Annotated in this window: 398 protein-coding genes, 8 tRNA genes, 11 pseudogenes and 1 riboswitch (1 of these 418 cut by a window edge); of the genes and pseudogenes, 353 read left to right on the top strand and 64 right to left on the bottom strand. The window is 42.7% G+C overall.

What is annotated here, in order from left to right:
• Positions 1-296: 296 nt before the first annotated feature.
• The 6 genes and pseudogenes from OGM16_02375 (at position 297) to asnB (ending at position 7,484) form a co-directional block, all read left to right on the top strand.
• Positions 297-1,214: a LysR family transcriptional regulator gene (locus OGM16_02375; GenBank protein UYJ47143.1), complete on the top strand. Its 918-nt coding sequence runs from the start codon at positions 297-299 to the stop codon at positions 1,212-1,214.
• A gap of 131 nt (positions 1,215-1,345) precedes the next feature.
• Positions 1,346-2,656, top strand: coding sequence for an O-acetylhomoserine aminocarboxypropyltransferase/cysteine synthase (locus tag OGM16_02370; GenBank protein UYJ47142.1), 1,311 nt, complete (start codon positions 1,346-1,348; stop codon positions 2,654-2,656).
• 155 nt (positions 2,657-2,811) lie between these two features.
• Positions 2,812-2,949, top strand: coding sequence for a LysR family transcriptional regulator (locus OGM16_02365; protein ID UYJ47141.1), 138 nt, complete (start codon positions 2,812-2,814; stop codon positions 2,947-2,949).
• Between the two features lie 41 nt (positions 2,950-2,990).
• Positions 2,991-3,410, top strand: a pseudogene (locus tag OGM16_02360) (isocitrate/isopropylmalate family dehydrogenase).
• Between the two features lie 667 nt (positions 3,411-4,077).
• On the top strand, positions 4,078-5,547 hold the full coding sequence (locus OGM16_02355) for a citrate transporter (GenBank protein ID UYJ47140.1): 1,470 nt from the start codon (positions 4,078-4,080) through the stop codon (positions 5,545-5,547).
• A gap of 83 nt (positions 5,548-5,630) precedes the next feature.
• Positions 5,631-7,484 (top strand): asparagine synthase (glutamine-hydrolyzing), encoded by a 1,854-nt coding sequence (gene asnB, locus OGM16_02350; GenBank protein ID UYJ47139.1) that lies wholly within the window; start codon positions 5,631-5,633, stop codon positions 7,482-7,484.
• 206 nt (positions 7,485-7,690) lie between these two features.
• Here asnB and OGM16_02345 read toward each other — a convergent pair whose 3' ends face one another.
• Complete coding sequence (locus tag OGM16_02345; protein ID UYJ47138.1) at positions 7,691-8,632, bottom strand: LysR family transcriptional regulator; 942 nt, start codon at positions 8,630-8,632, stop codon at positions 7,691-7,693.
• A 163-nt stretch (positions 8,633-8,795) separates the two neighbouring features.
• Here OGM16_02345 and OGM16_02340 point away from each other — a divergent pair, with 163 nt between their 5' ends.
• The 4 genes from OGM16_02340 (at position 8,796) to citF (ending at position 14,052) form a co-directional block, all read left to right on the top strand.
• Positions 8,796-11,102: a hydratase gene (locus tag OGM16_02340; GenBank protein ID UYJ47137.1), complete on the top strand. Its 2,307-nt coding sequence runs from the start codon at positions 8,796-8,798 to the stop codon at positions 11,100-11,102.
• Between the two features lie 181 nt (positions 11,103-11,283).
• On the top strand, positions 11,284-11,583 hold the full coding sequence (gene citD, locus OGM16_02335; GenBank protein UYJ47136.1) for a citrate lyase acyl carrier protein: 300 nt from the start codon (positions 11,284-11,286) through the stop codon (positions 11,581-11,583).
• On the top strand, positions 11,580-12,482 hold the full coding sequence (locus tag OGM16_02330) for an aldolase/citrate lyase family protein (protein ID UYJ47135.1): 903 nt from the start codon (positions 11,580-11,582) through the stop codon (positions 12,480-12,482). The genes citD and OGM16_02330 overlap by 4 nt, the downstream gene beginning before the upstream one ends.
• Position 12,483: 1 nt before the next feature.
• Positions 12,484-14,052 (top strand): citrate lyase subunit alpha, encoded by a 1,569-nt coding sequence (citF, locus tag OGM16_02325; protein ID UYJ47134.1) that lies wholly within the window; start codon positions 12,484-12,486, stop codon positions 14,050-14,052.
• 155 nt (positions 14,053-14,207) lie between these two features.
• Here citF and OGM16_02320 read toward each other — a convergent pair.
• A pseudogene (locus OGM16_02320) lies at positions 14,208-14,363 on the bottom strand (cation-transporting P-type ATPase).
• 123 nt (positions 14,364-14,486) lie between these two features.
• Here OGM16_02320 and hydE point away from each other — a divergent pair.
• Positions 14,487-15,536 (top strand): [FeFe] hydrogenase H-cluster radical SAM maturase HydE, encoded by a 1,050-nt coding sequence (gene hydE, locus OGM16_02315; protein UYJ47133.1) that lies wholly within the window; start codon positions 14,487-14,489, stop codon positions 15,534-15,536.
• Positions 15,537-15,763: 227 nt separating this feature from the next.
• On the top strand, positions 15,764-16,303 hold the full coding sequence (locus OGM16_02310; GenBank protein ID UYJ47132.1) for a histidine phosphatase family protein: 540 nt from the start codon (positions 15,764-15,766) through the stop codon (positions 16,301-16,303).
• Positions 16,304-16,418: 115 nt separating this feature from the next.
• Here OGM16_02310 and OGM16_02305 read toward each other — a convergent pair whose 3' ends face one another.
• Entirely contained in the window at positions 16,419-17,465 is a 1,047-nt protein-coding gene (locus OGM16_02305; GenBank protein UYJ47131.1) for an XdhC family protein, read from the bottom strand.
• A 644-nt stretch (positions 17,466-18,109) separates the two neighbouring features.
• Here OGM16_02305 and OGM16_02300 point away from each other — a divergent pair.
• Positions 18,110-19,609, top strand: coding sequence for a tagaturonate reductase (locus OGM16_02300; protein UYJ47130.1), 1,500 nt, complete (start codon positions 18,110-18,112; stop codon positions 19,607-19,609).
• Positions 19,610-19,856: 247 nt separating this feature from the next.
• Here the strand turns inward: OGM16_02300 and OGM16_02295 are convergent, their stop codons facing one another.
• Positions 19,857-20,795: an AraC family transcriptional regulator gene (locus OGM16_02295; GenBank protein ID UYJ47129.1), complete on the bottom strand. Its 939-nt coding sequence runs from the start codon at positions 20,793-20,795 to the stop codon at positions 19,857-19,859.
• Between the two features lie 456 nt (positions 20,796-21,251).
• Between OGM16_02295 and OGM16_02290 the strand changes: the two genes are divergently transcribed.
• The 6 genes from OGM16_02290 (at position 21,252) to OGM16_02265 (ending at position 29,320) form a co-directional block, all read left to right on the top strand.
• Positions 21,252-22,547, top strand: a complete 1,296-nt coding sequence (locus OGM16_02290) for an SLC13 family permease (protein UYJ47128.1) — start codon at positions 21,252-21,254, stop codon at positions 22,545-22,547.
• Positions 22,548-22,565: 18 nt separating this feature from the next.
• The gene (locus tag OGM16_02285; protein UYJ47127.1) at positions 22,566-23,462 is read left to right on the top strand and encodes an alpha/beta hydrolase; all 897 of its coding nucleotides are present in this window, start codon (positions 22,566-22,568) and stop codon (positions 23,460-23,462) included.
• Positions 23,463-23,504: 42 nt separating this feature from the next.
• Positions 23,505-24,650 (top strand): mandelate racemase/muconate lactonizing enzyme family protein, encoded by a 1,146-nt coding sequence (locus OGM16_02280; protein ID UYJ47126.1) that lies wholly within the window; start codon positions 23,505-23,507, stop codon positions 24,648-24,650.
• A gap of 86 nt (positions 24,651-24,736) precedes the next feature.
• Positions 24,737-26,497, top strand: a complete 1,761-nt coding sequence (locus OGM16_02275) for a hypothetical protein (protein UYJ47125.1) — start codon at positions 24,737-24,739, stop codon at positions 26,495-26,497.
• 78 nt (positions 26,498-26,575) lie between these two features.
• Complete coding sequence (locus tag OGM16_02270) at positions 26,576-28,192, top strand: hypothetical protein (protein UYJ47124.1); 1,617 nt, start codon at positions 26,576-26,578, stop codon at positions 28,190-28,192.
• A gap of 144 nt (positions 28,193-28,336) precedes the next feature.
• The gene (locus OGM16_02265) at positions 28,337-29,320 is read left to right on the top strand and encodes a U32 family peptidase (protein ID UYJ47123.1); all 984 of its coding nucleotides are present in this window, start codon (positions 28,337-28,339) and stop codon (positions 29,318-29,320) included.
• A gap of 180 nt (positions 29,321-29,500) precedes the next feature.
• Here the strand turns inward: OGM16_02265 and OGM16_02260 are convergent, their stop codons facing one another.
• A complete protein-coding gene (locus OGM16_02260) occupies positions 29,501-30,358 on the bottom strand; it encodes a YitT family protein (GenBank protein ID UYJ47122.1) in 858 nt (285 codons plus the stop codon).
• Between the two features lie 517 nt (positions 30,359-30,875).
• Between OGM16_02260 and OGM16_02255 the strand changes: the two genes are divergently transcribed.
• Positions 30,876-33,074 (top strand): glucose PTS transporter subunit IIA, encoded by a 2,199-nt coding sequence (locus tag OGM16_02255; GenBank protein UYJ47121.1) that lies wholly within the window; start codon positions 30,876-30,878, stop codon positions 33,072-33,074.
• 119 nt (positions 33,075-33,193) lie between these two features.
• Positions 33,194-34,024 (top strand): PRD domain-containing protein, encoded by an 831-nt coding sequence (locus tag OGM16_02250; GenBank protein ID UYJ47120.1) that lies wholly within the window; start codon positions 33,194-33,196, stop codon positions 34,022-34,024.
• Positions 34,025-34,207: 183 nt separating this feature from the next.
• Here OGM16_02250 and OGM16_02245 read toward each other — a convergent pair.
• A pseudogene (locus OGM16_02245) lies at positions 34,208-35,937 on the bottom strand (IS1634 family transposase).
• A 90-nt stretch (positions 35,938-36,027) separates the two neighbouring features.
• Here OGM16_02245 and OGM16_02240 point away from each other — a divergent pair.
• Positions 36,028-36,132: pseudogene (locus OGM16_02240) on the top strand (S26 family signal peptidase).
• 113 nt (positions 36,133-36,245) lie between these two features.
• Here the strand turns inward: OGM16_02240 and OGM16_02235 are convergent.
• A complete protein-coding gene (locus tag OGM16_02235; protein ID UYJ47119.1) occupies positions 36,246-37,052 on the bottom strand; it encodes a MurR/RpiR family transcriptional regulator in 807 nt (268 codons plus the stop codon).
• A 167-nt stretch (positions 37,053-37,219) separates the two neighbouring features.
• Between OGM16_02235 and OGM16_02230 the strand changes: the two are divergent.
• Positions 37,220-38,231 (top strand): annotated as a pseudogene (locus tag OGM16_02230) (transposase).
• Positions 38,232-38,447: 216 nt separating this feature from the next.
• On the opposite strand, the gene OGM16_02225 reads toward OGM16_02230, so the two are convergent.
• Positions 38,448-39,269, bottom strand: coding sequence for a MurR/RpiR family transcriptional regulator (locus OGM16_02225; GenBank protein ID UYJ47118.1), 822 nt, complete (start codon positions 39,267-39,269; stop codon positions 38,448-38,450).
• Between the two features lie 259 nt (positions 39,270-39,528).
• Between OGM16_02225 and OGM16_02220 the strand changes: the two genes are divergently transcribed.
• The 5 genes from OGM16_02220 (at position 39,529) to OGM16_02200 (ending at position 45,763) form a co-directional block, all read left to right on the top strand.
• The gene (locus tag OGM16_02220) at positions 39,529-40,854 is read left to right on the top strand and encodes a 6-phospho-alpha-glucosidase (protein UYJ47117.1); all 1,326 of its coding nucleotides are present in this window, start codon (positions 39,529-39,531) and stop codon (positions 40,852-40,854) included.
• A gap of 254 nt (positions 40,855-41,108) precedes the next feature.
• The gene (locus OGM16_02215) at positions 41,109-43,109 is read left to right on the top strand and encodes a glucose PTS transporter subunit IIA (GenBank protein UYJ47116.1); all 2,001 of its coding nucleotides are present in this window, start codon (positions 41,109-41,111) and stop codon (positions 43,107-43,109) included.
• Positions 43,110-43,487: 378 nt separating this feature from the next.
• Complete coding sequence (locus OGM16_02210; protein ID UYJ47115.1) at positions 43,488-44,225, top strand: hypothetical protein; 738 nt, start codon at positions 43,488-43,490, stop codon at positions 44,223-44,225.
• A complete protein-coding gene (locus OGM16_02205; protein UYJ47114.1) occupies positions 44,212-44,604 on the top strand; it encodes a hypothetical protein in 393 nt (130 codons plus the stop codon). The genes OGM16_02210 and OGM16_02205 overlap by 14 nt, the downstream gene beginning before the upstream one ends.
• A 421-nt stretch (positions 44,605-45,025) precedes the next feature.
• Positions 45,026-45,763: a PBECR4 domain-containing protein gene (locus OGM16_02200; protein UYJ47113.1), complete on the top strand. Its 738-nt coding sequence runs from the start codon at positions 45,026-45,028 to the stop codon at positions 45,761-45,763.
• A gap of 208 nt (positions 45,764-45,971) precedes the next feature.
• On the opposite strand, the gene OGM16_02195 is transcribed toward OGM16_02200, so the two are convergent.
• A complete protein-coding gene (locus OGM16_02195) occupies positions 45,972-46,127 on the bottom strand; it encodes a hypothetical protein (GenBank protein ID UYJ47112.1) in 156 nt (51 codons plus the stop codon).
• Between the two features lie 858 nt (positions 46,128-46,985).
• On the opposite strand from OGM16_02195, the gene OGM16_02190 reads away from it, so the two are divergent.
• Positions 46,986-48,044 (top strand): DUF4349 domain-containing protein, encoded by a 1,059-nt coding sequence (locus OGM16_02190; protein ID UYJ47111.1) that lies wholly within the window; start codon positions 46,986-46,988, stop codon positions 48,042-48,044.
• A 48-nt stretch (positions 48,045-48,092) separates the two neighbouring features.
• Positions 48,093-50,054: pseudogene (locus OGM16_02185) on the top strand (aconitate hydratase).
• Between the two features lie 335 nt (positions 50,055-50,389).
• On the opposite strand, the gene OGM16_02180 reads toward OGM16_02185, so the two are convergent.
• The 3 genes from OGM16_02180 to OGM16_02170 form a co-directional block, all read right to left on the bottom strand.
• On the bottom strand, positions 50,390-50,842 hold the full coding sequence (locus OGM16_02180) for a threonine/serine exporter family protein (GenBank protein ID UYJ47110.1): 453 nt from the start codon (positions 50,840-50,842) through the stop codon (positions 50,390-50,392).
• Entirely contained in the window at positions 50,839-51,642 is an 804-nt protein-coding gene (locus OGM16_02175; protein ID UYJ47109.1) for a threonine/serine exporter family protein, read from the bottom strand. Before OGM16_02175 ends, OGM16_02180 begins: the two co-directional genes overlap by 4 nt.
• Before the next feature lie 126 nt (positions 51,643-51,768).
• Positions 51,769-52,686: a LysR family transcriptional regulator gene (locus OGM16_02170; GenBank protein UYJ47108.1), complete on the bottom strand. Its 918-nt coding sequence runs from the start codon at positions 52,684-52,686 to the stop codon at positions 51,769-51,771.
• 197 nt (positions 52,687-52,883) lie between these two features.
• Between OGM16_02170 and OGM16_02165 the strand changes: the two genes are divergently transcribed.
• From OGM16_02165 to OGM16_02040, 26 genes are all read left to right on the top strand, one after another.
• Positions 52,884-54,044 carry a pyridoxal phosphate-dependent aminotransferase gene (locus tag OGM16_02165; protein UYJ47107.1) on the top strand — a complete coding sequence of 387 codons (1,161 nt, stop codon included), beginning with the start codon at positions 52,884-52,886 and terminating at the stop codon, positions 54,042-54,044.
• Positions 54,045-54,818: 774 nt separating this feature from the next.
• A complete protein-coding gene (locus OGM16_02160) occupies positions 54,819-56,186 on the top strand; it encodes an MATE family efflux transporter (protein UYJ47106.1) in 1,368 nt (455 codons plus the stop codon).
• A 13-nt stretch (positions 56,187-56,199) separates the two neighbouring features.
• Positions 56,200-56,787, top strand: a complete 588-nt coding sequence (locus OGM16_02155; protein UYJ47105.1) for a cytidylate kinase-like family protein — start codon at positions 56,200-56,202, stop codon at positions 56,785-56,787.
• 149 nt (positions 56,788-56,936) lie between these two features.
• On the top strand, positions 56,937-57,374 hold the full coding sequence (locus OGM16_02150) for a MarR family transcriptional regulator (protein UYJ47104.1): 438 nt from the start codon (positions 56,937-56,939) through the stop codon (positions 57,372-57,374).
• A 69-nt stretch (positions 57,375-57,443) separates the two neighbouring features.
• Positions 57,444-58,820: an MATE family efflux transporter gene (locus tag OGM16_02145; GenBank protein UYJ47103.1), complete on the top strand. Its 1,377-nt coding sequence runs from the start codon at positions 57,444-57,446 to the stop codon at positions 58,818-58,820.
• Positions 58,821-58,991: 171 nt separating this feature from the next.
• The gene (locus tag OGM16_02140) at positions 58,992-59,300 is read left to right on the top strand and encodes a type II toxin-antitoxin system RelB/DinJ family antitoxin (GenBank protein UYJ47102.1); all 309 of its coding nucleotides are present in this window, start codon (positions 58,992-58,994) and stop codon (positions 59,298-59,300) included.
• Positions 59,297-59,626, top strand: a complete 330-nt coding sequence (locus tag OGM16_02135; GenBank protein ID UYJ47101.1) for a type II toxin-antitoxin system RelE/ParE family toxin — start codon at positions 59,297-59,299, stop codon at positions 59,624-59,626. The genes OGM16_02140 and OGM16_02135 overlap by 4 nt, the downstream gene beginning before the upstream one ends.
• Positions 59,627-59,725: 99 nt before the next feature.
• Entirely contained in the window at positions 59,726-60,046 is a 321-nt protein-coding gene (locus OGM16_02130) for a hypothetical protein (protein UYJ47100.1), read from the top strand.
• 148 nt (positions 60,047-60,194) lie between these two features.
• Positions 60,195-60,518 carry a DDE-type integrase/transposase/recombinase gene (locus OGM16_02125; GenBank protein ID UYJ47099.1) on the top strand — a complete coding sequence of 108 codons (324 nt, stop codon included), beginning with the start codon at positions 60,195-60,197 and terminating at the stop codon, positions 60,516-60,518.
• Positions 60,519-60,700: 182 nt separating this feature from the next.
• Positions 60,701-61,165, top strand: a complete 465-nt coding sequence (locus OGM16_02120) for an Hsp20/alpha crystallin family protein (GenBank protein UYJ47098.1) — start codon at positions 60,701-60,703, stop codon at positions 61,163-61,165.
• A 314-nt stretch (positions 61,166-61,479) separates the two neighbouring features.
• Positions 61,480-61,911: a transcriptional repressor gene (locus OGM16_02115; protein UYJ47097.1), complete on the top strand. Its 432-nt coding sequence runs from the start codon at positions 61,480-61,482 to the stop codon at positions 61,909-61,911.
• A gap of 45 nt (positions 61,912-61,956) precedes the next feature.
• Positions 61,957-62,277 carry an AraC family transcriptional regulator gene (locus tag OGM16_02110; GenBank protein ID UYJ47096.1) on the top strand — a complete coding sequence of 107 codons (321 nt, stop codon included), beginning with the start codon at positions 61,957-61,959 and terminating at the stop codon, positions 62,275-62,277.
• Positions 62,278-62,342: 65 nt separating this feature from the next.
• Entirely contained in the window at positions 62,343-63,371 is a 1,029-nt protein-coding gene (locus OGM16_02105; protein ID UYJ47095.1) for a metal ABC transporter substrate-binding protein, read from the top strand.
• 70 nt (positions 63,372-63,441) lie between these two features.
• A complete protein-coding gene (locus tag OGM16_02100) occupies positions 63,442-64,173 on the top strand; it encodes a metal ABC transporter ATP-binding protein (GenBank protein UYJ47094.1) in 732 nt (243 codons plus the stop codon).
• Positions 64,160-64,963, top strand: a complete 804-nt coding sequence (locus OGM16_02095; protein ID UYJ47093.1) for a metal ABC transporter permease — start codon at positions 64,160-64,162, stop codon at positions 64,961-64,963. Before OGM16_02100 ends, OGM16_02095 begins: the two co-directional genes overlap by 14 nt.
• Before the next feature lie 44 nt (positions 64,964-65,007).
• Positions 65,008-66,003, top strand: coding sequence for a GTP-binding protein (locus OGM16_02090; protein ID UYJ47092.1), 996 nt, complete (start codon positions 65,008-65,010; stop codon positions 66,001-66,003).
• 1 nt (position 66,004) lies between these two features.
• Positions 66,005-67,570, top strand: coding sequence for a permease (locus tag OGM16_02085; GenBank protein UYJ47091.1), 1,566 nt, complete (start codon positions 66,005-66,007; stop codon positions 67,568-67,570).
• On the top strand, positions 67,567-68,505 hold the full coding sequence (locus OGM16_02080; GenBank protein UYJ47090.1) for a TIGR03943 family protein: 939 nt from the start codon (positions 67,567-67,569) through the stop codon (positions 68,503-68,505). The genes OGM16_02085 and OGM16_02080 overlap by 4 nt, the downstream gene beginning before the upstream one ends.
• Before the next feature lie 36 nt (positions 68,506-68,541).
• Positions 68,542-68,691: a 50S ribosomal protein L33 gene (gene rpmG / locus OGM16_02075; GenBank protein ID UYJ47089.1), complete on the top strand. Its 150-nt coding sequence runs from the start codon at positions 68,542-68,544 to the stop codon at positions 68,689-68,691.
• A gap of 228 nt (positions 68,692-68,919) precedes the next feature.
• Positions 68,920-69,384, top strand: a complete 465-nt coding sequence (locus tag OGM16_02070; protein ID UYJ47088.1) for an Hsp20/alpha crystallin family protein — start codon at positions 68,920-68,922, stop codon at positions 69,382-69,384.
• Between the two features lie 344 nt (positions 69,385-69,728).
• Positions 69,729-70,421 (top strand): DUF1847 domain-containing protein, encoded by a 693-nt coding sequence (locus tag OGM16_02065; protein UYJ48373.1) that lies wholly within the window; start codon positions 69,729-69,731, stop codon positions 70,419-70,421.
• A gap of 106 nt (positions 70,422-70,527) precedes the next feature.
• Positions 70,528-71,421, top strand: coding sequence for a transporter substrate-binding domain-containing protein (locus OGM16_02060; protein UYJ47087.1), 894 nt, complete (start codon positions 70,528-70,530; stop codon positions 71,419-71,421).
• An 11-nt stretch (positions 71,422-71,432) separates the two neighbouring features.
• Complete coding sequence (locus OGM16_02055) at positions 71,433-71,981, top strand: amino acid ABC transporter permease (GenBank protein ID UYJ47086.1); 549 nt, start codon at positions 71,433-71,435, stop codon at positions 71,979-71,981.
• Positions 71,978-72,190, top strand: a complete 213-nt coding sequence (locus OGM16_02050) for a hypothetical protein (GenBank protein UYJ47085.1) — start codon at positions 71,978-71,980, stop codon at positions 72,188-72,190. The genes OGM16_02055 and OGM16_02050 overlap by 4 nt, the downstream gene beginning before the upstream one ends.
• Entirely contained in the window at positions 72,187-72,939 is a 753-nt protein-coding gene (locus tag OGM16_02045) for an amino acid ABC transporter ATP-binding protein (GenBank protein ID UYJ47084.1), read from the top strand. Before OGM16_02050 ends, OGM16_02045 begins: the two co-directional genes overlap by 4 nt.
• A gap of 286 nt (positions 72,940-73,225) precedes the next feature.
• Positions 73,226-73,939, top strand: a complete 714-nt coding sequence (locus OGM16_02040; protein ID UYJ47083.1) for an aminotransferase class I/II-fold pyridoxal phosphate-dependent enzyme — start codon at positions 73,226-73,228, stop codon at positions 73,937-73,939.
• Positions 73,940-74,651: 712 nt separating this feature from the next.
• Here the strand turns inward: OGM16_02040 and OGM16_02035 are convergent.
• Together OGM16_02035 and OGM16_02030 are read right to left on the bottom strand one after the other, a co-directional pair.
• Positions 74,652-76,004: an MATE family efflux transporter gene (locus tag OGM16_02035; protein ID UYJ47082.1), complete on the bottom strand. Its 1,353-nt coding sequence runs from the start codon at positions 76,002-76,004 to the stop codon at positions 74,652-74,654.
• An 826-nt stretch (positions 76,005-76,830) separates the two neighbouring features.
• On the bottom strand, positions 76,831-77,985 hold the full coding sequence (locus OGM16_02030; GenBank protein ID UYJ47081.1) for an IS3 family transposase: 1,155 nt from the start codon (positions 77,983-77,985) through the stop codon (positions 76,831-76,833).
• 179 nt (positions 77,986-78,164) lie between these two features.
• On the opposite strand from OGM16_02030, the gene OGM16_02025 reads away from it, so the two are divergent.
• The 3 genes from OGM16_02025 to OGM16_02015 all read left to right on the top strand — a co-directional run bounded on the left by OGM16_02025 (position 78,165) and on the right by OGM16_02015 (position 80,877).
• Positions 78,165-79,286, top strand: a complete 1,122-nt coding sequence (locus OGM16_02025) for an ISAs1 family transposase (GenBank protein ID UYJ47080.1) — start codon at positions 78,165-78,167, stop codon at positions 79,284-79,286.
• A gap of 157 nt (positions 79,287-79,443) precedes the next feature.
• Positions 79,444-79,962 (top strand): peptidylprolyl isomerase, encoded by a 519-nt coding sequence (locus OGM16_02020; GenBank protein UYJ47079.1) that lies wholly within the window; start codon positions 79,444-79,446, stop codon positions 79,960-79,962.
• Positions 79,963-80,037: 75 nt separating this feature from the next.
• Complete coding sequence (locus OGM16_02015; GenBank protein UYJ47078.1) at positions 80,038-80,877, top strand: GNAT family N-acetyltransferase; 840 nt, start codon at positions 80,038-80,040, stop codon at positions 80,875-80,877.
• On the opposite strand, the gene OGM16_02010 is transcribed toward OGM16_02015, so the two are convergent.
• On the bottom strand, positions 80,774-81,457 hold the full coding sequence (locus OGM16_02010; protein UYJ47077.1) for a hypothetical protein: 684 nt from the start codon (positions 81,455-81,457) through the stop codon (positions 80,774-80,776). The two genes, OGM16_02015 and OGM16_02010, sit on opposite strands and share 104 nt — an antisense overlap.
• A 348-nt stretch (positions 81,458-81,805) precedes the next feature.
• Here OGM16_02010 and OGM16_02005 point away from each other — a divergent pair, with 348 nt between their 5' ends.
• From OGM16_02005 to OGM16_01990, 4 genes are all read left to right on the top strand, one after another.
• Positions 81,806-82,543, top strand: a complete 738-nt coding sequence (locus tag OGM16_02005) for a YesL family protein (GenBank protein UYJ48372.1) — start codon at positions 81,806-81,808, stop codon at positions 82,541-82,543.
• A gap of 260 nt (positions 82,544-82,803) precedes the next feature.
• Positions 82,804-83,709, top strand: a complete 906-nt coding sequence (gene ispE / locus OGM16_02000) for a 4-(cytidine 5'-diphospho)-2-C-methyl-D-erythritol kinase (protein UYJ47076.1) — start codon at positions 82,804-82,806, stop codon at positions 83,707-83,709.
• A 17-nt stretch (positions 83,710-83,726) separates the two neighbouring features.
• Positions 83,727-84,434 (top strand): GntR family transcriptional regulator, encoded by a 708-nt coding sequence (locus OGM16_01995; GenBank protein UYJ47075.1) that lies wholly within the window; start codon positions 83,727-83,729, stop codon positions 84,432-84,434.
• Positions 84,435-84,538: 104 nt separating this feature from the next.
• Positions 84,539-84,787 carry a hypothetical protein gene (locus OGM16_01990; GenBank protein UYJ47074.1) on the top strand — a complete coding sequence of 83 codons (249 nt, stop codon included), beginning with the start codon at positions 84,539-84,541 and terminating at the stop codon, positions 84,785-84,787.
• On the opposite strand, the gene OGM16_01985 is transcribed toward OGM16_01990, so the two are convergent.
• Positions 84,784-85,404 carry a stage II sporulation protein R gene (locus OGM16_01985; GenBank protein UYJ47073.1) on the bottom strand — a complete coding sequence of 207 codons (621 nt, stop codon included), beginning with the start codon at positions 85,402-85,404 and terminating at the stop codon, positions 84,784-84,786. The genes OGM16_01990 and OGM16_01985 overlap by 4 nt on opposite strands.
• A gap of 238 nt (positions 85,405-85,642) precedes the next feature.
• Between OGM16_01985 and OGM16_01980 the strand changes: the two genes are divergently transcribed.
• Positions 85,643-86,701 carry a D-alanine--D-alanine ligase gene (locus OGM16_01980; protein UYJ47072.1) on the top strand — a complete coding sequence of 353 codons (1,059 nt, stop codon included), beginning with the start codon at positions 85,643-85,645 and terminating at the stop codon, positions 86,699-86,701.
• Between the two features lie 40 nt (positions 86,702-86,741).
• On the top strand, positions 86,742-87,164 hold the full coding sequence (locus OGM16_01975; GenBank protein ID UYJ47071.1) for a DUF1934 domain-containing protein: 423 nt from the start codon (positions 86,742-86,744) through the stop codon (positions 87,162-87,164).
• Positions 87,165-87,266: 102 nt separating this feature from the next.
• Here OGM16_01975 and OGM16_01970 read toward each other — a convergent pair whose 3' ends face one another.
• Positions 87,267-87,716, bottom strand: a complete 450-nt coding sequence (locus OGM16_01970; protein UYJ47070.1) for a hypothetical protein — start codon at positions 87,714-87,716, stop codon at positions 87,267-87,269.
• 406 nt (positions 87,717-88,122) lie between these two features.
• Here OGM16_01970 and OGM16_01965 point away from each other — a divergent pair, with 406 nt between their 5' ends.
• The 7 genes from OGM16_01965 (at position 88,123) to OGM16_01935 (ending at position 101,655) form a co-directional block, all read left to right on the top strand.
• Entirely contained in the window at positions 88,123-91,983 is a 3,861-nt protein-coding gene (locus OGM16_01965; protein ID UYJ47069.1) for a DNA-directed RNA polymerase subunit beta, read from the top strand.
• 190 nt (positions 91,984-92,173) lie between these two features.
• On the top strand, positions 92,174-95,842 hold the full coding sequence (gene rpoC, locus OGM16_01960; protein ID UYJ48371.1) for a DNA-directed RNA polymerase subunit beta': 3,669 nt from the start codon (positions 92,174-92,176) through the stop codon (positions 95,840-95,842).
• A gap of 273 nt (positions 95,843-96,115) precedes the next feature.
• Positions 96,116-96,535, top strand: a complete 420-nt coding sequence (rpsL, locus tag OGM16_01955; protein ID UYJ47068.1) for a 30S ribosomal protein S12 — start codon at positions 96,116-96,118, stop codon at positions 96,533-96,535.
• A gap of 220 nt (positions 96,536-96,755) precedes the next feature.
• Complete coding sequence (gene rpsG / locus OGM16_01950) at positions 96,756-97,226, top strand: 30S ribosomal protein S7 (GenBank protein ID UYJ47067.1); 471 nt, start codon at positions 96,756-96,758, stop codon at positions 97,224-97,226.
• A gap of 42 nt (positions 97,227-97,268) precedes the next feature.
• On the top strand, positions 97,269-99,386 hold the full coding sequence (gene fusA / locus OGM16_01945) for an elongation factor G (protein ID UYJ47066.1): 2,118 nt from the start codon (positions 97,269-97,271) through the stop codon (positions 99,384-99,386).
• A 247-nt stretch (positions 99,387-99,633) separates the two neighbouring features.
• A complete protein-coding gene (tuf, locus tag OGM16_01940; protein ID UYJ47065.1) occupies positions 99,634-100,827 on the top strand; it encodes an elongation factor Tu in 1,194 nt (397 codons plus the stop codon).
• Between the two features lie 207 nt (positions 100,828-101,034).
• Positions 101,035-101,655, top strand: coding sequence for a thiamine phosphate synthase (locus OGM16_01935; GenBank protein UYJ47064.1), 621 nt, complete (start codon positions 101,035-101,037; stop codon positions 101,653-101,655).
• 45 nt (positions 101,656-101,700) lie between these two features.
• Here OGM16_01935 and OGM16_01930 read toward each other — a convergent pair whose 3' ends face one another.
• The gene (locus tag OGM16_01930) at positions 101,701-102,603 is read right to left on the bottom strand and encodes a hydroxyethylthiazole kinase (protein UYJ47063.1); all 903 of its coding nucleotides are present in this window, start codon (positions 102,601-102,603) and stop codon (positions 101,701-101,703) included.
• 120 nt (positions 102,604-102,723) lie between these two features.
• On the bottom strand, positions 102,724-103,440 hold the full coding sequence (gene thiW, locus OGM16_01925) for an energy coupling factor transporter S component ThiW (protein UYJ47062.1): 717 nt from the start codon (positions 103,438-103,440) through the stop codon (positions 102,724-102,726).
• A 597-nt stretch (positions 103,441-104,037) separates the two neighbouring features.
• Here thiW and OGM16_01920 point away from each other — a divergent pair.
• The 8 genes from OGM16_01920 (at position 104,038) to ttdB (ending at position 112,680) form a co-directional block, all read left to right on the top strand.
• Entirely contained in the window at positions 104,038-105,723 is a 1,686-nt protein-coding gene (locus OGM16_01920) for a DUF5722 domain-containing protein (GenBank protein ID UYJ47061.1), read from the top strand.
• 187 nt (positions 105,724-105,910) lie between these two features.
• Complete coding sequence (locus OGM16_01915) at positions 105,911-107,122, top strand: aspartate kinase (protein ID UYJ47060.1); 1,212 nt, start codon at positions 105,911-105,913, stop codon at positions 107,120-107,122.
• Between the two features lie 148 nt (positions 107,123-107,270).
• Positions 107,271-107,900 carry a DUF1847 domain-containing protein gene (locus OGM16_01910; protein UYJ47059.1) on the top strand — a complete coding sequence of 210 codons (630 nt, stop codon included), beginning with the start codon at positions 107,271-107,273 and terminating at the stop codon, positions 107,898-107,900.
• Positions 107,901-107,962: 62 nt separating this feature from the next.
• Entirely contained in the window at positions 107,963-108,565 is a 603-nt protein-coding gene (locus OGM16_01905; protein ID UYJ47058.1) for a GntR family transcriptional regulator, read from the top strand.
• Between the two features lie 42 nt (positions 108,566-108,607).
• A complete protein-coding gene (locus OGM16_01900; GenBank protein UYJ47057.1) occupies positions 108,608-109,249 on the top strand; it encodes a GntR family transcriptional regulator in 642 nt (213 codons plus the stop codon).
• Between the two features lie 471 nt (positions 109,250-109,720).
• The gene (locus OGM16_01895) at positions 109,721-110,986 is read left to right on the top strand and encodes an SLC13 family permease (GenBank protein UYJ47056.1); all 1,266 of its coding nucleotides are present in this window, start codon (positions 109,721-109,723) and stop codon (positions 110,984-110,986) included.
• A 168-nt stretch (positions 110,987-111,154) separates the two neighbouring features.
• On the top strand, positions 111,155-112,054 hold the full coding sequence (gene ttdA, locus OGM16_01890; GenBank protein ID UYJ47055.1) for a L(+)-tartrate dehydratase subunit alpha: 900 nt from the start codon (positions 111,155-111,157) through the stop codon (positions 112,052-112,054).
• Positions 112,054-112,680: a L(+)-tartrate dehydratase subunit beta gene (gene ttdB, locus OGM16_01885; protein UYJ47054.1), complete on the top strand. Its 627-nt coding sequence runs from the start codon at positions 112,054-112,056 to the stop codon at positions 112,678-112,680. The genes ttdA and ttdB overlap by 1 nt, the downstream gene beginning before the upstream one ends.
• Before the next feature lie 491 nt (positions 112,681-113,171).
• Here the strand turns inward: ttdB and OGM16_01880 are convergent, their stop codons facing one another.
• From OGM16_01880 to OGM16_01865, 4 genes are all read right to left on the bottom strand, one after another.
• On the bottom strand, positions 113,172-114,317 hold the full coding sequence (locus OGM16_01880) for a tyrosine-type recombinase/integrase (GenBank protein UYJ47053.1): 1,146 nt from the start codon (positions 114,315-114,317) through the stop codon (positions 113,172-113,174).
• A 210-nt stretch (positions 114,318-114,527) separates the two neighbouring features.
• Positions 114,528-114,806 (bottom strand): DUF4160 domain-containing protein, encoded by a 279-nt coding sequence (locus OGM16_01875; GenBank protein ID UYJ47052.1) that lies wholly within the window; start codon positions 114,804-114,806, stop codon positions 114,528-114,530.
• On the bottom strand, positions 114,790-115,080 hold the full coding sequence (locus tag OGM16_01870) for a hypothetical protein (protein ID UYJ47051.1): 291 nt from the start codon (positions 115,078-115,080) through the stop codon (positions 114,790-114,792). The genes OGM16_01875 and OGM16_01870 overlap by 17 nt, the downstream gene beginning before the upstream one ends.
• A 17-nt stretch (positions 115,081-115,097) precedes the next feature.
• Positions 115,098-115,643: a Uma2 family endonuclease gene (locus tag OGM16_01865; protein UYJ47050.1), complete on the bottom strand. Its 546-nt coding sequence runs from the start codon at positions 115,641-115,643 to the stop codon at positions 115,098-115,100.
• Between the two features lie 123 nt (positions 115,644-115,766).
• Between OGM16_01865 and OGM16_01860 the strand changes: the two genes are divergently transcribed.
• Positions 115,767-115,994: a hypothetical protein gene (locus tag OGM16_01860; protein UYJ47049.1), complete on the top strand. Its 228-nt coding sequence runs from the start codon at positions 115,767-115,769 to the stop codon at positions 115,992-115,994.
• 43 nt (positions 115,995-116,037) lie between these two features.
• On the opposite strand, the gene OGM16_01855 is transcribed toward OGM16_01860, so the two are convergent.
• A complete protein-coding gene (locus OGM16_01855; protein ID UYJ47048.1) occupies positions 116,038-117,120 on the bottom strand; it encodes an ImmA/IrrE family metallo-endopeptidase in 1,083 nt (360 codons plus the stop codon).
• A complete protein-coding gene (locus OGM16_01850; GenBank protein ID UYJ47047.1) occupies positions 117,098-117,484 on the bottom strand; it encodes a helix-turn-helix domain-containing protein in 387 nt (128 codons plus the stop codon). The genes OGM16_01855 and OGM16_01850 overlap by 23 nt, the downstream gene beginning before the upstream one ends.
• 132 nt (positions 117,485-117,616) lie before the next feature.
• Between OGM16_01850 and OGM16_01845 the strand changes: the two genes are divergently transcribed.
• The 28 genes from OGM16_01845 (at position 117,617) to OGM16_01710 (ending at position 145,167) form a co-directional block, all read left to right on the top strand.
• A complete protein-coding gene (locus OGM16_01845; protein ID UYJ47046.1) occupies positions 117,617-117,817 on the top strand; it encodes a DUF739 domain-containing protein in 201 nt (66 codons plus the stop codon).
• A 31-nt stretch (positions 117,818-117,848) separates the two neighbouring features.
• On the top strand, positions 117,849-118,049 hold the full coding sequence (locus OGM16_01840) for a hypothetical protein (GenBank protein ID UYJ47045.1): 201 nt from the start codon (positions 117,849-117,851) through the stop codon (positions 118,047-118,049).
• Position 118,050: 1 nt separating this feature from the next.
• A complete protein-coding gene (locus tag OGM16_01835; protein UYJ47044.1) occupies positions 118,051-118,557 on the top strand; it encodes an antA/AntB antirepressor family protein in 507 nt (168 codons plus the stop codon).
• Between the two features lie 13 nt (positions 118,558-118,570).
• On the top strand, positions 118,571-120,256 hold the full coding sequence (locus tag OGM16_01830) for a tape measure protein (GenBank protein UYJ47043.1): 1,686 nt from the start codon (positions 118,571-118,573) through the stop codon (positions 120,254-120,256).
• A gap of 18 nt (positions 120,257-120,274) precedes the next feature.
• Positions 120,275-121,003, top strand: a complete 729-nt coding sequence (locus tag OGM16_01825; GenBank protein UYJ47042.1) for a hypothetical protein — start codon at positions 120,275-120,277, stop codon at positions 121,001-121,003.
• 6 nt (positions 121,004-121,009) lie between these two features.
• Complete coding sequence (locus tag OGM16_01820; protein ID UYJ47041.1) at positions 121,010-122,020, top strand: hypothetical protein; 1,011 nt, start codon at positions 121,010-121,012, stop codon at positions 122,018-122,020.
• Positions 122,017-122,202 carry a hypothetical protein gene (locus OGM16_01815; GenBank protein UYJ47040.1) on the top strand — a complete coding sequence of 62 codons (186 nt, stop codon included), beginning with the start codon at positions 122,017-122,019 and terminating at the stop codon, positions 122,200-122,202. Before OGM16_01820 ends, OGM16_01815 begins: the two co-directional genes overlap by 4 nt.
• A complete protein-coding gene (locus OGM16_01810) occupies positions 122,199-123,347 on the top strand; it encodes a baseplate J/gp47 family protein (protein UYJ47039.1) in 1,149 nt (382 codons plus the stop codon). The genes OGM16_01815 and OGM16_01810 overlap by 4 nt, the downstream gene beginning before the upstream one ends.
• Positions 123,340-123,960: a YmfQ family protein gene (locus tag OGM16_01805; GenBank protein UYJ47038.1), complete on the top strand. Its 621-nt coding sequence runs from the start codon at positions 123,340-123,342 to the stop codon at positions 123,958-123,960. Before OGM16_01810 ends, OGM16_01805 begins: the two co-directional genes overlap by 8 nt.
• A gap of 11 nt (positions 123,961-123,971) precedes the next feature.
• Positions 123,972-124,997, top strand: a complete 1,026-nt coding sequence (locus OGM16_01800; protein UYJ47037.1) for a hypothetical protein — start codon at positions 123,972-123,974, stop codon at positions 124,995-124,997.
• Positions 124,998-125,282: 285 nt separating this feature from the next.
• Positions 125,283-126,023, top strand: coding sequence for an acyl carrier protein (locus tag OGM16_01795; GenBank protein UYJ47036.1), 741 nt, complete (start codon positions 125,283-125,285; stop codon positions 126,021-126,023).
• Positions 126,007-126,465 (top strand): putative ABC transporter permease, encoded by a 459-nt coding sequence (locus OGM16_01790; GenBank protein UYJ47035.1) that lies wholly within the window; start codon positions 126,007-126,009, stop codon positions 126,463-126,465. Before OGM16_01795 ends, OGM16_01790 begins: the two co-directional genes overlap by 17 nt.
• Positions 126,466-126,482: 17 nt before the next feature.
• A complete protein-coding gene (locus OGM16_01785) occupies positions 126,483-126,866 on the top strand; it encodes a hypothetical protein (protein ID UYJ47034.1) in 384 nt (127 codons plus the stop codon).
• 2 nt (positions 126,867-126,868) lie between these two features.
• Positions 126,869-127,132, top strand: coding sequence for a phage holin family protein (locus tag OGM16_01780; GenBank protein UYJ47033.1), 264 nt, complete (start codon positions 126,869-126,871; stop codon positions 127,130-127,132).
• A 773-nt stretch (positions 127,133-127,905) separates the two neighbouring features.
• Complete coding sequence (locus tag OGM16_01775) at positions 127,906-128,700, top strand: M15 family metallopeptidase (GenBank protein UYJ47032.1); 795 nt, start codon at positions 127,906-127,908, stop codon at positions 128,698-128,700.
• 273 nt (positions 128,701-128,973) lie between these two features.
• Positions 128,974-130,425 (top strand): carboxyl transferase, encoded by a 1,452-nt coding sequence (locus OGM16_01770; GenBank protein UYJ47031.1) that lies wholly within the window; start codon positions 128,974-128,976, stop codon positions 130,423-130,425.
• A gap of 17 nt (positions 130,426-130,442) precedes the next feature.
• Positions 130,443-131,252 carry an OadG family transporter subunit gene (locus OGM16_01765; GenBank protein ID UYJ47030.1) on the top strand — a complete coding sequence of 270 codons (810 nt, stop codon included), beginning with the start codon at positions 130,443-130,445 and terminating at the stop codon, positions 131,250-131,252.
• 62 nt (positions 131,253-131,314) lie between these two features.
• Entirely contained in the window at positions 131,315-131,677 is a 363-nt protein-coding gene (locus OGM16_01760; GenBank protein UYJ47029.1) for a biotin/lipoyl-binding protein, read from the top strand.
• Positions 131,678-131,727: 50 nt separating this feature from the next.
• On the top strand, positions 131,728-132,873 hold the full coding sequence (locus tag OGM16_01755) for a sodium ion-translocating decarboxylase subunit beta (GenBank protein UYJ47028.1): 1,146 nt from the start codon (positions 131,728-131,730) through the stop codon (positions 132,871-132,873).
• 64 nt (positions 132,874-132,937) lie between these two features.
• Positions 132,938-134,350 (top strand): oxaloacetate decarboxylase subunit alpha, encoded by a 1,413-nt coding sequence (locus tag OGM16_01750; GenBank protein ID UYJ47027.1) that lies wholly within the window; start codon positions 132,938-132,940, stop codon positions 134,348-134,350.
• Between the two features lie 312 nt (positions 134,351-134,662).
• Positions 134,663-136,282 (top strand): response regulator, encoded by a 1,620-nt coding sequence (locus OGM16_01745; protein UYJ47026.1) that lies wholly within the window; start codon positions 134,663-134,665, stop codon positions 136,280-136,282.
• Positions 136,279-137,289, top strand: a complete 1,011-nt coding sequence (locus OGM16_01740) for a histidine kinase (GenBank protein ID UYJ47025.1) — start codon at positions 136,279-136,281, stop codon at positions 137,287-137,289. Before OGM16_01745 ends, OGM16_01740 begins: the two co-directional genes overlap by 4 nt.
• 33 nt (positions 137,290-137,322) lie before the next feature.
• Entirely contained in the window at positions 137,323-138,771 is a 1,449-nt protein-coding gene (locus OGM16_01735) for an ATP-binding cassette domain-containing protein (GenBank protein UYJ47024.1), read from the top strand.
• 109 nt (positions 138,772-138,880) lie between these two features.
• A complete protein-coding gene (locus OGM16_01730; protein ID UYJ47023.1) occupies positions 138,881-140,182 on the top strand; it encodes an AGE family epimerase/isomerase in 1,302 nt (433 codons plus the stop codon).
• 40 nt (positions 140,183-140,222) lie between these two features.
• Positions 140,223-141,758 (top strand): sugar ABC transporter ATP-binding protein, encoded by a 1,536-nt coding sequence (locus OGM16_01725; protein ID UYJ47022.1) that lies wholly within the window; start codon positions 140,223-140,225, stop codon positions 141,756-141,758.
• Between the two features lie 36 nt (positions 141,759-141,794).
• Entirely contained in the window at positions 141,795-142,811 is a 1,017-nt protein-coding gene (locus OGM16_01720; protein UYJ47021.1) for an ABC transporter permease, read from the top strand.
• A gap of 79 nt (positions 142,812-142,890) precedes the next feature.
• Positions 142,891-143,964, top strand: coding sequence for a substrate-binding domain-containing protein (locus tag OGM16_01715; protein UYJ47020.1), 1,074 nt, complete (start codon positions 142,891-142,893; stop codon positions 143,962-143,964).
• Positions 143,965-144,234: 270 nt separating this feature from the next.
• Positions 144,235-145,167, top strand: coding sequence for an ROK family protein (locus tag OGM16_01710; protein ID UYJ47019.1), 933 nt, complete (start codon positions 144,235-144,237; stop codon positions 145,165-145,167).
• Here the strand turns inward: OGM16_01710 and OGM16_01705 are convergent.
• Complete coding sequence (locus OGM16_01705) at positions 145,145-146,413, bottom strand: S8 family serine peptidase (GenBank protein ID UYJ47018.1); 1,269 nt, start codon at positions 146,411-146,413, stop codon at positions 145,145-145,147. The two genes, OGM16_01710 and OGM16_01705, sit on opposite strands and share 23 nt — an antisense overlap.
• 396 nt (positions 146,414-146,809) lie before the next feature.
• Here OGM16_01705 and OGM16_01700 point away from each other — a divergent pair, with 396 nt between their 5' ends.
• The 12 genes from OGM16_01700 to thiI all read left to right on the top strand — a co-directional run bounded on the left by OGM16_01700 (position 146,810) and on the right by thiI (position 161,231).
• Positions 146,810-147,625: a MerR family transcriptional regulator gene (locus OGM16_01700; protein UYJ47017.1), complete on the top strand. Its 816-nt coding sequence runs from the start codon at positions 146,810-146,812 to the stop codon at positions 147,623-147,625.
• Between the two features lie 242 nt (positions 147,626-147,867).
• On the top strand, positions 147,868-148,650 hold the full coding sequence (locus tag OGM16_01695) for an SDR family NAD(P)-dependent oxidoreductase (protein UYJ47016.1): 783 nt from the start codon (positions 147,868-147,870) through the stop codon (positions 148,648-148,650).
• A 108-nt stretch (positions 148,651-148,758) separates the two neighbouring features.
• Positions 148,759-150,165, top strand: a complete 1,407-nt coding sequence (locus OGM16_01690; protein ID UYJ47015.1) for an MFS transporter — start codon at positions 148,759-148,761, stop codon at positions 150,163-150,165.
• Positions 150,166-150,202: 37 nt separating this feature from the next.
• On the top strand, positions 150,203-151,423 hold the full coding sequence (locus tag OGM16_01685) for an OFA family MFS transporter (protein UYJ47014.1): 1,221 nt from the start codon (positions 150,203-150,205) through the stop codon (positions 151,421-151,423).
• 333 nt (positions 151,424-151,756) lie between these two features.
• Positions 151,757-153,178, top strand: coding sequence for an SEC-C metal-binding domain-containing protein (locus OGM16_01680; GenBank protein ID UYJ47013.1), 1,422 nt, complete (start codon positions 151,757-151,759; stop codon positions 153,176-153,178).
• Positions 153,179-153,180: 2 nt separating this feature from the next.
• Positions 153,181-155,034 carry a DNA helicase RecQ gene (gene recQ, locus OGM16_01675; protein UYJ47012.1) on the top strand — a complete coding sequence of 618 codons (1,854 nt, stop codon included), beginning with the start codon at positions 153,181-153,183 and terminating at the stop codon, positions 155,032-155,034.
• Positions 155,035-155,130: 96 nt separating this feature from the next.
• The gene (rsmH, locus tag OGM16_01670) at positions 155,131-156,240 is read left to right on the top strand and encodes a 16S rRNA (cytosine(1402)-N(4))-methyltransferase RsmH (GenBank protein ID UYJ48370.1); all 1,110 of its coding nucleotides are present in this window, start codon (positions 155,131-155,133) and stop codon (positions 156,238-156,240) included.
• A 101-nt stretch (positions 156,241-156,341) separates the two neighbouring features.
• A complete protein-coding gene (locus tag OGM16_01665; GenBank protein ID UYJ47011.1) occupies positions 156,342-157,097 on the top strand; it encodes a TSUP family transporter in 756 nt (251 codons plus the stop codon).
• A 15-nt stretch (positions 157,098-157,112) separates the two neighbouring features.
• Positions 157,113-158,069 (top strand): 50S ribosomal protein L11 methyltransferase, encoded by a 957-nt coding sequence (gene prmA, locus OGM16_01660; protein ID UYJ47010.1) that lies wholly within the window; start codon positions 157,113-157,115, stop codon positions 158,067-158,069.
• Positions 158,070-158,078: 9 nt separating this feature from the next.
• The gene (locus OGM16_01655; GenBank protein ID UYJ47009.1) at positions 158,079-158,828 is read left to right on the top strand and encodes a 16S rRNA (uracil(1498)-N(3))-methyltransferase; all 750 of its coding nucleotides are present in this window, start codon (positions 158,079-158,081) and stop codon (positions 158,826-158,828) included.
• Entirely contained in the window at positions 158,828-159,982 is a 1,155-nt protein-coding gene (locus OGM16_01650; GenBank protein UYJ47008.1) for a cysteine desulfurase, read from the top strand. Before OGM16_01655 ends, OGM16_01650 begins: the two co-directional genes overlap by 1 nt.
• Positions 159,983-160,046: 64 nt before the next feature.
• Complete coding sequence (thiI, locus tag OGM16_01645; GenBank protein UYJ47007.1) at positions 160,047-161,231, top strand: tRNA 4-thiouridine(8) synthase ThiI; 1,185 nt, start codon at positions 160,047-160,049, stop codon at positions 161,229-161,231.
• Positions 161,232-161,819: 588 nt separating this feature from the next.
• Here thiI and OGM16_01640 read toward each other — a convergent pair.
• Positions 161,820-162,053: an HPr family phosphocarrier protein gene (locus OGM16_01640; protein ID UYJ47006.1), complete on the bottom strand. Its 234-nt coding sequence runs from the start codon at positions 162,051-162,053 to the stop codon at positions 161,820-161,822.
• A 214-nt stretch (positions 162,054-162,267) separates the two neighbouring features.
• Between OGM16_01640 and mtaB the strand changes: the two genes are divergently transcribed.
• The 8 genes from mtaB (at position 162,268) to OGM16_01600 (ending at position 169,667) form a co-directional block, all read left to right on the top strand.
• Entirely contained in the window at positions 162,268-163,644 is a 1,377-nt protein-coding gene (gene mtaB, locus OGM16_01635) for a tRNA (N(6)-L-threonylcarbamoyladenosine(37)-C(2))-methylthiotransferase MtaB (GenBank protein UYJ47005.1), read from the top strand.
• Between the two features lie 47 nt (positions 163,645-163,691).
• Complete coding sequence (locus OGM16_01630) at positions 163,692-163,952, top strand: IreB family regulatory phosphoprotein (protein UYJ48369.1); 261 nt, start codon at positions 163,692-163,694, stop codon at positions 163,950-163,952.
• A gap of 205 nt (positions 163,953-164,157) precedes the next feature.
• Entirely contained in the window at positions 164,158-164,610 is a 453-nt protein-coding gene (gene ruvX / locus OGM16_01625) for a Holliday junction resolvase RuvX (GenBank protein UYJ47004.1), read from the top strand.
• A gap of 4 nt (positions 164,611-164,614) precedes the next feature.
• On the top strand, positions 164,615-164,893 hold the full coding sequence (locus OGM16_01620) for a DUF1292 domain-containing protein (GenBank protein ID UYJ48368.1): 279 nt from the start codon (positions 164,615-164,617) through the stop codon (positions 164,891-164,893).
• 372 nt (positions 164,894-165,265) lie between these two features.
• A complete protein-coding gene (locus OGM16_01615) occupies positions 165,266-166,906 on the top strand; it encodes a ribonuclease J (GenBank protein UYJ48367.1) in 1,641 nt (546 codons plus the stop codon).
• 235 nt (positions 166,907-167,141) lie between these two features.
• Complete coding sequence (locus OGM16_01610; GenBank protein ID UYJ47003.1) at positions 167,142-167,789, top strand: endolytic transglycosylase MltG; 648 nt, start codon at positions 167,142-167,144, stop codon at positions 167,787-167,789.
• Positions 167,776-168,423 carry an O-methyltransferase gene (locus tag OGM16_01605; GenBank protein ID UYJ47002.1) on the top strand — a complete coding sequence of 216 codons (648 nt, stop codon included), beginning with the start codon at positions 167,776-167,778 and terminating at the stop codon, positions 168,421-168,423. The genes OGM16_01610 and OGM16_01605 overlap by 14 nt, the downstream gene beginning before the upstream one ends.
• Positions 168,424-168,437: 14 nt before the next feature.
• A complete protein-coding gene (locus OGM16_01600; protein UYJ47001.1) occupies positions 168,438-169,667 on the top strand; it encodes a U32 family peptidase in 1,230 nt (409 codons plus the stop codon).
• A gap of 139 nt (positions 169,668-169,806) precedes the next feature.
• On the opposite strand, the gene OGM16_01595 is transcribed toward OGM16_01600, so the two are convergent.
• Positions 169,807-171,123, bottom strand: coding sequence for an IS110 family transposase (locus tag OGM16_01595; protein UYJ47000.1), 1,317 nt, complete (start codon positions 171,121-171,123; stop codon positions 169,807-169,809).
• A gap of 370 nt (positions 171,124-171,493) precedes the next feature.
• Between OGM16_01595 and OGM16_01590 the strand changes: the two genes are divergently transcribed.
• From OGM16_01590 to OGM16_01535, 12 genes are all read left to right on the top strand, one after another.
• Positions 171,494-172,333 carry a YdcF family protein gene (locus OGM16_01590; protein ID UYJ46999.1) on the top strand — a complete coding sequence of 280 codons (840 nt, stop codon included), beginning with the start codon at positions 171,494-171,496 and terminating at the stop codon, positions 172,331-172,333.
• 236 nt (positions 172,334-172,569) lie between these two features.
• Positions 172,570-175,518, top strand: a complete 2,949-nt coding sequence (locus OGM16_01585) for an insulinase family protein (protein UYJ46998.1) — start codon at positions 172,570-172,572, stop codon at positions 175,516-175,518.
• A gap of 12 nt (positions 175,519-175,530) precedes the next feature.
• Entirely contained in the window at positions 175,531-176,442 is a 912-nt protein-coding gene (era, locus tag OGM16_01580; protein ID UYJ46997.1) for a GTPase Era, read from the top strand.
• Positions 176,443-176,500: 58 nt separating this feature from the next.
• Positions 176,501-177,175 (top strand): DNA repair protein RecO, encoded by a 675-nt coding sequence (gene recO, locus OGM16_01575; GenBank protein ID UYJ46996.1) that lies wholly within the window; start codon positions 176,501-176,503, stop codon positions 177,173-177,175.
• 76 nt (positions 177,176-177,251) lie between these two features.
• Positions 177,252-177,842 carry a hypothetical protein gene (locus tag OGM16_01570; protein ID UYJ46995.1) on the top strand — a complete coding sequence of 197 codons (591 nt, stop codon included), beginning with the start codon at positions 177,252-177,254 and terminating at the stop codon, positions 177,840-177,842.
• A gap of 48 nt (positions 177,843-177,890) precedes the next feature.
• Positions 177,891-179,279, top strand: coding sequence for a glycine--tRNA ligase (locus OGM16_01565; protein UYJ46994.1), 1,389 nt, complete (start codon positions 177,891-177,893; stop codon positions 179,277-179,279).
• A gap of 371 nt (positions 179,280-179,650) precedes the next feature.
• The gene (locus OGM16_01560; GenBank protein ID UYJ46993.1) at positions 179,651-181,147 is read left to right on the top strand and encodes a HAMP domain-containing histidine kinase; all 1,497 of its coding nucleotides are present in this window, start codon (positions 179,651-179,653) and stop codon (positions 181,145-181,147) included.
• Entirely contained in the window at positions 181,144-181,833 is a 690-nt protein-coding gene (locus OGM16_01555) for a response regulator transcription factor (GenBank protein UYJ46992.1), read from the top strand. Before OGM16_01560 ends, OGM16_01555 begins: the two co-directional genes overlap by 4 nt.
• A gap of 314 nt (positions 181,834-182,147) precedes the next feature.
• Complete coding sequence (locus OGM16_01550) at positions 182,148-182,840, top strand: aspartate/glutamate racemase family protein (GenBank protein ID UYJ46991.1); 693 nt, start codon at positions 182,148-182,150, stop codon at positions 182,838-182,840.
• Positions 182,841-183,498: 658 nt separating this feature from the next.
• The gene (ppdK, locus tag OGM16_01545) at positions 183,499-186,123 is read left to right on the top strand and encodes a pyruvate, phosphate dikinase (GenBank protein ID UYJ46990.1); all 2,625 of its coding nucleotides are present in this window, start codon (positions 183,499-183,501) and stop codon (positions 186,121-186,123) included.
• Positions 186,124-186,425: 302 nt separating this feature from the next.
• Positions 186,426-187,145 carry a peptidylprolyl isomerase gene (locus OGM16_01540; protein ID UYJ46989.1) on the top strand — a complete coding sequence of 240 codons (720 nt, stop codon included), beginning with the start codon at positions 186,426-186,428 and terminating at the stop codon, positions 187,143-187,145.
• A 56-nt stretch (positions 187,146-187,201) separates the two neighbouring features.
• Entirely contained in the window at positions 187,202-188,635 is a 1,434-nt protein-coding gene (locus OGM16_01535; protein ID UYJ46988.1) for a L,D-transpeptidase/peptidoglycan binding protein, read from the top strand.
• A gap of 210 nt (positions 188,636-188,845) precedes the next feature.
• Here OGM16_01535 and OGM16_01530 read toward each other — a convergent pair whose 3' ends face one another.
• Positions 188,846-190,117 carry an SARP family transcriptional regulator gene (locus OGM16_01530; GenBank protein ID UYJ46987.1) on the bottom strand — a complete coding sequence of 424 codons (1,272 nt, stop codon included), beginning with the start codon at positions 190,115-190,117 and terminating at the stop codon, positions 188,846-188,848.
• 275 nt (positions 190,118-190,392) lie between these two features.
• Here OGM16_01530 and OGM16_01525 point away from each other — a divergent pair, with 275 nt between their 5' ends.
• The 5 genes from OGM16_01525 to OGM16_01505 all read left to right on the top strand — a co-directional run bounded on the left by OGM16_01525 (position 190,393) and on the right by OGM16_01505 (position 194,935).
• Complete coding sequence (locus OGM16_01525) at positions 190,393-191,265, top strand: hypothetical protein (protein UYJ46986.1); 873 nt, start codon at positions 190,393-190,395, stop codon at positions 191,263-191,265.
• 12 nt (positions 191,266-191,277) lie between these two features.
• Complete coding sequence (gene srtB / locus OGM16_01520) at positions 191,278-192,180, top strand: class B sortase (GenBank protein UYJ46985.1); 903 nt, start codon at positions 191,278-191,280, stop codon at positions 192,178-192,180.
• Between the two features lie 283 nt (positions 192,181-192,463).
• Positions 192,464-193,375, top strand: a complete 912-nt coding sequence (locus OGM16_01515) for a transporter substrate-binding domain-containing protein (protein ID UYJ46984.1) — start codon at positions 192,464-192,466, stop codon at positions 193,373-193,375.
• A 25-nt stretch (positions 193,376-193,400) separates the two neighbouring features.
• Positions 193,401-194,192, top strand: coding sequence for an amino acid ABC transporter permease (locus OGM16_01510; GenBank protein UYJ46983.1), 792 nt, complete (start codon positions 193,401-193,403; stop codon positions 194,190-194,192).
• On the top strand, positions 194,192-194,935 hold the full coding sequence (locus OGM16_01505; GenBank protein ID UYJ46982.1) for an amino acid ABC transporter ATP-binding protein: 744 nt from the start codon (positions 194,192-194,194) through the stop codon (positions 194,933-194,935). The genes OGM16_01510 and OGM16_01505 overlap by 1 nt, the downstream gene beginning before the upstream one ends.
• 132 nt (positions 194,936-195,067) lie before the next feature.
• Here the strand turns inward: OGM16_01505 and OGM16_01500 are convergent, their stop codons facing one another.
• Positions 195,068-195,307 (bottom strand): hypothetical protein, encoded by a 240-nt coding sequence (locus tag OGM16_01500; GenBank protein UYJ46981.1) that lies wholly within the window; start codon positions 195,305-195,307, stop codon positions 195,068-195,070.
• 112 nt (positions 195,308-195,419) lie between these two features.
• Positions 195,420-197,027: a CTP synthase gene (locus OGM16_01495; protein ID UYJ46980.1), complete on the bottom strand. Its 1,608-nt coding sequence runs from the start codon at positions 197,025-197,027 to the stop codon at positions 195,420-195,422.
• A 300-nt stretch (positions 197,028-197,327) separates the two neighbouring features.
• Here OGM16_01495 and ftsH point away from each other — a divergent pair, with 300 nt between their 5' ends.
• Positions 197,328-199,349 carry an ATP-dependent zinc metalloprotease FtsH gene (gene ftsH / locus OGM16_01490; protein ID UYJ46979.1) on the top strand — a complete coding sequence of 674 codons (2,022 nt, stop codon included), beginning with the start codon at positions 197,328-197,330 and terminating at the stop codon, positions 199,347-199,349.
• 184 nt (positions 199,350-199,533) lie between these two features.
• Complete coding sequence (locus OGM16_01485) at positions 199,534-200,172, top strand: orotate phosphoribosyltransferase (GenBank protein ID UYJ46978.1); 639 nt, start codon at positions 199,534-199,536, stop codon at positions 200,170-200,172.
• Positions 200,173-200,219: 47 nt separating this feature from the next.
• Here OGM16_01485 and OGM16_01480 read toward each other — a convergent pair whose 3' ends face one another.
• A complete protein-coding gene (locus tag OGM16_01480) occupies positions 200,220-201,074 on the bottom strand; it encodes an AraC family transcriptional regulator (GenBank protein ID UYJ46977.1) in 855 nt (284 codons plus the stop codon).
• A 459-nt stretch (positions 201,075-201,533) separates the two neighbouring features.
• On the opposite strand from OGM16_01480, the gene dapF (OGM16_01475) reads away from it, so the two are divergent.
• The 7 genes from dapF (OGM16_01475) to OGM16_01445 all read left to right on the top strand — a co-directional run bounded on the left by dapF (OGM16_01475) (position 201,534) and on the right by OGM16_01445 (position 208,201).
• Complete coding sequence (dapF, locus tag OGM16_01475; GenBank protein UYJ46976.1) at positions 201,534-202,391, top strand: diaminopimelate epimerase; 858 nt, start codon at positions 201,534-201,536, stop codon at positions 202,389-202,391.
• A 246-nt stretch (positions 202,392-202,637) separates the two neighbouring features.
• Positions 202,638-203,975, top strand: a complete 1,338-nt coding sequence (gene glnA / locus OGM16_01470; GenBank protein ID UYJ46975.1) for a type I glutamate--ammonia ligase — start codon at positions 202,638-202,640, stop codon at positions 203,973-203,975.
• A 56-nt stretch (positions 203,976-204,031) separates the two neighbouring features.
• Entirely contained in the window at positions 204,032-204,580 is a 549-nt protein-coding gene (locus OGM16_01465; GenBank protein ID UYJ46974.1) for an ANTAR domain-containing protein, read from the top strand.
• Positions 204,581-204,612: 32 nt separating this feature from the next.
• Complete coding sequence (gene dapF, locus OGM16_01460; GenBank protein ID UYJ46973.1) at positions 204,613-205,455, top strand: diaminopimelate epimerase; 843 nt, start codon at positions 204,613-204,615, stop codon at positions 205,453-205,455.
• A gap of 148 nt (positions 205,456-205,603) precedes the next feature.
• Complete coding sequence (locus OGM16_01455) at positions 205,604-206,824, top strand: LL-diaminopimelate aminotransferase (protein UYJ46972.1); 1,221 nt, start codon at positions 205,604-205,606, stop codon at positions 206,822-206,824.
• A gap of 78 nt (positions 206,825-206,902) precedes the next feature.
• Positions 206,903-207,343, top strand: a complete 441-nt coding sequence (locus OGM16_01450; GenBank protein UYJ48366.1) for an Lrp/AsnC family transcriptional regulator — start codon at positions 206,903-206,905, stop codon at positions 207,341-207,343.
• 75 nt (positions 207,344-207,418) lie between these two features.
• The gene (locus OGM16_01445) at positions 207,419-208,201 is read left to right on the top strand and encodes an N-acetylmuramoyl-L-alanine amidase (GenBank protein UYJ46971.1); all 783 of its coding nucleotides are present in this window, start codon (positions 207,419-207,421) and stop codon (positions 208,199-208,201) included.
• Between the two features lie 58 nt (positions 208,202-208,259).
• Here the strand turns inward: OGM16_01445 and OGM16_01440 are convergent, their stop codons facing one another.
• Positions 208,260-208,619, bottom strand: a complete 360-nt coding sequence (locus OGM16_01440) for an AraC family transcriptional regulator (protein ID UYJ46970.1) — start codon at positions 208,617-208,619, stop codon at positions 208,260-208,262.
• A gap of 159 nt (positions 208,620-208,778) precedes the next feature.
• On the opposite strand from OGM16_01440, the gene OGM16_01435 reads away from it, so the two are divergent.
• Positions 208,779-209,669: an AraC family transcriptional regulator gene (locus tag OGM16_01435; protein UYJ46969.1), complete on the top strand. Its 891-nt coding sequence runs from the start codon at positions 208,779-208,781 to the stop codon at positions 209,667-209,669.
• 356 nt (positions 209,670-210,025) lie between these two features.
• On the opposite strand, the gene OGM16_01430 is transcribed toward OGM16_01435, so the two are convergent.
• The 3 genes from OGM16_01430 to OGM16_01420 all read right to left on the bottom strand — a co-directional run bounded on the left by OGM16_01430 (position 210,026) and on the right by OGM16_01420 (position 212,718).
• Positions 210,026-211,276 (bottom strand): peptidoglycan-binding protein, encoded by a 1,251-nt coding sequence (locus tag OGM16_01430; protein ID UYJ46968.1) that lies wholly within the window; start codon positions 211,274-211,276, stop codon positions 210,026-210,028.
• Between the two features lie 104 nt (positions 211,277-211,380).
• Positions 211,381-212,016, bottom strand: coding sequence for a cytidylate kinase-like family protein (locus OGM16_01425; GenBank protein UYJ46967.1), 636 nt, complete (start codon positions 212,014-212,016; stop codon positions 211,381-211,383).
• A gap of 111 nt (positions 212,017-212,127) precedes the next feature.
• Entirely contained in the window at positions 212,128-212,718 is a 591-nt protein-coding gene (locus tag OGM16_01420; protein ID UYJ46966.1) for a 5-formyltetrahydrofolate cyclo-ligase, read from the bottom strand.
• 433 nt (positions 212,719-213,151) lie between these two features.
• Here OGM16_01420 and OGM16_01415 point away from each other — a divergent pair, with 433 nt between their 5' ends.
• The 3 genes from OGM16_01415 (at position 213,152) to OGM16_01405 (ending at position 218,581) form a co-directional block, all read left to right on the top strand.
• On the top strand, positions 213,152-214,225 hold the full coding sequence (locus tag OGM16_01415) for a carbamoyl phosphate synthase small subunit (protein ID UYJ46965.1): 1,074 nt from the start codon (positions 213,152-213,154) through the stop codon (positions 214,223-214,225).
• Positions 214,225-217,443 (top strand): carbamoyl-phosphate synthase large subunit, encoded by a 3,219-nt coding sequence (gene carB, locus OGM16_01410; GenBank protein UYJ46964.1) that lies wholly within the window; start codon positions 214,225-214,227, stop codon positions 217,441-217,443. The genes OGM16_01415 and carB overlap by 1 nt, the downstream gene beginning before the upstream one ends.
• Positions 217,444-218,053: 610 nt before the next feature.
• Positions 218,054-218,581: a CarD family transcriptional regulator gene (locus OGM16_01405; protein ID UYJ46963.1), complete on the top strand. Its 528-nt coding sequence runs from the start codon at positions 218,054-218,056 to the stop codon at positions 218,579-218,581.
• Between the two features lie 242 nt (positions 218,582-218,823).
• Here OGM16_01405 and OGM16_01400 read toward each other — a convergent pair whose 3' ends face one another.
• Positions 218,824-219,753 carry a carbamate kinase gene (locus OGM16_01400; protein UYJ46962.1) on the bottom strand — a complete coding sequence of 310 codons (930 nt, stop codon included), beginning with the start codon at positions 219,751-219,753 and terminating at the stop codon, positions 218,824-218,826.
• A 356-nt stretch (positions 219,754-220,109) separates the two neighbouring features.
• Here OGM16_01400 and OGM16_01395 point away from each other — a divergent pair, with 356 nt between their 5' ends.
• Positions 220,110-220,580 carry a CPBP family intramembrane metalloprotease gene (locus OGM16_01395; GenBank protein ID UYJ46961.1) on the top strand — a complete coding sequence of 157 codons (471 nt, stop codon included), beginning with the start codon at positions 220,110-220,112 and terminating at the stop codon, positions 220,578-220,580.
• Between the two features lie 69 nt (positions 220,581-220,649).
• The gene (locus tag OGM16_01390; GenBank protein ID UYJ46960.1) at positions 220,650-221,669 is read left to right on the top strand and encodes a glycosyltransferase family 2 protein; all 1,020 of its coding nucleotides are present in this window, start codon (positions 220,650-220,652) and stop codon (positions 221,667-221,669) included.
• 38 nt (positions 221,670-221,707) lie between these two features.
• Here OGM16_01390 and OGM16_01385 read toward each other — a convergent pair whose 3' ends face one another.
• Complete coding sequence (locus OGM16_01385) at positions 221,708-222,373, bottom strand: phosphatase PAP2 family protein (protein UYJ46959.1); 666 nt, start codon at positions 222,371-222,373, stop codon at positions 221,708-221,710.
• 180 nt (positions 222,374-222,553) lie between these two features.
• Between OGM16_01385 and OGM16_01380 the strand changes: the two genes are divergently transcribed.
• From OGM16_01380 to OGM16_01370, 3 genes are all read left to right on the top strand, one after another.
• A complete protein-coding gene (locus tag OGM16_01380) occupies positions 222,554-223,414 on the top strand; it encodes a MurR/RpiR family transcriptional regulator (protein UYJ46958.1) in 861 nt (286 codons plus the stop codon).
• A gap of 278 nt (positions 223,415-223,692) precedes the next feature.
• Positions 223,693-224,598, top strand: a complete 906-nt coding sequence (gene pfkB, locus OGM16_01375) for a 1-phosphofructokinase (protein UYJ46957.1) — start codon at positions 223,693-223,695, stop codon at positions 224,596-224,598.
• 207 nt (positions 224,599-224,805) lie between these two features.
• Positions 224,806-226,788 (top strand): fructose-specific PTS transporter subunit EIIC, encoded by a 1,983-nt coding sequence (locus tag OGM16_01370; protein ID UYJ46956.1) that lies wholly within the window; start codon positions 224,806-224,808, stop codon positions 226,786-226,788.
• Positions 226,789-226,884: 96 nt separating this feature from the next.
• Here OGM16_01370 and OGM16_01365 read toward each other — a convergent pair whose 3' ends face one another.
• Together OGM16_01365 and OGM16_01360 are read right to left on the bottom strand one after the other, a co-directional pair.
• Positions 226,885-228,246, bottom strand: coding sequence for an MATE family efflux transporter (locus tag OGM16_01365; GenBank protein ID UYJ46955.1), 1,362 nt, complete (start codon positions 228,244-228,246; stop codon positions 226,885-226,887).
• A complete protein-coding gene (locus OGM16_01360; GenBank protein ID UYJ46954.1) occupies positions 228,230-228,619 on the bottom strand; it encodes a WHG domain-containing protein in 390 nt (129 codons plus the stop codon). Before OGM16_01360 ends, OGM16_01365 begins: the two co-directional genes overlap by 17 nt.
• A 391-nt stretch (positions 228,620-229,010) precedes the next feature.
• Here OGM16_01360 and OGM16_01355 point away from each other — a divergent pair.
• The 20 genes from OGM16_01355 (at position 229,011) to OGM16_01260 (ending at position 242,702) form a co-directional block, all read left to right on the top strand.
• Positions 229,011-229,083 (top strand) — tRNA-Val (locus OGM16_01355).
• 16 nt (positions 229,084-229,099) lie between these two features.
• Positions 229,100-229,173, top strand: a tRNA-Met gene (locus tag OGM16_01350).
• An 8-nt stretch (positions 229,174-229,181) separates the two neighbouring features.
• Positions 229,182-229,254, top strand: a tRNA-Val gene (locus OGM16_01345).
• A gap of 16 nt (positions 229,255-229,270) precedes the next feature.
• A tRNA-Met gene (locus OGM16_01340) sits at positions 229,271-229,344 on the top strand.
• A 109-nt stretch (positions 229,345-229,453) separates the two neighbouring features.
• Complete coding sequence (locus tag OGM16_01335; protein UYJ46953.1) at positions 229,454-229,726, top strand: acylphosphatase; 273 nt, start codon at positions 229,454-229,456, stop codon at positions 229,724-229,726.
• Between the two features lie 286 nt (positions 229,727-230,012).
• A complete protein-coding gene (locus tag OGM16_01330; GenBank protein ID UYJ46952.1) occupies positions 230,013-230,939 on the top strand; it encodes a diacylglycerol kinase family protein in 927 nt (308 codons plus the stop codon).
• 231 nt (positions 230,940-231,170) lie between these two features.
• On the top strand, positions 231,171-231,719 hold the full coding sequence (gene ispF, locus OGM16_01325) for a 2-C-methyl-D-erythritol 2,4-cyclodiphosphate synthase (protein UYJ46951.1): 549 nt from the start codon (positions 231,171-231,173) through the stop codon (positions 231,717-231,719).
• Positions 231,720-231,788: 69 nt separating this feature from the next.
• Entirely contained in the window at positions 231,789-233,198 is a 1,410-nt protein-coding gene (gene cysS / locus OGM16_01320; GenBank protein UYJ46950.1) for a cysteine--tRNA ligase, read from the top strand.
• Positions 233,183-233,668 carry a ribonuclease III gene (locus tag OGM16_01315; GenBank protein ID UYJ46949.1) on the top strand — a complete coding sequence of 162 codons (486 nt, stop codon included), beginning with the start codon at positions 233,183-233,185 and terminating at the stop codon, positions 233,666-233,668. Before cysS ends, OGM16_01315 begins: the two co-directional genes overlap by 16 nt.
• The gene (gene rlmB / locus OGM16_01310; protein UYJ46948.1) at positions 233,669-234,412 is read left to right on the top strand and encodes a 23S rRNA (guanosine(2251)-2'-O)-methyltransferase RlmB; all 744 of its coding nucleotides are present in this window, start codon (positions 233,669-233,671) and stop codon (positions 234,410-234,412) included.
• A 123-nt stretch (positions 234,413-234,535) separates the two neighbouring features.
• Positions 234,536-235,423 (top strand): transglutaminase-like domain-containing protein, encoded by an 888-nt coding sequence (locus OGM16_01305; protein UYJ48365.1) that lies wholly within the window; start codon positions 234,536-234,538, stop codon positions 235,421-235,423.
• A 30-nt stretch (positions 235,424-235,453) separates the two neighbouring features.
• Positions 235,454-236,527 (top strand): type II secretion system F family protein, encoded by a 1,074-nt coding sequence (locus tag OGM16_01300; protein ID UYJ46947.1) that lies wholly within the window; start codon positions 235,454-235,456, stop codon positions 236,525-236,527.
• A 32-nt stretch (positions 236,528-236,559) separates the two neighbouring features.
• Positions 236,560-236,904, top strand: coding sequence for a hypothetical protein (locus tag OGM16_01295; GenBank protein ID UYJ48364.1), 345 nt, complete (start codon positions 236,560-236,562; stop codon positions 236,902-236,904).
• 47 nt (positions 236,905-236,951) lie between these two features.
• Complete coding sequence (locus OGM16_01290; protein ID UYJ48363.1) at positions 236,952-237,401, top strand: DUF4860 domain-containing protein; 450 nt, start codon at positions 236,952-236,954, stop codon at positions 237,399-237,401.
• Positions 237,388-237,921 (top strand): hypothetical protein, encoded by a 534-nt coding sequence (locus OGM16_01285; GenBank protein ID UYJ46946.1) that lies wholly within the window; start codon positions 237,388-237,390, stop codon positions 237,919-237,921. Before OGM16_01290 ends, OGM16_01285 begins: the two co-directional genes overlap by 14 nt.
• Positions 237,922-238,200: 279 nt before the next feature.
• Positions 238,201-238,674, top strand: coding sequence for a hypothetical protein (locus OGM16_01280; GenBank protein UYJ46945.1), 474 nt, complete (start codon positions 238,201-238,203; stop codon positions 238,672-238,674).
• A 63-nt stretch (positions 238,675-238,737) separates the two neighbouring features.
• Positions 238,738-239,802 carry a PilT/PilU family type 4a pilus ATPase gene (locus OGM16_01275; protein UYJ46944.1) on the top strand — a complete coding sequence of 355 codons (1,065 nt, stop codon included), beginning with the start codon at positions 238,738-238,740 and terminating at the stop codon, positions 239,800-239,802.
• 103 nt (positions 239,803-239,905) lie between these two features.
• Positions 239,906-240,850: an L-lactate dehydrogenase gene (locus OGM16_01270; protein UYJ46943.1), complete on the top strand. Its 945-nt coding sequence runs from the start codon at positions 239,906-239,908 to the stop codon at positions 240,848-240,850.
• 84 nt (positions 240,851-240,934) lie between these two features.
• A complete protein-coding gene (locus OGM16_01265; protein UYJ46942.1) occupies positions 240,935-241,501 on the top strand; it encodes a flavodoxin family protein in 567 nt (188 codons plus the stop codon).
• A 271-nt stretch (positions 241,502-241,772) separates the two neighbouring features.
• On the top strand, positions 241,773-242,702 hold the full coding sequence (locus OGM16_01260) for a hypothetical protein (GenBank protein ID UYJ46941.1): 930 nt from the start codon (positions 241,773-241,775) through the stop codon (positions 242,700-242,702).
• Positions 242,703-242,841: 139 nt separating this feature from the next.
• Here the strand turns inward: OGM16_01260 and OGM16_01255 are convergent.
• Both OGM16_01255 and OGM16_01250 read right to left on the bottom strand, forming a co-directional pair.
• Positions 242,842-242,914 (bottom strand) — tRNA-Thr (locus OGM16_01255).
• Positions 242,915-242,951: 37 nt separating this feature from the next.
• A tRNA-Thr gene (locus tag OGM16_01250) sits at positions 242,952-243,024 on the bottom strand.
• A gap of 246 nt (positions 243,025-243,270) precedes the next feature.
• On the opposite strand from OGM16_01250, the gene OGM16_01245 reads away from it, so the two are divergent.
• The 5 genes from OGM16_01245 (at position 243,271) to OGM16_01225 (ending at position 250,948) form a co-directional block, all read left to right on the top strand.
• Positions 243,271-244,965: a glutamine--tRNA ligase/YqeY domain fusion protein gene (locus tag OGM16_01245; protein ID UYJ46940.1), complete on the top strand. Its 1,695-nt coding sequence runs from the start codon at positions 243,271-243,273 to the stop codon at positions 244,963-244,965.
• 70 nt (positions 244,966-245,035) lie between these two features.
• Positions 245,036-246,439, top strand: coding sequence for a PLP-dependent aminotransferase family protein (locus OGM16_01240; protein ID UYJ46939.1), 1,404 nt, complete (start codon positions 245,036-245,038; stop codon positions 246,437-246,439).
• 19 nt (positions 246,440-246,458) lie between these two features.
• Positions 246,459-247,400 carry a hypothetical protein gene (locus tag OGM16_01235; protein ID UYJ46938.1) on the top strand — a complete coding sequence of 314 codons (942 nt, stop codon included), beginning with the start codon at positions 246,459-246,461 and terminating at the stop codon, positions 247,398-247,400.
• A gap of 144 nt (positions 247,401-247,544) precedes the next feature.
• The gene (locus OGM16_01230; GenBank protein UYJ46937.1) at positions 247,545-249,470 is read left to right on the top strand and encodes a diguanylate cyclase; all 1,926 of its coding nucleotides are present in this window, start codon (positions 247,545-247,547) and stop codon (positions 249,468-249,470) included.
• Entirely contained in the window at positions 249,467-250,948 is a 1,482-nt protein-coding gene (locus OGM16_01225; protein UYJ46936.1) for a response regulator, read from the top strand. Before OGM16_01230 ends, OGM16_01225 begins: the two co-directional genes overlap by 4 nt.
• Before the next feature lie 112 nt (positions 250,949-251,060).
• Here the strand turns inward: OGM16_01225 and OGM16_01220 are convergent, their stop codons facing one another.
• The gene (locus OGM16_01220) at positions 251,061-251,726 is read right to left on the bottom strand and encodes a hypothetical protein (protein UYJ46935.1); all 666 of its coding nucleotides are present in this window, start codon (positions 251,724-251,726) and stop codon (positions 251,061-251,063) included.
• Positions 251,727-252,233: 507 nt separating this feature from the next.
• Here OGM16_01220 and OGM16_01215 point away from each other — a divergent pair.
• The 24 genes from OGM16_01215 to OGM16_01100 all read left to right on the top strand — a co-directional run bounded on the left by OGM16_01215 (position 252,234) and on the right by OGM16_01100 (position 279,636).
• Positions 252,234-252,581 (top strand): TnpV protein, encoded by a 348-nt coding sequence (locus tag OGM16_01215; GenBank protein ID UYJ46934.1) that lies wholly within the window; start codon positions 252,234-252,236, stop codon positions 252,579-252,581.
• Between the two features lie 123 nt (positions 252,582-252,704).
• On the top strand, positions 252,705-253,019 hold the full coding sequence (locus OGM16_01210) for a helix-turn-helix domain-containing protein (protein UYJ46933.1): 315 nt from the start codon (positions 252,705-252,707) through the stop codon (positions 253,017-253,019).
• A 251-nt stretch (positions 253,020-253,270) separates the two neighbouring features.
• Positions 253,271-254,215: a ParM/StbA family protein gene (locus tag OGM16_01205; protein ID UYJ46932.1), complete on the top strand. Its 945-nt coding sequence runs from the start codon at positions 253,271-253,273 to the stop codon at positions 254,213-254,215.
• Complete coding sequence (locus OGM16_01200) at positions 254,212-254,664, top strand: hypothetical protein (protein UYJ46931.1); 453 nt, start codon at positions 254,212-254,214, stop codon at positions 254,662-254,664. The genes OGM16_01205 and OGM16_01200 overlap by 4 nt, the downstream gene beginning before the upstream one ends.
• 771 nt (positions 254,665-255,435) lie before the next feature.
• Positions 255,436-255,816 (top strand): plasmid mobilization relaxosome protein MobC, encoded by a 381-nt coding sequence (gene mobC / locus OGM16_01195; GenBank protein UYJ46930.1) that lies wholly within the window; start codon positions 255,436-255,438, stop codon positions 255,814-255,816.
• The gene (locus tag OGM16_01190; protein UYJ46929.1) at positions 255,765-256,985 is read left to right on the top strand and encodes a relaxase/mobilization nuclease domain-containing protein; all 1,221 of its coding nucleotides are present in this window, start codon (positions 255,765-255,767) and stop codon (positions 256,983-256,985) included. Before mobC ends, OGM16_01190 begins: the two co-directional genes overlap by 52 nt.
• A 1-nt stretch (position 256,986) precedes the next feature.
• A complete protein-coding gene (locus tag OGM16_01185) occupies positions 256,987-257,247 on the top strand; it encodes a hypothetical protein (protein ID UYJ46928.1) in 261 nt (86 codons plus the stop codon).
• A 130-nt stretch (positions 257,248-257,377) separates the two neighbouring features.
• The gene (locus tag OGM16_01180) at positions 257,378-257,596 is read left to right on the top strand and encodes a helix-turn-helix transcriptional regulator (protein UYJ46927.1); all 219 of its coding nucleotides are present in this window, start codon (positions 257,378-257,380) and stop codon (positions 257,594-257,596) included.
• Between the two features lie 14 nt (positions 257,597-257,610).
• Positions 257,611-258,216: a DUF1819 family protein gene (locus tag OGM16_01175; GenBank protein ID UYJ46926.1), complete on the top strand. Its 606-nt coding sequence runs from the start codon at positions 257,611-257,613 to the stop codon at positions 258,214-258,216.
• Between the two features lie 11 nt (positions 258,217-258,227).
• Positions 258,228-258,788, top strand: a complete 561-nt coding sequence (locus OGM16_01170; protein ID UYJ46925.1) for a DUF1788 domain-containing protein — start codon at positions 258,228-258,230, stop codon at positions 258,786-258,788.
• A 13-nt stretch (positions 258,789-258,801) separates the two neighbouring features.
• Positions 258,802-262,350 carry a BREX system P-loop protein BrxC gene (brxC, locus tag OGM16_01165; protein UYJ46924.1) on the top strand — a complete coding sequence of 1,183 codons (3,549 nt, stop codon included), beginning with the start codon at positions 258,802-258,804 and terminating at the stop codon, positions 262,348-262,350.
• Positions 262,351-262,369: 19 nt separating this feature from the next.
• On the top strand, positions 262,370-262,849 hold the full coding sequence (locus tag OGM16_01160; GenBank protein UYJ46923.1) for a hypothetical protein: 480 nt from the start codon (positions 262,370-262,372) through the stop codon (positions 262,847-262,849).
• Positions 262,850-262,867: 18 nt separating this feature from the next.
• Positions 262,868-263,977, top strand: coding sequence for a TIR domain-containing protein (locus OGM16_01155; GenBank protein UYJ46922.1), 1,110 nt, complete (start codon positions 262,868-262,870; stop codon positions 263,975-263,977).
• Between the two features lie 3 nt (positions 263,978-263,980).
• On the top strand, positions 263,981-267,553 hold the full coding sequence (pglX, locus tag OGM16_01150; protein UYJ46921.1) for a BREX-1 system adenine-specific DNA-methyltransferase PglX: 3,573 nt from the start codon (positions 263,981-263,983) through the stop codon (positions 267,551-267,553).
• 13 nt (positions 267,554-267,566) lie between these two features.
• Entirely contained in the window at positions 267,567-267,806 is a 240-nt protein-coding gene (locus OGM16_01145) for a DUF3791 domain-containing protein (protein UYJ46920.1), read from the top strand.
• Positions 267,803-268,273: a DUF3990 domain-containing protein gene (locus OGM16_01140; protein UYJ46919.1), complete on the top strand. Its 471-nt coding sequence runs from the start codon at positions 267,803-267,805 to the stop codon at positions 268,271-268,273. Before OGM16_01145 ends, OGM16_01140 begins: the two co-directional genes overlap by 4 nt.
• Positions 268,270-268,482 carry a DUF3791 domain-containing protein gene (locus OGM16_01135; GenBank protein ID UYJ46918.1) on the top strand — a complete coding sequence of 71 codons (213 nt, stop codon included), beginning with the start codon at positions 268,270-268,272 and terminating at the stop codon, positions 268,480-268,482. The genes OGM16_01140 and OGM16_01135 overlap by 4 nt, the downstream gene beginning before the upstream one ends.
• 98 nt (positions 268,483-268,580) lie before the next feature.
• Positions 268,581-270,014 (top strand): DUF262 domain-containing protein, encoded by a 1,434-nt coding sequence (locus tag OGM16_01130; GenBank protein ID UYJ46917.1) that lies wholly within the window; start codon positions 268,581-268,583, stop codon positions 270,012-270,014.
• A complete protein-coding gene (locus tag OGM16_01125; protein UYJ46916.1) occupies positions 269,992-270,480 on the top strand; it encodes an MAE_28990/MAE_18760 family HEPN-like nuclease in 489 nt (162 codons plus the stop codon). Before OGM16_01130 ends, OGM16_01125 begins: the two co-directional genes overlap by 23 nt.
• 149 nt (positions 270,481-270,629) lie before the next feature.
• The gene (locus OGM16_01120; protein ID UYJ46915.1) at positions 270,630-272,102 is read left to right on the top strand and encodes a putative DNA binding domain-containing protein; all 1,473 of its coding nucleotides are present in this window, start codon (positions 270,630-270,632) and stop codon (positions 272,100-272,102) included.
• A gap of 9 nt (positions 272,103-272,111) precedes the next feature.
• Positions 272,112-274,754 (top strand): BREX-1 system phosphatase PglZ type A, encoded by a 2,643-nt coding sequence (gene pglZ, locus OGM16_01115; GenBank protein ID UYJ46914.1) that lies wholly within the window; start codon positions 272,112-272,114, stop codon positions 274,752-274,754.
• A gap of 20 nt (positions 274,755-274,774) precedes the next feature.
• Positions 274,775-276,892: a protease Lon-related BREX system protein BrxL gene (gene brxL, locus OGM16_01110; GenBank protein ID UYJ46913.1), complete on the top strand. Its 2,118-nt coding sequence runs from the start codon at positions 274,775-274,777 to the stop codon at positions 276,890-276,892.
• 22 nt (positions 276,893-276,914) lie between these two features.
• Positions 276,915-278,555 carry an AAA family ATPase gene (locus tag OGM16_01105; protein UYJ46912.1) on the top strand — a complete coding sequence of 547 codons (1,641 nt, stop codon included), beginning with the start codon at positions 276,915-276,917 and terminating at the stop codon, positions 278,553-278,555.
• Entirely contained in the window at positions 278,548-279,636 is a 1,089-nt protein-coding gene (locus OGM16_01100; GenBank protein ID UYJ46911.1) for a UvrD-helicase domain-containing protein, read from the top strand. Before OGM16_01105 ends, OGM16_01100 begins: the two co-directional genes overlap by 8 nt.
• A gap of 216 nt (positions 279,637-279,852) precedes the next feature.
• On the opposite strand, the gene OGM16_01095 is transcribed toward OGM16_01100, so the two are convergent.
• Positions 279,853-280,422 (bottom strand): helix-turn-helix domain-containing protein, encoded by a 570-nt coding sequence (locus tag OGM16_01095; GenBank protein UYJ46910.1) that lies wholly within the window; start codon positions 280,420-280,422, stop codon positions 279,853-279,855.
• Between the two features lie 563 nt (positions 280,423-280,985).
• On the opposite strand from OGM16_01095, the gene OGM16_01090 reads away from it, so the two are divergent.
• From OGM16_01090 to OGM16_01030, 13 genes and pseudogenes are all read left to right on the top strand, one after another.
• Complete coding sequence (locus OGM16_01090) at positions 280,986-281,180, top strand: hypothetical protein (protein ID UYJ46909.1); 195 nt, start codon at positions 280,986-280,988, stop codon at positions 281,178-281,180.
• 231 nt (positions 281,181-281,411) lie between these two features.
• Positions 281,412-282,635, top strand: coding sequence for a tyrosine-type recombinase/integrase (locus tag OGM16_01085; protein ID UYJ46908.1), 1,224 nt, complete (start codon positions 281,412-281,414; stop codon positions 282,633-282,635).
• A 458-nt stretch (positions 282,636-283,093) separates the two neighbouring features.
• Complete coding sequence (locus tag OGM16_01080) at positions 283,094-283,378, top strand: co-chaperone GroES (protein ID UYJ46907.1); 285 nt, start codon at positions 283,094-283,096, stop codon at positions 283,376-283,378.
• Between the two features lie 106 nt (positions 283,379-283,484).
• The gene (gene groL / locus OGM16_01075) at positions 283,485-285,107 is read left to right on the top strand and encodes a chaperonin GroEL (protein UYJ46906.1); all 1,623 of its coding nucleotides are present in this window, start codon (positions 283,485-283,487) and stop codon (positions 285,105-285,107) included.
• A gap of 199 nt (positions 285,108-285,306) precedes the next feature.
• A complete protein-coding gene (locus OGM16_01070) occupies positions 285,307-287,094 on the top strand; it encodes a dihydroxy-acid dehydratase (GenBank protein ID UYJ46905.1) in 1,788 nt (595 codons plus the stop codon).
• Between the two features lie 41 nt (positions 287,095-287,135).
• Positions 287,136-287,507 carry a 5-deoxy-glucuronate isomerase gene (locus tag OGM16_01065; GenBank protein ID UYJ46904.1) on the top strand — a complete coding sequence of 124 codons (372 nt, stop codon included), beginning with the start codon at positions 287,136-287,138 and terminating at the stop codon, positions 287,505-287,507.
• A gap of 46 nt (positions 287,508-287,553) precedes the next feature.
• Positions 287,554-288,636, top strand: a complete 1,083-nt coding sequence (locus OGM16_01060; GenBank protein UYJ46903.1) for an iron-containing alcohol dehydrogenase family protein — start codon at positions 287,554-287,556, stop codon at positions 288,634-288,636.
• Positions 288,637-288,669: 33 nt separating this feature from the next.
• Positions 288,670-289,917: pseudogene (locus OGM16_01055) on the top strand (starvation-sensing protein RspA).
• A 147-nt stretch (positions 289,918-290,064) separates the two neighbouring features.
• Complete coding sequence (locus OGM16_01050; GenBank protein UYJ46902.1) at positions 290,065-290,607, top strand: SDR family oxidoreductase; 543 nt, start codon at positions 290,065-290,067, stop codon at positions 290,605-290,607.
• Positions 290,608-290,865: 258 nt separating this feature from the next.
• On the top strand, positions 290,866-291,600 hold the full coding sequence (locus OGM16_01045) for a FadR family transcriptional regulator (GenBank protein ID UYJ46901.1): 735 nt from the start codon (positions 290,866-290,868) through the stop codon (positions 291,598-291,600).
• Between the two features lie 89 nt (positions 291,601-291,689).
• Positions 291,690-293,168, top strand: coding sequence for an extracellular solute-binding protein (locus OGM16_01040; protein UYJ46900.1), 1,479 nt, complete (start codon positions 291,690-291,692; stop codon positions 293,166-293,168).
• Between the two features lie 41 nt (positions 293,169-293,209).
• On the top strand, positions 293,210-294,502 hold the full coding sequence (locus OGM16_01035) for a hypothetical protein (GenBank protein UYJ46899.1): 1,293 nt from the start codon (positions 293,210-293,212) through the stop codon (positions 294,500-294,502).
• Positions 294,471-297,107 (top strand): ATP-binding protein, encoded by a 2,637-nt coding sequence (locus OGM16_01030; GenBank protein UYJ46898.1) that lies wholly within the window; start codon positions 294,471-294,473, stop codon positions 297,105-297,107. The genes OGM16_01035 and OGM16_01030 overlap by 32 nt, the downstream gene beginning before the upstream one ends.
• Before the next feature lie 9 nt (positions 297,108-297,116).
• Here OGM16_01030 and feoB read toward each other — a convergent pair whose 3' ends face one another.
• Both feoB and OGM16_01020 read right to left on the bottom strand, forming a co-directional pair.
• Entirely contained in the window at positions 297,117-299,255 is a 2,139-nt protein-coding gene (feoB, locus tag OGM16_01025; protein ID UYJ46897.1) for a ferrous iron transport protein B, read from the bottom strand.
• Positions 299,252-299,497: a ferrous iron transport protein A gene (locus OGM16_01020; protein ID UYJ46896.1), complete on the bottom strand. Its 246-nt coding sequence runs from the start codon at positions 299,495-299,497 to the stop codon at positions 299,252-299,254. The genes feoB and OGM16_01020 overlap by 4 nt, the downstream gene beginning before the upstream one ends.
• Positions 299,498-299,659: 162 nt before the next feature.
• Between OGM16_01020 and OGM16_01015 the strand changes: the two genes are divergently transcribed.
• The 4 genes from OGM16_01015 (at position 299,660) to OGM16_01000 (ending at position 304,280) form a co-directional block, all read left to right on the top strand.
• Positions 299,660-300,157 carry a DUF6106 family protein gene (locus OGM16_01015; GenBank protein ID UYJ46895.1) on the top strand — a complete coding sequence of 166 codons (498 nt, stop codon included), beginning with the start codon at positions 299,660-299,662 and terminating at the stop codon, positions 300,155-300,157.
• 250 nt (positions 300,158-300,407) lie between these two features.
• Positions 300,408-301,862: an IMP dehydrogenase gene (gene guaB / locus OGM16_01010; GenBank protein ID UYJ46894.1), complete on the top strand. Its 1,455-nt coding sequence runs from the start codon at positions 300,408-300,410 to the stop codon at positions 301,860-301,862.
• A 106-nt stretch (positions 301,863-301,968) separates the two neighbouring features.
• The gene (locus OGM16_01005) at positions 301,969-302,454 is read left to right on the top strand and encodes an 8-oxo-dGTP diphosphatase (protein UYJ46893.1); all 486 of its coding nucleotides are present in this window, start codon (positions 301,969-301,971) and stop codon (positions 302,452-302,454) included.
• Positions 302,455-302,780: 326 nt separating this feature from the next.
• The gene (locus OGM16_01000; GenBank protein UYJ46892.1) at positions 302,781-304,280 is read left to right on the top strand and encodes a serine hydrolase; all 1,500 of its coding nucleotides are present in this window, start codon (positions 302,781-302,783) and stop codon (positions 304,278-304,280) included.
• 6 nt (positions 304,281-304,286) lie between these two features.
• Here OGM16_01000 and OGM16_00995 read toward each other — a convergent pair whose 3' ends face one another.
• Complete coding sequence (locus OGM16_00995; protein ID UYJ46891.1) at positions 304,287-305,192, bottom strand: selenium metabolism-associated LysR family transcriptional regulator; 906 nt, start codon at positions 305,190-305,192, stop codon at positions 304,287-304,289.
• Positions 305,193-305,603: 411 nt separating this feature from the next.
• Between OGM16_00995 and OGM16_00990 the strand changes: the two genes are divergently transcribed.
• From OGM16_00990 to OGM16_00920, 15 genes and pseudogenes are all read left to right on the top strand, one after another.
• Entirely contained in the window at positions 305,604-306,353 is a 750-nt protein-coding gene (locus OGM16_00990; protein ID UYJ46890.1) for an acyl-CoA dehydratase activase, read from the top strand.
• 41 nt (positions 306,354-306,394) lie between these two features.
• A complete protein-coding gene (locus tag OGM16_00985; GenBank protein ID UYJ48362.1) occupies positions 306,395-307,543 on the top strand; it encodes a double-cubane-cluster-containing anaerobic reductase in 1,149 nt (382 codons plus the stop codon).
• Positions 307,544-307,769: 226 nt separating this feature from the next.
• Positions 307,770-308,123 (top strand): annotated as a pseudogene (locus tag OGM16_00980) (collagen-like protein).
• A 351-nt stretch (positions 308,124-308,474) separates the two neighbouring features.
• Positions 308,475-309,605 (top strand): rhodanese-like domain-containing protein, encoded by a 1,131-nt coding sequence (locus tag OGM16_00975; GenBank protein UYJ46889.1) that lies wholly within the window; start codon positions 308,475-308,477, stop codon positions 309,603-309,605.
• A 360-nt stretch (positions 309,606-309,965) separates the two neighbouring features.
• Entirely contained in the window at positions 309,966-310,994 is a 1,029-nt protein-coding gene (locus tag OGM16_00970; protein ID UYJ46888.1) for an ABC transporter substrate-binding protein, read from the top strand.
• 343 nt (positions 310,995-311,337) lie between these two features.
• Positions 311,338-312,351, top strand: coding sequence for a LacI family transcriptional regulator (locus OGM16_00965; protein ID UYJ46887.1), 1,014 nt, complete (start codon positions 311,338-311,340; stop codon positions 312,349-312,351).
• A gap of 165 nt (positions 312,352-312,516) precedes the next feature.
• Positions 312,517-313,521 carry a 3-dehydro-L-gulonate 2-dehydrogenase gene (gene yiaK, locus OGM16_00960; GenBank protein UYJ46886.1) on the top strand — a complete coding sequence of 335 codons (1,005 nt, stop codon included), beginning with the start codon at positions 312,517-312,519 and terminating at the stop codon, positions 313,519-313,521.
• 411 nt (positions 313,522-313,932) lie between these two features.
• On the top strand, positions 313,933-314,601 hold the full coding sequence (locus OGM16_00955) for an ABC transporter ATP-binding protein (protein UYJ46885.1): 669 nt from the start codon (positions 313,933-313,935) through the stop codon (positions 314,599-314,601).
• Between the two features lie 153 nt (positions 314,602-314,754).
• On the top strand, positions 314,755-316,383 hold the full coding sequence (locus OGM16_00950; protein UYJ46884.1) for a zinc ribbon domain-containing protein: 1,629 nt from the start codon (positions 314,755-314,757) through the stop codon (positions 316,381-316,383).
• Positions 316,384-316,447: 64 nt separating this feature from the next.
• The gene (locus OGM16_00945; GenBank protein UYJ46883.1) at positions 316,448-317,656 is read left to right on the top strand and encodes an ABC transporter permease; all 1,209 of its coding nucleotides are present in this window, start codon (positions 316,448-316,450) and stop codon (positions 317,654-317,656) included.
• Positions 317,653-318,801 (top strand): ABC transporter permease, encoded by a 1,149-nt coding sequence (locus OGM16_00940; GenBank protein UYJ46882.1) that lies wholly within the window; start codon positions 317,653-317,655, stop codon positions 318,799-318,801. Before OGM16_00945 ends, OGM16_00940 begins: the two co-directional genes overlap by 4 nt.
• Before the next feature lie 275 nt (positions 318,802-319,076).
• Positions 319,077-319,871: an ABC transporter permease gene (locus OGM16_00935; GenBank protein UYJ46881.1), complete on the top strand. Its 795-nt coding sequence runs from the start codon at positions 319,077-319,079 to the stop codon at positions 319,869-319,871.
• Between the two features lie 55 nt (positions 319,872-319,926).
• Positions 319,927-320,601: an ABC transporter ATP-binding protein gene (locus OGM16_00930; GenBank protein UYJ46880.1), complete on the top strand. Its 675-nt coding sequence runs from the start codon at positions 319,927-319,929 to the stop codon at positions 320,599-320,601.
• Between the two features lie 100 nt (positions 320,602-320,701).
• Entirely contained in the window at positions 320,702-321,766 is a 1,065-nt protein-coding gene (locus OGM16_00925) for an NrtA/SsuA/CpmA family ABC transporter substrate-binding protein (GenBank protein ID UYJ46879.1), read from the top strand.
• A 132-nt stretch (positions 321,767-321,898) separates the two neighbouring features.
• Positions 321,899-322,708 (top strand): Cof-type HAD-IIB family hydrolase, encoded by an 810-nt coding sequence (locus OGM16_00920; protein ID UYJ46878.1) that lies wholly within the window; start codon positions 321,899-321,901, stop codon positions 322,706-322,708.
• Between the two features lie 537 nt (positions 322,709-323,245).
• Here OGM16_00920 and bsh read toward each other — a convergent pair.
• The 3 genes from bsh to fumC form a co-directional block, all read right to left on the bottom strand.
• Positions 323,246-324,226, bottom strand: coding sequence for a choloylglycine hydrolase (gene bsh / locus OGM16_00915; protein ID UYJ46877.1), 981 nt, complete (start codon positions 324,224-324,226; stop codon positions 323,246-323,248).
• A 164-nt stretch (positions 324,227-324,390) separates the two neighbouring features.
• On the bottom strand, positions 324,391-325,560 hold the full coding sequence (locus OGM16_00910; GenBank protein ID UYJ46876.1) for an NADP-dependent malic enzyme: 1,170 nt from the start codon (positions 325,558-325,560) through the stop codon (positions 324,391-324,393).
• A 174-nt stretch (positions 325,561-325,734) separates the two neighbouring features.
• Entirely contained in the window at positions 325,735-327,099 is a 1,365-nt protein-coding gene (fumC, locus tag OGM16_00905) for a class II fumarate hydratase (GenBank protein ID UYJ46875.1), read from the bottom strand.
• 246 nt (positions 327,100-327,345) lie between these two features.
• Between fumC and OGM16_00900 the strand changes: the two genes are divergently transcribed.
• The 14 genes from OGM16_00900 (at position 327,346) to OGM16_00835 (ending at position 340,320) form a co-directional block, all read left to right on the top strand.
• Positions 327,346-327,645 (top strand): YerC/YecD family TrpR-related protein, encoded by a 300-nt coding sequence (locus tag OGM16_00900; protein UYJ46874.1) that lies wholly within the window; start codon positions 327,346-327,348, stop codon positions 327,643-327,645.
• 238 nt (positions 327,646-327,883) lie between these two features.
• The gene (locus OGM16_00895) at positions 327,884-328,942 is read left to right on the top strand and encodes a molybdopterin-binding protein (protein ID UYJ46873.1); all 1,059 of its coding nucleotides are present in this window, start codon (positions 327,884-327,886) and stop codon (positions 328,940-328,942) included.
• A gap of 5 nt (positions 328,943-328,947) precedes the next feature.
• The gene (gene moaC, locus OGM16_00890; protein UYJ46872.1) at positions 328,948-329,436 is read left to right on the top strand and encodes a cyclic pyranopterin monophosphate synthase MoaC; all 489 of its coding nucleotides are present in this window, start codon (positions 328,948-328,950) and stop codon (positions 329,434-329,436) included.
• Complete coding sequence (gene moaA, locus OGM16_00885) at positions 329,436-330,503, top strand: GTP 3',8-cyclase MoaA (GenBank protein UYJ46871.1); 1,068 nt, start codon at positions 329,436-329,438, stop codon at positions 330,501-330,503. The genes moaC and moaA overlap by 1 nt, the downstream gene beginning before the upstream one ends.
• A 6-nt stretch (positions 330,504-330,509) precedes the next feature.
• Positions 330,510-331,475: a molybdopterin-binding protein gene (locus OGM16_00880; GenBank protein UYJ46870.1), complete on the top strand. Its 966-nt coding sequence runs from the start codon at positions 330,510-330,512 to the stop codon at positions 331,473-331,475.
• A gap of 173 nt (positions 331,476-331,648) precedes the next feature.
• On the top strand, positions 331,649-332,527 hold the full coding sequence (gene modA / locus OGM16_00875; GenBank protein ID UYJ46869.1) for a molybdate ABC transporter substrate-binding protein: 879 nt from the start codon (positions 331,649-331,651) through the stop codon (positions 332,525-332,527).
• A 212-nt stretch (positions 332,528-332,739) separates the two neighbouring features.
• Complete coding sequence (gene modB / locus OGM16_00870) at positions 332,740-333,408, top strand: molybdate ABC transporter permease subunit (protein ID UYJ46868.1); 669 nt, start codon at positions 332,740-332,742, stop codon at positions 333,406-333,408.
• A gap of 27 nt (positions 333,409-333,435) precedes the next feature.
• Positions 333,436-334,596 (top strand): ATP-binding cassette domain-containing protein, encoded by a 1,161-nt coding sequence (locus OGM16_00865; GenBank protein UYJ46867.1) that lies wholly within the window; start codon positions 333,436-333,438, stop codon positions 334,594-334,596.
• Positions 334,597-334,656: 60 nt separating this feature from the next.
• A complete protein-coding gene (locus OGM16_00860) occupies positions 334,657-335,604 on the top strand; it encodes an NTP transferase domain-containing protein (protein ID UYJ46866.1) in 948 nt (315 codons plus the stop codon).
• A 552-nt stretch (positions 335,605-336,156) separates the two neighbouring features.
• Positions 336,157-336,531 carry a LysR family transcriptional regulator gene (locus OGM16_00855; protein ID UYJ46865.1) on the top strand — a complete coding sequence of 125 codons (375 nt, stop codon included), beginning with the start codon at positions 336,157-336,159 and terminating at the stop codon, positions 336,529-336,531.
• A gap of 4 nt (positions 336,532-336,535) precedes the next feature.
• Positions 336,536-337,561, top strand: coding sequence for a selenide, water dikinase SelD (gene selD / locus OGM16_00850; protein UYJ46864.1), 1,026 nt, complete (start codon positions 336,536-336,538; stop codon positions 337,559-337,561).
• Positions 337,562-337,617: 56 nt separating this feature from the next.
• Positions 337,618-338,238: a sulfurtransferase-like selenium metabolism protein YedF gene (yedF, locus tag OGM16_00845; protein ID UYJ46863.1), complete on the top strand. Its 621-nt coding sequence runs from the start codon at positions 337,618-337,620 to the stop codon at positions 338,236-338,238.
• A gap of 64 nt (positions 338,239-338,302) precedes the next feature.
• Complete coding sequence (gene yqeB, locus OGM16_00840) at positions 338,303-339,136, top strand: selenium-dependent molybdenum cofactor biosynthesis protein YqeB (protein ID UYJ46862.1); 834 nt, start codon at positions 338,303-338,305, stop codon at positions 339,134-339,136.
• An 11-nt stretch (positions 339,137-339,147) separates the two neighbouring features.
• Positions 339,148-340,320, top strand: coding sequence for an aminotransferase class V-fold PLP-dependent enzyme (locus OGM16_00835; protein ID UYJ46861.1), 1,173 nt, complete (start codon positions 339,148-339,150; stop codon positions 340,318-340,320).
• Positions 340,321-340,493: 173 nt separating this feature from the next.
• On the opposite strand, the gene OGM16_00830 is transcribed toward OGM16_00835, so the two are convergent.
• Positions 340,494-340,778, bottom strand: coding sequence for a DUF2325 domain-containing protein (locus OGM16_00830; protein ID UYJ46860.1), 285 nt, complete (start codon positions 340,776-340,778; stop codon positions 340,494-340,496).
• An 865-nt stretch (positions 340,779-341,643) separates the two neighbouring features.
• Between OGM16_00830 and yqeC the strand changes: the two genes are divergently transcribed.
• The 18 genes and pseudogenes from yqeC to OGM16_00740 all read left to right on the top strand — a co-directional run bounded on the left by yqeC (position 341,644) and on the right by OGM16_00740 (position 362,698).
• Positions 341,644-342,438 carry a selenium cofactor biosynthesis protein YqeC gene (gene yqeC / locus OGM16_00825; GenBank protein UYJ46859.1) on the top strand — a complete coding sequence of 265 codons (795 nt, stop codon included), beginning with the start codon at positions 341,644-341,646 and terminating at the stop codon, positions 342,436-342,438.
• A 38-nt stretch (positions 342,439-342,476) separates the two neighbouring features.
• A complete protein-coding gene (locus OGM16_00820) occupies positions 342,477-343,094 on the top strand; it encodes a nucleotidyltransferase family protein (GenBank protein UYJ46858.1) in 618 nt (205 codons plus the stop codon).
• A 54-nt stretch (positions 343,095-343,148) separates the two neighbouring features.
• Positions 343,149-344,555, top strand: coding sequence for an MATE family efflux transporter (locus tag OGM16_00815; protein UYJ46857.1), 1,407 nt, complete (start codon positions 343,149-343,151; stop codon positions 344,553-344,555).
• A 3-nt stretch (positions 344,556-344,558) separates the two neighbouring features.
• Entirely contained in the window at positions 344,559-346,196 is a 1,638-nt protein-coding gene (locus OGM16_00810; GenBank protein ID UYJ46856.1) for a hypothetical protein, read from the top strand.
• 169 nt (positions 346,197-346,365) lie between these two features.
• Positions 346,366-346,689 (top strand): DUF1540 domain-containing protein, encoded by a 324-nt coding sequence (locus tag OGM16_00805; GenBank protein UYJ46855.1) that lies wholly within the window; start codon positions 346,366-346,368, stop codon positions 346,687-346,689.
• Between the two features lie 451 nt (positions 346,690-347,140).
• Complete coding sequence (gene infC, locus OGM16_00800) at positions 347,141-347,635, top strand: translation initiation factor IF-3 (protein UYJ46854.1); 495 nt, start codon at positions 347,141-347,143, stop codon at positions 347,633-347,635.
• 29 nt (positions 347,636-347,664) lie between these two features.
• On the top strand, positions 347,665-347,862 hold the full coding sequence (gene rpmI, locus OGM16_00795; protein ID UYJ46853.1) for a 50S ribosomal protein L35: 198 nt from the start codon (positions 347,665-347,667) through the stop codon (positions 347,860-347,862).
• Between the two features lie 29 nt (positions 347,863-347,891).
• The gene (gene rplT / locus OGM16_00790) at positions 347,892-348,248 is read left to right on the top strand and encodes a 50S ribosomal protein L20 (GenBank protein ID UYJ46852.1); all 357 of its coding nucleotides are present in this window, start codon (positions 347,892-347,894) and stop codon (positions 348,246-348,248) included.
• Between the two features lie 225 nt (positions 348,249-348,473).
• Positions 348,474-348,734, top strand: a pseudogene (locus OGM16_00785) (IS256 family transposase).
• A 720-nt stretch (positions 348,735-349,454) separates the two neighbouring features.
• A complete protein-coding gene (locus OGM16_00780) occupies positions 349,455-350,669 on the top strand; it encodes a transaldolase family protein (protein ID UYJ46851.1) in 1,215 nt (404 codons plus the stop codon).
• A gap of 52 nt (positions 350,670-350,721) precedes the next feature.
• Complete coding sequence (gene larA / locus OGM16_00775; protein ID UYJ46850.1) at positions 350,722-351,969, top strand: nickel-dependent lactate racemase; 1,248 nt, start codon at positions 350,722-350,724, stop codon at positions 351,967-351,969.
• A gap of 179 nt (positions 351,970-352,148) precedes the next feature.
• On the top strand, positions 352,149-353,156 hold the full coding sequence (locus tag OGM16_00770) for a LacI family transcriptional regulator (GenBank protein ID UYJ46849.1): 1,008 nt from the start codon (positions 352,149-352,151) through the stop codon (positions 353,154-353,156).
• A gap of 89 nt (positions 353,157-353,245) precedes the next feature.
• On the top strand, positions 353,246-355,504 hold the full coding sequence (locus tag OGM16_00765) for an alpha-galactosidase (GenBank protein UYJ46848.1): 2,259 nt from the start codon (positions 353,246-353,248) through the stop codon (positions 355,502-355,504).
• Between the two features lie 74 nt (positions 355,505-355,578).
• On the top strand, positions 355,579-356,469 hold the full coding sequence (locus OGM16_00760; GenBank protein UYJ46847.1) for a sugar ABC transporter permease: 891 nt from the start codon (positions 355,579-355,581) through the stop codon (positions 356,467-356,469).
• 3 nt (positions 356,470-356,472) lie between these two features.
• A complete protein-coding gene (locus OGM16_00755) occupies positions 356,473-357,327 on the top strand; it encodes a carbohydrate ABC transporter permease (protein ID UYJ46846.1) in 855 nt (284 codons plus the stop codon).
• A 70-nt stretch (positions 357,328-357,397) separates the two neighbouring features.
• Positions 357,398-358,795: a sugar ABC transporter substrate-binding protein gene (locus OGM16_00750; GenBank protein UYJ46845.1), complete on the top strand. Its 1,398-nt coding sequence runs from the start codon at positions 357,398-357,400 to the stop codon at positions 358,793-358,795.
• A 50-nt stretch (positions 358,796-358,845) separates the two neighbouring features.
• A complete protein-coding gene (locus tag OGM16_00745; protein ID UYJ46844.1) occupies positions 358,846-360,156 on the top strand; it encodes an alpha-glucosidase/alpha-galactosidase in 1,311 nt (436 codons plus the stop codon).
• Between the two features lie 133 nt (positions 360,157-360,289).
• Entirely contained in the window at positions 360,290-362,698 is a 2,409-nt protein-coding gene (locus tag OGM16_00740) for a 4-hydroxythreonine-4-phosphate dehydrogenase PdxA (GenBank protein UYJ46843.1), read from the top strand.
• A gap of 146 nt (positions 362,699-362,844) precedes the next feature.
• Here the strand turns inward: OGM16_00740 and OGM16_00735 are convergent, their stop codons facing one another.
• On the bottom strand, positions 362,845-364,200 hold the full coding sequence (locus OGM16_00735; GenBank protein UYJ46842.1) for an MATE family efflux transporter: 1,356 nt from the start codon (positions 364,198-364,200) through the stop codon (positions 362,845-362,847).
• A gap of 284 nt (positions 364,201-364,484) precedes the next feature.
• Here OGM16_00735 and OGM16_00730 point away from each other — a divergent pair.
• The 3 genes from OGM16_00730 to OGM16_00720 all read left to right on the top strand — a co-directional run bounded on the left by OGM16_00730 (position 364,485) and on the right by OGM16_00720 (position 365,434).
• Positions 364,485-364,568, top strand: a tRNA-Leu gene (locus OGM16_00730).
• 40 nt (positions 364,569-364,608) lie between these two features.
• Positions 364,609-364,692: transfer RNA gene (locus OGM16_00725), tRNA-Leu, on the top strand.
• A gap of 388 nt (positions 364,693-365,080) precedes the next feature.
• The gene (locus OGM16_00720) at positions 365,081-365,434 is read left to right on the top strand and encodes an MGMT family protein (GenBank protein UYJ46841.1); all 354 of its coding nucleotides are present in this window, start codon (positions 365,081-365,083) and stop codon (positions 365,432-365,434) included.
• Here OGM16_00720 and OGM16_00715 read toward each other — a convergent pair.
• Both OGM16_00715 and OGM16_00710 read right to left on the bottom strand, forming a co-directional pair.
• A complete protein-coding gene (locus OGM16_00715) occupies positions 365,431-367,266 on the bottom strand; it encodes a histidine kinase (GenBank protein ID UYJ46840.1) in 1,836 nt (611 codons plus the stop codon). The two genes, OGM16_00720 and OGM16_00715, sit on opposite strands and share 4 nt — an antisense overlap.
• On the bottom strand, positions 367,266-368,813 hold the full coding sequence (locus OGM16_00710; GenBank protein UYJ46839.1) for a response regulator: 1,548 nt from the start codon (positions 368,811-368,813) through the stop codon (positions 367,266-367,268). The genes OGM16_00715 and OGM16_00710 overlap by 1 nt, the downstream gene beginning before the upstream one ends.
• Before the next feature lie 200 nt (positions 368,814-369,013).
• Here OGM16_00710 and OGM16_00705 point away from each other — a divergent pair, with 200 nt between their 5' ends.
• From OGM16_00705 to OGM16_00640, 14 genes are all read left to right on the top strand, one after another.
• On the top strand, positions 369,014-369,241 hold the full coding sequence (locus OGM16_00705) for an HPr family phosphocarrier protein (protein UYJ46838.1): 228 nt from the start codon (positions 369,014-369,016) through the stop codon (positions 369,239-369,241).
• 234 nt (positions 369,242-369,475) lie between these two features.
• On the top strand, positions 369,476-370,498 hold the full coding sequence (locus tag OGM16_00700) for an MBL fold metallo-hydrolase (protein UYJ46837.1): 1,023 nt from the start codon (positions 369,476-369,478) through the stop codon (positions 370,496-370,498).
• Between the two features lie 139 nt (positions 370,499-370,637).
• A riboswitch (THF riboswitch) is annotated at positions 370,638-370,749 on the top strand.
• Positions 370,750-370,813: 64 nt separating this feature from the next.
• On the top strand, positions 370,814-371,374 hold the full coding sequence (locus OGM16_00695; GenBank protein UYJ46836.1) for a folate family ECF transporter S component: 561 nt from the start codon (positions 370,814-370,816) through the stop codon (positions 371,372-371,374).
• 138 nt (positions 371,375-371,512) lie between these two features.
• On the top strand, positions 371,513-373,012 hold the full coding sequence (locus tag OGM16_00690; protein ID UYJ46835.1) for an oligosaccharide flippase family protein: 1,500 nt from the start codon (positions 371,513-371,515) through the stop codon (positions 373,010-373,012).
• Between the two features lie 160 nt (positions 373,013-373,172).
• Positions 373,173-374,360 carry a cysteine desulfurase NifS gene (gene nifS, locus OGM16_00685; GenBank protein ID UYJ46834.1) on the top strand — a complete coding sequence of 396 codons (1,188 nt, stop codon included), beginning with the start codon at positions 373,173-373,175 and terminating at the stop codon, positions 374,358-374,360.
• A gap of 141 nt (positions 374,361-374,501) precedes the next feature.
• Positions 374,502-374,939, top strand: a complete 438-nt coding sequence (nifU, locus tag OGM16_00680) for a Fe-S cluster assembly scaffold protein NifU (protein ID UYJ46833.1) — start codon at positions 374,502-374,504, stop codon at positions 374,937-374,939.
• Positions 374,936-376,012 carry a tRNA 2-thiouridine(34) synthase MnmA gene (mnmA, locus tag OGM16_00675; GenBank protein ID UYJ46832.1) on the top strand — a complete coding sequence of 359 codons (1,077 nt, stop codon included), beginning with the start codon at positions 374,936-374,938 and terminating at the stop codon, positions 376,010-376,012. Before nifU ends, mnmA begins: the two co-directional genes overlap by 4 nt.
• Positions 376,009-377,322, top strand: coding sequence for an N-acetylmuramoyl-L-alanine amidase (locus OGM16_00670; GenBank protein ID UYJ46831.1), 1,314 nt, complete (start codon positions 376,009-376,011; stop codon positions 377,320-377,322). Before mnmA ends, OGM16_00670 begins: the two co-directional genes overlap by 4 nt.
• A 102-nt stretch (positions 377,323-377,424) precedes the next feature.
• On the top strand, positions 377,425-378,246 hold the full coding sequence (locus tag OGM16_00665; protein ID UYJ46830.1) for a hypothetical protein: 822 nt from the start codon (positions 377,425-377,427) through the stop codon (positions 378,244-378,246).
• Between the two features lie 115 nt (positions 378,247-378,361).
• Complete coding sequence (locus tag OGM16_00660) at positions 378,362-379,201, top strand: SseB family protein (protein ID UYJ46829.1); 840 nt, start codon at positions 378,362-378,364, stop codon at positions 379,199-379,201.
• Positions 379,202-379,620: 419 nt separating this feature from the next.
• Complete coding sequence (locus tag OGM16_00655; protein UYJ46828.1) at positions 379,621-382,395, top strand: TetM/TetW/TetO/TetS family tetracycline resistance ribosomal protection protein; 2,775 nt, start codon at positions 379,621-379,623, stop codon at positions 382,393-382,395.
• Between the two features lies 1 nt (position 382,396).
• Entirely contained in the window at positions 382,397-383,533 is a 1,137-nt protein-coding gene (fliB, locus tag OGM16_00650) for a flagellin lysine-N-methylase (GenBank protein UYJ46827.1), read from the top strand.
• A gap of 289 nt (positions 383,534-383,822) precedes the next feature.
• Positions 383,823-384,659, top strand: coding sequence for an Mrp/NBP35 family ATP-binding protein (locus tag OGM16_00645; protein ID UYJ46826.1), 837 nt, complete (start codon positions 383,823-383,825; stop codon positions 384,657-384,659).
• A gap of 18 nt (positions 384,660-384,677) precedes the next feature.
• Entirely contained in the window at positions 384,678-385,391 is a 714-nt protein-coding gene (locus OGM16_00640) for a GTP pyrophosphokinase family protein (GenBank protein UYJ46825.1), read from the top strand.
• A gap of 31 nt (positions 385,392-385,422) precedes the next feature.
• Here OGM16_00640 and OGM16_00635 read toward each other — a convergent pair whose 3' ends face one another.
• Positions 385,423-386,256: a GNAT family N-acetyltransferase gene (locus OGM16_00635; GenBank protein UYJ46824.1), complete on the bottom strand. Its 834-nt coding sequence runs from the start codon at positions 386,254-386,256 to the stop codon at positions 385,423-385,425.
• A gap of 206 nt (positions 386,257-386,462) precedes the next feature.
• Here OGM16_00635 and OGM16_00630 point away from each other — a divergent pair, with 206 nt between their 5' ends.
• The 14 genes from OGM16_00630 to OGM16_00565 all read left to right on the top strand — a co-directional run bounded on the left by OGM16_00630 (position 386,463) and on the right by OGM16_00565 (position 401,663).
• A complete protein-coding gene (locus tag OGM16_00630; GenBank protein UYJ46823.1) occupies positions 386,463-386,825 on the top strand; it encodes a CidA/LrgA family protein in 363 nt (120 codons plus the stop codon).
• A 4-nt stretch (positions 386,826-386,829) separates the two neighbouring features.
• The gene (locus OGM16_00625) at positions 386,830-387,531 is read left to right on the top strand and encodes an LrgB family protein (protein ID UYJ46822.1); all 702 of its coding nucleotides are present in this window, start codon (positions 386,830-386,832) and stop codon (positions 387,529-387,531) included.
• Positions 387,532-387,995: 464 nt separating this feature from the next.
• Complete coding sequence (gene pepF / locus OGM16_00620; GenBank protein UYJ46821.1) at positions 387,996-389,789, top strand: oligoendopeptidase F; 1,794 nt, start codon at positions 387,996-387,998, stop codon at positions 389,787-389,789.
• 257 nt (positions 389,790-390,046) lie between these two features.
• Positions 390,047-390,964, top strand: a complete 918-nt coding sequence (gene pyrF, locus OGM16_00615) for an orotidine-5'-phosphate decarboxylase (protein UYJ46820.1) — start codon at positions 390,047-390,049, stop codon at positions 390,962-390,964.
• A 71-nt stretch (positions 390,965-391,035) separates the two neighbouring features.
• A complete protein-coding gene (locus OGM16_00610; protein ID UYJ46819.1) occupies positions 391,036-391,821 on the top strand; it encodes a dihydroorotate dehydrogenase electron transfer subunit in 786 nt (261 codons plus the stop codon).
• Positions 391,822-391,862: 41 nt separating this feature from the next.
• Positions 391,863-392,765, top strand: coding sequence for a dihydroorotate dehydrogenase (locus OGM16_00605; GenBank protein ID UYJ46818.1), 903 nt, complete (start codon positions 391,863-391,865; stop codon positions 392,763-392,765).
• A gap of 102 nt (positions 392,766-392,867) precedes the next feature.
• Positions 392,868-393,548, top strand: a complete 681-nt coding sequence (gene pyrE / locus OGM16_00600) for an orotate phosphoribosyltransferase (GenBank protein ID UYJ46817.1) — start codon at positions 392,868-392,870, stop codon at positions 393,546-393,548.
• A 20-nt stretch (positions 393,549-393,568) separates the two neighbouring features.
• A complete protein-coding gene (locus tag OGM16_00595) occupies positions 393,569-393,718 on the top strand; it encodes a hypothetical protein (protein ID UYJ46816.1) in 150 nt (49 codons plus the stop codon).
• 15 nt (positions 393,719-393,733) lie between these two features.
• Positions 393,734-394,195 (top strand): VanZ family protein, encoded by a 462-nt coding sequence (locus OGM16_00590; protein ID UYJ46815.1) that lies wholly within the window; start codon positions 393,734-393,736, stop codon positions 394,193-394,195.
• On the top strand, positions 394,192-394,515 hold the full coding sequence (locus tag OGM16_00585; protein UYJ46814.1) for a hypothetical protein: 324 nt from the start codon (positions 394,192-394,194) through the stop codon (positions 394,513-394,515). Before OGM16_00590 ends, OGM16_00585 begins: the two co-directional genes overlap by 4 nt.
• A gap of 78 nt (positions 394,516-394,593) precedes the next feature.
• Entirely contained in the window at positions 394,594-396,678 is a 2,085-nt protein-coding gene (locus OGM16_00580; GenBank protein UYJ46813.1) for an aminopeptidase, read from the top strand.
• A gap of 190 nt (positions 396,679-396,868) precedes the next feature.
• Positions 396,869-398,614 (top strand): ABC transporter ATP-binding protein/permease, encoded by a 1,746-nt coding sequence (locus tag OGM16_00575; GenBank protein UYJ46812.1) that lies wholly within the window; start codon positions 396,869-396,871, stop codon positions 398,612-398,614.
• The gene (locus OGM16_00570; GenBank protein ID UYJ46811.1) at positions 398,604-400,511 is read left to right on the top strand and encodes an ABC transporter ATP-binding protein/permease; all 1,908 of its coding nucleotides are present in this window, start codon (positions 398,604-398,606) and stop codon (positions 400,509-400,511) included. Before OGM16_00575 ends, OGM16_00570 begins: the two co-directional genes overlap by 11 nt.
• Positions 400,512-400,853: 342 nt before the next feature.
• The gene (locus tag OGM16_00565; protein ID UYJ46810.1) at positions 400,854-401,663 is read left to right on the top strand and encodes a GTP pyrophosphokinase; all 810 of its coding nucleotides are present in this window, start codon (positions 400,854-400,856) and stop codon (positions 401,661-401,663) included.
• Positions 401,664-401,764: 101 nt separating this feature from the next.
• Here OGM16_00565 and mgtE read toward each other — a convergent pair whose 3' ends face one another.
• Positions 401,765-403,165, bottom strand: coding sequence for a magnesium transporter (gene mgtE, locus OGM16_00560; GenBank protein UYJ46809.1), 1,401 nt, complete (start codon positions 403,163-403,165; stop codon positions 401,765-401,767).
• A 943-nt stretch (positions 403,166-404,108) separates the two neighbouring features.
• Positions 404,109-405,527 (bottom strand): FAD-binding oxidoreductase, encoded by a 1,419-nt coding sequence (locus tag OGM16_00555; protein UYJ46808.1) that lies wholly within the window; start codon positions 405,525-405,527, stop codon positions 404,109-404,111.
• Between the two features lie 466 nt (positions 405,528-405,993).
• Here OGM16_00555 and guaA point away from each other — a divergent pair, with 466 nt between their 5' ends.
• The 37 genes and pseudogenes from guaA (at position 405,994) to OGM16_00370 (ending at position 450,794) form a co-directional block, all read left to right on the top strand.
• Complete coding sequence (gene guaA, locus OGM16_00550; GenBank protein UYJ48521.1) at positions 405,994-407,589, top strand: glutamine-hydrolyzing GMP synthase; 1,596 nt, start codon at positions 405,994-405,996, stop codon at positions 407,587-407,589.
• A gap of 426 nt (positions 407,590-408,015) precedes the next feature.
• Positions 408,016-408,243 carry a DNA-binding protein gene (locus OGM16_00545; protein ID UYJ46807.1) on the top strand — a complete coding sequence of 76 codons (228 nt, stop codon included), beginning with the start codon at positions 408,016-408,018 and terminating at the stop codon, positions 408,241-408,243.
• Positions 408,236-408,454, top strand: coding sequence for a hypothetical protein (locus OGM16_00540; protein ID UYJ46806.1), 219 nt, complete (start codon positions 408,236-408,238; stop codon positions 408,452-408,454). The genes OGM16_00545 and OGM16_00540 overlap by 8 nt, the downstream gene beginning before the upstream one ends.
• Positions 408,451-408,648 (top strand): helix-turn-helix domain-containing protein, encoded by a 198-nt coding sequence (locus tag OGM16_00535; protein ID UYJ46805.1) that lies wholly within the window; start codon positions 408,451-408,453, stop codon positions 408,646-408,648. The genes OGM16_00540 and OGM16_00535 overlap by 4 nt, the downstream gene beginning before the upstream one ends.
• A gap of 2 nt (positions 408,649-408,650) precedes the next feature.
• Entirely contained in the window at positions 408,651-409,730 is a 1,080-nt protein-coding gene (locus OGM16_00530; protein UYJ46804.1) for a site-specific integrase, read from the top strand.
• Positions 409,731-409,733: 3 nt separating this feature from the next.
• Positions 409,734-410,126, top strand: a complete 393-nt coding sequence (locus OGM16_00525) for a hypothetical protein (protein ID UYJ46803.1) — start codon at positions 409,734-409,736, stop codon at positions 410,124-410,126.
• Positions 410,098-410,904, top strand: coding sequence for a ParA family protein (locus OGM16_00520; protein UYJ46802.1), 807 nt, complete (start codon positions 410,098-410,100; stop codon positions 410,902-410,904). Before OGM16_00525 ends, OGM16_00520 begins: the two co-directional genes overlap by 29 nt.
• Positions 410,894-411,760 (top strand): ParB/RepB/Spo0J family partition protein, encoded by an 867-nt coding sequence (locus OGM16_00515; protein UYJ46801.1) that lies wholly within the window; start codon positions 410,894-410,896, stop codon positions 411,758-411,760. The genes OGM16_00520 and OGM16_00515 overlap by 11 nt, the downstream gene beginning before the upstream one ends.
• Before the next feature lie 24 nt (positions 411,761-411,784).
• Positions 411,785-412,879 carry a replication initiator protein A gene (locus OGM16_00510; protein ID UYJ46800.1) on the top strand — a complete coding sequence of 365 codons (1,095 nt, stop codon included), beginning with the start codon at positions 411,785-411,787 and terminating at the stop codon, positions 412,877-412,879.
• Between the two features lie 105 nt (positions 412,880-412,984).
• Positions 412,985-413,290 carry a hypothetical protein gene (locus OGM16_00505; GenBank protein ID UYJ46799.1) on the top strand — a complete coding sequence of 102 codons (306 nt, stop codon included), beginning with the start codon at positions 412,985-412,987 and terminating at the stop codon, positions 413,288-413,290.
• Between the two features lie 45 nt (positions 413,291-413,335).
• Positions 413,336-413,893 carry a hypothetical protein gene (locus tag OGM16_00500; GenBank protein ID UYJ46798.1) on the top strand — a complete coding sequence of 186 codons (558 nt, stop codon included), beginning with the start codon at positions 413,336-413,338 and terminating at the stop codon, positions 413,891-413,893.
• Between the two features lie 24 nt (positions 413,894-413,917).
• The gene (locus tag OGM16_00495; GenBank protein UYJ46797.1) at positions 413,918-414,442 is read left to right on the top strand and encodes a flavodoxin family protein; all 525 of its coding nucleotides are present in this window, start codon (positions 413,918-413,920) and stop codon (positions 414,440-414,442) included.
• A 75-nt stretch (positions 414,443-414,517) separates the two neighbouring features.
• Positions 414,518-414,727, top strand: a complete 210-nt coding sequence (locus OGM16_00490; protein ID UYJ46796.1) for a DUF6219 family protein — start codon at positions 414,518-414,520, stop codon at positions 414,725-414,727.
• 619 nt (positions 414,728-415,346) lie between these two features.
• Positions 415,347-415,757 carry a single-stranded DNA-binding protein gene (locus OGM16_00485; GenBank protein ID UYJ46795.1) on the top strand — a complete coding sequence of 137 codons (411 nt, stop codon included), beginning with the start codon at positions 415,347-415,349 and terminating at the stop codon, positions 415,755-415,757.
• A 13-nt stretch (positions 415,758-415,770) separates the two neighbouring features.
• On the top strand, positions 415,771-416,220 hold the full coding sequence (locus tag OGM16_00480) for a hypothetical protein (GenBank protein ID UYJ46794.1): 450 nt from the start codon (positions 415,771-415,773) through the stop codon (positions 416,218-416,220).
• Positions 416,189-416,941: a phage antirepressor KilAC domain-containing protein gene (locus tag OGM16_00475; GenBank protein ID UYJ46793.1), complete on the top strand. Its 753-nt coding sequence runs from the start codon at positions 416,189-416,191 to the stop codon at positions 416,939-416,941. The genes OGM16_00480 and OGM16_00475 overlap by 32 nt, the downstream gene beginning before the upstream one ends.
• 70 nt (positions 416,942-417,011) lie before the next feature.
• Entirely contained in the window at positions 417,012-417,503 is a 492-nt protein-coding gene (locus OGM16_00470; GenBank protein ID UYJ46792.1) for a PcfB family protein, read from the top strand.
• Positions 417,500-419,386 carry a type IV secretory system conjugative DNA transfer family protein gene (locus OGM16_00465; GenBank protein UYJ46791.1) on the top strand — a complete coding sequence of 629 codons (1,887 nt, stop codon included), beginning with the start codon at positions 417,500-417,502 and terminating at the stop codon, positions 419,384-419,386. The genes OGM16_00470 and OGM16_00465 overlap by 4 nt, the downstream gene beginning before the upstream one ends.
• Before the next feature lie 121 nt (positions 419,387-419,507).
• Positions 419,508-419,723, top strand: a complete 216-nt coding sequence (locus tag OGM16_00460; protein UYJ46790.1) for a Maff2 family protein — start codon at positions 419,508-419,510, stop codon at positions 419,721-419,723.
• Positions 419,724-419,735: 12 nt separating this feature from the next.
• Complete coding sequence (locus tag OGM16_00455; GenBank protein UYJ46789.1) at positions 419,736-420,605, top strand: CD0415/CD1112 family protein; 870 nt, start codon at positions 419,736-419,738, stop codon at positions 420,603-420,605.
• A gap of 22 nt (positions 420,606-420,627) precedes the next feature.
• On the top strand, positions 420,628-421,092 hold the full coding sequence (locus OGM16_00450; protein ID UYJ46788.1) for a PrgI family protein: 465 nt from the start codon (positions 420,628-420,630) through the stop codon (positions 421,090-421,092).
• Positions 420,974-421,990, top strand: a pseudogene (locus OGM16_00445) (conjugal transfer protein TraE). The gene OGM16_00450 and the pseudogene OGM16_00445 overlap by 119 nt, the downstream one beginning before the upstream one ends.
• Positions 421,991-422,836: 846 nt before the next feature.
• A complete protein-coding gene (gene ltrA / locus OGM16_00440) occupies positions 422,837-424,636 on the top strand; it encodes a group II intron reverse transcriptase/maturase (GenBank protein ID UYJ48520.1) in 1,800 nt (599 codons plus the stop codon).
• A gap of 91 nt (positions 424,637-424,727) precedes the next feature.
• Positions 424,728-426,170: pseudogene (locus tag OGM16_00435) on the top strand (ATP-binding protein).
• A 145-nt stretch (positions 426,171-426,315) separates the two neighbouring features.
• Entirely contained in the window at positions 426,316-429,117 is a 2,802-nt protein-coding gene (locus OGM16_00430) for a peptidoglycan DD-metalloendopeptidase family protein (GenBank protein ID UYJ48519.1), read from the top strand.
• A complete protein-coding gene (locus OGM16_00425; protein ID UYJ46787.1) occupies positions 429,098-429,451 on the top strand; it encodes a DUF4315 family protein in 354 nt (117 codons plus the stop codon). The genes OGM16_00430 and OGM16_00425 overlap by 20 nt, the downstream gene beginning before the upstream one ends.
• Entirely contained in the window at positions 429,417-430,841 is a 1,425-nt protein-coding gene (locus OGM16_00420; protein ID UYJ48518.1) for a DUF4366 domain-containing protein, read from the top strand. Before OGM16_00425 ends, OGM16_00420 begins: the two co-directional genes overlap by 35 nt.
• The gene (locus tag OGM16_00415; protein ID UYJ46786.1) at positions 430,842-432,914 is read left to right on the top strand and encodes a DNA topoisomerase 3; all 2,073 of its coding nucleotides are present in this window, start codon (positions 430,842-430,844) and stop codon (positions 432,912-432,914) included. It abuts the gene before it with no gap.
• A 68-nt stretch (positions 432,915-432,982) separates the two neighbouring features.
• Positions 432,983-439,279 (top strand): SpaA isopeptide-forming pilin-related protein, encoded by a 6,297-nt coding sequence (locus OGM16_00410; GenBank protein ID UYJ46785.1) that lies wholly within the window; start codon positions 432,983-432,985, stop codon positions 439,277-439,279.
• Positions 439,280-439,351: 72 nt separating this feature from the next.
• Entirely contained in the window at positions 439,352-439,492 is a 141-nt protein-coding gene (locus OGM16_00405) for a hypothetical protein (GenBank protein UYJ46784.1), read from the top strand.
• 6 nt (positions 439,493-439,498) lie between these two features.
• Positions 439,499-440,599 (top strand): DUF5688 family protein, encoded by a 1,101-nt coding sequence (locus OGM16_00400; protein ID UYJ46783.1) that lies wholly within the window; start codon positions 439,499-439,501, stop codon positions 440,597-440,599.
• A gap of 73 nt (positions 440,600-440,672) precedes the next feature.
• Positions 440,673-440,981, top strand: a complete 309-nt coding sequence (locus tag OGM16_00395) for an HrcA family transcriptional regulator (GenBank protein UYJ46782.1) — start codon at positions 440,673-440,675, stop codon at positions 440,979-440,981.
• A 3-nt stretch (positions 440,982-440,984) separates the two neighbouring features.
• On the top strand, positions 440,985-447,470 hold the full coding sequence (locus OGM16_00390) for a DEAD/DEAH box helicase family protein (protein UYJ46781.1): 6,486 nt from the start codon (positions 440,985-440,987) through the stop codon (positions 447,468-447,470).
• A gap of 326 nt (positions 447,471-447,796) precedes the next feature.
• Positions 447,797-448,357, top strand: a complete 561-nt coding sequence (locus OGM16_00385) for a hypothetical protein (GenBank protein UYJ46780.1) — start codon at positions 447,797-447,799, stop codon at positions 448,355-448,357.
• Between the two features lie 105 nt (positions 448,358-448,462).
• Positions 448,463-448,768: a thioredoxin gene (gene trxA / locus OGM16_00380; protein ID UYJ46779.1), complete on the top strand. Its 306-nt coding sequence runs from the start codon at positions 448,463-448,465 to the stop codon at positions 448,766-448,768.
• Between the two features lie 12 nt (positions 448,769-448,780).
• Complete coding sequence (locus tag OGM16_00375) at positions 448,781-449,101, top strand: rhodanese-like domain-containing protein (protein UYJ46778.1); 321 nt, start codon at positions 448,781-448,783, stop codon at positions 449,099-449,101.
• Between the two features lies 1 nt (position 449,102).
• Positions 449,103-450,794 carry an FAD-dependent oxidoreductase gene (locus tag OGM16_00370; GenBank protein UYJ46777.1) on the top strand — a complete coding sequence of 564 codons (1,692 nt, stop codon included), beginning with the start codon at positions 449,103-449,105 and terminating at the stop codon, positions 450,792-450,794.
• Between the two features lie 118 nt (positions 450,795-450,912).
• Here the strand turns inward: OGM16_00370 and OGM16_00365 are convergent, their stop codons facing one another.
• The gene (locus tag OGM16_00365) at positions 450,913-451,596 is read right to left on the bottom strand and encodes a Crp/Fnr family transcriptional regulator (GenBank protein ID UYJ46776.1); all 684 of its coding nucleotides are present in this window, start codon (positions 451,594-451,596) and stop codon (positions 450,913-450,915) included.
• A gap of 110 nt (positions 451,597-451,706) precedes the next feature.
• On the opposite strand from OGM16_00365, the gene OGM16_00360 reads away from it, so the two are divergent.
• The 8 genes from OGM16_00360 (at position 451,707) to OGM16_00325 (ending at position 457,298) form a co-directional block, all read left to right on the top strand.
• On the top strand, positions 451,707-452,627 hold the full coding sequence (locus OGM16_00360) for a hypothetical protein (GenBank protein ID UYJ46775.1): 921 nt from the start codon (positions 451,707-451,709) through the stop codon (positions 452,625-452,627).
• Between the two features lie 91 nt (positions 452,628-452,718).
• Positions 452,719-453,045 (top strand): hypothetical protein, encoded by a 327-nt coding sequence (locus tag OGM16_00355; GenBank protein ID UYJ46774.1) that lies wholly within the window; start codon positions 452,719-452,721, stop codon positions 453,043-453,045.
• A gap of 119 nt (positions 453,046-453,164) precedes the next feature.
• Complete coding sequence (locus OGM16_00350; protein UYJ46773.1) at positions 453,165-453,365, top strand: 4Fe-4S binding protein; 201 nt, start codon at positions 453,165-453,167, stop codon at positions 453,363-453,365.
• Positions 453,362-453,946, top strand: a complete 585-nt coding sequence (locus tag OGM16_00345) for a 4Fe-4S binding protein (protein UYJ46772.1) — start codon at positions 453,362-453,364, stop codon at positions 453,944-453,946. Before OGM16_00350 ends, OGM16_00345 begins: the two co-directional genes overlap by 4 nt.
• Before the next feature lie 98 nt (positions 453,947-454,044).
• Positions 454,045-454,818, top strand: a complete 774-nt coding sequence (locus OGM16_00340; protein UYJ46771.1) for a DUF134 domain-containing protein — start codon at positions 454,045-454,047, stop codon at positions 454,816-454,818.
• Positions 454,819-455,002: 184 nt separating this feature from the next.
• Positions 455,003-455,389, top strand: coding sequence for a helix-turn-helix domain-containing protein (locus OGM16_00335; GenBank protein UYJ46770.1), 387 nt, complete (start codon positions 455,003-455,005; stop codon positions 455,387-455,389).
• 139 nt (positions 455,390-455,528) lie between these two features.
• Positions 455,529-456,983 (top strand): putative DNA binding domain-containing protein, encoded by a 1,455-nt coding sequence (locus tag OGM16_00330; protein ID UYJ46769.1) that lies wholly within the window; start codon positions 455,529-455,531, stop codon positions 456,981-456,983.
• 135 nt (positions 456,984-457,118) lie between these two features.
• A complete protein-coding gene (locus OGM16_00325; GenBank protein UYJ46768.1) occupies positions 457,119-457,298 on the top strand; it encodes a hypothetical protein in 180 nt (59 codons plus the stop codon).
• A 215-nt stretch (positions 457,299-457,513) separates the two neighbouring features.
• On the opposite strand, the gene OGM16_00320 is transcribed toward OGM16_00325, so the two are convergent.
• From OGM16_00320 to OGM16_00295, 6 genes are all read right to left on the bottom strand, one after another.
• Positions 457,514-458,698, bottom strand: a complete 1,185-nt coding sequence (locus OGM16_00320) for a site-specific integrase (protein UYJ46767.1) — start codon at positions 458,696-458,698, stop codon at positions 457,514-457,516.
• Positions 458,699-458,734: 36 nt separating this feature from the next.
• Complete coding sequence (locus tag OGM16_00315) at positions 458,735-458,929, bottom strand: DUF3173 domain-containing protein (GenBank protein ID UYJ46766.1); 195 nt, start codon at positions 458,927-458,929, stop codon at positions 458,735-458,737.
• Positions 458,930-459,499: 570 nt separating this feature from the next.
• Positions 459,500-459,739 (bottom strand): helix-turn-helix domain-containing protein, encoded by a 240-nt coding sequence (locus OGM16_00310; protein UYJ46765.1) that lies wholly within the window; start codon positions 459,737-459,739, stop codon positions 459,500-459,502.
• Positions 459,736-460,155: a sigma-70 family RNA polymerase sigma factor gene (locus OGM16_00305; GenBank protein UYJ48517.1), complete on the bottom strand. Its 420-nt coding sequence runs from the start codon at positions 460,153-460,155 to the stop codon at positions 459,736-459,738. The genes OGM16_00310 and OGM16_00305 overlap by 4 nt, the downstream gene beginning before the upstream one ends.
• A 258-nt stretch (positions 460,156-460,413) precedes the next feature.
• A complete protein-coding gene (locus tag OGM16_00300; GenBank protein UYJ46764.1) occupies positions 460,414-460,950 on the bottom strand; it encodes a VanZ family protein in 537 nt (178 codons plus the stop codon).
• A 228-nt stretch (positions 460,951-461,178) separates the two neighbouring features.
• Positions 461,179-461,373, bottom strand: the end of a protein-coding gene (locus OGM16_00295) for a M56 family metallopeptidase (protein ID UYJ46763.1). The gene runs 1,224 nt beyond the window's last position; 195 of the gene's 1,419 nt are visible here — the last part of the coding sequence; its start codon lies beyond the right edge, outside the window; its stop codon occupies positions 461,179-461,181.

The raw sequence follows: 461,373 nt of genomic DNA, 5'->3' as shown, positions 1-461,373 counted from the left end.
ACCAGCTCGAGTATTATGAAAAAAATCTTGTAAGCTTAGTTAGGTATTAAAAATTTTCAAGGGATGAGGTTTTTAGCTTGTTTTCTTGCTTCTCATCTATGACTAAAGTATAAAAAGGAAAGATGAAGAAATCATGTTCATTGTGTAACACTTTTTTGAATGATTTATGAACGAAATGTGAATGATACCCGTGTTAAAAGAGTACAAAGCATGCGTTGACAACATTATCTGGTTGTCATAAAATGAAAGCCATAAATACATAAGAGATACGTGCTGATTATAAAGGAGTAAAAAAAATGACCTTAATGCAGATGAAGTATGCCATTGCAGTGGCAGATACCAAGTCTATGAACGAAGCAGCCCGAAGTCTGTTTATCACACAGCCAAGTCTTTCTGCATCTGTTAAAGAGCTGGAAAATGAGATCGGCATAGAGCTTTTTAAACGTACAAACCGGGGGATTACCGTGACACCGGAAGGGGAGGAATTTTTAGGCTATGCCAGGCAGGTGGTGGAGCAGTACCGTCTGATCGAGTCAAAGTACATTGAAAAAGAAAATGTGCGCAAGAAATTCAGTGTGTCTATGCAGCATTATTCCTTTGCTGTCCAGGCCTTTGTGGAAATGGTGCGTCAGTTTGGAATGGACAAGTATGAGTTTGCAGTTCATGAGACCAAAACATATGAAGTGATCGAGGATGTAAAGAATTTTAAAAGTGAGATCGGTATTTTATATCTTAATAATTTTAACAGCAAGGTGCTGACAAAGCTGTTTACAGAGTTTGGGCTGGAATTTCACAGGCTCTTAGACTGTGGGATCTATGCTTATATGTGGAAGGGAAATCCACTGGCATCCAGAGCTTCGGTTACTATGGATGATCTGCAGCCGTATCCATGTCTGGCTTTTGAACAGGGGAATAATAATTCCTTTTATTTTGCGGAAGAAGTGCTTTCTACCTATGAATATAAGCAGCTGATCCGTGCAAATGACCGTGCTACCATGTTAAACCTGATGAAAGGTTTAAATGGCTATACTCTTTGTTCAGGCATTATATGTGAGGAGTTAAACGGCGGTGATTACTGTGCTGTGCCATTACAATCCGATGAGGTGATGACCATTGGGTATTTATGCCGCAAAGGTGTGGCCATCAGCCCATTGGGGCAGAAATATCTGGATGAGATACGTAAATATAAAAATGAAGACGCCAGCTATAGGTAAAAACTATAGCTGGCTCTTTTTTTTGTGTATTAGACAGATGAAAAAAGAGATGCTATTATTTGTCCATAAACAAAAACGAATCAAAACAGTAGGTAAATGACTGATTTATTTTTATTCAGGAGGACAATAATATGGGAAAGAAATCTTATGATGAAAGAAACTTTAAATTCGAAACATTACAGCTTCACGTAGGACAGGAACAGCCAGATCCGGTAACTGACGCAAGAGCTGTACCGATCTATCAGACTTCTTCCTATGTATTCCGCAACTGCGATCATGCAGCAGCAAGATTTGGACTGACCGATGCCGGAAATATTTACGGACGTCTGACCAACCCAACAGAAGATGTATTTGAAAAGAGAATTGCAGCTTTAGAGGGTGGCGTTGCAGCTTTAGCAGTAGCTTCCGGTGCAGCAGCTATTGCATATACCTTCCAGAACCTGGCACATGCAGGTGATCACATTGTAGCAGCTGAGAACATTTACGGTGGTACATATAACCTGTTTGCCCACACTCTTCCAGAGTATGGTATCAAGACCACTTTCGTTGTTCCATTTAATTATGAGCAGGTTGAGGCAGCGATTCAGGAAAACACAAAGGCTATCCATGTAGAAACTCTGGGAAATCCTAACTCTGATGTAGTTGATATTGAAAGACTGGCACAGATCGCACATGCACATAAGATCCCGTTAGTAGTTGACAATACCTTCGCAACTCCATATCTGGTACGCCCGATCGAATACGGCGCAGATATCGTTGTACATTCAGCTACCAAGTTCATTGGCGGACATGGAACCACCATTGGCGGTGTGATCGTAGACAGCGGTAAGTTTGACTGGGAAGCAAGCGGCAAGTTCCCATCCTTAGTTGAGCCAAACCCAAGCTACCATGGAGTAAGCTTTGTAAAGGCAGTAGGACCGGCAGCATTTGTTACAAAGATCCGCGCTATCTTACTTCGTGATACCGGTGCAACTTTATCTCCATTCCATGCATTCTTCTTCCTGCAGGGACTGGAAACACTGTCTCTTCGTGTAGAGCGTCATGTAGAGAATGCGCTGAAGGTAGTTCAGTACTTAAATAATCATCCACAGGTAGAAAAAGTTCATCATCCATCTGTATCCAATGATCCGGAGCAGCAGAAACTGTACAAGAAATATTTCCCAAATGGCGGCGGCTCTATCTTCACCTTTGAGATTAAGGGCGATGCACAGAAGGCAAAGGACTTCATTGACAATCTGGAGCTGTTCTCCTTACTTGCAAATGTAGCAGATGTTAAGTCTCTGGTCATCCATCCGGCTTCTACTACTCATGCACAGCTGACAGAGGAAGAACTGAAAGAACAGGGAATTTACCCGAACACCATCCGTCTTTCCATCGGTACTGAGAATATTGATGATATCATCGAAGATCTGGATGAGGCATTTAAGGCAGTAGCAAAATAAAATGGCGTAGTAAGGCAAGTGAATGAAAAGCAGGCGTATTCTTTCGCAACAGGAAGATGCGCCTGTTTTTTGCAGGTCTGGGAAGTTGGGATAATATATGGTAGAATAAGACGCAGGAATGATTTCGGAAGTGTATGAAACACAAGGAGGATCCTATGAACCAACAGCAGCTTATTTTTATCAGACAGATCGCCAGAACAGGTTCCATCCGGGTGGCAGCGGCCTGTGTGGACAGAAATCCGTCTACACTTACAAGAGGATTTAAAAATGTGGAAAATGAACTGGGCTGTTAGCTGTTTAGGCGGATACGGGGCGGCATGGTCAGGAACGTTTAGTAGATGCAATGTGTGCAAAGATGCTGGATCCTGAGTTTAACAAGGGCATTGAGGTAGTGGTACTTCCAAACCTGTATGGTGATATTGTAACTGATATTGCAGCAGAGCATCAGGGTGGACTGGGGACCGCTTCTTCTTCTAATATCGGCAATAAATATGCCATGTTTGAGGCAATCCATGGAACTGCTCCATATCTGATGAGCCATGGCAGAGGCGCATATGCAGATCCAAGTTCCCTGATCCGTGCAGCTGGAATGTTGTTGGCTCATATTGGTTACGCAGATAAGAAAATCCTTCTGGAGAAGGCACTGGATGTATGTACTACAGAAAAGCAGGTGGTGCTGACTACCTTTACGGAGGATGCAAGCGCGAAAGAGTATATCGATTATATCATTGAAACGATTGAAAAGTTGAAATAATCATAAACAAAATATGAAAATAGCAGGTACTCCCAATGTGCAGATATATGACATATTGAGGGTATTGTTGACTAAGGTTCGAAAGCCACCGGCGCACATGACAGATACGCATTTGAATGAAAATCCTTTGCTCGTGGGCTTGCGCCGCCTATTGTCAGAACTGCGAACCAAACTCGCACGCACTGCGTGCTCAAACAGTGGTTCTCCGCTCTGACGCTATGCTCGCCCACTCACGGATTTTCAACAAATGCTTATTCTGTCATGTGCACCGGCGGCTTTCTACGTTATTGGCAATAAAAAATGTAGGAGCAAACCAATAAGCAGTTTTCATGTAGGAGGGGGATTGTACTTAAGTACGGCATTTTTTATGTGACATATCCAATACAGTAGAAAGGGCTCCTCCATGTATGATAAGCATTCGGTAGGTAATTTTGTCCATTTTGTGAGCATAGCTGGCAGGTTGGAGGCACTGTTTGAGCGAACGCAGTGAGCGAGTTTGCCGGAGACCTGCCTGATCGGCGGCGGAGCAAAATGGACAAGATTACTGTGAATGCGTTTATACATGGAGGAACCCTTTCGGCCCCTATTGAACTAAATCCTAATATAGAAACCGAAAGCTCCTGATAAGCATACTATGGTAGTAAGTATGAACTGCAGGAGCTTTTTTATGCCTGAAGCCTATATTGCATTAACACCGGTCCACTGGTTTTACCTGGTGGGGGTGTTGGTGATCTTATTTACCATGATATTGCGAAAAGATACTCCACTGGTCTGCATTGCCTTCCTTTTTGGAATCGGCCTTGTTGGAAAATGCAGTCTGGCCGGGGGAATACAGACCATCTTCAGTTCCATTATTTATGCCATCAGTGAATTTAGGGAGGTGATCACTACCATTGCCCTGATAACGGCATTTTCAAAATGTATACAGGAGCTGGGAAGTGATGCCCTTCTTATGCGGCCGGTGTCAAAAGTCATGAGGACTCCGGCTGTTTCCTGGTGGATCTTAGGCGGCATTATGTTTGTATTTTCTCTGTTTTTGTGGCCGTCACCGGCAGTTGCACTGGTAGGAGCCATTGTCCTTCCCATTGCTGTGCAGTCGGGATTAACACCGCTTGCAGCAGCCATGGCAATGAACCTGTTTGGTCATGGTTTTGCCCTTAGCTATGATGCAGTGATCCAGGGAGCACCGGCCGTTTCCGCAGGGGCGGCAGATATTTCTACAGCTGACATTTTAAGCAAAGGACGGCTGTTATTCTGGATCATGGGCATTACCTGTGTGTGCAGCGCATTTTTACTCAACCGTGTAACCATAACCGGAAAGAGAAAAACTGAGAAAAATAATGAGAAAAATAATGAAGGAAATCTGAACCTGAAATGGAATCAGGATCAGCAGCTGGAAACGGCTGGAGAATCAGAAAAAGCAAAAGAGGTGGAAAAAGGCGCAAAGTCAGGAAAGAAGACGTATTCCAGGACAGCCATGATCCTGGCAATCCTTACGCCCGTTGCCTTTCTTATGGATATACTGTTTATGATTTTGTTTAAACTCAAGGGTGGGGATGCCACCAGCCTGGTGGCAGGAACTGCAGTCCTCTTAATGTGTGCAGGCACTGTGATGGAGTTTAAAGTGGGTTCCCTTGAAAAAGTGACAGAATATGTAACAGACGGATTTTTATTTGCCATTCGTATTTTTGCTCCTGTTATTGTGATCGGTGCCTTTTTCTTTTTGGGAGGTAATGGCATTATCCATATTTTAGGAGATTCTTATGAACGGGGGATTTTAAATGACTGGGCTTTATGGCTGGCTCATCATGCACCTTTAAACCGGTATATGACAGCGTTATTGCAGTTGGTCATCGGCGGTCTTACAGGACTGGATGGTTCCGGCTTTTCAGGGCTTCCACTTACCGGTGCGCTGGCGCGGACCTTTGGTACAGCTACAGGTGCTTCCATTCCCGTTCTTGCATGTCTGGGGCAGATCAGCGCTATTTTTATCGGCGGCGGAACGGTAGTGCCCTGGGGGCTGATCCCGGTGGCGGCCATTTGTAACGTGGATCCGGTGGAGCTGGCGAGGAAAAATATGCTTCCTGTGTTTATTGGCCTTACATGCACCTTCCTGGCAGCATGCCTGGTGTTGTGATAAATGCTGCGATAAATGTTGCGATAAAAAATCTTTTCAAAAAACTAGTCTGGGAGAACATTGGGCATAGAAGGAGGTATTATATGTGCGGGATTGCCGGATTTTATCAGAGTCATTTTGACTATCTTACAAAAGAAGAATATTACCGGCAGATACTGGAAGAGATGGAAAGAGTACAGAAACACCGGGGACCGGATGAACAGGGAAATTATCTGGAGTCTCATTTTGGTTTGGCCCATGTGAGACTGTCTATAAGAGATCTGGTTTCAGGCCGCCAGCCCATTCTTAAAAAAGTGGGAGATAAGACCTTCGGGATCGTGTATAATGGGGAGCTTTATAATACGAAAGAATTGCAGGAAGATCTCATGGAAAAAGGCTGGAAATTTTCCACAACCAGTGATACAGAGGTAGTTCTTACAGGTTACATGGAATATGGTCCGGATTTTGTAAAGCAGATGAATGGTATATTTGCTTTCGGGATCATGGATCCGGTAAAAGACCGGCTGGTGCTGTTTAGGGACCGCCTGGGGGTAAAGCCATTATTTTACACCTGTTTTCAGGATCAGGTCATCTTTTCCTCTGAGATCAAAGGTCTTTTTGCTTATCCGGGGATCACTCCTAAACTGGATAAAAGAGGGTTAAATGAGATATTCAGCATCGGGCCTGCAAAAACTTATGGCTGCGGTGTTTTCAAGGATATAGAAGAGCTGCTTCCGGCACATTATCTTGTATGCAATGCATCTGGTCTGTATGCAGAATGTTATTGGAAGCTGGAGAGCAGGCCTCATGAGGACAGCTATGGGCAGACCGTAGAAAAAACGGCATTTCTGGTCAAGGATGCCATCCGCCGCCAGATCATCTCCGATGTGCCGGTATGTACCTTTTTATCCGGAGGTGTGGACAGCAGTCTTGTTGCTGCTGTTTGCAATGCAGAATTGAAAAAGAAAAACAAACAGCTGGCTACTTTTTCCTTTGATTTTAAGGATAACCATAAATATTTTACTGCCAATGCTTTTCAGCCATCCATGGACCGGCCGTTTGTGGATATTATGGTGAAATATTTAGATTCTGACCATCATTATCTGGAATGTGACAATGTGACCCAGGCAGATCTGCTGTATACATCCGTAGAAGCCAGAGACCTTCCGGCCATGGCAGATGTAGACTCTTCCCTGTTATATTTCTGCTCCCAGGTAAGCAGCACCCATAAGGTAGCACTGACCGGTGAATGTGCTGATGAGATATTCGGGGGTTATCCATGGTTTCACAAAAAAGAGTGCTTTGAGGCGAAAACATTTCCCTGGACCATGGACCTGTCTGCCAGAAAGGAGCTGTTGGCGGATGATTTTATCCGGGAACTTCACATGGATGAATATGTGCAGGCAACCTATGAAAAATCGGTGGCAGAAACGCCGGGGCTGGCAGAGGACACACCGGAAGAAGCCCGCCGCCGTGAGATCGCATGGCTGAACCTGAAATGGTTTATGCAGACATTATTAGACCGTATGGACCGCACCAGCATGCATTCCGGGCTGGAAGCCAGAGTGCCTTTTGCGGATCACCGTATTGTGGAATATTTGTGGAATGTGCCATGGAACATGAAAACAAGAGATGGTGTGGCAAAGCATCTTCTAAGGATGTCCGGAGCAGGTCTGCTGCCTGATGAAGTGCTGTGGCGCAGAAAATCCCCTTATCCCAAGACCTACGACAAAGCATATGAAACGCTGTTAGCAGACCGGGTGCAGGAGATATTAGAAGACAGTACGGCACCTGTTTTACAGTTCTTAGACAGGAAAAAAACAGAAAAATTCCTGGAAAGCCCATCTGACTATGGAAAACCATGGTATGGACAGCTGATGGCGGGCCCCCAGATGCTGGCGTATATGATCCAGGTAAATTACTGGATGAAGAAATATAATATTGAGATCGAAGTATGATCCCTGCTCCTGCACACTTAAATCCGCATCTTACGGGATTAGTACATCCTGCATCTGTCTTTGTGGCCGATTTTTTGCCAGTCGCACCCGGATTTCATCACCGTACGCACCACGTACGCCTCAGAAATTTGGGTACAACTGACCAAAAATCTTCTCACAAAATCGGGCACAGAAAGTTTCCGGGAGAACATTTTGGAGGATGGGTGTCAAATGCTGCTTTTTAGTGGCTGTGAAAATTTCTGTCGCACCAGATCAAGGAAATACTGGTCCGCCCTGGATAAAAATCCGCCTTTTAAGGAGGCGATACTCAGATCCCAGCTGGGGCTGTAGGACTCGTCAATGGATAAAAGTACCGGCGGATGGTCAGCGGAGGTCAGGGCAGCATATTCCATAGGCAAAAAGGTAATGCCTATGCCCTGACCGGCCAGATGCTGTGCTGTTTCATAATTTTTCAATATCAGGACGATATTAGGTGTGATCCTGGCTTTTGCAAGAATAGCGTCAGATACGTGGCGGATGCGCTGCTGTGGATGAAGAAGGATCAATGGTTCATTTTTTAATAAACGCACATCTAAGACCGGGAATGGATAGCCCGGTTTTTCTTTTGCTTTCTGGATCAATGGATGCCCCTGGGCCAGTGCGATCACAAAGGGGTTTTCTGATAAAAATTCATAATCCAATAATGGATTTGGCGCCAGCTTTGGAGCATGGAGCAGGGCAAAATCCATAGCACCTGTAAGTACCTGTTCTTCCAGCTTTCCAGTATTATCTTCGCGGATATCCAGTTCAATAGAGGGACTGTTTGTCTTAAATTCCGGCAGGATCTTAGGAAGAATGACGGTTCCCAGATGGTTGGTCGTTCCCATAACGATCCGTCCGGATTTTAACTGCTTTATGTCACTTATTTCCGTCTCAAAATCGCTGTAGATCTTAAGAACCTGACAGGCCATCTGATAACAGCGTTTTCCAGCATAAGTAAGGGTCAGTCCGGAAGGCGTCCGGTTGAAAAGATGGGCGTCCAGGTTTTCTTCGATCCGCTGCAAAGACTGGCTTAAGGAAGGCTGGGCAATATAAAGTTTTCTGGCGGCTGCAGAGATGCTTTTTTCATCGGCTACTGTTTTAATGTATTCTAGTTCACGGCTTGTCATAGGGAAAAACTCCTTCATATCCATCACATAGGTAAAAATGTATATCTGTTATTATATATATAGTATTTGCCTATAAAAGTAAAGGGGTGTATAGTTAGAACATAGCAAATGGATATGTCACCTGATGGTGACATGGACATGGGATAAAAGGAGAAGAAACATTATGGTAAAGTTATATGATGAAGGAATTTATCTTGTAAACGGCACCGAGATCGTACCTGAGTCTGAAGGAGCAAAGGTACAGGCTCTTACAGGAAAAGCTGCAGATAAAGAAACAGCAAAGAAAGGCACTATGGCCTGTTCTATTTTAAGTGCCCACAACACTTCAGGAGATATGGAGCATTTAAAGCTTAAATTTGACGCAATGACATCCCACGATATCACATTCGTAGGGGTTATCCAGACAGCAAAAGCTTCTGGAATGGAGAAATTCCCTGTTCCCTATGTACTGACCAACTGCCATAACTCCCTTTGCGCAGTAGGCGGAACCATTAATGAAGATGACCATATGTTTGGTCTTTCCGCAGCAAAGAAGTATGGCGGTATCTATGTTCCACCTCACATTGCAGTTATGCATCAGTATATGCGTGAAATGCATGCAGGCTGCGGACGTATGATCTTAGGATCTGACTCCCATACCCGCTATGGTGCATTAGGAACCATGGCCATCGGTGAAGGTGGCGGTGAGCTGGTAAAACAGCTGTTATGTGATACATACGATGTAGCTTATCCGGGCGTTGTTGCAATTTACCTTACCGGAAAGCCGGGACCTGGTATCGGACCTCAGGACGTGGCACTTTCCATTATCGGTGCAGTATTCAAGAAGGGTTATGTAAAGAATAAAGTAATGGAATTTGTAGGACCTGGTGTTGCTTCCATGACAACAGACTACAGAAACGGTGTAGATGTTATGACAACAGAAACTACCTGCTTAACATCTATCTGGCGCACTGATGAAGATACAAAGGCATTTTTAACAGCCCATGGCAGAGGTGATGATTACAAAGAGTTAAATCCAGCAGATGTAGCTTACTATGATGGCTGTGTTTACGTGGATTTAAGTACCATTAAGCCAATGATCGCCCTTCCATTCCACCCAAGCAACACATATGAAATCGATGAGTTAAATGCAAACCTGGGTGATATTTTAAGAAGTGTAGAAAAAGAAGCAGAGAAAGTCAGCGGCGGAAGAGCACCATTTACACTGACTGATAAAATTGAAAACGGACGTTTAAGAGTCCAGCAGGGAATCATCGCAGGCTGTGCAGGCGGTAACTTTACCAATGTAGTAGAAGCAGCCCATGCATTAAAGGGAAAGAGCTGTGGAGACGGAGAATTCTCACTGGCTGTATATCCATCTTCCCAGCCTGTATTTATCGATCTGGTAAGAAAGGGATTTATAGCAGAGCTTATGGAAGCAGGCGCTGTTATCAGAACTGCATTCTGCGGACCATGCTTTGGCGCCGGCGATACACCTTGCAACAATGGATTAAGTATCCGTCATACAACCAGAAATTTCCCGAACAGGGAAGGCAGCAAGCCAGGAAATGGCCAGATGTCTGCAGTAGCCTTAATGGATGCACGTTCTATTGCAGCAACCGCAGCAAACGGCGGTATCCTTACACCAGCTACAGACTTAGACTGCTGGGGCGATGTTCCTGAACACGATTTTGATAAGACTGTTTATGACCGCCGTGTATACAATGGCTACAATGCAGCCCATGAGGAGGACAGTCTGGTATATGGCCCAAATATCAAGGACTGGCCGGAAATGAGTCCGTTAACTGATAATATTCTTTTAAAGGTATGCTCCAAGATCATGGATGAAGTAACTACCACGGATGAACTGATCCCATCTGGTGAAACCTCCTCCTATCGTTCCAATCCACTGGGACTGGCTGAGTTTACATTATCCAGAAGAGATCCTGAATACGTAGGAAAGAGCAAGGCAGTAGACAAATTAGAGAAGGCAAGAACAGCAGGACAGAATCCATCAGAGTTAGATGCAGACCTGAATGGGGTATTTGATGCCATCCATACCATTTCCGGTCAGGAAAATGTAAATGAAATGGAAACAGAGATCGGAAGCATGATCTATGCTGTAAAGCCTGGTGATGGTTCTGCAAGAGAACAGGCTGCAAGCTGCCAGAGAGTCATCGGCGGACTTGCAAACATCACAAAAGAATACGCAACCAAGCGTTATCGTTCTAATGTAATGAACTGGGGAATGATCCCATTCCAGATGGTAGAAGAGCCGGAGTTTGAAGTAGGAGACTATATCTACGTTCCAGGTGCAAAAGCAGCACTGGATGGTGATTTAAAAGACATTAAGGCTTATGTGATCAATGCAGATACCAAGGCGGTAAAAGAGATCAGTCTGTACGTGGCAGATATGACTGCAGATGAAAGAAAGATCGTAAAAGCAGGCTGTCTGATCAATTATAACCGTGCAAGAAAAGGCTTAAAGTGATATAATGTAATGAGCGCGTAAGCGCATGTTCGTGAGTAAAAACACACAGTGCCACATATTTTCCTGATTCAAAATGATCTGGAAAATGTGTGGCAGTGCCCGTTTGAAAATGCTTTTGCACAGATGCGGGGGTAACAAAAAGATGTTGAAAAGACATCGTTAAAAATAGGAGGAAATAAAGATGGAGATCAAGAAACCGGCCATGGCAGGAACTCTGGAATCCAGTGACTGTCAGGTAACCGTAGAACCGGGAAATGGTTCTGTGGAATTTAGCCTGGAAAGTGCTGTCATCAATCAGTATGGCAACCAGATCCGCAAGGTAGTCCTTCAGACACTGGAGAACCTGGATGTAAAGGATGTAAAAATCTCAGTGGTGGATAAGGGCGCTTTAGACTGCACCATTAAGGCAAGAGTTGAAGGTGCGGTATTCCGTTCTGTAGACCAGATCGAGGACATTCCGTGGGGAGGGGCAATAAGATGATCAATGCAAATAAGAAGCGCTTAAGAAGGACCATGATGTTCTTAAATGCACAGAAACCAGGTCTGATCAAGGATCCATATATTTATAAACCAGACTCCATTATGCTGGATCTGGAGGATGCTGTTGCTGAAAACCAGAAGGATGTAGCACGTTTCTCCTTATATCATGCATTAAAAGAGATCAATTACAGAGGCTGCGAGAGAGTAGTCCGCATCAATGGTCTTGATACCCCTTACTGGGAAGAGGATATCCACTGTGCAGTAGCAGGCGGCTGCGATGCCATCCGTATCCCCAAGACAGAAAGCGCACTGGATGTACAGAGAGTGGAGACCGTTGTAGAAGAATGCGAAAAGCAGTACGGCATTCCGGAAGGCCATACACTGATCATGGCAGCCATCGAGTCTGCAAGAGGTGTTATGAAGGCCCTGGATATCTGTGAAGCATCTGAGAGGATGTTTGGCATCGCTCTTTCCGGTGGTGACTATACAAAGGATTTACAGACCCACATTACAGGTACAGGCCTGGAACTGATGGGTGCCCGCCAGAACATGATCATCGCAGCCCGTGCGGCAGGTGTACAGTGCTTTGATACTGTATACACCAACCTGGATGACATGGACGGCTTCCGCAGGGACGTAGAGACCATCCATTTAATGGGATTTGACGGAAAATCCATTATCAACCCACGTCAGATCAATATCGTACATGAGATCTTCACACCAACCCAGAAGGATATCATTTTTGCTGAGAAAGTAGTTAAGGAGATCGATGAAAAGAAGAAACTGGGTATCGGCGTATTCACTGTAGACGGCAAGATGATCGATATCGCATTCTATGACGGCGCAAAGAGGACCATCGAGCTTGCCAAGGCATCAGGCGTATATAAGGGGGATCTGTAAAATGATAAACGCAGTAGGAAGAGATATACCGGAAGAGATCCTGGAGATGACCGGTAAAGAGGTATTCCAGGGAAATCATTACAGGGACGGATATGTGTACAAAAAGGACGGCCCGTATACAAAGTGTGTAGTCAACAATACACAGAGCAAGCTGGTTGCAAACATCCATGATGTGCTGGTAAAATGCGGCATCAAGGACGGCATGACTTTAGGCTTCCATCACCATTTCCGTGAAGGTGACTATATCGTAAATATGGTCATGGAAGAAGTACATAAGATGGGTATCAAGGATATCACCATCTGTGCCAGCTCCCTTGGCAAGGCACATGATCCCATCGTTCCTTACATCGAAGACGGCACCATCACCAACATCCAGTCTTCCGGTGTACGTGGCAAGATCGGTGAAGCCATTTCCGCAGGTAAATTAAAGGGACTTGCTATCATGCGTTCCCATGGCGGCCGTGTAAGAGCCATTGAAAGCGGCGAGACCAGGATCGATATCGCATTTATCGGAACACCTACCTGTGACGATTACGGCAACTGCCGTGGTATCGGCGGAAAGAGTGACTGTGGCGTGCTTTCCTACGCTATGGTGGATGGTGACTATGCAGATAAGGTAGTAGCGATTACTGACTGCTTGGTACCGTTCCCTAACTTCCCGGCCCATATCTCCATGACAAAGGTTGACTATGTAGTAGTAGTAGATGCTATCGGTGATCCGAAGAAGATCGCTACCGGCGCAGCAAAGCCAACTACGGATATGAGAAAGCTGATGATGGCTGATTACTGTACCCAGTTCGTAGTAAACAGCCCATATTTCAAGGATGGCTTCTCTTACCAGACCGGTGTAGGCGGTGCATCTATCGCATCCACCATCTCCCTGTCTAAGATCATGAAGGAGAGAAATATCCGCATGCGTTTCGGCGTAGGCGGCCTGACCAAGCCAATGTGTGACCTGCTGATCAACAATCAGGTAGACTGCCTGTTAGATACACAGGACTTTGACCTGGCAGCAGTAGAGTCTGTAAAGAACTTAAAGCATTTCCGTATTTCTGCCGGTGAGTATGCAGACCCATTTAACAAGGGCGCTGTAGTAAATAAGCTGGATTTTGTTATCCTTGCGGCACTGGAAGTGGACGTAAACTTTAACTGCAACGTGGTTGTAGGCTCTGACGGTGTGATCACCGGTGCCCAGGGCGGACATCCTGATACAGCAGCAGGAGCTAAGTGTACCATCGTTATCGCACCACTGCTTCAGGGAAGGATCCCTGCAATCTGCAGCGAAGTTACCACTGTAACCACTCCGGGAGAGAGCATTGACGTAGTTATCACTGATTATGGCATTGCCATCAACCCAAGAAGACAGGATCTGATCGAGGCAATGAAGGGCGTAGACCTGCCATTTAAGACCATTGAAGAACTGCGTGACATCGCATACTCCATCGTAGGCGAGCCGGAGAAGGTTAAGTTTGGAGACAGAGTAGTAGGTATCATTGAAGCCCGTGATGGCACGATCATGGACGTTGTACGCCAGATCAAGCCATATGAATTTGACAACGAAAGCAAGTAAAAATAAATAGACAGATGAACAAATCGCCTGCTCAAGCAGGCAGTGGAGCACGTAAGAGCAGGTTTGTGAGTATGTTTATCAGATATTTGTGAGTCTGCAAATGCAAGAGAAGGCCCATGCAGGCTGCCAGTACGGCAGCAGCATGGGCTTTTTTTCTATTTCAGTTTCCACTTCAAAAGCAGAGCAGAATTAGTAATAACCAGCACGGATCCTGTATTATGTACCAGAGCCCCAATAACCGGATTTAACTTTCCGGTAATGGTCAGTGTAATAGCCATAAAATTCCGTGCTATGGAGACATTGACAGAGATCATGGTTTCAGAGTAAACTTGCATAAGACGTATTTTTACTGTGAATGCCAGCCGTTGCTGTGAAAACTGTGGGTGGGAGAGAAAAAAGTTGGTGTTCAGGTTTTGAAAAGTGAGGAAGATAGAATGAAACAATCACTTGAACTGGCAGAAAAACTGATCCGTCAGAGTTATCTTGAAAAAAATGAATATATAGAACTGTTATCTGCTTATAAAGATGAGAAAATTGTGATCTGTCTGAGAAAAGAAGCAGATAGACTCCGCCAGAAATATTATGGAAATAAGGTCTACATGCGCGGTCTCATCGAATTTACCAATTTCTGTAAAAACAACTGCTATTACTGCGGTATCCGCCGGGACAATAAAAATGCCAGCCGTTACCGTCTCACAAAAGAAGAGATTTTAGACTGCTGTAAAAATGGTTATGAACTGGGCTTTCGCACCTTTGTGCTCCAGGGAGGCGAAGATCCTTATTTTACGGATGATAAGATCGTGGAGATCGTTAAGAAGATCCGAAGCGCTTATCCAGACTGTGCCATTACTCTTTCCATTGGAGAGAAAACAAAGGAAAGCTACCGCCTTTACAAAGAAGCAGGAGCAGACCGGTATCTGCTGCGCCATGAAACGGCAAATGAAGATCACTACTGTTATCTCCATCCAGAACAGATGAGTCTTGCAAATAGAAAACAGTGTCTGCAGGATCTAAAAGATCTGGGATATCAGACTGGCGCAGGTTTTATGGTGGGTGCACCGGGGCAGACTTTAGAGTGTCTGGCAGAAGATCTGGTATTTTTAAAAGAATTAAACCCGGAAATGGTAGGGATCGGACCATTTATCCCACATCATGATACCAAATTCGCTGATGAGCCTGCAGGAAGTGTGGAATTGACGCTGTTTTTATTATCGGTTTTGCGTATCATTCTTCCAAAATGTCTGCTTCCTGCAACAACAGCTCTGGGAACCGCAGATCCAAGGGGGAGAGAAAAGGGACTGCTGGCAGGCGCAAACGTAGTGATGCCCAATTTATCTCCAGTGAAAGACCGTAAAAAGTATGAACTGTATGATAATAAGATCTGTACCGGCGATGAAGCGGCTGAGTGCAGAGTCTGTCTTAAGAACCGGGTGAAGTCTGTTGGTTTTGAACTGGTGGAAGACAGAGGGGATGTGGCTTTGTAGTGTTTATGCTGTAACAGGACAAAATATATATTTACAAAATGTTCTCTCGGAGTCTTCCCTGCACCTGCTTTTGTGGCCGATTTTTCGCCAGCCGTACCCGAATTTCATCAATGTACGCACTGCGTACACCTCAGAAATTTGGGTACAACTGACAAAAAATCTTCTCACAAAATCAGGCACAGAAAGATTCAGGGAGAACATCAAATTCAGCAGGAGGAAATAGGACAATGGGACATTTTTATTTTGTAAGACATGGCCAGACAGTATGGAATGTGGAAGGAAAGATCTGCGGAGCAACAGATATTGCTTTGACACAGCTTGGTCATGAGCAGGCCATAGAGACAGGAAAGAAGATTTTAGAAGAAAAGATCCATGCAGACGAGATCCTGTATTCACCTCTGATGCGGGCTGCAGATACGGCAAAACATATTTCTGAGATCACGGGCATTCCGGCCCGTGAGGAATTACGGTTAAAAGAGCAGAATTTTGGCATATGGGAGTCCACACCCAGAGGTGGTGAAGACTTTAAAAAGGCCAAACAGTCCTTTGCATGCAGCTATGAAGGCGGGGAGTCTATGTTGCGTCTGGCTCAGCGGATCTATAATCTCTTAGATGAGATCAAAGATAAGTCAGATGAGAAAACATATATCCTGGTAGCCCACAATGGCATTGCCAGAGTGGTGCAGTCCTATTTCCATGACATGACAAATGAAGAATTTGCAGCTTATGGGATCCAAAACTGCGAGATAAAAAGATATGATTTTTAAACGAAATGATCCACTCACCTGTTGCGAAGCAATAAGCAGCAGGTGAGTGGATCATTGCAGGTGACATGTCCGTTTAGAAGAAATGCTCTGTTATTTTGAAAATGATGTATCAGGATCAGACCTGCTCCATCAAAATATCCACTACTCCGCCACAGACCATACCATCATCTTCAGCGTCCTGTCCGGTAAGATCCCCGTGATAAAGGATCGGAGAGTGGTCATCATCATGGATCATTTCCAGGGCGCGGCGTACAACAGCGGATTCCATACAGCCGCCGCCGATGGTGCCGATAATGGTTCCGTCCTGAAGGACTAACATTTTTGTGCCTACGCTGCGTGGAGCGGAGCCACGGCGGGCTACAATGGTAGTCAGGATGGCCGGAAGCCGTTCAGGAGAATGATTATTTAAGAAGCGGGATATTTCCGTTGGAAAACCGCAGCTTTTCAGCTTCTGGTTCTTTACCTGAATGATCTCCGCCATAATGGCAACACCAATTTCTGCTGGTGTTTCCGCACCGATATTTAAGCCAATGGGAGTGTAGACCTGATTTAGAACTTCCGGGTCAGTACCATTTTCAATCAAAACTTCTTTTACTTTTGCCACACGCTTGCGGCTGCCGATCATACCGATATAGGCATGGGGCATTTTAGCGATCCGCTCTAAGCAGATCTGGTCATATCTGTGGCCTCTGGTAAGGATGATAAAATAAGTATCCTTGGAGCCTTTGGTCTGGTCAAGGCCATTTTCAAAGGAGTCGCAGATCACCTGATGGGCACCGGCTCTTCTGGCATTATTTGCATAAAGAGGCCGGTCCTCTAAAACTGTTACTGTAAATTCCATCATGGCACCAAGCTGGATCACTGGCATGGAAACATGGCCGCCGCCGCAGATCACCAGGCGCTTTTCTCCACCCAAGCAGTCGCAGAACAGCTTTTTTCCCGCTGCTGTACTCTGTCCGCTATCATGGAGTTTTCTTATTTCTTCCTGATTTTGAGAGAAGAATCCACCTTTTGTACTTTCCCATATCAGCTTTTCATCTGAAAAGAAAGCTTTTTCCCCGAAAGCATCCTTCTCTAAAATGGTGTAAAGGATATTCTGACGGTTGGGACTTACACTTGCTATAGCTTCGTATACATCTTTAAATTCTGTTGTTCCTGACATTTTTACAACCCCCATTTTGATCCATGTACGTTTCTAGTACATCGTTTTTGAAATAACTATACCACTCACTTGTCTGCGAATCTGATTGCACAGGCCTAAAAGCCTCAGCGTAGCCCGCTACGCCTGCGTTTTTAGACCTGCACACTCAAATCCGCATCCTGCGTGATTAGTACAGTTATTTACGAAACGATGTACTAGTACATATTGTTTTGCTTATGCACAACATGCCAATGGCATGTGCGTCAGTTACCGTAAACTGTTATTGAATATTTTTAATAACGGTCTGTAAATATTAATTCTTATTATACCATTGTAAGAGAACGGGGGCAAGCAGCATTCCTGAAAAATAATAAGCTCTATACAAAAAAATAAAGATGCTTACGGAGTATGTTTAAAGGCATTTCAGAAGGAAAATTTCCAGCATTTTCCAGGAAAACAACGGAAAATGTAAGTGTTTACAAAATTTATGTAAGTATTTACAATTTTGTATTTGAAAAGTGGAAAAAGTGTGGTATACTGCATTTCAGAAAGGACATTCCGGGGTTTCGGAAAGGGATTCCGGGAAACGCCGGAAGAGTCCGGAAAGAGAAACAGGAAATAAAAAGAGGGAATGGTCCGCATTAGGAAAGGAGAATATTTAAATTATGGCACTTCTGAATTATGATGTATTAAAGAAATCCGGTTACGATGGCTATATCCTGGAGGATGCTCCAGTGAAGGTTTTACAGTTTGGTGAGGGAAACTTCCTTCGCGCATTTGTAGATTATTGGTTTGACCTTGCAAATGAGAAGGCCGGATGGAACGGCAAGTGCTGCCTGGTACAGCCGATCGCACCAGGTCTTGCAAAGATGATCAATGAGCAGGAAGGTCTGTATACTCTGTACTTGCGCGGAAGCGAAAACGGCAAAAAGGTAGATGACAAGCGCGTGATCTCCAGTGTTGCTAACTGCTTAAACCCATATGAGAAGGCTGATTACGACAAGATGATGGAGGTTGCTGCAAGCGACGATCTGCAGATCATCGTTTCCAACACCACAGAAGCTGGTATCCAGTATGATCCATCCTGCAAGAAGGATGACTGCCCACCATCAAGCTTCCCGGGAAAGCTGACCCAGGTTCTGTATCATCGTTTCCAGGCCGGTAAGTCAGGGATCATCATGCTGGCCTGCGAGCTGATCGACAACAACGGTAAAGAGCTGTTAAAGTGCGTAAACCAGTACATTGATCAGTGGGAGCTGGGCGCTGACTTTAAGAAGTATGTAAATGAAGACTGCACCTTCTGTGGTTCCTTAGTAGACCGTATCGTTCCAGGACGTATCCGTGATGCAGAAGAAGTTAAGGCTCTGGATGCAAAGAACGGCTATGAAGATCCTCTGACAGACGTTGGTGAAGTATTTGGCGTGTGGGTAATCGAAGGCGATGAGAAGTTAAATGATGTACTGCCATTTAAGAAGGCTGGTCTGTTAGACAAGGTATTCGTTACTCCAGATATGAGCCCATATAAGAAGAGAAAAGTCCGTATCTTAAACGGTGCTCATACAGGTTTCGTTCTGGGTGCTTACCTGGCTGGTGAGAACATTGTTCGTGATTGTATGAACGATGAGACCATTAAGGGCTTCATGAACAAGATGCTCTACGATGAGGTTATCCCAACCCTTCCGCTGGACAAGAATGACCTGTTAAACTTTGCAGCAGCTGTATCTGACCGTTTCAATAACCCATTTGTAAACCATGAACTGATGAGCATTTCCTTAAACTCCACCTCTAAGTGGAAAGCAAGAAATATGCCATCCTTCCTGGAATATATCAAGGAAAAAGGTGTTCTGCCAGAGTGCCTGACCATGTCACTGGCTGCATACATTGCATTCTACAGCAATGATATTCAGTCTCTTACTGATGCAGGCCTGGTTTGCAAGCGTCCGGCTGGAAATGAGTATACTGTAAGTGATGACCGTTGGGTACTGGAATTCTACAACGATCACAAGGCTGATTCTGCAGAAGAACTGGTACATGCAGTCCTGACCAATGAGAAGATGTGGGATCAGGATCTGACCCAGATCGAAGGTCTGGAAGCTAAGGTTGCAGCTGACCTGAAGCTGATCCGTGAAAAAGGCGCTAAGGCTGCATATGCTAGCTGCCTGTAATATGAAAAGGATACAAAATACCTTTTGACCACAATATCAAAGAGTAAACTCAGGTTTCCCGCGCTGACGCGCTCTACTGCCTGCTAACGCAGGCGAAACCTTCGTTAATGGTCCAAGAAAAACAAATGCCACCTTCGGTGTCGCTTGTTTTTCTTTTGGACTCATTATATCGTGTAAGTAACAGAAAGGCTGTCCGAAAGCGGGCAGCCTTTTAATAATGTGCCTGATGGTACACGTTTTTTAAGTATTATTGTATCAGTCCCGTTTTCGCGTATTCTTTTAGCTTTTCTCTCAGGATCGTATCATTTGGATTCAGATATTTCCGTACATTAGCATAAAGCACTTCATCTGGCTTTAACATCGCACGGTACTGGGCAGGAGTGCGATGAAAAGTAGAACGGAAGCGGGAAGTCAGAGTCTTTAAATCAGGGAAGCCATTTTTTAATGCAATGTCTGTCAGATTTTCATTAGTGTAGGTCAGGTCATTTAATGCATGTTGAAATCGTACTCTTGTGAGATATTCGTGGAAATTGATACCTACCATTTGTTTAAATAGAGTTGAAACATAGGTCCGGTTGTACTGGGCGTAGTCTGCCAGATCCTCCAGGGATAATTTTTCTGCATAATGTTCCTCTACATAACTGAGGAGAAGGCGGATCGTAGCACGTCGTTTGTCTTCTTCCGAGATCAGATTGATCTGTTGGGGATCAAATTCTGTAAAAAGCGTGATCAGAAGCAGTTCCAGGTTTGCTTTTGCGCTTAACTGGGCATAGACGCCGCCACATTCTAATGATTGCCATAGCTGGCTCACATAAAAGCGGATATGGCAGAAACGATCTTCGTAGCGATTGCTTTCATTGGAAAGGCAGGTAGGAAACTGGTAAATATATCCCTTTTTAACTAAAAATTTCAGGGCATTTGACGGAAAATGCAGGACAAGAGCCCGGGTGCCAGGCTGCTGGCGCATGGAGGCGTGTCCATTGCCGGGGGCAGTCAGGATAAGGTCATCCTCTGAAAGAGAATGAGTCTCTGTACCACGGCAATATTCCTGAGTTCCATGAAGGACGATGCTCAGCTCATATTTATCCGTATGCCAGTGATAACGGTAATTCATGATGCTGTGTGCAAAGCAGCGCAGATGGATATTTTCACGGGGCAGGTTCATTTCATAACAGGTTTCTTCCATTTTGTACTCCATTTTATTTTTTTAAAATCTTTATACTTCATTTTATTCTTTTAAAATCCAAATATTTTCCCTGTTGTAAAATTTGGAAAAAATAAAATATCATTTGCAGACCTGACTTTAGAATAACGGTCAATATGGCTTCTGTCAATGATTGTTTCTGTATATATACAAAATAAACTTCCATGAAACAGGCAAAATGCACAAGAGGTGTAATAGGAAATTGGCAAAAATTACAGGGGAAATGTTTGGATTTTAAGTAAGTATAGATTGAAGATGGAGAAACAGAAAATGAAGCAGGGAGAATAAGAAGGCGAAAAAACTTCAAATATTTTGCAGCGACAAAAAGGCAATCTTTTGTTAAATTAAGCATAACAATAAGCCAGGCCCGGGCAGCTAAAAGCTTATGGAGTTTTCAGACTATATTAATAATGATGTAATAATGGAAGGTAAAAGAATATGAATACTCAAATGATGATCTGTATGGTGATCTTTGTAGCTACTCTGGTCAGCTATATGATGAATAAGATACCAATGTGGCTGACAGCAATGATCTCTCTGACTGCATTGTATTTTACAGGCTGCATTGATGCAGCTGGCGCACTGGCTGGTTTTTCAAATGTTAATACGCTGCTTATGGCAACTATGTTTATAGTAGCAGCAGGTTTCCGCCGCACATCTCTGGTAGATGGAATGTGTAGTGCCATTATGAAATTGACAAGAGGAAGTTTTCTCACAGCCTATTTTGGATATATCCTGATTGCTATACTACTGACTAACTTTATTGCCAGTCCGATGGTTGTATATGCGATCGTAAGTCCCCTGCTGGCAGCTTTTTGCGATAATACTGGTCACAGTCGTTCTCAATACATGTTCCCGATCATGGTCGTATGCGTAGCATGCTGCGGTATCCTGCCATTATCCACTGCCATCCAGCAGGCAGGACAGTTTACAGGATTTATGGAAACCTATGGATTTACTGGCATGAGCATTCGTGCAGTTGATTTTACAATTGGTACATGGCCGATCCTTATTATTGTTCCATTATGGGCATTACTGGTTGGACCCAAATTTACTCCTAAAACACCAGTAGTTCCTATTGAAGCTCTGGAAAATCAGAATACAGGAAAGCGGGCACAAAAACTTAGTCCAACTGTAGATAAGATTGGGATAGTTGTTTTCTTCGGTACGATCTTGTGCCTTATTTTTTCCAATAAATTACATCTTACTACATGGTCAGTCGCATTGACCGGAAGTCTCCTAATGGTATTGTTTGGGGTTGTAGACCATAAATCTGCATTGCGTGATATTCCCTGGGATATGCTGATGCTGTTTGTGGGTGCATTGGCTTTGGGAACAGCTTTGACCAATACCGGAGCAGGCGATATGATTGGAAATGCCCTGGCATCTGCTGTTGGCGGAACTCATAACAATTATGTATTAGGTGCACTGTTTTTCCTGATTCCATTCGTACTTACCCAGTTTATGCTGAACCGTTCCGTATCTGCAGTATTTGTTCCAATCTGTCTTCTGACCTGTTCTGCATTGGGAGCAAATCCGACTGGACTGGTACTGTTAGTTAATGCAGGTTCTCTGACTGCATTTTTAACACCTATGGCAACTCCGGCTGTACCAATGTGTATGGCTGATGGCGGTTATGATTTACGGGCAATTTTTAAGAGCGGTGTATTGATCACGTTATTCCTGCCATTTATTTACATCTTTTATACCATGACTGTATTTCCTGCATTTTAAAGAAGGGAGAACATTGTTATGACGCGGGAAGAGAAAATTGCAATTGCAGATATGGTACGCAGCCGGGACCGATTTGGTCCGGTAAGTCCGGAAGAACTTGCTGCACTGCCGGGAAAAGAACAGGAGCTCTGGGTCCATACAAAAAATGGAAAAACTGTGCATGTTTTCGAAGAACGTCCGGATAATTTACCAGAGCAGGCTGCACTGCTTTTAAATTTTCATGGCGGCGGATTTTTGAAAGGACGTACAGACCGGGATCGCAGATATTGTTGCTGGGTTATGGAGCAGCTGAATTGTATGGTCTGGGATGTTGATTACAGCCTTGCACCGGAAGCACCATTTCCTTTTGCAGCGGAAGAAGCTTATGAAATTGTAAGTTATGTATTTGAACATGCAGCAGAGCTTGGAATTGATAAGGAAAAGATTATTCTTGCCGGACACAGTGCTGGTGGTAATCTGGTGGCATCAGTTTTGATCAAAAATGCGGAGACGAAAGAACTGAATCCCTGCTGTGCGTTGATGGAATATTTTCCCACAGATAATACTGTTGACCCAGTAGAAAGGCTGTCAGAAGAACTGAAAAAAGATCCGTTTTGGGTGAAGCGTGCACAAACAGAAAAAATGTATACTGATTTTTATGTAGGAGATGCTGATGCATCGGATCCACTTTGTTCACCTGCATTTGCCAAAGATGAGGCATTGGCTGTATTTCCGGATTGTCTGATTATATCAGCAGGGGAAGACAGCCTTAGAGATGAGACAGAAGCATTTGGAATGCGTCTGGCAAAAGCAGGGGTCTGTGTGACTATGCAGCGAATTATCGAAGCTATGCATGGATTTACTACAAATCGGACATCAGGCTGGGAACGGGCACTGGATCGTCAGTACAAATTTTTTCAGGAGCATTTAAGATAGAACAAATGTCAGAAGAAAAGATATTATATGAGGAGTAAGACAATGAAGATTACAGATGTAAAGCTGCGTTTTGCAAAGCATTATCTGTTTGTACAGATATATACTGATGCCGGGATCACAGGTCTTGGCGAGGCTGGCAACTGGGGATATTTACAGGCCACAGCAGCAGCTATTGAAAAGTTTGCAGATTACCTGATCGGAAAAGATCCATTCCGCATTGAGGATTTTAATCAGAATTTCCTGCGTTCCGTGTATTTCCGCGGTTCAGTGATCATGAGTGCTATTTCTGCTATTGATATTGCTCTGTGGGATATTAAGGGTAAGGCACTTGGAGTTCCGGTTTATGAGCTTTTAGGCGGAAAGACCCGCGAAAAAGTGCGTGTATATGCATCTGTTATGCATCTCACAGAAGATAACAATGAGCTTGCAAAGCAGTATCAGCAGTTGCAGGAAATGGGCTTTACAGCTGCAAAGATCTTCTGCAACGGTCCGGTCAGCGCACCAGATGGAAAAGGAGAATTTTATTCCAGCCGCATTGAACGTGAAGTGGAAAAGGTACGGGTATGCCGTGAAGCTGTTGGAAATGATTTTGATTTTGTGCTGGAAGTGCATCGGGGCATGACACTGCCGGAAGCGGTTGCGTTTGGCCGTGCAGTAGAGCCTTACCGACCTATGATATTGGAGGATCCGGTTCCACCGGATAATGTAGATACCATGGCAGAGGTAGCATCCAAGGTGGGTGTTCCTATTGCTACAGGAGAGCGTTTTATCGACCTGCGCGAGTTTGAGGTGCTGATGTCACGCCACGCCTGCCAGTATGTCCGTCCGGATGTGTGTGCAGTAGGCGGTATCACTGCCAGCAAAAAAATCTGCGCACTGGCAGAAGCACATGATGTCCTTGTGATTCCTCATAATCCACTAGGACCGGTGTCCACAGCAGCTTGCCTGCAGATCTGCGCGTCCATTTCAAACCTTGGTATCCAGGAACTGCCTGGTTTCTGCTTAAATGGTGCAGAAGACAAGATGGTAAAAGAACCACTCCGCTTTGAGAACGGCTGTATGCTGATCCCGGAGGCACCTGGTATTGGCGTGGAACTGGCAGATGATGCAGAAGATCTGTATCCGGCTAATGAACGTGGCAGCAATGCAGCTCGCAGAGCCTTTGATGGTTCTGTGAAAGACTGGTAATGTAAAATCGAATAGAAAACACAATTTGACCACAGTTTTGTCACATTTATTCTCTATGATTAGTTGCGGCAAAGGAGAGTAAAGCGATGAAAAAAGAACTGATATTGACAGCGATTTTAGCAGCTGTGGTAGCAACTGGATGCAGTAGCAACCAGGCACCTGTACAGACCAAGACACAGGCAGAAACAACAGAAAAGGCACAGGAAGCAGTAACGAAAATGCCCCCCAAAGGTCAGAAAGGTGACAAAGGGAATAAGCCATTTTATGAAGGAATGGGAATGGCACAGACCCCAGACATTTCTGAGCTTCTTACAGGAAGCATGGATCTGGCTGATTATAAAGATAAATGGGTTTACAATGAGGACTATGACTGTTACAGTCTGGAATACGTGGTCTACTGCGAAAATCCCGTTGACCCGGTAAAGGAATGCATGAATATTTATGTTCCTGCGGCATATATGAATGCAGACGGAACCATCAATGAGACGGGTGAGATAAACGGTTACACAGCCCAGAGCGCACCTATTATCTACAAAAATGGTGTTGGCGGATATGCAGAGGCAGATGCTTCAAAGATCTCTGATAAAACAAAAGAATATCTGGAGCAGGGATATGTATTTGTATCACCTGCCAGCAGAGGCAAGGAGACACAGTCAGAGGACGGAAGCTATATTGGAAAATCCCCGGCAGGTCTGGTTGATTTAAAGGCAGGTGTGCGCTTTTTAAAGGCAAATGATAAGGTAATGGCAGGTGATGCCAATAAGATCATTTCCATTGGAACCAGCGCAGGGGGAGCAATGAGTGCTCTTTTAGGAACTACAGGAAACAGTGAAGATTACAAAGTTTATCTGGAAGAGATCGGCGCAGTCATGGATTCTACGGATGATGTGTATGCAGCACAGGTTTACTGTCCGATCACAGATCTGGATCATGCAGATCTGGCTTATGAGTGGATGTATGCAGATCTTCCTGATTACAGCAATGATATGACAGGGGAAACTGGTACAGCCACTGCGTTTGAACAGGCGTTATCAAAGGAGATGTCCTCAGCTTATGCAGCTTATATCAACGGCCTTGGACTGAAAGATCCAAAAACAGGAGAACCGTTGACTTTAAGTGATGATGGAAAGAGCGGCAGTTTTTATGATTACATGGTAAAAGAGACAGAAGATGCAGCTACTACGTACCTTACAAGGCTGGAAGACGGCAGTTTATCTGTTTCCTATTCTCTGGATGACTATCTGAAGGGAAATTATACAACTTCAGGTAAAGGTCCGAAAGGAAGGGGAACGGAAGTGGCCGGAACAGATCTTACTGGTTATCTGAAGTGGGATGGAAAGACAGCTGAGATCTCTGATTACGATATGTATCTTTCTGTTTCCAATCCAAGAATGAAGAAGGTCATGGCCTTTGATAATTTGGAAATGACCGATAATTCTGCGGAAAATATGGAATTTGGAGATGAAGCTAACCGGTATAAGCATTTCGATCCTTATATTGCAGATATACTGGAAAATTTAAAGGCCCAGTTCCCGGATGAGTATGAAACATATATGGAAGCTTATGGCAGTGTTTCCGGTGATAAGAAAGTGGAAGAAAGCAGGAAACTGTTAAATCCCATGAATTATATTGGAACGGATAAGCAGGCTGATGCAGCAGACCATATCCGTATACGGGTAGGAACAGAGGACGGAAATACATCACTGTCTGTAGCGGCAGTTCTGGCTCTTGCTCTGGAGGATAAGACGGATTCAGATGTAGATTACGCATTAGTGTGGGCACAGCCACATGGAGATGCTGATTATGAGGGAGAGCTGATCTCCTGGATCAACAGTATCTGTAAATAAAGTTTCTGTCTGGACTTTTTTTGATGAAGTGTTATATAATAGACCAAAAGTGATAACCGGACAAAAAGGAATAACATTATGTATCATGGATTGAAACAAAAGCATGGAAAAATACAGGGCGTGTCCATGCTGCCATTTGGCCTTGTTGCCGGTTTTGCCGGTGAAAAAGAAATTCGTATAATAGAGCTTGCGGAAAACGGCTTTACTTTCCGCACAGCAGAAAAAATAGCAGACCCGGAATTATTTCGAGTCTGCTTTTATCATTATCCGAAGCTGGAGTATGAGCAGGTAGAGCTGCATTCTTATAAACTGGAATGCAGTGGGAAATATGAATTTTACTATGAGTATACCCTATATCTGGATAATATAGGTGATATACCGGATAATATGGGCGATATGGATGCAGATGAAACAGAAAATGGGAAAAGCAGGGAATACGAAGGATGCAAAGAAAATAAAGAATATAGAGAATATGGGGAATATCGGGAACAGGTTCAGGCAATGCTTCTGTGGTATGACCGTTATATCCGTTTAAAACTGACCGGGGATGAGAATGAACTGGCCAGTGCCATGACAGTTTATCCGACAAATGGGGATGCAGTGACGGCTGAGAGCTTTGAAGAGCAGAAGAAGCGGTGGTTTGGCTGTGAAAATCAGGAATATTGCAGGAAAGAAACAGGCCGGGAAAGGGAGACAGAGGAGAAGTCACAGAACAGGTCGGAGGTAATGCCAGAGACCGGGAGTGCATTGGAGCAGTTTGAATGGGCTGTGGAGCTGGACACCACCTGGCTTTATGAGGAGTATCTGGCGACAGATCTTAAAGTTTTTATAGATAACTACTGGAAGCGGAATCATCTGTCCGGGTACTGGTTTTCTTATATCCGGCCGCAAAGACTTTATATTGGAAATGCTTTCTGTCATCTGCTTTTTCCAAAGGAAGACCAGTTGTTTCTGCTTCTTGAAAAAGCCAGAAAAGATGGTTTGCAGGTAACGATGACTTTTTCTTATATCAGGGAATTTATGCTGGAGAGAATGAAAATTTTGCTGAACCGGTTGGAAGCCTGGTGTGAGAAAAATGAGAGTATTTTGGAAATACAGGTCAATGACTGGGCTATGGCAGAAATGATAAAAGAGAAGTCTTTACTGATTCCGGTACTTGGCATTTTATTAAACAAGCGGCGGAAAGATCCAAGACTGCACTATAAGTTGGAAACTATGACACAAACAGGAGCAGAGGCCGACGGTAAATTCCTTGAAGAAAATAGTTTAAATGCCGATTTTTACAGAGAGTATCTGGAAAAAGAATACGGCATTGCCAGATTCGAATGGGAAAGCTGTGGCTATGATATGGCATTTCCTGTTGGAAAGAACAGTCTGCACCTTCCTTTTTACCAGACCAATACATCCCAGTATTGTACGTTGTATGCAAAATGTACCACAGGAGAGCGGGGAAAGCAGAAGCTGGTAAAACAGTGTCCGGGATTTTGTAAAGATTATGCGTTCTTGTATCCGGATCATCTGAAAATGGTGGGTAGATACAACTCCTTATTTGCGTTGGACAGCCGCATTTTTGAGGATGATCCTGGTTTTGGATCTGGAATAGAAAATGAAGTTGGAATGAAAACAGGAATAAAAGAAATGGTTCAAAAATGGAAAACAGCAGGGACAGACCGACTGGTGGTAAATCTGCTGTAAGATGTATGTTCTCCCGGAATCTTTCTGCGCCTGATTTTGTGAGAAGATTTTTTGTCGGGTGCGGCTGGCGGAAAATCAGTTACAAAGGCAGGTGCATGAAAGATTCCGAGAGGACATATGTGGGGAAAGGAGGGAAGAGTACAGATGAAGATTGTAGCCGGACTTGGTTCCGTTGATGAATATATCCCCTATGTGGAAGCAGGAGCAGACGAGTTTTTCTGCGGCTATGTGCCTTATTCATGGACAAAAAAATACGGGACGCTTCTGCCGCTTAACCGCCGGGAAGTACTTTGCTCCAATGTACAGTTAGGTGCATTTAGCGAACTGGAAATACTGGTTGCTATGATCAGAAAATATAAAAAGCCAGTGTATCTCACCTTTAACTCCTTATACTACATCCCAGAACAATACCCGGAAATTGTTAATATTATTATACGGTGTATGTCCATTGGATTTAATAGTTTTATCGTCGCTGATCCGGCGCTGCTTTTATATCTGCGACAGAGTAGAATCAATTGTGAGATCCACTTGAGCGGAGAGACTGCAGAGGTCAACAGCGGAATGATAAAATACTTTGAGAAGCAGAACTTAAAACGCCTGATCTTTCACAGGAAAAACAGCATAGAAGATATGAATTCTATTATTAACAAAGCAGGAAACCTCACAGAATTTGAAGCCTTCACACTAAACGAAATGTGCCAGTTTACCGGTGCATTCTGCAATTCCCTTCACTGCGATGAAATGTGTCATCTTTGTCTGGTACCCTATGAACTGGGACGGATCAGAGAAGGTGTATCAGCAGAAAGTGTGGATGAAAATGTGGATGAACCAGAAGATGACGGCTATCTTTGTGGACAGACTGGCTGTGGCCTCTGCGCTTTATACCAGTTGGAAAAAGCTGGTGTTACTCATTTAAAACTGGTGGGAAGAGGCAACTACACAGACTATATGGAACGTGATATCAAAAATCTGCGAAAGGCATTAGAAATATTAAAAGATGTCTTGGATATGGAAAAAACTGGAAATATCCCAGCCGGACCAAAGGCAGAACGCAGATATATTTCACAGATGAAAAGGGAAATATTCGGTCCGGCTGGAAAGTGTAGTGGAATGTGCTATTATCGGTAGGTAGAAACATCCAGATGTACGGCAACTAAAATCCACTGAATTATATCAAAAATTATATTAAATCTTTTCTCAGAATCTTTCTGTGCTTGATTTTGTGAGAAGATTTTTTAGGATATAATTTTATAGATGTAATACATTTTTTAGGACGTAAATTGGATTATAATAACATTTTTATGGACATTATTTTTTAGGCTGATATCGGATATCAGACACTGTATACACTGTGATAAAAGCATGGGGGTCTTCACGGTTGATATAATTCATCAGTTTCTGGTATTCTGACTTATCTACGATGGTAATGATCTCATTGCGTTTTTCCAGATTGTAGGCACCGATGGATTCATAGATGGTAGCGCCGCTGTGCAGGTCATTGATGATAAAATGCCGCAGCTCTTCCTCTTTTTTAGTGATAATGCAGACCCGCCGTTTTACATTGTGGTTAAAGATAAAATGGTCCAGGATGATGCCGTTAAAATAGGTTCCCAGTACACTTAAAACAACAGTTTTCTTATCATACACCAAAGCTGCTGAAAGGGCGACACACATGCCGGATAAGGACATAGCTTTCCCAAGATCCATATGGAGATATTTGTTCATGATCTTGGCAACGATATCCAGACCACCGGAAGAAGCATTGCGGTTAAACAGGATGCTTAAACCGATACTGACGGTTAAAATATAGCATAAAACATCCAGTTCCTGACTGTCAGTTAAGGAGCCGATGTTCGGGAAGATCCTTTCAAAAAGGGCCAGAAAAAGGGGAAGTACAATACTGGTGTATACGGTTTTAGCCCCGAATTCTTTTCCGCAGGTGAAAAATCCGATGATCAGTAAAAGTACATTTAAGATCATGGTGATGGCTGAAAGGGGCAGAGGAACAAAGTTAGATAAGATAATACCAAGACCGGAGATACTGCTTACGGAAGCATGGCTTGGTAAAAGAAAGAAGTACACAGCTCCGGCTACGATGGCCATAGCTGCTGTAAGGACCATAGTTTCTTTGAACAGTTCTGTAACATGGTTGTTTGAATGGTTCATGACACACCTCTGTGGGATTATAGTTGGTTACAGTTAAGCCAGGAACTGTAACTGTATCTGCAACATTCATTGTACTATATATCACCAAATATAACTATATAATAAAAATAAAAAGTTGACAAAAAATAAGCCTATTTCAAGGCTTTTCGGTACTTTTTTGCATTTCAATGTGTCAAATTTCCGCGTCATAAATAGTTGACAGATCTGTCATTCCATACTATACTAATAACACAATTGAGATTTGGGCGTGTTACTGGTAAAGCAGGCATTAACCGAAAGGGCATCGAAGAGATGTCCTTTTGGTTGATGCCTTTTTCATTTTCCAAATAAAACTACACTTCCCAGAAGCAACTGAAACGGATTGTTTTGGGTATGCTGATAGGAGCAGGTTTCTTTTCTGCACAGGTGAAATACGTAAAATGGAAAGACGTTTGCGCGTTTGCAGGAAGAATTTTCGGGAGATGTGAAAACTGTCAGAAAGACACACCTGAATACTCAGAAAAAAAGGAGAAAGAACATGAAAGACAAGATTTTTGGGGTGCTTCAGCGAGTAGGACGCAGCTTCATGCTTCCGATTGCGGTGCTTCCGGTTGCTGGCCTCCTGCTGGGGATTGGAAGTTCCTTCACTAATGAGACTACCATTGCAACCTATGGCTTACAGGGGATTTTTGGTAATGGAACCGTCCTGCATGCACTGCTTATGATCATGAGCAAGGCAGGAAACGTCATTTTTGATAATCTGCCGATCATCTTTGCGGTGGGTGTTGCCATTGGCATGGCGAAGGCGGAAAAAGAGGTTGCGGCACTTTCGGCTATGATTTCTTTTTTTGTGATGCATGCATCAATCAACGCAGTGCTTTTATTAGCAGGAAAAGTTTTAGCGGACGGAACAATTGCCTCGGATGTGCTTGAGGGAACCATTGTCAGTGTCTGCGGTATTCAGACCCTGCAGATGGGTGTATTTGGCGGTATTCTTGTGGGACTTGGTGTGGCAGCACTCCACAACCGGTTTTATAAGATTGAACTGCCAAACGCACTGTCATTTTTTGGCGGCTCCCGTTTTGTACCGATTATTTCTACCGTTACTTATGTTGGTATCGGTATTCTGATGTACTTTATCTGGCCGGCTGTCCAGAATGGCATTTTCGCGCTGGGCGGTCTGGTTACAGGAACCGGTTATTTCGGAACCCTGATTTTTGGTATCATTAAGCGTGCGCTGATCCCGTTCGGCCTGCATCATGTGTTCTATATGCCTTTCTGGCAGACTGCGGTAGGTGGCACCATGATGGTGGATGGAAATCTGATTCAGGGCGGCCAGAACATTTTCTTTGCGCAGCTGGCTTCGTCAGATGTGACGCATTTCAGCGCGGATGCTACCCGGTATTTTTCCGGTGAGTTTATTTTTATGATTTTTGGACTTCCGGGAGCGGCGCTGGCCATGTACCGGTGCGCGAAACCGGAAAAGAAAAAGGCAGCAGGAGGTCTGCTTTTAAGTGCGGCGCTGGCCTGCATGTTTACCGGAATTACAGAGCCAATTGAGTTCTCTTTCCTGTTTGTAGCACCAATGCTGTTTGCGGTTCAGGTGATCCTGGCCGGAAGTGCCTATATGGTTGCGCATATTTTGAACATTGCAGTGGGTCTTACATTTTCCGGTGGTCTTCTGGATCTGGTGATTTTCGGTGTGCTGCAGGGCAATGCGAAAACCAGCTGGCTTCGCATCATTCCGGCAGGAGTTGTGTATTTCCTTCTGTATTACGTTTTGTTCAGTTTTCTGATTAAAAAATTTGATTTGAAAACACCGGGACGTGAGGATGATGACGAGGAGACGAAGCTCTACACGAAGGCTGATGTGAATGCCCGCAGGACTGAAGCGAAAGAGGGAGAAAGCTGCAGTCAGGCAGAAAACAGTAAAGACAGCCGGAGTGCAGCCATTGCAATGGGTATGGGAGGAAGAAACAATATCACTTCCGTGGACTGCTGCGCGACACGACTCCGCTGCTCTATCGCAGACTCGTCGCTGGTTGATGAAAAGCTTTTAAAGTCGACTGGCGCGGTAGGCGTGATCGTAAAAGGGCAGGGAATCCAGATTATTTACGGACCGCAGGTGACTGTGATCAAATCCGAGCTGGAAGCTTATCTGGCAGAGGAACATGAGGAGGATACCGCAGAAGCTACAGATAGTGCAGAGAATATGGGCACCAAAGTGACTGCGGAAACCGAAGCATCTGTGAATCTGGCAGAGAGCAAGAACATCGCAGAAAACATCCACAAACTTTACTCTCCGTTCCAGGGCGTATTAAAGCCAATCACGGAGGCACCGGACGAGGCATTTGCCAGCAAAGCCATGGGAGACGGCTACCTGGTTATGCCGGAAGATGGAATCGTTGAGGCACCGGAAGATGGTGAAGTCATGTTTGTATTTCCGAGCAAACATGCGATTGGCCTGAAGGCGGCGGATGGGACGGAATATCTGCTCCATATCGGTGTAGATACTGTGAAACTGAATGGGGAAGGCTTCACGGTATTTGTAAGTGATGGACAGAAAATTAAGAAAGGCGAAAAGCTCATGGAATTTGACCCGGCCTATATCCGGGAACACGCAGTGAGCGATGCCTGCATCGTTATTTTTACAGGACTGACAGAGGGAGAAAGCTTAAGCTTAGAAGGAGAAAAGCAAGTGAAACGGCTAGAGCTGATTGGTCAGATAAGAAAGTAAGATAAAAATAAGATAAAAACTTAGGGAGTATTTATCATACGAAACAAAAAGTACTTTCTGCATCCTAAGGTTGTCGTGTATAATAACAGGACAGGCATAAGATGCAGGAGGTATTTTTTATGTATCGGGTAATCAAAGTATTGAACAATAACGGAATTCTGGTGCTGGATGATGCCAACGGTCAAGAGCAGATTCTTCTGGGAAACGGGGTCGGCTTCGGACATCGTATGGGAGAGCGAATGACAGAACTTCCGAAAGGCCGCCGTTATGAACTTGTGAGCGAAAAAACGCCGGCGCTGATCCGTGTAAACGGCATTGATCCGATTTATATCGAAGCAGCCGGAAAAATCATAGAGATGGCAGAAGCGGCGATGGGACCACTGCAGCATGATATTCTGATCCCAATGGCAGATCACATTGCTATGGCAGTAGCACGGGCCAGAGAGAAGAAAGAAATTCCCAATCCGTTTCAGCATGATATTGCAGCTTTATTTGGAGATGAGTATGAAGCGGCCAGAAAAGGATGCGAAATCTTAAAAAAAATGACGGGAACCATCCTTGGAGAGGATGAAGCCGGTTTCATTGCCCTGCATATCCACGCAGGACTGGCGCAGGAGAATCTGGCGGATTCCCTGGAAACAGCCCGTCTGGTAGGTGTCTGCATGACCATGATCGAGGAAGGAGCCGGAAAGAAGCTTCCTTATGGCTCTCTCGGTTACAACCGGCTGATGAGTCATGTCCGCTATATGCTGGCCCGGGCCAGAAAGGGAGAACGCACGGATCTTGATCTGGAAGCATACGCAAAAGCGCAGTTCCCATTCGAATACGCGCTGGCTGAGCAGATTTTGAAAAAACTGGAACAGGAGCTGCGCATGACGTTTGCGAAAGAAGAAACCGGATTTCTTGCGATTCATATCAGGCGGGTAACTGGTGGAGAATCTGCAACATAAATGCAAAAATATAAAATGATAAAATACAAAAACGGAAAAAGTTGCGGAAAACACTTTTCAAGTCCGTATATTTTTGCTATACTATCTCATCTTTGACAGTTGATTAGTTAAAAAAGTGCCACAATCCCTGTAAATACAAGGGGTGTGGCACTTTTATCTGCATACACGAAATATAGTAATGTTTTATCTCCGCTTACTTTTTTTCTGAATTCCTTTCATTTTCCATTTTGTTATGAATTGATAGTCCGTTCTGAATCCGCAGGTTTCATGGAGATCGTCAGTGATTTCCTGACGTTCATATACAGGCATGAAGCCCTGTTCTTCTACATCTGCAAATTTTATATCTTTTAAAGTGTGAAGTAATTGTTCTGTAGTATAAGTTCCTTTCAGAGAGCGGTTTAATAACCGAAAATGTAACAGAGCAAGAAAGCAGGTAAGGAAGTGAGCTTTAATCCGGTCTTCACGGTTTAAGTAAATGGGTCTGGCTTCAAAGTCTGTTTTCATAGTTCTGAAACAGTCTTCAATCTGCCATCTTCCTTCACTGACTTTTAAGATATCTGCAACGTCATCATTAAGCAGATCGGTACATACCGCATAAAGACCGTCATACATTTCTTCTTCTGCAATCTTATCCGTATCGAGATAATAGTGGATCTTAGCTTTTTCTCCTTCGTTGGTTACAGCTACCTTATTTACAAATCTTGCAGGATCATTTGGATTTTTACGCTGTTTTTTTAGAGAACCATTTGCAACCATTTTTTCTGCCCGACAGATCTGCTCCGCACGGATGGTTTTCTGGTAAGCAGCATATTTAGGGGAGTAGGTTATGATTAATCTTTGATCCAGTTTTTTTGTTGTAAATGGTTCGTCTTTATAATAAAGATGGTTCTTGTCATCATCTGTCAGTTTTGTGAGGTCAACAGGTTTATCATCTGAGAGACGTTTGAAGACAGTTTTCTTTAAAGCCCATGCCCGGTCTTCATCAGGCAGCTTTTTGATGGACTGAGTGACAATAAATGCCCTCTGTCCCATGTAATTAAGAACACGGTTATCCTCAGAAGCAAGTCCGGCGTCACTGCAATAGATAAACTTATCACAGCCGAATTGTTGGAGAATCTTTGTTTCTAAAGGTTTTAAGGATTTCTGTTCATTTTGGTTTTCAGGAAAGAGTGAGAAAGCCAAAGGTATTCCGTCACCATCTGTAAAGAGTCCCATTTGAATAATGGGATTCGGACGGTGCTCTTTGCTTTTTCCGTATTTTTTATCTCCATCTTCCTGTTCGATTTCAAAGTAGTAGTTTTTGTGCAATCATAGTAAAGGATTCGATCCATTCTGTCACCGAGGAAAAAACTGTTTTTATAAACTTCTGATTGAATAAAATCTATTTCAGAAGCAAGAACAGAAAGAGCTCAGTAAACATCATGAAGTTCATAAGTTGGAGTCTCAAGGAACTGTTTTGCTGCCCGGAAGGAAGAACTTTTGCTGGAAGGTTCCAGAACCCTTGTATAAATTAAATCAGATAAAATCGCATTAAGATCATACTCGAATTTATGTCGACTTTTGATTTTTCTGCAGACAGAATCAAGCTTAAGGCCATAGTAAATAGACTGAAGAAAAAGATATCCGCCAGAAAAAAGTTTCTGCTTATTATAGTCCATGAGTCTGTTGGAATGAAATGGGATCATAACAGTAGCATCCTCTTTTTCACTTTTATATTTCAGTGTTTCAAGACGAGCCTGTTCATTTGCCCATTCAACAACTCCGTCACGATCCGTGTGGAGCTGCGCTGATAATTCAGCTAATGTACCTAATTTTCGGATGGTTTTGGAAGTACTTTTCCCATTAGCATTTGTATAGGACTGAGTAATGTAAAAGGACTCGGAATTTTTTGATTTTGATGTTGTTATACGCACAATAGTCACCTCTGTCACTATTATACTGTATATCACTAAATATTACTATATAATAAAAATGAAAATTTGACAAAAAAATAAGCCTATTTCAATTCGCTGGATGCGCGCAGATGGCAGAATACCTATGTGAAGCGGGAAAAGATTATTGCAAAAGTATTGTTCCGATACTTCCCGAAGCCGGGTATGCTCAAATAGTGTTTTAAGTGCGTTAGAAGATCGCGGAACAAGGATTCAAAAATGAGAGAGTGGATACAGAGCAGGTTTTAAAAATCTGTTTTGTATCCGCTTTTTTAGTTTGGGCAGAAAAATCAATCTTTCTCATTCGGGAAAATGGATGGTTCTTCTGTCGGATGAGAGGTGGAGAAAATGTGTCTCTTTTTGAGGGTCACAAGTTCGATCAGGATCTGCGCAATCGCGAAGAGACCGATTCTGGGGTTTGTGTCGACATTGGCGAGCTCCTGATTATGATCGTTTGAGAAGAACGCAAACGAGCTCAGAGAGACGAGAGGGCTGTCCCGTTCACAGGTGAGAAGAATCGTTTTGATGCCTCGCTCGAAGGCCGTCTCCATGATGGACTGATAGTACTGGGGATCTCCGTGCGCGCTGACAATCAATAAAACCGAATCCCGGCTCATTTGTCCGATCAGACTGCCGAGAAGGCGTTGCCATTCGATCAGAATACAGCTGTAATCAAGGCTTGAGAGCACCGCATGCAGGTAACTTGCAATCAGAGAGCTCAGATTGGAACCGCAGATGTAGATTGTGCAGTCGCTGGTCAGAAGATTGGCGACTTCCTGAAGCGCATCGAGATCGAGCTGTTCGAGATTGTCACGAAAGAGCGCAAGAGAGTGTTCAATGATGTTATCGGAGAAGAGTGCAGAATTTTTCTGTTCCTTGAGCTGTTGGCGGAGCTGATATTTAAACTCATTGAAACCTTTGAATCCGAGCTTCTGGCAGAAGCGGACGATCGTTGCGCTTGAGGTATAGAGCTGATCGCTCATCTCCTCGAGGTTCATATAGAGGCACTGAGGAAAATGATTCTCAAACCAGTCGAGAATCTCGGACTCGGTCGGAGTCAGAAAGAGTGAGTGGGCCTGTTCAAAGATCGGAATCATGGGAATCTCCTTTCTGTTTGTAGTCGAGATTAGGCGTTTGCGAAACGCCAAAAGCCGCATAAATACGGCTTTTTTTCTTATTAAAAACAAAATATCTCCTCAAGGTTTATGGTAAAATAGAGTTGCGAGAAACTATCAACCAATCCACCTAAAGGAGATATATCTATATGATAACATATAAACAGCTCACTTTGGCAGAAATTTTTGAAGATTGCCAAAATAAATTCGACAACGACAAATATCGGTTTCTTTCTCTTCTCGATGAAGCCATTAACCTTGATGAAATTGTTCCTCTTTCTTTTGTTTCTCACTTCCACGCCAGTATCGGAAGACCTCGCAGGCACAAACTTTTTTCGATGCTTAAGGCTCTTCTGCTCCAGCGCATTTTTTCCATCCCAACGGACACGCTTCTGATTGTGTTTTTGAAGTACTCCCAGGAACTGCGTGATTTCTGTGGCTTTGATGTTGTTCCGGATGGCTCCAAATTCACACGGTTTAAACAGGATTTTTTATTGGACTTACAATCGATCCAGGCTCATCCAGATATCGTTGTCGGAAAAAAATCGGATTCTCCTGATGAAGACAAATCGCTTGCTGACTCTAAGGCACTGCTTCCAGTTTTGATTGATTTTTTCCAGAAGCATCCGCTTATACAGCCAAAAACTTTTTTTGGAGATGCTGCCTTTGACTCCATTGAAATCTACAAATCTTTTTTGAATGAAGTTGGATTTCAAAAGGCTTTTATCCCTCTGAAAACCAAGATTTCCATAGAAGGAATTGACTATACTGTCAACGAAAACGGCATTCCCTGCTGTCCTCATGATCCGTCACTTCCAATGAAACGAGAAGGAAGCAAATCCCATCTGCGAAGCAAACTCCCTACTATGAAATTTGTGTGTCCTAAGATGAAATGGGAGTACAATCCTGCTGACAAATCAAAGCGCCGCGTATGCCATTGTGACAATCCATGTACCTTTTCTTCCTGCGGGCGAATGATCTACATTTATCCGGAAAAGAACCTTCGTGCTTATCCAGGAGTTGAACGTGGCTCACAGGAATGGGAAGATACCTACAAGATCCGTGTAAATGTAGAAAAATCGATCAATCATTTCAAGGATAGTTTCTGCATTGCGAATCGTAAAACCCAGAATGAAAAAACACTTCACGCTGATTTGCTTTTTGCAGGAATCACCCAACTTGTTACTGTTCTCGTTGCTGATAAGATTCATCAACACCAATACATCCGAAGCCTGAAAACACTTATAGCCTAGGACTTACCACTTGTACAAAACGGATGTAGCTTATTTAAGTGCGCCTAAATATACATGATTCGCACAATTGAACTGCAAAATGTGAGGCAGTTATCTCATTCGGATAGATGTGGATAACTTTGGCTTAATTGCAAAATTGAGTTTCGCGATCACCTATGTAGTCGAGATAGCAGTTGATGATCGCGCAGATGATGTAGAAAATTGGCAGACGCGAAGTGAACTCTGCACCGTTGTTTTCTCTCTGGTCAGTGAAAAATCGATAGTTGATGTCAGCAAGGGAGGCGATGCTGTTGCTTGAGTACGGAGTGATTGCGAGGATCGGAATGTTGTTTGTGCTTGCAATTCGCGCAAGGCGCTCGGTCGGACCAAAATTTCCAGAGGTGCTGACGAGAATCAGCAGGGCTTTTCGGTTCACTGAGTACAGAAGATGCTCGCACATCCGCGCGGAGGCAGTTCGGTAGACATTCTGACGACCGATCGAGAAGAGCAGTTTCTCAAAGTAATCGCATGGGATCTCCGTGATTCCGGCGGGCGAAAAGATGTAGATTGGACAATCACTGTCAAAGAAGGCGAAGGTGCGCTCGAGGAGATCCTGAGAGATAAGGTGGGAGGTTCCGGAAATGTTGTTGAACATCGCGGAGATCATGACCTGACGTTCCATGGAGATCGAGGTCGGAAGTTTCTTGGACGCGGAATCGACACTTTCCTGATCCGGCTGCCTGGATGCATTTGTGCGGAGTGCGTACTTGAACTCGGCAAAGCCTGAGAAGCCGAGCTTTCGACAGAAGCGGAGCACGGTCGCCGGGGAGTAGGAAATCACCCTCGAAAATTCGTGGATGCTCATCTCGCAGGTCTCTGAACTGTGACCGTACACATACTGAAGAATTTTCAGTTCATTTTTGCTCAGACTCTGAATAATTTGATCGTTTAACTGAAGCGGAAACATGAAATCCTCCTTTTTCGGGATACTTTTGTGCATTTTTAAAAAACGTGGGAATCTTGCATAAATTCTGTCTTTTCTGTTTTTTATTTTATGGCAAAAACATCCTATTTGTCAATGAAAAAAATTACTATAAGAGTAATAAATAATAAAATATGAGACTTGAATCAGAACAAACAGAAACTATTTACATCTTATTGAGAAACGAGTATGATGATGTCAACAGAAACGAAGAAGGTATCTCAAGAGAGAGAAAGGAGTAGCAATGAAGAGTTATAATGTATGTATCGTAGGTGGAGGAAGCACTTATACACTGGGATTCTTAAAGTCCTTCGTAAGACTGAGAGAGGAATTCCCGTTAAAGAAACTGGTTCTGTTTGATATCGATGCAGAGCGTCAGGAGCCGATCGGAAAGTATGGTGAGATTCTGTTCAGAGAGCGTTTCCCGGAGCTTGACTTCTCCTACACGACCGACATCAAGGAAGCATACGAGGGAATGGATTTCGTATTCATGCAGATGAGAGCTGGCGGTCTTCCGATGCGTGCAAAAGATGAGCACATTCCGCTGTCCATGGGAATGATCGGACAGGAGACCTGTGGTGCCGGTGGAATGGCTTACGGCCTGCGTTCCTGCGTAGACATGATCAAGGCTGTTCATGACATTCGTAACTATGCTCCGGATGCATGGATCTTAAACTACTCCAACCCGGCAGCTATCGTAGCAGAGGCACTGCGCAGAGAGTTCCCGGATGATAAGAGAATCTTAAACATCTGCGATCAGCCGGAGAACGTAGTACGTTCCTGCAGCCGTCTGCTTGGATGCAACTGGGAGGATCTTGATCCGGTATACTTCGGTCTGAATCACTATGGTTGGTTCACCCACATCTATGATGCACATACCGGTGAGGACCTGCTTCCGAAAATCCGTGAGACGATCGCAAAGAACGGCTTCCTTCCGCAGGATGCAGAGCAGAGAGATCAGTCCTGGCTGGATACTTATGGAATGGTACAGACCATCATGTCTGACTTCCCGGATTACCTGCCGAACACCTATGACCAGTACTATCTGTATCCGGATTACAAGGTACAGCACCTTAATCCGAACTTCACCAGAGCAGATGAGGTTATGGCTGGACGTGAGAAGAGAGTCTTCAGCGAGTGTGCAGAAGTTATCAAGGAAGGTAAGTTAGGAGATCGTTTCCACGCTATCTCCGATGCACATGCAGAGATGATGATCAAGGTTGCAGAGGCAATCGCATACAACAAGAACAGCCGTCACATCCTGATCGTTGAGAACAACGGTGCAATCGCAAACATGCAGGACGATGCAATGGTTGAGGTTGTTTGTGAGCTGGGTATCAACGGACCGCGCCCGATGAGAGTCGGCAACATCCCGCAGTTCTATCTTGGTCTTCTTGTAAACCAGGTATCCAGCGAAAAGCTGATCGTAGATGCTTACTATGAGCACTCCTATGAGAAGGCTCTTCAGGCATTCACCCTGAACCGTCTGGTCGGCGATGCAAAGAAGGCTAGAAAGGTTCTGGATGCCCTGATTGAGGCAAACAAGGGAATGTGGCCGGAGTTAAAGTAATTGTTAAGTGCTTTGTAAGTTGCTCTTTTGAGTAAATATATGAGAAACATATGACATCATGGGGGCATCAGAGCAGACATCATTGAAGAGACCGAAGAAGCTGTAGGGACACAGAAATCTGGGAGAAAAGAGGGCTGTGTACACAACGTATAGAATATTAAATAATTATTAAGGCAAATGTAACACAACAGAGGGGAAGCAGAAAATATGTGAAAGGCGCCACAGTTTGGGAGCTGTGGCGTGGGAGGTTTAGTATGAACAAGAGCAAAGTCATGAACTTCTTCTCAGACCTTGGCCGAAGCCTGCTGATGCCGATTGCGGCATTGGCGGCTTGTGGTATTGTTCTGGGATTCAGTGCTGCACTGTTAAAGGCACAGGTACAGGCTGCTGTACCGGTATTGTCGGTAGGAATTCTTCACTTCATCATCACGACAATCAACAAGGTATCCGGCATTGTATTCACCCTGATCCCGGTTCTGTTTGCAATCTCGATTGCATTCGGACTTGCTAAGGAAGAGAAGGAAATTGCGGCGTTTGCGGGTTTCATCGGATATTATACATTCCTGGTGGCATCCGCCTGTATGATTAATTCTGGTTTTATGGATTTCAGTGCACTGAAAATATCCACGATTCTTGGCGTTGAGACGATGGATATGGGTGCAGTTGCCGGTATGATCACTGGTATCGTGACGGCAGCACTTCACAACAAGTATCACAAAGTAACATTCCCGGTAGCTGTATCGTTCTACGGTGGAAAACGTTTTGTGGCACTCGTTGTAATTCTGGCTATGACAGCTGTTGGACTTATTGCTCCGCTTGTATGGGCTCCGGTTTCCATGGGAATCGATGCACTCGGCGGTCTGATTTCCGCTGCAGGTCTGGCAGGAATATTCTGTTATGGATTCTTAGAGCGTCTGCTGATCCCGACCGGTCTGCATCACGTTCTGAATGGTATCTTCCGTACCACTGCAATCGGTGGTGTGTTCCAGGGTGTTGAGGGATGCTTAAATATTTTCCTTCAGTTCGTAGATAAGGTAGATCTGTCTGAGCTTCAGCCGTTCACCGTATTCCTTGGACAGGGCAAGATGCCGATGATGATGTTTGGTCTTCCGGGTGCAGCACTTGCAATCTATCGCACCGCACCGGCAGAGAAGAAGGCACGCGTAAAGGCGCTGATGATCGCAGGCGTTGCAGCCAGCGTAGTATCCGGAATCACCGAGCCGATGGAGTTCTCCTTCATGTTCGTAGCACCGGCACTGTTCGTCTTCCATGCAATCATGGGTGGTATTTCCTTCATGCTGATGGCAGCATTCAAGGTTATCGTTGGTAACACCGGTGGTGGTCTGATCGATTTCTTCATCTGGGGTGTTTTCCAGCCGGGTTCTCACTGGTACTGGATCGTGATTGTAGGACCGTTCTTCTTCATCATTTACTACCTGGTATTCAAGACTTATCTGACCAAGAAGAATCTGTCTATCGATGTTGCAGATGAGGATTCCGAGGAAGAGACCGAGACTGCTGGCACTGCATCGATTGGCAACAAACAGCTTGCACAGGCACTTGAGATCATCGAGGGTCTTGGTGGCAAGGACAACATCAAGGTAGTTAACAACTGCCTGACCAGACTGAGAGTAGACGTAAAGGATATGTCCGCAGTCGATGAGCCGAGACTGAAGAAAACTGGTGCAATGGGCTTCGTTCACTCAAGCGATGTTCACATTCAGGTTATTTACGGACCGAAGGTTGAGGAAATCGCTGCAAATGTGCGTGAGGCATTGAAGAAAGAGACAAAATCTGCACCGAAGCAGGCAGAGTTTTCTGCACCGATCACAGGAAATGTGATTCCGATGGAGCAGGTTCCGGACCCGGCATTCTCTCAGAAGATGATGGGTGATGGATTTGCAATTGAGCCGACAGAGGGCGTTGTTCAGTCTCCGGTAGACGGAATTGTAGAAGTAGTATTCCCGACCGGACATGCCGTTGGACTTCGTTCTGATGATGGTTCTGAGATTCTGATTCATCTTGGAATCGACACAGTAGAGCTGAACGGAAAAGGATTTGAGGTTTCTGTAAAGCAGGGCGACCGTGTAAAGAGTGGAGATGTTCTTGTAAAAGTAGATCTCGACTATGTGAAGAGTGCAGGTAAGAAGACCGTATCTCCGGTGATTTTCACAAGCGGAGAGAAGATTACACTTCTGAAGAAGGGCATGGTATCAAGGGGAGAAAAATCCGTGATCCGAATTGAGAAGGCGTAAATTAAGTACTAAAAGGTTAATGACAGTTTGAGGGTTGTATAATTTGAATTAGAAAGTGCCACAGAATGGTAAGGGAAATCCAGAAGTTCTGTGGCACTTTTTTGTATAATAGGAAATTGCGTCCTATTATACAAAAAATGCTCCGCGAGGATGCTTATTATAAGGCAGGGATTTCGCTTTTAAGATAAAAAGTTCCCCGTTTTGCCAGGGATCCATCTGGCAGAACGGGGAATTCTCATATTGAATAAAAAGTTACTGTTTTTTCTGCATAAGCAATCAAAAAGGACACCTTTTATTGTATAATTATGTTATCCACAAAACAACACGAAAGAAGGTGTCCTTAATGAAAAATTAGCATTAAAGAAGCTGCTAACTTATATGAAAAGTGTATATAAAATCCCGGAGAAAATCAAGGGGTTATCGGACAAAAGAAAAAGAAGATCGATCCCATTGTTTAATATCGTCATGCCGGCACTGCTCTTTCTGATGCTGCAGTATGAGAGTTTTCACACAGTTTTTTCTGCGCCTGAAAGTATGGGAAAACGATTGAAAAACTGCATACATGGAAAGATACCTAAAATTGATGCAGTCCGTGACCTTCTTACCCAGATAGATCCAGATGAGATCCGTGAGATCCACGACCAGACGATCGATATCATAAAAAGCAACCGTGTATTTCGGGAAGGGACTATAGGTGGATATGTTGTAGCCGGTATCGATGGAGTGGAATTGTTCAACAGCACAAAAAAGTCCTGTTCGGACTGCCTTAGCCGGAAAAACCGTGCAGGTGAAACAGAATATTTCCACCGGAGCGTGGTCTGTATGACAGTAGGAAAAACGCCACATGTAATCCTGGGCCAGGAAATGTTAAAACCGAGGGACGGAGCGGAAAAAGATGAAGGCGAACTGACAGGAGGAAAAAAGCTGATCAGACGTCTGAAGGAAAGACACGGACATTTCGCAGATGTGATCGTAGCAGATGCGCTGTATCTGAATGCCCCATTTATCAATACGATAAAAGAGTGTGGACTGGATGCGGTGATCCGACTAAAAGATGAACGAAGGGAACTGTTTCAGGATGCGGAAAGCCTGTTTAAGCAGGATGAGGGGAGATAATAGTCCCCATAAGCTTCGTGTGATCCGATATCATGAAAGCTGGAAAGAAAACGAACGCCGGATGTGGCTGGTAACGACTCTGGATCAAGGGGAACCTCGGGTTTTATGGGAGATGATGAACCGAAGATGGTATATAGAAGAGAATGGATTCCACCAGTTGAAAACGTATTATCACGCAAAACATTGCTATTGCCATGCAGCAACAGAAGTAATATTTGATCTGATGATCATCGGCTTCAACATGAGAGAATTATACCTGTATCGCCGTATTCAAGGATTTAAAGAAAGTGGAATCAGCCGAAAAAGTGTGAACCGGAAGTTTTGTGATGAGCTATTGTTGGAAAAAGTAAAAAGTATCTTGTATGAAAAGGGCGGATAGTCTGTCAGTGGGAAAATAAAAACAGGCGCTTTGAAATGAGCTAAATTTAACTAAGGGGGGATTTTGTGCGCATTCAGCTATTCAGGAAGCAAAAGAGAAAATAAGCGTGAGAGGGGCACTATTTATAAATATACAGTGCTAAAAGCGAAATCCCTGAAAAACCAATGTAAATATTGACAATTTCAAGTAAATATCGTAATATAATATATGAAGGGATACCTTCTGAGACGCACACTCATCAAATGCATTCATACCTTTGAAGCAGAACCCGTGGTGGAATGCGGTGACTGTGGAGGTTCGAGAAAGGTGGCAACTTACCATAATCCATCTAGCCTCGCAAGAAGCGAAAGAAAGTTGTTTTACAGAAGAAAATGGAGCCTTGCAGATGTATCTGTAAGGCTTTTGTCGTTGTAGGAGCTGTATGGATATCATTTACGAATGTGCAAATAATTTCAAAAAATTAGAAAATACAAAATACCATTTTGTGTTTGTCCAAAATCGAAAAAAACATGATATCACTCTTAACTTTTGCCTTGCAGACTTTAGACATGCAGCTGGCCTTCATCACATAACGGATATCGTAATTGAAAATAACCTCATAAAGACGATGGACGCTATTTTACGAAGTGATTTTCCAGAAATCACAGATACAAAATTAAATGAAAGTAGAAAATATAAAGAAATTTCTCCCACTTCCGGAAGTGTCCGTGAAAGAGTGTCCGACATGCGTTTTATTGAGCAATGCTTAGACACTAGTAATTTTATGAGAATTTTCAAATTACAGCCTTATGGAAGCCAGATACGGGCAGATTACTTCATTGAAGCTTATTGTAATGAGATAAAGGCAAACGTATACGTATTTCTTCGCAAGAGAGAAGAATCCGACAATTATGTTGTTGTTTCTTATTTCCGCAAAAAAACCGTAGTTAGTGGAATATCAACATACTGGCTCCTAAAGGAAAAAATATCCGATGATATCGTGAATGAACTATTAGAAGTTCTTCATACAAATAAAATCCATGTACTATTTCGAAAGCCAAGAGTAAAACTCTTGGCTTTTATCTCTCCAATTTATGCCAATTATGCCAACAGTTCCATTACTTCTTCGGCCAATTCGGATAACGTTTATAAAAATCTTGTGTTGCCTTCTGATCTGTGAAAAATCCTGCATTTAAGAGTTGTCTCATTTCTTCGTCCGACGTATGTAAATGGTACTTAAAATAGTTATACTTTTCCCAATCTCTAATCCCGATTGACCTATTATTTTTGCTATTATTATAGATCAGATATACAATTGAACATATTATAAGAAAAAAATTAACATTCCAAACCTCCTATTCAGTACCACTAAACAGTGCTTTCGCTAATTACTTATGATTATGTTTATTTTTTTCTTGCCACAGAAGCTCATACTCTTTCATCTTTCGTTTTGTTTCCTCATTCTGCTTTTTGTTTTTAAAATACCACGGCAAAACAATCGTGAAAAAACCACCTACTAACCATCCAAAATCATCTGCCCGCATACCCAATCCCCCTTTTAACAAAATATTCTATACAAATTGTACCAAGTCGCTAGCGCGACGGCTAGCCATAAGTACAATAAAGTCACTACTTTTTTATAAAAAAAATAGCAGTTTTTAAATATATGTAGTATTGTTGAATTACCCCTAACGCAACCATACACATATACAAAAACTGCTATGATTACTTTAACACGGATTTTCAAACTCAACAACTACATTTAAAAAAAACCTGTCGTCCGCCCCCCTGGGAAATAATATTTTTTTTCTTTCACATTTATTTACTGGAGGTTTATTATGGACGATCTGCGTCAGTTTATCTACTGGATAAAAGAAGAAAGACAGCTCTCTGACCGCACGATCAATGCCTGCATTTCCCAGCTTCGCTTTTTCACCTTATACGTTCTCCATAAACCATGGGATCCCTCACAACTTCCTATTAACAGCGAAAGATCACATCCTTTTGTACCAGAGAAAAAGAATACTTCTCCCATACAGATATCGGCTGTCAGTCCGCGTCTTGGTACAATTCTGAAGAATCACATTCAGAGCAACTCTGTTATATTTCAGAGCTGCTCTTTTTGTTTGCTCTGAATATGATACTTCACTAATGAATTTTACCATAGCTTGATTGTTTTAGAAAGCGGGGATAGACGTTTTGCAAAAATATCGGGACAGGAGGGGACTTTACTGTATTGTCTGAAAGAGAATCTTTGCACAAAGTTAAGGGAAAAGACAGGTTTGACGGGAAGAAATCTGATATACTGAAAATACAAGGAAGGCAGCGTGGTAAAAAATCAGATTATTTTTTGAAATGAAAAAAGATTCCGGGAGAACATTAGACATGGAAGGAGGAAAATTATGAGGAAGTATTGGCGTGGTATTGCAATTGCCGGAGTAGTGGCAGTCATTTCAGGGTGTGGAGCCGCAAGCGGTTCTAAAAACAGCATCAATAACGGGTATATCATGGAGACAGCAGCTGCTGCCATGGATGTGGAGAATGAGAAGGGGGAGATGTCCGGGGAAGGGGCATCAGCTTTTGTGGAGACAGCAGCAGGCGCAGCCTCAGGAACAGAGAATATGGCAACAGTAGAAACAGGCCGAAAGCTGATCAGAACTGCCAGCATGGACGTTGAGACTGAGCAGTTTGAGCAGTTAATGACAGCTTTGAAAACACAGATCAGGCAGTTCGGCGGATATATTGAAAATGAAAATGTTTCTGGCAATCAATTAGACTGGCAGGGCAATCCTATGATGCGCTGGGCTGATCTGACCGTACGTGTGCCCAAGGACCGGTTGGATGAATTCTTAAATGGTGTGGAGTCAGCAGGAAACGTAGTTAGAAGGTCAGAAAGCACCAAGGATGTGACACTGCAGTACAGTGACATCGAGAGCCGCAAAAAGACATTAAAGATTGAACAGGACCGTTTGTGGGTACTGCTTGAAAAGGCAGACTCCATGGATAGCATCATCGCATTAGAAGAGCGGCTGTCAGATATCCGTTATGAACTGGAATCTTACGAATCCCAGCTGCGTCTCTATGACAACCAGATCGAGTACAGTCAGGTGACGTTAAATATTAACGAAGTGAAGCGGTATACCGAGGCTGTTCCGGAATCTGCTGGAGAGCAGATTTTAAAGGGATTGTCAGATAATGGAAGGCGGTTGGCAGAAGGAGTGAAAAACTTTGGAATCTGTGTGATCATTACCAGCCCGTTCTGGATAACAGCAGCAGTGATCGGAGCAGTGATCGGGTGCCTGGTGTGGAAGCTCCGGAAAACTTTCAGGAAACGGAAATCTGGAAAAATAAGAATCGGCAGAAAGGCAGATACAGAGGTATCTCAGGTTAAACTGCAGGATCATGATCATATGCAGGGAGGAGAAAAAGACAACCCGGCAGAGGATCAGCGGAAACAGTAGTTAAAGAAATGATTATGTAGATACTTAAATTCCAGGAGACAGAACATTATGGGAAAATCACTTACAAGAAAAATCATTGAAGCTCACTATGTATCCGGAAGCATGAAAGCCGGAGAAGAAGTTTTTATAAAAGTAGATCAGACACTGACACATGATATTAACGCAGTTATGACATATCTGGCATTTGAAGCCATTGGCCTGGACCGGATCCGCACAGAATGCAGTGTAAGCTATCTGGATCATAATCTTCTTTATGTAGATCATAAGACTCCGGATGACCATATTTACTTACAGTCTGCAGCTGAGCATTTCGGTGTTCATGTTTCCAGACCTGGAAACGGTATCTGTCATGCAGTCCAGGTATCACGCTTCGGCGCTCCTGGAAAGGTAAGCATGGGAGGTGACAGCCATACACCTCACGGCGGTTCTATTGGTATGCTGTGTATCGGTGTAGGAGGTATGGATGTTGCTACTGCCATGACCGGCGTTCCTATGCGTCTGAAAATGCCGAGAGTGATCAAAGTTAACCTGACCGGCGCTTTAAAGCCAGGTGTCAACGCAAAAGAGGTAATTTTAGAGATGCTGCGCCGTGTGACCATTAAAGGCGGTCTTGGAAATGTATACGAATATGCAGGTCCTGGTGCAGCAACTCTGGAAGTACCTCAGAGAGCGACTATTACAAATATGGGGGCAGAATTGGGTGCAACCACGTCCATTTTCCCGGCAGATGAACAGGTACGTAAATTCATGAAGTCCCAGAAAAGAGAAGATGAGTACAGAGAGCTGCTTGCGGATGAGGACGCAGAATATGACGAAGTGATCGACCTGGATCTTAGTTCCTTACAGCCATTAGTGGCATGTCCTCATCAGCCGGACAATGTAAAACCACTGTCCGAGGTAGAAAAACTTCCTGTTCAGCAGGTATTTATCGGCAGCTGTACTAATGCAAGCTATGCAGATATTGCAAAGGCAGCCCTGGTATTTAAAGGACATAAGGTAAATGATAATATAAGCTGTACCTGTGCCATTGCCTCCAGACAGACCTATAAGGCACTGATGGAAGATGGCTATCTGGGAATGCTTATGGATGCAGGTGTGTGTATATTGGAGATTGCCTGTGGACCATGCTGAGCCATTGGCCAGACACCGGCTACAGAAGGAATTGCAGTGCGTACTTCTAACCGTAATTTTAAGGGTCGTGCAGGAAATCCAAATGCCAAGATCTATCTGGTAAGCCCGGAAAGCGCAGCCGCCACTGCTATTATGGGTACTTTTGCATCAGCAGCAGATATTTTAGGAGATCAGATCGATATTCTGGCAGAAGTTCATGAAAAAGAAGAGTATGAGATCAATGACAACCTGATCATCAAACCTCTTCCAGAAGAGAAAGCAAAGAAGGTAGAAATTGTCCGTGGACCAAATATCAAGTTCCTGCCGGTTCCGGAAGTACCGGTTCAGCACTTAAAAGTGCCGGTAAGCTTAAAAGGCGGCGATAACATTTCCACTGACGATATAACACCGGCCAGCGCGGAATTTTCCAGCATGCGTTCCAATATCCCGCTGATGTCCAAATACTGCTACTACAGATATGATCCTGAGTTTTCTGAAAGAGCAAGAGAAATGGGATCCAGTATCATTATCGGTGGTGAAAACTATGGTCAGGGCTCTTCCAGAGAGCATGCAGCCATTAATCCAATGTATCTGGGTATAAAATGTGTGATCGCAAAGAGCATTGCCCGTATCCACAAGGGAAATCTGGTAAACCACGGCATCGTGCCAATGCTTTTTGAGGATCCGGCAGATTATGAAAAAGTTGATCTGAGAGATGAACTGGAGATTGAAAATTTCCTGGACCAGATCCCAACAAGGAGAGTAGTAGTCAAAGATGTGACAAAAGGCTTTATTTTTAAGACAAAGCTAGACCTGACAGATAATGAACTGGAAGTAGTGCTCTGCGGAGGCCAGTTGCGGTATCTGAAGAAGGAACTGGTAAAGCAGGGGAATATTTGATAAATGCTTATCAATGAGGTATGATAATAGTAATTTAGATACAAATGTATCAATGCCCTTTATTTTATCGTGTCGCATTAAGTACATTAAAAGAAATGGATATCACACTGTCTAATGTGTGGATATTAGCCTATTCGTTTAGAGACGAAGGTAGCAATGGCAAATTTGATATTTAGTGGATTGATCCTCTTAGCCATGGTGATCCTGAAAAGAAAAGTAAAATGATCAGGGGAGAACCGGCAGCTGCGGCGGCTGGTTCTCTTTTTTTAGATAGATGTACTCCCGGAGTCTTTCCTGCACTTATCTTTGCGGCCGTTTTTCCGGTAATTTTCCGGTCATTGGGCTGGTTTAATCATTTTTAAAAGCGCCGATATTAAATGCTGCATGGAGGTTACGGCCATGATACCTGCTGCAAGTGCTACAGCAAGTCCGACAGCAGCCTGGGCTTTTAAGAAAAATTGCGGCATATCATGCCGGAGAGCGGCATCCATTGCATAGTATAGTGATCCGCCGGGGATTAGTGGGATAACTGTGGGCATTAAAATAACGGTGGAAGGGGTTTTTAATATTCTTGCCCATATTTCTGAATAAATTGTGATCAGGATCGCCACAAAGAAAAAACCTAAAAATTCATTATTTATAAAGTGAAGGAATATCAGATACACAGCCCAGAAAACAGCACCTCCAATTGCCGGGATCCAGATCCGCAGTCCTCTGATGTTATAGATGATAGAAAATCCCAGAGAACCGAAAAATGCTGAAATGACAGAGATAAGATCCTGATTCATAAGATGCCTCCAAGCAGTATTTTTGAAAAAATAAATCCGGCGGCGATGCAGATAGCAGTGATGATCGCTTCTGAAAAGTGTAAAAGTCCGCTGATCATATCGCCACTGATGAAATCACGGAAAGAGTTTGTCATCAGGACACCGGGAATTAAAAGCATGATATTTCCGATCATGATCATTTCTACATGATGTCCGAAACCGATATAGTGAGTAAGGATACATACCATACCGGAGATCATGGAACACAGGATATTAGAAAAAATGGCTTTCATTTTTATTGCGGTAAATGCGTACAATGTTATCCGGATCAGTGCCCCCACAAACATGGCAGAAAAACCGTCTAATAGATTTCCGCCGAAGAAGATCGCAAATGCACCGGCTGTCATTGCGTAAATAAGGCATTGGACCACAGGCGGATAGACCGGTCCGTTTAATATAAGTGCATATTCCCGGTTGATCCTTTCTAATGGTGGTTTTGTTGAACATATCAGACGGGAAAGATTATTTAACCGGTCCAATTTCCACATATCTGTTCCATAGCTTAATATCCGTCGGGTCTGGGTGATCCATTTATGGTCTTTGGTTTCTAATGTCACAATGATACAGGATGCAATGGAAAATATATGGCTTTGTCTGATACCGTAAGCTGCACAGATTCTTCGTATCGTATCTTCTACACGGCTGATCTCTGCACCACTCATTAAAAGTTGTTCTCCAATATTAATGGCGCAGGTCAATACTTCTTCTCCTGTCAGCTGATCAATAACGGCGTGTCCGTCATTTTCTTGTTTTATCTGCATTTTGCTTCCCCTTTTAATAAATATTTTCAGGAATGCTTTGTTTGGCAATAAATCTACGTTTATTATACGGAGCAAGTGATTTTTTTACAAGTACCTGTCAGATACAGAACCATTGAACATTTTTCATCAAATGTTGAATGGAATTGCCGGATTTGGATAGGAAGAGGCATAGCTTATAATATGTTTCTGGAAAATTTCTGCAGCAGGAGAAGGTGTTGTATTCTTCTTTTGCAGCAAAGCAATATGGCGGAATTGCTGTGGATGGAAGGAATAAACATTTACAGGGGAAGTTGTCCCTTTTAATATCAGGCGCCCTAAAATACAAAAGCCTAAGCCAGCAGACGCCATTGCAACCAGTCCTGCATCGTCAGTGGCTGTAATGGTGGAATTTGCATTTAAGTGAAGTTTTTCAAGAACACTGCGGGATTCTACACCATAGTCCTGATCACTGATGATGAAAGCAGAATTTTGCAGTTCTTCCGCAGTGATGATCCCAGGAGTGGCTGTATGAAAGTTGGAATTTGCAACACAAACCATTTCATCTTCATAGATGACGGTAGAGCTGATGACAGAGGAGTTGATGGTATCACAAGAGTAGTAAGAACTAATACCAATATCGATTTCATTTTGCTCCAGTTTTTTTACAATCTGCGCATTATTGATACCTGCAAATATATGAATCTGTATGTCAGGATAATGATGACGGAAATTATTCACAAGTTCAGGTATCCAGTTAATGCAGATGCTGGAGCAGGTTCCAAGGCGGACATTGCCAGAAGCCAGTCCATTGATCGCTGCGATTTTTTCATTGAAATGCTGGTGGCTTTGTATAACAGCGTATGCAAGGGGAAGAAGGTTAGTTCCGTTGTCTGTAAGTTCGATCCCGTGTGTATTTTTTATAAATAATGGAAAGCCGATTTCTCGTTCTATGCGGGAAATGGCATGGCTGATAGCAGACCTTGTCAGGTAGAGTTTATCAGAAGCAAGGCTCATATTTTTCAGTTCGGAAACAGTTGTAAAAATAATATAATCTGATAATGTCATAGTGATTCCCTCCTTGTTAGAAATTATAATTTCTGTACAAACAAATGTAAATAAGGATGGTGAATTTTGTTCAACTTAATATGAATACATAGCAATTCCATTCACAATAAGACTATGTTACAGTTAAGAAGTCGATAGAAAAACGAAAAGGTATACTTGCTCGAGAAGGTATTTCTAATAAACGGAGGGGAGACAAAATGAAGCCAACAAGTAGTTTTTTAAATCTGCCGCAGTCAGGAATCAGAAGAATGTATGATCTGGCAAAAAATAAAAAAGATACTGTAAGTTTTGTTCTTGGTGAGCCAGATTTTGTGACACCAAAGCATATTATTGAAGCCGCAAAGAAAAAGTTAGATGAAGGGTGTACCCATTATACGGATAATGCAGGCATTTTACCGCTGCGTCAGGAAATTTCCAGAGCTTTAAAACAGTACGACAAAGTAGATTACGATCCAGAAGGTGAGATTGTAGTAACAGTAGGCGGAATGATGGGAATGTATATGGCAATCCTTGCTCTTGTTAATCCTGGGGATGAGATCCTGATCGCAGATCCGTCTTATACCAATTATGTAGGTGAGATTGTGATGAACCGTGCAGTTGCAGTACCTGTACCTGTGTATGAAAAGGATAATTTTAACTTTACTTATGAAAATCTTAAAAGTAGAGTGACAGATAAAACCAAAGCCATTATCCTTAATTCCCCCTGCAATCCTACGGGGGGCGTTGCAACAAGGGAAACCATGGAGACCGTTGCAAAAGTAGCTTTAGAATATGATCTTTATGTAATCTATGATGCTGTATATAAACATCTTATCTATAATGATACAGATTATATTAATATTGCAGTTTTAGATGGAATGAGAGAACGCACTATTTATGTGGATTCTTTTTCTAAAACATATGCCATGACAGGCTGGCGTCTTGGATATATGGCGGGACCAAGAAATATCCTTTCCAGACTGCCAAAGTTGCAGGAAAATATGCCTTCCTGCCTTCCTGAGTTTGTACAGTATGCAGGAATTGAAGCGTTAAAAAATGGCGATGAAGATATTGCAATGATGAACAGACAGTATGCAGAAAGAAGAAAACTTGTTCTGGAGCGGATCAATGGCATCAAAGGTTTATCCTGTACACCGCCAAACGGAGCCTTTTATGCATTTGTAAATATTAAAGAAACAGGGATGACTTCTGTGGAATTTTGCGAGAAACTTCTGGAGAAAGAAGGCGTCGTAACAGCTCCCGGATCAGCATTTGGAGAACAGGGCGAAGGATATGTGCGTCTTTCCTATGCAACATCCATGGAGCAGATTAACCGGGGGATGGACCGGATCCAGCGGTTTATGGAAAGTATTATGTAAATATACAGGTAAATGCCTGAATTTCACCAGAGCGCCTGATCGTTATGGGAGAGTCTGCCGGAGAAAACTACGTAGTAGCACTGACTGCAAGATTAAAAGCAAAGGGAAAAGGTTTGCCTTATAAAATAGTAGGTTTCTCTTCCTTTTTGGCTATGCTGGAAGAGGGGTGAGTCTTATATCTGTTATATACCCATGATCTGTTTCATGCATTGGAATTTGAAATTTCTGATGTTTCCGAAGCAGCAGATGTGTTTAAGGCGGTAAAGGATTTTATTCAGTAGCGGGGATAATATTTATGGAAATTTTAGCAAATAATTATAATGAGATCATGGGCTTTACTGCGTGAATGTGGAGTTTGCCGGTAGTGCTTATCCTTATAGGCGGTGGTCTGATCATCACGGTAGCATGTGATTTTGTACAAATAATGCTTTTGGCACTATAGGTCCTGTGGGACATTTCATCGCAGCTGTCAGCTGGGATGACTTACAGTGATATCGTTTTCCTTGTGGTATATTAGGACATTATCATAAATGGTTCATAAAGAGAAAATGCCAGAAAAATTTTGTTTGACTTTTTGAAAAACAGGAAATATAATTACAACGAACGAGTAGCAGGTGAGCGTAAATCCAGTTTACATGCTGCTCGTTTTTATTTTGTTAAAATAGAATAATAGAATATTTGCCATGAAAAAGTGTGTAGCTTGTCAGCGTAAGTCCAGCTTATATGACAAGGTGCGCACTTTTTTTGTGCCAAAAAGAGAGGAGTTAAAACAAAATGGCAGAAAGTAACAAGATGAAAGATATGCCGGTGAATAAGCTGATGATCCAGATGGGGATCCCTATGATCTTATCCATGGCATTGCAGGCGGTCTATAACATTGTAGACAGCGCATTTGTAGGAAATATGAGAGTGGGCAGTGAAGCGGCATTAAATGCACTGACCCTGGTATTTCCGGTGCAGATGCTTATGGTGGCAGTGGGGATCGGAACAGGTGTAGGAACAAATGCGCTTCTTGCAAGGACACTGGGACAGGGGAACAGTAAAAAAGCCGCAAAGGTAGCAGGAAACAGCCTGTTTCTTGGTGTGATCATTTATGTGGTATGTTTATTGTTTGGCATCTTTGGTGTGAGAGCATATATTTCATCACAGACAGTTGATGCAGAAGTACTGGAAATGGGAGTCAGCTATCTGAGGATATGCTGCGTGATCTCTTTTGGTATTATTTTCTTTTCTTTATTTGAAAAGTTATTACAGGCAACGGGGCGTTCCCTTTATTCAACAATTGGCCAGGTAGTTGGAGCTGTTGTAAATATTATCCTTGATCCAGTCATGATCTATGGTATTGGACCTTGTCCCGGAATGGGAGTGGAAGGTGCAGCCTACGCAACTGTAATTGGCCAGGTAGCATCAGCAGTATTGCTACTTATCTTTCATATAAGACTGAATAGGGAATTCGGGCATGGAGTGAAATATATGAAGCCGGATGCCGGTGTTATAAAAGAAATCTATGCAATCGGACTTCCGGCAATTATTGCGCAGGCTTTGATGTCCATTATGGTTTATGTAATGAATCTGATCCTGAAATTCAATCCGTCAGCGCAGACAGCTTATGGATTGTTTTATAAGGTCCAGCAGTTTGTTCTCTTCCTTGCCTTTGGTCTGAGGGATGCGATCACTCCCATCCTTGCATTTGCATATGGAATGAGAAATAAAAAGAGAATTCAGGATGGGATCAAATATGGCCTGATCTATACCATTGCATTAATGATCCTGGGAATTGGGATCACAGAGATTTTCCCTGGGGCATTTGCAACGTTGTTTAATGCAGGACAGTCAAGAGAATATTTTATCGGCGCAATGAGAGTGATCTCTGTCAGCTTTCTGTTTGCCGGAATTAACGTTGCCTATCAGGGAATTTATCAGGCATTAGATGGCGGCTTGGAATCACTGGTTATTTCACTTTTGAGACAGTTTATCATCATATTGCCATTGGCGGGAATCTTTTCATTACTTGTTAGAAATGGCAAGATGGGAATTTCACTGATCTGGTGGGCATTTCCGGTCACTGAAGTGATGGCATGTCTGGTTGGATATGTATTTTTAAAGAAAATCAGAAAAAATAAGGTTAATGCTTTAGGTTAAGGAGGAACTGGAAATGGCAAAAAAAATCATTACGATCAGCAGGGAATTTGGAAGCGGTGGACGTTTTATCGGTGAAGAAGTAGCAAAGAAACTGGGAATAGCCTATTATGATAAAAACATCATTAATCATATTGCAGAAGAGTCAGGTTTGTCTCCAGATTACATCCAGGAAAAAGCAGAGCTGTCTCCGAAGAAAGGATTATTTGCATATGCACTTGTAGGACGTGATATTACAGGAAAATCAGTGGAGGATATGGTGTATGAGGCACAGAGAAAAGTTATTTTAGATTTGGCCGGGAAGGAGCCCTGCGTGATCATTGGAAGAAATGCTGATTTTATCCTGAAAGACCGGGACGATGTGCTGAATGTATTTATTCATGGGGATATGCCGGAAAAAATACAGCGTATCACCCATTTATACAATGTAGGAGAGCAGGAAGCAGTTAAAATGATGGCAGACACAGATAAAAGACGTATGGCAAATTACAACTTTTATACGGAGCAGAACTGGGGAAAAGCCAGCAATTATACGTTGTGTCTGAACAGTTCAGAGATTGGATATGATAAGTGTGAATCAATTATCATAGAATGCAGTAAATAAAAAGTATAGATGATCCTGGATTATTTATGGTTTTGCATATGAATGATCCAGGATTAATTAATGTTAATATAGAAAACATAACAGGTGTTGACAAAAGCGAAAACATAATTATAATAAGTAGTGCACTACTTAATTAAGGAGGGGAGCTTATGAAAACGAATATTGCTCCAGGACTTCGGTTTTCTATATTAGACAGGGAATTTAAGAAGAAACTGGAAGAACGTGCAAATCGGATGGGGTTAACGGCTGTGCAGTTAAGAGTACTGGGAGAATTAAGCCGTTTGGAGTCAATGGGGATTGAAGAAATAAACCAGAAAGATTTAGAAAAGGTGTTAGCTGTGACGCATCCGACAATGACTGAAATTATTAAAAGACTGGAAAAGAAAAATGCCGTTATCTGTACGCAGAGCAGAGTTGATGGGCGTTACAAAAAGATTAATTGTACGGACGAATATAAGGATATTCACTTAGAACTTAAGGAAATGGACTGGGAGATTTTTAATAAAATCTGTGATGGCATTCCAAAAGAACATGTACAAATATTTTTGAAGGCATCAGAAAAAATGCTTGAAAACATCGAAAAATAGTGTACCTGCATGTAAGGTACACTTTAAATAAAAATATATAAGTAGTACACTACCTAAAAGGAGGGCATAATGAACGAAAATAAAATGGGGATCATGCCGGTTAATAAGCTTTTGCGTACAATGGCGGCACCAATGGTTTTATCTATGTTGATCGGTGCATTATATAATGTGGTGGATAGTCTGTTTGTAAGCCATTATGGAGAGAACGCATTGTCAGCAGTGTCTTTGGCATTTCCGATACAAAATGTTATTATTGCGACCGGAACCGGAATCGGTGTAGGGATCAATGCATTATTATCACGGTATTTAGGTGAAAAGAAGCAAAAAAAGGTTGATCAGACAGCTATGCATGGTCTCATCCTTGGTGCCGGATTTTATGTGCTGATATTATTATTTGGCATTTTCTGTGTAAGAAGTTTTTATGTAGTTCAGACCAGCGATAGGGAAATAGTTTCCATGGGAGTTGATTATCTTACGGTTATCTGTGTATTTGGATTTGGGCAGATGTTCCAGCTGATATTTGAAAAAATATTGCAGTCAACAGGCCGGACTTCTTATACAATGGTAATGCAGATCGTTGGTGCGGTCATCAACATTATTTTAGATCCCATCTTTATTTTTGGATATTTCGGTTTGCCGGCAATGGGAACCAGAGGTGCGGCAATTGCTACAGTGGCAGGTCAGATTATAGCAATGCTGTTGGGATTATATTTTAATCTGACTAAAAATACAGATGTGCAGTTTGATTTTAAATGCATTAAATTAGAAAGCTATTATTTTAAGGGGATTTGTACTGTTGGAATTCCAACGATCATTATGCAATCTATGTCCAGCGTTATGTGTTTTGGCATTAACAAACTTCTTCTGGATTTTTCAACAACATCAACAGCAGTATTTGGAGCATATTTTAAATTACAGACATTTGTGTATATGGCGGTTTTTGGATTGAATAATGCTTTGATCCCGATCGTAGCATTTAACATTGGCGCAAAACATGCAGAACGGATTAAGAAAGTTATCCGGCTTAGCGGGGCGTATTCTGCTTTGATCGGACTGTTTGGTTTGATCATAATGGAGATGCTGCCGATACAGTTAATATCAGCATTTGCACCATCAGAAGAAATGTTTTTACTTGGTGTGACTGCATTGCGTATTTTGGGACTTAGTTTTGTGTTTGGAGGAATTTCTGTAATGACCTGTTATGCTTTACAGGGCTTTTCAAGAGGAATAGCCAGCCTTTTAATTTCCGCGCTAAGGCAGGTGATCATTTTGCTTCCACTTGCATCAATTATGGGTAGGATGATGGGGATCAATGGAATCTGGTGGAGCTTTCTCACCGGTGAAACAGTAACAGTTGCATTTGCAATTATTTATCTGGGAATAGCTGAAAAGAAAGAACTGTCATTTCTGGCTTCTATGCCGCTGGAACAGAGTATAGCCAAATAATGGCAGATCTGGAAAAAATGAAAGTGATGAGGTCATGGAATGTGACCTCATTATTATATGTGAACATATTCAATAAGATTATTGGAGCATAAAATTAGTATTGCTATTGTGCGGACATTTACATATAATAAAGATAGATGGAAATACTACTCACAAAAGGAGATGTTTTATATGGCTACAAAATCAGCAAATTTATATGCAAGGATTGAACCAGATGTCAAAGAAAAAGCAGAAAGTATCCTGTCTACACTTGGTATCCCTGCTTCCAGTGCTATCAATATGTTTTATAAACAGATTATCTTACAGAGAGGACTTCCGTTTGAAGTAAAAATACCATCTGCCAGACCTGTTGACATCAGCACATTATCAGAAGCGGAGTTCAATGAAGAATTGGAGAAAGGATATGCGGATATGCAGGCTGGACGGACAAAAAATGCAAAGAAAGCCTTTGCTGACATTCGCAAGGATTATGGCTTATGATATATGAAATAGAAGTATCCGAACAGGCTGACAGTGATTTGAGAGGAATTTTTGAATATATTGCTTTTGAATTACAAGCGCCGGAAAATGCAAGCGGACAGCTTGAACGTCTGGAAGAACAGATATTAAGCCTGGATACGATACCAGAGCGTTATCGAAAATATGAAAAAGAACCGTGGGAAACTCGTGGACTTCGTGTATTACCAGTAGACAATTATGTGATACTTTATATTCCAGATAGCGATAAAAAGGTTGTAACAATACTTAGAGTAATGTATGCCGGACGGGACATAGACAATCAGTTAAATTTCCACACAAAGCAATAAAGGATATGATTTAAAGCAGTCTTTCAGTTATGATCGACTGCTTTTTTCATACTCAAAATCAGAAGAAAGGACTGAGTTACGATGTAAGAATGTAGCGTATTGATTGAAACGACCAAATCAGCAGAGGATAAAACTTCTCGATGGTTTGATTTATCCATTGATTATGAGCTGTTCCGTGACCTGATCGGTGTGGAAGTTGATAGTGGAGATTATCAAATCATTGATATGAAGCTTCCCTTTGCTGGCGACATTGTAAGGTCAACATCTGTCAGACGATTAAATAAGCTGTACTTTGCTTACATGGATTTATTGCCAGAGGTTCAACAGGCTTATAAAGAGTTGATTCCCTATTGTGGCAGTGTAGAGGATTTATTGCAAAAATCCGAAGAATTTATTTTTATCCAGAGTGTCACAATATAATGGAACACCCATATCTCAGGAAGAATTAGAATGCAAAGCTATCATTGATCATCTGCATACCGATAATCCTACCTGGGGAGCCCGTCAAATGTCTTCATAGCTGAAAATGCTTGGTCATCAAGTGGGACGCCGGAAAACGCGCCGCTATATGACTAAAATGGGGATTGATCCGCTCTATCCAAAGATGAATCTTTCCAAACGTATGCAACAGGTAAAAGTCTGCCCGTATCTGCTTCGTAACGCCGTTATCGACCGTCCAAATCAGGCATGGTCAATCGACATCACCTATATCCCCATCAAGCACGGCTTCCTGTATCTGACAGCCATCATTGACTGGTATAGCCGTTGTATTATTGGCTGGGAGGTAGATGATACCTTGGACACCAGAATGGTCATAAATGCACTGAAGAAAGCTTTCAAGGCGTCACAAATTCTTCACAAAAAATTAGCACTCATCTCTTTACATTGCTAACAATAAGTGTTATATTACAGATAGAACAAAGGAAGGGAAACAGAAAGGAACAAAGAGGCAAAGAGGCAAAGAGGCAAAGAAGTAAGATGCCAAAGGTTCCGGAAGGTTTCCAAACATCCCCGGTTCCAAAAGATAACAAGTAAAATAAAGCATAGAGAGTATAGGAAAAGGAGAGATGACTTATGTTAATGCCTAGTATTTTTGGAGAAGATTTATTTGATAACTTTATGAAGGATTTTCCATTTTTCGATGATAACGCAGAAAGCAATGTAGAAAAGAAGCTGTACGGCCGCAGAGGCAAGAACCTGATGAAGACTGATATCAAGGAAACAGAAGGCGGTTATGAGTTGGAAATGGATCTGCCTGGATTTACAAAAGATGAGATCAAGGTATCCCTGGAGAATGGTTATATGACCATCAGTGCAGCCAAGGGACTTGATAAAGACGAACAGGATAAGAAATCCGGCCGTTACATCCGCAAAGAGCGTTACGCAGGATCCTGCGAGAGAAGCTTCTATGTAGGCGAAGACATCACAGAAGAAGATATCAAGGGCGAGTTCAAACATGGTATCCTGAAGCTGTTTGTTCCGAAGAAGGAAGCAAAGCCGGCAGTAGAGCAGAAGAAGTATGTTTCTATTGAAGGTTAATAGGAATAGGATGCGAGAGCTGGTCAACTAAATAAGATCATAAGGTTATAAGATTATAAGGTATAAATAAAAGTCACCTAAAGAAGCGTAAAAGCTTTTTTGGGTGGCTTTTTATTTGCGTGGACAACGAGTCGTTTTTGTTCGTGTAAAAGAGAAAAATTTTGGCGGCTTTAAAAATGTTCTTGTTGACATTATGGGATGATTGATATAATATGAAAACGGTTTTCAAATTCAAATTCGGTCAAATCAAGGAATAAGCAAATCGGATCAGGATTATTCTGTGATCCATAAATAAAACGAAAGAAGAGTTGTATATGGCAGAGCGGGGAAAATATAAAACCAGACAACAGGAAGTCATTTTAGGCTGCCTAAAAAAACAAAAACTGCGTTTTCTTACGGTAGATCAGTTTATGGAGTGTCTGGAGAAAGATAATATAACAGTGGGATATACGACGGTGTACCGGGCATTGGAACGTCTGGAAGAGGAAGGAAAAGTTATTAAACTTCCTACAGAAGATGGAACCAAAACAAGATATTGTTTCGCAGAGAAAGAAATATTAGAAAAACCTGGAAAACTGGTGTGCCTTAAGTGTGGGCGTTTTATCCCGTTGGAATGTTCCAGACTGGAAGCTTTTTTTGATCATATTTCAGAGGAACATGGTTTTGAACTTGATCGACATCATATGATACTGTATGGATATTGTGGCTGTTGCAAAAAGGAAAAAAACAGTAGAGATTTTGCATAACACCGAATATAAAAAGTTGCCAGAGCATATAAAGGAGGCGCAGACGTGAACGATCTTATTTCTATTTCTAAGAGCAAAAAGATCATGGCAGTGTTTACAGCGGTCATGGTTGCTGTTTTGCTGCTTCTTTCTGGCTTTTTTATCATTACGCATACAGAACATGAGTGTATTGGCGAGGACTGCCCGGTCTGTACCCAGATGGAAAGCTGTGAACACGAGATCCGTCTGCTTACACAGGCAGTGGGAATGGGAGATGTGCTTGCCTTTGCCTATATATTAACAGAAATAATCATTCTTTTATATCTGGCCGGACTCGAATTATGTCCGGTGTCTTTAGTCAGCTTAAAAATCCGTTTAAATGATTAAAATATTCCGGAACAAAATACAGTATTATGCATTCAGTATGTATATTTGAAAGGAATATAAGCATTATGAAGAGAAAATTGAATATTATAGCCGGTGCGCTGATGATGACAGCGTTTATTTGTGTACCCATGCTTTCAGGCTGCTCTAAAACAAAGAGTGTATCAACTGAGATAACAGTAGAAAAGGCAGCAAAAAAGAGTGAAGCAGTTTCAAAAGACGGAACCGTTGAGACTGAAAAGGAGGCAGAAGAAAGCAAATTGAAGGTAATGGCAAGCTTCTACCCCATGTATGACTTTGCAGTTAAGATTGGTGGAGATAAGGTTAAGGTAATGGATATGGTTCCGGCTGGCACAGAGCCACATGACTGGGAGCCGGCAGCTACAGATATTAAAAATCTGGAAGATGCAGATGTGTTTGTATATAGTGGGGCAGGTATGGAGCACTGGGTAAGTACAGTTCTGGCAAGTCTGGAAAATAGAAATCTGGTTTCTGTTGAAGCATCAGAGGGGATTACTTTGCGTCTGGGTCATGAGGAAAAAGAAGAGCATGAAGAAACTGATGAGGATCATGGGCAGTATGATCCTCATGTCTGGCTAAGTCCGTTAAATGCAAAGAAGGAAATGGAAAATATCAAAGATGCTTTTGTAAAAGCAGATCCGAACAACCAGTCTTACTATGAAGCAAATTATACAGAATATGCAGCTAAATTTGACCAGCTGGATCAGGAGTATAGAGATACTATTTCTGGGCTGACAAACAAAAATATTGTAGTTGCCCATGAAGCATTTGGTTATCTTTGCGATGCCTATGGTTTAAAACAGGTAGGAATTGAAGGACTGTCCCCTGACTCAGAACCAGATCCGGCCAAAATGGCAGAAGTCATTGATTTTGTAAGAGAAAATCATGTAAAAGTGATCTTCTTTGAAGAGCTGGTCAGCCCAAAGGTGGCAGAAACCATTGCGTATGAAACAGGTGCGTCAGCAGAAATGTTAAATCCATTGGAAGGACTTGGTGATGAGGAATTGGCAGCAGGAGAAGATTATTTTTCTGTGATGGAAAGCAACTTAGAAAAGTTAAAAGCAGCTTTAGAGTAAAAATAACAGACCATTTATAAATAATTCTAAAAGCACAAAACAGACCATTTAGACAGACAGGAGTATGGAAATGGACACCATAGAAGTACAGATACAGAAATTTTCTTATGGAAATGTTCAGGTATTAAAACAGATTCAATTTACGGTCCCAGAAGGCACTTTTTGTGTCCTTCTGGGTCAGAACGGAGCAGGAAAAAGTACATTGTTAAAGCTGATGTTAGGAGAAATCTCTCTGGATGAACAGGGAGCGATCCGGTTGTTTGGGCAGAATGTCTGCCAGTTTCATAGCTGGTCAAAGATTAGCTATGTACCTCAGGGAGGAATGGCGTCATATCAGAATTTTCCTGCATCAGTAGAAGAAATCGTTCAGGCTAATTTATATACCAGGATTGGAAAATTTCGCTTTGCCGGTAAAGAAGAAAAAGAAATGGTACAACAGGCACTTGCTGGGGTGGGGATGGAAAAATTTTCCAAAAGACTGATCGGAAAGCTGTCCGGCGGACAGCAGCAGAGAGTACTTTTAGCAAGGGCTCTTGTAAACAAACCGAAACTGCTTCTTTTAGATGAGCCTACATCTGGAATGGATGAGAACAGTACAGAAAATTTTTATGAACTTCTAAAAAAAATCCACAAGGAACAGGATGTAACAATCTTTATGATCACTCATGACAGGCAGAGAATGGAAGCGTATGCAGATACAGTATGGCTGTTGGAAGAGGGAAAATTGAGACAGATAAAAGGCTGCTGTGCGCAGAGAGACACTTTAAAAAAGGAAAAGGAATTGGAATATGGAGATGTTTAAATATGCATTTATGCAAAGGGCTTTTATTGTAGGCATCCTGCTGGCAGCAGTGATTCCCTGTATTGGCATAGTGGTAGTCTGCAAAAGACTGTCTATGATCGGAGATGCATTGTCCCATACTTCCTTAGCTGGAGTTGCCATTGGTCTGATCCTTGGGATAAATCCGGTGTTTACTGCTTCCGTGACCTGTGTGCTGGCGGCTCTCGGAATGGAGGGAATACGCAGAAAACTGCCTCGCTTTTCAGAAATGTCCATCGCCATAACCATGTCTGCAGGGATTGGGCTGGCAGGTGTATTGTCTGGATTTGTAAAAAATACAGCAAATTTTAACAGTTTTCTTTTTGGAAGTATTGTTGCAATCAGCAATGAAGAACTGTATCTTGTGGTCAGTATTTGTATGGCAGTTCTTTTGTTGTTTATATTGTTTTACAAAGAATTATTCTATATATCTTTGGACGAGAAAAGTGCTAGATTGGCAGGTGTGCCGGTTAAAATGGTAAATTTCCTGTTTACAGTGTTGATCGCAGTGACTGTATCCGTAGCAGCAAGAACAGTAGGTGCACTGATCGTGTCCTCCATGATGGTAGTGCCTGTAGCTTGTGCCATACAGCTGGGAAAAAGCTATCATCAGACGGTTCTTCTGGCGGTGATCCTGGATGTGGTATTTATGATTATTGGACTGAGTGCCGCCTATTATCTGGGATTAAAGCCAGGTGGGACTATTGTACTGGTAGGTGTGGTATTTTTAATTGTGGTGCTTATAGTAAAAAATATGCTGAACAGAAGTTGAATAATTGTTTTTATAAATGGGTCTGGCAGAAAGAAGGAACAGATATGACAGAAGCTTATATTATATCCGGATTTCTTGGGTCCGGAAAAACAACGCTTATAAAGACGATCATAAACACAGCTTTTAAAGGTAAGAAAATAGCTGTGATCGAAAATGATTTTGGAGAAGCAAGAATTGATGCCAGTCTCCTTGAAAAATACGATCTGAAAGTGAACAGCCTGACTGAAGGCTGCATTTGCTGCAGTCTGGCAGGTGATTTAAAAAAAACAGTGGAAATGCTACTGTCCAGTTATGCTCCAGAAGTGCTGCTGATAGAACCTTCAGGTGTAGGAAAACTTTCAGACATATTAAAATCATGTTTTTCGCTGGAAGATCAGGGAAAGCTCCAGTTGCAGCAGACGATCACAACGGTAGATGTGCGCTTTTTTGATAAATACAGAAAAAACTACGGAGAAATTTATGAGGATCAGATTCTTTATGGTGATATGATCCTTTTTAGTCATCAGAAAGAGCAGCCGAATCAGGTACTGACAGTTATGAAAAAGATAAAAGAACTGAATCCGGAAGCAAGGATAGAGACAGGTTCGTGGTCAGAGATACCAGGCAGAGTTTTCCGTTATGGATTTAAAAACAGCCGTATCCTGAAACTGGAATTGGAACAGGCAATTTCCATGAAACCTGTGCGGATCCGAAGAAAGGCAGACAGTGGAAGAGAACGGAAAATAGGCTTTTTCAGAAAGCATTTTGCAGGCGAGATTTTTTCTTCTGTTACATTAAAATGTGATCAGCCGGTTGCATTGGAAGAATTAAAAAGAAGAGTCATGTATGTTGTAAAGCAGGCAGAAGGTGAGATCCTTCGTGGAAAAGGGATCCTTTCAGCGAAAAATACAGCACAGGATGAGCCAAAAAATCTGGTTTTTCACTTTGTACCAGGATATTTAAGCATAGAACCTACCAGTGCAGAGTCAGATCAGGTATGTTTTATTGGAACTGGTCTGGACAGAGAACAGATAAAGGCTTTGTGGAATGAAGGTGTTTGAAATGAGAGCATTTACCTGGGTCATAACTGGTCTGTTGGATTCTGGAAAAACAACGCTTATCAACAGGCTGCTAAAAGAAGAACTGAGTGATACAAATGTTTTAGTTTTACAGTTTGAGGAAGGAGAAGAACCTCTTATTCAGGCAGATAATGTAAGAAAGCTTGTTTTCTCAAAAAAAGAACTGGAAAAAGAGCCATTTTCTGTAGCTGGAAAAGTTATTTTATATCTGGAAAAACAACCCGCAGATCTGATGCTGATAGAGTGGAATGGAATCGAGCATTTTCATACATTAGAAGAAATGTTTCTTTCTTCTCCAGCCCAAATGGTAGTAACGGTGGAACGGGTCATTTACGTGGCAGACGGAGGACACATGGAAAGCCGGATCATGGATGCCGGACTTCCCACATTTTCCCAGATTGCAGGAAGTGACTGTGCTTATATCCGCACAAAAAGCAGACATTCCCGGTCAGAAAGAAAAGAATTTTTACATAGCTGTAATCCAGGGATAAAAGTGTATACAAGCCATGACTGGAAGCATTTCAGAAGAGAATTTTTCGCTGTTAAATTTTATCCGGTCCACTGGCTGCTGATCATGATTACTTTTGTATTATTTTACATGGTGTTTTGTCTGCTGATGTACGAAACGGGAATAAATCTGGGCCGGTGGGCAGGTATTTTCCTGGGAGTGTTTTTACAGGCAGTGCCTTTTCTTGCTATAGGAGTTTTATTGTCATCCCTAATCCAGATATATGTACCTGCTGACTGGATCCAGAGACATTTTCCACAAAAAACATTTGCAGGTCAGATATTTGCTATTGTGGCTGGATTTTGCCTGCCAGTATGTGATTGCGCATCCATACCGGTTTTTAAAAGCCTGGTAAAAAAAGGAGTACCTGTGTCGGCAGCTGTCACATTTATGCTGGTATCTCCTGTGATCAATCCGGTAGTGATCTTGTCAACGTATTATGCTTTTAATGGAAATTATAAAATGATCGCTACGAGATGTGGTCTTGGAATTTTATGTGCAGTAATCTGTGGTCTTACATATGCAATAAAGCCTTCAAAAAATCCTTTACTGGAGCAAAAAATGCCTCCCTCGGTTTTATGCGATGATTATACTTTCTGGCTGCAGCCAGATGTACGGATATCCCGCATAGAACAACTTATCCGGCATGCACAAAATGAATTTTTCTCTGTAGGAAAGTTTCTTATTGTGGGTATTTTGGTTTCTTCCTGTTTTCAGAACCTGTTTCAGACAACAATGGCAGCAGGAAAGGATGTAAGACCATGTGTAGCTCTTTTAATGATGATGTGCCTTGCTTTTGTACTTTCTCTTTGCTCTTCCTCTGATGCCGTAGTTGCCAGGAGCATGGCAGGAAGCTTCCCAGTAGGGGCAATCCTGGGATTTCTGGTATTTGGTCCGATGATGGATATTAAAAATGTGGCAATGCTGCTTTCAGGCTTTAAATCCAGATTTGTCCTTCGTCTTTTACTGACTGTATTTGTGGTATGTTTTACAGTGATAATGCTGTTTGTGTTTTTTGAAAACGGAGGGATCCGGATATGAAAAAAGAGCAGAGGGATAAAAGAAAAAACGAAAAAGAGGATTACAGAGAAAGAAACAGTATGGTTGCTGTAAATATTCAGGCGTTGGTTGAATGTACCTGTTATCTGATCTTTGGAATTTTGCTGTTTTATCTGACTTATTCTGGAAAATATTTAAAGTATGTAACTCCACGGATGAAACCATATCTATATGGATTGTCGGTACTTATGTTTATCTGGACACTGGCAGAAGGCCGTTTTTTACTGATACCCCGTTATAAAGCGAGGATCGCCCGGTCATTTATATTTATTATTCCCATTCTTTTAATGGTGATCCCACCAAAAACGCCAGAAGAAAGCGGGATGGCAGGATATGATGACAATGGGGTGTTTTCTTCCATAAAAAGAGACAGCAAGAAAGAAACGGAAGAAACAACACAGGCGGCTAAAACTGGTACTGAGGATGAACAGGAAACAGCTGCAGATCAGACAAAGGTATATAAAGAAGAAACAGCCACAGGAGCAGCAGATGTGTATACATCTGGAGCAGAAGAGGAAAATCCATGGTATGAGCTAAATGGACTTAATGAAGAAGCAAGAACCATAACGATTTCAGATGACGATTATTATACCTGGATGTATGAACTGAGTAATTACTATGAGAAATATATTGGCTGGACCGTTGAGATAAAAGGCTTTGTATATCGTAGTGAAGACATTACCCGAAAATGTGATTTTGTCCTGGTACGTCTGGCAATGTGGTGCTGCGCGGCAGACCTGATTCCCATGGGTTTTCTGATCAATGCAGAAAAGGGAGATCAGTTTCAGGATAATGAATGGGTGACTGTAAAAGGAACGCTTGGGATAACAGGGGATGGAAATTCCATTATTTTACAGGCTGAAAGCATAGAACCGGCACAGAAGCCGGAAGAGGAATATATTTATCCTTATTTTTGATGAAAAATAGAAAGTGAAAAAGGATCCATATAAATTATGAGAGTAAAAATAACATTAGAGTGTACAGAATGTCATGATAGAAATTATACAATGACGAAAAATAAACAGAAACATCCCGAGCGGGTGGAAATCATGAAATATTGTCCCCGCCTGCGCAAATATACGCTGCATAAAGAAACAAAATAAATACTAAAAATAGTTCACAAAAACTTCACAAAAAATTAGCACTCACCTCTTGACACTGCTAATAACAAGTGTTATATTACAACTAGAACAAAGAAAGGGAAGCAGAAAGGAACAAAGAGGAAAAGAAGTAAAAGGCCAAAGGTTCTGGAAGGTTTCCAAACATCCCAGGTTCCAAAAGATAGCAAGTAAAATAAAACATAGAGAGTTTAGGAAAAGGAGAGATGACTTATGTTAATGCCTAGTATTTTTGGAGAAGATTTATTTGATAACTTTATGAAGGATTTTCCATTTTTCGATGATAACGCAGAAAGCAATGTAGAAAAGAAGCTGTATGGCCGCAGAGGCAAAAACCTGATGAAGACTGATATCAAGGAAACAGAAGGCGGTTATGAGCTGGAAATGGATCTGCCAGGATTTACAAAAGATGAGATCAAGGTATCCCTGGAGAATGGTTATATGACCATCAGTGCAGCCAAGGGACTTGATAAAGACGAACAGGATAAGAAATCCGGCCGTTACATCCGTAAAGAGCGTTACGCAGGATCCTGTGAGAGAAGCTTCTATGTAGGTGAAGACATCACAGAGGAAGATATCAAGGGCGAGTTCAAACATGGTATCCTGAAGCTGTTCGTTCCGAAGAAGGAAGCAAAGCCGGCAGTAGAGCAGAAGAAGTATGTTTCTATTGAAGGTTAATGGGAACAGGGAGAAAGAGCTGGTCAACTAAATAAGGTCATAAGATTATAAGGTTATAAATAAGAGCCACCGGAAGAAGTGTAAAAGCTTTTTCCGGTGGCTTTTTATGTGGAATAGCTATTTGCTGCAATGATTTTTACTATAGCTTTGTTATAGGCTTTTTTATAACAGGCAATAGAAAAACGCCTGTTGACAAAAATGCTCACCATCTCTATAATGCCCATTAACATATCAAAAAAGTATGTTAATAAAAAGCCGGGAGAGAGCATATGAGTGACAAGAAAAACAAAGACAACAGGAAAGAAGACACTAAGAGTAAGAAAAACATGAAAAAAACTCAGGAAATGCCAGTAAGTACAGAGCTAAAGGCATTTCCACACAGCTGTACAGACTGTGGTGTGCTTAACTGTTCCAAACGGAACGCCTCTTATCCGGAATTTTGTCTTACAGAGAAGCTGACAGAAAAAGAATTGGAAAAAGTAGTTAAGCTTTATACAGAAAATGAAGAAAATAATAAAATAGCTATTGCCTCCGCTGAAGTGGAAGGTGGTTTTTATGGAAAATATACCCGCGTAGAGGAGATCATGGAAGTAGCAAAAAGGATTGGCGCAAAGAAGATCGGTATTGCAACCTGTGTAGGTCTGATTGAGGAAAGCCGGATCTTTGCAAGGATATTAAAATTAAATGGTTTTGATGTATACGGAGTGGCATGTAAGGTTGGTTCTGTAGATAAAACAGATATAGGTCTGGATCCGAAATATACATGTAAGACCGGGCCGGTGATGTGTAATCCTATTTTACAGGCAAAGCTGTTAAATAAAGCAGGAACCCAGTTAAATGTAGTAGTCGGGCTTTGTGTAGGCCATGATAGTCTGTTTTATAAATATTCCAAGGCACTGGCAACCACACTGGTTACAAAGGACCGGGTTCTGGCCCATAACCCGGTAGGTGCACTGTATCAGACACGAGCTTACTATAAACGGCTTTTACAGCAGCCATTGTGGGATGATGAAGGCGGTAAAAAGGAAGAGAAATAACACTCCAAAGTGATAATTACAATGAATATGTGAAAATTCATTAATGTGCAAAGTCAGTAAAAATGGAAAACAGAAAAAAAGCAGGAAAAAGCAGGAGGAAGCGATTATGAGAAAAAAATGGAATCCAGGTATCAGAGTATTTGCCGGAGTTGTACTTACAGCAGCTATTTTATCCGGCTGCGGCAGCAAAACAGCAGGGAGCGGATCAGCACAAAACGGGGGGCAGAATACAGAACAGAATACCATACAGGATACAACAGCCCAGGGAAATTCAGACAGTCAGAAGGTAAGAAAAGTATATGTAGCAGTAGGCGCCACTTTTGAGCCATATACATATATAGACGAAAACAATCAGCCGGCAGGTTATGATGTGGCTGTTTTACAGGAGATTGACAACCGCCTTCCGCAGTATGAATTCCAGATTGAAAACATGGAGCTTGCCAATATTTCCGTTGCCCTGGATGCAAAGAAGGTTTCCATCGGATCCCAGCAGTTTGAAAAGAATCCGGAAAGAGAAAAGAAATATCTGTTTACTAACAAAGGATTTGCCTCTTACAACAAACGTCTTGTATACAAAAAAGGAAGAGATGATATCCATTCCATTGATGATCTGGCTGGAAAGAAAGTAAGTGCCGGTCAGGGAAGCAACACAGCAGCGATCCTGGAAACATACAATGCAGAACATGATAACAAGATCGATATTGTATATTCTAATGGTGCTACCAGTGAAAGTATTTATGATGATGTAATGAATGGAAGACTGGATGCTATTGTTGCAACTAAGAAGACATTTAAGAAATACAATGAAGCATTTGGCGGCGGCTACGATATCAATGAAGACAGTTATTTCAGTGAGTCCCAGGCATATTTCATGCTGGCCCAGGGAGAGGAACAGCTTCGTGATGATATGGATACTGCTTTAAAGGCAATGAAAGAGGACGGAACTCTTACAAAGCTTTCCATTGAGTATACGGGAAGTGATTATAATTCAGAAGAATAGGAGTAAAAAATATGGATCTTTCCAGCATTTTCCGTTTTAGTGATATGTTGGAATATTTCCCGAAAATCTTGTCTCGTTTTCCTGTAACGCTTCTTATTGTAGTGGTAAGCGTTGCAGGGGGGCTGGTCCTGGGATTTATTCTGGCTGCGGCACGTATCTTTAAAATACCAGTGTTAAGAGAACTGGCAGCTCTTTATATTTCCTTTGTAAGAGGTACCCCGGTCCTGGTACAGCTATTTGTAGTATATTATGGACTGCCTCTTCTTGTGGCTCCTTTAGGAGTGAATATTAACCATTGGAGCAAGCTGTTTTTTGTACTGGTCACATATCTTTTAAATGATGGGGCATTTATGTCAGAGATCATCCGTTCTTCCATTGAAAGTGTCCCTAAGGGCCAGCGTGAAGCGGCAGCTTCTGTAGGACTTACTACATTTCAGGCTTACAAAAGGATCATTATCCCACAGGCATTTAAAATAGCAGCCCTTTCATTTGGAACCCGCGTGATCGGATCTTTCCCCAGGCTGTTCCGGCAGCACTTCCCGTTCTTTGCAACAATGTGATCGGTCTTTTAAAGTCCACATCCATTGTATATCTTATTTCCGTAAATGATATTTTAGGAGCGGCTATTAATTCAGCGGCAGTGAACTTCCGTTATCTGGAGGCGTATATTGCAGTGGCTATTGTTTACTGGGCTATGTGCGTCTGCGTGGAAAAGCTGTTTTATGTAATGGAAAAACGGTATAAATATGCAGCAGGAGGTACGACATGATCGAGATCAAAGGTTTACATAAAGCATTTGGACAGAACCAGGTTTTAAAAGGTGTTGATATTACTGTAAATAAAGGTGATGTGGTGGTAGTGATCGGTCCAAGCGGCTCCGGAAAGACTACCATGCTGCGGTGCATTAATTTTCTGGAAAGAGCTGATGCCGGAACGATCACAGTGGGAGATATTACAGTAGATGCAGCAAAAGCAAAGAAAAAAGAGATTCATGAGATCCGTTTAAGGACTGCCATGGTCTTTCAGAATTATAATCTGTTTGCCAATAAAACGGCTCTTGGAAATGTAATGGAAGGATTGACCCAGGCGCGGGGGGTATCCAAAGAGAAGGCAAAGCAGATTGCTCTTGATGCTTTGGAAAAAGTAGGACTTAAGGATAAGGCTGATTTTTTCCCATCCCAGCTTTCCGGCGGACAGCAGCAAAGAGTGGGTATTGCCAGAGCGGTTGTGTTAAATCCGGACGTGATCCTTTTTGATGAGCCTACTTCAGCGCTGGATCCGGAACTGGTGGGAGAAGTGTTAAAAGTCATCCGTGATATTGCAAAAGAAGGGATCACCATGATCATTGTGACCCATGAAATGAGCTTTGCTTCTGATGCAGCCAATCGGGTGATTTTTATGGCCGGTGGTGTTGTAGTGGAAGAAGGAAAGCCGGATGAGATCTTTTCACACCCAAGAGAAGAAAGAACAAGGCAGTTTTTAGAGCGCGTGCTGCCAAAGTGGTCTTATACCATCTAATGAGCTAGAGAAAAACAAGCAACGCCCCAAGCGGTATTTGTTTTTCACAAGCCATTAACGAAGGTCCCGCCTGCGACAGCAGGCAATAGAGCACGTAAGTGCGGGCTAGTATAATCCACGATAATTACCGATCCATTACACGCAGGATAAATTTTCATGTGCAAGGAAGCTGAATGAGGCGATGCCGGTAGCATCGTCGATTGAAGCTGACGCGGCAGATGGGAATTTAGACAAGTGAAAGGGGCGGATAATTTTGTGGATTATACTAGCAAGAAAGGAGTCCTCAATGAAGATTGATTTTAACCGACAGATAAACAGAAAACATACCGACTGTGCCAAATGGGACGGTCAGGGCGGGGATTATATCCCGCTATGGATCGCGGATATGGATCTTCCGGTGGCAGAACCTGTTTTAGAAGCATTGAAAAACCGCTTGGAGCATCCTTTTTTGGGGTATACATTCCCTGGGGAAAGTGTGTATCAGGCAGTTATTTCTTATTATGAGGAAAGACAAAGAGTGATCCTTCACCACTCAGCAAGCAAAACTTATAATATCCCTGGTCTTCCGCTGGCGTTTGCTGTTATTCCTAATGAAGAGTTAAGACATAAATATGAAGAAGTGGCAGCCACAATGCATGCTCCTTTTGATACTCTTTCTTTTATTGCTTTTGAGGCAGCTTTTACGAAAGGGGAAGAATGGAGACAGGAATTATTGAAATATCTGAGGGAGAACAAGAAATGGCTGGATGAGCGGATCAGCCGGATCCCGGGGCTTTCCATCTGCCACAGTGAAGGTACTTATTTAGGATGGATCGATGCAAGGGAAACGGGGGTAAGTGATCCGGCCGGATTTTTTATGAAAGAAGCTGGTGTGAAATTCAATGATGGAGATTCATTTTCAGCACCAGGCTTTGTACGTGTGAATTTTGCATGCCCAAGATCTTACCTGGAAGAAGCTTTTGACCGGGTGGAGAAAGCTTTACAAAGTAAAAACGTCTAAAAAAATTGCAGGAAAAGAGGATGAGGTACATAAGGCGCATCCTGGCGAAAAAAGACCTGTTTTGCTCCGTCGCTTTTTGTCAGATCTGCGATACAAACTCACATGCTGCGCATGTTCAGACAGTGTATCACCGACCTGACGCTATACTCACAAAACAGGTCTTTTTTCTGAAATGGATGCTTCTCATGTACCTCATCCTCTTTTCAGCTAGTACATCGTTTCGTAAATAACTGTAATGATCACGCAGGATGCGGATTTGAGTGTGCAGGTTTAAAAACGCAGGCGTAGCGGGCTACGCTGAGGCTTTTAGACCTGTGCAATCAGATTCGCAGACAAGTGAGTGGTATAGTTATTTCGAAAACGATGTACTAGGATGTCGGAATAGATAAGTTAGTAAAGATGAATATTGAAAATAAAATCTTCATATGATATAATGCCTTTAGGCAAAAGAAGATATGTATTTCTGTCAACAGAAACACTAAAGTGAAAACCCCCGGATGGCACTCCGGGGGTTTTCTTTTTTAGGTTGGTTGTCACTATTTTCTACTGTTCAACCATTTGATTATGTAGTGGCAGGCTACACCAGCCGCAACAGCAGATAGAAAAGAAGATATAAATTCTGTCAACATAAATACCCCCCTTCCGTTGCCGGATTGGGTATGACAACGGGTTAATTATAACACGAATGTGGGGGGGGGGGAGAGAAAAAACTCTACATATCTTTAGGCATGGTTTTAAAGAATTTTACTACCATAGGTAAGGCAATAGTAGCAGAAATGACATCGGAGATAGTCTGGGATATCTGGATCCCGGTAAGTCCAAGAATAGTGTTCATGAGCCAGAGAACGGGGATGAATACCAGACCGCTCCGGATCATGGACAGAAAGGTAGCCCGGCCGCTTTTGCCGATGCTCTGGAAGAGCATGTTTCCATAGAGGGAAAGTGGCATGAAGAAGAGGGCGAAGCACTGGATGCGAAGAGCGGGAATGCCAATTGCAAGGACTGCCGGATCGTCGCGGAACATGCGGACAATGTGGGCAGAGCAGGTTATGCCGATAAAGGCGGAAATGCTCATTACCACGAAACTGCTTTTGATGCTGAACCAGAAGGCATCCCGGACGCGTTTGTATTTTCCGGCACCATAATTAAAAGCGCTGACAGGCTGGAAGCCTTGTCCGATGCCAAGGGCTACGCAGAAAAGGAAGTTTATGATCCTTGTGACAATGCTCATGGCTGCAATAGCAGCATCGCCGTAGGGACCTGCGAAACGGTTTAATACCATGACGGAAACGCTGTTTAAGCCCTGGCGCATAAGGCTTGGAAAACCGGTTGCAAGGATATTGGTGACATCCTCAAATTGGTGGGTGACGTAACGGATACTTAGGCGGCTTTGGACTTTTCCGCGAAGGAATGGGCTGATGAGGATAGCCATACTGATGTACTGGGAAACGGCAGTGGAGATACCTGCACCCCGGACACCCAGTTTAAGGACGAAAATCAGGAACATATCCCCGAAGATGTTTAAAATACCGCCGGAAGCAAGGCCAAGCATTGCAAAAAAGGCTTTTCCCTCGTATCGGAGAATGTTATTCATAACGCAGCTGGATGCCATGGCAGGTGCTGCGATCAGGATCCAGGTGCTGTATTCGATGGCGTGAGGAAGGATGGAATCGGTACTTCCCAGGAGACGCATGAAGGGTGAATGGAAGAGAAAGCCCAGAATGCAAATGAGAGTGCCGCATAATAAGGATAAAAAGAAGCTGGTGGATGCAAATTTGCGGGCGCTTTTTATATCATGTGCTCCCAGTTTGCGGCTGATATTGCTGCCCGCCCCATGTCCGAACATGAACCCAAAGGCATTGATAATAGCCATTAAAGCGAAAACGACTCCTGTTGCGCCGCTGACGCTGGTTCCCAGCTGGCTTACAAAGAAGGTATCAGCCATATTGTATACACTGGTCACAAGCATACTGACAGTAGTTGGCAGTCCAAGCTGCAGCACCAGTTTGTTGATGGGGGTTTTTGTCATTTTATCATATTGTATCTGCGCACTATCTGTTTTCATAATATGTATACCTTTATATATAAGTGTGGGAAATAGAATAAAAGGCCCTCCTGTGATTTATTTTATCATAGGAAGGCCTTTTGAAAAGCGTTTTTTACACTATTCAGTTAAAAAAAGTTTACTTTGTTTTTACATAGTGGCAATTATGTTTAATTTTCGTCCAGGTCGATTGCTTCGAAAAGATCTCCAAGGGTTTCCAGTGCCGGAAGCAGGAATTTAAAAGTTTTCTTCCCCATGCTTCTTTTAAAGCTTCCAGGATCTCTCTGGAACGTTCCAGTTTAGCTTCGTCTGTTTGTTTTAACGTTATATCTTCTTTTGCTTGATAGCAGTCTAACGAATTGTTCTGAATCGGTCATCCATTGTAAACGATAGCAGTTCTTTTCAGCAGCAAAACAGAAAATATATTTTCTCTGTTTTGTACAAACGATTCAATAGATATTTTTCGGATTGACATCTTTGATTTTGGGATCCAAGGGATTTAAACCCATCATATTTGTACTGCTCTTCGGTAAGATCTGCTGCTTCCTGCGTATTCCTTGGCCATGATAACCGTCCCGCTTCAAAGCGCTTATACAGAAGTAAAAATCCGGTCCCCATCCACAAAAGTCCTTTGCACCGATCGGAACGCTTCCTACAAAACAAAAAGAGCGTTCTCTTCTCGAATAGATTTTGACCATACTTATCACTGATGATCGTTGCCAGCCCATTAATACCTTTTCTCAGATCAACTGTTCCGCAGGCAAGTATAGTGGTTCAGTTGTCAAGACAAAAATTCAAACATTTTTTAATGAACCGATATATGTAGCTGAGTTGGGAGGGGCCTCCATTAAGCAGCATGATCAATCAGCAGTGCCGGATAATAATATGATGTGGGTGTCTGATTGTTGATTGCTGAATGACAGCGCTCAAAGTTGTAGGTATGTACATAGCTTTTGATAGCCGCTCTCGCTTCCAGGATGTTGGCATACTGTGTAAGATAGGCTTCCTCATATTTGAAGCTGCGAAACCAGCGTTCAATCATGATGTTGTCTGCCCAGCGGCTTTTTCCATCCATGCTCTGACGGATATGGTTTTCTTTGAGAAATGCTATGTACTCGGTGCTTGTAAACTGACATCCTTGATCAGAGTTCAGAATCAGGGGGTTTGCCACCTTGAAAGCTTTTTTCAACGCGTTTATGACCATTTTGGTGTCCAAGGTATCATCTATCTCCCAGCCAACAATACAACGGCTATACCAGTCAATGATGGCTGTCAGATACAGGAAGCCGTGCTTGATGGGGATATAGGTGATGTCGATTGACCATGCCTGATTTGGATGGTCGATAACGGCGTTACGAAGCAGATACGGGCAGACTTTCGCCTGTTGCATACGTTTGGAAAGATTCATCTTTGGATAGATCGGATCAATCCACATTTCAATCATATAGCGGCGCGTTTTCCGGCGTCCCACCTGATGACCACGCATTTTCAGCTGTGAAGACATTTGACGGGCTCCCCAGGCAGAATTATCGGTATGCAGATGATCAATGATAGCTTTGCATTCTAACTCTTCCTGAGATATGTGTGTTCCATTATAGTACACGCTGGTGCGGTTGATTCCAAGAAGCTCAGCACCTGTTTTTATTGGGAATTCTTTAGTCTTCAAAAGGTTTCGGACTAAATTTACTCTCGTAGTCAGGTCTAAGTGTTTCTTCAGATTTTTTTTCAACCAATCCACCTGCATGGTGAGCTGGCCAACTTTTTTCGCGTATTCGGCTTTTTCCTTGCGCTCTAAGGCGGGTTTCTCTTTCAAGTTGTCTTCTCTTGAATCATCGAAGACAACCGATGCTTTATCGAGGAATTCTTTTTTCCAGTTGCGAAGAAGATTCGGCTGAATGTTATTTTCGCTGGCAATTGTATTTAAGTCCTTTTCTCCTTTGAGCAGTTCAATGACTAACTCGGATTTGAATTTTGCGGAGAAAATTCTTCTTGTTCGAGACATAAAAATGATTCTTCTTTTTATAGTGCTTACAGTATACCAGATTCATTAAAATATGTCTCTCAAAGTGTCTTAAATTACGATACCATTATAGTAATTGGGTTTCATGACAAACGCATGAGTAAATAAATTGTGAACACGCCCCTTTTCTGATAAAATTAAAAGAAAAGGGGTGTTGATACATGCAGGAATTATTAGATTGGCTGGAATACATAGAAGATGATCGTCAGCAAAGGAAAGTTCGTCATACATTGAAGGACATTCTTGTTATTGTATTGTTTGCAACACTGGCAAATGCGGATGACTGGGTGGAAATGGCATTGTTTGCGGAAAGTTATCAGGATTATCTACGCAAATATATTGAGTTAAAAAACGGAATACCATCTCATGATACAATAAGACGTGTAATGGGGATGATATCACCGGAGATCATACAGCAGCTTTATGGAAAATGGCAGGATCGATTAAATCAGAATGAAGGGGAACTACTGAAGAAGATCATTTGTATAGATGGTAAAACCATGCGCTCCAATAAAAGAGGAGATGGGAAGGCATCCCACATTGTATCAGCATGGAGTAAAGAGTCAGGTTTCTGTCTTGGACAAAAAGCAGTTGAAGAAAAAAGCAATGAGATCGTAGCGATCCCGGAATTGCTGGACAAGATCCAGATAAAAGGCCAGCTCGTAACAATCGATGCAATGGGAACGCAGACTGCAATAGCGGAGAAAATAAAGAAAAAACGGGCAGACTATGTGCTGGCATTGAAGAGAAATCAAAACAGTCTGTATGAAGATGTACAAGAATACTTTTCAGACGAAGAGTTCCAAAAAGAGATCCGTGAAAGAGGTAATTACAAAAAAACCCAGGAAAAAGCACATGGTCAGATCGAGATAAGGGAGTATTATCAGACAGAGGATATTAAGTGGTTAAGCCAGAAAAAGAACTGGAAAGGACTGTCCAGTATAGTAATGGAGAAGAAAACGCTGAAGAAAGAAGGAAATACAAGAATAGAGAACCGTTATTTCATCAGCAGTTTAAAAGGAGACATTGAACAGGTCAGCCGTGCAGTGAGAGGACACTGGAGTATAGAAAGCATGCACTGGTATCTGGATGTAACATTCCGGGAAGATGCGAATACAACCATAGATAAGCTGGCGGCACAAAATTTGAATATCATAAGGAAATGGAGCCTAAGTATTTTGAAACCGGCACAAATAACAAGACATAAGTTGTCGATGCGAAAGAAAAGGTTTGTACTTAGCTTACGCCCAATTCAGTATCTAGAAGAACTTTTAGAAGCTTAAAAAATAACAGAAAGCAGAATTGATGCCAGATGATCGTTCGTGCGTTTGTCGTGAATTGGGTTTTCTCCTCACTGGACAACCACCCTGCAATCTGCTATATTAAACAGAAAGGCCATATATCACAGGCCCATTCTGAAATGAAAAGGAGATAAAAACAATGGCAAATCCAGTAGTTACCATTACCATGGAAAATGGTGATGTGATAAAAGCAGAATTATATCCGGAAGTAGCATCAAACACAGTAAATAACTTTATCAGTCTGGTGAAGAAAGGTTATTATGACGGTCTGATCTTCCACAGAGTCATCCGTGGATTTATGATCCAGGGCGGATGCCCACAGGGAACTGGTATGGGTGGTCCAGGCTATAGCATTAAGGGCGAATTCAGCCAGAACGGTGTAAAAAATGATTTAAAGCACACAGAAGGCGTTTTATCCATGGCAAGGTCCATGATGCCAAACTCTGCAGGATCCCAGTTCTTTATCATGCACAAGGATGCGCCTCATCTTGATGGTGCGTATGCAGCATTCGGTAAGGTAACAGAGGGAATGAATATTGTAGATAAGATCGCAAATGAGCGTACCGATTATTCTGACCGTCCGTTAAAGGAGCAGAAGATCAAATCTATGACTGTAGATACCTTTGGTGTGGATTATCCAGAGCCAGAGAAGTGCTGATCGATCGGGAAACGATGGGATCAATATCAAAATGCAGTAAAACTCAAAAACGGTTCTCACAGGAGATAGAACAATATGAAACAGGAGCGCGCTCTTTTAATAGAAGGAAGAAAATATACGCTTCTCATATCCGATGAACCACAGGCCCTTTTGGAGGCGAAAGCTTCCGGAAGGGCTGTTTTAGGCTGTATGAGCAGTGGGAAAACAGATGAGAAAGCCACAGACAGCTGGGATTTAAATGGGATTCCCTATGTAATTCCTTCCATAGAGTATGCCACAGATGAACTTACAGAGCTGATCCTGCGCCGTTATCTGGGGCTTCCTTGGCTGATCGATGAAACAGAAAGACTGGTCATTCGTGAATTTATAAAAGAAGATGCGAAGAATATATCGGAAGAAGAATATGGGAAGGAAGAAGAAATATTTCGTGATCCAGATAAGCTGGAAGCTTATATAAAGAACCAGTATGGATTTTACGAATATGGAACATGGGCTGTGCTAAAGAAAGCTGAAAAAAATGCAGTTAAAAAGGATAATACAGTCCTGATCGGTATGGCTGGTGTTGGCAATCCACAGATCCCGGAAACTGCTTTGCAGGCTCTTCCGGCACTTCCGGACGGTTTGTGCTGGCTGGAACTGGGATACCATATTTTTAAAACCTACAGGAAAAATGGTTATGCAAAAGAAGCGGCAATTGCCATTCTTTTCTATGCCCATGAAGTTCTTTCCGCCAGACTTTGTGCCTGGATCGAGAAAAAAAACAAGGCTTCCTGCACACTGGCAGAAAGCCTTGGAATGGAAGCAGTAAAGATCACTTCTGGTCAAATAGCCAGTGAATGGCCCGAAGGGTATCTTCTGTATGCTGAGAAGATGCAACAACAGCCAGATAAGGAGAATGGATCACGGCTCCTGTAAGCTCAGAAAAATCCGTTGAATCCAGGGAAATAGCGGCAGCTATAGACTGGCCGCTTCCATTGTCTGTATAGAAGAAAAGTCCTTCCGTTTCAGCACGATCTTTTAAATCTTCCGGTAAAAAATCTTCCAGGTTTAAAAATGCATTCTGGGATCCATAGTGCTGGATGGTCTGTGGATCAGCAATTATAATATCCAGATTTCCTCCAGCAGACAGAGCTGCGATCTTTGCCATACTGGCATAAGCATATTGGGAGGCCTGGGGCTCATCTGTATTGATGAAAAGACCGGAATTGATCTCGATCAGATCCTTTTTTCCACAGCCAAGAGCGTCTTTCAGGCTGTTTTCCAATGGTTCTATAGAAGAATTGCCGCCGGAGTAGTCATTAACAATGGCAAGTGTAAGCCGTGTGGTAAAAGACTGGCGGTAAATGCTGCTGCCGATCACCCACAACATAGAGATAAAAAGTATGATCGCGATCATATGAAATTTATAATATTCTAAAATATACCAGATCTTGTCTTTGACAGACATGTGTTTTAGTTTTTCAAGTTCGCTATTCAGGTTTTTCTTCAGGTCCATGGTGTGTTCCTTTCAGGTCAGCATTTTTTTAGAAAAATGAGTGGATTACGAATATTTTAACATCATTAACTTATAGTATAGCTGAAAAAGCAGATACCTGCAACTGCCCATTTCCTTTTTACATTAGATATGATATAATGAGCCCAAAAGAAAAACAAGCGGCTGCGCAGCAGACATTTGTTTTTCTAGGGCCATTAACGAACGAATCGCCTGCGTAAGCAGGCAGAAGAGCGCGAATGCGCGGGATTCGTGAGTATAAGATACAATGTAATGAACCAAAGAAAAGCAGGCATTCATACAGGTACAGAAGCTTTTCGGCGTGGCATTAATGAAAGACGAGGACAAACTATGTTGCAGGGATTTTTTAATTATGACAATCCGGTCTGGCGCTTTATTGGAAAGCTGGGAGATCTGGTGCTTTTGAATCTTTTATGGCTGGTCTGTTGTATTCCGGTATTTACAGCCGGTGCAGCTACCACAGCAGTATATTACGTAACCTTAAAGCTGGTGCGCGATGAGGATGATTCTACGATAAAATCCTTTTTCCGTTCCTTTATCCAGAACTTTAAACAGGCTACAGCCATCTGGCTGCTGATCCTTTTAGCGGGATCGCTGGTTGCTTTTGATCTGTGGTTTATTATGGGAGGAGCGGCAGCAGGTATGTCTGGTACTTTAAAGACCATGCTGACAGCTGTTTTTGGTGGAATGACCCTGATCCTTTTATTTATCACTACCTACGTATTCCCTCTTCAGGCAAGATTTTACAATACAGTAAAGCGTACATTATTTAACGCGCTTTTCATGTCAGTCCGTCATATGGGACAGACTATTATGATGCTGGTAGTAGATGGCTTTTTAGTCGCAGCCGTATATTTTGCTTTATTTGTAATGCCTCAGGCAGCCATGCTCCTGCTGTTATTTGGTTTTCCGCTGATCGCATTTGTGAATTCCTATATCTTCACACCGATCTTTAAAAAGTATATCCCGGAAGAAGATAAGCAGGGCCATGAAAGTGGACTTTCCCCGCTGTTAGATGAAAATAATAAAGAGATCGAAGATGCAATTCAGAGTTTAAAAGGAAAATAAAGAAACCATATATTTATATATCAGAGATAAATCGAAGGGGACCAGCAGCAGGTCCTCTTTTTCTTTATGAATCATAATATTTTTTAATATTTTTTTAATGTTTAGACTCTTGAAAAATAGTTAGAATTAATGTATACAATATAATGTATTATAAAATGTACAAAATAATGAACAGATCAGGAATGTTTTGAGGATTACGGGAGCACGAAGTGCCAGGTATCCGATAGTATTAATGAATCGAGAAAAAGGGGATAGCAGCTATGATCAAACATTTACGCCTGAAGGCATATGGAAAGATAAATCTGGCGCTGGATGTACTGGGAAAAAGGGACAACGGGTATCATGATGTCCGTATGATCATGCAGACTGTAGGACTTCATGACAGGATCGAACTTTACAGGACAAAGGAGCCAGGTATCCGTCTGGAGACTAACCTGTTTTACCTTCCGAACAATGAACAGAATCTGGCTTACCGCGCAGCGGCTCTTTTAATAGAAGAATTCGGAGTAAAAGAGGGGGTTTCCATACAACTGAAAAAGTTCATTCCTGTATCGGCAGGAATGGCCGGAGGCAGTACAGATGCAGCTGCGGTCCTTTTTGGGGTCAATAAAATGTTTGGCTTGGGTTTAAGTATAAAAGAACTTATGGAGCGTGGTGTAAAGCTGGGAGCAGATATCCCATACTGCCTGATGCGTGGAACGGCACTTTCAGAAGGGATTGGCGAAGAATTAACACCGCTTCCCCAGATTCCACAATGTCAGGTGCTGATCGCAAAGCCGGGGATCAGCGTTTCTACAAAAGTGGTTTATGAAAGCCTGGATGCTATGGAGCTGAAACCAGAAGACCATCCGGATATTGACGGTATGATAGAAGCAATCAACCGCCAGAATATCCATGAAATAGCCGGGAAATTCGGAAATGTACTGGAACTGGTAACAGCAGGTAAATATCCTGTGATCGGTGAGATCGAGCAGGTGATGAAAGCAGAAGGGGCGGTCAATGCCATGATGAGCGGAAGCGGTCCGACCGTATTTGGCCTGTTCACCAATCCTCAGGCAGCGCAGAATGCTTACGAAAGGCTTCGCTACGGCGATGCAGCAAAACTGGCAAAACAAGTATATCTCACCAACTTCTTTAATGTAAAACGAAGTACATATAAAATTTAGAAAGGAATGGTCTTAAGATGGAAAATAATTTTAAAGTCAATATGAATGAATACCTGCCTCTTCGTGATGTTGTATTTAATACACTGCGCCAGGCTATTTTAAAGGGAGAACTGGCCCCGGGAGAAAGACTGATGGAGATCCAGCTGGCAGAAAAATTAGGCGTAAGCCGTACACCGATCCGTGAAGCCATCCGTAAGCTGGAACTGGAAGGACTTGTACTTATGATCCCGCGAAAAGGCGCTGAGGTAGCAAAAATCTCTGAAAAGAGTCTTCGCGATGTGCTGGAAGTGCGCCGTTCCCTGGAAGAGCTTGCTATTGAACTGGCATGCCAGAGAATGACAGATGAAGAGATCGATCAGTTAGAACAGCGCCAGAATGCTTTTAAAAATGCTATTCATAAAGGAAATGCCATGAATATTGCAGAAACGGATGAGGCATTCCATGATGTGATCTATCTGGGAACCGGAAATGACAAGCTGGTGCAGATCTTAAATAACTTAAGAGAGCAGATGTACCGTTATCGCTTGGAATACATCAAGGATGAGGATAAACGTCAAATCCTGGTAGTTGAACATGAACATATTTTAGCAGCTATCAAGACCCGCAACATTGCAGAAGCAAAGAATGCAGCCAGGGAACACATTGATAATCAGGAGATCACTGTTTCAAAGAATATCAAGGAACAGGAAGATGTACAGCCTGTGCGCGGCCGTGGAAGAAGGTAGCAGGAAATGTCCTGTGGGGGTACAACTGATAAAAACTCTTTTTACAAGGTCAGCCACAGAAGAACTCTGTGAAAATATGGAAATGTATAGGAGAAGAATATAAAATGGAAGAGAATAAAGTAGAAGAGAATAAAATAGAAGATAAAACAGAAAAGACTTTCAAAGAACTCTATCTTGCCGGTGAGATCGGCTTTGATGAAATCGACCGTTATATCAGCCACTGGAACAACAGTGATGATGAACGTACACTGGCTGTTTATCTGGGACTTAATGCTGATGAAGAAGATGTCTGGATCGATGAAAGTGACGAGGCTCTTCAGGAAATGTTAGATAAGCAGAAAGCGAGAGGCTAAGCTTTCTGCTTAAAAAGCTGTTTTGCAGCATCTAAAAGTCCAAGATGCAGTTCTGGTCTTGGGGCAGTTTCAAAGACAAGGGAATATCCCTTAGAGGATGTTTCTTTTACAACGGGATCCGGATCAGGAAAACACAGTCCGGGATAGAGGACGCACCACCAGTTGCGTCCTTTTCCTTTGCCTATGGTAAGGCGTGCTGCATCATAGTAGCCGCAGGGAAAAAATGCATTTCCATAGGTCCTTGCAGGAAAATGGTCATGGCTCAGGTTAAGGTCTACCGTTGCTTTACGTCCATAATAGGCCAGTGTCTGTTTGGCATTGAGAATAATATCTTCCCTGCGGGAAAGGAGCCAGGAAGCAAGTTCTTCTTTTCCAGCATGAGCCGGGGCATTTTCCTGTATATAAGAAAGAACCTGTTCGCGTACCTTCAATTTTAGCTGCTGGTCAGTTTTAGAGTTGCTTTCTGCTAAAATATGAAAACGCAGCACATAAGGGGCAATACGGCTGGCATCTGCTTCCTGTTTGCAGGTATTGGCAGAAACAGCGATCAGGAAGGCAGTGAAAAAGCAGGCAAGAGAACAAAAAAGCCATTTACGGCAGTCAGTTACAGATTTCATGGATAAAACTTCCTTTCAAGATTTTCGTTACAGTTTATCCATGCTTCTTGTTTTCATGAATATGGAAACAAGAAGATGTCATGGATGAACTGTAACAGATTTTCTAATTGTATTTATTTCCACATATGCTATACTGTAAACGGTAAAATCTGAGAAAAATGAGATTTTAAAGATTTATTTTAAAGATCTGTTTTAAAGATTTATGGAAAAGAAAAGATGTAAGTGAGGAGATATAGAAATGGAAAGAAAAACAGCAGCAGTCATTTTCGGCGGACAGTCATCAGAGCATGAAGTTTCCTGCATGTCAGCAGCCAATGTGATCGACCGTATCAACAAAGAAAAATATGATCTGCTTCTTATTGGTATTACAATGGACGGACATTGGATCAAGACAGATTCTGTGGACGATATCAGAAGCGGCGAGTGGAGAAATGGAAAGGTATCTGCAGCCATCCTTCCAGATGCCACTAAAAAATGTGCGATCCTTATGGATGGAGACAAAGTATCAGAAGTAAAACTTGATCTGGTATTCCCGGTCCTTCACGGACTTCATGGTGAGGATGGAACCATTCAGGGACTTCTCGAACTGGCAAGGATCCCATATGTAGGCTGCGGCGTACTGGCATCTGCAGTAGGCATGGATAAACTGTATACAAAGATCATTGTAAATAATTTAGGCATCCGTCAGGCAGATTACGAGCCTGTTATGAGTGAGCAGTTAGCTGATATGGATGTAGTAATTGCCCGTGTTGAAAAACATTTTTCATATCCTGTATTCATTAAACCATCTAACGCAGGCTCATCTAAGGGTGTCAGCAAGGCAGAAAACAGAGAAGAACTGGAAAACGGTTTAAAAGAGGCTGCAAACCATGACAGAAAGATCCTGGTAGAAGAAATGATCGTTGGCCGTGAGATCGAATGTGCTGTATTTGGCGGCGGAAAAGAAGAAGTAAAGGCTTCCGGTGTTGGTGAGATCCTGGCAGCAGCAGATTTTTATGATTTTGATGCAAAATACCATAATGCTGAGTCCAAGACTGTAACAGATCCTGAACTTCCAGGCAATGCAGCAGAAGAAGTAAGAAAGGCAGCAGTAGCTATTTTTAAAGCAGTAGACGGATATGGACTTTCCCGCGTGGACTTCTTTGTAAAGGAAGATGGAGAGATCGTATTTAACGAGATCAATACAATGCCTGGATTTACCGCGATCAGCATGTATCCGATGCTGTGGGAAGCAAGAGGTATTAACAAAGAGGAATTAGTAGATAAGCTGATGAGCCATGCTTTAGAGCGCTTCTAAGCTCAGATCACAGGTGCTTTCAGAAAGAAAAGAGGGTTACATGACAAAGGATGTATTGATCACTATCCGTGGGGTACATACAGTGGATGAAGAGGATAATGATGTGGAGATGATCGTCCGGGGTGATTATTACCAGAAGAACGGGAAACATTATGTTTTGTATGAAGAACTGATAGAAGGCTTTAAAGAACCGGTAAAGAATATCATCAAGATCACGTCAACATCTATGGATATTACAAAAAAAGGAACAGCCATTACCCATATGCTGTTTGAAAAGAACCGGAAAAATGTTTCCTGTTACAGCACACCGTTTGGTGAGATCGTAGTGGGGATACAGGCCAACCACTTTGCAGTGGATGAACAGGCAGACAGCCTGAAGGTAAATGTGGACTATTCCCTGGATATTAATTACGAACATATGTCAGACTGCCGTATCCTGGTAGATGTGCAGTCCTGCCAGTAAACGGATATGTTGCCTGATGGTGAACATTATCATAAAGTGAGTTGTGCATAATAAAAAACAGCCGATCCCATCCGGGAGCCGGCTGTTTTTTTACGCCCCATATTATGCATCTTTACGGAATCTTGCGAAAAATCCCTTTTTCTTTGGCGGAGTTGGAATAGAACCTCCGCGTACACTTTTGATCTGGGTGATGTAGATACCGCTTAAGATTACCTTTGCTTCTGTTTTAACAGGAAGGCACTCAAATACTCTTGCATCAGCGATCAGTGTAACGATCTTTGGTCCGATCTTTGCTTTAACGATCGGAACCTTGGTCCAGCGCATGTACTTTGGAGTCTGGTCAACTACCATTTTTGGAAGACCTGCCTGAGTCAGTTTCAGTTTCTTCTTATCAATAACAAGAAGAGATACGGTCTGTGCAGCTGCATCTAACATCTGCTGCTGTTCTAACTGGCGCTTCTGGAGCTTATTTCCAAGGAAATACAGGATAGCCAGAACGATAGCTGCAATGATGAGAATCACCAGCAGTATGTTTAAAACGGTATTTAACATAATGTATACCTCCGAATTGTAATGATGTACTTTCGAAGTCTTTCCTGCACCTGCTTTTGCGGCCGGTTTTTTGCCGGGTACAGCTGACAAAGAAATCTTCCCGTAAAACCGGTCAAAAAAAGATTCCGTGAGTACATAATGTGGTCTTAGCAGCCTGAACGAACATGCCCCAAGACATTCCAATATAGTATAACATTTATAACGAAAAAAAGCAAGAAAAATTATTGACACCTTGACAAATGTATGTTATTATGGAGAGTGCATTATTGTGGCGTTCTGGGCTTATTGCGCCCATTTGCTGACGCCCGATTACCGAGAACGACAGCAGTGGAAAAAGGGACAGAAAAAGAAAGAAAAATCCCGGAAAACTACTGCAACCAAATAAGAAAACAGGGGTGAAACGTCAATGGAGAAAAGCAGAATACGTCCGGTACCGGCCGGGAAAAGCGTAAGAATGAGCTATTCAAGGCAGAAGGAAGTCCTTCAGATGCCTAACCTGATCGAGATTCAGAAAGACTCCTACCAGTGGTTCTTAGATGAAGGACTGAAGGAAGCGTTTGCTGATATCTCTCCTATCGCGGATTTTGCAGGACATTTAAGTCTGGAATTCGTTGACTTTACATTATGCAGAGATGATATCAAGTATACCATCGAAGAGTGTAAAGAACGGGATGCTACTTACGCCGCACCGCTTAAGGTAAAGGTCAGACTGTACAATAAAGACAAAGATGAAATGAATGAACATGAGATATTTATGGGTGATCTGCCTCTGATGACAGATACCGGTTCATTTGTGATTAACGGTGCAGAACGTGTTATCGTCAGCCAGCTTGTACGTTCCCCTGGTATTTACTACGGGATCGGACATGATAAGGTAGGTAAGGAACTGTTTACATGTACTGTTATCCCTAACCGTGGTGCATGGCTGGAATATGAAACCGATTCCAACGATGTATTTTATGTTCGTGTAGACAGAACCCGTAAGGTACCGGTCACTGTACTGATCCGTGCTTTAGGCTACGGAACCAATGCAGAGATCTTAGACCTGTTCGGTGAAGAACCAAAGCTGCTTGCAAGCTTCGGAAAGGATACATCTGATAACTATCAGGATGGTCTGTTAGAACTGTACAAGAAGATCCGTCCAGGCGAGCCGCTGTCTGTAGACAGTGCAGAGAGCCTGCTTAACAGCATGTTCTTTGATCCTAGAAGATATGACCTGGCAAAGGTTGGACGTTATAAATTCAATAAGAAACTGTCCTTTAAGTTCCGTCTGAACGGACAGGTGCTGGCAGAAGATGTAGTTGATACCACTACAGGTGAGATCATTGCAGAAGCCGGTACAAAGTTAGATAAAGAATCTGCCATGAAGGTTCAGAACTCTGCTGTTCCTTTTGTATGGGTAGAAGGAATTAGCAGAAAGCAGAAAGTCCTTTCCAATATGATGGTTGAACTTGGTGCTTATGTATCCTTTGATCCGGAAGAAGTTGGCGTTTCTGAATTAGTATATTATCCTGCGCTTGCTCCAATCCTGGAAAAAGCAGGTGATGATGAAGAACTGCTTAAGGAAGAGATCAGAAGAAATATTCATGACCTGATCCCGAAGCATATCACAAAGGAAGATATCTTAGCTTCCATCAACTACAACATGCATCTGGAAGAGCAGGTTGGTACATCTGATGATATCGACCACTTAGGAAACCGTCGTATCCGTGCCGTAGGTGAGCTGTTACAGAACCAGTACCGTATCGGCTTGTCCCGTATGGAGCGTGTTGTAAGAGAACGTATGACAACGCAGGATGTAGACGGCATTACACCACAGTCCCTGATCAATATCAAGCCTGTTACAGCTGCTGTAAAGGAATTCTTCGGAAGTTCCCAGCTGTCCCAGTTCATGGATCAGAACAACCCGCTGTCCGAGCTTACACATAAGAGACGTTTATCTGCCTTAGGTCCTGGTGGTCTGTCAAGAGACCGTGCCGGATTCGAGGTACGAGATGTACACTATACACATTATGGCCGTATGTGCCCGATCGAGACTCCTGAAGGTCCTAACATCGGTCTGATCAACTCCCTTGCAAGCTATGCAAGAGTAAACCAGTACGGCTTTATTGAAGCACCTTACCGTGTAGTAGATAAGACTGACGCAGCTAATCCAAAGGTTACGGATGAAGTAGTATATCTGACTGCAGACGAAGAGGACAACTTCATCGTAGCCCAGGCGAATGAACCATTAGATGAAGAAGGCCGCTTCATCCATAACAACGTATCCGGACGTTTCCGTACAGAGACTTCCGAATTCAGAAAGAGCACCATCGACTTAATGGACGTTTCTCCTAAGATGGTATTCTCTGTTGCAACTGCTATGATCCCATTCCTTCAGAATGACGATGCGAACCGTGCTCTTATGGGATCCAACATGCAGCGTCAGGCAGTGCCGCTGTTAAGCACAGAGGCTCCTGTAGTAGGCACCGGTATTGAAGGTAAGGCTGCTGTTGACTCCGGCGTTTGTGTTGTTGCAAAGAATGCAGGTGTAGTTGAGCGTTCCGCTTCCAATGAGATCATCATCAAGAGAGATTCCGATGGAAACCGTGATGTATACCATCTGACTAAATTTAAGAGAAGCAACCAGAGCAACTGTTACAACCAGAAGCCGATTGTTTATAAGAATGATCACGTAGAAGCTGGTGAAGTTATTGCAGATGGTCCTTCTACCTGCAATGGTGAGATCGCTCTTGGTAAGAACCCGTTGATCGGATTTATGACCTGGGAAGGCTACAACTACGAGGATGCGGTCCTTCTTTCTGAGCGTCTGGTACGGGATGATGTTTATACATCTGTTCATATTGAAGAGTATGAGGCAGAAGCCCGTGACACCAAGTTAGGACCGGAAGAGATCACCCGGGATGTACCTGGTGTTGGTGAAGATGCATTAAAGGATCTGGACGAACGCGGTATCATCCGTATTGGTGCAGAGGTCCGTGCCGGAGATATTCTGGTAGGTAAGGTTACTCCAAAGGGAGAGACCGAGCTGACTGCTGAAGAGAGACTGTTAAGAGCAATCTTCGGTGAAAAGGCAAGAGAAGTACGTGATACCTCCTTAAAGGTACCTCATGGTGCATACGGTATCATCGTAGACGCAAAGGTATTTACAAGAGAAAATGGTGACGAGCTTGCACCAGGCGTAAACCAGACTGTCCGTATCTATATCGCCCAGAAACGTAAGATCTCTGTTGGTGATAAGATGGCTGGACGTCATGGTAACAAGGGTGTTGTTTCCCGTGTGCTTCCTGTAGAAGATATGCCATTCCTTCCAAACGGCCGTCCTCTGGACATCGTGCTGAACCCATTGGGCGTACCTTCACGTATGAATATCGGACAGGTGCTGGAGATCCACTTAAGTCTTGCTGCAAGAGCGCTTGGCTTTAACGTTTCCACTCCTATTTTCGATGGTGCAAACGAGAATGATATCCAGGATACTCTGGAGCTTGCAAATGACTATGTAAATACTCCATGGGAAGAATTTGAAGCTAAATATAAAGATACCTTAAAACCTGAGGTAATGGATTATCTGGGTACTCACTTAGAGCATAGAAAGCTTTGGGAAGGCGTACCGATCAGCCGTGACGGTAAAGTACGTCTCCGTGATGGACGTACCGGCGAATACTTTGATGGCGCAGTAACTATCGGACACATGCATTACCTGAAACTGCATCATCTGGTAGATGATAAGATCCATGCACGTTCTACCGGTCCTTACTCCCTGGTTACACAGCAGCCTCTGGGTGGTAAAGCCCAGTTCGGCGGACAGCGTTTCGGAGAGATGGAGGTTTGGGCTCTGGAGGCATATGGCGCTTCCTACACCCTGCAGGAGATCATGACTGTTAAGTCTGATGATGTGGTTGGCCGTGTGAAGACATACGAGGCTATCATCAAGGGCGAAAATATCCCTGAGCCAGGTGTTCCAGAATCCTTCAAGGTACTTCTTAAGGAAATGCAGTCCCTGGGTCTGGATGTTCAGGTTCAGAGAGAAGATGGTACCGAGGTAGAGATGACAGAGAGCATTGACTATGGCGATACAGAACTGCGTGCTATGCTGGAAGGCGACCGTCATTACAATGACAGAGAGTCTTACTCCAATTACGGATATCAGGAACAAGAATTCAAGAACAATGAGCTTGTGAATGTAGAATCCGATTCCAAGGAAACTAACGACGATTATACAGATGACCTGTATGACGCATATACAGATGACAGTGAGAACGAATAATAGAAGGGAGTATAAGCTCATGCCGGAAACAATAAATGAAACTTATCATCCAATGGCGTTTGATGCCATTAAAATAGGTCTGGCTTCCCCTGAAAAGATCCGCTCCTGGACACACAGAACTCCGGAGCCTGCTGATAAGCCAAGCAAGCAGTGGAAAGACTGGTGGGAGCAGGGAGCTGTGCGCAACCGTATGCCTGAACCAGCAGGCGCTCCTTCCAAAGAGTGGAAAGACTGGTGGGATCACGGCGTTGTAAAGAAACCTGAGACCATTAACTATAGAACCTTAAAGCCTGAAAAAGACGGACTTTTCTGCGAGAGGATCTTCGGACCGAGCAAGGACTGGGAGTGCCACTGTGGAAAGTATAAAAAGATCCGTTACAAAGGCGTGATCTGTGACCGCTGCGGTGTTGAAGTTACCAAGTCCAGCGTCAGAAGAGAGCGTATGGGACGTATTGAGCTTGCTGCTCCTGTATCCCACATCTGGTACTTCAAGGGTATCCCAAGCCGTATGGGTCTGATCCTTGACATTTCTCCAAGAACACTGGAGAAGGTACTGTATTTCGCTTCCTATGTTGTACTGGATCCAGGTGTAACAAGCCTTCAGTACAAGCAGGTATTATCTGAGAAGGAATACCGCGAAGAAGTAGAAAAATACGGCAGCAGCACTGCATTCCGCGTAGGAATGGGTGCTGAGGCGATCCAGGAGCTGTTAAAGGCAATCGACCTGGAAAAAGATTCCGAAGAGTTAAGAAAGCAGCTGATCGATGCAAGCGGCCAGAAGCGTGCAAGGATCATCAAGCGCCTGGAAGTTGTAGAGGCATTCTTAAATTCCGGAAACCGTCCTGAATGGATGATCATGGATGTTATCCCGGTTATTCCACCGGATATCCGTCCTATGGTACAGTTAGACGGCGGACGTTTTGCAACCAGTGACTTAAACGATTTATATAGAAGGATCATCAACCGTAACAACCGTCTGGCAAGACTGTTAGAGCTTGGTGCTCCGGATATCATTGTCCGCAATGAGAAACGTATGCTTCAGGAAGCAGTTGACGCCCTGATCGATAATGGACGCCGCGGCCGTCCTGTAACAGGACCTGGAAACCGTGCTCTTAAGTCCCTTTCTGATATGTTAAAGGGTAAGCAGGGACGTTTCCGTCAGAACCTGTTAGGTAAGCGAGTTGACTATTCCGGACGTTCCGTTATCGTCGTTGGTCCTGAATTAAAGATCTATCAGTGTGGTCTGCCAAAAGAAATGGCGATCGAGCTGTTTAAGCCATTCGTAATGAAAGAGTTAGTGGCTAACGGCACTGCCCACAACATTAAGAATGCAAAGAAGATGGTTGAAAAGCTTCAGACAGAAGTGTGGGATGTTCTGGAAGATGTTATTAAAGAGCATCCGGTTATGTTAAACCGTGCTCCTACACTGCACAGACTTGGTATCCAGGCATTCGAACCGATCCTGGTAGAAGGTAAAGCTATTAAGCTGCACCCACTTGTTTGTACAGCGTTCAACGCCGACTTCGACGGTGACCAGATGGCAGTTCATCTTCCTCTGTCCGTAGAAGCACAGGCAGAGTGCCGTTTCCTTCTGTTAAGCCCGAACAACCTGTTAAAACCGTCTGATGGTGGTCCTGTAGCCGTTCCTTCACAGGATATGGTACTTGGTATTTACTATCTGACCCAGGAACGTCCTGGCGCTAAGGGCGAAGGCATGATCTTCAAGAGTGTAAACGAAGCGATCCTGGCATATGATAACCAGGAGGCAACTCTTCATTCCAGAGTTAAGGTAAGAGTTTCCAAGACAATGCCAGATGGCACTGTTAAGACTGGTGTGATCGAATCCACTATTGGACGTTTTATCTTCAATGAGATCATTCCTCAGGATTTAGGCTTTGTAGACAGAAGTATTCCTGAAAATGAATTAAAACTGGAAGTTGATTTCCATGTAGCTAAGAAGCAGTTAAAGCAGATCCTTGAAAAAGTCATCAATGTACACGGTGCTACCCAGACTGCTGTTACACTGGATGATATCAAGGCAATCGGTTATAAGTTCTCTACAAGAGCAGCTATGACTGTATCTATTTCTGATATGACTGTACCTGCAAGCAAGCCGAAGCTGATCGCTGATGCCCAGGCTACTGTAGATCACATTGCTAAGAACTACCGTCGCGGTCTTATTACCGAGGAGGAACGTTATAAAGAAGTTATCGAAACCTGGAAGACTACCGATGATCAGCTGACCCATGACCTGTTAACAGGACTGGATAAGTACAATAACATCTTCATGATGGCTGATTCTGGTGCGCGAGGATCTGATAAGCAGATCAAGCAGTTAGCTGGTATGCGAGGACTGATGGCAGATACAACTGGTCATACCATCGAACTTCCTATCAAGTCTAACTTCCGTGAAGGTCTTGATGTACTGGAGTACTTCATCTCTGCTCATGGTGCACGTAAGGGTCTGTCCGATACGGCTCTTCGTACTGCTGACTCTGGTTACCTGACCAGACGTCTGGTAGACGTATCCCAGGATCTGATCATCCGTGAAGTTGACTGCTGCGAAGGCAAAGAGATCCCTTACATGGAGATCAAGGCTTTCATGGACGGCAACGAAACGATCGAAGACCTGGAAGAGAGAATCACAGGACGTTATATTGCTGAGACTATTACAGATCCGGATACCGGCGAAGTAGTGATCAAGGCTAACCACATGTGTACACCAAAGCGTGCTGCAGCTGTTATGAAGGTTCTGAACAAGTTAGGACGTAAGACTGTTAAGATTCGTACTGTATTAAGCTGTAAGTCCCACATTGGTGTGTGTGCTAAGTGCTACGGTGCAAACATGGCAACCGGACAGCCTGTACAGGTTGGTGAAGCAGTTGGTATTATTGCAGCCCAGTCTATCGGTGAGCCTGGTACACAGCTGACCATGCGTACATTCCATACCGGTGGTGTTGCCGGCGGCGATATCACACAGGGTCTTCCTCGAGTTGAGGAGCTTTTTGAGGCACGTAAGCCAAAGGGTCTTGCTATCATCACTGAATTCGGTGGTGTAGTAGACATTAAGGATACAAAGAAGAAACGTGAGATTACCGTTACAGATATGGAAAGCGGCAATTCCAAGACCTACCTGATCCCTTACGGATCCAGGATCAAGGTAATGGAAGGCCAGGTTCTTGAAGCTGGTGATGAGCTGACAGAAGGTAGCGTAAACCCACATGATATCTTAAAGATCAAGGGCGTTCGTGCTGTACAGGATTACATGATCCAGGAAGTTCAGCGTGTATACCGTCTTCAGGGTGTTGAGATCAACGATAAGCATATCGAAATGATCGTACATCAGATGTTAAAGAAGATCCGCATTGAAGAAAGCGGTGACAGTAATGTTCTTCCAGGTGTATCTATGGATGTTCTTGATTTCAATGAAATGAATGAAGAACTGATCGCACAGGGCAAACAGCCTGCAGAAGGCAAGCAGGTAATGCTTGGTATCACCAAGGCATCCCTTGCAACAGATTCCTTCTTATCCGCAGCATCCTTCCAGGAGACCACCAAGGTTCTGACAGAGGCTGCTATCAACGGTAAGGTTGACCATTTGATCGGTATCAAGGAGAACGTCATCATCGGTAAGCCAATTCCTGCTGGTACAGGTATGAAGCGTTACCGCAATGTGAAACTGGACACAGATGACAGGCTTCTTTCAGAAGACGATGAAATCTCCATGTCAGACGATGATGAGATCGCACTGGATGGAGCTGAGGATTCTGAAATCTCTGAGGACAATGTAGCAGAAGAAGTTCTGGACATGGACGAAAACGAAGATGCATCTGAGGATGATGACGAGACCGAAGAGTAATAAAAATAATGAAAAACTGGTCCAGGACTGGATCAGGATATAGAATACGGGAGTCCGGCTGAAAAAGCTGCGGCTCCCGTTTTTTATACCTTCAAAAGAGCAGAGCCAACATTTTGAAAAAAATCCACTGTCAAATATTTTTAAAAAAATCCACTTGACAGATTTTTTCACCATGCTATAATAAAAAAGTATGTGCAAAGTGCTTTGCTCTTTGCATAACAACAAGCTGAAAGACACAGCAACCAACAGTCAATATCACAGGAGGTGAAAAGGATGCCAACATTTAACCAGTTAGTAAGAAAGGGAAGACAGACCAGCACAAAGAAGTCTACTGCACCAGCTCTGCAGAAGGGTTACAACTCTTTACAGAAGAAGGCAACAGACGTATCTGCACCACAGAAGCGTGGCGTTTGTACCGCTGTTAAGACTGCTACCCCTAAGAAACCTAACTCTGCACTTAGAAAGATTGCCAGAGTACGTCTTTCCAATGGTATCGAAGTAACAAGCTACATTCCAGGAGAAGGTCATAACCTTCAGGAGCACAGCGTTGTTCTGATCCGTGGAGGAAGAGTAAAGGACCTGCCAGGTACCAGATATCATATCGTAAGAGGTACACTGGATACAGCAGGTGTTGCTAACAGAAAGCAGGCTCGTTCCAAATACGGCGCTAAGAGACCAAAAGACAAAAAGTAATTAAAATTTAAAACTGGAATCACTAACAGCAGTAAAGTGACTGCAGTCAGTTAATACTGGACTGCTTTGTTGTGCCGGATTGTGATATTGAACCTGTGGTTGCAGGAAAATATATAGACCGCGCACGAACACATTTTATGGAAACATGTGAGTACCGACGAGTTAATGTAAACCTGCTGAGGAAATGTTTCCGAAGCAGCATATTAAGGAGGGAAGTAACGTGCCACGTAAAGGACATACTCAGAAGAGAGACGTTCTGGCAGACCCGATCTACAACAATAAAGTTGTAACCAAGCTGATCAACAACATCATGTTAGACGGCAAGAAGGGTGTTGCACAGAAAATTGTATACGGCGCTTTCAACCGTGTTGCTGAGACAACCGGAAAAGACGCTATCGAAGTATTTGAAGAAGCAATGAACAACATCATGCCAGTTCTGGAAGTAAAGGCAAAACGTATCGGTGGTGCTACCTATCAGGTGCCGATCGAAGTTAAGCCAGAAAGAAGACAGGCTCTTGGACTTCGCTGGATCACTCTGTACTCCCGTAAGAGAGGCGAGAAGACTCAGGAAGAGAGACTGGCAAACGAGATCATGGATGCAGCTAACAACACTGGCGCATCTGTAAAGAAGAAAGAAGATATGCATAAGATGGCAGAAGCAAATAAGGCATTTGCTCACTACCGTTTCTAATTGCAATTTTCCTTTTTCCACTATTTTAAGGAGGAAAATCCCTTGGCTGGAAGAGAATATCCATTAGAGAGAACCAGAAATATCGGAATCATGGCTCATATCGATGCTGGTAAGACCACCACAACTGAGCGTATTCTGTATTATACTGGTGTAAACTATAAGATCGGTGATACTCATGAAGGTACTGCTACCATGGACTGGATGGCTCAGGAGCAGGAAAGAGGTATCACCATCACTTCCGCTGCTACTACCTGCCACTGGACTCTGCAGGATCACTGCAAGCCAAAGGCTGGAGCATTAGAGCATCGTATCAACATCATCGATACTCCAGGACACGTTGACTTCACTGTTGAGGTTGAGCGTTCCCTGCGAGTACTGGATGGCGCTGTTGGTGTTTTCTGTGCAAAGGGCGGCGTTGAACCACAGTCCGAGAACGTATGGCGTCAGGCTGACACCTACAATGTACCTCGTATGGCATTCATCAACAAGATGGACATCCTGGGTGCAAACTTCTACGGCGCTGTAGAACAGATCAAAACCCGTTTAGGCAAGAATGCAATCTGCATTCAGCTGCCAATCGGTAAGGAAGATGAATTCAAGGGAATCATTGACCTGTTTGAGATGCAGGCTTACATCTACAATGATGATAAGGGCGAAGACATCTCTATCTTAGACATCCCGGAAGATATGAAGGATGATGCGGAATTATATCATACTGAGCTGGTAGAGAAAATCTGCGAGCTGGATGATGACCTTATGATGAAATATCTGGATGGCGAAGAGCCAACCAATGATGAACTGAAGAAGGTATTAAGAAAAGCTACCTGCGAGTGTGCAGCTGTTCCTGTATGCTGTGGTACTGCTTATAGAAATAAGGGTGTTCAGAAGCTTCTGGATGCTATTATCGAATATATGCCATCTCCATTAGACATTCCTTCTATCAAGGGTGTTGACCTGGACGGCAATGAGATCGAGCGTCACTCTTCTGACGAAGAGCCATTTGCTGCTCTTGCATTCAAGATCATGACTGACCCATTCGTTGGTAAGCTGGCTTATTTCCGTGTTTACTCTGGTACACTGGCATCCGGTTCTTACGTACTGAATGCTACCAAGGGTAAGAAGGAGCGTGTAGGACGTATCCTTCAGATGCATGCAAACAAGAGACACGAGCTTGATCGTGTATACTCTGGTGATATTGCTGCAGCTGTTGGTTTCAAGAATACCACAACTGGTGATACTATCTGTGATGAACAGCATCCAGTAGTTCTGGAATCCATGGAATTCCCAGAGCCAGTTATCGATATCGCTATCGAACCAAAGACAAAAGCAAGCCAGGACAAGATGGGCGATGCTCTTGTAAAGCTGGCAGAAGAAGATCCTACTTTCCGTGTTCGTACCGACGAAGAGACTGGTCAGACCATTATCTCCGGTATGGGCGAGCTGCATCTGGACATCATCGTAGACCGTCTGCTGCGTGAATTCAACGTAGAGGCTAACGTAGGTGCTCCTCAGGTTGCTTATAAGGAAACCTTTACTAAGGCTGTTGATGTAGACAGCAAGTATGCTAAGCAGTCCGGTGGCCGTGGACAGTACGGACATTGTAAAGTTCACTTCACACCAATGGATCCAAACGCAGAAGAAACCTTCAAGTTCACTTCTTCCGTTGTTGGTGGTGCTATTCCTAAGGAATATATCCCGGCAGTTGGTGAAGGTATTGAAGAAGCTTCTAAGACCGGTATCCTTGGCGGATTCCCAGTTCTGGGTGTATGCGCTGATGTATACGATGGTTCTTACCATGAAGTCGACTCTTCTGAAATGGCATTCCACATTGCCGGATCTATGGCATTTAAGGATGCAATGGCAAAAGGCAACCCAGTTCTTCTTGAGCCTATTATGAAGGTTGAAGTTACCATGCCAGAAGAATACATGGGTGATGTAATCGGTGATATCAACTCCCGTCGTGGCCGTATCGAAGGTATGGAAGACATCGGCGGTGGCAAGATGGTTAAGGCATACGTTCCGCTGTCTGAGATGTTCGGTTACTCCACAGACCTGCGTTCCAGAACCCAGGGCCGTGGTAACTACTCTATGTTCTTCGAGAAATATGAGCAGGTTCCAAAGAACGTTCAGGAGAAAGTTCTTGCTGATCATAAAAAATAAAATGTGACCATTAACGAAGGTTTTGTCTGCGTAAGCAGACAGTAGAGCGCGTAAGCGCGTGAACCTGAGTAAAAAAGCAATATATAACAGAGTTTCCTCTGGTGGAAACATCAGAGGTATGCTCTGTATAAAATCCAAAAAAGGCTTGTAAATCAAGGTGAAATATCATATAATGATTGATAGCCTGACATTAACTATATTAGCCCCACACATATACAGGGGCGCAAATTAAGGAGGACGTTATAAAATGGCTAAAGCTAAGTTTGAAAGAACTAAAACCCATTGTAACATTGGTACCATCGGACACGTTGACCATGGTAAAACTACTCTGACCGCTGCTATTACCAAGGTTCTGGCAGAAAGAGTTGCTGGAAACGCAAAGGTAGATTTCGAGAACATCGATAAGGCTCCAGAAGAGAGAGAGCGTGGTATCACCATCTCTACTGCACACGTTGAGTATCAGACCGAGAAGAGACACTATGCACACGTTGACTGCCCAGGACATGCTGACTACGTTAAGAACATGATCACTGGTGCTGCTCAGATGGACGGCGCTATCCTGGTTGTAGCTGCAACTGATGGTGTTATGGCTCAGACTAGAGAGCACATCCTTCTGTCCCGTCAGGTAGGTGTACCTTACATCGTAGTATTCATGAACAAGTGCGATATGGTAGACGATCCTGAGTTACTTGAATTAGTAGACATGGAAATCCGTGAACTGCTGAACGAGTATGAGTTCCCAGGCGATGATACTCCTATCATCCAGGGTTCCGCTCTGAAGGCTCTGGAAGATCCAATGGGACCATGGGGCGATAAGATCATGGAACTGATGGATGCAGTTGACAGCTGGATTCCAGATCCTGTTCGTGAAACAGATAAGCCTTTCCTGATGCCTGTAGAGGACGTATTCACCATTACTGGCCGTGGTACTGTTGCTACTGGTAGAGTAGAGCGTGGTACTCTGAACCTGAACGACGAAGTTGAGATCGTTGGTATTCACGAAGATACCCGTAAGACTGTTGTAACCGGTATCGAAATGTTCCGTAAGCTCCTTGACAGCGCTGAGGCTGGTGATAACATCGGTGCTCTGCTGCGTGGTGTTCAGAGAACTGAGATCGAGCGTGGACAGTGTCTGTGCAAGCCAGGTTCTGTACATTGCCATCACAAATTTACCGCTCAGGTTTACGTTCTGACCAAGGACGAGGGCGGCCGTCATACACCTTTCTTCAACAACTATCGTCCACAGTTCTACTTCAGAACAACTGACGTAACTGGCGTTTGCGAGTTACCAGCTGGTACTGAAATGTGTATGCCTGGCGATAACGTAGAAATGACTGTTGAACTGATCCATCCAGTAGCTATGGAGCAGGGACTTCGTTTCGCTATCCGTGAAGGCGGACGTACTGTAGGTTCTGGTAGAGTTGTATCTATCATCGAATAATTTTACAGAATTTATATATAAGTAATACAACATGTCTGAATGGACATTATGCTCAAACGATTTGGCTCCCGGAATTACTTCCGGGGGCTTTTTTTACTATGAAAGTGCTGCCAAGGAGCTATAGTGACATGTCTGTTACTACAAAAATGCTACTAAGGGGCTGGGCCTGCGTGCCTGAAATAGTGTTTTGAACCAAAGGGGAAAGATATGTACGAAAAGATGATAGCAGTAACCAACCGGCATCTGATAAGAGAAAGTAATGAGAATGAGGAAATAAACGCAGGGACAGACTGGAGCGAAGCATATATAAAGCAGCTTGCATACGTTGCTTCCCTTCATCCAAAAGCTATGGTGCTGCGTGAAAAGGATCTGACAGAAGAAAAATACGAAGAACTGGCAAAGGCAGTTATCAGATTATGCGAAAAGGAGGGGACGACCCTTATTTTGCATCGTTTTCCAGAAGTAGTGAAGCATTTAGGATATGATAAGCTGCATTTGCATTTAGAAATGCTTAAAACGATGGGACGGACTGATGGGCTTAACCTTCTTGGTACGTCTGTTCATTCTGTAGAGGATGCAAAAGAGGCAGAGCATCTGGGGGCTGATTATATATTTGCAGGAAATATTTTTGAAACTGACTGCAAGAAAGGGCTGCCGGGGCGGGGACTGGAATTTCTTGAAAATGTATGTAAGGCAGTAAATATTCCGGTGTATGCCATTGGTGGAATATCAGAAGAAAAAATGCCCCAGATCCTTGGGACCGGGGCAGCAGGCGGATGTATGATGTCCGGGTTTATGCAATTAAAGGATCATGGAAGTAATCATTAAAATGTTGCTTTTACAACGAAATGGTAATGATGATTTACTTTAGCGTTATTGCAGCAACTGTATATTTGCTAACTGGGCAATCTTGGCCTCATTTATGAGGGAAAGTTGGTCAATCAGCTCAATATGATAAGTTCCAAGGCCTTTTGCAGCATTGGCACATTCTCCGGCACAGTCTAACGTGAGTGCAGCCAGAACACAGGCTGTAAGGGCGTCTGTGACAGAAAGATACGTACCTGTAATGCAGGTAAGCATACAGCCGGTGCCGGTTACTTTTGCCATGTTGGGAGAGCCGTTATAGATGGCATAGGCAATCTCATTTTCAGGGGATGCTATGATATCTACTTCACCTGTGACCATAACTACAGCACCAGTCTCCTGGGCCAGTTTTCCTGCAATATGGGCCATAGATTTGACGGAATCAGGATTTTTTGCGCTGACAGCATCAGCTGCACTTACGTCCACACCGGTACCATGAAAGGCAGTTCCCGCTATAGCACGTATTTCAGAGCCATTGCCCTTAATGACAGCAGGTTCACATTCTTTAATAAAACGTTTTGCAAGTTCCATGCGGAAAGAGCTGCATGTGATCCCTACCAGGTCGATCACAGAGGCTCTTTTTCCATTTTCAGTATTGTTCATTCTTTTAATGGCTTTTCCAGCCAGAAACATGGACTCAGCTCTTGCATCTGTAATATTTCCAAGACTGACTGTAAGAGCTGCAGCACTGGAAGCAATGTCAGCCACTTCTGCTGGATGTTCAGCCATAATAGGACGACCACCAATGGCCAGAACTGAATTAGCACAGTCATTGATCACAATCGGGTGGGTGATGCAGTGGATCAGCGGCGCCTGATTACGGAGCTGGCTGCGGATCTGTTTTAAGCAGGAAAGAACAGGCTCATTCTCTATATTCGTAGTTTCATCTATTGTTTTATTTATATTGTCCATTAGATGCTCTCCTTAAAAATATATCTCAATATGTTTATATAATAAAAACGCCGCAACAGAACCATGCAGGCTTGTTACAGCGTTTGTTTTGCCATTGCGTATTATGCATATTTATGTACATCAGGCATGTTTCTTATTTGTATTCCAGTATACCACTGCCACTGCAATAAAGGCAATGAGAACAATATATTTGATACTGCCTGCTACTGGTCCAGGTTCAGCAACGAATTGCTTTACAGCAACAGTAGCAGCCAGATAACCGATAAAGCCTAAAAATGCGATGCCAAGAGAGTCATTCACAACGGTATCTGTATTATTGTAGACCTGAGAGCCTAAAGCTGCCTGGAATGTGGATAACATGTGTGCTTTCTGTAAATGTTTTAAGAAAATGAAAGCAAGGCTTCCTCCGATCAGTGTACCTGCAATAAAGGATGGTACATAGAAGAACCAGGTAAGTCCGGTACGTCCCCAGATCAGTGTCATTACAGGATAGGAAATAATAGCTCCGATGATGCCGGTTCCAATGACTTCGCCGATGAAAGCACATACCAGTTTGCCTTTGGAAAGGCGGTAGAGCATACCGGAAAGGAAAGCACCAAATATTGCACCAGTCAGTGCCAGAGGCGGGATGCCCATGCAGGCCATGCGGATAATGCCAATAGCCAGAGCGCATACAAAAGCGTACCAGGGACCAAGCATAACAGCACAGGTCACATTGATGAAGTGTGCCATAGGACACATTCCCTCTACACGAAGAATAGGGGAGATCACTACTCCCAAAGCTACCATCATGGCAAGGAAGACAAGTTTCGTTACGTGTGTTTTTGAATTTTTCATATCGTTTTCTCTCCTCATTCTGGCTGTATACTGGATGAAGATGTTTCATATGGTTTCATAGAAACAGGCAATAAAAAAACGCATCCATAGGGCGCGCTTGGCAAATCTCTGTTAAAAAATAGACATAGCGATGGCGCCTTTTTACAGCTGTAATTGGCGGTCGATGCTCACTAGCATCCTCTCAATCCGAAACACGGAGTCCCATCGCATCTCTTTTGTACGCAGTATAAGGGCGCTCCCCCTCATACCGTCTCAGCCCGCAGGCAGATACAAAAGGTCTAACAGTATTATAAACGGAGAGAAAAAAATGTCAATAGGAAAAGCTGTATACAGTGCGGGATAAGTTACAGGTCATTCCATCTTCTTGTTTCCATATTCATGAAAGCAAGAAGCATGGTGGGTTCACCATATGCTGGTTTGAATGAAAAAGTACTTATGCAAGCAAGCATGTAACATACTTTCTCATTCAAACTAGCGCATGGCTGAAATTTAACCAGATAATTAAGATAATGTAATAAAAACGTAATTGAAAATATAAGATAGATTATGTATGATGTAGGTTGTAAAAAAACTGACAGAACATGGGAGGCAGAAAGAATGAAAAATCATAAAATATCAGGAGCTGCAGGCTTTTTGTGTGCAGCGGTTCTGTTTCTTGGAGCAGGCATTTTCGCCCTGGGAGCCAGTGCATTTAATGTTCTGGCTGCAGAAGTTTCCGGACAAATCACATCCTGTAAGATAACCAGTGATAAACAGAATATTGAGATTGCCTTAAACAGCAGCGGCAGTACAGAAGGAACGGACGGTAAGGTGTATGTGTTTGAGCAGCCCATATATCAGGATGATCTGGGAAGCCGCAGTGACTATCTTGCTTCAGTAAATGCATCTGGTGCGGCTACAGTTACGGTTCCTTTTAGTAAGGGCAATGGATCAGACCGTCTTTACAGCAAATTTGTGCTGGCAGTAAAAGAAGACGGCACTTACAAGGCAGTCGGCGAACCTCATTATATTACCAATCCTGAGATCGCAGCAAAGAATAAAGAAGCTTTTAAGGAACCTCTTACAAAGAAAGGTTTAAATATTGAGCTGAATATGCTAAATGATGCCTTTGATCTGGGTGTGAAATATGTTACCACCAATATTGCGGTATCCAGGCTGATGGGATCAGGTATTGATTTCCAGTATGAGGGCAAAACTTATCATTTTAACAAAAGCATTGTAGAAGATTATGATAAAGTCATCAGCGCCTATTCTGGAAAAGGAATGGTTGTAAATGCGATCCTTTTAAATGACTGGAGCGATACTACTTCCAATCTGTTTATTCCAGGTGTGCAGAAAACTTCAGATGCCTATTATTATATGTTTAATGCGACTACCGAAGCTGGTTTTGAGCAGCTGAAAGCAATTTCTGCGTTTCTGGCAGATCATTACAGCGGAAAAAATGCTGATTATGGAAAAATTTCTAACTGGATCATTGGAAATGAGATCGAAAATCAGCAGTGGAACTATATGGGGCCTATGGATCTGACTAATTATGTAAAGACCTACGAAAAGGCATTCCGCGTATGCTATACAGCCATTAAGAGTACCAATGCAAATGACAGAGTCTATCTTTCTCTTAGTTATAACTGGATGAATGACATGGACGGTCAGTTAAAATACGGAGGAAAAGAGATCATTGACAGCTTTAACTCTATTGCCAACGTTCAGGGACAGATGGAATGGGGACTGGCTTATCATCCATATCCATGTCCGCTGACAGATCCTGTATTCTGGGATGATGCTGAAACTACAGGACTGGTTAAAAAGGACTTTAATTCACCAGTTATTAATTTTGCCAACTTAAATGTGCTGACTGATTATTTTTGCCAGGAAACATTAAAGACACCATCTGGTCAGGTACGTCACATTATCCTTACTGAACAGGGCTTTACTGCCTACAGTCCTACCAGAGGGGCTGTTCCAGAGCTTCAGGCAGCAGCCTTTGCATATTCATATTATCTGGTAGACAGCAATCCATACATTGATGCGTATACCTTAAGCCGCCAGGTAGATGCGCCTTCAGAAGTAAAGGATGGACTGAAATTAGGCTTATGGGAGTGCGATATGAGTAAGCCAGATCTGATCGAAGCTACAAAGAGACGAAAAATCTGGCAGGTATTTAGGGATATTGACAAAAAGAACTCTACTTTAGAGGCAAGTGAGTTTGCAAAATCTCTTATCGGTATCAATAAATGGTCTGATGTAATACCTGATTTTAAATGGAAAAATATTGAAAAATAACCACAGAAAAGTGATCAGGAAAAATGAAAACACTGCAGGAGTATTTTGCTTCTGCAGTGTTTTTGCGTAAAGACAAATATTGTCATTTGTACTGGACAAGCGGACAAAAAAAGATTAAAATGAAAACTGACTCTTTAGAAAAATGCAGCTGTTTTATGCAGAAAAAGATACAGGAAGGAAAAGAAAAATGGGGTTGATCGTACAGAAATTCGGCGGTACCTCTGTAGCTGACACAGAGCGTCTTCGCAATGTAGCAAGGATCATCACTGATACCTACAAAGCAGGAAATCAGGTAGTGGTTGTGCTTTCTGCTCAGGGTGATACTACAGATGATCTGATTGAGAAAGCAAAAGAAATTAATCCGGAAGGCTCCAACCGGGAGATGGATATGCTGTTATCTACAGGAGAGCAGATTTCCGTTGCACTGTGTGCTATGGCTATTGAAGCTCTGGGGTATCCGGTGGTTTCCCTTACCGGCTGGCAGGCAGGTGTGCTTACAGATACAGCAGCTAAAAATGCAAGGATCAAAAAGATCGATACAGAGCGTCTGGAGGCAGAGCTGGACCGTAAGCGTATTGTGATCGTTACCGGTTTTCAGGGAGTAGACAGAAACCAGAATATCACTACATTGGGAAGAGGAGGTTCTGATACCTCTGCAGTTGCACTGGCAGCAGCTTTGGAAGCGGATCTTTGCCAGATCTATACAGATGTAGATGGTGTATACACAGCAGACCCACGATATGTAAAGGGTGCAAAAAAGCTGGATGAGGTTACTTACAATGAGATGCTGGAACTGGCAACTTTAGGAGCGCAGGTGCTTCACAACCGTTCTGTAGAGCTTGCGAAAAAATATAATGTAAAATTGGAAGTATTATCCAGTTTTACCGGTCATTCGGGTACAAAAGTGAAAGGGGTGGCAAAACGCATGGAAAAGACAGCAGTCAGCAGCGTAGCAAAGGATAAAGATATTGCAAGGATCGCACTGGTAGGAGTGCCAAATGAAGTAGGAACTTCTTTTAAGGTATTCTCCTTACTGGCACAGAATCATATTAATGTAGATATCATTCTTCAGGGTGTAGGTCATGAGGAAGGAAAGGATATCTGCTTTACAGTAGCAGAAGGGGATCTTAAGAAAGCGGCAGAGCTGTTAGCGTCCCATAAGGATGAACTGCGTTTTACAAGACTGGAGACAAATGCAGATATTGCCAAGGTTTCCGTAGTTGGTTCCGGTATGATCAACAATCCAGGTGTTGCAGCTAAATTGTTTGAGGCATTGTATGATGCACATATCAATATTAATATGATCTCTACCAGCGAGATCAAGATTTCTGTTCTGGTAGATAAGAAGGATGCAGACAGGGCAGTTCAGGCAGTTCATGATAAGTTTTTTGCATTCTAAGTTAAAAGAGAGCAGACAAAACAGGTAAAACTGTTATGCCGGCTCTTTACTTTTATGCAAAAATGGATACAATATAAAATATGATGTCAAAATTAAAAGATCAGAAATCCTGTATCAGGAGGATAATAAAACTCGGAGGGAAGAAAAGATGTATACTTGCGCAAAATGTAATATATTAGCCTGCGGATCACAAGATCCAGCGGTAAGAGAGAAAATGCCGAAAAACTGTCCTATGCGGGAACAGGAGAAAATGAACAATGCCTTTGAAAAATATGCATTGGAAGAAAATCATGAGTTCTATGTAAAATGTTCTGAGATTGAGGGAGAAGGTTATTGTCAGTGGCCAAGATTAAAGGAAACAGTGGAATTTTGTAAAAAAATGGGTTATAAAAAGATAGGACTGGCATTTTGCAGGGGACTGCGAAAAGAGGCACGTATTGTAGCGGATCTATTAATGGCTCAGGGATTTGATGTAGTTTCAGTGATCTGTAAGACTGGTGGTTTCCCAAAAGAATCCGTAGGGATACCAAAAGAAAAGAAGGTCAATGCTGATGCATTTGAGCCAATGTGTAATCCCATTGCCCAGGCAGAATTTTTAAATTCCCAGGAAACAGAGTTTAATATTGCATTGGGGCTTTGTGTGGGACATGATTCTATGTTTTATAAATATTCGAAGCAGATGGTAACAACGCTGGTGGCAAAGGACCGGGTACTGGCACACAATCCGTGCGGTGCTATTTACTGTGCAGAAGGATATTATAAAAAGAGATTACAGTAAAGCATCAGGAGTATTTCCGGGGAATCTGGATTTTGGAGACTTGAAAAGTGAGGACAAAATAAATGGAGTATATTGGAAATAAGAAGAAGCAGGGCAGTATTGTTGAGCTTTTGCGGGATGAAATATTGGCAGGAAATATACCTGATGGCAGTGAGATGACCCAGAATGAGCTGGCAGAAGGTCTGGGAGTATCCCGTATGCCAGTGCGGGAAGCGCTGATCTTATTAGAATACCAGGGACTGATCGACCGTCTGCCGAACAATCATGTACGGGTGGCTTCTCTTACAGAAGATTATTTCCGTCATATTTTAAAAAACGCTTGTAGTCTGGAAATCCAGTTTTTACAGAATTTAAGGGAAGAAGAATTAGAAGAGCTTCCTGAGGGGGAGTTAAACTTCCACAGGGAGATCTGGCAAAATTATCCTTACAGTCTTTTCAGAAAAAATCTGGAGACTGTAACCGAGATATACCTTTATTTTGTCATATCCAGACGTAACCCGGAATGTGTATGGGGAAATGTGCAGGAGAAGGCAGAGGAAGAGATATTATTAAGTAAGTGTATCGAAAGCTGGAAGTCTGGAAAGAAAGAAGAAGGAGCCGGACTATTAGAGGCATATTTTAGGAAAATGGCAGAAAAACTGGCTGCGCTCCATAAGGGACAGTAAACAGGTAAAAGATATATAAGGTAAAAGAAGGGATAGATATATATGGTTACATTAAAACCAATCAAATTGCTGCCTGCAAGGGAAAGAGTGGCTTCTGCGCTGCGCAAAGCCATTATTTCAAAGCAGATAAACGAAGGAGAGGTCATTACACTGGAGTCTACGGCCCAGCAGCTTGGTGTATCAGTTACACCAGTGCGGGAGGCATTTCAAATCCTGGCAAGAGATGGCCTCATTGACTTAAAACAGAATAAGGGCGCAACCGTTCTTGGCTTAAATGAAACAACCATAAGAGAGCATTATGAAATCAGAGCAGCTTTAGAAAGTGCAGCCTGTGTACTCTGCTGTCAGAGAAAAGCGGATCTTTCTGATATAAGAAAATGTCTGGAAATGGCAGATGAGGCCCTGGAGAAAAAGGATTCCAGCAGTTATTCTAATTATAACCAGTCTTTCCACTATGAGATCTGGACAGCAGCAGGAAATGAAAAGCTAAAAACAATGCTGTCAGAGATGTGGAACGGTCTTTCCATGGGCTTAAAGTCCACAGAAGAAGAGTATGCCAGAAATTCCCAGGAAGAGCACAGACAGATATTGGCAGCTCTTGAAAGCGGGGATCCGAAGCAGGCAGGTGAGAAAATGGTATTTCATATTATCCGAAGCATGAATGATGTACTGACAAGATACTAGTATAATCCACAATAATTATCCGCCCCTTTCACTTGTCTAAATTTCCATCTGCCGCGTTAGCTTCAATCGACGATGCTACCGGCATCGCCTCATTCAGCTTCCTTGCACATGAAAATTTATCCTGCGTGTAAGGGATCGGTAATTATCGTGGATTATACTAGTAAAAAGATATGACTTCCCCGCAACCAGCGGGGATTTGTTATATATGCACAATAAAATATCAAAAAGAATATGCAGAACGCTGAATTGGTAAATTACTATTGACAATTACAGCGTTCTGTTCTATTATAAAAACACGAAATGGATACATTATTAAATATAAAATATCAAATACAAGATATAAAATAATAATGATCCAGGACAGCAGCTGCGAAACATAAGTGTTCTGACTGGCAGGCGGGACACCAGTTACAAAGTACCTTAAAAAATGAATAAGGTTTATACAGTTTTATAAAACCGAAGGGGGAGTTTATGAGTCCATCAACTATAACCATCCTGTTTCTCTTGTTTGCAATTGTAATGTTTGTAATGGAGAAGATCCCGCTGGGGGTAACATCCATGATCGTTTGTGTAGGTCTGATTGTTACTGGGGTTCTGGATGCGAAGACGGCATTTGCAGATTTTATTGACAGCAATGTAATTCTCTTTGTGGCAATGTTTATTGTAGGAGGTGCATTTTTTGAAACAGGTATGGCCAATAAGATCGGCGGCATTGTTACAAAATTTGCTAAATCCGAAAGAATGCTGATCGCAGCCGTTATGATCATTGTAGGAATGATGAGCGGCGTTCTTTCAAACACCGGTACAGCGGCCGTACTGATTCCTGTTGTGATCGGTATTGCAGCAAAATCCGGTTATTCCCGTTCTAAACTATTGATGCCTTTAGTATTTGCGGCAGCTATGGGCGGTAATCTTTCGCTGATCGGTGCACCGGGCAACATGATCGCCCAGAGTGCTTTATCAGAGATCGGACTTAGCTTTGGATTTTTTGAATATGCCATTGTAGGGTTTCCGATCCTCATCTGTGGAACACTTTTTTACACCACACTTGGTATGAAGCTTTTACCGGACAGACAGCCAAAAGATGATGGGGCGTTTGATACCACAGCTGATTACAGTAATGTACCGGTCTGGAAGCAGAAACTGTCACTGGTGATCCTGGTGCTTACTTTACTGGCTATGATCTTTGAAAAAAAAATCGGCATTAAATTGTATATTTCAGGATGCATAGGAGCTTTGGCATTGATCATTACCGGTGTTATCTCTGAAAAACAGGCATTAAATTCCATTGATTTGAAGACCATTTTCTTATTTGGTGGAACCCTTTCACTGGCAGCAGCCCTTGAAAAAACAGGCGCAGGTGAAATGGTGGCAGAAACAGTAATGAATCTGCTAGGCGAAAATCCTTCACCTTATGTTTTAACTTTTGCAGTATTTATGCTCTGCTGTATCATGACAAACTTCATGTCCAATACAGCAACTACAGCACTTTTAGTTCCCATCTGTGTTTCCATTGCACAGGGAATGGGAGCAGATCCAAGAGCCGTACTTATGGCTTGCGTTATCGGCGGTTCCTGCGCGTATGCAACACCTATTGGAATGCCGGCAAATACCATGGTACTTGGAGCAGGCGGTTACACTTTCTTAGATTATACAAAGTCAGGACTGCCGTTAATTGTGATCGCGACCATAGTCAGCATGATCATTTTACCAATTGCATTTCCATTTTTCCCGTAGCATACATGGGAACAGTTTATAAGAAGTGGAACAATGAATATCATGATGTTTGAGGATTGCGGGAATTGCATAGCAATGGAGCAATCAGGTTACATCAGTGAGTGGCAAAATTTACTTTTGACACTCACATCATATCATTACATGTTATTTATTTAAGGAGGCTTAAACATGAGCAGAACAGAACAGGTAGAGCAGCTTACCAATTATATGGCGCACTTTGTTGCCCATATCGGTAAGAAACTGCCAGACGACATCATTGTCAAGTTAGATGAACTGGCAGAAAAGGAAGACAGCCCATTATCAAAAGTAATTTATCAGACTATGAAGCGCAATCAGGATTTGGCAGTAAAATTAAACCGTCCTTCCTGTCAGGATACAGGTGTCCTTCAGTTCTGGGTAAAGTGCGGAACCAAATTCCCACTGATCGATGACCTGGAAGTACTGTTAAAAGAGGCTGTTGTAAGAGCAACAGTGGATGCACCTCTTCGTCACAATAGTGTAGAGACCTTTGATGAGTACAACACAGGCAAGAACGTTGGTAAGGGAACTCCTACTGTATTCTGGGATATCGTTCCAAACAGTGATAAATGTGAGATTTACGCATATATGGCAGGTGGTGGCTGTACACTTCCTGGAAAAGCAATGGTATTAATGCCAGGCGCAGGTTATGAAGGTGTTACCCGTTTCGTACTGGATGTTATGACTTCCTATGGTTTAAATGCATGTCCTCCACTGTTAGTTGGTGTTGGTGTTGCAACTTCCGTAGAAACAGCAGCTCTCCTTTCCAAGAAAGCTCTTATGCGTCCTTTAGGCAGCCACAATGAAAATGAAAGAGCAGCAAGCATGGAAAAACTGTTAGAAGACGGCATCAATGAGATCGGCCTTGGACCGCAGGGAATGGGCGGAAAGTACTCTGTTATGGGCGTACATATTGAAAATACTGCAAGACATCCATCTGCCATTGGTGTAGCAGTAAACGTAGGATGCTGGTCTCACCGCCGCGGCCACATTATTTTCGATAAGGACCTTAACTATACAATTACAACTCATTCGGGGGTGACTTTATAATGTTAGAGATCAAAGATGGAAAGAAAATTTTAACAACACCAATCAGTGACGAAGATTTAAAAGATATCCATATCGGTGACATTATTTACTTAAATGGTAACTTAACAACTTGCCGTGACGTAGCTCACCGCCGTCTGGTAGAAGAACACAGACCACTGCCTGTAGATGTGAGAAACAATGCTATTTTCCATGCAGGCCCGATCATCCGTCCTTTAGAAAATGACAAGTTTGAAATGGTTTCCGTAGGACCGACCACTAGTATGCGTATGGAGAAGTTCGAGAAGGAATTTGTAGAACAGACCGGTGTAAAAGTGATCGTAGGAAAAGGCGGTATGGGACCAAACACTGAATATGCGTGTAAGAACTTTAAGGCTATCCATTGTGTATTCCCGGCTGGAAATGCAGTAGTGGCAGCAACAGAGGTAGAAGAGATCGTCCGAGCAGAGTGGCGTGACCTGGGAATGCCTGAAACACTGTGGAACTGCCGTGTTAAGGAATTCGGACCGCTTATCGTATCAATTGATACAGAAGGAAGAAACCTGTTTGAGGAAAATAAGGTTGTATTCAATGAGCGTAAGGAAAAAGTTTATGAAGAAATCTGCAAGCATGTAAGTTTTATTAAATAGCGTTACAGTTCAGCCATGACATCTTCTTGTTTCCATATTCATGAAAACAAGAAGCATGGTGGGTTCACCATATGCTGATTTGGATGAAAAAGTGCTTATGTAAGTAAGCGTGCAATATACTTTCTCATTCAAACCAGCGCATGGCTGAACTGAAACTAAATAGCAGACTGCCTGGGAAAATGGCGATTTGGCACGAAACGCAGGTTTGAGATTTTTTGGGGTATGAGTATAAGAGAATAAAGCAGCAGACATAAAAGGCCTGTCATTTCTTCAGCGGCGTAGTAAGATTCGCGGCAGGGACGGTGACAGGTCTTTTTATGTTTTGCTTTTAAATAATAGGGACTTGTCTTAAAATTTATTAAAAACTTTACCGTTTTGAAGTAATCGGAATTGAATGGAAACCGCGTAAAAAGCAAGGTTTTATGCGGTTTTCTTCAATATCCGGTCTTTAGGACACTTTAGAAAAAATGAGTATTCTTGGGGTCTATTGGTCACAATAAAGTCACAAAGCATTCTTTGTCAATTTTTTCAATTTCTATTTTTAAATCTCTTAAATCACGGTGGCCGTAAACACGGTTTGTAACATCGTTTCCAAATGCATGCCCGATCATACGCTTCCGGTCATTTTCATTTACATGACTGTCTTCACAGAGTTTGGAAAAAGTATGACGGCAATCGTGAGGGGTATGTTTTTCTATACCAAGCTCATTTAAAATCTTATACATATTAAGGCGGAAGTTATACGCACACATTGGCAGGAGTGTTCCATATTTTTCATAGCGATGTTTTACCAGGGGATAGACTGCTGAGTGGATGGGGACAATGCGGCCCTTACCGGCTTTTGTTTTTATTCCGCCTTCATAGTAGCCTTGATCCAAGTCAATATGTAATTTTCCTGCCTCTGTGATACGCCAGCCAGAATAACACAATATGAGCAATAGTTCCACGATATCATTGTCTGCATGGTACCATAAGGTCATTAGCTCTGTAGGAGTAAAGGGAACGCCATGTTCATCATCTTCGTCTTTGGTGATCGTTAAATTTCGGCTGTAGTTTTTATCTGAAATATTCATATCAACAGCGAAAGCGCATAACTGGTGGAAAAGGTTGAGAATCAGTTCAATGCTGCTGCGTTTCAGCGGACAGTTATCTATGACGCTTTGAAAGTCAGTAGCTCTTAAAGATTCCCATGGAAGGTCATGGAGTGCAGCACTGTTTTTGTAGGCGGCCTGAGTGGAGTATTTGCTGCTTTGGGAAAATTTGTTTCCTTCATGGAACTTTGCTTCGTAGAAAAGCTGATAAACATCAGCAAATGTCTTAGGCTTTTCTGGTGGAGTTACACCCTTAATCAGGCTGTAGTCTGCCATGAGCTTCTGAGCCAGAGTGTCCAGATCTTTTTCGTCTGTAGATAATACTTGCAGGTCCTTTTCCATACCAGGCTTATAAGTGCCGGCTTTGTAGGCAGTCAGTATGATGAAGCCCTTCATCCAGTCATCAACGTAACAGAGGGCTGCAGGGCGGTCACCGTCGATATTTGCAGGCGGATGGACTGCATATGGGTTCTTCCGGTTCTTTCCCAGGTAGCGGATGGAGCCGTAGCCGTTGGGAAGGCGGCTGTGCTTTTTTCTTCTTGGCATATATCATTTCTCCTTTGATTGCGACGTCGCAATGGTGGATTCCTATGTTTTGAGGTGAAAATGGGTACAAAAAAGACGCCCCTTGCACAGACGTCCTGGAGATGATATAATTCAGGTGTCTAAGTCTGATTTATATCTGGCTGGGAGACTGGCAAGAGAAGATCTATGTAAGAGGCCGTTCCTGTTGGCGCAGGGGCGGTCTTTTACTTTTTAACAGTAAAAGCTAATCTGTTTGAATGTTGAATACCATAAGTCGAGCACTGACTTACTGCGGGCTTCAATAATCTGCATAAAAACCCTGAGCTGCTTATCTGGAATTTTGGAATTGTTATTGCACAAAAGGCATTTGCCATTTTTTGTGATCCATATTTTAGTAGCATTGGGAGAAGGAACCCCTTTGGAAATATGCACATGAACCGGTTCCAGAGGATCATTTTCATTAACCCAGAAATAAACAGTATATCCAGCGATTTTAAAAACCTGAGGCATCGTCTAAACCTCCTTCAATACCACCTTCTCGTGCTAACTGCAAGATAATGTGCGCAACCGACTCTAATAACTCTTGAAAATATTGAATATCCTCAGGAGAGAAGCCGTCGATATTTTCCCATTTGTATTCAGGAAGCCAGCAGGTAGCTGAATGAAAACCGCCATACACTGGTTTTTCAATACGTACCTCAACTTTTTCCTTTCCAGCTGTTTCAATGGTTTCTGAATGTACAATTTCAGTTCCGTCATTCAATGTCATAAATGGATATAACATAGTGAGCACCTCCATGTTTAGTTTAATAAGTCTGCAATGGTAATAGTTAAGTTTTTGTAGATACCTACAGTGATCGGCTGCGTGAAAGTGTAATTGGTAGGCGCCGCATCTTCCTCATAACGATATACAGTAACCCATTCTTTTATCGGGTTTACGATCCAGTATTCTTTTACTCCTGCTTCTAAATATAAAACGTTTTTCTTGATGTAATCCATTTTGCTACTAGCTGGTGAAGCAATTTCTATAATCAGGTCAGGAGCTCCGGAGCATCCCCGATCAGTAAGCTTATTCGGGTCGCAGATAACAGAAATATCTGGTTCTACCCAGTCTTTATCATCTGCGTCAAGGTTGACAGCGAATGGGGCGGGGTATACTTTGCAGTTTCCCCCTTTTTCTGCGATATAATTTCCGATTACTCTTGATAGCTGATAAGAAATTTCCTGGTGGATGCGGCTGGGCGGTGCCATGTCATAGAATTTACCGTCAATGAGCTCTGCTCTGGTTCCTTCTGGCAGGTTCCAGTAGTCTTCGGATGTATACTGATCGTTTTTTAATAATGGCATGTGGACACTTCCTTTCTTTGCATATCTCTTTGTTTAAAGAAGATATAATGCATATTATTTTGCCGTATGCTATGATAATTTCAAAAGGTTTTTGTGCTATTCCCTTCGAAAGGTGGTGCTTTTATGAATAAGCATACAATAGGTAACTTAGAGGCAAGGTTTTCATTTACTGACCGAGACGGCCACCAGATAAGTGGCAGCTATACCAAGGAAGACTTTGCTACATTGCTGGAGTATCTTGGAGACTATTTATGGGATATGCATCCTGTAAATGCAGCTTCGGATCCATGTGGTGGGATCGTGGATACTTTAAAACCAATTACTATAACGATTATGCGCCAAGAGTCCTAATCAGGGGCTCTTTTTATATTTCCCTTGCCAATTTCATAATATATTAATTAAATGGTAGATCGTCATCTTTATCAAAACTGTTAGTTGTGTTATTAGGAGTGTCTAAAACATCATCTGGAATATTTAAAAAATTATTAGGGGTTAATTGATCCCAGGCATTGAGTAAGTGATTTTTGAAAAATGTAGTTTCTGCACCACAATGAACGCAGTAACGAGCATTTGCAGCAGCCAATTCACCACAGTATCCATATGTATTACCAATATTGGTACATTGATTAACAAGAAAAGTGCCGCAAATGTGACAATAATTTCCAACGGGAGAAATTTCCTCATTGTCACAAACCGGGCATCGAACGGCTTTACTATTTTGGTCTAAAACTATTTTTGTTGTATATTTCATTTTTCCGTCTCCCCATTGTAAAGTTTTATTTCCGCAAATCGGACAATAGTTTCCTTTGCCTTGAACCATATATGCATCACAAGTTCGGCAATGCTTTTTATAAATAAAATTGTAGTAGTAATGGAATAAAGGCCTATCGTAAATATCATTTCCATTTATGTGTTTTTCCCATTGCTGATAAGCACGAAAGCGTCTGATAGCAGCAGGGTTAGATATTTGACAAAGTTCTTTCAGCTGTTTTGCTGTTGTAATTTTGAATGCATACAGTACAACATGAGGTACTAGAATTAGTTGGGCAAAATAATCAGCTTCAGCTTCTACATAGTTGTAAGTATTAGCAGCTAACCCACTGCGAAAAAGCTTATCACTTTTGCAAAAAGCATGATGTCCAAGAATAATGTGCCCTAATTCATGTGCTAAATTCCAACGGACTCGATTGGAATTGACAATATTAGGTTCGATATCATTATAATAAATACAATAGCGCATTTGTTTTCTGTTCCGAACAGCATAAGAATCCTTTGTTTCAGCATCAATAATTAATTCTTCATATGTTATATGAAATTTACGTATCTGACTACTATACGTGATTAATTTAATATTGTGCATGGAACGTATAAGAGCCCCTATTTTAACTGGAACAAATGGTTTTCCGTAGTTTTCAAGAACAGAAATTACGTAACTCTTGATTTCAGCTCTACGACTATTCGATATCTCCAGAATCATCGTCCTCCCAATTATAATCATCAAAATTAGCTTTTAATATATTCATTAGTTTTGTTTTTTCTCGATCTGACATTTTGTTTCTTTCGCGCTGGATAATAGCTAAATCTGCATCTGTAGTAGGTTTGTCATTAAAATTCTTGTTTTCAGAGGGGAGCGTTTTACATTGAGTCCACCCCATTATATAAGCAGGAGAAACATGCAATAATTTAGCAGCGTCTTCTATTTTGTCAGAGGGTATATTAGTTATAATATCATTTTCATATTTATAAAGATTCTGTTTTGATACATTAAGTTTAGCTGCAAAGTCAACTTGACTCATACCTGATTTTTCACGTAATTGTTTTAATCGCTCACCGACCGTCATTTGAATTCCTCCTTTAAAGTAACTTAATAATAGCACAAAAATGTTATAAAAGCAATAAAAAATATCTTGACAAGTTACGAAAATGTGATATGATATGAGTATCTTACAAAGTTACCAAGGAGGTGATATGCGATGATAAGAACAGACGAATTAAGGGGAATTATTGCTAAAAATGGTCTTTCCCAGTCGGATGTAGCTTTAAAAATTGGGGTAACTCCTAAAACATTTTATGAAAAAATGAAAATTGGCATTTTTGGGAGCGATGAGATTCAAATTATGATAGATGAGCTTCATATTGAGGATCCAACCGCAATTTTTTTTACTAAAGAGTAACTTATAAAGCTACAATTCGAGCGGAGACTCTATGCACTACAAATTTATGAATGCCCCGGAGCGGGAAGCATACCGCATGGGATACGAGAGAGGCAAACAGGAAGGTTTGCAAAAAGCAGCAATGCTCATTCAGCTGGTAGCAACAGACAGCAATGTATTTAAGGAGAGCATTCTCCAGAATAGCAAGGAAGCGGTTGAACTGAGAAAAATCTTTACAGGAAAGGGTGAATAACATGAATGAGTTAATTAAGGTTACATACAGCGCAGGTGAGCCGACTGTGTCAGCGAGAGACTTGCACGAAAGGTTAGAGATTAAAACTGCATTTAAGGACTGGTTTCCAAGAATGATAGAGTATGGATTTGAAGCAGGTAAAGATTTCAACATGCTCAAAAATGAGCGGGTTCAAATGGAAGGCAACCGCGAAGTAAGAAGAGAGATTACAGACTACCAGATTTCAGTAGATATGGCGAAGCAGATCTGCATGATCCAGCGCAATGAAAAAGGTAAACAGTACCGTGAGTATTTCCTGGAATTGGAAAAAGCATGGAACACACCGGAGCAGGTATTTGCCAGAGCGTTGCGAATGGCCGATCAGACTATTAATAGTTTGAAAGATCGTTGCCAGTTTCTTGGTGGTCAGGTTGAAGAACAGCAGAAGGTCATTGAGGAGTTGCAGCCCAAGGCCTCTTATTATGACATGATCTTACAGTGTAAAGGAGACAGACGGACATGCCAATAATCTTTTAAAGACAATGAGGAATATTGCGGCAACAGCCGGAGTAACTTCTCTTGTAAAAGGCTTTCTTGGATTATCAGACAGTCAGGCCCAGATCAATGCCAGGTTAAACCTGATGAAGGATGAAACACATTCCGTGGCACAGCTAAATGACCTGATCTATCAGTCCGCACTGCGTTCCAGAGCTGCGTATTCTGATACTGCAGATGCAGTGGGTAAAATGGGCTTAAATGCCAAGAATGCGTTTTCTTCCAATGAAGAACTGATCGCATTTACAGAACAGGTCAATAAACAGTTTAAAATCGGCGGTGCATCAGCCCAGGAGCAGAGCAATGCCATGATCCAGCTTACCCAGGCAATGGCAGCTGGTGTTCTTCGTGGTCAAGATTTAAACTCTATCCTTGCAGCGGCTCCGGGAATTGCCAGAACCATTGAAGAAAGCATGGGTTGGGCTTCCGGATCAATCAAGCAGTATGCAGAAGACGGAAAAGTTACAGCCCAGGTAGTAAAAAATTCACTCTTAAATATGGCAGATGAAACGAATGAAAAATTTGCAAGCATGCCTATGACCTTATCCGATGCAATGACGCAAGGGAAAAATATTGTGCAGCATAGTGCCAAAGAAATGGCCCAGGCCTGGAATGATTTTATCCAGACGGATAAAGGTCAGGAGATATTAGGAGAGACCATTTCTTTATTTTCTGCTTTGACCCAGGTCGGAACAGATGCACTTGCGGCAATTGGTCAGGGTGCTTTATTTGTAGCTGATAATATGGATATGATCATTCCGATGCTGACAGCTGTTGGGGCTGTTTTTTTATTTGTAAAAGCCCAGGCAATACAAACGGCGCTTGCAAGTGCAGCAGCCGCAGGAACACATGCTGCAGCGTGGGCGGCGGCCAATTGGCCGGTTCTTTTAATGGCAGCATTATTTGCTGGAGCATTGATTGCAGCACAGCAGTTCGGTGTCGGTATGCAGGAAGTTGGTGGATGGGTCGGTCAGGTGTTCGGCATGACCTATGCAGTTGGATATAATGTATTTGCTACGCTGTGGAATGTGATCGCATCCTTTGCCGAGTTTTTTGCCAATGTGTTTAATGATCCTGTAGCGGCTATAGCCCATCTGTTTTCAGATGCTCTGGATGCAATACTCAGCATGGTTGAGACCGTTGCTGGTGCCATTGATGCATTGACCGGATCCCATCTGCAGGGAGCAGTCAGCGGTTTCCGTGGAAAAATGTCAAGCTGGGTAGATAGTACCTTCGGAGAGAATGCAATCCAGATCAAGCGTATGGCGAATCTGGATATAGGAACTACCGCCGCAGAGTGGGGAAACTACGGAGCTAATCTGGGTGCAAAACTGGATAATCTTAGCTTAAATATCGGAGATCTGGCAGGCAGTTTTGGAGACCTTCAGTTAGGTGATGGTATAGGCAAAGGAGATATTGCCAATGTTGGCAAAGTAGGAAAGGTCGGTAAAGTTGATGATATTAAACTGTCAGATGAAGATCTTAAGATACACCGGGATCTGGCAGAACGTCGCTACATGAACCGGATCGAACTGAAAACACTGGCACCACAGATCAATGTAACAGTACCAGAATCTGCAGGCGGAAACCTTACTGCCGGGGATGTCACAGATTACATCCAGAAGATGCTTATTGAGGAAATAAACTCTCAGACACCGGTACCACATGGTTAATGGAAGGAGGTATATTTAATGGCAGGACTTAAAAGTAAATATTCGGTCTATGTGATATTTGCTGGAAAGAAAGTTAAGATGCCGGTCAATCCGGAAGAAGTGAATATTAAATATCCCACTGATCATAAAACCTATAACGTTATTGGAGTAGGAGAAATCGTAGTTCCCAGGAAGCCTTCTTTAAAAGAGCTTTCCTGGGAATCCTTTTTTCCTGGAAATCGGAAGGCTCCATATGTGAACAGTGGAGCTAAGAATGTGTCTTTTTATGTTAAGAAATTTGAAAAAGCATTGAAAAGTAAAAAAATCTGCCGGGTGATCATATCTCGGTCAGGAATGCAGAACACAAATGTGCGGTGCATTATTTCCAACTTTGAGCTTATTGATAAGGGCGGAGAACCTGGAGACCAATATTATAAGGTTGACTTTAAAGAATATCGTTCTTATGATCCGGAGATCGTGTCGATCACTACAGTACCATCGGAAGACACTGGTCAAACAGAAAGTGGACAGACAACTGCTGAAACAGGAACAGACACCACCAGACCAGTGGATACGCCGGTACTTAGAGTAGGCGCTTCTGTAACGGTAAATGGAGAATACTGCTATGACAGCAACGGCGGAAAGCCCCATGGTTCGGCCAATAACCTGAATACGACTGTCACAAGGATCGTATCAGGAAAAGCTTATCCGGTGCATGTGGGAACATATGGCTGGGTACAGGAAAGCCAGCTGCAGATCACGGGGTAAAAGAAGATGGAAAGATCATTATTAGTACAGATGAAAGGAAAAGCCCCGGACGGATCTGATCAGATAACAGTAATGGACTATATCAATGCAACCCGTGAAATTGAATGGGTGACTAACCGTATGGATGCACCGGGGAAGCTTAAATTCTCCTGTGTGGAAATAGGAAGTAGCACAATACCGGAAGGAAGTTCCGTGGAATATACGATCAACGGAGAGAAATTGTTTAAGGGATATGTATTCACTCTGGAACAGAAAAGGGACGGAGAAAAGACCTATACCATTTATGATCAGCTGCGTTATCTGAAAGCCAGTTATGCATTTACCAACATGAGTCTAGAGCAGATCATTATGCGTATCGCAGGAGATTTTGGACTGAAGGTTGGTACATTAGATCCTACAGGATATGTGTTTCCAAGTCTGTTAAAGGAAAATGAAGAATGTATCGACATTATCTTTGACGCCCTTTCCCAGACTATCATACAGACAGGAAAAATATTCATTTTCTATGATAAAGCAGGTGAACTGACGCTTACAGAGGTAAACAAAATGTTTCTTACAAGTCGGATCGGGGATGGAAGCCTGACAACTGATTATACCTATAAAAGAGACATTGATTCTGATACTTATAACCGCGTGAAACTGGTACGCAAAAATGAGAAAAGCGGCCGGACGGATGTGTATGTGCATGAAGATACGGAAACGATCAAAAAATGGGGACTTCTCCAATACTATGATGAGGTGGATAAATCCTTGAATGAGGCGCAGATCGATCAGATGTGTGAGGCATATCTGCAGTATTACAACAGGGTATTACAGACTTTGAAACTGGAGACAATAGGTCTTGTAGAGCTTCGTGCAGGAATGATCGTTCCAGTACAGCTGGGAGATATTGAAGATCTTGCTAGTACCAGATTGCTGCTTTGTGAAAAGGTAACCCATAAATGGTCTGGAGAAGACCATATCATGCAGTTTGAAGTCAAATCATTTGATCAGTTGGGAGGCATAAATATAGTATGACGGGACTTATAGGCGTGATCCAGACGGTGATAAAAAACTATCTGGATGCAGTTAAATTAACGGATAAAGCGACTGGAACGGTTGTATCAGTATCACCTCTTACTATAAAGGCAGATACCTCACTGCCTCCTATATCAGGAGATACGGTATATGGGGCTTTGAAAGAAGAGGTGAGCGTGTGATCGATTTTAGCAAATATACCAGGGAGGCGATCCAGAAAGAAATGCTGTCCCGGGTAGATACTCATATTGATACCAGGGAAGGAAGCTTGGTACAGACTGCGATCGGACCGGTGGCCTGGTACCTGGAAGGCATATATATGCTTTTGAAAAATCTTCAGGATAATGCGTATCCGGCCACGGCTGTTGGAGACTCGTTAGACCAGATCGTTCAGACGCGTGGCCTTACACGAAAAGCTGCTACAGCAGCCGTGAGAAAAGGAACCTTTGATGTTCCGGTGCCGTCAGGTAGTTTATTTAAGACGATCAACGGGGCTGACTCACAGGTTTTTATAGTAGGAGAAAAAATTTCTGAGAGCGAAAAAGCATTGGTGTATGAGATGACCTGCGCAGATGCCGGCGTATCAGGAAATAATTATACAGGAGATCTGCTTCCGATTACGGCCGTAAATGGACTTACATCTGCAATCTTAGGTGAGATCATTACAGCAGGGACAGAAGAGGAGACAGACGATGCACTTAGAAGTCGGTTCTATGAGACTTTTGAAGTAACATCCTTTGGTGGGAATATTTCTTCCTATAGAAATGAGATACTTTCCATTGAAGGTGTTGGCGCTGTACAGGTATATCCAGCATGGAACGGTGGCGGAACCGTTCTCTGCAGTATTCTGGGGGATAATCTGCGGCCGGTGTTGCCTGCAATCGTTCAGAAGGTACAAAAGATCATATGTCCCCTAGAAGATGACGGAGATGAACCAACAGCAGATGGGTATGGCATCGCTCCGATTGGTGCTGCAGTGACGATCACAACAGGAACAGAACTGGTATTAAATATCACCTGTGACATTGATTTTGTGGAAACTATGTTAAATGGCGTAGAGACATACAGAGACCAGATCAGGCAGAAGATACAAGAATACCTGGATACGATCTGTAAAAGCTGGGGAGATGCCCTGAAAGCGCATCAGATCACATATGCGGTTACTGTTTATGTGTCGAGGATCATTTATTCTATTTTGACAATCCAGGATGTGGTCAATGTATCTAATGTAAAAATTAATGGTGCAGCTGGTGATCTGCAGTTGACAGAAAGTGCAGCGCTGCAACAGGTACCAGTCCTGGGAACGGTGGTAATCAACGGTGAGTAATGCAGAGAATGAGTTAAAAGAGCAACTGCCCTTTTATTTTCGCCCCATAGTTGAATATGGAGAGATTTTAAAAGTTCAGGGACATGTTCTGGATCAGCTTGAAGATAATATGGCAAAAGTAAGTGCAAACAATTATATCTCAAGCTGCGATGAAGCGACCATAGCATATTATGAAAGACTGTTGGGAATTGTCTATCGTTTTGGAGACACATTGGACTACCGCAGGACCCGCGTACTTCAAAAATACAATACCATTGTTCCTTTTTCTATTGGATTTTTACGGGACAAGCTTACGGAGCTGTATGGTAAAGATGGTTATGAAATGGAAGTTGATTCTGCTGTCTGCAAGTTAAAAATAAAAGTCACATCGGACCGGTATGGAGCCATTGATCTTTTATATGACCTGTTATGGGATGTAGTTCCGGCACACATTCAGATCTTAGCAAATCAGCAGACCACAAACCGCGTACCAAATAGATTGTATGCAGTGGGTAACGTTTCAAGAGTATTCGTACAAACGATTTACAGACATACAGTATATGACATTGCCGGAACTGCTAATGCGGCAGGAGCTGTTGCAGAAACCAGTATACAGACAATTTCAAATGAATAGGAGTGAAAAACATGGGAGTATATAAAGCAGCCGTTGTTACAGAAAACGGGCAGCACCTTATTGCACAAGCTTTTACAAGCGAAAAGAAGCTTATTTTTACAAGTGCAAAAACGTCCAGTTATTCTTATCCAGCAGGGACAAATATCTCAGCATTAACAGGTTTGCAGGATGTGGTGCAGAGCGTGATCCCTTCCGGAACAAAAACAATCGGTGGAAATGTAGCACAAGTAACCGTTCGTTTTGATAATGACAGCATTGATCAGGCATATCTGATCCAGACTATTGGACTGTATGCAAAGATTGAGGACGGAGAAGAAACTTTGTTTTCTGTTACTCAGGCAACGGTACCGGATGAGATGCCGGTCCATAGTGAGGTATCACCATCAGCCTACATATATAATATTCAGTCCACAGTACAGAATGCATCTCAGATCACGATCACTGTAAATCCTACAGGTGCAGCTTCCGTACAGGATTTTTTGGATATACAAAATCCGGCATTTGATGATTCAGGAACCTCAGAAGAAATCAGCAGCTTTCCAGAGTTTCTTGATACAGTGAAAAGCAAAATGAATTTTTTCCAGTTTTTCCGGAATTTAAAGGCCGGGCTGCAGTTTGTTTTACATGTTGGATCTATCGTCAATAACTGTGTGACCGATAACCCAAATCTTCCACTTTCAGCAGCTCAGGGAAAGGCTTTGCAGGATCAGTTGGCGACGCTAAATAGTAATTTAGCAATCGTTAGCAGCTGCATCAGTAATGTATACATCAAAAAAATTAGCAATGAAGGAAAATACACACAAGTATTTGCAACATCCATAATAGACAGCAGTCATTTTTGCGGTTTGGTCATAGCTGATGGAGGACTATATTCTTTTCATAATATTGGAAATGTCACTGCTCTTGTAAATCGGTCTACATATAAAGTGGTTTGCAGTAATGCAGGAAATTTAGCGCGTTTATCAATTACTGGAATGGGTACTTGGGATGAATGCGTCGTTATATCCAATCGAGATTTTAAATTGACCCATGAATAAATAATCATATATAATAAACTGTCCCTGTAATTACCGTCTTTTCGGATACCGGATCTAATTTTTTATATGCAAGTGGTCCAAATACTCGAAAATCGCCAGAGGTATTTTGAGGTACAAGCATGTAAGTGTTTGTCACTGCAAATAGTATTGTTTTATTAGGAACCCTAATAGCAATTTGAGAATAGCTATCCACATTTGCGGTAAATGCCGTACTTTTGACTTTGCTGCTATCTAAATTACTATTTAAAGGAAGAAGAAAAAATAAATTGAAAGGAGAAAAAATAAATGGAAAAAATTAAAATCACAGGATCTGATGATATATATCAGATCCAGAGTATCAGAAAATCTGCAGAGCATATTCTGCAGATTATTTTTTGCGATAATGTACCTGCATCATGGGATGGAGACATCCAGATATACACTGCGGGCGGTATCTTAGCCACTACGCTGACCGGATGGACTACGGTATACCGTGATGAGGGCCAGACGGTGTATCTGTCAGATGATGGCAGCGTGTATGTACCGCCAGCTGATCCGGAACCTGTCACTCCACCAGAACCATATGTACCAACCCTTGCAGAGCTGCAAGCAAGCAAAAAACAGGAGATCAGCACAGCATGCGAGCAGGCCATCTATTCCGGCGTCAGTGTAACGCTTGCAGATGGATCCACAGAGCATTTTGCGCTGACGGAGCATGATCAGCTCAATCTTTTTGGCAAGCAGGCCCAGCTTACAGCCGGAGTAAATCAGCTGGAGTATCACTCTGACGGACAGCCATGCCGGTACTACAGTGCTGCAGATATGACGACCATCATCACAAAAGCTATGTGGCATGTAAGTTACCATACTACATACTGTAATGCCCTCAATATGTGGATTGTTGGATGTGAGTCTGCGGAAGAGGTTCAGCAGATTTTTTATGGTGCAGATGTTCCAGAACAGTACCAGTCAGAGGTACTGAAAGCATATCTTGTAAAGATAGCAGCTATGGCGGGAGATGATGTGAAGGATGCACAGACTGCTTAATAAGTATCTGTTTTTGTTTAATGTGGGAGGTCTGCTCTATGTACTGATTGAACTGATCTGGCGTGGTTGGAGCCACTGGACAATGTTCATTTTGGGTGGTCTGTGCTTTATCTACTTGGGACTGTTCAATGAGGTATTGCGCTGGGACACACCACTGTGGCAGCAGATCCTAATAGGAGCAGTGGGAATTACAGCTTTAGAATTCTTGACCGGATGCATTGTTAATCTCTGCCTTGGTTGGAACATCTGGGATTATAGCGACATGCCATGTAACGTCCTGGGGCAGATTTGTCCGCAATATATGTTGCTATGGGTGCCGGTTAGTTTGGCCGGGATCATCCTGGATGACTGGATCCGGTACAGAGCTTTTGGAGAGCAGCGGCCACGATACAATGTAGGGCTGACACAGCAGAGCAAATTGATTATCTGGATGCCAGCATAAGAGAGGAGATGAAAGAAATGGATACATCACAGGTTGTCATTGCAGTGATCGGGTCAAATGCGCTTTTTACATTTATTCAGTTCTTGATCGGTCGGCATGACAAAAAGAAGGAAAAACAGTCAGATGAAACAAAGGGCATGAGGGATATGATCCTTGGACTTGGTCATGATAAACTGCTGTATTTGACTGATAAGTTTGCTGAGCGCGGCGGAATCACCCAGAAAGAGAGACGCAATCTTAAGTATTTGTATGATCCGTATGTACGTCTTGGCGGCAACGGAGATTGTGAAGTTGGATACGAGACATGCGAGAAGCTTCCGACATTGACGGATGATGAAGCCATGCAGTTGGATGGCAGAATGAAACGGCGGGAATATGGTATAGAAGAAAGAGAGGTATAGATATGGATTTTGGAATTGGAAGCGTAACAGCGATCACAGCAATCTGTTACCTGGGCGGCATGGCATGTAAGGCAACCACTAAGGTCAAGGATGAGGTTATCCCGGTAGTATGCGGAGTGACCGGTGGTATCCTGGGTGTAGCAGGTATGTACCTCATGCCGGAGTTTCCAGCAACAGATGTGATCAACGCTGCAGCCATTGGCATTGTATCCGGGCTGGCAGCAACCGGAGCACACCAGGTCATCAAACAGGCAAGCAAGAAGTAGAAGGAGGTGATCCACGCATCTCCCGCAGGCAGTCCGGGTCATGGCTGTCATTTGCGACGTCGCAATTTATGTAGAATATTGACATGAAATATGATATGATGTAGGAGCTGCCGAACCTCCAGCAGAAAGGAGGTGAAAGCCACATGGCAGATTCTATTCTCACTTTTCTTATCTCTGTTGTAGCAGGCGTAGTTAGCTACTACATATGCAAATGGCTGGACAGGGATAAATAGGTAGCAACAGCCTAAACGGAACAGTTCACCGTAACGAACAAGAAAACCCCAGAGGATTAGGGCCCTCTGGGGTTTTCGTTTTGCCACATGGAATTCTCACTTTCCTTAGCTGCCTACATCATATTCTATTTTTCTTCAAATGTCAATATGCCTAAATCAGTAGAATAAAAATCATGCATATGTTATAATATCTAGGTTGCCGCCCCTATACCGGTAAGGAAAGGGGGTGTATTGCCTTGGATTATCTGATATCTTTTATTGTCGCTGTTGCGGCTGGTGTAGCCTGCCACTACATCATCAAATGGTTGGACGGCGATAAGTAAACGGTAACCAGCCTGCAGATGCCTGACTGCTAAAAAAAGGAAGAAAGCCCCTGAGTGGTTGAGACTCAGGGGCTTTCGTTTTGTATCACCATGGATACTGATATCTTTTTTGCCTAACGGCATTATAGCATATGCAAATATTCTTTTCAAGATACCGGGAAAAACAATTTTTTCATAAAATTCATATGTTAAAGCAAAAGGACAAGGAGGTTATATTATGAGAGACATTACTTTATGCCATCCGCGTTTACAGAAGATAGCTGCTGCCTGGATCAAAGCCTGCGCAGTAGAAGGCATTACCGTAGCCATCAGCGAAACCCTGCGCACTGTAGCAGAACAGGATGCCCTGTATGCTCAGGGGCGCACTAAACCGGGCAATATCGTAACCAATGCAAAAGGCAGTTCCTACAAGTCACAGCACCAGTGGGGAATTGCTTTTGATTTCTATTTAAAGATGGACGTGGACGGAGATGGTAAGATCTCCGATGATGCTTACAATGACAGTAAAGGCCATTTCAAACACGCTGCAGAGATTGGCAAAAAACTTGGGCTTGCCTGGGGTGGGGATTGGTCCAGCATTGTAGACAAACCACATCTGTATCTGCCTGACTGGGGAAGTACACCAACGCCACTCATCCAACAGTTCGGACCTCCCGAACAGTTCATGAAGACTTGGATACCTGAGCAGGTAAAGACAGGCTGGCAGCAGGAAGATGGAGGTTGGCGCTTCTATTTAAAAGACGGATCCGGAAAGTATGTTTCCAATGACTGGTACAAAGACAGGGATCTCTGGTACTGGTTCGATGGCGCCGGTTTCATGGTCCATGACGTCTGGTACCAGTACAAAGGTTCCTGGTACTACCTCGGCTCCGATGGTGCCATGCTCAAAGGCCTTCAGACGATCAACGGCAAGTGGTACTACCTGGATCAGACCGGTCGCATGGCAACTGAACCAGTAGTACTCACCCCTGATCAGGACGGCGTTCTCCATTATCCGGGTCTTGCAAAATAATATAAATCCGTTTGAAAACTTAAGGTTTATTTTGTCCTATTGGTCACAATAAAGTCACAAATAAAAGCAAGAAACCTAGGAAATACAATGGTTAGCAGGAAGGGCTACCTTAAAATTTATTAATAAACAATTTTAATAAAAGGAAACACTTGCCATTTGACAAAAAAATCACTATAATATAAACGGCAATATTTCTGTATTTTATAGGAAGGCGCTATTTTTATGCGTTTTCCGCTAAATACTGTAAACTTAAGAATGATGGAGGACTGGAAAATGAGTAATTCAGCACAAACTTCAGCAAGCAGCCGTATTGCAGCCCTGCTTGATGAGAACAGTTTTGTTGAAGTCGGAGCCTATATTGCGGCCAGAAATACTGACTTTAACATGACTGAGCAGGAAACACCGGCTGACGGTGTAGTTACCGGTTACGGTACCATCGGCGGATGCCTGGTATATGTATACAGCCAGGATGCTGCTGTACTGGGCGGTTCAATGGGTGAGATGCATGCAAAGAAGATCTGCAACATCTACTCTATGGCTATGAAGATGGGAGCACCTGTTATTGGTCTGGTAGACTGTGCAGGACTGCGTCTTCAGGAAGCAACTGACGCACTGGATGGATTTGGCAAGCTGTATTTAAGCCAGACAATGGCATCTGGAGTTATTCCTCAGATTATGGCAGTTTTTGGTACCTGCGGCGGCGGTATGGCTGTTTCTGCAGGCATGGCAGATTTCACCTTTATGGAAGATACTTCTGCAAAACTGTTTGTTAATTCCCCAAATGCTTTAGAGGGCAATTATAAGGCAAAATGTGATACATCTTCCGCTAAATTCCAGGCAGAGGAAGCTGGTCTGGTTGATTTCACAGGTGATGAAGCATCTGTATTATCCCAGATCCGTACATTGGTATCTGTACTGCCTTCTAATAATGAAGAAGATCTGTCTGAAGTTGACTGCACAGACGATTTAAACCGTATGTGTGCTGGTATCGAAGGATACACCGGAGATACTGCAGCAGCTTTACAGATGATCTCTGATAATAACTTTTTTATGGAAGTTAAGAAGAACTACGGCACTTCTATGGTAACCGGATTTATCCGTTTAAATGGAAGCACAGTAGGATGCGTAGCAAACCGCAGCGAAGTATATGAGAACGGTGAGAAGGTACAGACTTTAGAGGCAGCTCTTTGTGGAAAAGGCTGTGAAAAAGCAACCGATTTCATTAACTTCTGTGATGCATTCAGCATTCCTGTTCTGACTCTGGTAAATGTAAATGGCTACCGTGCAACCATGTGCAGTGAAAGAAAGATCGCCAAGTTAGCTGCTAAGCTGACCTACGCATATGCTGATGCAACTGTTCCGAAGGTAACTGTTGTTGTTAAGAATGCACTGGGAAGCGCAGGCCTTACCATGGGCAGCAAGAGCCTGGGTGCAGATATTGTTTATGCATGGCCAAATGCAGTGATCGGAACTATGGATCCGGCAGAAGCTGTTAAGATCATGTACGCAAAAGAGATCGAAGCTGCTGATGATGCAGTTGCAATGATCAAAGAGAAAACCGCTGAATATACCGCTATGCAGTCCGGCGCTGTTGCTGCTGCAAAGAGAGGTTATGTAGATGACATCATCAAGGCAGAAGAGACCCGTCAGAGAGTGATCGCCGCTTTTGAGATGCTGTACACAAAAAGTGAGGACCGTCCTTCCAAGAAGCATGGCACGGTTTAAAGAGAGGTGACATGTATATGAGACGATTTGTAAAGAGAATGGCAGCAGCAGTTCTTCTGTCCGCCTGCCTGGTAAGCCTTTCTGGCTGCTCCTCTAACCAGGATACAGCAGAGACTGATTCCACCATCAGCATGGACGGAACTCCTGTAGATGATTCAATGGCTCAGTCCATTATGCTGTCTGCAGCACAGACTTTAGGCGTACCAAAGGATCAGCTGATCGTTCAGAAAACTCTGGCAGAGTCAACAGGCGATGCGACTACAGCAGCTATTTATGAGGCTCAGCTGGAAGTTCGCGAGGACATGGGCGAATTAAAGAATGTAAATATGGATGAAGGTTCTGTAGTTCTTCTGGCAGACGGTAGCTATACCGTTATGATCCCGGTTGATTTTACAGAGGGAACCAAGAAATATGTGATGAATATCAATATGGCTACCCAGCAGATCCAGGCTGAGTTTACAGATATGTCCGCAGGTGTTGCAGAAGATACTTCTATGGGCACCCTGTTAAAGACCGCTACTGTATATACAATTATTGGTATCGGCACAGTATTCCTTGTTTTGATCTTCATCAGTATCCTGATCTCATGCTTCAAATACATCCATGCATGGGAAGAAGGAAAGAAGAAAGCAGCAGCACCTGCTCTAAAGGCAGCACCTGTACCGGCTGTTAAGCCAGCAGCAGCACCTGCAGTAACAGGTCCTGATCTTTCTGATGATGCAGAATTAGTAGCTGTTATGACTGCTGCCATCGCAGCATATGAAGGCAGCGCTACATCTAACGGTCTGGTAGTACGTTCTATCCGCCGTGTAGGTCTGGGAAGATAATCACTGCACATTGAGGTTAAGAAAACCGGTGTGTTTATACAACAAGTAGGAGGAATCAAACTATGAAGACATATACCATTACAGTAAATGGAAAAGCATATGCAGTAACCGTTGAAGAGGGCGCAGCAGCAGCTGGCGCACCAGTAGCAGCAGCTCCAGCAGCTCCGGCAGCAGCACCTGCACCGGCAGCAGCTCCAGCAGGCGCTGCAGGTTCCGTTCAGGTTACCGCTCCAATGCCAGGTAAGGTAGTAGCAGTTAAGGCTTCTGTAGGACAGGCAGTAAAGAAGGGCGAAGTTGTCCTGGTTCTGGAAGCTATGAAGATGGAGAACGATATCGTTGCTCCGGAAGATGGTACAATTGCCAGCATTAATGTAGCAAACGGCGATGCAGTTGAGTCTGGCGCTGTTTTAGCTACTCTGAACTAGTCAACAAGATGGATCCCCTGATTTAGGGATTCCATTATGGAGGTAACATTATGGATTTTGGCAATTTGGTATCAAACCTGCTTGGCCAGATGGCGTTTTTCCATCTGTCAGCAGGAAACTACATTATGATCGGTGTGGCGCTGGTCTTCTTATACCTGGCTATTGCTAAGGGATTTGAGCCGCTGCTGTTAATTCCGATCGCATTTGGTATGCTGCTTGTAAATATTTATCCGGATATCATGTATTCTCCGGAGCAGACTTCAAACGGCGTAGGCGGTCTGCTGTATTACTTCTTCACTCTGGATGAGTGGAGTATCCTTCCATCTCTGATTTTCATGGGTGTAGGTGCAATGACAGACTTCGGTCCGCTGATCGCAAACCCAATCAGCTTTTTAATGGGTGCTGCAGCTCAGTTAGGTATTTACTCTGCATATTTCTTCGCAATCTTATTAGGATTCTCAGGAAAGGAAGCAGCTTGTATCTCCATTATCGGTGGTGCAGACGGCCCTACTTCCCTGTTCCTTTGCAGTGAGTTAGGACAGACCCAGATCATGGGACCGATCGCTGTTGCAGCTTACTCTTATATGGCTCTGGTTCCGATCATCCAGCCGCCATTTATGAAGCTTCTTACTACTGATAAGGAGCGTAAGATCAAAATGTCCCAGCTTCGTTCTGTATCCAAGCTGGAGAAGATCTTATTCCCGATCATCGTTACTATCGTTGTGTGCCTGATCCTGCCATCTACTGCTCCGTTAGTAGGTATGCTGATGTTAGGTAACCTGTTCCGTGAGTGCGGTGTTGTAAAACAGCTTCAGGAGACTGCTTCTAATGCAATGATGTACATCGTTGTTATCCTGCTTGGTACTTCTGTAGGTGCAACCACCAGTGCAGAGGCATTCTTAAATGCAACTACTATCAAGATCGTTATTTTAGGTCTGATAGCATTCTGTGTGGGAACCATCGGAGGTGTTCTCTTAGGAAAGATCTTATGCAAGGTAACTGGCGGAAAGATCAACCCACTGATCGGTTCTGCAGGTGTATCCGCAGTTCCTATGGCAGCCCGTGTATCCCAGAAGGTTGGTGCTGAATATGATCCTACCAACTTCCTGCTGATGCATGCAATGGGACCAAACGTTGCAGGTGTTATCGGTACTGCAGTAGCAGCCGGTACCTTTATGGCAATTTTCGGTGTATAAAAACCAACATTTACTGCACCCGGTGCTGTTTGCAGACCGGGTGCCTATAAGGAGGATTTAAACTATGGCAGAGATAGAGAAGAAGCCAGTAAAGATCGTGGAAACCGTCCTTCGTGACGCTCATCAGTCTTTACTTGCTACCAGAATGACTACAGAGCAGATGCTGCCGATCGTAGACAAGATGGATAAAGTTGGCTACCACGCAGTAGAGTGCTGGGGAGGCGCTACATTTGATGCCTGCCTGCGTTTCTTAAAAGAAGATCCATGGGAGCGTTTAAGAAAGTTAAGAGACGGCTTTAAGAATACAAAGCTGCAGATGCTGTTCCGTGGACAGAATATTCTGGGATACAACCACTACGCAGATGATGTAGTTGAGTATTTCGTGCAGAAGTCTATTGCAAATGGTATTGATATCATTCGTATTTTCGACTGCTTAAACGATATCCGTAACCTGGAGACTGCTGTAAAGGCAACAAAGAAGGAAAAAGGACATGCTCAGATCGCACTGTGCTACACCTTAGGTGATGCTTATACTCTGGATTACTGGAGAGACATTGCTAAGAGAATTGAAGACATGGGAGCTGATTCCCTGTGTATCAAGGATATGGCAGGTCTGTTGACTCCATACAAGGCTACTGAGTTAGTTAAGGCCCTGAAGGAAGGAACCACACTTCCGATCGACCTGCACACCCACTATACTTCCGGTGTTGCTTCCATGACCTATATGAAGGCTGTAGAAGCAGGCTGTGATATCATTGACTGTGCAATGTCTCCACTGGCACTTGGTACCAGCCAGCCAGCAACTGAAGTTATGGTAGAGACCTTCCGCGGTACTCCATACGATACAGGATACGATCAGAAGCTTTTAGGCGAGATCGCTGCTCACTTCCAGCCGATCCGCGAGGAAGCATTAAAGACCGGACTGTTAAATCCAAAGGTATTAGGCGTAAATATCAAGACTCTGCAGTATCAGGTACCTGGCGGTATGCTTTCCAACCTGGTTAGCCAGTTAAAGGAAGCTGGACAGGAGGACAAGTACCAGCAGGTTCTGGAGGAGATCCCGAGAGTACGTAAAGACTTTGGAGAGCCGCCTCTGGTTACACCTTCTTCCCAGATCGTTGGTACCCAGGCAGTTCTTAACGTATTAATGGGTGAGCGCTACAAGATGGTTCCAAAGGAATCCAAGAAGATCATGCTTGGTGAATTTGGTCAGACTGTTAAGCCATTTAATCCAGAAGTACAGAAAAAGATCATCGGTGATGAGACTCCAATTACCTGCAGACCAGCAGATTTAATTGCACCTCAGATGCCTCAGTTTGAGAAGGAATGTGCTCAGTGGAAGCAGCAGGATGAGGACGTATTAAGCTACGCTCTGTTCCCAAATGTTGCCAAGGAGTTCTTTCAGTACAGAGAAGCCCAGCAGAAGAAAGTAGATGCTGCTGTAGCAGATAAAGAGAATAAGGCTTATCCAGTGTAATTTTGGCTTATCCGGAATAAGATAAGTATGAAACGCGTCCCTTTATGGGGCGCGTTTTTTCATTAGTTTTTTGCCTCTGCCTCTGGCGTAAATCTATTGAAGATGATACACTGATATACTGGTACATCGTTTTTGAAATAACTATACTACTTACTTGTCTGCGAATCTGATTGCACAGGTCTAAAAGCCTCAGCGTAGCCCACTACGCCTGCGTTTTTAAATCTGCACACTTAAATCTGCATTCTATGCGATTAGTACAGTTATTTACGAAACGATATACCAGGAGAGGTTTTGTGCAATGAGGAGGAGAACATGCTGAAGGTATTGATCGCAGATGATGAAGAAAAGATCTGTCAGCTGATCATAAAGCTGATCAACTGGGAAGAAATGGGGTTAAAAATAGCGGCAACTGCTTCTAATGGTATTGAGGCATTAGAGCAGGCAAAAATCTGTAAACCGGAGATTCTGATCACAGACATACGGATGCCTGGAATTGATGGGATGGAACTGATCAGGAAAGTAAAAGAAAAACTGCCGGATACAGAGATCATCATAATCAGTGGATACAGGCATTTTGAATATGCCCAGACGGCGATCCGTTATGGTGTGAGAAATTATCTCTTAAAACCTATTAAAAAAGAGGAATTACGGGATACCTTACAAAAGATTGCAGATATTTACAGGGAGAAAAATGAACAGTTAAATTTTGAAGAAAGAGTCCGCCTTGCCTTAAAAAATGATGCAGGAAAGCTGCGTACCAGTTTTATTTCCCGTATGATCTACGGAGACCGGGAGCGGGAAAATATTATCAGCCTGAAAGAACTGAACAATCAGTATCATTTCCATTTCCGTGAGGGAGTGTTCCAGGTTGCAGCCATCAAATTTGACCATGTAAACCACAATGACAGCTGTATTTCCTTCCTGGCAGACAAGGCAGCAGGCCTGGCGTTACAGTATCTGGAACCGGTATGTTTTGACCATGAAGTTTATGCAGAGTTCTCTACCTTTTATCTTTTGTTGAATTTCGGGGAAGAAGAGAGTAAAAATGTGCGGAGAAATGTGCGCCAGATGCTGGATGAACTGAAAGCCCAGGAAAGTATCTTAAATGGAATGAGTGTTACCATAGGAATGGGGAGCATGGTAAACACAGCGGGCAGTATCAGGAAGTCTTTTCTGGACGCTGTATTTATGATAAAGCAGAGGCTTCTTTTAGGAACCGGGCGGATGCTGGAAATGGATGAAGCACAACAGAGAAAAAACTCTGATTTTATAAACAGTGAGGCATTTTACCGTTTTAACAGGGAAATGGAACGGGCAGTCGAAGCTTTAAATGTAGTGGAGACAAGGCGGACTATTGAAGGTTTGCGGGATGTATTAAAGAACTATCCGGGGATCACCGGTTATGAGATCCTGCAGATGACTAAGGAGGCCTGCAATCATTATTTGTTTTGCATGAAGAGCAGGGGGATCCGTGTGGACAGTGAAGCTAAATTTGTGGAAGAATTCAGCAAAGACGCAGGGGAATGTGCAGATATAGAAGAACTGTTCCGCCTTTTAGGAGGGACGATAGGAAGATCTCTGCAAAAAGCTTCTGAAGCGAAGAAGGCAGAAGATAACCGGCCCATACGGCAGGCAAAGCAGTACATAGAAGAAAATTACAGCCGTTCGCTTACCTTAGAAGAAGTAAGTGAGATGGCTGGCTTTGCTCCTGGATATTTCAGCACGCTTTTTAAGAAAGAAACAGGGGTAACTTTTCTGGAATTTTTGCAGTCAGTGCGTATGGATGCAGCGAAAAAACTGCTGGTTTCCGGAAATGAGGGAATGAATGTGATCTGTGAAAAGGTAGGCTATGCAGATGTGAAATATTTCACGAAATGTTTTATAAAATATACCGGACTGAAGCCGGGAGAGTACAGGAAGATCTATTCATGAATAAAGAAAGTTATCTTTTTGACCGTATACGTTGGGGCGCAGCGATTTTTTTGATTTTTCATATCAGTCTGTTGTTTATCCTGTTCCTTCAGGATTGGAAGACGGAGAAAATGAAGTGGTTTATTTTGTTTTTAGGAGTGCTTTATGTTATCCTGCTTTATGCCGCTTATCAGCTGATCTACCGGCCTTTAAAAGTGAACAGCCGGATAAAGGCGGCTTTTGCCAGAGGGGACAGTTATGAGGATATTTACCATATGCCTTATCTTTTAAATGAGGAAGAGCAGAATATGCTGCGTCGTTTTTATGCCCTGTTAGACAAAAGCGAGCTGATCACTGTATCTAAGAAAAAATCGGAATATCTGGCATTACAGAATCAGATCAATCCCCATTTTCTTTATAATACTCTGGAAGGCATCCGGGCAGAGGCGCTGATCGCAGGGGTGGATTCCATTGCGGAGATGACGGAGGCACTGGCAACTTACTTCCGTTATACCATTTCCCAGGTAAATAACCTGGTCACATTGGAAGAAGAACTGGCAAATGTGGAAAATTATTATTATATCCAACAGTTTCGTTTTGGCAGTAAGCTGGATCTGAGGATCCGCTATGACTGTGAGGATGAAGAGGAAGCGCTTATGTGCCAGCTTCCCAAGCTGACTTTGCAGCCGATCGTGGAAAATTCCATTTATCATGGACTGGAACGCAAGATTGGAACAGGTCATCTAGATATTAAGGTCACTGTGACAGACAGCCATCTGATCATTATGATCTCAGATGATGGTGTAGGCATTGAAAAAGGTCAGGTGAAGATTATGAATGAACAGCTGAGAGCACTGAGACTGGAGGAGGAAAACAACGGGGAAACCGGTAAAAAAGGCGGAATTGCAGTTAAAAATGTAAATAACCGTATTAAGCTTTTGTTTGGGGAAGAATATGGCATTTATATCTACAGCCAGCCAGATGTGGGAACGGATGTGGAGATCACACTTCCGGTCGTAAGGAATTGATGTAACGAACATGCTGATAAACAGGAGGCAGCTATGAAACAGGAAATACTTCGTTTTGAAAATGTGACCTGCAAAAAAGACGGGGTTGTTTATTTGGATAATTTCAGTTTTTATATGACTGCAGGTGAGATCGTAGGGTTGCTTTCTGTCAATGACCGGGGGATCAAAGAACTGATCGAACTGACGGCAAAGAACCATCCTATTGATGCAGGAAGAGTGTATATGGGTGGCAAACTGGTAAACAGTTATTTAAATCAGGAGGAAACATCTAACCGTATTTACCAGATCGACCAGAAAAGCTCTCTGATCAATAATCTGTCTATAACGGATAACCTGTTTGTTATGCGCCCAGGATTTAAGAAACAGGTGATCAATGAATGGGTTTTAAGAGAACAGGCAGACAGAGTCTTAAAACAGCTTTCCATGGATCTGGATCTGAATAAAAGGGTGGAAAGGCTTACTACCATGGAGCGGATCATGGTGGAGATCGCCAAGGCCTATTTAATGGGAAGCAAGCTTTTAGTGGTGCTGTATCCGGAAAAACTGATCGGTCAGGCAGATTTCCCGCAGTTTCACCAGCTTTTAAGAAAAATGCAGAGCATGGGGATCTCTACGCTGTATTTCTGCTATCATCACTGGATCATGTTTAAGATCTGCGACAGGATCGCCCTGTTTTCCAGAGGAAGGATAAAAAAATTATTTGAACCAGAGGAATTCAGGGAAGAGGCTATAGCTCCCTATATTTATTATTTTAAAGAAAATACAGTATTTAAGCCGAAAGTGGATCAGGGATATATGCTGGAGCTAAAAAACATTACAGATGGGGACATACATAACCTGAGTCTGGGAATTAAGCCTGGGGAATGCATTACGCTTTTGGATTCAGATGACCAGATCATGGACCGGCTGACCGGGATCCTTGCAGGGGAATACGTGGACTATGAGGGAGATATTTTCTGCTCACACAAAAAAATGGAAAAAAAAGTAAAAAGCAGCCTGGACCGGGGAATGATCGTTTTAGATGATAATCCAGCGCAGTCTTTCCTTTTTTCGGAAATGTCCTATCTGGAAAACCTTACCTTTTTACTGGACCGTAAATTAAAGAAAAGCATTTTAAAGCAGTCATATATTAACAGTGTGCGCAGTGAATATTATGGGGAAGCAGGAGATGTTATTGACACAAAATATATTGCTTCCCTTTCTTTAAAGGAAAAATATGGGCTGATCTATAATAAAATAAGCCTGTTCCATCCTAAGATCCTGGTGGTAAAAAAGCCTTTTGCTTATGGGGATATGCATTGCCGTACCTATATTTTAAAACGGATGCAGGAACTGAAGGCAGCAGGAGTATCTATTCTGCTTTTGACCGGCTATCTTACAGATTGCGTATATATATCAGACCATATCGGGATCGTAAAAGACGGAAGTTTTTCCGTACTGTTAGAGCCACAGGAGTACGGGATCACCAGCAGACTTTTTTGATAGATGTCTGCATTATTCTGAAAAATGTCTACCCTATTCTAAAAAGTGTCCCCTTGTTAATTCCTCCTGTTCTGTTATAATTTTCTTAATAAAAGAACAGGAGGGGTAAATGATAATGGAACAGTTAATGAGAGAAAAACTCCTTACAGTAAAAAAAGAGATGGAAGGCTTTATGAAGGAAAGCGTTCCATTTTGGCTTGAAAATGGAATCGATAAAGAATACGGCGGTTATCTGGTATGCTTTGATTCCAAAGGAAAGCTGATGAAGGAATTGGCAGTATTAACTCCTGAGGATAAAATGATCGTAACCCAGACACGTATGATCTGGGGATTTTCGGCACTTCTTCGCAATGGCCTGGCAAAACGTTATGGCTGGGAAGAAAAATGCAAAGAAGCAGCAAAACAGGGTGTAGATTTCTTCATTGATAAATTCTGGGATAAGAAGAACACCGGCTGGGCATGGGTAACAGACCGGAAGGGAAATGTCCTGGATAATGGGAAACTGGTTTACGGACAGACCTTTGCAATCTATGCGTTAGCTGAATATTATATGGCTACCGGTGATGAGCGAGGTATCGAATATGCGGAAAAAACCTTTGATGCTCTGAAAAAATATGCAGCAGACACTTTCTACGGCGGCTATTTTGAGAACTTCAAAGAGGACTGGACACTGGAAAGTGCCGGAGTTTATGGAGGAGACCTGAAATCCCTGGATATCCACATGCACACCATGGAAGCATATACAACTCTTTATGAGGCAACCCACAAGGAAGTACATAAGAGAGCTCTTCAGGAAATCATTGATATTGTGTTAAAACACATGGTTGATTATGATTTCTGGTGTGGAAGAAATCAGTTTAGTATTGATTTTACACCAAAGCCGGCTATTTCCATTCGCAGAACCTGGAATTATGACAGAGATCCGGAAAGTGCTAACAAAAATCCATTAGATACTACTTCTTATGGACACAATATTGAACTGATCTGGCTGTTGAACCGTGCATATGAAGTGCTGGGACTTCCGCCTGCCAGAGAATTTACCAGAAAATTTGCAGATTACACACTGGCAAATGGCTGGGACAATATCCACGGCGGTATTTACAGAGATGGAATGCACGATGGCCGTATTGTTGTAACAGATAAAGAATGGTGGCAGAACTTTGAGTCACTGACAGGTTTCCTTGATTCTTATCAGGCTACTGAGGATGAGAGATATCTGGATACCTTCATAAAGTTATGGGAATTTGATAAGAAATATTTCTATAATCCGGAGGTTGGAGAGTCCAGACAGTTGCTTTTAGCAGATGGAACACCGGTGATCGATGATACCGGAAATCAGTGGAAATGTATTTATCATACAGACCGTGCTATGATGGAGTGCTGTCTGAGGATCGAATCACTGACGGAATAATGTCAGCGCAGTCGCAAAGCATCTTTGAAAGGAAGCAAATATGGGAGAAAAGAAGGCAGAGGTGCCTGTGGGGAAAGAACTGGTCCGAATGACAGGCATTATGAAAGAGTTTCCCGGTGTAAAGGCCTTGGATAATGTAAAACTGGACCTGTATGCTGGAGAGGTGCTGGCACTGTTGGGGGAAAACGGTGCAGGTAAGTCAACACTGATGAAGATCCTTTCAGGTGTTTATCAGAGAGATGATGGAGAGATCATCCTGTTTGGGAACAAGATCGGTGAGTGGGATGCAAATAAGGCAAAAAATGCCGGTGTGTCCATTATCCATCAGGAATTAAATATGTGTACTCATTTAAGTGTGGCGGAGAATATTTTCCTGGGACGGGAACTGATAAAAAATGGCCGTCTGGACAATGAACGTATGAACCAGGAAACAAAAGAGATCCTTCATAAGTTAAATATTGATATTGATCCAAGGGAACAGGTCAGTGAACTGGCTGTATCCAAACAGCAGATGGTGGAGATCGCAAAGGCACTTTCACAGAATGCCAAAGTATTGATCATGGATGAACCTACTTCAGCACTTACATCTAAGGAGATCGATGAGCTGTTTAAGATCATCCACCAGTTAAAGTCGGAGGGTATCGGTATTATCTACATATCCCACCGTCTGGAGGAACTGCAGCACATTGTAGACCGTGTTATCATCATGCGCGATGGAAAATACATTACCCAGATGCCGTATGATATTAACAGGATGGATGAGATCATTGCCAACATGGTAGGACATGAGATCAAGGAGAAATTCCCAAGAGTGTCCTGTGAAAAAGGCAAAAAGATCCTGGAAGTAAAGCATCTGAATGCAGGAAGAATGGTCCGGGACATTAATCTGGAATTATATGAAGGTGAGATCGTAGGAATTGCAGGACTGATGGGTGCAGGACGTACAGAAACAACCCGTGCGATCTTCGGTATTGATCTGAAAGAAAGCGGAGAGATCTTTATTGATGGAAAAGAGGTAAAAATCAGCTGTCCGGCAGATTCCATTAAAGCAGGTCTGGTACTGGCACCTGAGGACAGAAAAAAAGACGGTCTCTGTACAAGACTTAGTATTGCAGATAATATTGCCCTTCCGAATCTGGATATACTTTGTGAAGGTCCAGTGGGGACTGTAAACCGGAAAAAAGAAAAAGCAATGGTTGATAATGCTGTAAAAGCCCTGAAGATCAAGCTTCCTAACGCACAGGTAGATGCAGGAAGCCTTTCAGGAGGAAATCAGCAGAAAGTGGTAGTTGCCAAGTGGCTGGCCAGAAATTCAAGAGTTGTTATCTTTGATGAGCCTACCAGAGGTATTGATGTAGCTGCCAAGGTAGAGATCTATAACCTGATGAATCAGCTGAAGCAAAATGGCATTGGTGTTATGTTTGTTTCTTCTGAAATGCCAGAGGTAATGGGAATGAGTGACCGCATTATTGTTATGTGTGATGGCCGTATTACCGGAGAACTTTCAGCAGAAGAGGCCACCCAGGATATGATCTTAACTAAGGCAACGCAGTTTGAACAGAAAACAGCGTTATAACGAATTTTGGATTTAATCTCATCAAGGAGGGACAATATGAGTAGTTCAAGTGATAAAAAGCCCGGTGTACTGGGGCGTTTCCTTTCCCAGAGGGGAATGGGACAGGTTATAACCGTAACAATAGGTCTGATCGTTTTATGTCTGGTGTTTGGATTTATCAATCCTAATTTCTTTACTTACAGAAATACAGCGAACCTGCTGCGCCAGATCGCACCTACACTTCTGATCGGTGTAGGACAGTCCTATGTATTATTCACAGGAAATATCGATCTTTCTATTGGTTCTGTAGTAGGTATGAGCTGTATGATCTCAGCAACCCTAATGTGTCATGGAATGAATCCATGGGTTGCAATGGTTATCACATTGGTTGTGTGCCTGTTAGTTGGTTATGTAAATGGCATTCTGGTATCAAAATGCAAGCTGCCACCTTTCATCGCAACCTTAGGTACAATGACAATTGCAAGAGGTATTGCACAGATCGTCAATGGTAATTACAATACAGACTCCATTGGTGAAGCTGCAAAAGGTTTCCGTACCTTCTTCTACAGTGGTAAGATATTAGGTATCTTCAGTGCTTTCTGGATCGCTCTGGTGATCTGGTTCATCTTTAACTACATAATGAGCTGTACCAGAACCGGCCGTCATATTTACGCAACAGGAAGTAATATTGATGCAGCAAGACTTTCCGGTGTTAATGTAGACAATACAGTTATCTATGTTTACATTGTAGCTGCTTTCTGTGCCTGCATAACAGGTCTGATCACCTGTGCTTCAACTGGTACAGGTACTATGGATGCTGGTACATCTTATGAAATGTATGCAGTAGCAGCTTCTGTAATCGGCGGCGTATCTACATTAGGTGGTTCCGGTATTTTACTTGGTACTGTGATCGGTTCCGGTATCTGGGGTGTTTTACAGAATGGTCTTCAGTTTGCAGGAGCACCGGTTGCTATCAGAAATATCGTGATCGGTATTATCGTAGTTGTTGCAGTACTTATGGATGTAATCGTAAGAAGCGGCAGAGGCAAGAGCAAAAAACATAAAAACAACTAAAAAATAAGTAAAATGAAGGTAAAGACGAAGGTAAAGCATAAAAATGCTTTCACAATAAAGAAAGGAAAGGTATAGTATTATGAGGAAAAAAGCGATTTCAATGATTCTGGCGGCAGCACTTGGTTCTGCATTATTAGCAGGCTGCTCATCTGCTCCAAAGGAGACAACTGCAGCAGCTACAACAGCTGAAACAACTGCAGAGGAGAAGAAGGAAGAAAGCAAAGCTGAGGAAACCAAAGCAGAAGAGAAGAAAGAAGAGGCTGCTGGCAATGATATGCTGTCCGGGGAAACAGGAGACATTGCAAAGGCCGGAGATGGAAAAGGACAGAAGGTAGTTCTTATCACCATTGACTCTATGGATCAGCACTGGGTAAACATGGACAAGGGCTGCAAGAAGGCAGCAGAAGAGCTTGGCTGTGATTATAAGTGGATCGCTCCTGATGTAAAAGATGACGCAAAGCAGATCGAGTGTGTAAACAATGCAGTAGCTGATGGCGCAACCGCTATCCTGGTAGCTGCAAATGGTCCTGACGCTATCACAGCAGCTCTGGAAGAAGCAGATCAGGCTGGTGTTAAGATCGTTCAGGTTGACTCTTTTGCAAATTATCCTTGTGTACAGAAGTTAGGAACTGACAACCGTGCAGCAGGAAAGACTGCTGGTGAGCAGGTTCTGGCAGCTCTGGAAGCTAAGGGAGTTAAAGAAGGCAAGATCGGTATCGTTTCTGTAAACGCAGCAACCACTTCTACTGTAGACCGTGACGAAGGCTTCCGTTCCGCATTTGAAGGAACCGCTTTTGAGATCCTTGAAACACAGTATGCAGATGGCGATGCAGCAAAATCTAAAGATGCAGCAGCTAACTTTATTTCCCAGGGTTGTGTAGCACTGTTTGGTGCAAATGAAGGCTCCTGCGTTGGTGTTGGTAATGCAGTTGCAGAAGATGGAAATAACATCGTAGCAGCAGGTATGGATAAGTCTGATGCGGTTATCCAGCTGATCAAAGATGGTGCCCTGATCTGTACAATGGCTCAGAATCCTGATGTTATGGGTTATGAAGGCATGTATGCAGCAATCACCGCTATTAATGATGGAAAAGTAGCTCCTGAATATATTGATACTGGCGTTTCTATCTTAAATTTAGATGCAGTTAAATAATCAGGCTGTTTAAAGAAACAAAGTGAGAAAAATATGCTCCGGCAGGTATGTCAGCCTGCCGGAGCTGTTTTCATTGCTGCACATAATGTACTCTCGGAATCTTTTTGTACTTGATTTTGCGAGAAGATTTTTTGTCAGTTGTGCCCAAATTTCTGAGGCGTTGGCGTTGCGTCCGCCTCTGAAATTCGGGTGCAACTGGCGGAAAATCGGCCGCAAAGGCAAGTGCAGGAAAGACTCCGAGAGTACATCTTAGAAGAAGGGAGAGACTGTATGTATCTGTATGGATTTGATATTGGAGGCACAAAATGTGCAGTGATCCTGGCGAAGGTGGAAGGAGACCAGGTAGATTTTCTGGAGCGGTATGAGATGAAAACACTGGGAGATTGGAAAAAGGTCCTTGATGAATTATCTGAAAATGCTTTGATGATAGCAAAGAAATATGGGCTGACAACAGGGACTGAGGGTGAAAATTGTGTTATCTGTGGGGGAATTTCCTGTGGCGGTCCTTTAAGTCCCGACAGGAAGTGGATATTATCGCCGCCGAACCTTCAGGGCTGGGCTCAGGTGCCTGTAGTGGAATATCTTGAGGAGAAGCTGGGAATCCCTGTGAAAATGGAAAATGATGCAGATGCAGGAGCTTTGGCAGAATGGAAGTTCGGGGCCGGAAAAGGCTGTCAGAATATGCTCTTTCTTACTTTTGGCACAGGTCTTGGTTCCGGTCTTATCCTTAATGGACAGTTATACCGGGGAAGTACCGGCATGGCTGGGGAAGCAGGTCACATACGTATGGAACCTGAAGGACCGGAAGGATATGGAAAAGCAGGAAGCCTGGAAGGTTTCTGCTCTGGAGGAGGTATCAGCAGGCTTGCCGGATATTTTGGCACAGAAGGGAGTGCAAAGGAGCTGGCAGAACGGGCTGAGGCCGGAGATGAGAGAGCTTTAGCAGTGTATGCCAGATGCGGAGCTGTTTTTGGAAGAGGTCTGGCTATCCTTATAGACCTTTTAAATCCGGAAAAGATCGTGGCAGGTTCTGTTTATGCCAGGAGTCACCATCTTTTAGATAAGACCATGTATGAGGAACTGGAAAAAGAAGCGCTCCCCATGAACCGGGCGGCCTGTGAGATCGTACCGGCGGCTTTAGGAGAGCGGATCGGGGATTATGCGGCTGTAGTTGCGGCAGTTAATTCTTTGTCCATTTTATAGCTGCAGATACATCCAGCATGCCGCCTGTTGCTGTTTTGCCCTTTAATGGGGCCAGTTTATGTACAGTTGATAAAATAGCTGTTTTTATGTCCTGAAGGCTTAAGTCAGTTCTTGCAGAGTAGATCAGGGCGGCAGCACCTGTTACCATAGGAGCTGCCATGGAGGTTCCGCTCATATAGGCGTAAGAATCACCGGGAATGGTGCTTAAAATATAGGTTCCGGGAGCTGCCAGGTCTACGGAAACAGCGCCATAGTTGGAGCTGTCATCTAAGCGGCCGTTGAAAAGCAGGTTTCCTACAGTGATCACATTGTCATAAGGGAGACTTGCCGGGTATACAGGAGATTTATCAATGTCATAACCTACCTGGTACTGATTACCGTTTCCGGCAGCTACTACAAAGAGCATTTTGGAATCACGGATGGCTGCTTCAAATTCGGGAGTGCAATTACCGGAACCGAAGCTTAAGTTGCAGATATCGGCACCATTGGCTTCGGCATATTTCATGGCTTCGATGACGCTTTCAGGGGAACCTTTGCCGTCAGAGCCGCCTAAGGCTTTTAATACCATAAGCTTTACGTGGGTGTTGTCTGTAATGCCTGCGATGCCGCCATTGTTCCAGGCGGCGGCAATAGTACCGGCACCATGGGTTCCGTGGCTGTCTTCTTCCCCTGTGCAGATTTCATTGCTGTTTGAAACAAAATTCCAGCCATTCACATCATCTACATAGCCATTTCCGTCATTGTCAATGCCGTCTCCGGGGATCTCATCTTCATTGACCCAGATGGAATCTTTTAAGTCTGAATGAGTCGTATCGATACCGGTATCGATGATAGCTACGGTAACGGTACGTTTGTTTTCTATTTCGCTGTATGTTTTCCAGGCATCTTCAATGTTGATATCAATATTTGCCACTGCATCGGTGTTAATAGATTCGAAATTGTCCGGTCCTAAAGGAGGAAGGGCAATATCATCTATGCCATTTTCGCCATAATGGAGATAAATGTGATCCAATGTTTTGATATTTAATACTTTTTCTGTGCGGCGCAGCCGGCCAGTGTTGTGAAGGGCCCACTGATATTCGCTGTATTCATCACCGGAAGAAATGTTTTGCACACCGGGTCCGCTAAAGAAAAGGGAAAAATCCCTGCTGTTTTCCTGGGCGGCTAAGGCTGAAATGGAACAGGGGGTCAGTGTCATTGTAAGGGAAAGCAGGGTGGAAATGATGCCTGCGTGTAGTCGTTTCATGAAGGATACTCCTTTCGTGGATAGTCGGGGACACTCACGAACCCGCGCTGCCGCGCTCTGTTGCCTGCTGACGTAGGGTGGTTCGTAAGGATAGCGGGGACACTCACGAACCCGCGCTGCCGCGCTCTGTTGCCTGCTATCGCAGGCGGTTCGTTCGTTAATGGTCCAAGAAAAACAAATGCCACCTGCGGTGTCGCTTGTTTTTCTTTTGGACGCATTACATTATACCATGTGAGCTGTGAGGAAAGTATGACATTTTTCTGAAGAAATATGGTATACTTGTTATATTCTTGTTAAAAATCTTTCAAGGGGCTTGAGAGTTTGGAAGGTAAACAGCTGTGAAAATTGTGTCTAATAACTAATAAGTAGAATGCAGTGTCATCAGGGGGAAAGAAGATGTATCAGAAGTATAGTATTGGAACTATGGCTAAGCTGATGGGGATCTCGTCAGAGGCGATTCGGTATTATGAGAGCAGGAACATTATCAGTCCGGTCCGGGATCCGGAAACTGGCTACAGATATTATAATACATGGGATTTTCATATGCTTTTAAGGGCCAGACATTACCAGAACTATGGTTTTTCCCTGGAGGAAATAGCAGAATTGTTCAGAAGCCATGAATTGGCGGAAATACGGGGAAAAATGGTGGATCAGGAAGAGATGATCCAGCAGGAGATCATCCGTCAGATGAATCTTTTAAAGCGGATCAGACAGAGCCAGCAGGTGCTTCATGATGCAAAAGAAAACGTAGGGAAGTTCAGGATTGAGGAACGGCCGGGTATTTACCGCATGAATACCCAGAAAAATTATACTTTATTTAAAAAGAAGGAACAGCTGGATCTGATCTCAGAATGGACAGAAAAAGAGCCATTTGTTTTTTCATGTGCTGTATTTTATCAGAAAAATATTGAAAAAGGAGAAACAGAGTTTGATTTTGGAATGGGACTTCGGGAAGAGTATGCACAATTTTTAAATGTAAAGGAGTCAGAGCTGGTACAGTATTATCCACCTTGCCTCTGCGTCCACACCTGTATTCCATCCCGGTCAGGAAAGTATTTGTCACTGGAGAGTTTAAAGGAAGGCTTCCGGTATTTGGAGCAGAATGGATTAAGCCTTGCAGGGGATATTGTGACCCAGGTAGCCTGCATGACCAAGCCGGAAGAGGAGTATTTTAACTGGCATATTGTGTGGTTTCCTATTAAAGAAGCATAAGAAAAAAAGAAAAATTTGGAAACCAGCAAATAAAAAGAGTGACATTGTTAAGAATACTACAAAACTATTGAAAAATGATTGTGCAGAGTGCAATAAAACACTCTGCATTTTTTGTGCAAAAAATCAACTTGACCTTAAAACCACTTTAATTGTTATAGTAGTGGCAGATAAGCAAGTTAAAAAAGTAACAAACTAATTAACGAACATATTTAAACCACTTAAAAGTGAAAGGGGAAAAGGTCATGAGTGAACAGAAGAAGACAGTATTGATCACCGGAGGAGCTATGGGACAGGGACGTGCCCATGCAGTCAAGTATGCGCAGAACGGATTTAATGTAGTTCTGGCAGATATGCTGGATCCAGAAGATGAAAGATTCCAGGAAACCATCAAAGAATTAAATGAATTAGGCGCTGAAGTTTTAGCTGTTAAGGCAAACATCTGCAGTACACCTGATATGGAAAATTTATTTGCAAAGGCATGGGAAAAGTTCGGACGTTTAGATGTGGTTATCGCCAATGCGGGCGTTATTAACTTTGGAAACACCTGGGAGCTGACAGATGAGCAGGTAGAAAAGGTTATTAACATTGACCTGATCGGTACCTGGAGAACTGACAAGTACGCAACACAGTATATGTTAAAGCAGGGCTTCGGAAGGATCATCAACATTGCTTCTACCAGTGGTCTTTACGGAACTCCAAAGTTAGCTACGTATTGTATGGCTAAATGGGGAGTTTTAGGCCTGACCAAGACCCTGGCAAAAGAAGTTGGAAGCAAGGGGATCATTGTTAATGCACTTTGCCCAACCAAGGTTAAGACTCCAATGTGCGAAACCCAGAGCTATGTAGAGTTCATTAATGAGCTGACTGGAAAGAACTTTAAGGATTATAAGGAAATGTACGCAGGAGTTCCTTTCCTGGATGTTGAGGATATTTCTGATATGGTTTACTGGCTTGGAACCAGCCGTGCAGCTGGTAAGTTCAACGGCAGAGACGTTGCCCTGGATCTGGGAACCCTTCAGTGCTAGTACATCGTTTCGTAAACCATGTATTAGTATGCTGAATAAAATGGTGGTGCTGCCTGTAGGGGCCACCACCATGGATAATAGTAAACAGAAGTTGGGGATAAAAGGAAAATGGGTAATTTTGGTTTTAAAAATGTATCAAAGAGAAACAATATTGACCTGATGGAGTACCTTTGCTATGGACTGGGAGATTTCTCCTTTTGCTTCATTTACGGAGCCATTGGTTCTTACATTGTTTTCTTTTATACAGATGTGGCTTGCATCAGTGCAGCTACAGTAGGAACGGTACTTTTAGTTAGCAAGATCTTCGATGGTATTTCTGATATGATGATGGGATATATCATTGAAAATGTCCATTCACCGCTTGGAAAAGCAAGACCGTGGCTGTTATGGATGGTAATTCCGTACTGCATCGGCTGTGTTCTGTTGTTTACAGTACCGGATTTCAGTGAAACAGGAAAGGTTATATATGCATTTATTTCCTATAACCTGATGGCAACCTGTATTTTCACTTCCATGAACGTGCCATACGGTGTTTTAAGCAGCGTTATGACAAACAAGCAGAACGAAAGAGCACTTCTTTCTATCAGCCGAGCAAGTTTAGGAGCTTTAGGCGTATTCGTGATCAGCTCCTATGCCCCTGATCTGGTAGAAAAATTTGGCGGTGGACCTGCCGGCTGGCAGAAGACATTCCTGTTAGTAGGTATCGTTTCTATCGGGCTGTTCCTGATCACATTTTTGGGTTGTAAAGAGCGTGTTGGTTCCGGTGTTATGGAACAGAAAACAGGAAAAAAATCTTCTTTATCCTTATTACAGGGTGTGAAGATCCTGTTTGCTAACAAATATTGGTTCATCATGCTGATGGTCAACATTTTTTACACTGCAATGACCAGTCTTTACGGTATGAACATGTATTTTGCAAAATATGTTATGCAGGATGCAGGTTATAATAAGACCATGATGATGTGTTCTACTTTTGCATCCATTCTGGTTCCGCTGCTTCTGATACCGGTTGTACAAAGAATCGGAAAACGGAATGTAGCGCTCTACGGAGGCGCTGGAATGGGTATTGCAGGACAGGTTGTCCTGATCCTGTTTGCAGAGCAGTCCATGGGACTTATGTATCTGGGACTGATCCTTCGTGGAATGGGTGTTGCATGTATTTCAGCTACCAAGTTTGGTATGATCGCAGACAGTATTGAGTATGGAGAGTATAAAACAGGTACCCGTGCAGAAGGTTTTGTATATTCCGCTGCATCTTTAGGGGTCCGCGTTGGTTCTGCTCTTGCGTCTGCAGTTATTGGCTGGGTGTTGGGAGCTTATGGATATGACGGCAAGCTGGCAGTGCAGAGTGAAACTGCAATGAAGGGCATCCGCATCATGTTCTACTATGCACCATTAGCTGTATTTATTGCTATTCTGGCACTGCTGGTGTTTTATAAACTGGACCGTGAGTATGACGGCATCATGAAAGTCTTAGATGAGCGCCACAAACTTGCGGAACAGGCAAATGCATAAAGTTTTATAAGTCACATTTTTAAGGAGAGTTTAGAGTATGAATATCACAAAAGCAACTCGCTGGAGAGTGTTTGCCGGTGTATGGCTGCAGAGTTTATTTACCTCTGCTACTGCTTACTTCAGTCTGTTTTGTATCCCGTTAACAACCAAATTTGGATGGAGCGATTCCGCATTCGCACTGGCATATACCATTTATATGTTTACATACTGTGCAGTTGGCTTTATCGGCGGTTCCTTAGCTGAGAAGATCAGCCCAAGAAAAACCATTTACATTGGTCTTTGCCTTTTTGCAGGCGGCTGGTTCTTAACCGGTTTTGCATCCAGCATCCCACAGCTGTATGTATTTTACGGATTAATGGCTGGTGCCGGCGGCGGTATGATCTACCCGGCATGTCTTCCTACAGCATTAAAATGGTTCCCTGACCGTTCCGGTTCTATTTCCGGTCTGGTTCAGGCCGGCGCTTCCTGCGGTCCTTTCATTATGAGTCCTATTGCCCAGACTCTCATTGACCGTGTAGGCGCACAGATGACCTGCCGTATCCTGGCAATCGTATTCCTGATCGGTGTTGGTATTGCAGCAGCAATGATCGTTCCTTGTCCGGAAGGCTGGGCTCCAGAAGGCTGGAAGCCATCCGCTGAGCAGGTTAAGGTATTAAAAACAAAAGATTACAGCATGGGCGAAATGGTTAAGACACCTGTATTCTGGGTACTGTTATTAATGTTCATTTTTGCAAATGCAGCCGGAACCATGATGGTTTCCTTCACAAGCCCTATTGCACAGCGTCAGGTTGGCCAGACTGCAATGACCGCTGCATTATGTGTATCCATTATGACACTGGCTAACATGTGCGGACGTATTGGATTTGGTTTTATCTACGATATCTTAAAGGGCTGGAAGAGCCTGATCCTGTTAATGGTCATCAACGGAGTTTCCATGTTAATGCTGACTCAGGCTACTACACTTTCATACTTTATCGTATGTATCGTTTTAGTAGGTTTCTCCTTTGGTGGATTGTTAGTAGTATTCGCACCAATGGTACGTATGATCTTCGGTTCTAAATTCTACAACCGTAATTACGGTCTGATCTTCATCGGATATGGTATCGGTGCTTTCGTAGGTCCTAAGATCAGTGCTTACTTCTACGATACCACCGGTCAGTACACCATGGGCTTCATCGGATCTGCATTATTAGCAGTTGCAGCCATCGTACTGATCGTGATCGCACAGAAGATGGCAGCAAAGATGGAAAATGCATAGTAAGAAGTACAGTATGAAAATGCTTTTATGCCCAATCTTGTGATCAGATTAAACAATGATGATGCCAGGGTCCCAAGTTCAAAAATCCTCCTGCAAGCAAGCTTGCATCGGATTTATGACCTTTTGACCCTGGTATCAAAAAATAAAAGTTTGTAAAAAAACGGAAACTGGTGCAGCTATGTACCTGTTTTCCGTTTTTTTTATGTACCCGGAAGTTTAAAATAAAATGCTTGAAGCATATGCCCTTCTGCTTTATAATAACAGGGAAAGCCCCGGAAGGTTACATGATTTCTGGGTTATTTTTTTGAAATAAGGAAATGAGGATAAGACAGAATGGAAATAAAAGCACAGATCACCAAAAAACTGCAGAAATACAAAGCGGATGAGATCAAAACCCTATATCAGCTGATGCTCAGAGTATTATCCGGCAATGATGATTTCCGTATGGTACAAAATGCAGATACAGATGATCTGCGTCCTGTGATCGAAGGGGAGACAGGAGAAAAGATCGACTTTGCAATGGAGTCCATTATTTCAGGAGGATCCCTGAAACTGTGGCAGGACATTCAGGCAGAGGAAGCGGAAAAAGTAAAATTAAAGAAGGCAGACAGAATTGAGAGAATTGCATCTGTTATGAGCGATTCTGCTTTATTTGAAGGCTTCTGCCTGGCTTTTTATGGAAAAGATGAGATGTTGGCAGTTCTGTGTGATGAGTATGGCTGCATGGAAGCTTACGAAGCCTTATCACAGGATATTGTATACAGAAAAAGAAGAGCTTATATGCGCATGCTTTCTGACTATGTGCTGGCAGCTTCCCATCTGTATGGTGTAGTGGCTCTTCATGACTTTGAGCTTCTGCTGCGCCATTACGAAAAGAATCTGGATGATTTTGAAGGCTACGCAAGAGAAGAAGGAAGCTATCGCAATACCATCCTTTTCCAGCCAAGATATTTAGGGATTTGTACCTTACAGCAGCTGATCGGAGATACAGTTCCGGAGGTACTGGCTACCATGGACGGTCTGTTTGTACATCCTTCTTTTACAGAAGATTTCCAGAACGAACAGAAGGAAATGGTAAAAGCATTTGCAAAAAAGGGCGGACAGAACGTGGAGGAAAAGGATTTCGACCAGTTTTTTGCATCTGCAGGGGAGAAAACTTCCTACAGAAAGCTGCTGCGTGACACCATGGACAAGCCAATGTACCTTCCAGCAAAAGAAGAATTTTTAAAGTATGTAAACGAAGACTACCATGTGATCTCCACTGCAGAAAAGAATTTAAGAAACTATCTGAAGGGAAAATATGGAAAAGAATTAGAAGCAGCGGCACAGGCAGCAGGGACTACCCCGGAGGTATACTTAGAAGTCTTTATTGCAAAGCTTCGTGATATGGGCACAGATGTAGGAAAAGGTGGAGCAGAGCCAGATCCTCAGGCGCAGATTCAGTTTGTTTTAAATACCTTAAGACAGATCGGAGCATCTTTTGAGGATATCAAAGATGCAAAAGAACCACTGCGCTATGCAATGGAGATGTCCAATGCAGAACATTTATGGTGTAACAGGGGATTTAGCGCAGATGGACTGGCAGTGCGCATGGCTGCAGAGAAGAAAAATACGGACATTGCAGCAGGTCTTTTAAATCAGGGCAAGGCAAATGGACAGGTAGTCTGTAAGACTACAAAAATCTATCCAAATGATCCATGCCCATGTGGAAGCGGCAAAAAGTATAAAAAGTGCTGCGGAAAGAATCAGGCATAAATATGAATCAATACGAGATCTTGAAGCATTATTTTGGATATGATACCTTTAGGGATGGACAGGAAAAACTGATAGGTGCCATTTTAGAAGGAAGAGATGTCCTTGGCATCATGCCAACGGGGGCAGGAAAGTCCCTTTGCTATCAGATACCGGCACTTATGATGGGCGGGATCACACTTGTGGTTTCGCCTCTTATATCCTTAATGAAAGACCAGGTAAGCAACTTAAACCAGGCTGGTATCCTGGCAGCTTATTTAAACAGTTCTCTTACGCCTGGTCAATATAGAAAGGTACTGGAATTAGCCAGAACGGGAAGATATCCTATTATATATGTAGCGCCGGAGCGTTTGGTAACAGAGGATTTTCTTCGGTTTGCCTTAGATCCACAGGTAAATATTTCCATGGTGGCAGTGGATGAAGCACATTGTGTTTCCCAGTGGGGACAGGATTTTAGGCCAAGTTATCTGAAGATCGTAGATTTTATTAAACGTCTTCCAAAGCGGCCTGTAGTCAGTGCTTTTACGGCTACTGCAACTGCAGAGGTAAGGGATGATATCATAGACATTCTTATGCTTCAGGAACCAGAAGTTTTAACCACCGGTTTTGACCGGACCAATCTGTATTTTGGAGTACAGACACCTAAAGACAGATATCAGGCATTAGTAGAGCTGTTAGAGCAGCATAAGGCAGAAAGCGGCATTGTCTATTGTCTTACCCGCAAGATCGTGGAAGAAGTATGTGAAAAGCTGATCAAAGAAGGCTTTTCTGTCACCCGCTACCATGCAGGCTTAAGTGATGCGGAGCGAAAGCACAATCAGGAGGAGTTTATCTATGACAATGTGCGGATCATGGTAGCTACCAATGCTTTTGGAATGGGAATTGATAAGTCAAATGTGCGCTTTGTTATTCATTATAATATGCCGAAAAATATGGAATCCTATTACCAGGAAGCAGGAAGAGCAGGCCGCGATGGGGAACCGGCGGAGTGCATTCTTCTTTACGGGGGACAGGACGTAATTACGAACCAGTTTTTCATTGACCATAATCAGGATAATGAAGCCTTAGACCCTATGACAAGACAGTTAGTTATGGAGCGGGACAGAGAACGTCTGAAAAAAATGACTTTTTACTGCTTTACCCATGAGTGTCTGCGGGATTATATCCTACGTTATTTTGGGGAATACGGCAGTAATTACTGCGGAAACTGTTCCAATTGTCTTACGCAATTTGAAAATACTGATATAACAGAGATGGCAAAAGCACTTCTTTCTTGTATTGAAACCAGCAGACAGAGATATGGGGCAACAGTGATCATTGATACAGTCCATGGAGCAAATACGGCTAAGATCCGGGGCTATGGGATGAATGAAAATCCAGAGTATGGCTCACTGGCGAAAGTTCCGGTATACCGTCTGCGCCAGATTTTAAACCAGCTGCAGTTAGACGGGTATATTACAGCTACCAATGATGAATATGCAGTTTTACGTCTGACGACCAAGGCCGGATCTGTGTTAAATAATGAAGAAACAGTATGGATGAAGCTGGCAAAAGAGCAGACAAAAAGTGAGCAGGAAACACAGAAGAAGAGCAGGAAGAAAAAGAGCGCCCTGGCCGGAGCAGGTGATTTTACAGAGGCAGAGGAAACATTATTTGAAATGCTGCGAAAGCTTCGGGTACAGATCGCCAAAGAAGAAAAAGTTCCTCCTTATATTGTATTTTCTGATAAGACACTGGCCCATATGTGTATTATAAAGCCTGCAAATAAGGAAGAAATGCTTTCTGTATCTGGTGTGGGAGAGTTTAAATATGAGAAATATGGAGAACGTTTCCTGGCAGCGATCAGAGAACAGGCATAAAACTGTGATCTGATACCTTTTTGTAAAGATGTTGTAAAGATTTTGAGAGTACATCGAGAGTACATAAAGATAAGAAGGAGAAAAATGGAGAAGAATATGGAAGAGAACAATTTAAAAGGTGCTGGTAAAACCCCAGGAACAGCAGACCAGGCAGAAACTCCACAAACACCTCATAAGCGCCGTGTCCGTTACAAAGGAACTCATCCAAGATCCTATAAAGAGAAATACAAAGAACTCCAGCCGGAAAAATACGGGGATACCATTGCAAAGGTCATTAGTAAGGGCAGTACACCTGCAGGTATGCATATTTCTATTATGGTAAAGGAAATTTTGGATTTCCTGAACATCCAGCCTGGACAGACCGGACTGGATGCAACCTTGGGATATGGTGGTCATACCAGCCATATGTTAGCCTGCTTAAAGGGCGAAGGCCACATATATGCTCTGGATGTGGATACCATTGAAATGGAAAAAACCAGAAAACGTCTGACAGATAAAGGCTTTGGACCGGATATTTTAACTATTAAGCATTTAAACTTTGCAAATATTGACCAGGTGGCAGAGGAAGCAGGGGGATTTGACTTTGTTTTAGCTGATCTGGGAGTTTCTTCCATGCAGATCGACAATCCAGACAGAGGTTTTTCTTTTAAAAATGAAGGCCCGCTGGACCTGCGTCTTGATCCTTCTAAAGGAGAAACTGCGGCGGAGCGTTTAAAAAAACTTAATTTTGAAGAATTAAAGGGAATGCTGGTGGAAAACTCAGATGAGCCATATGCAGAGCAGATCGCAAGAAAAGTGATGAATGAGAAGAAGCATGGCAGACCCATTGAAACAACTACCCGGTTAAAAGAAGTGATTGAAGAAGCACTTTCTTTCCTGCCGGAAGCAGAGAAAAAAGAGGCGGTAAAGAAATCCTGCCAGCGCACCTTCCAGGCACTGCGTATTGATATTAACAGTGAATTTGAGGTATTGTATGCATTTTTGGATAAACTTCCAGGTGCATTAAAGCCAGGGGGGAGAGCTGCGATCCTTACCTTCCATTCCGGCGAAGACCGCCTGGTAAAGAAAGCCTTTAAAGAAGGCTTAAAAGCCGGGATCTACAGCCAGATCAACCAGGATGTGATCCGCCCGTCTGCAGAAGAATGTGCCAAAAACGGAAGGGCTAAGTCTACAAAGCTTCGCTGGGCAGTGAAAGCGCAGGAGTAAAGGGAAGAATATGCAAAAATAAGCGGCCTTTTATTGCCAGTGCATTTAAACTGTGTTAAGATATGAGTTGCTTTGTACTGTACGAAAGAGAGGAAATAATTGTGACAGCTTATCTGATCGTCTGCCCGTTGGTATTTCTGGCAGGTCTTGTAGATTCCATTGCCGGAGGCGGGGGACTTATTTCTCTCCCTGGATATCTGATCGCAGGGGTTCCGGCCCATCTGGCTCTTGGAACCAATAAAATGGGTTCTACCATAGGAACTTCCATTTCTGCGGTGAGACTTTTAAAACATGGTTATTTAAAAGGAAAAATGAAAATGGCCATAGCATCGGCAGTCTGTGCTATGACAGGTTCTGTTCTGGGAGCAAAGGTGTCGCTGCTGGTTTCAGATTCTGTGATCCGGCATATGATGATCGTGGTCCTTCCGATCGTAGCTTATCATGTATTAAAAAACAAAAACATGGGAGAAGATGAAAATACAGGAACCGTTCCTTACAAAAAGATGTTTCTGATCTCTGTGACCGCGGCTTTCTTCATCGGCTGTTATGACGGTTTTTACGGACCGGGTACAGGAACTTTTTTACTGCTTGTATTTACAGGAGCAGCAAAAATGGATACCCGCAGCGCATCCGCACAGACGAAGATCATTAATCTTTCATCTAATGTGGCAGCACTGGTGACATTTATTATAGCAGAAAATGTTTATTATCCTCTGGGACTGGCAGCAGCAGCCTGTTCTGTAGCAGGCAATTACCTGGGCTCAGGGCTGGTAGTCCATGATGGCCAGAAAATCGTCCGTCCGGTTGTTCTGGTGGTACTGGGGATCTTATTTATAAAAATTCTGACGGGTCATTAAAAGGAGAAATGCATTATGAAGTGGAAAAAATTCACTCTGACTACTACCACAGAAGCAGTTGATCTGGTAAGCAGCATGCTGGATGATGTGGGTATTGAGGGCATTGAAGTAGAAGATAATGTGCCTCTTACAGAAAAAGAAACAAAAGGCATGTTCATAGATATCCTTCCGGAGCTTCCGCCGGATGAAGGTGTTGCAAAGGTAAGCTTTTATCTGGATGATGATGACCAGGTAGAGGAGACGCTTCGCCGTGTGGAAGAAGGACTGGATGAGCTGGCTGCATATACAAATCTGGGACAGCGTTCTATCGAAGCTTCTGAAACGGAAGATAAGGACTGGATCAACAACTGGAAGCAGTATTTTAAGCCTTTTACAGTAGATCATATCCTGATCAAGCCAACCTGGGAGACTATTCCGGAAGAACACAAGGACAAGCTGTTAGTACAGATCGATCCGGGAACTGCTTTCGGAACCGGTATGCATGAAACGACTCAGCTTTGCATCCGCCAGCTGGAAAAATATGTCCACAGCGAAAGCGAGATCCTGGATGTAGGAACGGGAAGTGGTATTTTAGGCATTACTGCTTTAAAACTGGGTGCAAAGGAAGTCTGGGGAACAGATCTGGATGAAAATGCCATTACAGCTGTTGGTGAAAATCTGGCTTCCAACGATATAAGCAGCGACCGTTTCCATGTACTTCAGGGAAATATCATTGATGACAAGGCTGTTCAGGACTGGGCCGGATATGAGAAATATGATATCGTAGTTGCTAATATTTTAGCAGATGTTATCATCATGCTGGTAAAAGAGATCCCGGTACACTTGAAAAAGGGTGGATATTTCATTACTTCCGGTATTATCAACCTGAAGGAAGAAGCAGTCCGGGCTGCATTTGCTGCCAGTGAAGAACTGGAAGTTGTAGAGATCACTTATCAGGGAGAATGGCTCTCTGTTACTGCAAGAAAGAAATAGGAGCCTTACATGTATCATTTTTTTGTGGATCCTTCTGCCATTGGAGAGGGAAAGGTAAAGATCACAGGAGCAGATCTGAACCATATGAAAAATGTGCTCCGCATGAAGACCGGGGAAGCAGTGCTTATCAGCGACGGTACAGGAAAAGATTATAACTGTCAGATAGAAAGCTATGCAGAGGGAGAAGGGATTTTAGAGATCCTTTCTGAAAACGAAGACAGCAAAGAGCTTCCTTCCAGAATATGGCTTTTTCAGGGACTGCCAAAATCAGATAAAATGGAAGTGATCATCCAGAAGGCTGTGGAACTGGGGGCTGCAGGTGTGATTCCGGTTGCCACCAGAAATGCAGTGGTGAAGCTGGACGCAAAAAAAGCAGAGGCAAAGGTACGCCGCTGGCAGGCTATTGCAGAAAGTGCAGCTAAGCAGTCAAAGCGCAGCTATATCCCACAAGTGGGAATGGTGATGAGCTTGAAAGAGGCATTTTCCTATATAGAAGAACAGAAATTTGATCTGTCCATGATCCCCTATGAGCTGGAAAAGGGAATGGACGGAATAAAGCAGGTATTAGGCAGACTGGCACCAGGACAGCAGATCGCAGTGTTTATCGGACCGGAAGGTGGATTTGACGAGGAAGAGATTAAGCTTGCCCTGAAAATGGGAGTAAAGCCCGTAAGCCTTGGAAAGCGGATCCTGCGCACAGAAACAGCAGGACCTGCTATACTGGCTCTTTTGATGATGAAGCTGGAAGGAGCATTTTAATGGAAGCATATTTTGATAATTCAGCCACAACAAAGGCTCTGGACTCTGTCCGGGATATTATGGTAAAAACACTGATGGAAGATTTCGGAAATCCTTCTGCTAAGCATACAAAAGGCATGGAGGCAGAGAAATACATCCGTCAGGCTGCAGCCGATATTGCAAAGACCTTAAAGGTAAAAGACAAAGAAATCCTGTTTACTTCCGGGGGTACAGAGTCTAATAACATGGCACTTATTGGTACGGCCTTGGCAAACCAGAGAGCAGGAAAGCATATTATCAGCACCAGGATCGAGCATGCCTCTGTGTATCAGCCGCTGGCATTTCTGGAGTCCTTAGGTTTTGAGGTGACTTATCTTCATGTGGATCACAATGGACATATTTCACTGGAAGAACTGGAGCAGTCTTTGCGTCCGGATACTATTTTAGTGTCTGTTATGTATGTAAATAATGAGATCGGCGCTATTGAACCAATTGATGAGATCGGGCGTCTGGTACATGGAAAAAATCCAAAGACCGTATTTCATGTAGATGCTATCCAGGCATATGGGAAAATAGTGATCCGTCCCAAAAAACAGGGCATTGACCTGTTAAGTGTCAGCGGACATAAAATCCATGGGCCAAAGGGCGTAGGTTTCTTATATATTGATGAAAAGGTAAAGATCCGTCCTTTGATCTATGGCGGCGGCCAGCAGAAGGATATGCGTTCCGGTACAGAAAATGTTCCCGGTATTGCAGGTCTTGGCGTGGCAGCAAAAGAAATGTATACAGACCACAGCGCCAAGATGGAGTATCTTACAGGCTTAAAGGACTATCTGATCCTTAGGGCGTCTGAAATGGAAGGCGTTACAGTCAATAGTTTAAAGGGGGCAGAAGGGGCTCCGCAGATCGTAAGTTTAAGCTTTGAGGGAGTAAGAAGCGAGGTACTTCTTCATGCCCTGGAAGAAAAAGGCATCTATGTTTCTTCCGGTTCTGCCTGCTCATCTAATCATCCGGCCATCAGCGGTACTTTAAAGGCGATCGGGGTGAAAAAGGAATTACTGGATTCTACTTTAAGATTCAGTTTTGGGATGTTTAATAAAAAAGAAGAGATCGACTATGCAGTGGATGTTTTAAAGGAGCTTCTGCCGGTGCTTAGGAGATTTACTATAAAATAGCAGGCAGATAAGCGCGTCAGCGCAGGTTTGTGAGCCTAGATAAAAACAAAAGAAAGGAAGTATTATGCAGTATCAGTCATTTTTGATCAAGTATGCAGAGATCGGCACAAAGGGTAAAAACAGATACATGTTTGAAGATGCCCTGATCCGTCAGATCCGTTATGCTTTAAGCTCTGTAGACGGTGAGTTTGATGTTACAAAGGAATCCGGCCGTATTTATGTAAAGGCTTTAGGAGAGTATGAGTATGATGATACCATTGAAGCGTTAAAGCGTGTATTTGGTATCGCTGATATCTGCCCTATGGTGCAGATCGAGGATAAGGATTATGAGAACCTGAAAAAGCATGTAGTAGAATATATGGATCAGGTATATCCGGACAAAAATATTACTTTTAAGGTAGATGCCAGAAGAGGGGATAAGCAGTACCCTGTAAGCTCTGAGCAGATCAACCGGGATATGGGTGAGGCGATTTTAGAGGCTTTCCCACAGATGAAAGTGGATGTACATCATCCGGATGTACTTCTTCGCGTGGAGATACGCCAGAAAGTGAACCTGTTCTCCCTGATGATCCCAGGACCAGGCGGTATGCCTATTGGCACCAATGGACAGGCAATGCTGTTGCTTTCCGGCGGTATTGACAGCCCGGTTGCAGGCTATATGATCGCAAAACGTGGAGTGAAGATCGATGCTGTTTATTTCCATGCGCCGCCATATACCAGTGAGAGAGCAAAACAGAAGGTAGTTGATCTGGCAAATCTGGTAGCACGTTATTCAGGCCCCATCAATCTGCATATAGTTAATTTTACAGATATCCAGCTTTATATTTATGAGCAGTGCCCACATGAGGAGCTGACCATTATCATGCGCCGTTATATGATGCGTATTGCACAGGCGATCGCTGAGAAGACAGGTTCTATTGCGCTGATCACTGGTGAGAGTATCGGACAGGTGGCTTCACAGACGTTACAGTCATTGGCTTCTACTAATGAAGTGTGCACTATGCCTGTTTTCCGTCCGGTGATCGGATTTGATAAGCAGGAGATCGTGGATGTTTCTGAGAAGATCGGTACTTATGAGACTTCAATCCAGCCATATGAGGACTGCTGTACTATTTTCGTAGCAAAGCACCCGGTTACAAAGCCAAATCTTAAGGTGATCAGAAATTCTGAGCGTCATCTGGAAGAAAAGATCGATGAGATGGTGAAGACTGCGCTGGATACTGTGGAAGTTATTGCTTGCCGCGGCTAGTACATCGTTTCGTAAATAACTGTACTAATCACGTAGGATGCGGATTTGAGTGTGCAGGTCTAAAAACGCAGGCGTAGCGGGCTACGCTGAGGCTTTTAGGCCTGTGCAATCAGATTCGCAGACAAGTGAGTGGTATAGTTATTTCGAAAACGATGTACTAGTGTACTGTATCATTCACTTTCAGCAAAATGACGCAGAATGAATTTTCAATCTGCAAGGCGGAGGAATGAGGCGATGCGGTGGCATCGTCGATTGACGACAACACAGCAGATGGAAATTCAGGCAAGTCATTATGCGAAATGTGAATGATACAGTACACTGGGTTTAAGGCCGGTGGCCGAAGTGTTCGAAAGGGGGTTCTTCATTCTATAAAACATTGTTCGCTGGCCTTCGCTTGCGTCAGTTCGCCTGCGCCGGACTACATCCGTCACAGACGTACAGCTGCGCTCAGGATGCGTACAATTGTTTTATAGAAAGCGAACCCCTGCAACGTTATTTCTGGCTAAGAAGACCCGCCGGTGAGCGGAAAGCGTTATATAAAAAGAGAGCCGCATCCACGCGGCTCCCTTCTAAACTTTAACATTAAACTCAGTCGATGATGTATGGAGAAAGTGTAGCAAGAATGCTGTCTACGTCATTCTCAGCATGAATGTTCAGATCGATCGGCTTGGACAGATCCAGACTGAAGATACCCATAATTGATTTTGCGTCGATGACATATCTGCCGGAAACCAGATCAAAATCAACATCGAACTTAGCTAAATCGTTTACGAAAGATTTAACCTTATCAATGGAATTTAATGAAATTCTAACTGTTTTCATAGGAAGCCCCTCCTTGTGTGGTATGTAAATCATTTTTGCAGATAGAACTGCTTACTGTTAATACTAAAGGTCAGGTGTATAAAAGTCAATAGTGAGATTGTATGAAAATCATTGGTTACAGTTCAGTAACGATCATTGAGAGGTTTTGACTTTCATTTATGGTGATGTTGCCGTCAGGTGGCAAGCACGTTTAGAAAAAACAGGAGGTCATATTATGCCGAAAGCAGCCCTTCACAATCTGGGGTGCAAAGTAAATGCTTATGAAACGGAAGCCATGGAGCAGCAGTTGAAGGAACGTGGTTATGAGATCGTTCCTTTTGATGAAAAGGCGGATGTTTATATTATCAATACATGTTCTGTTACTAATATTGCGGACCGGAAATCAAGGCAGATGCTGCACCGGGCAAAGAAACTGAATCCGGAGTCTGTAGTGGTGGCAGCAGGCTGTTATGTGCAGGTGGCATCGGAAGAGTTAAAAAAGGATGCCAGCGTTGATATTGTAATTGGAAATAATAAAAAGGCGGAGCTGGCAGATATTCTGGATGAATATTTAGGCAATGTTCATGAGAAAGAAGAAGCAGAGGTATTTGTCACCGATCTTTCCCATGGAAGTGATTATGAGGCGCTTCATCTGGAACAGCCTTCAGACCATACAAGAGCTTTTATCAAGGTTCAGGACGGCTGTAATCAGTTCTGCAGTTACTGTATCATTCCCTTTGCCAGAGGCAGAGTCCGCAGCAGAAGCCGTGAAGATGTGGTCAGGGAGATCACCGGACTGGTGGCTCAGGGATATAAAGAGGCTGTTCTTACAGGCATCCATTTAAGTTCCTATGGAATTGAACATATGGAGGGGAATCCTGTAAGCCAGGGAGACTGGAATCACAGGGAATTGCTGGCCCTGATCCGTGAGGTCCATGAGATCAGTGGGCTGGAACGTATCCGCCTGGGATCGCTGGAACCGCGTATTATTACGGAAGAGTTTGCAAAGAGTCTGGCAGAGCTTCCTAAGTTCTGTCCTCATTTCCACCTGTCTTTACAAAGTGGTTGTGACAGTGTTTTACAGAGAATGAACCGTCATTATACAACAGAGGATTACTTAAGGCGGTGTGAGATCCTCCGTAAGCATTTTAAACGTCCTGCCATTACTACAGATGTGATCGTAGGCTTCCCGGGTGAGACGAAAGAAGAGTTTGATATTACGGAAAAGTATCTGGAAAAAGTGCATTTTTATGAAATGCATGTGTTTAAATATTCCAGAAGAGCCGGTACAAAGGCTGCTGCCATGACAGATCAGATCCCGGAGCAGGAAAAAGGAGTCCGTTCTGACCGTCTTCTTGCACTGGAACAGAAAATGTCAGAGGAGTTCAGAAAAGGATTTTTAGGCGAAAAGGTCTCTGTTCTCTTTGAGGAAATGATAACAGCAGATGGAAAAGAATATCTGGTAGGACATACGCCGGAATATGTAAAAGCAGCCCTTCCAAAGGAAGAATGCGAAAAAATGCATGCCGCTTCCGGAGTTATTTTAGAAGCCCAGGCAAAAGAATTTCTGACTTCGGATATACTTCTGTTAAAAAATACTATTGCCGAATAGAAAAATATAGAGTAAAATATATGAGAATACGTAAAGGACGTGATGATATGGGCAATATAAAAGAGACACAGTATTTTCAGGCTGTTCAGGACAAAAAGGTAGAAGTAAGCGATGTACTGGAGCAGGTGTATATTGCCTTGACCGAGAAAGGATATAACCCTGTAAATCAGATCGTTGGTTATATTATGTCTGGGGATCCTACCTATATTACCAGCCACAAGGGAGCCAGAAGCCTTATTATGAAGGTGGAGAGAGATGAGATCCTGGAAGAATTGATGGCGGTATATATTGATGCCCGTTTAAAATAGGGCAGTTGGGAAAAATAGGGACAGAGAGTATGTCACTCTCTGGTTTGGCGTCCATTAAAGTCTCTGTTAAGGGGATTTTTTATGGGCGTCGATTTTTTTCTGTGATCACTATGAATGTGTTACCAGGCGGTTATAGGAACTATGTGCTTGCACGCAAAGGCAGTTTTTGCCTTTGCTGATTTTTGTGTGTACGGAGGAAGTGAATATGAGGATAATGGGGCTTGATTATGGCTCAAAGACAGTAGGGGTAGCAGTCTGCGATCCTTTAGGGATCACTGCACAGGCAGTGGAGACAATCACCAGAAAGGATGAAAACAAACTGCGTCAGACTCTTGCCAGAATTGAAGCACTGGCTAAAGAGTATGAGGTAGAAAAGTTTGTTCTTGGCTATCCTAAAAATATGAATAATACAGTGGGAGACCGTGCCCAGAAGTCAGAAGAACTAAAAGCAGCGTTAGAGCGCAGAACAGGACTTCCTGTTGAGTTGTGGGACGAGCGTCTTACAACGGTAGCAGCAGAGCGTGTCCTTATGGAAAGCGGTGTCCGCCGTGAACACAGAAAAGAATCCGTAGACCAGATCGCAGCGGCAATGATCCTTCAGGGATATTTAGATCATCTGTCCATGATAAAGAAAAAGGATGGAGAAATCAATGAATAAACCAATGAATGAAAAAGAAGATTGCATTACGATGGTGACAGATTCAGGAGAATCTGTAGATTTTTACGTATTAGAGGAAACCAGGATCCATGGAAAAGACTATCTTCTGGTGACAGATGCACCGGAAGATGAAGATGGAGAGTGTTATATTTTAAAGGATGTATCCGGTGAAAATGACAGTGAAGCTTTGTTCGAGTTTGTAGAAGATGACAGGGAACTGGACGGGGTTATGGGCATTTTTGAAGAGTTATTAAAGGATGCAGATGTAGAATTAGAAAAATAAACAGGAGGAATCAGCTTGAGTTTAGAAGAGAACGTGAATGAAAATGTAAAACCTGAGACCAGCACAGAAAATAAAACGGAAAATAATACTGGCGAGAATCGTGAAGAGGGTACAAAAACGGTTAGAAGACCGCAGAACAGAAGACCGAGACGTGTGCCAAGAGTACCTAAAGCTGTAAAAGCAGAAGAAAAAGAAGAAAACGGAAGCAGAGAAACAGCAGAACCAAAAACTGAAGAAAAACGCAAAGCAGCACCTGCAAGAGGAAGACAGCAGGGAACAAAAAGATCCTTTCCAGCTGTAAAAGAAGCAGGAGAGAAAAGGGCACCTTTAAGAAAACCGACCAGAAACAGTCAGAAAGAGGCTAAGAGCAAGCTGAAGATCATACCTTTAGGCGGCTTAGAGCAGATTGGTATGAACATTACTGCATTTGAATACGAAGATTCCATTATTGTTGTAGACTGTGGTCTGGCATTCCCAGGGGATGATATGTTAGGTATCGATCTGGTGATCCCGGATGTATCTTATTTAAAGCAGAACATTGACAAGGTAAAGGGCTTTGTGATCACTCATGGACATGAGGACCACATTGGCGCATTGCCGTATATTTTGCAGCAGGTAAATGTACCTGTTTATGGTACAAAACTGACCATTGCTTTAATTGAGCATAAATTAAAAGAGCATAACCTGTTAAAGAATACGAAGCGCAAGGTAATGAAGCATGGACAGTCTGTAAATTTAGGCTGCTTCCGCGTAGAGTTTATCAAGACCAACCACAGCATCCAGGATGCATCTGCACTTGCTATCTTCTCACCGGTGGGCATTGTTCTTCATACAGGTGACTTTAAGATCGACTATACACCTGTTTTTGGTGATCCAATCGATTTACAGCGTTTTGCGGAACTGGGCAAAAAGGGCGTTCTTGCTATGCTGGCAGACAGTACCAATGCCACCAGACCCGGATTTACCATGTCTGAGCGCAGTGTAGGAAAGACGTTTGATACCATTTTTGCAGAGCATACAAACCACCGTATTATCGTAGCAACCTTTGCATCTAACGTAGACCGTGTACAGCAGGTGGTAAATACTGCTTATAAATATGGCCGTAAGGTAGTGGTAGAAGGCCGTAGTATGGTTACTATTATCGATATTGCCAGTGAATTGGGATATATCAATATTCCAGAGGGAACTCTTATTGATATTGACCAGTTAAAGAATTATCCGCCGGAGTCTACTGTGCTGATCACTACAGGAAGTCAGGGCGAATCCATGGCTGCCCTGTCACGTATGGCAGCAAGCATCCACAAGAAAGTATCGATCGTCCCTGGGGATGTGGTTGTATTAAGCTCTACTCCAATCCCAGGAAATGAGAAGGCAGTGGCAAATGTGATCAATGAGCTTTCTGCAAAGGGAGCAAAGGTGATTTGCCAGGATACCCACGTTTCCGGACATGCATGTCAGGAAGACTTAAAGCTGATATATTCCCTGGTACATCCGAAATTTGCTATTCCGGTACATGGTGAATTCCGCCACAGAATGGCGCAGAAGGAACTGGCTGAGTATATGGGAGTCCAGAAGGAAAATGCATTACTGGTAAATTCCGGTGATGTGGTTTCCCTGGATGAAGACAGCTGTCAGGTAACTGACCATGTAGCCTGTGGTTCTATCCTGGTTGACGGACTTGGAGTCGGTGATGTAGGAAATATCGTATTAAGAGACAGACAGAATCTGGCCCAGAATGGCATTATTGTAGTTGTTCTTACACTGGAGAAGCACTCCAACCAGCTGCTTTCCGGCCCGGATATCGTATCCAGAGGTTTTGTATATGTAAGAGAGTCAGAAGACCTGTTAGAGGAAGCCCACAGTGTGGTTGCAGATGCAGTAGCAGACTGTTTAGACCGCCATGTAAGCGACTGGGGCAAGATCAAGAACATTATTAAAGACAGCTTAAGTGATTTCTTATGGAAGCGTATGAAGAGAAATCCGATGATACTGCCTATTATCATGGAAGTGTAGGATTGCGGGAGTGCAAAGCACGGAGCAATCCGTAGGTATTACAAAGAATGTACTCTCGGAATCTTTTTGTACTTGATTTTGCGAGAAGATTTTTTGTCAGCTGTGCCCAAAGTTCTGAGGCGTTGGCGTTGCGTCTGCCTCTGAAATTCGGGTGCAACTGGCGGAAAATCGACCGCAAAGGTAAGTGCAGGAAAGACTCCGAGAGTACATAAGAAGAAAAAGGAGGACAGGAAGCATGAGCAGCCGTACAAGGGAGATCAACAAAATAACCATGGCGATCATCAGTATTTCTGTAAAGCTGATGCTTCTTGCCCTTTTGATCCTGCTTTTATATGAGTCAGTGATCCGGGGCTATGCTTTTGGTCATGCAGTATTTTATGCAGAGGCAGTGGAAGCAGCTCCGGGCCACAATATTACAGTAGTGGTAAAAGACGGGGAAGATGTGTCACAGACAGCAGGCGAACTGGAGAAAAAAGGCCTGATCAAAAATATTTATGCCTTTTTATTCCAGAGCCGTTTTTATGATTATGATAAGATCTACCCAGGAACGTATACTTTAAATACATCTATGACTTCCAAAGAGATCCTTCAAAAGCTCAGCGAAAAGCCGGAAGATGCAGAAGATGATAAATCTGCAGATAAGCCAGAAAGTGCAAAAGCGGCGCAAAAGACTGCAGACCAGAATACCGGAGGATCAGAAAATGCCAAACAAAAGCGTCAGAAGGATCTTCAGGAAGAAGAGGCTAATGCAGCAGATCCTGCAAGGAGTACCCTTTCATCAGAAGAAGCCCAGGCAGATGAGCATTCCTATTCTGGTGAAGATGAGGAAGAAGGCGGATGGATCGAAGATGTAACAGAGGATGGACAAAATGATCGTAGATAACAGGATTACAGAATATCTTCACTCCCTGGAAAAAAGCAGGGGGGAGCTTCTGGATACAATTGAAAAAAAAGCCGTTGAAGAGGGAGTCCCTATTATCCGCAGCGAGACAGCAGCCCTGCTTAGAAGCCTGACAGCAGCATTACGGCCGGAAAATATTCTGGAGATCGGTACTGCGGTTGGTTATTCTGCTTTGCAGATGTGTCAGGTGATGCCTTTAAACTGTCATATCACTACCATTGAAAAGTATGAAAAACGTATTCCTGAGGCAAAAGAAAATTTTAAAAAAGCCGGGGAAGAAAGCCGCATTACTTTTTTAGAGGGGGATGCGGATATGTGGTTAAAGGAATTAAAGGGAAAACAGTTTGATCTTGTATTTATGGATGCTGCAAAGGGACAGTACTTAAACTGGCTGCCTCTGCTCCTTGATCTGATGCCTGTGGGAGCTGTGCTTATTTCTGATAATGTGCTTCAGGACGGAGATGTAGTCCAGTCACGTTTTGCAGTCCAGAGAAGAAACCGCACTATTCACAGCAGGATGAGGGAGTATCTGTATGAATTAAAAAATATGGAAGAATTTGAAACAGCTGTGATCCCTATAGGGGATGGAGTGACTATTAGTACCAGGATCAGATAGGAGAAGACAGATAAATGAGAAAGACAGAGTTATTAATACCGGCAGGAAGCCTGAATGTATTAAAAACAGCCGTTATTTATGGTGCAGATGCCGTATATATAGGAGGGGAGGCTTTTGGACTGAGAGCCAAAGCACACAACTTCTCCTTAGAGGATATGAAAGAGGGAATTGCCTTTGCCCATGCGCATGATGTAAAGGTCTATGTAACAGCCAATATTCTGGCTCATAATCAGGACCTGCCAGGGGTGGAGGCTTATTTTGAAGAATTAAAAGAAGTAGGCCCGGATGCCCTGATTATTTCTGACCCAGGTGTATTTGAAATTGCAAAAAGAGTGCTTCCGGATACAGAACTTCATATAAGTACCCAGGCAAATAACACTAATTATGGCACTTACCTGTTCTGGAACCGTATGGGAGCAAAGCGTGTGGTTTCTGCAAGAGAGCTTTCTTTGGCTGAGATCAAAGAGATCCGCGCTCATATTCCGGATGATATGGAGATAGAAAGCTTTATCCATGGGGCTATGTGCATTTCTTATTCCGGAAGATGTCTGCTCAGTAATTTCTTTACTGGCCGTGATGCTAATCAGGGGGCCTGCACTCATCCATGCCGCTGGAAGTATTCTATTGTAGAAGAGACCCGGCCGGGAGAGTATATGCCTGTATATGAAAATGAAAGAGGCACTTATATCTTTAATTCCAAGGATCTTTGTATGATCGGGCATGTTCCGGAGATGATCGATGCAGGGATCGACAGTTTTAAGATCGAAGGGCGTATGAAAACAGCATTATATGTGGCTACTGTAGCAAGAACCTATCGCAAAGCCATTGATGATTATATGAAAGATCCGAAGCTTTATGAGGCAAATATGGAGTGGTACAAGGAAGAAATCGGAAAATGTACCTACCGTGAATTTACTACAGGCTTCTACTTTGGAAAGCCGGGAAGTGATGCCCAGATCTACAACAGTAACACCTATGTAAAAAATTATACTTATCTTGGCACAGTGGAAGAGGCTGATGGAAAAGGCCGCTGCCGGATTGAACAGAAGAACAAATTCTCTGTAGGTGAGACCATTGAGATCATGAAGCCGGATGGCCGGAACCTGGAGGTGGTTGTAAAGAGCATCTGTGATGAAGATGGAAATGGTCAGGAAAGTGCTCCACATCCAAAACAGATCCTGTGGGTAGATTTAGGTGCAGATGTGGATAAGTATGATATTCTCCGTAAAAAAGAGGATAACTAAATTAAAATGATGCAGAAAAGTCCAGCTAATAAATGTCAATAGAAAATGGAAAAAAATTTTCTTAAAAAAAGGGTAGGCTGCCCCCTTGGTGAATATATCGTTCTTTTGCAAGAGATTGATTCGTTGGATTTACAGTATTTTATGCAGCTATATCGCATTTAGCAGCATTGTATTGTTTGATGTGCTCTTGTGGAGTGATGATTTCAAAAGGTTTGTTGTCTCTTAGTATTGCAAATATCATGTTGCATACTTTATGTGAAACGGCTCCCATTGCTACGAGCTTTGGTTTTGAATCACATTTCTGGAGATAGTATTCACGAAGAACTGGATTTTTAGCTTTTCCATTACGGGAAATACTGATACTTTGCAAGGATAATGTGTGAATCACACGTCTGGCAATAGAAGAACCACGCTTAGACATTTGAACCTTGGTGCCTTCAAATTTGCCGGATTGTTTCACAGCAGGATCAAGACCAAAATAAGCGAAAAGCTGTTTTGGTTTTGAAAAAGCAGAAAAGTCACCAATTTCGCCCATGATGGTTGCAGCAGACAAGAAACCAGCACCTTTGAATGTTTCAATCAAATGAACCTGTTTGACAAATTTAGTATCTTCATTTGAATCAACAAGCTTATGAAGCGATTCAAGAATATCGTTGATTTCTTCATCATATTTACGTATGAAGCTGATATAAAGACGGATACGCTTGATGTTGCTTTCTATGATGTAGCCAAACTGATTTGCATCAGTTGCCGCCTGAATGATGGCATTATACTTATTCTGAGCATATGTAAGCCCAAAGCGAGCTGTTGATTTGATGATATCAATAATCTCTTGCTTGTCTGCTTCAAGAAAAGCTGATGGAGAGGTATAAGTTTCTAACAATGTAAGAGAAGTGTTGATAGTAACCTTGGAAAAGATGCCAAGATACTGTGGAAACGCCATGCGTAATTCACCCTGAAGCTTATTCACATAGGCACTGCGATTATCCATTAAATCGTAGTATTCACGGCATAGGTTACGGCAGTTTAGGGCAAGATCTGATGGCATAAGTGAAACCTTTAAATCCGGTTTCAAGCCAACCAAAGCAGCTTTTTTTGAATCAAAACGATCATTATGCACTTTTCGGATGTTGATGTTTGTGCTATTCTTAGTGATGATAGGATTAATAACGGAGCAGTTAAAACCCTTATCACGAAGATAGCAGAAGAGTGGGTAATGATAAATTCCCGTGGATTCGAGGAAAATGCGACTTTCCAAAGAATACAACTCTTCTGCTTCTTTTATTTTAGAAACAGCGGTTGTAAGGGAATCAATACTGTTATGCAGGATTTTGTAAGGTTTTCCTACGAATTGTTGGTTTGGAAGTGCGATAGACATCCATGAGAAGTCAGCACCGACATCAATACCAACAGAGATGAATAATTCATCAAGATTAAAAATAACTTTGTTTGACATGAGCGATAGCTCCTTTCTGATAGGAATCCATTTCCAATCTGGCAGGTACACAACCTAGCGCGTTATTCGGGTATTGCCTTCCGGCTCCCAACCAGCTAAAACATAAAACCCTGTCGAATGGACTAATTGACTTTCTTGTAGGTATCAGTCACAGAAGTGACTTCCCAAGGAGGCGAACATTCTTTGTCCTATCCTAAGAGATAATACCTTATGTTTTATCTAGTGTCTATCAGGAACCGTCAGACATGATAATTATTATGGATAACATCTGATGAAGGAGGAATCCCTTCTTCTGTTATCTGATTTATAGAAACTTATTAACCAAGTAGTCTTGATTGACTACACCATTATTATACTAGGAGGTGCTCATATGGCAGATATGATCCTGTTAGGACTGGCGGTCATCTGTACTGCATATTTTATGATCATTGTTTTTTATGCCGGAATGGGAACCTCTTTTGCCTTTATCTGGCTTTTCTTTGCGGCTTTATGCGTATTTCTTGTATATGGAAAATGGTATTACAGGAAAAATATGGACCGCATCCCCAGGTGGGTGCCGGTAAGTATTGTTACTACATGTATTGCCGGTGTAGTTATTATGGCAGTGTTTTGCATCCTGGTGTTTATGGGGGCAGCAGCAAATGAAGAAAGAGACCTGGATTATGTGATCGTCTTAGGAGCCAGAGTTAAAGAACATACAGTAAGCAATTCTTTAAAAAAGAGGCTGGATAAGGCCATTGAATATGCAGAGAAAAATCCGGAAACCTATCTGGTGCTGTCAGGAGGCAAAGGACCGGATGAACCTGTATCAGAAGCCCAGGCCATGTACAGGTATCTGGTGTACAATGGTGTAAGGCCAGGTCAGCTTCTCTTAGAAGAGCATTCCGTAAGCACAGTGGAAAATCTGGCTTACAGCAAGCTGCTCATTGAAAGCCACCGGGAAATGATCCGCCATGAAAGGGAAGAAAGGAACCACCTGAAATTTTCAAGAGAGCCTAAAGAAAATTACCTTATTGCTGCAGACAAGCCTTTGGAAGTAGGTGTACTTACCAGCAATTTCCACGTATACAGAGCATGCATGATCGCCAAAAAATGGGGTTTTGAAAATGTCTACGGCATCAGTGCACAGTCAGATCCGGTGCTTTTTATCCATTTATGCGTACGTGAATGTGCATCCATAATAAAGGACAGAATAATGGGGAACATGTAAGGGTCCCAGAAGAAAAACAAGCGTCTGCAAAGCAGACATTTGTTTTTCTTGGACCCTTAACGAGCAAACTGTCTGCGTCAGCAGACAGTGGAGTGCGTTAGCACGGGTTTGCGAGTCAGCCACGAAGGAGCAAACCGTCTGCGCCAGCAGACAGTAAAGCGCGCCGGCGTAGGTTTGTGAGTGGCGGGGAGTTTTAAAAACCGTGGAAAACGAATAAGATAGGAGAGCGATTCGAAATGAACAGACAGCAGATGCTTGAAAAGGTAGAAAATCTTTCTGCCTATGAGGTAAAAGACCATCGTTTTATAGAAGAAATGAATTCTGAAGGAATAGTACTGGAACATAGAAAAAGTGGCGCCAGACTGTTCCTTATGAGCAATGACGACGATAATAAAGTATTTTCAATCGGATTCAGGACACCGCCTGCAGACAGTACCGGACTGCCTCATATTTTAGAACACAGTGTACTGGAAGGTTCTGAAAAGTTTCCGGTAAAAGATCCCTTTGTAGAACTTGTGAAAGGATCTTTAAATACCTTCTTAAACGCAATGACCTATCCGGACAAGACTGTATATCCGGTAGCCAGCTGCAATGATAAAGATTTCCAGAACCTGATGGACGTGTATTTAGACGGCGTATTTCACCCGTCCATTTACAAAGAGCCAAAGATATTCAAACAGGAAGGCTGGCACTATGAACTGCCTTCAGAAGATGAACCTCTAACAGTCAACGGTGTTGTATACAATGAGATGAAAGGTGCTTTTTCATCACCGGAAAGCGTATTAGAGCGTTTTACTTCATCTGTACTTTTCCCGGATACTCCATATAACAATGAATCCGGCGGTGATCCGGCAGTGATCCCAAACTTAAGCTACGAACAGTTTATTCAGTTCCATAAAGATTATTATCATCCAGCCAACAGCTATATTTATCTCTATGGTGATATGGACATGGAAGAAAAGCTTTTATGGCTGGACAAAGAATATTTATTTGCTTATGACAAAAATGACTATAACTTAGATTCTTCTATTGCGCTGCAGAAACCATTTTCAGAACCGGTTGAGAAGGAAACGGTTTATTCTGTCACAGCAAATGAAGGCACAGAGGATAACACCTACCTGTCTTTAAATACAGTAGTAGGAACTGATATTGATCCGGTCCTCTATGTTGCTTTCCAGATTTTAGACTACACTCTTATCAGTGCGCCGGGTGCACCGTTAAAGCAGGCGCTTATTGATGCACATATCGGTCAGGATATTATGGGCGGCTATGAAAATGGCATTTTACAACCATATTTCTCTGTTGTTGCAAAAAATGCAAATAAAGAGCAGAAGGGTGAATTTTTATCTGTTGTAAAAGGCACTTTGAGAAAACTGGCTGATCAGGGGATTGACAAAAAGAGCCTGCTGGCAGGTTTGAATTACTATGAATTCCGTTACAGGGAAGCAGATTATGGCTCTGCCCCAAAGGGACTGATGTATGGTCTCTGGTCTATGGACAGCTGGCTGTATGATGCAGATCCAATGCTCCATTTACAGTATCAGAAGACCTTTGACTATCTGAAAAAGGCGGCACAGGAAGGTTATTTTGAACAGCTGATCAAAGATTATCTTTTAGACAATCCTCACGAGGCAGTTGTGATCGTAAGCCCGGAAATTGATCTGACTGCAAGAGAAGATTCAGAACTGGCAGAGCGTCTGGAAAGCTTCAAAAAATCCTTAAGTGAGGAACAGATAAAAGCTCTGGTAAAAGAAACGGCAGAGCTTAAGGCATATCAGGAAGAACCTTCTGCGAAAGAGGATCTGGAGAAGATCCCTATGCTTGGCAGAGAAGATATCAAACGCCAGTCAGAACCATTTTCCTATAAGGTAAAAGAGGAAGATGGAACAAAGGTGATCCACAGTCCCATGTTTACTTCCGGTATTGCCTATATCAAACTGCTGTTTGATATGAATGTGATCCCAAAAGAAGATCTGCCTTATGCATCCCTTTTAAAGTCTGTTTTAGGCTATGTAGATACAGAAAACTTTACCTACCGTGATCTGACCAGTGAGATCCACTTAAACAGCGGTGGACTTGATCTCTATGTTTCTTCCTGGGAAAACTTAAGAGAAAATGGAGCTTTCAAGGGTGCTTTTACAGCAGGCATAAAGGTTCTTTACGAAAAAGCCGGCTTTGCTTTTGACATTATCAAAGAAATACTTACTGCTTCAAAATTAGATGATGAGAAACGTCTGGGTGAAATCTTAGATGAGATGCGTTCCAGATCCAGAATGCGCTTAGAAGGTGCTTCCCACAGTGCAGCAGTTGCAAGAGCATGCTCCTATTTTTCACCGGTAAGAGCTTTTGATGACATGACAGGCGGAATTGAATATTTCCATTTTCTGGAAAAAACAGCAGCTGCCTACAGCAAGGATGAGAATTTCCGCAAGGAGCTGGCCAGAAAGCTGAAAGAAACTGCAGGTAAGCTGTTTGCAGCAGATAATCTTATGGTAAGTTATACCGCAGACGAGGAAGGCTACAAGGCTCTGCCGGAAGAATTAAAGAAATTTAAGGCTGCATTAAGTAGTGGACCAAGTAAGAGATATACTTTTGAATTTACGCCGGAGCTGAAAAATGAAGGATTTAAGACCTCTTCAAAGGTGAATTACGTGGCACGCTGCGGTTCCTTTGATGCCGAAGCTTATACCGGAGCCCTGGAAGTATTAAAGGTCATCATGAATTATGAATATTTATGGCAGAACCTGCGTGTCATCGGCGGTGCATATGGCTGCATGAGCAGCTTTGGAAGAAGCGGAACCGGTTGTCTGGTATCCTACAGAGACCCGAAGCTTGCGGCTACAGATAAGATCTACGAAGGAATACCGGAATATTTAAAAAATTTCTCTATTGATGAGAGGGATATGACTAAATATGTGATCGGCTCCATGAGCAGCGTAGATACGCCATTAAGCCCGGCAGTAAAAGGTTCCAGGAATCTGACTGCCTATTTATCCCAAATTACGGATGAAATGGTACAGAAAAAGAGAAACCAGATCCTGGATGTGACTCAGGATGATATCCGTGCATTAGCAGATATCCTGGATTCCATCTTAAAAACAGGTGCTTTCTGTGTTATTGGAAATGAACAGCAGATCGAAGCAGACCATAATATGTTCAAAGAAGTAAAAGAACTGTTTCACTAATAGGAGAAAAGAATGGAAGAAAACAAACAGAAAAAATCAGGATTTGTAACATTGATCGGACGCCCAAATGTTGGCAAGTCCACACTGATGAATCATCTGATCGGTCAGAAGATCGCGATCACCTCTGACAAGCCCCAGACTACCAGAAACAGGATTCAGACCGTTTACACTGATGACAGGGGACAGATCATTTTCCTTGATACACCGGGTATCCACAAGGCAAAAAACAAGCTGGGTGAATACATGGTCAATGTGGCTGAGCATACGTTAAAGGAAGTTGATGTGGTTTTATGGCTGGTAGAACCGACTACTTTTATTGGTGCAGGTGAGCGCCATATTGCAGAGCAGCTTTCTAAGGTAAGCACACCGGTGATACTGGTCATTAATAAGATCGACACTGTTAAGGTACAGGAAGAGATACTGACTTTTATTGCTGCTTATAAAGATGTATGTAATTTCGCAGAAATTGTGCCATTATCCGCTTTAAAGGAGAAAAATACAGATCTGCTTTTAGACCTGATCTTTAAGTATCTGCCTTATGGCCCCCAGTTTTATGATGAAGATACAGTAACTGACCAGCCAATGCGCCAGATCGCGGCAGAACTGATCCGTGAAAAAGCACTGCGCCTGTTAGATGATGAGATCCCTCATGGGATCGCCGTTGTTATTGAACAGATGAAAGAGCGTTCCAATGGCATTATTGATATTGAAGCAAGCATTGTCTGCGAACGTGAGTCCCACAAGGGTATTATCATCGGAAAAGGCGGCTCTATGTTAAAGAAGATCGGAACAGTAGCCCGCCGCGAGATCGAAAACATGATGGAGACAAAAGTAAATCTCCAGCTCTGGGTAAAGGTAAGAAAAGAGTGGAGAGACAGTGAGCTTTACATGAAAAATTACGGATACGACCAGAAGGACGTATAAAAGGAATCAGGCACAGAAAGATTCCAGGAGAACATGAAATGAGAAAGGAGGGCGCGGCATGAGGGATGTTTTAAATGTTACAGGAATGGTCCTTTTAAGTGCGCCCTCTGGTGACTATGACAGACGGCTAGTACTTCTGACCCGGGAAAAAGGAAAGATAACCGCATTTGCCCATGGTGTGAGAAGACCGGGAAGCAGCCTTATGGCAGCCAGCCGGCCTTTTTCTTTTGGAACCTTTCAGGTATATGAAGGCAGATCCGCCTATAACCTTCAGTCCGCGCAGATCACCAATTATTTTGATGAATTGTCTGCTGACATGGAAGGGGCCTGCTATGGGGCTTATTTTCTGGAAGTGGCTTCCTGGCTTTCTGATGAAAATATGGACGGGACAGAGTTTTTAAATCTTTTATACGTATCTTTAAAAGCATTAAGCAAAGAAGCTCTGCCCAACCCGTTGGTACGGCGCATTTTTGAGCTTCGTGCCATGGTCATTAACGGCGTGTATACACAGGAGCCGGAAGGAAGAGTGTCGGAGTCTTGTGTCTATGCATGGCAGTATGTCATCGCAACGCCATTAGGTTCCCTGTATACATTTACACTAAAAGAAGATGTCTTAAGGGAATTTTCCAGGGAAGTACAGCATGCCATGGAGGAGTACATACACCATGAGTTTAAGTCTTTGGAGATCTTAGAAGTGCTTGCAGGAGGCAAAATGACCAGTCCTATTAGCTGAAAATGCGCTAAAGGGCTTGAAATTATGCTATTCAAAGGATATAATATGCCATATGTCTGAAAGGAAAAAGAAGAGAATGAAGAAAAAACTTCTTGCAGCAGCTGTTGCTGTGACAGCAGTGCTTATGCTTGGAGGCTGTGAAGGCTTATCTGCAAAAAACGCAAAAGGACCAGAAACAGAAGAAAGCTGTCTTTATATTACAAAAGATGGCAGTATTCAGTGGGTCAGCGTGGAACATTATGAAGGCGGCAGTTATTCCAAAGAAGAACTTTTAGACTTTGCATCTGAAAAGATAAAGGAATATAATGAAGCCAAAGGAACAGAAAACTCAAAAGAGCCGGTGACTCTGGTTTCAGGAAGTCTGGAAAATGGAAAAGCGGTACTTATTACTTCTTATGACAGTGGTGAAAGCCTTGTGGATTTTGCCGGGGAAACAGGAGATGATACCATGCCATTTGCAGAGGTCAAGACCGGCACACCGGAGGAACTTTCAGAAGAGCTGAAGGCTGCAGGTATTGAGATCCATGGTTCTTTTGCTGTTGTACTACAGGGAGAAGGAATGGTACAGACAGAAGGAAAGATACTGGATGCAGACGGAAGCTGTACAGTCAATGACGGACATTTTATTAAAACAGGTTCCGGAACAAGTGTGATCGTAACTGAGTAGAAATGGCAGTTTACAGATAAGCAGATCATATAAAGAGAGGATACTGATATGGAAAAGACAATGGAAAAAATCGTAGCTCTTGCAAAAAACAGAGGTTTTGTATATCCGGGTTCTGAGATCTATGGCGGTCTTGCAAATACCTGGGATTACGGCAATCTGGGCGTTGAGCTGAAGAACAATGTGAAGAAGGCCTGGTGGCAGAAATTCGTACAGGAAAGCCCTTATAACGTAGGTGTTGACTGTGCTATCTTAATGAATTCCCAGACATGGGTAGCCAGCGGACATCTGGGTGGTTTCTCAGATCCTTTAATGGACTGTAAGCAGTGTAAAGAGCGTTTCCGTGCTGATAAGCTGATCGAAGATTACAACGATGAGCATGGTATTGAGATGGAAGGTTCTGTAGATGGCTGGTCCCAGGAACAGATGAAGCAGTACATCGAAGACAAGCATATCTGCTGCCCAAGCTGCGGTGCCCATGATTTCACAGATATCCGTCAGTTCAACCTGATGTTTAAAACATTCCAGGGTGTAACCGAGGATGCCAAAAATACTGTATATCTTCGTCCGGAGACTGCCCAGGGTATTTTCGTAAACTTCAAGAATGTACAGAGAACTTCCAGAAAGAAAGTTCCGTTTGGTATCGGACAGATTGGTAAGTCCTTCCGTAACGAGATTACACCTGGCAACTTTACTTTCCGTACCAGAGAGTTTGAGCAGATGGAACTTGAATTCTTCTGCAAGCCAGGTACTGACCTTGAATGGTTTGCTTACTGGAAGCAATATTGTATTGACTGGCTGCAGAAATTAGGCATCAAGCCAGACGAGATGCGTGCAAGAGATCATTCTCCGGAAGAGCTGTGCTTCTACAGCAAGGCTACTACTGACCTGGAATTCCAGTTTCCATTTGGCTGGGGCGAGCTTTGGGGTATTGCAGACAGAACTGATTATGACCTGACCCAGCATCAGACTGTATCCGGACAGGACATGACTTACTTTGATGATGAGAGCAAGGAAAAGTATATCCCATATGTAATTGAGCCTTCACTGGGTGCTGACCGTGTAACCTTAGCATTCCTGTGTGCAGCGTATGACGAGGAGGAAATCGGAGAAGGAGATGTAAGAACTGTTCTTCACTTCCACCCTGCTCTGGCACCTGTAAAGGTAGGTGTTCTGCCACTGTCCAAGAAGTTAAATGAAGGAGCAGAAAAGGTATATGCTGAGCTGAGCAAGTATTTCAACTGTGAATTTGATGACAGAGGCAACATTGGTAAGCGTTACAGAAGACAGGATGAGATCGGTACTCCATTCTGCGTAACCTACGACTTCGATTCAGAAGAAGACCATGCTGTAACTGTCCGTGACAGAGATACCATGGAGCAGGTTCGTATCCCGATCGCTGAGTTAAAGGATTACTTTGCTGACAAGTTTATGTTCTAATAATGTAAATATTATTTGCATCTGCCTTATAACATTATATTTAAATTTAAAATGCCCGCTTTCCTGTTATTGGGAAGAGGGCATTTTTTAGAATGATTTTATAAACGGGATCCAATAAGTATGGTATAATGAGCGCAGGGAAAAACAAGCGGCTGCGCAGCAGACATTTGTTTTTCACAAGCCATTAACGAACGAATCGCCTGCGAAAGTAGGCAGTAGAGCGCGAATGCGCGGGATTCGTGAGTATAAGATATAATGAGCCCAGGGAAAAAAACAAGACATTAACGAAGATCCCGCCTGCCACGGCAGGAATCAGAGCACACAAGCGGGGGGAACCTGAGTCTTGGCTGCGACAAACCGGAGGTATATCCATGAAATTAAAGACCCGCTTGGCGGTTGCATTTATGATCATCACTATTGTTCCTATGATTCTGATCTTTGTGTCCTTTTTTGCCATCAATGATCATCAGGCACGTTCCTTTACAAAAGAGTATGGACTGACAGAACAGGTAGATCTTTTAAGCGGAAATTCGACACAGGTGTTTAACCGTCTGACCCGCCGGGTACAGCAGGTGATCCGGGAAGAGCTGGATAAGAAGCCGGAATTATATGAAGATACAGGCCACTTAGATGAGGTTAATGCAGAACTTCAGAAGCATTACGCCTATCTGGTAGTGCGTAAAGGAACAGATATCATTTATTTTGGTGATACAGATGAAGAAAATAAGTCCCAGCTGTGTGAACAGCTGCCAGAATTTGATATCCTTCAGGGAGATTTAGAGGGTGGTATATACTTAGATGGTGAGAGCCAGCATCTTGTAAAGCAGATGGATTTTCAGTTTCCAGATAAGACAGAAGGAAGCGTATTTATTATTTCCAATGTGGATGATCTGCTGCCGGAAGTAAAATACATGATCAGGGAAATGCTCTTTTTAGGAGTCATGATCCTTCTGATCGCTGGAATTACCCTGACTTTCTGGGTCTATCAGTCGATCCTAAGCCCATTAAACAAGCTTCAGGAAGCCACAAAGAAGATCCGTGACGGCAATCTGGAATTTACCCTGGATGTGGATGCAGATGATGAGATCGGCCATTTGTGCCAGGATTTCGAAGAAATGCGTATGCGTTTAAAAGAAAGCGCAGAGGAAAAAATCCAGTATGACAAAGAAAGCAAAGAGCTGATCAGTAATATCTCCCATGACTTAAAGACTCCTATCACGGCGATCAAGGGCTATGTAGAAGGTATTATGGACGGAGTGGCATCTTCACCGGAAAAGCTGGATAAATATATCCGGACTATTTATAATAAAGCCAATGACATGGACCGTCTTATTGATGAGCTGACCTTTTATTCCAAGATCGATACAAACAAGATCCCCTATACTTTCTCAAAGATCAACGTTTCACAGTATTTCAGGGATTGTGTGGAAGAAGTAGGACTGGATATGGAAGCCAGAGGTATTGAACTGGGATATTTTAACTATGTAGATGAAGATGTGGTAGTGATCGCCGATGCAGAGCAGATGAAGCGTGTGATCAACAATATCATTGGTAATTCTGTGAAATATCTGGACAAGAAAAAGGGCATTATCAATATCCGTATCAAGGATGACGGGGATTTCATCCAGGTAGAGATCGAAGATAATGGAAAAGGCATTGCTGCAAAGGATCTGCCTAATATCTTTGACCGGTTCTACCGTACGGATTCTTCCAGAAATTCTTCTCAGGGTGGAAGCGGCATTGGACTGTCTATTGTGCGCAAGATCATTGAAGACCACGGCGGCCGTATCTGGGCCACCAGTAAAGAAGGGATCGGAACAGAGGTGCACTTTGTTTTAAGAAAATATCAGGAGGTTATTCAGGAATGAGCAAAATACTGATCGTAGAAGATGAGGAAAGCATTGCAGAGCTGGAAAAGGATTATCTGGAACTGTCAGGCTTTGAAGTGGAGATAGAAAATAATGGGACAGACGGCTTGGAACGGGCATTAAAGGAGGAATATGACCTGTTGATCCTGGATCTGATGCTTCCGGGAACAGATGGGTTTGAAATCTGCCGCCGTGTACGTGAGATAAAAAACACCCCTATCATCATGGTTTCCGCAAAGAAAGAAGATATTGACAAGATCCGCGGTCTGGGTCTAGGAGCAGATGACTATATTACAAAGCCATTCAGTCCAAGTGAGATGGTAGCCAGAGTAAAAGCGCATATGGCAAGATATGAGCGGCTGGTAGGAAGTGGCCAGCCGTCAAACGAGATCATTGAGATCCGTGGTTTAAAGATCGATAAGACTGCCAGAAGAGTATGGGTCAATGGGGAAGAAAAGACCTTTACAACAAAGGAATTTGACCTGCTTTCCTTCCTTGCCCAGAATCCTAATCACGTATTTACGAAAGAAGAGCTTTTCTCCAAAATCTGGGATATGGAGTCTATTGGAGATATCGCTACAGTTACTGTGCATATTAAGAAGATCAGGGAAAAAATTGAGTTTAATACAGCAAAGCCTCAGTATATAGAAACAATCTGGGGCGTAGGATACAGATTTAAGATATAATGAGTCCAAAAGAAAAACAAGCGACACCGAAGGTGGCATTTGTTTTTCTTGGACCATTAACGAAGGTTCCGCCTGCGAAAGCAGGCAGTGGAGCGCGAATGCGCGGGGAACCTGAGTATAAGATTTTATGAGTCCAAAAGAAAAACAAGCGACACCGAAGGTGGCATTTGTTTTTCTTGGACCATTAACGAAGGTTCCGCCTGCGAAAGCAGGCAGTAGAGCGCGAATGCGCGGGATTCGTGAGTGGACGAGAACACAGGGAAAAACAAGCGGCTGCGCCAGCAGAATGAAAAAGATATTGAGGGGGTAAAAATATGAGAACGATCGGGTTGATCGGTGGCATGAGCTGGGAAAGTACGATTCCCTACTACCGGATCATAAATGAAGAAGTAAAGAAGAAAATGGGAGGACTGCATTCAGCAAAGATCATTCTTTACAGCGTTGAATTTGATGAAATAGAAAAATGCCAGTCCGAAAATAGATGGGAAGAAAGCGGTGAGATCCTGGGAAAAGCTGCACAGGCACTTGAAACAGCCGGCGCAGATTTTATCCTGATCTGCACCAATACCATGCATAAGGTAGCACCTCAGATCGCGTCTATGATAAAGGTTCCGATCATACATATTGCAGATGCTACTGCAGATGAACTGGATAAAGCGCGTATTAAACGGGTAGGACTTCTGGGAACCAAATATACAATGACACAGGATTTTTATAAAAAAAGACTGGTGGACAGAGGAATCGATGTACTGATCCCAAAAGAGAGTGAAATAGAAACGGTAAATTCCATTATTTTTAATGAACTATGCGTAGGAACAATAACGGAAGAGTCCCGGAAAAAATTTCAGGATATTATTGAAAAATTGAAAGAAAAAGGAGCTGATGGTGTTATTTTAGGCTGTACGGAGATAGGCCTTTTGATCAGTCAGTCCGATGTTTCTATTCCTGTATTTGACACAACTGTGATTCATGCAAAGAGAGCGGCAAAGATTGCAATGGAAGATTAATTTTGAGACCTGTATTGGTGTTTAGGCACTGATGCAGGTTTTTTTGGCAGATGCCATCTATTTACACAGGGAAGAAGTTTGAAGCAAAGAAATTGCACCCGGAGCAGTAAGTAATGTGTTGGACGTATATATGATGATACCAGGGTCAAAAGGTCATAAATCCGTTGCAAGCTTGCTTGCAGGAGGATTTATGACCTTGGGACCCGCCAAAAACATGAGTAAGGAGCCATTTTTTGAAGAAAAATGAGCGGATTACGAATGTTTTTAGAATTGCGGGAGTGCAAAGCACGTAGCAATTCGGTATCAGAGGGGTCAAAATACCTTTTGACCCCAACATCATATGATGTGAGTGTCAAAAGTAAATTTTGCCACTTACATCATATATATTTTTTTGTACATAGTACCTATTCGCAAATACGAATCAACAACGCATATGTGAAAATGACAGAAAGTGGAAGCGCTTACACATGTTTTTACAGTAAAATTAACAAATTTTTTCAAAGTTTTGCCTCCAAAAGGGTTTACTGAAAAAAACTTTGTGATATAATAAACACGTTGGACGGACGAAATGAATCATTGGTTCTGTCCTAAGCTAAGCCGGCGGCAGTCAGGAAAAAAGGGACCTGACGGACTGCTATATTAGAGGAGGAAAAGACTTATGGCAACAAAGTGGGTTTACTTGTTCAGTGAAGGTAATGCAAACATGAGAAATCTTCTGGGAGGCAAAGGTGCAAACCTGGCTGAGATGACAAATCTTGGTTTACCGGTTCCTCAGGGATTTACAATTACAACAGAAGCTTGTACACAGTACTATGAAGATGGCAGAAAAATCAATGATGAGATCATGGGCCAGATCATGGAATATATCGGAAAGATGGAAGAGATCACCGGCAAGAAGTTTGGTGACAGGGAAAATCCACTTCTGGTTTCCGTTCGTTCCGGTGCAAGAGCATCTATGCCTGGTATGATGGATACCATTCTGAACTTAGGTTTGAATGAAGAAGTAGTAGATGTTCTGGCTAAGAAGTCCGGCAATCCACGTTGGGCATGGGACTGCTACAGAAGATTTATCCAGATGTTCTCCGATGTTGTTATGGAAGTCGGAAAGAAATACTTTGAAGAACTCATCGATAAGATGAAAGCTGAAAAAGGCGTTAAGCAGGACGTTGAGCTGACTGCAGAAGATCTTCATGATCTGGCTGAGCAGTTCAAGGCTGAATATAAAGAAAAGATCGGAAAAGATTTCCCAACTGATCCTAAGGAGCAGTTAATGGAAGCAATCAAGGCTGTATTCCGTTCATGGGATAACCCAAGAGCAAATGTTTACCGTCGTGACAACGATATCCCATATTCCTGGGGTACTGCAGTAAATGTACAGATGATGGCATTTGGTAACATGGGTGAGACCTCCGGTACTGGTGTTGCATTTACCCGTGACCCAGCAACTGGTGAGAAACATTTAATGGGCGAGTTCCTGATGAATGCACAGGGCGAAGACGTAGTAGCTGGTGTGCGTACACCTCAAAAGATCGACCAGTTAAAGGAAGTTATGCCAGAAGTTTATGAGCAGTTCGTAGGTATCTGCCATACTCTGGAAGATCACTACAGAGATATGCAGGACATGGAGTTCACCATTGAGGACAAAAAGCTGTACATGTTACAGACACGTAATGGTAAGAGAACTGCAAAGGCTGCATTAAAGATCGCATGTGATTTAGTTGATGAAGGCATGATCGATGAGAAGAAAGCAGTTAAGATGATCGATCCACGTAACCTGGATACACTGCTTCATCCTCAGTTTGATGCTGCTGCACTGAAGAAAGCAGAGCCTGTAGCTAAGGCACTGGCTGCTTCACCAGGTGCTGCCTGCGGTAAGATCGTGTTCACAGCAGAAGATGCAAAGGCTTGGAAGGCTAAAGGTGAGAAGGTAGTTCTGGTCCGTCTGGAAACTTCTCCTGAAGATATTGAAGGTATGAAGGCTGCTCAGGGTATCCTGACTGTCCGTGGTGGTATGACCAGCCATGCAGCTGTAGTTGCACGTGGTATGGGTACCTGCTGTGTATCCGGCTGTTCCGAGATCATTATGGATGAAGCGAACAAGAAGTTCGTTCTGGCTGGAAAAGAATACCATGAAGGTGACTGGATGTCTATTGATGGTTCTACCGGTAAGATCTACGATGGCATTATTCCAACTGTAGATGCTACTATTGCTGGTGAATTCGGAAGAATCATGGCATGGGCTGACAAATATAGAAGATTACAGGTTCGTACCAATGCAGATACTCCTAGAGATGCTGCAAAGGCAAGAGAGCTTGGCGCAGAAGGTATTGGTCTTTGCCGTACAGAGCATATGTTCTTTGAGGGCAACAGAATTGATGCATTCCGTGAGATGATCTGCTCTGAAACAGTAGAAGAAAGAGAAGCAGCTCTGGAGAAGATCTTACCTGAACAGCAGGGAGATTTCGAGAAGCTGTACGAAGCTCTGGAAGGCAACCCAGTTACCATCCGTTTCCTGGATCCGCCTCTGCATGAGTTCGTTCCTACTGAGGAAGAGGATATTAAGAAGCTGGCTGACGCACAGGGCAAGACTGTTGAACAGATCAAGGCTATCTGTGATGCGCTTCACGAATTCAACCCAATGATGGGACACCGTGGCTGCCGTCTGGCTGTTACCTATCCTGAAATCGCCAAGATGCAGACAAGAGCTGTTATCCGTGCAGCTATCAATGTTAAGAAGGCTCATGCAGACTGGAATGTTTGCCCAGAGATCATGATCCCTCTGATCTGCGATACAAAGGAATTAAAGTATGTTAAGAAGATCGTTGTTGAGACCGCTGATGCTGAGATCGCAGCAGCTGGTGTTGATCTGAAATATGAAGTTGGTACTATGATTGAGATCCCAAGAGCAGCTTTAACTGCTGATGAGATCGCTAAGGATGCTGAATTCTTCTGCTTCGGTACCAATGACTTAACCCAGATGACTTACGGATTCTCCCGTGATGATGCTGGCAAGTTCTTAAATGCTTACTATGATGCTAAGATCTTCGAGAATGATCCATTTGCAAAACTGGATCAGACTGGTGTAGGCAAGCTGATGGAAATGGCTATTAAGTTAGGAAAGGCTACACGTCCTGAACTTCATGTTGGTATCTGCGGCGAGCACGGCGGTGACCCAAGCTCCGTAGAATTCTGCCATAAGATTGGACTGGACTATGTATCCTGCTCACCATTCCGTGTACCGATCGCCCGCTTAGCAGCAGCACAGGCAGCTCTGGAAGATTAATTACAGAGATTAAAACAGGCTGATCGATTAAAAATTGTTATATAAGGGATAAAAGTGACAGCGTCGGAGGAAACTTCGGCGCTGTTGCTTTTGGCGGATGTATACAGAAAAAATCTTTCTTAATAAATCTTACGGAAGTTTGATATTTTTGTGAAACGCTTTACTGTATGAGGTGAAAATGCTATGCTGGGAACAGCTGGTGTCCCGGCTGCCAGATGCCTATATGTCTTTTCGTTCAGATATGCAGACATTATAGCTACTTGGCAACACTTTCATAGTAGAGAAAGGAATTATAACAAAAAATGAAAAAATGGATGAAGATCTGCCTGATGGCAGCAGCATCTGCTATGTTATTAGCAGGCTGCAGTACAAAGGATAATGCGGCAGGAACAACTGCAGTTGAAACAACTGCAAAGGTAGAAGATACAAAAGAAACAGAAAAAACAGATAAGACAACCCAGGCAGCAGTCAGTGAAACTACAGAAGCAGCAGAGGAAAACAGTGAACTGGATCTGAGGGCAGCTGCCGGAAAGCACCATGTAGAGATCAATGTAAAAGATTACGGCACTATTAACGTAGAATTAGATGGAGATGCAGCTCCTGTTACTGTTGCAAACTTCCTTGATCTGGTTGGAAATGGTTTTTATGACGGACTTACTTTCCATCGCATTATCAGTGGTTTTATGATCCAGGGGGGTGATCCGTTGGGCACTGGTATGGGCGGTTCTGAGCGTGAGATCAAAGGTGAATTTGACTCTAATGGCGTGAAAAATACATTATCCCATACAAGAGGGGCTATTTCCATGGCAAGGTCCCAGCGTAAGGATAGTGCAAGCTCCCAGTTCTTTATTGTGCATAAAGACAGCACTTTCTTAGATGGTGAATATGCCTGCTTTGGTTATGTAACAGATGGTATGGAAGTGGTAGATGCCATTTGTGAAGATACTAAGGTAGAAGATAACAACGGAACAGTTGCAAAGGAAAATCAGCCGGTGATCGAGAGTATTAAAGTGATCGATTAATGTGGCAGCTTCAGGAAAGGTTTCAAGAGAACATATACCTGAAAAGGGGTAAAAGAATGAGAAAAAATGTAGGAAAAAAGAAATTGCTTTTAACAGTCCTGTCAGCACTGGCATTGTCTTTAGCTGCTACCATAGGAGCTTTTGCAGATGAAAGTGATACATCCAGACTGGTTTCAGGCACAAAAATCAATGGAATAGGTGTAGGGGGACTTACACCGGATGAGGCGAAAAGCAGGATTGAAGGTTTTTATGCCGGGGAGTACAGTCTTCGCATAAAGGAAAAAAATGGAAAAGAGGAGAGCATTAAAGGTAGCGATATCGGCTATCAGGTAACGGTTTCCGGCAATATCCAGGAAATCTTAGACAACCAAAATGCTTCCGGTCGTGTGGCAGGACCTTCCGGGAATAATACCCACACAATGGAAGTGTCTGCCCGATATAATGAAGAAGCGTTAAACAGCAAGATAAGCGGATTATCCTGTATCAGTGACGGAAGCATTATAACTACGAAAGATGCATCTATTTCCCCATATGAAGAAGGCAAGGATTTTACCATTATCCCGGCAGTACAGGGAAATGACGTAGATCCGGAAAAGACAAAGCAGGTGCTCACAGCAGTGGTGAGATCCGGCAGTAAAGAAGTTTCATTAGAAGAAACCGGTTGCTACCGTACGGTTGGTGTCTGGGAAAACGATGAAAATCTGAAGGCTTTATGTGATGCCATGAACAGCCGCAGGAAAAAACAGCTGCGATATGTATTTGGAGATGCATCAGAAGTGCTTTCCGGTGAGACTATATCCAGCTGGATAACAGGAAGCAGTAATGGTCAGGTAACCTTGGATCAGGAGAAAGTTGCTGCGTTTGTGGCAAATCTGGCAGCGGCTTATGATACAGCAGGAAAGATGCGTACCTTTACAGGGGTATCTGGCGCTGAGTATCAGCTTACCGGCCCTTATGGCTGGAAGATCGACCAGGCAGGTGAGATCGCAGCACTTACAGAGCTGATTCAGAGCGGCTCTGTATGGCAGAATGGTGACAGCGCAGACAGAGAGCCTGTTTACAGCCAGAGTGCAGCTTCCAGAACAGGCAGTGACTGGGGAAATACTTATGTGCAGGTAGATCTGGCCGGACAGCATGTGTACATGATCAAAGATGGTGCCTGTGTGTGGGATGCTCCTTGCGTAACTGGAAATGTGTCAAAGGCATATACTACACCAGATGGTATCTACAGTCTGACTTATAAGGAAAAAGACCGTATCCTTCGGGGAAAGAAACTGGATAACGGCAAGTATGAATATGAAAGCCATGTGGATTACTGGATGCCATTTAATGGTGGTATCGGATTTCATGATGCTTCCTGGAGAAATAAGTTTGGAGGAACGATTTATCAGACAAGTGGAAGCCATGGCTGCGTAAATCTTCCGCCTGCAAGTGTTCCGGCCTTTTATGATATGCTTTATAAGGGAATACCGGTGATCTGCACACCATAAGAGATGAGATCACATCCCAGTATTGTCGGAATGTGGGCATTGCAGGGCAGAGCTTTTTTGCTGTCGGCAGGAACCGTCACTGTGTAATATGGACATACAAAAACAGATGGGACCATATTGGCTCCATCTGTTTTTAAAATTGCGGGAGTGCAAAGCACGTAGCAATTCAGTATCAGAGGGGGCAAAATACCTTTTGCCCCCAATATCGTTTTATATCGTTTCATCTGTTTCAGGTGTCATTTCCCCATATTCCAGAGTTTCTTTTAAAGGTACATTTTTCCAGGGAAGGATAGGCTGTAAGCGCATCTCTACAGTAATGTCTTTGCGGTTATACAGTTTGCGGAAGTTTGTGATGATGCGTTTTAATACCATTTCGCCTTTTTCAGCTGTTACAGTAGGAAGCAGGATCAGATACTGGCTGATACTGTAGCGGGTGAAAACATCACTGCACCGTAAGGAGTTTAAAATAGAGGTATTTAAGTGCTCCATAGCTTTTTGTAGGATCATGCTTTTTGGAACGTTTCCATCAATACCGGTAATGGTCAGCAGACACAGATAAATAGAATCACCGGTACGCTGGATGGAACGGCGCTCTAACTGGAAAAGATCACGAAATACCGGATATTCACAGTAGAAAGCCCCGCCGCTGCCTTCTTCGTTTAAAGCAGTCTGTATGGAGTCAAGATTGGTATTGATACCCCGTTCGCTGTTGCGGATGGTATTATACAGGTCCTTAAAATGTTCCGTTGGTGAAATGGAAAATTCATTATAAAACATATCTAAGGTGTTGCTGTATTCTTCTAATGCCTGACTTGTATGTCCGTCTTTAAATAAAGAATAGACCAGATAATAATGGAATTCTTCATCGAAGGGTTCAATCCCGATGGCTGTCTGGCAGACAGAAGTGATCTGTCCGTAAGCCTGTTTGTCCAAAAGCAGCTGAATGGTCTTGTAAACCAGCTTCTGGTACAGAGAATGATAATAAGCGCTGATGGGAATGACCCATGATTCATATTCTGATTTTGGTAGGAAGTCTCCCTTATAAAGAGCCAGGCCATCCAGGCACAGTTTAAGGCTTTCTTCAGCAGAAAGAGAACTGCTTAAGGCCTTGTTGCAGATGGATTCAAATTCATCAATGTCAAGGACTGTATGATATTCCTGGGTCCAGGCATAGGTGCCTCTTTGCTGGACTAAAAGCTTTTGTGGGGAGATTCCCAGTGGCTCTAACAGTTTGCGGGAGCGGAACATAAGGGTCTTTAATGCACCACTTGGATTGGCTCCCGTTTCATCTGCCCAGATAATGTGGATCAGTTCTGCAGGGCTGATCTCTTTTTTCTGGAAAACTATCAGATATTCCAGTAAGGCCCATGGCTTTTTTGACTGGTTTCTGTTATCGTTGATCTGAAGGTCTCCTGTTTTAATGGAAAAACCGCCAAGAGTTTGTACATAGATCATTGGTTTCTGATCAGAAGAAGATGGCATAATGACAAGTCTCCTTATCTATATAAATTTAAGATATGAACGTTAAATACATATCTTAAGTATAACTATGCGGTTTAAAAATGTCCAGTTTATTCCTGAAAAAAATACAAAAACCGTAGTGTTTTGTAACCGTTTTGTAACCACTGTCTGGTATACTGATAGTAGTATAGGTGTTAAAACCCTTTTGACACCTGCCCGGCATCATGGTATAAAATAGTAACCTATATAATAATGACTATATTGAGATGGTACGAAACAGAAAAGTGGGTGAGAAAATGTCAATAGCGAAAACTGGATCCATACCTAACTCTTATCGACAGGTTCATATTGCTGTTGATGATTTTGAAAAGAGGATCTTAAAAGGAAGAATCTATCATGAAAGCAAAAATGGTGGCATTGCTTTTTACAGCCTGTCAGAAATGGTGTTTGTGTTAGAGGAATTGTTTGATGAGATCCATTATCCTATGAAGAGTGTGGATCCGCGCAATTTCGGAAAAAAAGACTGGCTGGATCTGATGGAAGATGAGACAGAAAACCGTATGGAGATGTTAGAGCCTGAAAATACGGGAAAACTGGCAGATTTCCGTCTTCATGTACAGTACCGCTACTATGCTTCCTGGCAGGGAGTGATCGAACAGCTGGGCAGTGAAGTTAAAAGCCGTTTTGACAGTTTTATGGAGCTGATGGACTTTTTTGACCAACAGCTGGGATCAGGAGTTACCAGGCTTCCATATGGTCTTGGAAAAAAGATGTGTGAAGTAGCAGTGCGCAATTATGAAGACCATAATATGAGTGGTGATGTATCTCATCCTGCAGTAGAAGACCGCAGGATCTTCTATAATGAATTTGAATTAAGGGAAAAGATTGCAGAGATGATTGATCCTCTTCCTGAAAATGCAAAGGAACATTCTGTGATCATCCCGCGCAGCTTCTATGTGGAAAATGGAAATTATGGTCCGGCAACTTTTGTAGTACGTGTACTGTTCCGCAGAAATGCCACATGGCAGGGAACCATTAGCTGGAAGGAAAAACGCTGCCAGGTAAGCTTTAGAAGCTTTATGGAACTGCTTTTACTGATGCACGAGGCAGTGGCAAGATCCGGACAGTGGCAGAAAAAAACAGTGAAAAAGCAGATTTATACAGCATAAAGGAAAGAAAGCATGGAAGACAACAAAAAAAGCGGCAGAGGTACTCTGTGGAAAATAGTGGTCTGCGTTGCTCTTCTGGTGTTTTTAGTAAGCGGCGGCCTGACTTTGCACAGTTATCTTGCAGATAAAAGAGCCCAGGAAGAGTATGAACGTCTTGCAAGGGAAGCTGCCCAGACAACCCAGGAGACCATTACAATAGAAGAAACGGAAAAACAGGAACTGGAGACAGAACCTGAAAAAGAGGAATACCAGTCACCCTATGATTTTGAAAAATTAAAAGAGGAAAATCCTGATACTATCGGCTGGATCCATATTCCGGATACGAAGATCAGTTATCCTATTGTACAGGGAACAGATAATGATTTTTACCTGAAACATGATTTCAACGGGGAAGCAAGTGTAGCCGGAAGTATTTATCTGGATTATGAAAGCGAAGGAGATTTTGAGGGAAGAAATAATATCCTTTACGGACACAATATGAAGAACGGAAGCATGTTTAAAGATATTGTCCGCTATAAAGATCCTTCTTATTTTAAAGAGCATCAGTATTTTTCTATTTATACTCCTGAACGGGAGATACGTTTAAAGGCGGTATCCTGCTATTATGGAGAGGCAAAGCCTATTGTGCGCAAGACCCGTTTTAAGAGTCAGGAAGCTTTTGATGAGTTTGTAAAAGAGATGATCGCCCCATGCTCCTATGCAGAAACCGTAGAATACCCGGTGAAAGCACTGTATACATTTGTAACCTGCAGCTATGAGATCAATGATGCAAGAACTTTTCTGTTTGCTGTAGAGGCAGATGAAGAGGGAAATGAGATCACGGCGGATGAAGAGTATCAGCAAAAGATGACAGACCTGATGATCAAAAAGGCAGAGGAAGCAGAGGCAGTTTCTAAGGAAACTGGGAAAAAGTAGGAAAATATAGTGGAAAATATGGCATGTTAGAATAAAATTACTATTGGAAAAGCGGAGCAGTTATGCTATACTAAGCGGGCAAATGCTGATTTATATAAAAATCAGCAGTCAGGAAGGCTGTTTCGCAAAAGAAGCCAAGGAAAACGAAGAAGTCATACCTGGTAACGGGTATGGCTTTCATTTATGGTGATGTTACCACCAAGGTGACATGTCTGTTTGGTATGAAGACAGGTGTTTTTTGATATCAGACTTTCAAATTACAGGCATAAAGGAGAGAACAATTATGAAAAGAAATGTAATGAGAATAATGAGCCTGGCATTTGCTGGAATAATGGCAGCAGGTGCATTAACAGCATGCGGCGGAAGTAATACAGCAGCTCCAGCAGAGCAGACAAGCGCAGCGGGAGAAAGCACATCTAAGGAAGCTGCTGCTGAATCTGGCGAAAAGAAGGTTTTAAAGGTAGCAATGGAGTGTGCATATGCACCATATAACTGGACACAGCCAAATGATTCCAATGGTGCTGTACCGATCAATGACAGTAATGAATATGCTTATGGATATGATGTTATGATGGCTAAGAAGATCTGTGATGAGTTAGGATATGATCTGCAGATCGTCCGCCTTGACTGGGATTCACTGATCCCTGCTGTAAGCACAGGACAGGTTGACTGCGTTATTGCTGGTCAGTCCATTACAACAGAGCGTCTTCAGGCAGTTGACTTTACTGAGCCATATTACTATGCAACCATTGTTACCCTGGTTAAGAACGGCAGCAAGTATGCTGATGCAAAGAGCGTAGCTGATCTGGCAGGTGCTACCTGTACTTCCCAGCAGAGTACGATCTGGTATGATACATGCCTTCCACAGATCAAAGATGCTAATATCTTAGCAGCAACAGCAAGTGCACCGGATATGCTGATGTCTTTAAATGCTGATAAGTGTGATCTGGTGGTAACTGACCAGCCAACTGGTAAAGGTGCTTTAGTTGCTTACCCGGATTTCAAGCTTCTTGAATTTGGTGGCGGCGAAAATGATTTCCAGGTAACAGATGAGGACATCAATATTGGTATTTCTTTAAAGAAGGGTAATACTGAGTTAAAGGAAGCTATTGACAGTGTTCTGTCCAAGATGACAAAAGATGATTTCTCTGCAATGATGGATGAGGCAATTTCTGTACAGCCTCTGGCAAACTAATTGAAGGGATAAAAAGGAGAAAATTATGCCAACAGATTTTATGGGCCGTGTAATGGTCGTATTCAACCGCTACGGCATGTCTATGCTGCAGGGGGCAGGTGTCAGCTTAAAGATCGCATTAGTAGGTACGCTGGTAGGATGCCTCATTGGTTTTGCCGTAGGTATTGTCCAGACCATTCCTTCTGAAAAAGGGGATAATCCTTTAAAGAAGGGATTTTTATGGGTGGTACGTCTGATCTTAAATGCCTATGTAGAGTTTTTCAGGGGTACACCTATGATGGCCCAGGCTATGTTTATCTATTATGGCCTTATGCCTTTGCTGGGAATTAACTCTACCATTACTCAGGCTGCTTATTTTATCTTATCTATTAATACAGGTGCCTATATGGCAGAGACTGTACGAGGCGGTATCCTTTCCATTGATCCGGGACAGACGGAGGGAGCAAAATCCATCGGTATGACCCATGTTCAGACCATGATCTATGTGATCCTGCCTCAGGCTCTCCGCAACCTGATGCCCCAGATCGGCAACAACCTGATCATCAATATTAAGGACAGCTGTGTTCTTTCTGTGATCGGTGTAGCAGAGCTGCTGTATAAGACAAAGGCAGCTGCGGGAGCTCTTTATATGAACTTTGAGACCTATACCATTACCATGATCATGTATTTTATCATGACATTTACCTGCTCCAGATTACTGCGTCTGTGGGAGAAGAAGATGGATGGTGCAGATAACTTTGATCTGGCAACTACTGATACACTGGCTTATACCAGTGGTATGTACCGTTATCCAGATGATAAGAAGGAGGAGCAGTAATGAGCGAAAAGATTTTGGAGATCCGCCATTTAAGCAAGACCTTTGGTACAAATCTGGTCTTAAAGGATATTGATTTTACTGTAAACAGCAAGGATGTTACCTGTATTATCGGAGCTTCCGGTTCTGGTAAGTCCACTTTACTGCGCTGCTTAAATTTACTTGAAACACCGACTACCGGCGAGATCTTATATCATGGAAATAATATTGCTGATGCAAAGGTAAATGCACCGAAATACCGTTCCAGAGTTGGTATGGTATTCCAGAGCTTTAACCTGTTTAACAATATGACGGTTCTTGAAAATTGTATGGTGGGACAGGTTAAGGTATTAAAGAAGGGTAAGGAAGAGTCAAAGCAGAAGGCCATGTATTATTTGGAAAAAGTTGGCATGGCTCCTTATATCAATGCAAAACCAAGACAGCTTTCCGGTGGCCAGAAACAGCGTGTAGCGATTGCAAGAGCCCTGGCTATGGAGCCTGAAGTACTGCTGTTTGACGAGCCCACATCCGCACTGGATCCACAGATGGTTGGAGAGGTTCTGGAAGTTATGCGCAAGCTTGCAAAAGAAGGCCTGACCATGATCATCGTTACCCATGAAATGGCATTTGCAAGAGATGTGTCTACACATGTTGTTTATATGGCAAACGGTGTTATCGTGGAAGAGGGAACACCGGCAGATATCTTCGCAAATCCCCAGAGAGAACAGACCAAGGAATTCCTTGGAAGATTTATGCATGAGAAATAAGAGATAAGGAAGGGGCCCCCTGCGTTAGCAGGCAGTGGAGCGCGTCAGCGCGGGGAACCTGAGTGTAAGAAGCGGTCTGTGCAGGCTGCCGGAGTGGCAGCGGCACAGGCTTTTTTTGCAGAATTGAGGGTCTCATTCTGTCTGATGCCGGTGAGAAAAATTGTGTTTTGTTGTTTTTACAACGTTTTTTACTTTGGCAATATAAGGATAAAGATCCTCATATGCCTCCACTTCACCTTCATCCTGTGGCAGTGATGGGATCAGGCCGGTACAGTCAGTAGCAGAGCATGCCTGTATATCTGAGTCATCAAAGGGATTTTGGACTGTTTTGTTTTTGGGATCAGAACTGTCTTTGAAATTGCATTTTTTCATAAAAAAACACCTCCTGTAAGCAGCTTTTGGATCAGTGATCTGTTTTGCTGTAAACAGGATGTGTTTTTTTGATGGTTTTTATTCAGTCAGGTGATGCAGGTATCTGCTGTTATTATTTGTCCTGGTTTTTTAAAGATGCCTCAATGAATCCCTTAAACAGCGGATGTGGGCGGTTTGGACGGGACTTAAGTTCTGGGTGAGCCTGGGTTCCTACAAACCATGGGTGATCTGGCAGTTCGATCATTTCTACGATACGGTTGTCAGGAGACATACCAGATAACATCATACCGTGCTCTGTAAGGAAGGTACGGTAATCGTTATTTACTTCATAGCGGTGTCTGTGGCGTTCATGGATGGTTTCTTCGCCGTAAAGGGCGTATGACCTGGAATTTTTATCCAGAACACATGGATAAGAACCAAGTCTTAAGGTACCGCCGATATCTTCAATACCGTCCTGGTCTGGCATCAGGTGGATCACAGGATGGGTAGTAGCAGGATCTAATTCCACGCTGTGAGCGTCATTCCAGCCGATCACATCTCTTGCAAATTCTACGATGGAAAGCTGCATGCCAAGACAGAGACCGAGGAATGGGACCTTATGTTCTCTTGCATAGCGGATAGCGCAGATCATTCCGTCAATACCGCGGTCTCCGAAGCCGCCTGGTACCAGGATGCCGGAAACATCACCTAATTGTTCTTCAACGTTTTCAGGATTTACATTTTCGGAATCGATCCATTTAATGTGTACCTGTGCTCTGTTGGCAACTGCACCGTGTTTTAATGCCTCTACAACAGAAATGTAGGCATCGTGGAGCTGGGTGTATTTTCCTACCAGTGCAATAGTTACATTTTTTTCAGGATGTTTCCATGCATCGATCATAGCAGTCCAGTCTTTTAAGTCTGGTTGTGGACATGGCAGATTTAAGCATTCGCAGGCAACCTGTGCCAGATGTTCTTCTTCCATTACAAGAGGAACCTCATAAAGAACTTCCACGTCCAGATTCTGGAGCACATGGGTCTTTGGTACATTGCAGAATAATGCGATCTTGCTCTTGATATTGTCATCTAATGGATGCTCGGAACGGCATACTAAGATGTCTGGCTGGATACCCATTCCCTGCAGATCTTTTACGCTTGCCTGGGTTGGTTTGGTCTTTAATTCTTCAGATGCTTTTAAATAAGGGATAAGGGTGACGTGGATGAGACAGGTGTTGCCTGGACCAACATCGTGCTGGAACTGGCGGATCGCCTCTAAGAATGGCTGGCTTTCGATGTCGCCAACAGTACCGCCAACTTCGATGATGGCGATCTCAGTTTCGTTATCATTGTAATTGCGGTGGAAACGGCTTTTGATCTCATTGGTGATGTGGGGGATGACCTGTACCGTACCTCCGCCAAAGTCTCCGCGGCGTTCTTTCTGCAGAACGGTCCAGTAAACCTTACCGGTAGTTACATTGGAATTTTTAGTCAGGCTTTCATCAATGAAACGCTCATAGTGTCCAAGGTCAAGGTCAGTTTCAGCGCCGTCGTCTGTGACGAAGACTTCGCCGTGCTGTACCGGGTTCATGGTACCTGGGTCGATGTTGATGTAGGGGTCAAATTTCTGCATGGTAACTTTGTAGCCTCTGGCCTTTAAAAGACGGCCAAGGGAAGCAGCGGTAATGCCTTTTCCAAGTCCGGATACAACACCGCCGGTTACGAATACGTATTTTACTGGCATAGTGGGGAACCTCCTTTTGTGGTGGAATGTATAGGTTTTTATTTACGGTTTTTTTAAAAACTGGTCTATTATACAACTATAAAAATCAGAAATCTAGGGAGTTTTTTCAAAAAAATGTAAAAAACCTAAAAAACTAAGAATCTAAAGTGGAGATGAAGGGGAAAATGGTGCCTTTGTTTTCAGAATTTTAATAGTTCTTTCCTTGATTTATGGATAGACTCACATTATAATAGAAAAGAATAGGCTCTGGCATGTTTTATGCGTGCAACAAATGCCTGTTAGAGGGAGAATTTATACAGTATGGATAATAACAACAAACAGAATCAGAACAGTAATTGGCAGACCATTACCATGCTGGTTGTTGCGGCATTGCTGACGATCCTGATCGTGGGCTGGATGAACTCCACTGTCAACGCCAGACAGCGTCAGGAACTGTCTTACAATGAGTTTGTAAACATGGTGGAAAATGGCAAAGTTGAATCTATCAGCGTTGGAAGTACCATTATTGAGGTAAAACCAAAGGCAGATGATACCAACTATTCCCAGCAGATGAAATATTATGTTGTGCGTCTGGAAGGAGATTACCAGTTTGTAGACCGTATTTTAAAGAATAACGTTGTTACAAACAGGGAAAATAATACTTCCAATGCATTGCTGTTAGAGATATTAAGTTATGCACTTCCATTTTTGTTCCTGCTGTTCATTATGAACTTTACCATGAAGCGCATGGGTGGCGGCGGAATCATGGGTGTAGGCAAGAGCAACGCCAAGATGTATGTGCAGAAAGAAACGGGGATTACTTTTAAGGATGTAGCAGGTGAAGATGAGGCAAAGGAATCTTTAACTGAGATCGTAGATTTTCTTCATAATCCCGGAAAATACACAAAGATCGGTGCAAAGCTTCCAAAGGGTGCATTATTAGTAGGACCTCCAGGAACCGGTAAAACCCTTCTTGCAAAGGCAGTAGCAGGTGAAGCACATGTGCCATTTTATTCCCTGTCAGGCTCTGACTTTGTGGAAATGTTCGTAGGTGTGGGTGCATCCCGTGTCCGTGACCTGTTTAAGAACGCAACGGAAAACGCACCATGCATTATTTTTATCGATGAGATCGATGCCATCGGACGCAGCCGTGACAGCCGTATGGGTGGAAATGATGAGCGTGAGCAGACCTTAAACCAGCTTCTTTCTGAGATGGATGGCTTTGACTCTACAAAGGGTCTTTTGGTCCTTGGTGCTACCAACCGTCCGGAGATCCTGGATCCGGCTCTTCTGCGTCCGGGACGTTTTGACCGTCGTGTAGTTGTAGATAAACCAGATTTAAATGGACGTATCAGCATTTTAAAGGTACATTCCAAGGATGTGCTGTTAGATGAAACAGTAGATTTTAAGGAAATAGCCCTTGCAACATCCGGTGCTGTAGGTGCAGACCTTGCAAATATGATGAACGAGGCTGCTATTAATGCAGTTAAGAACGGCAGAAATGCAGTTTCCCAGAAGGATCTGTTTGAGGCTGTTGAGGTTGTCCTTGTTGGTAAGGAGAAAAAGGACCGCATCATGAGCAAGGAAGAGCGCCGCATCGTATCTTACCATGAGGTAGGACATGCATTAGTCAGTGCCCTGCAGAAACATTCCGAGCCGGTCCAGAAGATCACCATTGTTCCAAGGACCATGGGTGCTTTGGGATATGTTATGAATGTTCCGGAAGAAGAAAAATATTTAAGCACCAAGAAGGAACTGGAGGCAAGACTGGTTGAATTAATGGGTGGCCGCGCAGCAGAGGAGATCGTTTTTGAAACTGTTACTACCGGTGCTGCCAATGATATCCAGCAGGCCACCAACCTGGCAAGAGCTATGGTCACTCAGTACGGTATGTCTGAAAAATTCGGTCTTATGGGTCTTGAAAGCCAGGAGAACCAGTATCTTACCGGCCGTACTGTATTAAACTGCGGCGATGCTACAGCAGCAGATATCGACCAGGAAGTTATGAAGATCCTGAAAAATGCTTACGATGAGGCAAAACGTCTTTTAAGGGATGACAGAGAAGCTATGGATAAGATCGCAGCTTTCCTGATCGAGAAGGAGACTATTACAGGTAAGGAATTTATGAAGATCTTCCGTGAAGTAAAAGGACTGCCGGAGCCGGAAGAGAAGAAAGAAGGCGAAGGTATTCCGGATACAGAGCATCTGGAAAAGGCAGATAGAGATGAGAGTGCCAAGACGGGTGCTGCAGAAGTAACGGCGGATGTATCTGAAAAAACAGAAACAGATGCAGCGGAAGCTGTTTCAGAAGAAAAGCAGGAACAGTCCGGTGAAGATGTTTAAGGTTAAAACTGAAGAGTAAATCTGTGGAACTGTAGGGACAGCCAGAAATGGCTGTCCTTTTTATGTGCTAGTTTAAAAAAATGGTTGTTTTACACAAAAGTCTTGCGAATATGGCTTATACTTTGTATAATATCATTAAAAATAACGGAAATACTATTGATTTTTCTGAAAAGGAGGCACATTTATGGATAATCGTTATGTGAAGATCTTAGCATCGGGAAGTAAGGCACCTCTTAAGGCAACACCGGGACATTTTGCGACTAATCATTCCCATATTAATTATTATCTGGATATGACTACACTTAAGACCAGACTTAGCGAAGCACAGGAGATCGCAAAACATCTTGCAGAGCGGTTTTTGTTTGATAAGGTGGTAGATACCATTGTGTGCCTGGAAGGAACCCAGGTGATCGGAGCGTATCTGGCGGAGGAACTGACTAGGGCAGGTGTTCTTTCCACCAATGCACACAAAACCATTTATGTGATCACTCCAGAGTACAACAGCAATAGCCAGATGGTATTCCGGGAGAATATTTTACCTATGGTCCGTGGGAAAAATGTGGTGATCCTTACAGCAGTTGTAACTACGGGACTGAGCCTTAACAAGAGTATTGAGGCGATCCAGTATTATGGCGGAAAGCTGCAGAGTGCGGCCGCTGTGTTCAGTACACTGGATGAGCTGAACGGATGCCCGATCACATCTATTTACAGCCCGGCAGACGTGACTGATTATATTTACTATGATTACAGAAAGTGCCCTCTGTGTGAAAAAGGAGTGAAGCTGGACGCACTGGTAAATGCATACGGCTACACAACATTGTGATGTTTTCAGGATTGCGGGAAAAGTATTCAGCAATTAATATGTAAGGTTTAAATGCTGTTCAGGATGTCCTTTGGGCGTCCTGGATAGCGTTTTTTGTATGCCCGCAGAAAGGTGGAATAGTTCTGGAAACCGCAGAGGTAGCAGGCCTGTGTAGCACAGGTGCCCTGGCTCAACAGGTCTCTGGCTTTGATCAGGCGTTTTTCGGTAATGTAGTTTCCAACTGTATAGCCGGTTTCCTGCTTGAAAAGCCGCATCATGTGATAGGAGCTTAAACCGCTTAAGGCGGAAAGGGAAGCCATATCCATTGGCTCATCTAAGTGGCTGTTGATGTAGGCTAAAAGGCTGGAAATACGATAATCTAAAGTGCTTTCTGTGAGAAAGCCGGCTTTAGGTGAAAGAGTGATCCTGTTTAATTCAATGAGAAATTCCAGGCAGAGGATTTTTGCAAGCAGGGGAGATGCAAAATCGTTGTTTTTGCAGCTGGTGTTTGCTTCTAATTTCTGCAGCAGGACTTTAATGGGAGCCAGTGTTTCGTGGGAGAGACGCAGGACCTGTGAATGGCGGTACTGGGCAGTCTCGAAGCATTTAGTCAGAGATGCTTCTTTTGTGCTGTATTTTTCCAGAAAGGAAGGAGAGAGGTAGAGAAGAATGCGCTCGTATGGCTGGGCAGTATCTACTACCGGTCTGTGCACCTGTCCACGGTCCACCAGGACTATATCCCAGGGGATCAATGGGTAAGAGCGTCCTTCTACTACATAGGTCACATTTCCGGAAAGAAGGATCATGATTTTGAGGAAATCATGGTGGTGGAAGTTGTAAGTCCTTGAGTTCAGGTCATTTAAGTGAAAAAGGCGGAAATCTTCTAAAAGATAGCCCTGTGGTACAGATGTGGAATTAGTCATGGAAAACCTCCTGCACTCATTAATGTACTCTCAGAATTTTTTGTACTTGATTTTGCGGAAAATCGGCCGCAAAGACAAGTGCAGGAAAGACTCCGAGAGTACATATTATAGCATTATTTGCAATATAATGCAGCATTAAATGAATATATTTATGAGGTAGTGTGGTGTAAACTATAGTACAGAACCTGCCAAAGGGCAGAAATATACATCGTAAGTTGAGAGGATGCAGATAAGCGTGCCAGTGTGTGAACGTGAGTGGACAGCTGGGACACTATGTACTCTCGGAATCTTTTTGTACTTGATTTTGCGAGAAGATTTTTTGTCAGTTGTGCCCAAATTTTTGAGGCGTACGCGGTGCGTACGTTGATAAAATTCGGGTGCGACTGGCGGAAAATCGGCCGCAAAGGCAAGTGCATGAAAGACTCCGAGAGTACATCACACTAAAAGGGAGGTAAGATCATGCGGTTAAAATTAGAAAAATATCACGGTTTGGGAAATGATTATCTGGTATTTGATCCGGAGTGCAACAGGCTGGAGCTGACTCCGCAACGGGTGAAGCTGCTGTGCAACCGCAATGTGGGAGTAGGCGCAGATGGCATTCTGGAAGGACCTGTTTTTAAAGAAGGAAAGATCCATATGATCATCTGGAATCCGGATGGAAGCCAGACGGAAAACAGTGGAAACGGTATCCGTATTTTCGCAAAATACTTAAAAGATGCAGATTATGTCCAGAAGAAAGACATTACTATCTATACTGCTGAAAAAGAGATCGAGATCCATTACTTAAATGAAGAGGGAACCCGGCTGAAAGCATCTATGGGAAAAGTCAGTTTCTGGAGTGATGAGGTGCCTGTGGAAGGACCACGCAGGGAGATCATTAATGAGACCATGGTATTTGGACATATTCCTTATCCTGTGACCTGTCTTTCTATTGGAAATCCACATCTGGTGATCTTAATGGATGAGATATCAAAAGACCTGGTGTGCCGTATTGGAAAATATTCCGAGACAGCAAAGCAGTTTCCGGAAAAGATCAACACACAGATTATTAAGGTGTTAGACCGTACCCATTTACAGACTGAGGTTTATGAAAGGGGTGCAGGTTATACATTGGCGTCAGGAAGCGGATGCTGTGCCGCTGCAGCTGCTGCTTACAGACTGGGACTTACGGATCCGAAAATGATCGTGCAGATGCCGGAAGGGACCATGGAAGTAGAGATAAGGGAAGATGGGGAAATCTTCCTTACAGGAGATGTTGGCTATATAGGAAGCATCAGTCTGGGAAGCTTTTTTACAGAGCAGTTAAAGACCATGTAAGAGTGCAGTTTGGCATATACCGGATTGTACTATCAGGGTGTTACAGGGCAATATCGCCTGTTGACAAATAAAAATTCTACTGCTATATTTTTATAAAAAAGGGGCAGTTGCAAAATGAACGGTTCACTTTGCAGCTGTCCTTTGTAGTATGGATAAAGGCATAAAAGCTGCAAACGTCCCAGTACATCGTTTTAAAATGATCAGCCAGATGCCTGGGAAAACGGCTGCCGGAGAGGAAGAATGGATATGAGTAAATACAGTAGAGAAGACATTATTCGCATGGTAGAAGATGAAGATGTGGAATTTATCCGCCTTCAGTTTACAGACATTTTCGGTATCCTTAAAAATGTGGCGATCACTGCCAGCCAGCTTGATAAGGCATTAAATAATGATTGTATGTTTGATGGTTCCGCTATAGAGGGATTTGTACGTATTGATGAGTCGGACATGTATCTGCATCCGGATCTGGATTCCTTTGAGATTTTTCCGTGGCGTCCTCAGCAGGGAAAGGTAGCAAGGCTGATCTGTGATGTATACAATCCAGATGGAACTCCCTTTATCGGAGATCCAAGATATGTGTTAAAGCGTGCTGTAAAGCGTGCTGCTGATATGGGGTATACCTTTCAGGTAGGACCGGAGTGTGAATTTTTCCTGTTCCATACAGACGAAGAGGGGAGACCTACTACCCAGTCTCATGAAAGAGCCAGTTATTTTGATGTATCCCCGGTTGATCTTGGGGAAAATGTGCGCAGGGACATTGTGCTGAATCTGGAGGATATGGGATTTGAGGTGGAAGCAAGCCACCATGAGATCGCCCCGGCCCAGCATGAGATCGATTTTCAGTATACAGAAGGACTTGAGGCAGCAGACCGTATTATGACCTTTAAAATGGCAGCTAAGACGATTGCCAAGCGCCATGGACTGCATGCTACATTTATGCCTAAGCCAAAAGAAGGGGTCAACGGGTCCGGCATGCATATCAATATGTCTTTGTCTGACAAAGATGGACACAACCTGTTTTCAGATGAGAAGGATGAGCTGGGATTAAGCCAGCTGGCTTATCGTTTTATGGCAGGTATTTTGGGACATATGAAGGAAATGACCATTCTTACTAATCCACTGGTAAATTCGTATAAGCGTCTGGTTCCGGGATATGATGCGCCGATTTATATTGCGTGGTCCCCAACTTCCAACCGCAGCTCCCTGATCCGTATCCCATCTCCAAGAGGGGAAGGAACCAGGATCGAGCTTCGCTGCCCGGACTCTGCAATGAACCCTTATCTGGCATTAGCTGCCTGTCTTCAGGCTGGCCTTAACGGAATCGAAAATGAGATGCAGCTGCCGCCATGTGTCCAGGGCAATCTGTTTGGCATGAAGCCGGAAGAACTGGAGAACAGGCATGTAGAACGGATACCGGAGACACTGGGGGATGCCATTGAGACATATCGGGATAATGCTTTTATACGTGAAGTATTAGGAGAGCATATTTACGTTAAATATCTGGAAGCGAAGGAAGAGGAGTGGAGAGATTTCAGGGCCCAGGTCACTGACTGGGAGGTAAATCAGTATCTGTATAAATATTAAATGTTGGGAGCAAAAAGGCTTAATATTATGATGCAGGTTTACCGGAGGTGAGACATGTGGCTAATATAATCGTAGCATTTTCCAGGCCGGAAGATGGAAAAAGCATAAAAGGCATCCTGGTAAGGAGCGGTTATGATGTAGCCGCTGTCTGTATGTCAGGATCCCAGGCTCTTTCTGCCGCAGAGGATCTAAGCGGCGGAATACTGGTCTGTGGGTACCGGTTTGAAGATATGATGTATGACGAATTGAGACAGTGCCTTTCAGCTTCTTTTGAAATGCTGGTGCTGGCTTCCCCCTCCAGATGGAACGGGGTACAGACACAGGGAGTGGTATGCCTTCCTATGCCGTTAAAGGTACATAACCTGTTAAGTACGCTGGACATGATGGTGCAGGCGCAGCAGCGTATCCGCAGAAAACTGCGCAGCAGGCCAAAAGAACGTAGTAAGGAAGAGCAGGATCTGATCAATGAGGCAAAGGCGCTTTTGATGGAGCGGAACAATATGACGGAATCAGAAGCACACAGATATATACAGAAATGCAGTATGGACAGCGGAACCAATTTGGTGGAAACATCCCAGATGATCATCAGTCTGATCCATGTATAAACGTTGGGATAAGATAAAGAATGAGGTGTGAGATGGAATTTACGAAAATGCAGGGAATTGGTAATGATTATGTGTATGTAGATTGCTTCAGGGAAAAGGTGGAACATCCGGGGGCAGTGTCAAAATATGTCAGCGACCGCCATTTTGGCATCGGTTCCGATGGACTGATCCTGATCTGTCCGTCAGATAAGGCAGACTGCCGTATGGATATGTATAATGCGGACGGTTCCCAGGGGATCATGTGCGGAAATGGAGTGCGCTGTGTGGGAAAATATGCATATGATCATGGGATCGTGGATAAAGACAGACGGACTATTACCGTGGAGACCTTAGGAGGCATTAAGACATTAAAAATCCAGGTGGAAGACGGAAAAGCAGTGATGCTTACAGTGGATATGGGAGAGGCCAGACTGACCTCTGAACTGCGGTCAAAGATCGTGATCGACGGTACAGAGCATGAATTTACCGGCATTAGTGTGGGAAATCCACATGCAGTTTATTTTACAGAAGGGATCGATGACCTGGATCTGGAAAAGATAGGTCCATCTTATGAAAATCATCCCCGTTTTCAGCCGGACCGGGTAAATTCTGAATTTATTGAAGTGAAGAGCAGAGATCATATCCGTATGCGCGTATGGGAGCGGGGCAGCGGGGAAACCTGGGCCTGCGGTACAGGGGCTACAGCCAGTGCTATGGCAGCTATTTTAAGAGGTTTTACAGATGATGAGGTACGTGTTTCTCTACGTGGCGGGGATCTTCTGATCCGTTTTGACCGGGAAAGTAATCATTTGTTTATGACGGGACCTGCAAAAGAAGTATTTCGCGGAAGTATTGACATACCGGAAGAAATATATTATGATTTATCCGAAAAATAAATATGAGTATATTTCAGAGGGGTCAAAATACTTTTGACACCAACAGCAGAATATACAAACCTGAAAAAATTACACTCTCAGGCCTTGGAACTACGACGTTGTAGGTTCAAAGGTCCTGGGAGCGTTTGCGTTAATGGAGGATGAAAGTATGTTTAGAGTAAATGAAAATTATCTGAAACTGCCGGGAAGCTATTTATTTTCTACCATTGCAAAAAAAGTGGCTGCATACCAGAAAGAAAACCCGGATAAAAAGCTGATCCGTCTGGGAATCGGTGATGTAACTCTCCCGATCGCACCGGCTATCATTGATGCCATGCATAAGGCAGTGGACGAAATGGGACATGCTGAAACCTTCCATGGATATGCACCTGATCTGGGATATGCATTTTTAAGAGAGACCATTGCGAAAAAGGATTTTCAGGAAAGAGGATGCAAGATAGAGGCTGATGAGATCTTTGTTTCTGACGGTGCAAAAAGCGACACAGGAAATATCCAGGAAATCTTCAGCGCAGACAGTAAGATCGCAGTTTGTGATCCGGTTTATCCAGTTTATGTCGATACCAATGTTATGGCTGGACGTACTGGTGAATATGATGAGGGCAAAGGTACCTGGAGCAATGTGATCTACATGCCGTGTACTGCAGAAAATGGTTTTGTTCCGGAACTTCCAAAAGAAACTCCTGACCTGATCTATCTTTGTGTTCCAAATAACCCAACAGGAACTACTCTTACAAAGGATCAGTTAAAGGTATGGGTTGATTACGCAAATGAAAAAGGCGCTGTTATCTTATATGACGCAGCTTATGAGGCTTATATTTCTGAAGAGGATGTTCCGCACAGCATTTATGAGATCCCGGGAGCAAGAACCTGTGCCATTGAGTTCCGTTCCTTCTCCAAAAAGGCTGGATTTACCGGTGTCCGCTTAGGATATACCGTTATCCCGAAGGATTTAAAGAGCGGTGATGTAATGCTTCATTCTTTATGGGCAAGACGTCATGGGACCAAGTTCAACGGTGCTCCTTATATTGAACAGAGAGCAGGTGAAGCTGTTTACTCTGAAGAGGGAAATAAACAGGTCATGGAGCAGGTTGCTTATTATAAGAGAAATGCAAAAGTGATCTATGACGGATTAAAGGAAGCAGGCTATACTGTATTTGGCGGAGTTAATTCCCCATATGTTTGGATGAAGGTAAATGAAGGAATGACCAGTTGGGAGTTTTTTGATTACCTGCTTTCAGAGGCGAATGTAGTGGGAACACCGGGCAGCGGCTTCGGACCAAGTGGAGAAGGATATTTCCGTCTGACTGCATTTAATACATATGAAAATACAGTAGAGGCAGTGGAGCGTATGAAAGCGCTTCGTAAGTAAGTACTTTGTAAGTAAAGGGATATGTCACCTGGCGGTGACATCACCTTAAATGAAAGTCAGGAGGGAGTCTAAATGCTCATGGATGATATCGACCGTAAAATATTAAAACTTTTGCAGGAAAATGCCAGAATGTCTTTAAAAACGATCGCAGAAAAGACATTCCTGTCATCTCCGGCCGTTTCTGCAAGAATAGAAAAACTGGAAAAAGACGGGGTCATCGCCGGGTATCATGCCATGGTAGATCCCATGAAATTAGGTTATCATATTTTAGCGTTTATTAATCTGGATGTGATACCAGAAGATAAACCGAAGTTTTATGCCTATGCAGAGTCAGTACCCAATGTATTGGAATGCAGCTGTGTTACAGGTGAATATTCCATGTTAATGAAGGTTGCATTTCAGACAACTATGGAACTGGATATTTTTATCGGACAGCTTCAGAAATTTGGAAAGACCAGTACCCAGATCGTATTTTCCACCCATGTGGGTCCAAGAGGCGTGGATGTGGATGTGGTGTGATTTTTATATGAGGTAACATTTATAAGCTTCTTCACATATGGTATAGAGACAGACCTATGTGAAGGAGCTTATTTTATGGCTGGAAATGAAAAAGTCATTTTGGATGCCGGTCACGGCGGTGATGAGCCGGGAGCTATTTATAATGGAAGAAAAGAAAAAGATGATACACTGCGGCTGACTTTGGCTGTAGGACGGATCCTGGAGGAGAATGGAGTAAGTACATTGTATACAAGAACTACAGATGTATATAACAGTCCACAGGAAAAAGCAGAAATCGCCAACCGGTCAGGGGCAGATTTGTTTATTTCTATCCATCGGAATGCAATGCCGGTTCCGGGGACAGGAAGGGGAGCCTCCGTTTTAGTATATGAAGATTCTGGGATTGCAGCAGTTCTGGCGGAAAATATTTTGAAAAATCTGGTGCAGTTAGGATTTAAGGATCAGGGGATCGTGGAAAGACCAGGTCTGGTGGTCCTTAGAAAGACCCGGATGCCAGCGGTGCTGGTAGAGGTGGGATTTATTGATAGTCCAGTCGATAATGCTTTTTTTGACCGGAATTTTGATGCTATAGCAAAGGCTATAGCGGATGGGATATTGAATACTTTACGGGAACAGAAGGAGCAGTTTCCTCTTTATTATCAGGTTCAGACAGGTGCATTTAGAGACCGGGCAAAAGCCATAGGGCTGGCGAAAGAATTGCAGTCTGCCGGTTTTCCGGTTTTTATTGTGTATGATGAAGGTTTATATAAGGTTCGTGTGGGAGCATTTTCAGACATGGAAAATGGGATCCGCATGGAACAAAATGTGAAACAGGCCGGTTATCCGGCTTATCTGGTGCGGGAAGCGGCAATCTATTGAGCGGTTGAAGAACATTGTAAAGGCAGATAACTAAAAAAAGTTCCTGCCGTCTGGGAGATCAGGCGGTAGGAACTCTTTTTTCTTCTCTGTAACGGGAAGGTGAAATACCGTAAAATTTCTTAAATGCCCGGCAGAAATAATTAGGGGCGGAATAGCCCACCTGATATCCGATAGAAAGAGCAGTATCATCAGTATCAGTTAAAAGTTTTGCAGCCTGTTCTAAACGCAGGCTGGTAATATAGCGGCTGTAGTTTAAACCGGTCTTTTGTTTAAAAAGAGTGGAAAAATAGGAACAGCTAAAGCCAAGATACTGGCATAAGTCTGTAAGAGACAGTTCCGGGTCTGAATAGTTTTGCGCAAGATAGGCTCTGGCTTTTGTGAAAGTCTCATCCACGTTTAAACACGCTCCTTTTGCCAAGTGGCTATATTCCTGTCGTTTTTTGACTCCGCCAGATCAGGGCGGAAATATTCCGATACACTAAGGTAGACAGGTAAGATATTTATATTATATAATAAAAGCAAGTAGTTTTCCTTGAATATATTGCTAAAAACAGGTAATATCCTGCGTGGAGGTACTATGCAGATCGTAACCAACAAATCACAGAAAGAGTTAAAGGAACACGGAAGTTACCAGTTCCCGATTTTAGTCAGCAGAGAGTGTCTTTCCGGCTATGAAACAGGCTCATTTTTCTGGCACTGGCACCCAGAGGTGGAGCTGACTCTTGTTACAGAGGGAGTGATCGAATACCATGTAAATGGTTCTGTGTTTATCTTAAAAGAAGGACAGGCATTATTTGGAAATGCCAACAGCCTTCATTCCGGAAACATGGTGGAAGGACAGGATTGTCACTATATTTCTATTACATTTGATCCAAGACTGGTATATGGGTATGAAAACAGCCTTATTTATGAAAAATATGTAATGCCTGTGGTTTTGGATGGGGCTCTTTGTGGGGTTGTATTTGATGGGAGCCAAGGATGGCATGATGAGATGGTGGGACTGATACGGGGGATCATTGAAGCCTATGACAGACAGACAGATGGTTACGAAATGGAAATAACTGGAAAGATACTGCATTTCTGGCAGCTTCTGGTACTGAACGTGGACAGGAAGCGGGGAATTTCACCCAGAGAGCAGAAGGACTATGAGCGGATACGGGGGATCTTAAGCTTTATTGAGAAAAATTATGATAAAAAACTGACCATTGAACAGATCGCGGAAAGCGTGTATATGTGCACCAGCCAGTGCAGCCGGCTGTTTAAGAAATATATGAAAAAAACATTATTTGATTTTATTCTGGAATATAGGATCGAAAGGAGTCTGGCTGATCTGCTGGATCCGGACTGCTCTATGTCAGAGGCAGCAGCAGCGTCTGGTTTTAATGATTCCAATTATTATTCTAAGGTTTTTGTACGGATCAAAGGGTGTGCACCATCAGTGTATCGAAAGAAGATGAGGGAAAGATAGAGATAGAAAATGAGAAGTTGAGTTGGATAATGATGTAAAAAGCCGCCTGGCGGGCGGCTTTTTATGCTGTTGCTACAGGCGATAGCGATATCGTGTATTTGCAGACGATTGCCGGTGCATGTGACATTGTGCATTCGCAGGAAATTGCCGGTGCAGCCGATAATGTGCATTTGCAGGAAGCTGTCAGTGGCAGATCTAGTATAATCCACAATAATTATCCGCCCCTTTCACTTGTCTAAATTTCCATCTGCCGCGTCAGCTTCAATCGACGATGCTACCGGCATCGCCTCATTCAGTTTCCTTGCACATGAAAATTTATCCTGCGTGTAATGAATCGGTAATTATCGTGGATTATACTAGTACAGCTCTGCGATCCGGGTGATTCCTACATAAATGTGGGAAATTTTATACCAGGTAGCAAAGTCAGTAACTCCTGTCTGAGGCAGTCCGAATATGTTCTGGAATTCCCGTACAGCGGCGGCAGTCTGTGGGCCATAAATACCGTCTGGCCGGATCCGGGGAATGGCCGTATATACCTGGGCAATGGCATCTAACTGCTCCTGAAGCTGGCGCACCTTGTCACCGGAACTGCCCACTGTCAGGTCATATCCCGGCCAGGAAGCAGGGATACCGGCAATCTGCTCTGCTGTATTAATGTACATGCTGTCACCGTAATAGTAGCGTAAGATCTCGATGGGGCTGTAGCCTTGCTGACCTAAGGAGCAGGATCCCCATTGTGTCATCCACCGAGGACACAGAACCTTTCGTCCATCGCAATATTGGGTCAAGATAGGCTGCCGCACGCCGGGGCGGGAGAGAAAACTGTCAAAGATCTCATCTACAACCTGGGAAATGCTTTCAAAAATATTTCTGCCGTAGATCCATTTATGGTCAAAAGCAGTGGAAGAGGTGATCGTGAAATCATAGCCCTGATTCCGATACCATTCTGTGTATACACGGTTTAAGGTAAAGGACATGATAGCCAGTACATTGGCGGTAATGGTGTTCTGGGGCCAGGTAGAGTAGATTTCACTGGAGGCCACATTTTTAATATAATCCCGGTAGGGTACATAATAATCTTTGGCTGTGGAGTCTGTAGGTGTTCCGTCATGGACAACAACTGTTTGTGGAACAACCACCCGGCTTAATACGATCTCACCGCTTTCACCTACCGGTTTTACTTCTGCTTCGGCAATTTTTGGTGGATAATTTCCAAATAAAGTGTGATCCGGGATAACTATGGGGTCTTCTGGCGGTGTACTGTCTTCATCTCCTGTAAGTTTTGCAGGCTGGATCGCCTGCGCCCCGGCTAGGACTTCAGTGCCGGAGATATTTAAAGGTTGAAAGCCTTCTGCCTCCACCAGCACATTGTATTCAGAATAGGGTTGATAGATACTGGGCTCTAAGCTGTATTCCTCAGGAGGTGCCGGAAGAGATATATTTTCTGTCTGTCCGGAAGAATCAGTAGTCAGCTGTTCTAACACACGTTCTGGTTCTCCTTTGGAACTGATGGAAACTTTAGCGTTTTGGATGGGAAAATTATTCTGGATGTTGATTACCTGGATCTTTAAGCTGCCTCTGGATAAAAAATCCTGTCCGTTTGCCATAAAAAATGCCTTCTTTTTTATACCGTCGTTTCCAGTATATGAGAAGGCATTTTTATTATGACTGATCTGAAGAAAAATGATAGGGAAGAGATCATAAGATGCTTTTAAATCTGAAATCCACGGGTCTTAAGATAATTTTTTATGGTTTCTACTGCGCCATTGATCCCAACAGCTGCAGTGTTGATCATCAGATCATAATTATCAGGGGATTCCCATTCTTTTCCAGTATAGTAGCGGAAATAATCCCGTCTTTCTCTGTCGATCCTCTTGATATTTTTCTTAGCATCTTTTGCAGCATAATATTCTTTTTCAATGGTACGTTTTTCCCTGAAATCCATGTCTGCATAGATAAATATGCGCACCAGGCCTTCCATGCCTTCCAGAACATAATCAGCGCAGCGGCCCATGATAATGCAGTTTTCTTCAGCGGCCAGCTTCCGGATCACTTCAGACTGGAAGCGGAACAGATTGTCTGTAGATATCAGGTCAGAACCAAAAGAAGGAGCGCCTTTTTCAGGAGTAAGGCTTTTAATGATCTTGTACAGCAGCTTATTTCCAGCTTTTTCATCTGCAAGGTAATAGAAACTCTCTTCAATGCCGCTTTCGTCAGAATTCATGCGGAGAATGTTTTTGTCATAAAAGTCTAGTCCAAGTTCCTGAGCCAGTTTGGTTCCTACTTCACAGCCACCGCTGCCAAATTGTCTTCCGATGGTAATGACAAGTTTGTTTTCGTCATTCATATGCATGCCTCCTGTTTTGGGTATTTTAGATGCATTCAGTATAGCATAGGAAAAAGACAAAAATATCACTTTTCTGTTAATTTGACGAAAAACTAAGATTCTTAAGAAGACTTAGTTTTTGCAATGGATATTTAATATCCCTTCTTCACATATTACAAAATCCATGTTTTTATCATGGTCTTCTATAGGGATCTCATCACACATAAGGACCCTTCGGCATAGGACGGCCAGAGTTCCTTTTACATGGTTTAAATACCGGTCATAGTACCCACCGCCATATCCAAGACGGTGTCCATCACGACCGCAGGACAAGCAGGGGATAAGAGCCAGATCAATCTCTTTTGGTGAGAGTTTTTCACATGTATCGACTGGTTCCAATATGCCATATTTTCCAGGAGCAAGGTTATCCATGGAATGGATCTCATATACTTCCATGATCCCTTTGCTGATACATTTTGGTACACCTGCCCGTTTTCCTCTTTTCAAAATATCTTCTATGATCGGTTTGGTATTGATTTCATCTTCTGTACCAACAAAGCAGAAAATAGTATATGCTTTTTGATAAATATCCCAGGTGCGGATATTCGTAAAAATAGCATTATCACTGGAAGCACAGCTTTCACGGTCCAATCTGTTCCGCTGTTCTTTTAAAACTTTGCGAAGTTGTTTTTTCTGTGTAGTTAAGTCTGGAATTTTTTTCATAGTTAATCCTTTTAACATCAAAAATCTAGTCAATTTTTAGTTTAACACCTGTAGTATACTCTAGGTCAAGAATTTTTTATATAACCTGTAAAAATTGCCTAGCAATTTTCATGCCAAAAAAGATTAGTATGAGCCAAAAAAATTTAGCCTTCAAAGGCATTGAAAAAATAAATGATATATATTATAATTTTGACAATTTGGGCAGAAATCCATAGCGGCGCACACATCCGGAAATGAAAACGGATGTCAAGCTTGCTTGTAAGTCCGTTTTTGTTTCCGGATGTGTACATCGGATGGACCATCCGATGCTTCCTGAAAGACGAAGACTTTCAAGAAGATGGCGCCGCGTAAAATGCTTTCCACGCTGTATCATATCCGTGGAAAAATGGCTTTCTCCCAACACACAACATAAGAAAGGACAGGTATCCCCCCTATGAAAGCATATCTTATATTGGAAGACGGCACTGTGTTCACTGGCACCAGTATTGGTTCTCAGCGTGAAGTGATCAGCGAGATCGTTTTTAACACATCTATGACCGGTTATCTGGAAGTATTGACTGATCCGTCATACGCAGGACAGGCCGTTGTTATGACCTATCCTCTGATTGGTAATTATGGAATCTGTCGTCAGGATATGGAGTCTTTAAAGCCCTGGCCGGATGGTTATATTGTAAGAGAATTATCAAGAATCCCAAGCAACTTCCGTTGCGAAGACACAATTCAGAATTTCTTAGCAGAAAATGATATTCCTGGTATCTGTGGTATCGATACAAGAGCCCTCACAAAGTTATTAAGAGAAAAAGGTACAATGAACGGTATGATCACGACGAAAGAGTATTCAGATCTTTCTGATCCTATCAGCCGTATGAAAGCCTATACAGTGGCAGGTGTTGTTATGGCTACCACAACCAAAGAAAAATACGTTCTTCCGGGAAATGGAAAGAAAGTAGCTTTAATGGACTTTGGCGCAAAGAAAAACATTGCCCGTTCCTTAAATGAAAGAGGCTGTGAGGTTACTGTATATCCGGCAGATACACCTGCAGAAGAAATTTTAGCAGCAGCTCCGGATGGCATCATGCTTTCCAATGGTCCTGGTGATCCAAAGGAAAATACTGAGATCATTAAAGAAATCAAAAAAATGTATGATTCCAATGTACCTATTTTTGCTATCTGTCTGGGACATCAGCTGATGGCGCTGGCAAACGGTATGGATACCTACAAATTAAAATACGGTCACAGAGGTGGAAATCATCCGGTAAAAGATCTGGAGACCGGAAGAGTCTATATTTCTTCCCAGAACCATGGTTACGCAGTAGATATCAATACTGTAAAGCCAGAGATCGCAGTTCCTGCATTTGTTAATGTAAATGACGGTACCAATGAAGGTTTAAAATACACAGGAAAGAACATTTTCACTGTACAGTATCACCCGGAAGCATGCCCTGGACCACAGGACTCCGGATACTTATTTGACCGTTTCCTTAAAATGATGGAGGTAAATGACTGATGCCAAAGAATCCTGAAATTAAAAAAGTACTGGTTTTAGGCTCCGGCCCGATCGTTATCGGACAGGCAGCAGAATTTGACTACGCAGGTACACAGGCCTGCCGTTCCTTAAAAGAAGAAGGGATTGAAGTTGTCCTTTTAAACTCTAACCCGGCTACCATCATGACCGACAAGGACATTGCAGACCGTGTATACATTGAGCCATTGACCGTAGAAGTAGTAGAGCAGCTGATCTTAAAAGAAAAGCCGGACAGCATCTTACCTACCCTTGGAGGACAGGCTGGCTTAAACCTTGCAATGGAACTGGAAGATGCAGGTTTCTTAGAGAAGCACAATGTGCGTCTCATTGGTACTACAGCTCTTACTATTAAAAAAGCAGAAGACCGTGAAATGTTTAAAGAGACCATGGAAAAAATCGGCGAGCCGGTTGCTCCTTCTGACATTGTAGAAGATGTAAAACATGGTCTGGAAGTAGCAGCGCAGATCGGTTACCCGGTGGTTCTTCGTCCTGCTTATACATTGGGAGGTTCCGGAGGCGGTATTGCACAGAACCCGGAGCAGTGTGCTGAGATCCTGGAAAATGGTCTCCGCCTTTCCCGTGTGGGACAGGTTTTAGTAGAACGCTGTATTGCAGGCTGGAAAGAGATCGAATACGAAGTAATGCGTGACGGTGCAGGAAATGTGATCACCGTCTGCAACATGGAAAACCTGGACCCGGTTGGTGTTCATACAGGTGACAGTATCGTTGTAGCACCTTCCCAGACCTTAGGCGATAAAGAATACCAGATGTTACGTACCTCTGCTTTAAACATCATCAGTGAACTGGGCATCACCGGCGGCTGCAATGTGCAGTATGCGTTAAATCCAGACAGCTTTGAATACTGTGTAATCGAGGTAAACCCACGTGTCAGTCGTTCTTCTGCACTGGCTTCCAAGGCAACTGGATACCCAATCGCAAAAGTAGCAGCAAAGATCGCTTTAGGTTATACTCTGGATGAAATCAAAAATGCGGTTACAAAGAAAACTTATGCAAGTTTTGAGCCAATGCTTGACTACTGCGTAGTAAAGATGCCAAGACTTCCATTTGATAAGTTTATCAGTGCCAAGAGAGCATTAGGAACCCAGATGAAGGCTACCGGCGAAGTTATGAGTATCTGCACCAACTTTGAAGGTGCCTTAATGAAAGCAATCCGTTCTCTGGAACAGCATGTAGACTGCCTTATGTCTTATGATTTTACTGGACTTTCTTATACCGGACTGGTAAAAGAACTGGAAATCGTAGACGATATGCGTATCTGGCGTATTGCAGAGGCTCTGCGCCGCGGTTTCCCATATGAGCTGATCCATGAGATCACCCGCATTGATATCTGGTTTATCGATAAGCTGGCTATCCTGGTAGAGATGGAAAAAGAGTTAAAGGCAGTAGGCGAAGGAAAGAAAGAGCTGACTACAGAACTTCTTGCAGAAGCAAAGCGCATTGAGTTCCCTGATAATGTAATTTCCCGCCTTACCGGCATTTCCCAGGAAGAGATCAAAAAGCAGCGTTATGACAATGGCATCCGCGCAGCTTATAAGATGGTTGATACCTGTGCAGCAGAGTTTGCAGCAGAGACCCCATATTACTACTCCTGCTTTGGAAGCTTCAACGAGGCAGAAAAGACAGAAGGAAGAAAGAAAGTACTGGTTCTTGGCTCCGGTCCGATCCGCATTGGACAGGGAATTGAGTTTGACTTTTGTTCTGTACACAGCACCTGGGCATTCAGCAAAGAAGGCTACGAAACCATTATCATCAACAATAACCCGGAGACAGTAAGTACTGACTTTGATATTGCAGATAAGCTGTATTTTGAGCCATTAACACCAGAAGATGTAGAGAGTATTGTAGATATTGAAAAGCCGGACGGTGCAGTGGTACAGTTTGGCGGACAGACTGCTATTAAGCTGACAGAAGCACTTATGAAAATGGGTGTGCCGATCCTTGGTACAGCAGCAGAAGATGTAGATGCAGCAGAGGATAGGGAACGCTTTGACGAGATCCTGGAGCAGTGCCATATCCCGAGACCGGCAGGACATACTGTATTTACCGCAGAAGAGGCAAAGAAAGCAGCAAATGCTTTAGGATATCCTGTTTTAGTACGCCCTTCCTATGTACTGGGAGGACAGGGAATGCAGATCGCTATCTGCGATGAAGATATTGATGAATTTATCGGTATCATCAATCAGATCGCCCAGGAGCATCCGATCCTGGTAGATAAGTACGTTATGGGCAAGGAAATTGAGGTAGATGCTATCTGTGACGGAACCGATATCCTGATCCCTGGTATTATGCAGCATATTGAACGTACCGGTATCCACTCCGGAGACAGTATTTCCGTATATCCGGCACAGGATATTACACAGCATAATGTTGACACCATTGTGGAATACACAGAAAAACTGGCTAAGGCTCTCCATGTAAAGGGAATGATCAATATCCAGTTTATCGTAGACGGGGATGATGTATATATCATCGAGGTAAATCCACGTTCTTCCCGTACAGTACCATATATCAGCAAGGTAACAGGTATCCCGATTGTTCCGTTAGCGACCCAGATCATCTGCGGCCATACGATCAGGGAACTGGGCTATAATCCAGGACTGCAGCCTGCAGCTGGTTATATTGCTGTTAAGATGCCGGTATTCTCCTTTGAAAAAATCCGCGGTGCAGATATCAGCCTTGGACCGGAAATGAAGTCTACAGGTGAGTGCCTTGGTATTGCAAAGACCTTTAATGAGGCTCTTTACAAGGCGTTTGAAGGTGCCGGGATCCGCCTGCCCAAGTACAAGAAGATGATCATGACTATTAGAGAGAATGAGCAGGAAGAGGCAGTGGATATTGCCCGCAGATTTGCAAATGTAGGTTATCAGATATTCGCTACCAGGGGAACTGCAAGAACCTTAAATGAACATGGGGTAAAGGCGTTAGAGATCCGTAAACTGGAGCAGGAGTCTCCAAACATCCTTGACCTGGTATTAGGCCATCAGATCGATCTGATCATTGATATACCAGCACAGGGCGCTGAAAGAAGCCATGACGGTTTTGTGATCCGCCGTAATGCCATTGAAACAGGTGTAAATGTACTTACAGCCCTTGACACTGCAAGAGCCCTTGTGACAAGCCTTGAGAACCGTGCAAAAGAGCTGACACTGGTGGATATTGCAACTGTAAAGAATGCATAAAATGATGCAGGTGCCAAAAGGTTTTATTAAAAAGCACATGAAATCAGGTTTTGAATGCCTGATTTCATGTGCTTTTGTAATTTTAGGATGCAGTACAGTTATTTACGAAAAGATGTACTTTTTCTACGCTATAGGCTTCTGAGTGTGTATTTCTTTCTACAGTACTTTCTCTTTTTACAATGCCTCTTTTATACATGGTATTAGCATGAGTATTTCTTTCTGGGCATTTTTTTCTGGTGTTGTCTGAAATCTGAAATAATGTACAAAAAAGACTGGAATATAATTAGGCAAAACTAACAAAATTAAGAAAACCACCTGCTTGCTCTGACATTTTTTTCAAAATCGTGCTAAACTAAAATAGGAAACTATGAACGTGGAGCATGAAAAAGAATCTCAAACACAAAAATGTCCTATCGGAGTCTTTCATGCACCTGCTTTCGTGGCCGATTTTCCGCCAATTGTACTCGAATTTCATCACCGTACGCACCGCGTACGCCTCAGAAATTTGGGCACAACTGACAAAAGATCTTCTCACAAAATCAGGTACAGAAAGATTCCAAGAGAACATAAAAAGTTTTGAGAGTACATAAAGAAAGCAGGTGTAAATTTTATGTACGAGAAAGGTCAATATATCGTATATGGCATCCGTGGAGTCTGCAAAGTAACAGACATTATCACCATTGATCATCCTGTTGGACCTAAAGGGCGTCTTTATTATGAGCTTCGTCCTTGTAACCAGAAGGATGGGAGAATCGTGACACCGGTTGACTCAGAAAAGACTATTACCAGGCTGCTGCTTACCAGACCAGAAGCAGAGGCGCTGATCAAAGAAATCCCCCGGATCAAAGAAATGACTGTAACAAATGACAAACAGAGGGAAGAACGGTATAAAGAGGCCTTGAAAACCTGTGACTGCCGTGTATGGGTAAGTATGATCAAAGCCTTGTATCTAAGAAAACAGGACCGGATCGAGCATAAGAAGAAAGTGACGGATTTAGATGAACGGTATTTTCGCATGGCAGAAGATTATCTGGATTCAGAGCTTTCACTTGCTCTTGATATATCAAGGGAAAAGGTAAATGAATATATTAAAGAACGGATCATGGAGTATGCTGTTGATGAGGGAGAAGCCTTTTGACCCCTCTGATACTGAATTGCTACGTGCTTTGCACTCTCGCAATTCTAAAAACATTCGTAATCCGCTCATTTTTCTTCAAAAAATGGCTTCTTACTCATGTTTTTGGCGGGTCCCAAGTTCAAAAATCCTCCTGCAAGCAAGCTTGCATCGGATTTATGAACTTGGGACCCTGGTATCATCATATGTTGTAAATAACAAACCGCCTGCGTCAGCAGGCGGTGATTTTTATATTCGCATGATTTTTATTCGATAGTAGTTCCGGCTTCTCCTGTCAGGCTGCATTCTGCCTTGTCCAGAGAAGTGATAATGGCTTTGCGGCCATTTCCGGCCTCTAAGAAGTTGACAGAAGCGGAAATTTTTGGAAGCATGGAAGCAAATTCAAACTGGCCTTCTTCCATATAAGTCTTTGCTTCAGCAATGGTCATATGGTGGATGGGCTCTTCTTTGTCAGTTCCAAAGTTTAAGGTAACATTGTCAACGCTTGTAAGGATCATCATAACATCAGCATCGATCTCTTTTGCTAAAAGGCCTGTTGCAAGGTCTTTTTCGATAATAGCGCTGGCACCGCGAAGATTGTATCCCTGTTCCATGACCGGGATGCCGCCGCCTCCGCAGGCAATAACGATCTGGTCAGCGTCCATTAAAGCTTTGATGGCATCAATCTCAACAATGGCAACTGGATGAGGAGAGGCTACGATACGTCTGAAGCCGCCTTCTACTGCTTTTACATGGTTTCCTTTGGCTTCTTCTTCTTTGGCTTCTTCTTCACTCATTACACGGCCTACTACTTTTACAGGAGTGTAAAATGCCTCATCATAAGGATCAACAGTGACCTGGGTAAGAACAGTGCTTACCGGCTTATAAATGCCACGCTTGATCAGTTCTGCGCGGATGCCGTTCTGTAAGTCGTAACCAATATAGCCCTGGCTCATAGCGGAGCATACAGACATAGGAGCGGAGCTGTATCCGTGGTGCTGTTTACCGAATTCATTCATTGCTGTATGTATCATGCCTACCTGTGGTGCGTTGCTGTGAACGATGGCAACCTGCCAGCCGTCCTGAATAAAGTCTGCGATCACTTTTGCAGTGCGCTTTACGGCTTCCTTCTGTTCTGGAAGATTGGTTCCCATATCTTTATGGCCAATGGCCATGACGATCCTCTTTTTTGCCATAATGCTTACCTCACTTTTCAGGAAATATTTTTAACATCATGATACGATGTTAGGGTCAAAAGGTATCCCCCCTCTGATACCGAATTGCTACGTGCTTTGCACTCTCGTAATTCTAAAAACATTCGTAATCCGCTCATTTTTCTTCAAAAAATGGCTTCTTACTTATGTTTTTGGCGGATCCCAAGTTCAAAAATCCTCCTGCAAGCACGCTTACATCGGATTTATTACCTTTTGACCTTGGTATCATGATACATTATTATAGAAAAAATTGCAACGAAAAGCGCAAAAAGATGATAGCAAAAGGAAGTTGGGTGTGATATACTGACTGCATGTATGTGATGAAAAAAAAGGAATTCATGTATACAAAGAAAATTTTGCCTGAAGGCTGGAAAAAGAAGGTTTTGGCAGCGGTGTTCCTGGCTGTTTTGGGAAATATCCTGGTGCAGTATGTGATCCCATGGCCGGAGTTTATGACAGTTTCCTATGAGGCAGCAGCAGAGGAACTGGCGGCGTATCCTTTGGGAGTTTATCTGGCGTTAACGTTGCTTATAGCCCCTTTATTGGAAGAAGGAATATTCAGGAAGGGACTTTATGGGATCTTGCGAAAATGGTTTGGTGTGATCTTGTCAGCGTTTATATCAGCCGTCGCATTTGGTCTGTATCATGGAAACTGGATCCAGGGGATATACGGTTTTGTTTTTGGCTTGCTGCTTTCCTGGGGATATGAAAGCAGTTCTTTTGGAAAATACAGAATGGCTGTGGTGATGCATGGAGCTGCAAACGGGGCGGCGCTGCTTTTAAATGTGGTTTTAATTAAATATTTATAAGATATGTATTCCGGGGATCTTCTGGCAAAATCAGGCACAGAAAGATTCCAGAAGCGAAGGAGGAAAAACGTGAAGTTATTATCCATTGCGATTCCGTGTTATAACTCAGAAGCCTATATGGAGCATTGTATCAATACATTGCTTACAGGCGGTGATGAGGTGGAGATCATTATCGTAGATGACGGGTCACAGAAGGACCGTACACCAGAGATCGCCGATGAATATGAGAGAAAATATCCGGGGATCTGCCGTGCGGTCCATCAGGAAAACGGCGGACATGGCCAGGCGGTAAATACAGGTCTTAAAAATGCTACGGGTGTATTTTTTAAGGTAGTAGACAGTGATGACTGGGTCAACGAAGAGGCATACCAGAAGGTTTTGGAAACTTTGAGAGGGTTTGTATACGGTCAGGAAACCCTTGATATGCTGATAACTAACTTTGTTTATGAGAAAGAGGGAGCAAAGCGGAAAAAGGTGATGAATTACCATACTGCTTTCCCAAGGGATAAAGTGTTTACCTGGAAGGATGTTAAGTTCTTTATGACAGGACAGTATATACTGATGCATTCTGTTATTTACCGTACAGAACTGCTGCGCCAGTGTGGACTGGAGCTGCCAATGCATACTTTTTATGTGGATAACATTTTTGTATATCAGCCGCTTCCCCATGTAAAGAACATGTATTATCTGGATGTGAATTTCTACCGCTATTTTATCGGAAGATCTGACCAGTCTGTAAATGAGCAGGTAATGATCGGAAGGATAGACCAGCAGCTGCGGGTGACAAAGCTGATGTTAGGATATTATGATGTAACAAAAATCCCTAACAGAAAGCTGAAGCATTATATGACTTCTTATCTGGAGATCATGATGACCATTTGCTCTGTGCTTGCGATCAAGTCAGGAACAGAGGAAAATATGGAAAAGAAGAAGGAAATATGGGAGTTTTTAAAGAAAGAGAATCTGGCTTTGTGGCTGAGACTGCGGTTTGGATTTTTGGGGCAGGGATGCAATCTGCCTGGGAAGGGCGGTAGAGACCTGCTGATCTTAGGGTATAAGATAACACAGAAGTTTTATGGATTTAATTAATATGGCAGCATTTTCATAATAAAAAAGCGTTTGGTGTTTTAACCAAGCGCTTTTTCTGTTATCTTCTTGTCTTCTGTATCAGCTGCGTATCCGTATACTAAGTAATGGATGGCATAGGCCATTAAGAAAGCACCGCATACGTCAATAATAGAATGTTGTTTTAAGAACATAGTTGCCAGACAGATGGAAGCAGTTAAGAGAAAAGAACAAAGTTTTATGATCTTATGTTTTGATAAGAACCGGCTTCTGCTGATGGCAATGTGGGTTCCCACAGAATTGTATACATGAATGCTGGGGAAGACGTTGGTGTTAGTGTCTGTTTTATAAAGGGCAGCTACGGCTGCACTGAAAATATTCTTATCCGGGTCGATCACCGGGCGGAAATCAGTTCCGTTGTGGAAGAAAGTACAGATGATTAGGCTCAGCGTCATGCCGGAAAATAAAAAGGCACACATTTTGTAGTAATCTTCTTTACTGCGAAACAGAAAGAAAATTAAGGTTCCTGCTACGTAGACGAACCACAAAAAATACGGCACGATGAAATATTCATTAAATGGGATCAGGTCATCTAAGGACGCATGCATAATATGGTAATCACGGGTCACTGTCCGCTCCAGGAACATAAACCAGGGGAGGTAGATGAATGCATAGGACAGCAGCCATGCATGTCTGTATTTGTATAAAAATCCGCAGATCTTTTTCATGTTTTCCTTTCTTGAAATGTTCATATGTCTTGTTTTTTATCGTGGAAAAATTATAGCACGGTAAATTTTGAAAAACAAGGGGAGTCACAAAATATTAATAAACTTCTCTTTTATTTTTATTTTTGTTATGGTATATTTATTATTAAGAAATGAATTTACATGTGAATGGTGGTGTAAGAAATGAATGAAGCACGAAGCGTTTTGGGCGTGATCTGCTCAGCGTATGACAGTTTTTTTGAGGCAGAGAAGAAGATCGCAGATTATATTATGGAGCATAAGGATCAGGCTGTGGATATGACCGTAGGAGAGCTGGCAAAAGCCAGTGGTACCAGTGATGCTACAGTATCAAGATTTTGCCGCAGATGCGGTTTCAAGGGATTTCAGAACCTGAAACTGACACTTGCCAGGGAGATTTTAGAAGAGGAACATCAGAGCCAGGAAGTGACCAATGATATTGACCGGACAGATCTGGAACAGTCTTTAAAGAATATTCTTGCGAATAAAATTGCAGAACTGACAGAGACTATAAAGATGATAGACATTAAAAATCTGGAGATCATACTGGATAAGCTGGAGCATGCAAGAATGGTGCAGCTGGCAGCTGTAGGAAATACCATTCCGGTAGCCTTAGATGGTGCTTTTAAGTTTAATCAGCTGGGCATTCCGGCTGTGGCGGGGGATATCTGGGAAGCGCAGGCTGCCTATGCTTTTAACCTGGGACGTGAGGACGTAGTTTTGATCATTTCTAATTCCGGATCCTCCAAAAGGTTGGAAACACTGGCTGCGGGAGCGAAGGAAAATGGAAGTACCCTGGTACTTATTACCAATAACAGGGAGTCACCCCTGGCGCAGATCTGCGATTATAAGATCATCACTGCTACCAGGGAAAAGCTTCTTACAGAAGAATTCTGGTTTTCCAGAGTGACGGTCACTACTGTGATCGAGATCATCTACCTTCTTCTTATGGCTGGAAAGAAAGATGCAGTAGAGCATATCAGGCGTCATGAAAAAGCTATATCATCAGATAAGCAGCGGGGATAGGCATACTAAGAAAGAAGAAAATAAAGAAGAGAATAGATATTAAGAAAAAATAGGTGCAAGAAAAAATAGAATATAAGCAAACACAGGACAGTACACAGTAATCTGCACAAAAGAGAACCGCATTTTATGGAAAACTGCGGTTCTTTTTTGTTTAAAACGCTGAAAGAACATGCGAAAATATTTTTCTCAAAGAACGCTATTGACGAAAAATAAAAATCATATTATAGTAAGACTAAGGATAAGAAATAAAATTTCTTAAAAATAAGGAGAGATGATACATGATTTACACAGTGACTTTTAATCCGGCACTGGACTATGTGATCTCTGTAGATCATTTTACTCCAGGTAAGGTGAACCGGACCATATCAGAAAACATGATCTGCGGGGGAAAAGGAATCAACGTATCCGCTCTTTTAGCAAATCTGGGCTATGAGAGTACAGCATTGGGCTTTGTAGCAGGTTTTACAGGAGCGGAGATTGAAAAACGGGCAAAAGAACTGGGCTTTGCATCTGATTTCATTCATGTAAAGAACGGCATGTCCCGTATCAATGTAAAGATGAAATCGGACGAAGAGACGGAGATCAATGGCATGGGACCAGATATCCGGCCTGAAGATGTAGATGCCTTATTTAAGAAGCTGGACGGTTTAAAAGAAGGGGATGTATTGGTGCTTTCAGGAAGTATTCCTTCTATGATCAGCCATCACATTTATGAGGAGATCATGAGACGTCTGGAAGGAAGAGGCATCCGCACAGTCGTAGATGCAGAAAAGGATCTGTTGTTAGATGTGCTCCCGTTAAAGCCATTTCTTATTAAACCAAACAACCATGAACTGGGACAGATGTTCGGAAGAGAGTTAAAAACAGAAGAAGAGATCATAGAGTGTGGGAAAGAACTGCAAAACAGGGGAGCTGTGAATGTTCTGGTTTCCATGGCAGGAGATGGTGCATTGCTGGTGGCAGAGGACGGACATATTTATAAGGAAGGAGTCTGCAAGGGAACTGTGAAAAATTCTGTAGGAGCCGGTGACTCCATGGTGGCAGGCTTTTTAGCCGGTTATCTGGAAAAAGCAGATTATGAGTATGCCTTGAAGTTGGGAACAGCCAGCGGCGGTGCAACGGCATTTTCCTATGGCATTGGTACAAAGGAACTGATCATGGAGCTGTTAGGACAGCTGCAATGATAAATGATAAAAAATGAGGTAACTGTTCAGATCCAACCTCCAAAATGCTACGCATTTCGTCGGTGTGGCGTATCCGCCAAATAAAATTTCAAAAACAGTTTTAAAGATGCAAGCATTTTATACCTGTTTTTTGAAATTTTGCTTGGCTCTGAACAGTTACAAAATGAGAATGAAAAAGCAGATTGAAATTTATAAGGAGGTATACGCATGCGTATTACAGAGCTGTTAAAAAAGGAAAGCATTGAACTGGGCGTAAAGGTGGCAGATAAAAATGCGGCCATTGATAAACTGATCTCACTGATGGATGCTGGAGGACGGCTTAACAGTATACAGGGGTATAAAGAGGGAATTTTAGCAAGAGAAGCACTTGGAAGTACAGCTATCGGTGAAGGAATCGCTATCCCACATGCGAAGGTAGATGCTGTAAAAGAGCCGGGACTGGCAGCTATGGTGGTTCCTGAGGGCGTTGATTATGAGGCATTTGATGGTTCTCTGGCAAACCTGATCTTTATGATCGCAGCACCGGCAGCAGGAGATGATGTACATTTGCAGGCGTTATCCAGACTGTCTACATTACTTATGAATCCAGGCTTTAAAGAGAGTCTGATCGGGGCAAAGGATGCAGACGAGTTTTTAGATATCATCGACAAGGCAGAAAATGAACGCTTTGGTGAGGAAGAGAAGAAAACGCAAGCAGCGAAAAATGGGGCAGAGGATAAGAAGACAGAAAAGAAGGAAGCTGGCCAGTCAGATCAGAATGCTTCTGCTGTCAATGCCCATTACCGTGTTCTGGCAGTTACTGCGTGCCCGACGGGTATTGCCCATACCTACATGGCAGCGGAAAATCTGGAAAATACTGGAAAGAAATTAGGGATTTCCTTGAAGGCTGAAACAGACGGCTCCGGTGGTGCCCAGAATGTACTGACAAAAGAAGAAATCGCAGCAGCAGAGGCGATCATTGTTGCAGCAGACAAGAACGTGGAAATGGCCCGTTTTGACGGAAAGCCGGTGATCATGGTTCCTGTAGCAGATGGCATCCACAAGGCAGAGGCTTTGATCAATCAGGCAGTAAGCGGAACAGTACCGGTTTATCATTATAGTGGAGATGTTTCAGGTGCAGCTTCTGAGGGAGAAAGTGACAGCATTGGAAGACAGATCTATAAGCATCTGATGAACGGTGTATCCCATATGCTTCCATTTGTTATTGGCGGTGGTATCCTGATCGCTCTGGCGTTTTTACTGGATGATTATTCCATTGATCCATCTAACTTTGGTAAGAATACACCTCTTGCAGCTTACTTAAAGACCATTGGTGAGCAGGCATTTGGCATGATGCTTCCGATCCTTGCAGGTTTCATTGCAATGAGTATTGCAGACCGTCCAGGTCTGGCTGTGGGTCTGGTAGCAGGTCTGATCGCAAAAATGGGTTCTACTTTTGCAAATCCTGCAGGCGGAGATGTAAACGCCGGTTTCCTGGGTGCATTATTTGCTGGTTTTGCAGGTGGTTATCTTGTTTTAGGCCTTAAAAAGCTGTTTTCCAAACTGCCAAAGTCACTGGAAGGTATCAAACCGGTATTATTATATCCGGTGATCGGTATTTTCCTTGCAGCAGTGGTGACTACTTTTATCAACCCATATATGGGCATGATCAATGACGGACTGACCCACTTCTTAAATGGAATGGGCGGAACCAGCCGTGTAATGTTAGGTATGATCCTTGGCGGCATGATGTCTATTGATATGGGTGGTCCTTTTAACAAAGCAGCTTATGTATTCGGAACTGCCCAGCTGGCAGAAGGAAACTTTGAAGTAATGGCAGCGGTAATGGCAGGCGGTATGGTGCCTCCATTGGCAATTGCACTGTGTACTACTTTCTTTAAGAAAAAATTTACGGAAAAAGAGCGTCAGTCTGGTATTGTAAATTATGTAATGGGACTTTCTTTCATCACAGAAGGAGCTATTCCGTTTGCAGCCCAGGATCCTCTCCGCGTGATCCCTTCCTGCCTGGCAGGTGCAGCAGTAGCAGGTGGCTTGTCTATGGCTTTTGGCTGTACTTTAAGAGCACCTCATGGCGGATTATTTGTACTGCCTACTATTGGCAATCCGGTAATGTATCTGGCGGCAGTTGTGATAGGAGCGGTCGTTGGCTGCGTTATCTTGGGAATTCTTAAAAAGAACGTGGAAGAATAAAACAGACACATACTTAAGGGAGTATTTATAGCAGCCCGGCCAAGGGGAGAAACGGCCGGGCTGTTTTTGCGTCAGTCAGTCAAAGAGAAAGATAGATCATTGATCGATATTTTGATTTGAAAGCTTTCTGATGTATGGGATTACCAGAGCAGCAGAAACAATAAGAGAAGTTATTTCCGCCACAGGGGTTGCCCAGGCAACACCGTTAATACCGAAGATGTGGCTGAACAGACACATGAAGGGAACGTCAACGGTTCCTTTACGCAGCATGGATAAAAGAATCGGCTGACGCTTCTGACCGGTTGCCTGAAATACAGTTAAAGTGAAGAATGTCATGGTAGTCATAGGGCAGGCAGAGCAGATAATATGTAAAAATGTACGTCCATATTGAACAGTTTCCTGATCATTAATGAATAAACGGGTCACACCAGATGCATTTGTGTAAAGTAAGACAGCGATAGTTATGGAAACAACAAGGCTGAACAGAAAGAGAGTACGGATCGCAGCCAGCATCCGTTTCCTGTTACCAGAGGTAAAATTATATCCGATCAGAGGTAAGGTCCCCTGCGTAATGCCCTGGGCTACAGCAAAAGCCAGCATGTTGATCTTTTTTGCTATTCCCATACCGGCAACTGCAATATTAGAGTATCCGGCAATAATGTGATTTAATACAGTGTTGGAGACAGTCCCCATCATGGAGATTAAAAAACTGGGAAGACCGATACTTAGTACTTCAGATGGGATATGGTCAGTGATCCGGTACATACGTGGTGAAAGAGTAAGTACGCTTGTGGCTCTTATTTTCCAGATAAAGTGCAGGAAATAAAGCATGGCAATGGTATTGGAGATTAATGTTGCAATGGCAGCACCAGTGATCTGAAGCCGCAGACCGTAAATGAAAAGCGGATCCAGCAGGATATTTAAAACACCTCCGAAAGCAACACCGAAACTGGCTTGTTTAGAATAGCCTTCTGCACGGATCAGATGGGCAAGTGCCGGATTTAAAACGGTGGGTACAGCACCGATACCGATTGTCCAGAACAGGTAGGAAGAGGCAAGGGGGAGAGTTTCTTCATTTGCGCCAAGAACTGGCATAAGGACAGGACGGAACAGGAGCATAAAAATACCATATAAAAAGGCAGATACAGTGGTTGTCCAAATACAGAATGCGCAGCAATGAGATGCTTTTTTATGTTCATTTGCACCTAAAAAACGGGAAATCAGGCTGGAGCCTCCAACACCAAAAAGATTGGAAAGAGCTGTCATAAACATGAAAAGAGGCATATTTAATGTGGCAGCAGCTACTTGTCTGGGTTCACCTAACTGCCCGATAAAAAATGTATCAGCCATATTATATATGATAGTGATGATCTGGCTTATGACAGTTGGAACTGCAAGAACCAGGATCGCTTTGGGAATAGGCATACTGCAAAACAGCACCTCATTTTTTTCTTTCATTGTGCAAGCACCTCATTTCGCCTTGTTTTAAACAATCTATAAAACATTGAATAGAAAAATAAAAACTTTCTTCTACAGGGGTGGGATAATGGGAGAAAAATCCCTCCTCTTCCTGAGAAATAAAACCGTGTACAATAGCTCGGAATAACCGGCGGTAATGGACCAGTTCTTTACTTTGTAAATGAAAATCCTGAAATATTTTTTTTAAAGGATCTGTAATAAGAATAGCAGCATTATCAAGGACCTGATGATCTTTGGCAGCTGTGTTCATGATCAGCCAGTAGAGCTGCCGGTGTTCTTTAGCAAATAAGCGGTAAGTATCAGCAAGGATACGGACAGCTTGTTCACCATGCTGTTCTTTTACAGCATCCATTTCCATTTCCTTTTGCAGCTGCAGGCCATATTCACAAACGGCTGTGATCAGTTCGTCCATGCTTTTTATATGATTGTAAAGAGAAGCGGTTTTGACCTGAAGAGAATCAGCCAGAAGACGCATAGAAAAACATTCACGTCCCTGGGTTTCTATCAGATCTGCTGCAGCTTTTATGATTATTTCTTTATTTAATCCTTTGTGTGACAAAAAAACACCCCTTTCAAAAACTAATGACATTAGTTAAAATAATATACTAATGACGTTAGTTTGTCAAGATAACAAATAAAAGGATTAAATACAAAAAATAATTTTCAAAAAGTGTTGACAATTCCTACAATTTGAATTATACTATTCAAGCAATCGCATTTGAGACAAGTGTGAGAGCGGATAAGGGGTCTTAGCTCAGCTGGGAGAGCATCTGCCTTACAAGCAGAGGGTCACAGGTTCGAGCCCTGTAGGCCCCATCCAATTAAATAATATGGCGGAATAGCTCAGATGGCTAGAGCACACGGTTCATACCCGTGGTGTCGAGAGTTCGAATCTCCCTTCCGCTATTTTGCATGGGGTCTTAGCTCAGCTGGGAGAGCATCTGCCTTACAAGCAGAGGGTCACAGGTTCGAGCCCTGTAGGCCCCATCCATTAACTAAATATGGCGAGATAGCTCAGTTGGCTAGAGCACACGGTTCATACCCGTGGTGTCGAGGGTTCGAATCCCCCTCTCGCTATGAACGAAGAGGCAATCTGTGAAAGCAGGTTGCTTTTTTGCAATATAAATTAGATAAAACGGAAAATGATCATGAAAAATAAAATACATATTGGAAAAGCAGGTGCTTTATGAAAAATACAGTGAGAAAACATATTTATTTCTCTGGAAGGGTCCAGGGAGTAGGATTCCGATATCGTTCTTATTATATTGCCCAGTCACTGGGGTTGACTGGATGGGTGACGAATCTCTGGGATGGTCGGGTGGAAATGGAAGTGCAGGGACAGCCTCTGGATATCCAGGAACTTTTAAAACGTATCCAGGAACAAAACTGGATCGAAGTATCAGATATGGAGATCACAGATATTCCCTGTAAACAGGAAAACAGCTTTCATATATACTGAGAAGTTAATGGCTGTAACGGCTATGGGCATTTTTAATAGAAATTTTCGATGTGTTTTATATGTTTTTCAACAGTGGTATGGTATAATGTAATAAGCGCAGAAAAAAACAAGCGCCGCCAAGGGCGGCATTTGTTTTTTGCAAGCTTATTAACGAAGGTCCCGTCTGCGTCAGCAGACAGATGAGCGCGTCAGCGCGTGGACCTGAGTCTACGCAGAAAGAGGAACAAGCGCCGTCAGTGCATGGAACTGAGTTTATACAGAAACGAGAAAGGACACCCGTTTGCCTATGTACCATTTTATCATCAATCCAAATGCAGGCTCAGGCAGAGGATGGAAGGTATGGAGAGCCATCGCCGGTTATATGGATCGGCACAATATTGAATACGAAGCGGTTCTGACAAACGGGACCGGTGAAGCCAGAGAAGCGTCCAGGGAATTGACCAAGGAAGCAGGAAAGCCGTGCTTCCTTATTGTTGTTGGCGGAGACGGCACCATGAATGAAGTTTTAGATGGAGCTTCCTTCCATGGTCCTTTAAATCTGGGCTATATCCCGGCAGGAACAGGAAATGACTTATGGCGAAGTCTTCATATGCCGGCAAGTCCTGTGCGGTGTCTGAAAAAGCAGCTTTACCCAAGGCACTTCTCCGTGATCGATTACGGCGTTCTTTCTTATGGAAAAGGAGAACCATTTCACAGGCGGTTTTTAGTTAGTGCCGGAATCGGCTTTGACGCAGCTGTCTGTCAGGCGGCCCGCGATTCCAGACTTCGCAGCCGCTTAGGCCACATGGGTTTTCGCAGGCTTTCTTATCTGCTTCTTGGTATCAGCCAGTTTTTTAAATGCCGTTCTTCCAGGGGATATATTGTTTTGGATGGTGTAAAAAGGGTAGAATTTAATAATATCCTGTTTATATCTTGTCATATCCAGCCTTCAGAAGGCGGCGGCTTTGTTTTTGCACCAAAGGCAGATGGAAAAGACGGGCTGATGAACATTTGTGTAGTCAGCTATGCCAACCGGTTGAAGCTGATCCCGCTTCTTTTAAGCGCTATGACAGGCAGAAGAAAACGTTATAAAGGGCTCAGGACCTACGAATGCCGGGAAGTGAGAATACATACAGATGCCTCTTTTCCGGTTCATGTAGACGGAGAAGTATGCGGCAATGTAAATGATATACAGGCTGAATGTATACCACGGAAAGTGCGGATGATGTTCTGATAACGTGGCTCGCCTGATAAAAAGTATTTTATACAGATCAGATGTCCTCTCGGAGTCTTTCCTGTACCTGCCTTTGTGGCCGGTTTTTTGCCAGTCGCATTCGGATTTCATCACCGTACGCACCGCGTACGCCTCAGAAATTTGGGTACAACTGACAAAAAAACTTCTCACAAAATCAGGCACAGAAAGATTCCGAGAGAACATATCAGTTATAAAGGAGACATGAAATAAATGAGGATTGGACAGGGATATGATGTACACAAACTGGTAGAGGGAAGAAAACTGATCCTTGGCGGTGTAGAGATCCCATATGAGAAAGGACTTTTAGGACATTCCGATGCGGATGTTCTTGTTCATGCAGTTATGGATGCTCTGCTGGGAGCAGCAGCCTTAGGGGATATCGGACAGCATTTTCCGGATACAGATCCAGAATATGAAGGCATTTCCAGTATTGAACTGCTGAAAAAAGTAGGAGAACTGTTAGAAGAAAAGGGTTATATAGTGGAAAATATTGATGCCACTATTATTGCCCAGCGCCCTAAATTGTTAAATTACCGTCCGGCAATGGCTGAAAACATTGCAGAGGCTCTTCATCTGGATGTATCCAGAGTCAGCGTAAAAGCTACCACAGAAGAGGGCCTTGGCTTTACAGGGACAGGCGAAGGAATCTCATCCCAGGCAATTACATTATTGACGGAAGTAGCTGATTACTGCTATGATAATAAAATAATAAATGAAGGCTGTGGGGGCTGTGGAGGCTGCTGTGGTCCTCAAAAGTAAAGTTTAAGTGATAAAAGGGATAGCATAAATAAATGTGCGTATGAAAAAGCGCGGAAATGAGGAGGAATTATGAAGATTTTTAATACTCTCACAAGAAGAAAAGAAGAATTTGTCCCATTAACACCGGGACAGGTGAAAATGTATGTATGCGGACCTACGGTTTACAATCTGATCCACATTGGAAATGCAAGACCGATGATCGTATTCGATACAGTACGCCGCTATTTTGAGTACAAGGGATATGATGTACAGTATGTATCCAACTTCACTGATGTAGATGACAAGATCATCAAGAAGGCAAATGAAGAAGGCGTAGATGCAGAAGTTATCTCCAAACGCTATATTGAAGAGTGCAAAAAGGATATGGCAGCATTAAATGTAAAGCCTGCTACTGTAAATCCACAGGCAACCCAGGAGATCCAGGGCATGCTCACCATGATCCAGACACTGATCGATAAGGGACATGCTTACGTTGCAGATGACGGAACTGTATATTTTAAGGTAAAATCCTTTAAAGAATACGGCAAATTATCCCATAAGAATTTAGATGAACTTCAGTCCGGCTTCCGTGAATTAAAGGTAAGTGGTGAAGAAGTAAAGGAAGACCCAAACGATTTCGTTCTTTGGAAGCCGAAAAAAGAAGGAGAGCCTTACTGGGAGTCTCCATGGTGCCAGGGACGTCCAGGCTGGCATATTGAGTGTTCTGTTATGGCAAAGCATTATCTTGGAGACCAGATCGATATCCATGCAGGCGGTGAAGATCTGATCTTCCCACATCATGAAAATGAGATCGCACAGAGTGAATGCGCAAATGATAAGACCTTTGCAAACTACTGGATGCACAATGGTTTCTTAAATATTGATAATAAGAAGATGTCTAAATCACTGGGCAACTTCTTTACTGTTCGTGATATTGCTGAGAAATATGACCTGCAGGTACTGCGTTTCTTTATGTTAAGCGCACATTACAGAAGCCCGATCAACTTCAGCGCAGAACTGATGGAGGCTTCTAAGAACGGATTAGAGCGTATCATTACGGCAGTAGACCGCTTAAAAGAACTGGATGCAAAGGCAGAAGGTGCTGCTGAGACCTGTGCAGAGCAGGAAAAGATGGTGGAAGTACAGAAGCTGCGTGAAAAATATGAGGCAGCTATGGAGGATGATTTTAACACAGCAGATGCTGTTTCCGCTATTTTCGAGTTGGTAAAACTTGCTAACTCCACAGCAGATGCTTCCAGCACCAAATCCTATATTTCCTGCCTGTTAAAGGAAATCGAACAGTTATGTGATGTTTTAGGCATCATCACAGAGAGAAAGGCAGAAGTCCTTGACAGCGAGATCGAGGAAATGATCGCAGCAAGACAGCAGGCAAGAAAAGACAGAAACTTTGCTCTTGCAGACGAGATCAGAGGAAAACTTCTGGATATGGGTATTGTCCTAGAAGATACCAGAGAGGGCGTAAAGTGGAAGAGAGCATAACTTTAAAGGCCTTTCTGGAATTTTATAAAAAGACAATGGAAATGGGCCCTGTAGATGCAGGGACCTATTCTCCTTTGGTACTGGCATATATTGGAGATGCAGTTTATGAAGTAATGATCCGTGCCAAAGTAGTGAACAAAGGCAGTATCCAGGTGAACAAGCTTCACAAAAAAAGTGCAGAGCTGGTCAAAGCAGGTACACAGGCTGCCATGATCCATCTTTTAGAAGAAGATCTGACAGCACAGGAACATGCAGTATATAAAAGAGGACGTAATGCTAAATCCTTTACCATGGCAAAACATGCTACTATGGCAGATTACCGTACAGCAACTGGTTTTGAGGCACTGGTTGGCTGGCTGTTCCTTGAAGAACGATTTGAACGTCTTACACAGCTTGTGAGCACAGGGCTTGAAAGAATTGGTGCATTGGAAATGAAAACAGGATCACCAGAACAAAAAGGAGAGTCATAAATGAGATACGAAGAACTGACTATAGAAGGCCGCAATGCCGTATTAGAGGCATTTCGTTCCGGCAAGACCATTGACAAGCTGTTTGTATTAGACGGCTGCCAGGACGGCCCTGTAAGAACCATTGTCAGAGAAGCTAAAAAGTACGATACTATTATCAATTATGTTGCAAAAGAACGCTTGGACCAGATGTCTGAGACAGGAAAACACCAGGGTGTCATTGCCTATGCTGCTGCTTATGAATACGCAGAAGTAGAAGATATGTTAAAGCTGGCAGAAGAAAAGGGAGAACCGCCTTTTTTATTCCTGCTTGACGGGATTGAAGATCCCCACAATCTGGGTGCTATCATCCGTACTGCCAATCTGGCTGGCGCACATGGGGTTATTATTCCAAAGCGTCGTGCAGTAGGCCTGACAGCTACCGTTGCAAAGACATCGGCCGGCGCGTTAAATTATACTCCGGTTGCAAAAGTTACAAACCTGACCGCTACAATGGAAGATTTAAAAAAGAGAGGTCTCTGGTTTGTATGTGCTGATATGGGCGGCGATGTGATGTACAAAATGAACCTTGCCGGTCCTATGGGACTTGTGATCGGAAATGAGGGGGAAGGCGTCAGCAAACTTGTAAAGGAGCACTGCGATATGGTAGCATCCATTCCTATGAAGGGAGATATTGATTCCCTGAATGCTTCTGTTGCAGCAGGTGTGCTGGCTTATGAGATCGTGCGCCAGCGTCTGGCTAAATAAGTAGTACGGATCGCTTTGGTATACGGCAGAACAAGGAGTTGAGCAGTTTTGGAAAGAACAAAAAAGATAACAGCTGCCTTACTGGCAGCAGCAACAGTAATAACATCAGGTCAGGCATTTCTTATGACCGGTCTGGCAGCACAGCAGAATTCCCGGACTACCATTGAAGATACACAGGTGCCTTTGTATAGCAAACCGGCAGGAAGCCATGTGCTGACACCTATTGCTTCCGGTGTGACAGTATATAAAAATGATAAAGCCACTTTGGATGCATCGAATACAGCTTCCGGCTACATTATGGTGAAATATACCGGCAGTGTTGGCAAGATTAAGGTACAAGTATCAAAAAGTGGTTCAGAGACTTACACTTACGATTTAAACAGCAGTGGCACCTATGAGGTATTTCCTTTATCTGAAGGAAATGGCTCCTATCAGGTAAAAGTGTTTGAAAATATCCAGGGAACCCAGTATTCCCAGGCGTTCAGCCAGAGTCTGGATGTAAATATCACAGATACCTTTGGACCGTTTTTATATCCCAATCAGTATGTAAACTTTAATCCTGCCAGTGCGGCTGTGCAGAAGGGAGCAGAACTTTCATCTGGAGTTACAGACCAGATCGGAGTAGTTACCGCCATTTATAATTACGTTATTAACAATCTGACCTATGATACAGCAAAAGCACAGTCTGTACAATCCGGATACCTGCCTAATGTAGATGTGGTCCTTGCGCAGAAAAAGGGCATCTGCTTTGATTATGCGGCTTTGATGACAGCTATGCTGCGGTCTCAGGATATCCCGACCAAGCTGGTAGTAGGATATACAGGAAGCCTTTACCACGCATGGATCAATGTATTCCTGGAAGGTCAGGGATGGGTGGACAATGTGATCTATTTTGATGGTCATGACTGGAAACTGATGGATCCTACATTTGCTTCTTCTGGAAAGCAGAGCAAGGAGATCATGCAGTATATTGGAAATGGTGGCAATTATAAGGCAAAATACAGCTATTAAAAGCTGTAACGAATTACAGGGGGAAATGCAATGGCAGATTTAGAAAAAAAAGATGAGAAGACCAGACAGTGGCGCTCCTATTCCTGCAGCCAGCTGTCTGCGTTCTGCCTGCAGATTTCTCTGCTTCTGGAAGCGGCAGTACCTTTAGATGAGGGATTTTCCATTATGGCAGAGGATGCTGAAGATGAAAATGAAAAGAAAATGCTTCTTTATATGGCAGAGGGGGCAGAACTGGGAGATCCTTGTTTTAAGGTATTGGAAGATACAGGCGTATTTCCGGCCTATGTGGTCCGCATGGCAAAGCTGGGACAGGAAACAGGTACTCTGGATCAGATGATGAAATCTCTTTCTGACTATTATGAGAAAGAAGACCGTCTGATCAAGGCAGTGAAAAATGCTGTGACTTATCCGGCTATGATGATCCTTATGCTTCTTGTAGTCTTATTTGTCCTGTTTGTAAAGGTAATGCCTATTTTTTCAAAGGTCTATGAACAGCTGGGGGCAGAAATGTCACCTGTGGCACAGTCCGCTATCCGGTTGGGTGGGATTTTCAGCGGAGTGGCTCTTGTTTTAGTGGCACTGATCGCAGTGGTGGTTGCGGGAATGAGTATTGCAGCGAAAATGGGTATTCATGTGAACTTTATCCAGAATGTGATCCGCCAGATAAAGAATCGCAGCAAGATTGCCCAGGCCATTGCAAAAAGACGTTTCACAGCTGTTCTTTCCCTGACATTAAGAAGCGGACTGGAATTTGAAAAAGGCCTTGAACTGGCAGGCGGGCTGGCTGAAAATGATGTGATATCAGAGCAGCTGAAAAAATGCTCTGAAAAGCTGGAGCTGGGTGAAAGCTATTATGATGCATTAAAAGAAACGGGTATGTTCTCTGGCTTTTATATCCAGATGATAAAAGTAGGTACCAGAAGCGGCCATCTTGACAGTGTAATGGAAGAGATATCTAATGACTATGAAGAAATAGCGGACACAGCCATTGACAATATGATCGCAAGATTTGAACCCACGATCGTGGCAGTGCTGGCAGTATCTGTAGGTCTGGTGCTTCTTTCTGTTATGCTTCCTTTAGCTGGAGTACTTTCAGCTATCTGATGCATTCTGGCAGACTGGAGGAACCTATGAAAATAAGAGTAAGTAAAGTTAAAGAGGATAAAGGGGAGCTTAGAGGGCTTTTGTTATCCTTTTTGCTGCTTTTAGCAGCAGTTGCGGCTTTTGGGACCGGTTCTCTGGGTTTTTTAAACAGAACTGGTGAAAGGAGTCAGGAAACACTGCGTAAAGCCATTGCAAGGGGCTGCGTACAGTGTTATGCCATTGAAGGAAGATATCCGCCAAGTGTGGAATATCTGGAAGAAAATTACGGGGTCCAGATTGACCATGATAAATACAATGTGTTTTATGACGGATTTGCTTCCAATATCATGCCGGAGATTACTGTGATCCTGGCAGAACAGGAGGACGCTGTAAAGTGAAAGAAAAGACACAGACAAAGGGATCGGCCATAAGCGGTCTTTTTACCATGCTTCTGTTTCTTGTATTCGTTTTATGCGCCCTTTTTTCTGTTCTTATGGGAAGCAGGGTGTATGAAAATATCATAAAACGAAGTGATGCCAATTTTTCAGGCACCACTGCAATAAGCTATATAGCGAACAAAATACGTCAGGGTGACAGAGAAAATAGTGTGGATATAATAGAAGTAGACGGTACTTCTGTTTTACAGCTAAAACAGCAGGTTGGGGAAGAAAAATACCACACATGGATCTACTGGAAAGACGGCAGCATCCGGGAACTGTTTACAGATGAGAACAGCGGTCTGGGTCTGGATGACGGCCTTGAGATACTGGAATGCGCCGGTCTTTCTATGGAAAAAGAGAAAAATACCATCACACTGCAGACATTAGGCGAAGGTGCAGCGGGCTTAAAACTTTCATTAAGAAGCGGAGGAAAGGATGCCAATGAGCAGAAATAGAGGGTCTGGTTCCGGACCGTTTTTAATTGAAATGGTGATAGCTGCAGGATTTTTTATGCTTTGCGTGGCAATGTGTCTGTCTGCTTTTGTGCAGGCAGATCGTCTTAGCAAAAACGGACGGGATCTTAATCGCGCAGTTCTGGCAGCTGAAAGTCTGGTAGAAGAGGTAAAGGCGGGAAATACAGAAAATTTTGGTAATTCCGTGCCTGATGACAATTTTCAGAAGATATTTGAAAAATGGAAAACTGGAGATCCGGATGCAAATGCAATGTATCAGTCCATAGAAAGCAGCGAAGATATCCATACATACCAGGTAGTATGGGATAAAGAGTGGAACTGTTATCCTGATACGGGAGAATTGGAAAAAAATGGTAAAAAACTGGCTTATGCCGGAGAGATCATGACAGGCATGAAAGACCAGATGAAAGAGATTGCAGTGGTCATTTTTGATTATGGAACTTCAACTGACCATGGAAGTGAAATTTTCCATATTTTTACAGAACAATATGTAAAACCGTAGTTTTTTTGCCTTTCTGAAAAGAAAAGATATGATGTGAGTGTCAAAAGTAAATTTTGCCACTCACTGATGTAACCGGATTGCTCCATTGCTATGCAATTCCCGCAATCCTCGAACACCTCAAACTCCCATAAAATGGCGTGTTCACACCATTTTATTTCGTTTTCGGTGTTCGGCGTGTCAATAAGTATAAATTGCTTATTTGTGCGAGCACAAACGCAATTTATACTTTTGACACTTACATCAAGATATCGAAGTTTATCATAGAAAGCAGGTGGGAGAATGGCTGGACAGGCAGTTAAACATAAAGTAAATATCGGTCTGACATCACTGATACTCATTTTTATCATCCTGTGTCTGGCTACCTTTAGTCTGCTGTCTTTAAGCAGTGCCAGAGGAGACCAGAGTCTGGCGGTCAGAAGCGCCAAGGCTGTGACAGAGTATTACCGGGCAGATGCACAGGGGGAAAAATGGTTAAAGCAGGCCGATGCCATTTTGCAGAAAGAAACCATAGGAGTTATGTCCCAGGACGAGATAAAAACCCTGGCCGGGAACGTAGCTTTGGAACTTGGCTGTAATGTGAATGAGAAAACAGGGTACATCAGTACAGACATTTCCATGGAACGAGGACAGGCGCTGCACATTGATCTGGCTCTTACAGGGAATGAAAACAGGTACGAAGTAAAGTCCTGGTATGTATATGACAGCGGTAATTATGAGATTGACGATTCTATGCCTGTGTGGGGTGGAAATTAGCCCTTTTGCAGGTCAAAAAGTTTAAAATAAAGAAAAGTGGGAATGATAACGGGAGGAAGAGTAATGGAGGTAATGGAGCTTCTTACACAGGCTGTGGAACAGAATGCAGCGGATATCTTCCTGGTTCCCGGTATGCCTTTTTCTTACAAGATCGGCGGACGTATCATCTGCCAGGGCGAAGAAAAGATTATGCCGGATGAGATGGACCAGATGATAACAAGAATATATGAGATTGCAAAAAACAGGAGCATGGAGCGGATATTAGCCCATGGGGATGATGATTTTTCTTTTGCGATCCCTGGTGTTTCCAGGTTCAGGGCCAATATTTTCAGACAGAGAGGTTCTCTGGCAGCAGTCATCCGTGTAGTACGGTTTGAACTGCCGGATGCAGGCCAGTTAAATCTGCCGGATGTGATCATGGGAATAGCAAAGCTTACCAGAGGCATGGTGCTTGTAACTGGACCTGCAGGAAGCGGTAAAAGCACTACACTTGCATGTATCATTGATGAGATCAATAAAAACCGCAATGCCCATGTTATTACGTTGGAAGATCCTATTGAGTATCTTCACAGGCACAAAAAGAGTGTTGTTACCCAGAGAGAGATCGCAACGGATACGGACAGCTATGTTTCAGGCCTTCGGGCTTCCCTGCGCCAGGCACCGGATGTGATCCTGCTTGGGGAAATGCGTGATCATGAAACTATCAGTATTGCCATGACTGCAGCAGAAACAGGTCATCTGATCCTGTCAACATTGCATACACTGGGAGCAGCCAATACCATTGACCGTGTGATCGATGCATTTCCGCCAAGCCAGCAGCAGCAGATTCGCACCCAGCTTTCCATGGTATTGGATGCAGTGATCTGTCAGCAACTGGTGCCTACACTGGACGGTGGGGAACGCCCTGTTTTTGAAATCATGTTCTTAAATAATGCTATCCGGAATATGATACGTGAGTCAAAGACCCACCAGATCGACGGCATTATTTCTACATCCCAGGAAGAGGGGATGGTATCCATGGACAATAGCCTCCTTGCTCTTTACAGACAAAATGTGATCAGCAAGGATACAGCCATTATCTACAGCAGCAATGCAGAACTGATGGAGAAGAAGATGGCAAGAATATAAAAATTGTAAAAATCTGGAAAAACCGGTAAAAATTTGAAATTGCCCCGGAAATTTCTGGAAACTCCTTGCTGGATAGAGTGTGTTTGTTCAGGAAGGAGTTTTTATGAAAACAGATAAAAGAAAGATAGTTATTGTAGGCACGGGAATGGTAGGCATGAGCTATGCATACTGCCTGCTAAACCAGTCAGTGTGTGATGAACTGGTATTGATAGATGTGGATAAAAAACGGGCAGAAGGCGAAGCCATGGATTTAAATCATGGACTTGCATTTGCTGGTTCCAGCATGAAAATCTATGCCGGGGAATATAAGGACTGCCAGGACGCAGATCTGGTGGTCATTGCAGCAGGAGTGGCCCAGAAACAGGGGGAGACCCGCCTGGATCTTTTAAAGAGAAATACCCAGGTGTTCCGTTCTGTTATCGAACCGGTGACAGCTTCTGGCTTTAACGGCATATTTCTGGTAGCTACTAATCCAGTGGATATTATGACCCGCATTACATGCACATTGTCTGGTTTTAATCCCCGCCGGGTTTTGGGAAGCGGTACTGCCCTGGATACAGCAAGACTCCGATATCTTTTAGGAGAGTTTTTGCAGGTTGATCCCAGAAATATCCATGCCTATGTGATGGGAGAGCATGGAGACAGCGAATTTGTTCCTTGGAGCCAGGCATTTCTGGCAACTAAGTCCATTTTAGAACTTGACCGGGAACTGGAATCTTCCCTGACCACCCATTTATTCCGTATTGAAGAAGAGGTGCGCACGGCAGCTTACAAGATCATTGAGGCAAAGAAAGCAACTTACTATGGCATCGGTATGGCACTGACCCGCATTACCAAGGCTATTTTAGGGGATGAGCACAGTGTTCTTACGGTATCTGCCGTGCTCAGAGGCGAATATGACCAAAGGGATGTATTTACCGGTGTTCCTTGTATCCTGAATCAGAACGGGGTACAGAGGATATTGCCGTTGTCATTAACGAAAGAAGAAAAAGAAAAATTTGACGCATCCTGTGATATACTAAGAGAAGGCTACGAAGGTATCTTATAACACATTTATTTATGAAATTGATCCTGTTGTCCGCCTGCGCGGGCTGGTTCAGGATGAATAGATATACATGAGGAGAAAATGAAAATGAAGGTTTTATTATTAAACGGAAGTCCAAGAAAGAAAGGATGCACCTACACAGCACTGAATGTAGTTGCAGATGCATTAAAGGTAGAAGGAATTGAAACAGAAGTATTCCAGGCCGGTGATCCGGATATGGAAAATGTAAAGGCAGCAGCAGCTAAATTAAAAGAATCTGATGCATTAGTAGTAGGTTCCCCTGTTTACTGGGCATCCCCAAGCGGTCAGATCATCGAATTTATGGACCGTCTGGCATCAGTAGCAGGAAAAGATATGCTCTATAAACCGGCAGCTGCCGTAGCTTCCGCCAGAAGGGCCGGAACTACTGCTACTTTAGATGTGCTTACCAAATATTTTTCTTATCACCAGATGCCGGTCGTATCTTCCTGTTACTGGAACATGGTACACGGAAATGCACCAGAAGAAGTAATGAGAGACGAAGAAGGAGTCCAGATCATGCGTGTCCTTGGAAAGAACATGGCATGGCTGTTAAAATGCATCGAAGCAGGAAAGAAAGCTGGTGTGGCTGTTCCAGTGGCAGAGGATAAGGTCAAAACTAATTTTATCCGGTAATCAGATAAAGTATGTAAAATAAAATTGGGAGATGGATCAGAAGTGGTTCATCTCCTTTTTTGATAATCCAAAAATCCCCCTTGCCTAAATGAATATAAAATGCTATAGTAAAACTAAGCTTGATGTTTCTATTAGTTCTAAAGGCATTCGCCATTTTCTTTTGCAAAAAATCTTAGAAATCTTCAATGCTTAAAATCCAACAACAAAGCAGAGAGGATTCCAAGATGATAAAGGCAAAAGGAATCCTCCAAAGAAGTAAGGAGGACAAAATATGGTAAAAAACAGAAGTGTGAAAGAAACAGGGATTATTACAGATGTACCAAATGCAGCACGGAATTACAAAGACCGTATCTTTCGTATGGTGTTTAGGGAAAAGAAAGCACTTTTAGCATTGTATAATGCTATGAATGAAACGGACTATGAAAATGAGGACGATCTAAAAGTAACCACATTGGAAAGTGCCCTTTATCTAGAAATGAAAAATGACGTTTCATTTGTTTTATATGATGAATTACTGCTATACGAACACCAGTCAACGAAAAATCCTAATCTTCCCCTGCGCAACCTGTTTTATGTATCGGATGTATATTCAGAGCTGACAAAAGACCTGTTCTTGTATGGAAGCGTTCCGGTACAGATCCCGGAGCCGAAATTTGTGGTGTTTTACAATGGTCTGGAAAATATGCAGGAAAGAGAAGTCTTAAAACTGTCCAGCTTATATGCGAAGAAAGCGGAACACATAAGCCTGGAACTGGAAACATTAGTATTAAATGTAAATGTAGGCTATAATAAAATATTAATGGAGCGATGCAGACAATTAAGCGACTATGCCCAGTTTGTAAGCGAAGTCCGGAAACGGCTGAGTAAGAAAATACCACTGTCAGAAGCAGTGAACGAAGCCGTAGAGGACTGCATCCAAAGAGGGATTCTTGCAGAGTTCCTGAGCAAAAACCGTGCGGAGGTGATCAAAGTGAGTATTTATGAATATGACGAAGAAAAAGTAAAGCGGATGTTTAAAGAAGAGTGCATGAAGCTTGGAATGGAGCAGGGCAAACAGCTTGGAATAGAGCAGGGCAAACAGATTGGAATAGAACAAGCAAGAGTGATTTTTCGTCTGTATATCTCTGGAAAATCAGAAGAAGATATCGCCAGAGAAACTGGTGAAACCATTGAAATGATCCATAAAGTTTTGAAGGGATAATGATCATATATGGATTAATACATAGGGAGATGAACTTGATGTGGTTCATCTCCTAAAAAAATATTATAGTATTTTTTGATTGAAAGACATAATAAAAAAGCAGAAACCTTTGATACCCAAAAGCTTCCACTCTTTCTTAAGCTGCTGACGGGAATCGGACCCGTGACCTCCGCACTACCAATGCGACGCTCTACCGACTGAGCCACAGCAGCAACTATATGAAATTTGCCGGTTCTGATGAAAATGAAAAGCTGCTGACGGGAATCGGACCCGTGACCTCCGCACTACCAATGCGACGCTCTACCGACTGAGCCACAGCAGCATTTCTTGTTCGTCAGAAGCGAACCTCATATATACTATCATGAGGGATAGCTTTTGTCAACGGGAAAATGAAAAAAAGTTCAAAAAGTGCTCAAGCAAGCAAGCTTGCAATATACTTTCTCATTCAAACCGGTGCATGGCTGAACTATAAACAAGTAATAATGATACAAAAGCTGTGACTTTACTACAGCCGGAAAATGTGATATGATTTTAAATAATTATGATGACAGATCACGGAGGAACATTTATGGCAGAGAAAGATATGGTAATAGAGACCGAAGAAAAAGAGCCGGTTTCCAAGAACTTTATAGAGCAGGAAATTGACAAGGACCTGGCAGAAGGGGTTTATGACCATGTCCAGACCCGTTTTCCACCAGAACCAAACGGTTATCTGCATATCGGACATGCCAAGTCTATTCTTTTAAACTATGGACTGGCACAGAAATATAATGGTAAATTCAACCTGCGTTTTGATGATACAAACCCTACAAAGGAAAAAAGCGAGTTTGTAGAGTCGATCATGGCAGATGTAAAGTGGTTGGGAGCAGACTTTGAGGACAGACTGTTCTTTGCATCCAACTATTTTGAGAAAATGTATGAGTGTGCTGTTTTTCTTATTAAGAAGGGAAAAGCATTCGTCTGTGACTTAAGCGCAGAGCAGATCAGAGAGTACAGAGGCGATTTCAATACTCCAGGTAAGGAAAGCCCATACAGAAACCGTTCCATCGAAGAGAACCTGCGTCTTTTTGAGGAGATGAAGGAAGGCAAATATCAGGATGGCGAGAAAGTTCTGCGTGCAAAGATCGATATGGCTTCTCCTAATATCAACATGAGAGATCCGGTCATTTACCGTGTGGCTCATATGCACCATCACAATACAGGTGATAAGTGGTGTATCTATCCGATGTATGACTTTGCTCATCCGATCGAAGATGCTGTAGAGCACATTACCCACTCTATCTGTACTTTGGAATTTGAAGATCATCGCCCTCTTTATGACTGGGTAGTAAAAGAGTGTGAATTTGAGAATCCACCTCGTCAGATTGAGTTTGCAAAGCTGTATCTGACTAATGTGGTTACAGGAAAGCGTTATATCAAGAAACTGGTAGAAGATGGTATTGTAGATGGCTGGGATGATCCGCGTCTGGTATCCATCGCTGCACTGCGCAGAAGAGGTTATACACCAGAGTCTATCAAACGTTTTGTAGAGTTAGTTGGCGTTTCCAAGGCAAACAGCTCTGTTGATTATGCGATGCTTGAATACTGCATCCGTGAAGACTTAAAGCTTAAAAAAGCCCGTATGATGGCTGTTTTAGATCCTGTAAAACTGGTGATCGATAACTATCCGGAAGGCCAGGTAGAAGAGCTGGATGTTCCAAACAACCTGGAAAATTCAGAACTGGGAAGCAGAAAGGTTCCATTCAGCCGTGAAGTTTATATCGAAAGAGAAGACTTTATGGAAGAACCGCCTAAGAAATATTTCCGTATGTTCCCGGGAAATGAAGTACGTCTTATGGGTGCTTATTTTGTAAAATGCACTGGCTGTGAAAAAGATGAAAATGGAAATGTAACTGTAGTACATGGAACCTATGATCCTGAGACAAAGAGCGGTTCCGGCTTTGAAGGCAGAAAGGTAAAAGGAACAATCCACTGGGTAGCTGTACCAACTGCAAAGAAGATCGAATGTCGTCTCTATGAGAATATCGTAGATGAGGAAAAGGGCAAGCTGAATGCAGACGGAACCCTGAACTTAAATCCAAATTCTCTTACAATCTTAAAAGAGTGCTATGGTGAGCCTGCTCTTGCACAGGCGGAAGCCTATGACAGCTTCCAGTTTGTAAGAAATGGTTATTTCTGCGCGGACTGCAAGGACAGCACTAAGGAAAATCCTGTATTTAACAGGATCGTTTCTCTGAAGAGTTCTTTCAAACTGCCGAAATAATGAAATGAAGCAAAACAATGAGGCTCTCTGGAAACAGAGAGCTTTTTACGTTGTGAAAAAGGAGACCATCATGGAATTAATGGTGCCTATTGAAAATAAAGACGATACGCCTCTTTATGAGCAGATCTACACCTATATTAAAGGAGAGATCCGCGCAGGAAGGCTTCGCGCCGGAAGCAGACTGCCTTCTACCAGGATCCTTGCAGGCAATCTTCATGTAAGCAGAAGTACCACCCAGTTGGCTTATGAACAGCTGCTGTCTGAGGGGTATATAGAGGCACTTCCCTGTAAAGGTTATTTTGTCTGCCAGATCGAAGAATTGGTAGAGGTAAAATACCAGGGAGAGCTAGAGGAAAAAGAAGAGCAGGATGACCTGAAGCTTTTTCCATGTAAAGTGGATTTTTCTCCAAGAGGTATTGACCTGGACAGCTTCCCTTTTAATACATGGAGAAAATTGAGCAAAAATACCCTGGTAGATGATAATAAAGATATGTTTGCAGTGGGAAATGCACAGGGCGAATACAGCCTGCGCCAGGCCATAAGGGATTATCTTCATTCTGCAAGAGGTGTCCACTGCCGGCCGGAACAGATCTTAGTAGGTGCAGGAAGTGAATATCTTTTAATGCTTCTTTCACAGCTGATCGGGAGAAACACAGGAATTGCCCTGGAAAATCCTACTTATAAGCAGGCGTTCCGTGTATTTGAAAGTTTGGGACATCCAGTTTTTCCGGTGTCCATGGATCGTTGGGGAATGAACGTAAGAGAACTTGAAAAAACACAGGCAGGTATTGCTTATGTTATGCCGTCTCACCAGTATCCAACCGGTATCGTTATCCCGATCAAAAGAAGGCAGGAGCTTTTAAAATGGGCAAAAGCAGAAGAAAGCCGTTATCTTATCGAAGATGATTATGACAGCGAGTTCCGCTACAAAGGCCGTCCGATCCCTGCTCTCCAGGGAATGGATGATAGCCAGAAAGTGATCTACATGGGAACCTTTTCACGTTCCATTGCGCCTGCGATCCGAGTTGGTTTCATGGTCCTTCCAGAGTCTCTTTTAGCCTTATACAGGAAAAAAGCGGGATTTTATGCTTCTACTGTATCCCGTATAGACCAGAATATCCTGACGCATTTTATTACAGAAGGTTACTATGAACGCCATTTAAACAGGATGAGGGCAGTTTACAAAGGAAAACATGATACATTGTTAAATGGCTTAAAAGAACTGGAACCGGTTTTTGATATACAGGGAGAATACGCCGGGATCCATGTGCTTCTAACCCACAAAAAGGGAATGCCGGAAAAAAAGCTGGTGGAAACAGCTGCAAAGGCGGGGGTACGGGTATATGGAATGAGTGATTTTGTGATTGGAGAGGGAAAGAACCGCTTTCCGTCTACTGTTATATTAGGTTATGCCAGCCTGAAAGAAAAAGAGATCATCCAAGGATGCAGACGGCTGGTGCAGGCGTGGATATGATACAGAAAGTGATAAGAACATGAAACTGACTGAAAAACTGGAAAAAATTGGAAATAAAGCAACAAAACAGTGGGTGGCAGTGGCAGCTGCTTTTATACTGGTCTTTCCGGCGGCAGGAGCCTTTGGGACAGGAAATATGCCAGTGGCAGGAAGCCCGGCTTCCGGACAGGAGAAAGCAGAGGACACTGATATAACACAGGCAGGTAAAAATACGGGTGATAGTCTGTCTGAAGATCAACAGAAAACAACAGGAACTGAAGAGACAATAGAAGAACAATCAGATCCCTTACAGACCAAATACGAAGCAATGTCCCAGGACCAGAAACAGCTGTTAGAAGATCTTCGAAAGTCCATGGAAACAAAAGACATGACCCAGACAGCCAAGCTGTTAGATAAAAAGCAGGAAGTTCTGGCAGAGATGTTTTATGGAACTTTTGAAGGAATGCGGTTTCTTTATGACGGAAACGGTATTTCTGAAAATATAGAGGGTACAGGTCTGGTGCTTACCATGCCAGAGATCCTGTTTTACGGAAACTTTGAAAATGGACAGCCTCAGGGAAGCTGTCTTGCCCTGCAGTTTATTAATGTAGACAGCCCCAGATATAATTATTCTGATGGTATCTGGGAAAATGGCAAAATGAATGGTCAGGGAACAACCGGTTACTGTTATTACGAAAATGTTCCCCAGGGAGAGTATGCCTGGGCTGTAAAAACAGGAGTTTTTGCAGATGACCAGATGGAAGGGGATATCACTTATGAGATCAAGGGAAGTGATGAGTCTATATCCCACTGGAACATGCTCATTTCCCAGGGAAAGATACAGTTAGATGACCGCTGGACCCATTTGGATGATATGGGAGAATACCAGCTGATGTCCTCAGATACAGTCAGCCATGCTTATCTCATTGCAGATGACCAGTTAGAGCAGCTTGTGTGGATGAATCTGTTAGGCTGGGAGTGAAATACAATGTAAAATATGGACAAATGCAGGGGAAATAGATTATAATAAAGTCTAAATGAGAAAACGTTTAAAGGCGGAAAAACTTCCCGCAAGATTAAGTACAAAAAGATTCCAGGAGTACATAGGATGTAAAAGGAGAAGCAGATGAAGTTCAGTGCCGTTTTGACGAAAAAACAGGCAGAAGAAATGCTTGTTTATTTAGGAGATTTATTTACAGAGGTCAGACTTTTAGATATAGAAGCAGTTAAGCATCTGGAAAAGAATTCCCTTTCTTTAAGGGCATTTTGGGAGAAATGTCAGAAGACAAGGCTGGAATATATAGATTCCAGGGTGTGCCAGAAGATTTCACGTTATGTGGAAATCGATGGACAGCCCCATGTGGTGGAGATCTTAAATGTTCTGGACGTTACAACAGAATCCTTTGAAAACGTAAGGGAACAGTTGACCGCAAAAGTGCGAGGCTATGACGAAGAATTGTACCTGGATGCCCTTACCGGTGCCTACAACCGCAGATATTATGAAAACCGCATCCGGAAAGTGAGAGGTCATGCAGGTGTGGCTATGATCGATCTGGATGATTTTAAGCTGTATAATGATACCTGTGGCCACAATGCAGGAGATTTTGTTCTTAATACAGTAGTAGGGAGCATCCGTGGATGTATATGTAAGACAGATATTCTGATCCGCTATGGCGGGGATGAATTTCTTCTGATCCTTCAGGATGTAGATGAAGAGATTTTTTCAAAAAAGTTAAAACAGATCAGGGATATGGTCTGTGAGGCAGAAGTTCCCGGATATGCCAGGCTGCGCCTGACTGTAAGTATTGGAGGTGTCCTTGCTGATAATGAGACCATTGAAAGTGCAGTAGCACGGGCGGACGGTCTGATGTACCAGGCAAAGAACCGGAAAAATATGATAGTAACAGAAAAGTCAGGTATAGACAGTGCGGAAGCCAAAGAACGGCAGCAGATCCTGATCGTAGATGATTCTCAGATAAACTGTGAGATCCTTGCGGAAATCCTGAAAGACGAATACCGGATATTGGAGGCTGCAAATGGAGAAGAATGCATTAATCTGCTAAAACAGTACGGAACCGGGATTGCTCTTCTCCTTTTAGATATTAACATGCCTGTGATGGACGGATTTGAAGTATTGGCCCTGATGAATCGGAAGCACTGGATCGAAGATATACCTGTGATCATAATCTCCAGTGAAAATAGCGCATCCTATGTAAGAAGAGCTTATGAAATGGGAGCTTCCGATTACATCAGCCGTCCTTTTGATGTACAGGTTGTACACCAGAGAGTGTCCAATACCATTAAACTATATGCAAAACAGCGTCGTCTGATCAGTCTGGTAACAGACCAGATACGGGAAAAAGAGAAGAACAACCAGATGATGATCAGTATCCTAAGTCAGATCGTTGAATTCAGAAATAGTGAAAGCGGCAGCCACGTTCTTCATATTAACATTATCACAGGTATGCTGTTAGAACGCCTGATGCAAAAAACAGATCAATATCATCTGCAGTGGTCTGACCAGTTCCTGATCACAACGGCATCTGCTCTTCACGATATTGGAAAGATAGGGATCGATGAAAAAATATTAAATAAACCAGGAAAGCTGACTAAAGAAGAATTTGAGATCATGAAGACCCATACGCTTATTGGCGCTTCTATGTTGAAGAGCATTGAAATGTACCAGAATGAAAAATTGTTGCAGGTAGCTTACCAGATCTGCAGATGGCATCATGAGCGGTATGATGGAAAAGGCTATCCAGATGGTTTAAAGGGGGAGGAGATCCCTATTTCGGCCCAGGTAGTGGCCATCGCCGATGTATATGACGCTCTTGTGGGTAAACGTGTATATAAGAAAGCATTTTCCCATGAAACAGCCATTCACATGATCTTAAACGGGGAATGCGGGGCATTCAATCCTCTTCTGTTAGAATGTCTTACAGACATCCAGAATAGATTGAAAGAGGAAACCAAGTCAGGTTTCAATAAAAAAGAAAATGAAGGGTTCTTTCCAAACTTGTCAGAGGAGATAAAAGAGGAGACGAAAAAGTGAAAAGAAACAGGATATTTTTAAGCCTCGGAATGGTTTTGCTTAGTTCTGTATTTATTCTTTTTACAAATATTGGGAAAAACAGGGCATTCTCTTATACAGAAGAGACTTTAGGATTTTTAAAAGAAAAGTGCCGTGGTTTTGATGCGCTGATGGGATCTATAGAGGAAGAAGAGACAAAGGCTGCAGTTCGTGGATATGTGGAAGAACTTCTTACAGGCAGTCAGTTAGAGATGAACGGGGTGATCCTTATTTGTAATAAAGAACAGGTACTCTGTTCAAATTATGATGACTACCGGGGAAGAGAACTGGACAAAGCGCCTTTTATCAGTGAGATAGAAGAAGGGGCACAGCCAGGGAAACTGCTGTCCCTGCATTATTATGGCTGTACTTACTACGGAAGTCTGGATCATGAAGGTGATTATGACCTGTATGTATTTTACCCATCTGATGAAGTATTCCATTTAAGGAATATTGCATTATTTTATGGAATCAGCCTTTATGCTGTTTTTTCCATTCTTTTTTTCTGGATACACAAAAAAGAGGAAAAAGAGCAGCTTATTCGGGAAATGGCATGTCAGGATAAAATGCTGACCTCAGATAAGGTGGATATGGACTGTCTGCCATCAGGAACTGTGACTTTGGAGCAGAAAGTTTTTGATCTGGAAAAACTGTTAGATGAGGTAAAACAGTGGGCAATTCCTCTTGCAGCAGAACGAGATGTTCTGTTTTCCAGTGAAACGATTAAGGCAGAACACGTAAAACTCTATGGAAGTCCGGTACATTTAAAGAAAATACTGACTAAGATTGTGGGAAATGCCATAAAAGACAGTCTAAGTGGCGAACAGGTAACTTTTTTTTGCAGAGAGACCGGAGCAAGTGGAAGAAAAGCCCGTTTTGAATTTGTATGCACAGATACTGGAAGTTCCTGCAGGGAAAATGAACAGGGACTTGCAGTGGCTATGGAACTGACAAAGCTGATGAATGGAGAATTCCATTTTTCGCATGATAAAGGGGATAAGGCTTTCTGCCGGGTGCGTTTTACCTTTATCATTAATGAGGAAAACAGGGAAGAGGAGAGACCTTTAGTTTCTGTCATAGGAAGAAAGATACTTCTGGTAGAGGACAATGAACTGAACATGGAGATCGCAGAATTTATCCTGCGCAAAGAAAGGATGGATGTAATAAGAGCGTGGAATGGAAAAGAAGCACTGGAACGTTTTGAAGCATCTGCACAGGGAGAGATATCTGTGATCCTGATGGATCTGGTAATGCCGGTAATGGATGGGTTTGAGGCATCCCGCTCGATCCGTGCATTGGAGCGGGAAGACGCAAAGAATGTAGTGATCGTAGCTCTTACTGCAAGTGATTATGAGGAAGATGCGAAAAAATGCCGGCTGGCTGGAATGAACGAACATCTGTCAAAACCTTTGGATACAGGAAATTTAATGCGTGTGATCCACAAATATATAAAATTTTAATAGATTCCTGACCGTTTGACCCTGGTATCATCACAATAAAGAAAACGCGCCGGACGGCGCGTTTTCTTGTTTAATGGATATATCACCTGACGGTGGTATTATCATAAATGTTTTAAACTGTATCTTCCTCAATGGTAGCGGTCTCTTTTACAGACTTCGAAACAGCTTCGGCTGCGTTTTCTGTGTTAATATCCTCTTCTGCTTTCAGAGAGCCATCTTCCCCCAGATCTTCACTTGCATCCGCATTAACAGAAACGGAGATTTCGCCGTCTTCGCCAGAAGTATGATCCAGACGTTCATAATCATAAAGATCATCGTCATCTACATAGTCATCATCTAAAAATTCATCTTCTGGTTCCATATCTGCTTTTTTGGTATCTTCCTCTTCAAAAAACTCATCTTTTTTTGCTTTCATGGAGTGAAGCGCAATATGTGCTGTATCAACAGCAGCAGAAACAGCTTCATGTGCTGTGTCAGAAAACAGATTGCCGGCATCTTTTAATACATTTTTTGTAGCAGCAGCCATATCTTTGGCAGCCATCTTAAATTCATCTTTGCTTGAATTTAAAGAAATGTAATTGCGGTTTAATTTACGCGGATCGTAAGTATCTTCCTGAACAGTATCGTCCTCGTCATCTTCCTCGTCTTCAAATTCGCGGAAATCCTTATCAAGTTCTTTATGGTAGATCTTATACTGGAGCACATAGGAAACACCGGCTGCTACAGCACCGGAGATCGCAGCAAATGCTACAAATTTTCCAAGACCTCTTTTAGCCATACAAATACCCCCTTCTTTTTTGAAATAGTGAAATAGTGTATGAATTTATGCATTAGTATGTCTGATTCTTATATTGTAATACGAACAGCAAAAAAAAGGAACTAAAAAATATGAAAAAAACAAAAGATTCACAAAAGAAAGATACAAATTGTTACAGTTCAGCGCATGACAGCTTCTTGTTTCCATATTTATGAAAACAAGAAGCTTGGTGGTTCCACCATATGCTGATTTGGATGAGAAAGTGCTTATGCAAGCAAACTTGCAACACACTCCTTCATTCAAACCAGCGCATGGCTGAACTGTAACTATAAATTAAAAAAATTAGCACTCACATCTTGATAATGGAAGTCGATTTTTGTCCTGGCTTGTGTATCCCGGAAGTGCCTGTTTTACAGGCTTTCCGGGGCGTCAGTCATTTTGTCTGGTATTGTGAAACAGTGTCAGATTTGTCGTAAATGTCGTAAATTTGTGGTCAAAAAATGATGAGAAATGGAGAGTGCTAATAAAATGAAATTAACGTATACAAATGTAAATGGATATCTGATTCCGAATCTCACCTATAAATCCGGAGAACAGATGGAGCAACTTGGCAAGTATGGTTTTCTTCGCAGAGATTATCTGAAGAATCATCGAAATTCAACCTATCAGGTGATGCTTTTACAGGATACAATTGGAGAACACCTTTTGGAAGTAGATAAAGCAGCAAGAGAACGGGAAGAAGTGATTCTGAAGCAACTGGAAGAAAAAGAACCACTGCCGGATAAAAAAGCAGATCAAATGGCATGGGTAAGAGCTGCTAATCAACACAGAGCGATTGCGGAAGAGATTATTCTCAAGGAATTGATTTATGTATAAGGATTGCCAGTAACTAATCTGGCAGGTAACTGATAAAAATAGAATATTGTGAGCGAAGTAAGGCGTGAGTCATAAGATATGGCTTGCGTCTTTTTCTTTTGAACTGGAAAGGAGGATGGGAGCATGGCACAGATTTTTCGTGTAGAGAGAACTAAGAATTTTACGGTAATGAGTAATCATCATTTCAAGAATAAGAATCTGACATTGAAAGCGAAAGGTCTATTATCGCTGATGTTAAGTTTGCCAGATGACTGGAATTACAATATGCAAGGACTGGCAACATTGAGCAGAGATGGGATTGATTCTGTTCGTTCTGCAATTAAGGAATTAGAGCATCATGGATATGTGGAACGTCATAGATTGCGTAATGAGTATGGCTTTTATGGCGATACCGAATATATTATCCGGGAAGTTCCATTAGGAGAAGAAAATGATTAAGTGGAGAAGAGAAGTGCCTAAGGGTGGATAGTCCAATTTTGGACAATCAGGTCATAGGAAATTTCTATCTCCGGACATCAGAAAATAGGAAAACCAGATATGGTAAATCCCATACTGGACAAACCGTTGCTATTAATAATCCATGTTATTAAATATGAATTATTAAAGAACCAGTAAATAAAATATCCATCTTATCAATTCACGTAAGTATTAATAGTATTGGATAAGAAAAGAAAGAATGAGGTATGATTATGAGAATGATGAAAAATAACAGAAATGAAACAGTTATGGTGATCGGGATTGATCATGGTTATGGAAACATGAAAACTGCCACCAGATGCTTTCCATCCGGTGTAGCCAGATATGACAAGGAGCCAATCTTTCAGAACAATCTTCTTGTTTACAATGGCATGTATTACCAGATCGGAGAGGAACACAAGGAGTTCTGTGCAGAGAAAACGCAGGATGAGGACTATTATGTGCTGACACTGGCAGCTATTGCAAGGGAACTGGATGGGAAAGGTATGAACCGGGCAACGGTACATATCGCAGCCGGACTTCCCCTTACCTGGGTAGCTACACAGAAAGAAGATTTCCAGAAATATCTTCTCCAGAATGAAAGCGTGGATTTTATATTCCGCAATAAAGAGTATCATGTAGAGTTTGCAGGAGCTGATATTTACCCACAGGGATTTGCAGCAGCCTTCTACCGCTTACAGGATTTCAAAGGAATCAATATGCTGGCAGATATTGGAAATGGAACTATGAATATTATGTATATCAATAATTCCCGTCCATTAGAGAAGAAATGCTTTACAGAGAAATATGGAACGCATCAGTGTGTGCTTGCAGTCAGGGAATCCCTGCTGAAAGAACTGGGAACAGTGGTGGACGATCTGGTGATTGAGCAGGTGATCCGTACCGGAACAGCAGATATTGGTGAGAAATATCTGACAGTCATTCGTAAAGCTGCCGGAGATTATACGAAAGAAATTTTCCATAAACTGAGAGAACGGGAATATAATCCAGAACTGATGCGCCTGTATGTGGTCGGCGGTGGCGGTTGTATGATCCAGAATTTTGGAGAATATGACAAGAGCCGGGTGACAATTGTACGGGACATCTGTGCCACAGCGAAAGGCTATGAAGCAATGACTGTAAGGAAAATCCAGAGAAACGGAGGGATGCTTGTATGAGAAAAGAACGGAAAATCATCAACACAAATATCCGTTTGAATCTTTGTGATGAACAGGACAGGCAGGCATGGGAATATTTGCAGACGATGGACAGGGAAAAATATAAATCGTACACCAGAGCAGTTGTAGTTGCTTTAAACGATTATTTTTCCAGAGAGTACAGGAATGAAGCAGATCCGTATCTGGAAACCAGAGAAAAGGAAGATGCTTTTCTGGAAAGAGTGGAAACAGCTGTCCGGGATGGAGTGAAAGAATCTGCCCCGATGGCTATAGCGAAGAATTTAATGGAAATGCTTGTACCGTTTGTAAAAGAATCGGTAGGAGAAAGTAAGCTGTCGGACAGAATACTAACAATGGAAAAAAAGGATGGAGAGATTACAGAAGATAATCTGGACTGGGCGAAAGAAGCTGATATGGATGCAGCACTGGATTTTGTAGATAGTTTTTAGTTGGCTGCAGAATAACAGTAACAGAGAATAAGATTGACAGTAAGGAACAGCTTTACAAAAACAGAATAGCAGAAAAAGACAATGGCAGTGGTGACATTTCAGACATTATGAATTGGAGAAATGTTTATGACTGCTATTTTTATGTCTTTTAGCAGAGCTGGAAAGAGATCCAGTAAAAGAAAGACAGAAATAACAGGAAAATATAACAGAAAAGCGTTGGTAGATGAGTGGATGGAACAAGCAAGGTGAAGAAAAGAATAGAGTGCCGGATACGGCACATGATTGTCCGATACTTCGCATCGGAGTGATGCACGAACAGCCTGTTTCAGAAAGAGAAAATCTATCGAAAGGGGAGCTTTTCTCTTTCTTCCACAGTCAGTTCCTGCACCACAAAACCACCGTCATCTCTATTTAGGCTGGATAACGCAGAGGAGAAATGTTACTTGACTGGTGCTAGTTCAGTGGTGGGGAGATGACAGGCAAGTTTCGCAAAGTGGCAAGCCACTATGCACCGGAGCCAGCCTTTGGGCTGTCCCTAAACTTGCCAGAGGGCTCCGCCCCTTGGAACCCCGGCACGTCAATGGCGTAAGTATTCCTGCGAAATGTCCACCGGACATTCCTACGGAACATTTACTGATTGACTAGGACTCTGTCCTGCACCTGTATAAGAGAGCGTTGCACTCTCTTATAAATCTCCTGCCAATATGCACCAGAACGCTGTGTCTGTTAATAAAGAATGAAAAATTAGGCAAAGAAAGGAGACAGAAGTCTATGAGAAAACGAAATTATACAGTAACCATACGGATGAATAAAGAGGAATACAATCTGCTTCAGAGTAAGGTTAAGGAATCCGGAAGAACACAGCAGGAAGTTGTAATAAAAGCAATCGCAGATTTGAAGATAGCTTCTACAGAGGAAGTGGAAGAACTGAAAAGATTGAACCAGCTGTTTGCAGATATTCTCAGTCAGCTTCGTGGAGCTACTACAAATATTAATCAGATTGCAAGAAAGCTGCATACAGATGGAGAAGTTCCAAATGATAGTACGTTGTATTTCCTCAATAAAAATATTCTTAAGTACCGGAAGGAGAGTGAAAAGATATGGCTATTAATAAGACGATTAATAAGCGGACAAATACACATGGAGCAATGAGAAACTGCATCGAATATGTTTTGCGACAGGACAAGACCAACGAATTATTTACCTGTGTAACAGGCCCGTACTGTCATGACGAGATCAATTATGATCTAGTGTACAGAACATTTTTAGAGGAAAAGAAGTTATGGGATAAAGATTCTGGGAGAATGTACGCTCACAACATTATTTCTTGGCATAAGGACGAGCAGATTACTCCGGAGCAGGCATTAGAATTTGGAAAGGAGTTTGCAGAAAATTGGTTTAGTGGATTCCAGACCTTAGTGGCTGTGCATAAGGATAAAGATCATATCCACTGCCATCTGGTTACTAATTCAGTGAGTTATGAAGATGGAAGAAAGCTGCATAATACCAGAAAAGATCTGGAATGTATGAAACAGCTTACCAATCAGATGTGCCGAGAACGTGAACTGACAGTTGCTGAGAAAGGAAAGCACTTTGATGGAAGCCAGATTGAAAAAGGGGAAGTCATTGCATGGAGCAAAGATAAATATAACCTGTTCCGTCAGCAGGTGAAAGACAGCTTTGTAGCGGATTGTGCAATGGCAGTGTTAAAAGCACTGGAAAATTGTATCAGTAAGGAAAAGTTTATAGAAAAAATGAAGCAGTTCGGATGGAACGTAAACTGGACAGAGAAACGGAAGCACATCACATTTCAGAATCAGGATGGAAAGAAAGTGCGAGACAGCAATCTGTCAAAAACATTTCATCTGGATATCAGTAAGGAGGACTTAGAGAATGAATTTGATAGAAATTACGAAAGGGTGCGAGTCGAAGCAGAACGAACAAACGGAGCAGATGAAGAGCTTGCCGGATATTACCGACAAGTGGAAGCAGCTTGCGAAGGAGCAGGCGGCGTCACTGGAGCTAGTGACGGAAGAGAGAGACGAGTTACAGGTGAGAAATCAGAAGATGAACGAGTTTATCCAGAAATTTCAGGAAAGAACACACAAGCTGAAAATGGAAAAACAGAAGCTATTCTTCGAGAATCACGAAATGCAAGACGAAATTCATCGTTTGACAATCGAACTGTCCGAAAAGCAGAAGCTGAATCAATCGCTTCAGCAGAGCAACGACGATTTGAGGAACAGAAACGGCTTGATGAGCAGGAGCGAGCAAGAGCAGCTCGAAGAAGAAATAAAAGACGTTCGGGACCAGAACGCTAAATTGCAGATACAGGTTAATAAATCATCTGTGCAAGCTGTTGATGAGGCATATAGAAAACAAAAAGAAGCAGAAAAACAATTACAGTCATTAAAGTATCAAGCGGAACAGAATAGAAAGATAGCTGAGAAGGAAGTGCAAAAACTGAAAAAAAGAATAAAATTGCAATCAGAGAAAATAAACGAGATAAAATTTTTCTGTGGAATCGGATATATAGTGGCATTTGTACTTTCAGCTTGTCTTGTTAAGATGTGTTTCTTGTGATTTTAAATGCGATATTTCAGAATTAAATTTTGATTTTTGATGGATTAGATTGTTTGAAACGCATTTTTGTGATATGATGATAAATACCATGTGAACAGATATTTCAAGCAAATAAGATTGAGGTGAAAAAATGGCAGTTAGTTACAAGAAATTGTGGAAATTGTTAATTGATAAAGAAATGATGAAGAAAGATTTGCGTGCAATGACAGGAGTTAGTACAACAACGATGTCTCGATTATCAAAAGATGAAAATGTAAGTACAGAGATTCTGTCAAAGATATGTTCTGCTTTGAATTGTGATGTGGGAGATATCATGGAATTTGTTCCTGATAAAAAAGAGGAGCAGTAAGGAGGTACGGGAACATGGATCATTCTTATCCTTATATTGCGTCTTTGACCAGAGAGCCGTTCCTTTTCTACGAAATGCGTTCTACCGCAAAGCTAATGGTAGAAGGAATTTCCAATGATGCGATTGTAAAAGAAATTGTAGAGCAGAATCTCTTCCAGTACCCAACGGAAAAATCTATCACACGCATGGCGAAAGCCTGCATCAAACGGCTTCATGCTCTGGAAGATGATTCTCTGGTTTCTGCGATTGCGTCACAACCAACTGATGTAGCAAAACAGATTTGTCTGTATGCGTTAATGAAGCAAAGCCGACTGGTCTGGGAATTTATGCTGACCGTCATTGGCGAGAAGTACAGATTAAGGGACACGTCTTTTGGTAAGATTGATTTGAATACATTTTTTATGCGCTTGCAGGAGCAGAATGATACCGTGGCTTCCTGGAGCGATAGTACAATAACAAAGTTAAAACAGATTATTGCCAGAGTGCTTGTCGAAACAGAATATCTCGATAATCTCAAGGCAGATCATTTGAATCCAGTATGGCTGCATCCTGTTTTGGAAAATGCCATCAGAAGCAATGGCGATATGACAATACTGCCGGCGTTTAATTGCTTTGTGTAGGAGGTAACCCGATGAGTGAAATAAAAGAGCGCCTGGACAAAGTTCGGGCATTGATCCAGGAACCGGAGTTCCTGGAAGGCAAGGGACTGAGCAATGAAGTGAATATCAGAATCTTTTGTTATGAACCTGAAAATGAAATGGTTGTCCGCCATTTTGTGAATCAGCTGGAAACTGATCAGTCCTTAGATTGCCATTTGATTGTTTGTAATTTATATAAAACATTTCTCTCTATCTGCGATGATATGGACATCACAGATGCAATTCCAGATATGGAAGAAGCTGACGGGAGTGCTTATCTTCTGGAGCAGCTGAATTCCGCAATCGGCAATGGAGAGTTCATTGATAAAATTCAGTATGAGCCACACGAACCAGGTGATGTGCTGATGTTGACAGGTGTAGGCGAGGTGTTTCCATTTATGAGAATCCATACGTTACTGGAAGCCTTGCAACCGTATTTTTCGGATGTTCCGATTTTGGTTATGTATCCGGGTGAGTTCGATGGTCGTCATGTAAAACTGTTCAATCGTCTGACACCAAATGATTATTACCGGGCATTCAATGTCATAGATTAAGGGGGATAAAGCCATGATGATTCGAGATATGTTTGCGGATGACATCAACCGCAAAATCAATGGTGTAATTAAAGTAGATCAGGCTGCTGATGATGTAATCGAGCAGGAGTTAAATGAATATGTCATTACCAGAGAATTGAAGAAACACTTCATCACTTTCTTCAACTATTATGGAGATGCCTTTGACCAGCCTACGGCTGATATGGGGGTTTGGATTTCTGGTTTCTTTGGAAGTGGTAAATCTCACTTTCTGAAAATGCTTTCCTACCTTCTGGAAAATAAAGAGGTAAAAGGTATTCGGAGTGTAGAACGTTTTCGTAAAAAGTTTGAGGACGATCCGGCAACCTTTATGCTGATTGACCGTGCTACAAAGGGAACAACGGAGACAATTCTGTTTAATATTGATATTGAGGGATTCAGCAATAAAGATAAGACAGCTGTACTTCGTGTTTTTGCGAAGATGTTCTATAACCATCTGGGATTTTACGGAGAAAATCTGAAAGTTGCCATGATGGAGCGTTATATCGACCAGCAGGGAAAAACGGAGGAGTTCCGCAGAGTCTTTGAAGAAAAGAAAGGCAAGTCCTGGATGGAAATGCGCCGTGCCTTTGCATTCAATGGAAAGTTTATTATTCCGACTTTAATGGAAGTTCTGGATATGAGTGAGGACGATGCCAAGGCATGGTTCAATGATAAAACTGCAACAGAAATATCTATTGCTCAGCTTGTGGAAGATATGAAAGCCTATGTGGATACTAAACCAGCGAACTTCCGTCTGCTGTTTATGATCGACGAAGTTGGTCAGTATGTCGGCACAGACACCGATATGCTTTTGAACCTCCAGTCTTTGACAGAAAAAATCGGAAGTGAGTGTGAAGGAAAGATTTGGGTGATCTGCACCGGACAGGAAGCGATTGATGAAATCATCAAAGTTCGTGCCGATGAGTTCTCCCGTATTCAGGCTCGTTTTAAGACAAGACTGAGTTTATCATCTTCCTCTGTGGATGAAGTCATCCAGAAACGTATTCTGAAAAAGAAACCAGAAGCAGCTAAAAATCTGGAAGATGTTTATGAGCAGAATGATTCTGTTCTTCGTAACCTGTTCAGCTTTAACGGTTCCATTCTGGATATTAAAGGTTATTCCGGCCCAAGGGAATTTACCGAGAACTTCCCGTTCGTGCCGTATCAGTTTATCATCATGCAGAAGGTATTTGCTGAAATCCGGAAACATGGAAATTCCGGTAAGCACCTGTCTGGTGGTGAGCGTTCCATGCTGTCCGGTTTCCAGGAAGCTGCACAGAAAATTCAGGAGAAGGATGAATACGCACTTGTTCCATTCTTCCGTTTTTATGATACCGTACATACTTTTCTGGATGGTTCAATCCGTCGTGTAATTGAGCGTTGTCAGAAAGCAGCCGACAACGGCGATGGCATCGAACAGCAGGATGTGGATGTGCTGAAACTTCTGTACTTGATTCGATATATTGATGATATTCCTTCTAATTTGGACAATATCGTTATCCTTATGGCAGACGATATTCGTGTGGATAAGATTATCATGCGTGAAGCTGTCCGTGGATGCCTTGATCGTCTGATGAGCCAAAACTATATCGGCAGAACCGGTGATACTTATAACTTCCTGACTGACGAAGAACAGGACATTCAGCGTGAAATTAGAGATACAAATGTGGATACCGCTTCTATCGTAGAGCGTATTGCTCAGATGATTTACGGTGATATTTTCACAACTAAGAAGTTCCGTTATGGAAAATATGACTTTGCCTTCGACCAGATGGTAGATGGTATTACTGTTGGTGTGGCAACAGGCGGTATGCGTCTGCGTTTCCTGACCGTTGCTACTGATGCCATTGAAAAAACAGATTACCGTCTGATGGCAGAGTCCAAAGGTAATGAAGCAATTGTGGTTCTGGCTGATACGCCTTATTATGAATCTCTGGAATCTGCCATGAAGATTCGTAAGTATGTAAAACAGAGAAATGTAAGCCAGCTTCCTAAGAGTGTGCAGAAAATCATCAGCGATCAGCAGGACGAAGCCGGAAAATATGAGCTGAGCGCTATGACCGAATTGCAAAATGCCATTGAAGGGGCGCAGTTCTATGTAGATGGTGAGCATTTGGAAATCAAAGCCGGAAATGCCAAGAGCAAGATTGACCAGTCTCTTGAATATCTGGTTGCTCATGTATATAGCAAGCTCGACCTGATTACAGATAATGCAGGCAGTGACGCAGATATTATTGCGATTCTGACAGGTGCGGTAACAGCACTTCCGGGCATGGAGCCAAACCGTGATGCTGCTTCTGCTATGGAAGAATATCTGGAAATGCAGGATGCGAAAAAGCTGCCGACTTCTATGGCAGATGTTCAGAGTAAATACAGTGCGATTCCGTATGGCTGGAAAGAAATCGACATTGCTGCGGTTGCGGCACAGCTGATTTATTCCCAGAAAGTAACCATCAAGTATGCAGGCAATACCATTCAGCCAGATGACCCGAAATTGCCGGATATGCTTCGTAAAAAGAGTGAGATCGGTAAGACTTCCATTAGCAAGCGTAAAACCATTTCTGCTACGATGATGCGTGATGTAAAATCGATGCTCCGTGATTATTTCGATGTTATGGATGTGCCGGACGATGAAGATGGTCTAATTCGCTTTGTGACTGAGAAATTTGGTGAACAACGTGATTACTATACTTCTCTGGATGCCCGTTATGACGGACATAAATACCCAGACCGTGCATTGGTGCAGGAAGCCATTCATTTGATGGATGATGTACTTTCTCAGAAGAAAGACAATATTGCCCTGATTGAGCGTGTGCTGAATAAAGAGGATGCTCTTTTCGACAATAAAGAAGCCATGAGCAACGGCATTGAAAACTTCTTCAAAACCCAGGTAACAGTATTCGACCAGGCAGTGCAGTTTGAAAAATCTCTGCATGATGATCTTGACTGTATCGCAGAAAATGAGGAAGCACACAAGGCACTGAATACCATTCGTTTGATTATCATGGTTCAGACCGGAAGTAAGTTCAACTATAACCGGATTCGTGAACTGAATCCGCTGATGGATACGGTTCGTACAGCTCATGACAAGATGTTGGAAGAAAAACGTGTTGAGATTCTGGAAACGGTTCGTCAGTGTATGGAAGCTACCCACACTGCCGCAAACGGCGATTCTAAGGTATCCCATCTAATTGAAAAATCAGATCGGTATTTCAGCCAGTGTAAGGAGAAAATCGCAGAATTAAAGAGCCTTGCCCTTCTGGATGCCATGTTTCTGCCAATGTGTCAGTACAAGGATGATACAGTCAGCAATATTGAATCTGTTTTGGAACCGCCTGCACCGAAGGCACAGGTACAGCTGACACAGTCAGGAAAAGAAACTGTTCCTGTAAAGAAGAAAGTGGTTCGTGCCTATAACCGTCAGGTTGTATTCCAGGCAAAGACCTTACAGACGGATGCGGATATTGATGATTATGTAGAGAAGATTCGTTCACAGCTGAAACAGTTGCTGAAGAATTGCGACGAAATCAAGCTGAATTAAAGGTGGAGAACAATAGAAAATGGAACTGATTAGTGCAACTATTGGCATTTTAGGAGTTATTATTGGCTGGTTGTTAAATGAACTGACTACTATTTTTCGAGGACGACCGAAGCTATGTTTCCAAATGGTAGCAACTCCAGAAAATGAGTTAACAGAGAAAGAATATCGTGTGAAAGAAAGTTTTTCTGAACATGGAATTGAAATCTTTAATGTCGGCGAGAAGCCTTTTGTTTTAGAAAACTTCGTAATTTGTTATAAGAAAAAAATATTGGTAGATTGTCAAATGCCTGAAAGCGATAGAATTATATTGCCGTTCCATAATGTCGTATATACGTTATCCGAACAGGAAGCAGACGCATTGGAATGGCATTGTCAGAGGGAACATTTTGAAGAATGTCAAGTAACTGCAATTAGTATTGAAAAGAAAAAAGCAAAAGGAATACTACCAGTTCCATTGTTTGCGATAAGGTCAAATATTAGAAGTATTGGAATCAATTAAAAAGAATAGGAGACAGATATGGAAAATAACCCAAAAGTGTTTATTTCATATGCCCATAAAAATCAAGCATATGAAGATAAAGTGTTGGAATTGGCAAATAGACTACGTTCAGAAGGAATTGATGCGATGATAGACCAATATGAAGAAGCACCTCCTGAAGGATGGCCGAGGTGGATGGAGCATCAAATCATGGAGTCAGAGTTTGTTCTTGTTTTATGTGAAGAAACATATCATCAAAAACTCTATTCCGAGAAAAAGGGGAAGGGCGTTGTATGGGAGGCTAACATTGTCTATCAAATGTTATATGATTCAGCGGCAGAAACAAATAAATTTATTGCGGCATTTTTTGATGATGCTGATCAACAGTATATACCTACACCGTTGAAACCATACACATACTATAATCTTTTGGATGAAAAGCAGTATGACAGGCTATATTGGCGTTTCAGAGGTGTTACGAATAGTAAAAAACCGCCATTGGGAGAATTGAAGCCACTGCCAGAAAAGGAACGAAAAACAATGTTCTTTTCTTCACCAATTAACCTTGAAAAGTGGAATGCTGCAAAGTGGAGAGGAACAGTATATCTTTGGGGTGGAGATGCACCTGCCATAGGCTTGTTTTTTACAAATTACTCAGTGGGTAAAGAAATTTTCAAAGAGTGGAAGAAAAAATACAAAGATATGGCATTCGCAGATACTTTTTTGAGGGTTGATTATATTGTTCCACCGTTTCCTAAGTCATGTTGGGTATATGAATCGTATGACAGAAATTATGGAAAAGGATATTTTCTGCATATAGGCGCAAATATTGATGAAAGCATTGGTCGAGCTAATAAGTGCGGAATAGAAATGCAACAACTACTTTTGGCAACGGTTTCACGTTACCAGTGGATGGATGAAAATAACGGATCAGGTAATAGAGATCAGTTTTTAGATATGTATAACAAGACAGGAAAATATTATTTAGTTCCTGTCGGATTAAAGAATCCATCAATGGGAGCTGTAATAGAGAATATGCAATTTGATTTTGAGTACGCAATTCCAATGAAAGAAATAACGGTTACAGCTGGAACAAAGATAACGGAGGAGAATCCCTGCAAAGCAGTTCTTATGGAGCCGGAGGAATGATATATGGATAAAAATGCGATAAAAAAGTTTGCTGTCTGGGCAAGAACAGAGCTGATCGCCCGTGTTTCACTAAAAAGTGTGGAATACGGTATCACAGAGGACAACATTGAGGATGCCAATGCGGACAGTGTTGGCGGAAAAGTCCTCACTGCCAATGAAAAGAAACAGCGTCAGGCTCTGATTGCCGAGATTAACGATAAAGGATATAAGCAGGTCATGGAAGAGGTTGCCTATACTTGGTTCAATCGCTTCTCTGCTCTGCGATTCATGGAAGTCAACGGCTATCTTCCTTCTCATGTGCGTGTATTTACGGACGAGGAAAACAACTTTAAGCCGCAGATTATAACCGAAGCCATTCATCTGGATTTGGATGGACTCGATATGGAAAAGGTCTATGAACTGAAAGATGCAGAAAAGAGCGAAGAACTGTATAAATACCTACTGACTGTGCAGTGCAACGCTCTGAATAAAATTTTGCCGGGAATGTTCCAAAAGATTGCCGACTACACAGAGCTTCTTCTGCCGGACAATCTGCTCCGTAAAGGCAGTGTCATTCAGCAGATGATTGAACTGATACCGGAGGATGACTGGAAGGATGCTGTCCAGATTATTGGATGGCTGTATCAGTATTATAACAGCGAGAAAAAAGATGATGTTTTCGCAGCACTGAAAAAGAATGTAAAAATAACAAAAGAAAACATTCCTGCAGCGACCCAGCTTTTCACACCGGACTGGATTGTTCGCTACATGGTAGAGAACAGCCTTGGGCGTTTATGGTTGGAAGGACACCCGGATGTGAAAGAGCAGCTTCTTCCTACCGAGGAAGAACAGTCTGCTTATGCTGCCGGAAATCGTGACCCGGGAGACACCAAATGGCACTACTATCTGGAAGAAGCCGAGCAGGAGCCGGAAGTACAGATACAGCTTGCCGAGATTCGCAAGGAATACGCCGCACTGACACCGGATCAGCTGAAAGTGATTGACCCATGCTCAGGTTCCGGTCATATCCTTGCGTATATGTTTGATGTGCTGATGAAGATTTATGAATCCTATGGCTATACCACCCGTGAAGCAGTGGCAAGTATTGTAGAGAACAATCTTTACGGTCTGGACATTGATGACCGTGCGGCACAGCTGGCTTACTTTGCGGTAATGATGAAAGCCCGTCAGTATGACCGCCGCTTCTTTAGCCGTGGCATTCAGCCCCATGTTTATGCCATCGTGGAGAGCAATCATGTAGATAAATTTGCCGTGGACTATTTCTGTAATGGCGATGCAAAACTCACAGCCGCTATGGATACCATTATCAGTGAACTGCATGATGCAAAGGAATATGGTTCTATTTTGACCATAACACCGCAGGATTGGTCTGCTCTGTATGAACGCTTTGCTGAGATTACAGAAAATATAAATATGTACCGTGAGGCGGCACTGAGAGAATTACTGCCGTTGGTACAGGTGGCGGAAGCACTGGCACAGAAGTACGATACTGTTGTGACTAATCCGCCATATATGGCAGACAGTGGAATGTCTCCTCATTTATTGAATTATGTAAAAGATAATTTCAAGAATTATAGAAACGATCTGTATAGCTGTTTTATGAAAAAAACAATCGCTATGCTGAAAGCAAATCGTTTTACTGGACTGATGACATCATACACATGGATGTTTTTGACAGCATTTTCTAAAATGAGAATAGAGATGCTATCTGAAAATAGTTTGGTAACATTAGTTCAGCCAGAATATCATGCTTTTTTTAAGGAAGCATTCGTGCCGATTTGCACATTTGTATTAACTAATTGTTGCATGAATTATGCGGGAAAATATATTCAACTTGCAAAATTTACTGGAGCTGAAGAACAGGAGAAGCGCACATTAGACGCTATTATGAGTTCATCCTGTGATTATAAATTTACGGTCAAACAATCTTTGTTTTATCAGATTCCAGATATGCCAATAGCATATTGGTTAAAACCATCTACTGCGGAATTATTTATAAATGGTTCATTACTTTCAAAATACGCAGATTTACGCCAGGGATTGATTACGGGTGATAATGATAGATTTTTGCGATTTTGGTCGGAGTGTGATGCCAGAAAAATTAGCACCTTAAATGATAGAAATAAAAAATGGTTTTTCTATCATAAGGGCGGAGAATATCGTAAATGGTACGGGAATATGACACTTGTTGTTAATTGGGAAAATGACGGGTTTGAAATAGTTAATTTTAGAGATGACAAAGGAAAACAGCGCTCCAGACCACAAAATATTCGCTATTATCTGCAAGAAGGGTTTACTTGGACAGCATTAACAGTAGCTGATTTTAATGTTCGCTATATGCCGGAGGGTGGCATTTTTGATGCAAAAGGATCGTCTGGTTTCTGCAATGAAAAGGATAATTTGAAATATATCATTGGATTGTGTAATTCAAAAGTTAGCATGGAATTTCTTTCATTTCTTGCACCTACAATGGATTATAGTGCAGGTGCTGTTGGAAAGGTTCCGACAATTATTTGTGAAGAAAAGAAAGCTGAAATATCAAATGTTGTAACAACAAATATCGAAATTTCAAAAGCAGATTGGGATTCCTTTGAAACTTCATGGGATTTTCAGCACCATCCGCTGATCCGCAAAGTCCCTACCATTGCCGAAGCCTTTACCCAGTGGCAGGCTGAATGTGATGACCGTTTTAATCAGCTGAAAGCCAATGAGGAAGAACTGAACCGTATTTTCATTGACATTTACGGCTTGCAGGATGAGCTGAGCCCGGAGGTTGAGGATAAGGATGTCACGGTTCGCAAGGCTGACCTTGGCAGAGATATTCGCTCGTTTATTTCCTATGCGGTTGGCTGTATGTTTGGTCGTTACTCTATTTATAAAGAGGGACTTGTTTATGCAGGTGGAAAATGGAATTATAATACTTATGAGGATGCAGCGAGGTTATGTGATGGTAAACCAGATGTGATTGAATTTTATAAGCAAACGCATTTTATGCCGGATGAAGATAATATTATCCCTATCTGTGACGATGAATATTTTACGGATGATATTGTTGGACGATTTGTAGAATTTGTGGAAGCAGTTTATGGTACAGATACCTTAGACGAAAACCTGAAATTCATTGCGGATGCCCTCGGCGGCAAGGGTCAGCCGAAGGATGTGATTCGGAATTACTTCCTGAGCGACTTCTACTCCGACCATTGCAAGATTTATCAGAAACGCCCGATTTACTGGCTGTTTGACAGCGGCAAAAAGAACGGCTTCAAGGCGCTGATCTATATGCACCGCTACCAGCCGGACACCATTGCCCGTATCCGTACCGATTATGTGCATGAGCAGCAGGCTCGTTATCGCACTGCCCTTGCCGATCTGGAACAGCGGATTGCCAATGCTTCCACTGGTGAGCGTGTGAAGCTGAACAAAAAGCTGACCACCTTGCAGGCACAGGATACCGAAATCAAAGCCTACGAGGAAAAGATTCATCACCTGGCAGACCAGATGATTTCGATTGATTTGGATGATGGCGTGAAGAAGAATTATGCAATTTTCCAGGATGTTTTGGCTAAAATAAAGTAAGGAGGGCTTGCGTATGATGGCAGATGAGAAGATTAAAAATTCCAATGAACTTGAGTTTGCTGTATTTTGTATTGAAAATGTTGCGGCAAAGCTGGGTGTGGATGCAGAACGTGTCTATCAGGCGTTTACCGAAAAGAGTGATATTCTGAACGGTTATATTGTGCCGGAATATGAAGTACTGCATACCCAGAGCCGGGAATATATCGTTGATGATCTTCTTGACGTGATGAAAGAAAGGGGCGTGGAAGTATGATTCTTTATCATGGCTCTTTTTTAGAGATTGCACAGCCGAATTTGGTTCATTCCCGCCCCAACGTAGACTTTGGGCGTGGCTTTTATGTCACGCCGCTGTATGAGCAGGCTGCGAAGTGGTGCGGAAAATTCAAACGCCGGGGAAAAGACGGTATTATTTCAAAATATGAATATGATGAGAGCCGAGAAGCTGAACTGAAAGTTTTGAAATTTGACGCTTATTCTGAAGAATGGCTTGATTTTATTCTGAATTGCCGCAGTGGAAAAGATATGACGGATTACGATCTTGTACTTGGTGGTGTTGCAAACGATAAGGTGTTTAATACTGTGGAGCTGTTCTTTGACGGATTGATTGATAAAGCAGAAGCAATCAATCGGTTACGTTATGAAAAGCCAAATCTGCAAATCTGTTTTCGTACAGAAAAAGCACTGTCTTTATTGCATTTTGAAGGGAGTGAAAGACTATGACGGCAAATCCGATTTTACTTCAGAAAAAATACAGCCGTGTGATTGAGTGTTTTGCAAAACAGCAAGGACTTTCACTGGATGCGGCGTTGGACTTTTTCTATCATTCCGAAGTTTATCAGTTGATACGGGACGGGATATCAGATATGCACTGCATGAGTGATGCATATTTGGCGGATGAACTGGAACAGGAATATCAGATGAAGCAATAGTATGAGCAAAAGCTAAAAACAGGAAACATTTTGAAAAAATATTTGAATTAATGACACTAAAGATATGATAAGGATCAATGAGAAAGGAAGACTTTTTAATGGCATATCGAGTAGTTATATCTTTGGTGGAAATGAAACAGATTTTAGAAGTGTTTGGTAAACAGAAAATTTTAGAAAGTTTTGACCTGTTAGAACAAGAAGATTATTTATTTGTCCGGAAATGTGATGAAATTAAATTAATAGTAGCATTGAATAAGATGACTTCGCTTTACATGAGCAATAGGAATAAGCCATGTAAAACAAAAAAAGGGTCATTTTATTGCATTGTGATTGATTTATCTGAAAGCAGAATATGTTTGGAACTTGAAGAGTTAGTATTGCGATATTGCAAAGGAGAAAAGACTATGGCAGCTAAACAAATTAAATTAGAGGAAACAGCGGAAGAGTTAATGGAATATTCAGATGATGATTTGTACAATATCAATTCATGGGGGGCGGATTTGTCATTTCGTGAAATTATTACAATGTATGAAGAGGGCGAATTGTTAAAACCGGAATTACAGAGAAAGTATGTTTGGACAAGGACAGAAGCCAGTAGATTTATTGATTCCATATTACTAGGATTACCTGTACCAAGTGTGTTTTTTGCTAAAGAACAAGATGAAACAATGCTAATAATAGATGGATTCCAGCGAATTATGACAGTACATGATTATGTAAAAGGAGTTTTTTCTGGAGATGGGAAAATATTTAAATTATCTAATACTGAAAATATAAATGCCAGATGGAGAGGAAAAGCTTTTGCTGAACTTGATACTGAAGAAAAGAGACGAATACGTAGTAGCACTATCCATGCGATTATTTTTGAACAAAAACATCCTAGAAATGATACGGGTATGTTTCAAATTTTTGAAAGAATTAATACAGGCGGACGAACATTAAAAGCACAAGAAATACGAAATTGTGTATATCAGGGAAAATGTAATGACTTGCTTTTTGAATTAAATAAACATGATTCATGGCGAAAGATATTAGGATTAAATGTAGAAGATTCCAGAATGGCGGACTTGGAATTGATTTTAAGATATTTTGCTATGAGAGATTTACACATTAGAAATGAGGGACAATTAAAGCAAATAAATTTAGCTAAGTATCTTAATCAGTATATGGGTGATAAGACGAATTCAACAGAAGAAGATATTCTTAATATGAAACAAGATTTTATCACAATGATAGATAAAGTGTATGAATTATTAGGGAAAAACGCATTTAAAAATTTAAAAAAAGAATCCGAAAACTTTGCAAGCAAAATAAATCCTGCGATTTTTGATGCTATATCTGTTGCCACATCATATGCAATTAAAACAGAATATAAATTCACGGAAGAAAATTATTTGGAAAAATATAAGAGATTATTGAAAAATGAAGAGTTTCATCGAGCATCCAGTAGTAGAACTACTAATATTGAAAATATTAAAACACGTATTCAAATAGCAGCAGAGTTCCTGTATGGAGTTACTTATGAATGGTGAATTTATACAAATGATAGAGGATACAAGAGCAGAACTTGATAGTATTCGTAAATGGATTAATGCTGGAAATCAATTTGATTCTAAAACAAGATATTTGATTTCTTATGCTGTTGTTAAAGCAAGTGGGGCAGTTGAAGTCATTTTCAAAAAAATGATTTATAATTACTTGAGCGTTGGTGCAAATGAAAAAGCAAAAGGGTATCTTGAAAAAGCAATTATTGATAGTTCGTGTAATCCTAACACGGGAAATATGAGCAATATGTTACAGAACATTTCTTCAGAATGGAAAACGTTATTTGATCAGCAGGTAAAACAAAGTGGAGAAAAGGATAAATTAAATTCCCTTGTGCAATTAAGAAACGATTTTGCTCATGGCGACAGCATATCTGTTTCTATTGATACAGTTATTAAATATTTTGATTCAGCTGTTAAGATATTAAATATATTAGATAACGTGTGTACATAGGGAAAATGAGATAAAAATATTGCAACAGCCCATTTCTTTTGAAAAATATAGAGGCATATCGGAATATTTTGGAAATTATATTTGGAGAAGATAGTAGTGATTCAATTTGCAAAACATAGAGTAGCAAAAAGAGAGAGCGAGGTGTTACAATGACTATAGAAGAAATTCTTGCAGGAGAATCGAAGAATGTGGAGTTCAAAGAGAACCTGCCGGAGAAAAGCATCAAATATATGAAGTCTGTGGTTGCCTTTGCAAATGGAACCGGAGGAAAAATCATTTTCGGAATTGCCGATAAAACCAGAGAGGTTATTGGCTTTGACAAGGAAGATGTGTTCAAGAAAATGGATGCCATTGCCAATGCTGTATCAGACAGCTGTGAACCAGCAATTATCCCGGATATCACTTTACAGACGGTTGATGGTAAGACTGTCATTGTGGTAGAGGTTTCTGAGGGCAGACAGCGCCCGTATTATATCAAAGCCCTTGGTAGAGATGGCGGTGTATATGTCCGTGTTGCCGGAACTACCCGCCTTGCCGACGAGTATATGATAAAAGAATTGTTGTTTGAGGGCAGTAATCGTTACTACGATCAGGCTTTATGTACTGGGTTAAATGTTACAGATGAAGATATTGATGCCCTTTGCAAAGCTATGAAAGAGCAGGCTGTCAAAAATGCCCGTACAGAGGAACAGAAAGCATCGATTAAAGATGTAGGCAGACAGCAGTTGCGCTCCTGGGGGATTTTGATTGAGCGTGATGGAAAAGATTATCCGTCCAATGCTTTTGCTATTTTAACAGGCAACGGTGGACTTCATGTTGCAACGCAATGTGGCGTGTTCAAAGGGACAACGAAAGCGGTATTTGTTGATCGTAGAGAATATACCGGTCCGCTTTGGGAACAGATAGACGAAGCGTTTCAGTTTGTTTTGAGAAATATTCATCTGGGTGCTACAATTGTGGGAATTTATCGCCAGGATGTTTATGAGATTCCACCGGATGCCATTCGTGAGTTGATTATAAATGCTATGGTACATCGTAGTTATCTGGATCATGGTACGATACAGGTAGCGGTATATGACAACCGATTGGAAATTACTTCTCCAGGAAAGCTGCCAATGGGACAAACGATGGAGCGTATGAAAGAAGGCTATTCCAAAATCAGAAATGAAGCCCTTGCCCATGCGTTTGCCTATATGAACCTGATTGAGCATTGGGGAAGCGGCATTCCGAGAATTATTGATAAAGTAAAAGCTGCCGGACTGCAGGAGCCGGAGTTTATTGGTGGCGAAGTTGATTTGCGTATCAATATTTATCGAGGTCAGGTTGATACCAATAACGCCATAATTAACGCCAATGACACTAAAAATGGCGCTAATGGCGTTAAATGTGGCGCTGATGATGGCACTAATGGCGCTGAAGTGCCGCTTAATAAGGAACAGACGCAGATAGAAAAATTGTTGCAGATTATAGAGAAGAATCCGTCTGCAACACAGGCTTACTATGCAGAAAAAATGGGTATATCGAAAAGAACGGTTTCTCGAATGTTCGCTTCTTTACAGGAAAAAGGTAGATTGGTACAGGGCGGAACAAAACGAAAAGCAAATTGGAAAATTATAAGGTAGGAGGACAGCATGGATACAGATAAAATAATACAAGATTTAAATCGCAGGTTTGCTGCACCTCTTCCTGAGTTTTATCAGCGTCGTATCATTTTCTGGTATGATGAAGATAAGGAATTTGAGGATAAACTGGATGAAGTGGTTTTGGAAAATGCAAAGGTGATTGCGCTGACAGGAAATAATGCGTTTTCTGTAAAAAAACTGCTTTCAGTAGATGATTTGACCACAAATTATCTGGTTTACAGTCCGTGTGTCTATAATCGCCCGGATGATAACTGGCTTCTGGATGTAGAGCTTTACAGTGAAGAGTTTCGGGCAGATCTGATTTCTATCTGGATGGATGAGATGGGACTTATATCAAATCCGGCAATGAGGAAACAGGTTAAAAACTATCGTGCTTATTTTAATGCGAAAGACCGTCGTTTGAAAGTTAGCACGCAGAATAAAGTTCCGGAAACACCGGCACAGTTACACATGGCTGTCATGGCGGCAATCTGTGGATTGAAAGATGCACAGCCTAATATGATTCTCCGGAGTGTGTTCCAGGCGGGACTTGATTTGAATAATAACACGGTTTATCAGGAGTTTGTAAAATATCATGCAGACGCAGCATTTTGGGCGATGGTTCGTCAGGGATGCGGATTTGTGGAGGAAGAACCAGACCTTGGGCGGTTAGCAATTCATCTGCTTTTAACTGCAGCGACCCGCACCATGCGACAGGAATATCTTGCCGGACTGGACAGCTTTATTTCCATGCCACATCAGGCATATTGCTATGATTTTATTTCTGAATGGCTTCATAGTGACAACATTCCGCAATTATATGATGTGGCACGTTATGTTGAGGATGAAGCCCGTCTGCATCAGCGCTTTGAAAAGCTGACGGTAGAGGATTTGGTAGGAACAGAGTGCTTTCCGTGTATTAATGAAGTGATTCTGACAAAGCTAATGACAGAGATCAGTGACCATATCATTGATGTGGATACCATTACGAATACCGTTGAAAAACGTAGAACTTGTGTATGGTATGAGCCATTTGAAAATTTTTATGATGGTATCTTACAAGTGGCGAATATGCAAAGTTTCTTTAAGGAACATTCTGCCGGATTCCATAACGCAGAAGCGAAAAGTATCTGGAAAGAATATACAGAGAGTTACTATCAGATGGACACTTATTACCGATTGTTCCATCTTAGTTTTCAAAAGAGTTTGGAGACTTCCAATATTCTGCTAGATGATCTATTCAAGCACGTTGTCGATAAAGTGGAAGGACTCTATAATCATTGGTTCTTAGGTGAGTTGGGCAACAACTGGTCAGATGTATGTGCGGATGAACTGGCAACTTACGGTAAAGTTCTGGAAGTACCGCAACAGGAGGATTTTTACCGTTCCCGTATTCAAACCTCGGATACGAAAGTATTTGTAATTATCTCAGATGCCATGCGTTATGAAGTGGCAGCTACGATGGCAGATCAGCTTCAGCGAGAAACGCAAAGTAAGGTTTCTATCAGTAGTATGCAAAGTATCTTCCCTTCTACTACAAAGTTTGGTATGGCAGCTTTGTTGCCGCACAAAGAACTGACAGTAGAGGTTCGGAACGATATTTTGACAGTTTTGGCAGATGGACAGTCTACGGCAAGTACTTATAGGGATAAGGTTCTGAAAACAGAAGATTCGGCAAGTGTGGCCTTAAAGTACAATGACATCATTGCTATGAAGCGAGCGGAAAGAAGTGCTTTGGTAAAAGGTATGGATGTGGTCTATATTTACCACGATACCATTGATGAAGCCAGCCACACTTCGGATACTGCTGTTTTTGCAGCGTGTGACAAGGCGATTTCAGAATTGAAGAATCTTGTGCGTATTATCGTAAATGAATTTGGTGGAACGAATATTCTAATTACGGCAGATCATGGATTTCTTTATACATACAGTCCTTTGAAGGAAGAGGACAAAGTAGATAAAAGAGGCTTTTTTGATGTGGATGTAACAAACTCTGACATTACAAAAAAAGAAAGTATCAAGCGATGTGTGGAGTATGGCAGAAGATATGCAATTATGCAGAGGGGTGTGCAACCAGATTACTTGATGCCTGTAAAATTTCTGGGAGGAAATACAGAATTTGATGGATTTGCGCCGAGAGAAAGTATTCGTATCAAAATGAATGGTGGCGGTATGAATTTTGTGCATGGTGGTATTAGTTTGCAGGAAATGGTTGTTCCGGTGATTGAGTATCATTATCTCCGCAATGATTCTATGGAATATAAGCGAAATAAGCAGAAATATGATACCAAGCCGGTAACAGTCAATTTACTGTCCGCAAACCGTAAAATCAGCAATATGATTTTTTCATTGAACTTCTATCAAAAAGATGCGGTCAGTACAAACCGTGAAGCTGCAACCTATCAGGTTTACTTTACAGATGAGGACGGCAAGCAGATTAGTGATATTCAGAAGATTATTGCAGATAAGACCAGCGATAACGGTGCAGAAAGAACTTTCCGTTGCCAGTTTAATCTAAAATCTTTAAAATACAGCAATACCGCTACTTATTATCTGGTAATTGCAGATGAACAGGGATTACAGCTGCCACAGCGGGAGCCATTCCAGATTGACATCGCCTTTGCGGTGGACGAGTTTGATTTTTTTAGTTAATACCGCAAGAGGAGAGAAAGATGGAGCAATTTGCAGAGGGTGAAAGTACCCGTGAAGAAATAAAGAACAAGCTCCGTCAGAACTTTGACGGTAAGATTGTTCGGAAAGACCTGACAAAGAAAATTAAAGAAGGGGCGAATGTCCCAGTGTATGTTCTTGAGTTCTTGTTGGGACAGTATTGCAGTTCAGATGATGAGACGGTTATAGAGAAAGGCGTACAGAATGTGAAGCGTATTCTTGCTGACAACTTTGTACGCCCGGATGAATCACAGAAAATTCTGTCTCAGCTACGTAAAAAAGGCAGTCACACAATCATTGATATGGTGACTGTTCGACTGGATATGAAAAAGGATTGCTTTTTTGCAGAGTTTTCTAATTTGGGCGTTGGTAATGTACCGATTGCCGATGAATATCCAGAAAAATTTGATCGCCTGCTCTGTGGCGGTATCTGGTGTATTGTTCAGCTGGATTATGAGGTTGAAGGCGACAATAATTTTGGTATTGAGGACATTGATGGAAATCCGCTTCGTTCCAAACAGAAAAAGCAGAAAGATATTTCACCAATCAGTATCCGTAAGCTGACACCGATCCAGATGCCGCACATTGATATTGATGAACTAAAGCAGGGACGAAAGGCTTTTACGAAAGATGAATGGCTAGATATTCTTCTTCGTTCTATCGGCATGGAGCCAGATGAATTTACATATCGTGAGAAATGGTTACTTTTGACCCGTATGATTCCATTAGTTGAAAATAACTTTAATCTTTGTGAGTTGGGACCGAGAAGTACCGGTAAATCTCATCTTTACAAAGAGATTTCACCGAACAGTATTTTAATTTCCGGTGGACAGACGACGGTTGCAAACCTGTTTTACAATATGGGACGCAAAACGGTCGGACTGGTCGGCTTATGGGACTGTGTAGCCTTTGATGAAGTGGCAGGTATCAAGTTTAAAGATAAAGATGGCATTCAGATTATGAAGGATTACATGGCATCCGGCTCTTTTGCCCGTGGCAAAGAAGAAAAAGCTGCTACTGCGTCCATGGTATTTGTGGGAAATATCAATCAGAGTGTGGACGTGCTGTTGAAAACATCCAGTTTGTTTGCACCTTTCCCGCAGGAAATGGGAACAGATACAGCATTTCTTGATCGTATGCACTGTTATCTTCCAGGATGGGAGATACCGAAGTTCAGACCGGAGCATTTTACTAATGATTATGGTTTTATCAGTGACTATTTGGCAGAGTTCATCCGAGAGCTTCGCAAGGAGCAGTATGGAGATGCACTTGATCACTACTTTCGTCTGGGGAGAAATCTGAATCAGCGTGATACAATTGCGGTTCGTCGTATGATAGACGGTTATCTGAAGTTGATGTATCCAAATGGTGAGTTTACCAAAGAAGAACTGGAAGAAATTATTCAGATTGCATTGGAAATGCGTCGCCGTGTCAAGGAGCAATTGAAGAAGCTGGGCGGTATGGAATTTTATGATGTAAACTTTTCTTATATAGATCTAGAAGATATGTCAGAACATTATGTTTCCGTACCAGAACAGGGTGGCGGTAAGCTGATACCGGATGGAATGTGTAATCCGGGACAGGTTTATACCGTATCCAGAGGAAAAAGTGGCATGATTGGTGTATTCCGTTTGGAAAGTCAGATGCTTCCAGGCAATGGCAAAATTGAACGGACTGGCTTAGGCAGTGATTCTAAATGCAAGGAAGCGGTGAACACGGCATTTAATTATCTGAAAGCCAACGGCAATCGGATCAGTGGCGCTATCAGTACTTCAACCAAAGACTATATCATCAACTATCAGGATTTACAGGGAATTGGTATGACAGACAAATTGGCACTTCCAACATTAATTGCACTTTGTTCGATTGCCCTTGGAAAGCCTGTTGTCAGCAACTTGGCAGTGTTGGGAGATATATCAATTAGTGGCACAATGATAAAGGTGGATGAACTTGCTAATACACTTCAGGTGTGTCTGGATAGCGGCGCAAAGAAGGTGCTGATTCCGAGCACCTCGTTTGTTGATTTCGCAAGTGTTCCTGCTGATCTGATGAGTGCATTTCAGTTGATTCCTTATCAGAGTGCTGAAGATGCGGTGTTTAAGGCGTTGGGGGTAGAGTAAAATCGAAGATAGGAGGCTACGAATGGCTATTGAGAAGGTAATCATTCAAAATTTTAAGAAGTTTAAAAATCCGTTTGAAGTAAAATTTAATGAAAATATCAATCTTCTGGTTGGTGATAATGAATCTGGAAAATCTACTATTCTTGAAGCCATTCATGTGGCTTTAACGGGTATGTATGCTGGTCGAAATATTAGAAATCAGCTATCAACATATTTATTTAATAGAGAAGCAGTTGAGGAATACCTGGCATCAGTGGAAAATGGACAGCCGATTGCACCTCCAGAAATAATGATTGAGTTATATTTTAAAAGTGGAACATTGCCTGAATATGAAGGAAATGGTAATTCCGAAAAAAGTGATGGTATAGAGGGAATCAGATTCACAATTAGTTTTTCTGATAAATTTAATTCAGAATATGAAAGTTTGCTGAAAACAGAAAAAATTACAAGTTTGCCTATTGAATTTTATGAAGCTAAATGGTTTTCTTTTAGCCGAGATGAAAAAATGCCCAGATTCATACCAATAAAGTCTGTAATGATTGATTCGTCAAATTACAGATACCAAAATGGGTCTGATGTATATATTTCCAGAGTAGTAAAGGATTTCCTTGAACCAGAGGACATAACAGCAATAACACAAGCCCATAGAAATATGATAGATGAGTTTGCACAAAATGAAGCAATTCAGTCAATCAATGAGAAAATTAGTGCAGCGTCTACTGTTATGAATGGAAAATTATCATTGAGTGCCGATCAGGGAGTTCAAAATTCTTGGGAGTCAAGTTTGGTTACGCAGGTGGATGGAATCCCGTTTGCTCATGCTGGAAAAGGTGCACAATGTATCATAAAAACACAATTAGCTTTAAGTCATAAACAGGCAGAAAAAGCAAGTATTATTTTGATTGAAGAACCTGAAAGTCATTTGTCTTTTTCTCGATTAAGCGAACTAATGGGAGTTATTGAAAAGGCTGCATCTGGTAGACAAATTATAGCATCAACGCATAGTAGCTTTGTCGCTAATAAACTCGGACTGGAAAATTTAATTTTGCTTTCAGGCGATAATTGTTGCTCGATGCAATCGCTCAAAAAGGAAACTTTTGAATTTTTCAAAAAAGTGGCAGGTTATGATACACTGCGATTGATTCTTTGTAAAAAATCAATCTTAGTAGAGGGCGATTCAGATGAGCTGGTTGTTCAGCGGGCATATATGGATACTCATGAGGGGCGGCTTCCTATCCAAGATGGAATAGATGTAATGACCGTAGGTGGGGTGACATTTAAGCGGTATCTTGAAATTGCACAGACACTAAACAAAGAAACAGCTGTTGTTACGGATAATGATGGAAATATTGAAGCTGTTAAGAAAAAGTACAAAGAATATGAAGAAATACAATGTATTCATATATGTGTTGATGAGGTAGTGGATACAGGTGATTTGAAACTGTCAGATAAGGATTTTAATTATAATACCTTAGAGCCGAAAATATTAAAAGAAAATGGACGAGAAGCAATGAACAATATTTTTGGAACTAACTACGATACGGATGATGAGATGCACAAATATATGCACGCTCATAAGACGGATTGTGCCATAGCAATTTTTGAATCGGCTACGAAAATTAAATATCCTGAGTATATAATGAGGGCGATAAAAAATGAGTAGTCTAATTATTGCAGCGGCAGGGGCAGGAAAAACAACATTTCTTGTAAAGAAGGCATTGGAGATTTCTGAAAATGTTTTGATAACAACTTATACCGATGCTAATGAACAAAGCATTAGAGACAAATTTTACGAAATAAATGGTTGTATTCCATCCAATGTAACTATTATGCCGTGGTTTTCGCTGCTAATCAAGCATGGTATACGACCTTACCAAAGCTATCTTATAAATAATAGGGTATCCGGTGTGTTATTAGTGAATAAGGCAGATAAAAATTTGTTGAGACTAAAGGATACAAATGAGAAAAAATATGTCACGGCTTCCGGTAATGTATATTCAAATATGATTTCAAAATTGCCCTGTGTTTTGGACGAATTATCGAATGGATGTGTATTTCGCAGAATACGAAAAATTTTTTCTTATGTTTTTGTAGATGAAATACAAGATTTTGTCGGATATGATTTAGAAGTTATAAAAAAGTTGCATGAGGTTGGGTGCAACATGACTTTAGTAGGAGATCCTCGTCAGACGACGTATCGAACTCATTACGAAGCAAAATATAAAAAATATGCAGGTGGGAAAATAGTGATTTTTGTGCAGGATAATATTGCCGGAATGAATATTGATACCACAACATTATCGACATCTCATAGAAATAATCAGATTATATGTGATCTTGCAAATCAGATGTATCCTGATATGAAGCCATGTGATTCTGCCATGAATGAAAAAACGGGACATGATGGAATATTTTGGGTTCACGAGAATGATATTGATAAATATGTAGATATATATAATCCTGTTCAGTTGCGGTATGATAAAAGAACCAAGGTAAATCCCATCCCAAAAACGATGAATTTTGGATTGTCCAAGGGACTTACTTTTAATAGAGTCTTGATATACCCGACGAAACCAATGCTGGATTGGTTGTCAGGAAAGTCCAAAGACATGAAGGATGAAAGTCTTTCTAAGTTTTATGTTGCAGTGACGAGAGCACGGTATAGTGTGGCTTTTGTATACAAGACAAAACGACTTCCAACTAACGATATTGGAACAAAGTGGACACCTGATGTATTGGAATAAATAATAGATTGCACGACAAGAAGTAATTTAGTTGTTATAAGTAATAATACTGTGTATTGGGCATAATCTAAGTTTCGCTAAGTTTCACTTATGGAGGTGTCTGAGAAAAATTTAATAGGAAAAACATGAAAAAAGGCACTGAAAACCGTTGGATTATTGGTTTTACAGTGCGTTTTCTTTTGCCCAAGAGGAAAAATGCAGTGAATTTAAGTTTTGTTAAGTTTCACTGAGTTCTGATTTTACAGAGTGCCATTGTTTCTTAGGTTCATATTTTCCACAACCATCACAAGTCTGTGGCCAGTTGATTTTCCATTCAAAATATTCATCTCTGGTAATCTCACCGGATTTCAGTTCATCCATCCGAACCACCCATTCTTTCAAAAAATCATTCAGAACTCCATAGTCAAACCACATACAGACAGGAGCATGGGCAGGCCAGCTATCATTGTCATGGTAGTAAACGGAAGTGTCGGCTACTTCGTTGCATTTTTCACCGGGAAATCTCCGAGGGAGAAACAGATGCAGGGAAGATGGGTTAAATTCATCCAGCCAGAAAAGCAGTTCCATCATTTCGGAAGCGTCACGTCCAGCGGTATCATAGAGGGTATAAGGATTAACATCAAGAGCCTGTGCCATTTTATCGACCAGATCTTTTTTGGGAACACGAACGCCTTTTTCATATTGTACAATTCTATGCTGATCGGTCAGTCCGATTTTCTCTGACAGTTCTTTTTGTGTCATTTTCCGGAATGTCCGGATTTTTTTTAATTTCAGATTAAAATTCATAAAGTCACCTCTGCATTAGTCCTGATAAACATCCATTGAAGATAGTAAAATCAAGAAATGAATAACTATTTGTCCATATTATAACACAAACTAGCAGAAAATCAATGAAAAAGAGTACAAAAAAGAACCTAAAACGCATGAGGTGCTATTGACATTAGCAGTAACGGGGGATATAATGGCATTAAATCAAATAGGTACAAAAATGTATACCTGCAAAACTTTTGATTATTGAACCTTGAAAATTGAATGAGCTGTATGGGTGCCTTTCGGGCTTAAAGGTAACACAGGATTCCACCGCTGTATCAGAGAGTAGTATGTGGAAACCGAAGATACTCCGGCAACGGCTGGTATGCTTGAGAAGAAGCTGCCAGTATTCAGAAAGATTTCTGATAGAGGTCAATTGTAACGTTGACACCGCCATATACAAATGGAAGCCAACACGCCGAACAGAATGGAAAATCATCGTAAGAAGTCCAAACAAAAAGTAGATGTACTGACAACGGGCATAACCGCTGTCTGGGAGGTGATGCAGAAGAATACGGAGGAAAGGAGGTATGTGCATCATGAGAAAAACAACAGAGTATAAGGCTGAGAATCGTCTGACGGTAGATATTGAAGGATTAATGGCAATGTTATCCTGCGGAGAAGTAACTGCAAAGAAAATTGCAGATTATGCAGAAGCAAGAGTGATTATTGGAAGACGTGTTCTTTATAACGTGGATAAGATAAAAAAATATCTTGATGCAATGGCAGTGTAATGAAAGATGAGAAGATAAAATACAACAACTTTCCTTCGGAATGAAAAGTAAAAAAGGGAAAATATTCCTGTAAAACAGGCAAATAAAAATTAGCATTTTGCAGGAATTTACCCTTGGAAATCATAAAATATTATGTTAATCTGTGAGCAGATATCAGACAGTATATGACTGATACCAACAGGACAAAAATCATTCCGAATAACGAAAAATGAAGTGAAAGGAATGATTGATATGGCAAGAAAAGATAATAAAGGCAGAAATTTAAAAACAGGTGAATATCAGCGTCCGGATGGACGTTATGAGTATCGCTACAAGGATGAAATTACCGGAAAGCGTAATTCGGTTTATGCAGCTGATCTGGCGAGTTTGCGAGAAATGGAAAAGAAGATCAATAAGGATATGGATGATCTGCTTATTACAGATTCATCAGTCAAGAAGCTGACCGTAAATACGTTGTTTGAGCGATACATGGCAACAAAGAATATCAAGGAAAGAACGAAAAAGAATTATATCCGTATGTGGGATTACCGGATACGAAATACTTTGGGAAATATTCGTGTTTTGGATTTTAAGACATCTCATGTAAGGACATTCTTTTCCACATTGTCAGATGAAGGACTGGCACACAGCACGATCAAAGGTCTTTATGGTTTATTGAATCCCAGTTTTGAACTAGCAGTGGAAGATGGGATTATCCGCAAGAATCCGGTAACAGGAACACTTGGAGATTATGGGGCTCCGGCAAAAGAGAAAGAAGCACTGACACTGGAACAGCAGGAAAAACTTCTGCAGTTTGTTGAACAGAGTAATGTGTATAAGCCTCATCTTCCAATGATGCAGGTTATGTTTGGGGCTTGCCTGAGAGTGAGTGAGACTATCGGCTTAACCTGGTCAGATGTGGATATGAAGAACCGGGAGATTCATGTAGGTGGACAGCTTGTGTATTATGAAGGTGATGAAGGATATTGTTTCCATGATTCAGAAACCAAAACGGATGCAGGAATCAGAGATATTCCTATGACACAGATGGTATATGATGCGTTCCGTAAGCAGAGAGAACTGAATCTGATGCTTGGTTTGCAGAGTAATGTTGAGATCGGTGGACGTAGTGGATTCATCTTCAATACAAAACATGGGCGTCCGATCATGCCGGCGGGAGTGAACAGCTTTCTGAAAAATATTGTCAATGCCTATAATAAGAAAGAAAGCAAACTGGCAGAAGAAGAGAAGCGAGAGCCGGAGCTGATGCCTCCCATTTCATCGCATACTCTTCGTCATACGGGATGTACCAGATTGGGTGAGAACAATGTCAATCCCAAAGTTATGCAGTATGTGATGGGCCATTCAGATGCACAGATCACAATGAATGTCTACAATCATATTGCTGAGAAGTCTCACGTGGAGAATGAGATGTCTAAAATGAACCTGCCGGAAACTGTACCTGCTGTGGTATAAACCAGAAGTCGTTGTCGTAAAATGTGGTAAGAAAATCAGACGAATATATTTTTCCAAGAATTTGTCGTAAAAATGTGGTCAAACCAAGAAAATTGAGTGTGAAAGTAAGTGGAAAATCCCTGTGAAGCCCGTAAAATCAAGGCTTCACAAAATCTTCACAAAGAAATTAGCACTCAGAACTTGACAGTGCTAACAAACGGTGCTATAACTTACATTGTGAGTGAAAGAAGCAGCGAAAATAAGAGGCTGCAGGTAGAAAAATAAGAATGAATGTCTTCTCGGAGTCTTTCCTGCACTTGCTTTTGTGGCCGTTTTTCCGCCAGTCGCACTCAAATTTCATCAAGGTACGCACTGCGTACGCCTCAGAAATTTGGGCACAACTGACAAAAAATCTTCTCACAAAATCAAGCACAGAAAGATTCCGAGAGAACATATGATGATCAAGGAGGAATCTAGTTATGAAGTTAGTTCCATTATTTGACAAAGTTGTATTAAAGCAGTTAGTTGCAGAGGAGACCACAGCATCTGGTATTGTTCTTCCAGGCGCAGCAAAAGAAAAACCACAGCAGGCAGAAGTGATCGCAGTAGGCCCTGGCGGTGTAGTTGATGGCAAGGAAGTTACCATGCAGGTAAAGGCTGGAGATAAAGTTATTTATTCCAAATACTCAGGTACAGAAGTAGAGTTAGAAAAAGAAAAATACGTGATCGTAAAACAGAGCGACATTTTAGCAGTTGTAGAGTAAAGAAAAATGCCTTTGGCATTTTGCGTTTTCCGTTTAGTTCGCGATTCCCGTATATAGTATAAAAAACGAAAATTTTAGAGTATAGACCGTTTGGAGGTAGATAATCATGGCAAAGCAGATTAAATATGGTGTAGAAGCCCGCAAGGCACTGGAAGCAGGTGTAAATCAGTTAGCAGATACTGTTCGCGTAACTTTAGGACCAAAAGGACGCAACGTAGTTCTGGATAAGTCTTTTGGTGCTCCATTGATTACAAATGATGGTGTTACCATTGCAAAAGAGATCGAACTGGCAGATCCATTTGAGAACATGGGTGCCCAGCTGATCAAGGAAGTTGCTTCCAAGACAAATGACGTAGCTGGTGATGGTACTACCACAGCAACTGTACTGGCACAGGCTATGGTAAATGAAGGTATGAAGAACCTGGCTGCAGGTGCTAACCCGATCATCTTAAGAAAAGGTATGAAGAAGGCAACTGATGCAGCTGTAGAAGCTATTAAGAAGATGAGCCAGCCGGTAGGTGGCAAGGCACAGATCGCAAGAGTAGCAGCTATCTCTGCTTCTGATGATGAAGTAGGTACTATGGTAGCAGACGCTATGGAAAAGGTTTCCAAAGATGGCGTTATCACTATTGAAGAATCCAAGACAATGAAGACAGAGCTTGATCTGGTAGAAGGTATGCAGTTTGACAGAGGTTATCTGTCTGCGTATATGTGCACCGATATGGATAAGATGGAAGCAAATCTGGATGATCCATACATCCTGATCACTGATAAGAAAATCTCCAACATTCAGGAGATCCTGCCGATCCTTGAGCAGATCGTAAAGATGGGCGCAAGACTGCTGATCATCGCTGAAGATGTAGAAGGCGAAGCTCTTACAACCCTGATCGTAAACAAGTTAAGAGGTACTTTCAATGTAGTTGCTGTAAAGGCTCCAGGTTACGGCGACAGAAGAAAAGAAATGTTACAGGATATCGCTATTTTAACAGGCGGTACTGTTATCTCTGAGGAAGTTGGCCTGGAATTAAAGGATGCTACCATGGAGCAGTTAGGCCGTGCAAAATCCGTTAAGGTTCAGAAAGAGAACACAGTTATTGTTGATGGTAACGGCAGCAAGGAAATGATCGCAGCAAGAGTTGCACAGATCCGTAAGCAGATCGCTGAGACTACCTCTGATTTCGACAGAGAAAAATTACAGGAGCGTCTGGCTAAGCTGGCTGGCGGCGTAGCTGTTATCCGTGTAGGTGCTGCTACTGAGACTGAGATGAAAGAAGCTAAGCTTCGTATGGAAGATGCATTAAATGCAACCCGTGCAGCAGTTGAAGAAGGAATTATCGCAGGCGGCGGTTCTGCTTATGCACATGCTACTGCTGATGTTCAGAAGGTAGTTGATACTCTGGAAGGCGATGAGAAGACCGGTGCAAAGATCATCTTAAAGGCTCTGGAAGCTCCTCTGTTCCACATTGTAGCAAATGCAGGTCTGGAAGGCGCTGTTATTGTAAACAAGGTTAAAGAATCACCAGTTGGTGAAGGCTTTGATGCTTACAACGAGACTTTCGTAAATATGATCGAAGCAGGAATCCTGGATCCTGTTAAGGTTACAAGAAGCGCATTACAGAATGCAAACAGCGTTGCATCTACTTTGCTGACCACTGAGTCTGTAGTAGCAACTATCAAGGAGCCGGCACCAGCTGCTCCGGCTGCACCTGATATGGGCGGAATGTATTAATCAGAAATATAAAATAGGGATGTACTGTTAGTAAAAAGAAGTCTGTGACGGATAAAAACCGTTGCAGGCTTCTTTTTTTGCATCAAAATTTGTCTGACCTATTGCTTTTTTAATGAAAAAATGCTAATCTAAACTCACAAGATGTCAGATGAATTTTGAGAAAATAATATGATAAGTTACAAGTTAAAGGAGAGTGGCTATGAAGTTACACAGTCAGGAAGTTAGAAAACTTGCACCGGAAAATGACCCGTTAAAGATCGGAATGGGATGGAGCGTGGAAGATCTGGATAAACCTCAGATTTTGGTAGAAAGCTCTTTTGGTGACAGCCATCCGGGAAGTGCCCATCTGAACCAGTTTGTAGAAGAGGGCGTAAAAGCAGTTAACGATAACGGAGGAAAAGCAGCCAGATATTATGTGACCGATATCTGCGATGGTATTGCCCAGGGACATGACGGCATTAACTATTCTCTTGCACACAGAGATATGATGACCAATATGATCGAAGTTCACGGAATGGCAAGCGGCTTTGACGGCGGCATGTTTATTGCCAGCTGCGACAAGTCTGTGCCTGCTATTTTAATGGGTATTGGCCGTTTAAAGGATATGAGTGCTATTGTAGTTACCGGCGGTGTTATGGAAGCCCATACTATTACACCTAAGTATGTGGAAAATGCCCCGGCCTGCGCTATTAACGAACTGCTGACACTGGAGCAGATCGGTAAATTCGATGCACAGGAAAAGAGAGGCGAGATCCCGGAGGAACAGTTAAATTATTATAAGCACAATGCATGCCCAAGCTGCGGTGCATGTTCCTTTATGGGTACTGCTTCCACCATGCAGATCATGGCAGAAGCATTAGGCCTGATGCTTCCAGGCACTGCCCTGATGCCTGCAACTGCACCGGAATTAAAGCAGGCTGCTTATGATGCAGGAAAACAGCTGATGAAGTTAGTAGAAAAAGGTATCAAAGCAAAGGATATCGTTACCATGAAGAGCTTTGAGAACGCTATTATGGTACATGCTGCTATCAGCGGCTCTACCAATGCAACCATGCACATTCCTGCTATTGCCCATGAATTTGGCTTTGAAGTAGATGCAGAAACCTTTGACCGTATGCACAGAGGGGCTCATTACCTGCTTAATATCCGTCCATCCGGTGACTGGCCAGCCCAGTATTTCTATTATGCAGGCGGTGTTCCAAGAGTTATGGAAGAAATCAAGGATATGCTGCATCTGGATGTAATGACAGTTACAGGCAAGACCTTAGGTGAGAACCTGGAAGAATTAAAGAAAAATGGTTTCTATGACCACTGTGATGAACTGTTAAAGGAAAAGGGCAAGCTGTTAGGACGCGAGATCAAGCGTACAGAGATCATCCATGCCTTTGATGATGCAAAGGGAACAGATGGAAGCATTGCTATTTTAAAGGGCAACCTGGCTCCGGAAGGCTGTGTGATCAAGCACACTGCATGCCCGAAGGAAATGTTTGAGGCAACCCTTCTTGCAAGACCATTTAACAGTGAGGAAGAGTGTATTGACGCTGTTCTTAAGAGAAAGGTAAAACCAGGGGATGCTATCTTTATCCGCTATGAGGGACCAAAGGGAAGCGGTATGCCTGAAATGTTCTATACAGGTGAAGCCATCTGCTCTGACCCGAAACTGGCTTCCAGCGTGGCTCTGATCACTGACGGACGTTTCTCCGGTGCATCCAGAGGCCCGGTTATCGGCCATGTAAGCCCGGAAGCTGCTGCAGGCGGACCTATTGCATTGGTAGAAGAAGACGACCTGATCTATATTAATGTAAAAGAGCGCAGACTGGAGATCGTAGGTGTAAAAGGTGAAAAGCGTACTCCAGAGGAAATGGAAGAGATCTTAAAGGCCAGAAAAGCCAAATGGCAGCCAAAGCCTCCGAAATATACCAAGGGAACCCTTAAGCTGTTCTCTGAACATGCAGTATCACCTATTAAAGGCGGATATATGGTGTAGTCCAAAGAAATCTTCGAATGCGTCACTGGCGCATTCTCGATATGCATGGCAAAACAAGCGCCACCGCAGGTGGAATTTGTTTTTCTTGGACCACCAACGGTGGAAATGGTGCATGGACCAGTTGGCCACCTCATGAGCATGAGAAGGATCTGGAAGAGGTTTATTGCTACTTTGATATGGATGATCCTCATTTTGGACTGCATTTAAGCTATGTAGAACCAGGAGATACTCATGGAGTAGTAGCTCATACTGTTAAGAGTGGTACTATGATCCTGGCACCAAGAGGTTACCATCCTACAGTAGCTGCACCAGGAACCAGAAATACATATTTATGGGTACTGGCAGCACATTCCCACAAGAGTCGTCGTTATGATCTGGCAGTTCTGGACCCGAAGCGTGCAGAAATGAATTAGGCCAGAGACAAAGTAAAGTTAAGAGTTGTATTTAGGAGGCAGAAACATGAACGCAATGGATTCAATTTTTCTCCCACGTTTTACCATTGGCGAGAATGCATTTGACGCTTTCCATGATGAAATGGGAAGATATGGAAAAAAAGTAGCAGTGATCCACGGAGAAAGAGCATGGAAGGCAGCAAGGGAATATGTAGTTCCTGCACTGGAAAAGGCAGGTCTTACAATTACTACAGAATGGCTGTATGGACATGATGCAACCCATGAAAACGCTGATAAGATCTCAAATGATCCGGCGGTACAGGAAGCAGATATGCTCCTTGCAGTAGGCGGTGGAAAGTGTATCGATACAGCAAAACTGGCTGCAGATCACCTTGGAAAACCGGTATTTACCGCTCCTTCCATTGCGTCTAACTGCGCTCCTGTTACCCAGATCAGTATTATGTACCATGAGGATGGTTCCTTCTGCGACATCCCAAGATTAAAGGAAGTACCGGTACACTGCTTTATCAACCCGAAACTGGTTTTAGCAGCTCCTGTTAAATACCTGTGGGCTGGTATCGGTGATGCCATGGCAAAGCATGTAGAGTCCAGCTGGTCTGCAAAGGCAGGAGAGAAGTTAAGCTTTGGCAGTGAGTTTGGTATCACAGCAGGACAGATGTGCTTCTATCCAATGGTGAAGGATGCAAAGAAGGCAATGGATGATGCAAAGGCAGGAAGAAACAGTGAAGAACTGGAAAACACCATTTTAAATATCGTTGTTTCCCCAGGTGTTGTATCTGTTTCCGTTCATCCAGATTACAATGGCGGTATTGCACATGCTTTATTCTATGGCCTGACCAAGAGAGAGCACATTGAAAAGAAACATCTCCACGGTGAGGTGGTTTCCTACGGCACACTGGTAAATCTTATGGTAGATAAGGACTGGGATAAGCTGAAAATGGCTTATGGAGTAAATAAGTCTATTGACCTGCCTGTATGCCTGGCTGATCTGGAGCTGGAAAAGGATGACAAGTTAGAGGATGTCCTTGAAGCAACAATGGCAAATCAGGAAATGACCCATACACCTTATCCTGTAACAAAAGAGATGATCTATCAGGCTATCCATGATCTGGAAGATTATAAGGGTTAAAAACATAGGCTGTGAATAAGAGAGGATAGTAAAATGGCAGTGACCATACGTGATATACGGGTAATCTGCACAGCGCCGGAAGGCATCAACCTTGTGGTGGTAAAAGTGTAGACCAGCGAACCGGGGCTTTATGGACTGGGATGTGGAACCTTTGCTTACCGCCACCTGGCTGTGAAGCTGGTAGTAGAAGAATATTTGAAGCCTCTTCTGGTTGGAAGAAATGTAGAGAATATCGAAGATCTGTGGCAGTTGATGAACCAGAACGGATACTGGAGAAACGGCCCTATTGAAAATAATGCTATTTCCGGTGTAGATATGGCATTATGGGATATTAAGGGAAAAATGGCAAATATGCCGCTGTACCAGCTGTTTGGCGGAAAGTGCAGGGAAGGTATTCCGGTATACCGCCACGCAGATGGCCGTGATCTTTCCGAGCTGTGTGAAAATATTGAACGTTTCCATGAAATGGGTATTACCAATATCCGCTGTCAGTGCGGCGGTTACGGCGGCGAAAGCTATGGAAATACGCCGGCAACTGCACCAAAGGGCACCCAGCCAGGTGTTTATCTGGATTCCAGAAGCTATATCCGCAATACAGTAAAGCTGTTTGAAGGAATCAGAAACAAATTAGGATATGAGATCAATCTGGTACATGATGTTCATGAGCGTATTGCTCCTATTGAAGCTATTAAGCTGGCAAGAGAGCTGGAGCCATTTGATCTGTTATTCTTAGAGGATCCGGTACCTATCGAGCAGACAGACTGGTTAGCAAGAATGAGAGAGCAGACTTCCATACCGATCGCAGAAGGCGAGCTGTTTAACAATCCCGTTGAGTGGAGAAAACTTATCTCAGAACGGCTGATCGATTACATCCGCGTACATTTAAGCCAGGTTGGCGGTATTACACCTGCAAGAAAGCTGCAGATTTTTGCAGAGCAGTTTGGTGTACGCACTGCATGGCATGGACCTGGAGACATGTCTCCTCTGGCTCATGCAGCAAACATCCATATTGACCTGGCAGCACCAAACTTTGGTGTACAGGAATGGTCCGGCATTGAGCCGCCAAACTTTGTTATCCAGGAATTAAAGGGACCACATGGTGCGCTCCTTGAAGTATTCCCGGGACTGCCTGAGTTTGACAATGGTTATGTATATGCAAATGATAAACCTGGTTTAGGCGTTGACTTAAATGAGGAAGAGGCTGCAAAATATCCTTGTGAGAATACTGTGACTACATGGACACAGACAAGACGCAGGGACGGAGCATTGCAGACTCCATAAGGTGATCAGGGTTTTACCACTGTTTTTCCTGCTTTGCGGGGAAACGTATTATATATTATAGGAGGATAAAGAAATGGCATTTGATTACTGGGTTACAAGGCACATGCAGTAGCAGGTGACTTATCCAAGAAGCCAGAGATTGACCGTATGTTTGCAGAAGCTATGGAAATCTTAGGAAACAAGCTGGACGTTATGATCCCTGCAGCAGGTATCCAGAGACGTTACGAGCCATGGGAATTCCCGGAGGATGCATGGAGACTGGTTATTGATGTTGACTTAAACCATGTATGGTTTATGTGCCAGAAGGCAGTTCAGGTTATGAAGGACAAGGAAGGCAGCACCGGAAAGATCATCAACATCGCTTCCATGAACGCATTCTTTGGCGGCACAACTGTTCCTGCTTACACAGCAGCTAAGGGTGCAGTAGCAATGCTGACCAAGAGCCTTGCATCTGACTGTGCTGACCACAATATCTGCTGCAACGCAATTGCTCCTGGATATATGGATACTGAAATGTGCGCTAACATGACTCAGGAAAGAAAAGACGAGTGCACAAAGAGAATCCCTGCTGCACGTTGGGGACTGCCAGATGACCTTAAGGGACCGGTACTGTTCCTGGCTTCTGATGCAAGTGACTACTTAAATGGTGCTGTTATCCCTGTAGACGGCGGATTCTTAGTTAAGTCATGATGATGCCTGCTGCAAAAGCAGTTAAAAATACGTTATAAACATGGGGTGCTGCAGTCAGGTGAAAATGCCGGACTGCGGCGCTCTTTTTTAAAAGGAAATATAATACTTTTGTAATGTCTGAAGGCATGCAAGGGGCTTGACATCAGATAGACGTTAGTTATATCATGGAATAACGACAATGTTTACATGGCGGGAATGGTATATGATGGGGGATATACCTGTAAACAGATTGGAAAGATAAATTGGAGAGGTAGTAGCATGAGACAGATGCAAAAAGAAAAGCTGCTTCCAGAGCAGACAGCGGAAAAAATCAGAGAATACATAGAAAGCAACGGAATGAAGACAGGAGACAAGCTTCCAAATGAATTTCAGCTGGCTGAGATCTGCGGGGTGGGAAGGAGTACCATTCGCGAGGCTATAAAGCTTCTGGTCTTTTCTGGAAAAGTAGAGGTGATCCGGGGAAGCGGTACTTATATTAAGAAGGAAAAAGCACCACAGGAAGTGACCATGGCAAATGATGATCCACTTGGTTTTCGGGAAAACAGTGAAGAGAACCTGTTTCAGACCTGCCTGGAATTTGTGGATGTACGTTTGATGTTAGAGCCGGAAGTGGCAGCTATGGCAGCTACCAATGCAGATTATGCAGATTGCCAGAAGCTGCAGATGCTGCAGAGAGAAGTGGGACAACTGGTGGATCAGGGAAAGGATCACATAGCAGCGGATATTGAATATCACAAACAGTTAGCAGCCTGCACCCATAATCAGATCCTCTGCAATCTCATGGAGATCGTGGTAAAAGGTATTCCGCTGTTTGTAAAGATCACAAAAAATGATTTTGCAAAATCAACGGTAGAACAGCATCGTGCTATTACAGAGGCTATTTCAGCAGGAGATGCCCAGGGTGCCAGATATGGCATGATCACTCATTTAAACAGCAACAGGAAGCGTATTTTAAAGGCTCTTACAGAACAAAAAGCCACAGAAAATTTATAATCTCCCATTTTTATTGAAATTTAACTGTTATTTCGTTATAATTATGTTAAAAATCAGGTTGCGTGCAGCCGCTTTATGGGAGATTTGTGATGAAAAAAAGATGTTTAGCTCTGATGGCAGCTGGCTTGGGAACAGCACTGCTTTTAACAGCCTGTAGTCATATAGGAAATATTACGCCAGACAGCAAGGTAAAACTGGATCCAAATAAACCAGTTTCCCTTACTGTCTGGCATTATTATAATGGAGCACAGCAGGCAGCTTTTGACCAGCTCATATCAGAATTTAATGCAACAGAGGGAAAAGAAAAAGGGATCTACGTAGAAGTCTATACACAGGGATCAGTAGGTGATCTGGAAAAAGCTGTTTCTGATGCAGTTGCAGGAGCTGTGGGTGCCCAGTCCCTGCCGGATATTTTTTCCACTTATGCAGATACAGCCTACGCAGTCCAGAAAGAAGGAAAACTGGCAGATCTGACACCTTATTTTACAAAAGAAGAACAGGCTGAATATGTAGATTCCTATATCCAGGAAGGCTATTTTCATGATGACTCAGCTTTGTATCTGTTTCCTGTAGCAAAATCCACAGAGATCATGATGCTCAATGCCACAGACTGGCAGACCTTTGCAGATGCAACAGGTGCTTCATTAGATGAATTATCCACATTGGAAGGTGTGACAGAAACAGCAAAGCGTTATTATGAATGGACAGACAGTTTAACACCGGATATCCCGGATGATGGAAAGGCATTTTACGGAAGAGATTCCATGTCCAATTACTTTATTATTGGTATGAAACAGATGGGAGTGGATCTTTTTGATGTAAAGGACGGGAAAGTGACGATTCAGGCAGACAAAGAAAAAATCCGCCGTTTGTGGGACAATTATTATGTTCCGTACGTAAATGGCTACTTTGCAAGTTTTGGAAAATTCCGTTCAGATGATGTAAAAACAGGAGACATCCTGGCATATACGGGTTCTGTGTCATCTTCCATGTATTTCCCGGATCAGGTGATAACAGATGATGGGACCAGAGATATTGATTGTATCGTAATGCAGCCTCCTGTATTAGAAGGAGGAGAACATATATGTGTACAGCAGGGCGCAGGCATGGCAGTGACAAGATCTGATGAAAGGCATGAATATGCAGCCTGTGAGTTTTTGAAGTGGTTTACCAGAAAAGAAAATAATCTTCGTTTTGTATGTGAATCTGCATATCTCCCGGTACGCAAGGATTCCAATTCTGTAGAGGCGCTGGATGAGGTAATAAAGGATAAAGATCTTAAGGTAAATGATAAGGCATATCAGTGTCTGGACAATATTTTAAGCTCCTATGACCTGACCAGTTTTTACACACCAAAGTGTTTTGAAAATGGGTATGCTGCCAGAAAGATATTAGATTATGATCTTTCTGATAAGGCAGCAGAGGATAAGGTAAAAGTAGATGAAATGACAGCTGGAGGTATGTCCAGGGCAGAGGCCACAGCCCTGTTCACTACAGATGAAGCGTTTGAACAGTGGTATGAGCAGTGGAATACAAAGCTGGAGGCTGCAGCTTATCAGAATAAGTAATGAGATCAGTTACAGGGTAAAAAGCAGGAGGTAAGAAGCAGATGAAAGTACAGAAACGGAAGCTGATGCGCATATTCCTTGTCCCCCTGCTTTTAGTTGTCTTATTTCAGGGAATCATGCCGTTTTTTATGCTTATGGCCAGTGGCGTAAAAGATACTATGGAAAGCAATGCGGTGAACCTGGACAGTTACCTGGTGAAAAACCGGGAAGTGATGCTGGAAAATGTAATGGTAGAGCAATGGAGCAGCATTCGTAAAGAAAGTACCTACTTAAATCTGGAAATGTCAGAGTTCCTCTGGGAAAATGCTGTGGATATAAAGGCTTTTTCTGCAAGGGAAGATCTGCAGAAAAGTTATGCACAGAGGGTATTTCCGAAGTTGTTGGAATTTCTCCACCGGGATTCTACCAGTGGTGTTTTTTTGGTCATGACTAATGATACTCCCCTGGAGGAAGCGGGAGATTATGCTGGATTTTTTATCCGTGATTCAGATCCTGTGACAAAAACAGAAACAAATTCTGATCTGCTTTTTGAACGGGGGGATAAAGAACTGGCTCGTGGAAGCGGGATCGCTTTTGACAGCTCCTGGTTTCCGGTTTTTAATTTTAAAGGACAGGGGAACAGGGCCAGCGATGATTTCTTTTATGAGCCATATGCAGCAGCAATGACTCATCCGGAAGCGGATATGAACAGCCTGGGCTACTGGTCTGTGCCCTTTATCCTGGAAAATCATGTGCTGGATAATCATAAAATGATCACCTATTCCTTTCCACTGGTCTTTGATGGCATTGTTTATGGTGTTATGGGAACAGAAGTTTCCATCAGTTATCTGTGTAATACCTATTTCAGGATACAGGATCTGAACAGTGAACAGACGGCCGGATATGCAATTGCCATTGACAATGGGAATGGAACCTATGAGAGCATAGCTGGAAAAGGTATTTTATATGATGCAGTAAAAAGGAAAAATGATGTTTTTTCTTTAGAACATACCAGTCACGAAAAATTGTTTGAAGTAAAGGATTCAAAAATAGGAGATCAGAATATTTATGCGGTCATGTCAAAAATAAGCCTGTATGCAAATAATGTTCCCTATAAGAATACCAACTGGGTCCTTTGCGGTTTTGTGCCGGAAGATACTATTTTCAGTCTTGGAAATAAACTGTATACCAGTATACTGACTACCATCTTTTTCTGTGCCATTATGGGAATAGGGCTGATGTTTATTGTGGTCCGTTATGTCATAGGGCCGGTATACCGGCTGATGGACAGTGTCCGGGGCGGAATTGAAGGTTTAAAGGCGTTTGTTCCTTCTGAATATACAGGAAATAGATGAGCTTCATGAGGTAGTGAAGAATCTGACGGAAAATGAGATCCGGACGGAGACTCAGCTGAAAGAAGAGAAGGAGCGTTACCGCGTAGCTGTGGAAAGCTCCAATGACCTGTTTTTTACTTACAGGGATAAAGCACATACATTAGAGATCGTAAACAGCAAAAGCCATGATGGTGTCTGGGATATTAAAAAGATACAGGAAGACCTGATTGCACCTGGTTTTTCCCTGGAAGACCAGGGAAAGCTGTCGGCCATGATAAACAGCCGGGACAGTAAGATCTATGCCCAGATCTGCCGGAAGATACCGGGAAAAGAAGATGGCTGCTGGCTGGAGGTAAGAGGCAAGGTTATCATGGATGACAGAGAAAAGGACCGCCGGATCGTAGGTTACATCCGTGATATCCATGAGACGAAAATGCGGGAATTAGAGCAGGAAAGAAAACAGCAGATGGATCCGGTCACTGCTTTCTACCGTTTAAAACCTGGCATGGAGGAAATAAGGCGTGTCCGCAGAAGGCTTCCGGAAGGAATGATGGTTCTTGTGGATATCTGCCATTTTACAGTGATCAGCCGTGATTTTGGTCTTGCATTTGGCGATGTACTTCTGGAGCAGTTTTCTAAAATGTTTTTACAGGTCTGTGAAGAAGGGGCTGCCAGCACACCGGTGATGATCAGAGCAGGTTCTGATGAACTGCTGGCCTGGATACCGGGAGAAAAGGAGGCATCCTGCAGGCAGAAATTGTGGAAATTAAAAGAAAGGTTCCTGGGGCTGGTACGCCAAAGTACCTTAAAACTGGAGTTTAAAGCAGGATTTACCTGGGGCTGGGAAGAAAATGATACAGCTACTCTGCTCCATCAGGTTTGTGTAGCTGTTTTGGAGGCAGAAAAGAAGGATGCAGCAACTCTTTCCTGGAGTGAAGTAGAGGATACAGAGGCAGCGCCGGAGCAGTTTGGAAAGATCGTATCTATGGAGTATATCCAGGGGGCTAGTTTTGCGTCCCTGGCACTGAATATTTTAGACCGCTGCAGCCAGATCGAAGCAGGACTGGATCTTATTTCCTGCCGGTTAAATGAATGGTTTGGACTGGAAAATCTGATGATTACAGGTTTAAATCCAGAGTTCCTTTCCAGTGAATTGTCTTATCAGTGGAAAGATGCAGCCGGGGCAGAAGAAAGACCGGGTGTGGTCCATTGCAGTGAAAAAGTGTTTGAACAGTTAAATCAGGATACCCAGGAAAAGGCTATGCAGCCTGTAAAAGAGGTTCTTGCAGTATTGCCTTTATCTAAGGAGAATAATAAGGAAAATAATACTGAAAAAACGGGAATTGCAGTTTTAATGAATGATAACAGCCAGTATTCTGGTACGATCTTCTTTATGGGTGTAGATGAAGAAATCTTAAACAGGGAAGAGGACAGAAAACTTTTCCGGGAGATCGGCATCATTATCCAGAACCGTATTAACAGAAACCGTCATGACCAGTCAGCACAGGCCAAGTCAGATTTTCTGGCCCACATGTCCCATGAGATACGTACACCTATGAATGGTATCATTGGTATGACGGATATTGCATTAAAGGATGGCCAGTCAGAAGAAGTGCGCCTTGACTGTTTAAAGAAGGTAAAAAGTTCTTCTAATTATCTGCTGGGCATTTTAAATGATGTCCTTGATATGTCAAAGATCGAAAGTGGAAAAATGAAGCTGGTAATGGATGACTTCCAGTTAGATAAGATGATAAATGGCCTTTATACACTGTTAGAAGCTAAGTTTGAGGAAAAATCCCAGCATTATCATCTAAATATGCAGTTAAAGCATACCTGGTTTTATGGAGATGCCATGCGCATCAGCCAGGTCCTTGTAAATCTGTTGGGAAATGCAGTTAAATATTCCGGTAATGATACAGATATTTCCCTGACAGTAACAGAAAAGGAAGGGGAAAATGGCCTGTCCCAGCTATATTTTGCAGTAAAGGATCATGGTATTGGTGTAAATGAAGAAGACCGCCAGAGGATCTTTGGCAGTTTTGAACAGGCAGAGCATTCTGGTGCAGGACAGCAGGGAACAGGTCTTGGGCTTGCCATCAGTAACCGCCTGGTACATATGATGGGTGGAAGTATTTTACTGGATAGCCAGGTAGACGTGGGCAGTACCTTTAGTTTCCGGATCCAGTTAAGGCCGGTAAAGGAACATAAGATCCAGGAGAAAGCTCCCCAGAACAAGAAAGACTTTTCAGGTATCCGCGTTCTGGTAACAGAGGATAATCCCCTGAACATGGAAATCCTCCAGTATATACTGGAGGACATGGGGATGAAAGTGGATAATGCTTATGATGGAAAAGAAGCAGTGGATAAGTTTGAAGCTTCAAAGATAGGATATTATGACCTGATCATCATGGACATCATGATGCCTGTTATGGGCGGCTTAGAAGCAGCCCATGCTATCCGTACCATGGAGCGGGCAGACAGTAATAAGGTACCTATTGTTGCCATCAGTGCCAATGCTTTTGATGAAGATATCCATCGTTCTCTTGCCAGCGGTATGAATGCGCATCTTTCTAAGCCGGTTGAAATAGATAAGCTGCGGGAAACCCTGGGAAGATTATTAAAATAAAGCACACTGTTAAGGCAATAGAAAGAAGTGGGTAAAAGCAGTAAAAAGAATACAGCATAAGGCACCAAAAAATGCTGGCAGAATGGCAGAAACAAGGGTCCACCGGGCACTTTTAGTTTCTTTATAAATAGTAATAAGGGTGGTGGAGCATGGCCAGTGCATCAGGGAGAAGAGCATGACGCACACTGCGGTGGTCCAGGTCCAGCCGTTTGCTGTAAGGATCTGCTTTAGCTGGAGTGTGGAAGCGTATCCCGTCAGATTCCCCTGGGCTGTATAGGCCATAAGGATAATGGGAAGGACGATCTCGTTGGCGGGAAGTCCAAGGATAAAAGCTGTAAGGATAACGCCGTCCATACCCAGCAGGCGGCCAAGGGAATCTAAAATAAGGCTGATCCGGGAAAGCAGGCTGATCCCGCCTGGGGACACATTTGCTAAAAGCCACAGGATAAGACCAGCAGGAGCGGCTACGGCAGCAGCTCTTCCAAGGACAAACAAAGTACGGTCTGTAACAGAGCGCAGGATCACCTTTCCTATCTGGGGACGTCTGTAAGGAGGCATTTCCAGTGTAAAGGATGAGGAAACGCCTCTTAATACAGTGGCAGACAACAGGTAAGAAGAGAGAAAGGTCATGGCGATCCCTAAAAGGATGAACAGGGTAAGTATCAGTGCACTGACAGCATAAGAGGCTGCATTTTGCTGGCTGCTGCATAAAAACAGCAGGATCAAAGTGATAAAAAGAGGGAGACGTCCATTACAGGGCATAAAATTATTGGTAAGAATAGCAATAAGCCGTTCGCGGGGAGAATCAATGATACGGCAGCCTGTAATGCCTGCAGCATTGCAGCCAAAGCCCATAGCCATAGTAAGAGCCTGTTTTCCACAGGCTTTACAGCACTGGAAAGGCCGATCCAGGTTATAGGCGATGCGGGGCAGATAGCCGGAGTCTTCCAATAATGTAAAAAGAGGAAAGAATACGGCCATAGGCGGCAGCATAACAGAGACCACCCATGCAAGGACCTGGTAAATTCCATAAATAAAGGCTTCCCGTAAAAGAACCGGGACATGGAGAAACAGTAAAACCTGTTCCAGAACATGCTGGAAGGAAAACAGCAGATCAGAAAGCAGGGCAGATAACTGATTGGCACCTGCTAAAGTGATCCAGAAGATCAGGGCTAAAAGCCCGGCCATAGCCGGATAGGCAGCCAGACGTCCTGTAAGGATACGATCCAGTTTCCTGTCTGTTTCATTATAATTCCGGTCCGGCAGGCGGACACAGGCAGAGGCGATGGATCCGGCACTGTTTACCAGACCAGATACTATGCGGTCTTTTATAATATCTTTGAAAATGCCTTTCTGGTTCAGATAGGAGCAGGCAGTTTGCAGGCTTTTTACAACTGCAGGATCCTGAGCCGGGTCATAGCCGCAGCTGGCAGTAAAAGAGCGCAGAAAAGAGGCATCATCTTCTAACAGACGCAGTGTAAGAAAGCGGGAGGTCATATAAAATGGCAGTATGTGGGCGCCCATCCAGTTTTCTACAGCAGGTTCTAGCATGGAAACAGCTGTTTCCAGTTCTTTACAGTAGGTGACCTGGTAATGTGAAAGAACAGGACTGTCAGTGAGATCATCTAACTCCTTTAAAAGAGGGATCAATGTGCATTTTTTTCTGGCAGAGGTACCGGCTACAGGGATACACAGCAGATCTGATAACTGGTCTAAGTCTATTTGTATCCCTTTCTTTTCTGCTTCATCTAAAAGATTCACACATACCAGTACACGATCCGTGGCTTCCAGGATCTGCAGTACCAGGTTCAGGTTCCGCTCCAGACATGTGGCATCACAGACGATGACAACTGCCTGATGGGCTCCAAAACAGATAAAATCCCTGGCAACTGTTTCTTCAGCAGAGCGGGAAGAAAGAGAGTAGGTGCCGGGAATATCTACCAGTACATAATCTTTGGCAATGCCTGAGCAAATTCCCCAGGCATTGGCAGTGGTTTTGCCGATCCAGTTGCCTGTGTGCTGCTTTTTTCCAGAGGTAAGATTATTAAATAAAGTGCTTTTTCCTACATTGGGATTTCCTGCAAGGGCGATGACTGGGCGGTCAGGTGTATTTTCAGGAATAGAAGACTTTTTTGTGTGAAAATTCATCGATTCTCCTTTCCTGTTATCAGAATATTTTTGCTGTCTGTTTTCCGGATAGCGATCACAGCACCCCGTATGGCATAGGCAGCCGGGTCTCCTAAGGGGCTTACACCTACACATTCTACCAGTGTATTTTCAGTAAGGCCTATGTCAAGAAAGCGGCGTCGTATGCTTCCACAGGAGGTAAGGCAGCAGACGCGGGCCTTTTCGCCGGGCTTAATATCATTCAGACAAAGAGGGGGATTCATGAAAATGTTACCTGCCTGGAAAAGTCTTTGTGGATATTATATGATACCAAGGGGAAAAAGGTTAAAATAACTGGAAAATGAAGTCAAAATAGGTTATACTATTAACAAACTAAGCGTGTAGAAAAAACTATGCGACTATATAACAGGAGAATGCAGAAAGTTATGGAAGAAAATTATGTAGAATGGCTGGTAAAACGGAAAGACCCCGTTTATGCCTGGCCTGTAAAAGTATTGATGATTGTATTGTGTGCATTATCTGCATTTGCAGCCCTTCAGGTCATGTTCGGAGTATTGATCCTTGTGGCAGCAGGTGCTGCGACGTATTTTGTTTTTTTAAACCTCAGTGTAGAATATGAATACCTGTTTGCAGACGGTGGTTTCAGTGTAGACCGCATCCTAGGAAAGGCCAGAAGAAAAAAAGCTTTTGACTGCGAAAAAGAAGAAGTACAGGTGATCGCACCGGCAGATTCCTATGTATTAAAAGATTATGAAAAACAGGGAATGAAAGTTATAAACTGCGCCAGCGGACAGGCCGGCGCAAAAGTTTACGCACTGATCAGCCAGAAGGGCTCTGTGACAACAAAAGTCTTATTTGAGCCTGGTGAGAAAATGGAAGGGGCTATGCGCAGAGTATTTCCGCGCAAGTTTATGAGGCAGTAAAGTGTGTTTGTGAGTTTCTGAGGCTGCGAAAAGTCCCTGGAACTGATAAGTTTTCCTCATGAAAAATCATAAGCAATTTCAATGAATATTTTACGGCAAATGGGTTTGACAATCCATATAAAATTTGCTAGTATTAGTTACTAATAAGAAGGCCAAAACGCCAGTGTCTGATAAAACCGATGTTTTTTTAGCGCTGGCGTTATATTGAACCTTCAGATAAAAATTGATGAAGAAAGAGAGGAAAAAACGAATGGGTACAATTATCGGTGAAGGCATTACCTTTGATGATGTGCTTCTGGTTCCAGCTTATTCAGAAGTGATCCCAAATCAGGTAAACTTAAGCACAAACCTGACAAAGAAGATCCGTCTGAACATCCCGTTAATGAGTGCAGGTATGGATACAGTTACAGAGCATCGTATGGCGATTGCCATGGCTCGTCAGGGAGGAATCGGCATTATTCATAAGAATATGTCAATTGAGGCACAGGCTGAGGAGGTAGATCGTGTAAAACGTTCTGAGAACGGTGTTATCACTGATCCATTCTATCTTTCCCCAGAGCATACATTAAAGGATGCCAATGACCTGATGGCAAAATTCCGTATTTCCGGTGTGCCGATCACAGAAGGCAAGAAATTAGTTGGTATCATCACCAACCGTGACTTGAAATTCGAGGAAGATTTCAGCCGTCCGATCAGAGAATGCATGACCTCCAAGAATCTGGTCACAGCAAAGGAAGGTGTTACTTTAAAGGAAGCAAAAGCGATCCTTGCAAAGGCAAGAGTAGAGAAGCTGCCTATCGTTGATGATGATTTTAACCTGAAGGGACTTATCACCATTAAGGATATTGAAAAGCAGATCAAATATCCTCTGTCTGCAAAAGATGCCCAGGGACGTCTGTTATGTGGTGCAGCTATCGGTATCACAGCCAATGTTTTAGATCGTGTAGAAGCACTGGTGAAGGCAAAGGTGGACGTTGTTGTTTTAGACTCTGCCCATGGTCATTCTGCAAATGTTATCCGCTGCGTAAAGATGATTAAAGAAGCATTTCCGGAGGTTCAGGTCATTGCAGGTAATGTGGCAACTGGTGATGCCACCAGAGCTCTGATCGAAGCTGGTGCTGATTGTGTTAAGGTTGGTATCGGACCTGGTTCTATCTGTACGACCCGTGTGGTTGCAGGTATCGGCGTTCCTCAGATCACCGCTGTTATGGACTGCTATGCAGTTGCAAAAGAATACGGTATCCCGATCATTGCTGATGGCGGTATCAAATATTCCGGTGATATTACAAAGGCGATCGCAGCAGGCGGAAGCGTTTGTATGATGGGAAGCATGCTTGCAGGATGCGACGAGAGTCCAGGTGCTTTCGAGCTGTATCAGGGACGTAAGTACAAAGTATATCGCGGCATGGGCTCTATTGCAGCTATGGAAAACGGAAGCAAGGACCGTTACTTCCAGACTGATGCAAAGAAGCTGGTTCCAGAAGGCGTAGAAGGCCGTGTAGCTTATAAGGGTATGGTAGAGGATACTGTATTCCAGCTGTTAGGCGGTTTACGTTCCGGTATGGGATACTGTGGCGCAAAGGACATCCCGACTCTTCAGGAGACAGGAAGATTTGTCAAGATTTCTGCAGCATCCTTAAAAGAAAGCCATCCTCATGATATCCATATCACAAAGGAAGCTCCGAACTATTCAATTGAAGAATAATTTTTTACAGGCTATTTACGAAGATTCATGGGTCGCCGCATTTGCGGCGGCCTTTTTGTGCCAATGCTGCATATTTGCGTACTAAGGAAGAAAGCAGGGATATAAATTGGGAGAACGTTCAAAACTTACAACGCTGTGTTATATTGAAAAAGGTGACAGCTATCTGATGCTTCACAGAGTCAGCAAAAAACATGATGTAAATAAAGACAAGTGGATCGGCATCGGAGGTCATTTTGAAGAAAATGAAAGTCCAGAAGAATGCCTGCTCCGGGAAGCAAAAGAGGAGACCGGGCTTACACTTACATCCTGGAAATTCAGGGGGATCGTTACTTTTATTTCCGAAGGCTGGAATACGGAGTATATGTGTTTATATACAGCTGATGGATATGAGGGAGAAATCATTCCCTGCAATGAAGGGGTACTGGAATGGATCAGAAAAGAAGACCTGTTAAAGCTGAACCTGTGGGAAGGAGACAAGATCTTTTTAAAACTGCTTCAGGAAAACTCCCCCTTCTTTTCCCTGAAACTGGCTTATAAGGGGGATGTTTTAACAGAGGCAGTGCTGGATGGGAAAAAATTAAAGAAATCGTAACAAAATGGGTTATTTTTTGTAATTGTGGTATATGGTATAATGGGTCCAAAAGAAAAACAAGCGACACCGAAGGTGGCATTTGTTTTTCTTGGACCATTAACGAAGATCCCGCCTGCGAAAGCAGGCAGTAGAGCACGTAAGTGCGGGGATCTGAGTCTAAGATATAATGAGTCCAGAGAAAAATAAGTTACAGCTACCTGAACGGACATTTGTTTTTACAAGCCATTGACGAACAAAACCACTGGCACAGCAGGCAGCAGAGCATGTTAGAGCGTGTTCGCGAGTATAATCTGCTTCTAATACCACAGAGAGGATCTTTATTTCCAATGAAAAAAAATAAAATATATACATTTCTGGCAGTATGTACGGCTGCCATTCTCACATTGTCTGTACCTGCATGGGCCAGTCAGGTGACTATTACACCATTAGATAAAGGAACATCCATATCACAGAGCCAGGTTCAGGAGACACAACCAACTAAGGCATCAGGCGCCCAGAATACATCTGGTGAAAATACACCATCCCAGAAGGGTGATGTTTCTTCTATTACGAAACCCACTATTGCATCCCAGGGTGCAGTTTTGTTAAATGCTGCAGACGGAAGTGTATTATTTTCACAAAACGGCGAAACACAGTATTATCCAGCCAGCATTACCAAGCTGATGACAGCTCTTTTAGTAGCTGAAAACTGCAATCTGGATGATACAGTCACATTTTCATCAACAGCTACCACTAACCTTGAATCGGGTGCAGTTTCTATTGGCATGACGGAGGGAGATACCTTATCAGTACGCCAGTGTCTGTATGCGCTGTTATTAAAATCAGCAAACGAAGTGGGAAATGCCCTTGCAGAGCATGTGGCTGGCAGCAATGCCGCTTTTGCAGAGAAGATGAATGCCAAAGCAGCTTCTTTAGGCTGCACTAATACTCATTTTGCCAATCCACATGGTTTAAACGACCCGAACCATTATACTACACCTCATGATATGGCACTGATCGCAAGAGCTGCTTTTGCAAATGATATAGTAAAAACAGTGGCTTCCACCAGAACCTATACACTTCCGGCTACTAAAAAAAATCCGTCAGGTCTTACTGTGACTATGGGACATAAAATGTTAAATCCAAAAGATTCCAGATATTATCAGGGAATTATAGGCGGAAAGACTGGATATACATCAAAAGCCGGAAATACACTGGTAACAGCAGCAGAGCGAAACGGTGTCCGTCTGATCGCAGTTGTAATGAAGAGCCAGTCTACCCATTATACGGATACGAAGGCATTACTGGACTATGGCTTTAAACTGGCAGAGGCAGGTGCCCTGACAGGACAGAATACAAGCCAGAATACATCCCAGGCTCCAACACCTGGAAATAGCACAAATAACACAAACAGTGCGAATAATGCAAACAACACAAACAATACAAATAATTCGTCTAGTCAGGAAACAAAAGCCTCTGCCCCCACACAGCCGGAATCTGCAGATACCAATACCGGCGGTCCGGGCGCTGTAAAAGAGCGTGGCTGGGTAAAAGATAATAACGGCTGGTATTATGTAAAAGGTAATGGCATAAAAGCAGTGGGAGAATGGATCACAGATAATGGAGAGACCTACTGGATCCAGTCAGATCATTACATGGCAAAGGGCTGGAAAGAATTAGATGGAAAATGGTATTATTTCTGTTCTACAGGAAGTCTGGCAAAGAATGTTTGGAAGGCAGGGGCAAATGGAATCTGGTATTATCTGGGCCAGGACGGCGTCATGCTTACAAATACGACCACCCCGGATGGCTATAAAGTAGGGGCAGACGGAGCCTGGATCAGATAATACAGTTTATTTGTAGAAGTGCTCTACAAATTTTAAAAACTGCTTTACATAGGGTTTTAAGATCCTGTTTTTGTTGTATACGATATAAAAAGTGCGGACCTGCGCAGCATTCTCTAAAGGAAAAGTGAGAAGCTGGTGGGTCCTTTCCATATCTTTTACGCTGCGGGCAGAAAGAATGGAAATGCCAAGACCGGAAGCAATGGATTTTTTAATAGATTCCAGGTCATTCATCCGGGCAACAATATTTAACTCAGAAAGGGAGATCTGGTGCCGTTCTAAAAATAAGTCGATCTCCTTACGGGTGCCGGAACCATTGGCACGAAGGATAAAAGGATGGGAGAGAAAATGCTGCAGGGTAACTGGTTCATCCTTTTTTAAGGTGTCAGCCAGCTCCAGATATTCAGGTGTTACCGGAGCTGCCAGGACCAGAGAGTCAGTACAGAAAGGAGAAAAACAGCAGTTCTCAGCATCGGTCACAGAGCCTGTAAGACCAAAGTCCACAGATTCCTGGATCACCTTTTCAATAGCGTCTGCGCTGTCTGACTGCCAGATATGAAAATGGATATCCGGCTGTATTTTGGAAAACTCCGATAACAGTTCCGGCAGAAGGTAGGATGAGGGAATGGTGGATGCACTGACGTCGATCAGTTTCCATTTATTTCCCGCAAATTCATCTATGATCTGATCCCGCATATTTAACATATGAACAGCACATTCATAGAGCTGCATTCCACGGTCCGTCACCTTCATCTGTTTGGTGGTACGGATCAGAAGTCGGGAATTCAGCTCTTTTTCTAATGCCTGTATATGGGAACTTATAGTTGGCTGGGTCAGGTAGAGGTGTTTGGCTGCCTCTGAAAAGCTTTTATAATCTACAACGGCTACGAAAGCTTCTAATTGTTTGAATTCCATATTTGAAGTCTCCTTGAAGAACCTTATATGATGATACCAGGGTCAAAAGGTCTAAAATCCGATGAGGGCTTGCATGAAGGAGGATTTTTGAACTTGGGACCCGCCAAAAACATGAGTAAGGAGCCATTTTTTGAAGAAAAATGAGCGTATTACGAATGTTTTTAGAATTGCGGGAGTGCAAAGCACGTAGCAATTCGGTATCAGAGGGGTCAAAATACCTTTTGACCCCAACATCATATGATACCAGGGTCAAAAAGGTCTAAAATCCGATGCAAGCTTGCTTGCAACATCATTATATAGATAAAATCTATAAATGTACATAAAAATAGCTGATATATGATTAGATATTGAGAAAAATTAATGTTAAAATGGAAAAGAAAGAAGTTGTTAAGGAAAATGTGAGGTGAAGACATGTATCAGGTTGGAATCGATATTGGTTCCAGTGCGGCAAAGACAGTGGTGCTGCGGGATGGAGAAGTATGGAAGACCATGGAAATGGCAACGGGATTTTCCAGCAGAAAGACAGCAGAAGAGATTTATCACTGGCTGGAAAAAGAACAGGTAACGCATGAAAAGAGCCGGTATGGGGCAACGGGATACGGAAGAGTATCCGTACCTTATGCTGATAAAGTGATAACAGAGATCACCTGCCACGGAAAAGGAGCTTGGAAGCTGTTTGGAAAGGATGGGGTGGTCATCGACATCGGAGGTCAGGATACCAAGGGGATAGTATTAAAAAACGGTCGTGTTATGAAATTCGTTATGAATGATAAATGCTCTGCAGGAACCGGAAAATTCCTGGAGGTCATGACCAACCGCCTGGGACTGACCCAGAAAGAACTGTCACAACTTGCATCTAAAGGAGATGGTGTGACCATCAGTTCCATGTGTACAGTGTTTGCGGAATCAGAGGTGATCAGCCTGATTGGAAAAGGAACTTCCAGGGAAGATATTGCCTATGGTGTGGTGGAATCTGTTGCTGTAAAAGTGGCCCAGCTTATTTCGCAGCTGGATGGAACTAACTATTTCCTTACAGGGGGACTTTGTGAGGATGAATATATGATCAGCCGGCTCAGCCATGCTTTAAAGGCACCGGTAGAAAGTATGCCATTAGCCAGGTATGCAGGGGCGATCGGCGCAGCGCTGTTATCAGGAGAGTAGAAGAAAGACTATAAGAGAACATTAAAATTTCAGGAGGGATTATAATGGATCTGCCAAAGACATTTGATGAGTTTGTAGATGCGAGAAAACAGGGATTTATAAGAGCTAAGGAATTTAAAGACAATGGAGGAAAACTGGCTGGCTGCCTTTGCTCCTACACACCACAGGAGGTGCTGGATGCTACAGGAATAGCTACAGTAGGACTTTGCGGCACCAGTAATGAAACTATACCAGATGCGGAAAAGGTCCTTCCGAAGAATCTTTGCCCTCTGATCAAAAGCACCTATGGTTTTGCTTATTCTGAAAAATGTCCTTATACCTATTTTTCGGATATTATCATCGGGGAGACTACCTGTGATGGAAAAAAGAAGATGTATGAGCTGTTAAATGAGATTAAAGAGACTTATGTTCTTCATCTTCCACAAAGTCAGGAACGGTCTTATGCAAAGGATATCTGGTATGAAGAGGTCAGATTATTAAAGGAAAAATTAGAAGAGAAATTTGACTGTACCATTACAGAAGAAAATCTGCGCAAGGCAGCCCATGTGCGCAACGAGCTGCGAAAAGCCCAGCTGGATATGTATCATCTGCAGAAGCTGGTACCTCCGGCTATGAAGGGAACAGAGATGATGATCGCTCTCCAGCAGGGAACATTCACCTTCGACGTTTATCAGCAAATTGATAATATCCGCAAACGGGTAGCAGAAGCTGAGAAGGCATACAAAGAAGGAAAACGTCCGGTATCTGCTTCTGCAAAAAGAATATTACTTACCGGTTGTCCTACTGGCGGAGTGATCCAGAAAGTGGGAACTGTGATCGAAAATAACGGCGGTGTGATCGTATGTCTGGATGACTGCTCCGGCGAGCGTACCAACCGTTTGCTGGTAGATGAAAATGCACCGGATATCCTGCGTGCTATTTCTGACCGTTATCTGTCCATTAACTGCTCTGTTATGACTTCCAATAACGGACGTCTGGAAAATACAGCCCAGATGATTAGGGATTATCAGGTAGACGGAGTGGTGGAGATCGTCCTTCAGGCATGCCATACATTTAATGTAGAAGCCTTTAAAATGGGACGTATGGCAGAAGAAATGGGCATTCCATATATGAAGCTGGAAACAGATTATTCCACTGCAGACAGCGGACAGATTGAAACACGTATTGCAGCATTTATAGAGATGTTATAGAGCTGGTCATTGGTAAATGATGGCTGGTAAACAGGCGTGATCCGTTCTGACCTGTATAGGTGGACACAAAAAGGGCTCCTTGTACATATTCTATAGTAACAAAAGAAAACGAGCTTTTGTTTTTACAGAAATGGAATCAGAAAGGAGTCTGGATATGTGTTTTGATGATCTTAATGGAAGGAATGGATTTGTAAGATGTCCTGGCTGCTGCTGTGGGGGAAGACCAGGTCCTATGGGACCGCCAGGACCCCGCGGACCGCAGGGCTTTCCAGGATATCCCGGACCACAGGGTGAAACAGGAGCAGCCGGTCCTCAGGGAGCAACGGGCCCAGCAGGTCCCCAGGGCCCGGCAGGCGAAACAGGAGCAATCGGTCCTCAGGGAGCAGTAGGTCCCCAGGGTCCAAGAGGAGAAACCGGTCCCCAGGGAGCAACCGGTCCAGCAGGTCCCCAGGGCCCGGCAGGCGAGACAGGAGCAATCGGTCCCCAGGGTCCCCAGGGAGCAACCGGCCCAGCAGGCCCCCAGGGCCCGGCAGGCGAAACAGGAGCAACCGGTCCTCAGGGCCCGGCTGGTCCGGCAGGAACCGTCACACCGGCAGCTGCTGTTGCCAATGCAACTGGCACAGAAGACGTTGTGACTCAGTTTAATCTCCTTCTTAACAGCCTTCGGGAAGCAGGACTGCTTAAAACGGAATAAAGGTATATTTCAAAGACCGCCGTCCCCTGTGGTACGGTGGTTTTTGCCGGTTGTATAGCCCTTTCAGTTGAGAGAGTATTTATCTGTGTACTGAAAACCCTTTACTGTCAGTTTTTTTATAAAAAATGCAACATACTTGAAGCAAAAGAAAAATCGTGTTATATTACTTTCAGTGCAAAAACAGGTCATTTGACGGCCTGTGTGACCATTTCAAAAGCGGAAAGGTGTTATACAAACATGGAAATAAACGTAGCGAAACTGAATGAACTTCCTGAGGGAAGTTATCAGTTGATTGATATGAGAAGTGACCGGGATTTTGAATATGGAACCATTCCCGGAGCCATTCACATTTTACAGGAAGATCTGAAAGAAAATCCACAGATCATAAAAGCCAAAAAAGTGATATTGTTCTGCAGTCATGGAACCAACAGTATAGAAGCAGCAGAAGAACTGGAAGCAGATGGATACCGCGCTTACAGTCTGGAAGGCGGATATATTGCGTGGCTGCGGGAAGAGATGCGCAGACAGGAAGCAGAAGATATTAAAAATCAGGTGGAACAGAGTATCCGGAAAAAATTCCGCAAGACCATCTGGTCTCCATTTACAAAAGCAGTGAAGCAGTATGAGCTGGTAAAGGAAGGAGATAAGGTAGCTGTCTGTATTTCAGGTGGAAAAGACTCTATGCTTATGGCAAAATTATTCCAGGAATTAAAGCTTCACAATAAGTTTCCATTTGAAGTAGAATTTCTGGTCATGGACCCGGGATACAGCCCGGATAACCGTCATGTGATCGAAGAAAATGCAAGGAAACTGGGAATTCCGGTCCACATTTTTGAGTCCGACATCTTTGATGCTGTATTTACCATAGAAAAATCCCCCTGTTATCTGTGCGCCAGAATGCGCCGTGGTTACCTTTACAGCTACGCCAGGGAATTGGGATGTAATAAGATCGCTTTAGGACATCATTATGACGATGTTATTGAAACCATCCTTATGGGCATGCTCTACGGTGCCCAGGTCCAGACCATGATGCCAAAGCTTCACAGCACAAACTTTGAGGGTATGGAGCTGATCCGCCCGTTGTATCTGGTACGTGAAGATGATATCAAGTCATGGAGAGATTACAATCACCTTCATTTTATCCAGTGCGCCTGCAAATTTACCGATACCTGCACCACCTGCAACAATGAGGAAAACCGCTCCAAGCGCGTAGAAATTAAAGAACTGATCCGTGAAATGAAGAAAAAAAATCCATTTGTAGAAGGAAATATTTTTAAGAGTGTGGAAAATGTAAATCTGGACACTGTGGTCTGCTACAAAAAAGATGGAGAGCGCCACTGGTTCTTAGATGACTATGATGGGAAATAAAGAAATGGTGGAAATATCATTACCATAAATGACTGTATTAAGAGTCCCTGTTCCGAAAGAACAGGGCTTTTTTTTGCACTATTTCCTTTGTTTCTGTATATCTTATAGTATGATGTAAGTGTCAAAAGTATAAATTGCGTTTGTGCTTGCACAAATAAGCAATTTATACTTATTGACACGCCGAACACCGAAAACGAAATAAAATGGTGTGAACACGCCATTTTATGGGAGTTTGAGGTGTTCGAGGATTGCGGGAATTGCATAGCAATGGAGCAATCCGGTTACATCAGTGAGTGGCAAAATTTACTTTTGACACTCACCATAGTATTCGATACATTTCTGGAAGCAGGAGGACTTTTTATGAAAAAAAGATATATATCATTTCTTGCAGCTGTATTGGCAGGTGTACTTGCTGTTGGCTGTCTTACTGGCTGTGGGAAAATGGATGAAGCTACAGGTGGAAAAATGACAGCTGTGACACTTAATGAAGTTGCCCATTCCATTTTCTATGCCCCGCAATATGCAGCGATTGAACTTGGTTATTTTGAAGAAGAAGGCATTGACCTGACTGTGGTAAATGGTGCCGGTGCTGATAAAGTAATGACAGCGCTTATTTCCGGCGATGCCCAGATCGGTTTTATGGGGTCAGAAGCTAGTATTTACGTAAGCCAGGAAGGTGCTGCAGATCCGGCTGTGAATTTCGCCCAGTTGACCCAGCGCGCAGGTAATTTTCTGGTGGGAAGAACAAAACAGACGGATTTTAAATGGGAAGACTTGAAAGGAAAGAAAGTGCTTGGCGGAAGAGCAGGTGGCATGCCTCAGATGGTATTTGAATATATCTTAAAGAAACATGGAATTGACCCGAAAACAGATCTTACCATTGACCAGAGCATCAGTTTCGGCCTGACGGCAGCAGCCTTTACTTCAGGAGATGCAGATTATACCGTAGAATTTGAGCCCTTTGCAACTACGCTGGAAATGGAAGGTTGCGGAGCTGTGGTAGCTTCTTTGGGCCGCGATTCTGGTTATGTGCCTTATACTGCTTACTGCGCAAAGAAAAGTTATATAGAAAAGAACCCGGAACTGATCCAGAAATTCACAAACGCCATCCAGAAAGGACTAGATTATGTAAATTCCCATTCTGCATGGGAGATCGCCAAGACGATCCAGCCACAGTTTAAAGATACACCGGTGGAAAAAATCGCTACGATCGTAGACCGGTATAAATCCCAGGATACATGGAAAGAAAATACGGTTTTTGAAAAAGACAGCTTTGGGCTTCTGGAAAATATTTTAGAGGAATCAGGAGAACTAAAAAAACGGGTGCCATATGAAAAACTGGTACGTACGGATTTTTCTATCAATGCTGTTAATGCAGTCCAAAAATAACTCTGATATCGAATTGCTACGTGCTTTGCACTCCCGCAATTCTAAAAACATTCGTAATCCGCTCATTTTTCTTCAAAAAATGGCTCCTTACTCATGTTTTTGGCGGGTCCCAAGTTCAAAAATCCTCCTGCAAGCAAGCTTGCAGGAGGATTTCCGACCTTTTGCCCCTGATATCAGGAAAACAGAATATTACAGTTTAGCCATTGCATAGTCTTGTTTCCATATCCATGAAAACAAGACTATGCAATTTATTGCAACAAAAACTGAAATCGATTGCAAAAGCACTTGACAAGACTATATAAAAAGGCGTATGATAAAGTCATCAGAGAAACAGGAGAGAAATATGACGATCTACGACATCGCAAAGCAGGCAGGTGTATCTGCCAGTACCGTTTCCAGGGTCATTAATAATAAGCCCGGGATCAACGCCCAGACGCGTAAAAGGGTACAAAAATTATTAAATGAAAATCATTATATTCCCAATGAAGCAGCCAGAGGCCTGGTGATGCAGTCTTCTAAGATCATTGGTATCCTGATCGAGGATCTGCGTATTGAGCATCATACAGAATCGGCCTATGTGATCGAACAGGAGATGACTGCTTTAGGTTATACCTGTATTACTCTGAGTACCGGGCGGAAGGATGAGAAAAAGGCGGATTACATCCGCATCCTGGAACAGCGGAGAGTAGATGGTGCCATTCTCATGGGTTCTATGTTTGAAACGGAAGCTGTGAAAAAAAGCATTGAAGAACACCTTTCGGATATTCCTGTAGCCATTGTAAACGGCTATCTGGATCTGCCAAATGTTTATGGTGTCCTTATTGATGAAGAGCGGGGAGTAAAGGACTGTGCCGAGCTGATGCTTAAGAAAGGAAAGAAGCATCTGGTGATGGCAGTGGATTCTGATACACCTTCCAACCGGAACAAGCAAAAAGGTTATATAAGAGCCATGACAGAGCAGGGGATCGCTAAGAAAGATATCCTCTTATATACGGCGGTAAACAAAGAATTTACCAATCCCCGTGATGTGAGAGCTGCAGGTGCAAAGCTTACAGAACATATCCTTACAGAAAGACCTGAAACAGACGGAATCATCTATACCACAGACCTGTTGGCAATAGGCGGTCTGGAAGCAGCAAAAAAAATGGGAAAACGTATTCCGGAAGAGCTTGCGATCATGGGAGTGGATAATACTATGTACGGTGAGATCGTTACACCAAAGCTTAGCAGTCTGGATAACAAGCTGGTGGAAGTCAGCCAGAATGCTTCAAGGGCTATCCTGGATGCCCTTGATAAAAAAGAAGTGTCCCATAAAGTGATGCTTCTGACAGATATTAAAGAAAGAGAGACCACATAACATTTGCCGGAAAGATTTCTTCATCGGAAAGTTTCTTTGCAGATGTGTGGAGCAAAGAGAAAAGGTTCTTTCAATAGAACCATTTTCTTTTAATATTATTGAAATCGATTGCAAAAAAAGCAATTAAAAAAGTATAAAAGATGAAAGATAAAGGAGAAAGTGATCATGAAAAGAGTTCCTTATGAAGTAATGGTAAATGAGTTTGAGAGAGTATTAACCAAGTACGGTTTTGAGCCAAAGGATGCAAAGGCTTCTGCAGAGCTGTTTGCACAGAATTCTATGGCTGGTGTATATTCTCATGGATTAAACCGTTTCCCAAGAGTTGTTGATTATTTAAAGAAAGGCGAGATCGATCCAAAGGTAAAGGCTGAAAAGATCATGGGATTTGGTGCTTTTGAGCGTTGGGACGGACATCGTGGTTTCGGGCCTTTAAATGCAAAACTGGCAATGGACCGTGCAGTAGAGCTGGCAAAGGAATTTGGTATGGGTATCGTTGCACTGGGAAATAACAATCACTGGATGCGCGGCGGCAGCTATGGATGGCAGGCAGCAGACCAGGGCTGTATCGGTATCTGCTGGTCCAATACCTGTCCAAACATGCCTGCATGGGGTGGTATGGATCGTAAGATCGGTAATAATCCACTGATCTTTGCAGTACCAAGAAGTAATGGAGAGCATGTAGTCATTGACTGTGCCGTATCCCAGTTCTCTTATGGAAAGTTGGAAGACTGCCGTTTAAAGGGACAGCAGCTGCCGGTACCTGGCGGATATGATACCAATGGCAATCTGACCACAGATCCTGGGGAAATCGAAAAGACCTGGCGTGTACTTCCAATGGGTTACTGGAAAGGCAGCGGTATTTCAATTGCTCTTGACCTGATCGCAACTGTACTTTCTAACGGAAATTCTGTACAGAAGATCGGCACCTTCGGCGATGAAGTAGGTCTGACCCAGATCATGATCGCTATCGATCCGTCAAAGGGCAACAGCGTAGAATTGACTGATGAGATCGTAAATAATATCGTAGCAGATGTAAAGAGCTCCATTCCTGTAAAAGAAGGCGGAGAAGTTTATTATCCAGGCGAACTGGAACTGTTAAACATCAAGCAGAACAAAGAAGAAGGTATTCCGGTCATCGAAGAAAAGTGGGAAGAAGTACTGGGAATGTAAGCTTCTGTCTGCACTAGTACATCGTTTCGTAAATAACTGTACGAATCACGTAGGATGCGGATTTGAGTGTGCAGGTCTAAAAACGCAGGCGTAGCGGGCTACGCTGAGGCTTTTAGGCCTGTGCAATCAGATTCGCAGACAAGTGAGTGGTATAGTTATTTTGAAAACGATGTACTAGCAGCCAGAGGAGTGCGTGAAAACTGAATTTGTCTGGAAAGTCCAAAATAAAAACAAGCGGTGCAAGGCAGTGAAAAATGCTTTGCACTGCTTGTTTTTTTATTTTGCCATGCGTCTGCATAGTATACACCTGTATAGTAAGAAAAAATTTATATCTTTTCCTATAGAACTATGATACACTTAAAACTACACTCCCGTTACAATGCGGGGAAAAACGAAAGGGAGAACAGACCGATGCTTTGTGCCAGAGGGATCTGCATGTCTTACGGCAGACAGAAGATACTGGAAAATGTGGATATTGACCTTTCACCAGGAGAATGTGTGGGGATCGTTGGGGCAAATGGCTGTGGAAAGACTACGTTATTGTCCATTCTTGCAGGAGCAAGAAAAGGGAAAAAAGGAAGCATCCTTGTAGACGGAAAGCCATTTTTTAAGGATCATCCTGTTGCCTATGTACCCCAGGAAAATCCACTGGTGGAAGAACTGTCTGTAAGGGATAATCTCCTTTTATGGTATAAGGGAGACAGGAAAAAGATGGAAAAAGACCTGGCAGATGGTCCGGCTGCCATTTTAGGCATTTCACAGATGTTAAAAAAGACAGCAGGGCAGTTATCAGGAGGTATGAAAAAAAGGCTGAGTATTGCCTGTTCCCTGGCTTTAGGAAGCAGATACCTGATCATGGATGAACCGGGAGCTGCGCTGGATCTGGAATGTAAGGAGATGATCCGCCGGTATTTAAAAGATTATGTAAGAGAAGGCGGAGCCGTACTATTAACATCTCATGAGATGGAAGAACTGGCAGTGTGCAGCAAATTATATGTATTAAGCCAAAGTAATTTAAAAGAAGTACCTTTAGGCCTGACGGCAGAGGAACTGATAAAAACCTTTCGCAATCAGCAGTAGAGTAAAATGTCCGCAGTGCGTCCGCCTCTGAAATTTGGGTGTAACTGGCGGAAAATAGACCGCAAAGACAAGTACAGGAAAGACTCTGGGAGTACATCAGGTACAAAAGATTCCGGGAGAATATTGAAAACAATGTGAGGAGAAAGTAAGCGTATGAAAAAAACACAAAAGATCATATTAGCAGGAGCAGCAGTGGTAGCGGTAGCTGTAGGAGGCGTATTTTATGTAAAATCCACAGCTAAAGATCCAAAAGATGTGGTCATTGACGCTTTTAAGTCTGTTTATGCAGAAGGGCAGACCAACCCGCAGGAAGAATTGTTTGGGGTAAAAGAGCTTTTGGAAAATACCAGTAAAAATGGGGAATATGGCCTGACACTGAAATTAGACAGCTGTTCTGATGAAACCATTAATGCATATGCAGGAAGCGGACTGCGGATCGCAGGAAAAACAGATATTGAAAATCTGCATTCCAGCATTAATCTGGCAGCTATTTACAATGGGATGGATCTTGCAAATGTAAATGGCTATTATGGGGATAAAAAGGTTATGGTGTCCATGCCGGAGATATCCAGTTATGTGTTTACAGCGGATCTGAATAAGGATCTGGGCCAGCAGCTTACAGATTCACCGTTCTTTGGCCCTATGTTAGAGGAGCGCGGCATAGACGTTGCTGCACTGGATGATTACATAAAAGAGCTCATAGCCCAGGCAGAACAAAACAGCAGTGAAGATAAAGGAGCAGGCGCTTTTGATGTAAAAGCCTTATGGGACCGCTATAAAGAAGGCTGTGAAGCACAGGATAATTTCAAAGCAGCCATGACAGTAGAAAAAGCAGAAAAGGGCACTTATACAGTTGATGGGAAAAATGAGACCTGCAAGGGCTATACAGTTAATATCAGTAAAGATTCCATGGTAGACTTTTTACGTACATCTGCGGATTTCTTCCTTCAGGATGAAGAACTTAAAAGTGCCTTTTTAAAACAGCTGGAGACAACTGTAAAATTGAGCCAGCTTCTTGGAAATGATATAGAAAGCGATATCCCGTCTATAAAGGAGCTTCAGGAACAGACATATGAAGAAACAAAGGAAAATGTGGAAACCATGATCCAGTATGTGGATAAAGCACTTACAGATGTGCAGATGACTGTATATGTAGATAAAAGCGGCCGTTTAGCAGCCATGGATGCAGTGACCTTTGTGAATACAGAAAGCTTTGCAGGGGATGAAGGTGTAAAACAGGTGAAGATCGACTTCCACGCAGAAGTAAAAGGCGGCGCTTACAGACTGCAGAATTTTGTGACTACCATCGGCCTTACTGCAAATGAGGACAATGTGACCATCCGGGCTGACCGTGTGGGAACTTACGATGGAAAGAATTTAGAAGATTCCCTGACCTTTTCTGTATTTGAAGAAGGTATTATCGATCTGAACGGCGAAATTTCCAGCACCTATGAAAGTGAAACGGGAAAAGAAAATAACCGCATTACTATCAGTGACGGAGAAGACAATTTATTTACCATGAACGTGGATAGTACAGTGGATGAGCTGGAAAAAGGAAAATCTCTTCATGGAACCATTAACAGTGCAGAATTTACTTCCTTAAATGGCCAGTACAGTGCTGTATTCTCCGGCGAAGGTTATTTACGTCCATTAGAGGGAGATATAGAGCCGTTAGAGGGAGAGACTTTTGATATATTTGCAGCCAGTGAAGAAGAGTGGAATGCAGTTGCCATGGAAATGGCATTTGGCGTATTTGGCCTTGCAGCACAGATCAGCCAGTAAAGAACTGGAATGCTGATGACAGCGGATATTACAGTTATGACACAGGAAAAGAGGATGTAAAAGGATGAAAGCTTTCTGGTCATATTTGAAAATGGAATTAAAAAGAGCTGTAAAACGCCTTCCTTTTCTGGCGCTGGGAACAGCAGCTCTTGTGCTTCTTTTAAGTGGCGGAGCTCTTTTAGGAAAAAATATGCTGTATGGAAATAAGATTTCCGGACGCATTAAAGTAGCAGTGGTCCTTCCGGAACAGGATCCGCTGTCCCGTCGGGCCATGGGAATGCTTCAGTCACTTGAAAGTGTAAAAAGTCTTTGTGATTTTACAAATATGAGCAGGGAAGAAGCGGAAAATGGACTAAAAAAGGGCAGTGTGTATGCTGCCCTTTTTATGCCGGAAGGCTTTGTGCAGGATATTATGAGTGGCACCAATACACCGGTAACAGTGGTACTGGCGGACCAGTCCCAGATGGAAAGCCGTATTTTTAAAGAACTGACCCAGGGGGGAGCAAAAACCCTGGGAGCAGCCCAGGCGGGCATTTACAGCGGGGATGAATATCTGATCAAAAAAGGCAGACAGGAAGAAATACCGGCACTGGAAGATGAATTAAACCGTTTGTACCTGGAAGCCAGCCTTCCAAGAATGGATTATTTTAAGAAGGTGAAAATAAACGGGGCCGGAAACATAAGCACAACCTGTTTTTACGGGATCAGTGCCAGTGTGCTGGTCTTGCTTTTTTCCGTATTGTCTGTGGCTGGTTTCCTTCTTCCATGGAATAAGGGTATGAGAGAAAGCCTTGACGGAGCAGGAATGGGGCCGAGGATCAGGACTGCGGGACGGATCCTGGGATTAAGTTTTCTGCTTTTTTGCATTACCCTTCCTGGTGTAAGCGCAGCTGTTGTTATGGACCAGATCCCGGTGAAGCATCTGTTGTCTTTAGAATTTGCAAAGATCATAGCTTTGTCAGTATTGACCGATCTGTCGGCAGCAGCTTTCTGTAATGGACTTTTCCGGCTATCCGGCAGTCTGCCTGGGGGAGTTCTGCTCCTGTTTTTGGTGACGACTGTCAGCCATTTTGCAGCAGGCGGCTTTTTGCCTAAGGTATTTTTGCCCCAGGCAGTACAAAGAGTATCTTCCTGTATGCCAACAGCAGTATTGATGGATGCTTTCCGGTCTATGGTAACAGAAAGCATGGGAAAAAATGAAATACTCCGTCTGATGGTACTTTTTACAGCCGGTTTTCTGGTCAGCTGGTTTAAGGAGGTGCAGGAAGATTGAAAATGGTATTTGTATGGTTTTTTCTTTCCTGTAAGCGGTATTTGAAAAAGCCGGGGATCCTGCTTGCACTGCTTCTTCTGCCGGTGACAGCATGGATAGCCGGAAAGTATGTTCACCCAGAAAATGAGGGAATAAAGATCGCGTTGTATCTTCAGGAGACAGCCGGGGAAAATGTGGATCTTTCGGAAAATGGGGAGCAAAAAAACGGATCAGGAGAATATGATCCAGAACAAAACTGGGAAAATATGGGAATACAGCTGGTAAAGGATCTGTTAAACAGTTCTATAAAAGAAGCTGATAATACCAACGGTGCATCTGCAGAGTCCGAAAGCTTATTCTGGTTTTATCTCTGTGACAGCGAAGAACAGCTGAAGGCTCATGTGGCATCAGAAAAAGCAGAATGCGGCTATGTGGTACCGGAAGATCTGGGAGAACGTCTGCGAAATAAAAAGATAAAAAACACAATAACATTGTATACATCCCCATCTACAGTAACAGGCTCCCTTTCTACAGAAAGCATATTTGCAGCACTGGCAAGACTGTATGACCGCCAGATACTGGTGGATCACATGCAGGATGAAGCAACAGGAGATCTGTACGATACATGGTATGCAAATGGAAATATTTTCCATTTTGAATATGTTTATGGAGATATTCAAATTGATGCGGACCATGTCCGGACTAAATCTGCAAACAACATTTTTCCTGTAAAAGGGATTAATGCAGTGATCATTTTCATAATGTCCCTTTACAGCGCCTGCATTCTAAAAGAAGATGAGAAAAAGGGTCTTTTTTCCACATTACATTCAGGAGAAAAGCAAAGCTGCCAGATAGTCATGTTTCTGGCACTTCCGGTGCTGTCTTTCATATCAGGGATTCTGGCGCTGCTTTTTGCCGGGATTTTAAAAAGCGGAATATCTGGGATCTTTCAGATAGCAGAACTTATCCTTTACACCACAGCAGCAGGCGTCTACGCCTGGATACTGAAGCTTCTGGTAAGAAGCAGCAGCATCCTGTTGTGCCTGATCCCTTTCTTTCTCATGGGAAGCCTGATCTTTACCCCTGTTTTTGTGGATATAGGCCGCTTTGTGCCATCCATTGGGTGGATAGGACGGCTGTTTTTGCCGTACTATTTTCTTCATTAAGATTTTTATAATAGTTGACGCCATTTCATTTTCAGCGTATGATGGGAAGTGACTGACACAAAGACTGTGTAAATCACTTTCTGAGTGAAAGACGCTGAAAATAAATAGACAAGCTTATGAAAGAACGTTCCGCCTGTTTTGCAGCCCAGAACAGCTGGCCGGATCTTGATTTATGTTTATAGAAAAGATACAATGCCCTCTTTTGGCTTTTGTGTCTGTATTTCGCGCCTTTTAACGTGTTATGCAGTCGTAAAAGATGGAAAGGGGGTATTTTTTTGCAAAAATGCGGACAGGAACAGGAAAAAGGCTTTCAGGCTTTTACAGCGTTGATAAAGGCCTGTATTCCGACACTGGTCCTTCTGATCCTCTGGCAGCTGGCATTTCTGTCAGGAAAATGGAGCGCTTATGTGCTTCCGGGGCCAGGAAAAGTATGGAGTTCTTTTTTGACCATGTTGGGAAATGGAACACTGTTTAAGCATATTTTAGTAAGTTTTAACCGCGTCCTTACTGGTTTTTCCATATCTTTTTTATGTGCTTTCTGTCTGGGAATGCTGGCGGCCCTGAAAAAAGATCTGGAAGTTTATTATGGTCCTTATGTGGAATTTATGAGGAATGTGCCGCCGATCAGCCTGATCGCTCTTTTGATCCTTTGGTTTGGTATTGGGGAAACGTCAAAGATCATCATTATTGTGCTTGCGTCCTTTTTTCCTATGTTTATGAACATCCGTAAAGGCCTTCTTTCCTGCGATAAAAAGCTTTTGGAAGTAGGAAAGACCTGTGGTCTGTCAAAAACAGCCAGTTTTTTTAAGATCAGGCTTTTCTGGGCGCTTCCGGATATCTTAGTGGGAATGCGGATTGGTCTTGGATACAGCTGGCGGGCTATTATCGGTGCAGAAATGATCGCAGCAGGAAAAGGCCTTGGATACCTGATCCTGGATGCCCAGCAGATGTCCCGTTCAGATAAAGTGATCGTAGGGATTTTTGTGATCGGCCTGACAGGTCTGCTTTGTGATAAAGTGTTTTTGTGGATCATCAAAAAATGTGTCAGGGGAGGTGTGGAAAATAGCTGAAATCAGATTAAAACAGCTGGAGAAAAGCTTTGAAGTATCAAAAAACAGACATCCTGTGTTAAGGCAGTTTTCCACAGAGCTGGATACAGAAAAGATCACAGTGATACTTGGCCGCAGCGGCTGCGGAAAAACCACGCTGCTTCGCATTCTGGCAGGTCTTGAAAGCCTGGACGGGGGAGAGATCCTTTTTGAAAAACAGGAAAAGCTGGGAGTGGTCTTTCAGGAACCACGGCTGATGCCATGGCTGACGCTGGAGCAGAATATTTTGTTTGGAGCAGATAAAAAGAAATATTCTAAAAATCAGTTAAAGGAAAGGGAAGAAGGTCTCCTGAAGCTTACGGGCTTGGAAAAATTTGGAAATGCCTATCCAGATCAGCTGTCAGGCGGAATGATGCAGAGGGCAGCTTTAGGACGGGCGCTGGCCTGTGATGCCTCCTATCTGTTAATGGATGAACCATTTGCAGCCCTGGATCATTTTACAAGACAGACCATGCAAAGGGAGTTTTTACGGATCTGTGTAGAGGAAAGGATGGGGGCATTGTTTGTCACCCACAGCGTAGATGAGGCCCTGCTTTTAGGGGATGAGATCCTTATCATGGAAAATGGGAAAGTGGGAAGGTGGTTTGATATTGGGAAAGAAATGCCATATCCCAGAGACCTGTTATCGGAAGAAATGATCAATATCAAACGGGAGATCGTTAAAACACTGGAAAACAAGCCTGCAATGTAAAATAGAATTGTGGGAGTGTAAAGCACATAGCAATTCGGCATCAGAGGGGTCAAAATATTTAAAAATTAAAATTTAAAAACAATATGGGAGGAAATGAAATATGAAAAAATGGAATCTTTATGCAGCAGCAGTGCTGGCAGCAGTGGGAATTTTAGGGGGCTGCGGAGCAAAAAATGCCGAAATCCAGGCACAGCCACAGAACGCGGAGGCAAGTACACAGGAAAATACAGAGGCAGAAAGTACACAAGCAGAAAGTACACAAGCAAACGCAGCAGAGTCCAAAGCAGAAACAGAGAAAAATGGCACTTTATCTGTGACCTATGTAAAATCCCCGTTAAATGTGCCAAGTATCGTAGAGCAGGATCAGGAGATCTTTGCCAGTGTATTTGGTCCAATGGGCTATGACATCCAGTATTCAGATCTGACTACAGGACCGGAGCAGACCCAGGCATTAGCTTCCGGGGACATCCAGTTTTTAAATGCAGTAGGCGCAACTTCTGTTATTTTATCTGCTTCCAATGATGCCGATATTAAGATCATGAGTATTTACAGCCGCTCTCCAAAGGCATTTAAGCTGTTTGCAAAGGATGACAGTATTAAAACGGCAAAAGACCTGAAGGGAAAGAAAGTAGCAGGTCCCAAAGGAACCATTTTACATGAACTGTTAGTTGCGTATTTAAACAATGAAGGAATGACAGAGGATGATATTGAATTTATGGCAATGGGAATCCCGGATGCACAGGCTGCTTTAGCTGGAGGAAGTGTAGATGCAGCTTTACTTGCAGGACCGACTGCCTACAATATGGAAAAAGACGGTTATTATGTAGTAACAGACGGTGAAGGCCTTACAGAGGCAACCATCGTTACTGCAACCAGTGAAAAATTCTACGAAGAACATCCGGAACTGGTAAAAGCTTTCCTTACTGCCCAGAAGCAGGTATTAGATAAAATGGATGCAGACCACGCAGCAGCAGTAGCAGATACTGCAAAAGCAACTGGTTTAGAGGAAGCAGCAGTAGAAGAAATGTATGGTCTTTATGATTTTAATATGGAGATCAAGGACAGCGATATTGAGGCCATGGAAAAAACAGAGAAGTTTATGGAAGATACCGGCATGATCGAAAATTCTGTAGATGTGGCATCATTGATCCTGGATGTGAAATAAATATCATTTGTTGATTGTAGGTGAAAGAGTTATAGGATATAATAAGGCTGTTATAAAAATGAAAGTACCATTTTATAGCAGCCTTTTTTCTGCTTTTAGCAGTAATGAGAAACCAAAAAAGCGAGGTTAAATATGGATTACAAGATCATCGTCCTGGATCTGGACGGAACACTGACAAATAGAGACAAGATCATCACACCAAGGACCAAAGAAGCCCTTATGAAAGCACAGGAAGCAGGCAAGATCGTGGTCCTGGCATCAGGCCGTCCAACAGCAGGAGTAGAACCTTTGGCAAAAGAACTGGAACTGGCCCGGTTTGGAAGCTATATTTTATCTTACAATGGCGGTATGATCACTAACTGCAAAACAGGAGAAGTGATTTTTTCCTCCCTGCTTCCGGTAGAAGCAAATAAAAAGATCATGGGTTTGGCAAAGGAATACGGAGTGGATTTCCTGACTTATGAGGGTGAGGAGATCATTACTAACAATGATGCCTGTATCTATGCTCACAAGGAGTCAAAGATCAATCACCTGACTCTGCGCCAGGTAGATGATATGGAAGAACATGTAAACTTTCCGGTAGCAAAATTCCTTCTGTTAGATGATGGGGATTATCTGGCGACTGTGGAGCCGAAGGTAAAGGCAGCTATGGGAAAGAACTTTGCGGTATACCGTTCAGAACCTTATTTTCTGGAGGTTCTTCCAAAAGGAATTGATAAAGCACAGTCTTTAGAGCGCCTGCTGCAGCATTTAGGCATGACAAAGGAAGAAATGATCGCCTGTGGGGACGGTTACAATGATCTGACCATGATCCAGTATGCCGGACTTGGGGTTGCCATGGAAAATGCAGTTCTTCCTGTAAGGAAAGCAGCTGACTATATTACTGCTTCCAACAATGAGGATGGTGTAGGTCTGGTAGTAGAGAAGTTCATGCTGGCTTAGGAAAAAAATATATAAGAAAATGTCTGAGCGCCTCGGAAGTTCCGGGGCATTTTTGAATCTGTACCTGTGGCCAGCTGCTAAGAGCAGGACCAGCAGGTTTTATAGGTTAATTCATAAAATGATGATGTTGGGGTAAAAAGGCATTTTGACCCCTCTGATACCGAATTGCTACGTGCTTTGCACTCTCGCAATTCTAAAAACATTCGTAATCCGCTCATTTTTCTTCAAAAAATGGCTTCTTACTCATGTTTTTGGCGGGTCCCAAGTTCAAAAATCCTCCTGCAAGCAAGCTTGCATCGGATTTATGACCTTTTGACCCTGGTATCAAAATGATGTGAGTGTCAAAAGTAAATTTTGCCACTCACTGATGTAACCGGATTGCTCCATTGCTACGCAATTCCCGCAATCCTCGAACACCTCAAACTCCCATAAAATGGCGTATTCACACCATTTTATGGGAGTTTGAGGTGTTCGGCGTGTCAATAAGTATAAATTGCTTATTTGTGCGAGCACAAACGCAATTTATACTTTTGACACTTACATCATAAAATGGATCTGTTCTGTAGTAACTGGTGTGAAACGGGCCAGTTCCCGTCCGTCCAGGTCAGTCTTATGCATATCCACAGCACTGATCTGGTGATTGTCATAGGTGGTATAGTAATAGATGCCCTTTGCAGCATTGCAGCAGGAAGTATAAAGGGTGATCTCATATTTCCCATCTGCTACTTCGCAGCAGCCTCTCTGCTGATCCACAGAACCTAAAATATGGAAAAACTGGCTGACGCTTGAAAGTTCGTCCCCGCTGCACCGGGAATTCATTTTTACATAAGAAACCCTGACAAAACGGGAGGAAGAGGACAGGTCTCCGGGAAGACCTAAAGCGCCCATTCCACGGCTGTAGGCATTTAAAGACAGTCCTTTGGCAAATGTATTTGCAGGCTGTTTTGGTGATAAGTGCATATAGTTGTTTAACTGGAACATCTGCTGTGGAAAAGGGGGATTGTTGGTGAGGACGCCAATGGGATTGTCATAGATCATCAGCCCTTCTTTTACAGATTCGACGGTAATAGAGCCTGTTTCATCGGCAATGAGCCAGTGGAGACTTCCTACAGGAAGCTGGGGGCTGAAGGGTGTATCTACCAGATCCATGTTTTCCAGGGCTTCTTTCGCTTCTTTTAAAGAAGCACAGGTACCCAGTATAAATGGGATTAGTTCAAACTGCGTGATCTGTTTTTTGGAAGTTTCCAGATTTACAGGTTTATATGTTGCATTTCCAACGAAATTCAGGCCTGCAATGCCAAGACCCTTTTCATTCATGGCATCATAATAAAGAGGGTAATCTCCTGAAACATGAGCCATGCCTATGATAGCGTAGTGGTTTTCAAGTTTTTTGCTATGGCGCAGGGAAAATACATAATTTCTGGGAGTGACCGTGATCTCATCCCCATAGGAAAATTCATAATCCAGAGTACGCCCCATGTAAAAGTCTCTGGTCTTGTAGGTTGCGGCTGTACACATAGTAGTTGCTCCTTTCTGTCTGGCACCATATCCGCCAACGGCGGATACAGGTATGCACAGTGGTTTTGCCCGCATGAGTTGGGAAAATGTTGCTATACAGAGTAAAAAACTGTGGCAGAACACACGATTATTCTGCCACAGTCCTTTATCAGATATACTCTGTTTTAGATTCTTGCGATGCCTTCCTCAATAGCAGTATCAGCAACAGCTTTTGCAACTACATCGGCAACGCCTTTATTTAACGGGGAAGCAATGATATTTTCAGGAGTCAGTTCCTCATCTGGGATCATGCTGGCAATTGCATAGGAAGCTCTCTGCTTCATTAATTCGGTGATCTCTTTTGCACGGACAGAGAGTGCGCCCTTAAAGACACCTGGGAATACAAGTACATTGTTGATCTGGTTCGGGAAGTCGGAACGGCCGGTACCAACAACAGCAGCGCCGCCGGCTAAAGCCTCGTCAGGCATGATCTCAGGAGTTGGGTTTGCCATGGCAAATACGATACCGTTGTTCATGGTGGAAACCATTTCCTTTGTAACCAGATTTGGACGGGATACTCCGATAAATGCGTCAGCATCCTTTAATGCATCAGCTAGTTTACCGTGTTCATGATTTAAGTTGCTGATATGGGAGATCTCCTCCTGACCTGGATTTAAGCCTTCATCGCCTTCGCAGATGATGCCGTTAATATCACACATGATCACATTTCCAAAGCCCATGTTGATCAGGTGCTTGCCAATAGCGATACCTGCAGCGCCGGCACCATTGATTACGATTCTTAACTTACCCATTTCTTTCTTTGTTACCTTGATCGCATTTAATAAAGCAGCTGCAACAACGATAGCAGTTCCGTGCTGGTCATCATGGAATACCGGAATGTCGCACATTTCCTTTAAGCGGCGCTCAATCTCAAAGCATCTTGGAGCTGCAATATCCTCTAAGTTGATACCGCCAAAGCTCTTGGAGATCAGGTAAATGGTCTGGACGATAGTATCGGTGTCTTTAGAGTCGATGCACAGTGGGAATGCGTCTACGTCAGCAAATTCTTTAAACAGGGCGCATTTTCCTTCCATAACCGGCATACCGGCAGCAGGACCAATATCGCCAAGACCTAAAACAGCGGTTCCGTCTGTGATAACAGCTACCAGGTTGGAACGGCGGGTCAGCTTAAAGGACTGCTCGTAATCTTTTGCGATCACACGGCATGGTTCTGCAACGCCTGGTGTGTAAGCAAGGGAAAGATCTTCTCTGGTCTCGATCTTTTTACGGGAAATTACCTCGATCTTTCCGTGAAGGTCATAATGCATCTGAAGGGAAGCCTGATTGATATCCATAGTGTGTGTCTCCTTATAATAATTAATTATACTCACATCACCCCACCAGGGGGTGTGTATTAACAATATTTCTAAATACAGATCCCGCATTGATGTGCTTTGCTATCTGCTTTGGCAGGCGGGACCAATGTTGATCATTTCATTGCTTTCCCAAAACGTGGGGGAAAGCATCACTTACACCATCTGTTCCGGATGGAAGATCTCATCAAATTTATCAGCGGTGAGAAAGCCCAGCTCTACGCAGGCTTCTTTCAGGGATATATTCTCTTTATAAGCCTTTTTAGCTGTTTTAGCTGCATTTTCATATCCAATATATGGATTTAAGCAGGTAACGAGCATCAGGGAACGATGGAGGTTTTCGTCCATCTTTTCCCGGTTTGCACGGATACCGCTTACGCACCGGTCATTAAAGGAATTTAATGAGTCAGTAAGCAGACGTACAGACTGCAGGAAATTGTAAATGCATACCGGCATGAACACGTTTAACTCAAAATTGCCCTGGGAAGCCGCCATGCCTACAGCTGTATCATTGGCAATGACCTGGACTGCTACCATGGTAACAGATTCACACTGGGTCGGATTAACTTTTCCAGGCATAATAGAGCTGCCAGGTTCATTTTCCGGAATGAAGATCTCACCAAGGCCGCACCGTGGGCCGCTGGACAGCCAGCGGATGTCATTTGCCATCTTCATCATATCAGCAGCCAGTCCCTTTAAGGCGCCGTGAGCAAAGACAAGCTCATCCTTACTGGTGAGAGAGTGGAATTTATTGGGGGCTGTAACAAAATCTTTTCCAGTCAGCTCTGCGACTGCTTTTGCAACCTCGGTATCAAAGCCTTCGGGGGCATTTAAACCGGTACCTACAGCAGTGCCGCCAAGAGCCAGCTCGTAAAGACCTTTTAAGCTTAAAGAAAGCATTGCCTTGGATTTAATGAGCATTTCCCGCCAGCCGCTGATCTCCTGGGAGAAGGAAATAGGGGTAGCATCCTGAAGATGGGTACGTCCTGTTTTTACGATTCCTTCATTTTCAGCCATCAGTCTGGTAAATGTATCAGTCAGGCGGTCAATAGCAGGGAACAGTTTGTCTTCGATCTCCATAACTGCAGCAATGTGCATGGCAGTTGGAAAAGTATCGTTGGAGCTTTGGGACATGTTGGAATGATCATTTGGATGGAGGATCTTTTCGCCTGCAATGGCATTTCCACGTCCTGCGATCACTTCGTTTACATTCATATTGGACTGGGTGCCGCTTCCGGTCTGCCATACGGACAGAGGGAAGTTATCATCCAGTTTACCTGCCAGTATTTCGTCGCAGGCCTGGGAAATGAGGGCAAGGCGCTTCTCATCCAGTTTACCAAGACGATTGTTTGCAATGGCTGCTGCCTTTTTTAAAATGGCAAAAGCGAGGATCACTTCCATGGGGATCTTTTCTGTTCCAATAGGGAAGTTCTGGAAGCTTCTCTGGGTCTGTGCGCCCCAGTAACGGTCAGCCGGAACCTGGACTTCGCCCATGGAGTCATGTTCAATACGGTATTCCATGAATAATCTTATCTCCTTATATTTTATTGATTGTGAAAATGAATGATAGTGAAAGTGAATCAAGATGTTCTTTCTTAGTATACCACAGATTTTTCTGTGGGAATATATGGATTTTAAGAAAAGATATATACTTTAGATATGGACTTTCAGACTTTAATATGTTAAAATTATACAGACGTAAATAGTATTTATATCATTGTATAAAACGACCGTCTGGGGCGGTAACGTATATAAGGAGCAGGAAAAATGAATAAAAAGATCAAAACAGAAGCCGTAGATCATTTATTTGACGCGATCCTCACGCTGAAAGATCCGGAGGAGTGCTATAAGTTCTTTGAGGATGTATGCACCATCAATGAGCTGTTGTCGCTTTCACAGCGATATGAAGTAGCAAAGATGCTCAGGGAAGGAAAGACTTATCTGGAGATCGCAGAAAAGACAGGAGCTTCTACAGCTACCATCAGCCGTGTAAACCGTTCTCTCAATTATGGAAGTGACGGATATGATATGGTATTTGAACGGCTTCTTGGGGGAGAAGAAAAGTAAGAAAAAATGCATCGGAAAAGGTGCGGCAAAAACCAAAAAACAGGTAATTCAAAAGGGACTTGCAGATATGTGTATGCTGCAGGTCCCTTTTAGATTACCAGAAAGTTATTGCTGCAAGATCATCAAAAAGATCACCAGAAAGTTTTGTTAAAAGGTTTACAAAAAGTTGTGTTGGTGCTATTCTAATAATGCGTTATTTACGGAAAATAATAACGGGAGGTTGCATAAAAATATAATTATGAAATTGATCAAAACAGTAGATGCAGAGGGAGCAGTTCTCTGCCATGATATTACCCAGATCATCAAGGGCGTGACCAAGGATGCGGTTTTCCGTAAAGGCCACGTTGTTACAAAAGAAGATATCCCGGTACTTTTAAGTGTGGGAAAGGATCAGCTTTATGTATGGGAAAAGGAAGAGGGGATGCTGCATGAAAATGATGGTGCAGAGATCCTCTGTGCCATGTGCAAAGGGGAACACATGGAGCGCTCCCAGGCAAAAGAAGGAAAAATTGAGCTGACAGCAGCCTGTGACGGTCTGTTAAAAGTAGATAATAAGGGGTTGAAGGCAGTTAATGGCTTCGGTCAGATGATGATCGCTACCCGCCATGGAAATTTTGTCGTTAAAAAAGGTGATAAATTAGCGGGAACCCGTATTATCCCACTTGTCATTGAAGAAGAAAAGATGACAAAAGCAAAAGAAGCAGCTATGGCGGCAACAGGAAACAAGCCGATCTTAAACCTACTTCCATTTAAACATAAAAAAGTAGGTATCGTTACCACCGGAAATGAAGTTTTCTACGGAAGGATCAAAGATACCTTTACACCTGTTATTGAAGGAAAATTGGCAGAATTTGATACAGAGATCATCGATCATGTGACCTGGAACGATGATGATACAAAGGTAACAACGTCTATCCTTGATATGATCCATAAAGGAGCCGATATTGTAGTCTGTACCGGAGGAATGAGCGTGGATCCGGATGATAAAACACCTCTTGCTATTAAAAATACAGGAGCAGATATTGTATCTTACGGCGCACCGGTCCTTCCGGGAGCTATGTTCATGTTAGCTTATTATCAGGTAACAGAAGGAGATGATCCAAGAACGGTAGCGATCATGGGACTTCCGGGCTGTGTTATGTATGCAAAGAGAACCATTTTTGATCTGGTCCTTCCAAGAGTTATGGCAGATGATAAGGTAACAGCAGAAGAACTGGCTGCTTTGGGACTTGGCGGTCTGTGCCTGAATTGTCCGGTCTGTACCTTCCCTAACTGCGGCTTTGGAAAAGGAGTGTAATATAAATGGAATTTACACATTTTGATGAAAATGGCAATGCCCTTATGGTAGATGTAAGCGAAAAAGCAGAGACAAAGCGGGAAGCTACTGCCAGGGGAAGTATTTATATGAGTCCCCAGTGTCTGAAAAAAGTGGAAGAAGGGACTATGGCAAAAGGAGATGTGTTAGGAGTTGCCAGAGTAGCCGGTATCATGGGTGCGAAAAAAACTTCGGAACTGATCCCGCTGTGCCACTTATTAAATCTTACCAAGCTGACTGTGGATTTTACCATAAAGGAAGAGACAAATGAGATAGAAGCAGTCTGTACAGCACGTACCACAGGAAAGACCGGTGTAGAGATGGAAGCACTGACTGGTGTAAATATTGCCCTTCTTACTATTTATGATATGTGTAAGGCAGTGGATAAGTCCATGGAAATGGGGAATATTTACCTGGAGCATAAATCCGGCGGAAAAAGCGGTGAGTTTGTCAACCCGAGAAAGCAGGGATGCTGATGAAGGACAGAATGGGAAGAGAGATCGACTACATGCGGTTTTCCATTACAGACCGATGTAACCTGCGATGTAAATATTGCATGCCGGATGGAATTGACTGTATGCCGCGCTGGGATGTTTTAGCTTTGGAAGAATTTGAAGCCATTGCCATTGCAGCGGCTTCCCTGGGAATTAAAAAGATCAAAGTAACCGGTGGGGAACCATTGGCAAGAAAAAGCTGCCCCCAGCTGGTAAAGATGCTTAAAAATATACCTGGCATCGAAAAGGTAACGCTGACTACCAACGGAGTCCAGTTAGCGCAGTATCTGGACCAGCTGTTAGATGCAGGACTGGATGCAGTTAATATCAGTCTGGATACAGTAGACCCGGTACTTTATGAGAAGATAACGGGCCGGGACAAACTGTCTGAGGTAATGAAAGTCATTGAAAAAGCAGAAGATCTGCCAGTCCCAGTTAAGATCAATGCAGTTTCCATTGATTTCAGACAGCTGCAGACAGGCGGAAAAACTGCAGGGCTTTCACCTCAGGAAAACTGGCAGCAGGTAGCAGAGCTTGCAAAGCGCTATCCTGTGGATGTGCGTTTTATAGAAATGATGCCCATTGGCTATGGCAGGCAGTTTAAGACCATTGATCATAACTGGCTTCTTGAAAATATGAAAAAGACATATCCGGATCTGGCAGAAGATAGCACAGTCCATGGCTTTGGGCCGGCTGTATATTATAAGGCTTCTGGATTTAAGGGAAGCATTGGCCTGATCAGCGCTATTCATGGGAAATTCTGTTCTTCCTGCAACAGAGTCCGTTTAACATCCCAGGGACATGTAAAATCCTGTCTCTGTTATGATGACGGAACAGACCTAAGAAGTATTTTAAGAGAAGGACAGGAAAGACCAGAAGAAGATACACATTATATCTGGCAGGCGGGCAGAGATGTAAGGGATGAAAAGCTTCAGGAGAAGCTGCGGGAAGCACTTGCAAGGGCAATTTATGAAAAACCTGCAGCCCACTGCTTTGAAAAGCCGGGTGAGATCACGGAAGCTCATAATATGATTTCAATTGGAGGATAAGATAAAATGGAAATAACTGGAAAAAAGGGCCCGGAAGGCGTGGTAAAAGCGGTCTGTACCAGTGAAAAAAAAGGTGTTGAAAAACATTCTGTACCGGAAGGACATTTTCTTAAAGATTTTGGTATTGAAGGAGATGCCCATGCTGGTAAATGGCACCGTCAGGTAAGCCTTTTATCCTATGATAAGGTAAAAGAGTTTAATGAGCGCGGTGCCCAGGTAGAGGATGGGGCTTTTGGTGAAAATCTGGTGGTAGAAGGTATTGATTTCCGCTCTCTGCCGGTAGGAATGATGATCTATATTGGAGATGTGGTACTTCGTATGACCCAGATTGGTAAAGAATGTCACAGCCATTGTGCCATCTATAAAAGAATGGGCGAATGCATCATGCCGAGAGAAGGTGTGTTTGCAGAAGTCTTACAGGAAGGAACCATTCATCCGGGAGATACGGTCATTACCTGTTATCCAGATGAAAACAGACCTTTCCAGGCAGCAGTTATCACTTTAAGTGATAAGGGCGCAAAAGGAGAAAGAGTAGATGAAAGCGGTCCTGCAGCGAAAGAACTGTTAGAACAGGCGGGATATGAAGTAGTAGAGACAATGATCCTTCCAGATGAACCGGCTATGTTAAAGACACAGCTGATGCGGCTGGCAGATGGCAGGCAGCTTGACCTGGTGCTTACAAGCGGCGGGACCGGATTTTCCTTAAGGGATCAGACACCGGAGGCAACTATGGCAGTGGCAGACAGGAATGCTCCCGGAATTGCAGAAGCTATCCGTTATAAATCCATGGCAGTGACAGACAGAGCCATGTTAAGCAGAGGTGTCAGTGTGATCCGGAAGAAAACACTGATCGTAAACCTGCCGGGAAGTCCAAAGGCAGTAAAAGAAAGCCTTGGATTTATCTTAGACAGTCTGGATCATGGCTTAAAGATCCTTCGGGGCAGTGCTTCTGAGTGCGCCAGAAGAGATTAAGCAGGAGATGGCTGAAAGATAACAAAAATTGCATATAGACAGTATCTTTGTACCGCCTGCAGCGGGAAAAAGAATGCCGCGCAGGCGGTATTCTCCTTACAAACGCTATAGTCAGATGAGTATAACGACACTGCTATAAATATACATTATTTTATAAAAGGAGAAATAAGATTATGAAGAAACAGATTTGCCTTGTAATGGCAGCCATGATGGCAGCAGGAATGTTAGCTGGATGCTCCGGCAGTGCAAAGGAGACTACAGCAGCTACAGAAGCAGCAACAACTGCAGCAGAGACCACAACCGCAGCAGAGGAAACAACTGCTAAAGAAACAACAGCAGCAGCTTCCGGTGAAGAAACAGAAATCTTAGTTGCGGCAGCAGCAAGCTTAAAGAATGCTTACGAAGATAAGCTGATCCCAATGTTTGAGGAAGCAAACCCAGGCGTAACTGTAAAGGGAACCTATGACAGCTCAGGCAAATTACAGACACAGATCGAGGAAGGTCTGGATGCAGATGTATTTATGTCAGCAGCTACCAAGCAGATGAAGGCCCTGGATGAGGAAGGCATGATCGCTTCTGATACCATTACGGATCTGTTGGAGAACAAGATCGTTCTTATTGTTCCAGCTGGAAATGAGAAGAAGCTTGAGAAGTTTGAAGATATTGAAAAAGCAGACAGCATTGCATTAGGCGATCCTGCAAGTGTACCAGCTGGACAGTATGCACAGGAAGCTTTAACAAACTTAGGTATCTGGGATAAGATCCAGGATAAGGTAAGCTTCGGAACCAACGTAACCGAGGTATTAAACCAGGTAGCAGCAGCAAGTGCTGACGCTGGTATCGTATACGCAACGGATGCAGCAAGTATGGCTGATAAAGTAGAAGTTGTAGCAGAAGCTCCAGAAGGAAGCCTTTCAAAGAAGGTCATTTACCCGGTAGCCGTTGTTAAGGGTACTGCCCATGAGGAAGTAGCAAAGGAATTTGTTGCTTTCTTACAGACTGATAAGGCAATAACAGTATTTGAAGATTACGGATTTTCCAGTGCGCAGTAGTCAGTGATTAAACGGACATGTCACCTGACGGTGTTATCACTATAAATGAAAGCCAGTTGCCAAATGTCTATACGCCCTGCATGCAGGCATTCAGTTTGTATAGACGATTGGCAACACTTTCATAGTACAAAAAGATTACGAAAGCACATGATCGGGTCAAGAAAGTGTCAGACTTACTTGCCATATAAATCTCATAAGAAAAGAGGTTCTAAATGGACTGGTCCCCAATTTTGATTTCCATGAAGACAGCCAGTCTGTCTATTTTTATCACATTTTTTATTGGGCTGTTTGCTGCCTGGGCAGTAGTAAGCCTGAAAAATGAAACATTAAAAGTCATTTGTGATGGCATTCTCACATTGCCGTTAGTCCTGCCGCCTACAGTAGCAGGCTTTTTTCTGTTATATCTTTTTGGTGTAAAACGTCCTATTGGACAGTTTTTTATTGAATATTTCAGCGTTAAGATCGCTTTTTCATGGACCGCAACTGTACTGGCAGCTGTTACTATGTCATTTCCGTTGATGTACCGCTCTGCCAGAGGCGCTTTTGAACAGGTAGACTGGAATCTGGTGGCTGCAGCCAGAACGCTGGGAATGAGTGAATGGGCTATATTCTGGAAGGTACTTTTTGCAAATGCCACACCAGGTATCTTAAGTGGCGGCGTCCTGGCTTTTGCCAGAGGCTTAGGTGAGTTTGGAGCTACTGCCATGATCGCAGGAAACATTGCAGGAAAGACCAGAACACTGCCGATGGCTGTTTATTCAGAAGTAGCTGCAGGAAATATGGATGCAGCTTATTCTTACGTAGCTATTATTGTTGTCATTGCATTTATTTCTGTTGTACTTATGAACTGGGGCGCACTGGTCCGTTCACGGAAGTTTTAATGTTTTCTTAGAATTGAGGTAAAAATAATGGCTGTTCAAACCGAACATTCTCTCCGGCTTGGAGTTGAAATAAAGAAAAAATTAAAAGAATTTGACCTGGATGTCTCATTTGATGCAGGGAAAGGCTGTCTGGGAATTTTAGGACCTTCCGGCTGCGGAAAGAGCATGACTCTTAAATCAATTGCAGGTATCATTACCCCGGACAGCGGACGGATCGCCATACAGTACGCAAAAGGGGAAGCGGCAGGGGGAAGAGTCCTTTATGACTCTGCTTTAAAGATCAATGAAAAACCGCAGATGCGCCGTGTAGGCTATCTGTTCCAGAATTATGCCCTTTTCCCAAATATGTCTGTTGCGGAAAATATTGCGGCCGGTTTAAAAGGACTGGCAGCAAAACAGGCCATTGGAGGCAGAAAGCCTTCTGCACAGTCACCGGCAGCAATCAAGGCAAAAGTAGGGGAAATGATAGAGCGCTTCCGCTTGGCCGGTCTTGAAAAACGCTATCCGGGACAGCTTTCCGGCGGTCAGCAGCAGAGAGTTGCACTGGCACGTATTTTGGCATATGAGCCGGAAGTACTGCTCCTTGATGAGCCCTTTTCTGCTATGGATACATATCTGCGTGAAGGTCTCCGTTTGGAACTTTCTAAAGTATTAGCTGACTATGATGGTGTTTCTGTTATGGTAACCCACGACAGGGATGAGGTATTCCAGCTTTGCAAAAATATTATGCTGTTAGACAGAGGACATGTGCTTATTGCGGGGGAGTCCAGAAAGATATTCCAGGATCCTGTTACCTGCAAGGCAGCAAGACTGACCGGATGTAAGAATATTTCAAAAATTGAGCGGACCGGTGAATACCGTGTCCGTGCCCTTGACTGGGATAACCTGGAATTTGTTACGGACCGTCCGGTTGGGGATGATATTACAGCAATAGGTATCCGGGCTCATGATTTTGAACCTTTAACAGGAGAAGAAGCAAAGGCAAAAAAAGAGGCTGGAGAGGAAAATCTTATCCTTGTTGTAAAACCGACTATTTCCGAAATGCCTTTTGAGTGGTATATTACTCTTAGCAATGGTCTTTGGTGGAAAAAGGAAAAGACTATCTATACTCATAATGCAACAGGAGTAGTACCGGAATATCTCCGGGCAGATCCAGCTTCGATCCTGCTTTTAAAGGGGGAATTATAGTAAGATCGCAGCCGCAAGCTTTAAGGGCAGGTAAAGGATCACGGAAAGGAAAAGGAAAACATGGATTTAGAAAACAACAAAGAACTTCGCACAGGAGCTGTCATCGTGGCAGCTGGTCATAAAAGCAGGAATACACCTTTTAATCCCCTGCTTCCGGTGGGAGACAGCACGGTGATCCGCCGGATCATTATTACCTTAAAAAGAGGGGGAGTTTCTCCCATTGTGGTGATAACCGGTGATAAAGCAGATGAGATAGAGAAACATATTTCCAATCTCCAGGTGATCTGTCTGCGAAATGAACAGTATGATAAAGTACAGATGTTTTCCAGTATCTGTATGGGACTGAATTATATTGAAGATCTTTGTGACCGTGTGTTTGTCCTGCCGGCAAAATTTCCTGTTTTTCTTAAAGAAACGGTACAGCAGATGATGAAGTCAGATGCAGATATCGTACGGCCTGTTTTTGATGGGTACAGAGGTCATCCTGTTCTGGTATCATCTGGGGTGCTGCGTACCATTGTTTCTTTTCAGGGAGAAAATGGACTTCGGGGGGCCCTGCGCCAGGCAGCAGAAAGCTTTAAAGAAGAGGATATTCCTGTTGAAGACCAGGGGATCATCCGGGCTATTGAAACAGAAGGTGACAGCTGTGCTGATTTTATAAAAAAACAGCAGATCCAGATCCACCCAAGGATTCAGCTTGGCCTGGAGCGGAATGATGTATTTTTTAATGCCCAGACTGCCCACTTTTTACAGCTGACTTCCCATACAGGTTCTATGCAGACAGCCTGTAAGCAGATGCACATGTCCTATACGAAGGGCTGGAAGACCCTAAGAGAAGCAGAAAAGCAGTTAGGTTTTCCGCTTTTATTTTCCCAATCCGGAGGCAGTGATGGAGGCTTTTCCAAATTGACACCTAAGGGAGAAGAATTTTTAAAGCGGTATGTAAAAATGGAAGAAGAACTGAAAAAAGAGGGAGAACGGCTGTTTGAACTTTATTTTGGATGTTAGGTAAAATACTGCGGTCCATGCAACGCTAACGTCTCTGATATCGGATTATTGCGTGCTTTGCACTCCTGTAATTCTGAAAACATTGTAATCCGCTTATTAAAATGATGTAAGTGTCAAAAGTATAAATTGCGTTTGTGCTCGCACAAATAAGCAATTTATACTTATTGACACGCCGAACACCGAAAACGAAATAAAATGGTGTGAACACGCCATTTTATGGGAGTTTGAGGTGTTCGAGGATTGCGGGAATTGCATAGCAATGGAGCAATCCGGTTACACCAGTGAGTGGCAAAATTTACTTTTGACACTCACATCATTAAAATAAGAATTGCATAAATTAAAAAAACTGTTATAATGTATTTAAGAATGAACAAGCGCAGTTTGGAGCTTTATGCAAGCAGTGTATCAGATGTGGCTCTGTGGGATAGAGGATCATATCTGTGAAAAAAGCCGGTCTGATCATGACCTGGGACAAAAGTGTCCTGGAAATGATTGGCCGGTTTTTTTGTTAAAGCGTTATTCGCAAACGAAAATAACGAAAGGAGAATGGGAATGGGGGAAAGCAGGCTTCACTACGGAATGTCACTGAGGCTGTATTTTGAAGAAAAAGCTTTTGGACCGGGAATGGTCATGCTCCTTAGGGAGGTGGAGCGCACCGGTTCCCTGCAAAAGGCGGCAAAAAACATGAATATGGCTTACAGCAAAGCCTGGAAGATGTTAAAAGGGGCAGAAAAAGAATGGGGATTTGCCCTTACAGACCGTGAGGCCGGGGGGAAAGACGGCGGCGGTTCCAGGCTGACACCACAGGCAAAAGGACTGATCGAGGCATATGTGGGATTTAAACAGGATGCAGAGGAACAGTTAGACCAGCTGTTTGCACAGTATTTTTCAGAGGAAACGGTAGAAAAAATAAAAGAAATGGAGTGATATTATGGAACCACAGGAGATCGTATTCTGTAAAGGAGGCGGCTGTACTGCAAAGCTGGGACCGGGAATCCTGGCAAAAGTGTTAAATAATCTGCCAAAAACCTATGATCCAAACCTGCTTATCGGTTTTGACGGTTCTGATGATGCAGCAGTGTATAAGCTCACAGATGATCTGGCAATTGTCCAGACACTGGATTTTTTCCCGCCTATGGTGGAAGATCCTTATATTTTCGGTCAGATCGCAGCAGCCAATGCTTTAAGTGATATCTATGCTATGGGCGGAGATGTAAAAACTGCCTTAAACATCGTATGCTTCCCGGAAGCCATGGATTTAAACATCCTGGGAAAGATCATGTTAGGAGGCAGTGAAAAGGTAAGGGAAGCCGGAGGCGTACTTGCCGGAGGTCATTCTATTGCAGACAGTGATGTAAAATACGGTTTGTCTGTAACAGGTGTGATCCACCCGGATAAGGTATTTGCCAACAGCGGCTGCAAGGTGGGAGATGCACTGATCCTTACAAAACCTCTTGGCGTGGGAATTGTATGTACAGCATCCCGTATGAAAGCGGCTTCCAAAGAAGCATATGAGCTGGCAGTAAGATCCATGACTACTTTAAATAAATACGCATCGGAAATCCTTCGTAAATACCGCCTTCACGGTTGTACTGATGTAACCGGATTCGGTTTTTTAGGGCATCTTTGTGAAATGGTCACAGATCAGGCTACAGCAAGGATTGATAAGGAAAAAATACCTTATATCCCGGAATGTGAGGATTATGTAGAAGAATTTTATCTTACAGCGGCTGCGCAGAGAAACCGAAATCATGTGCAGGATAAGGTGGAGTTTAAAAACTGTTCCTTTGCAACAGAAGAGATTTTATACGATCCACAGACTTCAGGAGGACTGCTGGCATCTGTAGATAAAGAAGATGTTCCTGCAATTATGGAAGAGCTTGAAAAAATGGGACTTCCCTGCGGTGTAGTAGGAGAGATACTGCCAAAGCAGGAAAAAGCGGTTATCATCCAGTAGAATGAGTGCAGGAAAGACTCCGGAAGAACATTTTATGGAAAGAGAGGAAGAAAAACATGAGATTAGATGAAAGAGGAAAGCAGTGTCCATTACCAGTTATTGAAGCAAAGAAAGCATTAGAGTCATCCGCACCAGGAGAAAAAGTAGAGGTTGTAGTAGATAATGAGATCGCAGTACAGAATTTAACCAAAATGGCAGACCACAAAGGTTTTGCAGTATGCTCTGAAAAGACAGGTGAGCGTGAATTTTTAGTTACCATTACTACAGGTGAAGGAAATGGAGAAACAGCTCAGGCACCAGCGGCAGCAGAGAAAGTGACCTGCACACCAGATGGCAGAAGAAAAGGTATGGTAGTTGTTCTTTCTTCAAACCAGATGGGACAGGGAGATGAAGTATTAGGAAAGCTTCTGATGAAAGGCTTTGTATTTGCACTGACTCAGCAGGATATGCTGCCGGAGACCATTCTTTTATACAACAGCGGCGCATTCTTATCCTGTGAAGGCTCTGATAATCTGGAAGATCTTAAGACTTTAGAGGCACAGGGTGTGGAAATCCTTACCTGCGGTACCTGTTTAAATCATTATGGAATAGCTGAAAAACGTCAGGTAGGCGGCGTTACCAATATGTATGAGATCGTAGAGAAAATGACCAAAGCCAGCGTAGTAGTACGCCCATAATGTAACAGGTCAGAAATCAGGAAAATGGACGAGTACATTTCATATTGAAGGAGAAGACAGCAACATGATACAGAGGAAGGAACAGCTTATACTTGTAAGAGGAGGGGGAGATATTGCTACCGGAACGATCAGCCGCCTGTTCCACAGCGGTTATCCGATAGTGATATTAGAAACCACTTCTCCGTCTGCGATCCGCCGTCAGGTGGCTCTTTCGGAAGCTGTTTATGACGGGGAAAGCAAAGTAGAGGATGTGACCTGCATAAAGGTGGATTCCTGGGAAGAAGCAAAAGAAGTATTAAAAGAGCAAAAGAAAGTGCCTCTTTTAGTGGATCCTGACTGTGATATATTAAAGCAGGTACGGCCATGGGCTCTGGTAGATGCCATTCTGGCAAAGAAAAATCTGGGGACCAGCAGAATGATGGCAGATAAGACCATTGCTTTGGGGCCGGGTTTCAGTGCAGGGAAAGACGTGGACCTGGTAGTTGAGACCCAGAGAGGACATAATCTTGGCCGTATTATCAAAGAAGGACCGGCAGCACCTAATACAGGAACTCCCGGTATCATCGGTGGATATGGTAAAGAAAGGGTCATCCATTCACCGGCAGAAGGAAAGCTTTACGGCAGAGTAAAGATCGGTGATAAGGTGGAAAAAGGGCAGACGATTGCTGTGATCTGCACAGAAAACGGAGAAGAGGTGAAGGTGGAAGCAACTCTTACCGGTCTGGTGCGGGGCCTGATACGGGATGCTTATCCGGTAACTACAGGATTTAAGATCGCAGATATTGATCCGAGAGAGAGCGAGTATAAAAACTGCTTTACTATTTCTGATAAGGCAAGAAACATCGGCGGCTCAGTTTTGGAAGGGCTGATGATGCTGGAAAATGAACAGGGATATTAGGGAGAATATCTATGATCTACTTAGATAGTGCGGCAACTTCTTTTTACCGTCCGCCCTGTGTGGCGCAGGCAGTAGCAGAGGCCATTTCCAGTATGGGAAACTGTTCCAGGGGAGCTTATAAAGAAGCACTTACGGGAGCCAGGGTAATTTATGAGACCAGGGCTCTTTTAGCGGAAATGTTCCATGGAGATGGTCCGGAGCAGGTGGCTTTTACTGCTAATTCAACAGAAAGCTTAAATATTGCCATAAAGGGCCTGATCAGGCCGGGTGACCGTGTGGTAACTACTGTTTTAGAACATAACAGTGTTCTGCGTCCTCTTTATGAAATGGAAAAGCTGGGAGCAGAGCTGGTCATCGTTGGCTGTGAGAAGGCAGAAGAAAATGCTGATGAAGAGGAAAAAAATCGGGTAAAACGTCAGGGAAAGCTGAATTACAGAGCTTTACAGGCGGCAATCACTCCGGGGACCAGGGCAGTGGTCATGACCCATGCATCTAATCTTACAGGAAATTGTACGGATCTGGTGAAAATAGGAGAGTGGTGCAAAAGGGCCGGGGCATTGTTTATTGTAGATGCATCCCAGACAGCAGGACATTTTCCTGTCAATATGCAAGAAAGCCATATAGATGTATTGTGTTTTACAGGTCATAAAGGTCTTATGGGGCCTCAGGGAACAGGAGGTCTGTGCGTGCGCAAAGGTCTTGGCATAAAACCACTGTTATCAGGTGGCAGCGGTATCCTTACTTTTGAAAAAAAACATCCGTCAGTGATGCCGACAGCCCTGGAAGCAGGAACTTTAAATGGTCACGGGATCGCCGGATTGCGGGCCGCTCTTCTTTATATTAAAGAAGAAGGGATTGATACTATAAGAAACCGAGAACACAAGCTGATGAAGCTTTTTTATGAACAGGTAAAGGAAATCCCGGATATCCGTATTTATGGGGATTTTTCACAGAAAGACAGAGCTGCCATTGTATCATTGAATCTGGGAGAAGAAGATTCAGGGGAGATAAGTGACTATCTGTCAGCAGAATATGAGATCGACACCCGTTCCGGTGGCCATTGTGCACCTTTGATGCATGGCGCATTAGGAACTGTGGATCAGGGAGCTGTGCGTTTCAGCTTTTCTCATTTTAATACAGAAGAGCAGGTGGAATGTGCAGTGCAGGCGCTGAAAGAGTATTAGCTGCGGTTTAACCGGATCAGCATATGGTGTCTGACCTGTAATGGATATCAGTATGCAGGGATAAAAGACGTCAATATCACCTGCAAAACAGGACTGTGGCCACTGACATTGACACCTGTCTGGAGGTGAAATGATCAGATGGAAACAGTCCTGTTTTTTATGTTTATAGGATTTTATGCCGGAACGTGCTGCATTAAGATTTCAGTAAGGGCAGTACCACTGCTGGTATGACAGCGAACGATCTCAGTTTCATTTTCATTGACCTCATCTAAGGCGCAGCGGATCATTTTGTGGGAAACGGTATTGGTGAACAGAACTAAAAGATCAGGTCTTCCAATCTGCTTGTCCAGACTGGCACTCATCTGGGTGAATACCTTTGCTTTGCAGTTATAGTTTTTACAGATTTTTTTATACTGACTGACCATACGGTCATGTCCGCCGATGATAACAACGCTCATAATGCAGCCTCCTTTTAAATGGTATGTCCTCTCGGAATCTTATACCCCGGAAAACATACGGACGTATTGAGAACATGTTCATTACTATATGTATGGGGAAATGATAAGTAATATGTTTTGTTTAAATGAAGTTAGCTTTAACTAACCATGGTAAAATCATACATGATTTATGGGAAAATGTCTATAGAGTTAAATGATAAGTTTTCTCAAAATACGTTAATAATTTGGCAGGTTTGTTAAAACTAAAATTTTTTGCACAATATACAAAAAGATTTAGATTTTATCGAAAACCTTATTATTTTTGCGGATTGTACCAAAAAAATTTTTAGGTTATACTATGTTCAGAGTTAAGAAAGAAATTAAACAAGCAATAAAACAGCAATTGATCCATAAAAAGTTACAGTTCAGCCATGACATCTTCTTGTTTCCATATTCATGAAAACAAGAAGCACGGCGGGTTCACCATATGCTGATTTGGATGAAAAAGTGCTTATGCAAGCAAGCTTGCAACACACTTTCTCATTCAAACCAGCGCATGGCTGAACTGTAACTATAAAAACTATGACTCAGAAAGGAAGATAAGAACATGGCAGCAATCACAGTAGCATTTGTATTTGGAACTCTGGCTTATGATATGTATAAAGTAATCTGTAGAAAATAATTTCTTAGGTAATATAAGATTTAAAGAAACTTAAAGGACCTGAAGCAGCCCGGATTTTCCGGAAACCTGTTTTGGGTCTTTTTGCGTTTTGTTTTTGTAGATTTATTTGTATTTCCATTTGTGTCTTCAAAGTGCAGATTTCTTTACGGTCTGAAAAAAGTATGTTAGAATGTATCAAATGGCAAAATTTTTGGGGGAATTGTTTTGAGGATTTCAGTAAAAAATGGGGGAAGCTGGACGCAGACAGATGCACTGTGGATGGCCCTTTCCATAGATAGACATCTCCGCACACAAAAAGATCATCCGGTCATCCTTTCATTTGCAGGAGGCGGAGGAAAAACTTCATATATCCGCCGTCTTGCCTGGGAAGGGAGAGAACGAGGGTTAAAGGTACTGGTAATGACCACGACCCACATGGCAGAGCCAGAACATTTTGCAGTTTTTAAACGGGATCTGGAAATGGTAAGAAGCATGCTTGAGAAAGAATCCATCGCAGTAGCAGGACGCCCTGTAAAGGATGGAAAGATTGCTTTCTGGGATAAGGATTTTTACAAACAGGCTGCGGCATTGGCAGATATTGTGCTTATAGAAGCAGATGGATCTAAACGTCTTCCAGTAAAAGTTCCAGGGGAAAATGAGCCGGTGATACCGGAAAATTCCAGTGTCATTATCTGTATCTATGGCCTTGGTGCCATTGGAAAACAGTCAGACAGCTGTTGTTTTCGTTTAAACCAGTCAGAAGCCCTCTTAAAATTGAAAGATGAGGAAAAAAACGGGCACTGGATCATGACAGAGGAAAAAATGGCTTATCTCATGAGGGAAGGATATCTGAAACCTTTGAGAAAAGTATTTTCAGACTCTCTGGTGATCATGGCGCTGAACCAGGCAGATACAAAGGAAGCAGAAGAACAGGGGAAATACATTTTAAAGTCAGCTGGAGAAGAGCAGGGAATATTAACAGGAAAAATGTATGAAGAATCTTCTTTTGACTTATTTTAAGATTCCGGGAGAACATTAAAGATAAAGGAGGAGTGTAAATGAATGTATCGCTGATCTATATGGCGTCTGGGTTTGGAAAGCGGTATGGGACAAACAAGCTGCTAACAGAATTTCAGGGCGAACCGCTGTATCTCCATGGGCTGTTAAGTTTGCAGAAAGCAGCCAGGCTTTTAGCAGAGGACAAGATCCGGTGTGAACTTTTTCTGATCAGCCAGTATGAAAGAGTCTTATCCGGTTCTTTTGACCGGGTTCCTGAAGCAGAACGTATTTTCAATGAGGACAGTGATCTTGGGATCACAGCATCTTTAAAGCTGGGAACGGAAGTTTCAAGGAAAGACACGGATGCATTCCTCTATTTTGTAGCGGACCAGCCATGTATGAGGGGGGAGACCATAGCAGAGTTTGTCCGTGGCTTTTTAAAAAGCGGTAAAGGAATCGGCTGTGTATGTGCAAAGGGGCACAGAGGCAGTCCCAATCTGTTTGCCGGAAAATATAAAAAGGAACTTCTTGCCCTGGAAGGCGATCAGGGCGGACGACAGATCATGCAGGAGCATCCGGAAGATATCTGGATGATGGAAGTGGATGAGCGGGAATTAAGGGATATCGATCATCCGGCGGATCTTAAGCAGCTGCGCCTGGAACTGGAACATTCATAACAGTTTGGCACATCCAGACAAAGCAGACAACACAAACACATAAGGGGAGAAAAAATGGGACAGAAAGAAGAGACAGAAGAAAAACAGGAAAGAAATAACTTTGCCAAAGGAAGTATTGTTGTAAATATATTAAAGCTGGCTGTGCCTATGACTTTGGCCCAGCTGATCAATGTGCTTTACAACATTGTAGACCGCCTTTATATTGGGCAGCTAAAGGATGAGGCAACTCTTTCTTTAACCGGGCTGGGACTTTGCCTTCCTATCATATCCATTGTCATTGCATTTGCCAATTTGTTTGGTATGGGCGGTGCGCCTTTATGCTCTATTGAAAGAGGAAGAGGCAACAACGAAGAAGCAGAAGCCATTATGGGAAATTCCTTTGCCATGATGGTCATTGTAGGCCTGATCCTTACTGTAGTGGGACTGATATTTAAACGGCCTATGCTGTATTTATTTGGTGCCAGTGACGCCACCATCGGGTATGCAGATGCTTATATCACCATTTACCTCATTGGAAATCTTTTTGTTATGACTGGCCTTGGAATGAACAGCTTTATTAACTCCCAGGGCTTTGGCACCATCGGTATGATGACGGTTCTTTTAGGTGCAGTTGCAAATATCCTGTTAGACCCAGTATTTATTTTCTTTTTTCATATGGGGGTTCAGGGAGCAGCACTGGCTACGATCTTTTCCCAGCTGATCTCAGCTATATGGATCTTAAAATTCCTTACAGGCCCTAAGGCGATCTTAAAGCTTAAAAAGGATGCCATGAAGTTAAAACGCAGCAGAGTCCTCCGGATCATCGGTCTTGGAATGAGTGGTTTTACCATGTCTATCACTAACAGTTCTGTTCAGGTCATGTATAATGCCATGCTCCAGAAAACAGGAGGCGATCTGTATGTAGGTATCATGACTGTTATTAATACAGTCAGAGAAGTGATCTCCATGCCGGTCCAGGGCATTACACACAGTTCCCAGCCGGTCATGGGCTATAATTATGGTGCAAAAGAATATGGACGTGTGAAAAAGGCTATTGTGTTTGTATCTGCCATATCTGTTTTATATACCCTTGGAATGTGGTTTATCGTCCATACATTCCCTGGTTTCTTTATCCGTATTTTTAACAGCAACGGTGACCTGGTAGATGCGGGAATACCTGCCATGCGTATTTATTTCTTCGGCTTTTTCATGATGGCTTTCCAGTTTGCAGGCCAGTCTATTTTTGTTGGCCTTGGAAAAGCGAAGAATGCAGTGTTTTTCTCTATTTTCCGCAAAGTGATCATTGTAATACCGCTGATCATCATTCTGCCTTCTATTTTCCATCTGGGAACAGACGGTATCCTTATGGCTGAGCCTGTATCCAATTTCATCGGCGGAGCAGCCTGCTTTATCACTATGCTATGTACAGTATGGCTGGAACTTAGCCGTGGGGAAAGAGAAAACAACCAACGGGGAAAATAACAAATGAAGATAAAAGTACAAAAGCTTACAATAGGCGCTGTTCTCATTGCAGCAGCGTCTGCCTTTCTGTTCTGCAGCGGATTTAAAAAAGCATCTGACTATGGAAATGGTGAAAATGGCTATTTAAAGTCTGCTACTTATTATTCAGATGAATGGGTAATTAACTTCTGGAACAGTGAAAGCAACCATATGGAGGAAGAATTAAAACAAATCGCAGAGGATGGATTTAACAGCATTATCCTGGTGGTCCCATGGCGGGAATTCCAGCCGTCCATGAATCCGCAGCGTTATAATGACTATGCCTGGGAAAAGTTTGACCGCGTTATGGAAGCAGCGCAGAGGCAGAATCTTAAAGTTATGCTGCGTGTAGGTTATACCTGGGATTATTACAGCGGTGATAATGTTCTGGAACGTTATGAAAAGCTGCTGTATGATGATGGAACAAAACGGGCATGGATCCAATATGCAAAGCGTTTGTATGAAAGAGCGGCAGTTCATGAAAATTTCTGCGGCGGCTTTATCACATGGGAAGATTTCTGGAATTTTGCAGAAAACAGTGTTTTTTACGGAAGCGGGTTAGCAGGAAGGAAAATGGCTTCAAAATGCGGTTATACCCAGTATGTAAAAGAACATTATACATTAGAAGAACTGGAAGAAATGTATCAGGATACCTTTAAAACATATGAGGATGTATATTTGCCGGATAGTTTAAATACCTATAGCCGAAAAGTTTTTTACAAGTTTTATGATGATTTTTTAAATAAGATATTAGCAGAAACACAGGCCGTATTTCCAGATCTTTCCATGGAAGTACGCCTGGATATCGATCCGGTGAAAAGACCGGACGGTACACTGGAAGGAGTGTTTCATGATGCCACATTTACCTGTGGCTCTTCCAGCTTTACCAGTGCTATGTATAGTGTCGCTATGGGCTTTGAAAGCAATGGACAGGAATTAAGCGCAGCCCAGGCTCTGGCTGGTACAGGACAGAACTTAGACCGGCTGTCTGCTGCAAACGGTGGTAAGAAGCTGTATGTGGACCAGTTCTTATTTACAGACAATACTCCGGGCTTTGAGCAGAATGCAAAGCTGACAGAATCGGAAAAAAGTGCTTATCTGGATGGTGTGGCAGATATTTTTAAGGCAAAGACCCTTGGATATGCCATCTGGACCTACAGGGACTATGGGGATAATAAGCTTTATAATCCGCAGTTTGCATTGGATAAACAGGGGTGGGACTTCTCCAGCGGAAGTTATATAGAAGAGCGGGATGGAAATAAAATGGCTGTTATTCCTTCTTTTGGAAAAATTTCCCAGAATATAAAAAAACGGTCTGCAGGTGGAAATGGGAAAAAGGCACATGTAAGGTTTTGGCTGGAAGGAGATGGAAACTGCCGGGTTACAGTCCGGGGCGGAGAAAAGAGCCAGACTGTACCGGCAGGAGCCCCGCAGATCCTAGAACTGACATTTCCGGGTATTTCCATCAGTGAAGTAAGCTTTACAGTCCAGGGAACGGGAAAAGTTTACATAGATGATGTAAAAGTGTATACCTGGATCACAGAGGGTGATATGTACCATATGGATGGCACAGAAAGTACCTGTACCAAGGATCTTCGGGCCATGAACAGGAAAGTACAGTAAAAAGAGCAGCAAAAGAATTAAAATAATAAAAAAGAATAAAAATGAAGTTTTGAAACATAATAGTCTGGTAACTATGAAATATGTTCCTGGTACAGTTATTTACGAAACGTAGTATCCGGGAACAGTATAAGATCGTTGAAGAATCATGAAAATTCAGGAGGGACCAGACATGACAAAACTGGAATGCAGCGCAAATAATTGTGTACACAACTCAGAAGGCTACTGCTGTAAAAGCTCTATTAATGTAGAAGGCGCAGATGCAAAATGTGCAGATGATACCTGCTGCGCAAGCTTTTCTGAAAACACTGGCGGTGTTTTTAAGAACCTTTTTAAAACACCGGAATCTAAGCTGGATGTAGTTTGTGATGCTGATAACTGCAGCCATAATGAGGATCATTGCTGCTGTGCAGGTAAGATCGACATCCGGGGCGAAGGAGCCTGTGACTGCGGGGAGACCTGCTGCGGTACTTTTACACGGAAAGTTACAGTTTAGCCATGACATCTTCTTGTTTCCATATTCATGAAAACAAGAAGCATGGTGGGTTCACCATATGCAGGTTTGGATGAAAAATTGCTTATGCAAGCAAGCTTGCAACACACTTTCTCATTCAAACCAGCGCATGGCTGAACTGTACACGAAAATAAAAAGTTAAAAAGAGTATTGACAAATGAAATAAAAAAGAGTATAGTAATAAAAGTTGTGAGAACGACTGACAGGAAAGCAGGTATATCCGCCTCACCCTGGCACGAGTAAGTGACCCGGGTTCATATTTCAGACACTGTAGCAAATAAAAAACGGAATGTTTCGGTTTTACTTTTACGGCTGTAAAAGGTTTCAGTGGAAGATTATGTATTTTATGCGGATGGCACTGGCTATCCGCTTTATTTATTTTGCTCTTCATTCAAAAACATGACTATGGAGGTGTACGACTATTAGCGAATTAATGATTAACGAACAGATCAGAGACAGAGAAGTAAGACTGATCGGTGAAAATGGTGAACAGTTAGGAATCATGTCTGCAAGAGATGCTTTCAAGCTGGCACAGGAGGCAGAATTAGATCTGGTAAAGATCGCACCAACTGCTAAACCGCCGGTATGTAAGATCATCGATTACGGAAAATACCGTTACGAGCTTGCCCGCAAGGAAAAGGAAGCCCGCAAGAAACAGAAAGTAATTGATGTAAAAGAAGTTCGTTTGTCCCCGAATATTGATACCAACGACCTGAATACAAAAGTGGGAGCTGCAAGAAAGTTCCTGGAAAAGGGAGACAAAGTAAAAGTAACTCTTCGTTTCCGCGGTCGTGAGATGGCACATATGTCTAAGTCAAAATACATTCTGGACGATTTCGCTGAGAGTCTGGCTGATATCGCAGTAGTAGATAAGCCCTCAAAAGTGGAAGGAAGAAGCATGGTTATGTTTTTAACTGCAAAACGTTAAAATAGAAAGTTTTAAGGAGGAAATTTACAATGCCAAAGTTAAAAACCAGCAGAGCTGCAGCAAAGCGCTTTAAAAAGACAGGAACCGGTAAGTTAGTCCGCAATAAAGCTTACAAGTCTCACATCTTAACTAAGAAGTCTACTAAGAGAAAGAGAAATCTTAGAAAAGATATCGTTACCGATGCTACTAACGTAAAGGCAATGAAGAAGATTTTACCATATCTGTAAGTTTTAAATTGTAGAAGGAGGAATTACCGATGGCAAGAATTAAAGGCGGTTTAAACGCAAAGAAGAAGCACAATAGAATCCTGAAGATGGCTAAGGGCTACAGAGGCGCTCGTTCTAAGCAGTACAGAGTTGCTAAGCAGTCCGTTATGCGCGCACTGACCAGCTCCTATGCAGGCAGAAAAGAGAGAAAGAGACAGTTCAGACAGCTGTGGATCGCTCGTATCAACGCAGCAGCTCGTATCAATGGTCTGTCCTACAGCAAGTTCATGTACGGCTTAAAGCTGGCTGAGGTTGATTTAAACCGTAAGGTTCTGTCCGATATGGCTATCAACGATGCAGAAGGTTTTGCTAAGTTAGCAGAACTGGCAAAGAGCAAGCTTGCTTAATCTGTTCAGAAGATAAAGATATTCATAAAGCACTGGAAGATAACACAAAAAGTTGTCTGCCGGTGCTTTTTTTGTGCATATAGATCAACAGATGCCCACAAATAATGTTGAAATTGGGACTTATAGGACAAAACGTGTTGATAGAAAGTACTGTGAGCTCTTGAAAATAAAGGGTTTGCAGGCATTTAATCTTCCTTAAAATTAGAACCATGGAGGGAAGGTTAAATGAATCAAGTAAATTGTCCTATTTGTGGTAAAAAATGTGTTAAATCAGGAAAGACAAAAGCAGGTTAGCAACGTTGGTTTTGTAAGAGCTGCAAAACATCGTCGACACATAAAATAAATAATGAATCTAAGGAATTGCAGTTCTTTTTAAATGGGTTGTTTGGAAAAGAATCTCAAGCAATGATGCCTGGAGAAGGAAGAACCTTTCGAAGAAAGACAGCAAAGTTTTGGAATATATGGGCTATGCCGCCAAAGGTAGAAGGAATCAGAGATATATGCAACTGGTTTTAAATAAACCGTATTGTATATTTTGTACAACGTCTTTACCAATTTCAGAATTTAATTTGTTATTTTTCGGTTTTTTATACACTGTGCATTCCGGAATCCCACACCCGGAATTCTTTGGTTGATTTTAGCTAACCCATTTTCTTTTGTTATTTCCGCGCCTGGTTTGTTTTGAACCAAAATTTCCGTTTTTTCAGGATTTTATATTTATTCATTTATATATTATAATTATTCATATAATTATGTACAATATTCATCAAACCCTATTATTTACTGCGTTTCTGGCTTTTTAAAAACCATCTTTTTTGTATATTCTCTATTGACATACAGAATTTTGAAGCATAAAATTCAAGTAACGGTTGAAAAAGAAACCAAATTTGTGCGAATAGTGCTAAATCATCAAATTAATGTACTCTCGGAATCTTTTTGTACTTGATTTTGCGAGAAGATTTTTTGTCAATTGTGCCCAAATTTTGAGGCGTACGCGGTGCGTACGTTGATAAAATTCGGGTGCGACTGGCGAAAAATCGGCCGCAAAGGCAAGTGCATGAAAGACTCCGAGAGTACATATTACACAAAAGGAGGATTCGATATGAACCAGTTTTTAATTGAAAAACGCAATCCGATTCTGTTTCCGGAGTCAGCTGCTGATTTTCCAAACAGTTAGAGACTCTTAAAACCGAGCTCAAGGCCCTGATGGCAGACAATCCGGAGGGAAAAGATTTTTATCTGAAAACAGCCGTAGACGTAGCCGTAGATCTTCGCTCCTGGCTGGCTGAATGGGTTCTGGTTGACCTGGTAAAAGCAGAGGATATTACAGCTGCTTCCAACGATCTTCTTGCGTTCGCAAAGGATTTTGGCGCTGCCGAAGCTGCTGCAGAGGGCGAAAAGGAAATTGAAGCCATCGCTTCCAGCGCAACGAAGAAGCTGTGCGATCTGAATAAAGAAGGAAAGGCCAATACCGTATGGGGGCATGATTATGCTTCCGGATTGACACACTCCTTAAGAAGAGGCGCCCGCTGGGTAACCAGCAACCCCTGCAAAATTCAGCTTTTCAAGAAAGATTTTCCGGATTATTACCAGGAGCTGATTGCCGAAATCAAACGGGAAAATGCCGGTGCCACACCTGCTGTTATGGCAGCGCAGATGTTCACTAAGGTCTGCGCCATCAGCGCAAGAGCCCTGTATCCCATTTTCAAGGCAACCAACAAGCAGTACGGCTTTGTGTGCATGCAGGTAGATTCGCGCGATATCAAGGATACAGACGCTATGATTAAGCAGGTGGAGTTCTGGTATGACGCCATGAAAAAGGAACTCGGTGTAGAGGAGCCCAACGTAGTATTCAAGCTCCCGGCTGTGGAAGCCGCTCTGGAAGCTGCCCGCATTCTTCTGGAAAAGAATTACAAATTATGTATGACCCTGAACTTTACTGTAACCCAGCACCTGAGATTTGCTGAAATTCTCAGCAAGGGTAAGAAAAACGGATACCTGGTTCTGATGGGCGACCAGCTGGATGATCAGATCGCAAAGGAACTGGAAGCAAAGGGTGTTGAGAATGCCAAGGATATTGCGAAACACGGTGCCGAAGCTGTGATTAGAAAGTCCTACCGGCTTCTGGCTGAAAAAGGTTACAAGAACCTTTCCATTATGACTGCCGCAGTCCGCGGACCGTGGCACATTCAGAATTCCTTTGCACCGGTTGGCGGCGCACCTGTTCTGATTACTACGGTTACCGGAAAGATCAATCAGTTTGACGCAGAGCCGACTCCATTCGATTCTCTCATGAATCAGCCGGTAGAAGAGAAATACCTGGAGGTTCTGAAGACCAGCGATGTATTCAACAAAGCAATCTGTACACCGGACGAGGGACTTCTCACCTGGGAGAATCTCTACGAGTATCCCCGTTTGTAGCATTCTTCACACAGTTTGTCGCAGCATATCAGGAAATTGAGGAGGATTTTAAATGATAGTACAACTTCCCTATGGAAAAGAAAATCTTGAGCTTTCTATCCCGGACAGACATTTTCTTCAGACGCTTCTGCCCAACGAGGTCCAGACGGACCTTGTGGGCACAGAGGAAGTAATCAGGGCACTGGAACATCCCATTGGCACCGAGCGGTTAAAGGATCTGGTGTCTCCGGGTCAGAAGGTAGCCATCGTCACCAGCGATATTACAAGGCCCCTTCCCTCTTACCTGGTTCTTCCGCCTGTTCTTAAGGAGTTGAACCGCGGAGGAATCTCTGACAGCGATATTACCATCGTTTTCGCTCTCGGAAGCCATCGCGCCCATACCAGAGAGGAAATGATTCATCTGGTAGGTGAAGAGGTCTTTAACCGGGTAAAATGTGTAGACTCCAAGGATGATTTTGTACATATGGGGACTACCAGACGGGGAACCCCTGTTGATATCTATCGGGATGTGGCAGAGGCAGACGTCCGTATCTGTCTCGGCAACATTGAGTTTCATTATTTTGCGGGATACAGCGGAGGCTCCAAGGCCATTATGCCGGGCGTATCCACCCGGAACGCCATCCAGTGCAATCACTCCCGCATGGTGCAGGCCGAGGCAAAGGCAGGCGCTATCGAGGGCAATCCCATCCGCGAAGATATTGACGAGGTATGTGAACGTTTTGTTCCTATTACCTTTATTGTAAATGTAATTCTGGATGAGAAAAAACGCATTCGCCGCTGTGTGGCCGGACATTTTATTAAGGCCCACAGAGAGGGCTGCCGCTTTCTGGATCAGCTTTACAAAATCCAGATTCCCCACCGGGCAGACATCGTAATCGTTTCTGCAGGCGGATATCCCAAGGATATCAATCTTTACCAGGCTCAGAAGGCTCTGGACAACGCAAAGCATGCGGTAAAGGACGGTGGCTGTATTCTCTGGGCTGCCTCTTCGAAAGAGGGACTGGGCGCAGAAGTTTTTGAAAAATGGATGACCGGTCACGAAAAGGCCCACGATATGATTGAGCATATCTCCCGCGAATTCCAGCTGGGAGGCCACAAGGCCGCTGCCATCGCCATGGTTCTGGAAAAGGCAGATATCTATCTCTACAGCGACATGGACGCTGATTTTGTACGCAGCATCCACCTGAAGCCCTGTCAGGATCTGCAGGCAGAGCTTGATTCCGCGCTCTCCCGCTACGGCGAGAACGCAAGTGTCATTGTAATGCCCTACGGCGGCTCCACACTGCCCTGCACAAAGTAGGCAGTCATTGTAAAAAGCCGATTGATTTCGATGAAAAGCTGGCAAAATGATAAAAATGCAACAAAAATAGAAAAATAACAAGCAGATAAATATATAAATTAACAAAAACATCTAGACAAAACGAGAAAAACATGCTACATTATATACATAATAAACGCGCGTTCACAACAGGTGGTTATATGAATATAACAAGTGAAGAAATTGCAAAACTGGCAAATGTTTCCAGAAGTACAGTTTCCAGGGTGATCAACCATTATCCCAATGTACCAGAAGAGACACGGATTAGGGTGATGGATGTGATCGAGAAATATGGATACCAGCCAAACACTTTTGCGCAGGTTTTAGCCGGAAAAGCGAACCGGGAGATTGTATTGTGTATTTCTAACTGTGATGCAGCGAAGAGAAGATGGAGAGGTGCCATGTCCTCCTATTTTCTTAGGATGATCGGTGAACTGATCACTCAGGCAAAGGAATATGATTATACGATCTCAACATTTGTAGTATCAGAAATAGAAGAATTATCTAAAGTAGAAAATATGTACCGTAGCCGTTCTATTAGCGGCGGGATTTTTGTGGGATTTGAATATGAAATGGAAGCGGTAAACCGGCTGATCGAAAAAGGGTTCAATATGGTGGTGGTAGATCCGGATGTGGATATGCTTCGGGCGGAAAATGTAAGTATTATCTGCAGTCAGAATGTTGATGCCGGATATATGGCTACGAAGTATCTTTTAGATAAAGGGCATACCTGTATCGCGCATCTTTGCGGAGATGACCGTTTATCCAGCAGAGACCGTATTATCGGCTATAAAAAAGCCATGATAGAAGCAGGTTTGGAAGAAAAAGACCTGATCATAGAGCCGGGAGATTTTAACAGCCAGAAAGCATATATTGCAGCAGAAAAGATTTTAGATACAACAAAAGCAACTGCCATATATGCTTCCAACGATGCAATGGCAATATCTGCTATAAGGGCAGCAGAGGCAAGGGGCTTACGGGTACCGGAAGACATCAGTATAATGGGCTGTGACTACAGTGCCACTTATGCAGAATTAGGATATAACCTGACTTCCATTGAAATCTCTCTTCATGATATTGCAAGAGCAGCGCTGCGTTCTGTGGTGGGAATAGATGCCAAGCGAAAGCTGAAATGTCCAGCGATCCTGATCAAAGGCACGACAGCATAAAAAAGTATAAAAAATAAAAAACTATTTTTTTTTAAAACAATATAAACACGCGTTCGTGTTTAAAAAATAAGATAAAGTGAGGCGGATGTATGGCGAAAATTCTTTTTAATGAGGCAACAAAAGAGTTCCATCTTCAGAATGACCGGATCAGTTATATTTTTTGTATCATGGAAAATGGACAGTTAGGCCATCAGTATTTTGGAAGGCATTTAACACACAGGGATTCATTCCAGCATTTCATCCAGATGCGTACACAGAGCCACACAGCGTATGTGTATGAAGATGATTTTCTCTTTACCTTGGATACCATCCGTCAGGAATATCCTTCCTATGGTACTACAGATTTCAGAGAGCCGGCATACCAGATCAAACAGGAAAATGGCAGCCGGATTACAGAATTTGTTTATAAGAACCATGAAATCTACAAAGGAAAGAAAAAACTGAAAGGTCTTCCTGCCACTTACACAGAAGCAGAGGATGATGCAGTAACAGTAGAGATCCTGTTGGAAGATGAACTTCTTTCCGTGCAAATGGTCTTATCCTATACTATCTATGAAGATTATGACGCTATTTGCCGGAATGTACGTTTTGTAAATAATGGAGAACAGAACCTGGATCTGTTAAGAGCCATGTCCATGTCAGTAGATCTTTATGACAGCGATTTTGAAATGATCCATTTAGACGGTGCATGGGCAAGAGAACGTCATAAAAAGAAAAGAAAGCTTGTAACCGGTATCCAGTCTATTTCCAGTGCAAGAGGTGCCAGCAGCCCGGACCATAATCCCTTTATTGCACTGAAACGTCCATATGCAACAGAGGAACAGGGAGATGCTTATGGATTCTGCCTGATCTACAGCGGCAATTTCCTGGCACAGGTGGAAGTGGACAGATATGAAACAGCAAGAGTTTCAATGGGCATCAATCCGTTTGAATTTACCTGGCATTTAGAACCAAAGGGTGAGTTTCAGACGCCGGAAGCTGTTATGGTATACAGTGCGGATGGCTTAAATGGCATGAGCCAGAATTTCCACCAGCTGTTTAACAAGAGACTGGTTAGGGGAAGCTGGAGAGAAAAAGAACGTCCGGTGCTTTTAAATAACTGGGAAGCTACTTACTTTAAGTTTAATGAAGAAATGATCTTAAAGATCGCTGAGAAAGCGAAGAATCTAGGAGTTGAACTTTTTGTACTGGATGACGGCTGGTTTGGCAAGAGAGATGACTCAGGAAGTTCTCTTGGAGATTGGTACAGTGATCTGGACAAGCTTCCGGAAGGCGTAGAGGGATTATCAAAGAAAATAGAAGCAATGGGCTTAAAATTTGGTCTTTGGTTTGAGCCGGAGATGGTAAACAAAGTAAGCTGTCTGTATGAAGAGCATCCTGACTGGGCAATTCATACACCGGGAAGACGGATGTCCCATGGAAGAAATCAGTATGTTTTGGATTTTTCCAATCCTCAGGTAGTAGATCACATTTATCAGATGATGGAGAAGGTACTGAAAAATTCTAGTATCTCTTATGTAAAATGGGATATGAACCGAAATATCACAGAAGCTTATGGAGCTTCTTTAGGGGCAGATCAGCAGGGAGAGTTCTTCCACCGTTATATTTTAGGAGTATATAGTCTGTATGAGCGTCTGATCGCAGAATTTCCTGAAATTCTGTTTGAATCCTGTGCCAGTGGCGGAGCAAGGTTTGATGCAGGTATGCTTTACTATGCACCACAGTGTTGGGCAAGCGACGATACAGATGCGGTAGAGCGTATTAAGATCCAGTATGGAACCAGCATGGCGTATCCTGTATCTTCTATGGGAGCTCATGTATCAGCTATCCCCAACCATCAGGTAAAACGTATGACAGATGTGGATTTCAGAGCCCATGTAGCTTACTTTGGTGCATTTGGTTACGAACTTGATCCAAATGCCATGACAGAAGATGAGCAGGAGAAAGTAAAAGAGCAGATTGCATTTTTTAAGAAATACAGAAAGCTGATCCAGTTTGGAACCTTCTACCGTCTGGAAGATCCATTTGAGGGAGATGGAAATGCAGCATGGATGAGTGTATCACCAGATAAGAAACAGGCAGTTGCTGCTTATTACAAAGTAATGGCAACACCAAATCCAAAGCTTAAAAAGCTGATTCTTACAGGACTCGATCCGGACAAACGCTATTACTGCAGCAGAAACGGCAGAACCTATTATGGCGATGAACTGATGAATATGGGATTGCTTCTGGATATGGAATTTACAGGATCTTCTGTACGAAAGGACAGCATTACCAAAAAGGATTCTGGTATAGATGCAGGTGACTATACTTCCCAGTTGTATGTACTGGAGTGTGTAGATAACTAAAAATTTTATTTTCCCGGATCATGGGGCAAAAGATCCGGGAGAATAAACAAATGTGTAACGGGGAGAAACAGTCTATGAACGAAAAAACACAGAAAAATAGAATACCGTTCTGGCGGAATATTAAGGTGGTTCCGTATCTTTATATTTTGCCGAATATGATTTTGTTTCTTATATTTATGATCATTCCCATTTTCATGTCATTTTATTATGGAATGGTAAAATGGAATGGGATGGGAAAACCGAAATTTATCGGTCTTGCTAATTATGCATACATATTCCAGGACAAAGTATTCTTAAAATCCATTTTTAATACTTTCTATTATGCAGTAGCAACGGTACCTCTTCTGATGGCGCTGGCTTTATTCTTAGCTGTTATGTTAAACAGTAAGATTCCTTTAAGAGGATTTATACGGTCTGCAGTGTATGCACCGGCTGTTGTATCTACTGTTGTAGTGGGTACTGTATTTACCTGGATCTTTCAGGATCAGTTAGGTCTGATCAACTACCTGCTTACTTCAGTAGGCGCAAAGGCAATCCAGTGGAATAATGACCCGAAGTTTGCCATGCTGATGCTTGTAACAGCGACTATGTGGCAGAAAGCCGGTTATAACATGGTCATTTATCTGGCGGGTCTTCAGGGCATTCCAACAGAGCTGATAGAAGCAGCTACCATTGACGGAGCAAATACATTCCAGAAATTCAGGTATATAACACTTCCGCTGTTAAAGAACACTCATATGTTCGTTATGATCACATGTATGATCAATGCCTTCCGTTCTTTCGACTTAGTATACACTATGACACAGGGAGGACCGTTAAATGCTACCAAAACCATTGTTATGTATGTTTACGAACAGGCATTTAACAAGAATTACTATGGACGTGCAGCAGCTGGTGGTATTGTATTGTTTGTATTTATGGCAGCACTTACCATCATCCGATTCAAGATAGAGAAGGAGGATTAACAGATGAATGGTTCAGACCGTATGGGAATGGATAAAAGAAAATATTTTCTGTTAAAAACGGTGATCTTTCTGTTTATGTTGGCTGCAGCACTGATCGCACTGTTCCCTTTCTATTGGATGTTTGTAACAGCTGTAAAGCCTGTTGATGAGATTTTTGCTTTTCCGCCAAAGTTATGGCCAGGTGAGTTTATCTGGAGTAATTTTGCAACTGCATTGTCCAGAGCACCCTTTGGAATATATTTCAGAAATAGCTTTATTGTAACAACACTTTCTACACTGATCACAGTATGTATTAATCTATTAGCAGGTTTTGCATTTGCAAAGTACAAATTTAAAGGAAAAGAATTTTTCTTTATGATCGTTTTGAGTACTTTGATGATCCCACTGCAGGTTACCATGATCCCGGTTTTCGTTATCGCATCCAAACTGGGTATCAGAAATACACTTTGGGGCGTTATCATCCCGCCTTGTGCAGAGGCACTTGGCCTGTTCTTATCCAGACAGTTTATCAGTGATATTCCAGATGGACTGCTGGAAGCAGGAAGGATTGATGGTGCAAGTGAGTTTACCATTTTTACTAAGATCATCCTTCCAAACGTAAAGCCGCTGATCAGTGTGTTGGTCATCTTTACGGTTATGTGGAGATGGAATGATCTCCAGTGGCCGCTGATCATGCTTTCCAATGAGAAATTTTATACCGTACAGTTAGGTCTTTCCAATTTAAACGGCGCACAGTATGTAAACTGGAATGATATGATGGCAGCTTCTCTTATTTCGGTTATACCTGTTCTCACAGTATTCCTTATTTTCCAGAAGCAATTTGTACAGGGGGTTGCATCCAGCGGAATCAAGGGATAATAAGTGACCGAAAACAGGAAAAACAATCATAAAAACTATTTAAGAATATTATTTTAAGGAGGAAGGTTTTATGAGTAAAAGCAAATTAATGAGGTCCATGTCAATTGTTATGGCAGCAGCTATGATGAGTGGTCTGACAGCCTGCGGTGGCGGTGGAAGCACCCAGACAACAGCAGCACCGGCAGAGACCAAGGCAGAAGCGGCAGCTTCCGAAGCAAACGGGGAAAAGAAGGAAGAAGCAGCTGCAGCAACAGAAGAACTGGTGGCAGAAGATGGTGCAGAGATCGAAGTTGCATACTGGGAAGGTTCCACATCTGATAAGGAAGCATGGGACGAGCTGCTTGCAAATCTGCAGAAGGATCATCCTGAGATCAAGATCATTCCTCAGACCTATCCATCCTCAGACTTCAGAGATATGCTGGATACCCGAATCGCTGGTAATGACTGGCCGGATGTTATCCGTTATACCTATCAGCGTCTTGGTAAGTTCAAAAAGGCAGATGTTATGTTAGACTTATCTCCATACATTTCCCAGGAAAGCTTAGATGGTATTTCACCGGCATTCCTGTCTGCCTGCCAGTATGATGGAAAGTTAGTAGCAATGCCTCATCATACCGATACCATGGCAATGTTCTACAACAAGAGAATGTTTGAGGAAGCAGGTATCCGTATCCCAACCAGCGTTGAAGACGGATATACCTGGGAAGAACTGACTGATATTGCAAGAACTTTAAAGGAAAAATACAATCTTCCATATGCATTTGGCGGAATTTGGGAGAACAATAGTGGATACCGCTATCTGCCATTCTTATATATGAACGGCGGCTCTGTATTAAACGAAGCACAGGATGCAGTTACTATGGACAGCCCAGAAGTATTAGAGGCAATCAAGCTGTATGAAGACTGGAGAAAAGAAGACCTGGTTGCTAATACCGCGTTCTCTGGTGCAACTACAACCAACTCTCTGTTTGTAGCTGAGCAGATCGCATTCACCTTCTCTGGAAGCTGGCATTGCTCTTACATGCAGGAAAATATGGGTGACAAATGGGGTATGACCTATATGCCGATCAGAAATGGAAAGACAAGTTCTGATATGGGTGGAAATGCTGTATTCGCATATGCAGATACCAAGTATCCAAAGGCAGCAGCTATCGTAGTTGATTACATTACTAATGAAGAAAACATGAAGAAATTCTGTGAGACCGGTTCCTTCATCCCTGTAAGAACCAAACTTCTGGAGGGTGGAGTAGAGTATAAGACTTTCAAAGATGAGATGAAGATCTTAAATGATATTGTTGGAACCATCGATCCTAAGATGGCATCAGATGAGACTTCAGTAGCATTTCAGCAGTTAAATGAAGTATTTAACGAAGAAATGGATCCACTTGCGGTAAACAACTCCGTAACAGCAGAAGAAGTAGCAGCTAATTGCCAGGAGCGTATGACGGAAGTATTAGAGGAACAGTAAAACTACAAAAACACATAAGTAAGGATTTTTGAGAGGAGCAGATTCAGATTATGGCCATTAAAATCACCTTTCTGGGAGCCGGAAGTTCTGTATTTGTAAGGAATGTTCTTGGCGACTGTATCATCCACCCGGAATTAGAAGACCTGACCTTTGCACTGTATGATATTGATGCACAGAGACTGGAAGACAGTTACCTGATGCTTCATGCGATCTGCGCCCACTATGGAAAGAGTGTGAAAATGGAAAAATATGTGGGAGTTGAAGAACTCCCACAGGCACTCACCGGTGCCAATTTCCTGATCTGCGCGATCCAGGTTGGCGGATATGATCCTTGTACTATCTCTGATTTTGAGATTCCGAAGAAATATGGCTTAAGACAGACCATAGCAGATACCTTAGGCGTTGGCGGCGTGTTCCGTGCGCTGCGCACCATTCCTGTAATGGAAATGTTTGGAAAGATGGCTGAAAAATACTGCCCGAATGCAGTATTCCTTAATTATTCCAATCCTATGGGTATGTTAAGCGGCTATATGGAGCGTTATTGCAATGTCCAGTTTGTAGGACTGTGTCACAGCGTACAGGTGGCAGTTCCAAAGCTGTTTGCAGGACTGGGAATGGAATATGATTCCAGAGTCCAGTGGAAAATAGCAGGTATCAACCATATGGCATGGCTGCTGGAAGTATCCAAAGACGGAGTAGACCTTTATCCGGAAGTAAAACGCCGTTCCAAAGAACAGGGTTATCCGGAAAATGATAAGGTCCGCCATGAGATCATGCACCGCTTCGGCTATTATGTAACAGAGTCCAGCGAGCATAATGCAGAGTATATGCCATACTTTATCAAGGATAAATATCCGGAGCTGATCGAACGGTTTAATATCCCATTAGATGAGTATCCAAGAAGATGTATCCGCAACATTGAAGAGTGGGCAAAGATGAGAGAAGACCTGATCAATTCACCGGATCTGACCCATGAAGAGTCCAGAGAGTATGCAGCAAAGATCATTAATTCTATTGTTAATAACAAGCCATTTAAGTTTGGTGGAAATGTGATCAACCATGGTCTGATCCCGAACCTGCCATCCAATGCCTGCGTAGAGGTGCCTTGTATGACCGATGCTTCCGGAATTGCTCCTGTTTATGTAGGAGAGCTTCCAGAGCAGTTAGCGGCATTAAACCGCACTAATATCAATGTGCAGCTGATGGCCATTGAAGCAGCAAGGACAAAGAAAAAGGATGCCGTTTACCAGGCAGTTATGCTGGATCCTCATGTGGCAGCTGAGTTATCTATGGATGATATTGTCAGCATGTGTGATGATCTGTTTGAAGCACACAAAGACTGGATGCCGGAATATAATTGATTTGTCATAAAGAAAAAAGTGAGCAGAACAGGGGGAGAAAGCGTGGATGCTTTCTCCCTTTTGAGTTATGTGGCATGTGAAAGAACCTGCAAAAGCAGGTGGATCAGATGTCTGCAAGAAGGAGATGAGAGCGATGAAACAAAGAGATGTGTCTGTGTGGCAGGAAGAACGTGCTAAAGAGTTTTGTGAAGAATGGTATAAAACACAGGTGAAAAAGGATCATAAGATCGTAGTCATTGATGATGATCCTACGGGAACACAGACTGTTCATGATGTTCCTGTGTATACAGCTTATGACCTGGAGCATATAAGAAAAGGCTTTAAGGAAGAAACTCCTTTGTTTTATGTGCTGACTAATTCCAGAAGTTTAAAGCAGAAAGAGACAGAAAAACTGCATCTGCAGTTGGGAAGAGATATTGCACAGGCTGCAAAAGAGAGCGGTAAGACCTGTACTGTGATCAGCCGGGGAGATTCTACCTTAAGAGGCCATTATCCACTGGAAACACAGTGCTTAAAACAGGCGATGGAAGAAATCAGTGGGGAAAAGATAGACGGGGAGATCATTGCGCCTTTCTTTTTAGAAGGGGGACGGATCACAGCAGGAGATATCCACTATGTAGTGCAAAAGGACGGGGAAATGGTTCCGGCTGGCGAGACAGAGTTTGCGAAAGATAAGACTTTTTCATATCATGCTTCGGATCTGAAAAAGTGGATCGAAGAGAAGACCGCAGGAAAGGTAAAGGAAGAAGATGTGCTTTCCTTTTCTTTGGAAGATCTGCGGAATGGTACACCGGAAAAGATCGCAGACCGCCTGGAAGATGTATGTGATTTTGGAAAGGTGATCGTAAATGCAGTCTGCTATGAGGACATGATTGCTTTTGCACGTGGTTATGAGCTGGCTTTAGAGAGAGGAAAACGCTTTATTTTCCGCAGTGCGGCAGCTGTACCAAAGGTACTTGGGCGGATCACAGACCAGCCCCTGCTTACAAGAAGGGATATGATCCGTGAAAAAACAAAGGCAGGGGGACTTATTGTCGCCGGTTCTCATGTAAAGAAGACCACAGACCAGTTAAAATGTTTGTTAGAAGATAAAAACAGAGCGGCAGTGGAGTTTAACCAGCATCTGATCCTGGATCATGAGAAGATGGAAAATGAGTTTTCTCGTGTCATGGGACTGGTAAACCAGTTCATTGAGGAAGGACGGACAACGGTGGTTTATACCAGAAGAGAGCGTCTGGACTTAAATACAGGAAATGCAGAGGACGAATTAAAAGTCGCAACAGATATTTCCAGGTATCTTACAAGAATCGTGGAGGAATTAAAGGTAAAACCGGCCTTTATTGTTGCAAAGGGTGGTATTACATCCAGTGATATTGGCGTAAAAGGTCTTAAAATCAGCAGAGGTTGGGTCTTGGGACAGATCCGTCCGGGTATTCCTGTATGGGAGGCAGATGAAAATAGCCGTTTTCCGGGGATCCCCTATGTAGTATTCCCTGGAAATGTAGGAAATGAAGAAGATCTGAAAAAGGTGGCAGAGATCATGGAAGCGAAGAAAAAGCCGATAGTGGCAGTGCTTTTAGGAGATGGAAGCGGAGTTGGACCGGAGTTAGTGGTAAAACTGGCAGATAAAGGAGTTTTGGCTAGTTGTGGGAAGCCATTGATCCTTGGAAATGTAAAATTATGGGAAAAAGCAGTAGCGGAGTTTGCTCCGGGGCTGAAATGGCAGCAAGTGGAAAAAGCAGAGGAAGCAGATTGGTTCAAGGGAATTCCAGTGCTTTCTGTAGGAGAGCAGGAGCCGGATCGCTTTACCATAGGGCAGGTAAATGAAATATGCGGCAAGTCCTGCATTGAAATGATCCAATGTGCGGTAGAGCTTTATAAAAAAGGCCTGGTAAAAGGCGTATGTTATGCTCCTTTAAATAAAGGCGCCATGAAACTGGCCCACAATCCGGTTGCAAGTGAAACAGAACTGTTTGCGTTTCTTTTGGGGCAGAAAAAGGGATACGGTGAGATCAATATGTTAGATAATGTATGGACCACTCGTGTGACCAGTCATATCCCGGTATCGGAGATCAGTAACAATCTTACAGAAGAAGGAATCTTAGAATCTATTGAACTGGCATACCGTACATTAAAACAGGCCGGTTATGAGACACCCGAGATTGGTGTGGCAGCTTTAAATCCACATGGAGGCGAAGGGGGACTTTGCGGAAAAGAAGAGATCACAGTGATCAGACCGGCAGTAAAAGCGGCTGAAAAGATGGGAATCCATGCCAAAGGGCCATTCCCTGCAGATACTCTGTTTAAACAGGCTTTTGACGGCAGATTCAATGCTGTAGTTACTATGTACCATGATCAGGGACAGATCGCTCTTAAATTAAAGGGATTTGAGCGGGGGATCACCATTGGAGGCGGATTAAGACTTCCGGCAACGACTTGTGCTCATGGCACAGCACATGATATTGCATGGAAGGGAATTGCTTCTACGCAGTCTTTAGAGAATGCTTACCGCACGGTGTGCAGGATGGCAGAGAATGTGTAAGATACCAGAGGAAAAAGTTCAAAAATCTGACGCAAGCTTGCTTGCAGGAGGATTTTTGACCCCAACATCATGTATAAAAGTAAAAAACGAACTGACAGCGTGTTAGAGGGATCGGTATATTGGATAATAGAAAAAACAGCCGGGCACTATGCCACGGCTGTTTTTTGGGAAAACGTATTTTTGTAAATATGAAGGAAATAAATGATCTCTGCCACTGCTGTAATGGTCCAGGAGAAGACATAAAGCAGATACAGGGAAGGAATGGTTTTAAAGTAGGCAAATACAGTGTAGACCCAGATAACACGGAATACGCAGGATCCCATGATAACGATGAGCATGGGGGCAAAGCTTTTGCCTAAAGCTCTGGAAGCTGCGATAGTACAGTCCATAAAAGCAGATACACCATAGGAAAAGCCCATGATGGTAAGGCGTTTAAGACCGGCTGCAATAACATCAGGATCTGCTGTAAACAGGGATAAAAACTGGGTGCCAAAGGCAACTAAGGCAAGTCCCATAGCCATTCCGATCCCAAAGGAATAGGCAAGGCTGATGAGGTAACTTTTCAGCACCCGGTCGCGTTTTCCTGCGCCTAAGTTCTGGCTCATAAAGCTTGCGCAGGCTGTGTAAATGGCTGCCATTACATCATAGATCAGGGAATCTGCATTAGTAGCAGCAGAATTTCCTGCAACCATAGTAGCACTGAAGGAGTTGACACCTACCTGGACGAACAGGTTTGCAAGGGCAAAAATAGCGTTTTGAAAGCCGGATGGGATACCGATCTTTAAAATATCCACAGTTTTTGACGGGTCAAGATGAAGTTTGGATAAATGTAATTTGTAATCCGCATTAATGCGGAACAGGTCACGCAGGATCAGTCCTGCAGAAACATACTGGGACAAGGCGCTGGCTGCTCCTACACCGGCTACATCCATGTGGCAGATGATAACGAAAAACAGGTTCATGATCACATTTAAAATACCTGCGATCAGCAGATAACGCAGAGGCCGTGCAGTATCACCGGCAGCACTGAAAATGGCATTACCGCAGTTGTAAATGGCCAGAGCAGGCATTCCGAGGAAGTAGATCCTAAGATACAGTACAGAGCCATCAATCAGTTCTTCCTTTGTTTTTAAAAGCTCTAATACCGGATGGGCAAAGCACACTCCAAATAACAGAAGGAGCAGACCGCTTGCAATGCTGACGATCAGTGAAGAGTGCACTGTATGGGAAAGTGCCTGCTTCTTTCCAGCACCCAGATACAGGGCCGTAAGTACATTGATACCACCAGAAAGACCAATGAGGAAGCCGGTAAACATAGTTACCAGAATGGTAGTAGATCCTACAGAGCCAAGGGCCAATGGACCGGCAAAACGTCCTACTACAGCAATATCCGACATATTAAAAAGAACCTGAAGGATATTGGAAAGTATCAAAGGGATGCTGAAGATAAAAATATTTTTCCAAAGTGATCCCTGAGTCAGGTCTCCAGATGGCTTTTTCATAAGAAAATTCTCCATTCGTAAAATTTAATTTTTAAATAAAAGAATTGCGGGAGTGCAAAGCACGTAGCAATTCGGTATCAGAGGGGTCAAAAAATTTTTTGACCCTAACATCATAAAATTTTGCAAAGATAAAAAAAGACCCATAACATAGGCTATACCTGTGTTATCAGCACTACCTCCAGTATAGCATATAGGGATATTGTGTACAAGAGATGGAAAAATAAAAAAAATTCAAAAAAGGTATTGCAAAACTGAAAAAACTGTGCTATATTATAACACGTGCTGCGGGAGTGCTGGAATTGGCAGACAGGCAAGACTAAGGATTTTGTGGTTGTATGATCGTGTGGGTTCAAGTCCCATCTCCCGCACTGGTACTTAAAAGTGCCGTGCTTAATTAAATAAGCAAATGCAGAAGTGGCGGAATTGGCAGACGCGCACGGTTCAGGTCCGTGTGGTAGTAATACCTTGAGGGTTCGACTCCCTTCTTCTGCAGGACTTAAACAGGAGCTTGGAAACGGGTTCCTGTTTTTTCGTTGTCGGATATATTGAGAATGCACCAGTGACCTGTTATCTGATCTACATAAATGATTTTTTCTGTGCTGGCACGGGAAGTTGCTGTATTCAAATGCGAAGCCAAGGCAAATTCCGTTGCTGATCATGCAATGAATGAAATAGTAACGAATTTAAAAACTGTATGTTCTCTCGGAATCTTTCTGTACCTGATTTTGTGAGAAGATTTTTTGTCAGTTGTGCCCAAATTTCTGAGGCGTACGCGGTGCGTACGGTGATGAAATTCGGGTGCGACTGGCGAAAAATTGGCCACAAAGGCAGATGCAGGAAAGACTCCGAGAGGACATCTGGTGCATAGGGGGTATGAAAAATGGATTTTTATAAAAGACTGGGGATCGTATGTCGGGCAATTCCCAAAGGAAAAGTCATTACTTATGGACAGGCAGCTCTTTTATGCGGTTTCCCAAAGAATGCCAGACAGGTAGGATACGGGTTAAAAAAAGAGCTGGCAGGTGAAGTGCCAGCTTATAAGGTGGTAAACAGCAAAGGGATTCTTTCCGGTGCAGCTTCTTTTGATTATCCGGACCTTCAGCGTCTTCTATTAGAAGAAGAGGGAGTGGAAGTGTCCATGGATAACCAGGTGGACCTGAAACAATATGGATGGAAAAACACACTGGAAGAGGCGGAAGCCTTTGCAGAAGAGTTTTGCAGACTGAAAATTTAAAATTCATCTTCCAGCGCCGGGATCCGCAGGGTAACTTCTGTTCCCTGACCAGGTACGCTGGTAAAGGAAAGGCCGTATTTGCTTCCGTAAAGGCTTTTCAGGCGCAGGTTAGTATTTGATACCCCTATGTGTCTTGATGAGGATCCTACAACAGCCTGTGTGTGCTCATCTAAAAGGGAATCCAGCTTTTCCGGTGGGATTCCGGCTCCGTCATCAGAGATAATGAATACGATATCATTTCCTTCTTTCCATCCTGTGAGCAGGATGGTCCCTTTTTTCTCTTCCTTCATCATAATGCCATGAAGTAGCGCATTTTCTACAATAGGCTGAAAGGTAAGCCTTGGAATAGAAAAACTGTCAAGCTCCGGAGGTACATCGGCAATAAATTCCGCACAGTCGTTATAACGCATATTTTGAAGCTGCATATAAAGGGTTACATGGGTCACTTCGTCATGTACTGTGCTGATCAGATCCCGGCTCCCGAGGGTCAGACGGTAAAAACGGGTAAGAGCCTGGATAGCCTCAGTTACCTTTTCGCTTTGTCCGGACTGGGAAAGCCAGTTGATCATATCCAGTGTATTGTAAAGAAAATGAGGATTGATCTGTGCCTGAAGTGCCCTAAATTCCGCATTCCGCAGTTCTTTTGCAGCTTTTTCTTCATAGTCCATCAGATGATTGATCTCAGCTGTCATATAATTATAAGTTCCGGATAATACACCGATCTCATCGTTTCCGGCATCAGAAAGTTCCAAAGGCTCCGGCCGTCCTTTTCGTATGGTTTCCATCTGCAGTGCTACACCGATGATACGGTCAGCGATTGATTCAGACAGTTTGTAGGCGATGAAAAGGGCAAATAATGCGATCATGCCATAGGTGACGGCAAAATTAGATACAACAGAGTGGCCTATACCAGCCACCTGGTCTCTGGGGATCAGGGAACACATATACCAGTCTGTATTTTTTAATGGGAAGCAGGCAGTATAGGCAGAAAATTCCCCGTAGTTTACCAGTTGAAACTGTCCGCAGGCTGATGGGTCAGATTGTAAAGCCTGGATCGCCAGGTTATTTGAAAATAGAGATGGATCAGAAGCAGATATCAGATCCAGGTCATCATTTATAAGAAAAGAAAATTCATCTTTTATAGTAGAATCTTTTTTTAAGATCTCTTCAAATGCATCTTCAGAGAAATAAATGGCAGAGTAGGCAGCAATGGATTCTGGATCGCCATCATAGGAACGGTAAAAAATAGGCTTGATATAGGCGAGAGGACCATGTTCCGTTACCTCTTTTTCAGAAAGATCGACTTTAGGAACAAAAAGCTGGGATGCTCCTGTTGTTTCAAAGTGTTTTAACCATGGACTGGAAACTTGGGAAAGAGGCAGGAACAGCTTCTGGGTATCAGTATTAAACTGTTCAAGTTTATGGTAGGTGCGGTCATCATAGTAAAAGGTTACAGATTCGATGAGAGAGTGGTCTGTAAGGGTATCTGCCAGGCGTAACAGGTTATTTATTTTATTTCTGGATGGTATCAGGCTCTGGGCCTGGGCGTTTGAAATGTCAAACATATCCCGGATCACATAAGAAGAATTCAGCGTGTCAGAAGCATGGGTCACATGGGATACCAGATTTTCCGCAGACAGCACAGACTGGGAACTTAAGGCCTGCTCAGAACGGAGGGCATCATCTATGACAATGCGGAAAATATTTAAAAATAGAAAGCAGATGAGGACGGCTGTAGGCAACAGAAAAAGGATGGTATGGGATACCACCAGCTTTTTCTTTAAACGCATGTCATAAATATAATAATGAAGGATCCGGTCAAAAAAGTTCATTAAAGCATCTTCTCCCTGTATTCAGATGGTGAAAGCCCTACAATCTTGCGAAAGGCTTTACTGTAATAATTTCCGTCACTGTAGCCTACTTTTGCAGAAATATCTGTGATCTTATAAAGAGGATCACTTAAAAACTGCTTGGACATTTTGATCCGGTAATCAGTAAGATACTGATTTAAGGTCTGGCCGGTTTCGCTTTTAAATAAAGTACACACATAAGCAGGAGATAAATGTACATGTTCACTGATATCAGGTACTGACAGAGATGGAACGGCATAATTGTGATGCAGGTATTCCTTGATCTGGAATACCACCGGGTTTTCATCTTTATTTGAGAGCAGGCGCTCAAAATACAACTTTATTTTTTTGCAGAAGAACTGATGAAGTGTTTTTAAAGCTGCACAGGCCATGATCCCTTCCCAGATAGATTCGGATTCCAGACCTTCTCTCTGCCACAGGGAGATATGGTTAGACATACTGATCTCATCTAATTTCACCAGATACTTAAAATACAGGTCACGGACCTGGCTGGAGGAGATTGCCAGGTTGTTGTATACAGACTGATAGAAATGATCGGCGGCAGCAAGGGCAGCTTCTTCGTTTTTATTGGTAAGTGCCACAGTCAGATCCATCGTGATATCTGTAAGAGGCTGGTTGGCGACCTCGTTTTCTGTTTCCATTAAAAGAGTATCAGGGTCATGGAAGAAGCTTCGCTTTAAAAGTTCTCTTGCAGTTTCAAATGAGAAAGAAGCACGCTTAAATCCCAAAACCGCAGGTCCCATGGAGAGGAAGGAGGAAGTCAGTCCTTTAAAACGGTCTTTAAGGTCTGTGGCACAGTTGATCAAAATGGTCTTTTCAGGTTTTTCATTGCTGCAGATAAAATAGATGATAAAACGGTCTGTTTTAACAAAATCAAGGGCCTGAAATCCTTTTTGTGCCAGATATTCCTGAAAGCTGTGCTGTATTTCGTTGATATGCCCGGAAGGCAGTTCAGATACTGGGGTAAGGCAATCCAGGATCAGGGCTGTAAAATAAGAATTTTCCCCTACAGGAGGTTTTAACTGTGCTCCGATCACAGGAGCCTGTTCGTCTGGGTCTGCTTCTGTTAAAAGCTGTGCCAGCTGGGATCGCAGATTGTATTCGTGCATCCATTTGGCATTCAGAGAAGCATAAATGGACTTGTACTGGCGGATGCCTTCGGATAAGGCTTCTGTAAGTTCGTTCATATCAAGAGGCTTATCTACGTAGCTGACAGCTTTTAACTTAATAGCTGCTTTTAGGTATTCTTTATCAGAATAAGCACTCATAAACAGGATAATGGCATTAGGGAGCACTTTAAGTATCTCCTCGGCCATTTCCACGCCGCTCATGCGGGGCATGCGCACGTCTGTAAGGATCAGGTCCGGCTTTTCCTTTAAGGCAATTTTAAGGCCATGTATGCCGTCGTCGGCCAGGAAAGTCTGATGAATCCCCAGTTTTTCTAAGGGAAGGGTTTTTAAAATACCTTCACGGGTCAGTTTTTCGTCATCAACGATCAATAATTTCATAGGATTTATTACTCCACATTCAAAATCAAAAAATATTACCGTATATGATAGGATTTTACCATGGAATCCAAAAAAAAGGAATGTTATCATAAAAACATCCAAAAGATAACCTGCACAGCCGGGACCTGGCTTATTGTAAGCCACATCCCCAAGAGGTACCGGCTGTGATATTTTTTATATACGATCAGGAGGAACCGAAAATGCAGAAGATTGAGTTAAAATTCGACCAGCCAGAAGAGATCATTGATTTTGTACGTATTATGAACCGTTATGAGTACGATGCAGACGTTAAATACGGCAGCATGGTAGTAGATGCCAAGTCTATCGTAGGTGTTTTATCCCTTGCACGTTCCAAGACTGTAGAAGTGATCCTTCATACAGATGAGTGCCAGAACCTTTTAGATGAGATCGCACAGTTTGCAGCATAGGTAAAATATTGAGATTTAATTAAAAAACGATTTTTAGAAGGGACTTTTTCCAGGTGACTGGAGAGAGTCCTTTTTGTAATGGTACACGGTCAGGCACTTTTGAAACCAGTATACAGCGCCATAATGTAATGGCTGGGAGGATTTGCCAACAGGACCGGACGATATGAAAAAATATAGACAATGATAAGGGAATGTTTTATACTTGTTATTAGAAGATACAGGAGGAGAACAGTTATGATAGAGTGCCAGCCAGGTATTTATGAGGTTCTTCTGGAAACGGACCGGGGGGTTACAAATAAGATCAATATTTTTATAATTCCGGGAAACAAGGGCGGGAGAAGTTTGATGATCGATACCGGCTTCCGGGATGAAAGATGTTTAAAAACGATGGAAAGTGTTTTAGAGGAACTGGGGATTGCTTATGAAGATCTGGACGTGTTCATGACTCATAAACATCATGATCATTCTGGTCTGGCAAGTATCTACGCAGACCGCGGTGCGACTATTTATATGAATCCTTTAGAGGAACGCCATCCATATGACTGTCTGTTTTACAGTTCCGGAAATACAGATCCACTGGTGCAGGCAAAAGTCCTTCATAGAGTGGGAGTGACAGAGGAGGGAACACCGCAGATATGGGATATGTTTGAACAGGTGCGCAAGGAAGTGGAAAATCACAGCGGCTGGATGTATGAAGTACAGGATTTCCCTTATAAGCCCATTGGTTCTGGTGAAGTGCTCAGATATGGGGATTACACCTTTGAAACGGTAGAGCTAAAGGGACATACCTTTGGACAGCTGGGACTTTTTGATAAGGAGAATAAGATATTTTTCTGTGCGGATCAGGTGATTGATGGAATTGTACCGATTGTTGCAACAACATATCCGGATGAACATCTTCTAAAGGGATATTTTGCTTCCATGGAGCGGTTCAGGCATGAGTTTAGTGACTGTTTGTTGTTTCCTGCCCACGGAAAGCACATTACAGATCCTAAAAGAGTAGTAGGAAGGATCGTGTTTTCTTATCTGGATAAAATGGAGATCGTTCATAATATCCTGGAACACAGCAGACACCCCAAAACCATTCGTGAGATCGCGTCCATTGCCTATGGCATGCCCCAGCTGCCAAAGGATACGGATGAATTTATTAAATTAAAAATGGTCATGAGCAAGTGTTTTTCTTGTCTGGAATATCTTCGGGATGAAGATTTTGCAGTCAGGGAAGAGAAAAACGGTACTTTTTACTGGAGACCATAAATGCAAAAATAAAAGTAAAAGCAGCAGTGAAAATAGAAGTGAAAACAGAAGAAAAATCAGAATGTGTGTAAAAAAATACTTGCAAATCCATAAAAATGGAGTATAGTTACTTAAAAATAACTATAAAACAACATAAGAAAGCAGAGTAGGTTTATGTGCGTTAAGTGCCGGCTGAACAGGGAGTTGTCAACCAGACGAAAGGGGCAGTTTTTGAAACTGTTCCTGCGGTACATGAGCCGCATCCCGCTGCATCAGAGAAAATCTTGATTATCTCCGATTGTAGTATGAGGTATCTGCAAAGGAGGTAATTTTTTTATGGAAAGATTAGCAACTTTGTTTACCGGTTCCTTCAGACAGTTAAGACAGGTAAAGACCGTTACGGTCTGCGCCATGTTAGGAGCTATTGCCATTGTATTAGGTTCTTTAAGCATTGAGCTTGGAAGTACCCTTCGCATTGGTTTTTCAGGCATTCCCAATGAGATTGTTCATATGCTGTTTGGACCGGTGGTAGGAAGTGTTTTTGCAGGCGCTATGGATATTTTAAAATATCTTATCAAGCCTACAGGGGCATTTTTTCCGGGCTTTACTTTGATCGCCATGCTTGCAGGCCTGATCTACGGCAGTTTTTATTATAAGAAAGAATTAAGCTTCTGGCGGGTGCTTGCTGCTCATGTAGTAGTGGCGATCATATGTAATGTGATCCTTAATACCTGGTGCCTGTCTATTCTTTATGGAAAGGCATTTTCAGTACTTCTTCCGGCAAGATTAGTAAAGAATGCCATTATGTGTCCTATTGATGCTTTTATTTTCTATAATATTGCAAAAGTTTTAGATGTGACAGGTATTTTTAAGCTTGTGAAAGAAGAAAAAAAATAATATAGCTAAGATACTTCTAATAGTGGGAAGGTCTGGAGTTTTGAATACTTCAGGCCTTTTTTTCATATATTGGAATAACGCATTTTATGATGTACTTTCAGATTTTGAGAGTACATTGGATAGTAAGGAGAATGGATCATGGATCTTAATGTGAGCCAGTTTCTTTCACCAGGGAGAAAAGAATTTGTCAAAGGGACTCTGCTTCTTACCGGAGCCGGGCTTTTCTGCCGTATCTTAGGCTTTTTTTACAGGATCTATATGTCACGTACCATCGGGGCAGAAGGTCTGGGGCTTTATAATATGATCCATCCCTTTTTCAGCATTGCCTTTGCCTTATGTGCAGGCTCCATCCAGACGGCATTGTCCCAGTATGTGGCTGCTAACCGGGAGAAAGGCTGGTCTGTTTTTTTATGTGGCCTGGCTTTGTCATTAAGCCTTTCGGTGATCCCTGTTTTGCTGCTATGCAAAGGGAAAATATTTCTGGCTTCTAATGTTCTTTCAGAGCCTCAGGCGGCCAGGTATCTGCCGGTATTGGCAGTTTCTGTACCATTTGCCTGTCTTCACGCCTGCATTAACGGCTATTATTATGGAATGAACAAGGCACATATTCCTTCTTTTTCACAGATCGCAGAGCAGATGATCCGTATGGGTGCTGTGTGGCTGCTGGTCATATATCTGGAAAAAAATGGTAAACCTGTGACTGTGGGACTGGCGGTAGAAGGGCATGTGATCGGGGAAATGGCTTCAGCGGCGTTTACATTTCTGGCGCTGCTTCTGGTGCCGCCCCAGAAGGGGGAGAGAGAAGGGGGTAAAGAGAGAAAAAATCTGGTCCCAATCCTGACTCTGGCTCTTCCTCTCATGGGAAACCGCCTGGTGTTAAATCTTCTTGGAAGCGCAGAAGCAATATTGATCCCCAGCCGCCTTATTGATCATGGTCTTACCAACAAAGAGGCATTATCCGTATACGGGGTACTTACCAGTATGGCACTGCCATTTATCCTGTTTCCATCAGCGATCACTAATTCCATGGCAGTTCTTTTGCTTCCGTCAGCTGCCAGAGCCCAGGCAATGAAGGAGCAGGGACGCATTTCTACCATGGCAGCATTATCTTTTAAATGCAGCTGTTATATGGGGATCTTATGCATTGGTATTTTTACAAGGTTTGGGAAAAACCTGGGAACAATGATCTTTCGCAGTGAACTTTCCGGGTCTTTTATCACGGTCTTATGCTGGCTATGTCCTTTTATGTATCTGGCCACTACCATGGGAAGCATACAGAACGGTCTTGGAAAAACAGGAACTACATTTTTACAGAACATAGTAGCTATGGGGATTCGCCTGGCCTTTGTGCTTTTTGCAGTTCCCGTTTTTGGGATCCGTGGATATTTATGGGGATTTCTGGTCAGTGAACTGTTTCTGGCTTTTTTGTGCTGCATATCTGTAGGAAGACAGGCGGATTTTCAATGCAATATGATAGAATGTCTTTTAAAGCCGGGCTTTGCCCTTTTTATCAGCATGGGGATTGACAGGGCCTTTTGCGCAGCAATCCCTGTAACCGGTTCTGTTGTGGCAATAGTATTACGTATGGGCATCATAACAGCCTGTTATGGTATGTTTTTAGGGATGATCCTGCGGTAAAAGGGAGATAAACCAACTAACTTTGTATGAAATTAAAACAATCGGGTATTCACATTGAGTTTCCTGGAATACTATGCTATAGTAAAAGGCAGCAAAATAGTTTATAAACGGGAAATGCCCGAAAGCTTTTAGAATGTTAAGAAAGGCGGTAAGATTTATTATGGAAAAACTGATTTATCTTGATAATGCAGCCACTACCAAAACAAGGCCGGAGGTTGTGGAAGCAATGCTTCCTTATTTTACAGAATATTATGGAAATCCTTCTTCTGTGTATACATTTTCATCAGAGAGCAAAAAGGCAGTTACAAATGCAAGAGAGATCATTGCAAAGTCTTTAGGAGCAAAAACCAATGAAATTTACTTTACAGCAGGCGGAAGCGAATCTGACAACTGGGCACTGGTTGCTACAGCAGAGGCTTACAGTGCAAAGGGCAAGCATATCATCACCAGCAAGATCGAGCATCATGCCATTCTCCATACCTGTCAGTATCTGGAAAAGAGAGGTTATGAGGTAACTTACCTGGATGTAGATGAAAATGGTGTTGTAAAATTAGATGAATTAAAGAAAGCAATCCGTCCGGATACCATTTTGATCTCTATTATGTTTGCGAACAATGAGATCGGAACCATTGAGCCTATTAAGGAGATCGGTGAGATTGCAAAGGAACATGGTATTTTGTTCCATACTGACGCTGTGCAGGCTTATGCCCATGTGCCGATCAATGTAGATGAGTGTCATATTGATATGTTAAGCTCCAGTGGCCATAAGTTAAACGGACCAAAGGGAATCGGCTTTTTGTACATCCGTACTGGTGTAAAGATCCGTTCCTTTATCCACGGCGGAGCCCAGGAGCGTAAGCGCCGTGCAGGTACTGAAAATGTTCCTGGTATCGTAGGATACGGAAAAGCAGCCCAGATCGCTATGGAAACCATGGATGAGCGTATTGCAAAAGAGACTCAGTTAAGAGATTATCTGATCAAGCGTGTGACAGAGGAGGTTCCATTTACCAGAGTCAACGGTTCCAGAACCAACCGTCTGCCAAACAATGTAAACTTTGCATTCCAGTTTATTGAAGGTGAGTCTTTACTGATCAAGTTAGATATGGCTGGTATCTGCGGTTCCAGCGGTTCTGCATGTACTTCCGGTTCCTTAGATCCGTCTCATGTACTGTTAGCGATCGGATTGCCTCATGAGATCGCACATGGTTCTCTGCGTCTGACATTAAGTGAAGAGAACACTATGGAAGAAATGGATTATGTAGTAGACCAGATCAAGGAGATCGTATCTTACTTAAGAGGCATGTCTCCGCTGTATGAGGACTATATGAGACGCACAAAAGAAAAATAAGTGGCTGCGCCAGCAGACATTTATTTTTCTTGTGCTCTCAACGAACAGCCCGCCTGCGCCAGCAGGCAGTAGAGCGTGCCAGCGCGGGGCTGTGAGTGGATTTACGAATATAATCAACCAAATATCAGGAGGAATTTTTTCATGTATTCAGAAAAAGTAATGGACCATTTTCAGCATCCCAGAAATGTGGGAGAAATAGAAGACGCCAGCGGCGTAGGAACAGTAGGAAATCCAAAATGTGGTGACATCATGCGTATCTACTTAGATATTGATGAGAACCAGATCATCCGTGACGTAAAGTTTAAGACTTTCGGTTGCGGCGCTGCTGTTGCAACCAGCAGTATGGCTACTGAATTAGTAAAAGGAAAGACAGTTCAGGAAGCAATGGAAGTTACCAACAAGGCAGTTATGGAAGCATTAGACGGACTTCCGCCAGTAAAGGTACATTGTTCTCTGTTAGCTGAGGAGGCTATCCACGCAGCTTTATGGGACTATGCCCAGAAAAACGGTATTAAGATCGAAGGACTGGAGCAGCCTAAGGAGAATATTGGAGAAGAGGAAGAAGAGGAAGACTATTGAGCAGAAAAGTAGTAGTAGGCATGTCAGGAGGAGTTGACTCCTCCGTGGCAGCCTGGCTGTTAAAAGAACAGGGTTACGATGTGATCGGCGTGACCATGCAGATATGGCAGGATGAGGATACCGAGGTTCAGGAGGCTGAGGGGGGCTGCTGCGGCTTAAGTGCCGTAGATGATGCCCGCCGTGTTGCCATGGACATTGGTATCCCTTATTATGTTATGAATTTTAAAGATGAGTTCCGTAAACAGGTTATGGATTATTTTGCGGCAGAATATATGGCAGGACGTACCCCCAATCCATGTATTGCCTGCAACCGTTATGTAAAATGGGAGTCCCTGCTGCGCCGCAGTCTTTCTATTGGCGCAGAATATATTGCCACCGGTCATTATGCAAGGATTGAAAAGCTGCCAAATGGCAGATATGCTATAAAAAAGTCAGTGACAGCGGAAAAGGACCAGACCTATGCCCTTTACAACCTGACCCAGGACCAGCTTTCCCATACTTTGATGCCTGTAGGAAATTATCATAAGGATGAGATCCGCGATATGGCGGAGAAACTGGGACTTCCTGTAGCTTCCAAGCCGGACAGCCAGGAAATCTGTTTTATCCCGGATCATGATTATGCATCCTTTATTGAAGAATATACAGGAAAGACCATGAAACCAGGCAATTTCGTAGATCTGGATGGAAATGTGCTGGGCCGCCATAAGGGGATTTCCCACTATACTGTAGGACAGAGGAAAGGCCTGAACCTGGCTATGGGATATCCTGTTTTTGTTGTAGCGATCCGCCCGGAGACCAATGAAGTAGTCTTAGGAAATGGACAGGACGTATTTACAGATGTAGTCCGCTGTAATAAGTTAAACTGGATGGCACTGGATGGAGTTGGTGAAGAAGAAGTTTCTGTAAATGCCAAGATCCGCTACAGCCACAAAGGTGCACCATGTAAGATTCGCCGTATTGGAGAAGATATGGTGGAATGCCGTTTTGATGAGCCGGTACGTGCTGCAACACCGGGACAGGCTGTAGTATTTTACCAGGGTGATCATGTAGCAGGCGGGGGAACTATTTTATGAGAAAGCAGAGAGAAAAAGTAAGTATAAAAGCAGCTGCCCTTATTCTGGGAGCAGCCCTTTTAACAGGGGGATGTTCCGGGTATCAGTCCAGTGAAGAACTGAGAAAGGGTGCGGAAAATGTACAGGCAGAGACGGTAAATGGTTCTGGAAACGGCGCAGAAGGTGTTTCTGGATCAGAGAACGCACCAGATAACAGTGCGGTTGGAGAAAACGGAGAAGCTTCCGGTGAAAATGCCAGTGGGCCAACTGCCCAGATCATCCAAAGCGAAACAGCCCGCACTGCAGCGCCGGCACCGGAGTTTAAAGAGGTTTCTGATACGGTTTATGTAAAGTCGGAGGGGGGCAGTGTCCGTGTACGCTCTTCCTGTGATACTTCCGTGGATGATAACATTATAGCAAATGTTGGAAATGCAACGAAACTTAAGCGCACTGGTACCAGCCAGAAGTGGGACAGAGTGGAATATGAGGGAATGACAGTTTATATTTCTTCGGATTTTGTGACGACCGAAGTGCCGAAGGAACCAGAAACAACAGCTGCAGCAGCTAACGTATCTGCAGATGGCCAGGTAACATTAAACTCTTCCTGGAAATATGCGGACTATGCAAAGATCAAGTCCGGAGCAGCAGTTCTTTACCGTACCACAGCTTCTGAAAAGAAGAATAAGGTGATCGCAGTAAATGCAGGCCATGGCACAAAGGGCGGAAATTCCGTAAAGACCCAGTGCCATCCGGACGGAACACCCAAAGTGACCGGCGGTACCACAGGAGCGGGGGCTACATCAGCAGTAGCAGTATCTACAGGAATGACGTTTTCTGACGGTACACCGGAGAGCAAGGTTACACTGGCTATGGCGAAAGTATTTAAAGATAAGCTTTTGGCAGCAGGTTATGATGTGCTGATGATCCGCGATGGGGATGATGTACAGCTGGACAATATTGCAAGAAGTGTCATCGCCAATAATGCAGCAGACTGCCATATTGCCCTTCACTGGGACTCCACCACCAGCAACAAAGGCGCTTTTTATATGAGTGTTCCAGATGTGGCTTCCTATAAGAACATGGAACCTGTAAAATCCCACTGGCAGCAGCATAATGCCCTGGGAGCAAGCCTGGTATCCGGTTTAAAGGGGGCTGGTGTGAAGATCTTTTCCGGCGGATCCATGGCAATGGATCTGACCCAGACTTCCTATTCCACTGTGCCGTCTATTGACATTGAGCTGGGAGATAAGGCGTCTGACCATTCCCAGAGTACCTTAAATCAGTTAGGAGACGGACTGGTAGCAGGTGTGAAAGCCTATTTTGGACAGTAGGCAGATAGGTATGTAACTTTCCCGCATTATGCGGGTAAATGGTGCAGCTGCTTTGCATGAGGGATGCAAAGCCGACGATATATAGCGGAAAGGAGTTACGTCATGAGAAAGGTAAAACGTTTTGCAGCAATTGTCCTTACAGCGGCTCTTTTGAGCCCGGCCACTGCTTATGCAGGCAATGTGGAAGATGCAAAAGCTCTTTATGAGCAGGTAACAGAAAAGCAGAAATCCATTACGGATATGAATGCTTATTATGATTACCAGATCCACCTTTCCGGCAGCGCCTTAGAAGGCATAGAAGATGCTGGTAACATGCGTATGGAAATGAATGTGCGCATGAACCATTTAACAGATATGGGAAATCTGCAGTACAGCAGTTACAGCCGTATTACCATGCCGGGACAGGAACCAGTGATCAGCGTTATGTATTACAAAGATGGGACCAGCTATATGGACGCAGGCGGAATGAAGATCAAATATCCTATGGATCTGTCCAAAATGGCAGAACAGATCAGCAGCCAGACATTCTTATTAGCTTCAGGACAGGAGCAGGAAGAACTGCTGACGGATTTCCGTTTATGGACAGAAGGGGATAACCAGGTAGTCGGCTTTGTGATCCAGGGCGATAAGATGACCGATTACATGGGTCAGGTATTAAATGGTCTGGGAATGGGAAGCTCTCTGCTTTCTGGAAGCGGCGTGAACATGAAATTTTCAGACATTCCATGTGAATATGTAGTAGATCCCAATGGTGACTGTATTAAGATACGTATGAAGATGAACATGGGAATGAATGTGGACGGAAAGACCGCAAACATTGACATGGACGGAGATGTGGGAATCGCAGATCCAGGCAGTCCTGTTGAGATCAATTTTCCAAATTTAAGCGAATATAAGGATATGGCAGAGGCTTTTGCAAGATAAAAAAGTCTGGTGATTGCGTCCTTTCAGGGAATGTGGTACAATCATATCCAATGAAGCAGATGTCCTCCTGGGAGTCTGCCGGGAGAACATAAAGCAATAAAGGAGATTAACTGGAATGAGTGAGACACCGAATACGATTACGGGCATCAAAAGGGAGCTTCTGATGCGCCTTGGACATGATGCAGATATTTTTGCCCTGATCTCTCTGTGTACAAGAGAGCCATATGTAGTCTGTGATGAGGAGACCTTTGATGATGAGGTATTCTTATTCCTGGATGAAGAAGAGGCAAAGAAAGAAGCAGCAAGACTGGCAGAGGAAAAAGTACCTGTAACTGTTGCAAAGATCAATGGAAAGGATATGCTGGTATTCTTTACCGGTCTGTATGCGTTGGGAGTAAATGCCCTGGTTGTAACAGATAAGGGCGAGAAGGCTTCCATGCAGGTAAGTGATATTGTAAAGCGTAAATCTCCGGAAGATATGCCTCAGGGAACTGTATGGGTAGAAAACCCGGCGTTACATCTGACTGCAGCATATCTGGCACAGGAAATGCGCCGTCCTGCAGCTGCTGCTGATAAGGAAAGAATGGCAGAATTAAATGAAGAGCTGACTGCCGACTTTAAGAAGGGAACATTTATTTTCGCTTTGCAGAAAGAAGAAAAGGGAATCCCGTTAGTAAAATTAAAAGACGGACAGCTGTATCAGCCTGCATTTACGGATATTTTGGAATTCCAGAAATTCAACCGTGAAAATAAGATGCGTCCGGTTGTAGTAGAAGCTGCCAAGGTACCAAGTGTGCTGGCAAATGAAGCTCAGGGCATTATCTTAAATGTAATGGGTGTAAATCTGCCGCTGACTGTTTCCAGACCAAAGGCACCAGCTGCACAGATCCAGAGAACTATTCCGGTTCCGGAAGAAGCAGCAGAAGGGAAAAAGGCTGAAGAGACAGAAAACTAACTAAGTTAATAGAAAACTAACTAAGTTAATAGAGAACTGGTACAGTTATTTGCGAAACGATGTACTGGAAGAATCCACCGTATGCTGTGAGTGTATGGTGGATTTTTTTATGTTATAGATATAAATATGATGTTGTGATTAAAAGGTATTTTGCCCCATCTGATACCGAATTGCTACGTGCTTTGCACTTTTGCAATTCTAAAAACATTTGTAATCTGCTCATTTTTCTTCAAAAAATGGCTTCTTACTCATGGTTTTGGCGGGTCACAAGTTCAAAAACCTCCTGTAATGAATGGTTACAAAGAGATGCCATGGCTGAACCGTAACAATGGATTGACAGTAACTGATTTGACATATCGACTATAAACGCTTCCTGTGGTATAATGTGCTGATATCATGAATATACAGGAGGCGTTTTCATGGGCGGACAAAAGCCGGAAACAAATAAGAATAAGATCAGTGTGGGGCTGTTGGCTCATGTAGATGCGGGAAAGACCACTCTTTCTGAGGCGCTTTTATATCTTACCGGCGCGATCCGGAAAATGGGCCGGGTAGATGACCGGGACGTCTTTTTAGATACTTATGAATTAGAGCGGGAGCGCGGCATCACTATTTTTTCCAAACAGGCGGTATTTGACCTGGGAGATAAAAATATAACTCTTTTAGATACACCGGGGCATGTGGATTTTTCTGCGGAAATGGAGCGGACGATCCAGGTGCTGGATGCAGCCATTCTGGTGGTAAGCGGGGCAGACGGCGTTCAGGGGCATACAAGAACCGTATGGAGACTGTTAAAACGCCATCATGTGCCGGTATTTCTGTTTATCAACAAAATGGATCAGTCAGGCTGTGACCCGGCAGCCCTTATGAAGGATCTGAAGACTAATTTAGACGGAAATTGTGTAGATTTTGGAGGCTGGTCCGGGGAAAAAGGGGAATGGGATCCACAAAAAACACAGCCCGATGAATTTTATCAGGAACTGGCAGTCTGTGATGAAGCGGTTATGGAAGCCTATTTTGAAAATGGGATCATAAATACAGAAGAGATCAGCCAGCTGGTAGAAAACCGGAAAGTATTTCCCTGTTATTTTGGCTCTGCACTGAAATTAAAGGGTGTAAAAAAGCTGACAGAAGGTATTACACTTTATGGAAAGGGAGTGGAAACGGGAAAGGAAGAGGAGCCTTTTGGCGGAAAAGTCTTTAAAATATCCAGAGACAACCAGGGAAACCGCCTGACTCATTTAAAGGTCACATCCGGCGTGCTTCATGTAAAGGATTGCTGGGGAGAAGAGGAGAAAGTAAACCAGATCCGTATTTATTCAGGAGCTAAATTTGAAAGCGTAAAAGAGGCATCAGCAGGTTGTATCTGCGCAGTGACCGGGCCGCTCCATACACATCCGGGACAGGGGATCGGCAGTGAGCCTGCTTCAGAACTGCCAATGCTGGAACCTGTGCTTACCTACCGTATCCTTCTGCCTTTTGACAGCGATGTGCATAAATGTTTACAGCAGTTTAAGCAGTTAGAAGAGGAAGAACCGGAACTTCATGTACTTTGGAATGAAGAGCTTGGGGAGATCCAGGTACAGCTTATGGGAGATGTGCAGATCGAAATCTTAAAGCATATGCTGGAAGAAAGATATGGCCTGTTAGCAGGCTTTGATACTGGAAATATTGTATACAAAGAAACTATTTTAAATACAGTAGAGGGTGTGGGACATTTTGAGCCATTGCGCCATTATGCAGAGGTGCATCTGTTATTAGAACCGGGAGAGCCGGGGAGCGGACTGCAGTTTGATACTGTATGCAGCGAGGATGTGCTGGATAGGAACTGGCAGAGGCTGATCCTGACCCATTTGGAAGAGAAGCTCCACAGAGGTGTGCTTACTGGGGCGGAGATCACGGATATGAAGGTGACTCTGCTTACAGGACGTGCCCATATGAAGCATACAGAGGGCGGTGATTTCCGCCAGGCTACTTACCGGGCGCTGCGTCAGGGGCTGATGCAGGCAGAAAGCCAGCTGTTGGAGCCATTTTATGGGTTTACACTGGAACTTCCTGCTGAAAATCTGGGACGGGCCATGGCAGATATGGACCGGATGTTTGGAACTTTTGAGCCACCGGTGACTACAGAGGATGGTGTTATATTAACGGGAAAAGCACCGGTTGCCAGTCTGCGTGATTACCAGCGGGAGGTCATTGCCTATACAAAGGGCCGGGGACATTTAAATCTCTGGTTTAAAGATTATGAGCCCTGTCACAATGCAGAAGAAGTGATAGAGGCAGCAGGCTATGATCCGGAGGCAGATCTGGAAAATACAGCAGATTCTGTTTTCTGTTCCCATGGAGCAGGATATCTGGTGCCATGGTATCAGGTGAAGGAATATATGCATGTGGAAAGCCCATTAGAAAAGCTGGGTCGGAGAGTAAATGGTGCGAATGAGGCTGACGGAGCTGAAGCGTCAGTTGGTAAAATAGCTGGTGGAAAACGCCAGAGCAGCTCTGATCCCGGCACATCCTGGAGCGATGATAAAGAGTTAGAAGAAATTTTTAACCGCCGTTTTGGTCCTAGAAAATGGCGCAGCAGGCCGGATACCCAGAGCAGCTGTACTGCACCAAGGACAAGAAATTATTCTGCAGATAAGTCTTTAAAGGGAAAGGAAACAAAGAAACCGGAGGAGGAAGAGTATCTTCTAGTAGACGGCTATAATATTATTTTTGCCTGGGAAGAGCTGAGGGAGCTTTCAAAAGTGACGATTGACGGGGCAAGACAGAAGCTGATGGATATCCTGTGTAATTATCAGGGATATAAGAAATGTACGCTGATCCTGGTATTTGATGCTTATAAAGTGACAGGAAATACAGGGGAAGCCATAAACTATCACAACATCCATGTAGTATATACGAAAGAGGCAGAAACTGCTGACCAGTACATTGAAAAACTGGCTCATAAGATAGGCCGCCAGTATCATGTGACAGTAGCCACTTCTGACGGGCTGGAGCAGCTGATCATCTATGGTCAGGGCTGTCATCTGATGTCAGCAAGGGACTTAAAAGAGGAAGTTGCCTGGGCGAATGAGCAGATACGGGAAGAAAAAGCAAAACTGAAAAAAAATGGGAAAAACTATTTGTTCCATGGTGCAGATGAAGAACTGGCGGCATATTTAGAAGATATCCGCCTTGGCAGGAGAGAATAAAATGCTTTACACATATCCACATTATTATAGAAAATTTCAGTGTATTGCCTCAGAATGTGAGGATACCTGCTGCGCAGGCTGGGAGATTATGATCGATGATAAGGCACTGGAAAAATATAAAAAGGCAAAAGGCCCGGTTGGAAACCGGTTGAAAAATTCTATTAACTGGAAAGAAGGGTCGTTTTTACAGTATCATCACCGTTGTGCCTTTTTGAACGATGAAAATTTGTGTGACCTGTATACAGAAATGGGGCCGGACAGCTTATGCCGTACCTGTCGCATGTATCCACGCCATGTAGAGGAATTTGAAGGCAGCAGGGAGTATTCTCTTTGTCTTTCCTGTATGGAGGCAGCAAAGATCATCCTTGGCTGCGAGGAAAAGGTGCAGTTTTTTACAAAAGAAGATGAAAAAGATGAAACCTATGATGATTTCGATTTCTTTTTATATACCAAACTTATGGATGCCAGGGATCTGGTTTTTCAGATATTACAGGACAGAAGCCTGGATGTAAAGCTGCGTATGGCAGAGGTGCTGGCATTAGCCCATGATCTGCAAAGAAGAGTGCGGGACAATGTTCTTTACCAGACAGATGCATTATTTGAAAAATATAACAGCTCCAGGAGAGATGATTATTTCAAAGAAAAACTGGCTGGCATTAAGGGATACAGCCGCTATGAAGCAGTAAAAGAGATCATAGCCCTTTTAGAGAAAATGGAACCATTAAACCACCAGTGGCCGGAGTACAGGGATAAATTAAAAGTCTGTCTTTTAGATGGCGGCCAAGAGGCTTACGAAGAGATGAGAAAAGCCTTTTTACAAAGTTCGGAAGCAGGAAAAATAAGTCTCTGGACAGAACAATTAATGGTGTACTTTGTATACACTTACTTCTGTGGCAGCGTTTACAATGGAAATCCCTATGGAAAAATGAAAGCAGCTGTGGCCTCCACGATCATGATCCAGGATATGATGATGGCTCATTGGAAAAAGAATGGTACACTTACTTTAAAAGAGGCAGCTGATGTGGCTCACCGCTATTCCAGAGAGATCGAGCATTCCGATGAAAACAAAGGACTGCTGGAAGATATATTGACCCGCAAGGGGGAGTTTCGCCTGCGACCACTGCTTGCGGCATTGTAAGAAATGGTATATAATGTAATGAGCGCAGGGAAAAACAAGCGGCTGCGAAGCAGACATTTGTTTTTCACAAGCGATTAACGAATGAACCGTCTGCGCCAGCAGACAGTGGAGCGCGTCAGCGCGTGTTCATGAGTGAAGGAGAGCGCAGGGAAAAACAAGCGGCTGCGAAGCAGACATTTGTTTTTCACAAGCGATTAACGAATGAACCGTCTGCGCCAGCAGACAGTAGAGCGCGCCAGCGCGTGTTCATGAGTGGACGAGAGATAGAAATTAAAAGGAGAAGATACAAATGAGTGAATGTTCCCATAACTGTAGTACCTGCGGTGAAAACTGCAGCAGCCGTACTCAGGATAAAAAAAGCTTTCTGGAAGCACTGGCACCGGAAAGTTCAGTAAAAAAAGTAATTGGTGTTGTCAGCGGAAAAGGCGGTGTAGGTAAATCACTTGTTACTTCCATGCTGGCAGTAAGCATGAGCCGGAGAGGAAAACATACAGCAATTCTGGATGCAGATATTACAGGTCCGTCTATTCCTATGGCATTTGGCGTAGCCCATGAAAAAGCAGGTGTTTCCGAAGATGGAAAATTGATGCTCCCTGCAAGATCTTTAGAAGGTGTTGATATCATGTCAGCAAACCTTCTGTTAGACCATGATACTGATCCGGTTATCTGGAGAGGTCCTGTGATAGCAGGCGCTGTAAAGCAGTTCTGGACAGAAACATTATGGAAAGATGTAGATTACATGTTTGTAGATATGCCTCCTGGCACTGGCGATGTTCCTCTGACTGTATTCCAGTCACTTCCTGTGGACGGTATTATTATCGTTACCTCTCCTCAGGAGCTGGTAGGAATGATCGTAGCCAAGGCAGTGAACATGGCAAAGAAGATGGATGTGCCGATCCTTGGTATTGTAGAAAATATGAGTTATCTGGAATGTCCTGACTGTGGAAAACACATTAATGTATTTGGTGAGAGCCATACAGAACAGGTTGCAGAAGAATATGGCTTAAAGCTGTTAGCACAGATCCCGATCGATCCAAAAATCGCTCAGATGGTAGATGGCGGACAGATAGAATATATTGAGATGCCATGGTTTGAAGAGGCTGTAAAGGCAGTGGAGAATCTGTAAGCGGAAAGCGGTGATACGATGAATATCAATCTTAATCCTAATAGCGAACTGAATCAGTCCATTGTCAATGTGCCGGATGTGGTCCAGGTCCCGGATGTATGGGTCAATGAAGCAAGACAGTTTCGGATGGCGATGATGATGTATGCCTGTGCTATCCGTGAAGTAAAGACAAAATTAGAAGTGCTAAATGATGAATTGTCCATTAAAAACCAGAGAAATCCTATTGAAATGATCAAATCCCGTGTAAAGAAGCCTATGAGCATCCTGGAAAAGCTTCAGCGCCGGGGATTGGAAGTTTCTGTGGCTTCTATGACAAAAAATCTGGATGATGTGGCCGGTATCCGTATTATCTGTTCCTTTGTAGATGATATTTATGAGGTAGCGGAAATGCTGGTACGTCAGGATGATGTAACAGTCATAGCTATCAAGGATTATATTAAAAATCCTAAGCCAAACGGCTACCGCAGCTACCATATGATCATTGAGATCCCGGTATTTTTCTCGGACAGCAAAAAGCCCATACGGGTAGAGGTACAGATCCGTACGATCGCCATGGATTTCTGGGCAAGTCTGGATCATCAGTTAAAGTATAAAAAGTCCTTTGTAGACCTGAATGGTGAGATCAGCAGCGAATTAAAGCAGTGTGCCGATGTGATCGCCCAGACCGATAATAAGATGTTGGAGATCCGGAAGAGGATCGAAGCACAGGGCGTAACAGTATCAAGAGACTAAGTAATAGTACAGTTATTTACGAAACGATGTACTAATATTCATAGAAAGACAGGGTTTGCGTAATGTAAAACCCTGTTTTTTTATACAGGGCCATGGCAGGGAGATTTTCAGAGGACACCTGAAGTTTAATGGACTTGAAGCCTTTTTTGGCTAACCGGGGAAGCAAAGCAGATAAAAAGGCAGTACCAAGATGTCTGTTTCTAAGCTCCGGGAGAACTTGGAGACTGTATAAATAGACAGACTCTCCCTGAGGAGCAAGAAAACAGGTGACTTCAGGTGATGTGAAACTGGGGGGAATATTCTGGTTTAAACGGCAGCCGATGGCGTGCCAGACTATGTTGCCTGAAGTTATGGTATCATTGGCTTCTGTTTTATTTTCTGGAGCTGTTTCTACAATCCGGCAGTAAATACCAGTCTCTGTTTTTTCGCTTATTATTAGCTTGCGTTCTAACATATATTCATCCCAGGCATGTTCTGCTCCAATATGCCCCAGAATATTTTTCCATGATTCATTTTCAGCACTGCAGGAAAAATACACAGAACCTTCTCCAGGGATCCTGTCTTCTTTACAGGCAGCAGCCAGGATCGCGGAAAAGATGCCTTTTCTGCGAAAATCCGGATGTACAAAAGGTACACATTCAAAGCTGTCATCCCCAGTCTGATAAACAGCCATGCATCCCAGGAGAAGATCCTTTTCCTGCATAGCAAACCACCAGCTGTCAGCATCCAGGATATCAGCAAGCGCAGGCGTTGGCACAAAACATGCTTCGGTATTAGCGGCAGAGTCTGCTGTGGGTGCAGAAAGAAGCTGTCCTATCTGCAATTGGTCTGATGAATTTAGATTGTTTTTAAAGAAAATTTCCATGAAATAAGCTCCCAACATAGTTTTCATAATGCTTTTATTGTAATCCAATGGTTTCCGGTATGCAACCATTGTTGAAAGCCAGGATTGTATTTTTTGTGTATTTCCGCCATAGTCTCTTGAATATGAAAAATTGCAGTGGTAGAATAGTCCAGAAAAAATCTTCGGATATAGAAGAGGACATTAAAATATCAGGAGGAAAAGCAAAGATGAAATACGTAAGACAAATCGGTATTATCCTGGGAATCACTCTGGCAGGAGAATTTTTAAACAAGATCCTTCCATTACCTGTTCCGGCAGGCGTGTATGGTCTTTTTCTTATGCTGGCAGCTCTTATGACTGGCGTGGTAAAGCTGGAAAGCGTAGAAGGAACCGGCAATTTCCTGATGGATACCATGTCTATGATGTTTGTACCGGCAACAGTAGGGATCCTGGAGTGCGCAGATGAGCTGAAAGCAGTTCTTATCCCATTTTTGATCATTATCGCAGTTTCCACAGTGGTAGTAATGATCGTTACCGGAAAAGTAGCACAGTTTATGATGGAATCAGCAGAGAAGAAAAAGGAGAAATGATCAAATGAGCGCATTAAGAGAAATTCTGGGAAATTCCCAGTATTGGGGACTTACTTTAAGTATAGGAGCCTATCTGTTTGCCTGCTGGCTGAAGCAGAAAACAAAGCTTGCCTTTTTAAATCCCATCCTGGTATCTGTTATCGTGATCATTGCATTTTTACTGGGAGTAGGAATTGATTATGATACATATAATAAGGGAGCATCTTATTTAAGCTGGCTTCTCACACCGGCAACTGTATGTCTGGCGATCCCGCTGTATAAGCAGCTTCATTTGTTAAAGAAGCATGGCGCAGCTGTTGCAGTAAGCATTATTTCCGGAGTTGCCACCAGTGCAGTGAGTATTTTCCTCATGTGCCGTGTTCTGGGATTGTCCCATGCCCATTATGTAACACTGCTTCCAAAGTCCATTACAACTGCTATTGGAATGGGCGTCAGTGAAGAAGCAGGCGGCATTGTAACACTGACTGTTATCAGCATTATTATTACCGGTGTGCTGGGAAATATGGTTGGTGAGACTGTGCTTAAGCTTGCAAAGATCCATCATCCGGTAGCAAAAGGCCTGGCATTTGGTACCAGTGCCCATGCAGTAGGCACAGCCAAAGCGCTGGAATTAGGAGAAGTAGAAGGCGCTATGAGCAGCCTTTCCATTGCAGTGGCCGGCCTTCTCACTGTAGTTGCAGTACCGATCGCATCTAAATTTATATGATGATACCAGGGGCCAAAGGTCTAAAATCCGACGAGGGCTTGCTTGCAGGAGGATTTTTGAACTTGGGACCCGCCAAAAACATGAGTAAGGAGCCATTTTTTGAAGAAAAATGAGCGGATTACGAATATTTTTAGGATTGCGGGAGTGCAAAGCACGCAGCAATCCGGTATCACCAGGGGCCAAAGGTCTAAAATATAAGTTTATATAAAGTATTATATCAGCCCCGGCACTGCCGGGGCACATCTGTATCTAAACAAACACATTATTTAACTGTGACATTACCATATGCCATAAAGGGATGTCAGCAGCTAAAGGTCTATGGGCTCTTGGTGCAAGCATGCAGGATTAATAGTCACTTGGCAGCATTTTCGCAGTAATCAATGTATTTTCGGAAAAATCTTCTCACAAAATCATGCACATAAAGATTCTGAGAGGGCATTAATCATAGAAAGAGGGGTACATTCATGAAGAAAAGAGGAGAAGCAGAAATTTCTACCACCTGGAGGCTGGAAGATATGGTCCCGAATAATGAGACCTGGGAAAAACAGTTAAAGGAAGCGTCTGACCAGCTTGAAACATACGGGGAATTTAAGGGTAAGCTGGCAGAAAAAGCAGAAAATTTATACCAGTGTCTGAAATTCGATGATGAGTTCAGTTTAAAAGCAGAACGCCTGTATGTATATGCAAGAATGCGTTCTGATGAAGATACGGCAAATGACCTGTATCAGGACATGTTTTCCAGAGCCCAGCTTTTAAATATCCGTGCATCTGAAAATTCATCCTATATGGTTCCGGAGATTTTAGCCATTCCAGAAGAAACATTAGAAAAATTCAGAAGCACACACTCTGGTCTTAAACATTTTGGTCGTCTGTTAGATCAGCTGTTAGAACGCAAGAGCCACACTCTGTCAAAAGAAATGGAACAGCTGCTGGCCCAGTCCTATGAGGCAACTCAGGGGGGCAGCCAGGTATTTACCATGTTTAACAATGCAGATGTCCGTTTTCCGGCAGTTCATGACGCAGAGGGAAAAGAAATTCCACTTACTCATGGAAATTACATTGCCCTGTTGGAAGATCAGAACAGAGAGATCCGGAAAGAAGCTTTCGAAAATCTGTATAGTGTATACAAACAGTTTTCAAATACATTATCAGCTGCTTTCGCTACCAATGTGAAACAGGCAGTATTCTATGCGAAAGCCAGAAATTATGATTCCAGCCGTCAGGCAAGTCTTTCTGGAAATGAAGTTCCTGAGACAGTATATGATAATCTGGTGGCATCTGTGAGAAAAAATCTCCCATTACTCCACAGATATGCCTCTCTTCGTAAAAAAATAATGGGTCTGGATGAGCTTCACATGTATGATCTGTATGTGCCTGTGGTGGCAGAAGCAGACCGCCATTATACCTTTGAAGAAGCCAAAAATATTGTAAGAACAGGTCTTGCGCCTATGGGAGAAGAATATCTGGGCCTTCTTCAGGAAGGTTTTGAAAACCGCTGGATCGATGTGTACGAAAATGAAGGAAAGCGCAGTGGTGCTTATTCCTGGGGTGTTTATGGCTGCCACCCATATGTATTGTTAAATTTCCACGGAACCTTAAATGATGTATTTACGCTGGCTCATGAAATGGGCCATTCTATCCATACATGGTATTCCAATAAGAATCAGTCTTATACCTATAGCGGCTATAAGATCTTTGTGGCAGAAGTGGCTTCCACCTGTAATGAGGCCCTGCTGATCCGTCATTTGTTAAAGAACAGCAAAGATAAACAGGAAAAGGCTTATTTATTAAATTATTTTCTGGAAAGCTTCAGGGGAACCTTGTTCCGTCAGACCATGTTTGCGGAGTTTGAGCAGAAAGCCCATGAGATGGCAGCAACAGGGGAAAGCCTGACTTCCCAGAGTCTTTGCAGTATTTATAAGAAGTTAAATGAAGATTATTTTGGACCTGATACAGTGACCGATCCTGAGATCCAGTATGAATGGGAACGGATCCCCCATTTTTATACACCATTTTATGTATATCAGTACGCTACCGGCTTTTCTGCGGCGATCGCTATCAGCAGGAAGATATTTAATGGAGAACCTGGTATTTTAGAAGGATACAGGAAATTTTTAAGCGGTGGCTGTTGTGATACTCCTATTGAGCTGTTAAAGCTGGCAGGTGTGGATATGTCCCATACAGGCCCGGTGGAGGAAGCACTTAAATTCTTTGAAGAGCTGTTAAATGAGTTTGAGGAACTAGTATATCGTTTTTGAAATAACTATAGTTTTTAGACCTGCACACTCAAATCCGCATCCTACGCGATTCGTACAGTTATTTACGAAACGATGTACTGGCGCAATAATTAAGAACATGAAATCTGCCTGCAGCGCCAAGTTTTCTTGAAGAAATGCGGTATCTATGTTAAAATGGGGATAATCATCCACAGCGATGCTTCTTATACGGCAAAGCCGTGCAGTGAGATGTTGTGGATCAATGTACAAAGAGTGTACCATAACCAAGGAGGAACAATATGATCAGTCAGTTAATCGAAAAAATCCAGAAGACAAAGGCTCCAATCTGCGTAGGCTTAGACCCAATGCTTTCCTATGTGCCAGAGCACATTGTAAAAAGGGCATTTGATGTTTATGGAGAGACCTTAGAGGGAGCTGCAGAAGCTATCTGGCAGTATAATAAAGAGATTATTGATAATACCTATGATCTGATCCCGGCAGTAAAGCCACAGATCGCTATGTACGAGCAGTTTGGCATTGAGGGATTAGTAGTTTATAAGAAAACCGTAGATTACTGCCATGAAAAAGGCCTGGTAGTAATCGGTGATGCAAAGAGAGGCGATATCGGCTCTACTTCCGCTGCATATGCAACCGGACATCTGGGCAAAGTACAGGTGGGTTCTAAATCTTACAGCGGTTTTGATACCGATATCCTGACTGTAAATCCATACCTTGGAACAGACGGCGTAAAACCTTTCGTAGAAGCATGTAATGCAAATGATAAGGGGATCTTTGTTCTGGTAAAGACTTCCAATCCATCCAGCGGCGAGTTCCAGGACAGACTGATCGATGGCCGTCCTCTTTACGAATTAGTAGCTGAAAAGGTAGTAGAGTGGGGCAACATGTCCATGGACGGAGCTTACAGTAACGTAGGCGCAGTAGTAGGTGCTACTTATCCGGAAATGAGCAAGATCTTAAGAAAGCTGATGCCGCATACCTATTTCCTGGTACCAGGATATGGCGCACAGGGTGGTACTGCAGCAGACTTAAAGCACTGCTTTAATGAAGATGGTTTAGGTGCGATCGTAAACTCTTCCAGAGGAATTATTGCAGCTTATCGTCAGGAAAAATACAAACAGTTTGGTCCGGAGCATTTTGCAGAAGCATCCAGACAGGCAGTTATGGATATGGTTGCTGACATCAACAGTGTACTGTAGTAAGCATGATACAATGATCAGCACACTACTGTGAACAACAGGCAAGAAACAAAAAAGGTTGGAAAAACAACATGGCAAAATTGAAAATGACAGCTGCTGTTACCTCACAGGTACAGCTGGCAGAAGGAATTTATGATTTAAGACTGGCTGCAGGTGAGATTGCAGCCCAGGCTGTGCCTGGACAGTTTGTATCCCTTTATTCTAAAGACGGATCCAGACTGCTTCCAAGACCTATCAGTCTTTGTGGTATTGATAAAGAAAAGGGCGAGCTGCGCCTGGTATACCGTGTAGCAGGAGCTGGAACAAAGGAATTTTCTGCTCTGGCAGCAGGTGATACCATTGATGTATTAGGACCATTGGGAAATGGTTTTCCATTATTAGAAGGAAAGAAAGCATTCCTCATTGGCGGTGGTATTGGTATTCCTCCAATGCTCCAGCTTGCAAAAGCGTTAAATGAAATAAACGGCAGTGAAATGGTACAGTCTGTGATCGGCTACCGTGACAGCCATATGTTCTTAAAGGAAGAATTTGAAGCATATGGTTTAGTAACTGTTGCTACAGAAGATGGCAGTGTGGGAACAAAGGGAAATGTATTAGATGCTATCCGTGAAAATGACCTGAAGGCAGATGTGATCTATGCCTGCGGACCAACACCTATGCTTCGTGCCTTAAAGGCATACAGCCAGGAAAAAGGTATTCCCTGTTATTTATCCCTGGAAGAAAAAATGGCCTGCGGTATCGGTGCCTGTCTGGCCTGCACCTGCCAGACAAAGGATGTGGACGAACATTCCCAGGTACATAACAAGCGTATCTGTAAGGATGGTCCCGTATTCCTGGCAGAAGACATTGAATTGTAATGTTTAAGAACATGAATAAAAGCAGGAGGCAGGACCGAATTATGAATATGAGTGTAAAGATTGCCGGAGTGGAATTTAAAAATCCGGTTATGGAAGCGTCCGGCACCTTTGGTTCCGGTATGGAATACAGCGAATTTGTTGACTTAAGCCGTCTTGGTGCTGTTGTTACAAAAGGTGTGGCAAATGTGCCATGGCCGGGAAATCCAACACCAAGGATCGCTGAGACCTACGGCGGCATGATCAATGCCATTGGTCTGCAGAACCCGGGGATTGATGTATTCGCAAAGAGAGATATTCCATTTTTAAAGAAATATGATACAAAGATCGTAGTCAATGTGTGTGGAAAGACCACAGAAGATTACATTGATGTAGTAGAACGTCTGGGAGATGAGCCGGTAGATATGCTGGAGATCAATATTTCTTGTCCAAACGTAAAAGAGGGCGGTATTGCCTTTGGCCAGGATCCTAAGGCAGTGGAGGCTATCACGAAGGCTGTAAAAGCCCATGCAAAACAGCCGGTTGTTATGAAATTAAGCCCAAATGTAACAGATATTACTGTTATGGCAAAGGCAGCAGAAGCAGGCGGTGCAGATGCTATTTCCCTGATCAATACTTTAACTGGTATGAAGATCGATATTAACCGCAGAACTTTTGCAGTTGCCAACAAAACAGGAGGACTTTCCGGTCCGGCGATCCGTCCGGTAGCCGTACGCATGGTATATCAGGTTGCCCAGGCAGTAAAGGTGCCTATTATCGGTATGGGTGGTATCTGCAATGCAGATGATGCTCTGGAGTTTATCCTTGCAGGTGCAACAGCAGTAGCCATCGGTACTGCAAACTTCCATGACCCATATGCTACAGTTAAAACAGTAGATGGAATTAAGGCATATATGGAAAAATATGGAATTGAAGATATTAACCAGCTGATTGGTGCAGTAAAGTGATGATAACAGGATCACAGGGAAAAAATTATTAATGTCCTCCCGGAGTCTCTCATGCACAGAAAGATTCTGAGAGAACATATAAGAATCAAGGAGGTTATTACCATGGAAAGTTATAAGCAGGAATTTATTGAATTTATGGTAGAGAGCAATGTATTAAAATTTGGAGATTTCACCTTAAAGAGCGGCAGAAAGTCACCGTTCTTTATGAATGCAGGTGCTTATGTAACAGGTACCCAGTTAAAGAAGTTAGGTGAGTATTACGCAAAGGCGATCCATGACAATTTTGGGCTGGATTTTGACGTACTGTTTGGACCGGCTTACAAGGGAATTCCCTTAAGTGTGGCTACTACTATGGCGATCAGTGATCTGTACGGAAAGGATATCCGCTACTGCTCTAACCGTAAGGAAGTAAAGGATCACGGTGATACAGGAATCCTGTTAGGAAGCAAGATCAAAGACGGCGACCGTGTTATGATCATCGAGGATGTTACCACTTCCGGTAAGTCTATTGAGGAGACCTTCCCGATCATCAAAGCCCAGGGCGATGTAGAGATCAAAGGCCTGATCGTTTCCTTAAACCGTATGGAACGCGGAAAAGGAACCAAGAGTGCCTTAGATGAGATAAAGGATCTGTATGGCTTCCCAACCGCAGCTATTGTTACCATGGCAGATGTAACTGAGTGTCTCTATAACAAAGAATGCAATGGTCAGGTAGTGATCGATGATAAGATCAAGACAGCTCTTGATGCATATTATGAGCAGTACGGCGCAAAGAACGAGTAAAAGCCGGAGGTAGTTGCAATATGGAGAGAGTATATAAAACAATGAAGGTTACAGGAGCCGGCTGTATTGCAGCAGGTGTTGTGATCCTGGTCACAGGTCTTGTTGTGGGCATTATTTCCATTGTCAATGGAGCGCTGCTTTTAAAACGCAAATCCGAAATTGAATTTTAGGATGCGGGGTCACAGATGATCAGAAACACAACTAAAAGCCAGAAGATGGGATGGGTACTGTTTATACTGTACCTGTGCCTTCTGGCGTATTTCATGTTTTTTTCAGAGTCATTCGGACGGACTGATACAGACAGGGGTTATGTCTATAACCTGATTCTTTTTAAAGAGATCAGCCGTTATTTTAAATATTATAATGTACTGGGATTCCCATTGTTTATGATCAATATCGTGGGAAATATCATTGCTTTTGCACCCTTTGGATTTTTTCTGCCGGTCATCAGCAGAAGAAGTAAGAAATGGTATAATACAGTGACCTTTGGGTTTACCTGGAGCCTGATCTTAGAGACTTTGCAGCTCATATTCAAAGTGGGAAGTTTTGATGTAGATGACCTGTTCCTTAATACACTGGGAGCAGCTTTCGGCTTTGGCTGTTACTGTCTGGTACAGCAGTTACGTTACAGGAGGAAAATACATTGAGACAGATTGGAAATAAGGTTTCCTATGTGAAAAATCCCCTTGCAAAGAACAGTTTCTACTGTCTGGGTCTGGGAATCGTCTCCCTTCTTTTAGGTGCCTTAAGTATGTATTTTTCAGTTAGAAATGCAGGACAAGGGGGACTGAATACAGGAGCCTATGGATTTTCAAGCATGGCAGCAGCCATTATGGGGCTCTGGTACGGCATCCTTTCCTTTACAGAAGATGACTGTAATTATATTTTAGCCAGGATCGGGATGGCTTTAGAGGGAATCATCCTTCTTATATGGGTCATCATTATATTTACTGGTATATTCAGATAAAATGATACCAGGGTTAAAATGGCAAAATATAAGTATCACAGCAGGCAGATGTGGATGTATAAGGAGGGAATAGTTTTTATGGATTACAGAACAATTTTACAGGAAGAAAACGATGCCGTAAGAGAACGGCTGGACCTTTCTATGGAGCGTGTGACAGCCATGGAAGAAGAGGATATCCGGCAGCCTTACGGCAATTATTTTAGATGTGTTTCCCGTTTTATCCTTATGATCGGGGAACTGGTAAAAGAAAGACAGGAAGGAAGGAAGCTTTTTCTCACCCAATTACAGGAGCGAAATCACAGGCTTTACGAAGATATTTTGCCGGAACATTATGAAGAAAGCTTTGCAAATCCGGACTATGCGGTAAAAGAGCTGGGAGAAGGCTATGGACAGATATTGTCTGCTCTTTATACAGAGATCAGGGGAGACATTGTTTATGCTTTTGAAATGCGTCTGGAAAATATCGCTATCTTAAACGAAGTCTTTCTGGAGGTATATAACCTGTTTGTACAGGCATGGGAAGAAGGAGCAGACTGCCCTAAAGAACAGCAGATCAAAGATGCTTTTTACTGGTATGTCAGCGATTATTCAGATCTGATGCTTCCGTGGCGGATCAGAGAAGGCCTGGATCCGAAGCTTTCTTTTGCAAAAGATATTATCATGGAAAGTGATTTAAATGATCTTTCCTATTTATATGAGTTTGGTGAGTATATTTCCCAGTCTGAGTTAAAGCTGGCGGCTTTTATGAACACACTTCCCCAGGAAACTGTGGATAAAATGGCAGATACCTATACAGAAGGTTATCGTAAAGGTTTTTCTGTTATGGGACGGGATATTACCCAAAAGAAGACTGTGGTTATAGAATACCAGCTGGGCTTTGAACGGATGATCCGGGAAGCTGTTAAGAATTTCCGGAAAATGGGACTGGAACCGATTTTCTATCGGGCTGCGGTAGAGTCCTTAAACCGCAGACCAAATGGCAAGAGAGGCTATTTTGGTGCTTCTGCTAACAAACAGTATGATTATGATCACCGCTATGACAGTGCCCTTTATATGGGCAATGCCTTTAAAGAGAGAAAACTTTCTATATTAAAGGCTGCGTATGAACAGTACAGTGAGCTGGCTTCCTGGTGCGCAGGCCCGGCTGTAGTAGAGACCTTTGGCGAGGAAGGCTTTACGCCGGTAAATAAGAAAACTGCCCTTGGGTTAAATGACCATCAGCAGGAGCTGACTTTAGCTTATGCAAATGAGTCACGCCAGGTCATCAACCAGTATATGCCGGGAGATGAGACCAGCTTTACGATCATTGCTTTCCCGAAGCCGGAGATCGGACCGGATTTTGAGGATATTTTCCGTGAGACCATTGCCATAAATACACTGGATTACGAAAAATACCAGAAGATCCAGCAGAAGCTGATCGATGCTTTAGATAAGGCTGATCATGTGGAGATCACAGGACGGGATGGAAATGAAACATCCATGAAAGTGCAGCTCCATACACTGACCGATCCTGCAAAGCAGAGCAATTTTGAAAACTGTGTATCAGATGTGAATATCCCATTAGGAGAAGTATTTACTTCTCCTGTGCTTACAGGAACGCAAGGAATTCTCCATGTAAAAGAGGTCTATGTGGAAGATTATCTCTTTAAAGATCTGCGTATGGTATTTAAAGATGGAAAAGTGACAGAGTTTGGCTGCGGAAACTTTCCGGAATCTGAGGAACAGGGAAAAGATCTGGTAAAGCAGGTGATCATGCGTGGCCACAGCTGGCTTCCACTGGGGGAATTTGCCATTGGAACTAATACTACAGCTTATGCAATGGCTCAGAAATATCAGATCGGAAGCAAGCTTCCGATCCTTATTGCAGAAAAAACCGGTCCCCACTTTGCAGTGGGAGATACCTGCTACAGCTTTGCAGAAGACTCTCCTATGTACAATCCGGATGGTAAGGAAGTGATCGCCAGAGACAACGAGATATCCCTTTTAAGAAAAGAGGATATGTCAAAGGCATATTTCAGCTGCCATACAGATATCACAGTTCCTTATTCAGAACTGGGAGATATTGTGGCCGTAGGAAAAGACGGCAGCAGGATCACATTAATCAGACAGGGGAGATTTGCATTAGAGGGAACACAAGGTTTAAATGAAGCTCTTGGTCAGTAACTTTTTTTTCACAAAAAGTTCATTATTTTACTCTTGTAAAGAACAGTAGATTTAGGGTATGATTAAGAGTAGCCTAAAATGCACATGTTTCAGTATATGTACTGAAAAACGCATTCAGGACGTTCGCGTTGCGGACGTCCTGTTCTTATTGTTGGCATGCATGTTTACAGAAAGGAGTATTTTACCTATTATGCTGAAAGTTTTATCAAAATGCATCCGTGAGTATAAGCAGGCATCCCTGAAAGCCCCTTTGATGGTATCACTGGAAGTGGTGATGGAGTGTATTATTCCATTTGTCATTGCACGGCTGGTGAACCAGATGAAGGCAGGTGCCGGTTTTAGGGAAATCGCCATGTATGGTCTGGTACTGGTCATTATGGCTACGCTTTCTCTTATATTCGGTATTACTGCAGGTAATGCCTGTGCCACTGCTTCCTGCGGGTTTGCAAAGAACGTGAGAAAAGACCTGTTTTACAAGATCCAGGATTTTTCTTTTGAAAACATTGACCGTTTTTCATCTTCATCTTTAGTTACACGTCTGACTACAGATGTGACTAATGTACAGATGGCTTATATGATGATCGTCCGTATTGCCATACGTGCCCCATTAATGCTTGTTTTTGCCTTTGTCATGGCATTTATCATGGGCGGCAGAATGGCATGTATTTTTATCATTGTAGTGCCCATACTGGGAATTGGTCTTTTTTCCATTATCCGCCTGGTCATGCCGCTGTTCCGCGCTGTATTTAACAAATATGATGCTTTAAATAACTCTGTTCAGGAAAACATTAAGGGCATCCGTGTTGTGAAATCTTATGTGCGGGAGGAGTATGAAAAAGAGAAGTTTGACCGTGCAGCAGAAGATGTATGCGGTGATTTTACCCGTGCAGAAAAGATCCTTGCATTTAACAATCCACTGATGCAGTTCTGCCTGTATACAGTTACGATTTTTGTGCTGTCCTTTGGTTCTTATACGATCATCACCAGCCGGGGACTGGATTTGGATGTAGGACAGTTTTCCGCTCTTTTAACCTATAGTTTCCAGATCTTAAGCAGTCTTATGATGCTGTCCATGGTCTTTGTTATGATCACACTGGCTTCTGAGTCTGCAAAGCGAATTGTAGAAGTTCTGGAAGAAAAGAGCAGTCTGGTAAATCCGGAAAATCCGGTTTACGAGGTAAAGGACGGTTCTGTTGATTTTGAAAATGTAAGCTTTAAATATTCTAAAAAGGCAGAGAGAAACGCTCTGGAGAACATTAACCTTCATATTAATTCCGGTGAGACTATTGGTATTATTGGTGGAACCGGTTCTTCAAAGTCTACTTTGATCCAGCTGATCTCCCGTCTGTATGATACCACAGAAGGTGTGGTAAAGGTGGGGGGAAGAGATGTAAGGGAATATGACCTTAAGACACTGCGAAACCAGGTTGCTGTTGTTTTACAGAAGAATATCCTGTTTTCAGGTACTATTGAAGAAAACCTGCGCTGGGGTGATAAAAATGCCACTCCAGAGGAAATGGCCCATGCCTGCAAGCTGGCTCAGGCAGATGAATTTGTTCTCCGTTTCCCGGATAAGTACAAGTCCTACATTGAACAGGGCGGTGCTAATGTTTCAGGTGGCCAGAAGCAGAGACTTTGTATTGCAAGAGCACTTCTTAAAAAGCCAAAGATCCTGATCTTAGATGATTCTACCAGTGCAGTAGATACAAAGACAGATGCAATGATCCGGAGCGGATTTAAGGAATTTATCCCTGAAACTACAAAGATCATTATCGCACAGCGTATTTCATCTGTTCAGGAAGCTGATCATATTATTGTAATGGATGGCGGAAAGATCCAGGCAGTTGGAAATCACGAAGAGCTGATGAAAACCAGCCCGATCTACAGGGAAGTATATGAATCACAGAACAAAGGAGGCGGTCAGGATGAAGAATAATGGAAAAGCCATGGCAAAGGCTGGAAAAAAGACGTTTTTGCGCCTGATCCGCACCATTTTCGGATTTTTCCCGGTGCTGTTGCCTCTGGTACTCATAGGTATTTTATTTAATGCTATTGTAGGTTCTATTCCGGCAGTTTTTATGCAGAAGGTTATTGCTGTGGTAGAACAGAACTGGCAGTCCGGTGAGTGGAATGGCTGTAAGGATGAGATACTGCGTTATACAGGTATCCTTCTTACACTTTATGGTCTGGCGCTGGCGGCTTCTATCTTCTATAACCGGAAAATGGCTGAGATCACCCAGGGAACTTTAAAGAAGCTGCGTGAAAAAATGTTCAATAGTATGCAGGATTTTCCTGTAAAATATTTTGACACTCATAATCATGGGGATATTATGAGTTACTATACCAATGATATTGACACGCTGCGTCAGCTGATCTCCCAGAGTATTCCGCAGTTTTTAAATTCTGCTGTTATGGTAACGACAGTATTCTGCGTCATGCTTTACTACAGTATCTGGATGGCGCTGGTGGTAGTTGCAGGTGTTGTACTCATGCTGAATATTATAAAGAAAGTAGGGGGAAGCTCTGCAAAATTCTTTATCCAGCAGCAGAAAGCTATTGGTAGGACAGAAGGTTTTGTGGAAGAGATGATGAATGGCCAGAAGGTCATTAAGGTGTTCTGCCATGAAGAAGAAAGCGAAAAGACTTTTGATGCTATTAATGATGAGCTGTTCCATGTGTCTGAAACGGCTAATAAATACGCAAATACCCTGGGACCGATCTTAAACAATATTGGTAACCTGCTGTATGTGGCAGTAGCCCTTGCAGGAAGCTTATTCCTGATGTTTAAAGTGCCTAATTTAAGCATTTCCCGGTTACCATTTTCTATTAGTATCGTAGTGCCGTTCTTAAACATGACCAAGCAGTTTGCAGGAAACATCAACCAGGTTTCCCAGCAGATCAATGCCGTTGTCATGGGTATGGCAGGTGCGGAACGTATTTTTGGCCTGTTAGATGAAAAGCCAGAGGAAGATGAAGGATATGTAACACTTGTAAATGCAGTGGAAAATCCTGACGGAACTCTTTCAGAGCACAAAGAACGTACCGGTGTCTGGGCATGGAAACATCCCCACAGCGATGGAACGGTTACTTATACCAGGCTGACAGGTGATGTGCGTTTTGAAAATGTAGATTTTGGTTATGATCCTGGTAAGACAGTTCTTCATAATATTACACTGTATGCAGAACCTGGCCAGAAGGTAGCTTTTGTAGGTGCGACTGGTGCCGGAAAGACTACCATTACCAATCTGATCAATCGTTTTTATGATATTTCTGATGGAACCATCCGTTATGATGGCATCAATATCAGGAAGATCAAAAAGTCGGATCTGCGCCATTCTTTGGGTATTGTTTTACAGGATACCAACCTGTTTACCGGCACTGTAATGGAAAATATCCGCTACAGTAACCCGGATGCAACAGATGACGAGTGCATAGGAGCAGCAAAACTGGCCGGTGCCCATGACTTTATCACCCGTCTGCCGGAAGGCTATGAGACTGCTATTACCGGAAATGGTGAGAATTTATCCCAGGGACAGAGACAGCTGATCTCTATTGCCAGAGCAGCCGCTGCAGATCCGCCGGTTATGATCTTAGACGAGGCAACATCATCTATTGATACACGTACAGAAGCCATCGTACAGCGGGGAATGGATGCCCTGATGCAGGGACGTACTGTATTTGTTATTGCACATAGACTATCCACAGTGCGTAACTCCGATGTGATCATGGTGCTGGAGCAGGGCCACATCATCGAGCGCGGAAGCCATGATAAGCTGATCGAAGAAAAAGGAAAATACTATCAGCTATATACAGGAGCTTTCGAACTGGAGTAGCGCAGGAAAAAACAAGCGACGCCGAAGGCGGCATTTGTTTTTTCCAAGCACTCCACGAGCAAACAGCCTGCGTCAGCAGGCAGTAAAGTGCGTCAGCGCGGGTTTGCGAGTCGGAAAAAAGCAGGAAAAAACAAGCGACGCCGAAGGCGGCATTTGTTTTTTCCAAGCACTCCACGAGCAAACAGCCTGCGTCAGCAGGCGGTAAAGCGCGTCAGCGCGGGTTTGCGAGTCGGAAAAAAGCAGGAAAAAACAAAATTGGGGTACAACTGACAAAAAATCTTCTCGCAAAATCAGGTACAGAAAAATTCCGAGAGAACATAAAAAAGAAAAGGGGGAAGGCAGATGGTGGATAAAACTGCGTTCTTAAAAGCCTATAACATTGACGAAGATGATTTTAAGGCAGCTGACATTTCTTGGGAAGAGCTGGCAGCGATCTATGATGATTATCTGTCAAAAGAAGAAAAACTCCGGGAGATCGGCAAAGACTTTGTCAATGATTATCTCTATGATATTGAGCGGGCGGGAATTCATTCCTACCGATACCGTACCAAAAATCCGGGACATCTTTTGGAGAAGATCATACGAAAACGGAAAGAAGATCCGGAGAAATTCAAAGATCTTAACAGGAATAATTATTATAAATACATGACCGACCTGATCGGTATCCGTGTATTTTTCCTTTACCGGGAAGATTGGATCTATTTCCACAAATATATTACCACTGTATTTGAAAATGACCCAGACATTTATGTAAAGGACAGAGGACAGGATTTTGACGAAGATCCATCCCATTGCTATATTGCAGAGCGTCCAAAGGTGTACCGGAGAAATGGTGATACCCGGATTTATGATGAAAAGCTGATCGACATTAAATCAGACGGAATCTACCGTTCTCTCCACTATATTATCAAATACAAAGGATATTATGTAGAGATCCAGGGAAGAACGCTGTTTGAGGAAGGCTGGAGTGAGATCGACCATGACATTGTCTATCCATATTATAAAGATGATGAAATGTTAAAGGATTTTTCCACCTTGTTAAACCGCCTTTCCGGTATGGCTGATGAGATGAGTTCCTATTTTCGCAGGATGCGAAGTGTGAGAGAAGAACAGGGATTACTGACACATCATTCGGCAGAAGATGAAAAATAAAAATACGCTTTCTTTTCCGGGTTCCAGAGAGAATTACAGAAGAGAAAGCGTATTTTTTATATACTGCAGGGGGCAGAAGTTATGCCTGCCTGTTTTCTGTTTTAACCAGCCAGATGCATGATATTGATCAGTAAGATCCAGCTTAGTCCATAATAGGAAATAACAGCTACTAAGTCGTTTACCGTTGTGATCAGTGGACCGGAAGCAACTGCCGGGTCAACATTGATCTTCTTAAAGAACAGCGGGATACATGTGCCTACAGCACCGGAGATTACCATTGCCGAAAGCAGTGCAGCTCCGATACAGCCGGATACAGCATAAGCAAATGCGAAAGGTTTTCCCTTTGCGATCACAATGTATAAACCAATGGCTGCAAAAGAAAGAATGCCAAGGATCAGACCATTTGAGAAAGCAATACGCATTTCCTTCCATACCAGCTCCAGTTTCTGTTTGCCTGTAAGAGATTCGTCCATAAGTACGCGGATGGTAACAGCCAGAGACTGGGTACCAACGTTTCCGGCCATGTCTAAGATCAGGGACTGGAAGCACATGATCAGCGTCAGCTGGCTTACAACCTGTTCAAAAAGACCTACAACAGAGGAAACGACCATACCAAGAGCTAACAGGACTAACAGCCATGGAAGACGTTTTTTTAAACTTTCTTTTAAAGGTTCTTTTAAATCTTCTTCAGCAGTCAGACCTGCGAACTTTGCGTAATCTTCACCCATTTCATCATCTACCAGGTCTACGATGCTCTGGGAAGTGATAACACCAAGCAGTTTATTGTTATTATTAAGGACTGGGATAGAGTCCTCAGAATAGTCTTTCAGTTTTTCAATACAGTCATCGATCAGTTCGTGACCATATACATAAGGATAAGAGGTAACGATCAGATCCTCTAAGGCGGAATCCTGTCGGGCAATGATCAGATCTTTCAGATCCATTGCACCATAAAAGGTCTGATCTTCTGTTACCATGAAAATGGTGGAAATATTGTCATTTTTAGCGGCCTGTTCTACCAGACTGCTCATGGCCTGCTTTACAGTAAGGTTTTCACGGATCACAATACAATTTGTGGTCATCCAGCTGCCGATCTCATCTTCATCGAATGCAGCGATCACAGCAATATCCTTTTTTGCGTCATCATCCAGCAGTTCTGTAAGAAGGGCACGTTTTTCCTTGGGAGTCATTTTTAATACATCCACAACAGAGTCTGTTTCCATGGCAGAAAGGATAGAAGCAGCTTTTTTTATATCCATTTCATCCAGATATTCAGCAGCCTGTTTCTGATCGATATGCTCAAAAATGTCAGAAAGCATATTTGTATCAAGGATACGGCAGATCTTGCGCCGCTCTGCTAATGTCAGTTCCGGGAAAATGTCAGCAAGGTCATTTTCATGGTAATCTTCCAGTTTGTTTCTCAGAATGCCTGGTGAGGCATTGCTTCGGATCACAGACAGAATCTCCTGGCTGTGGTCCTGAACTTGAATTTTGTTTTCCATTTCAGTCTCCTTTATTCACTTTTTTGCACAACAAAGCCTGCACAGTCTAAAAATGTGCAGAACAAAAAATCGCAGGACCGATACATCTGATCCTCCTTATTACAGCTTTGCGATGTATATTACGGGAGTTGTAAAACGGGATAAGAAATGAAAAAGAAATTCTGTTATGATCTGTTTATTGCTAAAGACGATAATTATACGAAACAGAACAGACTGCTGTTTCCTTTATATCCCGTGCATCTACTTCGCCCATGACTATCGCAACCGTCCATTCTGTTCACCTGCCTTTTTTCGTAAGATTAATGGTTCATTGACCAGAAGTATTTCTTAACAACTTCTTTATACATTATATAGCCTGGTTTTAAAATTTTCAATATAAAATGTACCTGTCTATTGATAAAAATATGTAAATTTTATTTAAAAAAGTTTGTAGGAAGAAAATGAAGAAGATCATGGTAGATCTGATTTAAAAGGTTATAGAAAAGATGATAGATCAGATAATAAAAAAGATGACCCGGGAAGTGGAAAACTGTCCTGAGTCATCTTTTTTTGGAACTGGTATCATATTAGATGTTGGAGTCAAAAGGTATTTTACCCCCTCTGATACCGAATTGCTACGTGCTTTGCACTTCCGTAATACTAAAAACATTCGTAATCCGCTCATTTTTCTTCAAAAAATGGCTTCTTACTCATGTTTTTGGCGGGTCCCAAGGTCACAAATCCTCCTGCAAGCAAGTTTGCATCGGACTCCCGACCTTTTGACCCTGGTACATCGTTTCGTAAATAACTGTACTAATCACGTAGGATGCGGATTTGAGTGTGCAGGTCTAAAAACGCAGGCGTAGCGGGCTACGCTGAGGCTTTTAGGCCTGTGCAATCAGATTCGTAGACAAGTGAGTGGTATCGTTATTTCGAAAACGATGTACCAGTATCTCATATTATATTATAGGCGGTAGCATACTTTGCCTGGATTTAAGATCATTTTCGGATCAAATACACGTTTAATGCCTTCCATAAGGGCCATATTGGTCTCGCCAATGGAGTCTATCAGGTACTGAATCTTACCGGAGCCGATACCATGTTCGCCGGATACCAGTCCGCCCTGTGCACAAGCTTCTTTATAGATAATATCAAAGAACTTGTCTACGCGCTTTTTAAATTCCTCTTCAGTAAGGTCATTAGAGCACTCGTAAATATGCAGGTTTCCGTCACCGGCGTGACCAAAGGAACGGATCACCAGACCACATTCTTCACCGGCCTTATTTACAAATTCAAGATAAGAGGCGATCTTGGTAACAGGAACTACAACGTCGCATTCATCAAGAAGTTTTGTTTCTTCCATAATAACTTCCAGAAAGGCAGAACGGGCAGCCCAGGCATCACGCATTTTTGCAGGGCTGTCAGCTACTAAAACGTCCATAGCTCCGGCATCTAATACTAATTCTGCCGCTTGTTCAAGAAGTGTATATAACTGGTCTTCACTGTCAGAATCCAGTGTGATCAGAAGATAAGCACCAACTGGCTGTCCACCCATTTCCTGTGGGAAAACGGAACGTCCGGTATGGCGTTCAGAAGCCAGTACGATTTCACGCTCCATAAATTCGATGGCCTGAGGATTTAAGGAAGACATTTTTAATTTTGGCACGGTTTCAAGTGCTGTTTTCAGATCTTCAAATGGTACGATCAGGGAAGCGCTTGCTTTTGGAGAAGGAATGATCTTTAAGGTCAGCTCTGTAATGATGCCTAAAGTACCTTCAGAACCGATCATCAGGTTTAACAGGGAATAGCCGGAAGAGGTCTTGGAAACAGTAGCACCAAGGTGGGTGATCTCACCGGTTGGAAGAACAACAGTCATAGCACGTACGTAATCCCTGGTGGAACCATATTTTACAGCGCGCATGCCTCCGGCATTGGTAGCAACATTTCCACCTACACAGGCAAATTTTTCACCTGGATCTGGCGGATACATCATGCCTTTTGTCAGACAGTCAGCAGCAAGATCATTCAAAAGAACACCGCTTTCGATATTTACAACAAAATTTTCCAGATCATAGTTTAAGATCCGGTTCATCTTAGACATGTCAAGGAGAACACCGCCAAGAAGGGGAACTGCACCTCCTGCAAGTCCAGTTCCGGCACCTCTTGGAGTGACAGGAATCGTATTTTCATAGCAGATTTTCATAACAGCAGCTACTTCTTCAGTGGAACGTGGCTGAACTACCAGGTCTGGCATATGTGTGCCATAAATAGGCATTTCATCCCTGGAAAAATCAGGGTTGATATCATCGCCGGTAAGGATATGGTCTGATACCTCTTTTAATTTAGAAATAATCTCAGGTGTGAGAGTGTTATACTGATCCATAATTAAAACCTCCTGTGTTTTATAGCAGGTGTGACCTGTTTTAGATTAAATATAGAACGCTTTTTATTTGGCAGATTCATTATATAAAAAAGAGTAAAAATTGTGCAATGTGTAAAACATACAAAGATAAAACGAGAGTTTTGTACGTAATTTTATTAACAATGTACAAAAAAGTAAGGATGATTTTTGGGCGATTTTATGGAATAAAGTTTCCGGAAAAGATGTATAATGAGAAAAAAGCGGAAAGACTTTGCCGTTTATTTTAAAGAAAAATGTTATGTAATTAACAAATATGAAAAAAACAGGAAAAAAGAAGAAAATGCTATGAGAAAAATGCTGTTTTTTTATGGCGAAAAATAATATAAATTGTGAAAAATGAAAGAGTAATAGGAAAACCATAAGGATTTTAGGGAATCTACTTGTATAGTGAAATTATTTTAGGTATAATGAAACGAGATATATGAAGATGAAACGGTTGGATCATCGTTTTATCATACAAAAATTAGGAGGAAGACTCGTGAACAGAGAGAAGATTATTGTGATCGACTTTGGCGGTCAGTACAATCAGCTGGTTGCCCGCCGTGTACGTGAGTGCAATGTTTATTGTGAGATCTATTCTTACAGAACTGATATTGAAAAGATCAAAGAAATGAATCCAAAGGGCATCATTTTAACCGGAGGACCAAACAGTGTATATGAAGAAGGTGCTGCTACCTGTAGCAAAGAACTGTTTGAACTGGGAATCCCGGTACTGGGCCTGTGCTATGGCGCACAGCTGATGATGCATTTACTGGGTGGTCATGTATGCAAGGCACCTGTTCGTGAGTACGGAAAGATCGAAGTAACCGTAGACAACAACAGCAAGTTATTTAAGAACGTATCTGAAAAGACGATCTGCTGGATGAGCCACAACGATTACATCGAAAAAGAAGCTCCTGGATTTAAGATCATTGCCCACACAGATAACTGTCCGGTAGCAGCTGTTGAATGGGAAGAGAAGAACTTGTATGCGATCCAGTATCATCCGGAAGTGCTTCATACTGTAGAAGGAACCAAGATGCTGTCCAACTTTGTATACAATGTCTGTGGCTGTGCAGGCGACTGGAAGATGGATGCTTTTGTTGAAAATACCATCAAAACTATACGGGAGAAAGTTGGAAACGGAAAAGTGCTGTGTGCACTGTCTGGTGGAGTAGACTCTTCTGTAGCAGCTGTTATGCTGGCAAAAGCAGTTGGTGATCAGCTGACCTGTGTATTTGTAGATCATGGTCTTCTGCGTAAAAACGAGGGTGATGAAGTAGAAGAGGTATTCGGACCAAACGGCCCATATAATTTAAACTTTATCCGTGTTAATGCCCAGGATCGTTTTTATAGCAAATTAGCAGGTGTGGAAGAGCCAGAAAGAAAACGTAAGATCATTGGCGAAGAATTTATCCGTGTATTTGAGGAAGAAGCAAAGAAGATCGGTGCTGTAGACTTCCTGGTACAGGGAACCATTTATCCGGACGTTGTAGAGAGCGGTCTGGGAGGCGAATCTGCAGTGATCAAGTCCCACCACAATGTAGGAGGACTTCCTGACTATGTAGATTTTAAGGAGATCATCGAGCCTCTCCGTAATCTGTTCAAGGACGAAGTACGTAAAGCTGGTTTAGAGCTTGGTATTCCGGAAAAACTGGTATACCGTCAGCCATTCCCAGGTCCGGGTCTTGGAATCCGTATCATTGGTGAAGTAACTGCTGAAAAAGTAAAGATGGTACAGGAAGCAGATGCTATCTACCGCGAAGAGATTGCAAATGCAGGACTTGACCGCAGTATTGGCCAGTATTTCGCAGCATTGACAAATATGCGTTCCGTAGGTGTTATGGGTGACGAAAGAACTTATGACTATGCCATCGCATTAAGAGCCGTAAACACCATTGATTTCATGACTGCAGAAGCAGCAGAGATCCCGTGGGAAGTACTTGGAAAAGTAGCAAGCAGAATTGTTAATGAAGTGAAGCATGTAAACAGAGTATTGTATGATTGCACTGGTAAGCCACCGGCAACGATTGAGTTTGAGTAGCTTGAAAAATCGCGGAAAAGCCCATAAATAAAGGCTTTGCGGGGTGTCGAAAAGACCAAATGGAGTGCAAATGGAGTTTAAAAATTATTTTTTTCTCTTGTTTATATTCCAGATTCACCTGCAAATTTCGTGAAATCGGTTATTCTCATAAAATAAAATTAGAGTAAATATGAAGAACAGTTTGTTTTGATTGAAGTGATTTTCGTCAAGGCAGACTGTTTTTTTGTTGCCTGCATTTAGAAAACAGATACCACAGAAAGGTTCTTTACTTTCGATGAGCTTAAACTCCATGACACAGTAATCACACTGATGGAGAATTAAAAAACAAGAAAATTTGATAAATTTCGGAAAATGATGTCCGATTTTGCATCTGCCAGTACAGAGTATATGAAGAGATAAATATTCAAAACAGAGGAGGTACTGATTATGCAGAATAAATTATTTTTAAAGGCAGCCGATATATGTGAACTTCTGGAAGTAAAACAGACATCGGCTTATGAAATCATCGGAAATCTGAACAAGGAACTGGAAGAACAGGGCTACCTGACGCTTAGAGGAAAAGTTCCGACAAAGTATTTTGTGAAGCGTTTCTACGGAGTAGAAGATACTTGTGAGATTCCACAGGAAGAGGGAAAGGAATGGTTTCATGCGTAAGAGAAAAATGTATTTATCAGTGGAAGACATTGCAGAACTCTTTGGATTATCAGTTTCGTTTGCTTACCGGGTAGTGGAAAGAATGAATGCCGATCTGGCAAGCAAGAACTATTATGTGATTCTCGGTCGGGTGCCAACCCGCTATGTAGAGGACAAGATCTATGGTCTGGAACATGTTGAGCAGTATTTGAAGGAGGATAAAGCGGTATGAGTATGATGCAGGAAAAAATGTATATGGATGTGGATGATGTGTGTGCAATTCTTGGAGTTTCAAAAACTTATGCATATAGTCTGATGCGAGAATACAACAAAGAATTGAAGGCAAAAGGCTATATTGTAGTATCTGGAAAAATCTCTACGAAATTCCTGGCAGAAAAGATTTATGGCATGAAAGTCGAGGATTAGCAATGGGGGTTTACAAAGAAGGAAAAAACTGGAAAGTACAGGTCTATTACAAAGACTGGCAGGGAAATCGGAAAAGAAAACAGAAAAGAGGATTCAGGACCAAGGGTGAAGCTAAGGAATGGGAAAGAGATTTCCTGCAACAGCAGAGCCAGGGTGTGGATATTGAATTTGGAAATTTTCTGGAGATTTATTACAAAGATATGGATGTCCGTCTCAGAGAAAACACTATGTACACGAAGCGATATATTATTGACCTGAAAATCAAGCCTTATTTTGAAAAGAAGATTCTCAGTGAAATTACGGTGGCAGACGTCCGTGCATGGCAGAATGAGTTGCTGACGTATAAGGATAAGAATGGAAAAGGATATTCTCCTACTTATCTGAAAACAGTGAACTGCCAGCTGACTGCAATCTTCAATTATGCAATGCGGTATTATAACCTGCAGGATAATCCCTGCAGGAAGGCAGGAGCGATTGGCAAGAGTAAAGGAGAACCGAAGGACTTCTGGATGCAGGAAGAGTTCAATGCTTTTCTGGAGACAGTAAGTGATAAGCCGGAGACAAGAATGGCGTTTCTTTTGTTGTACTGGACCGGAATGCGTATCGGTGAATTGCTTGCACTTACTTATAATGACATCAATCTTGAAGAGAAAACCATATCAATCAATAAATCTTATCAGAGACTGAAAGGAAAGGATATGATCACGCAGCCGAAAACTCCAAAGAGTATCCGTGTGATTACGATGCCGGATTTTCTTGCAGAGGAATTTCGGGAGTATTGCAGTCATTTGTATGGAATTATGAAAAAGGAAAGACTTTTTCGGTTTACCAAATCGCATATGGAACATTGTATGGCTACCGGAATCGAGCGGTCTGGTGTAAAGCGGATACGACTTCATGATCTCCGCCATTCCCATGCCAGTATGCTGGTTGATATGGGGGTGGCTCCATTGGAGATTGCAGAACGCCTTGGACATGAAAAGGTGGAAACCACGTTGAACACTTATTCACATCTGTATCCGTCTACACAGAGTAAATTAGCAGGTTTGCTAGATAAGAAACATGAGGAAGAGGAGGAATAAGCGATGGCTGGTGACAGACATGGAAAACACAACACAACGACCATTTCTTTTCGGGTGAATTCTTATGAAAAAGCAACAATTGAAGAACGAGTGAAAGTGAGCGGAATGAAAAAACAGGATTATATCGTCCGATCATGCATTTACAATCATGTATGTGTTGTTGGAAAGAAAGAAACAATTGAGATTATCCGGTCAGAAATGAAGGAAATGAGTTTGGTTTTGGAGGATGTGGCAAAAGATTTGAAGTCTGAAAAACCAGTTATTTCAGAACCGGTTCTTGATAGTATGACAGAACGGTATCTTGCATTTTTGGAAGCAGCATTATGGATGCTGAAAGGTTCAAGTTATTTATGGGAGGATAAAAAGGATGGAAGAGAAAGTAATGAAGGATTGTAAAGTGCTGGCATTGTGTTCACAAAAAGGCGGGGTTGGCAAGACAACAAGTTGCGTGAATCTGGCAGTCGGACTTGCAAAAGCAGGGAAGAAAGTGCTTGTGATTGACAATGATCCGCAGGGAAGTATGACAGCAAGTCTTGGGTATCATAACCCAGATGAATTACCAATCACACTGGCTACTATTCTGACAAAGATTGTAGAAGATGAACTATTTGAAAATACACTGGGAATTTTACATCACCAGGAAGGAATTGATTTGATTCCGGCAAACATCGAACTCTCTGGAATGGAAGTTTCACTTGTAAATATTATGAGCAGGGAACTTGTCTTAAAACAATATATAGAAAGAATGAGAGAAGAATACGACTATATATTGATTGACTGTATGCCATCACTTGGAATGCTGACGATCAATGCACTTGCCAGTGTCGATGCAGTTATTATACCTGTCCAGGCGGCTTATCTTCCTGTAAAGGGTCTAGAACAGCTGATACGGACGATAGGAAAGGTGCGAAGACAGCTTAACAAACAACTGAAAATTGGAGGTATATTGATCACAATGGTGGATAACCGAACGAACTATGCAAGAGATATATCTGATCTGATTTTTGATACATATGGAAACCAGATTAAGATTTTTCCACAGAGTATTCCATTTTCAGTACGAGCAGCTGAAATCAGTGCGGAAGGAATCAGCATATTTGAGCATGATCCAAAAGGAAAAGTAGCGGCTGCATATTGGCAGATGACACAGGAGGTGCTTTTGGATGAAAGGTAGAAGTGCATCGAAGATAAAACTGACATCTTATGATGAATTACTTGGAGGAGGAGAAGAAACGAACGATATCCAGCAGGTTTCACTTGAGCATTTACATTCTTTCGAGAACCATCCATTTCAAGTAAATGATGATGAGGCAATGGCGGAACTGGTGGAAAGTGTGAAAGAAGAGGGAATTCTTACAGCATTACTGGTACGACCGCTGGGTGATGGTGAATATGAAATCATCGCCGGTCACAGAAGGAGACATGCGGCACAACTTGCTGGTCTTAAAGAGGTTCCGGTTATTATCAGAAATATGGATCAAGATACAGCTGTCCGTGCGATGGTAGACAGCAATCTGCAGAGACCTAATATACTCCCAAGTGAAAAGGCATTTGCTTACCGTATGAAGATGGAAGCAATGAATCATCAGGGAACATCAGGCGGTATCAGTGCGAAAGACATTGGAAAGAACGCAAATGACAGTGCAAGGCAGGTGTATCGCTATATCCGGCTTACTTATCTGATGAATGACCTATTAAACGCAGTAGATCGTGATGTGATCGGATTGCAGGTAGGTGTAGAGCTTTCCTACCTTACGGTTCCAGAACAGGAGATGGTGGAGGAAGTGCATGAGAGTACCGGAAAATATCCAAGTCTGGAACAGGCAAAAAAAATAAGGCAACATCGAGAAGAAAAAACGCTGACAAAAGAGATTGTGCGGCTCCTGGTTATAGGAGAGCGTAAAAAGAAAACAACGGTAACATTAAAACAGGATGAAATTAAGAAGTATTTTCCTCCAGAGTATGATGAACAGAAGATACGGACTGTTATATGTCAGCTTTTGGAGGAATGGAGCAATCAGAATCATTGATAAGTACGAAGGGAGGGATGTGTCATGAGTATAAGAGCAACATTCCATTATTTTCAAGGAATGGAATGCGATATGTACAGTTTTTATCGTATTCCCAAACTGCTGTTTACAAGTGAATATTTTAAAAATCTCTCCTGCGAAGCAAAGGTGCTGTACGGACTGATGTTAGACCGGATGTCACTGTCCATCAAGAACCGGTGGTTTGATGAAGAGGACAGGGCATATATTTTCTTTTCGGTGGAAGAGATTATGGAAATGCTTAACTGTGGCAGGAATAAGGCTGTGAATTGTCTAAAAGAGCTGGATCAGGAAAAAGGGATTGGATTGATTGAGAAGAGGCGAATCGGACTTGGAAAAACAAATGTTATTTACGTGAAAAATTTCAGCCTGACAGAATATCCAGATGAGCCAGCAATCTTTGATTCGGAAGAAACACCGGAAAATGTAGCAGAGAGAAAAGAAAATACAGAGACAGAAATAGAAGAATATGCGAAAAAAGAGCCGGAAAAGCCCGTAAATACACAGAAGTTTGAAAAACAAACTTCAGGAAGTTTGAAAAATAAACTTCAAGAAGTTTCAAAAACAAACTTCAAGGAGTTTGAAAAACAAACTTCAAGAAGTTTAGAAAACAAACTTCAAGAAGTTTCAAAAACAAACTGTAATAATACTGAATATAATTATACTGAATTTAGTGAGAATGAATCTTATCAATATCTATCTGAACAAGAGAAAGGGAGAGATAGGATACAGGAGAGAAATGAGTATCGACAGTTAATTCATGATAATATCGAATATGAGATCCTTTGTCAGAGCTATGGAACTGGACGAGTAGAAGAGCTGGTAGAGCTGATGCTGGATGCAATATGTTCGACAAAGACATATCAACAGATCAATGGGGAAGCTGTGCCTACACAAGTGGTCAAGAGCCGTTTGCTCAAAGTCGGGTATGAACACATCCAGTATGTGTTTTTCAGTCTTGACAGGAGTACAAGCAAAGTGAAGAATATCCGGCAGTATATGCTGACGGTATTGTATAACGCTCCTGCAACAATCAATCAGTTTTATGATGCTGAAGTTCGACATGACATGTACTGGGGGAAGGATATTCCAGACAGGTAAGAACTTTGTGCCCACTGGGCACGAAGTTTAAAAAGAGATAGTCATATCTGGCAGATATGCTAAAATAACCTTGTGTCCACTGGGCACAAAGTAGGAGGAAGAATTATGTTGAGATTTATGATAAAACTGCCATTTCGAATTATTGCAGCTCCTGTTTGGCTGGTACTTGCAGCGGTGAATATTGTGCTGGTGTTCCTGGTTGGGTTATCTGCTGGATTCTGCTATCTGATAGCCGGAATCTCTGTTGTGACAGAAGTTTTGAGTATTGGGTTTGGAATCAGTACGGACTGGACAATGAAATCAGCGATTATTACGACAGTAGTGTTTGTTCTACTCCCACATATCGGTATGGGGATAGTTGCAGTAATTGAAGTTGTGAAATGTGGATTACAGGAATTTATTTTTGGATGATTGTGGAAAATATAGTGGCGCTATATGGAAAGGCAGAAATAAACAATGGAAGAATTATATAAAGTGATGGATGATTTGCTTGAGGTGGAATTTCAGATGAAAGCAGGGATGGATATTCTGAAAGAACTGGAAGAGTTTTATATGCTGGAAAAAGAAACCGAAAAATCGGATGCTAGAAAAGTAGCTGTGCTGATGAAAGGATATCTGCAGTCGATGAAGTCAAATATTCGAGAAATCATTCGTTATATTGATGACACGACACTTGAAAAATCAAATGATAAAAAGAAAGATAAACAGGAATCTGCGAGCACCATATCCGAGGAAGTGCAGGAATTTGTGAATCTGACAATTACAGAGCATATGGGGAAAGCATATTCAGAATGGAAGTTAAAGCAGGATAAAGAGCCAGTAAGTGAGATTGATAAGAAATACCAGAAATTACTGGAAACGTTATCCCAAGAACAGGAAGAAGTGATTACGGAATACTGTAATGCAATTTTTAGCAGTGGAGCAGAAACAGAAGAATTTTTCTATCGACTGGGATTAAAAGATGGACTGAATCTGAAAAATACGGTAAAATCTGTATTAGAAATGATATCATGAAATCGGAAGTTGGAGGATACACGCATGAAAATTGTAATCATTAATGGAAGTGCCAGAAAAGGAAACACGCTGACAGCAATCAATGCATTTATAAAAGGAGCATCAGAAAAGAATGAAATTGAAATCATTGAACCTGACAAACTCAACATTGCACCATGCAAGGGATGTGGTGTCTGTCAATGCTCTAAGGGATGCGTCGATAAGGATGATACAAATCCTACAATTGATAAAATTGCTGCCGCAGATATGATTCTTTTTGCTACACCAGTTTATTGGTGGGGAATGTCAGCACAATTGAAACTTATCATTGATAAGTGCTACTGCCGTGGATTGCAGTTAAAAAATAAAAAAGTTGGCACGATTGTTGTAGGCGGTTCTCCCGTAGACAGTATCCAGTATGAGCTGATTGATAAGCAGTTTGACTGTATGGCAAAATATCTTTCATGGGATATGCTTTTCAAAAAATCATATTATGCAACAGCCAGAGATGAACTTGAAAAAAACAAGGATTCCATGAACGAACTTGAGGGGATCGGAAAAAATTTATAAAGCACGTTCCAAATTCCTGTTTGCATATTTCATCAAACGGTACATATTAAAATTAACACAAAGGGAGATGTTAGAATGAAAGCTCATGAATATTGGTCTGTCGGAGCATTGATAACGATGCTAGGAACTTTTTATAGCGGATATAAAGGTTCAAAATCAAGCCATAAATATTTTGCGGCAAGTTCTTTGCTTTGTATGATTATGGCTATTTACACAGGTCATAAGATGATATCTAAAAACAAGAAAACAAAGAAAGAACCAATATCATTAGGAAATGAAGAATAATACAATCAACCTTGTGCCCAGTGGGCACGAAGTTGGCATAGTCACTATGGTGTCAGGAGAAATCCTGGCATCTTTTTTTTATATCTTTTTACACTTCAAAAAATAATTTCAAAAAATTTCTAAAATCATGTCCGATTTTGTCGCTCCCAATACAGAGTATATGGAAGGCAAATTGAAAATCCTCTGATTTCCAAAAATCACAAACGTAAAAGAGGTTCAGACAGTTCTTCCGATTGCACCTTGACAATTGAAGGAGCTGATACATCTTGAGGAACATGCTTACCGGAGATAATCCGGCTCGTGCAGGCGAAGACTCCTACGGGAAGAGCGAAGCAATAATGATACCACCGAAGGGTACAGGACCTCTGCTGAAACAGAGACTGTGACTGTATTTTTACAGCCGGGTTATCTGGAATGATAACGATCAGATGTATATGTACAGACAAAGCCCAAATGTGAATACTTAGATTTTCTTATTTATATTACAGGAGAAATCCTGTAGCAAGTGGGGAATGGTTCGAATCCATTCCTCATTTTTTCGTGCAGAAAATGCACAGATTATTATCCTGTTTGAAATACCAGGGAAGGGTGTTGCAGGAAGAAAGGGAGGACAAAAAGAATGAATACGATTGTTTTAATGGGTAGACTTGCCAGAGATCCAGAAACTAAGCTGACATCTACGCAAAAGGGACAAACCAAAGTATCTAGGTTTCCACTGGTAGTAAAAAGAAATCGCACAAGCAAAGCATTTGTAGTGATGATCACAGCTTATGGAAATAATGCAGAATTTGTGGAGAAATATCTTGAAAAAGGAATTAAGATTGCTCTTTCCGGAGAGTTGGTAATCTCTCAGATCAAAGATGAACAGACTGGAACTGCATCCTATTATACCGAAGTCATTATGGATAATGTAGAGTTTGCAGAAGCCAAAACAAAAAAAGAAGAATCTGACGGATTTCAACCAGCAGAGAAGAGGAAGATTCCATTCGATATACCAGAAGAACTTGAACAAGAAATGCCATTTCGATAGGAGGACAAGATTTATGAGAAAATACTTTTTAGAATTATTTGCAATAGGATTGGTTGATTCAGAAGGAAGAATCAATACAGAACATATGACAAGTGATGCGCTTATGACTGCCATGAAAACAATGGAAGAGCTGACGCAAATGAAAATGGATCGTTTGGTTTTGGAAACAACAATGGAGATGATCTTATGTATGTTTGAGTCATGTGACACAGAGGAATTTACAGAAATATTAGGCAAGCTGCTTGGCGGAAAGCAGACTTCTAAAGTGACAGCTCATTTGGAAGCACTGGAGGAATTGTTGACAGAAGAGGAATATAGTAGTTTCCTTGCAGAATATCTTGGTTATTTAACCGTGAATGTAGCAGAGTTTATTAGGAGCACAATCATTGAAAATGGTTTGATGTTACTTGCCGGTTCAGGAGGAGAAGAGGATGGAGAAGAGGATGGAGAAGACGGATTATAAAATCACAGAGTTTCACAATTCGGAGTTTGGTTCCATCCGTATGATTGAAGATGGAGGCAGACTTTTATTTTCTGGAATTGATGTAGCATTTGCTTTGGGATATGCAAAACCAAGAAATGCGATAAATGTTCATTGCAAGGGGGCCCTGAAACGGGGCGTCCTTACATCAGGTGGGGTACAGCCAATGATTTTTATTCCAGAGGGAGATGTATATCGGCTGATTACAAAAAGTCGTTTAAAGTCAGCACAGAATTTTGAGAAGTGGGTATTTGATGAGGTACTTCCGGCTATTAGGAAAACAGGCGGATATTTAGAGACCGATCTTTTAGACAGGGTAAAAGATAACCCGGAACTTCTTTTGGAATTTGCCGAGAGACTTTTGGCAGAAAACAATCGAAATCGAGAATTGCAAAATCGTGTAAAGGATATGCAGCCAAAAGCAGATTATTATGATCATTTCATGATTACAGGAGAATGCACCAATATTCGAACGACGGCAAAAGAGATTGAATTTCCAGAAAGAAAATTTGTGAAACTTCTTTTAAATAGAGGATTTCTATATAGGAGTCCATCCGGCACGCTGTTACCCTATGCGGTGGAGAAGAACAATGATCTGTTTATTGTAAAAGACTATTTTAACAATGGACATCTTGGTTCACAGACATTGGTTACACCAAAAGGAAAAGAATTTTTTAAAGCGTTGTGTGCGGAGGAAGAGTAAAGAATGAAGGAGGTGGTTGCCATGATTACAGATCTGGACAGCAGTTAAATCGCTGAAAGGAGGGAAAATCATGCAGGAAGAGGTAACTCAGAAAACGGTCACGTTCTGCATTCGGACTACCAAAGTAACAGCAGATTTATTGAAAAAGGTTCTTGCTGCTTATCTGCGTCATCAGAAGCAGAAATCGGTAGAGAAGAAAGCGAAGAAGAATCAGCCGAAACAGGGAAAGGTCACGGTAAAAGAGCTGGCAAAACAAAATGCCGGGATGGTCAATATCGAGATCACAAATAAGAATATCAAGTCCTTTGAACGTTATGCCAGAAAATACGGGATCAATTATGCTTTGAAAAAAGATAAGAGTAAAGATCCACCGATGTATCTGGTGTTTTTTAAAGGACGTGATCAGGATGCCCTCAATGCTGCTTTCCGTGAGTTTTCCCAGAAACAGATTCAAAAAGCGAATAAGCCTTCTATTCACAAGCGTCTTGCAACTTACAGAGCAATGATGCCAAAGAAATCGAAGGACAAAGTAAAGAACCGGCATCAGGAGCAGAGCCGATGAAAAAGCAAATCGGTAAAAATCTGATGCAAAAATGGAAGAATAAGATCAGGGTCAGGCTGTCCGCCCTGGATAAAAAGAAACTGGTTCTTACCAATATCCCATATATCTTAACTGCTTTTTATACAAATCGGGCATCATTTCTTTACAGAAACAGTCTGGGAGAAGATATTGGGAACAAGCTATTATATGCGATGGAACATGCAGACAGGATTCTTACTGGATTGCAGCCAAGTTTTAACTGGCGTGATATGCTGACAGGAATTGTAGCAGCTGTCATTCTGAAATTACTGGTATGGCAGAAACAGTCAGATGCAAAGAAACTCCGGAAAGGAATCGAGTATGGTTCAGCCAGATGGGGAAACGCTGAGGATATTAAACCTTATATGTCGGAAGATCCCTGGATGAATATTCCATTAACAGCAACAGAAGCATTGACTATGGAAAGTAGACCTAAACAGCCAAAGTATGCAAGAAATAAAAATATAGTGGTCATTGGCGGCAGTGGTTCCGGAAAAACTCGATTTTTCGTTAAGCCGTCAGTCATGCAGATGAACTGTTCCATGGTCATTACAGATCCGAAAGGCACTCTGATCGAGGAGTGCGGGAAGATGTTAGCAAAGGGACCACCTAAGAAAGATAAGAATGGAAATATTATGAAAGATAAATCAGGAAAAGTGGTACACGAACCATATGTGATTAAGGTTCTGAATACTATCAACTTTTCCAAATCGCTTCATTACAATCCATTTGCTTATATACGGTCTGAAAAAGATATCCTGAAGCTGGTTACAACAATTATTGTTAATACCAAAGGCGAAGGGGAAAAAGCTTCCGAAGATTTTTGGGTGAAAGCAGAGAAGCTGTTGTACACGGCATTGATTGCTTTTATCTGGTATGAAGGAGATGAAGAGGAAAAGAATCTGAATACCCTTCTGGATCTTTTGAATGAAAGCGAAACCCGTGAAGAGGATGAAACTTACCAGAATCCAGTGGATATGATGTTCCAGGAACTGGAAGAAAGAGATCCGCAGCACTTTGCGGTCAGACAGTATAAAAAATACAAAATGGCGGCTGGCAAAACAGCCAAAAGTATTCTTATTTCCTGTGGTGCGAGGCTGGCACCATTTGATATAGCAGAACTTCGTGAGATCATGTCTTATGATGAAATGGAACTGGATAAGATTGGGGACAGGAAGACAGCCTTGTTTTTGATTATGTCCGATACAGATACAACCTTTAACTTTGTGATTGCCATGTTACAGTCACAGCTTTTCAATCTGCTTTGTGACAAAGCAGATGATGAATATGGTGGAAGACTGCCAGTTCATGTGCGTGTCATTGCTGATGAGTTTGCCAATATTGGACAAATTCCTCAGTTTGACAAGCTGATTGCAACCATCCGAAGCAGGGAAATCTCTGCTTCTATTATTTTGCAGTCACAGAGTCAGCTAAAGGCAATGTATAAGGATAGTGCAGATACTATTCTGGGTAACTGTGATACCACACTATTTCTTGGAGGAAAAGAGAAAACTACCTTAAAGGAAATGAGCGAGCTTCTGGGTAAGGAAACCATTGACCTGTATAACACTTCGGAGACGAGGAGTAATCAGAAGTCTTTTGGATTGAATTACCAGAAAACAGGTAAACAGCTGATGACTGAAGATGAGATTGCAGTCATGGATGGAGGAAAATGTATCCTGCAGATCCGTGGTGCCAGACCATTTTTCTCGGACAAATATGATATCACGAAACACAAAAACTATCGGCTTCTTGCAGATGAAAACGAGAAGAACCGGTACAAAGTTGAGAAAGAGTTAAATCCGCAGTATACACCGAAATCTGAAGAAGAGGTGGAAGTAATTCATGTAGAACTGTCGGAGTAACCTTGGGAATGAACAGAAAATAATGAGGAAAGGAATAACTGACATTAGGTGCACCGGCTTTTTAGTCGGTGTATTTTCGTTCCCGTAAACACCTGAAAGAAGTCAGTTTTGGTGAATGTATATGGCATTTTTTAGCAGTGCAATTACAACTTTAAAAACTCTTGTAGTCGCAATCGGCGCAGGTCTTGGCGTGTGGGGTGTCGTAAACCTTCTGGAAGGATATGGAAACGACAATCCCGGTGCTAAGAGCCAGGGCATCAAACAGCTGATGGCTGGTGCCGGAATCATGCTGCTGGGAACTACCCTGATTCCACAGCTGGCAACATTGTTCTCTTAAGAGGAGTGGTAGATGAACACCATCATTGAGAGAATTACGGAAGCGATAAAGGATATCCTGATCGGGCTTATCAAGTCCTGTTTGGATAACATGTTCACGTCTGTCAATGAGCAGGTGGGAACCATAGCCGGGCAGGTGGGACAGACACCGCAGGGATGGAATGCCGGAATCTTCAATCTGATCCAGAACATTTCCCAAACGGTGATTGTCCCCATTGCGGGACTGATCATCACATTTGTCCTGTGCTATGAACTGATTACGATGGTAACGCAGAAAAACAATTTCCATGAATTTGAGACTTACAACATTTTCCTCTGGATCTTTAAGGCGTATGTAGCCATTTATCTGGTGACGAATACGTTCAATATCACGATGGCGGTCTTTGACGTTGGCCAGCATGTGGTCAACAATGCCGCCGGAGTAATTTCCGGAAACACAGCAGTGGACGCATCGGAAGCAATCACAAGGATTGTGGATGCACTGGAAGATATGGAACTGGGGGATTTGTTCTTGTTATCCATGGAAACGCTGCTGATCAGTATTACCATGCGGATTCTGTCGATCATTATAACCGTTATTTTATACGGAAGAATGATAGAGATTTACCTTTATACTTCCATAGCACCAATTCCGTTTGCCACCATGACCAATAAGGAATGGGGCAATATCGGAAACAACTATTTAAAAGGCTTGTTCGCACTGGCATTTCAGGGATTCTTCATGATGGTCTGTGTGGGAATTTATGCAGTTTTAGTAAATGCAATGACCATATCCAGTGACCTTCATGCAGCAATGTTTTCAGTAGCGGCTTATACCGTGATTCTTGCATTTTCATTATTCAAGACCGGAAGCCTTAGCAAATCAATATTCAATGCCCACTAACGGGCAGGAAAGGAGCACATACATGGCGTATGTACCAGTACCCAAAGACCTTACAAAGGTCAAAACAAAAGTAGCGTTAAATCTGACAAAGCGGCAGCTGATTTTCTTTTCACTTGCCGCAGTTGCGGGAATTCCGTTTTATCTGTTCATGAGAAAACCAATCGGTTCCAGTATCGCAGCCATCCTGATGGTAACGATCATGCTTCCGTTTTTCTTCATGGCAATGTATGAAAAAGACGGTCTTCCCTTTGAAAAAGTGGTGGCAAATATCATTCGACAGAAGTTTATCTGTCCGGCAGTAAGACCATATAAGACAGAAAATTTTTATCAGGAGATTTCCACCCTTGTAAAAAAGGAGGGTGTGCCGGATGGCAAAAAAGACAAAGCAGGAGGCTCAGCAGGAGCGTCTGTCCCTGGCGGAAAAAAGAAACCGTCAGGAAAGAAGAAACAAAAAAAGCAGAAAAGAAAGAGAACAGGAAAAGCGTAGGAAGAAGCAGGAACGGGACCGCAGGAAACAGAAAAACATTCCTACAACAGCACAGCAGAGTATTCCGTATATTCGGATGCTGCAGGATGGTATTTGCCAGGTGACAAAGACCTTTTTCTCCAAGACGATTCAGTTTTATGACATCAACTATCAGCTTGCTTTAAATGAGGATAAGACTACGATATTTGAGAATTATTGTGATTTCTTAAATTACTTTGATTCTTCCATCAGTGTGCAGCTGTCTTTTATCAATCAGCAGGTGGATGTGGCAGAATTTGAGAAAAGCATTGACATTCCGGATCAGAACGATGACTTCAATGCCATTCGTGAAGAATACCGTACCATGTTGAAGAATCAGCTTTCCAAGGGAAATAATGGTCTGGTGAAGACAAAGTATATCACTTTTGGAATCGAAGCAGAAAGCCTGAAGGTGGCAAGGCCAAGGCTTGAAAGAGTCGAAACAGATATCTTAAATAACTTTAAGGTCCTGGGAGCACAGGCACATTCCCTGAATGGTCTGGAAAGGCTGGAGATTATGTATCATGTGTTCAACCAGGATCGGATTGAACCATTTAAGTTCCAGTATAAGATGCTTCCGGAAACCGGATTAAAGACCAAAGATTTTATTGCACCGACTTCCTTTAACTTTTCCAAGAATCAGACATTTTTGATGGGAAGAACGCTGGGAAGTGTGAGTTACCTGCAGATTCTTGCACCGGAGCTTACAGACCGGATGCTTGCAGATTTCCTGGATGTGGATGACAGCATCAATGTCAACATTCATATCCAGTCCATTGACCAGAGTTCTGCAATCAAGATGATCAAGAGTAAGATTTCAGATCTGGATAAGATGAAGATTGAAGAGCAGAAACGGGCGGTACGTTCCGGTTATGATATGGGTGCGACACGTTTCTTGATAACTGCATAAGCAGGAAACAAGGCATATACAAAACTTTTGTATAGAGAACTGATATTCCAAAGAGTGGAATGAGGGGGTAACGTCCCGAAACGCTCTCCTTAATACTCCTACATGCTGTGCTAACTGCTGAAATGCGCAGTATGAAGCTAGGTGAAGTCGGCAGAGAGATACCGTAAGGCATGAAAATGTCACGAAAGCTGTCCAGCGGTGGGCGGTGTATCCTATATGCCGGAGGTCTATAAAATATCTATGGTGAGAATAATTTAGAGATAAGTTTGACGAACTTGCGAAAGTAAGGGTCTAAACGTAGCTTATGTAGAAATGCATAAACCGTGGTCACGGGGTATGTGGGGTAAAGTAAGAATCCATGTTATGAAATACCCTATTGTGTTACAGGCACAATTAAGCATACAGGCTCATAGCAAGCACCTACGGATATATGAACAGATAGGAATATCGGAACGTGGGAAGCTGTGAATACAAATGGTAAGGATTCAGCAGTCTAATGTTGTAGTGATAGAAAAAATCGAAAGCCAGTAGCAAATACTGGCAAGCCAATAGGCTTTCCGCTATCGGGATAATCTATCTTTATCACAGTGAAATCAGGGGCACGAGCATTGATATTTCCTGTAATGGGAAAAGGAGCAACAGCCCCAAGACAGGATTTAGTTTCATCATTATTTCTAAATCTTTCAAGGTTCTTGTATGACTAATAGAAACCAAGTCCGAAAGGAGGCGGTTGACTTGACTGTCGATACGAACTTAGAGAGGCAACCAAAGCAGCAAAAACTGCGAAATGCCGAATATTACGATATGCAGGATGTTATGGATAAGCTATATGAAGAATCCTGCAAAGGAAAATCATTCCATAATCTAATGCACCTTATTACCAGTGAGAACAACATACTTTTAGCGTTCAGAAATATCAAAAACAACAAAGGCTCAATGACTAAGGGAACAGACGGCAAAACAATTACACAGTATAAAGGGTGGTCGGAAGAACAGTTTGTCAAATACTTTCAAAATAAATTTGCAAACTATCACCCCAAAAGTGTTCGCAGAACAGAAATTCCAAAGGTCGGACAGCCTGGTAAAATGCGTCCGTTAGGTATTCCCTGTATGGACGACAGGATTATACAGCAATGTATTATCCAAGTATTAGAACCGATATGTGAAGCAAGGTTTCATGCTCACAGTTATGGTTTTAGACCAAATAGGTCGGCAAGCCATGCCATTGCAAGGGCACAATCTCTGATGAATGTCAGCAAGCTGCACTATGTTGTAGATGTTGATATAAAGGGATTCTTTGACAATGTAAACCATGGCAAGCTGCTCAAGCAAATGTGGGCAATGGGCATACGGGACAAAAGTCTCATCTGCATAATCGGCAAAATACTGAAATCTGAGATTAAGGGAATTGGCAGACCAGATAAAGGAACGCCACAGGGCGGTATCATCAGCCCGTTGCTCTCAAACATTGTTCTGAACGAACTCGATTGGTGGTTGAGTGACCAATGGGAAACCAAAAGCACAAGATATCCCTATACGCACAGTCACAAATATGAAGCCTTGAAAAAGTCCAACCTCAAAGAATTTTTCTTCGTGCGTTACGCCGATGATTTTAAGATTCTCTGTAGAGATTACAAAACAGCAAAAAAGATATTCATTGCTGTAAAAGAATGGCTTTGGGAAAGACTGGGGCTTGAAATCAGTCCGGAAAAATCCAAAATCACAAATGTTCGCAAAAAGAAAACGGATTTTCTTGGCTTTGCATTGTATGTGACGAAAAAGGGTAAGAAGTATGTGTCTAAAAGTAATATTTCGGAAAAAGCGAAAAAGACAATGAAAACCAAGCTCAAAGAGCAAATCAAAGTAATTCAGCACGATACATCACCCCACCAAGTAAGCCAGCTTAATTCAATGATTCTTGGTATGCACAATTATTATAATTCCGCTACAGGGTGCAGTCGTGATTTTCGAGAAATCAATTTCGTTGTCAGCAAGAGCCTGAAGCATAGGCTTAGAGTGAAAACCAAAAAGGTTAAGCGAATTAAAAATAATAAATCGCTATTGCCTGAAAAAGTGCCAAAATCCAAAACGTATCAGAAATTCTATGGTAGTTATAACGGAAAGCCGAAAGTCGTGGCAGGTGTACATATCTTCCCGATTTATGGCTGTAGGTTTGTTTCTCCGAGAATGTTCACACGAGAGGTTAATAAATATACTCCACAAGGCAGACAGCTTATACACAAAAATCTGTCTACCGTTCAACACTTAATTCAGTATCTTTTGGAAGCAAAAGATTACGGAAAATCTGTGGAATACAATGATAATCGTATTTCACTTATGGCAGGACAAAATGGAAAATGTGCAATAACAGGAGAACCACTCTGTATATTTGACATGGAATGTCATCATAAAAAGCCCCAAAAGCTAGGTGGTACGGACGAATATAAAAACCTCATGTGGGTAAAAGCGGATGTACATAAACTTATCCATGCTACAGAAGCAGATACGATTGCAAAATATCTTGATATTCTCAAACTTGATGACAAGGCACTGAAAAAGGTTAATTCTTTAAGACTATCAGCAGGAAATTTAGAAATAGTAGCTAACGCAAACTAGATTTTGTTGGAGCGCCGTGTGCGGGGAAAGCTCGCACGCACGGTGTGGAGTGGGGGAAAATTCGGAGATAATTTCAAAGAATTACCTATCACTATACGTGCTTCCATCGGACCTTATAACCTATGGAGAAGAGGCGAAAAACCTGCTGGAAGATCTGCAGTCCAGAAATGAGAGAATGTTCCTTGTGACGGTTCTGGTAATGAATACCGCAAAGAAGCGTCAGAAGCTGGATAACAATATTTTCCAGGTGCAGGGAATCGCACAGAAATATAACTGTTCCTTAAAACAGCTGGATTATCAGCAGGAAGCAGCACTCATGTCCTGTATTCCGCTGGGAGTCAATCGGATTGAAATTCAGAGAGGGCTTACCACATCTTCAACAGCGATCTTCGTGCCGTTTACGACACAGGAACTGTTTCAGGAAGGGGAGGCTCTTTATTATGGACTGAATGCATTATCCAACAACATGATTATGGTTGATCGAAAACGTTTGAAGAACCCGAATGGACTGATTCTTGGTACACCAGGTTCCGGTAAGTCCTTCTCAGCAAAGAGAGAAATTACAAACTGCTTCCTGATCACAGAAGATGATATCATCGTCTGCGATCCAGAAGCCGAATATTCGGCACTTGTGCAGGCACTGCACGGGCAGGTGGTACGGGTTTCTCCGGTATCTGACCAGTATATCAATCCAATGGATCTGAACCTGAACTATTCCGAGGAAGATAATCCACTGTCATTGAAAGCAGATTTTATTCTGTCGTTGTGTGAGCTGATTGTTGGAGGAAAGAATGGACTGGAGCCGGTAGAAAAAACTATCATTGACCGTTGTGTGCGGTTGGTTTATCAGGAATATCTTGCCAATCCCGTACCGGAGAAGATGCCAATCCTAGAGGATTTATATAACCTTCTGAGAAAACAGGAAGAGCCAGAAGCACAGCGACTGGCCACTTCGTTGGAAATCTATGTTACAGGTTCTTTGAATGTGTTTAACCATCAGACAAACGTGGATATCAATAACCGCATTGTCTGCTTTGATATCAAGGAACTTGGTAAGCAGTTGAAAAAGATTGGGATGCTCGTCATCCAGGATCAGGTTTGGAACAGGGTAACGATGAACCGTTCTGCCCATAAATCCACCAGATACTATGTGGACGAGTTCCATCTTCTCTTAAAAGAAGAACAAACTGCAGCCTACAGCGTGGAGATTTGGAAGCGATTCCGTAAATGGGGTGGTATTCCAACGGGCATCACCCAGAATATTAAGGATTTGCTGTCTTCCAGGGAAATCGAGAATATATTTGAAAATTCAGATTTTATTTATATGCTGAACCAGGCTTCCGGAGACAGGCAGATTCTGGCAAAACAGCTGAATATCTCACCAACTCAGCTGTCCTATGTAACCAACAGCAATGAGGGTGAAGGACTTCTGTTCTATGGAAATGTCATTATCCCATTTGTAGACAGATTCCCGAAGAATTCCCTCTATAAAATCATGACAACCCGCTTAGAGGAGACTTCTGAAGCAGGTTAAATCAAAGGAGAAAGCAATGGTACGAGCAATTTCATATGTATTAACTTTTAGTGGCGGTGCTGTATTTGGCATCGCTTTTCTCTGTTTATTACAGGCAGGGAAAGGGTATCCGAAGAAGGAGGAGTAATCAGTGGCAGAACAGAGAATGAAAGTCAGAGACAAGAAAGTCCAGAAGATGACCAAGGATGGTCTGGTGGAAGAAAACCTGACAGATAAATCTTCTGTTCGTGTCAGTAACCGTGTCGGTGATGTGCAGATGGGAAGAAAACAGGGGGAAAAAGAAGAAAACCTTGTGGATAAGTCTCCCCGCCAGTCTGAACGGAGTGGGAAAAATATTCGACCCTCTGTGCAAAAATCCAGAGATGCACCGGAACTGATACGGACAGAGAAGCAAAGTGAGGATTTTGGACAGTGTAGTAAACAGCAAAATAGAAAAAGAATCCGTGCTGAAGTCGGAAAAGAATCCAGACTTGCAGAAAAATCCGAAGCCGGACAGTCAGGGAGACTGAAAGAAAAACGTGCTGATCTATCAGAAAACAGAGGAGACAGCCGGAGAAATCAGACAGGTGGCAGCAAAAAGCCAAAACAAAAACAACGTTTGAAGTTTGCTTATGAGGAAACTGGTGCTTCTGTGAAAAATGACAAAGATATGGAGAAATTGAACCAGATGGATACGGATGGAGTCAATTTCCGCCATCAGAAACAGAAAGAAAAAGCCAAAAAGTTTTCTTATGAAGAAGCAAGAAAGAAAAAGGAAGCAAAGCAGCATTCCAAGAAAGCACAGGTCTATCAGGCAAATGAAGGGGAAGCTCCTGGAAAGAAGAAATCCCGCTTGAAGTTTGGAGAAGGGGAATCTGTGAAAACTGAAAAAACTTCTGTTGTCAAGAAAGCAGGAAGTGCAACTTCCGCAGCATTGCACCGTGAGATCAGCAAAAATGAAGATGATAATGCGGCGGTAGAAGGTGCCCATAAGTTAGAAGAAAGCGGCGAAGGTGTTTACCGGCTGGAACAGAGAAGTGCCAGACGCAGGAAACAGAGGGCATCCAGAAAAAGAAGCAGACTTGAAAGACAGGCAGAGAAACAGACACAGGCTGCAGCCCGTCAGGAGCAGAAGAAACTGAAAAAACAGATTCAGAAGCAACAGATCAAACGGGATTATGCCAAAGCGAAGAGAAGTGAACAGACAGTAGGAACAGCTACAAAAGGTACGATTGATTATATCAAGAAGATTGGCGGCAAAGTCACCAACTTCTTTAAAGAAAACCGGAAGGTGTATATCAGTGTAGCAGTTCTGATCGGATTGATGTTTCTGATCATAACGAATGTCACGTCTTGCTCTGCAGTGTTTTTACAAAATGTGATCACTTATACCGGAACCAGTTATCTGTCATCGGATCAGGCAATCCGGGAAGCGGAACTGTATTACACACAGCTGGAAGCTAATCTGCAGGAGCGGATCAACAACATGGAATCGGAAGAACCGGGGCATGATGAGTACCGCTATGATATTGGTCCGATAGAGCATGATCCGTTTATCCTGATCAGTTACCTGTCTGCAAAATATGAGGAGTTTACGTTTGAGCAGGTGAAGCCAGAACTGGATGCGTTGTTTGCAGAGCAATACCATCTGACTACTGAAGCAGTGAATGAGACTGTGACAGAGACTGCGACAGTAAGGGTTGGAGAATCTTTGGGACAGGTTGTTACCAGTGGCTATTGCAACTGCCCAATCTGTTGTGGTATTTGGAGCGGAGGACCGACTGCCAGTGGAGCATATCCAACTGCCAATCATACCTTAGCGGTAGATGCTTCCAATCCGTTTGTACCAATGGGAACAAAGGTAGTTATGAATGGTGTCGAATATACCGTAGAAGATACCGGAGCTTTCGCAAGATACGGTGTACAGTTTGATGTCTATTATGACAGTCATGCGGCAGCATCTGCACATGGACATCAAACATGGGAATGTTATCTGGCAGATGATAATGGAAGCAATGAAGTGGAAGTGACCAGGACAAGAGATGTAGATGTGCTGAATGTCACCTTAAATAGTGGAAACCTGATGTCAATCTGTCAGGACAGGTTGGGATTTTTCCAGAAAGAACTGTTCAGTGCCTACAACGATACAAAAGGCAACTTGCAGATGTTTGCAACACCGGTTGATTTTAACTGGTATTCCAGTGTGACCAGCTATTATGGATACAGGATTCATCCAATATCAGGAGCAAATCAGCTTCATAATGGTATGGATATCGGAGCACCGGAAGGGACAAAAGTAATGGCAGGGCTGACCGGAACGGTTACAACTTCTGCTTATAACGACAGCTATGGCAATTATGTTGTGATCAAGGACAGTAAAGGCTATGAACTGCGGTATGCACATTTAAGCAGCCGGAGTGTATCTGCAGGAGCATCCGTCACGAAAGGTGATGAGATAGGGCTTGTAGGAAATACTGGAAATTCTACAGGAAGCCATCTTCACATTGAACTTCTGAAAAATGGAGAGCGGTTAAACCCGATCTTTTATCTGGAAACAGGAGAAGGGGCAGGATTTGGCGGCAATGAATATACCAGTGAAGCAGCACAGCGTTTGTTAAATGAAGCAGCGAGATATCTTGGGACACCGTATGTGTGGGGTGGATATTCGCCAAGTGGATTTGACTGTTCTGGATTCGTAAGTTACTGCCTGACACATTCAGGTGTAAGGAATACAGGAAGATTAACGGCACAGGGATTGTATGACATTTGTACGCCGGTATCTCAGTCAGAAGCACAGCCAGGAGATCTGATCTTCTTTACAGGTACTTACGATGCAGGAGTTCCGGTAACGCATATCGGAATCTATGTGGGCAATGGTCAGATGATCCATTGTGGGCATCCGGTGCAGTATACGTCCATCAACTCTCCATACTGGCAGAGTCATTTCTATGGATTCGGACGATGGTAAGGAAAAGGGCGGTGTAACAGCCGTCCGGAAAGGAGAAGCGATGAAAAGTCTTGAAAAAGCAACGGCAGATTATGAGAAAGCCAAGGAAAAAATGGAAGCATCCAAAGCCAGATATGAAGCAGATTTAAAGCGTTTCAAGGCTGCGGAGATAGCAAAAACAGAAGCGGAAAATCTGGAAATTGTAAAAATTATCCGTGCAATGGATATGAGCATTCCAGAGCTGGAAGCTTTCAAAAAGAGAATGAAAAATGAACTGCCCGGCAGGGTAGAAATACAGAAGGAGGAAACAAGGTCTGATGATGAATTTAGAGAAGATGAAACAGAAGAAATCTAAAAATAGCGTGAAAAAAGGATTGCTTGCGGCAACAACGATTCTTTGCTTGACATCGCCTATGTTGCAGACACAGAGTGTGTTAGCGGCAGAGAATACAGCACCCGCAATTACGATTGAAAAGCCAGATGGCTGGAGACAGGGGGAAACGGCAGTCGCAATTACTGTGGATGCCAGTCATATGCCAGAAGGATTTTCTATCACAAAAATTGAAGCGAAAGCTGGGAAAGACGGAAGCTGGCAGGATGTGACAGGGAATGGAAGTATTTCCATTACTGGTAATCAGACGGTCTATGTGCGTGTGACAGATGGTGAGGGGAAGGTCTATGAGCAGAATCGCTCTATTAAGTGTTATGACACAGAAAAGCCTACGCTTTCTGCATCTCTGACAGATGGTGTACTGACGATTCAGGGAAATGATACCGTTTCCGGCATTACTTCTGTGACAGTTAATGGCACCACTTATACAGATCTGAAGGATGGAATGCTGAGAGTGCAACTGACACAGAAAGATTTTACAACAAAACAGATTGAAATCACGGTAACGGATGGTGCCGGAAATACTTCTGAAAAGTATGTGTTGCAGAATCCTTATTATGAATGGGCAAAGAAGCAGGCAGAGAAACAGAAAACTTCAGGTGACAGCAATGGTGCGATGGCAACCACGACCAGTGCAGATGCAACTGGGACTGAGAAAACAACGACTTCACCACTTCCGCAGGATGCACAGGCTTCTGAGCCAACAGATGCAAAAGGAACTGTGGATGATCGGACAGTGACAGGTATTGAGGAACAGCTTAATAAAGAAGGCGAGACAGCAGATTCTGTTACCAAAACAGCTACGGAAGGCACAAAAGAGTTTTATACCATTTCAACTAAGAGTGGTAAGATTTTTTATCTGATCATCGACAATTCAAAATCTCAGGATAATGTGTATTTCCTTACCGAAGTCAGTGAGAAAGACCTGATGAACTTCACACTTTCTGATTCTGTGACACTTCCGGAAGTAGATATTGTTTATGCAGAACCAGAGAAACAGGCTGAAGAAGAAAAGCCGGAAACGACAGAGACAGATGAGAAAGATAAGGTAGAGGATGAAATTCAGATGCCAGAAGACAAAAGTTTGGCAGGGACTTATCTACTGATCGGATTGGTTGCTGTTGGAGCTGCGGCAGGTGGTTATTACTTGAAAGTCTACAAACCGAAACATGAATATGATGATGAAGATGAGATGGAAGAGGATGAAAATGAATCCGAAGATTCAGAGTCAGAAAAACGGGAGGTAGACGATGCAGATGAGCAGGAAGAACAGGAAAATGCAGGGACAGAAGTTTTGAAAGATGAAGATTTCAATGATGAGGTACTAGAAGATGAAGAAGAGGAGCAGGAGTAAATGAAATTAGTGATTGCAGAAAAGCCATCGGTTGCGATGGCACTGGCTTCCGTGCTTGGAGCCAGAACAAGAAAAGATGGCTACGTGGAGGGAAACGGTTATATCGTTTCCTGGTGCGTAGGACATCTGGTTGGATTATGTGATGCATCGGAATACGATGAAAAATATAAAAAATGGAGATATGATGATCTGCCGATTGTGCCAGAATGTTGGAAACATAAGGTATTGGAAGGTACGAAAAAGCAGTTTGGAATCTTAAAGAAACTTATGAGAGATTCCAAAGTAGATGAAGTGATCTGTGCCACTGATGCAGGACGTGAAGGTGAGCTGATCTTCCGTCTGGTGTATGAGCAGGCAGGATGTAAAAAGCCGATGAAGCGACTCTGGATCTCTTCCATGGAAGAACAGGCAATTAAAGATGGATTTGCGTCATTAAAAGACGGTTCGTGTTATGACAGTCTCTATCAGTCAGCTCTTTGCAGGGCAAAGGCTGACTGGCTGGTGGGAATCAATGCGAGCCGTCTTTTTTCTGTTCTGTATAACCAGAATCTGAAAGTTGGAAGAGTACAGACACCAACACTTGCCATGATCGTGGATCGAAATCAGAAGATCAAGGAATTTACCAAAGAGAAATATTATATGGCTCATATCAAATTTGACGATATGGATGCGGTCACAGAGAATTTTCAGAAAAAAGAAGATGCAGATAAAGTGGCTGCAGAGTGTCAGGAGCGCATGTGCGAAGTGGAGAAGGATGATGTGAAAGAGAAAACGGTCCGCCCTCCGAAGCTTTATGATCTGACCACCCTGCAGAGGGAAGCTAACAGAATGTTTGGCTATACCGCACAGCAGACATTGGATGCTGTGCAGGAGATGTATGAGCAGAAGCTTGTCACTTATCCGAGAACAGACAGCCAGTATCTGACAGATGAGATGGGAGAAAGTACAGAAACTCTGATTCAGATGTTATTTGGGAAAATGCCTTATGCTGAAGGTCTGGAATATCAACCGGACGTGAGTAAGGTATTAAATTCAAAGAAAGTATCCGATCACCATGCGATTATCCCAACCATGGAAGTAGCCAAAGCAGATATTGGTGAACTGAAAGAACGAAGCCGCAAGATTTTGTATTTGATCAGTGCCAGGGTTCTGACAGCAACTGCAGATCCTTATATTTATGAGAGTCATAAATGTCAGATTACCTGCAATTATCATACGTTTTATCTCAATGCAAAGAAAACAAAACAGGAAGGGTTCAAGACAATTGAGAAAAAACTGAAACAGTTCTTTGGAATCATTGCAGAAAAAGAAGAGCCGGAGTTGGATATCTGGGCAGGCAAGCATTATGGTCCCTGTGATTCTTTTGTATCGGAGCATTTTACACAGCCACCGAAACAGTACACAGAAGATACCCTGCTTTCTGCGATGGAACGTGCAGGGAATGAAGAGCTGACCGAAGATACAGAAAAGAAAGGACTTGGTACTCCTGCAACAAGGGCAGCAATCATTGAAAAACTGATTCAGTCTGGCTTTGTGAAAAGGGAAAAGAAAAATCTGGTGCCGACAGATGATGGAAATGTGCTGATTACGGTTCTACCGGATGAGATTAAATCTCCGAAGATGACCGCAGAGTGGGAAATGGCATTGAATCATATTGCCCAGAATACAGAGACAGCAGATGAATTCCTAAATGGGATTACAGAGCTGATGCAGGAACTGGTTGCCAGGTATCAGGGGATTTCAGAAGAGAAGAAAAATCAGTTTCAGGGAAAGGCAAAAGGAGAAGTCATTGGCAAATGTCCCCGCTGTGGAGCAGATGTCAGGGAAGGAAAAGTAAATTTTTACTGTTCTGACCGGAAATGTGCTTTTACCTTATGGAAAAATGATAAATTTCTTGCAAGCCAGGGAAAAAAGATGGATAAGGTGGCAGCAAAGAAGTTCCTGTCTAAAGGAAAAATCCATTATAAGGATCTGGTATCAAGAAAAACAGGGAGACAGTATGAAGCAACTGTGGAGATGGTCGATCCCGGAGAGGGAAATGTACAGTTCAATCTTATTTTTCCACAACGATAAGTAGTGTATTGCAGGCAGTCTAAGGACTGTCTGTTTTAATACAAATATATGAAAGAGAGGACCTTAGCATGAAGAAAAAAGGTAATTTTAGAAAAGTAGTATCTGGCTTGCTGGCAGGCATGACAATGCTTAGTACAGTGCTGTCTCCGATGACGGCATATGCAGCGGAGATCCAGCCAGAGGAAAAACCTCCACTTTATGAGGAAGTGAAAGACCTTCTGGATGAAGATGAGGTGGTGACTGCCAAAGATTATGAAATTGAAACAGGCAGTGTATTTGATGTGAAATCAGATTACACGGGACTGGAAATCAAGGATGATAACAAGGTCAAAGTCACATTTGAGGAAGCAAAGAATGACAAGGATGAGGATTTTACGACAGATCATGCGGACACTTACAAAGCGGTCTATTATGTGGAACCGGTAAATCAAGAGCATCCGAAGTACCAGATCAGCCGAAAACTGATTGTGCGTGAGAAAGCAACAGAAGCTCAGACTGAAACTGCAGGGAGTGAAGCAGTGACCGAATCAGAAACCGCTGGCAGTGAACAGCAGACAGAGGAAGCGGAGGATTCAGAAGCAGACTCGGAGATTACCGATATTGACGCTGATGAATTTGATGATTTAGTAGAGCAGGCACAGAATCAGGATACCTATGATGAAGAATCAGGGTTAGAGCTTCATGATGTTTTGGAACAGGCAGGAGACGAAGGTGTGGATCTTGATGCTATGGAAGAGGGAGAGATTGCAACATTTGAAGCAGTTTCAGCTTATTCAGCAAGAAGTACACAGCAGGTAACAATTGAAAAAGGACCACTGTATAGATATGCAGATTATAATCTTGGAACCTATCTGACAGAGCCGTACTATATCAGCTACGGAAACGTCAGAGCAATTGCGTATTGTGTACAGCCAGCTAAGCCAGGACCTGGATCTGGAAATTATACAATTACAAAGATTGGAGACAATCAGGCGTTAGCAAAAGTGTGTTATTACGGCACAGATGCCGCAGGGAGCGAAAGCTTTTTTGCGAATAAACACACGGATTTTTCAGAAGGAAAAAGATTCATCATCATTCACATGGCTGCATCATATGCCAACGGAAGCAGTGATGCATTTTACGGAACCAATGCTACAGGAGAGGCTTTGGCAAAAGAACTCTATAATTATTGTGTGAATAAGCCGGAAATACCAGATGTAGCGATGTCATTTTCAAAGCCGGATGTAAAAGCTTATGTAGATAGAAATGTTCAGAGAACGGAGAACATTAAGTTCAACGCATCTTCCCAGCAGAAAATCACAATGGACTTACCAAAAGGAGTAAAGCTCCATAATGTATCTACTGGAACCGTAAGTGCGGCAGGTGCAAGCGTAACAATTGGAGGAGGAACCACGTTTTATCTCTCAGCTCCTCTGACACAGACAAGAGATGTAAGTGATACTTTTTCTGCAAAAATGAAGGGAAGTATTACAAAAGATTATTCAGCATATAAATTGACTACGAATGCAAGTGTTCAGGATCTGGCATTTGTATTTGGAGAAGGTGTTGCTGATGAAAAATATGTAAGCTTAAAGGTCTCATGGATTGAACAGGCTACGATCGAAATCGTAAAGAAAGACGATACAGCGAATGTCAATCTTGCAGGTGCAGTATTTGGCGTTTACAGCGATGAGGCTTGTACAAAGCTGATCACTCAGATGCCTGCAACAGATAAGAATGGAAAATCCTCTGTTACGATTATCAAGACACAGGATACCGTTTATCTGAAAGAAATCACAGCACCACAGGGATATGTAGTAAATGCAACGGCAACAAATGTAAAACTGGTAGCAAGTAAGACCTCAGCTGTAACCGTGGAAAATAAGGAGCAGCTTGCAGAGCTTACTGTTTATAAAGAAGGTCAGGTGCTTACCGGAGCAGAAGTCAGTGAGAGTGGAACCGTATTCCATTATGAGAACCGCAGACAAAAAAATGCTGTTTACAACGTGTATGCCGGAGCAGATATTGTGACTGCGTATGGTACAAAAGTGTACAGCAAAGGTGATCTGGTGAAAGAAAATCTGACAACAGGTGAGAATGGCTCTGTTACCCTGAAGAATCTCCATCTAGGAACTTATGTGGTAAAAGAAGCAAAAGCACCGGACAACTTCTATAATGGCGGCGAAGAAAAGACAGTGACGCTGACTTATGCCGGACAGAATAAAGAAGTTGTATTTGCGGATGTCACCTTCAACAATGAGCGTCAGAAAGCAGAAGTCACTGTAGTAAAACAGGATAAAGATACAAAGAAACCGCTGGAAGGTGGTATTTTCGCCCTGTATGCGGCAGACGATATCAAAAATGCAGATGGTGTAGTTGTTGTAAAGAAAGGCACCCTGATTGAGAAAGCCACTACCGGTGAGGATGGAAAGGCAAAATTCACAGCAGATCTGCCTATCAATCATTCCTATTCCGTAAAAGAAGACCAGGCACCAGAAGGCTATGTAAGAAATACAGAAGACGTGTATACGTTCAAGTTCTCTTACACCAATGATAAAGAAGCAACCGTATCTTTCGCCCATACCTTCAGCAATGACCGTGTGACAGCAAAAATCAATTTATTCAAAGTTGATAAAGAAACAGGAAAAGCCGTTCCGCAGGGCGATGCAACACTGAAAGGTGCAGTCTACGGATTATATGCCCGTGAAGATATCGTGCATCCGGATGGAGCAACCGGTGTGATTTATAAAGCAGGGGAACAGGTGGCTTCTCTTACAACGGATGAAAAAGGACAGGCTTCTGTAGATGGCTTATATCTTGGCAAATATTACGTCAAGGAGATCACACCACCGACCGGATACCTGGCAGATACAGAAGAACATGATCTTGAATGTAGTTATGAAGGTGATATGACTGCAGAAGTAAAAAGAGAATGCATTTCCAGTGAACAGGTGATCAAGCAGCCGTTCCAGATTATCAAAGCAGCCAACAATGGAAAGACCGATGCAGATCTGTTATCCGGAGCCGGATTTACAGTTTATCTGAAATCTTCCCTTACAAAGAAAGCAGATGGAAGCTATGATTTTGATTCTGCTAAACCAGTAGTGAGTGGAGAAAACGGAGCTACTGAGATTTTTACAGATGAAAAAGGTTATGCCTGCAGTATTCCATTACCATTTGGAAGCTATATTGTCCGTGAAACAACAACACCACACAATTACAAGCCAGTCGATGATTTTGAAGTGAATATCACAGAGAACCATCCGAATGAGCCACAGATCTGGCGTGTGCTTCTGGACAAAGAGTTCAAGGCAAAATTGAAAATTGTGAAAAAAGACGATGAAACAAAGAAATCAGTCCTGATTGCAGGAACAGAATTTAAGGTATATGACCTGGATAACAAAAAATATGTGGAGCAGGTAACTACTTATCCTGTGACAACCACACACAAGTCCTATTTTACAGACAGTCAGGGTTATCTGATCATGCCAAAGAACCTGAAAATCGGACATTACCGGATTGAGGAAGTCAACGCACCGGAAGGGTACACAATCAACAAGAATTATATGGAGATTGCTGTTGATGCAAACACTGCTTATCAGATGGATTCAGAAAGCGGCGATGCCATTATCACAGTTGATTACGAGAATCATCCGGTAAAAGGAAAGCTGACGATCTATAAAAAAGGTGAGATGCTGAGTGGATTCAAAAAGGATTTTGTTTATGAAGAAAAATATCTGAAAGGTGCAGAGTTTAACGTCTATGCAGCGGAAAATATCTACACACCGGATTATCAGAAAGATGAAAATGGAAACAGACAGCTGATTTATGCAAAAGATGCTCTGGTAACAACGGTAACGACCGGGGAAGACGGAAAAGCAGTTGCAGATAACCTGCCGCTTGGTTCTTACTATGTGGTAGAAAAAACAGCACCGGAAGGATTTGTTCTGAACCATGACAGATCGGATGTAGCATTTGTCTATGCAGATCAGGATACACCTGTGATCGAACAGGAAGTGACTGTTGGTGATGACAGACAGAAAGTTGCAATCCAGGTAGAAAAACAGGATGCAGAAAACGGAGCAACGGTAGAAGGTGCAGTCTTTGGCATTTATAACAAAGATGATATCAAAGCAGAAGGCAAAGTCATTGTCAACGCTGATACCCTGTTACAGGAAATGACTTCTGATAAAGATGGAATTGCTTCCTGTACGCTGGATCTGCCACTCGGACAGTATTATGTAAAAGAGTTAAAGGCACCGGCAGGATTCGTTTCTTCCGATGAAGTTCTGAATCTGGATGCTTCTTATCAGGGACAGGACGTGAAGACAGTAAAACTGAAAACAGTGAAGAAGAATCAGCCGACAACGGTTGAAATTACAAAATCAGATGTGACAACAGGTGTGGAACTGGATGGAGCAAAACTCACCGTTCTTGATAGAGAGGGGAATGTCGTAGATCAGTGGACTTCTGTAAAAGACCAGCCACATGTGATTAAACGACTGACCGTTGGGGAGGAATATACCCTTCGTGAAGAAATCGCACCGTATGGATATCTGAAAGCAACGGATGTGAAGTTCACACTGGAAGATACCGCAGAGATTCAGAAGGTAGAGATGAAAGATGAAGTGCCGACAGGACTTTTAATCATCAACAAAAATGGAGAATTTTTGGATAAAGTGACACTTCTGGACAATGTAAAAGGCACTGTGGAGCATCTCTTCGAATATGTAACCGGAAGCCTTACAGATGTGACTTTCGATGTATTTGCTGCGGAAGATATCAAAGCGGCAGATGGTGTCAGCAAAGATTATTACAAAGCAGATGAAAAAGTAGGAACTATTACTACAGATTCCAATGGTATTGCACAGATGGATAATCTCCCGGCAGGCAAATACTATGTGAAAGAAGTTAAAACTGCCCATGGCTATGTATTGGATGGAGAACCGAGATATGTTGATCTTTCCTACCGTGATCAGGACACACCGGTAATCACTTATGATGAAAAATGGCAGAATACCCGTCAGAAAGTAAAGGTTACTGTTCTGAAGAAAGAAAAAGATACAGACCGTGTTCTTGCAGGCGGCGTCTTCGGCCTTTATACCAGTGAAGATATCAAAAATGTAAACGGAGATGTGTTGCTTGAGAAAGATTCCCTCATCGAGCAGAAAGCAACCGATGAGAAAGGACAGATCACTTTTGCGGCAGATCTTCCAGTAGATGGAAAATATTATGTAAAAGAGAACAGTGCACCGGACGGATTTGTGACAACGGAAGAAGTGCAGGAGTTTACCTTTGAATATGCCGGAGAAGATCAGGCAGAAGTAAGCTATGATTTTACGTTTGAAAATCAGCCGACCACAGTGGAACTGACAAAAACAGACCTGACCACAGGCAAAGAACTTCCAGGTGCACACCTGAAAGTGACGGATGCAGATGGAAATGTTGTGGATGAATGGACTTCTACAGAAGAATCTCATGTGATCAAAGAACTTGTTGTAGGTAATGAGTATACCATGACGGAAACAAAACCGGCAGACGGATATGTTACTGCAGAGAGCATTACCTTTACGGTTGAGAATACAGCTGAGATTCAGAAGCATGAGATGAAAGATGATGTGACCAAGGTTCAGATCAGCAAGACAGATATCACAGGAGATACAGAGATTCCTGGTGCAAAACTAACGATTCTTGATAAGGACGATCAGGTAGTAGAGAGCTGGACTTCCACAGAGGAGGCACACTATATTGAAAAACTGCCAATTGGTAGATACACCTTACGAGAGGAACAGGCACCAAAAGGATATCTTTTGACATCGGATGTGACATTTGAGGTGAAGGATACTGGAGAAATCCAGAAAGTGGTTATGAAAGATGATACTGCCAAGGGAAAAGTCATTCTCAATAAGACAGATAAATCATCTGGGGAACCGCTGAAAGGAGTAGAATTTGAATTCCGTGACAGCAAAGGAAAGGTCCTGGAAACCTTAAAAACAGATGCTGCCGGTCATGCCGAGAGTAAGCTGTATGAGATTGCCGCATTCAAGAACGGCAAATATGATACAGCAATCAAGTATTATCTGGTGGAGACAAAAACACTGGATGGATACACACTGGATCAGACCAAGCATGAAGTGACATTTGCCTACGCAGACGACAGTACGCCGGTTGTAGAAGTTACTTTCAATCTGACAAATGAGAAACCGGAAGTTCCGGAAACACCAAGCACACCAGATGTGCCGCAGTCCCATGAAGAGACGAAGGTATCAGATGCACCGAAGACAGGAGATAACACAAATATCTGGCTGCCGATTCTGCTTCTGCTTATCTCTACCGGAGGCATGGCAGGACTTTATATCAGCAGAAAGAAAATCAGAAAACAGTAATCCTCAGTAAAGGGGGCCCTGAATCAGGGCTCCCTTTAAAATACAAAAATTCACAGAAAGGGACAGAAAAATATGATGAAAACAATGGAAAAGAGACAGGAAGCAAGAAAGAACCAGGAGAGAACTTTAAAAAGAATGATGGCTTATCAGAAAAAAGCCGAGCAGATGGTCAGCAGGAAAAGAATGAACCATCACATGATCAGAAAGGGGTAAAAGCGTATGATGAACAGAAAAGAATTTTATGAATATGTCAAAGATAATGTAAAAGACTATTTGCCGGATTCATATCAGAATGGAGAAATCCGTATTGAAGAAGTTGCAAAAAATAATGGATTAAGGTTGACTGGCATTTCAATTCCACAGGGTGATCAAAGAGCTGTGCCGATGGTATATCTGGATTCTCTTTATATGGAATATGTCAATGGAAAAAATCTGGATTCCTGTGTGGGTGATGTGGCAGATATGCGTATTGAAGTGCAGGACAAAGCGGCATTTATCAATATGGGTCTTCCGGATATTTTGGATTATGAAAAAATGAAGGACAAATTACAGGTGAGAATCTGTGACCGGGAATGGAATGAAGAACGCCTGGCTGATAAAGTTGTTACCGAACATGGAGATTTTGCAGCATATTACGCAGTGAATGTGGAAGAAAACGAGGGAGGAATTGGTAGTATTCCGGTTACTGTCAATCTTATGAATGAATGGGGTGTGACAGCAGAACAAATCCAGGCAGATGCAGTGGCGGCAGACAGAAATCGTGGTGTTGTTTTGATGGACATGAATGAAATGATAAAATCCATGATTTTTGGTGAAGAAGCAGAAAATCTTTTGAATGAAAAACTGAATGTTGAAGCAATGGAAAATCCAATGTTCTGTCTTTCAAATGCACAAAAAATGAATGGTGCATCACTGTTACTGCAGGAAGATATTCGTAAGCAGATCGGTGAATGCCTGGGAAGTGATTATTTTGTTCTTCCCTCTTCAATTCATGAGGTGCTGATTCTTCCTGATAACGGAATGTTTGAAGTACCGGAATTAAATGCCATGGTACAGGAAGTCAATGAGACGCAGGTAGAGAGGCAGGAACAGCTTTCGGATAAGGTTCAGTTCTGTGATGGAAAGACAGCAGTTATGGAAAATGCCGAACGCAGGGAAGCACGTCTGGAGAAAGAAAAAGCAGCAGAAAAAGCAACTGGGAGAACAGAAGCAAAAGGTGGAATCCATGGAAAACTGGAGAAAGCCAAGGCGGAGATCAAAGCAAAAGGGACAGATACAATCCCAAAGAATAGGGCGAAAGACCTTGCCTCAGTATTATAACGAGAAATAACGATGATTTTGAGGGGACTGTGTGAGCAGTCCCTAATTTTATGAAGATGGAGGAGAAAAGAATATGGACTGGTGTTTATATGGTGATGATAAAAGAAAGGAAATGGATAGAGATTTAAAACCGGAATATCTTTTGGATGACTTACGGAGATATCAGGATGTATTTGGTGAAGAATTTGGTGTAAAAGAGCTTCTTATGCTGGAGGATATCCGGGTAAAGGCTATGATTGCCGGAGCACTTGCAGATATGCCGGAATTTCTTATTGATCAGATTGGAAAAGCAAGTAACAGTAGTAATTTTCCTTCTATGACAAGGGCAATGGAACGGATTGCCGATGTTGTAGAAGAAAAGTGGGAAGAAGAAAGGGAGTAACAGATGGCAAATAAATTATATGCAATGGAACTTCTGACGGAGGAAGTGGCAAAGGATGTTGCTGCCAATCCGCAGGAATGGATGCGGTTTCTAAATACTGCATCCAGGCTGTACCGGTACACTTTTCCGGAACAGCTCTTGATCTATGCACAGCGTCCGGGAGCAACAGCCGTGGCATCCATGGAAATCTGGAACCAGAAGATGTACCGATGGATTAAAAAGGGGTCTAAAGGAATTGCCCTGATAGATAACACATCCGGACCAAAAACGAAACTCCGATATGTTTTTGATGTGCAGGATACTTATAAGGTAAAAAATCTGGGCAGAGATCCGCAGTTATGGAATCTTAATCCAGAAGGAGAACAACTGGTGGCAGATTATCTGCAGGAGCGGCTGGCACTGGAAGCAACAGAGGGAGGATTAGCAGAGGTTCTTCACCAGGCGGCAGAAGAAAGTGTGCAGGCCTGGTTGCCGGATGCTTTCGACGAACTGCAAATGGATGTAGCCGGCACTTTTCTGGAAGATCTGGATGAACAGAATCAGAAAGTGGAGTTCCGGGAACTGATGACAAACAGTGTCTGGTATGTGTTACTGAACCGATGCGGACTGGATGTGCAGGAATATCTTGATGCAGAGGATTTTCGTCATATTACAGATTTTAACCAGTTAAAGGTTATTGGACACCTTGGAAGTTCTGTGAATGAGATCAGCAGACCGGTATTGATGCAGATTGGACGATATGTGTTGAATGACTTGGAAAAAGATCTGAAAACGGTTGCAAAAGAAAAAGAAGTAGCTTATAATGAATTTAACACGTTAATTCGTGAAAGTAAAACAAGGAACACAGAAGATAGAGGAGAAAATAAGGAGGAAACAGAGCATGAGAGAGATCACTTACAGCCAGAATGGAGAGTACCAGATTCCGGATATCAGTCTGGAGGAGACGAGAGGAACGATCGGGAAGTACGGATTGATGAGGAAAGAGTATCTGAGAAACCACAAAGTAGCCAGATTCAACATTCTGACCTTACAGAACCGTCTGGACAGTCATCTGATGGAAATCGACAGCCAGGCAAGGCAGAGAGTAGACAACCTGATGTCAGAACTTCTGGAGAAAAACCCGGCACCGGACAAAATGGCAGACGGGATGGCATGGACCAGACACATGAACCAGATCAAAGCACAGGCAGAGGAACTGGTAATTCAGGAGATTATTTACAATTAAGTCTGTTCCCGACAGAAGAGGAACAGTTAGGAGAAATAAGGAAAGCGGCAGCTGCATTAGAACAGCCAGCCGCTTTTCTTATTTCTGATGAAGTAGTAGATGATATTCTCCGCACGGGAAGTGGACAGAAAAATACACTGTTTCATATTACGGCAAGACTGATTGAAGGTCTGGATAATGAAGAAATGCAGAACTTCCTGAAGGAGGAATATGAAACAGGTGGAAAAGGATTTACCATAGATGGACAGAAAATCAGTATCTGGTATGACAATGATGGTATCCGTATCCGACGGGGAGATTCCGCCAGAAGAAACTTTGATCGCATGGTTACGTGGGAAGAAGCGGCGGACAGAATCCGGGATATGTATGAGGATAGAAGTTACGTGGATAATCTGATTTCCAATAACGCCATTGAACAGGAGCAGGAAGAAATGACCAATCTTCTTGCACTCCATTTTCGGGATACCAGCAGAAACCGGGAGGAGCAGCAATCATATTCGGATTGGCAGGATGTCGTGCGGGAAGCTTGGACAGATTCAGCGGAAGCAGATGCAATTGCCCATCGCTTTGAATGGCTGCAGAAAGATATGGATGAGAATCCAGAAGATTATCGCAGGTGGGAGATTCAGCATAATCCGGAATATTTCCAGCGTTTTCAGGATCTCCAGAGGGAGCGTTCCTGGGTAGACCAGAAATTTACGGTCGAACGTCCGGCCCTTTCCTTTATCACACAGGATGAGATAGATGCAGTCCTTAGAAGAGGCGGGATCACTGCCGGAGGACGGAATCGGATCTATGAGTATTTCATGGAACATCACGATATAAAGGATGCAGCTGAGTTTCTGAAAAATGAGTATGGTACAGGTGGAGCAGCACCTGGGATACCGGGAGCGTATGAATCCGATGCTTCCCATGATGCGAAAGGATTAAAACTTGCGAAAGGGAAGATTGGCAGTCCAGATGTAGAAGTTCTATTAAAGTGGAATAAGGTTGCAGAACGTGTCCGTCAGCTGATTCGCACCGATGATTTCTTATCACCGGAAGAACTGGAAAAGTATGAAGAACGGCAGGAAGCACAGAGACAGGCGGATCTGGAAGGAGCTCAGCAGGCTTTGGAAGTGGAGCAGGAAGGCTCTGATCAGCAGGAAATACGAGAGGAAAATCAGGAACCGTCGGAAGTTGAGACACAACCGGAAGCAGTAGAAGATGCAGAAAAAAAGGAAGATATAACACCAGAACAGTCTGATATTCCAGCAACAAACTTCCATATCACAGATGATGAACTGGGACAGGGAACACCAAAGGAAAAGTTCCGTGCTAATATCATGGCAATCCAGCTTTTAAAGAAATGCGAGGAAGAAAACCGCAATGCCACACCAGACGAACAGGAGATTTTATCCCGATATGTAGGCTGGGGAGGTCTTGCTGATGCTTTCGATGAAACAAAATCCGCATGGGAGACGGAATATCTGGAATTAAAGACAGTCCTTACACCGGAAGAATATGCAGCAGCCAGAGCTTCTACCTTAAATGCCCATTACACACAGCCAATCGTGATTGAAAGTATGTATCAGGCGTTGGAAAATCTGGGATTTACAAAAGGAAATATCCTGGAGCCATCCATGGGTGTTGGTAACTTCTTTGGAATGCTTCCTGAGAAGCTGAACCAGTCAAAACTCTATGGTGTGGAACTGGACAGTATCAGCGGTAGAATTGCAAAACTGCTTTACCCAGATGCCAATATCCAGATTAAAGGTTTTGAGAAGACAGATTATCCGAATGATTTCTTCGATGTGGCAATCGGAAATGTGCCATTTGGAGCTTATAAAGTGAATGACAGGCAATATGACCGCTATAATTTTATGATTCACGATTATTTTCTGGCAAAGACAATCGACCAGTTGCGTCCGGGTGGTGTGGCAGCTTTGATCACAACAAAAGGAACCATGGATAAAGCATCACCGGAAGTCCGAAAGTATCTGGCAGAACGTGCCGATCTCCTTGGAGCCATCCGCCTGCCGAACACAGCATTCAAAGCAAATGCAGGAACGGAAGTCAGTGCAGATATTTTATTCTTCCAGAAGCGTGACAGCATGACAAAAGAGATGCCGGAGTGGGTGAATCTTGGAAGTGATGCCAATGGAATTACGGTCAATCAGTATTTTGCAGACCATCCGGAAATGATTCTGGGTGAGATGAAAGAGGTATCCGGTCCGTATGGTATGGAAACAACCTGTATGCCGATAGAAGGTGCTGATCTTGAAGTCCAGCTTGCAGAAGCTGTCAGGAATATTCATGGAAATATGGCACCTGCAGTTGATGTGGATGCAGAACTGGATGATGTACCAGAGAGTATCCCGGCAGATCCGAATGTTCGTAATTACAGTTATGCGGTTGTAGATGATCAGGTATATTACCGTGTTAACTCTCTGATGAATCAGGTAAAGATGCCTGCCGCTACTGCAGAACGTGTAAAAGGTATGGTGGAGATCCGAGACACGGTGCGTGAACTGATTGCCATGCAGATGGAAGAATCCGTAACAGATGAAGAAATTCACAAACAGCAGGAGAAATTGAATCAAGTATATGATGCTTACACAGCAAAGTATGGAGTCATCGGAAGTAATGCAAACAAGCGGGCGTTTTCTGATGACGCTTCTTATTGTCTGTTGTGTTCTCTGGAAGACCTGAACGAAGATGGAACATTGAAGCGAAAAGCAGACATGTTTACGAAACGAACCATCAAAAAGGCAGTGGCGGTAACCAGTGTGGAAACTGCGACAGAAGCCTTAGCATTATCATTGAATGAAAGAGCAAAGGTGGATCTGTCCTATATGGCACAGCTGACAGGAAAGACAGAAGAAAAAATCACGGAGGAACTGGTTGGAGTTATATTTAAGAACCCACTGACAGACCAGTGGGAGAGTGGAGATGAGTATTTATCTGGAAATGTCAGGGAGAAGTTAAACACAGCAAGAACCTTTGCAGAGAATCACCCGGAATTCACACCGAATGTCCGTGCATTGGAAGCAGTTCAGCCAAGAGAACTGGAAGCATCTGAAATCGAAGTAAGGATTGGAGCAACCTGGATTGAACCATCGGATTATCAGGACTTTATGAGGGAACTGCTTCATACTCCGTGGTATCTTGCACAGAAGGAGATACAGGTAAAATATTCTGAGGTGAATGGTGAGTGGCGGATTACCGGGAAAAATGCAGACAGTCCAAGAAATGCGTTTGCCTATGCAACGTATGGAACCGAGAGGGCAAATGCTTACCGGATTCTGGAAGATACACTGAATCTGAAAGATGTTCGTATCTATGATAAGAGTGTCAATGAAAATGGGGATGAGATTCGTGTCCTCAATAAAAAAGAAACTATGCTGGCATCACAGAAACAGGATGCCATGAAAGCAGCATTTAAGGATTGGATTTTCAAAGATCAACAGAGACGTGAAAGACTGGTAAGAGTTTATAATGAACGGTTTAACAGTATCCGTCCCCGTGAATACGATGGCAGTCATCTGACTTTCCCAGGAATGAACCCGGAAATTGAACTTCGCCCACATCAGAAAAATGCTGTCGCACATCAGCTTTACGGGGATAATGTGCTTCTGGCTCATGTAGTAGGAGCTGGGAAGACCTACGAGATGGTAGCGGCTGCAATGGAGAGCAAACGTCTGGGATTATCACAAAAGAATCTATTTGTCGTGCCGAACCATCTGACAGAGCAGTGGGGAGCCGAGTTCCTGCAGTTATATCCGGGAGCCAATATCCTGGTGGCAACCAAGAAAGATTTTGAACCGGCGAACCGGAAAAAGTTCTGTGCCAGAATCGCTATGGGAAACTATGATGCGATTATCATCGGTCATTCCCAGTTTGAGCGTATCCCAATCTCTGATGAGAGGCAGGAAGCCATGCTGCGGAAGCAGATTGACGATCTGGAAATCGCAATCCAGAGTGCAAGATATGAGCAGGATGGCGGCCGCTATACGGTAAAGCAGATTGAAAAGACCAGAAAAACGCTGATGACAAGACTGGAGAAGCTGAATCAGAAAGAGAAAAAGGATAATGTAGTTACCTTTGAAGAACTGGGAGTGGATCATCTGTATGTAGACGAGGCACACAGTTATAAAAATGCGTTCCTTTATACAAAAATGAGAAATGTAGCCGGAATTGCCCAGAACGAAGCACAGAAATCAGCAGATATGTTTAATAAATGTCAGTATCTGGATGAGATTACCGGTGGAAAAGGCATTACCTTTGCAACGGGCACACCGATCAGCAACAGCATGACGGAACTTTATGTCATGCAGAGATATCTGCAGAACAGCAAATTACAGAATATGGGCTTGGGATTATTTGATTCCTGGGCATCCACGTTTGGAGAGGTTGTGACCAGCATTGAACTTGCACCGGAAGGAACCGGATACCGAGCAAAATCCAGATTCGCCAGATTCTATAATATCCCGGAACTGATGAATATGTTCAAGGAGATTGCAGATATCAAGACTTCGGATCAGTTGAATCTTCCAGTACCGGAAGCGGAATACGAAACTGTAGTATTGAAACCAACAGAACAGCAGAAAGAAATCGTAGCAAGCCTAGGAGAGCGTGCGGAAGTGGTAAGAAACGGTGGCGTAGATGCTAGTGTAGACAATATGCTGAAAATTACCAATGACGGAAGAAAACTGGCACTGGATCAGCGATTGGTCAATGAACTATTGCCAGACGATCCGGGCAGTAAAGTGTCGGTCTGTGCAGAAAAAAGCTATGAAATCTGGAAAGATACAGTTGTACAGAAATCGGCGCAGATCATTTTTTGTGACTTGAGCACACCGAAAGGCGATGGCAGTTTCAATGTTTACGATGACTTGAAACAGAAGCTGATGGCGAAAGGTGTACCGGAAAAAGAAATGACTGCAGAGAAACGCAGAATTCAGGAAAAGCTTCTGAATAATGATATGAATCTCTGTTTGCTGGAAATAATGAGAGATTCCCTGATAGCTTTGAGGGATTATCCAAAGAATGGACAGCTGTATTATCGGCTTTTGAAATATAGATATTTTGAAGCAGGAAATACCAATGAAGATGTGATGCTGATGCTGGATGATATGCCAAGCACCACTTACTATCGAAACCGTAAGAAAGCAATCCGGTTGTATGCAACAATGCTCTGGGCATTTACACGACCGGAAAAGATACAGAATAAGATGGAGGAAATAAACTGGAAGAAAAGTGGAAGTAAAGTGGCAGTGAACTGACAGTAAACTGGCATGTGAATGGTATTACAATGAAAATACGTGCATGTTAGAATTGATATGCTGAGAGAAATAGACCTTCGCAGACGTAATGTTTGCGGAGGTTTTTCTTTTCTCAAATTATAAGGCGTCAGGCTGTGCCCGGAAGGGCATGGCCTTTTTTTATACCCAAAAACAGGTTGCAGATTTGAAAAAGCTTCCTTTTTAACAGGTAGATGCCGGAAAGGAAGAGCATATCAAGATGCAGGGAAGAGGCAGGCATTATGCCAGATATCCATGATTTTCGATTTGTCACAAATCAACAAAAACGACAAATCGGAGGAACAATCATGGAAAAAAGAAAATACACATTTTACGACAGATACCAGAAGGTGAAATACGCTAATATTACTGCAGAGGAGCTGGAAGTTCTTAATATTTCTTATAATAAGGAACATTATATGTTCGATCAGCAGCATCAGAGAAATAATACAGTATTATTTTGTGGATTAGAATCAGAGAACGGTTGTGCGACAGACTTTATCGCAGATAGTGGACGTGATATTGCATCGGATATCACAACTGAGATCTTCTTCAAAGAACTCTTCAGTGATCTGACAGAGAAAGAAAAGAAAATCGTGAGCGATTATTTTATCATGGGAAAACAGGTTAAGGAAACAGCAGAGGAACTGGGCATCAGCACACGTCAGGTAAGTAGAGACAAGAAAAGTGCTTTGGCAAAAATGTTAAAGAGGATGAAAGCAGCTGGATATGAATCATATGCTGAGGCGGCTGGTGCATTTCTGCAGGAAAGCGATTATATTCCAACACAGATGGAAACACAGAATTCTATTATGAAGAAAAGGACCGGAGAAGTGAGACTGCCATCAGATCATAAGATGAAAAAATAAATTAGTTAAAAATTAATCATGATAATAATGTGATGATATCACAGAAAACAAATGAATTTCAGATTATAATAAAGCCACAAAAGAAAAAACAAGGAGGACTGTAAAATGTCTGCTATTAATATCAATAAAAATAATTTTCAGAATGAAATAATGGATTCCGAGAAAACCGTTCTTTTAGACTTTTGGGCTCCTTGGTGTGCTCCTTGTCGTATGGTGGCTCCTATCATAGAGGAGATAGCAAGTGAACGCCCTGATATCAAAGTTGGAAAGATCAATGTGGATGAGCAGCCAGAACTGGCAAGTAAATTTGGTATTATGAGTATTCCAACTTTGGTGGTTATGAAGAATGGGAAGATTGTAACAAAAGTTTCAGGGGCAAGACCTAAGAAGGCAATCTTAGAGATGCTTTAAGGAGGTGCGTTAATGGGATTTTTTGATTTTTTAAAACAGGCGAATATTAATCAAGGGATAGAGGAATATAAAAAGACTGCTGGTGCAGTTCTGCTGGATGTTCGTACGCCGCAGGAATATCAGGAAGGGCATATACCAGAAAGTAAAAATGTGCCATTGCAACAACTTAACAATGTTGTTTCGGTAGTGAAGAATACAGAAATACCGCTGTTTGTATACTGTTATTCCGGAGCCCGAAGTCGTCAAGCAACTGGGATGTTGCAACGAATGGGATATTCTAAAGTAAATAATATTGGTGGCATTGCTGCTTATTCAGGAAAGGTGGAAAAATAAGATGAAGGTAATAATCGTAGGCGGTGTAGCCGGAGGAGCTACAGCTGCAGCAAGAATACGAAGATTGGATGAACATGCAGAAATTATTGTGTTTGAAAGATCCGGATACATATCCTATGCGAATTGTGGGCTTCCATATTATATCGGAGACGTGATCACAGACCCGGAAGAACTTACACTACAGACACCAGAGAGTTTTTTTAAACGATTCCGTATTAACATGAAAATTCATCATGAAGTTATCTCCATACATACGGAACGAAAAACGGTTTCAGTGAAAAATTTAGAGAATGGTGAGATATTTGAAGAAAACTATGATAAGCTGATCCTCTCTCCAGGTGCAAAGCCAACACAGCCGAGACTTCCCGGAGTAGGTATGGATAAACTTTTTACACTTCGTACTGTAGAAGACACTTTTCGGATAAAGGAATATATAAATAAGAATCATCCAAAATCGGCTGTATTGGCAGGTGGCGGTTTTATTGGTCTGGAACTGGCAGAAAATTTGAGGGAGCTTGGCATGGATGTTACAATTGTCCAGCGGCCTAAGCAGCTGATGAACCCATTTGACCCGGATATGGCATCCATGATCCATAATGAAATGAGAAAGCATGGGATAAAACTGGTACTGGGCTATACAGTAGAAGGATTTAAAGAAAAGGACAATGGAGTAGAGGTTCTATTAAAAGATAATCCATCCCTTCAGGCTGATATGGTGGTGCTGGCAATCGGAGTTACACCAGACACAGCATTAACAAAAGAAGCTGGTCTGGAACTTGGCATCAAGGGAAGTATCGTAGTGAATGACAGAATGGAAACTTCTGTACCGGATATTTATGCAGCAGGTGATGCAGTTCAGGTAAAACATTATGTTACGGGTGATGATGCGCTGATCTCTTTGGCCGGACCAGCCAACAAGCAGGGCAGGATCATCGCTGATAATATTTGTGGTGGTGACAGCCGTTACCTGGGCAGTCAGGGAAGCTCCGTTATCAAAGTATTTGATATGACAGCAGCCACTACAGGTATCAATGAAACCAATGCCAAAAAGTCAGGATTAGATGTAGATACAGTAATTCTTTCTCCTATGAGTCATGCCGGTTACTATCCTGGTGGAAAAGTGATGACCATGAAGGTGGTTTTTGAAAAAGAGACTTATCGTTTGCTTGGTGCTCAGATTATTGGATATGAAGGAGTTGATAAACGTATTGATGTGCTGGCAACAGCAATTCATGCAGGGCTGAAGGCAACCCAGCTGAAAGATCTGGATCTTGCATATGCACCGCCGTATTCCTCTGCCAAGGATCCTGTAAATATGGCAGGATTCATGATAGACAATATAGCAAAAGGTACCTTAAAACAATGGCATCTGGAAGATATGGATAAGATTTCTAAAGATAAAAGTGTTGTATTGCTGGATGTGAGAACTGTAGGTGAGTTTAACAGGGGGCATATGGATGGATTCAGAAATATTCCTGTAGATGAACTAAGGGAACGTATCAATGAAATTGAGAAGGGAAAGCCTGTTTACTTGATATGCCAAAGTGGTCTGCGCAGCTACATTGCCAGCCGTATTCTGGAAGGAAACGGTTATGAAACATACAACTTCTCCGGTGGATTCCGCTTCTATGATGCAGTGGTTAATGACCGTGCGCTGATTGAAAGGGCATATGCATGTGGTATGGATTATTAAAAAATAATCACAATAATTTTATAATTTACTTGTAGCATAAAAAGATCCCCCATTTATTAGAATGACTTTCACAATTCTGATAAATGGAGGATTCTTTAGATGTCATAGAAAAACAGTTTTATGATCTTTGTAGTGTTTCCAGTCTTTTCGAATCAAGGATGGTGATTTTGCCGCGTGAGAGTTTGACGAGACCCTCGCCCTGAAAGTATCGAAGCATTCGAGTGATCACTTCCCTGTGGGAACCAAGATGGTTTGCGATAGTTTCGTGAGTGATTTTCAGTTCATTTGTTCCTTCGATAGAGGTCTCTTCTAAAAGAAATGAAGCAACACGCTTATCCAAACTCTTCCACATGATCTGTTCAATCAGCCACATGACATCAGAAAAACGGCTAGCCATTAATTCATTGGTATAGTTTGCGACGGGAGCCGATTCCTTCATGATGTCCTTATAGATTTCAGCAGGGATGATCCAAAGATCAGTATCTTTTTCTGCTTCAATGGTTACTTCAAATTGAATGGACTGCATGATACATGAGGCGGATAAAAGACACATATCCATATCGAACAGGCGGTAAAGTGTAATTTCTCGTCCTTCATCTGAAAGTATGTAAGTTCGAAGCTGCCCGGATTTAACCAGTAATAATCCAGTACAATCCAGGTTTCCGTTGTGAATGATCGTTCCTTTTTTTACATCCCGTGTAATCAAATTGTCTGAAATTACTTTTTTCTGTGCTGTATTTAAGTCATTCCATAGTGGAAAATAATTTTCGAAGCTCATAACAGTTATCTCCTTTACGAACATAGTATACTTACTTTTTTTAGATGCGTCAATTACATAATTGACATATGCCATAAATAAAAATATACTGACTATAGTACATGACTGTTGTGAATATGAGGGAGGGATAAATAATGCAGGGAGATGTCAGTTTTACATTTTTGGACCGAATTGAAGAAGTAGAACTGAATATTGTAGATAGACGATGGCAGTCTGCACTGGCATTGGCATTGACTTTGCCAGATATTTGCGGAGGTATTGCTTTCCCGGAAATTGTTAAACATTATCGAGATGGCCGGGTTATGCTGGATCGGCAAAAGAATCCGACCCGTGATGTGGGAACCCAGTATATTCGCTGGTTTGATGAATATGCAGGGGACTACTTTAAACTATCTCAATCCGATGAAAAGCCATATATTTGCGGAGAACGCTGTTGGCAGCTTCGATGTGAATATCTTCATCAAAATAAAGGATTTTTGAATGATGAAAATAATATACGCTTTCATCTTGGACTAAACTGTGGAATGTCAGTTTGTCAGTTGGAAAGTATGAACATACAGGAGAACGGAAACGATATTCGTATAGACATAGAACAGTTTTGTCTGAGGATGTGCAAGGCAGCAAAGAATTATTATGATAAAGTTCATTTGGAAAAAGACTTTAGTCTCTATAATACACCAGTTTTGGATTTTATTCAGGTAACACAAAAAAAGAAAGCTGCTTCTATTATTGCACTGGTCTGTGGCAGTGAACGTTATGCAAAAGGATTAAAAGAAACATTGCAATTTATTTCAGATCAGATCATGCTGTTTTACACACCGGAAAGTGCTAAAACAAGATTAGGCAGACATAAGCCGGATCTTTGGATTGTTACCGAAGATATGACGAGCCAACCGAATCAGCCATGGCGTGCGGACAGGACAACACCTGTAATTTTAATCACAGGCAATCCTGATGCTGTTGAAATTAAAAAGAATTCAGGAAAACTAACTGTTCTTTCTATGCCATTATCAATAGTTGATTTGCGGAAAACCGTCGAAATATATGTGTCGTGAGGAGAAGTTTATGCTGTACATAATACTATTATTTGTATTTGTAGTTGTAGTTGTATATTTGATGATGCTTATGCGGAGACAGAAAGAAAAGATGAGCGAAATTAAAATACAAATAGATCAACTGCAAGCACAACATGATCGATTGCAGAAAGAAAGGGATCAGTTACAAGAACGGATGAATCATCTGGAAGAGCAACGAGAACACTTGCAAATGCAAACAGACCAGGCATTTCGGAGTGCTGATGAAATCGAGAAAATTTACGATGAGATATGGAATCATGCTAATACCATTCACCTTTACTCTTCGTTAGCTGAAGAAGAAAGCAAATCTATAACAATGAAAGAAAAACAAAAAGAAATTATTCGAACAACTGAGGAAATTCTAAACATCATATATAAATATAAAGGTAATGTATAATAAAAATATGTCATTGTAATGATTAGCGTTCAAGGTAAATTCTTATGTAATAATATCACAGAAGGATTTACCTTTTTCAGGTACAATAGAGATACAAAATTTGAAAGGGGAACAAAGCATTGGCAAAAAGAATGGCAAGTGTCGATAAAAAAAGATGTGTTGTCTGCGGAGTATGTGAAAATACTTGTCCGCTGGCAGCTGTCAAAGTTTACCATGGATGTTATGCTGTGGTAGAAGAAACAGTGTGTGTAGGATGTGGAAAATGTGCAAAGTCCTGTCCGGCAGGTTGTATTGAAATGAAAGAGAGGACAGCGATGTGAAGAAAAAGAAACATTGGTATGATTATTTATGGATATGGGCGATCCTTTATTTTGCTCTCGGTTTTTTTAATATTTTGTTTGCTTGGTTTGGGATGATTGATTTCCTGTTGCCGTTAGGAATAGCGATATTCGGTGGAAATAAATTTTTCTGTAATCATTTGTGTGGACGTGGCCAGCTTTTTAGTAAGCTCGGTGGGGATTTAAAATGCTCAAGAAATAAACCAACCCCGCGATGGATGAGTTCAAAATGGTTCCGATACGGCTTTTTGATATTTTTCCTTACAATGTTTGGGAATATGGTATTTCAGACATATTTAGTTGGTGCCGGATCATCATCCTTGCGTGAAGCCATCAAATTATTCTGGACCTTCCGTGTTCCGTGGGGATGGACATACACTGCCGGAACAGTAGCTGATTGGGTGGCACAGTTTAGTTTTGGATTTTATAGTTTGATGCTTACATCTTTGTTGTTAGGGTTGATCGTAATGGTGTTATATAAGCCACGAACCTGGTGTACATTTTGTCCAATGGGAACAATGACGCAGGGTATCTGTAAATTAAAAAATAATGAAAAGAAGTAATACTATAAGGTGATTCATAAAAGGCATATGTCAAAAACATTATTGACATATGCCTTTTATAGGGCTATTATATAAGAAAAGCGAGAAAGGAGCAGTTTATGCCGAGACCAGTAAAATGCAGAAAAGTCTGTCATTTCCCCAATGTTTTAGAATTTCTTCCGGCAGATGATACTGAGAAAAAAACACCCATTGTTCTAACGGTAGATGAGTACGAGACAATCCGTCTTTTGGACAAGAAAGGTTACAGTCAGGAGCAGTGTGCAGCATCTATGCAAGTCGCAAGAACAACGGTCCAGCGAATTTACGAGATCGCCAGGAAAAAGATCGCAGATGCACTTATCGACGGGCATCCACTCAAAATTGAGGGCGGAGATTTCAGAATCTGTGACGGTCAGAGCGGCAACTGCAGCTTTGGAGGATGTTACAAACAGGAAATTTACAAAAAATATGCAGCAGAAAAAGGAGAAGGTATCATGAGAATAGCAGTAACATATGAAAATGGACAGATTTTCCAGCACTTTGGACACACAGAGACATTTAAGATTTACGATGTAGAGGAAGGAAAAGTAGTACATTCAGAAGTAGTAGATACGAATGGAAGTGGACATGGCGCATTGGCAGGAGTTCTTAATGCATTGAATGCAGACGTTTTGATTTGTGGCGGAATTGGAGGCGGCGCACAGACAGCGTTAGCGGCAGCAGGCATCAAGCTTTTCGGAGGAGTTTCCGGAGATGCGGATGAAGCAGTAGAAGCTTTTATCAATGAAACACTTGAGTATAATCCGGATGTGAAATGTTCTCATCATGAGCACAACCACGGGGAAGGACATACATGTGGCGAGCATGGATGTGGAAGCCACAGTTGTCATTAAGAAGTGAGATTGCCATCGGATCATAAGATGAAAAAATAAAAGGTATTGATCTATAAAGAGGGAACCCGCATCATCAAATTTGCTTGTGATGTCGGGTTCTCTTTTTATTTGCATAATGATATACTTTTATTGTGGTTAGAAAAATAAAGCATGTACAAAACTCATAGGAGAAAGATGTATACTTATGACAACATTTGGTGATAAAATTAGGAAGTTGAGAAAAGAGAAAAAAATGACTCAACAAAAGCTGGGTGATATGGTGGGCGTTTCTCATAGAACAATTCGATCTTGGGAAGTTGAAGGACGATATCCGAAGCAGAGTAGTTTATATCAAAAACTGGCAGATGCATTTCAGTGTCAGGTTTCTTATCTTATGAATGATAATGAAACCGTGTGCTTGGGTAATGATGAGCCAAGTGAATATGCTGGTGCTAAACAGGCAAGGCAGATTCTTGAACAGGTAGCTGCTTTATTTGCCAGTGGAACTATGACCAATGAGGACAAAACTATTTTCATGGATGAGATGACGAGACTTTATCTGGCATCAAAAAAGAACAGAAGAAAATGGTAAGAAGAAATGAACTGTTTTGTTTTCTTGCTTGATAGAAAAGAAGAATAGAACGTATAATAGTGTTAATGATCCAGAGAAGATTGCTCTGGAAATAGAATTATTCGTACCAGTGGTGCGAGTATAGAGTAGGAGTGAAAGAATGGTAGAAGATACTATGTTTTCCGGGGAATCGAAAAATATTGAGTACAAGGTATCCTTACCTGATAAAAGTGAAAAGTACATGAAGACAATCGTAGCTTTTGCCAATACACAAGGTGGCAAGCTGATTGTTGGAGTAGATGATAAAACACACCAGATTGTTGGTGTGGAAAATGATGTGTTGTTTCAGCTGATGGATGGAATTGCCAATGCAGTTTCTGATTCCTGTGTGCCGCAGATCATTCCTGATATTGAGCCGCAGACGGTAAATGGGAAAACAGTTATTGTTGTATCAGTAGAAGCAGGAAAGAATAGACCATATTATCTGAAATCAAAGGGAAAAGATAATGGCACTTATATCCGTGTAGCAGGTACATCAAGACAGGCATTTCCAGAGAAGATAAAAGAGCTGGAAATGGAAGGTGCCAGAATCTCATGGGATGAGCTTACTTGTGTGGGTTATCCTGTTTCAGAGGAAGCAACAGAGAAACTTTGTCTGGATATCGAAAAGTTCCGGAAGAAAGCAGGAATGTCAGAACATTCTGTAAAGAAAGAGCAGCTGATAAACTGGAAAATCTTAAAGCAGAGTGAGGGACAGCTTCTGGCAACGAATGCCTATGCATTGCTGACATCAGATTATTTCTCATTTTCTAAAACACAATGTGCGGTATTCAAGGGAACAGATCGTGCAGTGTTTCTGGATAAGAGAGAATTTACAGGACCGATTTACACACAAATCGAAGAAGCAGTAGATTTTGTATTGAGAAATATTCGGCTTGGAGCAACGATTGATGGATTGGTGCGAAAAGAGAAATATGAGCTACCGCCGGAAGCAATTAGGGAAATGATTATTAATGCCCATTGTCACCGTAACCTGTTAGACGAATCCTGTATTCAGGTCGCAGTTTATGATGACAGACTGGAGGTGACTTCTCCGGGTGGATTATATAACGGATTGACTTATGAGGAAGTCATGAATGGTCATTCGAAGATCCGGAATAAAGGCATTGCCAATATATTCAGTCAGATGGGACTTGTAGAGGCATGGGGAAGCGGAATAAAAAGAATCCTTAATGCAGCAGAAGAGTATGGACTTTTGAAGCCGAGATTTCAGGAATTCGATAATATGTTTCGGGTAGAGCTGTTCCGTAATTCATTTCCGATGACAAATGAAAAAGAAAACATCAGAGAAACATCGGAGAAGCATCGGAGAAGCATCGGAGAAGCATCGGAGGTAGTGTGGAGAACAGACCTCAACGATACACAGCAAAAGATTATAAAGTTACTTTCAGAAGATCATCAATTATCAGCAGTTAAGTTAGCTGAAAAAATTGGGGTTGCCAGTCGAAATATTGAGAACAATATTAAGAAGTTAAAAGAGTATGGTATTCTTATAAGACATGGATCTCCAAAGAATGGTTACTGGGAGATTGTAGATAAAGATCTACAGGAGTGAGAAGTAAATTAGTCCAAGACTAGTCCAAGATATCTCAAGATTAGTCCAAGGGAATATATATATAAATAACAAAAACAGATTGACATTTTGTAGTAATCAGTAGTAAACTGTACTTGTGGAAGGGAAGTGATATGTTTGGCTAGAAAAACACCAAAAGATGGCAAAGAAGAAAACATACGAGTACGGGTGACTCCAGAACAAAAACAGAGACTTGTTGAGTATGCAGAAAGACACTATCAGAGCATGAGTGGTGTTGTATGTCAGGCATTGGATCTCCTGTACGCAAGAGAAGAACAACAAAATAACAAAGAGTAGAATGGAGTTATTTTGGAGTTTATTTCTTCATAAGCTGTGCGAAAAGTACAAAATCAGAACACATGTTCGAAGCGTAAGTCTCTAATAACAGCCTTTGCGTGTCATGAAATGCTGTCCGCAAAGGAGTTTGAATAGTCGGAGCAGAGCTTCAAAGCCTTTATTTTCAAGGGTTTTGAGGCTCTTTCCTTTTAGAATTGCATTTTGATTGCATTTTTTTATTCAACTGCTCTGTGATAGATTGCTGTATGCTGATTGCTGGTGTAATCGGCAACACTGGTTGTTGCCGGAGTATAAGTGAGAACACCAGTTAATTTTTGGGCAACTTCCACGTTGGTGTTGGGGTATAAATGTCCATAGGTTCCTAACGTGGTCTGTATCTTTTCATGCCCCAGACGTTCTTTAATCAATAAAGGATTTTCCCCCATACTGATGAGCAGGGAAGCATGGGAATGTCTGAGTGCATGAATTTTGATACGGTGTACGCCTGCCAATCCAGCAAGTTTTTCTAAAGCCCGTGGGAGGGTGTGCTTACTGGTGGGAATCCCATTATAGCTTAGTACAAGGTCGCAGCCCTTTAAAACCTTTTGCTGTACTTCCTGCCATGCTTTCAATTCTTTGATGGTATCTGTGTCAATATAGATAGTGCGAATACTGGCTTGTGTTTTTGGCTCCACAAATTTGTATTCGTCCATTGTTTTATAGTACAGCGTTTTCGTTATACTTAAAAGTCCGGTTTCAAAGTTGATGTCCGACCATTGCAGGGCTGCGGCTTCTCCGATTCTCATTCCGGTCATAAACAGGAGCCAGTATGAAATGAAAAGGTAATGTTCGTAATAATCGCCCTTGTAGAGCAGGGAAATTACCTTTTGAAATTCATCCAGTGTCCAAAAATCCACTTTTGTTTTCTTGCTCTTGATGTTTCCTATCATTCGTGACGGATTTTTCTTTGCAAGACCGAGAACAACTGCTCTGTCAAAGGCAATGGAGAGCATACCCTGTACAATACGGATATAGTTTGGACTAAATTCTTTTGCGAGTTCAAGCTGCCAGTTCTGGACGTTAATGGGTTCTATCTCATCCACCGTCATTTTGTAAAAGTATGAAAAATGTTTCTGGATGGTAGAACGGCGGTTCAGATAGGTGCTTTCCTTTACCTGTGTTTTATACCAAGGCAGGTAAGTTTCCTCAATGAACTGCTTAAAGGATAGCTGCTGCTTCTTTTCTGCCAATTCCTCTGTGGATGCCAGCATAAGTTTTGAATATGCTTCTCTAGCTTCTTTTTTTGTCTTGAATCCGCTTTTGTATTTCTGAATCTGTTTTCCGGTAATCGGATGGAAACCTAAGTTTGCTCTAAAATAATAGGTTCCGTTTTCTGCCTTCTTAATAGGGTCTTTTGCCATGATTTCACTCCTTACATAAATGTGCAAGAAGTACAATCAGTTTGATTTATCAGTAAAATTAATCCCTAACAATTCTTCCACAGCTTCTCTGGGAACCCTGTCCAGTTTGCGTGACTGATAGTAGGTATGCCCTTTTGAAATCATAAGTCTTTTTGCTTCTCTTATGATGTCTGCTGCGAATGAAGTCCCATAACCTAGTTCTATTAAATCTTTTTTTGTTACTGTAATCATGTTCCTCCTTTCCATAGACCAGATATGGAACCCTCAATATCTGTCTATATTATATCAGATTTTGTGGCAAAAGTAATATTAAGATTGTATTTCCTGCGAATAGTTATTTGATTTTGAATGAAAAATTTTCATTCAAAATGGTATCTAAGCAAACCGAACAGCTTTCGCTAAAGCTCATGGGAATCCCCCCTGCATGGTTCTCATCCAGCCGTACCCTTTGCCAATGGTGCTACATCATCACACGGACTAAGGCTGTACGGAAGTATCATTATCACGATAGAAAGGTCATGGCGGCAGCTCTGCGGCAAGCTGCTTATGGAACGCTGGCAGGAATCGCTATCCGGTTTTATCCCTCCTTTGGTGGATTACGGCGTGCCAGCCCAACGGCTCTCTTTCTATCGAAACGTATTCGGCTGCTTTATGCTGCGTTGATTAGACGCTTTCTTTTTCAAGGAACAATCCGGCTTTGTCAGCCTGTTAAAATGCACTGGTGATAATGCACTTTAATAGACTGGCAAGCTCTGTCTGGGAAGCATGGGCTTGTCCATGCTTCCACAGGAGAGCGTTATTTTAGTTTGGCTCCCTGATTTCAAAAGATAAAATCTTTGCAATCAGACGTGTTTCCATCCGGCGGCGTAGGGTTTCATCTACAACCATGTGGGTATTCCCATATTCGTCTTTCATGGGACGGATGGAACGGCTGGTAATAAAACCGCTATAATGGCGTACAATCCGATTGATTGCTTCAATATCGCCGTCCGAAGCCTTTACAATCACAGGAAACGGAATCATAGGGTGCTTTGCTGTCATGCTTCTTCCTCCATGAATTTTTTGATAAATTCCAGTCCGGCGTGTCTTCTTCTCTGGATGGTAGAACGGTTGACTTCCAGAATTTTTGAAATTTCCGTATCGTCAAATCCGAGGAAATAATATCTCAAGATAACATCACGTTTCTTTCCGTCCAGATTTTCCAACGCTTCTGCTAACAGGCTGTTTTCAATACGGACAGTAAACCCGTCCATTTCAAAAGTATGGAAGTGGGATGGATAGGTGTCTTTAGAAGAAAGCAAGTTGACGGTGTAATCGTCCATATCACAGAACAGGGTTTCACGTTTACACTGTCTGGATAACGCTTTGAGGTAGTCTTTACGTTCATCCTCCATAGCGACCTTGCAGATGTAATCAAACTGGTTCTCTATGGTTGTCTGAAATTCAGATGGCTTCATCATTACTCACCCCCTTTCTTGCCTTAAAAGAGGGTAAAAGATTTCTTGACTTCCCCCTTTCGTGCTTAGTCCCGACACGAAAGGGCTGTTTGTTGCATTATCTGTTAAATTTTCTAATTTCTAATGACACAACAAAAATAATAGGTGCAAAGCCATCTAGCATATGGCATTTTAAAACAATTCAAAATGGTATTTGCATTTATAGGCAAATAAAAAGAGAGCGCAAAAATGCACTCCCTCTTTAAATATAAATACCGTTCATTCTTTAAGCCAATTTAATATATGATATTTCTCCGCTAGTGTAATTATAAATAATCCAACTAAAATTCCAGCTATTTGTAACATAAAATCATCAATATCAATCACATAATTAGGAAAGCCAGTAATCAAATTAATAAGCAACTGAATAGGTTCAATAAATATACCTGCTAAAATACTAATAATGCTGATTTTCTTTACAGATGCTCTTAAAATAATATAAATCAATATTGGTATAGGCATTGTTAATACTATATGTCCGGCTATACTTATAAATCCCAAATTTTTCAATGTTTTAAATGGGATAGTTTGTAAAGTCATCCAGGGGCTAATACTATCAATGCTTTTTCTTATAACTGTTGGAGAAAAATATATATCAATTAAAAAAACACAGTAGAAAGCAGTCAGAATATAACCTATCATATAAAAAGTGGATTCGTTTTTTTTAACGAAAGAGTATATTCCAAATATGCCTAGAACAATAAATAACATTATAAATATCTTTAAGTCAGGAATCTGTCTTATATATGTCCACATAATTACCTTCCTCGTCTTTAGAAAAAGAGATACAGGTATCTTCCACCTGCATCCCTAAAAATATCACCTTTCTGTTATTCTGGCTTTGCAATGTATATTACAACTTCTTAGAAGTTATAGCTAATATTTAACGTTCCTGTCACACGGTAACCAGTAGCTTCTATTAATCTTAAATAAATCCGATATGTTCCACTTCCATCTCCAGTAATGGCATTATATTGAGACTGTTTATTTTAATATAGTTATACTTCCGGTAATATGTATACTCTTTGACGTAGTACCCTCCAAGAATATTTTATAGCTTCCAGATTGCTCAATTGAAAATGTATGGTCAATCCATCCATTAGAAGTCTGGACATATATTCTCTTGCCTTTGGAATCCTCAAGTCCCGCCTTAAAACTGTCAGAACTACTATCTGATTG

Source organism: Lachnospiraceae bacterium, from assembly GCA_025758065.1.
Lineage (GTDB): Bacteria > Bacillota > Clostridia > Lachnospirales > Lachnospiraceae > Enterocloster.
This window is presented reverse-complemented; position numbering and strand designations above follow the sequence as displayed.

Bases quoted from the DNA above. Each gene is read 5' to 3' on its own strand.
- OGM16_02375 (UYJ47143.1), top strand. From the start codon at position 297: ATGACCTTAATGCAGATGAAGTATGCCATTGCAGTGGCAGATACCAAG.
- OGM16_02370 (UYJ47142.1), top strand. From the start codon at position 1,346: ATGGGAAAGAAATCTTATGATGAAAGAAACTTTAAATTCGAAACATTA.
- OGM16_02365 (UYJ47141.1), top strand. From the start codon at position 2,812: ATGAACCAACAGCAGCTTATTTTTATCAGACAGATCGCCAGAACAGGT.
- OGM16_02355 (UYJ47140.1), top strand. From the start codon at position 4,078: ATGCCTGAAGCCTATATTGCATTAACACCGGTCCACTGGTTTTACCTG.
- asnB (UYJ47139.1), top strand. From the start codon at position 5,631: ATGTGCGGGATTGCCGGATTTTATCAGAGTCATTTTGACTATCTTACA.
- OGM16_02345 (UYJ47138.1), bottom strand. From the start codon at position 8,632: ATGACAAGCCGTGAACTAGAATACATTAAAACAGTAGCCGATGAAAAA.
- OGM16_02340 (UYJ47137.1), top strand. From the start codon at position 8,796: ATGGTAAAGTTATATGATGAAGGAATTTATCTTGTAAACGGCACCGAG.
- citD (UYJ47136.1), top strand. From the start codon at position 11,284: ATGGAGATCAAGAAACCGGCCATGGCAGGAACTCTGGAATCCAGTGAC.
- OGM16_02330 (UYJ47135.1), top strand. From the start codon at position 11,580: ATGATCAATGCAAATAAGAAGCGCTTAAGAAGGACCATGATGTTCTTA.
- citF (UYJ47134.1), top strand. From the start codon at position 12,484: ATGATAAACGCAGTAGGAAGAGATATACCGGAAGAGATCCTGGAGATG.
- hydE (UYJ47133.1), top strand. From the start codon at position 14,487: ATGAAACAATCACTTGAACTGGCAGAAAAACTGATCCGTCAGAGTTAT.
- OGM16_02310 (UYJ47132.1), top strand. From the start codon at position 15,764: ATGGGACATTTTTATTTTGTAAGACATGGCCAGACAGTATGGAATGTG.
- OGM16_02305 (UYJ47131.1), bottom strand. From the start codon at position 17,465: ATGTCAGGAACAACAGAATTTAAAGATGTATACGAAGCTATAGCAAGT.
- OGM16_02300 (UYJ47130.1), top strand. From the start codon at position 18,110: ATGGCACTTCTGAATTATGATGTATTAAAGAAATCCGGTTACGATGGC.
- OGM16_02295 (UYJ47129.1), bottom strand. From the start codon at position 20,795: ATGGAAGAAACCTGTTATGAAATGAACCTGCCCCGTGAAAATATCCAT.
- OGM16_02290 (UYJ47128.1), top strand. From the start codon at position 21,252: ATGAATACTCAAATGATGATCTGTATGGTGATCTTTGTAGCTACTCTG.
- OGM16_02285 (UYJ47127.1), top strand. From the start codon at position 22,566: ATGACGCGGGAAGAGAAAATTGCAATTGCAGATATGGTACGCAGCCGG.
- OGM16_02280 (UYJ47126.1), top strand. From the start codon at position 23,505: ATGAAGATTACAGATGTAAAGCTGCGTTTTGCAAAGCATTATCTGTTT.
- OGM16_02275 (UYJ47125.1), top strand. From the start codon at position 24,737: ATGAAAAAAGAACTGATATTGACAGCGATTTTAGCAGCTGTGGTAGCA.
- OGM16_02270 (UYJ47124.1), top strand. From the start codon at position 26,576: ATGTATCATGGATTGAAACAAAAGCATGGAAAAATACAGGGCGTGTCC.
- OGM16_02265 (UYJ47123.1), top strand. From the start codon at position 28,337: ATGAAGATTGTAGCCGGACTTGGTTCCGTTGATGAATATATCCCCTAT.
- OGM16_02260 (UYJ47122.1), bottom strand. From the start codon at position 30,358: ATGAACCATTCAAACAACCATGTTACAGAACTGTTCAAAGAAACTATG.
- OGM16_02255 (UYJ47121.1), top strand. From the start codon at position 30,876: ATGAAAGACAAGATTTTTGGGGTGCTTCAGCGAGTAGGACGCAGCTTC.
- OGM16_02250 (UYJ47120.1), top strand. From the start codon at position 33,194: ATGTATCGGGTAATCAAAGTATTGAACAATAACGGAATTCTGGTGCTG.
- OGM16_02235 (UYJ47119.1), bottom strand. From the start codon at position 37,052: ATGATTCCGATCTTTGAACAGGCCCACTCACTCTTTCTGACTCCGACC.
- OGM16_02225 (UYJ47118.1), bottom strand. From the start codon at position 39,269: ATGTTTCCGCTTCAGTTAAACGATCAAATTATTCAGAGTCTGAGCAAA.
- OGM16_02220 (UYJ47117.1), top strand. From the start codon at position 39,529: ATGAAGAGTTATAATGTATGTATCGTAGGTGGAGGAAGCACTTATACA.
- OGM16_02215 (UYJ47116.1), top strand. From the start codon at position 41,109: ATGAACAAGAGCAAAGTCATGAACTTCTTCTCAGACCTTGGCCGAAGC.
- OGM16_02210 (UYJ47115.1), top strand. From the start codon at position 43,488: ATGAAAAGTGTATATAAAATCCCGGAGAAAATCAAGGGGTTATCGGAC.
- OGM16_02205 (UYJ47114.1), top strand. From the start codon at position 44,212: ATGAGGGGAGATAATAGTCCCCATAAGCTTCGTGTGATCCGATATCAT.
- OGM16_02200 (UYJ47113.1), top strand. From the start codon at position 45,026: ATGGATATCATTTACGAATGTGCAAATAATTTCAAAAAATTAGAAAAT.
- OGM16_02195 (UYJ47112.1), bottom strand. From the start codon at position 46,127: ATGCGGGCAGATGATTTTGGATGGTTAGTAGGTGGTTTTTTCACGATT.
- OGM16_02190 (UYJ47111.1), top strand. From the start codon at position 46,986: ATGAGGAAGTATTGGCGTGGTATTGCAATTGCCGGAGTAGTGGCAGTC.
- OGM16_02180 (UYJ47110.1), bottom strand. From the start codon at position 50,842: ATGAATCAGGATCTTATCTCTGTCATTTCAGCATTTTTCGGTTCTCTG.
- OGM16_02175 (UYJ47109.1), bottom strand. From the start codon at position 51,642: ATGCAGATAAAACAAGAAAATGACGGACACGCCGTTATTGATCAGCTG.
- OGM16_02170 (UYJ47108.1), bottom strand. From the start codon at position 52,686: ATGACATTATCAGATTATATTATTTTTACAACTGTTTCCGAACTGAAA.
- OGM16_02165 (UYJ47107.1), top strand. From the start codon at position 52,884: ATGAAGCCAACAAGTAGTTTTTTAAATCTGCCGCAGTCAGGAATCAGA.
- OGM16_02160 (UYJ47106.1), top strand. From the start codon at position 54,819: ATGGCAGAAAGTAACAAGATGAAAGATATGCCGGTGAATAAGCTGATG.
- OGM16_02155 (UYJ47105.1), top strand. From the start codon at position 56,200: ATGGCAAAAAAAATCATTACGATCAGCAGGGAATTTGGAAGCGGTGGA.
- OGM16_02150 (UYJ47104.1), top strand. From the start codon at position 56,937: ATGAAAACGAATATTGCTCCAGGACTTCGGTTTTCTATATTAGACAGG.
- OGM16_02145 (UYJ47103.1), top strand. From the start codon at position 57,444: ATGAACGAAAATAAAATGGGGATCATGCCGGTTAATAAGCTTTTGCGT.
- OGM16_02140 (UYJ47102.1), top strand. From the start codon at position 58,992: ATGGCTACAAAATCAGCAAATTTATATGCAAGGATTGAACCAGATGTC.
- OGM16_02135 (UYJ47101.1), top strand. From the start codon at position 59,297: ATGATATATGAAATAGAAGTATCCGAACAGGCTGACAGTGATTTGAGA.
- OGM16_02125 (UYJ47099.1), top strand. From the start codon at position 60,195: ATGACTAAAATGGGGATTGATCCGCTCTATCCAAAGATGAATCTTTCC.
- OGM16_02120 (UYJ47098.1), top strand. From the start codon at position 60,701: ATGTTAATGCCTAGTATTTTTGGAGAAGATTTATTTGATAACTTTATG.
- OGM16_02115 (UYJ47097.1), top strand. From the start codon at position 61,480: ATGGCAGAGCGGGGAAAATATAAAACCAGACAACAGGAAGTCATTTTA.
- OGM16_02105 (UYJ47095.1), top strand. From the start codon at position 62,343: ATGAAGAGAAAATTGAATATTATAGCCGGTGCGCTGATGATGACAGCG.
- OGM16_02100 (UYJ47094.1), top strand. From the start codon at position 63,442: ATGGACACCATAGAAGTACAGATACAGAAATTTTCTTATGGAAATGTT.
- OGM16_02095 (UYJ47093.1), top strand. From the start codon at position 64,160: ATGGAGATGTTTAAATATGCATTTATGCAAAGGGCTTTTATTGTAGGC.
- OGM16_02090 (UYJ47092.1), top strand. From the start codon at position 65,008: ATGACAGAAGCTTATATTATATCCGGATTTCTTGGGTCCGGAAAAACA.
- OGM16_02085 (UYJ47091.1), top strand. From the start codon at position 66,005: ATGAGAGCATTTACCTGGGTCATAACTGGTCTGTTGGATTCTGGAAAA.
- OGM16_02080 (UYJ47090.1), top strand. From the start codon at position 67,567: ATGAAAAAAGAGCAGAGGGATAAAAGAAAAAACGAAAAAGAGGATTAC.
- rpmG (UYJ47089.1), top strand. From the start codon at position 68,542: ATGAGAGTAAAAATAACATTAGAGTGTACAGAATGTCATGATAGAAAT.
- OGM16_02070 (UYJ47088.1), top strand. From the start codon at position 68,920: ATGTTAATGCCTAGTATTTTTGGAGAAGATTTATTTGATAACTTTATG.
- OGM16_02065 (UYJ48373.1), top strand. From the start codon at position 69,729: ATGCCAGTAAGTACAGAGCTAAAGGCATTTCCACACAGCTGTACAGAC.
- OGM16_02060 (UYJ47087.1), top strand. From the start codon at position 70,528: ATGAGAAAAAAATGGAATCCAGGTATCAGAGTATTTGCCGGAGTTGTA.
- OGM16_02055 (UYJ47086.1), top strand. From the start codon at position 71,433: ATGGATCTTTCCAGCATTTTCCGTTTTAGTGATATGTTGGAATATTTC.
- OGM16_02045 (UYJ47084.1), top strand. From the start codon at position 72,187: ATGATCGAGATCAAAGGTTTACATAAAGCATTTGGACAGAACCAGGTT.
- OGM16_02040 (UYJ47083.1), top strand. From the start codon at position 73,226: ATGAAGATTGATTTTAACCGACAGATAAACAGAAAACATACCGACTGT.
- OGM16_02035 (UYJ47082.1), bottom strand. From the start codon at position 76,004: ATGAAAACAGATAGTGCGCAGATACAATATGATAAAATGACAAAAACC.
- OGM16_02030 (UYJ47081.1), bottom strand. From the start codon at position 77,985: ATGTCTCGAACAAGAAGAATTTTCTCCGCAAAATTCAAATCCGAGTTA.
- OGM16_02025 (UYJ47080.1), top strand. From the start codon at position 78,165: ATGCAGGAATTATTAGATTGGCTGGAATACATAGAAGATGATCGTCAG.
- OGM16_02020 (UYJ47079.1), top strand. From the start codon at position 79,444: ATGGCAAATCCAGTAGTTACCATTACCATGGAAAATGGTGATGTGATA.
- OGM16_02015 (UYJ47078.1), top strand. From the start codon at position 80,038: ATGAAACAGGAGCGCGCTCTTTTAATAGAAGGAAGAAAATATACGCTT.
- OGM16_02010 (UYJ47077.1), bottom strand. From the start codon at position 81,457: ATGGACCTGAAGAAAAACCTGAATAGCGAACTTGAAAAACTAAAACAC.
- OGM16_02005 (UYJ48372.1), top strand. From the start codon at position 81,806: ATGTTGCAGGGATTTTTTAATTATGACAATCCGGTCTGGCGCTTTATT.
- ispE (UYJ47076.1), top strand. From the start codon at position 82,804: ATGATCAAACATTTACGCCTGAAGGCATATGGAAAGATAAATCTGGCG.
- OGM16_01995 (UYJ47075.1), top strand. From the start codon at position 83,727: ATGGAAAATAATTTTAAAGTCAATATGAATGAATACCTGCCTCTTCGT.
- OGM16_01990 (UYJ47074.1), top strand. From the start codon at position 84,539: ATGGAAGAGAATAAAGTAGAAGAGAATAAAATAGAAGATAAAACAGAA.
- OGM16_01985 (UYJ47073.1), bottom strand. From the start codon at position 85,404: ATGAAATCTGTAACTGACTGCCGTAAATGGCTTTTTTGTTCTCTTGCC.
- OGM16_01980 (UYJ47072.1), top strand. From the start codon at position 85,643: ATGGAAAGAAAAACAGCAGCAGTCATTTTCGGCGGACAGTCATCAGAG.
- OGM16_01975 (UYJ47071.1), top strand. From the start codon at position 86,742: ATGACAAAGGATGTATTGATCACTATCCGTGGGGTACATACAGTGGAT.
- OGM16_01970 (UYJ47070.1), bottom strand. From the start codon at position 87,716: ATGTTAAATACCGTTTTAAACATACTGCTGGTGATTCTCATCATTGCA.
- OGM16_01965 (UYJ47069.1), top strand. From the start codon at position 88,123: ATGGAGAAAAGCAGAATACGTCCGGTACCGGCCGGGAAAAGCGTAAGA.
- rpoC (UYJ48371.1), top strand. From the start codon at position 92,174: ATGCCTGAACCAGCAGGCGCTCCTTCCAAAGAGTGGAAAGACTGGTGG.
- rpsL (UYJ47068.1), top strand. From the start codon at position 96,116: ATGCCAACATTTAACCAGTTAGTAAGAAAGGGAAGACAGACCAGCACA.
- tuf (UYJ47065.1), top strand. From the start codon at position 99,634: ATGGCTAAAGCTAAGTTTGAAAGAACTAAAACCCATTGTAACATTGGT.
- OGM16_01935 (UYJ47064.1), top strand. From the start codon at position 101,035: ATGTACGAAAAGATGATAGCAGTAACCAACCGGCATCTGATAAGAGAA.
- OGM16_01930 (UYJ47063.1), bottom strand. From the start codon at position 102,603: ATGGACAATATAAATAAAACAATAGATGAAACTACGAATATAGAGAAT.
- thiW (UYJ47062.1), bottom strand. From the start codon at position 103,440: ATGAAAAATTCAAAAACACACGTAACGAAACTTGTCTTCCTTGCCATG.
- OGM16_01920 (UYJ47061.1), top strand. From the start codon at position 104,038: ATGAAAAATCATAAAATATCAGGAGCTGCAGGCTTTTTGTGTGCAGCG.
- OGM16_01915 (UYJ47060.1), top strand. From the start codon at position 105,911: ATGGGGTTGATCGTACAGAAATTCGGCGGTACCTCTGTAGCTGACACA.
- OGM16_01910 (UYJ47059.1), top strand. From the start codon at position 107,271: ATGTATACTTGCGCAAAATGTAATATATTAGCCTGCGGATCACAAGAT.
- OGM16_01905 (UYJ47058.1), top strand. From the start codon at position 107,963: ATGGAGTATATTGGAAATAAGAAGAAGCAGGGCAGTATTGTTGAGCTT.
- OGM16_01900 (UYJ47057.1), top strand. From the start codon at position 108,608: ATGGTTACATTAAAACCAATCAAATTGCTGCCTGCAAGGGAAAGAGTG.
- OGM16_01895 (UYJ47056.1), top strand. From the start codon at position 109,721: ATGAGTCCATCAACTATAACCATCCTGTTTCTCTTGTTTGCAATTGTA.
- ttdA (UYJ47055.1), top strand. From the start codon at position 111,155: ATGAGCAGAACAGAACAGGTAGAGCAGCTTACCAATTATATGGCGCAC.
- ttdB (UYJ47054.1), top strand. From the start codon at position 112,054: ATGTTAGAGATCAAAGATGGAAAGAAAATTTTAACAACACCAATCAGT.
- OGM16_01880 (UYJ47053.1), bottom strand. From the start codon at position 114,317: ATGCCAAGAAGAAAAAAGCACAGCCGCCTTCCCAACGGCTACGGCTCC.
- OGM16_01875 (UYJ47052.1), bottom strand. From the start codon at position 114,806: ATGCCTCAGGTTTTTAAAATCGCTGGATATACTGTTTATTTCTGGGTT.
- OGM16_01870 (UYJ47051.1), bottom strand. From the start codon at position 115,080: ATGTTATATCCATTTATGACATTGAATGACGGAACTGAAATTGTACAT.
- OGM16_01865 (UYJ47050.1), bottom strand. From the start codon at position 115,643: ATGCCATTATTAAAAAACGATCAGTATACATCCGAAGACTACTGGAAC.
- OGM16_01860 (UYJ47049.1), top strand. From the start codon at position 115,767: ATGAATAAGCATACAATAGGTAACTTAGAGGCAAGGTTTTCATTTACT.
- OGM16_01855 (UYJ47048.1), bottom strand. From the start codon at position 117,120: ATGATTCTGGAGATATCGAATAGTCGTAGAGCTGAAATCAAGAGTTAC.
- OGM16_01850 (UYJ47047.1), bottom strand. From the start codon at position 117,484: ATGACGGTCGGTGAGCGATTAAAACAATTACGTGAAAAATCAGGTATG.
- OGM16_01845 (UYJ47046.1), top strand. From the start codon at position 117,617: ATGATAAGAACAGACGAATTAAGGGGAATTATTGCTAAAAATGGTCTT.
- OGM16_01840 (UYJ47045.1), top strand. From the start codon at position 117,849: ATGCACTACAAATTTATGAATGCCCCGGAGCGGGAAGCATACCGCATG.
- OGM16_01835 (UYJ47044.1), top strand. From the start codon at position 118,051: ATGAATGAGTTAATTAAGGTTACATACAGCGCAGGTGAGCCGACTGTG.
- OGM16_01830 (UYJ47043.1), top strand. From the start codon at position 118,571: ATGAGGAATATTGCGGCAACAGCCGGAGTAACTTCTCTTGTAAAAGGC.
- OGM16_01825 (UYJ47042.1), top strand. From the start codon at position 120,275: ATGGCAGGACTTAAAAGTAAATATTCGGTCTATGTGATATTTGCTGGA.
- OGM16_01820 (UYJ47041.1), top strand. From the start codon at position 121,010: ATGGAAAGATCATTATTAGTACAGATGAAAGGAAAAGCCCCGGACGGA.
- OGM16_01815 (UYJ47040.1), top strand. From the start codon at position 122,017: ATGACGGGACTTATAGGCGTGATCCAGACGGTGATAAAAAACTATCTG.
- OGM16_01800 (UYJ47037.1), top strand. From the start codon at position 123,972: ATGGGAGTATATAAAGCAGCCGTTGTTACAGAAAACGGGCAGCACCTT.
- OGM16_01795 (UYJ47036.1), top strand. From the start codon at position 125,283: ATGGAAAAAATTAAAATCACAGGATCTGATGATATATATCAGATCCAG.
- OGM16_01790 (UYJ47035.1), top strand. From the start codon at position 126,007: ATGCACAGACTGCTTAATAAGTATCTGTTTTTGTTTAATGTGGGAGGT.
- OGM16_01785 (UYJ47034.1), top strand. From the start codon at position 126,483: ATGGATACATCACAGGTTGTCATTGCAGTGATCGGGTCAAATGCGCTT.
- OGM16_01780 (UYJ47033.1), top strand. From the start codon at position 126,869: ATGGATTTTGGAATTGGAAGCGTAACAGCGATCACAGCAATCTGTTAC.
- OGM16_01775 (UYJ47032.1), top strand. From the start codon at position 127,906: ATGAGAGACATTACTTTATGCCATCCGCGTTTACAGAAGATAGCTGCT.
- OGM16_01770 (UYJ47031.1), top strand. From the start codon at position 128,974: ATGAGTAATTCAGCACAAACTTCAGCAAGCAGCCGTATTGCAGCCCTG.
- OGM16_01765 (UYJ47030.1), top strand. From the start codon at position 130,443: ATGAGACGATTTGTAAAGAGAATGGCAGCAGCAGTTCTTCTGTCCGCC.
- OGM16_01760 (UYJ47029.1), top strand. From the start codon at position 131,315: ATGAAGACATATACCATTACAGTAAATGGAAAAGCATATGCAGTAACC.
- OGM16_01755 (UYJ47028.1), top strand. From the start codon at position 131,728: ATGGATTTTGGCAATTTGGTATCAAACCTGCTTGGCCAGATGGCGTTT.
- OGM16_01750 (UYJ47027.1), top strand. From the start codon at position 132,938: ATGGCAGAGATAGAGAAGAAGCCAGTAAAGATCGTGGAAACCGTCCTT.
- OGM16_01745 (UYJ47026.1), top strand. From the start codon at position 134,663: ATGCTGAAGGTATTGATCGCAGATGATGAAGAAAAGATCTGTCAGCTG.
- OGM16_01740 (UYJ47025.1), top strand. From the start codon at position 136,279: ATGAATAAAGAAAGTTATCTTTTTGACCGTATACGTTGGGGCGCAGCG.
- OGM16_01735 (UYJ47024.1), top strand. From the start codon at position 137,323: ATGAAACAGGAAATACTTCGTTTTGAAAATGTGACCTGCAAAAAAGAC.
- OGM16_01730 (UYJ47023.1), top strand. From the start codon at position 138,881: ATGATAATGGAACAGTTAATGAGAGAAAAACTCCTTACAGTAAAAAAA.
- OGM16_01725 (UYJ47022.1), top strand. From the start codon at position 140,223: ATGGGAGAAAAGAAGGCAGAGGTGCCTGTGGGGAAAGAACTGGTCCGA.
- OGM16_01720 (UYJ47021.1), top strand. From the start codon at position 141,795: ATGAGTAGTTCAAGTGATAAAAAGCCCGGTGTACTGGGGCGTTTCCTT.
- OGM16_01715 (UYJ47020.1), top strand. From the start codon at position 142,891: ATGAGGAAAAAAGCGATTTCAATGATTCTGGCGGCAGCACTTGGTTCT.
- OGM16_01710 (UYJ47019.1), top strand. From the start codon at position 144,235: ATGTATCTGTATGGATTTGATATTGGAGGCACAAAATGTGCAGTGATC.
- OGM16_01705 (UYJ47018.1), bottom strand. From the start codon at position 146,413: ATGAAACGACTACACGCAGGCATCATTTCCACCCTGCTTTCCCTTACA.
- OGM16_01700 (UYJ47017.1), top strand. From the start codon at position 146,810: ATGTATCAGAAGTATAGTATTGGAACTATGGCTAAGCTGATGGGGATC.
- OGM16_01695 (UYJ47016.1), top strand. From the start codon at position 147,868: ATGAGTGAACAGAAGAAGACAGTATTGATCACCGGAGGAGCTATGGGA.
- OGM16_01690 (UYJ47015.1), top strand. From the start codon at position 148,759: ATGGGTAATTTTGGTTTTAAAAATGTATCAAAGAGAAACAATATTGAC.
- OGM16_01685 (UYJ47014.1), top strand. From the start codon at position 150,203: ATGAATATCACAAAAGCAACTCGCTGGAGAGTGTTTGCCGGTGTATGG.
- OGM16_01680 (UYJ47013.1), top strand. From the start codon at position 151,757: ATGGAAATAAAAGCACAGATCACCAAAAAACTGCAGAAATACAAAGCG.
- recQ (UYJ47012.1), top strand. From the start codon at position 153,181: ATGAATCAATACGAGATCTTGAAGCATTATTTTGGATATGATACCTTT.
- rsmH (UYJ48370.1), top strand. From the start codon at position 155,131: ATGGAAGAGAACAATTTAAAAGGTGCTGGTAAAACCCCAGGAACAGCA.
- prmA (UYJ47010.1), top strand. From the start codon at position 157,113: ATGAAGTGGAAAAAATTCACTCTGACTACTACCACAGAAGCAGTTGAT.
- OGM16_01655 (UYJ47009.1), top strand. From the start codon at position 158,079: ATGTATCATTTTTTTGTGGATCCTTCTGCCATTGGAGAGGGAAAGGTA.
- OGM16_01650 (UYJ47008.1), top strand. From the start codon at position 158,828: ATGGAAGCATATTTTGATAATTCAGCCACAACAAAGGCTCTGGACTCT.
- thiI (UYJ47007.1), top strand. From the start codon at position 160,047: ATGCAGTATCAGTCATTTTTGATCAAGTATGCAGAGATCGGCACAAAG.
- OGM16_01640 (UYJ47006.1), bottom strand. From the start codon at position 162,053: ATGAAAACAGTTAGAATTTCATTAAATTCCATTGATAAGGTTAAATCT.
- mtaB (UYJ47005.1), top strand. From the start codon at position 162,268: ATGCCGAAAGCAGCCCTTCACAATCTGGGGTGCAAAGTAAATGCTTAT.
- OGM16_01630 (UYJ48369.1), top strand. From the start codon at position 163,692: ATGGGCAATATAAAAGAGACACAGTATTTTCAGGCTGTTCAGGACAAA.
- ruvX (UYJ47004.1), top strand. From the start codon at position 164,158: ATGAGGATAATGGGGCTTGATTATGGCTCAAAGACAGTAGGGGTAGCA.
- OGM16_01620 (UYJ48368.1), top strand. From the start codon at position 164,615: ATGAATGAAAAAGAAGATTGCATTACGATGGTGACAGATTCAGGAGAA.
- OGM16_01610 (UYJ47003.1), top strand. From the start codon at position 167,142: ATGAGCAGCCGTACAAGGGAGATCAACAAAATAACCATGGCGATCATC.
- OGM16_01605 (UYJ47002.1), top strand. From the start codon at position 167,776: ATGATCGTAGATAACAGGATTACAGAATATCTTCACTCCCTGGAAAAA.
- OGM16_01600 (UYJ47001.1), top strand. From the start codon at position 168,438: ATGAGAAAGACAGAGTTATTAATACCGGCAGGAAGCCTGAATGTATTA.
- OGM16_01595 (UYJ47000.1), bottom strand. From the start codon at position 171,123: ATGTCAAACAAAGTTATTTTTAATCTTGATGAATTATTCATCTCTGTT.
- OGM16_01590 (UYJ46999.1), top strand. From the start codon at position 171,494: ATGGCAGATATGATCCTGTTAGGACTGGCGGTCATCTGTACTGCATAT.
- OGM16_01585 (UYJ46998.1), top strand. From the start codon at position 172,570: ATGAACAGACAGCAGATGCTTGAAAAGGTAGAAAATCTTTCTGCCTAT.
- era (UYJ46997.1), top strand. From the start codon at position 175,531: ATGGAAGAAAACAAACAGAAAAAATCAGGATTTGTAACATTGATCGGA.
- recO (UYJ46996.1), top strand. From the start codon at position 176,501: ATGAGGGATGTTTTAAATGTTACAGGAATGGTCCTTTTAAGTGCGCCC.
- OGM16_01570 (UYJ46995.1), top strand. From the start codon at position 177,252: ATGAAGAAAAAACTTCTTGCAGCAGCTGTTGCTGTGACAGCAGTGCTT.
- OGM16_01565 (UYJ46994.1), top strand. From the start codon at position 177,891: ATGGAAAAGACAATGGAAAAAATCGTAGCTCTTGCAAAAAACAGAGGT.
- OGM16_01560 (UYJ46993.1), top strand. From the start codon at position 179,651: ATGAAATTAAAGACCCGCTTGGCGGTTGCATTTATGATCATCACTATT.
- OGM16_01555 (UYJ46992.1), top strand. From the start codon at position 181,144: ATGAGCAAAATACTGATCGTAGAAGATGAGGAAAGCATTGCAGAGCTG.
- OGM16_01550 (UYJ46991.1), top strand. From the start codon at position 182,148: ATGAGAACGATCGGGTTGATCGGTGGCATGAGCTGGGAAAGTACGATT.
- ppdK (UYJ46990.1), top strand. From the start codon at position 183,499: ATGGCAACAAAGTGGGTTTACTTGTTCAGTGAAGGTAATGCAAACATG.
- OGM16_01540 (UYJ46989.1), top strand. From the start codon at position 186,426: ATGAAAAAATGGATGAAGATCTGCCTGATGGCAGCAGCATCTGCTATG.
- OGM16_01535 (UYJ46988.1), top strand. From the start codon at position 187,202: ATGAGAAAAAATGTAGGAAAAAAGAAATTGCTTTTAACAGTCCTGTCA.
- OGM16_01530 (UYJ46987.1), bottom strand. From the start codon at position 190,117: ATGCCATCTTCTTCTGATCAGAAACCAATGATCTATGTACAAACTCTT.
- OGM16_01525 (UYJ46986.1), top strand. From the start codon at position 190,393: ATGTCAATAGCGAAAACTGGATCCATACCTAACTCTTATCGACAGGTT.
- srtB (UYJ46985.1), top strand. From the start codon at position 191,278: ATGGAAGACAACAAAAAAAGCGGCAGAGGTACTCTGTGGAAAATAGTG.
- OGM16_01515 (UYJ46984.1), top strand. From the start codon at position 192,464: ATGAAAAGAAATGTAATGAGAATAATGAGCCTGGCATTTGCTGGAATA.
- OGM16_01510 (UYJ46983.1), top strand. From the start codon at position 193,401: ATGCCAACAGATTTTATGGGCCGTGTAATGGTCGTATTCAACCGCTAC.
- OGM16_01505 (UYJ46982.1), top strand. From the start codon at position 194,192: ATGAGCGAAAAGATTTTGGAGATCCGCCATTTAAGCAAGACCTTTGGT.
- OGM16_01500 (UYJ46981.1), bottom strand. From the start codon at position 195,307: ATGAAAAAATGCAATTTCAAAGACAGTTCTGATCCCAAAAACAAAACA.
- OGM16_01495 (UYJ46980.1), bottom strand. From the start codon at position 197,027: ATGCCAGTAAAATACGTATTCGTAACCGGCGGTGTTGTATCCGGACTT.
- ftsH (UYJ46979.1), top strand. From the start codon at position 197,328: ATGGATAATAACAACAAACAGAATCAGAACAGTAATTGGCAGACCATT.
- OGM16_01485 (UYJ46978.1), top strand. From the start codon at position 199,534: ATGGATAATCGTTATGTGAAGATCTTAGCATCGGGAAGTAAGGCACCT.
- OGM16_01480 (UYJ46977.1), bottom strand. From the start codon at position 201,074: ATGACTAATTCCACATCTGTACCACAGGGCTATCTTTTAGAAGATTTC.
- dapF (UYJ46976.1), top strand. From the start codon at position 201,534: ATGCGGTTAAAATTAGAAAAATATCACGGTTTGGGAAATGATTATCTG.
- glnA (UYJ46975.1), top strand. From the start codon at position 202,638: ATGAGTAAATACAGTAGAGAAGACATTATTCGCATGGTAGAAGATGAA.
- dapF (UYJ46973.1), top strand. From the start codon at position 204,613: ATGGAATTTACGAAAATGCAGGGAATTGGTAATGATTATGTGTATGTA.
- OGM16_01455 (UYJ46972.1), top strand. From the start codon at position 205,604: ATGTTTAGAGTAAATGAAAATTATCTGAAACTGCCGGGAAGCTATTTA.
- OGM16_01450 (UYJ48366.1), top strand. From the start codon at position 206,903: ATGGATGATATCGACCGTAAAATATTAAAACTTTTGCAGGAAAATGCC.
- OGM16_01445 (UYJ46971.1), top strand. From the start codon at position 207,419: ATGGCTGGAAATGAAAAAGTCATTTTGGATGCCGGTCACGGCGGTGAT.
- OGM16_01435 (UYJ46969.1), top strand. From the start codon at position 208,779: ATGCAGATCGTAACCAACAAATCACAGAAAGAGTTAAAGGAACACGGA.
- OGM16_01430 (UYJ46968.1), bottom strand. From the start codon at position 211,276: ATGGCAAACGGACAGGATTTTTTATCCAGAGGCAGCTTAAAGATCCAG.
- OGM16_01425 (UYJ46967.1), bottom strand. From the start codon at position 212,016: ATGAATGACGAAAACAAACTTGTCATTACCATCGGAAGACAATTTGGC.
- OGM16_01420 (UYJ46966.1), bottom strand. From the start codon at position 212,718: ATGAAAAAAATTCCAGACTTAACTACACAGAAAAAACAACTTCGCAAA.
- OGM16_01415 (UYJ46965.1), top strand. From the start codon at position 213,152: ATGAAAGCATATCTTATATTGGAAGACGGCACTGTGTTCACTGGCACC.
- carB (UYJ46964.1), top strand. From the start codon at position 214,225: ATGCCAAAGAATCCTGAAATTAAAAAAGTACTGGTTTTAGGCTCCGGC.
- OGM16_01405 (UYJ46963.1), top strand. From the start codon at position 218,054: ATGTACGAGAAAGGTCAATATATCGTATATGGCATCCGTGGAGTCTGC.
- OGM16_01400 (UYJ46962.1), bottom strand. From the start codon at position 219,753: ATGGCAAAAAAGAGGATCGTCATGGCCATTGGCCATAAAGATATGGGA.
- OGM16_01395 (UYJ46961.1), top strand. From the start codon at position 220,110: ATGTATACAAAGAAAATTTTGCCTGAAGGCTGGAAAAAGAAGGTTTTG.
- OGM16_01385 (UYJ46959.1), bottom strand. From the start codon at position 222,373: ATGAAAAAGATCTGCGGATTTTTATACAAATACAGACATGCATGGCTG.
- OGM16_01380 (UYJ46958.1), top strand. From the start codon at position 222,554: ATGAATGAAGCACGAAGCGTTTTGGGCGTGATCTGCTCAGCGTATGAC.
- pfkB (UYJ46957.1), top strand. From the start codon at position 223,693: ATGATTTACACAGTGACTTTTAATCCGGCACTGGACTATGTGATCTCT.
- OGM16_01370 (UYJ46956.1), top strand. From the start codon at position 224,806: ATGCGTATTACAGAGCTGTTAAAAAAGGAAAGCATTGAACTGGGCGTA.
- OGM16_01365 (UYJ46955.1), bottom strand. From the start codon at position 228,246: ATGAAAGAAAAAAATGAGGTGCTGTTTTGCAGTATGCCTATTCCCAAA.
- OGM16_01360 (UYJ46954.1), bottom strand. From the start codon at position 228,619: ATGGATGCTGTAAAAGAACAGCATGGTGAACAAGCTGTCCGTATCCTT.
- OGM16_01335 (UYJ46953.1), top strand. From the start codon at position 229,454: ATGAAAAATACAGTGAGAAAACATATTTATTTCTCTGGAAGGGTCCAG.
- OGM16_01330 (UYJ46952.1), top strand. From the start codon at position 230,013: ATGTACCATTTTATCATCAATCCAAATGCAGGCTCAGGCAGAGGATGG.
- ispF (UYJ46951.1), top strand. From the start codon at position 231,171: ATGAGGATTGGACAGGGATATGATGTACACAAACTGGTAGAGGGAAGA.
- cysS (UYJ46950.1), top strand. From the start codon at position 231,789: ATGAAGATTTTTAATACTCTCACAAGAAGAAAAGAAGAATTTGTCCCA.
- rlmB (UYJ46948.1), top strand. From the start codon at position 233,669: ATGAGATACGAAGAACTGACTATAGAAGGCCGCAATGCCGTATTAGAG.
- OGM16_01305 (UYJ48365.1), top strand. From the start codon at position 234,536: ATGACCGGTCTGGCAGCACAGCAGAATTCCCGGACTACCATTGAAGAT.
- OGM16_01300 (UYJ46947.1), top strand. From the start codon at position 235,454: ATGGCAGATTTAGAAAAAAAAGATGAGAAGACCAGACAGTGGCGCTCC.
- OGM16_01290 (UYJ48363.1), top strand. From the start codon at position 236,952: ATGCTTCTGTTTCTTGTATTCGTTTTATGCGCCCTTTTTTCTGTTCTT.
- OGM16_01285 (UYJ46946.1), top strand. From the start codon at position 237,388: ATGAGCAGAAATAGAGGGTCTGGTTCCGGACCGTTTTTAATTGAAATG.
- OGM16_01280 (UYJ46945.1), top strand. From the start codon at position 238,201: ATGGCTGGACAGGCAGTTAAACATAAAGTAAATATCGGTCTGACATCA.
- OGM16_01275 (UYJ46944.1), top strand. From the start codon at position 238,738: ATGGAGGTAATGGAGCTTCTTACACAGGCTGTGGAACAGAATGCAGCG.
- OGM16_01270 (UYJ46943.1), top strand. From the start codon at position 239,906: ATGAAAACAGATAAAAGAAAGATAGTTATTGTAGGCACGGGAATGGTA.
- OGM16_01265 (UYJ46942.1), top strand. From the start codon at position 240,935: ATGAAGGTTTTATTATTAAACGGAAGTCCAAGAAAGAAAGGATGCACC.
- OGM16_01260 (UYJ46941.1), top strand. From the start codon at position 241,773: ATGGTAAAAAACAGAAGTGTGAAAGAAACAGGGATTATTACAGATGTA.
- OGM16_01245 (UYJ46940.1), top strand. From the start codon at position 243,271: ATGGCAGAGAAAGATATGGTAATAGAGACCGAAGAAAAAGAGCCGGTT.
- OGM16_01240 (UYJ46939.1), top strand. From the start codon at position 245,036: ATGGAATTAATGGTGCCTATTGAAAATAAAGACGATACGCCTCTTTAT.
- OGM16_01235 (UYJ46938.1), top strand. From the start codon at position 246,459: ATGAAACTGACTGAAAAACTGGAAAAAATTGGAAATAAAGCAACAAAA.
- OGM16_01230 (UYJ46937.1), top strand. From the start codon at position 247,545: ATGAAGTTCAGTGCCGTTTTGACGAAAAAACAGGCAGAAGAAATGCTT.
- OGM16_01220 (UYJ46935.1), bottom strand. From the start codon at position 251,726: ATGGCTAAAAGAGGTCTTGGAAAATTTGTAGCATTTGCTGCGATCTCC.
- OGM16_01215 (UYJ46934.1), top strand. From the start codon at position 252,234: ATGAAATTAACGTATACAAATGTAAATGGATATCTGATTCCGAATCTC.
- OGM16_01210 (UYJ46933.1), top strand. From the start codon at position 252,705: ATGGCACAGATTTTTCGTGTAGAGAGAACTAAGAATTTTACGGTAATG.
- OGM16_01205 (UYJ46932.1), top strand. From the start codon at position 253,271: ATGAGAATGATGAAAAATAACAGAAATGAAACAGTTATGGTGATCGGG.
- OGM16_01200 (UYJ46931.1), top strand. From the start codon at position 254,212: ATGAGAAAAGAACGGAAAATCATCAACACAAATATCCGTTTGAATCTT.
- mobC (UYJ46930.1), top strand. From the start codon at position 255,436: ATGAGAAAACGAAATTATACAGTAACCATACGGATGAATAAAGAGGAA.
- OGM16_01190 (UYJ46929.1), top strand. From the start codon at position 255,765: ATGGCTATTAATAAGACGATTAATAAGCGGACAAATACACATGGAGCA.
- OGM16_01180 (UYJ46927.1), top strand. From the start codon at position 257,378: ATGGCAGTTAGTTACAAGAAATTGTGGAAATTGTTAATTGATAAAGAA.
- OGM16_01175 (UYJ46926.1), top strand. From the start codon at position 257,611: ATGGATCATTCTTATCCTTATATTGCGTCTTTGACCAGAGAGCCGTTC.
- OGM16_01170 (UYJ46925.1), top strand. From the start codon at position 258,228: ATGAGTGAAATAAAAGAGCGCCTGGACAAAGTTCGGGCATTGATCCAG.
- brxC (UYJ46924.1), top strand. From the start codon at position 258,802: ATGATGATTCGAGATATGTTTGCGGATGACATCAACCGCAAAATCAAT.
- OGM16_01160 (UYJ46923.1), top strand. From the start codon at position 262,370: ATGGAACTGATTAGTGCAACTATTGGCATTTTAGGAGTTATTATTGGC.
- OGM16_01155 (UYJ46922.1), top strand. From the start codon at position 262,868: ATGGAAAATAACCCAAAAGTGTTTATTTCATATGCCCATAAAAATCAA.
- pglX (UYJ46921.1), top strand. From the start codon at position 263,981: ATGGATAAAAATGCGATAAAAAAGTTTGCTGTCTGGGCAAGAACAGAG.
- OGM16_01145 (UYJ46920.1), top strand. From the start codon at position 267,567: ATGATGGCAGATGAGAAGATTAAAAATTCCAATGAACTTGAGTTTGCT.
- OGM16_01140 (UYJ46919.1), top strand. From the start codon at position 267,803: ATGATTCTTTATCATGGCTCTTTTTTAGAGATTGCACAGCCGAATTTG.
- OGM16_01135 (UYJ46918.1), top strand. From the start codon at position 268,270: ATGACGGCAAATCCGATTTTACTTCAGAAAAAATACAGCCGTGTGATT.
- OGM16_01130 (UYJ46917.1), top strand. From the start codon at position 268,581: ATGGCATATCGAGTAGTTATATCTTTGGTGGAAATGAAACAGATTTTA.
- OGM16_01125 (UYJ46916.1), top strand. From the start codon at position 269,992: ATGGAGTTACTTATGAATGGTGAATTTATACAAATGATAGAGGATACA.
- OGM16_01120 (UYJ46915.1), top strand. From the start codon at position 270,630: ATGACTATAGAAGAAATTCTTGCAGGAGAATCGAAGAATGTGGAGTTC.
- pglZ (UYJ46914.1), top strand. From the start codon at position 272,112: ATGGATACAGATAAAATAATACAAGATTTAAATCGCAGGTTTGCTGCA.
- brxL (UYJ46913.1), top strand. From the start codon at position 274,775: ATGGAGCAATTTGCAGAGGGTGAAAGTACCCGTGAAGAAATAAAGAAC.
- OGM16_01105 (UYJ46912.1), top strand. From the start codon at position 276,915: ATGGCTATTGAGAAGGTAATCATTCAAAATTTTAAGAAGTTTAAAAAT.
- OGM16_01100 (UYJ46911.1), top strand. From the start codon at position 278,548: ATGAGTAGTCTAATTATTGCAGCGGCAGGGGCAGGAAAAACAACATTT.
- OGM16_01095 (UYJ46910.1), bottom strand. From the start codon at position 280,422: ATGAATTTTAATCTGAAATTAAAAAAAATCCGGACATTCCGGAAAATG.
- OGM16_01090 (UYJ46909.1), top strand. From the start codon at position 280,986: ATGAGAAAAACAACAGAGTATAAGGCTGAGAATCGTCTGACGGTAGAT.
- OGM16_01085 (UYJ46908.1), top strand. From the start codon at position 281,412: ATGGCAAGAAAAGATAATAAAGGCAGAAATTTAAAAACAGGTGAATAT.
- OGM16_01080 (UYJ46907.1), top strand. From the start codon at position 283,094: ATGAAGTTAGTTCCATTATTTGACAAAGTTGTATTAAAGCAGTTAGTT.
- groL (UYJ46906.1), top strand. From the start codon at position 283,485: ATGGCAAAGCAGATTAAATATGGTGTAGAAGCCCGCAAGGCACTGGAA.
- OGM16_01070 (UYJ46905.1), top strand. From the start codon at position 285,307: ATGAAGTTACACAGTCAGGAAGTTAGAAAACTTGCACCGGAAAATGAC.
- OGM16_01065 (UYJ46904.1), top strand. From the start codon at position 287,136: ATGCATGGCAAAACAAGCGCCACCGCAGGTGGAATTTGTTTTTCTTGG.
- OGM16_01060 (UYJ46903.1), top strand. From the start codon at position 287,554: ATGAACGCAATGGATTCAATTTTTCTCCCACGTTTTACCATTGGCGAG.
- OGM16_01050 (UYJ46902.1), top strand. From the start codon at position 290,065: ATGTTTGCAGAAGCTATGGAAATCTTAGGAAACAAGCTGGACGTTATG.
- OGM16_01045 (UYJ46901.1), top strand. From the start codon at position 290,866: ATGAGACAGATGCAAAAAGAAAAGCTGCTTCCAGAGCAGACAGCGGAA.
- OGM16_01040 (UYJ46900.1), top strand. From the start codon at position 291,690: ATGAAAAAAAGATGTTTAGCTCTGATGGCAGCTGGCTTGGGAACAGCA.
- OGM16_01035 (UYJ46899.1), top strand. From the start codon at position 293,210: ATGAAAGTACAGAAACGGAAGCTGATGCGCATATTCCTTGTCCCCCTG.
- feoB (UYJ46897.1), bottom strand. From the start codon at position 299,255: ATGAATTTTCACACAAAAAAGTCTTCTATTCCTGAAAATACACCTGAC.
- OGM16_01020 (UYJ46896.1), bottom strand. From the start codon at position 299,497: ATGAATCCCCCTCTTTGTCTGAATGATATTAAGCCCGGCGAAAAGGCC.
- OGM16_01015 (UYJ46895.1), top strand. From the start codon at position 299,660: ATGGAAGAAAATTATGTAGAATGGCTGGTAAAACGGAAAGACCCCGTT.
- guaB (UYJ46894.1), top strand. From the start codon at position 300,408: ATGGGTACAATTATCGGTGAAGGCATTACCTTTGATGATGTGCTTCTG.
- OGM16_01000 (UYJ46892.1), top strand. From the start codon at position 302,781: ATGAAAAAAAATAAAATATATACATTTCTGGCAGTATGTACGGCTGCC.
- OGM16_00995 (UYJ46891.1), bottom strand. From the start codon at position 305,192: ATGGAATTCAAACAATTAGAAGCTTTCGTAGCCGTTGTAGATTATAAA.
- OGM16_00990 (UYJ46890.1), top strand. From the start codon at position 305,604: ATGTATCAGGTTGGAATCGATATTGGTTCCAGTGCGGCAAAGACAGTG.
- OGM16_00975 (UYJ46889.1), top strand. From the start codon at position 308,475: ATGGAAATAAACGTAGCGAAACTGAATGAACTTCCTGAGGGAAGTTAT.
- OGM16_00970 (UYJ46888.1), top strand. From the start codon at position 309,966: ATGAAAAAAAGATATATATCATTTCTTGCAGCTGTATTGGCAGGTGTA.
- OGM16_00965 (UYJ46887.1), top strand. From the start codon at position 311,338: ATGACGATCTACGACATCGCAAAGCAGGCAGGTGTATCTGCCAGTACC.
- yiaK (UYJ46886.1), top strand. From the start codon at position 312,517: ATGAAAAGAGTTCCTTATGAAGTAATGGTAAATGAGTTTGAGAGAGTA.
- OGM16_00955 (UYJ46885.1), top strand. From the start codon at position 313,933: ATGCTTTGTGCCAGAGGGATCTGCATGTCTTACGGCAGACAGAAGATA.
- OGM16_00950 (UYJ46884.1), top strand. From the start codon at position 314,755: ATGAAAAAAACACAAAAGATCATATTAGCAGGAGCAGCAGTGGTAGCG.
- OGM16_00945 (UYJ46883.1), top strand. From the start codon at position 316,448: ATGAAAGCTTTCTGGTCATATTTGAAAATGGAATTAAAAAGAGCTGTA.
- OGM16_00925 (UYJ46879.1), top strand. From the start codon at position 320,702: ATGAAAAAATGGAATCTTTATGCAGCAGCAGTGCTGGCAGCAGTGGGA.
- OGM16_00920 (UYJ46878.1), top strand. From the start codon at position 321,899: ATGGATTACAAGATCATCGTCCTGGATCTGGACGGAACACTGACAAAT.
- bsh (UYJ46877.1), bottom strand. From the start codon at position 324,226: ATGTGTACAGCCGCAACCTACAAGACCAGAGACTTTTACATGGGGCGT.
- OGM16_00910 (UYJ46876.1), bottom strand. From the start codon at position 325,560: ATGGATATCAATCAGGCTTCCCTTCAGATGCATTATGACCTTCACGGA.
- fumC (UYJ46875.1), bottom strand. From the start codon at position 327,099: ATGGAATACCGTATTGAACATGACTCCATGGGCGAAGTCCAGGTTCCG.
- OGM16_00900 (UYJ46874.1), top strand. From the start codon at position 327,346: ATGAATAAAAAGATCAAAACAGAAGCCGTAGATCATTTATTTGACGCG.
- OGM16_00895 (UYJ46873.1), top strand. From the start codon at position 327,884: ATGAAATTGATCAAAACAGTAGATGCAGAGGGAGCAGTTCTCTGCCAT.
- moaC (UYJ46872.1), top strand. From the start codon at position 328,948: ATGGAATTTACACATTTTGATGAAAATGGCAATGCCCTTATGGTAGAT.
- moaA (UYJ46871.1), top strand. From the start codon at position 329,436: ATGAAGGACAGAATGGGAAGAGAGATCGACTACATGCGGTTTTCCATT.
- OGM16_00880 (UYJ46870.1), top strand. From the start codon at position 330,510: ATGGAAATAACTGGAAAAAAGGGCCCGGAAGGCGTGGTAAAAGCGGTC.
- modA (UYJ46869.1), top strand. From the start codon at position 331,649: ATGAAGAAACAGATTTGCCTTGTAATGGCAGCCATGATGGCAGCAGGA.
- modB (UYJ46868.1), top strand. From the start codon at position 332,740: ATGGACTGGTCCCCAATTTTGATTTCCATGAAGACAGCCAGTCTGTCT.
- OGM16_00865 (UYJ46867.1), top strand. From the start codon at position 333,436: ATGGCTGTTCAAACCGAACATTCTCTCCGGCTTGGAGTTGAAATAAAG.
- OGM16_00860 (UYJ46866.1), top strand. From the start codon at position 334,657: ATGGATTTAGAAAACAACAAAGAACTTCGCACAGGAGCTGTCATCGTG.
- OGM16_00855 (UYJ46865.1), top strand. From the start codon at position 336,157: ATGGGGGAAAGCAGGCTTCACTACGGAATGTCACTGAGGCTGTATTTT.
- selD (UYJ46864.1), top strand. From the start codon at position 336,536: ATGGAACCACAGGAGATCGTATTCTGTAAAGGAGGCGGCTGTACTGCA.
- yedF (UYJ46863.1), top strand. From the start codon at position 337,618: ATGAGATTAGATGAAAGAGGAAAGCAGTGTCCATTACCAGTTATTGAA.
- yqeB (UYJ46862.1), top strand. From the start codon at position 338,303: ATGATACAGAGGAAGGAACAGCTTATACTTGTAAGAGGAGGGGGAGAT.
- OGM16_00835 (UYJ46861.1), top strand. From the start codon at position 339,148: ATGATCTACTTAGATAGTGCGGCAACTTCTTTTTACCGTCCGCCCTGT.
- OGM16_00830 (UYJ46860.1), bottom strand. From the start codon at position 340,778: ATGAGCGTTGTTATCATCGGCGGACATGACCGTATGGTCAGTCAGTAT.
- OGM16_00820 (UYJ46858.1), top strand. From the start codon at position 342,477: ATGAATGTATCGCTGATCTATATGGCGTCTGGGTTTGGAAAGCGGTAT.
- OGM16_00815 (UYJ46857.1), top strand. From the start codon at position 343,149: ATGGGACAGAAAGAAGAGACAGAAGAAAAACAGGAAAGAAATAACTTT.
- OGM16_00810 (UYJ46856.1), top strand. From the start codon at position 344,559: ATGAAGATAAAAGTACAAAAGCTTACAATAGGCGCTGTTCTCATTGCA.
- OGM16_00805 (UYJ46855.1), top strand. From the start codon at position 346,366: ATGACAAAACTGGAATGCAGCGCAAATAATTGTGTACACAACTCAGAA.
- infC (UYJ46854.1), top strand. From the start codon at position 347,141: ATGATTAACGAACAGATCAGAGACAGAGAAGTAAGACTGATCGGTGAA.
- rpmI (UYJ46853.1), top strand. From the start codon at position 347,665: ATGCCAAAGTTAAAAACCAGCAGAGCTGCAGCAAAGCGCTTTAAAAAG.
- rplT (UYJ46852.1), top strand. From the start codon at position 347,892: ATGGCAAGAATTAAAGGCGGTTTAAACGCAAAGAAGAAGCACAATAGA.
- OGM16_00780 (UYJ46851.1), top strand. From the start codon at position 349,455: ATGGCAGACAATCCGGAGGGAAAAGATTTTTATCTGAAAACAGCCGTA.
- larA (UYJ46850.1), top strand. From the start codon at position 350,722: ATGATAGTACAACTTCCCTATGGAAAAGAAAATCTTGAGCTTTCTATC.
- OGM16_00770 (UYJ46849.1), top strand. From the start codon at position 352,149: ATGAATATAACAAGTGAAGAAATTGCAAAACTGGCAAATGTTTCCAGA.
- OGM16_00765 (UYJ46848.1), top strand. From the start codon at position 353,246: ATGGCGAAAATTCTTTTTAATGAGGCAACAAAAGAGTTCCATCTTCAG.
- OGM16_00760 (UYJ46847.1), top strand. From the start codon at position 355,579: ATGAACGAAAAAACACAGAAAAATAGAATACCGTTCTGGCGGAATATT.
- OGM16_00755 (UYJ46846.1), top strand. From the start codon at position 356,473: ATGAATGGTTCAGACCGTATGGGAATGGATAAAAGAAAATATTTTCTG.
- OGM16_00750 (UYJ46845.1), top strand. From the start codon at position 357,398: ATGAGTAAAAGCAAATTAATGAGGTCCATGTCAATTGTTATGGCAGCA.
- OGM16_00745 (UYJ46844.1), top strand. From the start codon at position 358,846: ATGGCCATTAAAATCACCTTTCTGGGAGCCGGAAGTTCTGTATTTGTA.
- OGM16_00740 (UYJ46843.1), top strand. From the start codon at position 360,290: ATGAAACAAAGAGATGTGTCTGTGTGGCAGGAAGAACGTGCTAAAGAG.
- OGM16_00735 (UYJ46842.1), bottom strand. From the start codon at position 364,200: ATGAAAAAGCCATCTGGAGACCTGACTCAGGGATCACTTTGGAAAAAT.
- OGM16_00720 (UYJ46841.1), top strand. From the start codon at position 365,081: ATGGATTTTTATAAAAGACTGGGGATCGTATGTCGGGCAATTCCCAAA.
- OGM16_00715 (UYJ46840.1), bottom strand. From the start codon at position 367,266: ATGAACTTTTTTGACCGGATCCTTCATTATTATATTTATGACATGCGT.
- OGM16_00710 (UYJ46839.1), bottom strand. From the start codon at position 368,813: ATGAAATTATTGATCGTTGATGACGAAAAACTGACCCGTGAAGGTATT.
- OGM16_00705 (UYJ46838.1), top strand. From the start codon at position 369,014: ATGCAGAAGATTGAGTTAAAATTCGACCAGCCAGAAGAGATCATTGAT.
- OGM16_00700 (UYJ46837.1), top strand. From the start codon at position 369,476: ATGATAGAGTGCCAGCCAGGTATTTATGAGGTTCTTCTGGAAACGGAC.
- OGM16_00695 (UYJ46836.1), top strand. From the start codon at position 370,814: ATGGAAAGATTAGCAACTTTGTTTACCGGTTCCTTCAGACAGTTAAGA.
- OGM16_00690 (UYJ46835.1), top strand. From the start codon at position 371,513: ATGGATCTTAATGTGAGCCAGTTTCTTTCACCAGGGAGAAAAGAATTT.
- nifS (UYJ46834.1), top strand. From the start codon at position 373,173: ATGGAAAAACTGATTTATCTTGATAATGCAGCCACTACCAAAACAAGG.
- nifU (UYJ46833.1), top strand. From the start codon at position 374,502: ATGTATTCAGAAAAAGTAATGGACCATTTTCAGCATCCCAGAAATGTG.
- OGM16_00670 (UYJ46831.1), top strand. From the start codon at position 376,009: ATGAGAAAGCAGAGAGAAAAAGTAAGTATAAAAGCAGCTGCCCTTATT.
- OGM16_00665 (UYJ46830.1), top strand. From the start codon at position 377,425: ATGAGAAAGGTAAAACGTTTTGCAGCAATTGTCCTTACAGCGGCTCTT.
- OGM16_00660 (UYJ46829.1), top strand. From the start codon at position 378,362: ATGAGTGAGACACCGAATACGATTACGGGCATCAAAAGGGAGCTTCTG.
- OGM16_00655 (UYJ46828.1), top strand. From the start codon at position 379,621: ATGGGCGGACAAAAGCCGGAAACAAATAAGAATAAGATCAGTGTGGGG.
- fliB (UYJ46827.1), top strand. From the start codon at position 382,397: ATGCTTTACACATATCCACATTATTATAGAAAATTTCAGTGTATTGCC.
- OGM16_00645 (UYJ46826.1), top strand. From the start codon at position 383,823: ATGAGTGAATGTTCCCATAACTGTAGTACCTGCGGTGAAAACTGCAGC.
- OGM16_00640 (UYJ46825.1), top strand. From the start codon at position 384,678: ATGAATATCAATCTTAATCCTAATAGCGAACTGAATCAGTCCATTGTC.
- OGM16_00635 (UYJ46824.1), bottom strand. From the start codon at position 386,256: ATGGAAATTTTCTTTAAAAACAATCTAAATTCATCAGACCAATTGCAG.
- OGM16_00630 (UYJ46823.1), top strand. From the start codon at position 386,463: ATGAAATACGTAAGACAAATCGGTATTATCCTGGGAATCACTCTGGCA.
- OGM16_00625 (UYJ46822.1), top strand. From the start codon at position 386,830: ATGAGCGCATTAAGAGAAATTCTGGGAAATTCCCAGTATTGGGGACTT.
- pepF (UYJ46821.1), top strand. From the start codon at position 387,996: ATGAAGAAAAGAGGAGAAGCAGAAATTTCTACCACCTGGAGGCTGGAA.
- pyrF (UYJ46820.1), top strand. From the start codon at position 390,047: ATGATCAGTCAGTTAATCGAAAAAATCCAGAAGACAAAGGCTCCAATC.
- OGM16_00610 (UYJ46819.1), top strand. From the start codon at position 391,036: ATGGCAAAATTGAAAATGACAGCTGCTGTTACCTCACAGGTACAGCTG.
- OGM16_00605 (UYJ46818.1), top strand. From the start codon at position 391,863: ATGAATATGAGTGTAAAGATTGCCGGAGTGGAATTTAAAAATCCGGTT.
- pyrE (UYJ46817.1), top strand. From the start codon at position 392,868: ATGGAAAGTTATAAGCAGGAATTTATTGAATTTATGGTAGAGAGCAAT.
- OGM16_00595 (UYJ46816.1), top strand. From the start codon at position 393,569: ATGGAGAGAGTATATAAAACAATGAAGGTTACAGGAGCCGGCTGTATT.
- OGM16_00590 (UYJ46815.1), top strand. From the start codon at position 393,734: ATGATCAGAAACACAACTAAAAGCCAGAAGATGGGATGGGTACTGTTT.
- OGM16_00580 (UYJ46813.1), top strand. From the start codon at position 394,594: ATGGATTACAGAACAATTTTACAGGAAGAAAACGATGCCGTAAGAGAA.
- OGM16_00575 (UYJ46812.1), top strand. From the start codon at position 396,869: ATGCTGAAAGTTTTATCAAAATGCATCCGTGAGTATAAGCAGGCATCC.
- OGM16_00570 (UYJ46811.1), top strand. From the start codon at position 398,604: ATGAAGAATAATGGAAAAGCCATGGCAAAGGCTGGAAAAAAGACGTTT.
- OGM16_00565 (UYJ46810.1), top strand. From the start codon at position 400,854: ATGGTGGATAAAACTGCGTTCTTAAAAGCCTATAACATTGACGAAGAT.
- mgtE (UYJ46809.1), bottom strand. From the start codon at position 403,165: ATGGAAAACAAAATTCAAGTTCAGGACCACAGCCAGGAGATTCTGTCT.
- OGM16_00555 (UYJ46808.1), bottom strand. From the start codon at position 405,527: ATGGATCAGTATAACACTCTCACACCTGAGATTATTTCTAAATTAAAA.
- guaA (UYJ48521.1), top strand. From the start codon at position 405,994: ATGAAACGGTTGGATCATCGTTTTATCATACAAAAATTAGGAGGAAGA.
- OGM16_00545 (UYJ46807.1), top strand. From the start codon at position 408,016: ATGCAGAATAAATTATTTTTAAAGGCAGCCGATATATGTGAACTTCTG.
- OGM16_00540 (UYJ46806.1), top strand. From the start codon at position 408,236: ATGCGTAAGAGAAAAATGTATTTATCAGTGGAAGACATTGCAGAACTC.
- OGM16_00535 (UYJ46805.1), top strand. From the start codon at position 408,451: ATGAGTATGATGCAGGAAAAAATGTATATGGATGTGGATGATGTGTGT.
- OGM16_00530 (UYJ46804.1), top strand. From the start codon at position 408,651: ATGGGGGTTTACAAAGAAGGAAAAAACTGGAAAGTACAGGTCTATTAC.
- OGM16_00525 (UYJ46803.1), top strand. From the start codon at position 409,734: ATGGCTGGTGACAGACATGGAAAACACAACACAACGACCATTTCTTTT.
- OGM16_00520 (UYJ46802.1), top strand. From the start codon at position 410,098: ATGGAAGAGAAAGTAATGAAGGATTGTAAAGTGCTGGCATTGTGTTCA.
- OGM16_00515 (UYJ46801.1), top strand. From the start codon at position 410,894: ATGAAAGGTAGAAGTGCATCGAAGATAAAACTGACATCTTATGATGAA.
- OGM16_00510 (UYJ46800.1), top strand. From the start codon at position 411,785: ATGAGTATAAGAGCAACATTCCATTATTTTCAAGGAATGGAATGCGAT.
- OGM16_00505 (UYJ46799.1), top strand. From the start codon at position 412,985: ATGTTGAGATTTATGATAAAACTGCCATTTCGAATTATTGCAGCTCCT.
- OGM16_00500 (UYJ46798.1), top strand. From the start codon at position 413,336: ATGGAAGAATTATATAAAGTGATGGATGATTTGCTTGAGGTGGAATTT.
- OGM16_00495 (UYJ46797.1), top strand. From the start codon at position 413,918: ATGAAAATTGTAATCATTAATGGAAGTGCCAGAAAAGGAAACACGCTG.
- OGM16_00490 (UYJ46796.1), top strand. From the start codon at position 414,518: ATGAAAGCTCATGAATATTGGTCTGTCGGAGCATTGATAACGATGCTA.
- OGM16_00485 (UYJ46795.1), top strand. From the start codon at position 415,347: ATGAATACGATTGTTTTAATGGGTAGACTTGCCAGAGATCCAGAAACT.
- OGM16_00480 (UYJ46794.1), top strand. From the start codon at position 415,771: ATGAGAAAATACTTTTTAGAATTATTTGCAATAGGATTGGTTGATTCA.
- OGM16_00475 (UYJ46793.1), top strand. From the start codon at position 416,189: ATGGAGAAGAGGATGGAGAAGACGGATTATAAAATCACAGAGTTTCAC.
- OGM16_00470 (UYJ46792.1), top strand. From the start codon at position 417,012: ATGCAGGAAGAGGTAACTCAGAAAACGGTCACGTTCTGCATTCGGACT.
- OGM16_00465 (UYJ46791.1), top strand. From the start codon at position 417,500: ATGAAAAAGCAAATCGGTAAAAATCTGATGCAAAAATGGAAGAATAAG.
- OGM16_00460 (UYJ46790.1), top strand. From the start codon at position 419,508: ATGGCATTTTTTAGCAGTGCAATTACAACTTTAAAAACTCTTGTAGTC.
- OGM16_00455 (UYJ46789.1), top strand. From the start codon at position 419,736: ATGAACACCATCATTGAGAGAATTACGGAAGCGATAAAGGATATCCTG.
- OGM16_00450 (UYJ46788.1), top strand. From the start codon at position 420,628: ATGGCGTATGTACCAGTACCCAAAGACCTTACAAAGGTCAAAACAAAA.
- ltrA (UYJ48520.1), top strand. From the start codon at position 422,837: ATGGATAAGCTATATGAAGAATCCTGCAAAGGAAAATCATTCCATAAT.
- OGM16_00430 (UYJ48519.1), top strand. From the start codon at position 426,316: ATGAAAGTCAGAGACAAGAAAGTCCAGAAGATGACCAAGGATGGTCTG.
- OGM16_00425 (UYJ46787.1), top strand. From the start codon at position 429,098: ATGGATTCGGACGATGGTAAGGAAAAGGGCGGTGTAACAGCCGTCCGG.
- OGM16_00420 (UYJ48518.1), top strand. From the start codon at position 429,417: ATGAATTTAGAGAAGATGAAACAGAAGAAATCTAAAAATAGCGTGAAA.
- OGM16_00415 (UYJ46786.1), top strand. From the start codon at position 430,842: ATGAAATTAGTGATTGCAGAAAAGCCATCGGTTGCGATGGCACTGGCT.
- OGM16_00410 (UYJ46785.1), top strand. From the start codon at position 432,983: ATGAAGAAAAAAGGTAATTTTAGAAAAGTAGTATCTGGCTTGCTGGCA.
- OGM16_00405 (UYJ46784.1), top strand. From the start codon at position 439,352: ATGATGAAAACAATGGAAAAGAGACAGGAAGCAAGAAAGAACCAGGAG.
- OGM16_00400 (UYJ46783.1), top strand. From the start codon at position 439,499: ATGATGAACAGAAAAGAATTTTATGAATATGTCAAAGATAATGTAAAA.
- OGM16_00395 (UYJ46782.1), top strand. From the start codon at position 440,673: ATGGACTGGTGTTTATATGGTGATGATAAAAGAAAGGAAATGGATAGA.
- OGM16_00390 (UYJ46781.1), top strand. From the start codon at position 440,985: ATGGCAAATAAATTATATGCAATGGAACTTCTGACGGAGGAAGTGGCA.
- OGM16_00385 (UYJ46780.1), top strand. From the start codon at position 447,797: ATGGAAAAAAGAAAATACACATTTTACGACAGATACCAGAAGGTGAAA.
- trxA (UYJ46779.1), top strand. From the start codon at position 448,463: ATGTCTGCTATTAATATCAATAAAAATAATTTTCAGAATGAAATAATG.
- OGM16_00375 (UYJ46778.1), top strand. From the start codon at position 448,781: ATGGGATTTTTTGATTTTTTAAAACAGGCGAATATTAATCAAGGGATA.
- OGM16_00370 (UYJ46777.1), top strand. From the start codon at position 449,103: ATGAAGGTAATAATCGTAGGCGGTGTAGCCGGAGGAGCTACAGCTGCA.
- OGM16_00365 (UYJ46776.1), bottom strand. From the start codon at position 451,596: ATGTTCGTAAAGGAGATAACTGTTATGAGCTTCGAAAATTATTTTCCA.
- OGM16_00360 (UYJ46775.1), top strand. From the start codon at position 451,707: ATGCAGGGAGATGTCAGTTTTACATTTTTGGACCGAATTGAAGAAGTA.
- OGM16_00355 (UYJ46774.1), top strand. From the start codon at position 452,719: ATGAGCGAAATTAAAATACAAATAGATCAACTGCAAGCACAACATGAT.
- OGM16_00340 (UYJ46771.1), top strand. From the start codon at position 454,045: ATGCCGAGACCAGTAAAATGCAGAAAAGTCTGTCATTTCCCCAATGTT.
- OGM16_00335 (UYJ46770.1), top strand. From the start codon at position 455,003: ATGACAACATTTGGTGATAAAATTAGGAAGTTGAGAAAAGAGAAAAAA.
- OGM16_00330 (UYJ46769.1), top strand. From the start codon at position 455,529: ATGGTAGAAGATACTATGTTTTCCGGGGAATCGAAAAATATTGAGTAC.
- OGM16_00320 (UYJ46767.1), bottom strand. From the start codon at position 458,698: ATGGCAAAAGACCCTATTAAGAAGGCAGAAAACGGAACCTATTATTTT.
- OGM16_00315 (UYJ46766.1), bottom strand. From the start codon at position 458,929: ATGATTACAGTAACAAAAAAAGATTTAATAGAACTAGGTTATGGGACT.
- OGM16_00310 (UYJ46765.1), bottom strand. From the start codon at position 459,739: ATGACAGCAAAGCACCCTATGATTCCGTTTCCTGTGATTGTAAAGGCT.
- OGM16_00305 (UYJ48517.1), bottom strand. From the start codon at position 460,155: ATGAAGCCATCTGAATTTCAGACAACCATAGAGAACCAGTTTGATTAC.
- OGM16_00300 (UYJ46764.1), bottom strand. From the start codon at position 460,950: ATGTGGACATATATAAGACAGATTCCTGACTTAAAGATATTTATAATG.